This window comes from Micromonospora sp. Utrum1 (genome assembly GCF_057197805.1).
Genome location: NZ_CM170071.1, coordinates 4,578,397 through 5,031,236, shown reverse-complemented (window position 1 = coordinate 5,031,236; position 452,840 = coordinate 4,578,397). Strand labels below are relative to the sequence as shown.

Annotated in this window: 417 protein-coding genes, 16 pseudogenes and 3 riboswitches (2 of these 436 only partly in view); of the genes and pseudogenes, 268 read left to right on the top strand and 165 right to left on the bottom strand. The window is 73.8% G+C overall.

Annotated elements, in window-relative coordinates; all coding sequences use genetic code 11:
* On the bottom strand, positions 1-1,356 hold the 5' portion of the coding sequence (locus AC0OLQ_RS23665) for an ABC transporter ATP-binding protein (protein ID WP_484528094.1). 468 nt of this gene lie to the left of the window's left edge; 1,356 of the gene's 1,824 nt are visible here — the first part of the coding sequence; its start codon is at positions 1,354-1,356; its stop codon lies off the left edge, out of view.
* Between the two features lie 383 nt (positions 1,357-1,739).
* On the opposite strand from AC0OLQ_RS23665, the pseudogene AC0OLQ_RS23660 reads away from it, so the two are divergent.
* A pseudogene (locus AC0OLQ_RS23660) lies at positions 1,740-2,105 on the top strand (PhoD-like phosphatase N-terminal domain-containing protein); the annotation flags it as partial.
* 153 nt (positions 2,106-2,258) lie between these two features.
* Here AC0OLQ_RS23660 and AC0OLQ_RS23655 read toward each other — a convergent pair.
* Positions 2,259-3,869, bottom strand: coding sequence for a ricin-type beta-trefoil lectin domain protein (locus AC0OLQ_RS23655; RefSeq protein ID WP_484528093.1), 1,611 nt, complete (start codon positions 3,867-3,869; stop codon positions 2,259-2,261).
* Between the two features lie 790 nt (positions 3,870-4,659).
* Here AC0OLQ_RS23655 and AC0OLQ_RS23650 point away from each other — a divergent pair.
* Positions 4,660-5,355: a L,D-transpeptidase family protein gene (locus AC0OLQ_RS23650; protein ID WP_484528092.1), complete on the top strand. Its 696-nt coding sequence runs from the start codon at positions 4,660-4,662 to the stop codon at positions 5,353-5,355.
* A 554-nt stretch (positions 5,356-5,909) separates the two neighbouring features.
* Here AC0OLQ_RS23650 and AC0OLQ_RS23645 read toward each other — a convergent pair.
* The 8 genes from AC0OLQ_RS23645 to kdgD are packed head-to-tail and all read right to left on the bottom strand — an operon-like array spanning position 5,910 to position 14,372.
* Positions 5,910-6,833: an AEC family transporter gene (locus tag AC0OLQ_RS23645; RefSeq protein ID WP_484528091.1), complete on the bottom strand. Its 924-nt coding sequence runs from the start codon at positions 6,831-6,833 to the stop codon at positions 5,910-5,912.
* A 36-nt stretch (positions 6,834-6,869) separates the two neighbouring features.
* Entirely contained in the window at positions 6,870-7,262 is a 393-nt protein-coding gene (locus AC0OLQ_RS23640; protein WP_484528090.1) for a universal stress protein, read from the bottom strand.
* Positions 7,263-7,295: 33 nt separating this feature from the next.
* A complete protein-coding gene (locus AC0OLQ_RS23635; RefSeq protein ID WP_484528089.1) occupies positions 7,296-8,810 on the bottom strand; it encodes a tripartite tricarboxylate transporter permease in 1,515 nt (504 codons plus the stop codon).
* Positions 8,811-8,852: 42 nt separating this feature from the next.
* The gene (locus AC0OLQ_RS23630; RefSeq protein WP_484528088.1) at positions 8,853-9,389 is read right to left on the bottom strand and encodes a tripartite tricarboxylate transporter TctB family protein; all 537 of its coding nucleotides are present in this window, start codon (positions 9,387-9,389) and stop codon (positions 8,853-8,855) included.
* Positions 9,386-10,402, bottom strand: coding sequence for a tripartite tricarboxylate transporter substrate binding protein (locus AC0OLQ_RS23625; RefSeq protein WP_484528087.1), 1,017 nt, complete (start codon positions 10,400-10,402; stop codon positions 9,386-9,388). The genes AC0OLQ_RS23630 and AC0OLQ_RS23625 overlap by 4 nt, the downstream gene beginning before the upstream one ends.
* A gap of 38 nt (positions 10,403-10,440) precedes the next feature.
* A complete protein-coding gene (gene gudD, locus AC0OLQ_RS23620) occupies positions 10,441-11,796 on the bottom strand; it encodes a glucarate dehydratase (protein WP_484528086.1) in 1,356 nt (451 codons plus the stop codon).
* 44 nt (positions 11,797-11,840) lie between these two features.
* The gene (locus tag AC0OLQ_RS23615) at positions 11,841-13,454 is read right to left on the bottom strand and encodes an aldehyde dehydrogenase (NADP(+)) (RefSeq protein WP_484528085.1); all 1,614 of its coding nucleotides are present in this window, start codon (positions 13,452-13,454) and stop codon (positions 11,841-11,843) included.
* Positions 13,455-13,457: 3 nt separating this feature from the next.
* A complete protein-coding gene (kdgD, locus tag AC0OLQ_RS23610; protein WP_484528084.1) occupies positions 13,458-14,372 on the bottom strand; it encodes a 5-dehydro-4-deoxyglucarate dehydratase in 915 nt (304 codons plus the stop codon).
* A 116-nt stretch (positions 14,373-14,488) separates the two neighbouring features.
* Here kdgD and AC0OLQ_RS23605 point away from each other — a divergent pair, with 116 nt between their 5' ends.
* The gene (locus AC0OLQ_RS23605; RefSeq protein ID WP_484528083.1) at positions 14,489-15,370 is read left to right on the top strand and encodes a LysR family transcriptional regulator; all 882 of its coding nucleotides are present in this window, start codon (positions 14,489-14,491) and stop codon (positions 15,368-15,370) included.
* A 305-nt stretch (positions 15,371-15,675) separates the two neighbouring features.
* Here the strand turns inward: AC0OLQ_RS23605 and AC0OLQ_RS23600 are convergent, their stop codons facing one another.
* A complete protein-coding gene (locus AC0OLQ_RS23600; protein WP_484528082.1) occupies positions 15,676-16,059 on the bottom strand; it encodes an ArsR/SmtB family transcription factor in 384 nt (127 codons plus the stop codon).
* Between the two features lie 89 nt (positions 16,060-16,148).
* Here AC0OLQ_RS23600 and AC0OLQ_RS23595 point away from each other — a divergent pair, with 89 nt between their 5' ends.
* Positions 16,149-16,298 carry a hypothetical protein gene (locus AC0OLQ_RS23595; RefSeq protein ID WP_484528081.1) on the top strand — a complete coding sequence of 50 codons (150 nt, stop codon included), beginning with the start codon at positions 16,149-16,151 and terminating at the stop codon, positions 16,296-16,298.
* Here the strand turns inward: AC0OLQ_RS23595 and AC0OLQ_RS23590 are convergent.
* Positions 16,285-16,536 (bottom strand): hypothetical protein, encoded by a 252-nt coding sequence (locus tag AC0OLQ_RS23590; protein WP_484528080.1) that lies wholly within the window; start codon positions 16,534-16,536, stop codon positions 16,285-16,287. The two genes, AC0OLQ_RS23595 and AC0OLQ_RS23590, sit on opposite strands and share 14 nt — an antisense overlap.
* Before the next feature lie 18 nt (positions 16,537-16,554).
* Here AC0OLQ_RS23590 and AC0OLQ_RS23585 point away from each other — a divergent pair, with 18 nt between their 5' ends.
* The 6 genes from AC0OLQ_RS23585 (at position 16,555) to AC0OLQ_RS23560 (ending at position 21,746) form a co-directional block, all read left to right on the top strand.
* Positions 16,555-17,769, top strand: coding sequence for a M28 family metallopeptidase (locus AC0OLQ_RS23585; protein ID WP_484528079.1), 1,215 nt, complete (start codon positions 16,555-16,557; stop codon positions 17,767-17,769).
* 42 nt (positions 17,770-17,811) lie between these two features.
* Positions 17,812-18,138: an ArsR/SmtB family transcription factor gene (locus AC0OLQ_RS23580; RefSeq protein WP_484528078.1), complete on the top strand. Its 327-nt coding sequence runs from the start codon at positions 17,812-17,814 to the stop codon at positions 18,136-18,138.
* Positions 18,138-18,632, top strand: coding sequence for a GNAT family N-acetyltransferase (locus tag AC0OLQ_RS23575; protein WP_484528077.1), 495 nt, complete (start codon positions 18,138-18,140; stop codon positions 18,630-18,632). The genes AC0OLQ_RS23580 and AC0OLQ_RS23575 overlap by 1 nt, the downstream gene beginning before the upstream one ends.
* Before the next feature lie 76 nt (positions 18,633-18,708).
* Positions 18,709-20,124, top strand: a complete 1,416-nt coding sequence (locus AC0OLQ_RS23570) for an FAD-dependent oxidoreductase (RefSeq protein WP_484528076.1) — start codon at positions 18,709-18,711, stop codon at positions 20,122-20,124.
* The gene (locus AC0OLQ_RS23565; RefSeq protein ID WP_484528075.1) at positions 20,124-21,377 is read left to right on the top strand and encodes an MFS transporter; all 1,254 of its coding nucleotides are present in this window, start codon (positions 20,124-20,126) and stop codon (positions 21,375-21,377) included. The genes AC0OLQ_RS23570 and AC0OLQ_RS23565 overlap by 1 nt, the downstream gene beginning before the upstream one ends.
* Positions 21,378-21,458: 81 nt before the next feature.
* Positions 21,459-21,746: a DUF2277 domain-containing protein gene (locus AC0OLQ_RS23560; RefSeq protein ID WP_484528074.1), complete on the top strand. Its 288-nt coding sequence runs from the start codon at positions 21,459-21,461 to the stop codon at positions 21,744-21,746.
* A gap of 337 nt (positions 21,747-22,083) precedes the next feature.
* Here AC0OLQ_RS23560 and AC0OLQ_RS23555 read toward each other — a convergent pair whose 3' ends face one another.
* The gene (locus AC0OLQ_RS23555; protein WP_484528073.1) at positions 22,084-22,533 is read right to left on the bottom strand and encodes an SRPBCC family protein; all 450 of its coding nucleotides are present in this window, start codon (positions 22,531-22,533) and stop codon (positions 22,084-22,086) included.
* Positions 22,534-22,948: 415 nt separating this feature from the next.
* Between AC0OLQ_RS23555 and AC0OLQ_RS23550 the strand changes: the two genes are divergently transcribed.
* Together AC0OLQ_RS23550 and coaD are read left to right on the top strand one after the other, a co-directional pair.
* A complete protein-coding gene (locus AC0OLQ_RS23550; protein WP_484528072.1) occupies positions 22,949-23,236 on the top strand; it encodes a DUF6817 domain-containing protein in 288 nt (95 codons plus the stop codon).
* Positions 23,237-23,292: 56 nt separating this feature from the next.
* The gene (gene coaD, locus AC0OLQ_RS23545; RefSeq protein ID WP_484528071.1) at positions 23,293-23,718 is read left to right on the top strand and encodes a pantetheine-phosphate adenylyltransferase; all 426 of its coding nucleotides are present in this window, start codon (positions 23,293-23,295) and stop codon (positions 23,716-23,718) included.
* Positions 23,719-23,813: 95 nt separating this feature from the next.
* On the opposite strand, the gene AC0OLQ_RS23540 is transcribed toward coaD, so the two are convergent.
* From AC0OLQ_RS23540 to AC0OLQ_RS23530, 3 genes are read right to left on the bottom strand one after another with little or no spacing between them, the layout of a single operon-like run.
* A complete protein-coding gene (locus AC0OLQ_RS23540) occupies positions 23,814-24,269 on the bottom strand; it encodes a DUF6069 family protein (RefSeq protein WP_484528070.1) in 456 nt (151 codons plus the stop codon).
* Positions 24,270-24,281: 12 nt separating this feature from the next.
* Positions 24,282-24,494, bottom strand: coding sequence for a hypothetical protein (locus AC0OLQ_RS23535; protein ID WP_484528069.1), 213 nt, complete (start codon positions 24,492-24,494; stop codon positions 24,282-24,284).
* Positions 24,495-24,499: 5 nt separating this feature from the next.
* Positions 24,500-25,513: an RNA polymerase subunit sigma-70 gene (locus tag AC0OLQ_RS23530; protein ID WP_484528068.1), complete on the bottom strand. Its 1,014-nt coding sequence runs from the start codon at positions 25,511-25,513 to the stop codon at positions 24,500-24,502.
* A 213-nt stretch (positions 25,514-25,726) separates the two neighbouring features.
* Between AC0OLQ_RS23530 and AC0OLQ_RS23525 the strand changes: the two genes are divergently transcribed.
* A complete protein-coding gene (locus AC0OLQ_RS23525; RefSeq protein ID WP_484528067.1) occupies positions 25,727-26,494 on the top strand; it encodes a hypothetical protein in 768 nt (255 codons plus the stop codon).
* On the opposite strand, the gene AC0OLQ_RS23520 is transcribed toward AC0OLQ_RS23525, so the two are convergent.
* From AC0OLQ_RS23520 to AC0OLQ_RS23510, 3 genes are all read right to left on the bottom strand, one after another.
* Positions 26,473-27,936 (bottom strand): RNA-guided endonuclease InsQ/TnpB family protein, encoded by a 1,464-nt coding sequence (locus AC0OLQ_RS23520; RefSeq protein ID WP_484528066.1) that lies wholly within the window; start codon positions 27,934-27,936, stop codon positions 26,473-26,475. The two genes, AC0OLQ_RS23525 and AC0OLQ_RS23520, sit on opposite strands and share 22 nt — an antisense overlap.
* A 274-nt stretch (positions 27,937-28,210) precedes the next feature.
* Positions 28,211-29,476: an IS110 family RNA-guided transposase gene (locus tag AC0OLQ_RS23515; protein ID WP_484527114.1), complete on the bottom strand. Its 1,266-nt coding sequence runs from the start codon at positions 29,474-29,476 to the stop codon at positions 28,211-28,213.
* 173 nt (positions 29,477-29,649) lie between these two features.
* Positions 29,650-30,906, bottom strand: coding sequence for an IS4 family transposase (locus AC0OLQ_RS23510; RefSeq protein ID WP_484527201.1), 1,257 nt, complete (start codon positions 30,904-30,906; stop codon positions 29,650-29,652).
* Between the two features lie 403 nt (positions 30,907-31,309).
* Here AC0OLQ_RS23510 and AC0OLQ_RS23505 point away from each other — a divergent pair, with 403 nt between their 5' ends.
* The 5 genes from AC0OLQ_RS23505 to AC0OLQ_RS23485 all read left to right on the top strand — a co-directional run bounded on the left by AC0OLQ_RS23505 (position 31,310) and on the right by AC0OLQ_RS23485 (position 37,124).
* Positions 31,310-32,206 carry an IS982 family transposase gene (locus AC0OLQ_RS23505; protein ID WP_484532264.1) on the top strand — a complete coding sequence of 299 codons (897 nt, stop codon included), beginning with the start codon at positions 31,310-31,312 and terminating at the stop codon, positions 32,204-32,206.
* A 255-nt stretch (positions 32,207-32,461) separates the two neighbouring features.
* The gene (locus AC0OLQ_RS23500; RefSeq protein WP_484527114.1) at positions 32,462-33,727 is read left to right on the top strand and encodes an IS110 family RNA-guided transposase; all 1,266 of its coding nucleotides are present in this window, start codon (positions 32,462-32,464) and stop codon (positions 33,725-33,727) included.
* Between the two features lie 125 nt (positions 33,728-33,852).
* The gene (locus AC0OLQ_RS23495; RefSeq protein WP_484528065.1) at positions 33,853-33,987 is read left to right on the top strand and encodes a hypothetical protein; all 135 of its coding nucleotides are present in this window, start codon (positions 33,853-33,855) and stop codon (positions 33,985-33,987) included.
* 1,016 nt (positions 33,988-35,003) lie between these two features.
* Positions 35,004-35,690: a phosphotransferase gene (locus AC0OLQ_RS23490; RefSeq protein ID WP_484528064.1), complete on the top strand. Its 687-nt coding sequence runs from the start codon at positions 35,004-35,006 to the stop codon at positions 35,688-35,690.
* A gap of 846 nt (positions 35,691-36,536) precedes the next feature.
* The gene (locus AC0OLQ_RS23485) at positions 36,537-37,124 is read left to right on the top strand and encodes a hypothetical protein (protein WP_484528063.1); all 588 of its coding nucleotides are present in this window, start codon (positions 36,537-36,539) and stop codon (positions 37,122-37,124) included.
* Between the two features lie 841 nt (positions 37,125-37,965).
* Here the strand turns inward: AC0OLQ_RS23485 and AC0OLQ_RS23480 are convergent.
* The gene (locus tag AC0OLQ_RS23480; RefSeq protein WP_484528062.1) at positions 37,966-38,460 is read right to left on the bottom strand and encodes a nucleoside deaminase; all 495 of its coding nucleotides are present in this window, start codon (positions 38,458-38,460) and stop codon (positions 37,966-37,968) included.
* 387 nt (positions 38,461-38,847) lie between these two features.
* On the opposite strand from AC0OLQ_RS23480, the gene aceB reads away from it, so the two are divergent.
* From aceB to AC0OLQ_RS23455, 5 genes are read left to right on the top strand one after another with little or no spacing between them, the layout of a single operon-like run.
* Positions 38,848-40,431 carry a malate synthase A gene (gene aceB / locus AC0OLQ_RS23475; protein WP_484528061.1) on the top strand — a complete coding sequence of 528 codons (1,584 nt, stop codon included), beginning with the start codon at positions 38,848-38,850 and terminating at the stop codon, positions 40,429-40,431.
* 29 nt (positions 40,432-40,460) lie between these two features.
* On the top strand, positions 40,461-41,933 hold the full coding sequence (locus AC0OLQ_RS23470) for an FAD-linked oxidase C-terminal domain-containing protein (RefSeq protein ID WP_484528060.1): 1,473 nt from the start codon (positions 40,461-40,463) through the stop codon (positions 41,931-41,933).
* Positions 41,933-43,264, top strand: coding sequence for an FAD-binding oxidoreductase (locus tag AC0OLQ_RS23465; protein ID WP_484528059.1), 1,332 nt, complete (start codon positions 41,933-41,935; stop codon positions 43,262-43,264). The genes AC0OLQ_RS23470 and AC0OLQ_RS23465 overlap by 1 nt, the downstream gene beginning before the upstream one ends.
* Positions 43,264-44,685, top strand: coding sequence for a (Fe-S)-binding protein (locus tag AC0OLQ_RS23460; protein WP_484528058.1), 1,422 nt, complete (start codon positions 43,264-43,266; stop codon positions 44,683-44,685). The genes AC0OLQ_RS23465 and AC0OLQ_RS23460 overlap by 1 nt, the downstream gene beginning before the upstream one ends.
* Before the next feature lie 55 nt (positions 44,686-44,740).
* On the top strand, positions 44,741-46,621 hold the full coding sequence (locus AC0OLQ_RS23455; protein ID WP_484528057.1) for an L-lactate permease: 1,881 nt from the start codon (positions 44,741-44,743) through the stop codon (positions 46,619-46,621).
* Positions 46,622-46,732: 111 nt separating this feature from the next.
* Here AC0OLQ_RS23455 and AC0OLQ_RS23450 read toward each other — a convergent pair whose 3' ends face one another.
* Positions 46,733-47,140 (bottom strand): VOC family protein, encoded by a 408-nt coding sequence (locus AC0OLQ_RS23450; RefSeq protein ID WP_484528056.1) that lies wholly within the window; start codon positions 47,138-47,140, stop codon positions 46,733-46,735.
* Positions 47,097-47,912, bottom strand: coding sequence for an arsenate reductase/protein-tyrosine-phosphatase family protein (locus AC0OLQ_RS23445; protein ID WP_484528055.1), 816 nt, complete (start codon positions 47,910-47,912; stop codon positions 47,097-47,099). The genes AC0OLQ_RS23450 and AC0OLQ_RS23445 overlap by 44 nt, the downstream gene beginning before the upstream one ends.
* 462 nt (positions 47,913-48,374) lie before the next feature.
* Here AC0OLQ_RS23445 and AC0OLQ_RS23440 point away from each other — a divergent pair, with 462 nt between their 5' ends.
* Positions 48,375-50,564, top strand: a complete 2,190-nt coding sequence (locus AC0OLQ_RS23440; protein ID WP_484528054.1) for a S8 family serine peptidase — start codon at positions 48,375-48,377, stop codon at positions 50,562-50,564.
* 218 nt (positions 50,565-50,782) lie between these two features.
* Positions 50,783-51,244, top strand: coding sequence for a YdeI/OmpD-associated family protein (locus AC0OLQ_RS23435; protein WP_484528053.1), 462 nt, complete (start codon positions 50,783-50,785; stop codon positions 51,242-51,244).
* 22 nt (positions 51,245-51,266) lie between these two features.
* Here AC0OLQ_RS23435 and AC0OLQ_RS23430 read toward each other — a convergent pair whose 3' ends face one another.
* The gene (locus AC0OLQ_RS23430) at positions 51,267-51,794 is read right to left on the bottom strand and encodes a hypothetical protein (RefSeq protein WP_484528052.1); all 528 of its coding nucleotides are present in this window, start codon (positions 51,792-51,794) and stop codon (positions 51,267-51,269) included.
* 359 nt (positions 51,795-52,153) lie between these two features.
* Here AC0OLQ_RS23430 and AC0OLQ_RS23425 point away from each other — a divergent pair, with 359 nt between their 5' ends.
* Complete coding sequence (locus AC0OLQ_RS23425) at positions 52,154-53,533, top strand: FAD-dependent oxidoreductase (protein WP_484528051.1); 1,380 nt, start codon at positions 52,154-52,156, stop codon at positions 53,531-53,533.
* An 81-nt stretch (positions 53,534-53,614) separates the two neighbouring features.
* Here AC0OLQ_RS23425 and AC0OLQ_RS23420 read toward each other — a convergent pair whose 3' ends face one another.
* The 3 genes and pseudogenes from AC0OLQ_RS23420 to wrbA all read right to left on the bottom strand — a co-directional run bounded on the left by AC0OLQ_RS23420 (position 53,615) and on the right by wrbA (position 57,259).
* A complete protein-coding gene (locus AC0OLQ_RS23420) occupies positions 53,615-54,691 on the bottom strand; it encodes a glycosyltransferase family 2 protein (protein WP_357336165.1) in 1,077 nt (358 codons plus the stop codon).
* Between the two features lie 68 nt (positions 54,692-54,759).
* Positions 54,760-56,544, bottom strand: coding sequence for a hypothetical protein (locus AC0OLQ_RS23415; protein ID WP_484528050.1), 1,785 nt, complete (start codon positions 56,542-56,544; stop codon positions 54,760-54,762).
* 103 nt (positions 56,545-56,647) lie between these two features.
* Positions 56,648-57,259: pseudogene (gene wrbA, locus AC0OLQ_RS23410) on the bottom strand (NAD(P)H:quinone oxidoreductase).
* Between the two features lie 168 nt (positions 57,260-57,427).
* Here wrbA and AC0OLQ_RS23405 point away from each other — a divergent pair.
* Positions 57,428-57,955 (top strand): hypothetical protein, encoded by a 528-nt coding sequence (locus AC0OLQ_RS23405; protein ID WP_484528049.1) that lies wholly within the window; start codon positions 57,428-57,430, stop codon positions 57,953-57,955.
* Between the two features lie 64 nt (positions 57,956-58,019).
* Here the strand turns inward: AC0OLQ_RS23405 and AC0OLQ_RS23400 are convergent, their stop codons facing one another.
* Positions 58,020-58,472, bottom strand: coding sequence for a winged helix-turn-helix transcriptional regulator (locus AC0OLQ_RS23400; RefSeq protein WP_484528048.1), 453 nt, complete (start codon positions 58,470-58,472; stop codon positions 58,020-58,022).
* A 91-nt stretch (positions 58,473-58,563) separates the two neighbouring features.
* On the opposite strand from AC0OLQ_RS23400, the gene AC0OLQ_RS23395 reads away from it, so the two are divergent.
* Positions 58,564-59,157, top strand: coding sequence for a dihydrofolate reductase family protein (locus tag AC0OLQ_RS23395; protein WP_484528047.1), 594 nt, complete (start codon positions 58,564-58,566; stop codon positions 59,155-59,157).
* A gap of 74 nt (positions 59,158-59,231) precedes the next feature.
* A complete protein-coding gene (locus AC0OLQ_RS23390; RefSeq protein WP_357336152.1) occupies positions 59,232-59,624 on the top strand; it encodes a TIGR03618 family F420-dependent PPOX class oxidoreductase in 393 nt (130 codons plus the stop codon).
* Between the two features lie 87 nt (positions 59,625-59,711).
* Here the strand turns inward: AC0OLQ_RS23390 and AC0OLQ_RS23385 are convergent, their stop codons facing one another.
* Entirely contained in the window at positions 59,712-61,061 is a 1,350-nt protein-coding gene (locus AC0OLQ_RS23385) for a D-alanyl-D-alanine carboxypeptidase family protein (protein ID WP_484528046.1), read from the bottom strand.
* A gap of 544 nt (positions 61,062-61,605) precedes the next feature.
* Between AC0OLQ_RS23385 and AC0OLQ_RS23380 the strand changes: the two genes are divergently transcribed.
* Positions 61,606-61,884 carry a hypothetical protein gene (locus AC0OLQ_RS23380; RefSeq protein ID WP_484528045.1) on the top strand — a complete coding sequence of 93 codons (279 nt, stop codon included), beginning with the start codon at positions 61,606-61,608 and terminating at the stop codon, positions 61,882-61,884.
* Between the two features lie 214 nt (positions 61,885-62,098).
* On the opposite strand, the gene AC0OLQ_RS23375 is transcribed toward AC0OLQ_RS23380, so the two are convergent.
* Both AC0OLQ_RS23375 and AC0OLQ_RS23370 read right to left on the bottom strand, forming a co-directional pair.
* Positions 62,099-63,532, bottom strand: coding sequence for a glycoside hydrolase family 10 protein (locus AC0OLQ_RS23375; protein ID WP_484528044.1), 1,434 nt, complete (start codon positions 63,530-63,532; stop codon positions 62,099-62,101).
* 236 nt (positions 63,533-63,768) lie between these two features.
* Entirely contained in the window at positions 63,769-64,956 is a 1,188-nt protein-coding gene (locus AC0OLQ_RS23370; RefSeq protein ID WP_484528043.1) for an endo-1,4-beta-xylanase, read from the bottom strand.
* Between the two features lie 369 nt (positions 64,957-65,325).
* Here AC0OLQ_RS23370 and AC0OLQ_RS23365 point away from each other — a divergent pair, with 369 nt between their 5' ends.
* Entirely contained in the window at positions 65,326-66,345 is a 1,020-nt protein-coding gene (locus AC0OLQ_RS23365; RefSeq protein ID WP_484528042.1) for a LacI family DNA-binding transcriptional regulator, read from the top strand.
* 55 nt (positions 66,346-66,400) lie between these two features.
* On the opposite strand, the gene AC0OLQ_RS23360 is transcribed toward AC0OLQ_RS23365, so the two are convergent.
* Complete coding sequence (locus tag AC0OLQ_RS23360) at positions 66,401-67,405, bottom strand: LacI family DNA-binding transcriptional regulator (protein ID WP_484528041.1); 1,005 nt, start codon at positions 67,403-67,405, stop codon at positions 66,401-66,403.
* A gap of 22 nt (positions 67,406-67,427) precedes the next feature.
* Here AC0OLQ_RS23360 and AC0OLQ_RS23355 point away from each other — a divergent pair, with 22 nt between their 5' ends.
* The 4 genes from AC0OLQ_RS23355 to AC0OLQ_RS23340 are packed head-to-tail and all read left to right on the top strand — an operon-like array spanning position 67,428 to position 73,077.
* Positions 67,428-68,855, top strand: a complete 1,428-nt coding sequence (locus AC0OLQ_RS23355) for an ABC transporter substrate-binding protein (protein WP_484528040.1) — start codon at positions 67,428-67,430, stop codon at positions 68,853-68,855.
* Positions 68,852-69,850 carry a carbohydrate ABC transporter permease gene (locus AC0OLQ_RS23350; RefSeq protein WP_484528039.1) on the top strand — a complete coding sequence of 333 codons (999 nt, stop codon included), beginning with the start codon at positions 68,852-68,854 and terminating at the stop codon, positions 69,848-69,850. Before AC0OLQ_RS23355 ends, AC0OLQ_RS23350 begins: the two co-directional genes overlap by 4 nt.
* Complete coding sequence (locus tag AC0OLQ_RS23345; protein WP_484532411.1) at positions 69,847-70,713, top strand: carbohydrate ABC transporter permease; 867 nt, start codon at positions 69,847-69,849, stop codon at positions 70,711-70,713. Before AC0OLQ_RS23350 ends, AC0OLQ_RS23345 begins: the two co-directional genes overlap by 4 nt.
* A 39-nt stretch (positions 70,714-70,752) precedes the next feature.
* Positions 70,753-73,077: a beta-xylosidase/alpha-l-arabinosidase gene (locus AC0OLQ_RS23340; protein ID WP_484528038.1), complete on the top strand. Its 2,325-nt coding sequence runs from the start codon at positions 70,753-70,755 to the stop codon at positions 73,075-73,077.
* 112 nt (positions 73,078-73,189) lie between these two features.
* On the opposite strand, the gene AC0OLQ_RS23335 is transcribed toward AC0OLQ_RS23340, so the two are convergent.
* Positions 73,190-74,206 (bottom strand): LacI family DNA-binding transcriptional regulator, encoded by a 1,017-nt coding sequence (locus AC0OLQ_RS23335; RefSeq protein WP_484532410.1) that lies wholly within the window; start codon positions 74,204-74,206, stop codon positions 73,190-73,192.
* A 168-nt stretch (positions 74,207-74,374) separates the two neighbouring features.
* Between AC0OLQ_RS23335 and AC0OLQ_RS23330 the strand changes: the two genes are divergently transcribed.
* The 18 genes and pseudogenes from AC0OLQ_RS23330 to AC0OLQ_RS23245 all read left to right on the top strand — a co-directional run bounded on the left by AC0OLQ_RS23330 (position 74,375) and on the right by AC0OLQ_RS23245 (position 89,410).
* The gene (locus AC0OLQ_RS23330) at positions 74,375-75,340 is read left to right on the top strand and encodes an acetylxylan esterase (RefSeq protein WP_484528037.1); all 966 of its coding nucleotides are present in this window, start codon (positions 74,375-74,377) and stop codon (positions 75,338-75,340) included.
* A 46-nt stretch (positions 75,341-75,386) separates the two neighbouring features.
* On the top strand, positions 75,387-76,289 hold the full coding sequence (locus AC0OLQ_RS23325; RefSeq protein WP_484528036.1) for a M15 family metallopeptidase: 903 nt from the start codon (positions 75,387-75,389) through the stop codon (positions 76,287-76,289).
* 285 nt (positions 76,290-76,574) lie between these two features.
* The gene (locus AC0OLQ_RS23320; protein WP_484528035.1) at positions 76,575-76,760 is read left to right on the top strand and encodes a hypothetical protein; all 186 of its coding nucleotides are present in this window, start codon (positions 76,575-76,577) and stop codon (positions 76,758-76,760) included.
* 18 nt (positions 76,761-76,778) lie between these two features.
* Positions 76,779-77,054 (top strand): annotated as a pseudogene (locus AC0OLQ_RS23315) (glycoside hydrolase family 11 protein); the annotation flags it as partial.
* On the top strand, positions 77,051-77,629 hold the full coding sequence (locus AC0OLQ_RS23310; protein WP_484528034.1) for an IS607 family transposase: 579 nt from the start codon (positions 77,051-77,053) through the stop codon (positions 77,627-77,629). The pseudogene AC0OLQ_RS23315 and the gene AC0OLQ_RS23310, both read left to right, overlap by 4 nt.
* Positions 77,626-79,005 (top strand): IS607 family element RNA-guided endonuclease TnpB, encoded by a 1,380-nt coding sequence (tnpB, locus tag AC0OLQ_RS23305; protein WP_484528033.1) that lies wholly within the window; start codon positions 77,626-77,628, stop codon positions 79,003-79,005. The genes AC0OLQ_RS23310 and tnpB overlap by 4 nt, the downstream gene beginning before the upstream one ends.
* 10 nt (positions 79,006-79,015) lie before the next feature.
* Positions 79,016-79,579 (top strand): annotated as a pseudogene (locus tag AC0OLQ_RS23300) (glycoside hydrolase family 11 protein); the annotation flags it as partial.
* A 277-nt stretch (positions 79,580-79,856) separates the two neighbouring features.
* Positions 79,857-80,030, top strand: coding sequence for a hypothetical protein (locus tag AC0OLQ_RS23295; RefSeq protein WP_484528032.1), 174 nt, complete (start codon positions 79,857-79,859; stop codon positions 80,028-80,030).
* 115 nt (positions 80,031-80,145) lie between these two features.
* Positions 80,146-80,916 carry a GntR family transcriptional regulator gene (locus tag AC0OLQ_RS23290; RefSeq protein WP_484528031.1) on the top strand — a complete coding sequence of 257 codons (771 nt, stop codon included), beginning with the start codon at positions 80,146-80,148 and terminating at the stop codon, positions 80,914-80,916.
* Positions 80,917-81,030: 114 nt separating this feature from the next.
* On the top strand, positions 81,031-82,233 hold the full coding sequence (trpB, locus tag AC0OLQ_RS23285; RefSeq protein WP_484528030.1) for a tryptophan synthase subunit beta: 1,203 nt from the start codon (positions 81,031-81,033) through the stop codon (positions 82,231-82,233).
* Positions 82,230-83,012, top strand: coding sequence for a tryptophan synthase subunit alpha (trpA, locus tag AC0OLQ_RS23280; protein WP_484528029.1), 783 nt, complete (start codon positions 82,230-82,232; stop codon positions 83,010-83,012). The genes trpB and trpA overlap by 4 nt, the downstream gene beginning before the upstream one ends.
* A gap of 49 nt (positions 83,013-83,061) precedes the next feature.
* A complete protein-coding gene (locus AC0OLQ_RS23275) occupies positions 83,062-83,385 on the top strand; it encodes an ArsR/SmtB family transcription factor (protein WP_484528028.1) in 324 nt (107 codons plus the stop codon).
* Positions 83,382-83,864, top strand: coding sequence for an SRPBCC family protein (locus tag AC0OLQ_RS23270; RefSeq protein WP_484528027.1), 483 nt, complete (start codon positions 83,382-83,384; stop codon positions 83,862-83,864). Before AC0OLQ_RS23275 ends, AC0OLQ_RS23270 begins: the two co-directional genes overlap by 4 nt.
* A 226-nt stretch (positions 83,865-84,090) precedes the next feature.
* Positions 84,091-84,771 carry a TMEM175 family protein gene (locus tag AC0OLQ_RS23265; RefSeq protein ID WP_484528026.1) on the top strand — a complete coding sequence of 227 codons (681 nt, stop codon included), beginning with the start codon at positions 84,091-84,093 and terminating at the stop codon, positions 84,769-84,771.
* A gap of 85 nt (positions 84,772-84,856) precedes the next feature.
* Positions 84,857-85,285, top strand: a complete 429-nt coding sequence (locus AC0OLQ_RS23260) for a Fur family transcriptional regulator (protein WP_484528025.1) — start codon at positions 84,857-84,859, stop codon at positions 85,283-85,285.
* 23 nt (positions 85,286-85,308) lie between these two features.
* Positions 85,309-87,585, top strand: a complete 2,277-nt coding sequence (katG, locus tag AC0OLQ_RS23255; protein WP_484528024.1) for a catalase/peroxidase HPI — start codon at positions 85,309-85,311, stop codon at positions 87,583-87,585.
* Positions 87,586-87,724: 139 nt separating this feature from the next.
* On the top strand, positions 87,725-88,777 hold the full coding sequence (locus AC0OLQ_RS23250; RefSeq protein WP_484528023.1) for an FAD-dependent oxidoreductase: 1,053 nt from the start codon (positions 87,725-87,727) through the stop codon (positions 88,775-88,777).
* A 222-nt stretch (positions 88,778-88,999) separates the two neighbouring features.
* Entirely contained in the window at positions 89,000-89,410 is a 411-nt protein-coding gene (locus AC0OLQ_RS23245; protein ID WP_484528022.1) for a DUF6223 family protein, read from the top strand.
* A 70-nt stretch (positions 89,411-89,480) separates the two neighbouring features.
* Here AC0OLQ_RS23245 and AC0OLQ_RS23240 read toward each other — a convergent pair whose 3' ends face one another.
* Both AC0OLQ_RS23240 and AC0OLQ_RS23235 read right to left on the bottom strand, forming a co-directional pair.
* Entirely contained in the window at positions 89,481-90,143 is a 663-nt protein-coding gene (locus AC0OLQ_RS23240; protein WP_484528021.1) for a response regulator, read from the bottom strand.
* The gene (locus AC0OLQ_RS23235) at positions 90,140-91,312 is read right to left on the bottom strand and encodes a sensor histidine kinase (RefSeq protein ID WP_484528020.1); all 1,173 of its coding nucleotides are present in this window, start codon (positions 91,310-91,312) and stop codon (positions 90,140-90,142) included. The genes AC0OLQ_RS23240 and AC0OLQ_RS23235 overlap by 4 nt, the downstream gene beginning before the upstream one ends.
* Before the next feature lie 646 nt (positions 91,313-91,958).
* On the opposite strand from AC0OLQ_RS23235, the gene AC0OLQ_RS23230 reads away from it, so the two are divergent.
* From AC0OLQ_RS23230 to AC0OLQ_RS23210, 5 genes are all read left to right on the top strand, one after another.
* The gene (locus AC0OLQ_RS23230) at positions 91,959-93,899 is read left to right on the top strand and encodes an AfsR/SARP family transcriptional regulator (protein ID WP_484528019.1); all 1,941 of its coding nucleotides are present in this window, start codon (positions 91,959-91,961) and stop codon (positions 93,897-93,899) included.
* 90 nt (positions 93,900-93,989) lie between these two features.
* The gene (locus tag AC0OLQ_RS23225; protein ID WP_484528018.1) at positions 93,990-94,886 is read left to right on the top strand and encodes a hypothetical protein; all 897 of its coding nucleotides are present in this window, start codon (positions 93,990-93,992) and stop codon (positions 94,884-94,886) included.
* Positions 94,887-95,000: 114 nt separating this feature from the next.
* On the top strand, positions 95,001-95,525 hold the full coding sequence (locus AC0OLQ_RS23220; protein ID WP_484528017.1) for a sigma-70 family RNA polymerase sigma factor: 525 nt from the start codon (positions 95,001-95,003) through the stop codon (positions 95,523-95,525).
* Positions 95,526-95,646: 121 nt separating this feature from the next.
* Positions 95,647-97,710: an AfsR/SARP family transcriptional regulator gene (locus tag AC0OLQ_RS23215; RefSeq protein ID WP_484528016.1), complete on the top strand. Its 2,064-nt coding sequence runs from the start codon at positions 95,647-95,649 to the stop codon at positions 97,708-97,710.
* Positions 97,704-98,504 (top strand): tetratricopeptide repeat protein, encoded by an 801-nt coding sequence (locus AC0OLQ_RS23210; RefSeq protein ID WP_484528015.1) that lies wholly within the window; start codon positions 97,704-97,706, stop codon positions 98,502-98,504. Before AC0OLQ_RS23215 ends, AC0OLQ_RS23210 begins: the two co-directional genes overlap by 7 nt.
* Before the next feature lie 42 nt (positions 98,505-98,546).
* Here the strand turns inward: AC0OLQ_RS23210 and AC0OLQ_RS23205 are convergent, their stop codons facing one another.
* Positions 98,547-101,885: a S8 family peptidase gene (locus AC0OLQ_RS23205; RefSeq protein ID WP_484528014.1), complete on the bottom strand. Its 3,339-nt coding sequence runs from the start codon at positions 101,883-101,885 to the stop codon at positions 98,547-98,549.
* 120 nt (positions 101,886-102,005) lie between these two features.
* Between AC0OLQ_RS23205 and AC0OLQ_RS23200 the strand changes: the two genes are divergently transcribed.
* Together AC0OLQ_RS23200 and AC0OLQ_RS23195 are read left to right on the top strand one after the other, a co-directional pair.
* Positions 102,006-102,341: a GNAT family N-acetyltransferase gene (locus AC0OLQ_RS23200; RefSeq protein WP_484528013.1), complete on the top strand. Its 336-nt coding sequence runs from the start codon at positions 102,006-102,008 to the stop codon at positions 102,339-102,341.
* 221 nt (positions 102,342-102,562) lie between these two features.
* Complete coding sequence (locus AC0OLQ_RS23195; protein ID WP_484528012.1) at positions 102,563-102,721, top strand: hypothetical protein; 159 nt, start codon at positions 102,563-102,565, stop codon at positions 102,719-102,721.
* A 60-nt stretch (positions 102,722-102,781) separates the two neighbouring features.
* Here the strand turns inward: AC0OLQ_RS23195 and AC0OLQ_RS23190 are convergent, their stop codons facing one another.
* The 4 genes from AC0OLQ_RS23190 to AC0OLQ_RS23175 all read right to left on the bottom strand — a co-directional run bounded on the left by AC0OLQ_RS23190 (position 102,782) and on the right by AC0OLQ_RS23175 (position 109,428).
* Positions 102,782-104,326 (bottom strand): chitinase, encoded by a 1,545-nt coding sequence (locus tag AC0OLQ_RS23190; RefSeq protein ID WP_484528011.1) that lies wholly within the window; start codon positions 104,324-104,326, stop codon positions 102,782-102,784.
* 60 nt (positions 104,327-104,386) lie between these two features.
* A complete protein-coding gene (locus tag AC0OLQ_RS23185) occupies positions 104,387-107,491 on the bottom strand; it encodes a hypothetical protein (RefSeq protein WP_484528010.1) in 3,105 nt (1,034 codons plus the stop codon).
* A gap of 114 nt (positions 107,492-107,605) precedes the next feature.
* On the bottom strand, positions 107,606-107,962 hold the full coding sequence (locus AC0OLQ_RS23180; protein ID WP_357336062.1) for a VOC family protein: 357 nt from the start codon (positions 107,960-107,962) through the stop codon (positions 107,606-107,608).
* A gap of 164 nt (positions 107,963-108,126) precedes the next feature.
* A complete protein-coding gene (locus AC0OLQ_RS23175; protein WP_484528009.1) occupies positions 108,127-109,428 on the bottom strand; it encodes an MFS transporter in 1,302 nt (433 codons plus the stop codon).
* A 130-nt stretch (positions 109,429-109,558) separates the two neighbouring features.
* Between AC0OLQ_RS23175 and AC0OLQ_RS23170 the strand changes: the two genes are divergently transcribed.
* The 6 genes from AC0OLQ_RS23170 (at position 109,559) to AC0OLQ_RS23145 (ending at position 115,163) form a co-directional block, all read left to right on the top strand.
* Entirely contained in the window at positions 109,559-112,360 is a 2,802-nt protein-coding gene (locus tag AC0OLQ_RS23170; RefSeq protein WP_484528008.1) for a LuxR C-terminal-related transcriptional regulator, read from the top strand.
* A 124-nt stretch (positions 112,361-112,484) separates the two neighbouring features.
* Complete coding sequence (locus AC0OLQ_RS23165) at positions 112,485-112,946, top strand: SRPBCC family protein (RefSeq protein WP_484528007.1); 462 nt, start codon at positions 112,485-112,487, stop codon at positions 112,944-112,946.
* Positions 112,943-113,293: an ArsR/SmtB family transcription factor gene (locus AC0OLQ_RS23160; RefSeq protein WP_357336054.1), complete on the top strand. Its 351-nt coding sequence runs from the start codon at positions 112,943-112,945 to the stop codon at positions 113,291-113,293. The genes AC0OLQ_RS23165 and AC0OLQ_RS23160 overlap by 4 nt, the downstream gene beginning before the upstream one ends.
* 23 nt (positions 113,294-113,316) lie before the next feature.
* Positions 113,317-113,760, top strand: a complete 444-nt coding sequence (locus AC0OLQ_RS23155) for an SRPBCC family protein (RefSeq protein ID WP_484528006.1) — start codon at positions 113,317-113,319, stop codon at positions 113,758-113,760.
* A gap of 90 nt (positions 113,761-113,850) precedes the next feature.
* Entirely contained in the window at positions 113,851-114,441 is a 591-nt protein-coding gene (locus AC0OLQ_RS23150) for an NADPH-dependent FMN reductase (protein ID WP_484528005.1), read from the top strand.
* A 203-nt stretch (positions 114,442-114,644) separates the two neighbouring features.
* Positions 114,645-115,163 carry a dihydrofolate reductase family protein gene (locus tag AC0OLQ_RS23145; protein WP_484528004.1) on the top strand — a complete coding sequence of 173 codons (519 nt, stop codon included), beginning with the start codon at positions 114,645-114,647 and terminating at the stop codon, positions 115,161-115,163.
* A 6-nt stretch (positions 115,164-115,169) separates the two neighbouring features.
* On the opposite strand, the gene AC0OLQ_RS23140 is transcribed toward AC0OLQ_RS23145, so the two are convergent.
* Complete coding sequence (locus AC0OLQ_RS23140; protein ID WP_484528003.1) at positions 115,170-115,631, bottom strand: VOC family protein; 462 nt, start codon at positions 115,629-115,631, stop codon at positions 115,170-115,172.
* Positions 115,632-115,767: 136 nt separating this feature from the next.
* Between AC0OLQ_RS23140 and AC0OLQ_RS23135 the strand changes: the two genes are divergently transcribed.
* Complete coding sequence (locus AC0OLQ_RS23135) at positions 115,768-116,760, top strand: helix-turn-helix transcriptional regulator (RefSeq protein ID WP_484528002.1); 993 nt, start codon at positions 115,768-115,770, stop codon at positions 116,758-116,760.
* An 8-nt stretch (positions 116,761-116,768) separates the two neighbouring features.
* Here AC0OLQ_RS23135 and AC0OLQ_RS23130 read toward each other — a convergent pair whose 3' ends face one another.
* Together AC0OLQ_RS23130 and AC0OLQ_RS23125 are read right to left on the bottom strand one after the other, a co-directional pair.
* Entirely contained in the window at positions 116,769-118,934 is a 2,166-nt protein-coding gene (locus AC0OLQ_RS23130) for an amylo-alpha-1,6-glucosidase (protein WP_484528001.1), read from the bottom strand.
* Positions 118,935-119,056: 122 nt separating this feature from the next.
* Positions 119,057-121,300, bottom strand: a complete 2,244-nt coding sequence (locus AC0OLQ_RS23125) for a hypothetical protein (protein WP_484528000.1) — start codon at positions 121,298-121,300, stop codon at positions 119,057-119,059.
* A 268-nt stretch (positions 121,301-121,568) separates the two neighbouring features.
* Here AC0OLQ_RS23125 and AC0OLQ_RS23120 point away from each other — a divergent pair, with 268 nt between their 5' ends.
* Positions 121,569-122,198 carry a VOC family protein gene (locus tag AC0OLQ_RS23120; protein WP_484527999.1) on the top strand — a complete coding sequence of 210 codons (630 nt, stop codon included), beginning with the start codon at positions 121,569-121,571 and terminating at the stop codon, positions 122,196-122,198.
* A 14-nt stretch (positions 122,199-122,212) separates the two neighbouring features.
* Here AC0OLQ_RS23120 and AC0OLQ_RS23115 read toward each other — a convergent pair whose 3' ends face one another.
* The 3 genes from AC0OLQ_RS23115 to AC0OLQ_RS23105 form a co-directional block, all read right to left on the bottom strand.
* A complete protein-coding gene (locus AC0OLQ_RS23115; protein ID WP_484527998.1) occupies positions 122,213-123,787 on the bottom strand; it encodes an FMN-binding glutamate synthase family protein in 1,575 nt (524 codons plus the stop codon).
* Between the two features lie 69 nt (positions 123,788-123,856).
* Positions 123,857-124,306, bottom strand: coding sequence for a VOC family protein (locus AC0OLQ_RS23110; protein ID WP_484527997.1), 450 nt, complete (start codon positions 124,304-124,306; stop codon positions 123,857-123,859).
* A 117-nt stretch (positions 124,307-124,423) separates the two neighbouring features.
* Entirely contained in the window at positions 124,424-126,208 is a 1,785-nt protein-coding gene (locus tag AC0OLQ_RS23105) for a discoidin domain-containing protein (RefSeq protein ID WP_484527996.1), read from the bottom strand.
* Between the two features lie 301 nt (positions 126,209-126,509).
* On the opposite strand from AC0OLQ_RS23105, the gene AC0OLQ_RS23100 reads away from it, so the two are divergent.
* Together AC0OLQ_RS23100 and AC0OLQ_RS23095 are read left to right on the top strand one after the other, a co-directional pair.
* Positions 126,510-126,782 carry a hypothetical protein gene (locus AC0OLQ_RS23100; RefSeq protein ID WP_484527995.1) on the top strand — a complete coding sequence of 91 codons (273 nt, stop codon included), beginning with the start codon at positions 126,510-126,512 and terminating at the stop codon, positions 126,780-126,782.
* Between the two features lie 124 nt (positions 126,783-126,906).
* Positions 126,907-127,068: a hypothetical protein gene (locus AC0OLQ_RS23095; RefSeq protein ID WP_484527994.1), complete on the top strand. Its 162-nt coding sequence runs from the start codon at positions 126,907-126,909 to the stop codon at positions 127,066-127,068.
* Here the strand turns inward: AC0OLQ_RS23095 and AC0OLQ_RS23090 are convergent, their stop codons facing one another.
* Entirely contained in the window at positions 127,069-128,079 is a 1,011-nt protein-coding gene (locus AC0OLQ_RS23090) for a LacI family DNA-binding transcriptional regulator (protein ID WP_484527993.1), read from the bottom strand.
* A gap of 157 nt (positions 128,080-128,236) precedes the next feature.
* Here AC0OLQ_RS23090 and AC0OLQ_RS23085 point away from each other — a divergent pair, with 157 nt between their 5' ends.
* Positions 128,237-128,821 (top strand): CGNR zinc finger domain-containing protein, encoded by a 585-nt coding sequence (locus AC0OLQ_RS23085; RefSeq protein WP_484527992.1) that lies wholly within the window; start codon positions 128,237-128,239, stop codon positions 128,819-128,821.
* 52 nt (positions 128,822-128,873) lie between these two features.
* Here the strand turns inward: AC0OLQ_RS23085 and AC0OLQ_RS23080 are convergent, their stop codons facing one another.
* Complete coding sequence (locus AC0OLQ_RS23080) at positions 128,874-129,668, bottom strand: class I SAM-dependent methyltransferase (RefSeq protein ID WP_484527991.1); 795 nt, start codon at positions 129,666-129,668, stop codon at positions 128,874-128,876.
* 126 nt (positions 129,669-129,794) lie between these two features.
* On the opposite strand from AC0OLQ_RS23080, the gene AC0OLQ_RS23075 reads away from it, so the two are divergent.
* A complete protein-coding gene (locus AC0OLQ_RS23075; RefSeq protein WP_484527990.1) occupies positions 129,795-130,346 on the top strand; it encodes a DUF5872 domain-containing protein in 552 nt (183 codons plus the stop codon).
* A 49-nt stretch (positions 130,347-130,395) separates the two neighbouring features.
* Here the strand turns inward: AC0OLQ_RS23075 and AC0OLQ_RS23070 are convergent, their stop codons facing one another.
* Positions 130,396-132,537, bottom strand: coding sequence for a discoidin domain-containing protein (locus AC0OLQ_RS23070; RefSeq protein WP_484527989.1), 2,142 nt, complete (start codon positions 132,535-132,537; stop codon positions 130,396-130,398).
* Positions 132,538-132,858: 321 nt separating this feature from the next.
* On the bottom strand, positions 132,859-134,202 hold the full coding sequence (locus tag AC0OLQ_RS23065) for a glycoside hydrolase family 18 protein (protein ID WP_484527988.1): 1,344 nt from the start codon (positions 134,200-134,202) through the stop codon (positions 132,859-132,861).
* 266 nt (positions 134,203-134,468) lie between these two features.
* Here AC0OLQ_RS23065 and abc-f point away from each other — a divergent pair, with 266 nt between their 5' ends.
* The 3 genes from abc-f to AC0OLQ_RS23050 all read left to right on the top strand — a co-directional run bounded on the left by abc-f (position 134,469) and on the right by AC0OLQ_RS23050 (position 138,982).
* Positions 134,469-136,106 carry a ribosomal protection-like ABC-F family protein gene (gene abc-f, locus AC0OLQ_RS23060; protein WP_484527987.1) on the top strand — a complete coding sequence of 546 codons (1,638 nt, stop codon included), beginning with the start codon at positions 134,469-134,471 and terminating at the stop codon, positions 136,104-136,106.
* A gap of 70 nt (positions 136,107-136,176) precedes the next feature.
* Positions 136,177-137,325, top strand: a complete 1,149-nt coding sequence (locus AC0OLQ_RS23055) for an acyl-CoA dehydrogenase family protein (RefSeq protein ID WP_484527986.1) — start codon at positions 136,177-136,179, stop codon at positions 137,323-137,325.
* Positions 137,326-137,440: 115 nt separating this feature from the next.
* Complete coding sequence (locus AC0OLQ_RS23050) at positions 137,441-138,982, top strand: long-chain-fatty-acid--CoA ligase (RefSeq protein ID WP_484527985.1); 1,542 nt, start codon at positions 137,441-137,443, stop codon at positions 138,980-138,982.
* 25 nt (positions 138,983-139,007) lie between these two features.
* Here AC0OLQ_RS23050 and AC0OLQ_RS23045 read toward each other — a convergent pair whose 3' ends face one another.
* Entirely contained in the window at positions 139,008-142,775 is a 3,768-nt protein-coding gene (locus AC0OLQ_RS23045; RefSeq protein ID WP_484527984.1) for a CHAT domain-containing protein, read from the bottom strand.
* A gap of 160 nt (positions 142,776-142,935) precedes the next feature.
* Between AC0OLQ_RS23045 and AC0OLQ_RS23040 the strand changes: the two genes are divergently transcribed.
* Genes AC0OLQ_RS23040 through AC0OLQ_RS23030 form a run of 3 tightly spaced genes read left to right on the top strand, consistent with a single transcriptional unit; the run spans position 142,936 to position 145,777 of the window.
* On the top strand, positions 142,936-144,399 hold the full coding sequence (locus tag AC0OLQ_RS23040; protein ID WP_484527983.1) for an RNA-guided endonuclease InsQ/TnpB family protein: 1,464 nt from the start codon (positions 142,936-142,938) through the stop codon (positions 144,397-144,399).
* A gap of 53 nt (positions 144,400-144,452) precedes the next feature.
* Positions 144,453-144,833 carry a hypothetical protein gene (locus AC0OLQ_RS23035; RefSeq protein ID WP_484527982.1) on the top strand — a complete coding sequence of 127 codons (381 nt, stop codon included), beginning with the start codon at positions 144,453-144,455 and terminating at the stop codon, positions 144,831-144,833.
* Positions 144,830-145,777, top strand: coding sequence for a hypothetical protein (locus tag AC0OLQ_RS23030; protein WP_484527981.1), 948 nt, complete (start codon positions 144,830-144,832; stop codon positions 145,775-145,777). Before AC0OLQ_RS23035 ends, AC0OLQ_RS23030 begins: the two co-directional genes overlap by 4 nt.
* 4 nt (positions 145,778-145,781) lie before the next feature.
* On the opposite strand, the gene AC0OLQ_RS23025 is transcribed toward AC0OLQ_RS23030, so the two are convergent.
* The 4 genes from AC0OLQ_RS23025 to AC0OLQ_RS23010 all read right to left on the bottom strand — a co-directional run bounded on the left by AC0OLQ_RS23025 (position 145,782) and on the right by AC0OLQ_RS23010 (position 150,370).
* Complete coding sequence (locus AC0OLQ_RS23025) at positions 145,782-146,783, bottom strand: tetratricopeptide repeat protein (protein WP_484527980.1); 1,002 nt, start codon at positions 146,781-146,783, stop codon at positions 145,782-145,784.
* A gap of 100 nt (positions 146,784-146,883) precedes the next feature.
* Complete coding sequence (locus tag AC0OLQ_RS23020) at positions 146,884-148,470, bottom strand: MDR family MFS transporter (protein WP_484527979.1); 1,587 nt, start codon at positions 148,468-148,470, stop codon at positions 146,884-146,886.
* An 8-nt stretch (positions 148,471-148,478) separates the two neighbouring features.
* Positions 148,479-149,123 carry an acyl-CoA-like ligand-binding transcription factor gene (locus AC0OLQ_RS23015; RefSeq protein ID WP_484527978.1) on the bottom strand — a complete coding sequence of 215 codons (645 nt, stop codon included), beginning with the start codon at positions 149,121-149,123 and terminating at the stop codon, positions 148,479-148,481.
* Positions 149,124-149,200: 77 nt separating this feature from the next.
* The gene (locus AC0OLQ_RS23010) at positions 149,201-150,370 is read right to left on the bottom strand and encodes an alcohol dehydrogenase catalytic domain-containing protein (RefSeq protein WP_484527977.1); all 1,170 of its coding nucleotides are present in this window, start codon (positions 150,368-150,370) and stop codon (positions 149,201-149,203) included.
* Positions 150,371-150,665: 295 nt separating this feature from the next.
* Between AC0OLQ_RS23010 and AC0OLQ_RS23005 the strand changes: the two genes are divergently transcribed.
* From AC0OLQ_RS23005 to AC0OLQ_RS22995, 3 genes are all read left to right on the top strand, one after another.
* Complete coding sequence (locus AC0OLQ_RS23005; protein ID WP_484527976.1) at positions 150,666-152,135, top strand: glycosyltransferase family 39 protein; 1,470 nt, start codon at positions 150,666-150,668, stop codon at positions 152,133-152,135.
* Between the two features lie 148 nt (positions 152,136-152,283).
* Entirely contained in the window at positions 152,284-154,116 is a 1,833-nt protein-coding gene (locus tag AC0OLQ_RS23000) for a glycosyltransferase family 2 protein (RefSeq protein ID WP_484527975.1), read from the top strand.
* Positions 154,113-155,276: a glycoside hydrolase family 26 protein gene (locus AC0OLQ_RS22995; RefSeq protein WP_484527974.1), complete on the top strand. Its 1,164-nt coding sequence runs from the start codon at positions 154,113-154,115 to the stop codon at positions 155,274-155,276. The genes AC0OLQ_RS23000 and AC0OLQ_RS22995 overlap by 4 nt, the downstream gene beginning before the upstream one ends.
* 9 nt (positions 155,277-155,285) lie before the next feature.
* On the opposite strand, the gene AC0OLQ_RS22990 is transcribed toward AC0OLQ_RS22995, so the two are convergent.
* Positions 155,286-155,921: a hypothetical protein gene (locus tag AC0OLQ_RS22990; protein ID WP_484527973.1), complete on the bottom strand. Its 636-nt coding sequence runs from the start codon at positions 155,919-155,921 to the stop codon at positions 155,286-155,288.
* A 134-nt stretch (positions 155,922-156,055) separates the two neighbouring features.
* Positions 156,056-157,366 carry an aminotransferase class V-fold PLP-dependent enzyme gene (locus AC0OLQ_RS22985; RefSeq protein ID WP_484527972.1) on the bottom strand — a complete coding sequence of 437 codons (1,311 nt, stop codon included), beginning with the start codon at positions 157,364-157,366 and terminating at the stop codon, positions 156,056-156,058.
* A 152-nt stretch (positions 157,367-157,518) separates the two neighbouring features.
* Here AC0OLQ_RS22985 and AC0OLQ_RS22980 point away from each other — a divergent pair, with 152 nt between their 5' ends.
* From AC0OLQ_RS22980 to AC0OLQ_RS22970, 3 genes are all read left to right on the top strand, one after another.
* Positions 157,519-158,418: an alpha/beta hydrolase family protein gene (locus AC0OLQ_RS22980; protein ID WP_484527971.1), complete on the top strand. Its 900-nt coding sequence runs from the start codon at positions 157,519-157,521 to the stop codon at positions 158,416-158,418.
* Between the two features lie 156 nt (positions 158,419-158,574).
* Entirely contained in the window at positions 158,575-161,268 is a 2,694-nt protein-coding gene (locus AC0OLQ_RS22975; RefSeq protein WP_484527970.1) for a helix-turn-helix transcriptional regulator, read from the top strand.
* Between the two features lie 89 nt (positions 161,269-161,357).
* Entirely contained in the window at positions 161,358-162,011 is a 654-nt protein-coding gene (locus tag AC0OLQ_RS22970; RefSeq protein WP_484527969.1) for a class I SAM-dependent methyltransferase, read from the top strand.
* A 23-nt stretch (positions 162,012-162,034) separates the two neighbouring features.
* Here AC0OLQ_RS22970 and AC0OLQ_RS22965 read toward each other — a convergent pair whose 3' ends face one another.
* Positions 162,035-162,793 carry a class I SAM-dependent methyltransferase gene (locus AC0OLQ_RS22965; protein ID WP_484527968.1) on the bottom strand — a complete coding sequence of 253 codons (759 nt, stop codon included), beginning with the start codon at positions 162,791-162,793 and terminating at the stop codon, positions 162,035-162,037.
* A gap of 246 nt (positions 162,794-163,039) precedes the next feature.
* Here AC0OLQ_RS22965 and AC0OLQ_RS22960 point away from each other — a divergent pair, with 246 nt between their 5' ends.
* The 5 genes from AC0OLQ_RS22960 (at position 163,040) to AC0OLQ_RS22940 (ending at position 168,353) form a co-directional block, all read left to right on the top strand.
* Positions 163,040-165,319 carry an FAD-dependent monooxygenase gene (locus AC0OLQ_RS22960; RefSeq protein WP_484527967.1) on the top strand — a complete coding sequence of 760 codons (2,280 nt, stop codon included), beginning with the start codon at positions 163,040-163,042 and terminating at the stop codon, positions 165,317-165,319.
* Positions 165,316-165,636, top strand: a complete 321-nt coding sequence (locus AC0OLQ_RS22955; protein WP_357344272.1) for a putative quinol monooxygenase — start codon at positions 165,316-165,318, stop codon at positions 165,634-165,636. Before AC0OLQ_RS22960 ends, AC0OLQ_RS22955 begins: the two co-directional genes overlap by 4 nt.
* Entirely contained in the window at positions 165,633-166,859 is a 1,227-nt protein-coding gene (locus tag AC0OLQ_RS22950; protein ID WP_484527966.1) for a cytochrome P450 family protein, read from the top strand. Before AC0OLQ_RS22955 ends, AC0OLQ_RS22950 begins: the two co-directional genes overlap by 4 nt.
* Positions 166,860-166,899: 40 nt before the next feature.
* The gene (locus AC0OLQ_RS22945) at positions 166,900-167,565 is read left to right on the top strand and encodes a TcmI family type II polyketide cyclase (RefSeq protein WP_484527965.1); all 666 of its coding nucleotides are present in this window, start codon (positions 166,900-166,902) and stop codon (positions 167,563-167,565) included.
* A 104-nt stretch (positions 167,566-167,669) separates the two neighbouring features.
* Positions 167,670-168,353 (top strand): DUF2238 domain-containing protein, encoded by a 684-nt coding sequence (locus AC0OLQ_RS22940; protein WP_484527964.1) that lies wholly within the window; start codon positions 167,670-167,672, stop codon positions 168,351-168,353.
* A gap of 9 nt (positions 168,354-168,362) precedes the next feature.
* Here the strand turns inward: AC0OLQ_RS22940 and AC0OLQ_RS22935 are convergent, their stop codons facing one another.
* On the bottom strand, positions 168,363-168,530 hold the full coding sequence (locus AC0OLQ_RS22935; protein ID WP_167544461.1) for a hypothetical protein: 168 nt from the start codon (positions 168,528-168,530) through the stop codon (positions 168,363-168,365).
* A gap of 233 nt (positions 168,531-168,763) precedes the next feature.
* On the opposite strand from AC0OLQ_RS22935, the gene AC0OLQ_RS22930 reads away from it, so the two are divergent.
* Both AC0OLQ_RS22930 and AC0OLQ_RS22925 read left to right on the top strand, forming a co-directional pair.
* Positions 168,764-169,147, top strand: a complete 384-nt coding sequence (locus AC0OLQ_RS22930) for a DUF1622 domain-containing protein (RefSeq protein WP_484527963.1) — start codon at positions 168,764-168,766, stop codon at positions 169,145-169,147.
* 31 nt (positions 169,148-169,178) lie between these two features.
* On the top strand, positions 169,179-169,655 hold the full coding sequence (locus AC0OLQ_RS22925; RefSeq protein WP_484527962.1) for a macro domain-containing protein: 477 nt from the start codon (positions 169,179-169,181) through the stop codon (positions 169,653-169,655).
* An 8-nt stretch (positions 169,656-169,663) separates the two neighbouring features.
* Here the strand turns inward: AC0OLQ_RS22925 and ygiD are convergent, their stop codons facing one another.
* Positions 169,664-170,533: a 4,5-DOPA-extradiol-dioxygenase gene (ygiD, locus tag AC0OLQ_RS22920; RefSeq protein ID WP_484527961.1), complete on the bottom strand. Its 870-nt coding sequence runs from the start codon at positions 170,531-170,533 to the stop codon at positions 169,664-169,666.
* A 132-nt stretch (positions 170,534-170,665) separates the two neighbouring features.
* On the opposite strand from ygiD, the gene AC0OLQ_RS22915 reads away from it, so the two are divergent.
* The 6 genes from AC0OLQ_RS22915 to AC0OLQ_RS22890 all read left to right on the top strand — a co-directional run bounded on the left by AC0OLQ_RS22915 (position 170,666) and on the right by AC0OLQ_RS22890 (position 176,252).
* Entirely contained in the window at positions 170,666-172,759 is a 2,094-nt protein-coding gene (locus AC0OLQ_RS22915) for a heavy metal translocating P-type ATPase (RefSeq protein WP_484527960.1), read from the top strand.
* 92 nt (positions 172,760-172,851) lie between these two features.
* Positions 172,852-173,253, top strand: a complete 402-nt coding sequence (locus AC0OLQ_RS22910) for a TOBE domain-containing protein (protein WP_484527959.1) — start codon at positions 172,852-172,854, stop codon at positions 173,251-173,253.
* A gap of 11 nt (positions 173,254-173,264) precedes the next feature.
* Positions 173,265-174,023 (top strand): molybdate ABC transporter substrate-binding protein, encoded by a 759-nt coding sequence (gene modA / locus AC0OLQ_RS22905; RefSeq protein ID WP_484532409.1) that lies wholly within the window; start codon positions 173,265-173,267, stop codon positions 174,021-174,023.
* Entirely contained in the window at positions 174,020-174,820 is an 801-nt protein-coding gene (locus tag AC0OLQ_RS22900) for an ABC transporter permease (protein WP_484527958.1), read from the top strand. Before modA ends, AC0OLQ_RS22900 begins: the two co-directional genes overlap by 4 nt.
* Positions 174,817-175,878: an ABC transporter ATP-binding protein gene (locus tag AC0OLQ_RS22895; protein ID WP_484527957.1), complete on the top strand. Its 1,062-nt coding sequence runs from the start codon at positions 174,817-174,819 to the stop codon at positions 175,876-175,878. Before AC0OLQ_RS22900 ends, AC0OLQ_RS22895 begins: the two co-directional genes overlap by 4 nt.
* A 95-nt stretch (positions 175,879-175,973) precedes the next feature.
* Complete coding sequence (locus AC0OLQ_RS22890) at positions 175,974-176,252, top strand: hypothetical protein (protein WP_484527956.1); 279 nt, start codon at positions 175,974-175,976, stop codon at positions 176,250-176,252.
* 12 nt (positions 176,253-176,264) lie between these two features.
* Here the strand turns inward: AC0OLQ_RS22890 and AC0OLQ_RS22885 are convergent, their stop codons facing one another.
* On the bottom strand, positions 176,265-178,040 hold the full coding sequence (locus AC0OLQ_RS22885) for a sulfatase-like hydrolase/transferase (RefSeq protein ID WP_484527955.1): 1,776 nt from the start codon (positions 178,038-178,040) through the stop codon (positions 176,265-176,267).
* 31 nt (positions 178,041-178,071) lie between these two features.
* Positions 178,072-178,914, bottom strand: coding sequence for a CDP-alcohol phosphatidyltransferase family protein (locus AC0OLQ_RS22880; protein ID WP_484527954.1), 843 nt, complete (start codon positions 178,912-178,914; stop codon positions 178,072-178,074).
* A gap of 92 nt (positions 178,915-179,006) precedes the next feature.
* On the opposite strand from AC0OLQ_RS22880, the gene AC0OLQ_RS22875 reads away from it, so the two are divergent.
* The 7 genes from AC0OLQ_RS22875 to AC0OLQ_RS22845 all read left to right on the top strand — a co-directional run bounded on the left by AC0OLQ_RS22875 (position 179,007) and on the right by AC0OLQ_RS22845 (position 184,661).
* Positions 179,007-179,984, top strand: a complete 978-nt coding sequence (locus AC0OLQ_RS22875) for a zinc-dependent alcohol dehydrogenase (protein WP_484527953.1) — start codon at positions 179,007-179,009, stop codon at positions 179,982-179,984.
* A 3-nt stretch (positions 179,985-179,987) separates the two neighbouring features.
* Positions 179,988-180,386, top strand: coding sequence for a 6-pyruvoyl trahydropterin synthase family protein (locus tag AC0OLQ_RS22870; RefSeq protein WP_484527952.1), 399 nt, complete (start codon positions 179,988-179,990; stop codon positions 180,384-180,386).
* A 4-nt stretch (positions 180,387-180,390) separates the two neighbouring features.
* Positions 180,391-181,428, top strand: a complete 1,038-nt coding sequence (locus AC0OLQ_RS22865; protein ID WP_484527951.1) for a glycosyltransferase family 4 protein — start codon at positions 180,391-180,393, stop codon at positions 181,426-181,428.
* Positions 181,425-182,237, top strand: a complete 813-nt coding sequence (locus tag AC0OLQ_RS22860; RefSeq protein ID WP_484527950.1) for an SAM-dependent methyltransferase — start codon at positions 181,425-181,427, stop codon at positions 182,235-182,237. The genes AC0OLQ_RS22865 and AC0OLQ_RS22860 overlap by 4 nt, the downstream gene beginning before the upstream one ends.
* Before the next feature lie 52 nt (positions 182,238-182,289).
* Positions 182,290-183,267: a lysylphosphatidylglycerol synthase domain-containing protein gene (locus AC0OLQ_RS22855; protein WP_484532408.1), complete on the top strand. Its 978-nt coding sequence runs from the start codon at positions 182,290-182,292 to the stop codon at positions 183,265-183,267.
* Positions 183,268-183,336: 69 nt separating this feature from the next.
* On the top strand, positions 183,337-183,972 hold the full coding sequence (locus AC0OLQ_RS22850) for a GTP cyclohydrolase II (RefSeq protein ID WP_484527949.1): 636 nt from the start codon (positions 183,337-183,339) through the stop codon (positions 183,970-183,972).
* The gene (locus AC0OLQ_RS22845) at positions 183,969-184,661 is read left to right on the top strand and encodes a RibD family protein (RefSeq protein WP_484527948.1); all 693 of its coding nucleotides are present in this window, start codon (positions 183,969-183,971) and stop codon (positions 184,659-184,661) included. Before AC0OLQ_RS22850 ends, AC0OLQ_RS22845 begins: the two co-directional genes overlap by 4 nt.
* A 93-nt stretch (positions 184,662-184,754) precedes the next feature.
* Here AC0OLQ_RS22845 and AC0OLQ_RS22840 read toward each other — a convergent pair whose 3' ends face one another.
* The 5 genes from AC0OLQ_RS22840 to AC0OLQ_RS22820 form a co-directional block, all read right to left on the bottom strand.
* Positions 184,755-185,504, bottom strand: coding sequence for an amino acid ABC transporter ATP-binding protein (locus AC0OLQ_RS22840; RefSeq protein WP_484527947.1), 750 nt, complete (start codon positions 185,502-185,504; stop codon positions 184,755-184,757).
* Entirely contained in the window at positions 185,501-186,280 is a 780-nt protein-coding gene (locus AC0OLQ_RS22835) for an amino acid ABC transporter permease (RefSeq protein ID WP_484527946.1), read from the bottom strand. Before AC0OLQ_RS22835 ends, AC0OLQ_RS22840 begins: the two co-directional genes overlap by 4 nt.
* 35 nt (positions 186,281-186,315) lie before the next feature.
* The gene (locus AC0OLQ_RS22830; protein WP_484527945.1) at positions 186,316-187,173 is read right to left on the bottom strand and encodes an ABC transporter substrate-binding protein; all 858 of its coding nucleotides are present in this window, start codon (positions 187,171-187,173) and stop codon (positions 186,316-186,318) included.
* Positions 187,174-187,274: 101 nt separating this feature from the next.
* Positions 187,275-187,406, bottom strand: coding sequence for a hypothetical protein (locus AC0OLQ_RS22825; protein WP_255474577.1), 132 nt, complete (start codon positions 187,404-187,406; stop codon positions 187,275-187,277).
* A 32-nt stretch (positions 187,407-187,438) separates the two neighbouring features.
* Positions 187,439-187,549: riboswitch (SAM riboswitch) on the bottom strand.
* A 68-nt stretch (positions 187,550-187,617) separates the two neighbouring features.
* Positions 187,618-189,090 (bottom strand): NAD(P)/FAD-dependent oxidoreductase, encoded by a 1,473-nt coding sequence (locus AC0OLQ_RS22820; RefSeq protein WP_484527944.1) that lies wholly within the window; start codon positions 189,088-189,090, stop codon positions 187,618-187,620.
* Positions 189,091-189,289: 199 nt separating this feature from the next.
* On the opposite strand from AC0OLQ_RS22820, the gene AC0OLQ_RS22815 reads away from it, so the two are divergent.
* The 5 genes from AC0OLQ_RS22815 to AC0OLQ_RS22795 are packed head-to-tail and all read left to right on the top strand — an operon-like array spanning position 189,290 to position 194,603.
* A complete protein-coding gene (locus AC0OLQ_RS22815) occupies positions 189,290-190,561 on the top strand; it encodes a hypothetical protein (RefSeq protein WP_484527943.1) in 1,272 nt (423 codons plus the stop codon).
* Positions 190,562-190,604: 43 nt separating this feature from the next.
* The gene (locus AC0OLQ_RS22810) at positions 190,605-191,069 is read left to right on the top strand and encodes a hypothetical protein (RefSeq protein WP_484527942.1); all 465 of its coding nucleotides are present in this window, start codon (positions 190,605-190,607) and stop codon (positions 191,067-191,069) included.
* Positions 191,070-191,100: 31 nt separating this feature from the next.
* Positions 191,101-192,249 (top strand): GTPase HflX, encoded by a 1,149-nt coding sequence (gene hflX / locus AC0OLQ_RS22805; RefSeq protein WP_484527941.1) that lies wholly within the window; start codon positions 191,101-191,103, stop codon positions 192,247-192,249.
* Between the two features lie 60 nt (positions 192,250-192,309).
* Positions 192,310-192,885 carry a PadR family transcriptional regulator gene (locus AC0OLQ_RS22800; protein WP_484527940.1) on the top strand — a complete coding sequence of 192 codons (576 nt, stop codon included), beginning with the start codon at positions 192,310-192,312 and terminating at the stop codon, positions 192,883-192,885.
* The gene (locus AC0OLQ_RS22795; RefSeq protein WP_484527939.1) at positions 192,882-194,603 is read left to right on the top strand and encodes an acyl-CoA dehydrogenase family protein; all 1,722 of its coding nucleotides are present in this window, start codon (positions 192,882-192,884) and stop codon (positions 194,601-194,603) included. Before AC0OLQ_RS22800 ends, AC0OLQ_RS22795 begins: the two co-directional genes overlap by 4 nt.
* A gap of 51 nt (positions 194,604-194,654) precedes the next feature.
* Here AC0OLQ_RS22795 and AC0OLQ_RS22790 read toward each other — a convergent pair whose 3' ends face one another.
* The gene (locus AC0OLQ_RS22790; RefSeq protein WP_484527938.1) at positions 194,655-197,198 is read right to left on the bottom strand and encodes a hypothetical protein; all 2,544 of its coding nucleotides are present in this window, start codon (positions 197,196-197,198) and stop codon (positions 194,655-194,657) included.
* Positions 197,195-198,529 (bottom strand): SWIM zinc finger family protein, encoded by a 1,335-nt coding sequence (locus AC0OLQ_RS22785; protein WP_484527937.1) that lies wholly within the window; start codon positions 198,527-198,529, stop codon positions 197,195-197,197. Before AC0OLQ_RS22785 ends, AC0OLQ_RS22790 begins: the two co-directional genes overlap by 4 nt.
* Positions 198,530-198,630: 101 nt before the next feature.
* On the opposite strand from AC0OLQ_RS22785, the gene AC0OLQ_RS22780 reads away from it, so the two are divergent.
* A complete protein-coding gene (locus tag AC0OLQ_RS22780) occupies positions 198,631-199,179 on the top strand; it encodes a GNAT family N-acetyltransferase (RefSeq protein ID WP_484527936.1) in 549 nt (182 codons plus the stop codon).
* 54 nt (positions 199,180-199,233) lie between these two features.
* Positions 199,234-199,644: a type II toxin-antitoxin system Phd/YefM family antitoxin gene (locus tag AC0OLQ_RS22775; protein WP_484527935.1), complete on the top strand. Its 411-nt coding sequence runs from the start codon at positions 199,234-199,236 to the stop codon at positions 199,642-199,644.
* A 45-nt stretch (positions 199,645-199,689) separates the two neighbouring features.
* Here the strand turns inward: AC0OLQ_RS22775 and pgi are convergent, their stop codons facing one another.
* Positions 199,690-201,324 (bottom strand): glucose-6-phosphate isomerase, encoded by a 1,635-nt coding sequence (gene pgi, locus AC0OLQ_RS22770; protein ID WP_484532407.1) that lies wholly within the window; start codon positions 201,322-201,324, stop codon positions 199,690-199,692.
* A gap of 249 nt (positions 201,325-201,573) precedes the next feature.
* Here pgi and AC0OLQ_RS22765 point away from each other — a divergent pair, with 249 nt between their 5' ends.
* From AC0OLQ_RS22765 to AC0OLQ_RS22750, 4 genes are all read left to right on the top strand, one after another.
* Positions 201,574-203,511: an ABC transporter ATP-binding protein gene (locus tag AC0OLQ_RS22765; RefSeq protein ID WP_484527934.1), complete on the top strand. Its 1,938-nt coding sequence runs from the start codon at positions 201,574-201,576 to the stop codon at positions 203,509-203,511.
* An 86-nt stretch (positions 203,512-203,597) separates the two neighbouring features.
* Complete coding sequence (locus tag AC0OLQ_RS22760; protein ID WP_484527933.1) at positions 203,598-204,647, top strand: aldo/keto reductase; 1,050 nt, start codon at positions 203,598-203,600, stop codon at positions 204,645-204,647.
* A gap of 90 nt (positions 204,648-204,737) precedes the next feature.
* The gene (locus AC0OLQ_RS22755; protein ID WP_484527932.1) at positions 204,738-205,805 is read left to right on the top strand and encodes a hypothetical protein; all 1,068 of its coding nucleotides are present in this window, start codon (positions 204,738-204,740) and stop codon (positions 205,803-205,805) included.
* Between the two features lie 41 nt (positions 205,806-205,846).
* On the top strand, positions 205,847-206,413 hold the full coding sequence (locus tag AC0OLQ_RS22750) for an RNA 2'-phosphotransferase (RefSeq protein WP_484527931.1): 567 nt from the start codon (positions 205,847-205,849) through the stop codon (positions 206,411-206,413).
* A gap of 75 nt (positions 206,414-206,488) precedes the next feature.
* Here AC0OLQ_RS22750 and AC0OLQ_RS22745 read toward each other — a convergent pair whose 3' ends face one another.
* The gene (locus tag AC0OLQ_RS22745; RefSeq protein ID WP_484527930.1) at positions 206,489-207,760 is read right to left on the bottom strand and encodes a sulfite oxidase; all 1,272 of its coding nucleotides are present in this window, start codon (positions 207,758-207,760) and stop codon (positions 206,489-206,491) included.
* A gap of 134 nt (positions 207,761-207,894) precedes the next feature.
* Complete coding sequence (locus AC0OLQ_RS22740) at positions 207,895-208,410, bottom strand: NUDIX domain-containing protein (RefSeq protein ID WP_484527929.1); 516 nt, start codon at positions 208,408-208,410, stop codon at positions 207,895-207,897.
* 147 nt (positions 208,411-208,557) lie between these two features.
* On the opposite strand from AC0OLQ_RS22740, the gene AC0OLQ_RS22735 reads away from it, so the two are divergent.
* A complete protein-coding gene (locus AC0OLQ_RS22735; RefSeq protein WP_484527928.1) occupies positions 208,558-208,905 on the top strand; it encodes an ADP-ribosylation/crystallin J1 in 348 nt (115 codons plus the stop codon).
* A gap of 54 nt (positions 208,906-208,959) precedes the next feature.
* Here the strand turns inward: AC0OLQ_RS22735 and AC0OLQ_RS22730 are convergent, their stop codons facing one another.
* The 4 genes from AC0OLQ_RS22730 to AC0OLQ_RS22715 all read right to left on the bottom strand — a co-directional run bounded on the left by AC0OLQ_RS22730 (position 208,960) and on the right by AC0OLQ_RS22715 (position 211,580).
* Positions 208,960-209,601, bottom strand: a complete 642-nt coding sequence (locus AC0OLQ_RS22730) for an SRPBCC family protein (RefSeq protein WP_484527927.1) — start codon at positions 209,599-209,601, stop codon at positions 208,960-208,962.
* On the bottom strand, positions 209,601-209,960 hold the full coding sequence (locus tag AC0OLQ_RS22725; RefSeq protein WP_484527926.1) for an ArsR/SmtB family transcription factor: 360 nt from the start codon (positions 209,958-209,960) through the stop codon (positions 209,601-209,603). Before AC0OLQ_RS22725 ends, AC0OLQ_RS22730 begins: the two co-directional genes overlap by 1 nt.
* Positions 209,961-210,070: 110 nt before the next feature.
* Positions 210,071-210,745 (bottom strand): peptidoglycan recognition protein family protein, encoded by a 675-nt coding sequence (locus AC0OLQ_RS22720; protein ID WP_484527925.1) that lies wholly within the window; start codon positions 210,743-210,745, stop codon positions 210,071-210,073.
* Between the two features lie 88 nt (positions 210,746-210,833).
* Positions 210,834-211,580: a lysozyme gene (locus AC0OLQ_RS22715; protein WP_484527924.1), complete on the bottom strand. Its 747-nt coding sequence runs from the start codon at positions 211,578-211,580 to the stop codon at positions 210,834-210,836.
* Positions 211,581-211,794: 214 nt separating this feature from the next.
* Here AC0OLQ_RS22715 and AC0OLQ_RS22710 point away from each other — a divergent pair, with 214 nt between their 5' ends.
* The 9 genes from AC0OLQ_RS22710 to AC0OLQ_RS22670 all read left to right on the top strand — a co-directional run bounded on the left by AC0OLQ_RS22710 (position 211,795) and on the right by AC0OLQ_RS22670 (position 220,053).
* Positions 211,795-212,145, top strand: coding sequence for a YciI family protein (locus AC0OLQ_RS22710; RefSeq protein ID WP_484527923.1), 351 nt, complete (start codon positions 211,795-211,797; stop codon positions 212,143-212,145).
* Positions 212,142-213,362: an RNA polymerase sigma factor gene (locus AC0OLQ_RS22705; RefSeq protein ID WP_484527922.1), complete on the top strand. Its 1,221-nt coding sequence runs from the start codon at positions 212,142-212,144 to the stop codon at positions 213,360-213,362. The genes AC0OLQ_RS22710 and AC0OLQ_RS22705 overlap by 4 nt, the downstream gene beginning before the upstream one ends.
* On the top strand, positions 213,359-214,195 hold the full coding sequence (locus AC0OLQ_RS22700; protein ID WP_484527921.1) for an SMP-30/gluconolactonase/LRE family protein: 837 nt from the start codon (positions 213,359-213,361) through the stop codon (positions 214,193-214,195). The genes AC0OLQ_RS22705 and AC0OLQ_RS22700 overlap by 4 nt, the downstream gene beginning before the upstream one ends.
* 191 nt (positions 214,196-214,386) lie before the next feature.
* Positions 214,387-215,208 (top strand): ABC transporter ATP-binding protein, encoded by an 822-nt coding sequence (locus tag AC0OLQ_RS22695; RefSeq protein ID WP_484527920.1) that lies wholly within the window; start codon positions 214,387-214,389, stop codon positions 215,206-215,208.
* The gene (locus tag AC0OLQ_RS22690; protein WP_484527919.1) at positions 215,205-215,921 is read left to right on the top strand and encodes an ABC transporter ATP-binding protein; all 717 of its coding nucleotides are present in this window, start codon (positions 215,205-215,207) and stop codon (positions 215,919-215,921) included. The genes AC0OLQ_RS22695 and AC0OLQ_RS22690 overlap by 4 nt, the downstream gene beginning before the upstream one ends.
* A gap of 28 nt (positions 215,922-215,949) precedes the next feature.
* Positions 215,950-216,828: a branched-chain amino acid ABC transporter permease gene (locus tag AC0OLQ_RS22685; RefSeq protein WP_484527918.1), complete on the top strand. Its 879-nt coding sequence runs from the start codon at positions 215,950-215,952 to the stop codon at positions 216,826-216,828.
* On the top strand, positions 216,825-217,964 hold the full coding sequence (locus tag AC0OLQ_RS22680) for a branched-chain amino acid ABC transporter permease (RefSeq protein WP_484527917.1): 1,140 nt from the start codon (positions 216,825-216,827) through the stop codon (positions 217,962-217,964). Before AC0OLQ_RS22685 ends, AC0OLQ_RS22680 begins: the two co-directional genes overlap by 4 nt.
* A gap of 52 nt (positions 217,965-218,016) precedes the next feature.
* Positions 218,017-219,288, top strand: coding sequence for an ABC transporter substrate-binding protein (locus tag AC0OLQ_RS22675; protein WP_484527916.1), 1,272 nt, complete (start codon positions 218,017-218,019; stop codon positions 219,286-219,288).
* A 138-nt stretch (positions 219,289-219,426) separates the two neighbouring features.
* Positions 219,427-220,053, top strand: coding sequence for a TetR/AcrR family transcriptional regulator (locus AC0OLQ_RS22670; protein WP_484527915.1), 627 nt, complete (start codon positions 219,427-219,429; stop codon positions 220,051-220,053).
* A gap of 18 nt (positions 220,054-220,071) precedes the next feature.
* Here the strand turns inward: AC0OLQ_RS22670 and AC0OLQ_RS22665 are convergent, their stop codons facing one another.
* Positions 220,072-220,491, bottom strand: coding sequence for a MarR family winged helix-turn-helix transcriptional regulator (locus tag AC0OLQ_RS22665; protein WP_357344011.1), 420 nt, complete (start codon positions 220,489-220,491; stop codon positions 220,072-220,074).
* An 82-nt stretch (positions 220,492-220,573) separates the two neighbouring features.
* On the opposite strand from AC0OLQ_RS22665, the gene AC0OLQ_RS22660 reads away from it, so the two are divergent.
* A complete protein-coding gene (locus tag AC0OLQ_RS22660) occupies positions 220,574-222,367 on the top strand; it encodes an ABC transporter ATP-binding protein (RefSeq protein ID WP_484527914.1) in 1,794 nt (597 codons plus the stop codon).
* Between the two features lie 10 nt (positions 222,368-222,377).
* Here AC0OLQ_RS22660 and AC0OLQ_RS22655 read toward each other — a convergent pair whose 3' ends face one another.
* The gene (locus AC0OLQ_RS22655; RefSeq protein WP_484527913.1) at positions 222,378-223,331 is read right to left on the bottom strand and encodes a hypothetical protein; all 954 of its coding nucleotides are present in this window, start codon (positions 223,329-223,331) and stop codon (positions 222,378-222,380) included.
* A gap of 41 nt (positions 223,332-223,372) precedes the next feature.
* Entirely contained in the window at positions 223,373-224,437 is a 1,065-nt protein-coding gene (locus AC0OLQ_RS22650; RefSeq protein WP_484527912.1) for a hypothetical protein, read from the bottom strand.
* Positions 224,438-224,666: 229 nt separating this feature from the next.
* Here AC0OLQ_RS22650 and AC0OLQ_RS22645 point away from each other — a divergent pair.
* The 8 genes and pseudogenes from AC0OLQ_RS22645 to AC0OLQ_RS22610 form a co-directional block, all read left to right on the top strand.
* Positions 224,667-224,909: pseudogene (locus tag AC0OLQ_RS22645) on the top strand (NERD domain-containing protein); the annotation flags it as partial.
* Positions 224,910-225,009: 100 nt separating this feature from the next.
* Positions 225,010-225,495 (top strand): hypothetical protein, encoded by a 486-nt coding sequence (locus tag AC0OLQ_RS22640; RefSeq protein WP_484532530.1) that lies wholly within the window; start codon positions 225,010-225,012, stop codon positions 225,493-225,495.
* 23 nt (positions 225,496-225,518) lie between these two features.
* Positions 225,519-226,472 carry a protein kinase gene (locus AC0OLQ_RS22635; protein WP_484527911.1) on the top strand — a complete coding sequence of 318 codons (954 nt, stop codon included), beginning with the start codon at positions 225,519-225,521 and terminating at the stop codon, positions 226,470-226,472.
* Positions 226,469-226,903, top strand: a pseudogene (locus tag AC0OLQ_RS22630) (protein kinase domain-containing protein); the annotation flags it as partial. The gene AC0OLQ_RS22635 and the pseudogene AC0OLQ_RS22630, both read left to right, overlap by 4 nt.
* 532 nt (positions 226,904-227,435) lie before the next feature.
* Positions 227,436-228,791 (top strand): hypothetical protein, encoded by a 1,356-nt coding sequence (locus AC0OLQ_RS22625; protein WP_484532529.1) that lies wholly within the window; start codon positions 227,436-227,438, stop codon positions 228,789-228,791.
* The gene (locus AC0OLQ_RS22620) at positions 228,767-229,045 is read left to right on the top strand and encodes a hypothetical protein (RefSeq protein WP_484527910.1); all 279 of its coding nucleotides are present in this window, start codon (positions 228,767-228,769) and stop codon (positions 229,043-229,045) included. The genes AC0OLQ_RS22625 and AC0OLQ_RS22620 overlap by 25 nt, the downstream gene beginning before the upstream one ends.
* A pseudogene (locus tag AC0OLQ_RS22615) lies at positions 229,045-229,383 on the top strand (DUF3024 domain-containing protein). The gene AC0OLQ_RS22620 and the pseudogene AC0OLQ_RS22615 overlap by 1 nt, the downstream one beginning before the upstream one ends.
* A 157-nt stretch (positions 229,384-229,540) precedes the next feature.
* Positions 229,541-230,971: a plasmid pRiA4b ORF-3 family protein gene (locus tag AC0OLQ_RS22610; protein ID WP_484527909.1), complete on the top strand. Its 1,431-nt coding sequence runs from the start codon at positions 229,541-229,543 to the stop codon at positions 230,969-230,971.
* 115 nt (positions 230,972-231,086) lie between these two features.
* Here AC0OLQ_RS22610 and AC0OLQ_RS22605 read toward each other — a convergent pair whose 3' ends face one another.
* Both AC0OLQ_RS22605 and AC0OLQ_RS22600 read right to left on the bottom strand, forming a co-directional pair.
* Positions 231,087-231,440 (bottom strand): PIN domain-containing protein, encoded by a 354-nt coding sequence (locus tag AC0OLQ_RS22605; protein ID WP_484527908.1) that lies wholly within the window; start codon positions 231,438-231,440, stop codon positions 231,087-231,089.
* Positions 231,437-231,679, bottom strand: a complete 243-nt coding sequence (locus AC0OLQ_RS22600; protein ID WP_484527907.1) for a type II toxin-antitoxin system VapB family antitoxin — start codon at positions 231,677-231,679, stop codon at positions 231,437-231,439. The genes AC0OLQ_RS22605 and AC0OLQ_RS22600 overlap by 4 nt, the downstream gene beginning before the upstream one ends.
* 191 nt (positions 231,680-231,870) lie before the next feature.
* On the opposite strand from AC0OLQ_RS22600, the gene AC0OLQ_RS22595 reads away from it, so the two are divergent.
* The 4 genes from AC0OLQ_RS22595 (at position 231,871) to AC0OLQ_RS22580 (ending at position 234,670) form a co-directional block, all read left to right on the top strand.
* Entirely contained in the window at positions 231,871-232,137 is a 267-nt protein-coding gene (locus AC0OLQ_RS22595; protein ID WP_484527906.1) for a hypothetical protein, read from the top strand.
* A gap of 157 nt (positions 232,138-232,294) precedes the next feature.
* Entirely contained in the window at positions 232,295-232,861 is a 567-nt protein-coding gene (locus AC0OLQ_RS22590) for a hypothetical protein (protein ID WP_484527905.1), read from the top strand.
* Between the two features lie 103 nt (positions 232,862-232,964).
* Positions 232,965-233,828 carry an anti-phage DNA glycosylase Brig1 gene (gene brig1, locus AC0OLQ_RS22585; protein WP_484527904.1) on the top strand — a complete coding sequence of 288 codons (864 nt, stop codon included), beginning with the start codon at positions 232,965-232,967 and terminating at the stop codon, positions 233,826-233,828.
* Positions 233,825-234,670, top strand: coding sequence for a hypothetical protein (locus tag AC0OLQ_RS22580; RefSeq protein ID WP_484527903.1), 846 nt, complete (start codon positions 233,825-233,827; stop codon positions 234,668-234,670). The genes brig1 and AC0OLQ_RS22580 overlap by 4 nt, the downstream gene beginning before the upstream one ends.
* A gap of 2 nt (positions 234,671-234,672) precedes the next feature.
* Here the strand turns inward: AC0OLQ_RS22580 and AC0OLQ_RS22575 are convergent, their stop codons facing one another.
* Both AC0OLQ_RS22575 and AC0OLQ_RS22570 read right to left on the bottom strand, forming a co-directional pair.
* Complete coding sequence (locus AC0OLQ_RS22575) at positions 234,673-235,701, bottom strand: ADP-ribosylglycohydrolase family protein (RefSeq protein WP_484527902.1); 1,029 nt, start codon at positions 235,699-235,701, stop codon at positions 234,673-234,675.
* A 280-nt stretch (positions 235,702-235,981) separates the two neighbouring features.
* Positions 235,982-236,206, bottom strand: coding sequence for a DivIVA domain-containing protein (locus AC0OLQ_RS22570; protein WP_484527901.1), 225 nt, complete (start codon positions 236,204-236,206; stop codon positions 235,982-235,984).
* A gap of 274 nt (positions 236,207-236,480) precedes the next feature.
* On the opposite strand from AC0OLQ_RS22570, the gene AC0OLQ_RS22565 reads away from it, so the two are divergent.
* A complete protein-coding gene (locus AC0OLQ_RS22565; protein WP_484527900.1) occupies positions 236,481-236,855 on the top strand; it encodes a hypothetical protein in 375 nt (124 codons plus the stop codon).
* 68 nt (positions 236,856-236,923) lie between these two features.
* Here AC0OLQ_RS22565 and AC0OLQ_RS22560 read toward each other — a convergent pair whose 3' ends face one another.
* Together AC0OLQ_RS22560 and AC0OLQ_RS22555 are read right to left on the bottom strand one after the other, a co-directional pair.
* Complete coding sequence (locus AC0OLQ_RS22560; protein WP_484527899.1) at positions 236,924-237,898, bottom strand: copper resistance D family protein; 975 nt, start codon at positions 237,896-237,898, stop codon at positions 236,924-236,926.
* Complete coding sequence (locus tag AC0OLQ_RS22555; RefSeq protein ID WP_484527898.1) at positions 237,882-238,781, bottom strand: copper resistance CopC family protein; 900 nt, start codon at positions 238,779-238,781, stop codon at positions 237,882-237,884. Before AC0OLQ_RS22555 ends, AC0OLQ_RS22560 begins: the two co-directional genes overlap by 17 nt.
* Positions 238,782-239,037: 256 nt before the next feature.
* Here AC0OLQ_RS22555 and AC0OLQ_RS22550 point away from each other — a divergent pair, with 256 nt between their 5' ends.
* The 5 genes from AC0OLQ_RS22550 to AC0OLQ_RS22530 all read left to right on the top strand — a co-directional run bounded on the left by AC0OLQ_RS22550 (position 239,038) and on the right by AC0OLQ_RS22530 (position 247,945).
* Positions 239,038-242,190, top strand: a complete 3,153-nt coding sequence (locus tag AC0OLQ_RS22550; protein ID WP_484527897.1) for an amidohydrolase family protein — start codon at positions 239,038-239,040, stop codon at positions 242,188-242,190.
* Positions 242,191-242,441: 251 nt separating this feature from the next.
* Positions 242,442-245,372, top strand: a complete 2,931-nt coding sequence (locus AC0OLQ_RS22545) for a M36 family metallopeptidase (RefSeq protein ID WP_484527896.1) — start codon at positions 242,442-242,444, stop codon at positions 245,370-245,372.
* Between the two features lie 214 nt (positions 245,373-245,586).
* Entirely contained in the window at positions 245,587-246,819 is a 1,233-nt protein-coding gene (locus tag AC0OLQ_RS22540; protein WP_484527895.1) for a cellulose-binding domain-containing protein, read from the top strand.
* A gap of 179 nt (positions 246,820-246,998) precedes the next feature.
* Positions 246,999-247,451, top strand: coding sequence for a ribonuclease domain-containing protein (locus tag AC0OLQ_RS22535; RefSeq protein ID WP_484527894.1), 453 nt, complete (start codon positions 246,999-247,001; stop codon positions 247,449-247,451).
* Positions 247,452-247,513: 62 nt separating this feature from the next.
* A complete protein-coding gene (locus tag AC0OLQ_RS22530) occupies positions 247,514-247,945 on the top strand; it encodes a barstar family protein (RefSeq protein WP_484527893.1) in 432 nt (143 codons plus the stop codon).
* A 5-nt stretch (positions 247,946-247,950) separates the two neighbouring features.
* Here the strand turns inward: AC0OLQ_RS22530 and AC0OLQ_RS22525 are convergent, their stop codons facing one another.
* A complete protein-coding gene (locus AC0OLQ_RS22525; protein WP_484527892.1) occupies positions 247,951-248,670 on the bottom strand; it encodes an HD domain-containing protein in 720 nt (239 codons plus the stop codon).
* Between the two features lie 64 nt (positions 248,671-248,734).
* A complete protein-coding gene (locus AC0OLQ_RS22520; protein WP_484527891.1) occupies positions 248,735-249,178 on the bottom strand; it encodes an ATP-binding protein in 444 nt (147 codons plus the stop codon).
* Between the two features lie 194 nt (positions 249,179-249,372).
* Here AC0OLQ_RS22520 and AC0OLQ_RS22515 point away from each other — a divergent pair, with 194 nt between their 5' ends.
* On the top strand, positions 249,373-250,008 hold the full coding sequence (locus tag AC0OLQ_RS22515) for a DedA family protein (protein WP_484527890.1): 636 nt from the start codon (positions 249,373-249,375) through the stop codon (positions 250,006-250,008).
* Between the two features lie 120 nt (positions 250,009-250,128).
* The gene (locus AC0OLQ_RS22510; RefSeq protein ID WP_484527889.1) at positions 250,129-250,539 is read left to right on the top strand and encodes a hypothetical protein; all 411 of its coding nucleotides are present in this window, start codon (positions 250,129-250,131) and stop codon (positions 250,537-250,539) included.
* Here the strand turns inward: AC0OLQ_RS22510 and AC0OLQ_RS22505 are convergent.
* The 8 genes from AC0OLQ_RS22505 to AC0OLQ_RS22470 all read right to left on the bottom strand — a co-directional run bounded on the left by AC0OLQ_RS22505 (position 250,491) and on the right by AC0OLQ_RS22470 (position 258,269).
* Positions 250,491-251,405, bottom strand: coding sequence for a DUF6745 domain-containing protein (locus tag AC0OLQ_RS22505; RefSeq protein WP_484527888.1), 915 nt, complete (start codon positions 251,403-251,405; stop codon positions 250,491-250,493). The genes AC0OLQ_RS22510 and AC0OLQ_RS22505 overlap by 49 nt on opposite strands.
* A 458-nt stretch (positions 251,406-251,863) precedes the next feature.
* Positions 251,864-252,412 (bottom strand): pectate lyase family protein, encoded by a 549-nt coding sequence (locus tag AC0OLQ_RS22500; RefSeq protein ID WP_484532406.1) that lies wholly within the window; start codon positions 252,410-252,412, stop codon positions 251,864-251,866.
* Between the two features lie 85 nt (positions 252,413-252,497).
* Complete coding sequence (locus tag AC0OLQ_RS22495; protein WP_484527887.1) at positions 252,498-253,481, bottom strand: 3-keto-alpha-glucoside-1,2-lyase-like domain-containing protein; 984 nt, start codon at positions 253,479-253,481, stop codon at positions 252,498-252,500.
* A 71-nt stretch (positions 253,482-253,552) separates the two neighbouring features.
* Positions 253,553-253,870: a hypothetical protein gene (locus AC0OLQ_RS22490; protein ID WP_484527886.1), complete on the bottom strand. Its 318-nt coding sequence runs from the start codon at positions 253,868-253,870 to the stop codon at positions 253,553-253,555.
* Positions 253,871-254,063: 193 nt separating this feature from the next.
* On the bottom strand, positions 254,064-255,281 hold the full coding sequence (locus AC0OLQ_RS22485; RefSeq protein WP_484527885.1) for a Gfo/Idh/MocA family protein: 1,218 nt from the start codon (positions 255,279-255,281) through the stop codon (positions 254,064-254,066).
* On the bottom strand, positions 255,278-256,768 hold the full coding sequence (locus AC0OLQ_RS22480; RefSeq protein WP_484527884.1) for a mannitol dehydrogenase family protein: 1,491 nt from the start codon (positions 256,766-256,768) through the stop codon (positions 255,278-255,280). Before AC0OLQ_RS22480 ends, AC0OLQ_RS22485 begins: the two co-directional genes overlap by 4 nt.
* Complete coding sequence (locus tag AC0OLQ_RS22475) at positions 256,759-258,060, bottom strand: enolase C-terminal domain-like protein (protein WP_484527883.1); 1,302 nt, start codon at positions 258,058-258,060, stop codon at positions 256,759-256,761. Before AC0OLQ_RS22475 ends, AC0OLQ_RS22480 begins: the two co-directional genes overlap by 10 nt.
* Positions 258,057-258,269 (bottom strand): hypothetical protein, encoded by a 213-nt coding sequence (locus tag AC0OLQ_RS22470; RefSeq protein WP_484532528.1) that lies wholly within the window; start codon positions 258,267-258,269, stop codon positions 258,057-258,059. The genes AC0OLQ_RS22475 and AC0OLQ_RS22470 overlap by 4 nt, the downstream gene beginning before the upstream one ends.
* A gap of 151 nt (positions 258,270-258,420) precedes the next feature.
* Between AC0OLQ_RS22470 and AC0OLQ_RS22465 the strand changes: the two are divergent.
* Positions 258,421-258,877, top strand: a pseudogene (locus tag AC0OLQ_RS22465) (LacI family DNA-binding transcriptional regulator); the annotation flags it as partial.
* A gap of 12 nt (positions 258,878-258,889) precedes the next feature.
* Here AC0OLQ_RS22465 and AC0OLQ_RS22460 read toward each other — a convergent pair.
* The 4 genes from AC0OLQ_RS22460 to AC0OLQ_RS22445 form a co-directional block, all read right to left on the bottom strand.
* Positions 258,890-259,897, bottom strand: a complete 1,008-nt coding sequence (locus AC0OLQ_RS22460) for a LacI family DNA-binding transcriptional regulator (RefSeq protein ID WP_484527882.1) — start codon at positions 259,895-259,897, stop codon at positions 258,890-258,892.
* Between the two features lie 84 nt (positions 259,898-259,981).
* Positions 259,982-260,752: a hypothetical protein gene (locus AC0OLQ_RS22455; protein WP_484527881.1), complete on the bottom strand. Its 771-nt coding sequence runs from the start codon at positions 260,750-260,752 to the stop codon at positions 259,982-259,984.
* 48 nt (positions 260,753-260,800) lie between these two features.
* Entirely contained in the window at positions 260,801-261,277 is a 477-nt protein-coding gene (locus AC0OLQ_RS22450; protein ID WP_484527880.1) for a hypothetical protein, read from the bottom strand.
* Positions 261,274-262,194 (bottom strand): carbohydrate-binding protein, encoded by a 921-nt coding sequence (locus tag AC0OLQ_RS22445; RefSeq protein WP_484527879.1) that lies wholly within the window; start codon positions 262,192-262,194, stop codon positions 261,274-261,276. Before AC0OLQ_RS22445 ends, AC0OLQ_RS22450 begins: the two co-directional genes overlap by 4 nt.
* Before the next feature lie 111 nt (positions 262,195-262,305).
* Here AC0OLQ_RS22445 and AC0OLQ_RS22440 point away from each other — a divergent pair, with 111 nt between their 5' ends.
* Positions 262,306-263,517 (top strand): RNA-guided endonuclease InsQ/TnpB family protein, encoded by a 1,212-nt coding sequence (locus AC0OLQ_RS22440; protein WP_484527878.1) that lies wholly within the window; start codon positions 262,306-262,308, stop codon positions 263,515-263,517.
* A gap of 14 nt (positions 263,518-263,531) precedes the next feature.
* Here the strand turns inward: AC0OLQ_RS22440 and AC0OLQ_RS22435 are convergent, their stop codons facing one another.
* The 15 genes and pseudogenes from AC0OLQ_RS22435 to AC0OLQ_RS22365 form a co-directional block, all read right to left on the bottom strand.
* A complete protein-coding gene (locus AC0OLQ_RS22435; protein ID WP_484527877.1) occupies positions 263,532-264,080 on the bottom strand; it encodes a phage tail protein in 549 nt (182 codons plus the stop codon).
* A complete protein-coding gene (locus tag AC0OLQ_RS22430) occupies positions 264,061-266,673 on the bottom strand; it encodes a putative baseplate assembly protein (RefSeq protein WP_484527876.1) in 2,613 nt (870 codons plus the stop codon). Before AC0OLQ_RS22430 ends, AC0OLQ_RS22435 begins: the two co-directional genes overlap by 20 nt.
* The gene (locus AC0OLQ_RS22425; protein WP_484527875.1) at positions 266,670-267,107 is read right to left on the bottom strand and encodes a GPW/gp25 family protein; all 438 of its coding nucleotides are present in this window, start codon (positions 267,105-267,107) and stop codon (positions 266,670-266,672) included. The genes AC0OLQ_RS22430 and AC0OLQ_RS22425 overlap by 4 nt, the downstream gene beginning before the upstream one ends.
* Positions 267,104-267,442, bottom strand: a complete 339-nt coding sequence (locus AC0OLQ_RS22420) for a hypothetical protein (protein WP_484527874.1) — start codon at positions 267,440-267,442, stop codon at positions 267,104-267,106. Before AC0OLQ_RS22420 ends, AC0OLQ_RS22425 begins: the two co-directional genes overlap by 4 nt.
* A complete protein-coding gene (locus tag AC0OLQ_RS22415) occupies positions 267,442-269,013 on the bottom strand; it encodes a phage baseplate assembly protein V (protein ID WP_484527873.1) in 1,572 nt (523 codons plus the stop codon). Before AC0OLQ_RS22415 ends, AC0OLQ_RS22420 begins: the two co-directional genes overlap by 1 nt.
* Complete coding sequence (locus AC0OLQ_RS22410; protein WP_484527872.1) at positions 269,010-269,774, bottom strand: CIS tube protein; 765 nt, start codon at positions 269,772-269,774, stop codon at positions 269,010-269,012. The genes AC0OLQ_RS22415 and AC0OLQ_RS22410 overlap by 4 nt, the downstream gene beginning before the upstream one ends.
* A complete protein-coding gene (locus AC0OLQ_RS22405) occupies positions 269,774-270,097 on the bottom strand; it encodes a hypothetical protein (protein WP_484527871.1) in 324 nt (107 codons plus the stop codon). Before AC0OLQ_RS22405 ends, AC0OLQ_RS22410 begins: the two co-directional genes overlap by 1 nt.
* A 1,351-nt stretch (positions 270,098-271,448) precedes the next feature.
* Positions 271,449-271,931, bottom strand: a complete 483-nt coding sequence (locus AC0OLQ_RS22400; RefSeq protein WP_484527870.1) for a phage tail protein — start codon at positions 271,929-271,931, stop codon at positions 271,449-271,451.
* A gap of 1 nt (position 271,932) precedes the next feature.
* Positions 271,933-273,147 carry a phage tail sheath family protein gene (locus AC0OLQ_RS22395; RefSeq protein WP_484527869.1) on the bottom strand — a complete coding sequence of 405 codons (1,215 nt, stop codon included), beginning with the start codon at positions 273,145-273,147 and terminating at the stop codon, positions 271,933-271,935.
* A 17-nt stretch (positions 273,148-273,164) separates the two neighbouring features.
* A complete protein-coding gene (locus tag AC0OLQ_RS22390) occupies positions 273,165-273,845 on the bottom strand; it encodes a carboxypeptidase-like regulatory domain-containing protein (RefSeq protein ID WP_484527868.1) in 681 nt (226 codons plus the stop codon).
* The gene (locus tag AC0OLQ_RS22385; RefSeq protein WP_484527867.1) at positions 273,842-274,450 is read right to left on the bottom strand and encodes a glycine zipper family protein; all 609 of its coding nucleotides are present in this window, start codon (positions 274,448-274,450) and stop codon (positions 273,842-273,844) included. The genes AC0OLQ_RS22390 and AC0OLQ_RS22385 overlap by 4 nt, the downstream gene beginning before the upstream one ends.
* A gap of 14 nt (positions 274,451-274,464) precedes the next feature.
* On the bottom strand, positions 274,465-274,809 hold the full coding sequence (locus tag AC0OLQ_RS22380; protein ID WP_484527866.1) for a hypothetical protein: 345 nt from the start codon (positions 274,807-274,809) through the stop codon (positions 274,465-274,467).
* A 107-nt stretch (positions 274,810-274,916) separates the two neighbouring features.
* The gene (locus AC0OLQ_RS22375; RefSeq protein ID WP_484527865.1) at positions 274,917-275,699 is read right to left on the bottom strand and encodes an LppM family (lipo)protein; all 783 of its coding nucleotides are present in this window, start codon (positions 275,697-275,699) and stop codon (positions 274,917-274,919) included.
* Between the two features lie 224 nt (positions 275,700-275,923).
* Positions 275,924-276,703, bottom strand: coding sequence for an FAD-dependent monooxygenase (locus AC0OLQ_RS22370; RefSeq protein WP_484527864.1), 780 nt, complete (start codon positions 276,701-276,703; stop codon positions 275,924-275,926).
* A gap of 205 nt (positions 276,704-276,908) precedes the next feature.
* A pseudogene (locus tag AC0OLQ_RS22365) lies at positions 276,909-277,082 on the bottom strand (FAD-dependent oxidoreductase); the annotation flags it as partial.
* A gap of 69 nt (positions 277,083-277,151) precedes the next feature.
* On the opposite strand from AC0OLQ_RS22365, the gene AC0OLQ_RS22360 reads away from it, so the two are divergent.
* Positions 277,152-277,775, top strand: coding sequence for a TetR/AcrR family transcriptional regulator (locus tag AC0OLQ_RS22360; protein WP_484527863.1), 624 nt, complete (start codon positions 277,152-277,154; stop codon positions 277,773-277,775).
* Positions 277,776-277,913: 138 nt separating this feature from the next.
* Positions 277,914-279,053 carry an FUSC family protein gene (locus AC0OLQ_RS22355; RefSeq protein ID WP_484527862.1) on the top strand — a complete coding sequence of 380 codons (1,140 nt, stop codon included), beginning with the start codon at positions 277,914-277,916 and terminating at the stop codon, positions 279,051-279,053.
* Positions 279,054-279,059: 6 nt separating this feature from the next.
* Here AC0OLQ_RS22355 and AC0OLQ_RS22350 read toward each other — a convergent pair whose 3' ends face one another.
* Both AC0OLQ_RS22350 and AC0OLQ_RS22345 read right to left on the bottom strand, forming a co-directional pair.
* On the bottom strand, positions 279,060-279,755 hold the full coding sequence (locus tag AC0OLQ_RS22350) for an alpha/beta hydrolase (protein WP_484527861.1): 696 nt from the start codon (positions 279,753-279,755) through the stop codon (positions 279,060-279,062).
* Between the two features lie 73 nt (positions 279,756-279,828).
* Complete coding sequence (locus tag AC0OLQ_RS22345; protein WP_484527860.1) at positions 279,829-280,818, bottom strand: LacI family DNA-binding transcriptional regulator; 990 nt, start codon at positions 280,816-280,818, stop codon at positions 279,829-279,831.
* Between the two features lie 144 nt (positions 280,819-280,962).
* On the opposite strand from AC0OLQ_RS22345, the gene AC0OLQ_RS22340 reads away from it, so the two are divergent.
* Positions 280,963-282,180, top strand: coding sequence for an MFS transporter (locus AC0OLQ_RS22340; RefSeq protein WP_484527859.1), 1,218 nt, complete (start codon positions 280,963-280,965; stop codon positions 282,178-282,180).
* A gap of 118 nt (positions 282,181-282,298) precedes the next feature.
* Complete coding sequence (locus AC0OLQ_RS22335; protein ID WP_484527858.1) at positions 282,299-282,631, top strand: hypothetical protein; 333 nt, start codon at positions 282,299-282,301, stop codon at positions 282,629-282,631.
* Between the two features lie 10 nt (positions 282,632-282,641).
* Here AC0OLQ_RS22335 and AC0OLQ_RS22330 read toward each other — a convergent pair whose 3' ends face one another.
* Positions 282,642-283,109, bottom strand: a complete 468-nt coding sequence (locus tag AC0OLQ_RS22330) for an MBL fold metallo-hydrolase (RefSeq protein WP_484527857.1) — start codon at positions 283,107-283,109, stop codon at positions 282,642-282,644.
* Positions 283,110-283,158: 49 nt separating this feature from the next.
* Positions 283,159-283,359 carry a hypothetical protein gene (locus tag AC0OLQ_RS22325; protein WP_484527856.1) on the bottom strand — a complete coding sequence of 67 codons (201 nt, stop codon included), beginning with the start codon at positions 283,357-283,359 and terminating at the stop codon, positions 283,159-283,161.
* Positions 283,360-283,692: 333 nt separating this feature from the next.
* Between AC0OLQ_RS22325 and AC0OLQ_RS22320 the strand changes: the two genes are divergently transcribed.
* From AC0OLQ_RS22320 to cobA, 15 genes and pseudogenes are all read left to right on the top strand, one after another.
* Positions 283,693-284,514: an HARBI1 family protein gene (locus AC0OLQ_RS22320; RefSeq protein ID WP_484527855.1), complete on the top strand. Its 822-nt coding sequence runs from the start codon at positions 283,693-283,695 to the stop codon at positions 284,512-284,514.
* 168 nt (positions 284,515-284,682) lie between these two features.
* A riboswitch (cobalamin riboswitch) is annotated at positions 284,683-284,812 on the top strand.
* A 45-nt stretch (positions 284,813-284,857) separates the two neighbouring features.
* A complete protein-coding gene (locus AC0OLQ_RS22315) occupies positions 284,858-284,989 on the top strand; it encodes a hypothetical protein (protein ID WP_484527854.1) in 132 nt (43 codons plus the stop codon).
* Positions 284,990-285,141: 152 nt separating this feature from the next.
* On the top strand, positions 285,142-288,810 hold the full coding sequence (gene cobN, locus AC0OLQ_RS22310; protein ID WP_484527853.1) for a cobaltochelatase subunit CobN: 3,669 nt from the start codon (positions 285,142-285,144) through the stop codon (positions 288,808-288,810).
* Positions 288,807-291,140 (top strand): annotated as a pseudogene (locus AC0OLQ_RS22305) (VWA domain-containing protein); the annotation flags it as partial. The gene cobN and the pseudogene AC0OLQ_RS22305, both read left to right, overlap by 4 nt.
* A gap of 116 nt (positions 291,141-291,256) precedes the next feature.
* Positions 291,257-291,868: a cob(I)yrinic acid a,c-diamide adenosyltransferase gene (gene cobO / locus AC0OLQ_RS22300; RefSeq protein ID WP_484527852.1), complete on the top strand. Its 612-nt coding sequence runs from the start codon at positions 291,257-291,259 to the stop codon at positions 291,866-291,868.
* Complete coding sequence (locus tag AC0OLQ_RS22295; RefSeq protein ID WP_484527851.1) at positions 291,862-293,217, top strand: cobyrinic acid a,c-diamide synthase CobB; 1,356 nt, start codon at positions 291,862-291,864, stop codon at positions 293,215-293,217. The genes cobO and AC0OLQ_RS22295 overlap by 7 nt, the downstream gene beginning before the upstream one ends.
* Positions 293,218-293,327: 110 nt before the next feature.
* Entirely contained in the window at positions 293,328-294,098 is a 771-nt protein-coding gene (gene cobI / locus AC0OLQ_RS22290; protein WP_484532405.1) for a precorrin-2 C(20)-methyltransferase, read from the top strand.
* On the top strand, positions 294,095-294,943 hold the full coding sequence (gene cobM, locus AC0OLQ_RS22285) for a precorrin-4 C(11)-methyltransferase (RefSeq protein WP_484527850.1): 849 nt from the start codon (positions 294,095-294,097) through the stop codon (positions 294,941-294,943). Before cobI ends, cobM begins: the two co-directional genes overlap by 4 nt.
* A complete protein-coding gene (locus tag AC0OLQ_RS22280; protein WP_484527849.1) occupies positions 294,940-296,085 on the top strand; it encodes a cobalt-precorrin-5B (C(1))-methyltransferase in 1,146 nt (381 codons plus the stop codon). The genes cobM and AC0OLQ_RS22280 overlap by 4 nt, the downstream gene beginning before the upstream one ends.
* Positions 296,073-297,392 (top strand): precorrin-6y C5,15-methyltransferase (decarboxylating) subunit CbiE, encoded by a 1,320-nt coding sequence (gene cbiE, locus AC0OLQ_RS22275; protein WP_484527848.1) that lies wholly within the window; start codon positions 296,073-296,075, stop codon positions 297,390-297,392. The genes AC0OLQ_RS22280 and cbiE overlap by 13 nt, the downstream gene beginning before the upstream one ends.
* Positions 297,389-299,158, top strand: a complete 1,770-nt coding sequence (gene cobJ, locus AC0OLQ_RS22270; RefSeq protein ID WP_484527847.1) for a precorrin-3B C(17)-methyltransferase — start codon at positions 297,389-297,391, stop codon at positions 299,156-299,158. Before cbiE ends, cobJ begins: the two co-directional genes overlap by 4 nt.
* Positions 299,146-299,304: pseudogene (locus AC0OLQ_RS22265) on the top strand (4Fe-4S binding protein); the annotation flags it as partial. The gene cobJ and the pseudogene AC0OLQ_RS22265, both read left to right, overlap by 13 nt.
* 26 nt (positions 299,305-299,330) lie before the next feature.
* Positions 299,331-300,419 carry a HoxN/HupN/NixA family nickel/cobalt transporter gene (locus tag AC0OLQ_RS22260; protein ID WP_484527846.1) on the top strand — a complete coding sequence of 363 codons (1,089 nt, stop codon included), beginning with the start codon at positions 299,331-299,333 and terminating at the stop codon, positions 300,417-300,419.
* Complete coding sequence (locus AC0OLQ_RS22255) at positions 300,416-301,009, top strand: precorrin-8X methylmutase (RefSeq protein WP_484527845.1); 594 nt, start codon at positions 300,416-300,418, stop codon at positions 301,007-301,009. Before AC0OLQ_RS22260 ends, AC0OLQ_RS22255 begins: the two co-directional genes overlap by 4 nt.
* Positions 301,006-302,685, top strand: coding sequence for a uroporphyrinogen-III C-methyltransferase (cobA, locus tag AC0OLQ_RS22250; protein WP_484527844.1), 1,680 nt, complete (start codon positions 301,006-301,008; stop codon positions 302,683-302,685). Before AC0OLQ_RS22255 ends, cobA begins: the two co-directional genes overlap by 4 nt.
* 81 nt (positions 302,686-302,766) lie before the next feature.
* On the opposite strand, the gene crcB is transcribed toward cobA, so the two are convergent.
* Together crcB and AC0OLQ_RS22240 are read right to left on the bottom strand one after the other, a co-directional pair.
* A complete protein-coding gene (gene crcB / locus AC0OLQ_RS22245; RefSeq protein WP_484527843.1) occupies positions 302,767-303,129 on the bottom strand; it encodes a fluoride efflux transporter CrcB in 363 nt (120 codons plus the stop codon).
* Positions 303,126-303,620, bottom strand: coding sequence for a FluC/FEX family fluoride channel (locus AC0OLQ_RS22240; RefSeq protein ID WP_484532404.1), 495 nt, complete (start codon positions 303,618-303,620; stop codon positions 303,126-303,128). The genes crcB and AC0OLQ_RS22240 overlap by 4 nt, the downstream gene beginning before the upstream one ends.
* Positions 303,621-303,874: 254 nt before the next feature.
* Between AC0OLQ_RS22240 and AC0OLQ_RS22235 the strand changes: the two genes are divergently transcribed.
* The 4 genes from AC0OLQ_RS22235 (at position 303,875) to AC0OLQ_RS22220 (ending at position 306,754) form a co-directional block, all read left to right on the top strand.
* Entirely contained in the window at positions 303,875-304,312 is a 438-nt protein-coding gene (locus AC0OLQ_RS22235; protein WP_484527842.1) for a DUF6766 family protein, read from the top strand.
* 111 nt (positions 304,313-304,423) lie between these two features.
* Positions 304,424-305,731 (top strand): phenylacetate--CoA ligase PaaK, encoded by a 1,308-nt coding sequence (gene paaK / locus AC0OLQ_RS22230; protein ID WP_484527841.1) that lies wholly within the window; start codon positions 304,424-304,426, stop codon positions 305,729-305,731.
* A 37-nt stretch (positions 305,732-305,768) separates the two neighbouring features.
* Complete coding sequence (gene paaI, locus AC0OLQ_RS22225; RefSeq protein ID WP_357344109.1) at positions 305,769-306,140, top strand: hydroxyphenylacetyl-CoA thioesterase PaaI; 372 nt, start codon at positions 305,769-305,771, stop codon at positions 306,138-306,140.
* 47 nt (positions 306,141-306,187) lie between these two features.
* Positions 306,188-306,754 carry a dienelactone hydrolase family protein gene (locus AC0OLQ_RS22220; protein WP_484527840.1) on the top strand — a complete coding sequence of 189 codons (567 nt, stop codon included), beginning with the start codon at positions 306,188-306,190 and terminating at the stop codon, positions 306,752-306,754.
* 119 nt (positions 306,755-306,873) lie between these two features.
* Here the strand turns inward: AC0OLQ_RS22220 and AC0OLQ_RS22215 are convergent, their stop codons facing one another.
* On the bottom strand, positions 306,874-309,276 hold the full coding sequence (locus AC0OLQ_RS22215; RefSeq protein ID WP_484527839.1) for an AAA family ATPase: 2,403 nt from the start codon (positions 309,274-309,276) through the stop codon (positions 306,874-306,876).
* Positions 309,277-309,464: 188 nt separating this feature from the next.
* On the opposite strand from AC0OLQ_RS22215, the gene AC0OLQ_RS22210 reads away from it, so the two are divergent.
* From AC0OLQ_RS22210 to AC0OLQ_RS22200, 3 genes are all read left to right on the top strand, one after another.
* The gene (locus AC0OLQ_RS22210) at positions 309,465-312,407 is read left to right on the top strand and encodes an ATP-binding protein (protein ID WP_484527838.1); all 2,943 of its coding nucleotides are present in this window, start codon (positions 309,465-309,467) and stop codon (positions 312,405-312,407) included.
* 108 nt (positions 312,408-312,515) lie between these two features.
* Positions 312,516-313,286: a DUF5995 family protein gene (locus AC0OLQ_RS22205; protein ID WP_107078757.1), complete on the top strand. Its 771-nt coding sequence runs from the start codon at positions 312,516-312,518 to the stop codon at positions 313,284-313,286.
* Between the two features lie 77 nt (positions 313,287-313,363).
* Positions 313,364-314,104: a phosphotransferase enzyme family protein gene (locus AC0OLQ_RS22200; protein WP_484527837.1), complete on the top strand. Its 741-nt coding sequence runs from the start codon at positions 313,364-313,366 to the stop codon at positions 314,102-314,104.
* A gap of 4 nt (positions 314,105-314,108) precedes the next feature.
* Here AC0OLQ_RS22200 and AC0OLQ_RS22195 read toward each other — a convergent pair whose 3' ends face one another.
* Positions 314,109-314,657: a CGNR zinc finger domain-containing protein gene (locus AC0OLQ_RS22195; protein ID WP_484527836.1), complete on the bottom strand. Its 549-nt coding sequence runs from the start codon at positions 314,655-314,657 to the stop codon at positions 314,109-314,111.
* 123 nt (positions 314,658-314,780) lie between these two features.
* On the opposite strand from AC0OLQ_RS22195, the gene AC0OLQ_RS22190 reads away from it, so the two are divergent.
* The 3 genes from AC0OLQ_RS22190 to AC0OLQ_RS22180 all read left to right on the top strand — a co-directional run bounded on the left by AC0OLQ_RS22190 (position 314,781) and on the right by AC0OLQ_RS22180 (position 318,387).
* A complete protein-coding gene (locus tag AC0OLQ_RS22190) occupies positions 314,781-315,647 on the top strand; it encodes an alpha/beta hydrolase family protein (RefSeq protein WP_484527835.1) in 867 nt (288 codons plus the stop codon).
* Positions 315,648-315,798: 151 nt separating this feature from the next.
* Positions 315,799-316,200: a hypothetical protein gene (locus AC0OLQ_RS22185; protein ID WP_357340688.1), complete on the top strand. Its 402-nt coding sequence runs from the start codon at positions 315,799-315,801 to the stop codon at positions 316,198-316,200.
* An 81-nt stretch (positions 316,201-316,281) separates the two neighbouring features.
* Positions 316,282-318,387, top strand: coding sequence for an APC family permease (locus tag AC0OLQ_RS22180; RefSeq protein WP_484527834.1), 2,106 nt, complete (start codon positions 316,282-316,284; stop codon positions 318,385-318,387).
* 97 nt (positions 318,388-318,484) lie between these two features.
* Here the strand turns inward: AC0OLQ_RS22180 and AC0OLQ_RS22175 are convergent, their stop codons facing one another.
* From AC0OLQ_RS22175 to AC0OLQ_RS22150, 6 genes are all read right to left on the bottom strand, one after another.
* A complete protein-coding gene (locus tag AC0OLQ_RS22175; protein ID WP_484527833.1) occupies positions 318,485-319,444 on the bottom strand; it encodes a TIGR03557 family F420-dependent LLM class oxidoreductase in 960 nt (319 codons plus the stop codon).
* Between the two features lie 204 nt (positions 319,445-319,648).
* Entirely contained in the window at positions 319,649-319,855 is a 207-nt protein-coding gene (locus AC0OLQ_RS22170; RefSeq protein WP_355643202.1) for a hypothetical protein, read from the bottom strand.
* Positions 319,856-319,972: 117 nt separating this feature from the next.
* The gene (locus AC0OLQ_RS22165) at positions 319,973-321,175 is read right to left on the bottom strand and encodes a low temperature requirement protein A (protein WP_484527832.1); all 1,203 of its coding nucleotides are present in this window, start codon (positions 321,173-321,175) and stop codon (positions 319,973-319,975) included.
* Positions 321,176-321,390: 215 nt separating this feature from the next.
* Positions 321,391-322,275 (bottom strand): helix-hairpin-helix domain-containing protein, encoded by an 885-nt coding sequence (locus tag AC0OLQ_RS22160; protein WP_484527831.1) that lies wholly within the window; start codon positions 322,273-322,275, stop codon positions 321,391-321,393.
* Between the two features lie 234 nt (positions 322,276-322,509).
* Complete coding sequence (locus AC0OLQ_RS22155) at positions 322,510-322,857, bottom strand: TcmI family type II polyketide cyclase (protein ID WP_357340675.1); 348 nt, start codon at positions 322,855-322,857, stop codon at positions 322,510-322,512.
* Positions 322,858-322,997: 140 nt separating this feature from the next.
* Entirely contained in the window at positions 322,998-323,846 is an 849-nt protein-coding gene (locus AC0OLQ_RS22150; RefSeq protein ID WP_484527830.1) for an AfsR/SARP family transcriptional regulator, read from the bottom strand.
* Positions 323,847-324,259: 413 nt separating this feature from the next.
* Here AC0OLQ_RS22150 and AC0OLQ_RS22145 point away from each other — a divergent pair, with 413 nt between their 5' ends.
* Genes AC0OLQ_RS22145 through AC0OLQ_RS22110 form a run of 8 tightly spaced genes read left to right on the top strand, consistent with a single transcriptional unit; the run spans position 324,260 to position 331,938 of the window.
* Positions 324,260-324,592: a TcmI family type II polyketide cyclase gene (locus AC0OLQ_RS22145; RefSeq protein ID WP_484527829.1), complete on the top strand. Its 333-nt coding sequence runs from the start codon at positions 324,260-324,262 to the stop codon at positions 324,590-324,592.
* A complete protein-coding gene (locus tag AC0OLQ_RS22140) occupies positions 324,589-326,319 on the top strand; it encodes an acetyl-CoA carboxylase carboxyltransferase subunit alpha (RefSeq protein ID WP_484527828.1) in 1,731 nt (576 codons plus the stop codon). Before AC0OLQ_RS22145 ends, AC0OLQ_RS22140 begins: the two co-directional genes overlap by 4 nt.
* Positions 326,316-326,792, top strand: a complete 477-nt coding sequence (accB, locus tag AC0OLQ_RS22135; RefSeq protein ID WP_484527827.1) for an acetyl-CoA carboxylase biotin carboxyl carrier protein — start codon at positions 326,316-326,318, stop codon at positions 326,790-326,792. The genes AC0OLQ_RS22140 and accB overlap by 4 nt, the downstream gene beginning before the upstream one ends.
* Positions 326,792-328,321: an acetyl-CoA carboxylase biotin carboxylase subunit gene (locus AC0OLQ_RS22130; protein ID WP_484527826.1), complete on the top strand. Its 1,530-nt coding sequence runs from the start codon at positions 326,792-326,794 to the stop codon at positions 328,319-328,321. The genes accB and AC0OLQ_RS22130 overlap by 1 nt, the downstream gene beginning before the upstream one ends.
* Positions 328,318-329,025 (top strand): SRPBCC family protein, encoded by a 708-nt coding sequence (locus AC0OLQ_RS22125; RefSeq protein ID WP_357340660.1) that lies wholly within the window; start codon positions 328,318-328,320, stop codon positions 329,023-329,025. Before AC0OLQ_RS22130 ends, AC0OLQ_RS22125 begins: the two co-directional genes overlap by 4 nt.
* Complete coding sequence (locus AC0OLQ_RS22120; RefSeq protein ID WP_484527825.1) at positions 329,022-329,429, top strand: cupin domain-containing protein; 408 nt, start codon at positions 329,022-329,024, stop codon at positions 329,427-329,429. The genes AC0OLQ_RS22125 and AC0OLQ_RS22120 overlap by 4 nt, the downstream gene beginning before the upstream one ends.
* Positions 329,426-330,694 carry a beta-ketoacyl-[acyl-carrier-protein] synthase family protein gene (locus AC0OLQ_RS22115; protein ID WP_484527824.1) on the top strand — a complete coding sequence of 423 codons (1,269 nt, stop codon included), beginning with the start codon at positions 329,426-329,428 and terminating at the stop codon, positions 330,692-330,694. The genes AC0OLQ_RS22120 and AC0OLQ_RS22115 overlap by 4 nt, the downstream gene beginning before the upstream one ends.
* Positions 330,691-331,938: a beta-ketoacyl synthase N-terminal-like domain-containing protein gene (locus tag AC0OLQ_RS22110; RefSeq protein ID WP_484527823.1), complete on the top strand. Its 1,248-nt coding sequence runs from the start codon at positions 330,691-330,693 to the stop codon at positions 331,936-331,938. The genes AC0OLQ_RS22115 and AC0OLQ_RS22110 overlap by 4 nt, the downstream gene beginning before the upstream one ends.
* Before the next feature lie 33 nt (positions 331,939-331,971).
* Here the strand turns inward: AC0OLQ_RS22110 and AC0OLQ_RS22105 are convergent, their stop codons facing one another.
* Positions 331,972-332,409 (bottom strand): GNAT family N-acetyltransferase, encoded by a 438-nt coding sequence (locus AC0OLQ_RS22105; protein ID WP_484527822.1) that lies wholly within the window; start codon positions 332,407-332,409, stop codon positions 331,972-331,974.
* Positions 332,410-332,683: 274 nt separating this feature from the next.
* Between AC0OLQ_RS22105 and AC0OLQ_RS22100 the strand changes: the two genes are divergently transcribed.
* Entirely contained in the window at positions 332,684-334,066 is a 1,383-nt protein-coding gene (locus AC0OLQ_RS22100; RefSeq protein ID WP_484532403.1) for a class I adenylate-forming enzyme family protein, read from the top strand.
* Here the strand turns inward: AC0OLQ_RS22100 and AC0OLQ_RS22095 are convergent.
* Positions 333,997-334,683: a 4'-phosphopantetheinyl transferase family protein gene (locus AC0OLQ_RS22095; RefSeq protein WP_484527821.1), complete on the bottom strand. Its 687-nt coding sequence runs from the start codon at positions 334,681-334,683 to the stop codon at positions 333,997-333,999. The genes AC0OLQ_RS22100 and AC0OLQ_RS22095 overlap by 70 nt on opposite strands.
* Positions 334,684-334,700: 17 nt before the next feature.
* Here AC0OLQ_RS22095 and AC0OLQ_RS22090 point away from each other — a divergent pair, with 17 nt between their 5' ends.
* The 11 genes from AC0OLQ_RS22090 to AC0OLQ_RS22040 all read left to right on the top strand — a co-directional run bounded on the left by AC0OLQ_RS22090 (position 334,701) and on the right by AC0OLQ_RS22040 (position 345,229).
* Entirely contained in the window at positions 334,701-334,964 is a 264-nt protein-coding gene (locus tag AC0OLQ_RS22090) for an acyl carrier protein (protein WP_484527820.1), read from the top strand.
* Positions 334,964-335,209 (top strand): acyl carrier protein, encoded by a 246-nt coding sequence (locus tag AC0OLQ_RS22085; RefSeq protein ID WP_484527819.1) that lies wholly within the window; start codon positions 334,964-334,966, stop codon positions 335,207-335,209. The genes AC0OLQ_RS22090 and AC0OLQ_RS22085 overlap by 1 nt, the downstream gene beginning before the upstream one ends.
* On the top strand, positions 335,202-336,353 hold the full coding sequence (locus tag AC0OLQ_RS22080) for a beta-ketoacyl-[acyl-carrier-protein] synthase family protein (protein WP_484527818.1): 1,152 nt from the start codon (positions 335,202-335,204) through the stop codon (positions 336,351-336,353). Before AC0OLQ_RS22085 ends, AC0OLQ_RS22080 begins: the two co-directional genes overlap by 8 nt.
* Before the next feature lie 53 nt (positions 336,354-336,406).
* Entirely contained in the window at positions 336,407-336,949 is a 543-nt protein-coding gene (locus AC0OLQ_RS22075) for a beta-ketoacyl synthase chain length factor (RefSeq protein ID WP_484532402.1), read from the top strand.
* A complete protein-coding gene (locus AC0OLQ_RS22070) occupies positions 336,946-338,562 on the top strand; it encodes a class I adenylate-forming enzyme family protein (protein WP_484527817.1) in 1,617 nt (538 codons plus the stop codon). The genes AC0OLQ_RS22075 and AC0OLQ_RS22070 overlap by 4 nt, the downstream gene beginning before the upstream one ends.
* Entirely contained in the window at positions 338,559-339,833 is a 1,275-nt protein-coding gene (locus tag AC0OLQ_RS22065; RefSeq protein ID WP_484527816.1) for a beta-ketoacyl-[acyl-carrier-protein] synthase family protein, read from the top strand. The genes AC0OLQ_RS22070 and AC0OLQ_RS22065 overlap by 4 nt, the downstream gene beginning before the upstream one ends.
* 65 nt (positions 339,834-339,898) lie before the next feature.
* The gene (gene hppD, locus AC0OLQ_RS22060; protein WP_484527815.1) at positions 339,899-341,005 is read left to right on the top strand and encodes a 4-hydroxyphenylpyruvate dioxygenase; all 1,107 of its coding nucleotides are present in this window, start codon (positions 339,899-339,901) and stop codon (positions 341,003-341,005) included.
* The gene (locus tag AC0OLQ_RS22055; protein WP_484527814.1) at positions 341,002-341,937 is read left to right on the top strand and encodes a phytanoyl-CoA dioxygenase family protein; all 936 of its coding nucleotides are present in this window, start codon (positions 341,002-341,004) and stop codon (positions 341,935-341,937) included. Before hppD ends, AC0OLQ_RS22055 begins: the two co-directional genes overlap by 4 nt.
* A complete protein-coding gene (locus tag AC0OLQ_RS22050) occupies positions 341,934-342,905 on the top strand; it encodes a thiamine pyrophosphate-dependent dehydrogenase E1 component subunit alpha (RefSeq protein ID WP_484527813.1) in 972 nt (323 codons plus the stop codon). Before AC0OLQ_RS22055 ends, AC0OLQ_RS22050 begins: the two co-directional genes overlap by 4 nt.
* Entirely contained in the window at positions 342,905-343,870 is a 966-nt protein-coding gene (locus AC0OLQ_RS22045) for an alpha-ketoacid dehydrogenase subunit beta (RefSeq protein ID WP_484527812.1), read from the top strand. Before AC0OLQ_RS22050 ends, AC0OLQ_RS22045 begins: the two co-directional genes overlap by 1 nt.
* Before the next feature lie 3 nt (positions 343,871-343,873).
* Positions 343,874-345,229, top strand: a complete 1,356-nt coding sequence (locus tag AC0OLQ_RS22040) for an ATP-grasp domain-containing protein (protein WP_484527811.1) — start codon at positions 343,874-343,876, stop codon at positions 345,227-345,229.
* Between the two features lie 69 nt (positions 345,230-345,298).
* Here AC0OLQ_RS22040 and AC0OLQ_RS22035 read toward each other — a convergent pair whose 3' ends face one another.
* On the bottom strand, positions 345,299-346,123 hold the full coding sequence (locus tag AC0OLQ_RS22035; protein WP_484527810.1) for an alpha/beta fold hydrolase: 825 nt from the start codon (positions 346,121-346,123) through the stop codon (positions 345,299-345,301).
* A gap of 59 nt (positions 346,124-346,182) precedes the next feature.
* On the opposite strand from AC0OLQ_RS22035, the gene AC0OLQ_RS22030 reads away from it, so the two are divergent.
* A complete protein-coding gene (locus tag AC0OLQ_RS22030) occupies positions 346,183-346,866 on the top strand; it encodes a TetR/AcrR family transcriptional regulator (RefSeq protein WP_484527809.1) in 684 nt (227 codons plus the stop codon).
* A 6-nt stretch (positions 346,867-346,872) separates the two neighbouring features.
* Here AC0OLQ_RS22030 and AC0OLQ_RS22025 read toward each other — a convergent pair whose 3' ends face one another.
* Positions 346,873-347,553: an SGNH/GDSL hydrolase family protein gene (locus AC0OLQ_RS22025; protein ID WP_484527808.1), complete on the bottom strand. Its 681-nt coding sequence runs from the start codon at positions 347,551-347,553 to the stop codon at positions 346,873-346,875.
* Positions 347,554-347,628: 75 nt separating this feature from the next.
* Here AC0OLQ_RS22025 and AC0OLQ_RS22020 point away from each other — a divergent pair, with 75 nt between their 5' ends.
* Entirely contained in the window at positions 347,629-348,129 is a 501-nt protein-coding gene (locus AC0OLQ_RS22020) for an SLOG cluster 4 domain-containing protein (protein WP_484527807.1), read from the top strand.
* A gap of 108 nt (positions 348,130-348,237) precedes the next feature.
* On the opposite strand, the gene AC0OLQ_RS22015 is transcribed toward AC0OLQ_RS22020, so the two are convergent.
* The 3 genes from AC0OLQ_RS22015 to AC0OLQ_RS22005 all read right to left on the bottom strand — a co-directional run bounded on the left by AC0OLQ_RS22015 (position 348,238) and on the right by AC0OLQ_RS22005 (position 350,273).
* Positions 348,238-349,158 carry a hypothetical protein gene (locus AC0OLQ_RS22015; protein WP_484527806.1) on the bottom strand — a complete coding sequence of 307 codons (921 nt, stop codon included), beginning with the start codon at positions 349,156-349,158 and terminating at the stop codon, positions 348,238-348,240.
* 93 nt (positions 349,159-349,251) lie between these two features.
* A complete protein-coding gene (locus AC0OLQ_RS22010; protein ID WP_484527805.1) occupies positions 349,252-349,884 on the bottom strand; it encodes an HAD family hydrolase in 633 nt (210 codons plus the stop codon).
* On the bottom strand, positions 349,881-350,273 hold the full coding sequence (locus AC0OLQ_RS22005; protein ID WP_484527804.1) for an MmcQ/YjbR family DNA-binding protein: 393 nt from the start codon (positions 350,271-350,273) through the stop codon (positions 349,881-349,883). Before AC0OLQ_RS22005 ends, AC0OLQ_RS22010 begins: the two co-directional genes overlap by 4 nt.
* 223 nt (positions 350,274-350,496) lie before the next feature.
* Here AC0OLQ_RS22005 and AC0OLQ_RS22000 point away from each other — a divergent pair, with 223 nt between their 5' ends.
* Entirely contained in the window at positions 350,497-351,048 is a 552-nt protein-coding gene (locus AC0OLQ_RS22000; RefSeq protein ID WP_484527803.1) for a dihydrofolate reductase family protein, read from the top strand.
* A 7-nt stretch (positions 351,049-351,055) separates the two neighbouring features.
* Here the strand turns inward: AC0OLQ_RS22000 and AC0OLQ_RS21995 are convergent, their stop codons facing one another.
* Positions 351,056-352,279 (bottom strand): MFS transporter, encoded by a 1,224-nt coding sequence (locus AC0OLQ_RS21995; protein ID WP_484527802.1) that lies wholly within the window; start codon positions 352,277-352,279, stop codon positions 351,056-351,058.
* Positions 352,276-353,847: a class I adenylate-forming enzyme family protein gene (locus AC0OLQ_RS21990; protein WP_484527801.1), complete on the bottom strand. Its 1,572-nt coding sequence runs from the start codon at positions 353,845-353,847 to the stop codon at positions 352,276-352,278. Before AC0OLQ_RS21990 ends, AC0OLQ_RS21995 begins: the two co-directional genes overlap by 4 nt.
* Before the next feature lie 311 nt (positions 353,848-354,158).
* Between AC0OLQ_RS21990 and AC0OLQ_RS21985 the strand changes: the two genes are divergently transcribed.
* The 5 genes from AC0OLQ_RS21985 to AC0OLQ_RS21965 all read left to right on the top strand — a co-directional run bounded on the left by AC0OLQ_RS21985 (position 354,159) and on the right by AC0OLQ_RS21965 (position 360,225).
* Positions 354,159-355,442 carry an SGNH/GDSL hydrolase family protein gene (locus tag AC0OLQ_RS21985; RefSeq protein ID WP_484532401.1) on the top strand — a complete coding sequence of 428 codons (1,284 nt, stop codon included), beginning with the start codon at positions 354,159-354,161 and terminating at the stop codon, positions 355,440-355,442.
* A 60-nt stretch (positions 355,443-355,502) separates the two neighbouring features.
* Positions 355,503-356,726, top strand: a complete 1,224-nt coding sequence (locus AC0OLQ_RS21980) for a cytochrome P450 (RefSeq protein ID WP_484527800.1) — start codon at positions 355,503-355,505, stop codon at positions 356,724-356,726.
* Positions 356,723-357,706, top strand: a complete 984-nt coding sequence (locus tag AC0OLQ_RS21975; RefSeq protein ID WP_484527799.1) for an alpha/beta hydrolase — start codon at positions 356,723-356,725, stop codon at positions 357,704-357,706. Before AC0OLQ_RS21980 ends, AC0OLQ_RS21975 begins: the two co-directional genes overlap by 4 nt.
* 103 nt (positions 357,707-357,809) lie before the next feature.
* The gene (locus AC0OLQ_RS21970) at positions 357,810-358,889 is read left to right on the top strand and encodes an alpha-hydroxy acid oxidase (protein WP_484532400.1); all 1,080 of its coding nucleotides are present in this window, start codon (positions 357,810-357,812) and stop codon (positions 358,887-358,889) included.
* 1 nt (position 358,890) lies between these two features.
* The gene (locus tag AC0OLQ_RS21965) at positions 358,891-360,225 is read left to right on the top strand and encodes an aminotransferase-like domain-containing protein (RefSeq protein WP_484527798.1); all 1,335 of its coding nucleotides are present in this window, start codon (positions 358,891-358,893) and stop codon (positions 360,223-360,225) included.
* On the opposite strand, the gene AC0OLQ_RS21960 is transcribed toward AC0OLQ_RS21965, so the two are convergent.
* On the bottom strand, positions 360,203-361,252 hold the full coding sequence (locus AC0OLQ_RS21960) for a LacI family DNA-binding transcriptional regulator (protein WP_484527797.1): 1,050 nt from the start codon (positions 361,250-361,252) through the stop codon (positions 360,203-360,205). The genes AC0OLQ_RS21965 and AC0OLQ_RS21960 overlap by 23 nt on opposite strands.
* 89 nt (positions 361,253-361,341) lie before the next feature.
* Positions 361,342-363,888: a GH32 C-terminal domain-containing protein gene (locus AC0OLQ_RS21955; protein ID WP_484527796.1), complete on the bottom strand. Its 2,547-nt coding sequence runs from the start codon at positions 363,886-363,888 to the stop codon at positions 361,342-361,344.
* Positions 363,889-364,122: 234 nt separating this feature from the next.
* Between AC0OLQ_RS21955 and AC0OLQ_RS21950 the strand changes: the two genes are divergently transcribed.
* The 12 genes and pseudogenes from AC0OLQ_RS21950 to AC0OLQ_RS21895 form a co-directional block, all read left to right on the top strand.
* Entirely contained in the window at positions 364,123-365,202 is a 1,080-nt protein-coding gene (locus AC0OLQ_RS21950; RefSeq protein WP_484527795.1) for a substrate-binding domain-containing protein, read from the top strand.
* A 97-nt stretch (positions 365,203-365,299) separates the two neighbouring features.
* Positions 365,300-366,331 carry an ABC transporter permease gene (locus AC0OLQ_RS21945; protein ID WP_484527794.1) on the top strand — a complete coding sequence of 344 codons (1,032 nt, stop codon included), beginning with the start codon at positions 365,300-365,302 and terminating at the stop codon, positions 366,329-366,331.
* On the top strand, positions 366,328-367,170 hold the full coding sequence (locus tag AC0OLQ_RS21940; RefSeq protein WP_484527793.1) for an ATP-binding cassette domain-containing protein: 843 nt from the start codon (positions 366,328-366,330) through the stop codon (positions 367,168-367,170). Before AC0OLQ_RS21945 ends, AC0OLQ_RS21940 begins: the two co-directional genes overlap by 4 nt.
* A gap of 49 nt (positions 367,171-367,219) precedes the next feature.
* Positions 367,220-368,155 (top strand): carbohydrate kinase family protein, encoded by a 936-nt coding sequence (locus tag AC0OLQ_RS21935; protein WP_484527792.1) that lies wholly within the window; start codon positions 367,220-367,222, stop codon positions 368,153-368,155.
* Between the two features lie 69 nt (positions 368,156-368,224).
* Entirely contained in the window at positions 368,225-368,476 is a 252-nt protein-coding gene (locus AC0OLQ_RS21930) for a hypothetical protein (protein ID WP_484527791.1), read from the top strand.
* Positions 368,477-368,485: 9 nt separating this feature from the next.
* Positions 368,486-368,629: a hypothetical protein gene (locus AC0OLQ_RS21925; RefSeq protein WP_484527790.1), complete on the top strand. Its 144-nt coding sequence runs from the start codon at positions 368,486-368,488 to the stop codon at positions 368,627-368,629.
* Positions 368,626-369,150: a hypothetical protein gene (locus AC0OLQ_RS21920; RefSeq protein ID WP_484527789.1), complete on the top strand. Its 525-nt coding sequence runs from the start codon at positions 368,626-368,628 to the stop codon at positions 369,148-369,150. The genes AC0OLQ_RS21925 and AC0OLQ_RS21920 overlap by 4 nt, the downstream gene beginning before the upstream one ends.
* Before the next feature lie 21 nt (positions 369,151-369,171).
* Positions 369,172-369,749 (top strand): annotated as a pseudogene (locus tag AC0OLQ_RS21915) (IS607 family transposase).
* Positions 369,749-370,045 (top strand): hypothetical protein, encoded by a 297-nt coding sequence (locus tag AC0OLQ_RS21910; RefSeq protein WP_484527788.1) that lies wholly within the window; start codon positions 369,749-369,751, stop codon positions 370,043-370,045. The pseudogene AC0OLQ_RS21915 and the gene AC0OLQ_RS21910 overlap by 1 nt, the downstream one beginning before the upstream one ends.
* A 5-nt stretch (positions 370,046-370,050) precedes the next feature.
* Positions 370,051-370,113 (top strand): annotated as a pseudogene (locus AC0OLQ_RS21905) (hypothetical protein); the annotation flags it as partial.
* Positions 370,114-370,790: 677 nt separating this feature from the next.
* Positions 370,791-371,423 (top strand): RNA-guided endonuclease TnpB family protein, encoded by a 633-nt coding sequence (locus tag AC0OLQ_RS21900; RefSeq protein ID WP_484527787.1) that lies wholly within the window; start codon positions 370,791-370,793, stop codon positions 371,421-371,423.
* Positions 371,401-372,204 (top strand): annotated as a pseudogene (locus tag AC0OLQ_RS21895) (FGGY-family carbohydrate kinase); the annotation flags it as partial. The gene AC0OLQ_RS21900 and the pseudogene AC0OLQ_RS21895, both read left to right, overlap by 23 nt.
* A gap of 237 nt (positions 372,205-372,441) precedes the next feature.
* Here AC0OLQ_RS21895 and AC0OLQ_RS21890 read toward each other — a convergent pair.
* Complete coding sequence (locus tag AC0OLQ_RS21890) at positions 372,442-373,878, bottom strand: glycine hydroxymethyltransferase (protein WP_484527786.1); 1,437 nt, start codon at positions 373,876-373,878, stop codon at positions 372,442-372,444.
* 18 nt (positions 373,879-373,896) lie between these two features.
* Positions 373,897-373,986: riboswitch (ZMP/ZTP riboswitch) on the bottom strand.
* 162 nt (positions 373,987-374,148) lie between these two features.
* Between AC0OLQ_RS21890 and AC0OLQ_RS21885 the strand changes: the two genes are divergently transcribed.
* On the top strand, positions 374,149-374,952 hold the full coding sequence (locus AC0OLQ_RS21885) for an SDR family NAD(P)-dependent oxidoreductase (RefSeq protein ID WP_484527785.1): 804 nt from the start codon (positions 374,149-374,151) through the stop codon (positions 374,950-374,952).
* Positions 374,953-375,012: 60 nt separating this feature from the next.
* Here the strand turns inward: AC0OLQ_RS21885 and AC0OLQ_RS21880 are convergent, their stop codons facing one another.
* The 4 genes from AC0OLQ_RS21880 to AC0OLQ_RS21865 all read right to left on the bottom strand — a co-directional run bounded on the left by AC0OLQ_RS21880 (position 375,013) and on the right by AC0OLQ_RS21865 (position 378,833).
* Complete coding sequence (locus AC0OLQ_RS21880; RefSeq protein ID WP_357340589.1) at positions 375,013-375,513, bottom strand: hemerythrin domain-containing protein; 501 nt, start codon at positions 375,511-375,513, stop codon at positions 375,013-375,015.
* A gap of 110 nt (positions 375,514-375,623) precedes the next feature.
* Positions 375,624-377,108 carry a S8 family peptidase gene (locus AC0OLQ_RS21875; protein ID WP_484527784.1) on the bottom strand — a complete coding sequence of 495 codons (1,485 nt, stop codon included), beginning with the start codon at positions 377,106-377,108 and terminating at the stop codon, positions 375,624-375,626.
* Positions 377,109-377,254: 146 nt separating this feature from the next.
* Complete coding sequence (locus AC0OLQ_RS21870; RefSeq protein WP_484527783.1) at positions 377,255-378,118, bottom strand: NAD(P)H-hydrate dehydratase; 864 nt, start codon at positions 378,116-378,118, stop codon at positions 377,255-377,257.
* The gene (locus tag AC0OLQ_RS21865) at positions 378,102-378,833 is read right to left on the bottom strand and encodes a histidine phosphatase family protein (RefSeq protein WP_484527782.1); all 732 of its coding nucleotides are present in this window, start codon (positions 378,831-378,833) and stop codon (positions 378,102-378,104) included. Before AC0OLQ_RS21865 ends, AC0OLQ_RS21870 begins: the two co-directional genes overlap by 17 nt.
* Positions 378,834-378,963: 130 nt before the next feature.
* Between AC0OLQ_RS21865 and AC0OLQ_RS21860 the strand changes: the two genes are divergently transcribed.
* The 5 genes from AC0OLQ_RS21860 to AC0OLQ_RS21840 all read left to right on the top strand — a co-directional run bounded on the left by AC0OLQ_RS21860 (position 378,964) and on the right by AC0OLQ_RS21840 (position 381,854).
* Positions 378,964-379,191: a hypothetical protein gene (locus AC0OLQ_RS21860; RefSeq protein ID WP_357340719.1), complete on the top strand. Its 228-nt coding sequence runs from the start codon at positions 378,964-378,966 to the stop codon at positions 379,189-379,191.
* Positions 379,192-379,367: 176 nt separating this feature from the next.
* The gene (locus AC0OLQ_RS21855) at positions 379,368-379,694 is read left to right on the top strand and encodes a hypothetical protein (protein ID WP_484527781.1); all 327 of its coding nucleotides are present in this window, start codon (positions 379,368-379,370) and stop codon (positions 379,692-379,694) included.
* A gap of 44 nt (positions 379,695-379,738) precedes the next feature.
* Positions 379,739-380,713, top strand: coding sequence for a DNA polymerase domain-containing protein (locus AC0OLQ_RS21850; RefSeq protein ID WP_357340577.1), 975 nt, complete (start codon positions 379,739-379,741; stop codon positions 380,711-380,713).
* A gap of 8 nt (positions 380,714-380,721) precedes the next feature.
* Positions 380,722-381,150 (top strand): hypothetical protein, encoded by a 429-nt coding sequence (locus AC0OLQ_RS21845; protein ID WP_484527780.1) that lies wholly within the window; start codon positions 380,722-380,724, stop codon positions 381,148-381,150.
* A 56-nt stretch (positions 381,151-381,206) separates the two neighbouring features.
* Positions 381,207-381,854 (top strand): alpha/beta hydrolase, encoded by a 648-nt coding sequence (locus AC0OLQ_RS21840; protein ID WP_484527779.1) that lies wholly within the window; start codon positions 381,207-381,209, stop codon positions 381,852-381,854.
* A 31-nt stretch (positions 381,855-381,885) separates the two neighbouring features.
* Here the strand turns inward: AC0OLQ_RS21840 and AC0OLQ_RS21835 are convergent, their stop codons facing one another.
* Positions 381,886-382,392 carry an Lrp/AsnC family transcriptional regulator gene (locus tag AC0OLQ_RS21835; protein WP_484527778.1) on the bottom strand — a complete coding sequence of 169 codons (507 nt, stop codon included), beginning with the start codon at positions 382,390-382,392 and terminating at the stop codon, positions 381,886-381,888.
* Positions 382,393-382,464: 72 nt separating this feature from the next.
* On the opposite strand from AC0OLQ_RS21835, the gene pdhA reads away from it, so the two are divergent.
* The 4 genes from pdhA (at position 382,465) to AC0OLQ_RS21815 (ending at position 387,545) form a co-directional block, all read left to right on the top strand.
* The gene (gene pdhA, locus AC0OLQ_RS21830; protein ID WP_484532399.1) at positions 382,465-383,670 is read left to right on the top strand and encodes a pyruvate dehydrogenase (acetyl-transferring) E1 component subunit alpha; all 1,206 of its coding nucleotides are present in this window, start codon (positions 382,465-382,467) and stop codon (positions 383,668-383,670) included.
* Positions 383,670-384,674 carry an alpha-ketoacid dehydrogenase subunit beta gene (locus tag AC0OLQ_RS21825; protein WP_484527777.1) on the top strand — a complete coding sequence of 335 codons (1,005 nt, stop codon included), beginning with the start codon at positions 383,670-383,672 and terminating at the stop codon, positions 384,672-384,674. The genes pdhA and AC0OLQ_RS21825 overlap by 1 nt, the downstream gene beginning before the upstream one ends.
* On the top strand, positions 384,671-386,017 hold the full coding sequence (locus AC0OLQ_RS21820) for a dihydrolipoamide acetyltransferase family protein (RefSeq protein WP_484527776.1): 1,347 nt from the start codon (positions 384,671-384,673) through the stop codon (positions 386,015-386,017). The genes AC0OLQ_RS21825 and AC0OLQ_RS21820 overlap by 4 nt, the downstream gene beginning before the upstream one ends.
* Positions 386,018-386,270: 253 nt before the next feature.
* The gene (locus AC0OLQ_RS21815; RefSeq protein ID WP_484527775.1) at positions 386,271-387,545 is read left to right on the top strand and encodes a L,D-transpeptidase; all 1,275 of its coding nucleotides are present in this window, start codon (positions 386,271-386,273) and stop codon (positions 387,543-387,545) included.
* 58 nt (positions 387,546-387,603) lie between these two features.
* On the opposite strand, the gene AC0OLQ_RS21810 is transcribed toward AC0OLQ_RS21815, so the two are convergent.
* The gene (locus AC0OLQ_RS21810; RefSeq protein ID WP_484527774.1) at positions 387,604-388,623 is read right to left on the bottom strand and encodes an SMP-30/gluconolactonase/LRE family protein; all 1,020 of its coding nucleotides are present in this window, start codon (positions 388,621-388,623) and stop codon (positions 387,604-387,606) included.
* A 185-nt stretch (positions 388,624-388,808) separates the two neighbouring features.
* Between AC0OLQ_RS21810 and AC0OLQ_RS21805 the strand changes: the two genes are divergently transcribed.
* A complete protein-coding gene (locus tag AC0OLQ_RS21805) occupies positions 388,809-389,174 on the top strand; it encodes an anti-sigma factor antagonist (RefSeq protein WP_484527773.1) in 366 nt (121 codons plus the stop codon).
* 61 nt (positions 389,175-389,235) lie between these two features.
* Here the strand turns inward: AC0OLQ_RS21805 and AC0OLQ_RS21800 are convergent, their stop codons facing one another.
* The 4 genes and pseudogenes from AC0OLQ_RS21800 to AC0OLQ_RS21785 form a co-directional block, all read right to left on the bottom strand.
* A complete protein-coding gene (locus tag AC0OLQ_RS21800; protein WP_107079232.1) occupies positions 389,236-389,604 on the bottom strand; it encodes an FKBP-type peptidyl-prolyl cis-trans isomerase in 369 nt (122 codons plus the stop codon).
* A gap of 176 nt (positions 389,605-389,780) precedes the next feature.
* Positions 389,781-390,348 (bottom strand): annotated as a pseudogene (locus AC0OLQ_RS21795) (DoxX family membrane protein).
* Positions 390,349-390,511: 163 nt separating this feature from the next.
* Positions 390,512-391,228, bottom strand: coding sequence for a helical backbone metal receptor (locus AC0OLQ_RS21790; RefSeq protein WP_484532398.1), 717 nt, complete (start codon positions 391,226-391,228; stop codon positions 390,512-390,514).
* Positions 391,229-391,273: 45 nt separating this feature from the next.
* Positions 391,274-391,843 (bottom strand): GNAT family N-acetyltransferase, encoded by a 570-nt coding sequence (locus AC0OLQ_RS21785; protein WP_484527772.1) that lies wholly within the window; start codon positions 391,841-391,843, stop codon positions 391,274-391,276.
* A 123-nt stretch (positions 391,844-391,966) separates the two neighbouring features.
* Between AC0OLQ_RS21785 and AC0OLQ_RS21780 the strand changes: the two genes are divergently transcribed.
* Both AC0OLQ_RS21780 and AC0OLQ_RS21775 read left to right on the top strand, forming a co-directional pair.
* Complete coding sequence (locus AC0OLQ_RS21780) at positions 391,967-392,833, top strand: PDDEXK family nuclease (RefSeq protein WP_484527771.1); 867 nt, start codon at positions 391,967-391,969, stop codon at positions 392,831-392,833.
* A gap of 267 nt (positions 392,834-393,100) precedes the next feature.
* A complete protein-coding gene (locus AC0OLQ_RS21775) occupies positions 393,101-394,420 on the top strand; it encodes a hypothetical protein (RefSeq protein WP_484527770.1) in 1,320 nt (439 codons plus the stop codon).
* 82 nt (positions 394,421-394,502) lie between these two features.
* Here the strand turns inward: AC0OLQ_RS21775 and AC0OLQ_RS21770 are convergent, their stop codons facing one another.
* Together AC0OLQ_RS21770 and AC0OLQ_RS21765 are read right to left on the bottom strand one after the other, a co-directional pair.
* Positions 394,503-395,360, bottom strand: coding sequence for a hypothetical protein (locus AC0OLQ_RS21770; RefSeq protein ID WP_484527769.1), 858 nt, complete (start codon positions 395,358-395,360; stop codon positions 394,503-394,505).
* Positions 395,361-395,535: 175 nt separating this feature from the next.
* Positions 395,536-395,883, bottom strand: coding sequence for a histone-like nucleoid-structuring protein Lsr2 (locus tag AC0OLQ_RS21765; RefSeq protein ID WP_357340710.1), 348 nt, complete (start codon positions 395,881-395,883; stop codon positions 395,536-395,538).
* A 245-nt stretch (positions 395,884-396,128) separates the two neighbouring features.
* Here AC0OLQ_RS21765 and lon point away from each other — a divergent pair, with 245 nt between their 5' ends.
* Entirely contained in the window at positions 396,129-398,465 is a 2,337-nt protein-coding gene (lon, locus tag AC0OLQ_RS21760) for an endopeptidase La (RefSeq protein WP_484527768.1), read from the top strand.
* Between the two features lie 106 nt (positions 398,466-398,571).
* Here the strand turns inward: lon and AC0OLQ_RS21755 are convergent, their stop codons facing one another.
* Together AC0OLQ_RS21755 and AC0OLQ_RS21750 are read right to left on the bottom strand one after the other, a co-directional pair.
* Positions 398,572-400,320, bottom strand: a complete 1,749-nt coding sequence (locus AC0OLQ_RS21755; RefSeq protein ID WP_484527767.1) for a DEAD/DEAH box helicase — start codon at positions 400,318-400,320, stop codon at positions 398,572-398,574.
* Positions 400,321-400,426: 106 nt separating this feature from the next.
* Entirely contained in the window at positions 400,427-401,254 is an 828-nt protein-coding gene (locus AC0OLQ_RS21750; RefSeq protein WP_484527766.1) for a hypothetical protein, read from the bottom strand.
* Positions 401,255-401,387: 133 nt separating this feature from the next.
* On the opposite strand from AC0OLQ_RS21750, the gene AC0OLQ_RS21745 reads away from it, so the two are divergent.
* Together AC0OLQ_RS21745 and AC0OLQ_RS21740 are read left to right on the top strand one after the other, a co-directional pair.
* Complete coding sequence (locus AC0OLQ_RS21745; protein ID WP_484527765.1) at positions 401,388-402,530, top strand: sensor histidine kinase; 1,143 nt, start codon at positions 401,388-401,390, stop codon at positions 402,528-402,530.
* The gene (locus AC0OLQ_RS21740; RefSeq protein ID WP_357340541.1) at positions 402,527-403,132 is read left to right on the top strand and encodes a response regulator; all 606 of its coding nucleotides are present in this window, start codon (positions 402,527-402,529) and stop codon (positions 403,130-403,132) included. The genes AC0OLQ_RS21745 and AC0OLQ_RS21740 overlap by 4 nt, the downstream gene beginning before the upstream one ends.
* Positions 403,133-403,147: 15 nt before the next feature.
* On the opposite strand, the gene AC0OLQ_RS21735 is transcribed toward AC0OLQ_RS21740, so the two are convergent.
* Positions 403,148-403,576: a nucleoside deaminase gene (locus tag AC0OLQ_RS21735; protein WP_357340539.1), complete on the bottom strand. Its 429-nt coding sequence runs from the start codon at positions 403,574-403,576 to the stop codon at positions 403,148-403,150.
* Between the two features lie 57 nt (positions 403,577-403,633).
* Between AC0OLQ_RS21735 and AC0OLQ_RS21730 the strand changes: the two genes are divergently transcribed.
* Entirely contained in the window at positions 403,634-404,167 is a 534-nt protein-coding gene (locus AC0OLQ_RS21730; RefSeq protein ID WP_484527764.1) for a 2'-5' RNA ligase family protein, read from the top strand.
* Between the two features lie 54 nt (positions 404,168-404,221).
* On the opposite strand, the gene AC0OLQ_RS21725 is transcribed toward AC0OLQ_RS21730, so the two are convergent.
* On the bottom strand, positions 404,222-406,438 hold the full coding sequence (locus tag AC0OLQ_RS21725) for a glycoside hydrolase family 43 protein (RefSeq protein ID WP_484527763.1): 2,217 nt from the start codon (positions 406,436-406,438) through the stop codon (positions 404,222-404,224).
* Positions 406,439-406,567: 129 nt separating this feature from the next.
* On the opposite strand from AC0OLQ_RS21725, the gene AC0OLQ_RS21720 reads away from it, so the two are divergent.
* The 9 genes and pseudogenes from AC0OLQ_RS21720 to AC0OLQ_RS21680 all read left to right on the top strand — a co-directional run bounded on the left by AC0OLQ_RS21720 (position 406,568) and on the right by AC0OLQ_RS21680 (position 415,121).
* Positions 406,568-407,311 carry an ArsR/SmtB family transcription factor gene (locus AC0OLQ_RS21720; RefSeq protein WP_484527762.1) on the top strand — a complete coding sequence of 248 codons (744 nt, stop codon included), beginning with the start codon at positions 406,568-406,570 and terminating at the stop codon, positions 407,309-407,311.
* A gap of 143 nt (positions 407,312-407,454) precedes the next feature.
* Positions 407,455-408,456, top strand: coding sequence for a cytochrome P450 (locus AC0OLQ_RS21715; RefSeq protein WP_484527761.1), 1,002 nt, complete (start codon positions 407,455-407,457; stop codon positions 408,454-408,456).
* Positions 408,453-409,238, top strand: a complete 786-nt coding sequence (locus AC0OLQ_RS21710; RefSeq protein WP_484527760.1) for an isocitrate lyase/PEP mutase family protein — start codon at positions 408,453-408,455, stop codon at positions 409,236-409,238. Before AC0OLQ_RS21715 ends, AC0OLQ_RS21710 begins: the two co-directional genes overlap by 4 nt.
* Before the next feature lie 108 nt (positions 409,239-409,346).
* Positions 409,347-410,312, top strand: coding sequence for a hypothetical protein (locus tag AC0OLQ_RS21705; RefSeq protein ID WP_484527759.1), 966 nt, complete (start codon positions 409,347-409,349; stop codon positions 410,310-410,312).
* A 4-nt stretch (positions 410,313-410,316) separates the two neighbouring features.
* Positions 410,317-411,657, top strand: a pseudogene (locus AC0OLQ_RS21700) (asparagine synthetase B family protein).
* A gap of 49 nt (positions 411,658-411,706) precedes the next feature.
* The gene (locus AC0OLQ_RS21695) at positions 411,707-412,531 is read left to right on the top strand and encodes a MerR family transcriptional regulator (RefSeq protein WP_484527758.1); all 825 of its coding nucleotides are present in this window, start codon (positions 411,707-411,709) and stop codon (positions 412,529-412,531) included.
* 103 nt (positions 412,532-412,634) lie between these two features.
* Entirely contained in the window at positions 412,635-413,108 is a 474-nt protein-coding gene (locus tag AC0OLQ_RS21690; RefSeq protein ID WP_484527757.1) for a DUF1203 domain-containing protein, read from the top strand.
* Positions 413,109-413,147: 39 nt separating this feature from the next.
* A complete protein-coding gene (locus tag AC0OLQ_RS21685; RefSeq protein ID WP_484527756.1) occupies positions 413,148-414,083 on the top strand; it encodes a PfkB family carbohydrate kinase in 936 nt (311 codons plus the stop codon).
* A 45-nt stretch (positions 414,084-414,128) separates the two neighbouring features.
* Positions 414,129-415,121: a linear amide C-N hydrolase gene (locus AC0OLQ_RS21680; protein ID WP_484527755.1), complete on the top strand. Its 993-nt coding sequence runs from the start codon at positions 414,129-414,131 to the stop codon at positions 415,119-415,121.
* Positions 415,122-415,182: 61 nt separating this feature from the next.
* Here AC0OLQ_RS21680 and AC0OLQ_RS21675 read toward each other — a convergent pair whose 3' ends face one another.
* Positions 415,183-416,631, bottom strand: a complete 1,449-nt coding sequence (locus tag AC0OLQ_RS21675) for an LVIVD repeat-containing protein (RefSeq protein WP_484527754.1) — start codon at positions 416,629-416,631, stop codon at positions 415,183-415,185.
* A 138-nt stretch (positions 416,632-416,769) separates the two neighbouring features.
* Here AC0OLQ_RS21675 and AC0OLQ_RS21670 point away from each other — a divergent pair, with 138 nt between their 5' ends.
* Positions 416,770-417,453 (top strand): DUF305 domain-containing protein, encoded by a 684-nt coding sequence (locus AC0OLQ_RS21670; RefSeq protein ID WP_484527753.1) that lies wholly within the window; start codon positions 416,770-416,772, stop codon positions 417,451-417,453.
* A 60-nt stretch (positions 417,454-417,513) separates the two neighbouring features.
* Here AC0OLQ_RS21670 and AC0OLQ_RS21665 read toward each other — a convergent pair whose 3' ends face one another.
* Positions 417,514-417,774: a hypothetical protein gene (locus AC0OLQ_RS21665; protein WP_484527752.1), complete on the bottom strand. Its 261-nt coding sequence runs from the start codon at positions 417,772-417,774 to the stop codon at positions 417,514-417,516.
* A 309-nt stretch (positions 417,775-418,083) separates the two neighbouring features.
* On the opposite strand from AC0OLQ_RS21665, the gene AC0OLQ_RS21660 reads away from it, so the two are divergent.
* The 5 genes from AC0OLQ_RS21660 (at position 418,084) to AC0OLQ_RS21640 (ending at position 423,642) form a co-directional block, all read left to right on the top strand.
* Positions 418,084-418,323: a GntR family transcriptional regulator gene (locus AC0OLQ_RS21660; RefSeq protein WP_484527751.1), complete on the top strand. Its 240-nt coding sequence runs from the start codon at positions 418,084-418,086 to the stop codon at positions 418,321-418,323.
* A 39-nt stretch (positions 418,324-418,362) separates the two neighbouring features.
* Complete coding sequence (locus tag AC0OLQ_RS21655) at positions 418,363-419,589, top strand: sensor histidine kinase (RefSeq protein ID WP_484527750.1); 1,227 nt, start codon at positions 418,363-418,365, stop codon at positions 419,587-419,589.
* Complete coding sequence (locus AC0OLQ_RS21650) at positions 419,586-420,251, top strand: response regulator (protein WP_357340485.1); 666 nt, start codon at positions 419,586-419,588, stop codon at positions 420,249-420,251. The genes AC0OLQ_RS21655 and AC0OLQ_RS21650 overlap by 4 nt, the downstream gene beginning before the upstream one ends.
* Before the next feature lie 149 nt (positions 420,252-420,400).
* Positions 420,401-421,165 carry an ABC transporter ATP-binding protein gene (locus AC0OLQ_RS21645; protein WP_484527749.1) on the top strand — a complete coding sequence of 255 codons (765 nt, stop codon included), beginning with the start codon at positions 420,401-420,403 and terminating at the stop codon, positions 421,163-421,165.
* A 5-nt stretch (positions 421,166-421,170) separates the two neighbouring features.
* Positions 421,171-423,642: an ABC transporter permease gene (locus tag AC0OLQ_RS21640; protein ID WP_484532397.1), complete on the top strand. Its 2,472-nt coding sequence runs from the start codon at positions 421,171-421,173 to the stop codon at positions 423,640-423,642.
* Between the two features lie 79 nt (positions 423,643-423,721).
* Here AC0OLQ_RS21640 and AC0OLQ_RS21635 read toward each other — a convergent pair whose 3' ends face one another.
* Complete coding sequence (locus AC0OLQ_RS21635) at positions 423,722-425,125, bottom strand: serine/threonine-protein kinase (RefSeq protein ID WP_484527748.1); 1,404 nt, start codon at positions 425,123-425,125, stop codon at positions 423,722-423,724.
* Between the two features lie 557 nt (positions 425,126-425,682).
* On the opposite strand from AC0OLQ_RS21635, the gene AC0OLQ_RS21630 reads away from it, so the two are divergent.
* From AC0OLQ_RS21630 to AC0OLQ_RS21595, 8 genes are all read left to right on the top strand, one after another.
* Positions 425,683-426,324 carry an RNA polymerase sigma factor gene (locus AC0OLQ_RS21630; RefSeq protein ID WP_484527747.1) on the top strand — a complete coding sequence of 214 codons (642 nt, stop codon included), beginning with the start codon at positions 425,683-425,685 and terminating at the stop codon, positions 426,322-426,324.
* A 16-nt stretch (positions 426,325-426,340) separates the two neighbouring features.
* Positions 426,341-427,111: a hypothetical protein gene (locus AC0OLQ_RS21625; RefSeq protein WP_484527746.1), complete on the top strand. Its 771-nt coding sequence runs from the start codon at positions 426,341-426,343 to the stop codon at positions 427,109-427,111.
* A gap of 169 nt (positions 427,112-427,280) precedes the next feature.
* Positions 427,281-428,516: an ergothioneine biosynthesis glutamate--cysteine ligase EgtA gene (egtA, locus tag AC0OLQ_RS21620; protein WP_484527745.1), complete on the top strand. Its 1,236-nt coding sequence runs from the start codon at positions 427,281-427,283 to the stop codon at positions 428,514-428,516.
* On the top strand, positions 428,513-429,847 hold the full coding sequence (egtB, locus tag AC0OLQ_RS21615; protein ID WP_484527744.1) for an ergothioneine biosynthesis protein EgtB: 1,335 nt from the start codon (positions 428,513-428,515) through the stop codon (positions 429,845-429,847). The genes egtA and egtB overlap by 4 nt, the downstream gene beginning before the upstream one ends.
* A 16-nt stretch (positions 429,848-429,863) precedes the next feature.
* A complete protein-coding gene (gene egtC / locus AC0OLQ_RS21610) occupies positions 429,864-430,610 on the top strand; it encodes an ergothioneine biosynthesis protein EgtC (protein ID WP_484527743.1) in 747 nt (248 codons plus the stop codon).
* A 40-nt stretch (positions 430,611-430,650) separates the two neighbouring features.
* The gene (gene egtD, locus AC0OLQ_RS21605) at positions 430,651-431,616 is read left to right on the top strand and encodes an L-histidine N(alpha)-methyltransferase (RefSeq protein WP_484527742.1); all 966 of its coding nucleotides are present in this window, start codon (positions 430,651-430,653) and stop codon (positions 431,614-431,616) included.
* A 236-nt stretch (positions 431,617-431,852) separates the two neighbouring features.
* A complete protein-coding gene (locus AC0OLQ_RS21600) occupies positions 431,853-432,440 on the top strand; it encodes a TMEM165/GDT1 family protein (RefSeq protein WP_357340463.1) in 588 nt (195 codons plus the stop codon).
* A 166-nt stretch (positions 432,441-432,606) separates the two neighbouring features.
* Positions 432,607-432,813: a hypothetical protein gene (locus tag AC0OLQ_RS21595; protein WP_357340461.1), complete on the top strand. Its 207-nt coding sequence runs from the start codon at positions 432,607-432,609 to the stop codon at positions 432,811-432,813.
* Between the two features lie 49 nt (positions 432,814-432,862).
* Here the strand turns inward: AC0OLQ_RS21595 and nhaA are convergent, their stop codons facing one another.
* Positions 432,863-434,158 (bottom strand): Na+/H+ antiporter NhaA, encoded by a 1,296-nt coding sequence (gene nhaA, locus AC0OLQ_RS21590; RefSeq protein ID WP_484527741.1) that lies wholly within the window; start codon positions 434,156-434,158, stop codon positions 432,863-432,865.
* Positions 434,159-434,526: 368 nt separating this feature from the next.
* Between nhaA and AC0OLQ_RS21585 the strand changes: the two genes are divergently transcribed.
* Positions 434,527-435,981 (top strand): tyrosine-protein kinase domain-containing protein, encoded by a 1,455-nt coding sequence (locus AC0OLQ_RS21585; RefSeq protein ID WP_484527740.1) that lies wholly within the window; start codon positions 434,527-434,529, stop codon positions 435,979-435,981.
* On the opposite strand, the gene AC0OLQ_RS21580 is transcribed toward AC0OLQ_RS21585, so the two are convergent.
* The gene (locus tag AC0OLQ_RS21580; RefSeq protein ID WP_484527739.1) at positions 435,962-436,564 is read right to left on the bottom strand and encodes an arsenate reductase/protein-tyrosine-phosphatase family protein; all 603 of its coding nucleotides are present in this window, start codon (positions 436,562-436,564) and stop codon (positions 435,962-435,964) included. The two genes, AC0OLQ_RS21585 and AC0OLQ_RS21580, sit on opposite strands and share 20 nt — an antisense overlap.
* Before the next feature lie 123 nt (positions 436,565-436,687).
* Here AC0OLQ_RS21580 and AC0OLQ_RS21575 point away from each other — a divergent pair, with 123 nt between their 5' ends.
* From AC0OLQ_RS21575 to AC0OLQ_RS21545, 7 genes are all read left to right on the top strand, one after another.
* Positions 436,688-437,917 (top strand): glycosyltransferase family 4 protein, encoded by a 1,230-nt coding sequence (locus AC0OLQ_RS21575; RefSeq protein ID WP_484527738.1) that lies wholly within the window; start codon positions 436,688-436,690, stop codon positions 437,915-437,917.
* A gap of 150 nt (positions 437,918-438,067) precedes the next feature.
* A complete protein-coding gene (locus AC0OLQ_RS21570; protein WP_484527737.1) occupies positions 438,068-439,852 on the top strand; it encodes a DUF4012 domain-containing protein in 1,785 nt (594 codons plus the stop codon).
* Positions 439,853-439,865: 13 nt separating this feature from the next.
* On the top strand, positions 439,866-440,486 hold the full coding sequence (locus AC0OLQ_RS21565) for a hypothetical protein (RefSeq protein ID WP_484527736.1): 621 nt from the start codon (positions 439,866-439,868) through the stop codon (positions 440,484-440,486).
* 135 nt (positions 440,487-440,621) lie between these two features.
* Positions 440,622-441,887: a D-alanyl-D-alanine carboxypeptidase family protein gene (locus tag AC0OLQ_RS21560; RefSeq protein WP_484527735.1), complete on the top strand. Its 1,266-nt coding sequence runs from the start codon at positions 440,622-440,624 to the stop codon at positions 441,885-441,887.
* A gap of 169 nt (positions 441,888-442,056) precedes the next feature.
* On the top strand, positions 442,057-443,031 hold the full coding sequence (locus tag AC0OLQ_RS21555) for a lysylphosphatidylglycerol synthase transmembrane domain-containing protein (protein ID WP_484527734.1): 975 nt from the start codon (positions 442,057-442,059) through the stop codon (positions 443,029-443,031).
* 43 nt (positions 443,032-443,074) lie between these two features.
* Entirely contained in the window at positions 443,075-443,659 is a 585-nt protein-coding gene (locus tag AC0OLQ_RS21550; RefSeq protein ID WP_484527733.1) for a hypothetical protein, read from the top strand.
* A 167-nt stretch (positions 443,660-443,826) separates the two neighbouring features.
* Positions 443,827-445,137 (top strand): D-alanyl-D-alanine carboxypeptidase family protein, encoded by a 1,311-nt coding sequence (locus tag AC0OLQ_RS21545; RefSeq protein WP_484527732.1) that lies wholly within the window; start codon positions 443,827-443,829, stop codon positions 445,135-445,137.
* 12 nt (positions 445,138-445,149) lie between these two features.
* On the opposite strand, the gene AC0OLQ_RS21540 is transcribed toward AC0OLQ_RS21545, so the two are convergent.
* Positions 445,150-446,175 carry a LacI family DNA-binding transcriptional regulator gene (locus tag AC0OLQ_RS21540; RefSeq protein WP_484527731.1) on the bottom strand — a complete coding sequence of 342 codons (1,026 nt, stop codon included), beginning with the start codon at positions 446,173-446,175 and terminating at the stop codon, positions 445,150-445,152.
* A gap of 150 nt (positions 446,176-446,325) precedes the next feature.
* Positions 446,326-447,366 (bottom strand): M36 family metallopeptidase, encoded by a 1,041-nt coding sequence (locus AC0OLQ_RS21535; protein ID WP_484527730.1) that lies wholly within the window; start codon positions 447,364-447,366, stop codon positions 446,326-446,328.
* Between the two features lie 100 nt (positions 447,367-447,466).
* On the opposite strand from AC0OLQ_RS21535, the gene AC0OLQ_RS21530 reads away from it, so the two are divergent.
* Positions 447,467-447,973, top strand: a complete 507-nt coding sequence (locus AC0OLQ_RS21530) for a DinB family protein (RefSeq protein ID WP_484527729.1) — start codon at positions 447,467-447,469, stop codon at positions 447,971-447,973.
* A 32-nt stretch (positions 447,974-448,005) separates the two neighbouring features.
* Here AC0OLQ_RS21530 and AC0OLQ_RS21525 read toward each other — a convergent pair whose 3' ends face one another.
* On the bottom strand, positions 448,006-448,785 hold the full coding sequence (locus tag AC0OLQ_RS21525) for an alpha/beta hydrolase (protein WP_484527728.1): 780 nt from the start codon (positions 448,783-448,785) through the stop codon (positions 448,006-448,008).
* 161 nt (positions 448,786-448,946) lie between these two features.
* Here AC0OLQ_RS21525 and AC0OLQ_RS21520 point away from each other — a divergent pair, with 161 nt between their 5' ends.
* Positions 448,947-449,345, top strand: coding sequence for a hypothetical protein (locus tag AC0OLQ_RS21520; RefSeq protein WP_484527727.1), 399 nt, complete (start codon positions 448,947-448,949; stop codon positions 449,343-449,345).
* Here AC0OLQ_RS21520 and AC0OLQ_RS21515 read toward each other — a convergent pair.
* Entirely contained in the window at positions 449,333-450,526 is a 1,194-nt protein-coding gene (locus AC0OLQ_RS21515) for a spore photoproduct lyase family protein (protein ID WP_484527726.1), read from the bottom strand. The genes AC0OLQ_RS21520 and AC0OLQ_RS21515 overlap by 13 nt on opposite strands.
* Before the next feature lie 187 nt (positions 450,527-450,713).
* On the opposite strand from AC0OLQ_RS21515, the gene AC0OLQ_RS21510 reads away from it, so the two are divergent.
* Positions 450,714-452,726: a GTP-binding protein gene (locus tag AC0OLQ_RS21510; protein ID WP_484527725.1), complete on the top strand. Its 2,013-nt coding sequence runs from the start codon at positions 450,714-450,716 to the stop codon at positions 452,724-452,726.
* On the opposite strand, the gene AC0OLQ_RS21505 is transcribed toward AC0OLQ_RS21510, so the two are convergent.
* A protein-coding gene (locus tag AC0OLQ_RS21505; RefSeq protein WP_484527724.1) for a DUF6058 family natural product biosynthesis protein crosses the window boundary here: on the bottom strand, positions 452,704-452,840 show its 3' end. 475 nt of this gene lie beyond the right edge of the window; the window shows 137 of its 612 coding nt (coding positions 476-612); its start codon lies off the right edge, out of view; its stop codon occupies positions 452,704-452,706. The two genes, AC0OLQ_RS21510 and AC0OLQ_RS21505, sit on opposite strands and share 23 nt — an antisense overlap.

Below are 452,840 nucleotides of genomic sequence, written 5' to 3'. Positions count from 1 at the left end.
GGCGAGGGTGTCACCGTTCCCTGCCCGGGTGCGGCCATCGCCATTCCCCGCCCGCCCGTCGGCGCTCGACTCCCGGCCACTCAGGATGTCCCGCAGGGTCCCGGCGAAGAGGTACGAGTCGTGGTCGGCGACCAGGATCCGGGCGCGAACCTGGTCGAGTGCGATCCCGGCCAGCGGCACGCCGCCCCAGGTCACGTCGCTGACGACGTAGCGTCCGAGCCGGTCGGCCAAGGCGATGGCCTCGGCCGGGTCGTCGGCGGCCACGCCGATCAGCCGACCGTCGCGCACAGTCAGTCCGCAAGCGGGGTCGTACAGGTCTGCGGGCCGTACCGGCGCGGACCTGGCCAGCGGCCGGCGGGCACCGGGTACGTTTCCCTGCCCGCCCACGTCCTGCGGGGTCGGGCCGCCGACGTGATCCGGGGTCAGGTTGAGCAGAGCGATGATGCGGCGGGCGGCGACGCGGCCCCGGATCACGCCGTAGCTTCCCTCAAGCAGGAACCAGACCGGCACGATGAGCGTCGCCACGTATCCGTAGACGGCGACCATCTGCCCAACGGTGATGTCGCCAGCGACCGCCATCCGAGCCGCGAGCCACACCACGGCCGCGAGGAACAGCCCCGGTATGGCGACCGTCAACGCGTCGATCCAGCTGTAGACGGCACCGACCCGATAGCCCTCGGCGAGCAGGTCCTGCGAGCGGGCAGCGTACCGGCGGGCGAACAAGCCGCGGCCGCCGACCCCGGCCAGCACCCGCAGCCCGGCCACGATGTCACCGGCCCGGGTGGTGAGGACGCCCTGCTGGTGCCGGTAGACGGACTCCGCCCGTTCGAGGCGGCGCAGCAACGGTCCGATGACCAGCGCGATCGCCGGCACGCCCAGCAGCACACACAGCGCCAGCAACGGGGAAACCGACCACAGCACGACGGCGATGACCGCGTACGCGATGACGGCGCCGACGCCCGGGCCGGTCATCGTCAGCACCTGCGACGTGTAGCCGATGTCGGAGCCGCCGACCGTGGCGACCTCCCCCGCGGCGAGCCGGCGCGGCAGCACCGCGCCGATCCGGGACAACTGGCGCAGCAGGACCGCCGCGGAGCGGGCTGTAGCGTCCTCCCGGACGAAGGTCATCGTGCGGTGCCGCATGATCCCCAGGTACGACAGCCCCACCCCCGCGACGACGATTGCCACGACCCATAGCAGCAGGGCTCGGGTGTCGTGCACGCGCAGCCCGTCGTCAACGGCGCGGGAGACCAGGTACGGCCGGACCGACAGCCCGATCATCCACGCCGTGCCGACCACGGTGCCGCGCAGCACCCGCCAGGGCTGGCAGCAAACCAGCCACCAGACGTACCGCATCGGCCCCCTCGTGTCCGGCACGCCGGGCTCGGGATGCGGAATCTGTGGGGGCACCCGCCAAAACTACCGAGCGGGCTGGCGACGTACCCACCCAATATCCCCGGGCTCGGTCGTGTCATCCCGGCGCGGGCCGCACTGCTGCTGAGGCTGCCGATGGCCAGGGACCGCAGGCGCTCCTCGCAGCTGAACGGGTTGCCGTCGGAGCTTTCGCGGTCCCGGGCCGCCCCCGTGACCCATGGCGTGGTGGTACGCAACTCCTCCCAACACTCAGCTGACGCCAACCGCATCACCCGCGACGCTTACCAGAGCGTCGTCAAACGGCTGCACCACGAAGCCGCCGTCGTCGTCGCCCTCAAGATCAGGAATAGGCGGGGCCGAATCGCGTGAGTGGGCGCCGCCCGAAAGCCGAGGCGATCTCGGCCTGGACCGCACCTAGCCTCAGTTTCGCTGACAACCCATTCACGCTGGGCGTCGCCTCCGGCGACCCGTTCCCCGACGGTGTGGTGCTGTGGACCCGGCTGGCGCCGGACCCGCTCGCTGTAGACGGGTCGGGCGGCATGCCGCCGCGGGTCGTCCCAGTGGCATGGCAGGTGGCCGAAGACGAGCATTTCCGGCAGGTGGTCCGCGCCGGCGCGGAGCCGGGCACGCCGGAGCTCGCCCACTCGGTGCACGCCGAGGTCACCGGCCTGCGCCCCGATCGCGAGTACTACTACCGGTTCCGCGTGGGGACGCAGCTCAGCCCGGTCGGGCGGACCCGCACCGCGCCGGCGGATCGTATACCGATAATCATGGGACCCCGTCAAGATCCGCTTACAGCGGCTCCCGGGCGGATGAGGTTTTCGGCAAGGGCAGGGTCGGGCCGCCGCCGACGGTTTCGACGGCGGCCGGACCTGGCGGCACGGTCAGGACGGGTTGTCGCCGTGGGTCAGGGTCTCCCAGGCGACGAAGAGGTTGTTACTGCCGGCGGGGCGCTGCTGCAGGGTCAGGGTCTGAGTGTTGGTCATCGCGAAACCGAGGCGGTTGGCCATCGCGTTGTAGCCGACCTCGGTGATCGGCCCGAGGCCCCGGTTGAGGCTGCCGCCGCAGAGCCAGGAGGGTGCCGGCTCGCCGAGCTGGTACTTGGAGTGGAAGCCGAGGGCTTGCCGCAACCGCTCACCGACCTGCGGATACAGGTCCCGTCCCTGGATACGGGAGGTCTCCGCGACGTGCGAGATGGCGGAGATCCCGTACCCGGTGTGGGTGAAGTCGCGGCAGGTCTCCTGGGCGAGGCCGGCCACGAAGGTCGACTGGCCGTGCCAGTAGTTGATGATCTCACTGCTGGTGTCCAGCCCACTGCCCGGCACCGTGTACGGCAGGGCGCCGTCACTGGGTAGGTAGATGAAGGCGTGGGTGCGGTTAAGGTAGCGGGTGACCGCCTCGTCGTAACTGGCCTGGTCGTTCAGGAAAACCGAGATGCCGACCGCGGCCTCCATCATGCTCAGCTCCCAGTTGCCGTTGCTGTTGGAGCCGTTGCGGACCATCGGCAGGTAGACGTTGCGCAGCATCGTGGCGAACCGGGTCACGTTGGGCCAACTGCCGTACGTGTACCGGATGATCTCCGCGGCCCGGGGCCAGACCGAACCCGCCCAGCCGGTCTGCAACGGGGCGTTGCTGCCGGTGTGTGACGTGATCGTCGCCGACCAGGCGTCCATGATCTGGATCGATTTCTGGGCGTACCGGCTGTCACCGGTGACGTACCAGGCGAGCGCGGCGGTGTACGCGGCGATGGCGTCCTCGCGCTCGTCTGTGCAGCCGTAGTTGGGATTGGAGTAGGAGCCGCACTCGACGACCGAGCGGGGCGCCGGGTTCCGCGACAGGTTGGCATACCAACTGCTCATCATCTGGTTGTAGGCCGAGGCCCAGGGCTGCGCGCCGGCCTGCACCCGGGCCCGGACGAAGTCGAGCTGGCCGCGGCTGACCAGTACGCCGGGGTGAGTGAACCCACCCGAGGGGGGTGGGGTGCCGCCGCCGGTGGGCAGCGTCCAGCTCTGGTTGGCGGCGCCGGTGCAGGTCCAGATCTGCAGCGGGGTGCCGTCGGCCGAGCTCGGGCCGGTCGCGTCGAGGCACTTGCCGGAGGCCGGATTCGTCAGTTGTCCGCTCGCGTACGTCCACTGCTGCGCGCCGGTGCCGTTGCAGTCGTAGATCTGCACCTTGTCGCCATTGGCGGTGCCGCCAGCGGGGACGTCGAGGCACTTGCCGAGCGCCCGGACGGTGCCGTCGTCGGCGATCGTCCACTGCTGTGCCGCAGTGCCGTTGCAGGTGTAGAGCTGCACCTGGGTGCCGTTGGCCGGGTTCGCCGCGGCAACGTCGACACACTTGCCGCCGTATCCGGTGATGGCCCCCACGACGGCCGCGGATGCCGCGGGAATGCCGACCATCAGGCTCGCGGGTACGGCGAGCGTGGCCGCGGCGAACGCGGCGGCCAACCGGATGCGGGGCCGGCCGGATGTAACCCCGGCCAATCGTTGCGCCATGTCCTGGTCCTTTCCGCAGGAAGCGGGTTCAATTCGAGACGATCCGCCGAGGCGGCAGGCTGGTCACCGGGTCTGGCCGTAGCGGGCTGGCCGGTCGGTGGCGGGCGCTCGTCCGGGACGGCGGAGTCAACTGTTAAGGAAGTTAATAGTCGCAGTAAAGTAAACCAACATCAATATGTTGGAGCGGCGCAACCGCTGTGGGAGGGATCGCCGGCGCGCGCCACTGGCCAGGGCGTCGGCGAGGCGCGAGTCGATGCGTTGCAGGCGCCTGCACTCGCGGGATCAGCAAAGAGGCAACGAACCTGCCATCTCGGTCGGCGTTACGACAGCAGGCGGGGGCATAGCCGAGCTGAGAGATACGAGACGACAGCCGATGGCATCGAGCGGTGCACCGCAGCCGCGTTCGGGACGAAACAGGGTCGCGCTGCGCGCTATGGACTCGGCGTGCGGACCGCACGGCAGCGACCGAGACGACCTGGGCCTGCAACACGGGTATCGGAAGCACTATGCTCCCTGCGGCGGTGGCGGAGATCAAGAACCTTGAGGAGTAGGAATGCGAACGCCGTTCAGGCGGGCTGTGTTCGGTGTCGTCGCGGTGGCGCTGCTTAGCGGGCTCGGACTGACGTCCTGCGCAGATCCGGGCCGGAACGGCGCGGTGGACGCCGGGTCGGCTCCGGTCGATACCTCGGTGACCGGCGCTCCCGGACCGACTGAGTCCGCAAGTCCCTCCGCATCGCCTTCGGCAAGCCAGTCCCCGTCGCCTTCGGCGAGCCGGTCCCCGTCGACTTCGGTGAGCCTGCCCACGAAGCCGTCTCTCAGCCGGTCGCCGTCGCACGTCTCGACCAGCACGGCCGCGACGCAGGCCGCATCGAGCAACATCGCCTCGCGGCTAGACACTATTCCGGCCAGCACCCGCCAGCTCATCGTCGTCTACAGCAGCGGCTACGGTACGAGCGTCGCGTCCCTCGAGACGTTCGAAAAGGTGAACGGCGTGTGGCGGCCGGAGTTCGGGGTGATGAGCGCGCGGATCGGCACCAAGGGATTCAGCGACAGCCATGTGGAGGGCGTCCCCACGACGCCCACGGGTGTCTACAGCATCGGCTCCACCATGTATGGCGTGCTTGCCAACCCTGGCGTTAAATACAGCTACCACCATCTCGTGGCCAACGACTACTGGGACGAGAATCCCAGCTCGCCCACGTACAACAGCTTCGTGCATGGCACGGACCCGGGCGGGTACAGCGAGGCGCTGTGGCAGACCGTGCCGCAGTACAACTACTTCGCGGTCATCAACTACAACATCCCGGTGAGGGCAGCCACCCCGGCCCGCGGCAGCGGCATCTTCCTCCACGTCTCGGGGAGCGGCGGTACCGCCGGCTGCGTCTCGTTGGCACAGTCCAACCTGCTCCGGGTGCTGGAGTGGCTGGATCCGGCCGCCTCTCCGCGCATCGTGATGGCACCCAGCCAGAACCTCGACCGTTACTGACCGCCCGGACGGCCCCGCGATCGGCAGCCGAGCCAGCGGAAAGAAAGCAAGACCCGTAGCAACGGCTGCGGCCAGGTGTCGCCGGACAGGGGGCGGCCCCAAATGGGCCGCCGCTCGGGGACCCCACCACGACCTCGATCTACTGGTACGCCGAGAACAAGGACGAGTTGTTCGGGCTCGCGATCGACGAGATCTTCGGCGACAGCGAGTTGCCCGATCCCAAAGCGGTGGGATGGCCGCGGTCGGCTAACCAAGCCGGCGGGCGCGAGTCGGGATCGTTGGGTGGCTACGACGCGCGGGGGCGTGGACGGTGTCGCTCCGGGCGCTGCGCAGTCCGGACGAGCAACGGCTCGGCGAGACACACGAAGGGTTGAATCCTCGAGGCGCTGGGCGAGATCGTGGGGAGCCGGGCAGGAAATCTTCCGCGCCCCGCTGATGGAAGCGGCCCGTGCGGTAGCTGGCCGGGCCGGAGCTGCGGGCCGCCATCGAGCGGAAGGTCGGGCGGCTCGGGTAGTCGGCGGCGGGAGCCGGGCGCCAGGGCCGACGGGCGGGTCTCAACTCCCGAGCACCGCCACGCCGAGCAGCACGGGTATCGCGGCCGCGGTTGACAGCAGCACCGAGTCGCGCGCGAGGACCGCGCCGCAACGGTACCGGATCGCGTAGACGAAGACGTTCTGCGCGGTCGGTAGCGCGGCGGTGACCGTACAGGCCAGCACGAGGGGGTGCGGCAGGTCCATCGCGAAGCGGGCGATGAGGTAGGCGATGGCGGGCTGGGCCACCGTCTTGAGGAAGACGGCGAGCCGGACGTCGCGCCCGGTGTCTCCTGCGCCGGGCACCGGCGCGCGGTGCAGGGAGATGCCGTAGGCAATCAGGGTGGCGGGAACCGCCATCGCCGCGACGAGCTCGATCGGTCGCAGGACCGGTTCCGGTGGCGACCAGCGGGTCAGGTTGACCACGAGGCCCAGAGCGCAGGCGAGGGTGACCGGGTTCGTGAGCGGCTGGATCACCGCCGTGACCAGCGACCGCTTGCGCCGTGCCGTGGTCAGCTCGAGCACGGTGAACGCTAGTGGGGCCATCACGACCAGTTGGAACATCAGGGTCGGCGCGACGAACGAGGCGTCACCGAGGACGTGGACCGCGATCGGGATGCCGATGTTCGCCGCGTTGACGTACGAGGAGGCCAGGGCGCCGATCGTCGCCTCCGGCACGGAGCGGTGCCAGCACAGCTTCGCGACGACCACGAACAGGGTCGCCACGGCGGTGGTGCTCGCCACCGTGACGACCAGGGCGGACGAGAGGACCGCGTGGACGTCGGCCCGGGCCACGGTCTCGAACAGCAGCGCCGGCGTCGCCACGAAGAACGCGACCCGGGAGAGCGCGGTGGCCGCTTCCGGCCCCAGCACTCCTCGACGGCCGAGCGTGTAGCCGACGGCGATGACGGTGATGATGACGGCGAAACCCGTCAGGACGCCCTGCACGTCGTCTCTCTCCTGGTCGCCGGTCCGGCGGCCGACCTATGCCTTGACGGCGAGCACCGGGGTGTGAGCCTCCATGAGCACCCGCTGCGCGCTGCTGCCCAGCACGAACTTGCCGACCGCCGAGCGGCGGCGCAGACCGATCACGAGCAGGTCCACGCCCTCCTCGGCCGACGCGTCGATGAGCTGGTCCGCGGCGGCGCCGTGCTCGGCGACCGGCTGGCGGATCTCCACCGGCACCCCGGCGGCGTCGGCGGCGGCGCGCAGCCGGGCCAGCTGGGCGTCGTCGGCCAGGGCCGGGTCGACGAGGGCGCCGGTCCGGGCGGAGTTGACGACCACCAGCGTGGTCGAGCGCAGCGCGGCCTCCTGGAGGGCGCGGGCGAAGGCCGCCTCGCCTTGCGGAGTGGGCAGGTAGCCGAGCAGGACTGCCATTTCTCTTCCTTCCAAAGGGTGGACGGTCGGGGGTCAGACGCCGACAATTTCGCGCTCGGCGCGCGCCGCCTGCCGGCCACGGACCGCGCGCAGCAGCGGCACGACGACCACGGTCAGCAGGAAGACGGCGACCAGCACGGCCGACACCGGCCGCTCGACGAAGCCGGTGAGGTCGCCGCCGAAGAGGCGCATTGACCGGCGGAAGGACGACTCCAACAACTCGCCGAGGACGAAGGCGAGCACGAACGGGCCGGGCTCGAAGCCGAGCTTCTTCATCCCGTACCCGACCAGGCCGAGCGCCACGACCAGAAACATGTCGAAGACGTTGTTCCGGATGCTGTACACGCCGATCATGGTGATGAGCACGGTCAGCGGCGCGAGGATCGCCGCGCGGACCTTGAGCAGCCGCACGAACACCCCGATCAGCGGGATGCTGAGCAGTAGCAGCAGGATGTTCCCGACGTACATGGAGTTGACCACGCCCCAGAACACGTCGGGGTGGTCGACGATGAGCTGCGGCCCCGGCGGGATGCCCTGCAGCAGCAGCGCGCCGAAGAGCACGGCCATGGTCGCGTTCGCCGGGATGCCGAGGGTCAGCAACGGAATGAACGACGAGGTCGCGGCGGCGTTGTTGGCGCTCTCCGGGCCCGCCACCCCTTCGATCGCGCCCTTGCCGAACCGGGACGGATCCTTGGCCGAGCGCTTCTCCACGGCGTAGGCGACGAGCGAGGACATCGTGGCGCCGCCGCCGGGCAGCACGCCGAGGACGAAGCCGACCACCGATCCGCGCAGGATGGCCAGCCGGGACCGCAGCCACTCGAGGCGGGTCGGGATGGCCCGCCCGAACGACAGTACGGCGGGCTGCGGCCGGAGCCGGTGCTCCAGGTTGTAGAGGATCTCACCGACGCCGAACAGCCCCATCGCGACGATCACGAAGTCGACCCCGTCCGCCAGCTGGTCGCTGCCGAAGGTGAACCGGGCCGTGCCGACGATCGGGTCCAGCCCGACGGTGGCGAGGATGAGACCCACGCCGGCCGCGGCGACGCTCTTGATCAGGGTGCCGTTGCCCAGGGTGGCGACCAGGAAGATGCCGATCAGGGCGAGGACGGTGTACTCGGCCGGTCCGAACTCCAGGGCGAAACTGGCGACGAAGGGTGCGATGAGGGTCAACAGGATGATCGAGGCGGTGCCGCCAATGAAGGAGCCGATCGCGGCGATGCCCAGGGCTGAGCCGGCTCGGCCCTGCCGGGCCATCTGGTAACCGTCGATGGCGGTGACCACGGACGAGGCTTCCCCGGGCAGCCGCAGCAGGACCGAGGTGATCGTCCCGCCGTACTGGGCGCCGTAGAAGATGCCGGCGAGGAGGATGACCGCCGCGGCGGGTTCGATGCCGTAGGTGATCGGCAGCAGGATGGCGATGGTGGCGGCCGGGCCGAGACCTGGCAGGACGCCCACCAGCATGCCGAGGGTCACGCCGATCAGGCAGTACAGCAGGTTCTGTGGTTCGAACACCACCGCGAACCCGGACAGCACGGGGGCTAGGTCCATGGCGGATCTCCTCTCGGCCCTGAGGGTCGGTGAGCCAGTCGGTCAGATGATGATCAGGTGGGGCAGCGGCACCTTGAGCGCGGTGATGAACAGCGCGTACGCGGCCGCCGTCGACACCACCGAGACGACCGCGGTGGTGCGCCAGCTCTCGTTGCCGAAGAACTTCAGCCAGAGCACCAGCAGGAGCACGGTGGGGATCTCGAAGCCGACGAGCTCGAACAGGAACGCGTACGCCGCCAGGCTGGCGGCGGCGATGACCACCACGACGGCGCCCCGGGTGAACGCCTCGGTGTCCGTCGCCTGACGGGCTCGGAGCAGGATGGCGACGCCCGCGAGCAGCACCAGCACCGCGACGATCATCGGCCACAGACCGGGACCGGGATCGGTCAGCGTGCCGAGGCCGAGGTCCCGGGCCAGCCACATGGTGACCAGGCCGAGCAGGACGGGGATGGCGCCGGCCAGCGCCGCGTGGCCCGGGCCGCCCGAGGGGATCTCCCCCTCGGACGGCCCCGCCGCCGGCGGCGTGCCGTCGACGACGACGGCACGCTCACCGGGTGTCCCGCTGTCTTCTGCCGTCACTTGCCCGAACCGAAGGCGAGCTGGAACTTCGCCGTCAGGTCCGCGTACTGCTTGGCGGAGTCCTTCAGGTGCTGGCGGGCCTCCTCGTCGGAGACCTCCCAGCGCTCCATGTAGTTGTCCTTGAGGAACTTGTCGTACGCCGCGTCCTTGCGGGCCTCGGCGAAGGAGTCGTTGAGCTTCTTGGCGACATCGGCCGGCAGGCCCTTCGGCGCGATGATGAAGCGCCGCTGGTCCACCACGACGTCGTAGCCCTTCTCCTTGGCGGTGGGCACCTCGGGAAGGTACGTGCTCCGCTTCTCGGAGAAGACGGCCAGCGGGCGCAGCTTGCCGCCCTTGATCTGCTCCATGGTCTCGGCGAGGGAGGCGGACAGCGCCTCCACCTGGTTGCCGAGCAGGGCGGTCGTGGCCGGCGCACCACCGTCGAACGGCACGTCCGTGGCCTTCACGTTCGCGGCCTTGAACAGCAGCGCCTGGGACAGCTGGGCGCCGGTGCCGACGCCGGCGGTGGCGTAGCGGATGGTCGGGGCCTTCAGCAGGTCGTCGAGGGTCTTGTACGGCGAGGCCGCGTTGACGACGAGGACGTAGTCCTCCTGGGTCAGCGTCGCCACGATCTCCATGCTGTCGACCTGGATGGCGCTCGGGTCCTTGACGGCGAGCGGCGTGATGGCGAACAGCGACTTGACCGCCAGGCCGACGGTGTAGCCGTCCGCGGCGGAGGCCAGCACCTCCTTGTCGCCGACCGCACCGTTCGCGCCGGCCTTGTTGGTGATGACGACCGACTGGCCGAGCGGCTTCTCCGCGGCCTTGGCGGCGGCGCGGCTGATGAGGTCGCTGCTGCCACCGGGCGCGAACGGGACGGTGAACTGCACGGCGCGGGTCGGGTAATCGCTTCCCGCGGCGTCTTTGCCGCCCTGCACTCCGGAGCAGGCGGCCACCGGCAGAACGGCCAGCGCGGCGAAGCCGGCCAGCAGCCGCCGGCGGGAGGTCGTGCGGGACCAGACGGATGGTTTCATGTCGGCTCCTCGGTGAGCTTCTCAGGGGGTGGTGGGGGTCAGCCCCGGGCAAGGCACGGACGCTTGGGGTGGAAGGTCCAGCCCGGGATCAGGTATTGCATGGCCACCGCGTCGTCTCGGGCGCCGAGGCCGTGCTTCAGGTACAGCTCGTGCGCCGCCTCGACCCGGTCGAGGTCGAGTTCGACGCCGAGGCCGGGCGCGGTGGGGACCTCGATGGCGCCGTCGGCGATGGTCAGCGGGTTCTTCGTGAGCCGCTGGCCGTCCTGCCAGATCCAGTGGGTGTCGATGGCGGTGATGTCCCCCGGCGCGGCGGCGGCGACGTGGGTGAACATCGCCAACGACACGTCGAAGTGGTTGTTGGAGTGGGAACCCCAGGTCAGCCCCCACGCCTCGCAGAGCTGGGCGACCCGCACCGATCCGTTCATGGTCCAGAAGTGGGGGTCGGCCAGGGGGATGTCGACCGCCTGGGCGCGTATCGCGTGGCCCAGCTCGCGCCAGTCGGTGGCCACCATGTTGGTGGCGGTGCGCAGGCCGGTGGCGCGGCGGAACTCCGCCATCACCTCGCGCGCCGAGAAGACACCTTCGGCGCCGCACGGGTCCTCGGCGTAGGCGAGCACGTCACCGAGGCCGCGGCACAGGTCGACGGCCTCGCTGAGCAGCCAGCCGCCGTTTGGGTCGAGGGTGATCCGGGCGTCCGGGAAGCGGGCGGCCAGCGCCGTGACCGCCTCGACCTCCACGGGGCCGGGCAGGACGCCGCCCTTGAGCTTGAAGTCCCGGAAGCCGTAGCGGGCCCGGGCCGCCTCGGCCAGGGCGACGATCGCGTCCGGGGTCAGCGCCTCCTCGTGTCGCAGCCGCAGCCAGTCGTCGGCAGCCTCCGGCTCGCCCCGGTACGCCAGGTCGGTGCGGTTGCGGTCGCCGATGAAGAACAGGTAGCCCAGGGTCGGCACGCTCGTGCGCTGTTGGCCGTCGCCGAGCAGGGCGGCCACCGGGACGTCCAGGTACTGCCCGAGCAGGTCCAGCAGCGCCGCCTCCAGCGCGGTGACCACGTGGATGGTGGTACGCAGGTCGAACGTCTGCACGCCGCGCCCGGTGGCGTCGCGGTCGGCGAAGCGGCGCCGGACGGCGTCCAGGACGGCGTGGTGGTGTGCGATCGGGCGGCCGACGACGAGGTCGCGGGCGTCCTGCAGGGTCTGGGTGATGGCCGGCCCGCCGGGCACCTCGCCGACGCCGAGGCGGCCCGTCGTGTCGGTGAGGATCACGATGTTGCGGGTGAAGAACGGGCCGTGTGCGCCGCTGAGGTTCAGCAGCATGGAGTCGTGACCGGCGACCGGCACGACGCGCATCTCGGTCACGACCGGTGAGCCGCTGCGCGGCGACGGGGTGCTGGTTGTCATGGTTCACACCTCCTGGTGGTTGCTCGTCCGGCGGGGGCCATCGGTCAGCGCCGTCCGAGTCGTCCGTCGACTCGCCGCCACAGGTCGAGCGGGTTGTCGTCGGCGAGGGCGGCCGGCAGCAGCTCGGCGGGGATGTTCTGGTAGCTGACCGGCCGGAGGAACCGGTCGATCGCCAGAGTGCCGACCGATGTGGTGCGGGAGTCGGACGTGGCCGGGAAGGGGCCGCCGTGCACCACGGCGTGGCCCACCTCGACTCCGGTCGGCCAACCGTTGAACAGCACCCGGCCGGCCTTGAGCTCGAGCCGGGGCAGCAGCCGCCGCGCCTCGTCGTAATCACCGGGGGCGGCGTGCACGGAAACGGTCAACTGCCCGTCCAGCCGCTCGACGACCTCGCGCAGCTGCTCGCTGCCGGTGAGCCGCACCACCACCGTCACCGCGCCGAAAATCTCCTCATGCAGTGCCGGGTCGGCCAGGAAGGTGGCGGCGTCGGTAACGAAGATCCCGGCCCGCCCGGCGGAGGCGATCGCGGCGTCCTCGGTGCCCCGGGCCAGGGCGGTCACACCCTCGGTCGCGGCCAGCCGGTCCACACCGGCGGTGAAGGCGGCGCAGATGCCCGCGGTGAGCATGGGTGCCGCCGGGGAGGTGCGGACGGCGTCGGCGGCCGCCGTGACGAACTCGTCGAAACCGGCGCCGTCGGGCAGGAAGACCAGCCCCGGACTCGTGCACAGCTGGCCGACGCCGGTGGTGACCGACGCGATCAGCGCCGCGCCCAGCTCGGCGCCCTGCTCGGCGAGGGCGCCGGGCAGCACGATCACCGGGTTGACGCTGGACATCTCCGCGTAGACGGGAATCGGCTCGGGACGGGCGGCGGCCGCCGCGACGAGCGCGGACCCGGCCGTCCGGGACCCGGTGAAGCCCACCGCCTTGATCCGGGGATGGCGGACCAGTGCGGCGCCCAGTCCGGGACCGTCGCCGAACAGGAGCGAGAAGGTGCCCTCGGGCAGGCCGTGCCGGCGTACCGCGGCCTGGATCGCCCGTCCGACCAGCTCGGAGGTGCCGGGGTGGGCCTCGTGCGCCTTGACCACGACGGGGGCGCCGGCGGCCAGCGCCGATGCCGTGTCGCCGCCGGCCACCGAGAACGCCAGCGGGAAGTTGCTCGCACCGAAGACCGCCACCGGCCCCAGCGGGATGCGGCGCTGGCGGAGGTCCGGGCGCGGCAGCGGGGTGCGCTCGGGCTGGGCCGGGTCGATCCGCACGCCGAGCCAGCTGCCCTCGCGGACGACCGAGGCGAACAGGCGGAGCTGGTTGCAGGTGCGGGCGCGTTCGCCCAGCACCCTGGCCGCCGGAATGCCCGTTTCGGCCTGCACCCGCTCGATCAGGGCGTCGCCGAGGGCTTCGATGTTGGCGGCGATGGTCTCCAGGAAGGCGGCCCGGGTCGGCAGGTCGGTGTGGCGATAGCCGTCGAACGCGGCCCAGGCGAGTTCCGCGGCGCGGTCCACCTCGTACGGGCCGCCAAGCCCGTACGACGGTTCGAGCTGGTTGCCGGTGCGTGGGTCCACCGCCCGTACCTCGCCTGCGCCGCCGTGTAGGGAGCTGCCGCCGATCAGCATGGCGCCGGTCAGGGCGGCGTCGACCCGGGTGGCATCGGTGCTGGGCATGAGTCAGCTCACCTTCCCGACGAGGCTGGTGAGCGTGGCCAGCTCGTCGGCGGTGAGGTCGGTCAGCGGCGGGCGGACCGGGCCCGCCGGGCGGCCGACGGCCCGCATGCCGGCCTTGACGATGGACACCGCGTAGCCGGCCTTGCGGTTCCTGATCTCCAGGTAGGGCAGTACGAACTCGTTGAGCCGGGTGTAGACGCCGGAACGGTCCTGCGCCCGCACGGCGGTGTAGAAGTCCAGGGCGAACTCGGGGGCGAAGTTGAAGATCGCCGAGGAGTACGTGGTGACCCCGAGTTCGAGGTAGGGCAGGGCGAACGTCTCCGCAGTGGGCAGGCCGCCGATGTAGAGCAGGCGGTCGCCCACCCTCGCGTACAGGCGGGTCATCAGCTCGATGTCGCCGACCCCGTCCTTGAAGCCAATCAGGTTCGGGCAGTCGCGGACGAGCTTCTCGACGGTCGGCACGCGGAACGCGCCGTTGGCGCGGTGGTAGACAATCACACCGAGCGAGGTGGCCGCGCAGACCGCCCGGACGTGGGCGGCGAGGCCGTCCTGGCTCGCCTCGGTCAGGTACGGCGGGAACAGCAGGATCCCATCGGCGCCGGCCCGCTCGGCGTCGCGGGCCATCTCGACGGCCTGCGCTGTGCCGTAGCCCGCCGGTCCGAGGATCGGCATGGCACCGTCGCTGGCCTCGACCGCCGCACGGACCACCCGGCCGACCTCCTCGGAGGTCAGAGAGAAGAACTCGCCGGTGCCGCCGGCGGCGAACAGACCCGCCGCCGGATACGAGGAGAGCCAGGCCAGATTCTCGCGGTACGCCGCCTCGTCGAACTGCAGCTCGTCAGTGAAGTGGGTCACCGGGAAGGACAGCAACCCGCTCCCCAACGCGCGCTGAAGCTCCGTGGGGGTGTAACGCGCCATTACGCTCAACTCCTGTTTCGAGTAGGTGAGCGCGAGGTTAACCACCTCTGCTTATACCCGTCCAACACACGTTGGGCATAACCTGATACCTTTTCGGCATCTCCCCTGGAGGTGCGATGTTCACGCTTGATCAACTGCGGGGTTTCGTGGCTGTCGCGGAGGAGGGTCACGTCGGCCGGGCGGCGTTGCGGCTCCAGATGACGCAGCCCCCGCTCAGCCGTCAGATACAGCGACTGGAGCGCAGCATCAACCTGGTGCTTTTCGAGCGCACCTCCACCGGCGTCGCACTCACGCCCGCCGGCCGGGTGTTCCTCGACGAGGCCCGGCGGCTGCTCGCCCTCGCCGCCACCGCCCCACTGACCGCGCGACGGGTCGCCGACGGGACGGCCGGATCCATCCGGATCGGCTTCACTGCGGTGTCGGCCCTGACAGTGCTGGGGCGCTGGATCGCCGCGGCGGCCGAGCACCTGCCCGGCGTCGACCTGGTGCTCACCGAGATGGTGACCCGGGCGCAACTCGACGCGATCCTGGCCGACGAGATAGAGATCGGGCTGGTCCGCGAGGTGCCCCGGTCCGACCTGCTGGCGTCCCGCCTGGTGCACACCGAGTCGCTGGTGCTCGCCGCACCCAGTAACCACCCGCTGACCCGCCTCGGCCGTCCACCAGAACTGGCCGACATCGCCGAGCACGACGTGGTGACCTACTCACCGTCGGAGGCCTGGTACTTCTACGAACTAGTGGTCGCGGCCTTCCACCAGGCGGGGGTCGCCCCCCGGTACGTCCAGCACATCAGCCAGGTGCACACCCTGTTGTCCGTGGTCAACGCCAATCTCGGCGTGGCCCTGGTGCCCCGGTCGGCATCGGTGCTGCGCCTGGAGAACCTCGCATTCCTCGACGTCAGGGACATGGACGAGGGCACTGTGAAGCTGCACTGTGTGTGGCGCGCCGCCCACCAGAACCCTGCACTGACCGCACTCCTAGCCAAGGTGACGACGTAGTCAGCTGGCTGGCCGCGGGACCAGGCCGCCGCGGAGAGCTCGGGCGCACGACGGGCTAGGCACCAGATGGCAGGTTGAGCAGGAATCCGAGGCGCATCAACCAGGAGGCCGCGAACACCCTGCGCGGCGTTGGCCGCGACGCCGCGCACGTCATGGCCACACTCGCCCCGCAGGCAAGCCGCCGTCCTCGCCTCGAACGGCAGGGACGCCGGCGGGCGGCCGCTCTACGGCGGCCCGACATCGCAGGTCGGAATTGACGGGATGGCTGCGCGAGAGGACAAGGCGCCGCGCGATGCGGCGGTGGTCTACCGCTGCGCCGCGGCTGCCGGCTCGATCGACAGCAGGCCGGCGAGCTGGCGCAGGATCTGCGGCCGGGCCCGGTAGTAGACCCAGGTGCCCCGCCGCTCGGCGTCCACCAGGCCTGCCTCGCGCAGCGTCTTGAGGTGGTGCGAGATCGTCGGCCCGGTCAGGTCGAACGCCGGCGTCAGGTCGCACACGCACGCCTCGCCGTCCTCGGCGGAAGCGATCATCGACATCAGCTGCAGCCGTACCGGGTCGCCGAGGGCCTTGAACGCGGGCGCGAGCGCAGCGGCCGTCTCGGCCGGGACCCGGCGCTGCGCCAGTGGGGGGCAGCACGGCGTGTCGGCGCTGAGGTCGACGAGGGGGAGGGGCGCCTGCTGCTTTGACATGCCTCTAGGTTGACATCTCTCTAATCAGCGTGCAAGTCTCTGGTTAGACGGACGTCAAGACAGGGCGTCCCGGGGAAATGAGGCTCCCCATGTTCGGCTTTCCGCGCCGCGGACCCAAGTCGCTGTCCGGTGTCCGGTTCTGCGAGTCCTGCGCCCAGGTGTCCACCGCCGCCCAGCGGGCCGAGCGCCGCTACGACCGCACCCGCACCACCGTCTACCCGCTGATCAGCCCCCGCTGAGGAGAGGACTCGACATGTCGGAGAACAGCCCCACGTCGGCGGCTTCGCCGGCGACCCCGCCGCCGCCCTGCAGGTCACCGGCTCCGGCGCCTGCTGCGGCAGTCCTGCCCAGGGCGTCGGCGCGATCCTCCCGCCGGCCGGTGAAACCGCGAGCAGCGACCCCTGCTGCGGCACCGGGCAGGCCGCACAGCAGGCCGACGTGCTGCGGGACCCAGGCCAAGACCGAGGCGATCGTCACCGGACAGGGATGCAGCTCATGACCACCCGCACCGACCTCGCAGGCCTGCTCGATCAGGTCAGCGCCGACCGGATGACCGCCACCATCGCCGCCCTCGCCTCCGACCCCCTGGCAGGTCGACGCGTCGGCTCGCCCGGCGGCGCGGCGGCCCGCGCCTGGCTCGTCGACCAGTTCACCGCCCTTGACGGTGAGGTGCGCACCGAGGACTTTCCGGTCCGCGCGGTGCCGCAGGTGTACGAGGCGCCGGCGGTCACCTGGGGCGACCGGAACGGCTCGCAGCAGCTGGTGTTCGGCCGGCAGGTCGCGATCCACCCCGCCTCCGCCGACGCCGCCGACACCACCCGCGGCCCGCTCGGACTCGCCGGCACGGACGACCCGGCCGGGCGATGGCTCGTCGTGCCGGCCGAGATGAGCCTGTTCGACGCCTACCGCGACACCCACGGCGCGGCCGGACTGTTGATCCGTCGTCCGGTTGACGCCGAGGGCTGGCAGTTCACCATGCTCGCCGGGCCGGATCCCGGGCCGCTGCCGGTGCTGACCCTCGACCCGGACACCCACCACGTCGTCCTCGTCGCCGCGGCCGCGGGCGACGGCTGGCTGGACGGGGCCACGCCGCTTCGCCGCGACGACGTCACCGGCACGAACATCCACGCCCGACTCCGACAGCCCGCCGCCGGGGCCGTCGACGTGCTGTTGACCGCCCACTACGACGGCGTCGGCGACCACCCGGGGCTGCGCCTGCCCGCAGCCTCGGACAACGCCGCCGGTGTCGCCGTGGTCCTCGAAGCCGCCCGCATCCTCGCCGCCGGACTCCCCGCAGGTGTGGGGTTGTCCGTTGCGCTGCTCGACGGCGAGGAGGTCGGGGCGCTCGGCTCCGCTCACCACGCCATCCAACTCCGCGCCGAGGGTGCCGCACCGCTGGTCATTAACGTCGACGGCGACGGCCGCCTGGACGGGGCGGCAACGGTCGAGGCCGGCGGCCCCGCGCACCGCCTTTTGGCGCTTCTCGACCAGGCCGGCCGGCACACCGCCGTCCTCCTGGCGGCGGGCCCGGTGGCGTCGGACAACCGCCGCTACGGGGGAGCGGGCCTCGCCGCGGTCGGCATCGGGGCCGGGATGGGCGGCTACCACAGTCCCGCCGACACCCCCGACAAGGTCGACCCCGCGGCCCTGGCCGCGATCGCCCGCCCTCGTCGTCGCCACCGCCCACCTCGCCGGGACGGCACCTGCTAGGCTTCCATCGTCAATCGGCGATAGACGATAGAAGGAGTGGTGGTGGGCGACCTCCTTGACCGGGACACCGCGCAGACCTACGCCTCGTGGTTCCGGGCGCTCGCGGACCCGACCCGCGTGCAGATCGTCGAGTACCTGGCCCGGCACGCCCGGCCGATGAGCGTGGGGGAGATCGTCGCCGCAGTCGGCCTCGCCCAGTCCACCGTCTCCCAACACTTGAAGATCCTCACCGAGGTGCGGTTCGTACTCGTCGAGCCGGTCGGCACCGCCCGCCACTACCGCATCAACGACGCCTGCGTGGGCTGCTTCCCGTCGGCCGCCGACGTCGTCATGGGCCGCCCGGCCCCCAACCCGATCGGAGCCTGCTGATGGCCGACATCACCGTCCGCCCGATGACCTCGGACGAAGCCGATCGTGTCCTTGCCATCTACCAGGCCGGCCTCGACGGCGGCGACGCCAGCTTCGAGACCACCGCACCGACCTGGACGGCATTCGACGAGATCAAGCTGCCTGACCACCGCCTCGTGGCCGTCGATGCGGACGACATCGTGATCGGATGGGTGGCGGTGTCGCCGACGTCGAGCCGGGACGTCTATGCCGGCGTGGTCGAGCACTCGGTCTACGTCGACCCCGCCGCCCAGGGCCGAGGAGTGGCCCGACTGCTGCTGGACGCCCTCATCGCCTCCACCGAGGCCGCCGGCATCTGGACCATCCAGTCCGGCGTCTTCCCGGAGAACACCGCCAGTCTCGCATTGCACCAGCGGGCCGGGTTCCGCGTCATCGGTACCCGGGAACGGGTCGGCCGGCACCACGGCCGGTGGCGCGACGTCGTCCTGCTCGAGCGCCGCAGCCCCGTGATCTGAGCCCCTTCGGCTCCGCCTGCCCCAACACAACTGCACCTTCTTGATTCGACATTTCTCTACCCAGAGGAGTTTTCCGATGAGCGTCCTGGACGAGCTGCCCGTCGTGGTGATCGGCGCGGGCCCGGTGGGTCTGGCCGCCGCCGCCCACCTGCACGACCGTGGCCTGCCCTTCCTTGTCCTGGAGGCCGGTGACACCGCCGCCGCGGCGGTGCGGCAGTGGGGGCACGTGCGGGTCTTCTCCCCGTGGCGGTACAACGTCGACCCGGCCGCCCGCCGGCTGCTCGACGACGCCGGCTGGGTCGCCCCGGCCGACGACGCCCTGCCCACCGGCGCGGAGCTGGTCGCCGACTATCTCCAGCCCCTCGCGGAGCTGCCGCAGCTCAAGCCGCACCTTCGGTACGGCGCACGGGTGGAGGCGATCAGCCGCCTCGGCCTGGACCGGCTTCGCAGCGCCGGTCGTGAGCAGGCACCCTTCCTGGTCCGCCTCGCCGACGGTGACGAGCTGCTCGCCCGGGCGGTCATCGACGCGTCCGGCACCTGGGGCACCCCCAACGTCCTCGGCGCATCCGGCCTGCCCGCCCGCGGCGAGAAGAACATGGCCGCGTTCCTCGAGCACGCACTGCCAGACGTGCTCGGCGCGGACCGGGACCGCTTCGCCGGCCGGCACACCCTCGTCGTCGGCGCCGGCCACTCCGCCGCCAACACCCTGCTCTCCCTGGCCGAGCTGGCCGCCACCGAGCCGGGCACCGAGGTGACCTGGGCGATCCGCTCGGCCAGCCCGGCCCGCACCTACGGCGGCGGAGACGCCGACGCGCTGCCCGCCCGCGGCGCGCTCGGCTCCCGGCTGCACGAGCACGTCGACGCCGGCCGCATCCGGCTGCTCACCGGCTTCTCCGTCCACGCGCTCACCCCGACCGACGGCCGGGTCGCCGTGGTCGTCCGGCACGCCGACGGCAGCGACGAGCAGATTGTGGTCGACCGGATCGTCGCCGCCACCGGCTTCCGCCCGGACCACTCCATCGCCGCCGAGCTGCGTCTGGACCTCGACCCGATCATGGGCGTCACCCGGGCCCTCGCCCCGCTGATCGACCCGAACGAACACTCCTGCGGCACCGTGCCCCCGCACGGCGCCGCCGAACTCGCCCACCCCGAGGCCGGCTACTACGCCGTCGGCACGAAGAGCTACGGCCGCGCGCCGACCTTCCTCATGGCCACCGGCTACGAGCAGGTCCGCTCCGTCGTCGCCGCACTCGCGGGCGACTGGAACGCCGCCCGTGACGTCCAGCTCGACCTGCCCGAAACCGGGGTCTGCAACAGCAACCCTGCCGACTCCACCGGCACCGACAGCTGCTGCGGCCCCGCCCCGGCAGCCCAGCCGGCCGGCAAGGGTCTGGCCACCGGCATCTCCGGCGGCCTGCTGTCCGCCCCGCTGAACCTCATCAGCCTCGACACCCCGATCAGCGGCCAGACCGGCGGCTGCTGCGCCGGCTGATGACCACCACCGTGGTGCCCGCCGACACGACGGTCGGCGGGCGCCACGGGTGGCGCATCGTCGCCGCCCTCGCCATCACCTCCACCATCGGCTACGGCACCCTCTACTACGCCTACGCGGTCCTGCTCGGCCCGATGGCCGCCAGCCTCGACGCGTCCACCACAACGGTCACCGGAGCGCTGACCGCCAGCGTCCTCGCCGGCGCGCTGATGGCCATCCCGGTCGGCAGGTGGCTCGACCGGCGCGGCGGACGAGCCCTCATGACCGCCGGCTCGATCACCGCCACCGCACTCCTGATCGCCTGGTCCCAGGTCCAGACCATCGGGCAGCTCTACGCCGTCATGATCGGCATCGGCATCACCGGCGCGATGGTCCTCTACGAACCCGCATTCGCCATCATCATCTCCTGGTTCACCCCCGCCCGACGCCCCGCCGCACTGCTCGCGGTCACCGTGGTCGCCGGGTTCGCCAGCACCATCTTCATGCCCCTCACCGGCATGCTGGTCGCGCACCTCGGCTGGCGCGACGCGCTACTCACCCTTGCCGCCATCCACGGCACGGTGACCATCCCCCTGCACGCCTTCACCATCCGCACACCGCCGCACTTCACATCAGCCACCCCTGCGGCGCGATCTGACCACACCCTGCAGCGAACCGCGGCCGGCGCCGCGATGCGCGATCCCGGGTTCTGGATCCTCGCCGCCGCCCTCATCGCGCACGGCGCCGCCACCAGCACCATCGGCGTCCACCTCGTCGGCTACCTCACCAGCCGCAACCACCCGGCGACCTTCGCCGCCACCGTCGCCGGCCTGCTCGGCGTCCTGTCCGTCACCGGACGACTCGTCCTCACCGGCGCCCGTCGCCGCCTCCCGGTCACCACCATCGTGGCCACCGTCTTCGCCATCCAGGCGGTCGCTGTCCTCGCCATGCCCTTCACCGCAGGCAGCCGGGTGGGCGCCGTCATCACCGTCACCGGATTCGGACTCGGCTTCGGCATCGCCAGCCTCGCCACCCCAGCTCTCCTCGCCGACCGCTACGGCACCACCGCCTACGCCACCATCGCCGGACGACTCACCGCCCCCGTGACCACCGCCAAAGCCGCCACGCCCCTGCTTGCGGCCACGCTCTTACCGCACGGCGGCTACCACCTACTGCTTACCGCCGTCACCACCGCATGCCTTCTGGCCGCCATCGGTATGCGCTCCGTGGGGCAGAGCAGGACCGACCGGGGCGAGCACGACAAGCCCGGCTGACCGCGCCAGGAGCCCGCGGATCAATGCCGGCGCTGCTGGTAGCCCAGCTACCGTGTCGGCCCGGCCTGGCATGGTAGAGGCATGTGCAGGAACATACGCGTGCTCCACAACTTCGAACCGCCCGCGACCGACGACGAGATCGAAGCCGCCGCCCTCCAGTACGTGCGCAAGGTCAGCGGCGCGACACGGCCGTCAGCGGCCAACGAGGAGGCGTTCAGCGAGGCAGTCCGCGCTATCACGGCGGCCACCCGGACCCTCGTAGACAGCCTCGTGACGAAGGCGCCTCCTCGCGACCGCGAGGTGGAGGCCGCCAAGGCCAAGGCGCGCACGGCCGAAAGGTACGGGCTTCGACCGGCCGCCTCGGGCTGACGGGCTCCGATCTCACGGGCCACGCTTTGGTCGAGCCTTCCTGCTCGGTGGACTCGTTCGGCGGTTCCGAAGGAGTCAACAATGCGCTGGCCAGCCGGCGATGTTCTCAACTGCCGAGAACATTGGCACCGGACATCGCTCCCGAGCCGGCAGCTGACCGGCTCGGCTATAAGCACGACTCGGCACTCTTCTCGGCGACCCCCAACCGGCCCCGAATCCTTCACCGGCTGACCGGGCGGCGTCCGCTATGCCCTGAGGGCTCGCCTCGCCGGGAGCTCTTCGACGGCCGCGCGCAGTCAAAGCCAGCCAGGGCGGTGATTGGGTACAGCGGCCTCACCTACGGTGCAGGGAGCTGTCGGTGTATGGCGATGTCCTCCACACGGTGCAGTGTCTCCGAGTTACGCGGGCGCAGCATCAGCGACAGCACGATCTCCGAGACGAAGCGGGCGACCCCTGCGGCCGCCCTCCAGCCCATCCGCACGCGGGTGACGGTGGCCGAGACCGGCTCCAATGTCAGGCGGACACGAGCGATCCCGAGCGGCCCGGCGTGCGCGTCGAGTTCCAGTAGTCGGTCCGGCTCCATCTCGCGTACCACTGTCTGGTCTTCAATCTGCAGCGGCCATGGGCCCACCCGGTGATGGACTCGGGTACCCACTGCGGGCCAGCCGTCGTCGACTGCACGTATGTGGGCGGCGCCGACGACCCAGCTTGCGTAGCTCCACCCATCCGCAAGCACAGCGAAGATCCGCTCGGGCGGGGTGCGGATGGTTCGGCAGACCTCGATCATCACGTCTCCTCGCCTGCGGCCGCGCCGCAGGCCTTCCCTGTCTGGGCGGAGGCGAACGAGGGCCGGTTGGGACTCCCGCTCCGCCAGGCGATCCACGGCGGTCCGGCGCGGCTCCGCCCGCACGATTCGGCGCGCGACACGCGTCACGGCCTCGTTCGGGATGACCCGCCACCCGGCGGGGCCTACGCCCTGGCCCACGCCACCGCACGATCTTCGGTTGTCCTCACAAGTCATCGATGATCAACGGTGGCCGTCCTCATGCTCGTGCCACGCGCAACACCGAAACCAGGTGGCGTTGAGGTGCTGGGGTTGCCGATCGTCAGCCAGGCGAGTGCCAGTCGTATCCACGGCGCTGTGACATATTGCCCACACCCAGGGGCCAGCGAATCCGACAGCCGATACCTACAGTCGGGCCATGAGCACCGACAAAGGCGTGCGGGTCTGGCTCCGCCGGCATGGAGCCGAGCAGATCGCGCATCCCGGGGGCAACCTGTGCGCCCACCTATGTCGAGTCAGCGAACGACTCGCAGTGCTCGGCTGCAGCAGTGAAGTGCAAGCCGCAGGCCTTACCCACGCCGTCATCGAGCACGATCCTGCGGTGGCGGACCGGCACGGTACCTACCTCCGGGAACTGTTCGCCTCTTGGGCCCCACTGGCCTCTGAGCAGGTCATCCGCGATGCGCAGCGGGTCTTGCAGCCGTGACACTCGAACCATCGGCAGGGCCACGTTCGATAGCACGCACCCCCGGTCGCGTACGGGTGCGAGCCGTCTACCCCGGCAGCTTTGATCCCTTCACTCCAGGGCATTTGAATGTGGTGAAGCGGGCACGCGACCTCTTCGACGAAGTGGTCGTGCTCGTCGCGGTCAACAGCAGCAAGCATCCGGGCACCGACGAAGAGGAGCGAGCGGCCGCCGTTCGGGCCGTTCTGCCGGTCGAATGGACCTCCGTCACCGTTACGGCGTGGAGCGGGTTGACCTCCACCTACTGCCGTCGCCATGAAGTAGGAGTGATCGTCCGCGGTGTGCGTAACACCACGGACCTTCGGACCGAGTACCAACTCGCCGCGATGAACCAGTCGCTGGGTGTCCCCACGGTATTTCTGCCTGCCCAGCCCGAACTGGCTGCGGTGTCTTCGACTGCGGTGCGCGCGCTGGGGAAGAGGCCTTCGTCCACGCAGCCGTAGGCTGCCCAAGCCGGCTGGCTTCCCGGCGACGCTGCCACGGCAACGCTCGGCTGTGGCCCACGTCGAAGAACTCCTCAACTCCCGTTGCGGGATCGTCAATCGGTCCGGGTGCGGAGGCTCCACGTCAGGGTGGGGATCATCACCGTCGCAGGGACGAGGTGTAGCCCGAGGAGGGCGGTGATGGTGGCGGTGTCTGCCCCGCAGAGAAGGGGCGGGACCAACGAGATCGCGGTGAGCGACACTGCCGTCCACACGAATCGCTGGGCGGGGCGAGCGCTCCAACGGAGAAGAGCGACGGCAATGACGATGCCCACGACCGAGAAGAAGCCGGTCACCACGGCGAACCCGGACAACGGGATCGTCTCGCCACCATCGGGGACCTCGAAATCGACGCCAACGACCTGGGCAAGCGCAGCGGCGAAGGTGGTGGCCACCATCGCTGCGAGCGTGGCAATGAAGCCGGTGACGGCAAGCCCGCGGAGTCGGTGGGCATGGCTGGACTGGCCCGATGCCGGGCCCGAGACGACCCCGCTGTCGTTCACGCTGTTCATGTCGTTCCTCCATCATTCGGTAACTGGCGTACGGGATGTGTTGACCGGCATGTGACGGCCCTGGCCCTCTGCGGGGAACCCGGCGTCGCGTCCGAGGACCGCCCCGGACTGGCCGTCGCGCAGCTCCAACTGCACCCGCCCGCGGGTGACCACGCCGAACGCATCACGCCACTCCGCCGCGACCACCGCCGAACGCTCGCCAGCGCGCAGCGCGAGCGTCCGCACCGGGACTACTCCGTGCCGTCCGCCGGCAGGCGCTCCGGCAGCCCGAGCCGCGGGAACTGGTCGTCGTGGAAGATGACGATCTCGGTGATCGCCCCGCCGGTGACGCGCAGGACGTCGATCGTCAGCGGCAAGAATGCGCGCTCTCCCTCCCGCCACAGGTAGAAGGCCACGGCGGGCTGCCGGTTCACGAAGGTGGGGACGGCGCGCAGGCCCTCCAAGTCCTCGAAGCCGCTCTCGGCCCAGTCGTTCACCACCGCGTCGCGGCCGACGTACAAGCCCGGCGTGGGCGGCATCGAGCAGCGGACGTCGTCCCGCAGCAGTGCGGCGACCCCATCGATGTCGGTGGCGAGGCTGGCGTCAGTGAAGCGGCGCACCAGCTCGCGCGTCCCGGCGTCCTCCTTCCCGCCCGTCCAGTCTTGCCGCTCGGCGGGCAGGTGCTCCCGCATGCCGGCGCGGGCGCGCTGCAGCGCGCTGTTCACGGAGTTCACGGAGTCGCCGAGGAGCTCTGCGACGTCCTTCGCCCGCCAGCCGAGCACGTCCCGCAGGATCAGCACGGCCCGCGGGCGCGCCGCGAGGTGCTGAACTGCGACGAGGTACGCCAGCTCGATCGTCTCCCGCGCGATGGCGACGGTCTCCGGCTCGTCCGCGTCGCCCGCGGGCAGCTCGTCGAGCAGCCGGTCCGGGTAGGGCTGCAGCCACAGCACCTCACCGCCGGTAGCAGGCTCCGGGCGGCACTTGGCGAGCAGGTCCAGGCAGGCGTTGGTGGCGATCCGGTACAGCCAGGCCCGGAACGTCGACCGCCCCTCGAAGGTCTCCCGCCGCCGCCAGGCACGGAGGAACGTCTCCTGCACGGTGTCCTCGGCGTCCTCGAACGACCCGAGCATCCGGTAGCAGTGCACGTGCAGCTCCCGCCGATGCCGCTCCGCCAGCCCCGAGAACGCAAGCTCGTCGGCCTCGCCCAGCCCGCTCACGCCCAGCCCGCTCTCGCGCAGCTCCTCCAGCCGCGTGTACGCACTCATCACGTCACCCTTCCGCCTCGTCGTGTCCCGTCTTACGTGTGACGGGTGCGGGCGCGACAACTCATCACTCCGGTCGGTCGGCATGGCTGATCCAGTGACCGATCCGGTGCGGGAGCGCGACGCGCGGTGCGGCCCGTGATCGACGATTCGATCGGTCAGCGTTGACCGATCGGCCAACCAGTCATGCAACCGCTGGCTCGTATGGTCACGTCCATGATCGGCAATGTTCTCGCTGCCACGGTGCGCCACCGCTACGTCGTCTTGATGCTTGGTCTGCTGATCGCGAGCGTGAACAGTGTTGCCGTCGGGTTCGCGCCCTCCTTGGGAGAGGTCCTGTTCTTCCCGCTTGTCTTCCTTGCCTTGGCGGTCCTGGCTCTGGCGATCGTGAGCATGGGGTTCCGTCCGGCCTACTTCGTGGTGCTGCCGCAGACGCCGGCCTTCGCCACGCCGGCGCCGGCATGGAAGGTGTTCTTTGCCCTGGGCTTCCTCGGGCCTGCCTCGGCCAGCATCGGCGCATTGGTGCGCTCGACCAGGGCGGACATTGTGTCGACGTTCGACTTGGTTCTTGGTATCCCCTGGCTCGTGCTGGTCGCGCTGCTGCTTGTCGAGGCTTGGCGGGGCCACGAGGTGCAACTACGTCCTCACGGCATACGGCAGAGCTGGGTCCTCGGCTCGCTCACTGTGCCGTGGGAGGCCCTACCGGCCGCTCGGATGCCCCCGGGTGTCGACCGCCCCTCGCGGCTTCGGATGGCCTTCGCGAAGCCTCAGCTTGTGCAACGGCGTGGCGTGCCGTGGAGCCGGAACGCACTGCGCACGGACAACGTCGACGCCGGGTTCCTCGCCGCTGCGATCCTGCACTACGTCCGTCACCCCGAACACCGGGCCACCATCGGCAGCCAGGCGGAGTACCAACGGCTTCTCGCCGAGTTGCCCGACCGGGACGGCGGCTACGGCCTGTTTCATAACTCGGTGGAGTTGTGAGACAGCGCCCTTCTCGGGCGTCCGCGCCTGGCCCCGGGTGGGGTGGGTGCGGTTCCTGCGTCGTCGGGGCTGGTTTCGCCCGCGCGTGTGCGCGGGCCAGAGCCTTCCCCTCGGCCGGCGTTGGTGACCGGGCCCCCTGCGGGGAGGTCCCGGACCTGGGCGTGGTGCTGCTCGGCCCAGACAGCGAGGTTGACTGCGGCGTTGTGGTCCCGATCGGCCTGATACCCGCACACCTGGCAGGTGTACGTGCGCTGGTGCAGAGGCATCGCGGGGGCCACGGTCCGGCATGCGGAGCAGGTCTTCGTCGACGGGTACCAGCGGTCGACCAGGGCCAGTTGGCCGGCGCGCCACTGCTGCTTGTAGGCCAGTTGGCGGGCCAGTTCGCCCCATGCCGCGTCGGCGACCGCCGACGCCAGGCGCCGGTTGCCGAGCATGCCGGTGATGGTGAGGGTCTCGATGGCGAGCCGGTCGTGGGTATTGACCAGCTGGTTGGAGACCTGGTGCAGGAAACGGCGCCGGATCGCGGCCACCCGGGCGTGGTGGCGGCCTAGCCGGGCCGCGGCCTTGGCACGGTTGTTGGAGCCGCGCTGTTTGCGGGTGACCTTCCGGGACAGGCGGCGCCGGCGCGCCAGCGCGGCCCGGGCGGGCCGTGGCCAGCCGTCGACCCGCAGGACCTGCGTGCCGTCGGCGAGCGCTGCGGCGACGAACGTCGACAGGCCCCGGTCGACACCCACCCACCCTGCGGCGCTGGTGTTCGGCTCGTGGCGGCGGGCATCGTGCAGGTCGGCGGCTTCGCAGGTCAGTGACACCGCCCACCGGCCGGCCCGGTGGCTGACCGTCGCGGACACCACCTTCGCCCGCCCCTTGGCCAGCATGCGCCGCAGCCGGCGGGTGTCCTGCCGTACCGCCAGGGTGCCGATGCCAGGCAGGGTCACGGTCCGCGGCGCGTGCTCACCGACCCGGATACCCGCCCGGCCTGCGGCAGAGGTCCTGCTGCGGATGCGAAACGACAGCGGTGCGCGTTTCTTCGACTTGAACCTCGGAAAACCGACCCGCCGACCCCGCCGGTGGCCGGTGCCCGATGCCGTGTACGCGGACAAGCCGCGGCCGAGACCGACCGCGGCTTCTTCAAAGACCTGCTGACACACCTCGCCCCGCCATGCCAGACCAGTCACCTGCACCGTGACGGTCCCGTCACCGGCGGCGACCATCACCCGGCCCGCGTCACCCGACCGTTTCCACCCGTTGAACGCGTTGATCAGGTCGAAGCCCGACCACGGCACCTCGCCGACCGTCCCACCGCGCTTGCCGTCCAAAGCGTCCTTGACCAGCCGCAGGCACTGGTTGTAGCCGAACCGGGCCGCACCCGCATGCCGACCCAGCACAATCTCCTGCTCGCCGGTCGGATTCAGACAAAACCGGAACGTGGTGAAACGGGCCACGGCAGCACACCATGCCACACACCACCGACAAAACCGGCGAGTGGGTGTGGGCGGACAGGGCAACTGCAACTGCAACCTGGAGTACTTTTATGTCGGTCCGAACCCCACAGATCCTGCTCAGGTCTTCTCCGGTCCGGCCCTCGACCTCCAGCCCAGCGACGGATCCTTCGCGCCGCCCTGGGATGAACTGCTAATCCGAAAATGACCGTGCCGAGACGGGCGGCAGCATCCCGGCGTAGCGCAGCGGAGCCGGGATGAGGGGTTGTTGGTGTGGTTATGCGGCGGGTTGGAGGGTGACCTGGTAGCCGAGGGCGTTCAGGCCGCGGATGTGGTTGCGGATGGCGCGTTGGGTGCCGGCGCGGTTGTCGTAGTGTCCGGGGCCCAGGTCGCTGAAGGTGGATTGTTCGTCGGAGAGCAGGTGCCAGACGATGGTCAGGATGGATCGGCCGACCGCGACGACGGCTTTTTTCTTGCCGCGGCGGCGGGCGAGCCTGCGATATCGCTCGCCGAGGAAGGTGTCGGTGCGTGATGCGCCGACGGCGGCTTCGCCCAGGACGCGGGCGAGGTAGTGGTTGCCGTGCCCGGTGGAGCCGTTGCCCTTGTTCTTGCCGGCGGATTCCTTCACTCCTGGGGCGAATTTGGCCCAGGAGGCCAGGTGCGCGGCGGTGGGGAACCGGGTCATGTCCAGGCCGATCTCGGCGATGATGGCGTGGGCGGCGGTGGCGCCGACACCGGGGACCTCATCCAGCCGGGCCACCGCTGCCGTGAAAGGGGCAACCAGCTCCTCGATACGGGCCTCGACCGCCGTGATGTCGGCGTTGAGCGTGTCGATGTGGGCGAGCATGCGGGCCAGCAGGAACGCGTGGTGGTCGCTAAAGCGCCCGACAAAAGCCTCGTGCAGGTCATGCAGCTTGGTGCGCATGCGGGTGCGGGCCAACTGCGCCAGGGTGTGCGGGTCGCGTTGCCCGGCGACGAGGGCGTCGAGCATCGCCCGGCCGGAGACGCCGAAGATGTCGCTGGCGACCACGGACAGTTTGATCTGGGCGTCTTCGAGGAGCTTTTCCACCCGGTTCTTCTCCCGTCCGCGCTCACCGATGAGGTCGACGCGGTAGCGGGTCAGGTCCCGAAGCTGGCGGATCGCGGCGGGTGGAACGAAACTCGGGCGGATCATGCCGCGTTCGGCTACCTTGCACAGCCAGACCGCGTCGAGCTTGTCGGTCTTCGGCCGGCCCGGCAGATGCTTGACGTCGCGGGCGTTGACCAGCCACACCTCGAACCCGGCTGCTTCCAGCAGGTAGTACGGCGGCTTCCAATAGTCCGACGTTGCCTCCATCACGACCCGGGTCACGCCGAGGTCGGCCAGCCAGTCACCCAGCCCAGTCAGCGACCGGGTCATCGTGGAGACGGTGCGTATCTCCTGCACTCGTCGTGTTGATCCAGTCGGGCTGGGCAGCCGCACGCAGCACACCACCTCGGCCTTGCCGATATCCAACGCCGCAACCCGCTCCACGACCTGCGCATCGTCTGGTGCCTCCTGCATCTGCGACCTCCCTTGCCATAGCACGGTTGACCGGGGTCGGTCGCTCGCAGGAGTCGCAGGGACGGGGAACGAAGCTAATCCGCGTGCTCGAAGCAACAGTGAAGGGCCCAACAGCGCGACTCCCAGCGCCCGACTAGACGCAACGCCGTTCAGTTAGGCCGGTGGCTGGTGTGTCAAGGTTCGTTGGTGATGACGTCGATGTTGGTGGTGGCCTTGTAGGTGCGGCGGTCGATGTTCGGTCCGCGGGCCTGGTATTTGGAGTTCGAGCGTTTGATCATTCGGGTTTTGGTGCGGATGCGGCGCTCGGGTAGCAGGTTGGCCAGGACGCGTTCGCCGATGGCGCCGACCAGGTCGATGACGGTGTCGGCGATGACGCCGGCGGCCAGGGTGATCTGGTCGCGGGCGGCGTTGAGGGCGGTGGTGAAGCTGGCCCGGTCCGGGTCGAGGCCGGGCCGGCTGTCGGTGGCGTCGGTCATCGCGGTGCGTAGCACCTGGTAGGTGATGAGCAGGGCGTGGATTTCCTGGTCGATGCCGTCGGGGGTGCGGGCTCGCAGGACTCGTCCGCCGAGGATGCTGGATTTGAGTTCGAGGTAGGCGGTCTCGATCTCCCAGCGCTGGTGGTAGAGCCGGGCGAGGTCGCCTGCCGGGTGGCGGCGGGCGTCGAGCAGGGTGGTGATCAGCCGGTAGTCGCCGGTCTGGCTGCCGCCGGTGGTGGTGATGCTGATCCGGGCATCAACGACTCGGACCCGCAGGCCGCTGACGGCTGAGAGCCAGGATCCGTCCGGATAGCGGCCGAGCACAGGTAGTTTACGGCTGCTCTTGCAGCGGATCAGCAGGTCGGCCCCGGTCGCGGCGATCCTGGTGATCAGGTCGGCGCTGGCGTAGTTGCGGTCGCCCAGCAACAGCATCCCGGAGCGCAGACTGCGGGCCAGATGGTGAGCCTGGGCGATCTCGCCGGTGCTGAGCGGGTCGAACACCGCGTCGAGCACCGAACGGGTGCCGCAGGCCAGCAGCGCGCTCAGCCGCAGCGTGGGATAGCCGGAACCGCCGTTGTTGCCCCGCTGCTTGGCGTAGCGGCGCAGGTTGGCCGGCGAATCCGCGACGGTGAGTACGGTGCCGTCGATGACGACCGGCATCAGGCCCCGCCACCACACGGTGGCAGCGCTGGTAGCCGCTGGGCCGCGCAGCAGTTCGAACAAGGCCCGCATGGGCGCCGGACCCAGCCGCTGCCGGGCCTGGCGCAGGGCGCTGCCCGACGGGTCGGGCACCGGCAGCGGATGCAGACCAGCGACGAGTTTCGACCACACCTGCCGGTAGCCGAGATCGGCGAACAGGCAGCCCGCGATCAGCAGATAGACCACAACCCGGGCAGGCAGCAGCCGGATCCGCCGCTGCGTACGCCGGGTCGCAGTCAGAACCTCATCGATCATCTCGAACGGCAACAGCCGGGTCAGCTCACCGAGGTGACCCGCCGCGAACGGCCCCGTCGCTACCCTGACCGTCCGGGTTATGGCAATCTGATCCACCAAGCGGAGTTCCTGGTTCTGGGTTGTCTTGGAGTGACAAACCTTGATACCGGAACTCCGCTCCTTACTTCCTGATCAACACACCCCTTGACCGACCTCGCCAACGCCTAACTGAACGGCGTTGCGACTAGACGACGGCCTCAAGGACCAAGGAGTAACGACGTCGACGAGCGACCGGACCCCCATTTTCAGCCCGGAACGGGCCGCCCACCAGGGGCGACAGGGACTAGACGAGTGATTCCCAACTCTGGGTTGGGCGGCGTGGCGGGTTGACCAGCACAAGAAGAGAGGGCATCGATGGTTGTTTGTGAAGACAGACCTCGACACCCTCTTGACCGCACTGTACGTCCTGATCGACGACCACGTCATCCCGCCGCACCGACGTGGGCCGGGCCGACCCAAGCGGCTGTCCGACTCCGAGCTGGTATGCCTGGCTGTGGCCCAGGTGCTGCTGGGTGCCCGCTCGGAGCACCATTGGCTGCGCCTGTGCTACGGCCGGCTCGGGCATCTGTTCCCGTACCTGCCCAAACAACCCGGATACCACAAGCGGGTCAAGGCCGCCGCGCCGCTGATCTGCCGGGCCACGCTGTACCTGGCCACGCTGTGCCCGTCGTGGCGCGACGACCTGCGGTTGCTGGATGCCACCCCGGTCCCGTGCGGCACGTCTCGGCCCACCGTGCAGCGTTCGGCGTTGGCAGAGATCGCCGGGTACGGCTACTGCGCCTCCCATTCGCGCTGGTACTGGGGGTTGAAGCTGTACCTGATGACCACCGCCGAGGGAATGCCGGTGGCGTGGTGCCTGGCCAACCCCAAGATCGGAGAGCGGGAGGTGGCCGAGGAGTTGCTGGCTCACGCCCGCGAACTGGGCTCGCTGTGCAGCGGCATGGTGGTGTTGGCGGACAAGGGCCTGTCCGGCAAGCAGATCGATCGGTACGCCGCCGAGCAGGTCGGGGTGCTGCTGGCCCGCCCGGACCGCAAGGACGAGCAACGCCGCTTCGGCAACCTCGCCGGTGTCCGGCAGTGGATCGAGTCGGTCAACGACACCCTGAAAGGCCAGCTCAACCTGGAAGGACACGGTGGGCGCACCCCGGCCGGAGTGTTCGCGCGCGTCGCGCAGCGGCTCCTCGCGATGGCCGCAGCGATCTGGCACAACTGGCGGACCAACGCACCCGTCAAGCGTTCCTTGATCGCGTACGACCACTGATCAATTCGGAATCACTCGTCTAGTCCCTGTCGCCCCTGGTGGGCGGCCCGTTCCGGGCTGAAAATGGGGGTCCGGTCGCTCGTCGACGTCGTTACTCCTTGGTCCTTGAGGCCGTCGTCTAGTCGGGCGCTGGGAGTCGCGCTGTTGGGCCCTTCACTGTTGCTTCGAGCACGCGGATTAGCTTCGTTCCCCGTCCCTGCGACTCCTGCGAGCGACCGACCCCGGTCAACCGTGCTATGGCAAGGGAGGTCGCAGATGCAGGAGGCACCAGACGATGCGCAGGTCGTGGAGCGGGTTGCGGCGTTGGATATCGGCAAGGCCGAGGTGGTGTGCTGCGTGCGGCTGCCCAGCCCGACTGGATCAACACGACGAGTGCAGGAGATACGCACCGTCTCCACGATGACCCGGTCGCTGACTGGGCTGGGTGACTGGCTGGCCGACCTCGGCGTGACCCGGGTCGTGATGGAGGCAACGTCGGACTATTGGAAGCCGCCGTACTACCTGCTGGAAGCAGCCGGGTTCGAGGTGTGGCTGGTCAACGCCCGCGACGTCAAGCATCTGCCGGGCCGGCCGAAGACCGACAAGCTCGACGCGGTCTGGCTGTGCAAGGTAGCCGAACGCGGCATGATCCGCCCGAGTTTCGTTCCACCCGCCGCGATCCGCCAGCTTCGGGACCTGACCCGCTACCGCGTCGACCTCATCGGTGAGCGCGGACGGGAGAAGAACCGGGTGGAAAAGCTCCTCGAAGACGCCCAGATCAAACTGTCCGTGGTCGCCAGCGACATCTTCGGCGTCTCCGGCCGGGCGATGCTCGACGCCCTCGTCGCCGGGCAACGCGACCCGCACACCCTGGCGCAGTTGGCCCGCACCCGCATGCGCACCAAGCTGCATGACCTGCACGAGGCTTTTGTCGGGCGCTTTAGCGACCACCACGCGTTCCTGCTGGCCCGCATGCTCGCCCACATCGACACGCTCAACGCCGACATCACGGCGGTCGAGGCCCGTATCGAGGAGCTGGTTGCCCCTTTCACGGCAGCGGTGGCCCGGCTGGATGAGGTCCCCGGTGTCGGCGCCACCGCCGCCCACGCCATCATCGCCGAGATCGGCCTGGACATGACCCGGTTCCCCACCGCCGCGCACCTGGCCTCCTGGGCCAAATTCGCCCCAGGAGTGAAGGAATCCGCCGGCAAGAACAAGGGCAACGGCTCCACCGGGCACGGCAACCACTACCTCGCCCGCGTCCTGGGCGAAGCCGCCGTCGGCGCATCACGCACCGACACCTTCCTCGGCGAGCGATATCGCAGGCTCGCCCGCCGCCGCGGCAAGAAAAAAGCCGTCGTCGCGGTCGGCCGATCCATCCTGACCATCGTCTGGCACCTGCTCTCCGACGAACAATCCACCTTCAGCGACCTGGGCCCCGGACACTACGACAACCGCGCCGGCACCCAACGCGCCATCCGCAACCACATCCGCGGCCTGAACGCCCTCGGCTACCAGGTCACCCTCCAACCCGCCGCATAACCACACCAACAACCCCTCATCCCGGCTCCGCTGCGCTACGCCGGGATGCTGCCGCCCGTCTCGGCACGGTCATTTTCGGATTAGAGGGCGAGGGAGCCAGCGACTCGAGCGGTAGCTGCCGGATCGTGGTGTACCGCTACCAGCGCGACCGCGAACCGTTCGACAGCTGGAAGCTGTCCACCGACGAGCTTGCCCTTGTCGCGTCTGGCCGTCTGGTGGTCCTTTCTCTCTACGCGTCCTGCGTGGGCGACTACGGCTGAGCGACCCTGGACGAGGTCTGCTGCCGGCGAGTTCGACTTCGCCAACGGACTGATCGGAGTTTGTAGGCGAGGCATCAGGATCGCGCTGGGCAGCCAATCGAGCAGCGGTACGGATTCAGGGCTACGGCGTCGGACGGTTCACCGTAGGCAGCTCGAGCACCCTCAGGTCGCTGTCTGTCTGGCGTAGATAGCGGATGTCCGTCGACTCACTCCCGGTCCTGCGCTTGACGCGATGTATGAGTCGGTGCGAGGAAGCGGTACCTCGAGCAGGGTGCCGCTTCTTGCGCTGGCCGTGCCCGCTACGTACCCGATTTGCTGCTCTGCTTGGTCTGTGAGCTGAGCGCGTCGGCGATGTGCTCGTCGCGCTCGCGAGCTGCAGCCCCGGCCAGGGCCTTCGATGTTGCTGCGGCCAGCGGTGCCCGACGAGCCATCCACGGGCCACTCGCCACGCTTCTTGCCCGCCTTCTTGCCTTTGCCCTTGGCCTTGTCCGAGGAACCAGCCGCCGGCTTCTCGGCCTTTTTCGCTCGACCTTCACCGCGGCGCTCATCGCCTGGGCGATGGCCCGATCCGCCTCCGAGGTGGGTACTGGTAGATCATGGCCGCTTGCGGCGAGTCGTGACCCATCCGGGCCATAAGTTCGCGGGTGCTCGCCCCGGTCCGCGCCGCGATCGTGTTCCCCGTGTCCCGCAGATCATGGAAGTGCAGACCCGGCGCGCCGAGCTTGCCGACCGCCGCCGACCAGCCGATGACCTTCGTCGACTGATGCGCGACACATGCCCGCCAACTGATCTGCGACACCTCAGCGAGCTGATCGCGGCCAGAAGAGTGCACCAAAGCCAGGGCCGGCCTGGCAGCGGCACGGCCTAGATTCAGCATGCGCGGCCATTAGGGTCGCGAGGTGGGCCAGAGCACTGAGCACGACGCGGAGCAACCCTTGGCCGGGGGTCGCTTGACGGCTGGTGTAGTCCGGGTCGGTGACACGGCGCGCCGCCCAGCCTCGCCTGCGTCGCGGTTCGTGGCGCGGCTGCTGACTCATCTCGCCAAGAAGGGCTTCGACGGCTGCCCGCAGCACCTGGGGTGGGACCAACGCGGTCGCGACGTGTTGTCGTTCGTGCCCGGTCACGTTCCACCACGATGGCAGCACTTCACCGACGACCAGGTCAGACAGGCAGCGACGCTGCTGCGAGGACTGCATGACGCCACGCGAGACGTGGAATCCATCCTCCCAGGTGAGGTGGTCTGCCATCACGACCCCGGACCGAACAACATGGTCTTCCGCGACGGCCAGCCGGTCGCCTTCATTGACTTCGACTTGGCGGCGCCCGGCCGCCCGTTGGAGGACGTGGGCTACATGGCATGGGCCTGGTGCATCTCGTCGCGGCCCGACCGGGGACCCGCGACAGAACAAGCCCGCCAGGTGCGAACCCTCGCCGACGCCTACGGCTTGAGCCCAGGCGACCGTGATCGCCTACCCAGCGCCATCCGCGAGCGCTTACGCCGCAACGAGGCGTTCTGGCGAAACATCCTCGACGACGAAGGGGCCTCGATCCCTCGGGCACGCTCTGCCGAAGTGCTCACCTGGACCCAACACGAACTCGCCTTCATCGAGGCCAACCAAGAGACGTTCATCGCCGCACTAAATTTCGGTCGGTGGCTCGACGAATCCCAAGGCCAGCGTGGGGATGGCATTTCCATTGCCTGACGTCTGCCGGATCCCGAAGATTGCCCGTATGGAGTCGGTAGTGCAGTGGGTACGGACGTCGTGGACGAAGCAGTCTCGGGGCGGACCGGCTGCGGCGAAGCGGAATGCGGCACCGGTTGCCTTTCGGTTGCCTGCCGGGAAGGCACCGCTCGTACACGAAGTCCTCCAAGGCGAATCCGACGAGTTCCGACCGCACTCCACTACGCAGTTGGCGCTACCCGTTGACGGCGTGCAGCTGCGCCAGGTTGATGGGCGGCTTCGGGTGCAGCTCAATGCGTCACCGTGGGGGATGCCGCGGCGCCATCGCCGACCGCCAGCTGTGCTCCTGAAGCCCGGCGAGTGGGTGCGCTGGCAGATCAACTACCGGTTCGTCGGGTGCTGCACCGGCGACTGGTCCTACCGGCTTGACACTCTGAGTGTCGCTCACGGTCAGGTTCCGGTCGACACGTTCCTCGGCGAGCCAACCTACGTCGTAGATGAGCGCGCCTACCTGAGGTAGGCCCTACGAGATTCGGAGCCACGCAGGCTTGGCTGTACAGCCATCCGTACAGCCAAGCCGGTCTACGTGACCAGTCTGGGGCAGACCGAAAGCGACAGCACGAGCAGGTCAACGGCCGCCACCGACGCCTGCCGACAGCCGTCTTGATCTTTGCAAGGCAGGGGGCGGCGACGCTACCGACAGGAGGTCGAGGAGAGCAGTGTCGCGCTCCACTTGATCCGTTACGGATCAGCGTCGGATGATGCGTGACACCGATGGCCCGGTGTAGTGCCGGGCCGTTACTCAGCGCGATCGGATCTGTAGAAGGCCGCGAGGCCGTCCGGCCGCCGGCGTCGAAGGACAACGGGATGCTCTCGGACTACCAACAGCAGCTGCGGGCGAAGTTCCTGGCAGCCCCGGTCGTCGCGCCGCCAGAGCCATGGCGACACCTCGACCAGACGTGGCGCTACATACCGGTGGGCGGGCTGCAAGGCGTCGGCTTCGGTGTCCACCCGCAGACCGGCGTCGACCTGCTAATGATCGTCTCGATGGACGGCTTTGGTCTGATCGACGCCACAACGGGTGCGAAGATCGCCCGGGACCGTCACCCCGACCCCGACGACGCGGAACCGTCCGGGCCCGACCTGGCCTGTCCGGGCATCGGCGTGCTGGCGGACACGCGGGTACCCATCGCCGGGTTGTTCGGCGGCGGCCTACACGCCACGACCGACGACGGCTGGACCATCGACGTGGTGGCGCCCGAGTGGCCGAACGATCGCATCCTGCTGTCCGCCGACGGTGGTGCCTATAAGGGCCGATCGGGCACGTCCTGGTGGCACGTCTTCCATGCTGACTACTCCGAACTGCGTGCCGCCGGATTCTCCCCGTCCGGCCGCACCTTGGTGATCGCGACCAGCAGCGATGTGACACTTATCGTCCGTCCTGATTCCGCCTGACCGCATGCGTCACGGCACGTAGCGACGCGCCTCGGCGCAGCGCCACGCATCATCTGAAGTCAACCTGTCACGCATTAAGCGGAGTACGACAGGTCGAGGAGAGCAGCCGGCGTGCCATTAGCGTGCCATTGGGCCAGGACAGCAGGGGCCAGCCGGGGCCACGAGAGACCGCCGAGACCAGGCGGCCAAGCCAGCGGACAGCCGGATATCGACAATTCCCAAGCTGCGAGTTCCTGGACTCAGCCGTGAGCCGGACGGGAGGCCGGTGCTTGTCTTCGTCAGCGATGATCGCTGCGTGGCTGAGAAGGACTTCAAAACTCGCGGCGGCGTTGTCTACGTCGACACACAAATTGGGACGTGGGGACGCCCACGGGAGCGCTGATCCCAGTGGTTGCAGACCCTTCTGGACCGAGCCGGACAGCCCAGCCGAGGCTACGGACCAGGTGGTGGCCGGGCTAGCTGGCCCTCTCGCACCGGCAGTGCGTCGGGCCCTGTAAATCGTGGCCCAACTCGCGCGTCAGGCCGACCCCGTCGACCCTCCATCCAGCGTTCAGCCCCAAGTAGGCTTGGACGCGTGTCCGGTTGAAGGTGCTGCCCCACCATGTCTGGTCGGACGGGGCGTAGCCCAGCGCTCCCGGACGCGTTCGTCTTCCGGGCGGAGGGGGTGCCGCCCGCCGAGGTAGGTCAGCAGGGTGCTCTTGAGAAGCCGCTCACCAGCCGCAACCCTGGGCCGCCGCAGTCGACGTGCAGTTGGACCGCGTCTGACGGCAATCCTGCGTCGGCTTGCGGGAAACGACCGTGGCGAGGCGGCGCTGCGAGCCCGGAGAGGTGCTGCGCGTGGCTATTGTGCGGCACGCAGATTCGCGGCGCGTTCGTGCAGGAGCCGCATCTCTTCGTCGAGTGGAGCGACCGGGCCGACGACCGTGAGAGCCGGCGCGACGGCGGTGACGGGAAGCACGGCCACCGGCCCGGCCGGCAAGCCCCACTCCGCTCGCCAAGTGGCGAGCTGCGAGCTCGATGCGGCGTAGACGATGCGGCCAAGTCCTACCCACGCATGGGCGGCGGCGCACATCGGGCAGTGCTCGCCCGATGTGTAGACGGTCGCGGTGGCCCGTACCGCCGGCGGCAGATGTCCGGCCGCCCATTGCGCTAGGGCGAGCTCGGGATGCGCCGTCGGGTCCGCCGAGGACGTCTCCCGGTTTCGGGCCTCCGCCAGCACGACTCCGCTCTGGCCCACCAAGACCGACCCGAATGGGTCGTCGCCCGCCGCCAAAGCTTCTGCGGCCAGCGCTACGCAACGCTGCAGATGGGTGATGTCCTGTCGGTCGGTTGTCATGGCCGGCTTTCCTTCCGAATGTGCGATCATCGCCAGCTTCGCAGACTCGGCGAGCGCCTCAAGATTGAACCTACCGGCCCTGCAAGGTCGGCACCGTAAACCAAGGTCAATCGTCAAGCGGGATGCTGCCGATCCGGCGAAGCGAGAAATCTTCGTTCCCGTCACGGGTTCCCCTGGCGCCGGGGACGGTGATCCTCGTGCCCGGTCGGTGGCCCCCGAGCCGACCGTTCGCCGTTCGCCGCAGGTCAGGCACCGCTCGCCGCAGTGGATCGACCGTTCCCGGCCACTGTGCCGTCGCTCAACTCGCGGCCATGACCAGCGAGAACTACAGTCGGCTGGAGCACCGCCGGATAGATCGCGACACATATCACGGTGAGGAGCGAGTCGATGGCCAACCCTGCCGGCATCGAGGTCACCGGGCAGATGCACCCCCGGTACGACGACATCCTCACGCCCGAGGCGTTGAGCTTCCTCGCCGACCTGCACCGCGCCTTCGACGCCCGCCGTCGCGAACTGCTCGACCGGCGCAAGCGGCGCGAGGCCGAGCTCGCCGGAGGCGCGTTGTTCGACTTCCTCCCCGAGACCCGGGAGATCCGCGAGTCCGACTGGCGGGTCGCCGACCCGGCGCCGGGCCTGGTCGACCGCCGGGTGGAGATCACCGGCCCGACGGACGCCAAGATGACCATCAACGCGCTCAACTCCGGGGCGAAGGTGTGGCTGGCCGACCACGAGGACGCCAACACCCCGCTCTGGGAGAACGTCATCTCCGGCCAGCTCAATCTGCGCGACGCGATCGATCGTAAGCTTGACTTCACCTCGCCGGACGGCAAGCAGTACGCCCTGCACGACGGTGAGCTGGCCACCATCGTGGTCCGGCCGCGCGGCTGGCACCTCACCGAGAAGCACATCCTGGTCGACGGCGACCGCACCTCCGGCAGCCTGGTCGACTTCGGCCTCTACTTCTTCCACTGCGCCCGCCGGCAGCTCGACCGCGGCGCCGGGCCCTACTTCTACCTGCCCAAGATGGAGAGCCACCTCGAGGCGCGACTGTGGAACGACGTCTTCCTGCTCGCGCAGGAGCGCCTCGGCATCCCGCGTGGCACCATCCGGGCCACCGTGCTGATCGAGACGTTCCCGGCCGCGTTCGAGATGGACGAGATCCTCTACGAGTTGCGCGAGCACTCCGCCGGGCTGAACGCCGGCCGCTGGGACTACATGTTCAGCGTGATCAAGAAGTTCCGCAACCGGGGCGCCGACTTCCTGCTGCCCGACCGGAACTCGGTGACCATGACGGTGCCGTTCATGCGCGCGTACACCGAACTGCTGGTGCGGACCTGCCACCGGCGTGGGGCGCACGCCATCGGCGGGATGGCCGCGTTCATCCCCAGCCGCCGCGACCCGCAGGTCAACGAGACGGCGCTGGCGAAGGTCCGGGACGACAAGACGCGGGAGGCGGGCGACGGGTTCGACGGCTCCTGGGTCGCCCACCCCGACCTGGTGCCGATCTGCCGGGAGGTCTTCGACCAGGTCCTCGGTGACCGGCCGAACCAGCTCGACCGCACCCGCGACGAGGTCCGGGTGACCGCCGCCGAGCTGCTCGACGTTCGGTCCACCCCGGGGCAGCACACCGAGGGCGGGCTGCGCAACGCGGTCAGCGTCGGCGTGCAGTACCTGGCCACCTGGCTGCGTGGCTCCGGCGCGGTGGCCATCTACAACCTGATGGAGGACGCGGCCACCGCGGAGATCTCCCGCAGCCAGGTGTGGCAGTGGCTGCACAACGACGTCACCCTCGACGTCACCGGTGAGCGGGTCACCCGGGAGCTGGTCGAACGAATCGCCGACGAGGAGATCGGGAAACTGCCCGGTGCTCCCGGTGACTACGCCGACGCCCGGGCGCTGTTCATGGAGGTCGCCGTCGCCGACGAGTTCGCCGACTTTTTGACCGTGCCCGCGTACGAACGGATGCCCTGACCGACGACCGACGCGACGTGGAGGTGGCGATGAGCAGGACCACGACGGACCTCGAGGCTCTCGCCGCCGCCCTGCGGGCCGCCATCGGCGCCGACCGGGTGATCAGCGACCGGCAGGAGCTGCGCACCTACGAGTGCGACGGGCTGGCCCAGTACAAGGTGATCCCCGCGCTGGTGGCGCTCCCGGCGGACGCGGAACAGTGCGCCGCCGTCGTGCGGGCCTGCGTCGCCGCGGGTACGCCGTTCGTGGCCCGCGGCTCCGGCACCGGGCTCTCCGGCGGCGCCCTGCCCCGCGCCGACGGCGTCCTCGTGGTCGCCTCGCAGATGCGGGACATCCTGGAGATCGCGCCGGACGACGAGCGGGCGGTGGTGCAGCCCGGCGTGATCAACCTGGCGGTCACCCGGGCCGCCACCCCCTACGGCTACTACTACGCGCCGGACCCGTCCAGCCAGCAGATCTGCTCCATCGGGGGCAACGTGGCGGAGAACTCGGGCGGCGCCCACTGCCTGAAGTACGGCTTCACCACCAACCACGTCCTCGGCGTCGAGCTGGTCACTCCGGACGGCGACCGGGTACGCCTCGGCGGCCGCGCCCCCGACGCCCCCGGCTACGACCTGCTCGGCGCGTTCGTCGGCTCCGAGGGCACCCTCGGCATCGCCACCGAGGTGACCGTCCGGCTGACCCGGCTGCCCGAGTCGGTGCGCACCCTGCTCGCCGCGTTCGAGACGACCGACCAGGCCGGTGCGGCGACCTCGGCGATCATCGCGGCCGGGGTGGTGCCGGCGGCGGTGGAGATGATGGACGCCCTGGCCATCGAGGCGGCCGAGGCGGCGGTGCACTGTGGCTACCCGCCCGGCGCCGGGGCGGTGCTGATCGTCGAGCTCGACGGGCCGGAACCGGAGGTCGCCGCCCAGTTCGCGCAGGTGGAGAGCCTGTGCCGGGAGAACCGGGCGTTCGAGATCCGGATCGCCGCCGACGACGCCGAGCGGGCGCTGTTCTGGAAGGGGCGCAAGTCCGCGTTCGCCGCCGTGGGGCGGATCAGCCCGGACTACATCGTCCAGGACGGGGTGATTCCGCGGACCGCCCTGTCGGAGGTGCTGCGCCGCATCGGTGAGCTCTCCGCCGAGCGCGGCATCCGGGTGGCGAACGTCTTCCACGCCGGCGACGGCAACCTGCACCCGCTGGTCCTCTTCGACGCCGCCGTCGACGGCGAGACCGTCCGCGCCGAGGAGGTCTCCGGCGCGATCCTCGACCTCTGCATCACCCACGGTGGCTCGATCACCGGGGAGCACGGCGTGGGCATGGACAAGGCGAAGTACATGCCCCGCATGTTCACCGACGACGACCTGGACACGATGCAGCTGCTGCGCTGCGCGTTCGACCCGGACGGGCTGGCCAACCCCGGCAAGGTCTTCCCGACACCGCGCCTCTGCGGCGAGGTGCCAGGCCGACACAAGGGGGCCCACCCGGCGCAGGAGGCCGGCCTGGCGGAGGTGTTCTGATGCCCGCCGACCGGACCCTCGACCAGCTCCGCGCCGCCGCCGAGGTCCGCCCCCGCGACGTCCCGGCGCCGCGCCCCGGCGCGCCGGGCGGGGCCGCGACTGGTGACCCTGGGCGCGACGACGGCGCGGTCGTCCGCACCGCCGGCGAGCACGACACGATCGCCGGGGTGGCGGCCCGTTACGTCGCCGCGCCCCGGGACACCGGCCAGGCCGCCGCCCTGCTGCGCGCGGCAGCTGCGCTCGACCTGGCCGTCACGTTCCGCGGGGGCGGCACCAAGCAGGACTGGGGGAGTGCGCCCCGTCGGCTCGACCTGATCCTCGACACCACCGCCCTGACCGGGGTGGTCGAGCACGCCGCCGGCGACCTGATCACCGTGGTCCGGGCCGGCACCCGCCTCGACGAGCTGCCGGCCATCCTGGCCGGCGCCGGGCAGCAGCTCGCCCTCGACGCACCGCTGCCCGGCGGCACCGTCGGCGGCGCCGTCGCCACCAACACCAGCGGCCCGCGCCGGATGCTCTACGGAACGGTCCGCGACCTGCTCATCGGGGTCACCCTGGTGCGCGCGGACGGGGTGGTGGCGCACGCCGGCGGCAAGGTGGTCAAGAACGTCGCGGGCTACGACCTGGGCAAGCTGGTCACCGGCGCGTACGGCACGCTGGGGCTGATCACCGAGTGCGCGTTCCGGCTGCACCCGCTGCCCGCCACCGTCGCGTACGTCTCGCGCGCCGTGGACGACCTGGCCGAGGCCGGCCGACTGGCCGGCACGGTACGGGCGGCCCAGCTCGTACCCACCGCGCTGGAGGTGGACGCGCCGGCCGGCGAGCGAGCGACGGTCACCGTGCTGCTGGAGGGCACCCCGGCCGGGGTGGCCGCCCGGGCCGCCGCGGCCCGCCGGCTGCTCGGCGCCGACGCCACCGACGCCGACCAGCCGCCCGGAGGCTGGGCACACCATCCGTGGCGGGACGGGGACGTCGGCCTGAAGCTGACCGCCGCGCTCTCCGGCGTACCCCGGCTGCTGAGCGATGCCCGCGCGGCGGCCGACAGGCACGACCTGCCGCTGGCGCTGCGCGGTTCGGCCGGCGTCGGTGTCCTCTACGCCGGCCTGCCCGGCGCATCCGACCCGGAGCGGGTCGCCGGCCTGGTGGACGCGCTCCGGGCGGCGACCGCCGCCGTCGGCGGGCACGCGGTGGTGCTCACCGCGCCCGCGCCCGTGCGGGACCGGGTCGACCTGTGGGGACCGGTCCACGGCCTGGAGCTGATGCGCCGGGTCAAGCAGCGCTTCGATCCGGACGCCCGGCTGGCGCCCGGCCGATTCGTGGGAGGGATCTGATGAGCATCCCCCAGCAGCCCGGCCCAACCCCGGTCACCTCACCCGGCGGGAGCCAGCCGGCCAGCGGTCCCCGGGACGTGCTCGGCGCGGCCGCCCAGCCGCCCGGCGTCGGCGCCTTCGACGAGCACCACCCGCCGTCCGCCGAACTGGTCGCGGACTGCGTGCACTGCGGCTTCTGCCTGCCCACCTGCCCGACCTACGTGCTCTGGGGCGAGGAGATGGACTCGCCGCGCGGGCGGATCTACCTGATGAAGCAGGGGTTGGAGGGCGAGCCGCTCGCCGACTCCATGGTCACCCACTTCGACCGCTGCCTCGGCTGCATGTCCTGCGTGACCGCCTGCCCCTCCGGCGTCCAGTACGACCGGCTCATCGAGGCCACCCGCCAGCAGGTCGAACGCCGGCACCGCCGCGGCCCTCGGGACCGGGCGCTGCGGGCGGCGATCTTCGCGCTCTTCCCGTACCGGAGGCGGCTGCGGCTGCTGCGCGGGCCACTGCGGGCCTACCAGGCCACCGGCCTGCCCCGGCTGGTCCGCCGCAGTGGGCTGCTGCGCCGGCTGGCACCCACCCTCGCGACGGTGGAGTCGCTGGCCCCCCGGCTGGGCCGGGCCGCTCGCCCGCCGCAGCGGGTGGCCGCCGGCGGCACCCGGCGGGCCGTGGTCGGCATGCTCACCGGCTGCGTGCAGGGCGCCTTCTTTCCAGAGGTGAACGCCGCCACCGCCCGGGTGCTCGCCGCAGAGGGCTGCGAGGTGGTGATCCTGCCCGACCGGCAGGGCTGCTGCGGGGCGCTGAGCGTGCACAACGGACGGGAGGAGGAGGCGCGCCGCTTCGCCCGCCGGATGGTGGACACGTTCGCGGCCGCCGGCATCGACTATTTCGTGGTCAACGCGGCCGGCTGCGGCTCCACCCTCAAGGAGTACGGCGACCTGCTGCGCGAGGACCCCCGGTACGCGGCGCTCGCCGCCGACTTCGCCGGCAAGGTCCGCGACCTCTCCGAGGTGCTGGTCGAGCTCGGCCCGGTCGCCACCCGGCACCCGCTACCGGTGACGGTCGCCTACCACGACGCCTGCCACCTGGCCCACGCCCAGGGCGTCCGCGCGCAGCCCCGCCGGCTGCTGCGCGACATCCCCGGGCTGGAGCTGCGGGAGATCGCCGATCCGGAGATCTGCTGCGGCTCGGCGGGCATCTGGAACATCCTCCACCCCGGGCCGGCCGCCGAACTCGGCGACCGCAAGGCCCGCACCGTACTGGCCACCGGGGCGGGGCTGCTCGTCACCGCCAACCCCGGCTGCCTGATGCAGGTCGCCGCCTCGGTGACCCGCGCCGGCGGCGACATCGCGCTGGCACACACCGCCCAGGTCCTCGACGCCTCGATCCGCGGACGAGGGGTCGAGGAGTTGCTGCACCAGCGAACCCCGTCCTGACGGCGGGATCCACCGTCACCGCTGACCCCCGTCCCCCATAGCGTCGAGGTGACCCATGTTCGACCAGTTCAAAGTCGTCACCGACCCCGTCGGTGACTCCGTCGCGCTCTCGGCCATCTTCGCGGTCCTACCCCTGCTCACCCTCTTCGTCCTGCTCGGCGTCATGAAAGTCAAGGCCTGGTTGGCCGGCGTGATCTCCCTCGTGGTCGCCCTGATCGTGGCCATCGCCGTCTACGCCATGCCGATCGGGCAGGCCGTGCTCTCGGCCACCGAGGGCGCCGCCTTCGGCTTCTTCCCGATCCTCTGGATCGTCATCAACGCGATCTGGGTCTACAACCTCACCGTCGAGAGCGGGCATTTCGACGTGCTGCGCCGCTCCTTCGAACGGGTCAGCCCGGACATGCGTATCCAGGCGATCATCATCGCGTTCTGCTTCGGTGCGCTGCTGGAGGCGCTGGCCGGCTTCGGCACGCCGGTGGCGATCACCGTGGTGATGCTGATGGCGCTCGGGTTCCGCCCGATCCACGCCGCCTCGGTGTCGCTGCTGGCCAACACCGCGCCGGTGGCCTTCGGCGCGCTCGCCACCCCGATCGTCACGCTGGCCAGCGTCAGCAGTGGCGCCAACCCCGACCCCCGGCTCACCGTCGACACCCTCGGCGCGATGGTCGGCCGGCAGACCCCGATCCTCGCGGTGGTCGTACCGCTGATGCTGGTGGCCCTGGTCGACGGGCGGCGCGGCATCCGCCAGACCTGGCCGGCCGCGCTGGTCGCCGGGGTGAGCTTCGGCCTGGCGCAGTTCGTCGCGGCGAACTACATCTCGGTGCCGCTGACCGACATCGTCGCCGCGCTGGTCTCGGCCGCCGCCGTGGTGCTGCTGGTCCGCGTCTGGCGCCCGGTCACCCCCGCCGACCTCGGCCGCGAGCCGGAGGCCGCCGCCGTGCCGGCCGCCCGCGGGGCAGTCGACGCGGAGCTGGCCGGCCCCGGCACGGTCCGCGCCGCCGCGGGCACCCGCTCCGATACGACCAGCACCGCCGCCCCCGGACTGGGCGGTTCCGGTGGGGAGACCCCGCCGGGTGATCCGCGCATCGACGAGACCGCTCTCGTCGGCCGGCACCGCGACGACGACCTGGAGCAGCGGCCCACCGACCAGGTGCGCGCCGCCACGGCGGGCGGTCGGCGGATCGCGGACACCCCGGTCGAGGTCGCCCGGGCGTACGCGCCCTATTTGATCATCATCGCGATCTTCTCCATCGCCAACCTCGGCGCGGTGAAGACGGCCCTGGCGAAGGAGCCGTGGACGGTGAAGTTCAACTGGCCGGGGCTGGACATCCTGGGCGGCAACGGCAAGCCGCTGTCCTCGATGACGTTCACCTTCAACTGGCTGCCCGCGGCGGGCACCCTGATGATCCTCGCCGCCATCCTGACCGCGCTGGTGCTGCGGGTCCCGGCGGGCCGGGCGCTGCGCGCGTACGGCCGCACCTATTTCGAGCTGCGCTACGCGATCGTCACGGTGATGGCGGTGCTCGCCCTGGCGTACGTGATGAACCAGTCCGGTCAGACCAACACCCTCGGCGCGTTCCTCGCCGCGGCCGGCGGGGCGTTCGTCTTCCTGTCGGCGATCCTCGGCTGGATCGGCGTCGCGGTGACCGGCTCGGACACCTCCGCCAACGCGCTGTTCGGCGCGTTGCAGGTGCAGACGGCGACCCGGGCCGGGCTGGACCCGCTGCTGCTGGCCGCGGCCAACTCGTCCGGCGGAGTGCTGGGCAAGATGATCAGCCCGCAGAACCTGGCGATCGCCGCCGCCGCGGTCGGCATGGCCGGCCGAGAGGGGGAGATCTTCCGGAAGGTGTTCGGCTGGAGCCTCGTGCTGCTGCTGTTCATGTGCGTGCTGGTCGCGCTCCAGGGCTCCCCGGTCCTGAGCTGGATGGTGCCCTGATCGCAGGTCCGACCGCCCGGGCGCCACGGATCACGTGGCGCCCGGGCGAGGTCGGACACCGCGCTGGAGGTGGCGAAGATGACGATCACCAGCGCACCGGCGACCCGGTGGTCACGGCACGGCTGTCGCAGTGGGCGCCTGACCGGCCGGTTGGAACAGTTCGATCAGATTGCCGGCGGGGTCGGCCAGCAGGATCTGCTGCCCGCCCGGGCCGGCGACGACCTCGCTGCGGAACGGCAGCCCAGCTGCCCGGTGTCGCTCGATTTCGGCAGCCAGATCGTCGACGGTGAGGTGGATGCGGTTGCGGCCGGGAGCGGCAGCCTCCTCGGGCGTGGCTCGGGCACCCGAGCTGGCCGGCCCGGACAGCAGCAGCCGCAGCGGGCCGCGGAACACCTCGGCGAAGGCGGGTGCGGCGTCGGTGCCCAGTTGGAAGCCGAGGTGGGTGGTGTAGAAGTCGGCGGCTGCCCCGACGTCGTCAACCAGGTAGCGGACGCTGGCGTACTCGTGGCTTCCGGTCATGGCGCGAACCTCCTTGCTCGAGGACGGGTAGCAGGTGGCGGATGCGGGTGTCGATGTCGGCCGCGGTGCGGGTGAAGGCCCGATAGCCGGCCTGCTCGCTGTCGCCGGCCGCCGCGGGGTCGGGGATGCTCCAGTGGATGCGGCGCGGGTGCTGCGGGAACTCGGGGCAGGCCTCGCGGGCCCGGTCGCACAGGGTGATCACATAGTCGAACCGGCTGCCGGCCAGGGTGTCCAGGTGGCGCGGCCGCTGATCGGCGAGGTCGATGGCGTACCGCTCGCGCAGGACCCGCACGCCGTCGGGATGCAGTCGTGGCGCCGGCCGGGTCCCGGCGCTGCTCGCCTCGACGTTTCCCGCCGTGTGCTGGCGGAGCAGGGCTTCGGCGATCGGTGAGCGGCCGCTGTTGCCCGTGCAGACGAACAGCACGGCGAGGCGGCGCGACCGCCGCGGGCGGACCGGCGGCGGCGTGCCGCTGCCCGGACGCAGGGCCGGGTGCAGGGCGGTGCCGGCGCCGGCGAGCCCTTCGGCGCAGCGCTCCAGATCGAGGTGGTAGTAGCTGTCGCGGCCGTCGAAGCTGCTCCGGGTGGTGGTGACCAGACCGCCGTCACGCAGCAGCCGCAGGTGGTAGGAGACGAGGTTCTGCGGCTCGCCGCTGAGCGTGGCGAGCTCGCGGACCCGCAGGTCGCTGCCGGCGAGCTCGGTCAGCAGCCGCCAGCGCAACGGATGAGCGGCCAGCCGCAGGAACGCGGGGGCGGCTTGCCCGGAGGCACTCATGAATCGGAGGATACATCAAATCCGTTTGATCGTTCCTCGCCACGGTCGCCCTGTTCCTGGGCGGCGCCGGCCTCTACGCGCTGCGCCCGTGGCGGGCACGGTGTCACTGGATCTGCCCGGCATCGGCACCGAATGAAATCGGGCGAGAATTGTTCTGCCGCGCACCGCGGCATTTCGCGGCAGGCAATATTGCCCCGGTTGACCGCCTTATCGCCGACGACCGCCCGGCCGGTGGCCGTCCTGCGCGGGTTCCGCCTGCTCGACGTCGGCTCGATCCGATCTCGGGGGCACCACCCGACGCGTCGCGCAGAGCTGCCGCGTCAGGAGCGGATGGCTGCCCGGCGATTACCTGGGAGGTAGATGGAATTGTGCCCGACGGCGCCTTGCTCCGATGTGGGGGGAGGGATAGTATCCGCGAGAGTCGATCTTGCAAAGGGGCTGAATGTGTCGACCGGGAAACGAATGAAAACAGGGCTGACCGCGGCGCTCACACCGATAGTGGTGCTCGGCGTCGTCGCGCAGCCGGCCCGGGCGGAGGTGGCCGCACCACCGCCGATCACGTCCTATGAGGGGGATCCCGGCCGGCTCGGCGATCCCGCGAGCTGGCGCACCCCCGAGTTCAACCGGGACACCGGCCTGCTGTCGATGGGAGCGGAGTTCGCCTACGCCGCCGGATATTCCGGCACCGGGATGAACATCGGCGTCGTCGACTCGGGCGTCTTCGCCGGGCACGTCCGGGAGCACGGCAGCCTCGCCACGGACTACGCGACCGGGGACCGCTACTTCTCGGTCGAGGCCGCAGGTGGCGACACCGGCCCCACACCCGGGTTCTACGACCCCGCGTTCAACGACAGCCACGGCACGCACGTCAGCGGGACCATCGGCGCAAGCCGCGACGGCGTCGGCCAGACCCAGCCCGGGGGACCTGCCGCGAACATGCACGGGGTCGCGTTCAACAGCAACGTGTACGTCGGCAACACCCACAAGACGGACGGCGTGCTCTACGGTCTCCTGCCGGCGACCGCGACCCCCGCGCAGCGGCCGGACAACGCCTACATCGGCAACGTCTACCGGGCCGTGAACTCGGCCCAGACGAAGAACGGCCAGCCCGTCAGGATCATCACCAGCAGCTGGGGCAGCCAGCCCAACACCGAGAACTACAACACGTACGACACGCCCCCCGGCAGCCCGGCCGGCTTCGGCTTGAACACGGCCTGGCGCCTCTGGTCCACCCCGGACGGCGTCGTCGACGCCAACGGCAGCACCGTCCGCTGGCTGAACGGTGCCATCGAGGCCGGGCGCACCGGCACCATCATCCAGTTCACCGCCGGCAACAGTGGCTACGTGAACCCGTCGCCGCGAGGCGCCGCGCCGTACTTCATGCCGGAGCTGGAGGGCCGCTGGTACACGACGTCGGGGATCAACCCGAGCATCGGGCGGACGCTCAACCCGGACGGTTCCGTCCTGGTCCCCGGCCAGCAGGCGTTCAACCAGTGCGGTGTGGCGAAGTGGTCCTGCGTGACGGCACCGAGCAACGGCATCAACAGCACGACCGTGTCGGTGGTCAACGGTGTGCCGGAGGCCCGCTACGGCAGCTCGTCCGGCACGTCGATGGCCGGGCCGCACTCGGCGGCGGCGCTCGCATTGATCATGCAGCGCTTCCCGTACATGACGAACGAGCAGGCGCTGTACACGATGTTCACCACCGGCCGGCAGAACAACACGATCAACGACGCGGCGGGCAGCGCCGTGCCGAACCCCACCCGGGGCCAGATCGTGCAGGTTCCCGACAGCCGCAACGGCTGGCACACGGTCAGCCTGCGTGAGGCCATGAAGGGCCCGGGCCAGTTCCTCGGGCCGTTCGTGGCCGACCTGCAGGGGCAGGACGACGTCTGGTCGAACGACATCTCCGACGTCGCAATCCGGGCGCGGCAGCAGGAGGACGCCGCGGAGGCGGCCGCCTGGGAGGCCACCAAGGCCGCCAAGGGCTGGACGGACGGGCTGCCCGCCGACGCGAGCGACGCCGACAAGTCGGACTACGCCATCGGCGTCCGCCGCGAGCAGGCCCGCAACGCCCGCGTCTACGAGGGAAGCCTCACCAAGCGGGGCGACGGCACGCTGTTCCTCACCGGCGCCAACACCTGGCACGGGACGAGCACCGTCGAAGCCGGCAAGCTGTCGATCGTCGGCTCGCACGCCAGCCCGATCGACGTGGTCGGTGGCGTGCTCGGCGGCAGTGGCAGCGTGGCGGGCGGCATCGACGTCACCGGCGGCGTGCTGCAGCCCGGCCTCTCGTCGGACGAGGCGGCGCGGATCACCGACGTGCCCGTCACCGCCGGCAACACCCTGGCCGTGGGCGGGGACGCGACCATCGGCCGGGCGGGCCGCCTCGCCGTGACCATCTCGGGCGACCGTGACTACACCAGCGTCCGGGCCGCTGGTGCACTGGCGCTGGCCGGCGAGCTGGACCTGGACGTCCGCGGGCGGCTGACCCCGGGCACCGTGCTGACCATCATGAGCGGCAGCTCGATCAGCGGCAGCTTCCACGCGCTGCCGGAGAACCGCGTCCTGAACGCGGGCGGTCACCTGTTCCGGGTGTCGTACCGGAACAACAGCGTGACCCTGACCGTCCTGCGCGGCCTGCCCGGCTAGGCAGAGCAGACCGTCGACAGGGAGACGGTGGGCCGCGGCGCCGGAATCGGCGTCGCGGCCACCGCCGTAAAGGGCGTTGCCGGCGCCGCGCCAGGCCGGCTCAGATGCCGCCCTCCAAATCACCCCGCTGCGCCAGGACCACCGCGCAGCAGCAAATCCCCACGACCGTAGGTGATCAGCGAGGATTCCGCCGAACACCTGACGACTACGATGGCGTCATGGTTGAGACCCTCACGTTGACGTTGACGTTGGAGCAGCGGGGCCCGGCGGGGGCGTTCGTGCTGTCCGACGAGCAGGTGTCCGTCGTGGGGGAGGGACGCAGGGCGTTCCCGGTGCGGGTCACTGTCAACGGGGCGACGTTGCCGCTGCGGGTGGCTCGGATGGGTGGGGAGAACCTGATCGGGTTGTCCCGCGCGGCGCGGGAGCAGGCCGGGGTCAGCATCGGATCGGCGTACGAGGTCGGCATCGCCCCCGACGTGGCGACGCGTGCTGTCGAGGTGCCTGAGGACCTGGCCGCCGCTCTGGCCGACGACGCCGAAGCGCAGGTGGCGTTCGAGGCGCTGGCCCCCTCGCATCGGAAGGAGTTCGTCCGCTGGGTCACCGAGGCCAAGCGGGAGGCCACCCGGGCGCAGCGCGTCAGCAAGACCATCGGGATGCTACGCGCCGGCACGCACCGCTGAGTCCACCGGATCTCGGGGCCGTTCAGTCGCCGGAGAACCCGGTGAAGTGAATCTGCTCGGGGCGGCCGTCGACGTAGCTGACGACGTATACGCCCTGCCATCGTTCGCGGATCGGGAACGGGCCGAACGTCTTCATCCAGTCAACGACCTGATCCGGCGAGGGCGTTCGGGTTCCGAAGAACTCGAGCGTCTGCTCGTCGGTCAGTGGCGACACGGTGAAGAGCGCCGGCTCGGCCGACACGCCCTTTGCCATGTCGATGATGGAGTGCGTGCCTGAGTGGCGTTGCGCTGCGAACAGCGTGTCCGGGTCGATCGGCTTGGGTTGCCGCTGGGCGGCGCGCCAGTCGTCGAGGAGGCACTCGTTGATCCCGCTGTCGTCATCGGCGGGGTCGAGCCGCGCACGGAACTCGTCCTCGGTCAGGGCGTACAGCGGGTCGGGCTCCTCGCGGTAGTACGCGCCCCGGGTGTACGCGTCCTGACGCAACTGTTCCAGCGCGGCGGCGACGTCCGGCTGGTAGGTGACGGTGTACGACCATCCCGACGCGCCCACGTTCTCTCCGCTCGACCTCGACGACGCTTGGCCCGCACATCCTGCCCGGCGCCGGGCGAAACCGAAAGGTGTGGCGATCCTTTCCCGCCCCTGACCACCGTGGTCCGCCCGGAGCCGGCGGCGCGGGACGACTGACCGCTTGTCGACTGAGATGTCGGTCACGGCGTCACCGGCCGAGCCCGAATACCGGGCCCGACCAGGGGTTTCATCCACCGCCGGGTGATCGGCGGACGGGTCGGAACGGGCGGCGCTCCTGACCGGAACTTCACTGTCAGCTAGTCGTCCGCCGATTCGCTTCCCTCCCGGACAGTGCGTGCCGCTGACTGGAGACACCCATTGAAAACGAAACGGAGTCAGCCGTGTCCACCACCAACCAGACCGGGCGGGCGATCGTCCTCGGCGGCAGCATGGGCGGCCTGCTCGTCGCCCGGGTGCTCAGCGAGTCGTACGCGACGGTAACCGTCTTCGACCGGGACGAGCTGCCGGCGGAAGCCGCCGACCGCAAGGGTGTGCCGCAGAGCGAGCACTCGCACGGCCTGCTCGCCCGGGGTCGCCAGATCCTCGAGGAGCTGTTCCCCGGCCTGACCGCCGACCTGACCGCCCACGGTGCCGTCCCCGTCGACATCCAACGGGACTGCCTCTGGGTCAACGACGGCCACCGGATCCCCCGGGTCGCCTCCGGGTTGGCGGGGCTCTGTGTCAGCCGACGCGCCCTGGAGGCGTACGTCCGGGACCGGGTCCGCGCGCTGCCCAACGTGGAGATCCGGGACCGGTGCGAGGCGGTGGGGCTACTCGCCGATGGCAGCGCGGTGACCGGCGCGCGGGTCCTTCCCCGTGGCGGCCGGGAGGAGCGCCACGACGCCGACCTCGTCGTGGACGCGACCGGCCGCGGCAACCGCGGCCCCACCTGGCTCGCCGAGCTCGGCTACCAGCCGCCCGTGGAGGAGCGGGTGGACCCCCGGACGGTGTACGTCTCCCGCGACTACCGCCGTGTCCCGGGCGACGCCAACTTCGCCGCCGTCATCAGCAGTCCGTCGCCGGCCGCCCCGTACGGCGGGGTGGCCATCTCCGCGGAGGGCGACCGGTGGATGGTGACGCTCCTCGGCGTCGGCCCGGACCACGCTCCGCCGGTCGACCCCGAGGATTACCTCGCCTTCGCCGGGCGGTTGCCCGCGCCGGAGCTGCACGCGCTGCTGAGCCGGGCCGAGCCGCTCGGCCCGCCGAAGCGGATGCGGCTGCCCACCAGCCTGCGCCGCCGCTACGAGCGCCTCGCCCGGCTACCGGAGGGGTTCATCGCGGTCGCCGATGCGGTGTGTAGCTTCAATCCCGCGTACGGGCAGGGCATGACGGTCGCCGCGGCGGAGGCCGTCGTGCTCCGTGACTGCCTCCGCCGGGGCCGGCGCGACCTGCCCCGCCGCTTCTTCGCCGCGGCGGCGAAGGTGGTGGACGTGCCCTGGGACATGGCCGTCGGCGCCGACCTGCGCCACCCGACCGTGGTCGGGCCGCGCAGCCGCCGGACGCGCTTCCTCAACGGGTACGTCACCCGGCTGCACGCCGCCGCCGCACGGCACCCGGTCGTCGGGCGGCGTTTCCTGAGCGTCGCCAACCTGATGACGCCGCCGCCGGGGCTCTTCGCGCCGGGGATCGTCGCTCGGGTGCTCTGGTCCGGCCGGCGCACCACGCCGGCGCCGGCCCACCGGCCGCTGGTGCCGCAGGTCGAGGAGTTGGTCGCCCGGTAGGTCGGCCCGCGCGGGTCGGCGGCCGGGGAGGGCCGCCCACCCGACACGACCGCCACGCCACCACGTCCTCGTCGGATGCGGCTACGGTGCGTCGCCCCGCACGGACCGGTCGGCGGCGCGACGAAGGTGGTCGTGCCGGGAGGAGTCCTCCCGGGCCGGCATTCCCTGCCGGACCCGGTCCGCCGGCCGGACCGCCGGCTGAGCCGGCACGCGCGGCACCTGCCCGCTCTCCGTGACCAGATCCTCGGTCTCCTGGACCAGGTAGTGCGGCCGGCGCTTGGTCTCGTAGTAGATCCGGCCGATGTACTCCCCGATCACGCCGAGGATCATCATCTGGATCCCGCCGAGACCAATCACGCTGACGATGATGGTCGTGTAGCCGGGAACGTCGATGCCCTTTTCCACGGCGTCGGCGACCACCCAGGCCATGTATCCGAGCGCGATCAGGGTGAGGAACAGGCCGCCGTAGATGGCCAGGCGCAGCGGCCGGTTGTTGAACGACAGGAGACCGTCGAACGCGTAGTTGAAGAGCTTGCCGAACGTCCACCTGCTCCGGCCGGCCTGGCGGGTCTCGTTACGGTGCGCGACCACGACCGTCCGGAAGCCGATCCAGGAGAACAGTCCCTTGGAGAACCGGTTGTATTCCGGCATGGCCAGCACGGCGTCCACCGCGAGCCGGGACAGCAGCCGGAAGTCGCCCGCCCCGTCCAGCAGCCGTACGTCGATCCACCAGTTGACCACGCGGTAGAAGGAGCGCGAGGCCAGCATCCGCAGGAACCGGTCACCGTGCCGGTCCCGGCGGGCGATCACCTGGTCGAACCCCTGGCGGTACAGCGCCACCATGTCGGGCAGCAACCGCGGCGGGTGCTGCAGGTCGGCGTCCATGATGACCACGGCGTCCCCGGTGGCACGCTCCAGGCCGGCCAGCATCGCCGCCTCCTTGCCGAAGTTCCGGCTCAGCGACGTGTAGCGCACCGACGGGTCGCCTGCGGCCAGCCGGCGCAGCGCCACGAGGGTGCCGTCCGCGCTCCCGTCGTCGACGTACACCACCTCGACGTCGACGTCGGTCAAGTCCGCCAGCGCGGCGGTCACCGCCCGGTGCAGCCCTTCGACCGAGGCTTCCTCGTTGAAGCAGGGCACCACCACCGACAGTCGCACGTCGTCACCCCGTCCGGCCCGTACGCGGGGATGGGCCACCGGCGCCGGGCGGTTCGGCGCCCACCTGGTCACAGGTGGTAGACCAGCACACCATCGAGTTCCTCCCGGGTGATGCCCAGTCCGTCGACCGGCCGGGCCGCGATGCCTTCCCACGGCGTACCGGCGGCCCGGTCGGGCAGGGCCACCACCGACCGCACCCCGATGCCGCGCAGGTAGGCCACGCTGCCGGGATCGGGGAAGGAGGCCGCCGCCGCCCGGGTCTGCGCCAGGGTGACGGGCTCGAAACCGGCCAGTCCGTTCGCCACCCGGGGGAACCCGTCGGTCGTCCACAGCATGTAGTGCAGGTCGTTCGTGCCGCCGATCGGCAGCAGCAGGATCGGCTCCTCCGCCACCCGCATGGCCGCCGGTGGCCGGGGCGCCACCGGGTGCGGCGTCCGGTTGACCCCCTCCACCGCGACCAGCGTCAGCGGCACCAGGAGGGCCGCCGGCACCAGGACCCGGGTCCACCTCCGCGTGGACGATTGCCGCGCCGACTCGGCGAACGCCGTCACCAGCCCGGCCGCCAGCACCGCCAGCAGCAGGCTGGTCCAGTGCATCATCCGGCCCGGCGTCCGCAGCGCGTCCCATCCGGGCAGGTGCCGGGAGAGCGTGAGGTAGCCGGGGTCACCGTCGCCACCGAGCGTGGAGCCGAGGCCCAGCAGCACCGTCCCGAGGACGCCGAGCCCCAGGGCGACCCGGCGCCGGACCGGGTACACCGAGACGAACAGCCCCGCCATGGCCATCCCGATCAGGGTCATCCCGGGCAGCAACGCCATCTCGGGGGGCCAGGACAGCTGTTCCCGGGCCGCCGCGTGCGGCTCACCCCACAACCAGGAGTCCGCAGGTGCGGTGACGAAGCCGATCAGCGGCGGGGAGAAACTCTCCGTCCAGTCCAGGGTCCGCACGGCCTGCGGATTGAGGTCGACGACCCGCAGATAGACCAGCCCCAGCAGCAGCGTCACCGCGTCGAAGACGAGCCCACCGGCCAGATCCGCCAGCAGCAACCGACGGCCGAACGGGACTCTCTGACTCCGCCGCCACCACGACCACCCGTAGCCGGCGGCGGCCACCAGCACCGCGGCGAGCAGGAAGTACACCAGTGGCAGCCCGATGCCGAAGCCCAGGGTGACCTGCCAGGCGGCGACGATCCACCCGGCCAGCGCCCACCCCGGTCGGCGTCGCTCCGGCCGGTACCCGTGCCGCAACGACCAGCCGTGACCGCGGGCCAGCATCGCCAGGGACAACGCGATCCCACCGCTGGACAGGATGTTCAGATGACCCGCGTGCGCCAGCCGCCACGGGGCGTACGCCCACGCGACCCCGGCGACCGCGCCGCCCCACCGGCCCGCCCCAAGTTGCCGGACCAACGCGTACGCTCCGACGAACGCCAACGCGTGCACCAGCACGTACATGACGTTGTAGCGGACCAGGGCGGCCTCGAAGCCCGAGCCGAGCGCCCCCATCGGGGCGTACCCGAGGAGGGTGTCGCTGTAGGCGAACGTGTACGTCTCGGGGTAGAACGTGTTCGAGTCCCAGAGGCCCAGGGGGTGGTTCAGCAGAGCGTGCCCCGCCCAGGCCAGCTGCCACGCCTGCAACGTCGGATCGCCCAGGTCGCCGGGGACCGTGCTCGCCGGATGCCGCATGGTGGGCCAGGTCAACACCACCGCCAGCAGCAGGCCACCGACCACCGCGCCCGTCCACTCGTGGCGTAACCAGCGCCACCGGGTCCACCGGCGGCGGTCCGGGGCGGCGGGAACCTGGCCGGGGTCGGCGCTCCCGGCGGTCGACGGGCCGTCGGTGGCTCGGATGGTCATGGATAAAGATGGTCATCGATCATCGCTGCCTTGTCGAGCCCCGGTCCGGACTGTGGGTTCGGGACGCCGGCGCCGCGACCGGTGCCGTCGCTGTTCGGCTGGATCAGGCGGCGCGGCCGGCCTTGAGGCAGGCCGTGGTGTCGACGACACGGCGGGCCTGGTAGCGGGCCGCCTGCAGGACCACCTCACCGGGCGGGCCGTCGCCGACCACGTGGGAGGTGCCGTAGGGGTTGCCTGACTGGAACTGGACGGCGTCGGTGTAGCCGGGGGGCACGATGATGCCGCCCCAGTGGTAGAACGTGTTGGCCAGCGCCAGGAGGGTGGATTCCTGCCCCCCGTGGGTGGTGTTGGAGGCGGTGAACGCCGACTACACCTTGTCCGCGAGCTTGCCCTGGAACCACAGGGGACCGGTGGTGTCGATGAATGCCCTGAGCTGGCTGGCCGGGTTGCCGAAGCGGGTGGGCGTGCCGAACAGCACCGCGTCGGCCCACTCCAGGTCGTCGTGGCCGGCCTCGGCGACGTCGGCGGTCTCCTTCACGTGTCGCTCCCACTCCGGCCGTGCGCCGACCGCCTCCGGTGGGGCCGTTTCGGCCACCTTGCGCAGTCGCACGTTGGCGCTGGCCTTCTCGGCGCCCTCGGCGGCGGCTTGCGCCAGGGTATGGATGGTGCCGGTGGAGCTGTAGTAGATGATCGCGACGTTCACGGGTTCTACGATCGGTTTCCTTCCTGCGCGGGTGACACCGGTACGACGAGACAGCCCCGCCAGACGTCAGGCGACCCGTCGCGACACGCGCACGTATTGACACCCTCGCGCACCGAGAACAGATTCCGGGGTGACCCCGGTCGGTCGCGGCCGGGGCGTCCGCGCGGAAGGACGATCGCCATGCGCAAGATCAGGTCGACCGGTCGGGCCCGGTCCGCGTCGGCGGTGGCGCTCCTCGCGCCGTCGCTCGTGCTCGTGGCGGGGCCGGTGCCCGCGTACGCCGCGGACACGACCACCCGGATCCTCCGGGCCCCGCTGGACCTCACCGTCGTCCTGCCCTGCGTCAACGGCGGCCTCGGCGAGGTCGTCGACTTCGACGGCACGATCTCCGAGGTGTACCACGTGACCGTCGACGAGACGGGCGGGTTCCACGTGCACATCGCCGAGACCCAGTCGAGCGTGCACGGCATCGGTGCGACGACCGGGGACCGGTACGTCAGCACCCGGGTCAACCTCTTCGCCTACAACGAGGGTTCCGGCTCGCTGCCGATCACCTCCACCCAGCAACTGGTGTTCCAGATCGTGGGGCCGGGGCCGGGCAACGACGCCTCGATCCGGATCACGAACCACACCACTGTCAACGCCGACGGCACCATCACCGTCCTGTTCGACACCTACACGGCGGAGTGCGAACCCAGCACACCCTGAACCGACGGACCGCCTGCGAAGCGGCCCGATCGTGGGTATTCCACGACGACCGGGCTGGTCTCGCTCACACGGCCGCGCCGGGGCCGGGCAGCGGGTCGACGTCGTTCGCGTGCATCGGCTCGCCGCAACGGGTGCAGCGTAGGTCGACGCCGCCGATCTCGCCGCACGCGTGGTGGCGGTAGAGCACCGGCGGGCCGGCCTCGCCCGCGAGCCACTTGTCCCCCCAGCCGGCCATGACCATGAGCAGGTCGACCAGTTCGGCGCCCTTCTCCGTCAGGACGTACTCGTAGCGCGGCCGCCGGTCGTAGGGGCGGCGCTCGAGCACGCCCTGGTCGACGAGGTGGTTCAGCCGCTCGGTCAGGACCTTGCGCGAGATACCGAGGTCGGCCTGGAGCTGCTCGAAGCGGGTGAGCCCGACCCACACATCACGCAGGACCAGTGGGGACCACGGCTCCCCGATGACGTCGAGCGTGCGCGCGATCGAGCACGCCATTCTGCTGAAGTCCGTGCGCTGCATGGAACCAGTCTAGCGATTGGGGTTCCCTCAGGGAACTGACGTTGCTATGGTCACAGCGTCTCTTCAAGGAACCCCAGAAAGGATTGCCGAGATGAGCAAAGTCATCAGCGCCCACGCGGTGTCGGTCGACGGGTACATCACCGGCCGCGAGCCCGGCGCCGGGCGTGGGCTGGGCGACGGGACGATGCTCTTCGACTGGTACTTCGACGGGGACACGCCCAGCCAGGTGTTCGACGGGTTCAGGCTGAGTGCGGCCAACGCCCGAGTCTTCGACGCCCTCGCCGGGCGCCTGGGCGCGGTCGTGGCGGGCCGCAACACCTACGAGGACTCCGACCACTTCGGAGGCGGCAGCCCTCATCCGGCGGCCCGCTTGTTCGTCCTCAGCCACCGGCCGGCACCGGAGATGACCGAGCGGCAGACCCTCGTCACCACCGGCATCGAGGACGCGGTCGCCGCGGCCCGCGAGGCCGCCGGCGACAAGGACGTCGGCCTCATGGGCGGCGGCGTCGTGACCGAGGCGTTGAGGGCGGGGCTCGTCGACGAGGTGGTCCTCCACCAGGTGGCGGTCCTGCTCGGCGGCGGCCGGCCCTTCTTCCAGTCGCTTCCCGAGCACGTGCGCCTCCGCCTCGTCGACGCCGTCCCGGCGCCGGGCGTCACCCACCTCCACTACGAGGTCGAGCGCTGACCCCGGTCGCCGGCGCAGTCCCGTCGCCCGCCGACAACCACCGCCAGAAGCCCATCCGGAACCCACGCCAGGAGATGACCACCGTGCTCGACCCCGATGTGCGCCGCGTGCTCGACGGCACCTCGATCGCCCACCTCGCCAGCGTCCTGCCCGACGGCGCACCCCACTCCGTGCCGGTCTGGATCGGCACGCACGGCGACCACGTCGTGATCCTCACCGGTCCGCGCTCCCGCAAGGCCCGCAACCTGCGCCGCGACCCGCGGGTCGCGCTGTCGCTGACCCCAGCCGACAACCCGTTCCAGCCTGTCGTCGTCCGCGGCCGCGTCGTCGAATGGCTCGAAGGTGACGTGGCCTGGGCGATCGTCGACCAGCTGGCGATCAAGTACACCGGTCAGCCGTACGCGCGAGGCGAAGAGCGGGTCGTCGCGGTCATCGAGCCTGAGCGGCAGACGATCGGCGTCGGATGAGCGGTAGCCGCACGGGTGGCGCGCGGAAGCCGTGACCGTGACGCGTCGGACGGCAGCAGCCGGCTCGAGCCGGCCAACCACCATGGGCTACGGGTTGGCAGCCCGGCGCGCGGCCCTTCGTCGCCAGGGAACCGCAAGGAGCGGGGCGGCCAGTACGACGGCGCCCAGGCCGAGGACGGCCGCCAACGAGAACGGTGATCCTGCCCCGGCGTGACCGTGGCGCTCGCCTCTGACCTCGGCAATGGGACGGTCCTGCTTCTTCTCGTCGGGGGTGACCAGGCGGCCGACCGACGCGCCGGGCGGGAGAGCGAAGCCCCAGTCCAGCAGGGCCGCCGCCTCACCCAGGCTTCCCAGTGGCGCGGTCTCCGCGCCGAGCAGGGTCACGGCGAGCCGCCGGCCGTTGCGTTCGGCCACCCCCACGTAGGTCTGTCGGGCCAGGTCGGTGAAGCCCGTCTTCCCGCCGAGCGTCCCCGGGTAGTGGTCCAGCAGGGTGTTGTCGTGGGTGATGGAGAAGCCTGGCGTCCCCGGCTCTGCCGGTATCTCCGCCACTCGGGTGCCGATGTATCGCCGGAAGTCGGCGCGGGCGTAGGTGGCGCGCGCGATCAGCGCCAGGTCGTACGCGCTGGTGTACTGACCGGGGCCGTCCAGGCCGGACGGCGTCGCGGCGTGGGTCTGGTTCGCGCCCAGTCGGCGCGCCTCGTCGTTCATCGCCCGCACACCGCCCTCCCGCCCCGCGGTGCCACCGCCGGCGCGGGCCAGCACGTTGGCCGCGTCGTTTCCCGATCTGAGGAGAAGCCCCAGCCACAGACTCTTGATGGAGTAGCGGCCACCCTCGACCACCCCCATTCGTGAACTGGCCGGATCGAGATCCTGCAGATCCGCCCGGGTCACCTCGACCACCTGGGCCGGATCGAGGTGGGGCATCAGGGCCGCGGCCAGCAGCATCTTCTGCACGCTGGCCGGCGTGCGGTGCTCGTGCGGACCGCATCCACCCAGCACCGCACCACTGTCGAGGTCGGCCACGACCCACGAGGTGGCGGTCACCGCCGGCGCCGTCGACGCACCTGCGGGAATGGCCAGCCCCGCCGTCGCCAGCGTCTCGCCGCCGACGGCCAGGTCGGCGGGATCGACCGGTGGTGGCGACGGTGCGGCGGGCGGGGGCACTGGCGGCTTGACGGCCGGGCATGGCACGTACGGCGCGGACGCCGCCGACCTCGCTGACCCGGCCGCCACACCGGGCGTGGCCAGAATGGCGCTGAGCGCAATGGCAGCAAAACGAATAGCGGTCACGCTAAAGGACCGTAATTGCTCGCGAGGCGCGCACAGGCCGGGTTGCCGAAAGTAGTCCTGACCCGGCCAGAATTCCGGTCTTCGGCTCGACCGCGCCGATTCGATCGCCTTGTGCCGTTCGCGAAGCTCCTTCCCAACGGTGGACATACGCGATCGGCGCGGGCGCGCCCAACCAGCCCGGGCTGCTCCAACCGGGCCTCATCCGGCCGCCGGTGCCCGCACGGTCGGCGGTGGCCGCAAACGGAAACGCCAGGCGCAGTCGGGACGGGACGGGATGGGCGACCAGTGCTCTGCTATTTCTGTCGGGAACGGTTACGAAGGGAAATCAACGGCCTGTTCAATGCCATCAGGTAAAAGGTTTCCGGGTGAGGTTCGTCCTGGCCGCCCGCCAGTTACCTGTCGAGGCACGAAGATCAAGCCGAGAAGGTCCGGCCGTGCCCGATGGGCACACCCGCCGTTCCGGCAAGGAGAGGTCCGCCCGACTCCGATAGTTTCCGAAAATATTGACGTCTGTCGGTGTGATGTTCGAACTCTGGGCGTGTCACGACATCCGTGATCATCGATCAGGCGCCAGTCGCTCCATGGCCGTCGGGAGGAGAACTGTGGTGATCATCAGCTCGGGCCGGACAAGGATCCTTCGACGGTCGCCACGCTGGCGGTGGCGGCGCTCGCGGTGACAGGAGGGGTGACGGTGGTCGGGAGAACGCCGACCGCCGTGGCCGCCATCGACAGTCCCGTGGCCCCCGTGCCCGTGGAGGACGAGGGTGCGGACTGCCCGGTCCCCGAACCGGGCTCGTCGACCGCCAACGCCAAGCTTCCCGACCCGTTCCGGAAGTTCGACGGCACGCGCATCTCCGCGAAGTCGGAGTGGCGGTGCCGGCGAGCGGAGATCAATAAGCTGGCGGAGCGGTACGTCTACGGCGCGAAGCCGGCGAAGCCGACGGCATCGCCCACCTGCACCAGCCCCTGACCTGGGTGCTGCTCCGCGGGCGGCCGGGATCCCCGGTCGCCCGCTCGGCGCGCTCCGCCACTGTGGCGGGACCGGCGGAGGACGCCGAGGTGGTCCGGCCCGGTGCGGCCGTACCCCTGGATCGGCCCCGCCTCGCCGGTGGCGAGACGGGGCCAATGTGTTCCGGCAGCTCGCGGAGGGGACTGCGAGCTGCCGGAGAACCGGGTGCGGTCGGTCAGCCGGCGGTGCAGGTGGCGGTGCCGGACGGTCCGGTGCCGACACCCTGGAAGCCGAACTCGGTGGTGGCGCCGGCGCCGAGCTGGCCGTTGTAGCTGACGTTACGGAAGCTCACGGCGCCGCTGGTGCCGCTGGGCTGAGCGCTCCAGGTGTTGGTGATCGACGCACCCGAGGGCAGGGTGAGTGCCACGGCCCACCCGGTGAGCGGGCGCCCGCCTGCGGTGACCCGCACGGTGGTGACGAAGCCGCCCTGCCACTGCTGCAGCGTCAGGGAGGAGGTGCAGCCGCTGCCCGACGGCGGCGGCGTGGTCGGCGGCGGGGTCGTCGGGGGAGCGGTGGTGGGCGGCGGGGTGGTCGGGGGAGTGGTCGTGGGCGGCGGCGTGGTGCCGCCGGCGTTCAGGGCGTCGAGGACGGCCGTGTACGCCGGCTTCTTGTTGCCGTTGCCGTCGAACAGCAGCGGGGTGCCGCTCGACCGCCAGGAGTCGCTGTCCCGGATGCCCCAGACGGTGATGCCGGTGCAGCGGGACACGGCCAGGCAGTCCTTGACGACGTTGCCGTAGGTGGTGGCCTGGGTGGTGCCGGAGCCCTCGATGTCAAGCTCGGTGATCTGCACGTCGACGCCGAGGGCGGCGAAGTTCTGCAGGGTGGTGCGGTAGTTGCTCGGGTACGGCGAGCCGCTGTTGAAGTGCGACTGCAGGCCGACGCAGTCGATCGGCACGCCACGTGCCTTGAAGTCCTTGACCATGTTGTACACGGCCTGCGTCTTTTCCCAGGTCCAGTTGTCGGTGTTGTAGTCGTTGTAGCAGAGCTTGGCGGCCGGGTCGGCGGCGCGGGCGGTCCGGAAGGCCACCTCGATCCAGTCGTTGCCGGTGCGCTGGAGGTTGGAGTCGCGGCGGCCGCCACCGCTGTCGGCGAACGCCTCGTTCACCACGTCCCAGGCGTAGATCTCGCCCTTGTAGTGGGTGGCGACCTGGGTGATGTGGTTGACCATCGCCTGCCGCAGCGCCGTGCCGGACAGGTTCTGCGCCCAGCCCGGCTGCTGGGAGTGCCAGGCCAGCGCGTGTCCGCGCACCCGCATGCCGTTGGCCTGGGCGTGGCTGACGATCTTGTCGGCGTTCGTGAAGTTGAACTGTCCCTGGGACGGCTCGGTGGCGTCCCACTTCATCTCGTTCTCGGGGGTGACCATGTTGAACTCGCGGTTCAGGATGCCGACGTACGTGGCGTCCGAGAGCTTGTTCGCGGCCACCGCCGTGCCGAAGTAGCGGCCCTGCTCCGCCGCTGCCGACCCGAGCGTGGTCCCGGCGCTGGCACTGGAGGCCACCGCAACCGACGCGGCGATCATCGCCGCCCCGGCCGCCACCGACACCAGCGCGGCACGCCGCCGCCGTCGGCTCGTCGAGCTCCCGCTGCCGCGGGCGAGCACGTTGTCCATCAGGAAGCCTTTCGATAGCTGTACCGATGAGGAGGGCCGCTTCGACCACTGCCCGCCACGGTGGTCGGCTCGCTGCGCGGCTGCCCGGAAGCCGCGCGCACCGGGATCGTCTCCCGTGCCACCGTGAGTCGCCGAAGCGCGTCTTTGCGAAAAAGTACCGGAACCATTCCGATGTATCAATGCCACGCGCAAAGGGGGCCGGTCGACTGACCGGCCCCCGTTCACCATGACGTGCCCTAGCGGCGGGGCCGCTGCGGGATGCGCGGCAGCACGTAGGGCGGGCCGGTGAAGATCAGATCCGCCTTCACCTGCTGGTACGCCCGCTTGGGCTGGTAGTTCTCGTCGTAGAGGTTGGCGAGGCCCTCGTTGCTGAACGTGCCGGGCACCCAGGAGTGCTTGTCGGTGAAGCCCCAGACGGTGAACGACAGGCAGTGTCGCTCCGCCAGGCAGGCCTGCAGCAGCACGCTGTAGTTCGCCGCCGAGGCCTGCAACCGCGGGTTGATCTCGGCGGAGTCGCCCTCTCGCACTCCCTCGGTCAACTGGCTGCGCACGTCGACCTCGGTGAGCGCGGTCGCCAGCCCCAGCCCGGAAAACTTCCGCAGCGCTTCGGCGACCTGGAGGGTGCCGTAGTTGCCGTACTGGGTGCCGAGGTGGCCCTGGCTGCCGATGCCGTCGATCGGTACGCCCTGGGCCCGCAGGTCCTTGGCCATGTCGTACACGAACTGGGTCTTGTCGTCCGCCGGGTTCCCGGAGCCGAAGGCCTCGATGTTGTAGTCGTTGTAGAACAACAGGGCGTGCGGGTCGGCGGCCCGCGCCCAGCGGAAGGCGTCGGCGATGTAGCCCGGGCCGAGGTGCTGCGCCCAGAACCCCTTGTAGTGCAGGGTCGACGGGTTGTCCCACGGGTCGCTGACCGCCTCGTTGACCACGTCCCACTGCCAGATCTTGCCCTTGAAGTGGGTGACCACATTGGTGATGTGGTCGCGCAGGATGTCGCGCAGTTCCTCGGTGCTGATGGAGCCGTCGGCCACGCCGCTGGTCAGCCAGCCGGGCAGCTGGTTCTGCCAGACCAGGACGTGTCCGCGGACGCGCTGGTCGTGCTGCTCGGCGAAGGCGACGAGCTCGTCGGCCGGAGCCCAGTTGTAGGTGCCCCGGGTCGGCTCCAGGCTCTCCCACTTCATCACGTTCTCGGCGGTGACCGTGGAGAACTCCGCGGCGACCAGCTTGCGGTACTGGGGATCGGCGGGGTCGTCGAGGGCCGCCATGTCGACGGCCGTGCCGATCGCCAGGCCGTGGCGCAGCGCCAGGTTGCGCAGGCTCTGGTCGGCCGGGTCGTACGAGCGGCCGGCCGTGGCCGGCGCGCTGCTGAGGGTGGCGGCGGTGGCCACGGCGACAGCGCCGACGGCTATCCATCGTCGCAGTTTCATGAGTTTTCCTCCGGGTGCGAACGGGTCGACCGGGACGTCGACCGAGAGGGCGCGAGGGGCGCGGCAGGGTGGTGCGCCGGACGCCGATCAGAGGGACGGTGCGGGGAACAATGGTTCGAGCGCGGCCGAGCCGATACTTACGAGCAAAGTTCCGGTAACTGAGCCGGAACAATACGATTGTCGATCCCCCTCGTCAACCACCGGAGACCGGGCGCCGGCCCGCCCGTGGACGGGGTCAAGGCCCTGTCGGCCAGGCACGGCAGGGCCTTGACCCGGAACGCGGCGGGTCATAACGTGCCCCCAAGCGATCGAAAGTACCGGCATCCGACCGAAAGCCGCAGGGCTCGAGCGATGACGAAAGGGCGACCGGTGACATCGGACGATTCCCGGAAAGTCACCATCGCGGCGATCGCGCGGCTGGCCGGCGTCTCGGTGCCCACGGTGTCGCGGGTCGTCAACGGCCGCTCCGACGTCGCGCCGCAGACCCGGCAGCGGGTCGAGGAGTTGCTGACCCGGCACGGTTACCGCCGCCGGAGGCCGAGCATGCGGGCCAGCTCCGGTCTGATCGACCTGGTCTTCAACGACCTGGACAGCCCCTGGGCGGTCGAGATCATCCGTGGGGTCGAGGACGTCGCGCACGCGGCCGGCATCGGCACCGTGGTCTCCGCGATCCACCGGCGCAGCTCGTCGGCCCGGCAGTGGCTGGACAACCTGCGCACCCGCTCCACCGAGGGGGTCATCTTCGTGACGTCCACCCTGGAGCCGCCGCTGCAGGCCGAGCTGCGCCGTCTCAACATCCCCGTCGTCATCGTCGATCCCGCCGGGGTGCCCCCGCAGGAGGCGCCCACCATCGGCGCGACCAACTGGGTGGGCAGCCTGCGCGCGACCGAGTACCTGCTAGCACTCGGCCACCGGCGAATCGGGTTCATCGCCGGGCCGCCGCAGCTGATGTGCAGCCGGGCGCGCCTCGACGGCTACCGGACGGCGCTGGAGACCGCCGGCCTCGGCGTCGACGACGAGCTGATCCACCGGGGCAACTTCTACCACGAGGCCGGGTTCGCCGCCGGTAGCCAACTGCTGCGCCTGTCCGACCCGCCCACCGCGATCTTCGCCGCCAGTGACCAGATGGCCCTCGGCGTCTACGAAGCCGTCCGGCGACGCGGCCTGCGGGTGCCCGACGACATCAGCGTCGTCGGCTTCGACGACCTGCCGGATGTCCAGTGGTGCTCCCCGCCGCTGACCACCGTTCGGCAGCCCCTCGCCAAGATGGGCCTGCTCGCCGCCCGCACGGTCCTGCGCCTGGCTCAGGGCGAGCGGATCGAGAGCCCGCGGTTGGAACTGGCCACCGAGCTCGTCGTCCGCGACAGCGCGGCCCCACTGGTCGCCTGACTCCCACCGGCGTCCCGACCCGGTGCGAGTGAATGGGGGTGGACCGGTTACGGCATCACGGGTAGGGGCGGCACGAGGCCCGGACGACCAGTTCGGTGGGCAGCCGGATGTGTGTGTCGCGCTCGACGCCGGCGATCAGATCGATGAGCAGGCGCAACGCCTCCGCGCCCATGCGCTGCAGCGGTTGCATGATCGTCGTCAGCGGGGGGTTCACCAGCGCCGACTCCGGGACGTTGTCGAAGCCGATCACGGACAGGTCGTCGGGCACCGCGAGGCCCATGCTCCGGGCGACGTCCATCGTGGAGATCGCCGAAAGGTCGTTTCCCGCGAAGATCGCCGTCGGCCGGTCGGGGAGCGCGAGCAGTTCCGCCGCCGTACCGGCGGCGCTCTCGGTCCGGAACCCGCCGACGCGCACAATCCTCTCGTCCACCGGCACGTCGGCGTCGGCCATGGCCTTGCGGAAGCCCGCCTCGCGCAGGCGCGCCGACTCGAGGTCGGGGCGTCCGCTGATGTGCCCGATGCGGCGGTGGCCGAGCGACAGCAGGTAATTGGTGGCGAGCACGGCGCCGGCGAAGTTGTCCGAGTCGACGGTGGGCAGGCCGGAGGGGCCGGTATGGGGGTCGACGGCCACGACATGGAAGCCGTGCTTGGTCTCGATCACGGTCGGCGTGACGATCACGGCGCCGTCGATGAGGGTCCCGGACAGGCGGGCCAGCGAGCGCCGTTCCCAGCCTATGGCGGCGCCCTCGCCGTCGCCGCTGGAGTAGGCCAGTAGCTGGTATCCGCTGCCGGCGACCTCCCGGGACGCCCCCTTGAGCAGTTCGGTCGAGAACGGCTCGAACTCGGCGACCAGGATGCCCAGCACATTCGTGCGGTGGCTGCGCAGGCTCTGCGCCCCCAGGCTGGCCTCGTAGCCCAGCTCGTGGATGACCTGCTGGACGCGCTCCACGGTCGCCTGGGCCACGCCATACCGACCATTGACAACCTTCGATACGGTTGCCACCGAGACGCCGGCGGTACGTGCCACATCCGACATCTTGACGCGCTCCGGGAACACCACCCGACGATGATAGAGCCGCTGGGTGGACCCCGTCCCGAGGGACTCGAAAACGTTATCGATACCGATTGACACCAAGTTTCACGGCTGTAAAACTCCCCGGCAGGCCGAGTACCGCGACTGCCTGACGGAGGAGACATCGATGGCGACGAAGCGCCGTGCGGGTGCCGCCCTGGCACTGCTTATGACAAGCGCTCTCGTCGTCGCTGGTTGCAACAGCGGCGGCGACGACGAGGCGTCCAGCGAGAGTGAGCTGTACAAGAACCCGGTGACCCTGACCTGGTGGCACAACGCGCCCCAGGACGGGCCCGGCAAGACCTACTGGGAGAAGGTCGCCAAGGACTTCTCCGCGCTCCACCCGACCGTCAAGATCGAGATCGAGGCGATCGAGACCAATCAGCTGCAGCGCACCCGGATCCCCGCCGCGCTGCTGAGCAACGACCCGCCGGACGTCTTCATGACGTGGGGTGGCGGCGAGCTGGTCGAGCAGGTCGAGGCCGACTACCTCAAGGACCTCACCGACCAGGTCAAGACCGAGGTTGCCAACATCGGCAGCGCGGCCGAGATCTGGCAGGTGAACGGCAAGCAGTACGGTCTGCCGTTCCGGATGGGCATTGAGGGCATCTGGTACAACAAGGACATGTTCGCTCAGGCGGGCATCAGCGCTCCGCCGACGACTTTCGAAGAGCTCAACGCCGCGGTCACCAAGCTCAAGGCCATCAACGTCACCCCGATCGCCGTGGGCGCCGGTGACAAGTGGCCCGCCGCGCACTGGTGGTACAACTTCGCGCTGCGCGCTTGCTCGGTCGACACCCTGAAGAAGGCGGCCAAGGAGAAGGTCTTCGACGACCCGTGCTTCGTAAAGGCCGGCCAGGACCTGAAGGCCTTCATCGACACCAAGCCGTTCCAGAACAACTTCATCGCCACGCCGGGCCAGAACGACCCGACCAGCGCGAACGGTCTGCTCGCCAACGGCAAGGCCGCGATGGAGCTGATGGGCGACTGGAACCGGGGCACGCTGGACAACGTCGCCACGGACAAGGCGAAGCTCGCCAAGTTCCTCGGTTGGTTCCCCGTGCCGGCGATCTCCGGTTCCGCCGGTGACCCCAAGGCCGCCCTCGGCGGCGGCGACGGGTTCGCCTGCGCCAAGAACGCCCCGCCCGAGTGCGTCGAGTTTCTCAAGTACATCGTCAGCCCCGAGGTGCAGAAGGGCTACGCCGAGACCGGAACCGGCCTGCCCGTGACCAAGGGCGCGGAGACCGGAATCCAGGACCCCGCCCTGAAGTCCATTCTGCAGGCCACGTCCGAGGCGAGCTACGTGCAGCTCTGGCTGGACACCGCCTACGGCAGCACCGTCGGCACCGCGATGAACGACGGGATCGTTGGCATCTTCTCGGGCAAGGGGACGCCGGAGAAGGTCATCGCGGGGATGAAGGCAGCCGCGAGCAAGTGACCTCCACCGACCAAACCCGGTTCCCCGCCGGCGGCGTCTCCGCGCCGTCGGCGGGTCACCGGCCCGCCGGGCGCTCGTCCTCCCGCCGGGCCGAGACCCGCCGTAAGTGGTACGAGATCATCGGGCTCACGACGCCGGCGCTCGTGGTCTACGTGATGTTCGTGCTGGTGCCGATGGGCTTCGCGGTCTACTACAGCCTGTACCGATGGCGTGGGGTCGGGCCGCCCACCGAGTACATCGGCTTCAAGAACTACACGCTCGCCTTCCAGGACCCGATCTTTCTCGACGCGTTGCGCAACAACGCCATCATCGTGTTCGGGTCGCTGCTGATCCAGGGCCCCGTCGCCCTGGGCATCGCCCTGCTGCTCAACCGCCGCTTCCGCGGGCGCGCCGTGTTCCGCCTGCTGGCGTTCGTGCCCTACGTGCTCGCCGAGGTCACCGTCGGCATCATGTGGAAGCTGATCCTGGCCGAGGGCGGCACGGTCGACGCGCTGCTGCGGTCCCTGGGGCTGGGCAGCCTGATGCAGGCGTGGCTCGCCGACCTCGACGTCGTCATCTGGACGCTGCTGTTCGTCCTCACCTGGAAGTACGTCGGCTTCGCCATCATCCTCCTGCTCGCCGGCCTGTCGAACGTGCCGCACGAGCTGACCGAGGCCGCCGCGATCGACGGCGCGAGCTGGTGGCAGACCCAGCGCCACGTCACCCTCCCGCTGCTGGGGCCGACGATCCGGATCTGGATGTTCCTGTCGATGATCGGTTCGCTGCAGGTCTTCGACGTGATCTGGGTGACCTCGGTGCCCGCGATCCGGTCGCTCGGAGCCTCGGGGACCATGGCGACGTACATGGTGGACAACGGGTTCTTCGCCCGGCTGTGGGGCTACGGCAACGCGGTGGCCGTGATCCTCTTCGTCATCTCGTTCGTCGCGGCGCTGCTGTTCCAGCGCTTCATCCTCCGTCGGGACATCGAGGGCGCCATCACGAGAAGGGCGAACTGATCATGGCCGTGAACCCCGTCCATTCTCCGTCCGCCGGGCGCCGGCCGGTGTCGTGGGGCACCCCGCTGACATACGCGCTGGCGCTCGCGGTCGCGGCCGTGTCGATCGCGCCGATTCTCTACGTGATCGTCGGCGGTTTCCGCACCACTCCGCAGATCGTCGCGGACCCGGGCGGCCTGCCCGACCCGTGGGTCTTCGACAACTACACCCGGGTGCTGACGCAGAGCAAGTTCTGGCAGCAGGCGTTCAACAGCGGGGTGATCGCCCTCGGCACCACGCTCGGCGTGGTGGTGCTCGGCATGGCCGCCGCGTTCGTGCTGGCCCGGTACAGCTTCCGGGGGCGTGAGGGGCTCTACACCTTCTTCACCCTCGGCCTGCTCTTCCCGGCCGGGGCGGCGATCCTGCCGCTCTACCTGATGTTGCGGGATCTGGGCCTGGTCAACTCCTACTACGCGGTGATCCTCCCGCAGGTCGCCTTCCAGTTGCCGCTGACGATCGTGATCCTGCGGCCCTTCCTGTCCGCCATCCCGAGAGAGTTGGAGGACGCCGCCGCCATCGACGGCGCGAGTCGGCTCGGCTTCCTCTGGCGCATCGCGCTGCCGCTGTCGCGGCCCGCGCTCGTCACCGTCGGCGTCCTCGCGTTCGTGGCCAGTTGGAACGCGTTCCTGCTGCCGCTGCTCGTCCTCGGCGACGTCGACCTGCACACCCTTCCGCTCGGGGTGCAGAACTTCTCGAGCCAGTTCTCCACCGACACCGCGGGCGTCCTCGCCTTCACGTCGCTGGCGATGCTGCCGGCACTGTTCTTCTTCACGCTCGCCGAGAAGCAGATCGTCGGTGGCCTGCAGGGCGCGGTCAAGGGCTGAGCGGCAGCGGTACAAGCACAACCAGAGGAAAGGCACAGCATGACTGAGGTCCACGCGGTGGTGGACGGGCCGGTACCGGCCCAGGCAGCTCCCGCCCACGACCGGCCGGACGGACATGCCGGCGAGGCGCGCGTACGTGAGCTGCTCGGGCGGATGACGATCGAGGAGAAGATCGCCCAGCTCGTCGGCTTCTGGGAGAAGGAGGACGGCGAGGCGGTCGCACCCCTGCAGGGCGAGTTCGGCGACGCCGTCAAGCTCGAGGACTTCGCCCGGCACGGACTCGGCCATCTCACCCGGGCCTACGGCACCCGCCCGGTCGACGCCGCGGCCCGCGCGGCCTGGCTGTGGAAGTTCCAGCGGGACCTGGTGACGGGCACCAGGCTGGGGATCCCGGCGATCGTCCACGAGGAGTGCCTCACCGGGCTCTCGGCGTGGAAGGCGGCCACCTTCCCCACCCCGCTGGGCTGGGGCGCCGCGTTCGATCCCGAGCTCGTCACCGAGATGGCCGCGGCGATCGGGGCCTCGATGCGGGCGCTGGGCATCCACCAGGGCCTCTCCCCGGTACTCGACGTGATCCGGGACCCGCGCTGGGGCCGGGTCGACGAGTGCATCGCCGAGGACCCTTACCTGGTCGGCACCATCGGCACGTCGTACGTGCGCGGCCTCCAGTCGCAGGGCGTGCACGCCACGCTGAAGCACTTCGCCGGCTATTCCGCGTCGCGCGCCGGGCGCAACTTCGCCCCGGTGCATGCCGGCCCTCGGGAGCTCGCCGACGTGCTGTTCCTTCCGTTCGAGATGGCGATTCTCGACGGGAACGCCCGCAGCATCATGCACTCCTACACCGAGATCGACGGCGTGCCCGTGGCCGCCGATCCGGCGATGCTGACCGGCGTGCTGCGGGACAGGTGGGGCTTCGACGGCACGCTGGTGTCCGACTACTACGGCGTCGCCTTCCTGAATCTGCTGCACCATGTCGCGGCCGACCACGCGGAGGCGGCCGTGCAGGCGCTGGACGCGGGTGTCGACATCGAGCTCCCCACGGGCGACGCCTATCTGACCCTGCGGGAGAGGGCGCAGGCCGGCAAGCTCGACGAAGCGCTCATCGACCGGGCGGTGCTGCGGGTCCTGCGCCAGAAGCTGGAACTCGGGCTGCTCGACGCCACGTTCACCGACGAGCCGCCCCGGGCGGTCGACCTCGACTCACCGGAGCACCGGTCCATCGCCCGTCGCCTCGCCGAGGAGTCGGTCGTCCTGGTCGCCAACCAGGACATCCTTCCTCTGCCCGCGGGCCGGCGCGTGGCGGTCATCGGCCCGAACGCGGACCGGCAGGCCGCGCTCTTCGGGTGCTACTCCTTCCTCAACCACGTGCTCGTCCAGCATCCGGGCGTGGAAGCCGGCATCGAGGTGTCGACCGTCCTCGACGCGGTCCGCGCCGAGTTCGGCGCCGACCTCGTCACCTGGGCGAGTGGCTGCGAGGTGGACACCGAGGACCGCTCCGGTTTCGCGGAGGCCGTCGCCACGGCATCCTCCGCGGAGGTGGCCGTGCTGGTCGTCGGTGACCACGCCGGCCTCTTCGGGCGCGGCACGGTCGGCGAAGGCTGCGACCGGGAGGACCTGGAGCTGCCCGGTGTCCAGCGCGAGCTCGTCGAGGCCGTGCTGGCCACCGGCACGCCGGTCGTCCTCGTGCTGGTCGCGGGCCGTCCGTACGCGGTCGGCTGGGCACTGTCGCGCTGCGCGGCGGTGGTGCAGGCGTTCTTTCCCGGTGAGGAGGGGGCCGGAGCGATCGCGGGCGTGCTCTCCGGGCGGGTCAACCCGTCGGGCCGGCTGCCGGTCAGCCTGCCGGGCTCGGCGGGGGCGCAGCCGTACTCGTACCTGCACCCGACGCTGGGCGAGGGCAGTGAGGTGACCAACCTGCCGGCGACGCCGGCGGCGGCGTTCGGCCACGGCCTGTCCTACACGACGTTCGAGCACACGGGCCTCACCGCGCCGGCCACCGCACCGACCGACGGGGCGCTGCACGTGACGGTGCGCGTGACGAACACCGGCGCGGTCGCCGGCGACGACGTGGTCCAGCTCTACGGCCGCGACCCGGTGGCCTCGGTGACCCGGCCGGTGGCGCAGCTGCTCGGCTACCGGCGGGTCCACCTGGAGCCGGGCCAGTCGGTCACCGTCGAGCTGACGGTCCCCACCACTCGCCTGGCCTTCTCCGACCGCACGCTCACCCGGGTGGTGGAGCCCGGCGACGTCGAACTCTGGATCGGCACGAGCGCACGGCGGGACACGGAGGCGCTGACCACCCTGGTCGGTGACACCGTGCCGGTCACCAACGATTCTCCGCGCTGGACGACGTCCGAGATCAGGTGAGGCCGGTCCGCCGGGCGTCCCCGTGGACGCCCGGCGGACCAGCACCCGCTCAGTGGACGGGCCGTGCCGGCGCTGAGCCCGCCCACGGCGGCCTGGAGTGCGGCGGCGGGCGCTAGTCGGGGCGGGCTGAGCTGTCCCGGACCACGAGTTCGGTGGCCAGCTCCACGCGCGGCGACTCGATCTCCTCGCCCTGGGCCAGGCGCAGCACCGTGCGGGCGGCGAGCCGGCCCATCTCCACCAGCGGCTGGCGCACCGTGGTCAGCGGCGGGGACGCCCACCGGGCTTCGGGCAGGTCGTCGAAGCCGACCACGCTGACGTCGTCCGGGACCCGCAGCCGTCGGCGGCGGACGGCCTCGTAGACGCCGAAGGCCATCTGGTCGCTGGCCGCGAAGATCGCGGTGGGCGGGTCGTCGAGGTCGAGTAGGTTGCTGCCGGCGGTGAAGCCGGAGGCGTGGTAGAAGTCGCCGGGCTGCACCAGCCGGTCGTCCAGCGGTACGCCGGCCGCCTCCAGCGCGGCCCGGTAGCCGTCCAGCCGGGCTCGGCTGCACAGCAGGTGCGTGGGGCCGGCCACGAAACCGATCCGGCGGTGCCCGAGGCCGAGCAGGTGCTCGGTGGCGGCGAGACCGCCGGACCAGTTGGTGGCACCGATGGTGGGCACGCCGCTCGCGGGTGCGCCGGCCGGGTCGACCACCACCACCGGCACGTTGAGCCGGCGCAGCTGGGCGTGCACGGGCGGGGTCAGGTGGGAGGTCACCACGATGACGCCGTCCGAGGCGCGGGCGCGCAGGTTCTGCAGCCACTGCCGTGTCGAGGTGGACTCGCGGTGGATCGCCGAGACGACGGTGCCCACCCCGACGGTGTGGCCGACGTCCTCCACCCCACGGACGATCTCCAACGCCCACGGGCTGTCCAGATCGGGGAAGACCAGGTCGAGCAGGGCCGCGCGGTGCGCGGCACGGCTGCGGCGCCGCCGGTAGCCGTGGTGGCGCAGCAGTTCCTCGACCCGCTCCCGGGTGCCCGGGGCGACATCGGAGCGCCCGTTGAGCACCCGGGACACGGTCGGCACCGAGACACCGGCCTCCCGCGCGATCACCGTGATGGTCACCCTGCGCCCGTCGTCCGCGTTCACCCGCGTCTCCTTCACCCGCCCGTCCTCGGTCATCTTGCCGCACCGGGCGAGGGTTGACGACAGCGCCGGGCGGTCCTAGCGTGCCGAGAGATCGCGGCGCCGTTCCGGAAATCTGTCGGCCGTTTCCGGCCGCCTGGCCCCGAGCACCCGACGAGTCGAGAGGCGGCCGTGTACACCGACCTGCCCGAGGCGGCGTTGCGCACCTACCGCAGCGCCATGCGTGAACCGGACGACTTCGACGCCTTCTGGGCCGACACCCTCGCCGAGGCCCGCGCGTGCGACGGCGACCTCGCCGTGACGCCGCTGGACACCCCGTTGACCGGCCTGGACGTGTTCGACGTGACGTTTCCCGGCTTCGCCGGCCAGCCGGTGAAGGCGTGGCTGCGCGTGCCGCGCGGCGCCGCCGGCCGGCTGCCGACGATCGTGCAGTACGTCGGCTACGGCGGCGGTCGCGGCCACCCGCTGGAGAACCTCCTCTGGGCCGCCGCCGGCTTCGCCCACCTGCAGATGGACAGCCGCGGGCAGGGGTCCGGCTGGAGCCGGGGCGACACCCCGGACATCGCCGGGGCCGGCCCGCAGGCCCCCGGGATGACCACCCGGGGCGTCGAGGACCCGCGCCGGTACTACTACCGCCGCTTCCTCACCGACGCGGTCCGGGCCGTCGACGCGGCCCGCCGGCTGCCCGCCGTCGACCCGGGCCGGGTGGCGGTGCTCGGCCACAGCCAGGGCGGCGGGGCCGCGCTGGCCGCCGCGGCCCTGGTGCCGGACCTGCGGGCGGCCGTGGCGTACGTGCCGTTCCTGTGCGACATCCCGCGCGCGGTCACGGTCACCGACGCCTTCCCGTACCGGGAGATCCGGGACTACCTGGCGGTGCACCGGGACCGGGAGGAGCAGGTGCTGCGCACCCTCGGCTACGTCGACGGGGTCGCGTTCGCCCGTCGGGCCACCGTGCCGGCCCGCTTCTCGGTGGCGCTGATGGACGAGATCGTGCCCCCGTCCACGGTCTTCGCCGCGGTCAACGCCTACCGGGGACCGGCCGAGCTGACGGTGTGGCGGTACAACGGCCACGAGGCGGGCGGCATCGACGACGACGTGGCGGCGCTCGGCTTCCTCCGTACCGCGCTCGACAGCTGACCGGTTGCCGGCCCGGCGGGCCGGCGAGCCTGGTAGACACAGCAGGGTGGGAACGGGTCGGCGCGCGGCCGCCGTCGTGGCCGCCCTGGCCACGACGCTCGCCGCGGCCTGCCAGCAGCCCGCCCCGAGCCCACCGCCGACACCGGCGCCGACCTCGGTGCCGACCTCGGTGCCGACCTCGGTGCCGACCTCGGTGCCGACCTCGGCGCCGACCTCGGCGCCCGCGCCGTCGGCCGGCCCCAGCGGTCCGCACGCCCCGGCCGACATCGTCGACCTGGCCACCGTCGACCCGAGCGTCCGCACCGACATCAGGTACGCCACCGCGCACAACTTCGTGGGCCGCCCGATCGCCGGCTACCCCGAACCGCTCTGCCTGCTCACCCGCCGGGCGGCGGAGGCGCTGCACCGGGTGCAGGCCGCCGCCCTGGCGCAGGGCCGCAGCCTCAAGGTGTACGACTGCTACCGCCCGCAGCGGGCGGCGGACGACTTCGTCACCTGGGCGAAGCTCCCCGGCGAGCAGCGGATGAAGGGGGAGTTCTATCCGGACGAGCCGAAGAGCCGGCTCTTCGCCGACGGCTACATCGGCGCGCCGACCGCCCACAGCCGGGGGAGCACCCTCGACCTGACCCTGGTCCCGGTGCCCACCCCCGACCAGCCCGCGTACGTACCGGGCCAGCCGCTGATGGCCTGCACCGCGCCCGCCGGCCGGCGCTTCCCGGACAACTCCGTTGACATGGGCACCGGGTTCGACTGCTTCGACCCCCGCGCGCACACCGCCGACGCTCGGGTCACCGGCGCGGCCCGGGCCAGCCGGGAGCTGCTGAAACGGCTGATGACCGCGCAGGGCTTCGAGAACTACCCGCGCGAGTGGTGGCACTACCGATACGTCGACGAGCCGTACCCGGACACGTACTTCAACTTCCCGGTGGCCCGGTCGTCGCTGCGCTGAGCGTCGCCTCGGCGGCGACTTTCGGAATCCCTCCGGAACGTCGGACGAGACCGGGTCGAACCACCCTTCTCGTGCCGGACGATTGAGTTGCCGCCCCGGATCCCGATCCATCGCGCATGCCGTTTGAACAGCCAGAATGCTTCCTTGTCGGGATTCTTTGTGGCCGGCAGTTTCCACAACGTTTCCGGAAGTTGTTGACACCGCGAACGACCGAGCTCAGTACTGGCGCCCTCCAGGCCCATCTATTCACGTCGATGCGGACCGCTCACGAGGAGGAAGCAAGTCATGAACGACATCCCTGTCCGTTCGAGGACCCGCAGCCGCGGACGCCTCGGGACACTCATCGGTCGTGCCTGCGCCGTCGCCCTGGTCACCGCCGGCGCCACGGCCGTCCTGTCCAGCCCTGCCCACGCCGACACCGTCACGTCGAATTCGACCGGGACCAACAACGGCTACTTCTATTCCTTCTGAAAGGACAGCGGCAACGTCTCCATGACCATGGGTAGCGGCGGCCAGTACAGCACCCAGTGGAGCAACGTCAACAACTTCGTCGCCGGTAAGGGCTGGAATCCCGGCGCGCGCCGGACCGTCACCTACTCCGGCACCTTCAGCCCGTCCGGCAACGCGTACCTGACCCTCTACGGGTGGACGAGGAACCCGCTCGTCGAGTACTACATCGTCGACAGCTGGGGCACCTACCGGCCGCCGGGCGGGCAGGGGGTGTCGGCAGTTGCCAGGGTAGTAAGCGATAGTATGCTGTCGTGAACTTGAAAGAGTGGGCGAGGCAGGAGGGCGTCCATCCGGTAACGGCGTATCGCTGGTTCCGGGAGGGCAAGCTGCCGGTGCCCGCTCGACGAGTCGGCGGCCTGATCCTTGTGGAGCGGGCCGCCGACTCGTCGCCGCAGGCGACGACGGCGGTGGTTTACGCCCGGGTGTCCTCGGCCGATCAGAGAGCGGACCTGGATCGGCAGGTCGCCCGGGTGGCCGCGTGGGCGACCGGGCAGAACCTTGCCGTGTCGCGGGTAGTGACCGAGGTCGGATCGGCGCTCAACGGGCACCGCAAGAAGTTCCTCACTCTGCTGCGCGACCCGACCGTGACGACCATCGTGGTCGAACACCGCGACCGGTTCGCCCGCTTCGGAGCCGAGTACGTCGAAGCCGCACTCGCCGCACAGGGCCGCCGGCTGCTGGTAGTCGACCCGGCTGAGGTGGACGACGATCTGGTCCGCGACGTTACCGAGATCCTCACGTCGCTGTGCGCCCGTCTGTACGGTCGCCGCGCGGCCGCGAACCGCGCCCGGCGCGCGGTCGAAGCCGCCACGGGAGACAACCCGGCGTGAAGACGGTCCAGGCGTACCGGTTCGCCCTCGATCTCACCCCGGCGCAGGAGCGTGCGGTGCTGGCGCACGCCGGAGCGGCCCGGGTCGCGCACAACTGGGCGCTGGCCCGAGTGAAGGCGGTCATGGGTCAGCGGGCTGCCGAGCGCACCTACGGCGTCCCGGACGACCAGCTCACCCCGACGATCGGATGGTCATTGCCGGCGTTACGCCGGGAGTGGAACGCGGCCAAGGCCGAGGTCGCGCCGTGGTGGCGGGAGTGCTCCAAGGAGGCGTTCAACACTGGCTTGGACGCCCTCGCCCGAGGGCTGAAGAACTGGGCAGACTCCCGAGGCGGCAAGCGCAAGGGCCATCCGGTCGGGTTCCCGCGATTCAAGTCCCGCCGCCGCACCACACCATGCGTGCGGTTCACCACCGGCACGATCCGCGTCGATGCGGACCGTAAGCATGTCGTGCTGCCCCGGCTGGGCCGGTTGAAGCTGCACGAGTCCGCCCGGAAACTCGCCCGCCGCCTCGACAACGACACCGCCCGGATCATGTCCGCGAGCGTGCGGCGCGACGGCGGACGCTGGCACGTCGCGTTCACCGTCGAGGTTGAGCGCGCCGACCGGGTGCCGGTCCGCCGCGCCTGCACGGCCGGTGTCGACGTCGGGATCACACACCTTGCCGTGCTGTCCACCGGTGAGCTGGTGCCCAACCCGCGCTACCTCGGCCACGCCCAACGCCGCCTGCGGGGGCTCGGCCGGGCGCTGGCACGCAAGACCGGCCCTAACCGGCGTACCGGCCAGTGCCCGTCGAACCGGTGGCAACGCGCTTCGGCGCGACTCGGCCGAGCACACGCCCGGGTGGCGAACCTACGCCGCGATGGCCTGCACAAACTCACCACCCGCCTCGCCCGCGAGCACGGCACGGTCGTGGTGGAAGACCTCAACGTGGCCGGGATGCTGCGCAACCGGCGGCTGGCCCGGCACGTCGCTGACGCCGGGTTCGCCGAGATCCGCCGACAGCTCACATACAAGACCTCGTGGAACGGTGGCCGGCTGATCGTCGCCGACCGCTGGTATCCGTCCTCCAAGACCTGCTCTGGTTGCGGCGCGGTGAAAGCCAAGCTGGCCCTGCACGAGCGTGAGTACGAATGTGAGGCGTGCGGCCTGGTCACCGACCGGGACGCCAACGCCGCCCGCAACCTGGCCGCCCTCGCGGCTGAGGAAGCAACCGCCGGGAGTGGCCCGGTGGCTGGACGTGGAGCCGACCATAAGACCCGCCCCGGTGGGCCGGTGGCTGTGAAGCGTCAACCCGGCACGGCATCAGCCGGTCAGACCGGGACCGTCCCACCGCAAGGCGGGACTACCAACTGTGCATTCACCAAAGCGCACTGAGAGGTAACGGTTCATGGGCACCGTGACCACCGACGGCGGCACGTACGACATCTACCGCACCCAGCGGGTCAACGCGCCCTCCATCGAGGGCACCAGGACCTTCTACCAGTACTGGAGCGTGCGGCAGTCGAAGCGCGTGGGCGGCACCATCACCGCCGGCAACCACTTCGACGCGTGGGCCCGCTACGGAATGAACCTCGGCACCCACGACTACCAGATCCTGGCCACGGAGGGTTACCAGAGCAGCGGAAGCTCCAACATCACGGTGGGCGGTGGCACCTCACCCGGGCCCACCACCCCGCCGCCCGGTGGCGGCTGCACGGTCAGCGTCAGCCGTGGCGACGAGTGGAGCGACCGGTTCAACGTGAACTTCTCGGTCAGCGGCAGCAGCAACTGGGTCGTCACCATCCGCACGAACGGCGGTCAGACCCTGCAGAACAGCTGGAACGCCTCGATCAGCGGCACCAGCGGCACCCTCACGGCCCGCCCCAAGGGCAACGGCAACAACTTCGGCATCACGCTCTACAAGAACGGCAACAACACCACCCCCAGCGCGAGCTGCGCGACCGGCTGACCGGCTCGGATCGCGGGCCGGAGGGGGGAGCCTCCGGCCCGCGACCGCGGTTTCGCCCCGGGACGCCGCGGGTAGGTCGCGCCATGGCGGCCGTGCCGGTCGCCGGTTCACCGAGGTCGTCGGCCTGCAGCGGTACGCCATCTACCTCCAGGACTACGGCTCGCAGTCCGGGCTGCGCCTGGCGCTGAGCGCGCCGGAGCGGGTCGCGGCGCTGGTCATCCAGAACGGCGACATCTATCCGGACCAGCACGGGCCGAAGTACGCGCCGCTCAAGGAGATGTGGGCCGAGCCGTACGCGCAGGCGCTGGCGGCGGTGGCCCCGAACGTCTCGGAGCGGGGATTCCGCGACGAGTTCCTGGGCGAACTACCCGACGCGGAGCTGCACCTGCTCGACGGGGGACACTGGCTGGTGGAGCTGATGCGCGACTTCCCGGCGCGCGTGCACCGCTAGCCCGGCGGGTGGCCCGTTCTCGTCGGCCACCCGGCGGCCATACGCTGGCACCCGGAAGAAGCACCCGGTGGGCGGCGCGATCCGCTCCGTTCCGACTCTCAGGGCTGGGCGACGTATGGGCGACATTCTGGGCAGGACACCCAAGTACGTGGTGATCCGCGACGACCTGATCAGGCGGATCAGGAACGGCGAGTTCGCCCCGGGCGACGCGCTGCCCGGCCAGCGGCACCTGAGTGACGAGTACGGGGTCAGCCTCATGACGCTGCGCCAGGCGCTGGACGAGCTGTGCGACCAGGGCGTGGTGGAGCAGCTTCCCGGCAAGGGCACGTACGTCCGCGCGGTGCCCGTGCCGTACTCGATGGGAAACCTGCGCAGCCTGGCCGACGACCTGCGCGCGCACGGCATCGAGGTGCTGACCCGGGTGCTGGACCAGGAGATCATCCCCGTGCCCGAGGACCTGGCCGTGCGGTTCGGAATCCCGGCGGGCACTTCGGTCCTCAGGCTGGAGCGGATCCGCGTCATCCGGGGCACCCCGCTGATCCACCAGCTGTCCTACATCCCGCAGCCGTTCGCCGAGCCGCTCCGGGGCGTCGACTTCGAGAAGCAGGAGCTCTACGCCGTTCTGGCCGAGCGGGCCGACGCGGTGGCGGTGCGGGCCGAGGAGACGGTCGCGCCGGTCCTGATGTCCGCGCACATCGCCGAGCTGCTCGGCCTGCCCGCGGGTCAACCGGCCATGCGCAGTGAGCGGGTCACCCGCGACGGCAACGGGCGCACCCTGGTCGTCGACCTCGCCGTCCTCGCCGGGAGCAGCGTGGTGATCGTGAACACCCGGGAGGTCAGCGGTCACCAGCTGAGCTACGCGATGGGGGACGACGCCCCCGCGTAGCCCCCGCACCGTGTAGCGGGCTCAACAGTCGGCCAGAACTTACACGCTGTTCTAGAACTCACGTCAAGGGGCTGGTATAACAGGCACAGTTCTAGAACCCTGAGGAGGAGTGTCATGGACCAGCTCCTGCGCGCCGGTCGTCCGGTCGTCGCGGCCGACAGCCGCCCGCCGGTCGGACTCGGCAGGTTCGGCGAGTACGGCGGCCGCTTCGTCCCGGAGTCGCTCGTGCCCGCCTGCGAGGAGGTCGAGCGGGCGTTCGCCGAGGCCTGGGCCGACCCGTTGTTCCGGGCCGAGCTGCACCAGGTGCTCTCGATCTACGTGGGCCGGCCGACGCCGCTGACCCCGGCGGCGCGGCTCTCCGCGGAGCTGGGTATCAATCTGCTGCTGAAGCGGGAGGACCTCACCCACACCGGCTCGCACAAGATCAACAATGTCTTGGGCCAGGCGCTGCTGGCGCGGCGGATGGGCCGGCGCCGGCTGATCGCCGAGACCGGCGCGGGTCAGCACGGCGTGGCGACCGCCACGGCGGGCGCCCTGCTCGGCATGGCGACCACGGTCTTCATGGGCGAGCGGGACACCGAGCGGCAGCAGCTCAACGTCTTCCGGATGAAGATGCTCGGCGCTGAGGTGGTCCCGGTGACCTCGGGCAGCCGCACCCTCAAGGACGCGTGCAGCGAGGCGATGCGCCACTGGGTCACCGCCGTCGAGGACTCCTACTACTGCCTCGGCTCGGCGATGGGTCCGCACCCGTACCCCTGGATGGTCCGGGAGTTCCAGCGGGTGATCGGCGACGAGGCCCGCACGCAGTGCGCGGCCACCCTCCGCGCCGGCGCCCCCGACTTCGTCGTGGCCTGCGTCGGCGGGGGCTCCAACGCGGCCGGCACGTTCGCCGGCTTCGTCGACACACCGGCCCGGTTGGTCGGCGTCGAGGCCGCCGGCGGCGCCGCCATCAGCGCCGGCTCCACGGGCGTGCTGCACGGTTTCCGGTCGAAGGTCCTGCAGGACGCGCACGGACAGATCACCGAGGCCCACTCGATCGCGCCGGGCCTGGACTACCCGGGCGTCGGCCCGGAGCACGCGTACCTGGCGGATCTGGGCCGGGCCAGTTACGTGACCGTGGACGACGCCGAGGTCCTGGCGGCGACGCACCGGCTGGCCCGCACCGAGGGCATCCTCTGCGCGCTGGAGTCCGCCCACGCGGTGGCCTGGGTGATCCGCGCCGCCGGCGACGGCACGATCCCCCCGGCCGCCAGGGTGATGCTCACCCTCTCCGGCCGGGGTGACAAGGACATGTCGACCCTCATGGAGCTGTCGTGAACGCACTGGAGACCCGGAGCCGCGCGGCCAGGGCGGCCGGCCGGAAGTTGCTCGTGCCGTACGTGACCGGCGGGATCACCGAGGACTGGACCGACCTGCTCCGGGCCGCGGTGGACGCCGGCGCCGACGCCATCGAGGTCGGCCTCCCGTTCTCCGATCCGACCCTGGACGGCCCGGTCGTCCAACAGGCCTCGTACCAGGCGCTGAGCCGGGGCGCGACGGCGGGACGCATCCTGGACGAGGCGTCCCGGCTCGGGCTGCCGGTGCCGCTGATCGCGTTCACCTACGCCAACCTGGTGCTGCGCAACGGTGTGGACGCGTTCTGCGGCGCCCTCGCCGATGCCGGGGTGCGCGGCCTGATCGTGCCGGACCTGCCGATCGACGAGGCGGACCCGGTCGCCACGGCGGCGGAGGACGCGCAGGTCGATCTCGTGCTGCTCGCCTCGCCGTCCACCCCGGCGCGACGCCGGATCGAGATCGCCAAGCGCAGCCGCGGCTTCGTGTACGCGGTCAGCGTCATGGGGACCACCGGCGAGCAGTCCGAGCTGCGCGAGTCCGGCCGCCACCTGGTGGCGTCGCTGCGGCAGGCCACCGACCTGCCGGTGGTGCTCGGGTTCGGCATCTCCGGCCCGGAACAGGCGGGCGAGGCCGCCGGCTACTCCGACGGCGTGGCCGTGGGCTCGGCGGTGATGCGCCGGGTGCTGGACGGGGCCGGCCCGGCGGAGCTCGGCCGGTTCCTGGCCCGGCTGCGCGCCGCGCTGGACGCGGCCGGCGGCTGACGCCTGACGGCCTTGACTCGCGGGAGCCGTAAGCGGTAGCTTACCGTTCGTGGCTACTTACCGAACGGGCGATGGCTGGGACGCGTTGGGTGATCCCACCCGACGCGCCATCGTCGAGTGCCTGGCCGAGCGACCCCGCGCCGTCGGCGAACTCGCCGACGAACTGCCGATCAGCCGACCGGCGGTGTCCCAGCACCTCAAGGTCCTCAAGGACGCCGGGCTGGTCACCGACCGGGCGGCCGGAACCCGCCGGGTCTACCGGCTCAATCCGGTGGCCGTGGCCGCGCTCCGGGACCAGCTGGACACCTTCTGGCACCGCGCGCTGGACAGCTACAAGGCCGTCGTCGAACAACCGAATGAGGAGACCCCATGACCGAGACAACAGCCCCGGCCGTCCGCCGGGAGATCGTCGTCGAGGCGCCGCTGGAACGGGCGTTCACCGTGTTCACCGAGCGGTTCGGTGACTTCAAGCCGCCGGAGCACAACCTGCTCGGTGCGGCGATCGCGGAAACGGTGTTCGAACCCAAGGTCGGCGGCCACATCTACGACCGAGGTGTCGACGGCAGCGAATGCCGCTGGGCACGCGTGCTCGCCTACGAACCGCCGAACCGGGTCGTGTTCAGCTGGGACATCAGCCCCCGGTGGCAGGTGGAGACCGACCCGGACAACACCAGCGAGGTCGAGGTCCGCTTCATCGCCGAAACCCCGCAACGCACCCGGGTGGAGCTGGAACACCGCCACCTCGACCGGCACGGCCCGGGCTGGCAGTCCGTCCACGACGGCGTCAGTCACGACGAGGGATGGCCGCTGTACCTCACCCGGTACGCCGCCCTGTTCACCCGGAGCAGCTGAGGCCGCCGAGCACCGGCAGCCACGAGGTCGGCCGGCCGGCGTGGGACCCTCGCCTACGCCGCCGGTCCGACCCGCGTGTGCGGCCGCTCCGGGCATGCTTCCCCGGTGCGGACACGGACGAAGGTCTCGCCGCGCCGCTTCATGATCGAGATCACCGGCACGCCGGCGATGGGCTTTCCCCGCTGATCGCACCCGTCCACCGTGCCGTCACTGTTAGCGTTCGGCCGTGCCCGCAGGTCCCGAAGAGGCCCAGCCGACAGGCCCGGCGCGCCAACTGCCCGACACCGGTCGGCTGGCCGCGTTCAGCGACGGTGTCTTCGCCATCGTCATCACCCTGCTGGTGCTGGACCTGCGGGTGCCGGAATACCACGAGGGCGAGCTGCTGGCGTCGCTCGGCAGGGAAGCCCCGTCCTACCTGGCGTTCGTGGTGTCCTTCATCTACATCGGCGTCCTCTGGCTCAATCACCACGCCCTGCTACGGCTCGTCCGCGGCACCACCCTGGCGCTCAACTGGATCAACATCGCGATCCTCTTCGGTGTGGTGATCATCCCGTTTCCGACCGCGGTCCTGGCGTCGGCGCTCGTCGGCGGCGACACCGACGACCTGAGGGTGGCTGTCGTCATGTACGCGCTCGCTGCGGCGCTGATGTCGGCGCCCTGGTTGGTGTTCTTCGGCTATCTACGCCGTCACCCGGCGCTGCGCGCGGGCCACATCGACCCGGACCACGTTCGCGCGCAGGAGGCCCGCCCGATCACCGGTCTCGTTCTCTACGGTCTGACCGGGCTGCTCGCCCTGATCGTGAACCCGCTGTTCGGCCTGCTGGGAATCATCGTCATGATCATCTATCACGGCGTGACCAGCGAGGGTCTTCCCTGGCGGCGAAGGCCCGCGCCGGCGAGGAGCTGACCAACGGCAGTCCGCCTCGAAGATCCGCGGATCGAGATCGCGGCAAAACTTGATTCATTCCAAAAGAGTGGACTATGTTGGTCCCGTGACGTCCGACTTCGCGGCGCAGCTGCGGTCGGTCTCGTTGCGCGTGACCCGGCCCCGGTTGGCGGTGCTCGCCGCGCTGCGGGACCATCCGCACGCCGACACCGACACCGTGATCGCCCTGGTACGGGCGGATCATCCCACGGTCTCCCACCAGGCGGTGTACGACGTGCTGCGTGCGCTCACCGACGCCGGTCTGGTGCGGCGCATCCAGCCGGCCCGGGCGACCGCCCGGTACGAGTCACGGGTGGGGGACAACCACCACCATGTCGTGTGCCGCTCCTGCGGCGCGATCGCCGACGTCGACTGTGCTGTCGGCCATGCACCCTGTCTCACCGCCTCCGACGACCACGGCTTCGTGGTCGACGAGGCGGAGGTCGTCTACTGGGGCACCTGCCCCGACTGTGCGACCGAACGCACCTCCCAGTGATCCGCCAGTTCGGAAGGAAGCAAATGAGCGACACCCAGGACAACGCGCCCTCCAGCGCGCAGGGCGTGGACAAGAAGGCGGCGGCCGGCTGCCCGGTCGCGCACGACTCCGTGACCGCGCACGGCAGCGAGAGCGAGAACCCGGCGATCGACTCCCCGACCCCGAAGACCGGCGGTCGCCCGCGCACCAACCGGGACTGGTGGCCCAACCAGCTCGACCTGTCGGTGCTGCACGCGCACTCGCCCAAGGGCAACCCGCTCGGTGCGGATTTCAGCTACGCCAGGGAGTTCGCCAAGCTCGACGTCGAGGCCCTCAAGCAGGACATCGTCACCGCCCTCACCACCTCGCAGGACTGGTGGCCGGCCGACTTCGGGCACTACGGCGGCCTGATGATCCGGATGAGCTGGCACTCCGCCGGCACCTACCGGATCGAGGACGGTCGCGGCGGCGCCGGCGACGGCGGTCAGCGGTTCGCCCCGCTCAACAGCTGGCCGGACAACGCCAACCTGGACAAGGCCCGCCGCCTGCTCTGGCCGGTCAAGCAGAAGTACGGCCAGAAAATCTCGTGGGCCGACCTGCTCGTGCTCGCCGGCAACGTCGCCCTGGAGTCGATGGGCTTCAAGACCTTCGGCTTCGGCTTCGGCCGCGAGGACGTCTGGGAGCCCGAGGAGATCTTCTGGGGTCCGGAGGACACCTGGCTCGGTGACGAGCGCTACGCCTCCGAGAAGGAGATGGTGACCGGCGTCGGTGCGACCGAGATGGGCCTCATCTACGTCAACCCGGAGGGCCCCCGCGGCAACGCGGACCCGCTCGCGGCGGCGCACTTCATCCGCGAGACCTTCGCCCGGATGGCGATGAACGACGAGGAGACCGTCGCCCTCATCGCCGGTGGCCACACCTTCGGCAAGGCCCACGGCGCCGCCGTCGCCGACAACCACGTCGGCCCCGAGCCCGAGGGCGCCCCGCTGGAGGCGCAGGGCCTGGGCTGGCTGAGCACCCACGGCACCGGCAAGGGCCCGGACACCATCACCAGCGGTCTCGAGGTGACCTGGACCGACCGGCCGACGCAGTGGAGCAACCGCTTCTTCGAGATCCTCTTCGGCTACGAGTGGGAGCTGACCACGAGCCCCGGCGGCGCCAAGCAGTGGGTCGCCAAGGACGCCGAGGCGATCATCCCGGACCCGTACGACCCGTCGAAGAAGTACAAGCCGACGATGCTGACGACCGACCTGTCGCTGCGCGTCGACCCGGCGTACGAGAAGATCTCGCGCCGATTCCTGGAGAACCCCGACGAGTTCGCGCTGGCCTTCGCGAAGGCCTGGTACAAGCTGCTGCACCGCGACATGGGTCCGGTCAGCCGCTTCCTCGGGCCGTGGGTCGCCGAGCCGCAGCTGTGGCAGGACCCGGTGCCGCCCGTCGAGCACGAGCTCGTGGGTGACGCCGACGTCGCCGCCCTCAAGGCGAAGATCCTGGAGTCCGGCCTCACGACCGCCCAGCTGGTCTCGACCGCCTGGGCCTCCGCCGCCAGCTTCCGCTCCACCGACAAGCGCGGCGGCGCCAACGGCGCGCGGATCCGTCTCGAGCCGCAGCGCAGCTGGGAGGTCAACCAGCCCGAGCAGCTCGCGACGGTCCTGGCGACCCTCGAGGGCATCCAGCGGGAGTTCAACTCCGCCGGGGGCGCGCAGATCTCGCTGGCGGACCTGATCGTGCTGGCCGGCTCGGCCGCCGTCGAGAAGGCCGCGCGCGACGCCGGCGTCGAGGTGACCGTGCCGTTCCGTCCGGGCCGCACCGACGCGACTCAGGAGCAGACCGACGTCGAGTCGTTCCGCGTCCTCGAGCCGCGCGCCGACGGGTTCCGCAACTACCTGCGTCCGGGCGAGAAGACCCAGCCGGAGGTGCTGCTCGTCGACCGTGCCTACATGCTCAGCCTGACCGCGCCCGAGATGACCGTCCTCATCGGCGGCCTGCGTTCCCTCGGGGCCAACGTCGGGGGCGCGAAGCACGGTGTCCTCACCGATCGGCCCGGCGTGCTCACCAACGACTTCTTCGCCAACCTGCTCTCCCCGGGCACCCGGTGGAAGGCGTCGGAGTCCGAGGAGCACGTGTACGAGATCCGCGACCTGGCCACCGACGAGGTGAAGTGGACCGCCACCGCGGTCGACCTCATCTTCGGCTCCAACTCCCAGCTGCGGGCCCTCGCGGAGGTCTACGCCAGCGAGGACGCGCGCGAGAAGTTCGTGGCCGACTTCGTCGCGGCCTGGACGAAGGTCATGGAGCTCGACCGGTACGACGTCGCCTGACCCGGCTCCCAACGACGGGCCCCGGTCGATCCACCAGCGATCGACCGGGGTCCGTTCGCCTTCGAGTCCGGTCGACCCGGCGGTGTGAGATCCATCGCCGGAGGGAAGGTCTGGGCGAGCCTCAGACGTTGTCCGACACGTGCCGGAGACGGATGTGGTGGTTGTCGGGGCTGGGCAGGCGGGACTGTCCAGCGCGTACCACCTGCGCTCCTCAGGTCTCGACTTCGTCGTCCTCGATGCCGACCCGGCCCCGGGCGGGGCCTGGCAGCACCGGTGGCCGACGCTGCGCATGGCGACCGTGCACGGGATCTTCGACCTGCCGGGCCTGCACTTCACGCCACCGCCGCCGGACCAACCCGCCGCGGACGCGGTGCCGACCTACTTCGCCGCCTTCGAGCGGGAATTCGGCATCGACGTGCAGCGGCCGGTCGCCGTCACGACAGTCCGGAACGCCCCCGACGGACGACTCCTGGTCGAAACCGACAAGGGCACCTGGACCACCCGCGCACTGATCAACGCCACGGGAACGTGGACCAGGCCGTTCGTGCCGTACTACCCCGGACAGGAGACGTTCCGCGGGCGGCAGCTGCACACCGCCCACTACCGGGGGCCGGCGGAGTTCGCCGGCAAGCGGGTGGTCGTCGTCGGGGGCGGAGCCTCGGCCGTGCAACTGCTGGTCGAGATCGCCGACGTCGCGGCGACGACGACCTGGGTCACCCGCCGGCCGCCGGTGTTCCGGGACGGGCCGTTCACTCCGGACCACGGACGCGAGGTGGTCGCGAAGGTGGACGCGCGGGTACGCGCCGGCCTGCCTCCGGGAAGCATCGCCAGCGCGACCGAACTGGCATGGACACCGCAGCTGCTCGAAGCCCGGGAACGGGGTCTTTTCCAACGCCGCCCGATGTTCGACCGGATCGTCCCCGACGGCGTCCGGTGGCGCGACGGCGCGGCGCAGGACGTGGACATCATCTTCTGGTGCACCGGCTTCCGGCCGGCGCTCGACCACCTGGCCCCGCTGCGGCTGCGGGGGCCCCGCGGCGGCATCGTCATGGATGGCACCCGGGTGGTCGCCGACCCCCGGATCCACCTGGTCGGCTACGGGCCGTCCGCGAGCACGGTCGGCGCGAACCGCGCCGGGCGGGCAGCGGTACGGGAGCTGCGCGCGCTTCTGGCCGCGCCCGCCGCGGCCTGATCGCACGGCCGTCCGGGAGGCCGACAAGGGTGGGTACGCCGACGCCCGAGCAACGCCGCCGGCCGGCGCTCGACGGACCCGCGAGACAACCTCGGTCGTACGACGCCCGGAGCGCGGACAACCCGGGTGGTAGGCCCAACGGCAACTCCGGCATGACGACGCGCGAGCACACCGCTGCATACGCTGCCGCCAGCACCCGTCATGCGACCGAAGGGATCCTCAATGTCCATCCGTCACGTGGTTGCCACCGCCGCTCCCGCCCTGCTCATCGGGTCCGGACTCGCCACACCGGCGGCCGCGCACGCCTCGGTCGCCGCCGGTGGCGTCGGCGGCTCCGGGCGAGTCGGGGCCACCGCGTTCGCCCTGCTGGGGCTGATCAGCGTGGTCATCGGTGGGCTGGCTCGAGCCCGCTCCGCCGGTCGTGTCGGCACCGGCTCGGGGCGAGCCGGGGCCATGGTGGCCGTGGTGCTGGGGCTGACCAGCATGGTCCTCAGCGTGCTGCATCTGGCCGAGACGACCGAGGGTTTCGGCACCGGCCAAGGGCGAGCCGGGGCCATCGTGGGCCTGGTGCTGGGCCTGATCGGCACGAACGTCGGTGGGCTGGCCCTGGCCCGCTCCCGCCGCACCGGCTGACCCGGCCGACCCCGCTGACCCGGCCACGGCGCCGGGTCAGTGCCATGTGGTGAGTCCCGGAGGTGGTTCGTCAGGAGCGGGCGAGCCAGCCGGGGACGGTCAGTCCGGACTCGTACGCGAGGATCACCAACTGGGCCCGGTCACGGACCTGGGTCTTGGTCATGATCCGGCTGACGTGCGTCTTCGCGGTGGCCGGACTCAGCACCAGCCGCGCGGCAATCTCGTCGTTGGACAGGCCGGCGGCGACCAGCCCCATCACCTCGCGCTCCCGTTCGGTGAGCGCGCTCAGCCGCGGCCCCGGGTCCGGATGCCTGACCCGGGCGGTGAACTCCGAGATCAGCCGGCGGGTGATCGACGGCGCGATCAACGCGTCGCCGCGCGCCACCACCCGCACCCCGTGGATCAGCTCCGCCGGCTCGGTGTCCTTGACCAGGAAGCCGCTCGCGCCGGCCCGCAACGCGCCGTAGACGTAGTCGTCCAGGTCGAAGGTGGTCAGGATGATCACGCGGACATCGGAGCTCGCGGCGATCTCCCGGGTGGCGGCCAGGCCGTCCAGCCCGGGCATCCGGATGTCCATGAGGACGACGTCCGGCCGCAGCCGCCGGGCGAGCCGCGCCGCCTCGGCGCCGTCAGCGGCCTCGCCGACCACCTCGATGCCGTCCTCTCCGTCGAGAATGGACCGGAACCCGGCGCGTACCAGGGTCTGGTCGTCGGCGAGCAGCACCCGGATCATGCCGCGTCCCCCGGCCCCGATCGCAGCGCCGGCGCTCCCGCCGGCACCGGGCCGGGCGGTAGTGGGAGGCGGGCGCACACCCGGAAGCCGCCGTCCGCGCCCGGGCCAGTGGTCAGCGAACCGCCCAACGCCCGGGCCCGCTCGCCCATGCCGAGGATCCCGATGCCGGGCGTGCCCGGTGCGCCGGTGCCGTCGTCCTCCACCTCCACCAGCACGTCGTCGCGGTCGGGCCGGACCCGGATCACCGCGGCGGTCGCACCGGCGTGCCGGGTCACGTTGGTGAGGGCCTCCTGGACGATCCGGTACGCCGCCAGGTCGACCTCCGGCGGCAGCGGCCGGGTCTCGGCCAGCTCGGTGCGGACCTCCAGCCCGGACCGCCCGGCCGTCGTGACCAACTCGTAGAGGCGGTTCAGGCCCGGCGCCGGCGCGGTCGGCGCCTCGCCCTCCCGCCGCAGCACTCCGAGCGTCGTACGCAGCTCACGCAGCGTCTCCTTGCTCGTCTGTTTGATCGCGGTGAGCGCCTGGGTGGACCGGGTGGGGTCCGGGCGGTGCAGCGCGGCGCTGGCCTGCACGTTGATCAGCGAGAGGTGGTGGCCGAGCACATCGTGCAGCTCGCGGGCGATGCGCAGCCGCTCCTCGGTGGCCCGGCGCCGGGCCTCCTCCTCCTTGCCCTGCTCCGCGGCGAGCACCCGGGCCTGCGCCTCGGCGTGGTAGGCCCGGCGGTTGCGGGTCACACCGACGATGACCGCGACGAGCCAACCGGCGTGCAGCAGCGTCGCCCCGTTCCCACCGTCGGCCGTCCGGCCATAGCCGTCCGCGACGGCGAAGGCGACCACCGAGGCGAGACCGAGTCCGATGGCGACCGCGAGGTGCCCCTCGTCGACGACGGTGTAGAGCGCCACGACGAACACCAGCATGATCGGCCCGGGCCGGTGCAGCAGCGCGCCGTACGCGCCCACGGCGGCCAGCGCCACCACGCCCACCGCCACCGGATGGCGGCGGCGCAGGTGCAGCGCGCCGGCGGATGCCAGCACGGCCGGCAGTGCCGCCCATTCGGCGGCGGTGTCGATGCCACGGGACTGCACCACCAGGCCGAGCAGAGCCACCAGGCCGACCGCGAGCACCAGGGCGATGTTCGCCGTGTCGCGGTGCCACCGCCACCTCACCATGCGGCGAAGCCTAGTGTCCGGCAACGGGCGGGAGAAGGCCCCGCGCTGCTGCTGACCGCCACCCTCGTCCGCGCGGCGGCAGCGAGCTGTGGCCCGGCTGACCAGGGGCTCAGCTTTCCGCCGGATCCGAGGGCGGCTGGGCGGGCGTCGCCGGCAGGCACAGGAACTCCCCGGTTGCCGGGTCCTGACACAGGTATCGACGGCCTTCGTGCATCCACCCCCACAGCGGGTCCTCGAACAGCCGTTGCTGGCAGTGCCGGCAGGTCGCCGCTCGTCCCGTGCCGGGCGCGGGTGACGACACCTCGCGGGGTCCCTCGTGCTGCGCGCCGTGTCGCTGCCAAGCCGAGCGCGGTGCCGGCGCCGGTGGGGGCGGAATCTGGTGCACCTCAGCCACGAGTACTCCTGTCCGTGTTGCCGCAGACCGGTACGGACGGGACCGGGTCAAGGGTCCCGTCCGCCAGAGGGCGGCGAAGCGGGCCCCCTTAAGGACAGGCGTCCAAGGTCGTTAGGTCGTTACGGAACGCGAGCGGGCCGGCAACCCGCCACCCCGCCTTCGCGAACCGGACGGCCCGCGCCCCGTTCTGATCGGACGTCCCCGAACACCCGTACAAATCCGACGGGCGGCCGTGGTTCAGGCGAGTACGGCATGACGGATACGCCGCCCCGCTTCGTCCTCGACGAGGTCGAACGCCCAGGCCTCGCGCCCTGGGCCGGCGGCCGGAAGCTCCGGATGGCGGAGCGGCCGGTTACCGTTCTCGCTGTGCTGGCGGAGGCGGGGGAGAGGATCGGCTTCTCGGTGCTCGGCTCGATCAGGGTCGTCCGCGCCGGCGCCGAGCTGCGTCTGGGCGCCCGCCAGCAGCGCCTGGTGCTCGCGTTGCTGCTGGCCCGGGCCGGTTCACCGGTCTCCCTGGCCGAGCTGGTCGACCTGCTCTGGGACGAGGAGGCCCCGGCCAGCGCCGCGAACGTCGTGCACCGGCACGTCGGGGCGCTCCGGCGGCTGCTCGAGCCCGGCCTGCCCACCCGGTCGGCGGGCCGGCACATCCTCCGGGAGCTCTCCGGCTATCGGCTGCGCGCCGACGCGGAGTCCCTCGACCTGCTCAAGTTCCGGTCGCTGAGCCGGCTGGCGAGCCGCAGCCTGCAGGACGGCGACCCGGAGTCGGCGTTGCGACATTCCCTCGACGGGCTGCGGCTGTGGCGCGGCCGCTGTGCCGCGGGCCTGGAACCGGCCTCCCGCCTGCATCCCGCGTTCCTCGCCGTGGAGGCCGAACGCGCCCAGACCGTGCGCGAGGCCGCCGACGCCGCCGAGCGTTGCGGCCGGCCGAGCGCCGTGCTGGCGCCGTTGCGGCAGGCCGCCGAGCAGCATCCGCTCGACGAGTCGCTGCAGAGCCGGTTGCTGCTGGCGCTCGCCGCCGACGGCCGCCAGGCGGAAGCCGTCGAGATGTACCGGGTGGTGCGCCGCCGGCTCGCCGACGAACTGGGCATCGATCCGGGCGAGGAGCTGCGGGAGGCGTACGACCGGCTGCTGCACCAGCGCACCCGGCCGGCGCGTACCGGGTCGCCGTCGCCACTCCCGCGGCCCGCGCAGCTCCCGCCGGACCTGCCCTTCTTCAGCGGCCGCGACGACCTCATCGCCGAGGCCCGCGCGGCGGTCGCGCGCCCGGGCGGGCCGGCGGTGCTCGCGATCGACGGCATGCCCGGGGTCGGCAAGACCGCCCTCGCCGTCCACCTCGCCCACCGGTTCGCCGCCGGCTACCCGGACGGGCAGCTCTATGTCGACCTGCGCGGATACGACGGGCGGGAGCCGGCCATGAGCCCGTCCGAGGCGCTGCGCGGCTTCCTCGGCTCGCTCGGGGTGCCCCAGGAGAGCATTCCCGCCGAGCTGCACGCCCAGGCCGGCATGTACCGCAGCAGCCTTGCCGGCCGACGCCTGCTGATCATGCTCGACAACTGCCGGGACGCCGAGCAGATCCGGCACTTGCTGCCGGGCAGCCCCGGCTGCCTGGTGATCGTCACCAGCCGCAGCCGGCTCAGCACCCTGCTGACCATGGCCGGCGCCCACCCGTTGCCGGTCGGCCTGCCGAGCGTCGACGAGGCGCGCACGGCGCTCCTGGGGCCGCTCGGCGCCGGCCGCGTCGCGACGGACCCGGCCGCGATCGACGCCATCATCGCCAGCTGCGGACGGCTGCCGCTCGCGCTGGCCGTGGTGGCCGCCCGCGCGGCGAGCCTGCCGCAGACACCACCGGCGCAGATCGCCGCCGAGCTGGCCCAGACGCCCGGGAGCCTGGACGGCTTCGACGGCGACGACCCGCAGACCGGCCTGCGTGCCGTCTTCTCCTGGTCCTACCAGGCACTTTCCGCGCCGGCCGCCCGGCTCTTCCGGCTGTTGCCGGTCCATCCCGGCCCCGACATCTCGATCGCCGGGGCGGCGGGCCTGGCCGGCGTCTCGCTGCGCAGCTCGCGGGCACTGCTCGGCGAGCTGAGCCGGGCGCACCTGGTCAGCGAGGACCTGCCGGGCCGCTACCGCACCCACGACCTGCTGCTGGCCTACGCCACGGAACTCGGCGAGGAGAACGACGGCCCGGCCTAGCGCGCCGCCGCGGAGCTGCGCTGCCTGCAGTTCTACCGGGCAACCGCCTACCAGGCGCACCGACGGCTGCTGACCTCCGAGTACCAGCCGATGATCGAACCGGGGCCGGCCGAGACCCCGCTGCGCTTCGCCGACCACGGCGACGCCATGCGCTGGTTCACCGCCGAGCGCCAGGTTCTGATCGCGCTGGTCGGCCGGGCCGCCCGGCAGGGCCGGCACACCGAGGCCTGGCAGCTCGCCCTGGGCATGCAGCACTTCTTCGACTTCAGCGGCCGGTGGGCCGACTGGACGACGACCGGCGAGGTGGCCCTCGAGGCCGCCCGGTCGGGCGGCGACCTGGTCGGACAGGCCCGGATGCACCGCAGCCTGGCCGGCGCGGCCTACTTCCGGCACGAGCACGAGACCGCGGTGGGGCACCTCGACCAGGCGGTCGAGCTGCTCGCCCGGCTCGGCCTGTACGACGAGATGACCCGGGCCGGGATCAACCGGGCGATGATTCTGAGCGCCCAGGGGCGACACGAGGAGGTCGTCCGGGCGCTCTCCGCGGCGCTGGGGCCATGGGCCGCCGGAGACGACAAACTGCTCGCGGACGTCCTGGTGATCATGGCCGCGAGCTACACCGAACTGGGCCGGGAGGAGGAGGCCGTGCGCTGCGCCGAGCAGGCCATGGCGCTGTCGCGCGGAGCGCGGTACAGGCTGGGCATCGCCGAGGCGTGGGAGGTGCTCGGCCGGGTGCATTCCGCCCGACGGGAGCTCGGCAAGGCGGTCGACTGCTGGCGCGAGGCGGCCGTCACCTACCAGGAGGCCTCGGCGTCGGCGCCGGCCGCGGAGGTGCTGGCGCTGCTCGGCGACGCCCTCGCCGCCGCCGGCGACCAGGACGCCGCGGTGCGGGCATGGCAGGAGGCGCAGGCCCTGATCCCGTACGCGCAGACCCCGACCGGTCGGCGGCTGGCCGGCCTGCTCGCGGCGGTCACGTCACGTCCGTGACCGGTCGCGGTCGGCGACGGCACTCGATTCGCACTTTCGCGTCAGTCCATTCGCATCGCTCGTCCCTAGGCTCGTGCCGCATTCACCGTTGCTCCTGCGTATGGGGGAGATGTCGTGCTGCGGGCACTCGACGGATCACCGGCCGGCCCGGCCGAACGCATGACCGCGCTGCACGCGGACCACGCCCGTGCCGTGCTGCGTCTCCTGCTCGTGCTGACCCGCGGCCAGCGGCAGAGCGCCGAGGATCTGCTCCAGGAGACGATGCTGCGGGCCTGGCGTCACCTCGACTCGGTGCCGGTCGATCCCGATGCCGCCCGCCGGTGGCTCTCCACCGTCGCCCGGCGGCTCGTCATCGACGGCGTCCGGCGGCGGCGGGGCCGCCCGGCCGAGGTCCATCTCGTCGACATGACCTGGATTCCCGCCGGTGACGACACCACCGGCGCGGCGCTGGCGTCGCACGCCATCCGGCACGCGTTCGGCCGGCTGAGCCCCGCGCAGCGCAGCCTGCTCTCCGAGGTCTATCTGGTCGGGCGGTCACCGGAAGAGGTCGCGGGCCGGCTGGGAGTGCCGATCGGCACGGTGAAGTCCCGGACCCACTATGCGCTGCGCGCCCTGCGCACCGGCCTCGAGGCGGCCTGAGCAGGGACGACCTGGCCGCCCGCTGAGCCGAAGCTCACAGCCGCACCGCGTGCCCGCCGCGCCGCGGGCCCTGACATGCTGTGGCGATCGTGGCAACCAGCACCGTGTGGATCGCACCAGGATGACCAGCGCGCTCACCTTCGCCGTTCTCGGCCCGGTCCGGGCCTGGCGTGGCCGATCCGAGATCGACCTGGGCACCCGGCAGCAGCGGCTGATCCTGGCGTTGCTGCTCGTCCGGGCCGGCGGCGGGGTCAGCGTCGCCGAGCTCGTCGACCTGCTCTGGGAGTCCGACCCCCCGCCCAGCGCCGTCAACGTGGTGCACCGGCACGTCGGAATGCTCCGGCGGCGCTTCGAGCCGGGGCTGCCGACCCGGGCGGTGGGCTCGGTGCTGATCCGCGACGGCGCCGAGTACCGGCTGCGGCTCGACGGAGAGTCGCTCGACCTGCTGCGGTTCCGGCGCCTGGTCGCCCAGGCCGGTGCCGGCTCCGGCGAGCCGGCCGTCGAGCTCTACCGGGAGGCGCTGGCGCTGTGGCGCGACCGGTGCGCCTCGGGGCTGCAGCCCGGCGGCCGGGCCCATCCGGAGTTCGTCGCGGTCGACGGCGAGCGGTTCGCGGCCGTCCGGGCGGCCACCGACGCCGCCCTGCGGGCCGGGTGCGTCCACGCGGTGCTGCCCGCGATCCAGCTGGCCGCCGAATCCGAGCCGCTGGACGAGGCCCTGCAGGCGCGGCTGCTGCTCGCGCTCGCCGCGGACGGCCGGCGAGCCGAGGCCCTCGCGGCCTATGCCGAGATCGAGCACCGGCTCGCCGACGAGCTCGGCATCCAGCCGGGCGGCGACCTGCGCGCGGCCCGGGACAGCCTGCTCGACCACGACGTCCCGGCCGACGGCTCCAGGTCGCGGCGCGGCGTCGCACCGGCCTTCCTCCGGTCCGGAGCGCCGCCCGGCGGCGCCGAGGCCGAATCACGGCCGCCGGCCGAGCCGCGGTCGTCGCAGTCGACCGGAGGCGAGCCACCGGCGCAGTTGCCGGCCGACCACCCCTACTTCGCCGGCCGCCGCGACGTCGTGGCGGCCGCGGAGGAGCTGCTGGCCGCAGACCCGCGGACCACCGCGCTGGTCATCGACGGAATGCCCGGGGTCGGGAAGACCACCCTCGCGGTGCACCTGGCCCACCGGCTGGCCGCCCGCTATCCCGACGGGCAGTTGCATGCCGACCTGCGCGGTTTCGGCTCCGGCGACTCGGTGATGACACCGGCCGAGGCGCTGCGCGGCTTCCTGTGGTCCCTCGGGGTCGCGCCGGCCGCCATCCCGGCCGAGCTGCACGCCCAGGCCGGTCTCTACCGCAGCATCCTGGCCGAGCGCCGGATGCTGATCCTTCTCGACAACTGCCGTGACTGGGAGCAGATCCGGCACCTGCTGCCCGGCACCGGCGACAGCCTCGTCATCGCCACCAGCCGCCGCCGGATCACCGGCGTGGCCGGCCCGGCCGGCGCCCACCCGCTGCACCTCGACCTGCTGACCGGCGCCGAGGCCCGCGAGCTGCTCACCCGCTGGCTCGGCGAGGCGGCGGCCGCCGACCCGGCCGCCGTCGACGAGATCATCGCGCGGTGCGGCCGGCTGCCGTTGGCCCTGGCGCTGGTCGCCACCCGCAGCGTCGGCCGGCCCGGGCTCAGCCTGCCCGCCGTCGCCGGCGAGCTGGCCGGGGCGGACGGCCGGCTGGCCGGCTTCGGGGACGCGCACGCCGACCTGGAAGCGATCTTCTCCTGGTCCTACCGGGCCCTGACTCCCGAGGCGGCCCGGCTCTTCCGGCTGCTGCCCCTGCACCCGGCCGGGGAGCTGAGCACGGAAGCGGCGGCCGCCCTGGGTGGCCTGTCCCTGCGCGCCGCCCGCGGCCTGCTCGCCGAGCTCGGGGCGCAGCTGCTGGTCCAGCCCGGCGGCGGCCGGTGGCGGATGCACGACCTGCTGCGCGCCTATGCCACGGAACTCGGGGAGGAGCTCGACGACGCCGCCGAGCGGACCGCCGCCATTGAGCGGGTCTACGACTATTACCAGCTCAGCGCGTACGCGGCGCATCTGCCGCTGCAGCCGCAGGTGCCGCTGCCGGAGCCCGAGCCGTCCGAGCGCGGGGTCACCGGACGGGGCTTCACCGGCCGGACCAACGCGATGGCGCCGCCGAGCAGCGGGTGCTGACCGACATCGTCGCGCGGGCCGAGGAGCGCGGCCGTCCCGACACGGCCTGGTGGATCGCGTTGGCCCTGCAGAACCACTTCCAGGACACCGCGCAGTTCAAGCAGTGGGCGGCAACGGTGAGCACCAGCTTCGCCGCGACCGGGAACGACCCCGCAGTCCAGGCCCTGCTGCACCGCAGCCTGGGCGGCGCCTGCTATTTCCTGGCCGACCTGGACCGCGGGCTGTTGCACCTGCAGCACGCCCGGGCGCTCTTCCATCGCCTAGGCCGGCGGACCGAGCAGGGCCTCGTGGAGAACAACATCGCCGAGATCCGGCTGGCCCAGCGGCGCTACCTCGAGGCGATCCGGCACGCCGAGGCCGCGCGGACGATCCTTCGCGCCGAGGGCAACGTGCGGGGCGCCACCAACGCGCTGCTGACCATCGCGCGGGCACAGGGCTGGCTCGGCCGGCACGACGAGGCGCTGGGCATGTTCGTCGAGGCGCGGCGGCAGTTCGACGCCCTCGGCGACCTGCACGGGGTGGGCACCACCCAGGCCTGGCTGGCGCACACGTACTCGATGGTCGACGACCTGCCGCACGCGACGGCGACCTGGCAGCAGGCGATCGACACCTTCCGCGCCGCCGGGGCCCCGCACCACACCGCCGAGGTGCTGGTCTCCATCGGCGACTTCCACTCCGCCAACGGCGACCCGGCCCTGGCCGGGCAGGCGTGGAGCGAGGCCCTGGCCGAGCTGGACGGGACGGACTCGCCCATGGCCCGGCGGATCCGCGACCGGCTGCTCTGGCACCGGTGACCCGGACGCGGCGCCCGCGGGCGCCGCGTCCGGGGCCCACCGTCAGTACCGGTAGGCGCGGATGATGGTCTGCTTGACCGTGTTACCGCTGGTGTCCGACGCGGCGGCCCGCAGCGAGACGAAGCCGGTGCCCGCCGGGTTGTGCACCCAGGCGACCGCCTTCTCGCCGGACCGCTGCACGGTCAGCCGCTGCCAGGTCTTGCCGTCGTCGAAGGACGCCTCGACGGTCAAGGTCCTGGTCCGGCCCGGCGCCGCCCCGACCTGACGGTCGAGCGAGACCGGGATCGCGAACAGCCGGCCCGCCGGCGCCCGGTTGTCGATGTCGAGCTCCGGGCTGTAGCGGATCGCCGTCATGGGCAGCTTCACCAGCTCGCCGTCGCTCACGTGCCCGGACGTGAAGGTCCACTCGGCGTCGACCACGGTCGACAGGGTGAACTCCGGGTCGCTGCGGAAGGTCGCGGCCAGCCGGTAGTCACCCTTCTCCGCGGGCACCTCCCACACCCAGGGCGCCTGGGTCGCGTCGCCAACCTTGACCCCGTCGCGGTAGAGGTTCACCTGCACACTGCCGCCGCGAACGTGCCGGAAGCCCATGTGCCCGGTGCCGTCGCCGTGCAGCGGCCCCGGCCCGCCCATGAGGTCACCCCAGTAGCGGGTGGCGAACTGCTGGCCGAAGTTCGGCTCCGGGAAGACCGGCCCGGCCACGCCGTTGGCCCACTTCACGTCGTACGTGCGGCCGGGCCAGAAGCTGGTCCACGCCGACTCGTAGTACGTGTACCTTAGCTGCGACGAGGTCGACTGCCACACCGCCTGCTTGTCCTGGTTGTAGTACTCGGTGATGATGCCCGGCGCGTCGTAGCTGAAGCTCGGCGGGATGGTGCGCTCGTCCCGGTAGACCGGCGAGTTGCCAGGCGCGTGCGCGACCGCTGTCCGCGAAACCGGCACGCCGGCCACGTCGGCGCTGACCCGCGAGCGGACCGTGGCGAAGTCGCCCGCGCGCAGCCTGCGGGTCAGCCCGGTCATCATCCTCTCCGGCTCGTAGAAGTAGACCCGGTAGGCGTACGGGCTGTTGTGCAGGCTGCCGTCCTCGGCCACCTGGCCCCACATCCCGTTGACGTAGGAGACGAAGCCGGGCGTCTTGCCGGCCCCGATCTGGGCGGTCCGCACCTGATCGAGGGGGATGCCCATCACCACGCCGAACGGGTCGTTGCTGCCCCAGATCTGCGGCTGCTCGGTCCGGATCGTCCAGCCGAACTCCTGGTGGACCGCGGTGGCCTTCGGGTTCGGCACGGTCACCACGATCGGCTTCGCCAGGCGGGCGTCCATGGTGAGCGCCTGGTCCGTGGTCAGGTCGAGGCTCGGGCGCATCAGCGAGGTGACGTGCGGGAGGTACGGGTCGCCGGTCAACAGGTAGGTCTGGACCAGGTAGCGACCCGCGCGGACCCGGTACGTGGTGATCGCCGGGTTCTCGAACACCGTGACGGTCTGCCGGTCGAGGTCGGTCAGGAGGGTCACCCAGCCCTGCTCGGACGTGGGTGCTCCGCCGTCCGGCCCGACGAGCTTGAGGTCCAGCCGGTGGCGGGCGATGTCGAGCGCGACCGGGGTCTGCACCTGCACACCGTCGCCGGTGGCGGTCACCTCACCGCCGAAGTAGTGGTCGGGCAGGTCGGCGCCGGCCTGGACGGTGACGGTCACGGTGGCCGTGCCGCCGGCCGGGACCGTCACCGAGGAGGCGCTGAGGCTGAACAGGCCGGCCGGCGCCGGAGCGCCCTCGGCGTCCTTGGCGTCGAGGGAGACCGCCAGGGTGAGGGCGGAGGAGCCGCTGTTGGCGTACGTGACCGTGCTCTGCTGCGCGGTGGTGGTCCGCTCGAAGGCGACGCTGACCGGGCTCGCCGTGACGGTCTGCCGGGTGGCCCGGGCGACGTCGAGGAATCCCGCGCCCTGCTCGTAGACACCGATGGTGGCGCTCGGCTTCGCGGCCGCCATCAGCGTGGACTTGATCCGCTCGGGCGCCCAGTCCGGGTGCTGCTGGGTAAGGATCGCCGCCGCGCCGGCCACGTGCGGAGTCGCCATCGAGGTGCCGTTGAGGGCGGTGTACTGCGGATTCTCGTCGTTCGGCTGCAGGTCGGAGGTCGAGCTGCGGGCGGCGACGATGCCGACGCCGGGCGCGGTGATGTCCGGCTTGATGCCGGCGTCGCCCGCGCGCGGGCCCCGGCTCGAGAAGCCGGCCAGCTCGCCCGTCTTGGTCACGGCACCCACGGTCAGCGCCTCGGTCACGCTGCCGGGGGAGTTCACCGTGGACTCGCCGGCCTCGCCGCTGTTGCCGGCGGCGACGACGAAGAGCACGCCGTAGCGGTGGGTGAGGTCGGCCAGGGCCGCCTCGATCGGGTCGGTCTCCGGGCTGTCCGCGCCGCCGAGGCTCATGTTCGCGACCTTGACGCCCTGCTGCGCCGCCCAGGTCATACCGGCCACGATCGCCGACTCCGGGCAGCCGATCTCCGTGCAGACCTTGGCGCTGTAGAGGGTCGCGCCGGGCGCCATGCCCTTGAAACGGCCCTGCGAGGCGGCGGCGCTACCGGCGATGGTGGAGGCGACGTGGGTGCCGTGGCCGACCCGGTCGAGGGTGTCCGGGTCGCCGGTGAAGTTCTCCGCCGCGGCGACGCGGCCGGCCAGGTCGGGGTGGGTCTGGTCGATGCCGGTGTCGATCACGCCGACCTTCACCCCGGTGCCCGTCCAGCCGGCCTGCCAGGCCTGCGGCGCGCCCGTCAGCGGGACGCTGACGTCGAGGGTGGGCTGACGCAGCCCGTCGAGCCAGATCTTGTCGAACCCGGCCCGCAGTTGCCGCTCCGTGCCGTTCCCGGTGGAGGTGAGGTTGTTCCAGAAGGACACCGCGTCCGCGCGGCTCTCCGCGACCGCGCTCGCCCCGGAGAGCTCCCGGGTGACCCGGCCGCCGGCGAGGCGGGCGGTGGCGGCGCTGCCGTGCTGGACGATGAGCGGCAGGGTGGCCCGGGCGTCGTCGTAGCCGAAACCGACCAGCATCGAGATGTCGAAGAGCCGCTCGTCGAGCTTGCCCCGGTTGAGCAGGCCGACGGCGTCGCCGGGGATGACCCGCACGTCCTCGCCGGCGCTGTGCGTGAGGAATGGGATCCGTTCCCGTCCCTTGCCCGGCACGACGTCGACCGCCGTCCGGCCGTTCACCGTGCTGACGTGCACGGTGTCCCCGGTGAGCAGCGTGACGGTCCGGGGCTTGGCCGCGACCGCGGGTGGGGTCGCCGGCTTCGCGGCTCGGGGCTGCGCCACGGCGGGCGGGCCACCAGGAGCCGCCGCCGAGACGCCCAGCACCAGCAGTGCCAGCGCCGATATCTTGCGAACTGACCGCATCATTCTCCCTTGATGAACGCGAGAGGTATCCGGGTGTCCCGGACGTGAGCGGCCGGTGAAAGTTCATTCGGAGTGACCTGGATCACTTCGGCAACCGGCCTGTCGCCGCGGTCACTTCCAGCGGTGGATCTCATCGCACCGTGGTTGGATTGCGGGATGGTTTTCACGGTGACGGACGTGCCCGAGCGGGAGCGGTTCGAGGCGCGCGACGAGACGGGCGCGACGGCCGGTGTGGTCACCTATCAGCTGAGCGGAAGCATCATCGCCTACACCCACACCGAGGTGGCCCCGGAGTTCGAGGGACGGGGCGTCGGTTCGACCCTGGCCCGCGCGGTGATGGACGACGCGCGCGCGAAGGGGCGGACCGTGGTGCCGATCTGCCCCTTCCTGAGTGGCTGGCTGGAGAAGCATCCCGAGTACGACGGCATCGTGGTCCGATCGACCCGCAAGGTCAAATAGCGGCTGCTCCGCCGGCGCCCGACCCGAGCGGAAGGGCTGACGATCCCCGATCACAGATAAGCGGGGCGCGTCCGGGTATCCAGGCCTGACCAGATGACGGCACGAAGGCGGCACCGCGGTGGAAGCCCGCAGCGAGCGGCTGCGCCCCAGCCCCCGAAGTGACACCCGCACCCGGCTGAGGCACCGCGGAGTGCCGCACGACGAGCGGGAAGGGACAGGTCATGACATCGGTCGGCCAACGGCTCAAGGGATTCCTCAGCAGCCCGCAGGGGCGCAAGATGATCGACCGCGGACGACGGGAAGCGGCGAAACCGGGCACCCAGCAGAAGCTCCGCCAGTTCGCGGAGCGGATGACCGGCCGGCCATCCGGCCGGCGCTGACCGACCGGAGCGCCCGCCCCGGGGCCCGGCCGGTGCGGCCCCGAGGGCGTCGGCGCGAGGTCAGAGCAGCGCCTTGAGGAACGGGCCGTGGTTGAGCCGGAACTCCCAGCCGTAGTACCGGTCCCAATTGATCGACCACGTCATCAGGCCGCGGAAGCCGGGGTTGGTGCCCCTGCGCGGCGTGTACGCGCCGCAGTTCTGGCCCCGGACGAGACAGGTGACCGCCTGTTGTACGCCCGCCGGGGCGACGTAGCCGTTGCCCGCGCTGGTCGACGACGGCGTGCCGAAGGCGACCTGGTCCTCACGTAGCGCCGGGAAGACCGCGCTGGTGTTTCCGGCGACCGGGAACCCGGCGAGCAGCATGTCGGTCATCGCGATGTGGAAGTCCGCGCCGCCCATGGTGTGGTACTGGTCGTCCAGCCCGACGATCGGGCCGGAGTTGTAGTCCTGTACGTGCAGCACGGTGAGGATGTCGCGCAGGGCGTGGATCACGGGCAGGTAGGACCCGGCGCGGGGATCCTGGCCGCCCCACGGGCCGGGCCCGTAGAACTGGTAGCCGAGCTGCACGAAGAACGTCTCCGGGGCCATCGTGAGGACGAATCCGGCGCCGTAGCGCTGCTTGAGGGCTCGGATCGCCGCGATCAGGTTGACGACCACCGGGGTGGTGGGGTTGCGGAAGTCGGTGTCGCCCGGGTTCAGGTAGAGGGAGTGGCCCTCGAAGTCGATGTCCAGGCCGTCGAGGCCGTACCGGTCGATGATCGCGGACACCGACCGGACGAAGGTATCCCGGGCTGCGGTCGTGGTCAGCTGCACCTGCCCGTTCTGGCCGCCGATGGAGAGCAGCACCTTCTTGCCCTGCTGCTGCTTGGCCCGGATGGCGGCGGTGAACTCCGCCTCGCTCTCGACGGTGGGGCACTCGGTGACCGGGCAGAGCTGGAAGCGGATGTCGCCGGAGGTGACCGAGGTGGGCTCACCGAAGGCGAGGTTGATGACGTCCCAGTCGGCGGGCACGTCGGCCATCCGCAGATAGCCGGAGCCGTTGGCGAAGCTGGCGTGCAGGTAGCCGATCAGGGCGTGCTTCGGCAGCCCGCTCGCCGGCGGCGGGGTCGTCGGTGGTGGCGTGGTCGGCGGGGCGGTCGTCGGCGGCGGGCTGGTCGTGGGCGGTGGGGTGGTCGTCGGTGGCGTGGTCGGGGTGCCGCCGCCGCACGGGGCGCCGTTGAGGGTGCAGTCGGTCGGCGAGCCGGATCCGGTGGCGAGGAAGCCGAACGACACCGAGGCGCCGGGGGCGATCGTGCCGTTCCAGGAGCGGTTCGTGAACGTGTGCCGCTGGCCCACGCTGCTGACCGTGGCGTCCCAGTACGAGCCGAGGGTGGTGCCCGCCGGCAGGGTGAAGGCCACCTGCCAGCCGGTGATGGTGCTGCCGCCGCCGTTGGTGATGGTGTATCTGCCCTCCCAACCGCTGCCCCAGTCGGAGGTCTTGGTGAAGGTGGCGGTGGGGCCGGCGGCCAGCGCCGGGCTGGCGAGGGCCACGGTCGCCGTGGCGGTGGCGGCCGTGGCGAGGGCCGCGAGGGCGGCCAGGAACGGGGTACGGGCGCTGCGGTGCATCCGATCCTCCGGAGGGGTGGGCGGCCGAACGTATCGACGGATGCACAACTATTAGGTTTGTTAACTGTAGTTGTCCAGGGCTTCCGTTCCTCGGCGGCCGCGGCCGATCGACAGCAGCAGGCCGGCGGCGGCCAGGGCGGATCCGGCGACCGCGGCGTACACCGGCAGGTCGGCAGGAATTCCCAGGTAGACGGTGATGCCGAGGATCCGGGACAGCCCCCAGGGCAGCAGGGCCAACTGGTCGTTCCACACCGTTAGCGCGCGCTCCAGGCCGATCACCCCGACCAGGCCGGCCAGCAGTCCGAGCGGGACACCCGCGGCGGTCAGGGTCAGCCCGACGGCGCTGCGCCGCCGCAGGCCGTACCGGTCGCGGAGGACGACGGCGGTGGCCACGAAGAGCCAGCAGAACGCGGCGAACGCGGCGGTGAGGTAGGCGGCGCGCAGGGTCGGCGCGGTCCAGAAGGCGAACCAGTACCGCCCCGGCCCGCGCCCGGCCAGCGCCGCCAGGAGCAGCACGCTGCGCAGCAGCGCGACGCCGCCGACCACGGCCCACAGGTGGAACCGGTCCCGCCGGCCGACGACGAGGCGTACGACGAGGGCGAACAGCGCCCACCCGCCGAGGGTGACCAGCAGGTGCGCGGGGGCGGCGAACCAGGTGAACACGAGCCGGCTCGCCAGCAGGACCACGGCCGGGACCAGCCACACCACGATCCGGTCCACCCGGGACCCGGGCGCCGGCAGCGCGGCGACCCGCCACGGCCGGACCGCGCCGAGCAGCAGACCCCGCGCGGCGGCGCCCCCGAACCCCCGCCCGCGCAGGCCGAGCAGCACCACCACCAGGATCAGCGCGAGCAGCGCCCGGGCCGCCCAGGCCATGGCCGGGTCCCGGCCGGCGCGCTGCGCCCCGAGGTCGGCGGCGGTGAAGTTGTACGCGGGCAGGTCGAGGTCGCCGCCGTAGCGCTGCCGGTGCGCGTCCCGCGCAGCCCGGTACGCCGCCTCGGCCGCCCGCCAGTCGTCGTAGGTGGCCCCGGCGCCGGTGTCCAGCCACTGCGCGTGCCGCAGCACCATGGTCCGGTAGGCGGCCAGCGTCTCGAACAGGTTCACCTGGTAGTCGAGCGTGTCGGTGAAGCGCTCGCGCAGCCCGGCGTCGCGCCAGGTCGCCGGGTCGGTGGCGGCGACCAGGTCGCGCATGCGCCGGGCCAGCGTGACGGCCTGCCGGCCCTCGTCGATCGCCGCGTCGACGCGACCGCCGGTCACCGCGTAGATGCTGTCGAGCGCCGCTGAGTCACCGGTGGGGATGTCCCACTCGAAGATCCACATCATGGGCGGCGGCTCCAGTCCGAGCGCCCGCACCGAGTTGTCGGCGTACGGCCCGATGTAGAGGCCCTTGGCGACCGCCGGCCGGGACAGCGCCATGGCCTGCCCGATCGCCGCGACGGTGGCCGGGTCGGCGGAGAACGTGCGGTACGCCCAGTCCGCCGTGACCTGCGCCGGGTCGGCGTCCGGGTCCCACGCCAGCCGCGCGACGGCGTAGGTGTTGAGGTCGTACAGCTGCCAGAACCCGGCCCGCAGGTAGAGCGACATCGGCCCGGCGCGCAGCGGGCCGCCGTCCTGGGTCCAGTTCCAGACGCCCTCGATCTTCGGATTGGCGGCGAGGAACGCGCGCAGCGCCTGCCGGTGCAGCGGGCCGAGGTCGTTGGGCAGCGAGCCGAACGCCTCGAACTCGCGCCGGGCCTGGAACTCCACGATGCGCCGGTGCTCACCGGCCAGCAGGGTGGTGTTCAGCGGCAGGTGGCTGTAGAAGTCGCCGAGGGTGTACTTGGTGGACACGATCAGGTGCGGGTCGTCGAACCCGCCCAGCACCCGCGCGTACGACTCGGGGTTGGTGTGCAGGTCGCCGACGGCGCCGACGCCGACGGTCCAGGTGCGGAAGATGACCTCCTTGCCGGCCTGCCCCGCGGTGTCCAGCAGCGCCCGCAGCATCGCGCGTACGGACGCCTCCGTGGTGACCGCGAGCTTCGACGAGTAGTCCCAGCCGTCCCCGGCGTACACCTCGCCGCCCTCACCGATGCGGACCATCAGGCCGTCCACGAAGGGCATGCTCTCGAACAGCTCGGCCAGCCCGGCCCGGTAGACCGCCCACAGCCGGGGGTCGGCCACGTCGAGCCCGCCGACGGTCCTGGTCAGGTACGCCTCCAGCGGCGGCGACACCGCGAGCATGTCGGTGAGCAGGAAGACCTTCACGCCCATCTCCTCGGCGTAGCCGAAGACCGGGCCGAAGGCCGCGACCATGGCCTTCGCGCGGTCGACGTGCGGGTCGCCGGCCGGGTAGACCGCGTGCCCGTCGCCGACCTTCGCGAAGGTGACGTACTCCAGGAAGCCGGGGACCACGACGGCGTTGTAGCCCTGCGCCACCGAGTGGTCGACGAACTGCCGGAACTGCGCGCCGATGCGGGCCACCGCGTCGGCGTCCACCCACGGCGCGCGCGGCAGCAGCGCCGGCCCGACCACGTCGGTGTTCAGGTTGTAGTCGTCGCCGGCGGCGAACGCGGCGGGGTCGGGTTCGCGGCCGACGGAGCCGGCGTCGGTCAGCCGCAGGCCGAGCCGCGGGGTGACCAGCCGGCCGGCCTCGGCGGCGGGCAGCGCTTCGGTGCTGGAGCGGATCCGGTCGGCGAGCCGGTACAGCCCGGCCGCGATGCCCGCGACGTCGCCCCCCTCGACGGCCATCTCGGTCCCCCGGACGCTGAGCCGGTACGACTCCGGCGACCCGGCCAGGGTGGCGAGCACGCCCGCCCGCAGCGTGGTCACCGTCGAGAGGTCCGGTGCGGGCGAGCCCGCCGGGGCCCTGGTCCCGGCGGCCGGGTCCCGCGGGGCCGGGGTGACGGCCGGGCGGGGCAGGCCGCGCGCGGCGAGCGCGTCGGCGACGGCGGCCCCGGCCTTGCGGGCGCGCGGCTCCTCCGGCACGACCACCCTGGCCAGCGGCGGCGCCGGTACGGCGACCCGCCGCGGCGCGGCGGCGACGTCCTCGCGTGGCACGGCGGCGGGGGTGTGACTCAGCCCCAGCGAATCGTCGACGACCCAGGCCAGACCCGCGCCGAGCAACAGCAGGACGATCGCGGCGGCGAGCAGCGGGTACGGCCTCCGGGCCGGGATGACGCGAGTCACGCTCGCATCGTAGGGGCGCTGCCGCCGCTGTCCGTCGAGCCGGCGGGAGAACTTTCCGGCGGTGCCCGCGGGGTTCTCGCGGGCACCGCCGGACCGAGGGACAGCGGCTCCCGGTCATCGGTCCTGGAGCAGGCCCAGGACGTTGCCGTCCGGGTCGGTGAAGGTGGCCACCAGGCGGCCGCCGCCGACGTCGTGCGCGGCCTCCTTCACGGTGGCGCCCGCGGCGGTCACCTCGGCCAGCTTCGCCTCGATGTCCGACACGTGCCAGTAGGCCACCGGCGCGGTCATACCCTGCGGGCCACCGGCCGGCACCAGCCCGATCTGCTGGCCCGCGGCCTCGAAGCCGACGTAGAAGGGCGAGTCGGTCTGCGGCGCCATGCCGAGCAGGGCGGCGTACACCGCCTTGGCCGCGGCCAGGTCGGAGACGGGGTGCAGCACGGTCTTGATGCCCTGGGTGGAAGAGTCGGTCATGGTCACTCCTGTGGTCGTGGGTCGCATCGACCCGGTGGGTACTGCTCCGTCGGCTGTGCTCACAGCATGCCGTCCGGCACCGTCGGCGGGCATCCGTGGCGACCACGGAACCGCCCACGGACCACGGCACGGATCACGGACGGCAGGCGTCGTGAGGCCGGACGTCAGGCGTCCGCGCCCGCGACCGGAGCCGCCGTGAGCGCCGGGTCCGGGTTCGTCCGCGCCGGGTGCCCGCCGCGCCCGGTGAGCCGGAGGGCGGCCGCGACGGCGGCGCCCAGCGCGATCGTGAGCAGGGCGGAGATCAGCAGGGTCTGCCGGCCACCGACCGCGGCCACGACCGGACCGCCCAGCAGGGTGCCCAGCGCGGTGGCGGGAGTGGTCAGCGCGGTGCGGGCGGCGAGCACCCGGCTCAGCGCCTGCGGTGGGGTGCTGTGCTGGAACAACGCGGTGGAGATGGCGGTGAACGGGCCGTAGATCAGACCGCCGAGGGCGAGGCCGGCCAACCCGGGCGCGACGGCATCGGTGAGCCCGAGGGGGAGCAGGGCGGCGCCCCAGCCCACGATGATGCTCACCACCACGGGCCACGGCGGGCGATGCCGCAGCACCGCGGCCCCGAGCGCGCCGACGGTGGCCCCGATGCCGAACACCGTCCAGTACAGCCCCAGCAGACCGGGTGAGCCGTGCAGCCCCTGGGCGACGTGGACCGGAAGGGCCACCTCGACCGGGCCGTAGAGGAAGAAGAACGCGCAGGTGACCACGATCAGCCCGAGCAGGCGCGGCCGGTCCAGAATGGTGCGCCAGCCGCCGGTCTCCGGCGCGGCCGGCGCCGCCTCGACGGCCGCCGCCGACCGGGTGGAGACCGTCCAGCCGGCCGCCGCCAGGACCGCGAAGCTCGCCGCGTCCACCCCGATCACCCAGCCCGGGCCGACCAGCGCGGTCAGCCCGCCGGCCAGGGCGGGGCCGACCACGAACGCCGCCTGCGCGAACGTGGACAGCAGCGCGTTGCCGGTGAGCCGATCCTCCTCCGGCAGCAACTCCGCGACGAGCGTGTAGGCCCCGGCGCTTCCCCAGGCGTGCAGCAGCGACGAGGCCGCGAGCAACGCCACGTACACCATCGGGTGCAGCAGGCCCGCCACCGCCAGGACCGCGACCGCGCCCAGCGCCACCGCTCGCACCGAGGCGTCCGCCGCCACCAGCTGCGACGCGCGCAGCCGCCGCATCAGCCGGGCGAGCATCGCCGCGCCGATGGGGGCCGGCAGCGCGTACGCCGCCACCGCCAGCCCGGTCCAGACGCCGGCCTGGCCCGACGGGGCGATCTGGACCGCGAGCCAGGCCACCGCGACCATGCTCATGCCGTCGCCGAGGGCGGAGACCAGCATGCCGGGGAGGAGCCGGCGCAGCACCGGCTGTCTCAGCAGCCGGCCGACCGATCCGACCCATGACCGCGCACCAGACCCCAGGTTCATCTCTTCCGCTCCGTTTCCCGTGACCGATCTCCTGTGTCTGAGCGTCGCCGGGCGGTGCCCGGGCCGGCATCGGTGCCGACCACGGAATCCACCTCGGATCCGGAGCACGGTGGTGGGCGAGAATGTGGCCATGACGGCGACGGTGGAGATCTCGGCCCGGGAAGCCGACGTGCTGACGCTGGTGGGGGAGCATCTCAGCAACGCCGAGATCGGGGCGCGGCTGTTCATCTCCGTGCGTACCGTGGAGAGCCACGTCTCCTCGCTGCTGCGCAAGCTGGCGATGCCGGATCGGCGGGCGCTGGCCCGGCGCGCGTCCGAGCTGGCTCGCGCCGACCGGTCCCAGCCGGCGCCGGTCCTGCCGACGCCACTGACCTCGTTCGTCGGCCGGGCCCGGGAGCGGGCCGAGCTGACCGAGATGATCAAAACGCACCGGCAGGTGACCGCCGTCGGCCCCGGCGGGGTGGGCAAGACCCGGCTGGCGTTGACGGTGGCCGCGGACGCAGCCGGCGAGTACGCCGACGGGGTCTGGTTCGTCGACCTGGTCCCGGTCAGCGACCCGGGCACCTCGGTGGTCGCGGCCGCGGTCGCCGCCGCACTCGGCCTCGGCGAGCAGCCCGGCTCCGGCCTGGACGAGTCGGTGGTCGCAGCGCTGGCCGACCGGCACGCCCTGCTGGTGCTGGACAACTGCGAGCAGGTGCGGGACGCGGTGGCGCCGTTCGTCGAGCGACTGCTCGCGGCGTGCCCGCGGGTGACGGTGCTGGCGACCAGCCGGGCCCGGCTGATGGTGCCGTTCGAGCGGGTGTATCCGGTCCCGCCGCTGTCGTTGGCCGGCGACGGCGAATCGGACGCCGTCGCGCTGTTCCTGGATCGGGCGGCGGCGGTGGGGCGGCTGCCGGACCCCGCGCTGCACGGCCACATCGCCTCGGTCTGCACGCGACTGGACGGGGTGGCGCTGGCGATCGAGCTGGCCGCCGCCCGGTGGCCCACGCTCGGGCTGGACGGCCTCACCGCCGGCCTGTCCGACCAGCTCCGGATGCTCGCCGGCGGTTCCCGCGCCGATGACCGGCACCGCTCGGTCCGGGCGGCGCTGGACTGGAGCCACGCGCTGCTGGAGCCGGCCGACCGGGCGCTGCTGCGCCGGGTGTCGGTGTTCGTGGCGCCGTTCACCGTCGAGGCGGCGGCGGAGGTTGCCGGGTCCGAGGCCGGCGTCGTCGCCGACGGGCTGGCCCGGCTCGCCGAGCAGAGCCTGCTCGTGGTGACGGCGTCCCTCGCCGGCACTGAGTACCGGGCGCTGGAGACCATCCGCCAGTACGGGACGGAGCAGCTCGCCGAGGCCGGCGAGCTGGTCGACGCCCGGTCCCGGCACCTGCGCTGGTGCCTGGCCGAGGCCGCCGCCCTGGCGGTGGTACGAGCGGACTGGCGGGCCCGCTTCGACCGGGTGGCGGGCGACCTCCGCGCCGCTCTGGGGTGGGCGGCCGACCGACCGGAGCAGCGCGCGGACGCATACCGCCTCGCCCGGCACCTGGCGGAGCTGTCCTTCACCCGGAACCTGATCGGCGAGTCCCAGCTGCGCTACGAGCAGGCCGCGGCGCTGGCGGAAGACTCGGCCGCCACCGCGTCGATGCTTCGGCAGGCCGCGGCCGTGGCCGGCTGCCGGATGCGGGGCGACGACATGTACCGCTTCCACCGCGCGGCCGCGGCCGCCGCCCGCCGGGCGGGGGACACCGCCGGCGCCGCCGTCGACCTGGCGACCGCCGCCACCAACGCGTACCGGTTCTGGAGCAAGTTCGCGCGCCTCCCGTCGGAGGAGGAGGCGGTCGCGCTCGTCGACGAGGCGCGCGAGCTGGCCGGCGACGATCCGGCCGCCCGGGCCGCGCTGGCGCTGGCCGAGGCGGGCGTGCTCACCGACGCGTTCGGTGCCGCCCAGGGGCCGGCCGACAACGCCGTTCCGGAGACGATCGCCCGTGCCGAACGGGCGGTGGAGCTCGCTCACCGCACGGGCGACCCGCTGGCCGAGTCCGCCGCGCTCGACGCGCTCACCGGCGCCCGCAGTTGGGCGGGCGACGCGTTCGCCGCCGCGGCCACGGCGCGCCGCCGGATCGCGCTGCTCGCGTCCACGCCGGACACTGCGGCCGGCACGCACGAACTGCTCGACGCGCTCGGGATGGCGACCGAGGCCGGCCTCGGCGCGGGCGACCTGCCGGGCGCCCGCCGGTGGGCCCGGCAACTCGCGGATCATCCGTTGCTGGCCGAGGTCGGCCATCGGGCCACGAGCTGGCTGCTGATGGCCGACGCGCTGGCGGGCAACGTCGACGAGGTGCTCACCGGCGGCGTCCGGTTCCTCGAAGCGTGGCAGCGGGCCGGCAGCCCCGCCAGGTCGGTCCTCGGTCCGGCGGTGGCCGGGGTGGCGATGATCCACGGCCTCCGCGACGACCTCGACGCCCAGCGCGAATGGAACGGGGTGCTGAAACAGCTCGGCACCCCGCCGGAGCACGTCTACGGCTACGGCGCGGTCTTCGACGCGATGCTCATGCTCCATCACGGACAGGCCGGCGACGCGTTGGCGCGGCTGGCGCCCGAGCCCGGCGACGTGTGGAAGTGGGTCACCTGGATCTGGCTCCACTGGTATGTGGCGCTGCGTGCCGAGGCCACCGTGCTCGCCGGAAATCCCAACGCCGGCCCGCGCCTGGCCGAGGCCCGGCGCATCGTTTCCGGCAACCCGGTCGCCGCCGCCATCGTGGAGCGGGCCGGGGCGCTGCTCGACGACGACCGGGAGCGGCTGCTCGCCACCGTCGGCGCCTTCGAGGCCAGCGGCTGTCGCTACCAGGCGGCACGGACCCTGGTGCTCGCCGGCGGCGACCACGCCGCTCGCGGCGCGGCCGCGCTCGCCGACCTCGGCCTCACCCCGATGGCCCCGCGGGCCAGCCGCTAGGCCCGATCCGGGACGTGCCCGCCCCGGGTGCCGGGGGTACGGCCCAGCGAAGCGCAACTGATGGTTGCGCGAGACCGGCTCCCCGGGTACCGTCTCCTGCAACCAAAGGTTGCAGGAGGATGTCATGGAGTTCGGGACCATCGAGCGGGAGATCTACGTCGAGGCGTCGCCCGAGATCGTCTTCGAGGTGGTGAGCAGCCCCGACCACCTGAAGGAGTGGTGGCCGGACGACGCGCGCTACGACCCGACGCCCGGGTCGACGGGCGAGATCGTCTTCGGCGACCGCGAGGCCGGCGGAACGGTGGTGCCGTTCACCGTGGTCGACGCGCGACCGCCGCGCATGTTCTCGTTCCGCTGGACGCAGCCGGCCGGCGAGGTCGCGGTGGCGGGCAACTCGCTGCTGGTCACCTTCGACCTGACCCCGTCGGGCCCCGGGACGCTGCTCAGGATGACCGAGACCGGCTTCCGCGAGATGGGCTGGGAGGTCGCCGTCCTGGAGCAGCAGTACCGGGACCACGTCAGCGGCTGGGACTTCTACCTGCCGCGGCTGGTGCCGTACGCCGCGACGCTGCAGGTGCGGGCATGAGCACTCCGGTGGCCGACCAGGTCGACGACGACCTCTGGTCCGCGATCGGGGACCCGACCCGCCGCCGGATGCTCGACCTGCTGCTCGTCGAGGGCGACGGCACCGCGACCAGCCTGAGCCAGCACATGCCGGTCACCCGGCAGGCGGTGGCCAAGCACCTCGGCGTCCTGGACCGGGCCGGCCTGGTCCGGGCGTTGCCGGCCGGCCGCGAGAAGCGCTACCGGGTGGACGACGTCCAGCTCGCCCGCGCGGTGGCCCAGCTCTCGTCGGTCGGGGCGGCGTGGGACGCCCGGCTCCGGCGGATCAAGCGGATCGCCGAGGCGATCCAGCGCACCCGACAGGACTGACAACGAGACAGAGGAGAGTCGAGATGGTGGACATTCTGCACCGGGTCGGGGTCAAGACCCCGACGCCGGAGAAGGTGTACGACGCGCTGACGACCGTCGAGGGCCTCGCCGGCTGGTGGACCGACGACACGAAGGGGAGCGGCGAGGTCGGTGGCGTGCTCGAGTTCCGGTTCCTGCCCGGTGGCTTCGACATGGAGGTCGTCGAGCTGCGGCCGTCCGAGCGGGTGTCGTGGCGGGTGGTGGACGGCCCGGAGGAGTGGATCGGGACCACGATCGACTGGGATCTGCGCCAGGCCGGCGACTACACGATCGTGCTGTTCAAGCACCAGGGCTGGCGGGAGCCGGTCGAGTTCATGCACCACTGCAGCACCAAGTGGGGCTCGTACCTGATGAGTTTGAAGTCGCTGGTGGAGACGGGTGAGGGGGCGCCGTCGCCGCGGGACGTGCAGATCAGCGACTGGCACTGATCGAGGGGATGGTGCCGTTCGAAACCGTGCTAACCGGGTACACGCCGGCCGCGCCCGCTGTCGCCGGGCCAACGGACGGAAGGGACGGCAATGACCAGGATCGGCATCATCATCGGGAGCACGCGTCCGGGGCGTAACGGGGAGACGGTGGCCCGCTGGGTCCACGAGATCGCCGCCAAGCGCGACGACGCCGAGTACGAACTCGTCGACATCAAGGACTTCGACCTGCCGCACCTCGACGAGATGACACCCCCGTCGCTCGGGCAGTACACCCAGCCGCACACCCTGCGGTGGGCCGAGAAGATCGCCTCCTTCGACGGCTACGTCTTCGTCACCCCGGAGTACAACCACTCCACCTCCGGGGCGCTGAAGAATGCGATCGACTTCCTCTACTCGGAGTGGAACAACAAGGCAGCCGGGTTCGTCAGCTACGGCAGCGTCGGCGGCACCCGGGCGGTGGAGCACCTCCGCCTGGTTGTCGCCGAGCTGCAGATGGCGGACGTGCGGGCGCAGGTCGCGCTCTCGCTCTTCACCGACTTCGAGAACTTCAGCGTCTTCAAGCCCGGCGATCACCAGGTCGGCGCGGTGAGCACGATGCTCGACCAGGTGGCCGCGTGGAGCGGCGCCCTGGCACACCTGCGGGCCGGCACGACGATGTCCACTCCGCAGTCCGCCGCCTAGCCGTCATATCGTCGTCGTACCGGCCGATGAGTTCCGGCCGGTGGCGCGGTCTGCCCAGGGACGGATGGCGAAGTGAGAGGAAAGAGTCCCATGGGCATGCTCGTCGTGACCGAGTTCGTGACGCTGGACGGTGTGGCACAGGCGCCGGGGCAGCCCGACGAGGACCGCGCCGGCGGCTTCACCCACGCGGGTGGCAGGCGCCGTTGCTGGACCACGAGTCCGGCGACGCCATGTTCGAGCAGGCCAGGAGCATGGACGCGCTGCTGCTCGGCCGCCGGACCTACGAGATCTTCGCCGGCTACTGGCCGACGGCGCCCGCGGACATCCCCTTCACCGGCCTGCTCAACCGGGTGCCCCGGTACGTGGCGAGCCGCACCCTGCACGAGCCGCTGGGATGGGAGGGCTCGACGCTCCTCGGCGGCGACCTCGCCGAGGGCGTGGCCGGGCTCAAGGACCGCCACGACGCGATCCACGTGATCGGCAGCCTCGACCTGGTGCAGTCGCTGTTGCGGCTCGGCGTCGTGGACCGGCTGAACCTGTGGCTCTACCCGCTGACGCTCGGCAGCGGCAAGCGGCTGTTCGCGCAGGGCACCGTGCCCGCGGCCTTCCGGCTCACCGAGTCGGTCACCCACCGCAGCGGCACGCTGCAGTTGACGTACGAGACGGCCGGTCCCCCGACCTACGGCAACCTCGCCGACCCGGCCGCCGGCCGGGCCGGCTGAGCCGCGTCAGTCCAGACAGAACTCGTTGCCTTCGGGGTCGGTCAGCACGATGTGGCCGGCGCTCAGCGGGGACTCGGGCTCGTGGCGGCGTACCCGCGTCGCGCCCAGCGCGACGAGCCGGTCGCACTCGGCCTCCAGCGCCGCCATGCGCTCGTCTCCCCGCAGTCCGGGAGCCGCCCGGACGTCGAGGTGGACCCGGTTCTTGGCGACCTTGTCCTCTGGCACCTGCTGGAAGAACAGCCGTGGGCCGTGCCCGTCCGGGTCCTCGATGGCCGACCTCGTGTTGCGCTGCTCGTCGGGCACGCCGATCCGCGCGAGGAAGTCGTCCCACGCGGCCAGCGGGTCGGCGCCCTCGGGCAGGTCGACTCCGGGCGGGCCGGGGTGGACGTAGCCCAGCACGTCGCGCCAGAAGGACGACAGCGCCCGCGGGTCGTGGGCGTCGAAGGTGACCTGGAGGTGGCGGCTCATCGAATTGCTCCGTTCGTCGCGGTGTTCGTCTGCGGGTAGCGGTCGCGCAGCAGGCGGAGTTCGTCCGCGTCCATGAGCCCACTCTGGCACCCCTGGCGGACAGGATCGGTCCGCTATCTCTGGCAGGCTGGGCGGCATGGGTGCGGCCGGCGGCGACGAGCGGGGTACGACGGAGCGGGTGCTCACCCTGCTCGGGCTGCTCCAGCAGCGCCCGGTCTGGACCGGCCCCGAGCTCGCCGACCGGCTCGAGGTGACGGCGCGCACGATCCGGCGCGACGTCGAGCGGCTCCGCGCGCTCGGCTATCCGGTGCACGCCGGCCAGGGCGTCGGCGGCGGTTACCAGCTCGGTCCGGGGCAGCGGCTGCCCCCGCTGCTGCTCGACGACGACGAGGCGATCGCCACCGCGGTGTCGCTGCTCGCCGGCGCGGGTGGCGCGGTCGCCGGGGCCGGCGATGCCGCACTCCGGGCGCTGACCAAGCTCGACCGGGTGCTGCCCACCCGGCTGCGGCACGACGTGCGCGCGCTCTCCGGTTCGGTGGAGTCCTTCGGCGGGGGCCGCCCATCGGTCGACCCCGAGGTGCTCATGACCCTGGCCCGGGCCTGCCGCGACGAGGTCGAGGCCGGCTTCGACTACCCGTCCGGGAAGGAGGTACGACGGCGGCAGGTCGAGCCCTACCGCCTGGTCGCCTCCGACCGGCGCTGGTACCTCCTCGCCTACGACCTCGACCGCGACGACTGGCGCAGCTTCCGCGTCGACCGGATGACCGAGGTGTCCGCACGGACCTGGCGCTTCCGCCCGCGCCCGGCCCCCGACGCGGCCCCGTACGTGCAGGAGGGGGTGTCGAGCCGGGTCTACCCGCACCAGGCGCGCTTCCTCGTGCACGCGTCCGCCGACACGGTGCGCGCGCAGATTCCGGCGTCGGCGGCCGTGGTACGACCGCGGGACGGCGGGTGCTGCGAGGTGCTCAGCGGCGCCGGCAGCCTCGACTTCGTGCTCATGCAGGTGCTCCTGCTGGGGCACGACTTCGAGGTGGTCGACCCGCCGGAGCTGCGGACGCGCTGTCGCGCGCTGGCAGAGCGACTGCTGGCGGCCGGCGCGACGCTCCCGGCGCCCGACCCGGAGGGGTGAGCCAGGGGTCATGAGTCATCGGTCGGGGTGACGGTGGCGTGTGACCCGAAGGCCTCCACGTCCCACCGTCGGCCACCGGCCAGGACGCGGCGCAGCTGGATCCGTCCGACCTCATCGGGGAGGTGCGGCTCGGCCACCAGCCGCTCGCCCTGCGGGTGCAGGCCCAGCATCGTGCGCAGGAGCAGCAGCGGCGCCCCGCTGGCCCAGGCCTGCGGGTTGCAGGCGGTCGGGTAGGGGACCGGCCGCGGGCCGAAGGACCGGTCGTAGCCGGAGAACGCCTCGGGCAGGCGGTAGTCGGAGTGGGCCGCCGCCTGCAGCATCGCCTTGGCGATCCGGTTCGCCTCCTGCCGATGGCCGTAGCGGGCCAGCCCCGCGGCGATGATCGAGTTGTCGTGCGGCCAGACGGTGCCGGTGTGGTAGCCGATGGGGTTGTAGCCGGTTTCGGCCGTGGAGAGCGTGCGTACGCCCCAGCCGGAGAACATCTCCTCCGACATGAGGTGGGCGGCGACGCGTCCGGCCCGGTCCTCCGGCACGATCCCGCTCCACAGCAGGTGGCCCATGTTCGAGGTCATCGAGTCGATCCGGCGCTTGTCGCCGTCGAGGCCCACGGCGTAGTAGCCGCCCCGGTCGGGGATCCAGTAGTCCCGGTTGAACTGCTCGCGCAGCCGGGCGGCCTCGGCGCGCAGCCGGCGGGCCAGGTCCGGGTCCCGCCACGGGCCCTCGGCGAGCTCGGCCATCCGCAGCTTCGCGTCGTAGGTGTAGCCCTGCGTCTCGCAGGTGGCGATCGGTAGCACCGGCAGGGTGCCGTCGGCGTGCTGCACCCCGTCGGGGGAGTCTCGCCAGCACTGGTTGCCGAGTCCCTGCGGCGAGCGGGTGGCGTACTCGACGTAGCCGTCGCCGTCGAGGTCGCCGTGGTGGTCGATCCACCCGAGGGCGGCGTCGGCGTTCGGACGCAGCCGGCACACCAGGTCGTCGTCGCGGCTCCACCGCCAGTACTCGGACAGCAGGATCAGCCACAGCGCGGTGGTGTCGGCGCCGCCGTAGTAGGGCCGGTACGGCTTGAGCCCGAGCTGGGTCAGTTCCCCGGTCCGGTACTCGTGGAGGATCTTGCCGGGCTCCTGGTCGGTGAAGTCGTCGAAGCCCGTCGCCTGATGCGCGGCCAGCACGATGAGCGCGCCCCGAGCGACGTCCGGGCCGCACACCATCGTCTGGTAGGCCGTGAGCAGGGTGTCGCGGCCGAACACGGTGAGGAACCAGGGCAGGCCGGCGGCGGTGAGCACCACGGGTTCACCGCGGATGGTCTTCTCGATCCGCATCGAGACCAGATCGAGCGCCGACTTGCGGTAGACGTTGCCGATCATCTCCATGTCGGCGTGCAGGTGCGGCTTCCCGGCCGCCCAGCGGGTCGAGGGATCCTCCGGTCCGTGGTCGAAGGTCTCGCCGAATCCGCGCCGGACCGGCTGGTAGTCCTCCTCGCCGCACCGCAGGTGCACCTGCAGTTCGCACCGCCAGCGCTGGCCGCGCCGCAGGCGCACCTCCCACACCAGGCTGTCCTCCTCGACGAGATCGGCCGGCGGGTCCGCCTCGACCCGCACCGATGCCCTGTAGTGACCGTTGCGATAGCTGAACGCCAGGGCCGACCCGTCCCGCGCGTGCGTCCGGACGATGTCCGGGCCCCGGTCCCGGCCGGACTCCTTGATCTCGAAGAGGTCCGCGAAGTCGGTGCCCACCGCCAGCCGCAGCCGCAGGGACACCGGCTCGATCCCGAAGTACCGCAGCTCTATCCGCTCGTACAGGCCGTTGCCGACCACCCGCTGCCGCCGGATCCCGACGCGGTTGGCCGGCAGGTCGGGCAGGCCCGCGTTGGCGAGGAAGAACGCCGCCGAGTACGCGTCCACGGTGCCGGAGGAGAGCACCAGCGGCGTGGTGTCGCTGAGGGTGAGCTCCCACTGGTCGAGGAAGCGCGTGTCGTCGTGCACCAGGCCGCCGATGGAGCCCCTCGGCACGTTGCCCGCCGGGTCGGAGAACATGAAGGTGCGACCCTCGAGCACGCCGATCGCGTCGGGCCCCAGTTCGGGCGGAAGGTCACGGCACACGCCGCTGGGCACGGGCGTGGACGGCTCGCGGCCCGGCAGTGGATCGGCCGGCGTCGCACGCCGTGGTATCGAGGTCACCCCCGCCCTCCTCCCCGATGGGCGGGACGGCGGACGTCCCGCGCCCTCCTCCCAAGCCTAGGAGCGTGGCCGGGCCGATGCGTGGGCTTTGCCCAGCCGCCGTTCGGGTGTCCAGCCGCCGTTCAGGGTGCCCGGCGGACGGGCGGGGCGGGGCCGGCGCCCCGCAGCCGGTCGGCCAGTTCGCGGACGGCGTCGCCGAAGCGCGGGTCCGACTCGCCCGGCAGGTGCCCGGCGATCGGGGCCGGGACGGTGTCGCTGGGCGGCGCGACCACGTTCCCGGGGTCCCGCAGCCGCCGGTCCACCGACCCCGCCGGCCCGCCGGCCGTCGGCGGCTCTCCCGGCCGGTGCGGCGAGAAGATCCACCCGCCGATGGAGTCGGTGTCCCGCCACAGGTTGATCCAGCGCCAGCCGACCCGCTGACCGACCTCGTGCAGCACGTCGCCGTGGATGTAGGCGGGGAACCAGCGGGCGTACAGCCGGTTCAGCGGGGACCCGTACGTCAGCAGCGCCACCCGCGCGCAGACCGGCGGCGGCAGTTGCAGCACGGTCGCGGCGAGCAGGACCGAGCCGTGGCTGTGCCCGGCGAGCAGCACCGACTGCCCCTGCCCGGTCAGGTAGCTGATCCGGCGGCTGAGTTCGGGCACCGCCCGCTCGGCGTAACAGGGTGGCGCGAACGGGTGCGCCGCCCGCGGCCAGAAGGTGCCCAGGTCCCAGAGCACGCCGACGTAGCGGCGGAACTCGGCGGTCCGGTAGGCGAACAGGCCGCCCAGGATCAGCGCCAGGATCACCCCGGCGATCACGTAGCTGCCCAGGACGATGCCGAAGTGCACCAGGTCGGCCGGGATCGGCGTCCAGCCCTCGATCACGATCCCGGGGTTCCACTGCAGCAGTCCCAGGGTGCTGGTGGCCATTCCGAGCCCGGCGAGCCCGGCGTAGATGAGGGCCAGCGGGGTCAGCCACTCGGTGAAGCGGGCCCGCGCGATCACCTTCCCGACCTGACGCAGCCGGTCGGCGGCCTCGGGGGGCGCGTCGGGGTGGTCGCGGGCCAGGATGTCCGCCGCCGCGCGCCGGCGGGCGGGCCGGGACGCCAGCGCCACGACCGCGCCGGCCACCGAGGCGACCGTCACCGCCAGGAAGAAGCCGAAGATCGCCCACTTGTACGCCAGCGGCGGGCTGCTGCCCGGCCGCACCCCGGTGGGCGCGCCGCGGTCCAGCAGGTCCGCCACCCGGTAGACCAGTTCGGCGGAGAGCGCCACCGCCATTCCGACGGCGACGGCGTCGATCACCGGGGCGCCGAGGGCACGCAGGGGCGGCCCGCCCGGCAGCCGGGGACGCGCCCACAGCACCGCGGCCCCGAGGACGACCAGGAGGACGGTCTGCGTCGCGAAGAGGAGGGTGACGGCCTCCTCGTACCCCGGCAGGCCCGTCTCGGCGGCCCAGCGCCCCGGCTCGGCCGCCACGACGACCACCACCGCGACGGTCAGCAGGCAGGCCGAGTTCCGGAGGCGGCGCAGGTTCCGGTCGACGCGCGGGGCCGGCGTGGTGCGGTCGAGCAGCGGATGGGCGCAGACCAGCACCACGCAGGCGGTCAGCACCGCCGTGGTCAGCACGAGCAGCACGGCCGTCGCGGCGGACGCCCGGCCGCCGGCGGAGCGCGCGGCGAGCAGGACGGCGTCCAGCGTGGCGAAGGCCGCGGCGACGTGGATCGACCGCAGCCGGGAGACCAGCGGAGCGGCGTCCCACTGACCGACCGCCGTCAGTTCGTGCTCGCCGGACGCCGTGACCGGGCCGTCGAACGTCGGACGGGTCCAGCCCGGCCGGCTGCTCGACCGCCAGACCAGGCCCACCGCCGCGACCGGGACCAGGGCCAGCACCGCCAGCCGCAGGCCGGCCGGCCGTTCGCCGAGCCAGGACAGCCAGCTCCGGTCGTTCAGGCACCGCGGCGAGCCCATGCACTTCCACGCGACCAGGTCCAGCGTCACACCGGCGACCGCGATCACGTACACGGCGGTGAGGGTCAGCGCGAGCAGCCGGCAGAGCGCCTTGACGGTCGTGCCGGCCAGTCCGCGCGCCGGCGGGTGCATCCAGATCGCCATGTTGCAGAGCATGAACGGCAGCAGGAACACCAGGGAGAGCGTGCGGACCGCGGTGCCCGAGGGAAGATCCCGCCACCGGTACGCCTCCAGGAGCACCCCTCCCGCGCCCCTGGTGTCCGGATAGCCGGCCCGCGGCCGGTAGAAGCCGCCGCTGCGGTCACCGGCCACCTGCCGTACGTTCGGCCGGTCCAGCACCTGCTCGGCGTTGGCGCCGGAGAGGCCGTGCACCCGCAACTCGACGACCTCACCCGGCCGTTCGTCCGATCTCACCGGCGTGTCCGACATCGATCTCCCGCGGCAGTGACCGGTGAGGGGCGCCGATACGCCCCTACACGGGCATGCGGTCTACCCGTTCCGCGCCGGATCAAGGCAGTCTTCCGGCCTTCGCACCCGCGGGCCGCGGCGCGCCGCCGGCGATCCCACCCCCGATCGGGGATGCGGGGAAACGAGGCAGCGCCCCGGTGCCGGGGCAGTAACGTGGCGGACGAGAGACCCGCCGGGAGGCGCGTGGCGCCCGCCGAGCCCCAGGGAGGCCGCGATGAGCGCGACAGATGTCCGGCGCGACGACGCGAGCGCGGCGGGGAGCGGGAAGGTCGACCTGAAGCTCGAGGTGGTCGTCATCCCGGTGGCGGACGTCGACCGCGCGAAGGAGTTCTACGGACGCCTCGGCTGGCGGCTCGACAAGACGCCGCCCGGGATCGTCCAGTTCACCCCGCGGGGCTCCGGGTGCTCCGTCCAGTTCGGTCCCACCCTGACCGCCGCCGCCCCCGGGTCGGCCAAGGCGTACCTGATCGTCGCCGACATCGAGGCGGCCCGGAACGCGGTGATCGCCGCCGGCGTCGAGGTGAGCGAGATCTTCCACCCCGGCCCGGGCGGCCCGGTCAGCGGCATGGACCCGGAGCGCCGCAGCTATCTCTCGCGCGCCGAGTTCAGCGATCCCGACGGCAACACCTGGCTGCTCCAGGAGATCACCACCCGGCTACCCGGGCGCGTCGAGTCCGCCGCGCCCTCGTTCGCCTCCGGCAACGATCTGGCCGCCGCGCTCCGCCGCGCCGCCGCCGCCCACGGCGAGCACGAGAAGCGCATCGGCGAGACGGACGCGAACTGGCCCGACTGGTATGCGGCGTACCTGGTGAGCGAGCAGACCGGCGCGGAACTGCCCCGGTGAGCCACGGATAGCGCTCAGCCCACGGCGGTCGGGGAGGGCGGCGCGCTGCCGCCCTGCGGCGCCTCGGCGGTCATCAGCCGGATGATCTCGGACCGGTCGGCGGCGGACGGCAGCCCCCATCCGGGGCGGTACCCGTACACCTGGTCCAGCGGGGTGGAGGCGGTACGTCCGTCGAGGACCTCGACCGCGCCGGTGTCGATCAGGCCGGGATGCTCGACGCCGCACGCCTCGGCGACCTTGACCAGGTCGCGCCGCAGCGTCCGGATGTAGTTGGCGGCCCGCACCGACTTGCGGGCCGGGTCGAGGCCCCTGGCCAGCCACGGGTTCTGGGTCGCGACGCCGGTGGGGCAGGTGTCGGTGTGGCACTTCTGCGCCTGGACGCAGCCGATCGCCAGCATCGCCTCCCGGCCGACGTTCACCATGTCGGCGCCGAGCGCGAACGCCACCACGGCGTTGTCCGGCAGCCCGAGCTTGCCGGCGCCGACGAAGACCACCTGCTCGTGCAGGTTCCGTTCGGCGAAGACCCGGTAGACCCGGGAGAAGCCCTGCTGGAACGGCAGCGACACCGAGTCGGTGAAGATCAGCGGGGCGGCCCCCGTGCCGCCCTCGCCGCCGTCGACGGTCACGAAGTCCACGCCGCGGCCGGTGTCGCACATCAGCGTGGTGAGCTCCTCCCAGAAGCCCAGGTCGCCGACGGCGGACTTGATGCCGACCGGCAGGCCCGTCTCGGCGGCGAGCAGCTCCACCCAGTCCAGCAGGCTGTCGCAGTCGGAGAACTCGGCGTGCCGCGACGGGCTGACGCAGTCGCGTCCCGGAGGGATGCCGCGGGTGGCGGCGATCTCGGCGGAGACCTTCGCGGCCGGCAGCAGGCCACCGAGGCTCGGCTTCGCGCCCTGGCTGAGCTTGATCTCCAGCGCCTTCACCGGTGCGCCCGCCACCAGGTCCTTGAGCCGGTCGAGGCTGAACCGGCCGCGCTCGTCCCGGCAGCCGAAGTACGCGGTGCCGATCTGGAACACCAGGTCACCGCCGTTGCGGTGGTACGGCGACAGCCCGCCCTCGCCGGTGTTCTGCAGGCAGCCGGCCAGGGCCGCGCCCCGGTTGAGCGCCTCGACGGCGTGGCCGGAGAGCGAGCCGAAGCTCATGCCGGAGATGTTCACCACCGACTGCGGGCGGAACGCGCGCGCCCGCCGCCGGGCGGCGCCGAGCACCTTCGCGCAGGGAAGGGTGACGTCGTGCCCGGCGCCGGGGGAGGACGGCGGCACCGCCCGCCCGAAGGTGCGGTGCTTGATGATCGGGTAGCCGGGGGTGTACTCGATGTCGTTGTCGGTGCCGAACCCGAAGTAGTTGTTCTCCTGCTTCGCCGAGGCGTACACCCAGCGCCGCTGGTCGCGGGTGAACGGCCGCTCCTCGTTGTTGCCGGCCACGATGTACTGGCGCAGCTCGGGCCCGATCGACTCGAGCAGGTACCGGGCGCGGCCGAGGACGGGGAAGTTGCGCAGCAGCGCGTGGTCGCGCTGGATCAGGTCGCGCGCGGCGAGGGCCGCGACGGCGGCGACGGCGGCGGGTACGGCTCTACGGGCCCAGCTCATGCCGCCACTCTTTCCGGGATCGCCGCCGGCCAAACGACCCGGCACGGCCGGGGCCGCCCGGCCGGGGGCTCAGGCCGGCACGGGCCGGCCCATCTCCGCCAGGATCCCGGTGCCCTGGCCCAGCTCGATCAGGTATCCGTCGGGATCTCGCAGGTAGCAGCGGATCTCCACCCCGTGGTCCTTCGGTTCCGTCAGGAACTCACCGCCCCGGGAGCGCCACAGCTCGTAGACGGCCCACACGTCGGTGACCCGGATGTTGAGCGCCCCGCTGAGCGTGTCCGGGTCGGTCGGCGCCCGCGCCGTCACGGTCGGCTTGTCGTCGGTCGGGCCGCCCTCGTCGTTGAGCACGAGGTAGCTGTTGTGCAGGCGGAGCACGGCCGGCCGCCGGTCCCGCACCACGGTGGCACCCAGCACGGCGCGGTAGAACTCCCGCGAGCGGTCCACGTCCCGCACGATCAGCAGGTGGGTGACGACCAGCCCGTGCTCGGGCTGGAAGTAGTCCGGTGCCTCATCCGTCACGACGCCCCCTCCCTCGGCCCGCCGGTTACCCGGGTGCGCGCGGGCCACACCCGGCCGCCCGGGGGCCGGCCGGCCGCTGACCGGCCGGCCCCTGGAACGGCACTGGCTGCTCGGGTGTCACCAGCCCACGGCGACCAGCAGCCACTCCGGGTCGGCCGCCGAGACGAACGAGGACTGGTCGGCGACGTCGTCGTACGGGAAGCCGTAGGACCGGCCGCCGATGGCGCGGTCGTGCCAGAACTTCGCGTACCAGTTGGCCGGCGCCTGCTGGTAGAACAGGCTCGGGTCCGACCACTGGGCCGACGGCAGGTGCGCGACGTGGCGGTTGAGCGCGGCGCAGCCGGCCGGGTTGCCGGCGAGCGGCCCGGCGCAGCCGAAGATGTCCGAGGTGCTGGCCGGCAGCCCCACCGAGGACGCGTAGCCGCTGAGGTAGTTGGCGTACTGACCGCCGGGGCGGAACTGCGGCGTGTTGCCCGGCGACGGGATCCGGTAGGGCGCCTCGATGGTCGACAGGTGCTTGAACTCGGCCGGCATGGCGTCCCCGAACCGCTGGAAGGTCACCGACCGGTCCTCGGCGAACGTCGCCTCGGTCTCGCCGACGGCCACGTCCCGCCCGTCGTGGGCGCGCAACCGCATCGCCAGCTTCAGGCCGAACGCGTCGACCCGGGTGGTGTTGCCGTTGAACTGGTCCGCCCCGACGGTGAACTCGATGAAGTCGCTGTACTGGCTGGTCGGCGATCCCAGGTGGAAGTACATCCGGCCCGCGGTGTTCACCGGCATGTCGAAGTAGGGCTGCTCCGCGATCGAGTGGCTCTGCCCGTTGTAGCTCCAGTAGACCTGGCTGTCGGGGTAGCGGCCGTTGGTCCGGTTGAGGACCTTCACCATGAGCACGTTCCGGGCCGGCGGGATCGAGGCCGTGTCACCCCAGAAGCCGCCCGTGGGCGGCGGGGTGGTCGGGGGCGGGGTGGAGCCGGACGTGGTGCGGACGGCGAACTCCCACAGCGAGTAGCCGTACGCGGTGGCCCGTGCCGTGCCGTACACCCGCACGTAGCGCCCGGTGCCGGTGACGTCGACCGTCTGGGTGCCGCCGCTGCCGGTGGTGGTGGCGTAGACGGTGGTCCACGGACCGTCCGGGCCGGCGGAGACCTGGACCTGGAAGGCCCGGGCGTAGGCCGCCTCCCACTGGAGGACGACCTGGCAGAGGGTCTGTGTTGCGCCGAGGTCCACCCGGAGCCACTGGGGATCGGCGAAGGCGCTGGACCAGCGGGTGCCGGAGTTGCCGTCGACGGCGGCGGACGCCGTCGTGGTGGCGCTCTCGGCCGAGGAGGCGACCGCCGGACGGTTGAGCGCGGCATTGCCGGCGCAGCCGGCGGACGAGGTGGTGCCGTGGACCTGGAACTCCCAGAGGGAGTAGCCGTAGCCGGTGGCCCGGGCGGTGCCGTACATGCGCACGTAGCGGCCGGTGCCGGCGACGGCGAGGGTCTGGGTGCCGCCGGTCCCGGTGGTGGTGCTGTACACGGTGGTCCACGGGCCGGCCGGGTCGGTGGCGACCTGGATCTGGAAGGCCCGGGCGTAGGCGGCCTCCCAGGCCAGTTGCACCTGGTCGATCGTCGCGGTGGCGCCGAGGTCGACCTGGAGCCACTGGGGATCGGCGAAGGCGCTGGACCAGCGGGTGTTCGGGTCGCCGTCGGTGGCGGCGGACGCCGGCGTGTTGGCGTTCTCGGTGGACGACGCGGTCGTGGGCCGACCCTGGGAGATCAGGGCGGACGCGGCGCTCGCGGCGAACGGCGCGGCCGCGACGGCGCCGCCGGCGACCAGCGCCAGGACGGCGGCGACGGCGGTGAGGAGGCGGCGGCCGGTGGGGCCCGGCCGGCGCCGGTGGTGGGGTGGGGCGGCGTGCATGGCATCTCCTACGGGGTGTGGTCCGGCGGAGAGCGCTCTCTGTGCCGAGAGTCGTCCCCGTCCGCGCTTCTGTCAAGACACCGGTCCCGAGAGTCGGGAAGATCGATTCCGGACTTTCCGCATTTCATTGACTGATAGAAGCCACTCGATGGAATCTGTTCGCGAGCGCTCTCACCCTCTCGGCCATCAGCCCGTTCACGGGAGCCGCCATGCGCACCCCACCACCCCCGTCCCGCCGGCCGCGCCGGCTGGCCACCACGATCGCGGCGCTGCTCGTCCTGCTCGCCGGGGCGGCGAGGAGATGGGTCCGGCGCTGGCCGGGCTGCTCTTCGGCGACTACACGCCGAGCGGCAGGCTGCCGTGGCAGCTCCCGCGCAGCCTGGCGGACGTGTTGCGGCCCGGCGGCACCGACGTGCCGGCCGACGCCGTCGAGGCCTGGGACCTGCCGTACGACCTGGGGGCCGGCGCTGCCGAGCGGGCCCAGATCCGGGCCAGCATCGACGCCGGGCAGCCACCGGCCACGACGTACGGCAACCCGCTCTACCCGTACGGGGCCGGCCGGACGGGGTTCTGACCGTCGCGGGCCGGTGCCGGGGCCGCCGGTGCGATTCGAGCCGGCGGCCCCGCGTCGGGGTTCGCGACCGTTCGCGGGCCGATGGCATGAATGCACCGTGGCGTCGTCGCAGAACGTAGACCTGATGGGCAACGTCCGCGCGCTGGTCGAGGACGCTCTGCCGGCTCGCCTGCCGGGAGCCCGCGTCGCGGCGGAGCGCGACGAGATCATCGTCGCCGTGCCGGCGGCCGGGCCCGGGTGTCCCTGGTCCCGCTGCTGCGCAGCTGCCTGGACCAGCGCCGGGTGATCAACCGGCCGGGCGAGTGCTTTCGCGGGGCAGCACCGCGTGCGGCACGGTGATCCGGGCGGGTGCGGCGTCCGGGCGGTCCAGCCGGGCGGTGACCAGCGCGACCGCCTCCCGGGCGAGGAACGCGGGGTCGGCGGAGACGGAGGTCAGCGTCGGCCGGGAGTAGCGCCCTTCCTCGCTGTCACCGATCCCCATCACCGCGACGTCCGCGGGCACGCGCAGCCCGGCGTCGGCGGCGGCCCGCAGGGCCCCGATGGCGAGCCGGTCGGAGTAGCAGAGGATGGCGTCCGGGCGCTGCTCGTGGGCGAAGAGCCACCGGGCGGCCCGGTAGCCGTCCTCGTACCGTTGCTGGGCCGTGGTCCGCAGGTAGCCGGCCGGTAGGTCGAGTCCGGCCCGCCGCAATGCCCGCCGGTAGCCGGCGGTGCGGGGCGCCGGCGGTCCGTCGGCCTCAGCCGGCCGGGCGCCGACGGCGGCGATCCGCCGTCGGCCCGTGCCCAGCAGGTGGTCGGTGGCGTCCGCCGCGGCACCGGCGCCGTCGAGGGCGACCTGGTCGCAGCGCGGGTCCCGGCTCTCGCCGAGCAGGACGAGGGGAGTGCCGGTGCCGAGCCGGGCGTCGACGAGTCCCGGGGGCACGACGTCCGCGCCGAGCAGGACGACGTCGACACCCGGTGGGGCACCGGCTCGCGTCGGTGGCGCGGGACGCTCGGTGTCGCTTCCGAGGTGGTCGACGACGACCCGGAAGCCCTGGCCCGCCGCCGCGCGAACGACCTCCCGTGCCAGCCCGCACAGGCCGGGCGCCTCGACGTCGGCGACGATCAGCGCGAGCAGGCCGGTGCGGCCGGTGCGCAGGGTGCGGGCCGCGAGGTTGGGCCGGTAGCCGAGCTCCTGGACGGCCGCCCGCACGCGGCGGCGCAGGTCGTCGCTGACGTGCGGGTGGTCGTTGACGACGTTCGAGACGGTCTTCACCGACACCCGCGCGTGCCGTGCCACGTCCTTGAGCGTGGTGGCCACGATCCGTCCTCTCGCCTCCCGGGAAGCCGGCGACGGAACCACGCGGCTTCCTCCCGACACCGGCCAACGGCTTTCGCTGGTGTACACACCGGACGATCCCAGAGACAGATACACCGGTCAAGGCGTTACGCTGGTGTGGTCCGGAGGGAGGGCGACGGTGAGCGACGAGGCGCCGGTGCCGTCCGCCGTGCGGCTGGTGCGCGACTTCGTCAACACCTTCGAGCCGCAGGTCGACGAGGAGTCGCTGACCAGCCCGGACGCGCTGCGGGACTGGCTCGCCGAGCGAGGGCTGGTCCCCGCCGACGCCCGGCTGGGCGCGGCGGACCTCGCCACGGCCCGCACGGTCCGCGAGGGCCTGCGCGCGGTGCTGCTCGGCCACGCCGGTCACCCCGCCGACGCCGGCGCGCTGCGCCGCCTCGACGAGGCGCTGGCTGCGGCGCCCGTGCGGCTGACGCTCGCGGACCGCGGACCGCGCCTCGTTCCCGTCCGGCCCGGCCCTCTCGGCGTGGCGTTGGCCGCCCTGGTCGAGGCGATCCGGCAGTGCGCGGAGGACCAGGTCTGGACCCGGCTCAAGGTGTGCGACCGGGACACCTGCCGATGGGCCTACTACGACGCCTCCCGCAACCGGGCGCGGCGGTGGTGCTCCATGGCCGGGTGCGGCAACTACGTCAAGATGCGTCGGGCCTACGCCGTCCGCCGCGGCCGCCGGCCCTGGACGCCGGACCCTGGCCGGGACCGCTGACCGGACAGCCTCTCGACCGGCTCGGCCAGGTCCCCGCGCACGGCGGGCGCTATCACGACGGTGCGGTGCCGCGGACCGCCCAGGCCCGCGCGGTGAGCCGGACGGATCCGTCCGCCTCGACCGGCAGCCGGGTGCGGAGCAGGTCGCGCAGCGCCGCGCGGCGCGGCTCGGTCAGCGACGCCACGTACGCCGGTGCCGCGCCCTGGCCACCGAGGAACGGCGTCCAGTACGCGTCGACGTCGGCGAACACGGTGGGCACGACCACCGGCTCGACGGCCACCGCGGCGAAGCCGGCATCCGTCCACAGGGCGCGCAGCGCCTCGGGGCGGCACAGCGGGAACCGGCGCCCCTCGGACCACTCCGCGGTCGCCGGATCGAGCGCCTCGGCCGCCGCCCAGAAGTGGCGCATCATGGCCATGCCCTCGGCGTAGTCCCAGACGTAGGCGGCCGCGACGCCGCCGGGCCGGAGGACACGGGCGAACTCGGCCACGGCCCGCGCCGGGTCGGGCACGAAGTTGAGCGCCAACCCGCTGACCACGACGTCCACACCCCCGTCGGTCATCGGCAGCGCGCGGGCGTCACCGATCTCGAAGGCGGCCCGCGGGTCGTCGACCCGGTCACGGGCGTGGGCCAGGAATCCCGCCGCCGGGTCGACGCCGGTGACGTGCGCCGGATCCGCCTCGGCCAGCACGGTCGCGGTCAGCGCGCCGGTGCCGCAGCCCACGTCGAGCCAGCGCAGGCGGGGCGGGAGCGCCAGCCGCCGCAGGAAGTCGTGCGCGACGAGCCGGCTCCACCGGCCCACGTACGCCTCGTACGCTTCGCCGTCGGCCCAGACCGGTTTCGCCATGCCGGCACGATACGGCAGGGGTGGGCCGGATCCACCGGCTCGGGCGACGGTCCGTCCGGAGTCGCGGTCGGCGGGACACCTCGACTCGGACGCATGGCGCTCCTCGGCCCGGGTAACCGGTGCGCCATGGCCAGGTACACCGAGCCCGAGCTCAGAGCGCAGCTCAAGGAGGAGATCCAGGCGTCCGACAAGGGCGGCCGGCCGGGGCAGTGGTCGGCGCGCAAGTCGCAGCTGCTCACCAACGAGTACAAGAAGCGCGGTGGCGACTTCGAGGGCCCCCGGGACCAGCGGCAGCGGTCCCTGCAGCGGTGGGGCGCTGAGGAATGGCAGACCCGGTCCGGCTCCACCCGGGCGCGCCGGAACGGCGAGACCGCTCGTTACCTGCCGAAACGGGCCTGGCAGAAGCTCTCGGACGAGCAGCGGCGGGACACCGACACGAAGAAGCGGCAGGCGTCCCGGTCCGGGCGGCAGTTCGTGGCCAACACGGGACCGGCCAAGCGCGCCCGCCGGGAGGCCACCTCGGCCGGACAGCTGTCGGACCTGCCGGTCGCCGAGGCGGTCAAGCTCGTCCGCGGCCTCGACACGCGCCAGCTCCGGGCCGCGTTGCGGCGTGAGCGCGGCGGCAAGGACCGCAGGACGCTCGTCCAGCGGTTGGAGTCGGAGCTGGCTCGGCGCTGACCGCGGGTGGCGTGCCGGACGGGACACCGCCCGCCCGGCACGCCGCCGGTCACTGGTAGACGCGGACGTGGTCGACCAGCATCCGGGCCGGGAACGGTGTCGACGCGTCGGGCGGACCGGGCCAGTCGCCGCCGACGGCCAGATTGAGGATCAGGTAGAACGGGTGGTCGTAGACCCACGGGCCGCGGGTGGCCTCGACCGTGGCCTTGCTGGCGTAGAAGACCTCGGTGCTGTCGACGAAGAAGCGCATGCCCCGGCTGTCCCACTCCACCGCGTAGACGTGGAAGTCGGCGGACAGGTCCACGCCCCACACCCGCTCCTGGCCGTAGCCGGCTGCGCCGTTGTAGGCCGGCGCGTGCAGCGTGGTGTAGCTGCGCGTGGTGTCCCGGCCGAGGATCTCCATGATGTCGATCTCACCGTTGTACGGCCACGGCCGCCCGGTCAGGAAGTCGGCGCCCATCATCCAGAACGCCGGCCAGAACCCATTGCCCTTGGGCACCTTGACCCGGGCCTCGATCCGGCCGTACTGGACGTGGAACCGGTTGGCGGTGTTCATCCGGTGCGACGTGTACGCGCGTCCGCCGGCGGACTCCCGGCGGGCCTCCATGACGAGCTGCCCGGTGCCGTTCATGGCGGCGTTGGCGTTGTCGGTGTAGTACTGCAACTCGTTGTTCTGCCCCGTACCCGGGTCGACGGTCCACTTCGCGGGGTCGGGCCGGCTACCCGCCGGGCCGTTGAAATCGTCGGCGAAGACGAGGCGGGTGGCCGGGAAGGTCGGGTCCGGCGGTGCGGGTGGGGGAGCGGTCGGCGCGCCGCCCGTCCCGTACACCTGGAACTCCCACAGCGAGTAGCCGTAGCCGCTGCTGCGCGCGGTGCCGTACATCCGCACGTAGCGGCCCGTGCCGGTGACGGCCAGGGTCTCCTTGAACCCGGCGCTCGTGGTGGTGCTGTAGATGGTGGTCCAGGTGGTGGCGTCGTTCGAGGTCTGGATCTGGTAGGCGGTGGCGTGCGCCGGGTCCCACTGGAGGACCACCCGGTGGACGGTCGCGGTGGCGCCGAGGTCGACGTAGATCCACCCGGGGTCCACCCAGCCGGTGGTGGCGCTGGTTGCCCAGCGGGACGCCGGGTCCAGGTCGAACGCCCGGGCCGGGAGGCACTGCCAGCAGGCGCCGTCGTCCTGGTAGGAGGACGCCACGCCCGGCTTGCCGTACGACAGCAGCACGTCCCCGCCCGGCGGTGGGCTGGACGGCGGCGGGCCGCCGGAGGTGCGTACCGCGAACTCCCACAGCGAGTAGCCCCACGCGGTGGCCCGCGCGGTGCCGAGGATGCGGACGTACCGCCCGGAGCCGGAGACCGTGAGCTGTTGGCTTCCGCCGGTCGCGGTTGTGGTGCCGTAGATCGTGGTCCAGGCGGCGCCGTCGTCGGAGACCTGGACCTGGTACGCCGTCGCGTACGCCGCCTCCCAGCTGAGGTCGACGCGGCAGATCGTGCGGGAGGCGCCGAGGTCGACCCGGATCCACTGCGGGTCGGCGGCGGCGCTGGACCAGCGGGTGCCCGCGTTGCCGTCGACGGCGGCGGAGGCGGGGAAGCCGGCGTTCTCGGTGGACGAGGCGGTGGCCGGGCGGTTGAGGGCGGCGTTGCCGGTGGTGTCGCAGCCGCTGGCAGCGGTCGTGCCGTACACCCGGAACTCCCACAGCGACACGCCGTACGGCGTGCCCCGGGCGGTGGTGTACACCCGCACGTAGCGCCCGGAGCCGGCGACGGTGAGCGTGTCGACGCCGCCGTCGCCGCTGGTGGTGCCGTAGACGGTCGACCAGGTCGCGCCGTCGGCGGAGACCTGCACCTGGTAGGCCGTGGCGTACGCGGCCTCCCACTGGAGCACGACCTGGCTGAGGGTGGCGGTGGCGCCCAGGTCGACCCGGATCCACTGGGGATCGGCCGCGGCGCTGGACCAGCGGGTGCCGGTGTCGCCGTCGACGGCGGCGGACGCGGGGAAGGCGGCGCTCTGGACCGACGACGCGGTGGCCGGCCGGCCCTGGGAGAGCAGCGGATCGGCGGCGCTGGCGGTGCCGTGCACGGCGGCGACGAAGGCCGCGACCAGGGCCGCCACCAGGGCGAGGACGGCGGCGGGCCGGAGCCGGCGGGTGGGCGGGGGAGGTGGGGGATCGGCCGGGACGGGACGGGCGTTCATGACGTCTCCAGGAGGGAGCGGCGGCCGTGACACGGGCCGGCGTGGGCCAGGTGTGCCCGGCCGCCGGGTGGTGGTGGGCGGCAGGGCCGGACGGCGGACACCGGTCGGCGACGACCGGCATGAGAAAGCGCTCTCTGGCAGACAGGGTCGGCCTGGTCATCGGGTGGTGTCAATAGAATCCGCCGGTTCCGGAACCGATCGACGGTTCGTCAGCCGTCGCGCCGCAGCCGGCCCGTCTCCCCCGTGCCGAGCCGCCGGGGGCGAGCACGACGGACCGCCGCCGGCCGAGGGGCGGCCGGCGGCGGATCCGAGGACGTGCCGCTACCGCGTCGCGAGACCCACGCTGATCGTCCTGGTCAGGGTGGCGTTGTCGTCGTCGCCGTCCAGCGACCAGACCATCGCCCCGGCCAGGCCGACCCGCCGGATGTAGAGCGTCTTCTGGAACACGACTGCCGGATCGTCGTACGTCCAGAAGGTCGTGCCGTCGAACAGCCAGGCGTGCCCCGCGCGCAGGTCGCGGTGGACGGTCCAGCCCTTGCCGGGCAGGGTCTTGAGCTGCTTGTAGTCCTCGTAGCCGGCCTCGAAGGTGGCCGGCGCGGGCCCGGTCGCGGGCTGGAATAGCCCGTCCCCGCCGCCGGTCACGCCGGTCCAGCCGCGACCGTAGTAGGGGATGCCCAGGACCAGCTTGCCGCGCGGCGCGCCGCGGGCGAGCCAGCCGTCGATCGCCACCTCGGCGGAGAAGTCCGGGCTGTCCGGCGCGCCCGCCGGCACGCGCAGCGCCGACTGCTGGTTGGTCACCGAGTCCCAGGAACCGTGGAAGTCGTACCCCTGCACCGTGGCGAAGTCCAGGTACCGGAAGATCTTCCGGCCCTCGTACCCGGCGTCCATGGTGGCCGGGTTGGCCGGCAGGAACGCGGTCAGGACGTAGTGCTTCCGGGCCTGCCGGCCGTACGCGTCGAGCTGCCGGCGGAATTCGGCCAGCAGCTTCGTGAAGTTCTCCCGGTCCTCGGCGCGGACCACGTTGCCCGGCTCGCCCGGCCAGTTCGGCCACTCCCAGTCCAGGTCGATGCCGTCGAAGACGCCGGCGGCCGCGCCCGGGCCGCCGCTGCCGCCGTCCAGCACCGGGAGGTTGCCCTTGAGGTAGAGGTCGATGCAGGAGGCGACGAACGCCCGGCGGGACGCGTCGGTGCGGGCGGCGTTGGAGAAGTACGTCGACCAGCTCCAGCCACCCAGCGAGATCATCACCTTGAGGTCGGGGTGCCGGGCCTTCAGCTTGGCCAGCTGGCCGAAGTTGCCGTTGAGCGGCTCGCCCCAGGTGTCGGCGACGCCGTCGACGCTCTCCTCCGCCGGGACGGGGCGCTGGTAGTCGGCCCAGGCGTCCCCCTCGCCCGGCCCGCCGTCCACGTAGCAGCGTCCGTCCTCGCTGACGTTGCCGAAGGCGTAGTTGACGTGGGTGAGGCGGCTCGCCGCCCCGGAGGTGTCGAGCTTCCTGACCGGGAAGGCCCGGCCGTAGATGCCCCACTGGGTGAAGTAGCCGACCCGGTGGTATCCGGCCCGGCCGGGCGAGCCGTCCGCCGCGCTCGCGGCGCTCGGCGGGGCGGCGGTGATCAGCACGGCCGACAGGGCGGCCAGGGCGGTGAGGCGGCGGTGGCGGAACGGTCGCATCGGCACTCCCATGAGGGACGGAGCGAGATTAGTTAAGAGACCTTTCTGATCGATGAAGCTAAGCCGGTGGTGAATCGCGGTCAAGTTCCCGCGCCGGAGTTGCTAGGCTTGCGGGAGCGCGCCGAGAGACCGCGCTGCGACTCGAAGGAGACAGACATGACGGGCGACGACGACATCTCCGGGTGATCCCGGCCCACCTCGTCGCATCCCTGTCTCGTCATCCGGGCGGCCGTGCCCTGCCCGGCGCAACCCTGAAGGTCTCTTCGATGTCCGACACCTGTGTCGTGTGCAGCAACCTCTCCTTTTCCTGGCCGGACGACACCCCGGTCTTCCAGGACCTGTCCTTCACCGTCCCGCCCGGCCGCACCGGCCTGGTCGCGCCGAACGGCGCCGGCAAGACCACCCTGCTGCGGCTGATCGCCGGCGATCTCACCCCCACCGGCGGCGCCGTGACGGTGGACGGCGTGCTCGGCTACCTCCCGCAGAACCTGCCGCTGGCCGGCGAGCTGACCGTGGCCCAGGTGCTGGGTGTCGACCCGGTGCTCCGGGCGCTGCACGCGATCGAGGCCGGTGACGCCCGCGAGGAGCACTTCACCACCGTCGGCGACGACTGGGACGTGGAGGAGCGCAGCCGGGCCGAACTCGACCGGCTCGGTCTGGGCGACGTCCCGCTCGACCGGCGGCTGGACACCCTCAGCGGCGGGCAGGTGGTCTCCCTCGGCCTCGCCGCGCAACTGCTCCGCCGCCCCGACGTGCTGCTGCTCGACGAGCCGACGAACAACCTCGACCTCGACGCGCGACACCGCCTGTACGCGGTGCTCGAGGAGTGGTTCGGTTGCCTGCTGCTGGTCAGCCACGACCGGGCCCTGCTGGACCGGATGGACCGCATCGCCGAACTCGACCGCGGGGAGGTGCGCCTGTTCGGCGGCAACTTCACCGCGTACGAGGAGGCCGCCCGGGCGGCCCGGGAGGCGGCCGAGCGCACCGTGCGCGGCGCCGAGCAGGAGGTGAAGCGGGAGAAGCGCGAGATGCAGCAGGCCCGCGAGCGGGCCGAGCGGCGGGCCGGCAACGCCGCCCGCAACCTCGACAGCGCCGGCCTGGCCCGGATCGTCGCCGGCGGGCTCAAGCGCAGCGCCCAGGAGTCGGCCGGCCGGTCCCGGCAGATGCACGCCAACCGGCTCACCGAGGCCCGGGCCCGGCTCGACGAGGCCAGCCGGGCGCTGCGCGAGGACCAGACGCTGACCCTGGACCTGCCGGACACCACCGTCCCGGCCGGCCGGACGGTCGTGGCGGGGGAGCGGATGCAGGTCCACCACGACGGTCGGGCCGTCTTCGCCGGGGCGGGGGTGGACCTGACCATCCGGGGACCCGAGCGGATCGCGCTGATCGGCCCGAACGGCGCCGGCAAGTCCACCCTGCTCCGGCTGCTCCGCAGCGACCTCGATCCGGAGGGCGGCGACGTGCGCCGGGGCGAGGGCCGGGTCGCGTACCTGTCGCAGCGGCTGGACCTGCTCGACCCGGACCGCACGGTGGCGGAGAACTTCGCCGCGTACGCCCCGGACCGGCCGCCGGCCGAGCGGATGAACCTGCTGGCCCGGTTCCTCTTCCGCGGCGCGCGCGCCCACCTGCCGGTCGGCGTGCTCTCCGGCGGCGAACGGCTCCGGGCCACCCTGGCCTGTGTCCTGTACGCGCAGCCGGCGCCCCACCTCCTGCTGCTGGACGAGCCGACGAACAACCTCGACCTGGTCAGCGCGAGCCAGTTGGAGAACGCGCTGGGCGCCTACCGTGGCGCGTTCGTGGTGGTGAGCCACGACGAGCGGTTCCTGGCCGAGATCGGCGTGCAGCGGTGGCTCCGCCTGGACGACGGCCGGCTCCGGGAGGTGGCCGCGCCCGAGCCCGCCTGAGCCCGCCGTCCCGCCGTCGGCGGAAGCGGGGTCTGGACGGACTTAAACTTGCATCGCTAGTTTAAGCCGCATGGACCTTCAGCTCTCCGCCGAGCAGGTGGCGGCTCGTCGGCTCGCCGCCGAGTTCGTCGACCGGGAGGTGGTGCCGCACGCGGCGGCCTGGGACCGGCGGGAGGAGGTCGACCCGGACATCGTCGGGAAGCTCGGCCGGCTCGGCTTCCTCGGGCTCACCGTCCCCGAGGAGGACGGCGGGTCCGGCGGCGACCACCTCACCTACTGCCTGGTGCTCGAGGAACTCGGCCGCGGCGACTCCGCCGTGCGCGGCATCGTCTCGGTGTCGCTCGGGCTGGTCGCCAAGTCCATCGCCGCGCACGGGTCGGCGCCGCAGCGGGCGGAGTGGCTGCCCCGGCTCTGCTCGGGCGCCGCGCTGGGCTGCTTCGCCCTCACCGAACCGGACAGCGGCTCGGACGCGGCCGCGCTACGCACCCGCGCGGTCCGCGACGGCGGCGACTGGCTGATCACCGGCACGAAGACCTTCATCACCAACGGCACCACTGCCGACGTGGCGCTGGTCTTCGCCCGCACCGGCGGCCCGGGGCACCGGGGCATCACCGCGTTCCTGGTGCCCACCGGGGCCGCCGGGCTCACCCGGCGGGAGATCCACGGCAAGCTCGGCCTGCGCGGGCAGGCCACCGGGGAACTCCGGCTCGACGCCGTCCGGGTGCCCGACTCGGCGCGTCTCGGCCCGGAGGGCGGCGGTTTCCGGCTGGCCCTGGCCACCCTCGCCAAGGGCCGGATGTCGGTGGCCGCCGGCTGCGTCGGCATCGCGCAGGGCTGCCTCGACGCGGCGGTCGGCTATGCCGGGCAGCGCACCCAGTTCGGCAAGCCCATCGCCGGGCACCAGCTGGTGCAGCAGCTGATCGCCGGCATCGCCGTGGACACCGCCGCCGCCCGGCTGCTGGTGTGGCGGGTGGCCGACCTCGTCGACCGCGGCGAGCCGTTCGCCACCGAGGCCTCGATGGCCAAGCTCTTCGCCAGCGAGGCCGCCGTCCGCGCGGCCAACAACGCCGTCCAGGTCTTCGGCGGGTACGGCTACATCGACGAGTTCCCGGCCGGCAAGTACCTGCGGGACGCCCGCGTCATGACCCTCTACGAGGGCACCAGCCAGATCCAGCAGCTGCTCATCGGGCGCGCGCTCACCGGCGTCAACGCCTTCTGATCCGACCACCACACCGACCCGGGAGGGCAACCGGCATGAGGAGCTTGGCCTGCATCGAGGAGACGACCGCGGCGACCGGCGAGACCGCCGGCCGTCCCTTCCGGAGCGTGGTCCGATGACCGCGCTGTCGCTGGCCATGGTGCTGGCCGAGGCCGCCCGGCGGCACCCGGACACGGTGGCCGTGGTCGACGGCGACACCCGGGTCAGCTACGCCGAGTTGTGGCGGCAGGCGCGCGGCTACGCCGCCGGACTGCGGGAACTGGGCGTCGACCCGGGCGACGCGGTGGCCCTGCTGGCCCCGAACGTGGTCGACTTCCCCCGGGTCTACTACGGCGCCCTCGCCGCCGGCGCGGTGCTGGTGCCGGTGCACCTGCTGCTGACCGTGGACGAGGCGGTGCACGTGCTCCGCGACAGCGGCGCGAAGCTGCTGGTCTGCCACAGCTCGCAGCTCGCCCTGGGCGCCGCGGCCGCCGCGGCGGCGGGCGTACCGCTGGTCACCGTCGGTCCGGCCGGCGCCGGCGGGTCCCGGCTGGAGGAGGTGAGCGAGCGGCTACCGGCGCTGCCGTCGTACGTCACCCGGCAGGCGGAGGACACCGCGGTGGTGCTCTACACCAGCGGCACCACCGGCGTGCCCAAGGGCGCCCTGCTCACCCACCTCAACCTGGTCATGAACGCCACCGTCAACGTCTTCGACGCCAACGACGCGCGCCACACGGACGTGGTGCTCGGCTGCCTGCCGCTGTTCCACAGCTTCGGCCAGACCGTGGCGATGAACGGCACCTTCCGGCTCGGCGCCACGCTGGTGCTGCTGAGCCGGTTCACCGGGCCGGCCGCCATCGACCTCATGCTGCGCGAGGGGGTCGACGTCTTCCACGGCGTGCCCACCATGTACGTGGCGCTGCTCGACGCCGCCCGCGACCGGACCACCCTGCCCCGGCTGCGGCTGTGCATCTCCGGCGGGGCGTCGCTGCCGGTCGCCGTGCTGGAACGGTTCAACGCCGCCTTCCAGACGACGATCTTCGAGGGCTACGGGCTCTCCGAGACCTCGCCCACGGCGACGACCAACCAGCCGCACTTCGGCACCCGCCCCGGCACCGTCGGGCACCCGGTGTGGGGCGTCGAGGTGGAGATCGCCCGCGCCGACCTGGACGACCGGATCGAGCTGCTCCCGACCGGCGAACTCGGTGAGATCGTCATCCGCGGGCACAACGTCTTCGCCGGCTACCTCGGGCGGCCCGAGGCGACCGCGGAGGCGGTGGTCGACGGCTGGTTCCGCAGCGGCGACCTGGGGCGCAAGGACGCCGAGGGGTTCGTCACCATCGTGGACCGCAAGAAGGACCTCATCATCCGGGGCGGCTTCAACGTCTACCCGCGCGAGGTCGAGGAGGTCCTGGCCCGGCACCCGGCGGTCGGTCAGGTGGCGGTGATCGGGGTGCCCGACCCGCGGCACGGCGAGGAGGTCTGCGCCGTGGTGGTGCCCGACCCGGCGGGCCCCGGCCTGCCCGGTGAGCAGGAGCTGATCGACTGGTCCCGCGAGCACCTGGGCCGGCACAAGTACCCGCGCCAGGTCCGGTACGTCGACGCGCTGCCGATCGGGCCGAGCCACAAGGTGCTCAAGCGGGAGCTGCGCCGAACGGTGGCGCCGCCCGCGGACTGACTGACCACGGCGGCGGTCGACGCGGTCACAGCGGCCGGTTCAGTCCGACGTGGAGGTGGCCGGCCCACCGGGTCGGCGTCGCCGGGAACTCGTCGCGGACCGCGCGTACCGTCTCGGTGAGCACCCGGGCCGCCGCGGTGGTGTCCGGGGGGCGGGTGCCGCCGTCGGTCAGGCCGGCGTAGAACGCCGCGGCGACCCGCGCGCTGTCCGGGGTACGCCACGTCGTGCCGATCACGCCCCGGAAGCCCGCGAGCTGGAACGCCGCGGCCAGGTGCAGCGGTTCGTCGGTGAACGTGGGATGCGTCTGCGCGGAGCCGCACGCGGACAGGAAGGCCAGTTCGGCCCGCTCCAGGTGGTAGGAGCCCACCAGGTGCGGGCTGAGCGTGCCGCCGGCGCCCAGGCGCAGCCCGCCGGTCAGCATCGCCGGCCCGCCGGCGTCCGCCTCGCCGTGACAGGCGAAGTGCGCGATCGGGTGGTCCCGCAGCGCGTCCTCGACCGCGTCGGGCGCCACCTCGGTGCCGGCGAGCATCGTGGAGCCGGGGATCAGCCGGGCGACCTGCTCGACCTCGGCGCGTACCTGGGACAGCGCCGGCAGGTCCCGCGCGGTCGGCACGCCGACGACGGCGGCCGTGGCGGCCGTCGGCCGTCGCGGCCGGTCCGCCCCCGCGTGGGCCAGGGCGGTGAGGGTCGGCGTCCAGGACGACACCGCACGGTCGAGGACGGTACGCCGGCGGCCGGGCTCGCGGTGGTGACCGGCGGCGTGCAGCGGGAGCCGGGCCAGCGGACCGACCGGGCACCACCAGATCCGCGGCGGCGGCTCGTCCCCGGGGGCCAGCAGATCGAGCACCGGCCCGGCAACGGCGTCCCACAGCCAGCCCAGGATGCCGTGCAGGTCCTCCTGGGCGGCGGCGCGCCGGTCGAACGGCACCGCCGGGTCGGTCGTCTCGGCCACCGCGGCGTACCAGCGGACCACGTGCCGCCGGACCACGGTCGCGCGCAGGTCGGGCAGGCGCACCGGCCGCACGGGCCGGTACGGGTCGGCCGGGACGACCAGCGCGTCGCCCCGGTCGCCGTGCATCGTGACGACGACCACCGGCATCCCGGCCAGCCGCCCGCGCAGCAGCGGCATCGACGGCGGCCGGAGGAAATCGACGAACCCGGGCAGCCGGCGGATCCGTTCGACCACCCGGTCCCGCTCGGCGGCGAGCTGCCGGGTCCGGGCCAGCCAGACCGGCCGGGGATCCCAGTCCCCGCTGGAGCTGGCCAGCACCTCGCCGGACGCCTTCCGGCGTTCCACCTGGATGCTGAACTTCCGGACCTGTGTGTAGGCGTCCGCCTGCGCCAGCTCCCGGTCGATCCGGTCGAGTTCCGCGGCGAGCCGGGCGTCGATCGCGCGCAGCTCCACCCGGCCGCCGCGGATCCCCAGGGCCTCGTGGAACAGCAGGCCCCGGCCGCGTTCCAGGAGTTCGACGGCGCGCTCGGCGTCGTCCGCCGCGAGCGCGGCGGCGGCGGCCTCGGTCGCCACCCCGCCCAGCGTGGCGACCGCGTGGAGCCGGCGCCGCCCGGACGACGACCGGTCGACGGAGGCGGGCAGCTCCCGCACCGCCCGCTCCAGCGCGGCCAGCCGGGCCGCCGGGTCGCCGGCCTCGCGGGCCAGCTCGGCCTGCCGGCGTTCCGCGTCGATCCGGGTCGCCGGGTCCACCCCGGACGACGCGGCGACGGCGGCGTACGTGGAGATGGCCTCGGTCCTCGCCCGGTCGGCGCCCGGACCGCCGGACCGGGCCAGCTCGGCCGCGGTCCGGGCGAACAACCTGGCCCGCAGCGGCCACCAGTGGTGCCCGGCCGGGGTCTGCGCCACCGCCTGCCGGGCCAGCCGCACCGCGTCGGCCAGCACGTCGAGGTCACCGCTGAGGAGGTAGCGCCGGTAGCGGGTGTCGGCGATCGTGCTGCCGATCCGGGGCTGGTCCGGGTGGTCCGGCGCCAGCAGGGCGAGGGCCTCGCGGAACGTGTGTTCGGCCGCCAGCAGGCCGGCCTCGTCGGCCTGGCGCACCGCGAGGAGGGCCTGGCTGCTCGCCTCGTTGTAGCGGAAGCCGACCCGGCGGGAGTCGCCGGCGGGCAGCGCCTCGGCGGCGCGACGGCTGGTCTCCACGGCCTCGGCGAGCAGCACGTCGTCGGGCGCCAGCACCGCCCGGCGGACCAGCGCGTCGGCGAGCCCCATCAGCCGCAGCGGGTACGCCTCGTGCCGCGCCGGCGTGTGCTCCAGGGCCTCCCGCTGGTGTCGCACCGCCTCATCCAGCAGCTCCGGATCCTCGGCCAGCCACCCGGCGGCGGTCAGAGCGCCCGCAAGGACATCGAGCTGCCGGGGACGGGTGTCCGGCTGCCCGTCGGCCAGCTCCAGCGCCGCACGCGCCGCGGAGACGGCCACCTCGACCAGCCCTTCGGCCTGCCCGTGCATCCCCGCCGTGGCGGCGGCGCCGGCCAGCAGATTGAGCGCCGGCCGCCGCAGCGGATGCTCCGGCCCGGCGGCGTCCAGGGCGAGCTGCGCCCAGGTCGCCGCCCGCACCGCGCCGTCCAGCTCGCCGCCGTGTTCCCAACGATGCCGCTCCGCCCCGCCGAGCAGGAGCAGGGCCCGGGGCCGCTCCGGATGGCCGCCGGGCACCGCGGCGACCAGCAGGACGGCCGACCGGTGCTGCTCGGCCAACGCCGGGGCCGCGGCGTCCACCACGATCCGGTCGGCAAGCTCCTCGGCCCGCCGCAGCAGCCGGTCGAGCACCGCTGGCTGGTCGGCCGCGGTGACGATCGCGCTGGCCAGCTCGGGGCCGATCTCGTCGGCGAGCAGGTTGGCCACGGTGTTGAGCCGCTCGAGGGCGGGCGCGGCCGCCGGCCGGTCCAGCGGCGTGGCCAGCACCACGTCGCGCCAGGCGGCGGTCGCCTCGAGCAGGAGTTCCACCGACCCCTGCCCCGGCACCTCGTGCAGCCGGCACAGCGCCGCGCCGAGCCGCGCCACCACCCCCGGGTCGGTGGGGTGGCGCCCCCAGGCGAGCTGCGCCGCTCGGCGGTAGTCGCCGACGGCGAGTTCCAGCGCCCGCGGGCCGGCACCCCGGTCGAAGTAGCGTTCGAACAGGCGGGCCCGGCGGAGCAGCCGGTGCAGCCGGTGCGGGTCCTGGGTCGAGGTGGCCCCCACGGCCTGGGACAGGGCGTCCAGCGCCTCGTCGTAGGTCCGGCCGTCCCCGGTCTCCTCGGCCAGTGTCGTCAGCACCTCGGCGAGGTCGGTGAGGAGCGCGGCACGCAGCATGTCGGCCGCCTCGTCGCGCTCACGGGACAGGTACGGCAGCCACTCCTGATAGAGCGTGACGAGCATCCGCAGGGCCTTCCCGGAACCGGCCCGGTGCCGCTGCCGGAGTCCCGCGACCCGATCGGTCTGCTGCTGGCTGAGCAGGACCTCGGACAGGCGTGGCTCTCCGGACCGGCCGGTCTCCCGGTATTCGTCCCGGATCAGCTCCGGCACCCCGTCCGGGTCGCCGCGGCACCCCTGCCGGAACAACGCGACGGCCGCCCGGCGCTCCCGCAGGCCGTTCAGCCCGGGCAGGTCGAGGTAGCGGTACCAGTGGAGCCGGGCCAGCGCGTGCGCGGCGCTCCGGCCGGCACCCCGGTCACCGGCCGCGGCGGCGAGGAGGTCCGCGTCGTAGGACAGGTCCGGTCCGGTGAGGACGGACGGGTCACCGGTGCGTTCGTATTCGGCGATCACCGCCATGACCCGCCGTACGGCGGCGTGGGTGGTCCGTCTCGACATCGCCACTCGATTCCGGTACGCCGGTGTCGGTCTCCGATCTCCGGTGCCAATCCTGCCGGGCCCGGCCGGTGCGCGGAAGCCGGCCGCGCGACCCACCCTTGGGGACGGTAGCGGCCCGCCGCGGTCCTTAGTGCCGTGACACAAACGTTCGCCGGGTTGGGTGCCGGGGAGTTTTGTCGTACTGGTGGTGTTGGGTGTGGTTGTGCCTCGTCGTCGGGATCCTGCCGCGCCTCGGGTGGTGCATCGCACCGCGCGTGTGGCGTTGCGGGTGACGTCAGGGCAGCGGCGGCGGTGTTTCGGCCTGCTGCGTTCGGCTGGTGACGTGTGGGCGTGTGTGTTGGAGGTCAATGGGTGGCGGCGTCGTCGCCGGGATGTGCCGCTGGTGGGCTATCAGGAGTTGTGTCGGGTGTTGGCGGTGTCGGGGCCGGGCACGTTCGGCGAGTTGGATTCGACGGGTGCCCGGTCGGTGTTGCGCCGGTTCTCTGACGCGTGGTTCGCGGCGGCGAAGCGCCGCAACGATGGTGATGTGTCGGCGGGGTTCCCGCGGCGTCGCCGCGGGTTGGTGCCGGTGCGTTGGTATCACGGCACGTTCATCGTTGACGGGCGTCGGGTGCGGATTCCCAGCGCGAGAGGCACCGCGGCGCTGTGGGTGCGGTTGGGCCGGGAGTTGCCGTATCCGGTTGAGCAGGTCCGGTCGGTCACGCTGTTGTGTGAGGGTGGCCGGCTGTTCCTGGACGTGACCGCTGAGGTGCCGGTGGCGGCGTATCCGCCGGGTGAGGGACCGGACCCGGCCAGGGTGGCGGGGGTGGATCTGGGGATCATCCATCCGTACGCGGTGGCGGGCCCGGACGGTGCGGGGCTGTTGGTGTCGGGGCGGGCGGTCCGCGCCGAGCACCGCATGCACCTGGCGGATACCAAGGCCCGCCGTCGTGCGGTCGCGCGGCGGGCGCCGAAGCCGGGGCAGAAGGGGTCGCGGCGGTGGCGTCAGTACCGGCGTCGGGCGCGGCTGGTGGAGGGCCGGCACCGGCGCCGGGTGCGTCAGGCCCAACACGAGGCCGCCCGCACGGTCGTGTCCTGGGCGGTACGCGAGCGGGTCGGTGTGCTGCACGTGGGTGACCCGCGTGGCGTGCTCGACCTGGACGCGGGGCGGCGGCACAACCTGCGGCTGCGGCAATGGCAGATCGGCCGGCTCCTGCAGGTCCTCACCGACAAAGCTGTCCTGGCCGGCATCACCGTTCACCTCGTCGACGAACGTGGCACCTCCTCGACCTGCCCGGCCTGCCGGCGGCGGGTGCCGAAACCCCGCGGCCGGACCCTGACCTGCCCGCACTGCACGTTTGCCGGGCACCGTGACCTCGTCGCGGCCGCCACCATCGCCACCCGCACCCCGGGCGGCGGACCCACCACCTCGACAGCCATGCCCGTGTTGCCGCAGGTGGTCACGCACCGTCGAGCCGGACGACACCTCCCCGGTGTCGGCCAGTCCCGACGTGACCCCCGCCGCCAACACCGGGCGGCGCGAGGATCAGTTGGCCCGCGGAGGCCCGCCCCACCACCCGGTGGGGAGTCGCTCGCCCAAAAGGCGAGGATCCACAACACCCACCGCACACCCGGTGAACGTTAGTGGACACCGCACTAGGGTGGCAGCGGAAGCCAACCGGTGCCCGAGGAGCGGCCTTGGAACTCGTTGCGGAGCGCGTCGGTCGGCTGTGCCGGCAGGCCGTCGGAGGGCAGCTGCGCGAGCATGCCGAGCGGTACGGCGTGGCCGACGTGCTCGACCGGATCGCCGAGGCTGTCGCCCAGGGCCGCCTGGACCACCGGCTGGAGGAGGACCTCGACCGGCTCGACGACGCCTTCGCCCGCCACGGCATCGACGGACTGACCATCGGCGTACGCGGTTTCGAACCGTGGCTCGGCGGGGGCGGGCATCCCACGGTCGTCGCCTGGGGCTGCCCGAGCCCGCTGCCGTGTCCCCGCGCGGTCCCCGCCGCCGACGGTGACCGGCCGGTGTGCGGGCTGACCGGCGCCCCGTTCGGGCAGCGCCGGATCGTGTTGTGAACGCCGTCCTCGCCGAGCTGGGCAAGCAGTTGGTTACCCGGTGGACGGCGGCGCTGCTGCTGCCGGGGGCGCTGTTCGCCGGCGCGGTGGTCCTGGCCCACGTCCTCGGGCAGCGGCACGCCGTGGATCAGCGGGCCCTGGCGGCCTGGTGGGACGGGCTGACCGCCCGACCGGCCGGCGGATCCGGAGCGACGGTGCTCATCGGTGCGGTCGCGTTCCTGCTCGGCGCGGCGGCGGCCGGGCTCACCGCGCAGTCGGTGGGGATGCTCGTCTCCTGGACGTGGAGCCTGACCGGATCCGGGCCGGTGCTGCGCCGGCTCGCCGCCCGGCGTCGCCGCCGGTGGGAGCGCGCGGACGCCGCCGTGCTGGCCGCGGAACGCGCGCTCCTCGCGGACACCGGCGACACCGCGCTGCGCGACCGGGCGCGCCGGGCCCACGCCCGGCGGGCGGCGATCTGTCTCGTGGAGCCGGCGGGGCCCACCTGGGTCGGCGACCGGCTGCACGCCACCGACGTCCGGGTGCACCGCAGCTACGGCATCGACCTGGCGAGCGGGTGGCCGCGCCTGTGGTTGCTGCTCCCGGAGGAGACGCGGGGCGAGCTGGCGGCCGCGCGGGACCGGTGCGGGGCGGCCGCCCGGCTGGTGGGCTGGGGCCTGCTGTACGCCGTCCTCGGTGCGTTCTGGTGGCCGGCCCTGGCCGTCGGGCTTGTGGCGCTGCTCGCCGCCCGCTACCGCGCCCGCCTGGCCGTCGCGGTCTACGCCGACCTGGCCGAGGCCGCCGTCGACCTGCACGGCCGGGACCTGGCGGTGCAGCTCGGCCTGCCCTGTCCAGGCCGGCTCACCCGCGAGATCGGTGAGCAGGTCACCGCGATCGTCCGCAAGGACGACGTGGTGCCCCGCGCCCGGCGGGCCGGCTCCGCCGACCGCTCACCGCCCCGCCCCTGACCGGTCACGGGCGCCAGGTCGGGTTGTGCAGGATGGCGAGGTTCTGCCGGGCGGTGACCGCGAGCGGGTCCTCGCGGACACCGGCCGGCAGCGCGTCGAGGACCTCCCAGTAGCCCGCGATCGCCCGCCGCCGGTAGCCGGCCAGCGCCAGGGTGGCGGCCAGGTTGTTGCGGCGGCCGGCCGTCTGCCGGCTCTGCCGCCCGTGCCTGCGCTCGCTGTGCCGGATGTTCTGTTCGTGCAGCTCGATGGCTTGCGCGTACTGGCCGGCGTGCTGGTATCCGACCGCCAGGTTGTTACGGATGACGAGGGTGAGGTCGGCGTCGTCACCCTGCGCGTGCTCGGCGGCGGCCACCACCTCGCGCAGCACGTCGAGCCCGTCGTCGACCTGCCCGGCGGCCAGGTAGGCCTGACCGAGGGCGTTGCGGACGGTCAGGGCGTCGGTGTCGAACGGCCCGTACGCCGCCGCCGTGCCCGCGGCGAGGGGTTCGAGCAGGGCGAGGGCCTCGGCGAACCGGCCACAGTGGCGATGGTCCTCGGCGACGCTGAGCCGGTATGCCAGCGTGCTCCGATCGGGGACGGACTCCCGGCCGACGCCGGCGGCCCGCCAGAGGTCGAGGGACATCCGCACCACGTCGACCGGACCGCGTGCCGAACGCGGGGGCGGCACGGGCATGGCGGGCAGCGGCTCGGGCGGCCCCGCCTCGTCCGCCGCCCACGCCGCGAGCCGTTCCCGCAGCTCCGCCGCCGGCGTGTCCGAGACGTGCAACGAACACACGCCGTCATCCAGGTGCAGGTCGAGGTACGCGCCGCCGTCGGGCAGGCGGCGATCGTGGAGCGCCAGGCTGAGCAGGGTCGGCGTCCGGATGTCCAGCCCCCGCAGGCTGCGCCAGGAAAGGCGCAGGAACCGGCGGATCGGCCGGCGCAGGTCGATGCCGGAGCGGTCGAGGACGGCGGTCAGCCCGGTCGTCTCGCTCGTGCGACGCGGATGCCCACCCAGGAAGGTCACGTGCGGTAACGCGAGCGATGACACCCGGTCATCCTCGCATCCGGAGCGGGTCCCGCGCAGCCCCCGATCGACTGCTCGGGACCTCGCTCCGGACGAGTCGTCAGTGGACGACGCCGGCGGCCTGCGCCGCCTCCTCCTGCGCCCGCCGCTCGTCGCCGCTGAGCGTGTGCAGGGGCTTCTCCTTGATGAACAGGACCACGACCATGGCGAGCAGGGCCAGCGGCGCGCCGACCAGGAACAGCTCGGCGGTGGCGGTGCCGTAGACGTCCTGCACGATGCGCAGCAGCGGCTCGGGCAGCGTGGAGAGGTCCGGCACGGCGGTGGAGGAGCCGCCACCGGCCGCGGCCGGGCCGAGCCGCTCGGTCATCAGGTCGGTGACCCGGTTGGCCAGGATGGCGCCGAGGGCGCTGACCCCGATCGCGCCGCCCATGCTGCGGAAGAAGGTCAGCACGGAGGTTGCCGCGCCGAGTTCGTGGGCGGGCACGTCGTTCTGGGCGGCCAGCACCAGGTTCTGCATCAGCATGCCGACGCCGATGCCGAGCACCGCCATGTAGACCGAGATGACGACGCCGATGGTGCCGGCGCCGATGGTGCCGAGCAGCACCATCCCGGCCGTCATCACGGCGCCGCCCGCGACCAGGAAGATCTTCCAGCGGCCGTACCGAGTGATGAGCTGGCCGGCGACGGTCGAGGACACCAGCAGCCCGAAGATCATCGGCAGGCTCATGAGGCCGGCCACGGTCGGCGACTTGCCCAGGGAGATCTGGAAGTACTGCGACAGGAATACGGTACCGCCGAACATCGCCACGCCGACCAGGACGCTGGCCACGGTGGCCAGCGAGACGGTCCGGTTGCGGAAGATGTCCAGCGGGACGATCGGCTCGGCGGCGCGGGACTCAACGACCACCGCCACCGCCAGCACCGCGACCCCGCCGGCGACCATGAGCGCCGTCCAGCCGGAGGCCCAGGCGAACTTCTGCCCGGCCAGCGACGACCAGACCAGCAGCAGGGAGACGCCCGTCGTGATGAGGGCGGCGCCGAGCCAGTCGATCCGTACCTGCCGGCGGACGACCGGCAGGTGCAGGGTCCGCTGGAGCAGGAAGATCGACAGCAGGGTGAACGGGACGCCGATCAGGAAGCACCAGCGCCAGCCGAGCCAGGAGGTGTCCACCAGGACCCCGCCGATGAGCGGCCCGGCGATGGTGCCGACGCCGAAGACGGCGCCGAAGATGCCCGCGTACCGGCCGAGTTCGCGCGGCGGAATCATGGCGGCCATCACGATGGTGGCCAGGGCGGTCATGCCACCGGCACCGACGCCCTGCACGATCCGGCTGAGCAGCAGCACCTCGACGTTCGGGGTGAAGCCGGCGATCAGCGAGCCGATCACGAACAGGCCCAGGGACGACTGGATGAGCAGCTTCTTGCTGTAGAGATCGGCCAGCTTGCCCCACAGCGGCACGGTCGCCGTCATGGCCAGCAGTTCGGTGGTGACGATCCAGGTGTAGACGGTCTGGCTGCCGTTCAGGTCGGCGATGATGCGCGGCAGCGCGTTCGCCACGACCGTGGACGCGAGGATCGACACGAACATGCCCACCATGAGGCCGGAGAGGGCCTGGAGGACTTCGCGGCGGGACATGCGGGCCGGGCCGACCTCGGCGGCGTCGGCGGGCGCGGTGGGTACGGTCATGCTGTTCCTCAACTCGGGATGCGGGACGGGTCGGGCGCCCTGCCGGGGTCCGGCAGGCCGGCGGCGAGGGTGTCGAACGCCTCGTCGACCAGGTCGGCGAGGGGCCGGGCGCCGGCGGCGGCCGCCCAGCGGAGCATGGCGGTGCGGAACGCGGCACCGGTGACGTTCGTGAGCAGGGCCGGGAACCCGTGGTCCCCGGGTACGCCCACCCGGGCGGCGACGACGTCGATCATCGACCGTTCCGCCTCGGCGCCCGCGGCGATCAAGCGCGGCAGCAGGGCCGGGTTCCGCATGACGACGTCCATGCGGAGCTGCCACAGCTCGCGGTCCTCCTGCATCTCCTCGATCACCTCGGCGAGCGCCACGCGGATGGCCGCGAGGGCGGGCACCTCCGGTGGCACCTCGGCGAGGCGCGCCACGAACCGGGCGTTGAGCACGGCCTGGTCGCCGACGAGCGCGTCGTCCTTGCTCGGGAAGTAGTTGAAGAAGGTCCGGGAGGAGACGTCCGCGGCCGCGCTGATCTCCTCGACGGTCACCTGGTCGAGACCGTGCTCGGCGACCAGGCGCAGCGCCGCGGTGGCCAGCGCCGTGCGGGTCCGCCGCTTCTTGCGGTCGCGCAGGCCGGTGTCGGCCGGAGGGCTGTCCAGGGTCACCGGGCGACCCTACAGGCGATCTTGCAGACAGTGCAAAGTTTCGTGCGCTGAAGTGAGCTGACCGACAGGACCGCCGCTCAGCCGAGCGGCTCGAAGACGGCCCGGACGCAGCCGTCGCGCCTGTTCCGGAACGTGTCGTAGCCGAAGGGCGCCCGGTCGAGCGGCATCGTGTGGGTGGCGAGGTGTTCGGTGACCAGCTCGCCGCGGGCCATCCGGTCCAGCAGCATGGGGATGTACCGGTGGCCGTGCTGCCGGGCGCCGCGCAGGGTGAGGCCCTTGTCCACCACGGCCCCGAGCGGAAACCTGTCGACGAGGCCGGCGTACGCCCCGAGCAGGAAGACGCTGCCGCCCTTGCGGCAGTGGCGGACGGCCTCGCGGGCGGCCACGGGTGGGTCCGGCCGGAGCCGGTGCCTGAGCCGGTCGTGCCAGGACCGCGGTCCGCCACCGGGCGCCGGCATGCCGGCCGCCTCGATGCAGACGTCCGGGCCCCGCCCGCCGCTGCGCTCCAGCAGTTCCCCGCCGACGTCCCGGGTGTCGTAGTCGAGGGTCTCGACGCCGAGGTGCCGCTCGGCCATCCGGAGCCGGTCGGCCAGGCGGTCGATCACGATGACCCGCTCCGCGCCCAGCAGCACGGCGGCCCGTGCCGCCAGCTGGCCGACGCCGCCTGCGCCCCACACCGCCACCACGTCACCGGGCCGGACGCCACCGAGCTCGGCGCCCATCCAGCCCGTCGGAGCCGCGTCGGAGGCGAACAGGGCGCGCTCGTCGGCGACCCCGTCCGGCACCGTGAAGGCGCCCTGGTCGGCGTACGGGACCCGGACGTACTCGGCGTGGCTGCCGGCGAATCCGCCGAGGGCCGGCGAGTAGCCGTAGCAGCCGCCGGGGGCGGAACCCGGGGCCGGCTCGCCGAGGGCCGGGCCGGTGCCGCCGTTGTCGCAGAGCGAGAACTGCCGCCGCCGGCAGTGCCAGCAGCGGCCGCAGGAGACGACGGAGCAGACCACCACCCGGTCGCTGACCCGGTGCCTGCGCACCTGTGGCCCGATCTCGACCACCTCACCGAGGAACTCGTGCCCCAGCACGTCGCCGGGTGCCGGGAGCGGGCGGTGGCCGCCGAGCAGGAGCAGGTCGGAGCCGCAGGTGGCGGTCTTGCGTACCCGGACGATCATGTCCTGCTCGTTGCGGAGCTGCGGGTCCGGGACCTGGGTCACGGCCAGCTCGTTCACGCCCCGCCACACCAGCGCCTTCACTCCTCGTCCCTCCGTGCCGATGCTCGCACGAAAGCCGGGGCAGGGCGGCCGGATCACACCGGCTCCGGTCGCTGACCGATTTCGCCCGTCCGAGGTATCGCTCGGTCCTTTTCGCCGTACATGAGCGATATGTCGGAGTTGCTTACTAGGCTCCACGGTGTCATCCAGTCCTCGACCCGGGGACTCCCGGTGCCGGCCGCGCACGCGGTCGGCACCGTCGCGAGCACGCCGATCCGGCGTCGCCCCGGGCGGCTGGGCCTCGGTCGCCGGCACCCACAGGGATGCGTGAGTCACGATGATGGACGCGGACACCATGGTCCTGCCCCGGCTCGGGCCGGGGGAGATCCGGGTCGAGGACCCGTGGGGCGAGGACCGGGCGCTCGGGGCCCGGGTCCGCACGCACCGTCCACCGGCCGACCTTCGGTGGCGGCACGCCGCCTGGCTGCTGCCCGCCCTGCTGGCGGGAGTGCTCGGCGTCGTGGGCGCCGGCACGCCGGGCCTGCGCCTGGCCGAGCTCGCGACCTGGCGGGCCGCCACCTCCCCCTGGTCCGACGGGCTGCCCGGCGGCGACGTCGCGTTCGCGCCGTACCACCTGCTGATGCGCGCCTGGGCGGCGGTGTTCGGCGCCTCCGACCTCGCGCTGCGCGTACCGTCCCTGCTCGCCGTGACGGCGACCGCGGCGCTCGTCGGCGCGCTGGCCGCCCGGATGTTCGCGCCGGGCACCGGCGTCCTTGCCGGGCTGATCTTCGCGCTGCTGCCGAGCGTCACCCGGTACGCGCAGGAGGCCCAGCCGTACGCGCTGGCCCTGTTCGCCGCGGTGCTCGCCACCTGGCTCCTGCTGCCCGCGCTCGACCGGCCGAGCCTGCGACGCCTGGCCCCGTACGCCGGTGCGGTGGTCCTGCTGGGCCTGTGTCACGCGGTGGCGCTCCTGCTGCTCGTCGGGCACGGCTGGGTCGTGCTCGCCTTCCGGCGCGGGGCGGCCGGCCGGTGGCTGGCCGCCGCGACCCTCGGCGTGTTGCCGGCCGCCGCGCTGCTCTGGTCCGGGGTACGTGCCGGCGGGCAGCTCGCGCCGGGGGCCCGTCCCGACCCGGCGGCCCTCGCCGCGACCCCCGGGGAGTTGTTCGGCGTGGCCGCGCTGGGTGCGGTGCTGCTCGGGCTGGCCCTGTTCAGCCTTCCGCTGCGGCACGCCGCGGCGGTCTGCACCGCGTGGGCCGTGGTGCCGCCGCTCGGCCTGCTGCTCGTCGCGCAGGCGACCCCCGTCTGGTCACCGGCCAGCCTGCTCTTCACGGTGCCGGCCTGGGCGGCGCTGGCCGCGGCTGCCCTGTCCCGGGTGCGCGCCCGCTGGTGGGTGGGGGCCCTGGCGGCCCTGGCCCTGATCGGCGCGCCGGTCCAGGCGGCGGTGCGCGCGCCCGACGGGCACGGGCAGGCCACCCGCGAGGTCGCCGGGATCGTCGGCGCGCGGCGGCTGCCCGGCGACGGCGTGGTCTACGGCGACGCCGACGCGCGGACCCTGGTGGCCCGCTACCTTCCCGCCGACCGGCGACCGGCGGACGTGTTCGCCGCGGCGCCGCCACAGGACTGTGCGGGCTGCCTGCGGGGCGTCCGGCGGCTGTGGGTGATCCGCCCCGGCGACCGCGGGGATCCCGTGCCGCCGCTCGGTGGCGCGACGGAGCGGCTGCTCCGGACCGGATACCAGGTGGCGCAGGTCTGGCACCCCACCGGGTTCACGCTGGCCCTGCTGGTGAACGAGCGCACCACCCTCTGACCTATTCGCACCTTTTTGTACCTCATTGCCCGCTTAGGATCGACCTCTGCCGGGTTCGTGGCGAGAGCACCATGGGGGAAACGTGGCCGTCGCCGCCGATACACGCCCGTCGCGGGCCCGCACGGACATCCCGGGCGACCGTCCGGCGGTGATCGCCCCGGCCGGCCCGCCCGCTCGGAAGGGACCGGACCGCCGGCAGCTGAACGTCCGGGCCCGCCTGGCGTACGCCCGGTGCGGCGCCACCGCTGGTCCGCTGGTCGCGCCGCGGCGCCCGGACGCGGCGGTCGAGTTCCGCCCGGTCGGCTCGACCGCGGCGCGGCTGATGCTGACCCTGCTCGTGCTGCTCAACAGCGCGGCCGGGCTGCTGTTCGTCGGTTGGCTGCTGCTGCCCCAGCACGTGCCCGGGCCGGGCGTGGTCGGCCCCGGCGGCTGGCCGACGCTCGCCGCCCGGCTCGGCTTCTGCGTGGTCGTCGGCGTCGAGCTCATCCGCCTCGCACAGAACGTCGTGGTGTGGGTGTTCGCGTTCCACGCCCGGGATCCGGTGCCGGTCGACCCACCGGTCGGCCTGCGGGTGGCCCTGCTCACCACGATCGTGCCCAGCAAGGAACCGCTCGACGTGGCGGAGCGGACGCTGCGCCGGCTGCGACAGATTGTCTACTGCGGCCGGGTGGACGTCTGGATCCTCGACGAGGGCGACGACCCGGCGGTGAAGGAGATGGCCGCGCGGCTCGGCGTGCACCACTTCAGCCGCAAGGGCCGGCCGGAGTACAACCAGCCCGGCGGGGAGTTCCGGGCCCGGACCAAGTCCGGCAACCACAACGCCTGGCGGGCCGAGCACGAGGACCGGTACGACGTGGTGGCCAACGTCGACCCGGACCACGTGCCGCTGCCCAACTTCCTCGAACGCACCCTCGGCTACTTCCGCGACCCGGACGTCGCCTTCGTGGTGACCCCCCAGGTGTACGGCAACATGCACCAGAACTTCGTCGCGCACGGCGCCTCAGTGCAGCAGTACCTCTACAACGGCCTCATCGCCCGCGGCGGCAACGGGCTGGAGGCGCCGCTGCTCACCGGCACCGGCCACCTCTACCGACCGTCGGCCTGGCGGACCATCGGCGGCTACCAGGACTCGATCATCGAGGACCACCTGACCAGCATCCGGATCCACGCCGCCGTCAACCCGGCCACCGGCAACCGGTGGAAGGGCGTCTACACCCCCGACGTGGTGGCCATCGGCGAGGGCCCGACCTCCTGGGCGGACTACTTCAACCAGCAGAGGCGCTGGGCGGCCGGCATCTGCGAGATCCTCGTCCGCCCCGAGCTGCGCGCCCCCCGTGAGCTGCCGTCGCGGCGGCGCTGGCAGTACCGGCTGCTCCAGTTCTACTACCCGAGCGTGGCGGTCAGCCTGCTGCTGGGCAACGTCGCCACCGCCATGTACCTGCTCACCGGGGTGAGCACGGCGCGGCTCGACGTCACCGTGTGGTCGGTGCTGTGGGGCTCGACCCTGGGCACCTGGTTCCTGCTCTGGCTCTGGCTCCGCCGGTTCAACATCGCCCCGCACGAGCGGGAGGAGATCGGCCTGGTCGGCATGGCGCTGGCGCTCTTCGCCGGACCGATCTACGTGGCCGCCGCGGTCGGCGCGCTGCTGCGCCGCAAGCTCGGGTTCGTGGTGACCGCCAAGGGCACGCTGCGCACCGTCGAGTCGCTCGGCACGTTCCGGCTGCACCTCTGCTGGGCGGCCGCCGCCGCGGGCCTGCTCGGCGCGAGCTTCGCGCTGCACAACGACTACCCGCTGCTGCGGGTGTGGCCGGTGCTGACCGTGCTGACCGGACTCGGCCCACCGCTCATCGCGCTCGCGGAGAACCTGCGGGCCCGGCGGGAGCGGCCCGAGGACCCGGCCGAGCCGGTCGTTGCGGCCGGAAGTGAGGAAGGACCCGCGCCGGTGGCACGGGCCGGGATCGACGGAGGTGTGTCGTGGTGAGACTGACCGTGCCCCGGGTGGCGCTGCTGCTGGTCGGCGTGGTGCTGCTGGCGTACGCCTTCGCCGTGGCGCCGGCCGCGCAGCGCGGCGGCCCGACGGCGGCCCCGCCCGACCGGGTCGCCCGGCCCGCGCCGGACGCGGTGGTGACGGCCGACGCCGCGGCGGTGACCACGGTCGGCCCGGCCGCCGGCCTCTTCCCGCCGGCCGGCAAGGCCTTCTTCGGCGTGATGACCGACAAGGGGCCGTACGACTTCACCGCCGTCGACCGCTTCGCGGCGGCGGCGAAGCGCCAGCCGCAGGTGATGCTCTTCGGCGCCGGCTGGGCGTCCGCGACCTTCGACCGGATGCTCTTCGACCGGATCAAGGCCCGCGGCATGCTGCCCATGCTGGGCTGGGAACCCTGGGACTACCGCGTGGACGAGGCGGCCCGGAAGCAGAAGAAGCTGGCCGTCCGCCAGATCGACCGGGTGCGCTCCACCCAGCCGTACTACCGGCTGTCGCGGATCGTGAACGGCGACTTCGACAGCTACCTGCGCTCCTGGGCCGAGGGCGTGAAGTCGCTCGGCTACCCGGTCGCCATCCGGTTCGCCCACGAGATGAACGGTGACTGGTACCCGTGGTGCGAGAAGGCCAACGGCAACCGCCCCGGCGAGTACGTCCAGGCGTGGCGGCACGTGCACGATCTCTTCGAGCGGGCCGGGGCCACCAACGTCATCTGGGTGTGGAGCCCGAACGCCCGGTGGAGCAAGACCACCGGGAACCTCGCGGACCTCTACCCGGGCGACGACTACGTCGACTGGGTGGGCACCACCGGTTACTACGGCACCGGAACGTGGTCGGACTACACGTCCTTCGACGCCATCTTCGGCCCCACCATCGCGGAGATCCGCACCTTCAGCCGGCGGCCGATGGTCGTCACCGAGACCGGCGCCACCGACGCCGGCGGTCGGAAGGCCCAGTGGATCCGGGACACCTTCCGGGCGCTGCCGAAGCACCGGGACGTCATCGGACTCATCTGGTTCGAGGTGGACAAGGAGCTGGACTGGCGGATCGCCGGCTCGCCGGCCGCCTCCAAGGCCTTCGCCGATTCCGTCGCCGCCCCGCGCTACGACGTCCGCTGGTCACCGGAGCTGCTCCCGCGCACCGAGCGGGACGAGTAGGCCGGTAGGTCATCCGTCGCCTCCCGGCTCGGGTCCGCAGCCGGGCAGCAGCCGCGCCGCGATCCGCCGCAGCGGGCGGCCACCCCCGCCGGGCTTCTTCATCCGCCGCCCCGTGGTACGCCCCGGCGGACCGGCCGCACCGCCCGGCGCCTCGGCTGCCGGCTGGAGCGACCGGGCCAGCGCTGCCGACAGGCCCGGCGTCTGCTGCGCGGCCTCGCCCACCCGGTTGACCGTGGTGTCGACGGTCCGGACCACCGCCTCGATGATCTGGGGGTTGCGGTCGATGGTGCTCAGGGCGCGGTCGATGATCCCGTTCAGCTCGTCGAGCCGGACCTCCAGCATGGCCTCCGTCGTCACGCCCCGGATGTCGACCCGGACCGTGCCCAGCCGGGCCTGCACCCCGACGTCCAACTGGAGCAGGCGGCCCAGCCGTGCGCGCAGGGACACGTGGGCGTCCAGGTCGTCGACCTCGACGCAGATGTCGTCCACCCGGAGGTGGGGGATCTGGAGGACCACGTCCGGGTCGGACATCGTCTTGCCGCTGTGGTGCACGCCGGCGGGCGGACGCCGGTCGCCCTCCGCCTCGCGCCGCGGATCGGCGGCACCCGCCCGCGGCTCGTCCGGATCCTGCCTCCCGTTGCCCACCTGACCTCCGTCGCCCGCGCCGGCCCGTCGGCTACCGGCCGGCGTGCCATTCCCGGAAAAGGCCACGGCACACCTGCGGGTCGCCGGCGGAGTGCCGCCCGGCGCCCGGAAGCGAGCCCGGTGGACGGCGGGGCTCACACCAGCCCGCGCACCGCCTTCAGCGCCGCCTCGACGTCCGCCTCGCTGTTCGCGATGGTCGCGCCGAAGCGCAGGTGGGACGGGCTGTAGGGGGTGCTGCTGGCGATCACCCCGGCGGCGTACAGCCGGCCCACCGCCTCACCCACCGGCACGTCGGGCACGTGGCAGCAGACCACCCCGGCGGAGAGTTCGGCCGAGCGCGGGGTGATCAGCCGGATCCCGCGGATGGCGGCCAGGCCCTCCTTGAGCCGGTCGGCGAGTTCCCGGTTCCGCGCCGCGACCCGGGCCGGACCGATCCGGTGGTGGAAGTCGAAGGCGTCGGCGAGCGCCCACCGGTGCTCGAAGCTGTGGTAGCCACCCGGCGTGTGCGCCGGCCCCGGCGGCGTCGGCTGCCCGCCCGTGCCGGCGGACAGCCAGCGGCCGATGCTGCGCCCGTCGAAGGTGGGGATGACCGGGGTCAGCCGGCTCCACGCCCGGGTGCTGCCCCAGACCAGCCCGGTGCCCCGCGGCCCGAGCAGCCACTTGTGGCAGCCGGAGACCAGCAGGTCGCAGCCCAGCTGCTCCGGGGTCGCAGCGTCGGCGGCGAAGCCGTGCACACCGTCGAGGCAGACCAGCGCCTCGGGGCTGCGCGCGCGGACCGCCTCGGCGAGGTGCCGGACCGGCAGCTTCACGCCGGTGCTGGAGTGCACCCAGGTGAGCGCCACCACCCGGGTGCGGGCGGAGACCGCCGCCGCGAGGTTGCCGACCATCTCGTCGACGGTGGTCACCGCCGGGTCCTGATAGAGGCGTACCCGGCGGACGGTCACCCCGTCCCGCTCGGCCCGCAGCCGCAACGACTCGTGGGTGGCGTAGAAGTCGTGCTCGGTGGTGAGCACCTCGTCGCCCGGCCCCAGCCGCACCGCGGTGTAGACCAGTCCGAGGCCCATGGTGGTCGAGTCGGTGAGCGCGATCTGGTCGGGTCGGGTGTCGAGGTGGCGGGCCGCCGCCCCGAGCACCGCGCCGTCGAGGCGCTCCTCGTTGGCGCCCAGGTAGCCCACCGCGTCGCGGTCGAGCCCGTCGCGGTGCGTGGCGACGGCGGCGCGCACCGGGGCCGGGTGGGGCGCGAAGACGAAGGTGGCCAGGTGCGCGCGGTCGCGGTCGAGCGCGAACTGGGCCCGTACGCTGTCCCAGCTCGCCGGGTCCAGGGCCGGTGCGGCGCTCGCCGCCGGCCCGGCTGCCTCCCGTCGCTCCGGCTCACAGCCGGTGGCCAGGCCGGTCACGCCGGCCGCCGCGGTCACGCCGAGCAGGTTCCGTCGGGTGAGCTGCATCGGTCCATCGTCCACTGTCCACGTCACGGTCAGGTCACCGCGCCGTGGGCGGCCGGCGCGACGACTGGTGATTTCGCCGATGCGGGCGCCGGGCGGGGACTCCAATACTGACGCATGTCAATGGATCTCCGACCCGACAAGGAGCAGACGACGTGCGATCAGCCACCACCACCCGTCCCCGTACCCCCGTCCGTGCCCTGGCCCGGATCGCCGTGGCGGCCGTCCTGGCCGTCGGCGGCGCCCTGGCCGTCCCCGCCGGCGCCCAGGCCGCCGACAACCCCTACGAGCGCGGCCCCGCGCCGACCGACGCCCTCCTGGAGGCCAGCCGCGGCCCCTTCGCCACCACGTCCTACAGCGTCTCCGCGCTGAGCGTCACCGGCTTCGGCGGCGGAGTCGTCTACTACCCGACCAGCACCAGCGAGGGCACCTTCGGCGCCATCGCCATCTCGCCCGGCTACACGGCCACCTGGTCGAGCCTCAGCTGGCTCGGGCCGCGGATCGCCTCGCACGGCTTCGTGGTCATCGGCATCGAGACCAACACCCTCCTCGACCAGCCGGACAGCCGTGGTCGCCAACTCCTGGCCGCGCTGGACTACCTGGTCCAGCGCAGCTCCGTCCGGGGCCGGATCGACGCGAGCCGGCTGGCCGTGGCCGGGCACTCGATGGGCGGTGGCGGCACCCTGGAGGCCGCCGCCGCCCGGCCGTCGCTGCAGGCCGCCGTCCCGCTCGCCCCGTGGAACCTCGACAAGACCTGGTCGGAGGTCACGGTGCCGACGCTCATCGTCGGTGGGGAGAGCGACACCATCGCCCCGGTCGCCAGCCACTCGGTGCCCTTCTACACCAGCATCCCGGCCTCGTCGGAGAAGGCGTACCTGGAGTTGAACGGGGCGAGCCACTTCTTCCCGCAGTCGGTAAACACGCCGACGGCAAAGCAGATGGTGGCCTGGCTGAAGCGCTTCGTGGACAACGACACCCGCTACGAGCAGTTCCTGTGCCCGGGCCCGAGCGGGCTGGCCATCGAGGAGTACCGCAACACCTGCCCCAGCTCCTGAGCCTCGCCCCCGGGGCGGCCGCCGCGGCGGCCGCCCCGTCGTGCCGGGCGTGCCCGGACTCGGCGTGCGAGACGCCCGCCGGCCCAGCTCTTTTCGGAGAGGTTGCCGATAGGTGAAACTGGATGCGTGGTTACTGCATTCAGAGTGCAAATAACCTTGCGGGGTCGGGACGACGAGTGCCGGGCGGTCCGCCGGCTGCTCGACCGGGCCGACGGTGGCGCGCTGCTGATCCACGGCGAGCCGGGCTCCGGCCGCAGCGCGATGCTGGCGTACGCCCGGCGGCACGCCGGTGCGCGGGCGGTCCTCGCCGGCGCCGGACTCCCCGACGAGGCGACCCTGCCCTACGCGGGCCTGCAACGCCTCCTCGACCCGGTGCTCGACCGGGTCGGATCGCTGCCCGAGCGGCAACGGCGGGTGCTGCGACGCGCGCTGACTGGCGGCGGTTGCCCGGACACCCAGCGGCTGGCTCTGGCCACCGCCGTGCTCGGCCTGCTTGCCGCCGCCGCCCGCGACCGTCCACTGCTGTGCACGATGGACGACGTCGACACCGGCGACCCGGAGACCTCCGAGACGCTCGCCGTCGTGGCCCGCCGACTGTGCCGGCTGCCGGTCGCCCTTCTGCTCGCCGCGGTTGGTGAGTCGGCGGCCCACGACCTCCCCGCCCACCGGCTCCGCCCGCTCGACGAGCGGCAGTGCCGCGCGCTGCTCGCCGACCGGCGGCCCGCCCCACCGCCGGCCGCGGTGGCCGGTGGACTGGCGGTGGCCGGCGGCGGCAACCCCCAGGCGCTGGTCGACCTCGCCGACACCCTCACCCCCGGACAGTGGCACGGGGAGGAGCCGCTGCCCGCCGCCCCGCCGGCCGGCGGCGCGCTCGGCGCCGCCTACCGCGCCCGCCTCGACCGGCTGCCCCCGGACACCCGGCGGTTGCTGCTGCTGGCCGCGCTCGACCCCGACGGGGACCCGGCCACCCTGGTCCGGGCGGCGCGCTGCGCCGGCCTGGCCGTCGAGGCGCTGGCGCCGGCCGAGGCCGCCGGCCTGCTGCACGCCGGCCCGGGGGGCGTGACCTTTCCGTACCCGTTGACCCGGACGATGATCGAGCTGGTCGCGCCGCTCGCCGAACGGCAGGCGGCCCACCTGCTGCTGGCCCGGGCGCTGGACGGCCGACCGCTGCGCCGGGCCCTGCACCGGGCCGCCGCCACCAACGGCCCCGACCCGGCGCTGGCGGCGGAGCTGGAGGCGGCGGCCGCCGACGGCGCCGACGACCGGACCGGGGCGGTCGCCGCGCTGCGCCGCGCCGCCGAACTCAGCGCCGACCCCGCCCGCGCCGCCGAACGGAGGGTCGCCGCCGCCCGCTGCGCCTGGACGGCCGGCCACCCCGACCAGGCCCGGCGACTGCTGCACGGGCTGCCCGCCGACCCGGCCGCGGCCGGCCGGGCCGACCTGCTGCGCGGCGAGATGCAACTGCGCTGCGACGCGCCCTCCACCGCGGTCGCCACCCTGCTCGCCGCCGCCGAGGCGGTCGCACCGGCCGACCGCCGGGCCGCCCTGCTCGGCCTGGTCCGGGCCGGCGAGGCCATCTGCCTCACCGGTGACCACTACCGGTACGCCGAGGTGGCGCGGCGGGCGGCGGCGCTGAGCCGGCCCGGCGACCCGCCGGACGTGGCGCTGCTGACCACGTTCACGGCCGGCGTCGGGGCCACCCTGCGCGGCGACCACGAGCAGGGCGGGCCGGCGCTGCGCCGGGTGGTCGTCCTGGGCGGCCGGCTGACCGGACCGGCGCTCACCCCGGCCGCGCTGGTCTGCGCGGCCGTGGCGGGACTGCTGGTGGCGGTGGACGGCGCGGCGCACCGGCTCGCCGACCGCGCCGTCGAGCTGGCCCGGGCCCGGGGCGAGCTGTCCGTGCTACCCCGCGCGCTGGAGCTGCGGGCGGTCGCCGAGTACTGGCTGGGCCGGCACGCCACGGCCACCGAGACCGCCCACGAGGGGCTGGGGATCGCCCGCGCCACCGGCCAGCGGACCTGCGCGCGGGTCCACCTCGGCATCCTCGCCGTACTGGCCGCGGTGCGGGCCGACCGGGCCACCAGCCTCGCCCGGATCGCCGAGATCGGCGACGGCGCCGCCCCGGGCAGCCGCCCCTACGCGTACGCGCAGTGGGCGCTCGGCGTGCTCGACCTGGTCGACGGCCGGCATGCCGACGCGGCCAACCGGCTGTCGTCGCTGGCCCGCAGCGGCACCGGCCGCGGTCAGGTCCTCGTGCAGGTGATGGCCACGCCGTACCTGGTGGAGGCCGCCGCACACGACGGCGGGCGGCCCACCGCCGCGCTCGCCGTCTTCGACCGCTGGGCCAGCAGCACGGCCAGCCCGTCGCGTCGGGCGCTCTCCGCCCGCTGCCACGCGCTACTCGCGCCCCGGGCCAGCGCCGAGGCCGAGCGGGAGTTCCGCACCGCGCTGCGGCTGCACCCCACCGACACCGACCGGTTCGAGCGGGCCCGCACCGAGTTGCTGTTCGGCCGGGAGCTGCGCCGGGCCCGCCGGCCGCGGGACGCTCGGGCGTACCTGCACCGGGCGTGGGAGACGTTCACCCTGCTCGGCGCGACGGTCTGGGCCGAGCAGGCCGGTGCGGAACTGCGCGCGGCGGGAGAGTCCGTCGGGTCGTCGCAACACCCGCCGGCCCAGCTGCTGACCGGCCAGCAGTTGCACATCGCCCGGCTGGTCGCCGAGGGGGCCACCAACCGGGAGATCGCCACCCGGATGTCGCTCTCCACCCGGACCATCGACCACCACCTGCGCAACATCTTCCACCGGCTCGGCGTCCGCTCCCGCACCGAACTGGCGCGCCTCTTCGCCTAGGGGGCGGGCGGGCGACACCCGGCTGCCGCACCCTTTGCGGGGTAGGGTGCGGGTTCCGACTGGAGTACGGATTGTCCAGGGGGTCTGCGGTGCACCCACGCGACGGCGAGCTGGCTGGCAACGAGCCCTATGACGTGAACTACGACGAGGTCTACCGCGACGCCGCCGACTCGGGCGGGCCGCCCTGGAACATCGGTGGTCCCCAGCCGGCCCTGGCGGCGGTGCTCGACGCCGGGGTGAAGGGCCCGACGGTGCTCGACGTCGGTTGCGGCACCGGTGATCTCGCGATCGCCCTCGCCCGCCGCGGCTACCGGGTGACGGGGGTCGACATCTCGCGGGTGGCGATCGAGGCGGCCCGCGCCAAGGCCGCCGGCGAGGGCCTGACGGTGCACTTCGAGGTCCAGGACGCCACCGACCTGTCGTTGCCGTCGGCGCCGTTCGACTCGGTGTTCGACTCCGGCCTGCTGCACAGCCTCGTCCGGCGCGGCGGCGGCGCGGCGGACGAATACCTCGCGGCACTGCCGGGCCTCGCCGCGCCGGGCGCGACCGTCTTCGTGCTGGCGGTGTCCCTGACCGCGAGCAACGGCTGGGGCGTGACCGAGGAGTTCCTGCGGGCCGGCTTCGCCGAGCCGGCGTGGGTCGACACCGAGGTCGAGGAGATCGACGTGGCCGCGCGGGCCGGCGGTCAGGACCTCACGCTGGCCGGTTTCCTGCTCCGCACGGTCCGCGCACCCGACACCTGACCCCGACCGGGCGGGAACGTGCGTCAGCGTACGGCGGCCACGGCGGCGTCGGCCCCGCCGCGCCAGAGCACCCCGGCCTCGGTGAAGCCGGCCGCGCGCAGGGCGTCGAGGTGCCAGGCCGCCGGCGGGTTCCACTCAGGGCTGTGCCCGGTCGGGTAGATCTGCTGCCGCTTCTCCACCAGCGGCCCGAGCACCGGGTCGGCGGCGGCCTGCGCCCACCAGTCCGCCCAGGACAGCGCGGCGCCCGCGCGGTGGCGGGCGTGCCGGCCCGCCCGGGCCCGCTCCGCGAGCCGGGTGGTGAGCGTGGGCAGTACGTCGTCGGGCATGTGGTCGGCGTTGACGAACACCCCGCCCGGCCGCAGCACGTCCCGTAGTTCGCGGTAGAGGGCGGCCAGGCGCGGCCCGTCCAACCAGTGCAGGGCGGTGGCGGTGAGCACCGCGTCGTAGTCGCGGTGGGGGAGCACTCGGGCCCAGTCGGTCTGGTTGAGGTCGGCGGTGACCACGGTGGCCCGGCCGGCCAGGGACGCCTCGGCGAGGGTGAGCAGGACCGGGTCCAGGTCGACGACGGTGACCTCGGCGTCCGGGCGGCGGGCCAGGGCCCGCAGGCTGATCGAGCCGGTGCCGCCGGCGAGGTCGAGCAGGCGCGGCGGCCGGTCACCGGCCACGGCCTCGGCGGCGTCGAGCAGCGCGGTGATCCGGTGCTCCCGGTCCGGCAGGTACGCCTCCTGCTGCCGGTCCCAGCTCTCCTGCCATGCCCGCGCGTCCAGTCCGTAAGGAGTCATGGCGCTGACGATAGTTACCGGACCGGTCGCTTGTCGAGGCTTGTTGCCAATCTTTTGCAATAGCCGGGAGCCGGGCCGTAGCGGCGACCCGTCCCCGCGGCGTCACCGGGCGGGGACGTCGCGCGGGTCGCCGGTGACGGCGGGTTGACGCGACCTCCGGCAGGGTCGCAGCGCGACGACGTGGTGGTCCGGTGACACCGGCCGCGACAGCTCCACCGTCTCCCGCAGGCCGTCGAAGGGGACTTCATGATCAGGACGATGCTCCGGCTGCGCGCGCGTCCGGGCTGCGAGCCCGCCGTGCGATCCGCGTGGCGGACGGTCGCGGGGCGGATCGGCGGGCTGACCGGCAACCTCCGGCACGAGCTGCTGCTCGACGCCCTGGACCCGCGCGCGTTCGTCGTCGTCACCGAGTGGGCCGACGAGGCGGCGCTGCGCGCGTACCGGGACGGGCCGGTGGCCGCGCGGCTGGCCGAGCTGGTCCGGCCGCTGACCGAGCCGGCCGGCCCGGCCGACTACCCGGTGCTGCGGGAGCACGGGGCGGGCGACTCGACGGTCTACGTGGACGTGGAGCTGACCGTGCCGGCGCCCCGGCTCGCCGAGTTCCACCGGGGCTACCCGGAGGTCAGGGCGCGGATGGCCGGGGTGCCCGGGTATCGGCGCGAGCAGTTGCTGCGCGAACCCGGGTCGGACGTGCACCACATCTTCGCCGAGTGGAACAGCGCGGCGGAGTTCCTCCGCTGGATCGCCGATCCGGCCCACGCCTCCGCGCAGGCCGGGCCGATCGCGCCGTTCCTTCTCGACATCCGGCGCCGCCTGTTCCACGTCGTGCCCGACGAGGGCGGCAAGCGACAACCCACCACGGGCAGGGAGGCCGACGTGCACAGGACAACGGACGTACTCGTCGTCGGGGCGGGGCCCACCGGGCTGACCGCCGCCGTCGAGCTGGCCCGGCGGGGCATCGAGTGCCGGGTGATCGACAAGCTGGCCACCCCGGCCGGCCAGGCCGACAAGGCGATCGGCGTGCACTGCCGCACCATGGAGATCTGGGAGGAGCAGGGCGTCGTCCGGGAGGCCATGGACGCCGGCATCTGGCTCACCGGCAACATGGTCTTCGTCAACGGGGTGCAGACCCACCGGATGAGCTGGGAGCTGCCCGGCCTGCCGTACGCGCACCTCGGCCTGCCCCAGTACGAGACCGAGCGCATCCTCACCGCCCGGCTGGCCACCCTCGGCGTACGCCCGCAGCGCGGCGCCGAGCTGGTCGGCTTCACCCAGGACGAGGACGGGGTGACGGTCACCGTCACCACCGCCGACGGCGGCACCGAGACGGTCCGCGCCAAGTACCTGGTCGGCTGCGACGGCGCGCACAGCCGGGTGCGGGAACTGCTCGGGCTCACCTTCACCGGCGGGCTGGGCCGGTTCCCGCAGCTGTTCATGCTCGGCGACGTCGACGTGGACTGGGACATGCCGGACGGTCACCTGCTGCGGTTCCTGCACGAGACCGAGGGCCGGATGGACGGCATGCTGGTCTGCGTCCCGCTGCGCGGCGAGCGCCGGTACCGGATCGCCACCCTGGCCCCGCCCCGCTTCTTCGCCCAGACCGGCGGGCAGGACGCCCCGCCCGGGTTCAGCGCGGAACTGGGCGCGCCGACCCTGGCCGACGTCCAGGCCGCCCTCGACCACCTCGCCCCGCCCGGCACCCGCGCCTCGAACCTGCGCTGGTCGTCGGTGTTCCGGATCAGCCACGGCATCGTCGACCGCTACCGCGACGGCCGGGTGTTCGTGGTCGGGGACGCCGCCCACCTGCACCCGCCGGCCGGCGGCCAGGGCATGAACACCGGCATCCAGGACGCCTGGAACCTGGCCTGGAAGCTGGCCCTGGCCGTCCGCGGGCTCGCCGCGCCCGGCCTGCTGGACAGCTACGAGACCGAGCGGCGGCCGGAGGGCGAGGAGATCGTCGGCCGCGCGGTGCGCATGGCGTTCACCGACGAACTGGACCGCGAGGACCTGAAGCGGCAGTTCCTCCAGGAGATGTCGATGCTGCTCAGCTACGCGGGCAGCCCGCTGGTCGGCGAGTGCGTGTCCGATCCGGACGCGCTCGGGGAGGCCCCCCGCCCCGGCGACCGCGCCCCCGACGTCGACGGGCTGCGCCGGCGCGGCGTCGGCCACCCGCTGCGGCTGCGCGACCTGACCCGCGGCACCCGGCACACGCTGCTGCTCTACGCCGATACGTCGGCCGACGAGGCGGCGCTGGGCGCGATCGCCGAGCTCTGCGCCGACGTGCGGCGGCAGACGGCCGAGGAGGTCGACGCGTACCTGCTGCTCAGCCCGGACGCCGTCGAGCCGCGGCTGCTCGCCCCGCCTGCGGTGCGCGACGCCGACGGCCGGTTCCGCGCCGCGTACGGGGTGACCGGTACCGGGCTCTACCTGATCCGCCCGGACGGGCACGTCGGGTTCCGCAGCCAGCCGGTCGACGCCGACGCGCTCCGCAAGCACCTGCACCTGGTGTTCGGCGGTGCCCGGTGACGCGGGTACGCACGGTGCTCGCGATGCGCACCCGGGAGGGCTGCGAGCAGCGCTTCGAGGCGGAGTGGCGCACCGCGGCCGAGGAGATCCGCACGCTGGACGGCTGCCTGCACCAGGACCTCGTCCGCGACGCCGACGACCCGCGCAGCTACCTGATCATCAGCGACTGGGCGGATCGCGAGCGGCTGGACGCCTTCGGCCGCAGCGAGCACCGGGACCGGCTGCTGCGCATCATCCGCGAGCTGCGTGAGTCCGCGCAGCGGCACACCTACCAGGTGCTGCACAGCGTGGGCAGCGCACCCGAGGAGGACCGATGACCGAGGACGCCGTTCCGGCGGGCGAGCTCTACACCGACGGGTTCGCCGCCGACCCCTACCCGACCTTCGCCCGGCTGCGCACCGACCGGCCGGTGTGCCCGGTCAGCTCCCCGCGCTTCGACTCCTGGCTGATCACCCGCTTCGACGACGCCCGGGCGGCGCTCACCGACCCGCGGCTGTCCAAGGACCTCTACGGTCCCGCCCAGCACTACCTGCGGATCTTCGGGCCGAACTCCGAGGGCTTGAACCGCAACATGCTCAACTCGGACCCGCCGGAGCACACCCGGCTGCGCCGGGTCGTCTCCCAGGCGTTCGCGCCGCGGCGGATCGAGGCCCTGCGGCCGCGGGTGGCGCAGGTCGTCGACCACCTGATCGACAAGATGCTCCCGCAGGGCCAGGCCGAGCTGATGCACGACTTCGCCATCCCGCTGCCGATGACGGTCATCTGCGAACTGCTCGGGGTGCCGCCGGAGGACCACGACCGGGTGCTCGACTGGACCCAGGTGATCCGCACCTCCGGCTCGACCCGGCGGCCGCCGCAGGAGGAGCGGGCGGCCGTGCAGGAGGCGCAGCTGCGCCTGCACCACTACTTCGCCGACCTGGTGCGGGTCAAGCGCGACGACCCGGCCGACGACATCATCGGCGCGCTCATCGACGCGGTCGACCGCGACGGGACGCTCTCCGAGGCGGAGCTGGTCACCACCACGTTCCTGCTGGTGTTCGCCGGGCACCAGACCACCGCGGACTTCCTCGGCAACGCGGTGCTGGCGCTGCTGACCCATCCCGAGCAGCTCGAGATGCTGCGCGCCACGCCCCAGCTGCTGCCCGCGGCGATCGAGGAGCTGCTCCGGTTCGACGGCCCGCTGCCGGTGGCCAGCCCGCGGATCGCCACCGAGGACGTCGAGTACCAGGGGGTGTGCATCCCCGCCGGGTCGATCGTCGGCGTGGCGATCAACGCGGCGAACCACGACCCCGCGCACTTCACCGACCCGGACCGGCTGGACCTGCGGCGGGTCCGCGGCCCGCACCTGGGCTTCGGGCACGGCGTGCACTACTGCCTCGGCGTCTCGCTGGCCCGGATGGAGGCGCAGATCGCGCTCGCCGCGCTGCTGCGCCGCCTGCCCGGGCTGCGGCTCGGCGTGCCCGTCGACGAGGTGCGCCGGCTGCCGGCCGCGTCGCCGTTCCGCGGCCTGCTGGAGCTGCCCGTCACCTTCGCCGCCTGAGCCGCCTGTCCGCCCACTCGAACCCACCCAAGGAGCAGCCATGGTCTTCCGGAACGTGATCGTCTGCCACATGGTCCCCGGCAGCGACAAGATCGTCGGGGACGTCTTCGGCCACTACGACCAGGCCACCCGGCCCCAGGACCTCGGGGTCATCGGGCGGATCCTGCTGTCCCACCACGACCTCTACATCCACGTCATCGAGCGCGAGCAGGACCCGAGGATCTCCGGCCAGACCCGGGGGCTGCCCGCGTTCCAGAAGATCGCCGAGGCCATCGGCCCGTACGTGACGCCGTACCCGAGGTACTGGAAGAACCCGTCCGACTCGGTAGCCAAGGAGTTCTACCACTGGGCCCCGGAGGGGGAGCCGCCCGCGGACACCACGCTGACCGTGATCGTCGGGCGGATCAAGCCCGGCGCCGAACCGGACGTGGCCCGGGTCTTCGGCGAGTCGGACGCCGGGTCGCTGCCGACCGAGCTGGGCGTCACCGGGCGCTGGCTCTACTCGATCGACGACGTCTACGTCCACCTGCTCGAACAGGAGGCGTCGGCGGCCGAGGCGACCCGCAACAACCACGACGACAAACCGGTCTTCGCGAAGGTGATGCAGGATCTCGCCCCCTACGTCAGCCCGTACCGGCCGGAGGAGTGGCACGGCCCGCAGGACTCGGTGGCCACGGTGTTCTACCGCTGGCAGGCCCGGGACTGAGCCGCGCGGCGGGGGCGTTCGAGGACGCCCCCACCGCCCGCTATCGTCGGCCTCTCCGGACGGCGCCGGGCCGCACCGGGTGAGACGTGAACAGGCGGTCGCCGGTGTCCCGAGCACGCAGATTCGTCCCACCGGCGCTGCTGTTCCTGGTCCTCGCCGCCCTGGTGGCCTCCGGCATCCGGCCGTACGACCGGCTGACCTGGCTGCTGGAGACGGTCTGGGTGCTCGTCGGCGTCCCGCTGGTGCTGGTCACCTGGCGCCGGTTCCCGCTGACCACGCTGCTCTGCTGCCTGCTCGCCGCGCACGCGCTGATCCTCGTGGTCGGCGGCCATTACAGCTACGCCCGCACGCCGGTCGGCGACTGGGCGCGGGAGGCGTTCCACCTGTCCCGCAACCCGTACGACCGGCTCGGCCACTTCGCGCAGGGCTTCGTGCCGGCGATCCTGGTCCGCGAGATCCTGGTCCGCCGGTCGCCGCTGCGCGGCAGCCGCTGGCTCGCCCCGCTGGTGGTCTGCGCCTGCCTGGCGTTCAGCGCCCTCTTCGAGATGATCGAGTGGTGGGCCGCGCTGGCCGGCGGGTCGGCGGCCGACGACTTCCTCGCCACCCAGGGCGACGTCTGGGACACCCAGTGGGACATGTTCCTGGCGCTGGTCGGCGCGATCACCTCGCTGGCGCTGCTCAGCCGCCTGCACGACCGCCAGTTGCCGGCCCCGGCGCCGGCCGCCGCCGCGCCGGGCGCCGCCGCCGATGTCTCGGCGGCCCGGACCGGCCGGTCGCCGGAATCCTGAGCGGGAGGCTCACTCGTCGCCGACGGTCTCCGTCTCGCCGTCGTGCTGGAACTGGGCGGGCAGGTGCTCGTCGGGCTGCGGCGCCTGGGCCAGGTTGTGGTGGGGGTCCCCGTCCGCGGAGTACAGGACGTCGTCGGTCTTCTTGGTCTTCTCCCGGTCCTCTTCCGGCTCCGTCACGTCCGCTCCTCGCAGTCGCCGTCGGTGACCGCCCGCCAGGGTGGCGCGACGGTCGGGTCCGATTCCCACCCTAGGCGCGGCGGCGGGCGGTGGAAGGCGAATGCCGGCGAGGCAAGCCGTCCGGGCGGGCTCGGACGAAAGCCGCCCGCCGGCAGCGGTGATGCGACAGGGTGGTGCTGCGGACGGCCCGTGCGGGGCCGTCGTGGGTGCGGCCGGCGGTACGGGGGTGTCGGGTGCCGACCAGGCAGATCATCCAGCATGTCGGCACGCTCCTGGACCTGGCCGGGGTGCTGGTCATCGCGGTCGGCGTCGCGGTCGCCACGGTGGTCTTCGCGCTGCGCTGGTGGCACACCCGGCAGGTCGTCGACCACTACCGGGCGTACCGGCAGGGGGTCGGGCGGGCCATCCTGCTCGGCCTGGAGCTCCTGGTCGCCGGGGACATCATCCGGACCGTGGCGGTGTCGCCCACCTTCACCAGCGTCGGGGTGCTGGCGCTGATCGTGGCGGTCCGGACCTTCCTCAGCGTCTCGCTGCAGGTGGAGCTGGACGGCCGCTGGCCGTGGCAGGGCAAGGCACCGGTCGGCGGCTCCAGCGTGGGGTCCCGACCGGAGCGCTGAGGTGTCGTACCGTCCGGGCAGGATCGTGGCCGTGACACCGCTCCGGATCATCAAGGGCGACGCGACCAGCCCGCAGGCCAAGGGCCGCAAGGTGATCGCGCACGTCTGCAACGACCTGGGCGGCTGGGGGAAGGGCTTCGTGCTGGCCGTCTCCCGCCGCTGGCCCGAGCCGGAGCGCGACTACCGCGAGTGGCACCGGCACCGGGCCGGTAACGACTTCGGGCTCGGCGCCATCCGCCTGGTGCGGGTCGCGCCGGACGTGTGGGTGGCCAACATGGTCGGCCAGCGCGGGATGCGGCGGGGCAGCGCCGGGCCGCCCATCCGCTACGACGCGGTCGAGCGCTGCCTGTCCGCCCTCGCGGACCAGGTCGACGAGCTCGGCGCGTCGGTGCACATGCCCCGGATCGGCTGCGGCCTGGCCGGCGGCACCTGGGACCGGATCGAGCCGCTGGTGGTCCGCACGCTCTGCGCCCGGGACATCGCGGTGACCGTCTACGACCGGGACTGAACCGGAGTTCAGATGTTGGCGGAGTCTGCCGGCACCCCGCCGGGCAGCGACGGCGCGCCGCTCCCCGGCTGCTCGCCCCGGCCGCGCAGCCCGAGGGTGTACGCGGTCATCGACAGCGACCCGTACGCGTACCCGTCGACCAGCACGTCGGGGCGGTCCCCGGCGGCGCCGGCCAGCCCGGCCAGGTAGAGCAGCGGGATGAAGTGGTCCGGCGTCGGCACCGCGAGGCCGAAGTCCCGGTGTCCGTCCAGCCGGGCCGCCTCGGTCGGCGCGTCCTGGACCGTCTCCCGGGCGGCGTCGTCGAAGCGGCGCGCCCAGTCGAAGCCCTCGTCGGTGAGCCGCGGGTCGACCCCGCCCAGGTTGTGCACCACGTTGCCGCTGGCCACCACCAGCACGCCGCGCTCGCGCAGCGGGGCGAGCCGGGCGCCGAGGTCGAGGTGGTAGTCGAACGGCTTGAACGCGTTGATGCTCAGCTGCACCACCGGGATGTCGGCCTCGGGGAACGCGTGGGTCAGCACCGACCAGGTGCCGTGGTCGATGCCCCAGGAGTCCAGGTCGGCGCCGACCCAGGTGGGGTGCACCACGTCGCTGATCTCCTCGGCCAGCTCCGGTAGCCCGGGCGCGGGGTAGCGCACGTCGAAGAGCTGCTGCGGGAAGCCGTAGAAGTCGTGGATGGTGCGCGGTCGGGGCATCGCGGTGACCGCGGTGGCGCCGATGTACCAGTGCGCGGAGACCACCAGGATGGCCCGGGGCCGGGGCACCGACCGGCCGAACTCCCGCCAGGCGGCGGTGTAGCGGTTGACCTCCAGCGCGTTCATCGGGTTGCCGTGCCCGAAGAAGGCCGCCGGCAGCACCGTCTGGGTGTTCTGCTCGCTCATCTCGCTCCCCGGGCCGGCCGTGCCCCGAGGCTAACCCGCAGGCCTCTCGCGCGTCCGGCCACCGGCCGTGCCGGGCGGGAGAGTTGGCGAATACCCCCTGGGGGTATAGGGTGGCCGCGGAGGTGGAGTTCGATGGAACACGAGCACGGGCACCGCGGCGCGGACCACGACGAGCACGCGGGCCACGACATGCACGGTGGGCACGACAAGCACGCAGGGCACGACAAGCACGCGGGGCACGACCCGGAGCAGTTCCGCCGAAAGTTCTGGCTGAGCCTGGCGCTGACCGTGCCGATCGTGCTCACCAGCCACATGGTCATGGACTGGTTCGGCTACTCGCTGGACTTCCCGGGCGTCCGCTGGGTCGGCCCGGTCCTCGGCACGGTCGTCTTCTTCTACGGCGGCTGGCCGTTCCTGGTCGGCGGCGTCCGCGAGGTGCGCGACCGGGCGCCGGGCATGATGCTGCTGATCTCGATGGCGATCACCGTCGCCTACCTGGCCTCGGTGGCCACCAGCCTCGGCCTGTTCGACCTGGACTTCTGGTGGGAACTGGCCGCCCTGGTCACCATCATGCTGCTCGGGCACTGGCAGGAGATGAAGGCGATCGGGCAGGCCCAGGGAGCCCTGTCGGCGCTCGCCGCGCTGCTACCCGACGACGCCGAACGCCTCGACGACGCCGGGCAGCCGCACCGGGTGCCGGTGCCCGACCTGCGGGTGGGTGACCTGGTGCTGGTCCGCTCCGGTGGCCGGGTCCCGGCCGACGGCCGGATCGTGGACGGGTCCGCCGAGTTGGACGAGTCGATGATCACCGGTGAGTCCCGGCCGGTGCCGCGCGCCGTCGGGGACCGGGTGGTCGCCGGCACCGTGGCCACCGACTCGGCCCTGCGGGTACGCGTCGAGGCCGTCGGTGAGGACACCGCGCTCGCCGGCATCGGCCGGCTCGTCGCCCAGGCGCAGTCCTCCGGCGGGCGCGCCCAGGTGCTCGCCGACCGGTTCGCCGCGCTGCTGTTCTACGTCGCGGCCCTCGCCGGCCTGGCCACCTTCGCGGCCTGGCTGGTGCTCGGCAACACCGACCAGGCCGTGGTCCGTACCGTGACGGTGCTGGTGATCGCCTGCCCGCACGCCCTTGGGCTGGCCATCCCGCTGGTCGTGGCGCTCTCCACGGCGCTCTCCGCCCGCGCCGGCATCCTGGTGAAGGACCGGCTCGCCCTGGAACGGATGCGCACCGTCGACGCGGTGCTGTTCGACAAGACCGGCACCCTCACCAAGGGACGGCACACCCTGACCGGGGTGGCCGCCACCGGCGGGCTGGACGAGAACGGTGCGCTGCGCCTCGCCGGCGCGGTCGAGGCGGACAGCGAGCACCCGCTCGCCCGGGCCCTGGTGACCGCCGCGCAGGACCGGGGCCTGCGAGCCACCGCCCGGGACTTCCGTTCGCTGACCGGCCGGGGCGTACGCGCCACGGTGGACGGCGCCGACTGGGCCGTGGGCGGCCCCGCCCTGCTGCGCGAACTGGGCACCGACGCCCCCGCCGAGCTGACCCGCGCGGCGGAGGACTGGTCCCGGCGGGGCGCCGCGGCGCTGCACCTGGTCCGGCTGCCCGGAGGCGGCCGCCCCGAGGTGGTCGGCGCGTTCGCCCTCGAGGACGAGGTCCGTCCCGAGGCCCGCGCGGCCATCGCCGAACTGCGCGAGCAGGGGGTGAAGAAGATCGTGATGATCACCGGGGACGCCCGGCCGGTCGCCGAGGCGGTCGCCGCCGACCTGGGTTTCCGCCCCGGCGTGGACGAGGTCTTCGCCGAGGTGCTCCCCGCCGACAAGGACAAGGCGGTCACCGAACTCCAGTCCCGCGGGCTGACCGTGGCGATGGTCGGCGACGGGGTCAACGACGCTCCCGCCCTCGCCCGCGCCGACGTGGGTGTGGCCATCGGCGCCGGCACCGACGTGGCGATCGAGTCGGCCGGGGTGGTGTTGGCGAGCTCCGATCCGCGCGGCGTCACCGGCGTGATCCGGCTGTCCCGGGCCTCGTACCGGAAGATGCGGCAGAACCTGGCCTGGGCGGCCGGCTACAACGTGGTGGCCATCCCGCTCGCCGCCGGGGTGCTGGGCTGGGCGGGCATCGCGCTCAGCCCGGCCGTCGCCGCGGTGCTGATGTCCGCCTCCACCATCGTGGTGGCGCTCAACGCCCAACTCCTCCGCCGGGTCCGGCTCACGCCGGCCGACGGCTGACGCAGCTACGGCCGACGCGGCCCCTCGCTCCTGGTGGATGCGAGGGGCCGCACCGCTTCACAGCCGCATCTGCGGACCGCTAGGGTGGCCGCGTGACGGTGTTCCGGATCGGCGAGGCCGCCGAACTGCTCGGGGTCAGCGCGGACACGGTCCGCCGCTGGATCGACGCCGGGCGGCTCCCGGCCGTCCGGGACGAGCACGGTCACCGGGTGCTCGACGGGGCCGACCTGGCCGCGTTCGTCCGCGCCCCGGGCCACCCCGAGCTCTCCTCGGCCCGCAACCGGCTGCGCGGCATCGTCACCGCCGTCGTCAAGGACACCGTGATGGCCCAGGTCGACATCCAGGCCGGGCCGTTCCGGATCGTGTCGCTGATGAGCCGCGAGGCGGTCGACGACCTCGACCTCCAGGTCGGTTCGGTCGCCGTCGCCGTGATCAAGTCGACCACCGTCGTGGTGGAGCGCGCGCCCGCGCCGAAGGGAAGGACCAACCCGTGACCGCACGGTGGATGCGTGCCGCGCTGGCCGGGCTGGTCGCGCTGACCCTGGCCTCGTCCGGCTGCGGCGCCGGCGACGACGAACCGGCCGGCGGCACGGTGACCGTCTTCGCCGCCGCCTCGCTCACCGAGTCGTTCGCGAAGCTCGGCAGGGACTTCGAGGCCGCGCACCCGGGCACCCGGGTCGTCTTCAACTTCGCCGGCAGCTCGGCGCTCGCCACCCAGATCACCCAGGGCGCGCCGGCCGACGTGTTCGCGGCCGCCTCGCCGGCCACCATGAAGGCCGTCACCGACGCGGGCGACGCGGCTGGGACGCCGGCCGTCCTGGTCCGCAACCAGCTCGTCATCGCCGTACCCGAGGGCAACCCCGACCGGGTCGCCGGCCTGGCCGACCTGGCCCGCGCGGGGGTGAAGGTGGCGCTCTGCGCCGAGCAGGTGCCGTGCGGGGCGGCGGCGAAGTCGGCCCTCGACGGGGCCGGCGTGCGGCTCACCCCGGCCACCCTGGAACAGGACGTCAAGGGCGCGCTGGCCAAGGTGAAGCTCGGCGAGGTCGACGCGGCGCTGGTCTACCGCACCGACGCGCGCGCCGCCGCCGGGCTGGCCGCCGTCGAGTTCCCCGAGTCCGCCCGGGCGGTCAACGACTACCCGATCGTGGTGCTGAAGCACGCCGGCAACCCGGCCGGGGCCCGGGCCTTCGTCGACCACGTCCGCTCCGACGCCGGTCTGGCCGTGCTCACCGCGGCCGGGTTCCAGGCCCCGCCGAACCGGTGAGCCGATCCACGCGCCGCCGGCAGCGGGTGCCGCTGGCCCTGCTGCTCCCCGCCGGGCTCGGGCTGCTTTTCCTCGTCCTGCCGCTGGCCGGGCTGCTGGTCCGGGCGCCCTGGACCACGCTGCCCCGGCAGCTGGCCGAGCCCGGCGTGCTCACCGCGCTGCGGCTGTCCCTGGAGACCGCCACCGCCGCCACGCTGCTCTGCGTCGCGCTCGGCGTACCCCTGGCCTGGCTGCTGGCCCGGGTGCAGTTCCCCGGCCGGCGGTTGGTCCGCGCGCTGGTCACCGTGCCGCTGGTGCTGCCGCCGGTGGTCGGCGGGGTGGCGCTGCTGCTGGTCTTCGGCCGGCGCGGGCTGCTCGGGTCCTGGCTGGACGCCACCTTCGGGGTGACCCTGCCGTTCACCACCGCCGGGGTGGTGCTGGCCGAGGCGTTCGTCGCCATGCCCTTCCTGGTGATCGCCGTCGAAGGCGCGCTGCGCGGCGCCGACCCCCGCTACGAGGAGGCGGCGGCCACCCTCGGCGCCGGCCGCTGGACCACCTTCACCCGGGTCACCCTGCCGCTGGTCGCCCCCGGGGTGGCGGCCGGCGCGGTGCTCTGCTGGGCCCGCGCGCTCGGCGAGTTCGGCGCCACCATCACCTTCGCCGGCAACTATCCGGGGCGGACGCAGACCATGCCGCTCGCCGTCTACCTGGCGTTGGAGACCGACCTGCAGGCCGCCATCGTGCTCAGCCTCATCCTGCTCACCGTCTCGGTGGCCATCCTCGCCGCGCTGCGCGACCGCTGGGTCGGTGTGACGTGACCACCCCACCCCTGCTCGACGCGCACCTGGTCGCCGACCGAGGCGCCTTCCACCTCGACGTGCGGCTGCACATCGGCGCCGGGGAGGTGCTGGCGCTGCTCGGCCCGAACGGGGCCGGCAAGACCACCGCCCTGCGGGCCCTCGCCGGGCTGCACCCGCTCAGCGCCGGGCACCTCACCCTCGGCGGCGCCGACCTCGACCGTCCCGACCGGCGGGTGTGGACCCCGCCCGAGCGGCGCCCGGTCGGCGTGGTGTTCCAGGACTACCTGCTCTTCCCGCACCTCAGCGCCCTGGACAACGTGGCGTTCGGGCCGCGCCGCCGGGGCGCCGACCGGCGGGCCGCCCGGGCCCGCGCGCAGGACTGGCTGGACCGGGTCGGCCTGGGCGGGCAGGCCCGGCACCGGCCGCGCCAGCTCTCCGGCGGGCAGGCCCAGCGGGTCGCGCTGGCCCGCGCGCTCGCCGTCGAGCCCACCCTGCTGCTGCTCGACGAGCCGCTCGCCGCGCTCGACGCCCGGACCCGGCTCGACACCCGCGCCGAACTCCAGCACCACCTCGGCGCGCACCCCGGCGCCACCCTGCTGGTCACCCACGACCCGCTGGACGCCCTGGTGCTCGCCGACCGGCTGGTCATCGTCGAGCAGGGGCGGGTGGTCCAGGAGGGGGACGCGGCGACCGTCACGGCCCGCCCCCGCACCGACTACGTGGCCCGGCTGGTCGGGCTCAACCTGCACCGCGGGCACGCCGACGGGCACAGCGTCACCGTCGGCGGGCTCACCCTCACCACGGCGGACACCGTGCGCGGGGAGGCGTTCGTCGCCTTCCCGCCGGCCGCCGTCGCGCTGCACCCCACCCGCCCCGACGGCAGCCCGCGCAACGTCTGGCCGGCCACCGTGACCGGGGTGCAGCGGCACGGCGACAACCTGCGGGTCCAACTCGCCGGGCCGGTCCCCGTGGCCGCCGACGTCACCCCCGCCGCGGCAGCCCACCTCGGGCTGCGCCCGGGCCAGCCGGTCTGGGCGGCGGTCAAGGCCGCGGAGACCCGGGCGTACCCGGCGTGACGCGGACCGCTCGCAGGTCCACCCGCGCTGGTGAAAGGTTTGACGTCGGCCCGGCCGGTCACTGAACAGGGGAGCGACACGAAGGGGGGAACGGGGTGCCCGAGACGACACGGATCCGATCCAGTCAGGACGCCGTCCTGCCGGACGACGTCACCGACCCGCTGCTGTGGCGCACCGCGTACGACGTGGCCGCCGCCCACCAGCCCGACGCGACGGGACGCTGTCCCAGCCTGCTCTGTGCCGGCCGGAGCGCGCCCTGCGAGCCGATGGTCAACGCGCGCCGGGCCATGCGGCTGGCCCGGGGCGGCGCGCGGCGCGCCGGGTTCCGGGAGACCACCGGCCGGACGGCCCGGGACCGGCGCCGGGCGGCCTGAGCCGGACGGCGGTCAGTGAGCGGGGGAGAAGGCGGTGAGGAAGCGGTCCCGGAAGGCGTCCATCCGCCACACCGGGGCCTGCGGGCCGGGGCGCAGCCCGTCCTGCCAGCCCCAGCCGGCGACCCGGTCCAGCACGGCCGGGTCCTTGGCCACGATGGTGATCGGCACGTCCCGACCGGCGCCCTCCCCGGTCACCGAGGCCGCCGGCTGGTGGTCGCCGAGGAAGACCAGCACCAGGTCGTCCCCGCCGTAGGTCAGCACGTACGACACGAGGGTGCCGAGGCTGTACTCGATGGAGTGCCGGTAGTCGGCGCGGACCTGGTCGGCGTCCCGCTGCACGATGTCCCGGCTGCCGCCGGTGCTGGTGGACGCCGTGTGGAAGATGGTGCCGTCGCCGACCGCGTCCCAGGGCACCGGCTTCGGGATGGCCGACCAGGGGGAGTGGCTGGAGACCAGCGGCATCTCCGCCATCACCGGGGCGTGCGGCCGGTCCCGCTCCAGCCGCTGGAAGGTGGCCAGGGTGTACTGGTCGGGCATCGGCGCGTAGCTGAACTTCGGGCCCTGGTAGGCCAGCTTCTCCGCGTCGTAGTACCGGTCGTAGCCGAAGAACCTCCCCTCCGGCCAGGGTTGGGTGGCGGCCGGCAACACCCCGACGGTCTGCCAGCCGGCCCGGTGGAACGCGCCGTTGAGGGTGAGCCGGTCGCCGGCCAGCAGGTCCCGGTGGCGTTGGTCGTTGTCGATCCAGAGCCCGGAGAGCAGGGTGGCGTGGGCCAGCCAGCTGCCGCCGCCGAAGGTGGGCGAGGTGAGGAAGCCGCTGCGGGCGTCGTACCCGGCCGCGCGCAGCCGGCGGTAGCCGTCGTCGAGCACCGCGTTCACGCCCGGGGCGAGTGCCGGGTCCTCCACGGCGTTCCGGCCGTAGCTCTCCACGAAGGCGACCAGCACGTCCTTGCCGCGCAGCCCGGTCAGCAGCCGGTCGCCGGGCACGTCCCGGTACGCGTCGGCCGTCAGCTCCCCGGCGAACGCGGCCCGGTCGCGCAGGCCGGCCCGGACCTGGCCGACGTGCGACGCGACCAGGGTGGTCGCCGTCCGGTCAGCGACCGGCACGCCGGCGGCGCGTACCCCGAACAGGGCGCAGCCCAGCCAGAGCACGGCCAGCGCGGCGACCACCCGGACCGCGCCGGTGCGGTGCCCGGCCAGGACCCGGGCCAGCCGCCGCGCCGCGAGGGCCACCAGCACCGGCAGGCCGACCACGAGCAGCACCACGCCGGCCGCCGCGGCGACCGCGCCGGCCCGGCCGGCCGAGTCGGTGAGGTAGCCGAAGCCGTCGTCGAACAGGCCCCAGTCGAGGAGCACGTCGAACGGCCGGTCCCGGGCCACCCAGAAGCCGGTGTCCAGCAGCTTGAGCACGGTCAGCAGGCCCAGCGTCAGGCCGAGCGCCACGGCGACCGGCCGGCGGGCCCGGGTCGGCAGGCCGAGCAGCAGGGCCACCGCGACCAGGGCCTCCACCGGGAGCCGCAGCACCGCGCCCGGCCCGGCCTCGGCCAGCCGGTCCGGTGCGACCAGCGCCGCCGCCACCAGCAGCGCGGCCAGCCCGGTGAGGACCGCCCCGGCCGCCCGACGGGCACGGGAGGCTTTGCGCGCCGGGCCGGCGGTGCCCGCGTCGGACACCGCCGCGTCGCCCGTTGGCGTGGCGTCCTCCGGCGTGCCGGGCGTCGGCGTGGACGCCTCGGTGTCGAGGGCGGGGGTGGGCGGCCCGGCAGGCCGGCGGAGACGGGTACGCAGTGACACGGGGGCGTCCTTCGGCGAGGGGAGGGAGGGGTCAGACCGGCTGGTGGGCGACGATCCGGACGGCGACCGGCATCGGCCGGCCGGGCGGGACCGGCCCGACGTGCAGCGCGGGGAGCGCGGTCGCGGCGGGCAGCGCGGGTCCCACCGCCGGTACGAGTTCGACGGCCGGGACGGGTCGGACCGCCGGGGCGACCGGGCGGTGCCGCCACAGCCAGCGCACGTCGCGGCCGAACGACTCCACCAGCAGGGCCAGCGCGCCGGCGACCAGCGCCCCGGTCGCCGCCGGGGGCAGCAGCCCGCTCGCGGCCACCGCGAGCACCACGCCCTGCGCCGCCGCGACCACCTTGCGCCAGTATCGGGACGGCAGCGTCCCGCGCATCCAGGGCAGCGGCCAGCTCGCCGCCACGAAGGCGTACCGCATCCCGCCGATCACCAGCACCCAGGTGCCCACGGAGGGGACAAGGTGGACGCTGAGCGCCAGGAGCAGGAAGGAGTCCACCTCCATGTCGAAGCGGGCGCCCAGGGCGCTCACCGTGCCGGTGCGCCGCGCCACCCGGCCGTCCACCGCGTCCAGCGCCAGCGCCACCACGGTGAGCGGGACCAGCACGGCCACCGGCGCCGGCCCGCCGTCGACGACCAGGGCGAGCACCCCGCCGACCAGCAGCGCCCGGGCCAGCGTCACCCGGTCGGCCGGACCGAGCCGGTCCGCGCCGGCCGCCCGCAGGCCGCGCCGGAGCAGCCCGCAGAGCACCCCGGCGTACGCCAGGCCGGCGAGCCAGCCCGCCACGCCGAGGCCCACCGTGCCGGCGAGCCCGGCCAGCAGGACGAACTGCACGATCAGCCCGATCGACGGGCCATTTCGAACCGTGGACACCCTGCCTCCGTGTCTATGATCGACAACCCTGCCAGTCATCACGGGAAAATCGGCCGTCCGGTTCGGTCCGGATGCGGAAAAGAGGAGAATTCGTGACCGGTGACGCCCGCGCCTTCTGGCTGCGCGCCCCTGGCGAGGGTGAGATCCGCCCGGTCGCGCTCGCCCCGCCCGGCCCCGGCGAGGTGCTGGTCCGCGCCCGCTACTCCGGCGTCAGCCGGGGCACCGAGACCCTCGTCTTCAGCGGCCGGGTCCCCGCCGACCAGTACGCCACCATGCGCGCCCCGTTCCAGGAGGGCGACTTCCCGGCCCCGGTGAAGTACGGCTACCTGAGCGTCGGCACCGTCGAGGCGGGACCGGCGGAGCTGCGCGGGCGTACCGTCTTCTGCCTGCACCCGCACCAGACCGCGTACGTGGTGCCGGCCGACGCCGTGGTGGTCGTACCCGATCCGGTGCCGGCGGCCCGCGCGGTGCTGGCCGGCACCGTGGAGACCGCGGTGAACGCGCTCTGGGACGCCGCGCCGCTGGTCGGCGACCGGGCCACCGTGCTCGGCGGCGGCATGGTGGGCTGCTGCGTGGCCGCCGTGCTGGCCCGCTTCCCCGGGGTCCGCGTGGAGCTGGTCGACGCCGACCCGGCCCGGGCCGAGGTGGCCGCGGCGCTCGGCGTCGACTTCGCGCTGCCCGCCGACGCGGCCGGCGACCGGGACCTGGTGGTGCATGCCAGCGCCAGCGCCGAGGGGCTGCAACGCGCCCTGGACCTGCTCCGCCCGGAGCGCAGCGTTCTGGAGCTGAGCTGGTACGGCGACCGCCCGGTCACCCTGGCCCTGGGCGGTGCGTTCCACTCGAAGCGGCTCGGCATCCGCAGCAGCCAGGTCGGCACCGTGTCGCCCCGGCGCGCGGACCGGAGCTACGCCGACCGGCTGGCGGTGGCCCTGGACCTGCTCGCCGACCCGGCGTTCGACGCGCTGCTCACCGGCCCGTCCCGCTTCGCGGACCTGCCCGACGTGCTGGACCGGCTCGCCTCGGGCCGGCTCCCCGCGCTCTGCCAGCTCATCACCTACGAAGAGGAGTGACCCGTGTTCAGCGTCACCGTCCGGGACCACATGATGGTCGCCCACAGTTTCCGTGGCGAGGTGTTCGGCCCGGCCCAGCGGCTGCACGGCGCGACCTTCGTCGTCGACGCCACCTTCCGCCGGCCGGAGCTGGACGCCGACGGGATCGTGGTCGACATCGGCCTGGCCACCGAGCAGCTCAAGGCCGTGCTCGGGGCGCTCAACTACCGCAACCTCGACGACGAGCCGGACTTTTCTGGGGTGAACACCACCACCGAGGTGCTGGCCCGGACGGTCGCCGACCGGCTGGCCGAGGCCGTGCACGCCGGGCGGCTCGGCGAGGGGGCGCGCGGCCTGGCCGGGATCACCGTCACCCTGCACGAGTCGCACGTCGCCTGGGCCAGTTACGAGCGGTCGCTCTGACCGGATGACCGTCGTGCACGTGGTGCTGCCGGGCGACATCGACGACCCGGCGAGCCCCAGCGGCGGCAACGGGTACGACCGGCGGGCCTGCCACGAGCTGGCCGCGCTCGGCTGGACGGTGCGGGAGCACCCGGTGCCGGGTGGCTGGCCGCACCCGGCGGCGGCGGACCGGGCCGCGCTGGCGGGGGTGCTCGCGGCGCTGCCCGACGGCGCGGTCGTGCTGCTCGACGGGCTGGTCGCCTCGACCGTGCCGGAGGTGCTGGCCCCGCAGGCCCGGCGGCTGCGCCTCGTCGTGCTGGTGCACCTGCCGCTCGAGGACGAGGTCGAGGCCCGGGCGCTGGCCGCGGCGACCGCCGTGGTGACCACCAGCGCGTGGACCCGCCGCCGGCTGCTCGACCGCTATCCGCTCGCCGCCGACCGGGTGGCTGTCGCCCCGCCCGGCGTCGACCCGGCGCCGGTCGCCCCCGGCTCGCCGGCCGGCGACCGGCTGCTCTGCGTCGCGGCGGTCACCCCGCTCAAGGGGCACGACGTGCTCGCCGCCGCCCTGCACCGGGTCGCCGAACTGCCCTGGACCTGCGACTGGGTCGGCCCGCTCACCCGCGACCCGGACTTCGTCGCGCGGCTGCGCCGGCAACTCGCCCACGCCGGCCTCGCCGGCCGGGTCCGGCTGGCCGGCCCGCGCACCGGGGCCGACCTGGCCGCCGCGTACGCCGCCGCCGACCTGCTGGTGCTGCCGTCCCGCCGGGAGACCTACGGGATGGTGGTCACCGAGGCGCTCGCGCGGGGCGTACCGGTGCTGGCCAGCGACACCGGCGGCCTGCCCGGGACGCTCGGGCGCGGCCCGGACGGCGACCGGCCCGGCCTGCTGGTGCCCCCGGCGGACCCGGCCGCGCTGGCCGACGCGCTGCGCCGCTGGCTCACCGACCCGGACCTGCGGGACCGGCTGCGCCGCGCCGCCCGGCAGCGGCGGGACACCCTCACCGGCTGGCCGGTCACCGCGCACCGACTGGCGGCCGCCCTCAAGGAGGCCACCGCGGCATGACCACCTCCCTGCTACCCCCCGACTTCGCGGACTGGCTGCGGCTGCGCGAACCCGCCGACGCGGCCGCCCGCTCCGCCGACCTGGTCGACGCGCTGCGCGCCCGGCTGCCCGCCGACCGGCCGCTGGTCGTGCACGACCTGGGCAGCGGCACCGGGTCGATGGCCCGCTGGCTCGCCCCGCGGTTGCCCGGCCCGCAGCGCTGGGAGCTGCACGAGCGGGACGCCGACCTGCTGGCGCTGGCCGCCGCCGGGGAGGTCGGCTCCGCCGACGGCCACCCGGTCACCGTGCTGGCCCGGGGCTCCGACATCACCCGGTTGGCGCCCGCCGACCTGGCCGACGCCGACCTGGTCACCGCCTCGGCGCTGCTGGACATGCTCACCGCCGAGGAGGTCGAGCGGGTGGTGGCGGCGTGCGTGGGCCACCCCTCCCTGTTCGCGATCACCGTGCTGGGCCGGGTGCGGTTCACCCCCGCCGATCCGCTCGACGCCGCGTTGGAGGCCGCGTTCAACGCCCACCAGCGGCGAACGGTCGACGGTCGCGCCCTCCTCGGGCCGGATGCCGTGGACGTCACCGTGGCCGCCTTCCGCCGCCGGGGCGTGCCGGTGCGGATCCGGTCCAGCCCCTGGCACCTCGGTCCCGAGCAGGCCGCGCTGACCGCGGAGTGGCTGGTCGGCTGGCTCGACGCGGCCGTCGAGGAGCGGCCGGAGCTGGGCGGCGTGGTCGGGGCGTACCGGGAGCGGCGGCTCGCCGCGGCGGCGGACGGCCGGCTGCGCGTGGTGCTGCACCACGCCGACCTGCTGGCCGGGTGAACCGTACCGGCCGGCGACACGTGACAAGGGATGGACCGAGGGAGGACCGCTGCTGTCACACGCCGCCGTCGCCGGGCCCGTCCCGGCCGCCGCGCCCGCGCCGGCCCGGTCGCTCTGGGCCTGGGCCCGCCCGCTCGCCGGGCTCGCCGTGCTCGCCGCGCTGGTCTGGTCGATGGGCGCCGGCCCGTTCCTGGCCGGGCTGCGGCTGATCGACGCGCCGGCGCTCGCCGCCGCACTCGGCATCGGCGCGGTCACCACGGTCTGCTGCGCCTGGCGCTGGTCGCTCGTCGCCGGCGGGCTGGGCGTACGGCTGCCGCTGCGGGCCGCGGTCGCGCACTGCTACGGGGCGGTCTTCCTCAACTCCACGCTGCCCGGGGGGGTGCTCGGCGACGTGCACCGGGCGGTCCGGCACGGCCGGGACGCCGGGGACGTGGCCCGGGGTGTTCGCGCCGTGCTCTGGGAGCGCACCGCCGGCCAGGTGGTCCAGCTGGTCATCGCGGTGGCCGTGCTGGCGGCGCTGCCGTCCCCGGTCCGCCCGTACCTGCCGGCGGTGGCCGCCGGGCTGACCGCCGCCGCGCTGGCCCTGGCGCTGGCCGCCCGGGCCGTGCCCCGCTCCGGGGTGTCCCGCTGGGCCCGGGCGGCGCGCACCGCGGTCGCCGACGTCCGGGCCGGCCTGCTCGCCCGGCGCACCTGGCTCGGCGTGGTGGCGGCCTCGGCCGTGGTGGTCGCCGGCCACCTCGCCACCTTCGTGGTGGCGGCGCGCACCGCGGGCGCCGACGCGCCGCTGTCCCGGCTGCTGCCGCTGACCCTGCTGGCCCTGCTCGCCATGGGGCTGCCGACCAATGTGGGCGGATTCGGGCCGCGCGAGGGGGTGGCCGCCTGGGCGTTCGCCGCGGCCGGGCTCACCGCCGCGCAGGGCGTCGCCACCGGCACGGTCTACGGGGCGTTGGTCCTGGTGGCCAGTCTGCCGGGGGCCGCGGTGCTGCTGGTCCGCCGGCGTCCGGCTCCGGAGACCGGCGACTGTCGGTGATCCCGCCTACGGTGTTGGTGCGAGGTGTGCGTTGCCGGCACGTCCCGGCAGCCCGGACTGAGGAGAAGCATGGACGAAACGCTGCCCACCGCGACGGTTCGGACCCAGGTCACGGTTCCCCTGCGGTTCCCCGACGGGTACGTGACCACCGCCCGGGTGCACTCCTTCCACGGCCTGGTCGACGGTCGCGAGCACCTCGCGATCGGGCTCGGTGAGCGGCGGGACCCGGAGAGCTCTCCACCGCTGGTCCGCCCGCACAGCGAGTGCCTGACCGGCGACGTGTTCGGCAGCCAGCGGTGCGACTGCGGCCCGCAGTTGCGCGAGGCGGTCGAGCGGATCGCCGACGCCGGCGGCTACCTGCTCTACCTGCGCCAGGAGGGCCGGGGTATCGGCCTCTACGCCAAGCTCGACGCGTACGCCCTGCAGGACGGAGGGCTGGACACCTACGAGGCGAACGTGGCGCTCGGCCGGGGCGCCGACGAGCGCGACTACACGGTGGCCGCGCAGATGCTCGCCGCGCTCGGCGTGACCCGGGTGGCCCTGCTCAGCAACAACCCGGACAAGGCCGCCCAGCTGGAGCGGCTGGGCGTCACGGTGGTCGACCGGGTGCTCACCGGCGTGCACCTGTCCCCGACGAACGCGGGCTACCTGGCGGCCAAGGTGGCACGCGCCGACCATGCCCTCGACCTGCCCTTCGTGCCGTGACCGGCCGGCCGTACGTGCTGCTCAGCTGCGCCATGTCGATCGACGGCTACATCGACGACGCGACCGGCGAGCGGCTGCTGCTGTCCAACGACGACGACCTGGACCGGATCGACGCGGTCCGGGCCGCCTGCGACGCGATCATGGTGGGCGCCGCCACGGTCCGCCGCGACGACCCCCGGCTGCTGGTGCGCAGCGAGCGGCGGCGGGCCGAGCGGGTGGCCCGCGGCCTGCCCTCGTCCCCGGCGAAGGTGACCGTCACCGCCAGCGGCGACCTCGACCCCACCGCCCGGTTCTTCACCATGGGCGACGGACCGAAGCTGGTCTACTGCCCGCGCGGTGTGGTGGAGAAGACCCGGGAGCAGGTGGGCGCGGTGGCCACTGTGGTCGACGCGGGTGACCCGGTCACCCCGGCCGTGATCCTCGCCGACCTGGCCGGGCGCGGCGTCGACCGGCTCATGGTGGAGGGCGGCGGCACCGTGCACTGCCAGTTCCTCACCGCCGGCGTCGCCGACGAGCTGCACCTGGTGGTCGCGCCGTTCTTCGTGGGCGACCACCGGGCGCCCCGGTTCGTCGGGGAGGGCGCCTTCCCGTGGCACCCGGGCCGCCGTGCCCGGGTCGTCGAGGTACGCCAGATCGGCGACGTCGTGCTCACCCGCTACGCCCTCTCGGACCGCTGCCCCGCGGCCTGAGCCGTCGGCCCGCCGAGGTGGCGGCATCCAAGGCGCCCGGACCCGCCACCTCGGCGACCCGGAGGACGAGGGCGCGGGGCCGGGCGGTCGGGGTCACAGCACCTGGGACAGGAAGCGACGCAGGCGTGGGTGCTCCGGGGCCTCGAAGACGGCGGCCGGCGGGCCGGCCTCCAGCACGACGCCGGCGTCCATGAAGGCCACCGTGTCGGCCACCTCGCGGGCGAAGCCCATCTCGTGGGTGACCACCACCATGGTCATGCCGGCGGCCGCGAGGTCGGCCATCACCCCGAGCACCCCCTTGACCAGCTCCGGGTCGAGCGCCGAGGTGGCCTCGTCGAAGAGCATCACCTGCGGCCGCAGCGCCAGGGCTCGGGCGATGGCCACCCGCTGCTGCTGCCCGCCGGAGAGCTGCGCCGGCCGGGCCTCGGCCTTGTGGGCCAGCCCGACCAGGTCGAGCTGGGCCCGGGCGACCTGCACCGCCTCGTCCTCGGGGAGCTTCTTGAGCTTGCGCAGCGCGAGGGTGAGGTTGCGCAGCACGGTCATGTGCGGGAAGAGGTTGAACTGCTGGAACACCATGCCGATCCGCTGGCGCAGCGCGTCCGGGTCGTCGCCCAGCACGCTGCGCCCGTCGAGCAGCACGTCACCACGGTCCGGCTCGATGAGCCGGTTGATCGTCCGCAGCAGCGTCGACTTGCCGGAGCCGGACGGGCCGATCACGCAGGCGGTCCCGCCCCGGGCCACCTCCAGGTCGGCGCCGCGCAGCACCCGGTGCCGACCGAAGGCGAGGTGCACGTCCCGGACGGCCAGGCTGACCGAGGTGGCGGTGGCGGTGGCGGTGCTCATCGTGGGTCCTTTCCGGCCGGAGCCGGCGCGCCGGCGGGGTCGAGTTCGACGTCGTGGTCGGGGGCGGCCACCGTCCGGCCCTGCCGCAGCCGCCGGTCGATCCAGTTGACCGCGTGGGTCAGCGGCACGGTCAGCACCAGGTAGCACAGGCCGGCCAGCAGCAGCGCGGACTCGTTGCCCGTGGTGGCGGCGTAGTCCTGGCCGATCCGGAACAGCTCCCGCTGGCTGGCCACCAGGCCGAGGAAGTAGACCAGGCTGGAGTCCTTGATCAGCGCGATGAGCTGGTTGACCCAGGCCGGCAGCACCCGGCGAACGCCCTGGGGGACGATGACCAGGCGCATCGCCTCACCCCAGGAGAAGCCGAGCGCCCGGGCCCCCTCCAGCTGGGCGGCCTCTACGCTCTGGATGCCGGCGCGGAAGATCTCGCCGATGTAGGCGGCCGCGATCAGGGACAGCGCCAGCACGCCGAGCGGGTACGGGTTCGGGCCCCACACCTGCATGCCCAGCGGCGCCAGGCCGACGCCGATGAGCAGGATGGTCGCCGCCGCCGGCAGGCCGCGGAACACGTCGGTGTAGACCCGGGCCGGCCACCGCAACCAGCGGGTACGCGAGATGCCCGCGACGGCCAGCAGCATGCCCAGCACCGAGCCGAGCAGGGCGGCGGAGACCGCCAGGATCAGCGTGTTGGGCAGCCCGACGGTCAGCATCTCGGGCAGCGCCTCGCGCATGGAGTCCCAGTCGAAGAAGGTCTCCCACAGGGTGCTCAGTGGATCCATGTCTCCGTCCGCCCCGCTCGAATCGATCGTTCCGGTCAGGAAGCCGCCGACGGCGACGGCACGGCGACCGTGCCGCTGCCCGGCTTGAAGTCGGCCGGGATCGGCCGGCCCGGGTAGTACTGCGCCTGGAGCCGGCTCCAGGTGCCGTCGGCGATCACCTCGTCGAGGGCCTTGTTCAGCGCCTCGCGCAGCTTGTCGTTGCCCTTGGCCACCGCGTACGCGGTCGGGGCCGGGCTGAGCTGCTTCGCGGCCACCTTGATCTTCCCGCTGCTGTCCGCGGCGGACTTGTCGCCGATCTCTGCCGGGGCGATCCAGGCGTCGGCCGTGCCGGCCTTGAGCTGGTTGACCGCGCCGTTGTAGTCGGGCACCCGCACCGGGTTGAGGTTCTCCCGGGTGGCGTAGTCGTCCTGGACGGTGCCCTGCACGACCACGACCCGCTTGCCGGCGAGCTGGTCGAAGCCGCTGATCGGGGAGCCGGCCGGCACGTCCAGTCCGAAGTAGCCGAAGTCGTAGCCGTTGCCGAAGTCGACGGTCTTCTTCCGGGCCTCGGTGATGGTGATGGAGGAGCTGCCCACGTCGAACTTGTGGTTGTTCACCTGGGAGAGCAGGGCGGAGAAGTCGGTGCCGACGAACTCCACCTTCAGGCCGACCTTCGCGGCGACGGCGGTGAGCAGGTCGTTGTCGAAGCCGGTGAACTTGCCGTCCTTCAGGTACACGTTCGGCGGGGCGTCGGTGAGCGTGCCGGCCCGCAGCACGCCGGCCTGGAGCAGGCCGTACGGGTTGGCGGCCTCGCTGGTGGCGCCGTCGTCGCCGCAGGCGGTGAGGGCGGTGGCGGCGAGCACGGCGGCGGCGCCGAGCGCGGCGGCGCGGGTCAGGGCGGAACGGAATCGCACAGGTGTCTCCAGGGTCCGGGGCGGCGTGGGCGCACGCCGCCGACGGCACGCCCGAGGCGGGCGAGCCGGAAGGGATGGTGCGGAGGTTGGGGGAGTGGCGCTCAGCGCGCGTCGGGGCGGCGACAGGCGTCGCTGCACACCCGCATCAGGTCGACGTGCCGCCGCTTGACCAGCGCGAAACGCGCCGGGTAGGCGATGCCGTCGGCGGGCGGGGTGCGAAGCTGAGCAGACATGGTTCCCTCTGGTCGGTGATGACCTGGGTACCAGGCCACGCTTGCACCGGCGGCTGCCGGTGCCTGGTCTTCACCCGGGGCACCCCACCGCGGAGGAGGGTTGCCGGCCAGCGAGCCGGGGCTTGGCGCTGGCGCTCATGACCTGCCGAGAAGGCTAGCAGCAGCCCCGCCCCGGGCGTCCAGCCGTTATGACCGCTCTCACGCCGGCGCCTTACCGGCGGGGCATGACCGGGGCGTCCCGCCCGGTGCCGTGCCGCGACGGCGTCCGCTGCTCGTGGTAGTCCTGCTCGACGTTGACCGTCCAGACGTCGTGGCCGGCGTCGTGGGCGATGTTCTCGGCGGTCAGCATGGCGGTGAGCATCGAGTGGTCCGCGTTGTTGTAGCGGTGCATCCCGTTGCGCCCCACCGGGTGCACGTTCGGCACCTCCCGGGCCAGCCAGTGTCGGATCACGTCCACGTTGTGCTGGTAGCGCTCGTCGTAGACGGGGTACGCCTTCGGCATCCGGACCACGTAGCCGGCCTCCACGCAGCCGGGCCGGACCAGGCCCAGCCGCTCCAGCTCGGCGGTGGCGAAGGCGACCAGGTCCGCGTCCGGGGTCCGCCACATCTCGTCGTCCTCGAACACGAAGTACTCCAGCCCCAGGCAGGTCCGCCCGTCCTTGACCAGGTACGGCGACCAGGATCCGAAGTTCTGGATCCGGCCCACCTTGGCGGCCGGGTCGTGCACGTAGATCCAGTTGTCCGGGAAGGAGAACTCCTCCGGCACCACCAGCGCGACGGTCAGGAAGTCCCGGTACCGCAGGTCGTCGGCGGCGGCCCGTACCTCCGGGGGCGCCTCCGGGTGCATGGCCCGCACCAGCGCGGAGATCGGCATCGAGGAGATCACGTGGTCGGCCGGTTCGGTGCGCTCGCCTCCGGCGTCGACCACCGTGACGGCGGTGGCCCGCCGCTGCGCCGGGTCCCGGTGCACCTCGGTCACCCAGGTGTTGGTGCGGACCGTGCCGCCCCGCTTCTCCACCTCCTCGGTGCAGCGCTCCCACATCATCCCGGGGCCGTGCTTCGGGTACTGGAACTCCTCGATCAGGCTGGTCACGTCCTTGCGGTTGCGCTTGGGCAGCAGCGCGTTGAGCACCGCGGTGGACAGCGACAGGTTCTTGATCCGCTGGGCGGCCCAGTCCGCCTGCAACTGGTCGGCCGGCATCCCCCAGACCTTCTCCGTGTACGTCTTGAAGAAGATCGAGTAGAGCCGCCAGCCGAACCGGGCCGACACCCACCCCTCGAAGTGCGACTGGTCCTTCGGCGGGCGCAGCCGGGCCCGGCCGTACGACCCGACGCAGCGCAGCGCCTCCCGCAGGCCGAGGTTGCGCAGCGCGTTGGTGGCGTTGAGCGGGTAGTCGTAGAGCGCGCCCCGGTAGTAGATCCGGCTCATCCGCGGCCGGAGCAGGAAGTCCTCGTCCGGCAGGATCTCGTGCCAGAAGTCCTCCACTCGGGAGACCTTGGTGAAGAACCGGTGCCCGCCGATGTCGAACCGCCAGCCGTCCCGCTCCACCGTGCGGCTGATCCCGCCGACCACCTCGTCGGCCTCGTAGACCCGGACCGGCTCGCCGTGCCGTAGCAGCTCGTACGCGGCGGTCAGCCCCGCGGGCCCCGCCCCGATGATCACGGTCCCGTTGCCGTCACCCATGCCGTCCGCGCCCCCCGCCAGCAGCCTGCCGATGCGGCAGCGCCCTTACCCGTCCTGCCGGCCGACTCACCTGCGCCCGCGATCCGCCGGCCCCGGGTCACCCGTTCGGGGTGGGGCGGGTGTGAACCGGCGCGGAACGGGGAAGCGCCGACGGTTTCCCGGTCCGGGGGTCGGTCGCGGGGCGACCGGTGGGAGCGGGATGGCGGACGAGCGGCAGGCCGGGACGGCGGACGTACCCGGCCCCGACCTGTGGCCGGGCGCGCGCGCCCGGCTGGCGGCGGCGGGCCGTCGGCTCGCCGCGCGGGTCCCCGCCCCGTGGGGCTTCGTGCTGGCCGTCTTCGCCGGCTCGAAGCTCGTGCTCAGCCTGATCGGCGTGCTGGTGCTGACCGCCTGGGACCAGGTGCCCGGCGCGCCACCCGCCGACGAGGCGATGATGCGGGCCCAGCAGGACGAGATCTCGTCGCACCGCTGGATCTCGCTCTGGTTCGCCTGGGACTCGTTCCTCTACGACCACCTGGCCCGGGTGCCGCTGGACCGGCCGTGGACCGATTTCGGTTTCCCGCTGCTCTACCCGTTCCTGGCCCGCCCCCTGGCGCCGCTGCTCGGCGGGCACACCGCCTGGGCGCTGCTGCTGGTCGCCAACGTGGCACTGCTGTTCCAGCTCTACTACGCCCACCGGCTCGGCGCCCGGCTCCTCGGCGCCGGAGACCCGGACGACGCCGGCGCGGACGGCCGGCGCGTGGCCCGCTACCTGCTGCTCCTGCCCACGGCGTTCCTGTTCCAGGCGGCGCTGACCGAGTCGCTCTTCGTCTGCCTCGCCCTGGCCGCGTTCTGGTACGCCGAGCAGCGCCGCTGGCTGGTGGTCGGGATCGTCGGCTACTTCCTGGCGATGAGCCGCTCGGTCGGCTTCGTGGTGGTGATCCCGCTGGCCCTGGTGCTGCTGCGCCAGCACGGCTGGCGGCTCGACCCGCGCACCTTGGCGCGCTACCTGCGCCAGGGCTGGCCGCTGCTGCTGGTCCCGGCCGGCTGGCTCACCTTCATGGCGTTCTGTGGCTGGCAGAGCGGCGACTGGTTCGCCTACCAGCACGCCCAGGAGAAGGGCTGGGGGATCAAGGTGCAGAACCCGCTGGGCGTGGCCGGGTCGGCGCTCGTCGGCGACAACTCGGCCGACACCTTCCGGGTCTGGATCGCCGTGGCGATGCTGATCGTGGCGGCCGTCGGGCTGCGCCGGCGGGCCGACTGGCCGTACCTGGTCTACACCGTGATCGTGGTGCTGGTGCCGCTGTCGATGGGCCCGCCGGTGTACAAGAGCCTGCTCCGCTACCTGCTCGCCGCCTTTCCGGTGGCGCTCGTGCTGGCCCGCTGGGCCCGCCGGCCCGGCCTCGACGCCTGGCTCACCGCCGGGCTGGCGCTGCTCCAGGGCGCGCTGTTCGCCGTCTGGCTGACCTACTGGACCCACCTCATCATCTGACCGCCGCCCGGCACGACGGTCGGCCGGGCCGCAGAATGGCCGGATGAGCGACCGGCGGGTGACCCTCGACGACCTCGGCGCCTGGCTGGTCAAGGGCAATGCGGACGCGGTGGACCTGGCGGGCCGCTTCGCCGCCGACGCCCGGGTGACCAGTTGGTGCGTCCGCCCCGGTTACCGGGTCCGGCTGATGCGCCCCGGGCAGCCGGTGGTGTTCTGGGCCAGCGGCAGCCGCGGCCGGGCCCCGTACGGGGTGTGGGGCCTGGGCCGGGTCGCCGCGCCGCCGATCCCCGGTGAGCCTGGCGGGCCGTGGACCCTGCCGCTGGACCTGACGATCCTGGACGAGCCGCGGCGGGTGCGGCGGGAGGTGCTGCGGGCCGACGCCCGGCTGGCCGGGGCCGAGGTGTTCCGCCAGCCGCAGGCGGCGAACCCGTCGTACCTGACCGTGGCGCAGTTCGCCGCGCTCCGCGACCATCTCCCCGCCCCGCATGGTCCGGTCCGGCCCGGGTAGATCGCACCCAGCCGGAGGAGCGAGGTGGGCGATGGCCGGGACGTGGTTGATGGGCGCGGGCGCCACGACGGCGGGACGGCGGCCGACCGCCGTGCTGGTGGCGGTGCACCCCGAGGGCGGCGACGGGAGCGGCCCTGGGAGCGAGACCTCGCTGGCCGAGCTGAGCCGGCTGGCTGACACCGACGGGCTGACCGTCGCCGACGCGGTGGTGCAGAACCGCCCGAAACCCGACCCGGCCACCTTCGTGGGCTCCGGCAAGGTGGACGAGCTGGCCGCGGTGGCCGAGCGGACCCACGCCGACGTGGTGATCGCCGACGGCGAGCTGAGCCCCGGTCAGGTGCGCAACCTCGAGGAACGCACCGGGGTGCGGGTGGTCGACCGGACGGCGCTGATCCTGGACATCTTCGCCGAGCACGCCCGCACCAGCGAGGGCCGGGTGCAGGTGGAGCTGGCGCAGATCGCGTACCAACTGCCCCGGCTGCGCGGGGACGGCCGCGCGCTGTCCCGGGTGGGCGGCGGCCGGATGGCCGGCGGCGCCGGCATGGGCGTCCGCGGCCCCGGTGAGATGAAGCTGGAGACCCAGCGCCGCCGGCTGCGGCAGCGGGCCACCCGGCTGCGGGGCAACGTCGCCGAGCTGGCCCGGCGGCGGGAGCGCAACCGCGGCCGGCGGGCCCGCAACCGGGTGCCCTCGGTGGCCATCACCGGCTACACCAACGCCGGCAAGTCCGCCCTGCTCAACCGGCTCACGGGCGCGGACGCGCAGGTCCAGGACGTGCTCTTCGCCACGCTGGACCCGACGGTGCGGCGGATCTCCACGGGCGACCTCACCTACACCGTCACCGACACCGTCGGGTTCGTCCGGTACCTGCCGCACCAACTGGTCGACGCGTTCCGCTCGACGCTGGAGGAGGTGAGCGGCAGCGACCTGGTGCTGCACGTGGTGGACGCCGCCGCGCCGGACGCGCTGGAGCAGATCACCACCGTGCACGGCGTGCTGCACGAGATCGGCGCGGGGGATGTGCCCGAGCTGCTGGCGCTCAACAAGATCGACGTGGCGCCGGCGGAGTGGGTGGCCGCGCTCTGCCGCGCCTGCCCGGACGCCGTGCCGGTCTCGGCGCTGACCGGCGAGGGCGTCGACCGGCTGCGCGCCGCGCTGGCCGCCCGGCTGGGCCGCCGCTGACCGGAGGCCGTCCCGGACCGGGGCTTGCTATGCAACTCGTTGCATAGCAAGATGGCCGGCATGTCGCTGGAGCACGCCATTCTCGTCTCGCTCCTGGAACAGCCCGCCTCCGGCTACGAGCTGGCCCGGCGCTTCGACCGCTCGATCGGCCGCTTCTGGACCGCCACCCACCAGCAGATCTACCGGGTGCTCAAGCGGATGGAGAGCGACCACTGGCTCACCGCCGAGGAGGTCGGCCAGGAGGGCCTGCCGGACAAGAAGGTCTGGTCGGTCACCCCCACCGGGCGATCCGCCCTGGTCACCTGGCTGCGCGCCCCGGTGCAGCCGGAGGCGGTCCGGCACGAGCTGGCCGTCAAGATCCGCGGCGCCGCGTTCGACGACGCGGCCGGGCGCGCCGCCCTGGTCGCCGAGGTCGAGCGCTACCGCGCCGACCACGAGGCCACCCTCGCCGGCTACCTGGCCGGCGAGCGCCGCGACTTCCCCGACCCCGCCGCCCGGGACGCCCGCGCGGCGCTCCAGCACGTCGTGCTGCGCGGCGGCATCGCGTACGAGCGCATGGTGCTGGCCTGGCTCGACGACGTCCTCGACACCCTCCGCGACCTCGACCCCGCCACCGCCAGGAAGGCCAACCCGTGACCGACCCGCTGCTGTTCCACCCCCACCGCTACGACCCCGCCGACCTCGACGAGACCTCCCGCCGGCTGCTGCGCGCCACCATCGACTGGTTCGAGTCCCGCGGCAAGCGGGCCCTCGTGGAGAGCTACAACCACCACGAGTGGTACGCCGACTTCCTCGACTTCGCCGCCAAGGAGGGGCTCTTCGCCACCTTCCTCACCCCGGCCGCCGACGGCGGCGGCGACCCGGACAAGCGCTGGGACACCGCCCGCAACGCCGCGCTCAGCGAGATCCTCGGCTTCTACGGCCTCGGCTACTGGTACACCTGGCAGGTCACCGTGCTCGGCCTCGGGCCGGTCTGGCAGAGCGGCAACGCCGCCGCCCGGGCCCGCGCCGCCGCGCTGCTCGACGAGGGACACGTGATGGCCTTCGGCCTCTCGGAGCGGCCGCACGGCGCCGACATCTACTCCACCGACCTGCTGCTCACCCCCGACGGGGCGGGCGGGTTCCGGGCCACCGGCGGCAAGTACTACATCGGCAACGGCAACGTCGCCGGGCTGGTCTCCGTCTTCGGCCGCCGCGCCGACGTCGAGGGCCCCGAGGGGTACGTCTTCTTCACCGCCGACAGCCGGCACCCGGCGTACCGGCTGGTCCGCAACGTGGTCAACGCGCAGATGTACGTCAGCGAGTTCCGCCTGGAGGACTACCCGGTGCGCGCCGAGGACGTGCTGCACACCGGCCCGGCCGCCTTCGACGCCGCGCTCAACACGGTGAACGTCGGCAAGTTCAACCTCTGCACCGCCTCCATCGGCATCTGCGAACACGCCATGTACGAGGCGGTCACCCACGCCCACCACCGGGTGCTGTACGGCCGGCGGGTCACCGACTTCCCGCACGTGCGCCGCGAGCTGACCGACGCGTACGCCCGCCTGGTGGCCATGAAGCTGTTCAGCGACCGGGCGGTCGACTACTTCCGCTCGGCCGGCCCGGACGACCGGCGCTACCTGCTGTTCAACCCGATGACCAAGATGAAGGTCACCACCGAGGGCGAGAAGGTGATCGACCTGCTCTGGGACGTGATCGCCGCCAAGGGCTTCGAGGCCGACACCTACTTCGACAAGGCCGCCAAGGACATCCGCGGCCTGCCGAAGCTGGAGGGGACGGTGCACGTCAACCTGGCGCTGATCCTCAAGTTCATGCCGAACTACCTGTTCCGGCCGGCCGAACACCCGCCCGTGCCGACCCGGCGCGACCCGGCCGACGACGAGTTCCTCTTCCGGCAGGGCCCGGCCCGCGGCCTCGGCGCGATCCGCTTCCACGACTGGCGCGCCGCCTACGACGCGCACGCCCACCTGCCCAACGTGGCCCGGTTCCGAAAGCAGGCCGACGGGCTGACCGCCCTGCTCGCCGCGCACGCCCCGGACGAGGCCCAGCAGCGGGACCTGGACTTCCTGCTCACCGTCGGCCAGCTCTTCGCCCTGGTCGTCTACGGCCAGCTGATCCTGGAGCAGGCCGAGCTGACCGGCCTCGACGCCGACCTGCTGGACGAGATCTTCGACCTGCTGGTCCGGGACTTCTCCGGCTACGCCACCGAGCTGCACGGCAAGGCGGCCACCACCGAGGCGCAGGCCGCCTGGGCGCTCGCCCACCTCCGCCGCCCGGTCACCGACGCCGACCGCACCGCCCGGGTGTGGCAGCGGGTGGTCGCCCTCTCCGGCGCGTACGAGATGCACCCCTGACGGGATCGACCGGGCCGACCCGCCCCGGGGCCGGCCCGATCCATCCGCCCGTCAGGTCAGCGCGGCGGCGAGCCGGCGGGCCTCGGTCACGAGCCGGCTGCCACCGCCCCGGGCCACCACGTCGGCCAGGCCCGGCACCTCGATCCGTACCCCGGTCGCGCGGGCGGTTTCGGCGGCGAGGGTGAGCAGATCGGGGGTGCCCCGCGGCGGCGTCGGCGCGGCCAGCAGCGCCGGCAGGGCCCCAGCGAGCAGGCGCCAGGTGCTCAGCGGGGCGCCGGCCGCGACCGCGTCCCGTAGCGGGGTCGCCGCCCGGGTCAGCGTGACCTGGCCATCCGCGGCCAGCCCGCCGAGGTGCGCGCCCACGGCCGGGGCGTCGAGGTCCCCGGCGGCCGTCAGGGTCAGCAGGGCGTCGAGCGTGGCGACCCGGTCCACCTCGTGGCGGGCGCAGAGCCCGTAGGCCATTGCCAGGTCGAGCGCCGGGCCGCCCGGGCCGGTGCACTCGGCCAGCACCGGCAGCACCGTGGCGGCCTCCCGGACGTCCTCCTGCGCGGCCCGGGCGATGCCGGGCAGCAGGTGCGCGGCAACGAGGCCACGGTGCCCCGGGAGCAGCGCCGGCCACAGGTCGGTCCAGCCGCCGTGCCCCCGGCCGACCAGCTGCGCCGGCACGGTGAGGAGCCCGAGCGGGTCCGCCACACCCTCGGACGGGGCGCTCGCCACCACGGTGCGCCGGATCGGCAGCCGGTCGTAGCCGTAGTCGTAGGTGTCCGCCCGGTCCCGCCGGCCGACCGTCACCACCCGCTGGACCGGCGTGGGCAGGGCGTCCCCGCGCAGCCAGCCAGCGAGCTCGTCGCCGGCCGCCGTGCCGAGCGCCGCCGCCTTCGCGGCGAGCGCCTCGTCCACACCGGCGGGCAGCCGGAGCAGTGCCTGCGTCAGATCCCACCGCCACACCGGACGGTCGCCGAGGGCGGCCAGCCGTTCGTAGAGCACGGTCGGGTCGACGGCTCCGGTGGCCGACGTGGGCGCGGCCAGCAGCCCCGGGTCGTCCCGGGCGTCCAACCGCTGTCCGATCTCGGCGAGCCGGGCGGAGTAGACCAGCGTGAGGGCGGACCGGCGGGGCGGCTCGACGGCCGGCCGACCCTGGAAGGGGAGCAGCGTCCGCGTCAGCGACTCGCTGAGGATCGCGGCCCACTGGTCCTGGCGGGTGGCCGCCTCGGCCGGCGCGGCGGCGGCCAGCAGGACCCGGTGCAGCTGGACCGGCACGTTGAACACCGCCCACATGTGGTCGTACTCACCGACGTGGTGGCGGCGCAGCACCGGCAGCAGGGCCGCCTCGAGCCGGTCCCGGTCGGTGGTGGCCAGCCGGACGAGGCCGTCGAGGACGCGCTCGAGCGCCGACGCCGGCCAGCCCTGCCCGATCACGGCCGACACCTCTTCCACCAGCTCGTCCACCTCGGTGATCGGGGGCGGGGCGACCGCCGCCGGCGTCGGGGGTGGCAGCTCGTCGCCGGCCACCGTCACGGCGGCGTGCCGAACGGCCCGGTGCCCGTGGCGTTCCGCCAGCGCCACCGCCGGGTCCCGGAGGTCCGCCGACGGGTGGTCGGCTCCCGCCGCAAGGAGTGCCGCGATCTCCGCCGCCCGGTCCGGCCGCTGCCGGGCGAGCGCGTCCAGCCAGGACAGCTGTGCCCGAACCAGGCCCTTCTCGGGCCGGGTCAGCACCGCCCGGGCGGCCTCCGCCAGCGCCTCCAGCTCCACGGCGTCGTCGAGGCCGCGCAACGCCCGCTGCGCCGTCGTCGCGACCGGCCCCGGCGCGTCGGCGAGCAGCCGAAGGTACGCGCCCGCGCGCGCCGTGACCTCGTCCGCGGTGGGCGCCAGCAGCTCGTGCAGGGCGAGGAACGGGCGCAGCGCGGCCGGCCGGTCCCCGCGCAGCAGCCGGCCGAGGACCCCGTCCAGCAGCGCGACCCGGTCGAGCCGGCCCTCCACCGCGAGCGCGGCCAGCGCCCGGGCGGCCGCCTGCCCGTCACCGCCGACGGACAGGTCGGCGCCGACCCCGTCCACCTCGAACAGCCGGGGCAGCAACGCGTCCAGGAACGGGTCGTCGCGCAGCCGGTCGAGCAGCGGCTGCTGCTGCCGGGCCTGCAGCGGCTGCCACCACATCGCGTTGGCCCAGCCGGCGACGAATGCGTCCCCGGTCGGCGGCGGCGCCTGCTCCGCCCGCAGCAGGGCCGCCGTGAAGTGCCAGCCCTGCCACGGCTCGTTGCGGCGCATCCGCTCGGCCAGCCGGTACGCCAGGTCGGCCAGCCAGGTCACACCCCGCTGCCGTGCCGCGGCGATCACCGGCTCGGGGTCGGCCTCCCGGAGCCACACCGACCGCCGGCTGAGCAGCGCCGCGGCCTTGATCGCAGTGCTCTGCGTGCCGACTGCGGCCACCGCCAGCGCGGTCGCCTCCTTTCCCCACCACCAGTTGTCCCGCCGCCGCCGGACGTGGGCGATCAGCTCCTCGCCGAGCGCCCGGCGGCCCGGCTCGTCCAGCGCGTGCAGCACCGACCGGACGGCGGGCACGTCACCTCGGATCAGGGACTCGAAGAAGTCGGTCACGCCCCCACCTCCGCCGGCGCCGCGACCATCGACACCGCCAGGGCGTGCTTGCACGGCCCGCGCTCCCCGCGGTGCCGTGCCCACCAGCGGCAGGTGCAGGTGTACGTCCCGTCGGGCAGCCGACGCACCCGATAGACGTCGTCGCCACTGCGTACCGTGGCGTGTTCGCCCTCGCGGACGACCGCGTTCCGCTCGGCCAGCACCCGGGCCCCCACCAGGCGGGGGTTGTCTCGCTCGGCTCGACCGGCGTCGTACGGCATGACCCGGTGGAAGTAGCCGGCGTCAGCCACGTCGTAGCCGACCCGCCCGGCGGTGCCGAGCTGGGCCAGGGCGGCGCGTACGCGGTCATCGGTGAGGCCGGCGGCGTCGGCCAGCGCGGCGACGTCGATGGTCGGGTCCCAGGAGAGCAGCGCGCCGACCAGTTCGGCGTCGTCGACAACCTCGTCACCGGCGAGCGCGAGCAGGGCGGCGCCCTCGCCGGAGAAGCCCCGGTACGGCTCGGGGGATAGGGTCAGCGACAGCCGCAGCGCCCCGGTGTCGAGTTCCCAGGTGCTCGGCACGGCGGGCGAACCGGGCCGGACCGCCGGCCCGTACACCCGCAGGGTGCGCGCGTGCCGGAGCAGGCCGCGCAGCGCCGCGAGCCGGCCTGCGCCGGCCAAACAGACGGCGCCCGGCGCGGGTCGCGAGGTGAGCCGGAGCGTCCGCCCGGCGGGCACCGCCCAGAGCACCGAACGGTCGGTGCCGCCGGGGAGCCGGCGCAGGAAGGCGGTGGCCTCCGCGGCGGAGACTTCGGCGCGCGGCTCGAAGGCCGCGGTGAGCACCTGCACCTCCGCGAAGCCGCGCAGCCAGCGACCCGGCAGCGGAACCTTCTTCTCCACCACCGCGCCGTCCATGGTGGAGACGGTCAGGTCGTCCGGGCCGACGGCGGCGTGCAGCGGCTCGATCCCGCCGACCCGGGCCAGCGCCTCGCGCAGCGGCGGGTTGACGTCGACGTTGGTGGTGCCGTGGCCCACGATCTCGCCGTCGAAGCCGGCCGGCAGCACGTCCATCCGGGCGTACACGCCACAGCAGCCGGAGAAGGACTCGAAGCGCAGCCGGTCCCGGCTGCCCGTCACGACCGGGTCCAGGCTCGCCGGGCTGACCGGCTGGTGGTAGCGGGTCCGGGCGACCTCGGCGACGGCCAGCAGGCCGGCGGCCGCGGCCGTGGGAGTGGTGAGGAACCCGGCGAAGAACCGCGGGTTGGCCGCCGGGCCGCCGCAGGTCTGGAGGTCGAGACCGGCGGCGCGCAGCGCGGACGGCTGGAGGTATCGGTACGTCTGGACGGCGTTCACGGCGCACACCGTAGGGCCACCGACCGACATGACGACTGCCCGCCGCCCCGCCGGCCGCAAACCCGGTGCGGCGCCGGTGGCGATCGCACTAGGTTGCGGGGATGTTCGCTCTTCCGCTGACCGACGACGCCGAGCTGCGGCCGCTGATGCCGTGGCACGCCGACGAGTTCCTCGCCAACCTCGACCGGTGCCGGGAGCACATCGCCCCCTGGGTGGGCGCGTCCTTCGTGGCCACCGACGCCGAGTCCGCGCGCCGGGTCCTGCAGAACTACGCCGACCGGTGGGCGCGCGACGACGGCGGGATCTGGGGCATCTGGCAGCGCGGCACGCTGGTCGGGGGTGTGCTCTTCGTGTCGCTCAGCACCACCACCGGGGTCTGCGAGGCGGGCTGCTGGCTGGAGCAGGGCGCCGAGGGGCAGGGCCTGGTCACCCGCGCCGCCCGCGTGATCATCGACTGGGCGGTCCGGGAGCGGGGCATCCACCGCGTCGAGTGGGTCACCAAGGCCGGCAACGAGCGCAGCATCGCGGTGGCCCGCCGGCTGGGCATGAGCCGCGACGGGGTTCTTCGCGGCGCCGCCCCGACCCCGGAGGGCCGGGCCGACATGGAGGTCTGGTCGGTGCTGGCGCCGGAGTGGACGGCCGCCGCCTGACCCCGCGCGGTCACCCGGCGCGGTTCTGTCGTACCCGGACGTCAACATGTGTCCATGGCTGTCCCCGCACTGGCCGACCGGTCCCCCCAGCCGCGCGCCCTGCCGCTGCGCGAGGTCCGCACCCGGCTCACCCAGGTCGTCTCCCTCGCCGAGCTGACCGACACCGTCACCGTCGTCACCCGCGACGGCGATCCCCGCCCGGTCGCCGCGATCGTGCCCGCCGCGGCGGCACGCACCGCGGCGCAGGCCCGGGCCGACGCCGACCGGATCGCCGCGATCAGCGCCGGCTGGTCCCGGCGGCTGGAGGAGTTGCACCGGCAGAGCAGCCGGCGGCACGCCGCCGAGCTGCGCGTGCTCGCCGACGCCCTGGCCGAGGTCTGGGCCGAGCTGGACCGCCGCGCCCCGGCCGGCGACCCGTCGCTCGCCCGGCTCCGCGCCGCCCACGCCGACCTGCTGCGCGACTGACCCCGCGGCCTCCGACCACCTCGGGCCGGAGGCCGCCGGCGTACGTCAGTCCCGGCCGCGCTGGGCGCGGTAGCGGTGGATCAGCGCGGCGGTGGAGGAGTCCACGTCGCCGAGGTCCGGCCGGGCCCCGGTGAGTTTCGGCGCGAGCTGGTTGGCCATCACCTTGCCCAGTTCCACGCCCCACTGGTCGAAGGCGTTGATGTCCCAGACCGCGGCCTCGGTGAAGACGATGTGCTCGTAGAGGGCGATGAGCTGGCCCAGCGTCGCCGGGGTCAGCTTCGGTGCGATGATCGACGTGGTCGGGTGGTTGCCCGCCATCACCCGGTGCGGCACCACCTCCGGCGCGGTGCCCTCCGCCTCGACCTGCTCCTTCGTGCGGCCGAAGGCCAGCGCGGCGGTCTGCGCGAAGAAGTTCGACATGAACAGGTCGTGCATGTCGCCCAGGTCGTGATTGGGCTGGCTGAACGCGATGAAGTCCGCCGGGATCAGCCGGGTGCCCTGGTGGATGAGCTGGTAGAAGGCGTGCTGACCGTTGGTGCCCGGCTCGCCCCAGAAGATCTCCCCGGTGGGGTACGTGACCGGCCGGCCGTCCCGCGTCACCGACTTGCCGTTGCTCTCCATGGTGAGCTGCTGCAGGTAAGCCGGGAACCGGTGCAGGTACTGCGAATAGGGCAGCACCGCGTGGGTCTCCGCCCCGAGGAAATCGGTGTACCAGACGTTGAGCAGGCCGAGCAGCGCCGGCACGTTCCGGGCCACCGGCGTGGTCCGGAAGTGCTCGTCCACGGCGTGGTAGCCGCTCAGCAGCTCCCGGAACCGTGCCGGCCCGATCGCCAGCATCACCGACAGCCCGACCGCCGAGGGCAGCGAGTAGCGCCCGCCCACCCAGTCCCAGAAGCCGAACATGTTCTCCGGGTCGATGCCGAAGTCGCGAACCCGCTGCTCGTTGGTGCTGACCGCGACGAAGTGCCGGGCGATGGCGCTGTCGTCCGCGTCCAGCCCGGCCAGCAGCCAGCGCCGGGCCTGGTCGGCGTTGGCCAGCGTCTCCTGGGTGGAGAACGTCTTGGAGACCACGACGAACAGCGTGCTGGCCGGGTCCAGGTCGGTGGTCTTGTCGTGGATGTCGGTCGGGTCGATGTTGGACACGAACCGGCAGCTGATCCCGGCGTCCCGGTACGCCTTCAGCGCCTCGTACGCCATCACCGGCCCGAGGTCGGAGCCGCCGATGCCGATGTTGACCACGGTGCTGATCCGCTCGCCGGTGTAGCCCCGCCAGGCGCCGGAGCGGACCCGCTCGGCGAAGGCCGACATCCGATCCAGCACGGCGTGCACGTCGGCGACCACGTCCTGGCTGTCCACGGTGAGCGACGCGTCGGGGGGCAGCCGCAGCGCGGTGTGCAGCACGGCCCGGTCCTCGGTGGAGTTGATGTGCTCCCCGGCGAACATGGCGGTGATCCGGTCGGCCAGCCCGACCCGCTCGGCGAGCCCGGTCAGCAGGCTCAACGTCTCGTCGGTGACCAGGTTCTTGCTGTAGTCCACGTGCAGGTCGGCGACCTCGCCGGTGAGCCGGTCACCCCGCTGCCCGTCCGCGGCGAACAGCTCCCGCAGGTGCGTGCCGCGCATCGCCTCGGCGTGCTTGCGCAGGGCCTGCCATTCGTCCGTGGTGGTGACGTCCACAGCCATCGGGTCGATCTTCTCCTTCACGACGGGTCAGCCGGCGGGGCCGGCGTCGCCCCGCTGCCGGCGACCCCACCAGCCTGCCACCCGGGACGGGTACGCGCGACGCGACCCGACATCGCCCACCCCTCGGGAGCGGGGAACCTCCGGCGCGACACGCGATTGGGACGGGTGTACGACGCGCCGCTCACGAGCAGACAACGCATAGTTGCGGACAGTAAGCTCCGGTGCTGCCTGCCCCGCCGAGGAGGTGCGATGACCACGGTGATCGGCCCACGTCCCCCGTCCGAGCAGGACGAGCCGGCCGACGGGCCGGCACTGCCCGAGCTGGCGGACCCGCACTGGATGCACCGCGCCACCGAGTTCGCCCACACCGGATTCTGGGCGGTGGCCCGCCGGCTGCCCGCCCTGGTCCGGGAGGCCATCGCCCTGGCCTGGGCGACCAGCCGGCGGGACACCCTCGCCTCGATCGGGCTCAACGTCGCCGCCGGCGTGCTCACCACGCTGGGCCTGCTCGCCACGACGGGGGTGCTCCAACAGCTCTTCGCCGCCGGCCCCACGCCCGACCGGATCCGCGCGGCGATGCCTGCCCTGGTGCTGGCGGCAGCGGCGGTCACCGCTCGGGGCGCCCTGACCGTCGCCGCGGGTTGGGCGCAGGCGCGGCTCATCCCGCAGATCAACTACGCGGTGGAGCTGCGGCTCTTCGAGACCACGTCGGCGGTCGAGCTGGCGGCGTTCGACGACGCCGGGTTCGCCGAGGAGATGGTGCGGGCCCGCGACCGGGGCCTGGCCGAGGCCGGGTCCATCGTGAACGACACCGTCAACCTGGTCACCGGCGTGGTCGGCGTGGCGGCCACCGCCGCGGCGGTGACGGTGATCCATCCGGTGCTGCTGCCCTGCCTGCTGGCCGCCGCCGCGCCGGAGGCGGTGACCGCGGTGCGGATGGCCCGCCGCCAGCACCTCGACTGGCTGGCCCGGGTCACCCGGCAGCGACGCAAGTGGATGCTCGGCGACCTGATGGCCGACCGGCGCACCGCCGCCGAGATCCGCGCGTACCAGATGCAGGCGTTCCTGCTGACGGAGTTCCACCGCGTGATGAGCCTGGAGACCCGCGCCGAGCTGCGCCTGGCCCGGTCGCAGACGGTGACCCGCGCGGTCGGCCTGTCGGCCACCGGGGTCGCCGCCTTCGGCCTCTACGCGGTCCTTGGCGGCCTGTTGCTCAACGGTGTGGTCGCCCTGGCCGCCGCGGCCACCGCCCTGCTGGCGTTGCAGTCGGCCCGGGCCGGCCTGCGCACCGCCGTCTTCGCCACCAACTCGATCTACGAGGACGCCCTCTACTACCAGGACTACCGGAACTTCCTGGATCGGGCCCGGCGCCGCGTGCCGGCCGGCGGCACCCGGCCGGTGGACGGCTTCGACCGGATCGACCTCGACCGGGTCAGCCTCTGCTACCCCGACACCGAGACCCCCGCGGTGGACGAGGTCAGCCTGACCGTCCGGCGCGGCGAGGTGATCGCGCTGGTGGGGGAGAACGGCTCCGGCAAGACCACCCTGGCCAAGCTCATCGCCGGCCTCTACCGGCCCACCACCGGCGTGATCCGCTGGGACGGGGTGGACGCCGCCGAGCTGGACCCGCGGCAGACCGCCGCCCAGGTGGCGGTGATGAGCCAGGACTGGTGGAAGTTCCCGTTCACCGTCCGGCAGAACATCCGGATCGGCCGGCACGACCGGCCCGCCGACCGGCCCGGGCCCGAGGTCGAGGACGCCGCCCGGGACGCCGTCGCGCACGACATGATCACCGAGCTGCCGTTCGGCTACGACACGCTGCTGGACCGGCAGTTCAAGGACGGTCAGGACCTCTCCGGCGGGCAGTGGCAGCGGCTCGTGGCCGCGCGCGGCCTCTACCGGGACGCCCGGCTGCTGATCTGCGACGAACCCTCGGCGGCCCTCGACGCGCGGGCCGAGCACGCCCTCTTCCAGCACCTGCGGCGGCATCCCGACCGGGCCGTGGTGCTGATCACCCACCGGCTGGCCAACGTCCGGCACGCCGACCGGATCTTCGTGATGGACCACGGCCGGCTCATCCAGCAGGGCGACCACAACGAGCTGATGGCCCAGGAGGGCCTCTACCGGGAGCTGTTCGAGCTGCAGGCGGCCGGCTACCTGGCCCAGGCCGGGGAGGCCGGCGGCTGAGCGGTTGACCTCGAGCACGCTCGAACTCCTACGGTGACCGCACCGGCCGCCGCCCGGTCAGCGCGGCGTCATCCCAGGGAGCCCCCATGCGTTACCGCGTCCTCGGCGGCACCGGCATCCAGGTCAGCGTCCACTGTCTCGGCACGATGATGTTCGGGTCGGTCGGCAACCCCGACCACGACGACTGCGCCCGGATCGTCCACGCCGCCCTCGACCAGGGCATCAACTTCGTGGACACCGCCGACATGTACTCGGCGGGCGAGTCGGAGGTGATCGTCGGCAAGGCGCTGCGGGGCCGGCGAGACGACGTGGTCCTGGCCACCAAGGTGCACTTCCCGATGGGGGAGGGGCCCAACCGGGGCGGGAACTCGCGCCGCTGGATCGTCCGCGCCGTGGAGGACAGCCTGCGCCGCCTGGGCACCGACTGGATCGACCTCTACCAGGTGCACCGGCCCGACCACACCACCGACGTCGAGGAGACCCTCGGGGCGCTCACCGACCTGGTCCGGGCCGGCAAGATCCGGGCGTTCGGCTGCTCGACCTTCCCGGCCGAGGAGATCGTCGAGGCGCAGCACGTCGCGGAGCGGCGGGCGCTCGGCCGGTTCCGCACCGAGCAACCGCCGTACTCGATCCTGGCCCGCGGCATCGAGACGTCGGTCCTCCCGGTCTGCCAGCGCTACCGGATGGGCGTGCTGGTGTGGAGCCCGCTGGCCTCCGGTTTCCTCTCCGGACGGTACCGGGCGGGCCGGGCCGTCGACCTCACCGCCGGCCGGCCCGCGCTCACCCCGGCCCGGTTCGACCCGGCCCTGCCCGGCAACGCCGCCAAGTACGCCGCCGTCGAGGAACTGGTCGGGCTCGCCGACGAGATCGGGTGCTCGCTGCCCGAACTGGCCGTCGCGTTCACCGTGGCGCACCCCGCGGTCACCTCGGCGATCATCGGGCCGCGCACCCTGAACCAGCTGGAGGATCTGCTCAAGGGGGCGGCGCTGGCGCTCGACGACGCGGTGCTGGACCGGATCGACGAGATCGTCCCGCCCGGCACCAACCTCTACCAGCCGGACGGTGCCTGGTCCCCGCCGGTGCTCACCGACCCGGCCTTCCGCCGCAGGCCGCCGGCCGAGCGCGCCGCGGCCTGACGCCGTTGCGCCTCGGCGCCGTCGGACGACCGCCGGTGGGCCGGGGTGACCGGTTGCCGCCGGCGGCCGTACTCGGGCAGGATGCCCGGAATGGCCCGCCCGTCCGCCCGCCGCGCCACCGCCGTCGCGGCTGTGCTCGCCCTCTCCGCCGCCGGCTGCTCCGGGCCGGGCACCCCGCCGGCCGCCGCGCCGACGGCCAGCGGCGGGGTCACCGCCACGGCAGGCCCACCGGCCGGCCCGTCGCCCGTCCCGGCCGCCCGCGCCGGGCTCGGCGGCCGGCCGAGCGCGAGCGCCCGGCCGTGCCAGGCCTTCCCGGCGGACAACGTCTGGCACGCCGACGTCTCCCAGCTGCCCGTGCACCCGCGCTCCGCGGCGATGATCGGCGCGATCGGCGGCGGCGCCACCGTGCACGCCGACTTCGGCTCCGGCCGGTGGGAGGGCGCGCCGATCGGCATCCCGGTCACCGTCGTACCCGCCGGGCAGCGGCGGGTCCCGGTCACCTTCGGGTACGCCGACGAGAGCGACCCGGGGCCGTACCCGGTCCCGCCGGACGCGGCGGTCGAGGGCGGGCCGGACGGCACCGGCGACCGGCACGTGATCGTCTGGGACCGGGCGGCCTGCCGGGCGTACGAGCTGTTCGACGCGCACCGGTCCGGCGCCGGCTGGCGGGCCGGCTCGGGAGCGGTCTTCGACCTGCGGTCGAACCGGTTGCGCCGGGCGGGCTGGACCTCCGCCGACGCGGCCGGGCTGTCCATCCTGGCCGGGCTGGTCCGCTACGACGAGGTGGCCGCCGGCCGGATCGACCACGCCGTCCGGGTGACCGTGCCGCGCACCCGCACCGGCTGGACCTGGCCGGCCACCCACTCCGCCTCGTCGGCCACCGACCCGGCGCTGCCGCAGCTCGGCCAGCGGCTGCGGCTCAAGCGGTCGGTGGACCTGTCCCGGCTGCCCCGGCAGGCCCGGATCGTCGCCGAGGCGATGCAGCGGTACGGCCTGGTCGTCGCCGACCACGGCTCGGCCTGGTTCCTCTCCGGCGCCCCCGACCCGCGCTGGGACAACGACGCCCTGCACGCCCTCGGCGGCCTGCGCGGGAGCGACTTCGAGGTGGTCGACGCCGCGGGGCTGATGGTGAGCGCCGGCTCGGGCGCCGCCCGCTGATATCCGTCGACGGCCCTCGGCCGGTGGGTCACACTGTCCGGGTGGATCATCGTGACCTGGTCCGGGTGAGCAAGCGCATGTCGCTGGCGCTGCGCCACCACCCCGACCGGTTCGACCTGACGCTCGACCGGGCGGGCTGGGTTCCGGTCACCGCCCTGCTCGCCGCGTTGGGGATCAGCCGTGCCGACCTGGACGCCGTGGTGGCCGGCAACGACAAGCAGCGATTCGCCGTCGAACGCGGACCCGACGGGGTCGACCGGATCCGGGCCAGCCAGGGCCACTCCGTTCCCGTCGACCTCGGCCTGGCCCCGGCCACCCCGCCCGACCGCCTCTTCCACGGCACCAGCGAGACGGTGCTGCCCGCGATCCGGGTCGAGGGGCTGCGCCGCGGCCGCCGCCACCACGTGCACCTCTCCCCGGACGAGGAGACCGCCCGCCGCGTCGGCGCCCGCCGCACCGGCCCCGTGGTGATCCTCACGATCAACGCCGGCGCCATGTCGGCCAACGGCTACCGCTTCTACCGCAGCGCCAACGGCGTCTGGCTCACGGACACCGTCCCACCCGCCTACCTCACCGCCCCATCCTCATCCCCGCCCCCGCCCCGTTGATCATGAAGTTATGACCACCGGCACCGGCGTGTCGGGGCAACAACTTCATGATCACCGGCGGGGGAGGGGCGCGGGTCAGGCGGCCGTGACCGGGTGGTGGACCACCGCGTCGAAGAGGTAGGCGAGGGTGTTGGGGGCGGCGCGGTCGGGTTGGGTGGCGCCGGTGATGTCGGTGGCGCGGGCGCGGAGGGTGAACCGGCCGGGGGCCGGGGGGCGCCAGCACGCCGTCCAGCGCTGCCAGGCGCCGCCGCGGTCGGCGGCCACCAGGTCGGCCGGGCGCCAACCGTCGCCGGTGTCCACCTCGACCCGGTCGATCGGGCCGTTGCCCGACCAGGACCGGCCGTGCAGCAGCACCTCGGCGCCGGCCGGCACGCGGGCGTCCCAGGCCAGCTCGAACGCGCTCTTCACCGGCTGCGCGCCCAGCACCGTGCCCTCGGCCGGGTGCCCGGGGCCGAACATCCGGTAGAACCGGGTGTTCCACGGGGAGAACAGGGGAGTGGTGGAGACCTCGACCGGGCCCACCCACTTGATCGAGGAGATGCCGATCCAGCCGGGCACCACCACGCGGACCGGGAAGCCGTGGTCGGCGGGGAGCGGCTCGCCGTTCATCTCGTACGCCAGCAGCACGTCGTCCAGGGCCTTGGCGACCGGCAGCGGACGGCGTACCCGGCCCAGGTTGATCCCGCCGGTCACGTAGTCCGGGTCCAGCCCCTCGGGCATCACGTCGATTGCGTCGTCGCGCAGCCCGGCGAGGCGCAGCACGGTGCCCAGCCGGACACCCCGCCACCGGGCCACGCCGACCCCGCCCAGCCCCCAGGCCACGCCCGGCGTCGGATCGCCCTGCTGGTCGGCGAAGTAGCGGCGGCCGTTGCCGGCGCACTCGAGCAGCGCGTCGCTCTCCTCGGCGGGCAACCGGCGCAGGTCATCGAGGCTGAACTCGACCGGGGCGTCGCGGGTGGGGGCGTCCCGCAGCCCGGTGCCGAAGAGGCGCAGCCGCCAGGTGTCGGCGTCCAGCCGGGGCGTCACCGTGTGGTTGCGGACGAAGAACCGGTCGTTCGGCACCACGTACCCCTGCCCGGCCATCGCCGCCCAGTGCATCTCGGCGTTGGTGTCCAGCGGGCGCAGCAGCTCCGGCGGCAGCGGCTTGGCGATCGGCGTGCCCGGGTCGACGCCGACCGGCGCCGACGCCACCGCGACCGGCTCGCGCTCGGCCGCCGCGGCGGTCAGGGCGGCCATGGCCGCCCCCAGCTCCAGCAACCGGTCGCGGTCGACGCCCGGGCCGCGGGCCTCCCCGGCGAGCCACTGCCGGCTCCGGCGGGTGTCGTGGTCGGCTTCGGCGTGGGACACGGGAGACCTCCGGAGGCTCGGCGACGCTGCCTTTCCTATTCAATCAATAGGACTTTTCGCAGCGTCGGCCGAGGTCCGTGGCGTCGATCGGCGTCACCGTGCCGGCGGTGGCCCGCCGAGCGCGACCTGCCGGGTCAGTCGGTGGACCGGCCGCCGAGGAAGTCGGCCAGCACCCGGGTGTGCGTGGAGAACGCCAGCTCGATCGGCTCGGTGAGGACCAGCCACTCGGTGGCCTCCTCGGTCGGCGCCGACGGGGGCAGGTCACCGATCGGCCGCTCGGGCAGCACGCCGAAGACCATCATGGTGCCGCCGGCCGGCGCGCCGTGCACCGCGAACAGTCGCGCCTCGTCGGCCTCGGCCAGCAGCCCGGTCTCCTCCCGCAGCTCGCGGACCAGCGCCTCGGACCACTCCTCGCCGTACTCGATGAAACCGCCCGGGAGGGCGAGCTGGCCGCGGGCCGGCTCGATGTCCCGGCGGACCACCACCACGCCGAGGCCGTCCGGGGTGCGGACCGGCAGCACGGCCACCGCGACGGGCAGCGGGTTGCGCCACACCGTCTCGCCGCAGACCAGGCAGACACGCGGCCACCCGGCCCCCGCCGGGTAGGCCGCGCCGCAGAACGAGCAGTGCGCGTACGGAGCGGCGGTCACGCCGTTGCACGTTACCCGCCCGGCCGTTTCGGCGCGCCCTTCACCCGTCCGCGCGGGGTGTCCCCGGGTGCCCCGGGCCGGAATCCCCTCGCGGGGCCGGTGCCGCCGCCGGTAGCCTGCCCCGGCCTGAGGCGGAAGGAGGAGACGGTGGAGACCATCACGCTGTGGCGGCCGACCGGGCCGGAGGAGCTGGCCCTGGTCGAGGCGTCCGGCTGGCGCGCGTGGCCGCCCCGCCTCCCGGACCAACCGATCTTCTACCCGGTGCTCACCGAGGAGTACGCCGTCCTGATCGCCCGGGACTGGAACGTCCCGGCCTCCGGCGTCGGCTACGTGACCCGGTTCGCGGTGCAACGGGACTTCGCCGACCGCTACCCGGTTCGTCAGGTCGGTGGCCGGGAGATCCGCGAACTCTGGATCCCCGCCGAGGATGTGCCCCTGCTCAACGCGCACCTCGTCGGCCGCATCGAAGTCGTGCACGAGTTCCACCCCGCCTGACCTCGCGGTCGTGCCCGTGCCGACGGACGCGGCACGGGCACGACCGGCGGGAAGTCAGGGGGTGGGGGTGCCGGTGTAGGCGGCGGTGACCCGCTTGCCGGCGGCGCGGGCCTCGTCCGCGGGGGTGCCGGCGGCGATACTCGCCTCGGTCCAGCGGTCGCTGGCCTCCGTCATGAAGCGGCGGCCCTCGTCGGAGCCCACCCAGGCGGCGGCCTGGTCCGGGCTGACCCCGGCGCCGTCCGCCGCGAAGTGGGAGGCCAGGCCGAGCAGCGCCGAGTCCCAGCCGACGCCGACCGCGCCCGGGCCGTACTCGGCCCACCGCTCGTCGTCGACGTGCGCGACGTGCTCCAGCTCGAACCGGGTACGCCCGGCGCCGGCCTCGGTGAGCCGCACCTCGATCCAGCTCACCTCGCCGCCGAACTCCCAGCTCGCGGCAAAGCTGTGCGGCGGGTCGCAGCGTTCGACCGTGCCCCCGGCGTTGCCCTCCAGCTGGTAGCGCCCGCCGAGCTTCAGCTCGCCGGAGATCGGCAGGAACCAGCGGGGGATCCGCTCGGCGCTGGTGCAGGCGTCCCAGACGTCCTCCACCGGCGCGTCGTAGGTCTGGCTGACGGTCATCACCCGCGCCTCGCCGGCGGGGAGCGTACGGCTGCCCAGCCGGCGCTCGACGGCGCTGATCTGCCCGGTCACGTCGATCATCAGGTGGTCCTCTCCTCGGATTCGCCCTCGCGCAGCCGCCGTTCCCGCCGGCCCCGGGCCAGTTCGGTGGCGAGCGCCGCCAGCGGCGGCGTCCAGAACCGGCGGAAGCCCGCCAGCCACTCGTCCATCTCGCGCAGCGGTCCCGGGTCCACCGCGTAGAGGCGGCGGGTGCCCTGGGCGCGCACGGTCGCGAAGCCGTGCTCCCGCAGCACCTTGAGGTGCTGCGACACGGCCGGCTGGCTGATGCCGAACTCCCGTTGCACGGTCGCGCCGAGCGCGCCGGCCGGCTGCTCACCCTCGGCGAGCAGCTCCAGGATCCGGCGACGGACCGGATCACCGAGAACGTCGAAGGCGTGCACGCCCTCTTTCTATCAGACCCGACTTATATAAGCGAGATCTGAAACAAAGAAGATCTTGGAGAGTTCCCGTTCGAGAGGAACGGAAACTCTCCAAGATCCGCAAAGTGTCCTCAGCCGCCGAGGCGGGCGGCGACGGTGCTGCGCAGTTCCGGCAGCCGGTCGTGCAGCAGGCCGGGGCACTGGGTGTCGTTGAAGTCCTTGTGCCCGTAGATCTCGGTCGGCGGGATGCCGTACTGCTGGCAGGTGAAGGCGCAGAACACCACCAGGCTGTTCCAGAGCGCCGCCGGGGGCTGCACGTCGAGATAGATGCCGTCGTTCTCGATGCCGATGGCCTGGCTGTTCTGCCCGACGCAGTGCGCGCCCTGCACCATGGTCTGCCCGTGCAGCAGCCCGTACAGGCTGCCGTGCCGGCCCTCGGTGAGATAGCCGCCGCGGCTGTTGGTGAAATGCTGCCCGGAGTCGAGCCAGCCGTTGGTGTCCATGTGCAGGTTCTGAATGTCGCGCGAGTTCCGGTAGGCCTGCGCGAGGCTGTAGTCGGTGGTGTTCGGGAACGCGGTGTGGTGAATGATGATCTTGTTGGGTCGGCTCTGCACCACGCTCACCGCCGACGAGGGCGGGCGGGCGCCCCAGGTCGCGCAGTTGGCGATGGTCGGCTGGTCGATCCGGGTGGCGACGGCCCGGGCCTTGCGGTCGGCGCCGAACTGGGTCAGCGCGGTGGCGCCGGCAGCCGCGCCGAGCAGGACCGCGCCGCGCAGCACGGCCCGCCGGGGAACGGGGACGGACATGAGGGCCTCCTCGTCAGGGACGGACGCCGCCGGTGGCGGGGCGGCTGGTCCGGGGTCGGCCGGAGGTCGACCCGCCACCGGCGCCGGGTCAGCAGGGTCCGTTGCAGGCCAGCACCTTGAGCCGGTCCAGAGTGCCGTTCCAGACGTTCTGGTCACCCGGGAAGACGCCCGACGAGGCCCACTGCCAGAAGGAGTACGTCGGCCAGCCGGCCGGCAGGGTGCCGACGCTGCTGGAGTAGCGCGCGATCCACAGCGGGTTGTTCGCGGCGAACTGCGACGTGTTGCCGGTGCAGGTGGTCCACCAGTCGGTGGTGGTGTAGATGGTGGCCCACCGGCCGGTCCGCGCGTAGTACTGGTTGACGAACGAGGCGATCCAGCTGCGCATCGAGGCCTGGCTCAGCCCGTAGCAGGTGGCGCCGTACGGGTTGTACTCGATGTCGAGCGCGCCGGGCAGGGTCCTGCCGTCCTTGGACCAGCCGCCGCCGTGGTCGACGAAGTAGTTGGCCTGGGTGGCGCCGCTCGTGGTGTCCGGCCGGGCGAAGTGGTACGACCCGCGGATCATCCCGACGTTGTAGGAGCCGTTGTACTGCTGGGCGAAGTACGGGTTGGTGTAGTACGTGCCCTCGGTCGCCTTCACGTACGCGAACCGGGCGCCGTTGCTCCAGGCGGCGGACCAGTTCACGTTGCCCTGGTGGCTGGAGACGTCCATGCCGGGCAGGCCGGCCGGCGCGGCGCTGGCGGGTGTCGCGCCGATGACGGCCGAGGCGGCCAGGGTGACGGTGGCGAGCAGGGCCGTGGCGGCCGTACGCAGCGCCGATCGCAGGGGACGGTTCATCTTTCCTCCCTGGGGGTTGGGGGAGTTTGACGAAAGGAACTGTCAGTATTAGGTCACAGGGTGGAGAAACTTTTCAATAGATGCATCTAAGATTTTCTTTGCACGGCCGAGGCGCCGGGATCTTTTCCGGCCGGCGTGTCGACACCGGCCTGCGCCGTTCGTATGGAGGGTGGAGGGGCGGCGCCGGGCCGCTCCGGCGGGTGAGGAGAAGCGCGTGAGGCAGTACCTGATCAGCCTGTACCAGCCGGCCGGCGCCGGCCGGCCGGACCCGGAGTTCCTGACCGGGGTGATGCGCGAGGTCGACGCCATCGGCCGGGACCTCCGGGAGGCCGGCTGCTGGGTGTTCGGCAACGGCCTGCACGCCCCGGAGACCGCCACCGTGCTGCGCCCGAAGGGCGACGAGGTGCTCGTGACCGACGGCCCCTACGTCGAGGGCAAGGAGTATCTGGGCGGCTTCACCATCATCACCGCACCCGACCTCGACGCGGCGCTCGACTGGGGCCGCCGATACGCCCTGGCCACCACCCTGCCGGTGGAGGTGCGCCCGTTCCAGGGCGACGGATGACCGCGCCCAGCGACGTCGAACGGGCCTTCCGCGCGGAGTACGGCCGCGCGGTCGCCGTGCTGGTCCGCGTGCTCGGCGACATCGACCTCGCCGAGGAGGCGGTCCAGGAGGCGTTCGCCACCGCGGTCGACCGGTGGGCCGTCGACGGCCCACCGCCCAGCCCGGCCGGCTGGATCATCACCACCGCCCGGAACCGGGCGATCGACCGGCTGCGCCGCGAGGCGTCCCGCGCCGACCGGCACGCCCAGGCCGCCCTGCTGTACGCCCCCGAGCCGACCGCCGAGGAGGGGCCCGTGCGCGACGACCGGCTCCGCCTCATCTTCACCTGCTGCCACCCGGCGCTCGCCGCGCCGGCCCGGGTCGCGCTGACCCTGCGTCTGCTCGGCGGCCTGAGCACCGCCGAGATCGCCCGGGCCTTCCTGGTGCCCGAGCCGACCATGGCGCAGCGCCTGGTGCGGGCCAAGGCGAAGATCCGGGACGCGGGCATTCCATACCGGGTGCCCCGGGACGCCGACCTGCCCGATCGGCTGCGCGCCGTGCTGGCCGTGGTCTACCTGATCTTCACCGCGGGGCACACCGCCCACGCGGGGGAGCGGCTGGTCCGGGACGAGCTGTGTGCCGAGGCGGTGCGGCTGGGCCGGCTGCTGGCCGAGCTGATGCCGGACGAGCCGGAGGTGCTCGGGCTGCTCGCGCTGATGCTGCTCACCGACGCGCGGCGGGGCGCCCGGACTGGGCCGGACGGCGTGCTGGTGCCGCTGGGCGCCCAGGACCGCGGCCGGTGGGACCGGGAGCTGATCGCCGAGGGGCAGGCCCTCGTGCGGCGCTGCCTGCGGCGGAACCGGCCCGGCCCGTACCAGATCCAGGCCGCGATCAACGCGGTGCACAGCGACGCGGCGACCGCCGTGGACACCGACTGGCGGCAGGTCCTCGCCCTCTACGACCAGCTCCTGGCGCACGCCCCCGGGCCGGTGGTGGCGCTGAACCGGGCCGTCGCGCTGGCCGAGGTGGCCGGCCCGGCCGCCGCGCTCGCCGAGGTGGACCGGCTGGACCTGGCCGGCTACCACGTCCTGCACGCGGTCCGCGCCGATCTGCTGCGTCGCCTCGACCGGCCCGCCGAGGCGGTGGCCGCGTACGACGCGGCGATCGCGCACACCGACAACGCCGCCGAACGGGAGTTCCTCCGCCGCTCCCGCGACCTGATGGGGAGCGACACGTGAACGCACCGGAGATCCTGGTCGACGGGCTCGCCTTCGGCGAGTCGCCCCGCTGGCACGACGGCCGGCTCTGGCTGGCCGACTGGGGCGCCGGGGAGGTGCTGACCGTGGACGCCGCGGGCCGTACCGAGGTGGTCGCCCGGGTCGACGGGCTGCCGATCTGCTTCGACTGGCTGCCGGACGGGCGGCTGCTGGTGGTCGCCGGCAGCGCCGGGCGGCTGCTGCGCCGGGAGCCCGACGGCGCGCTGCGCACCCACGCCGACCTGGCGGCGCTCGTCCCGCACCCGTGGAACGAGGTGGTCACCGACGCCCGGGGCAACGCGTACGTCAACACCATCGGCTTCGACTTCCCCGCCGGGGACTACCGTCCGGGCGCGGTGGCCCTGGTGACGCCGGACGGTGGTGCCCGGCTGGTCGCCGACGACCTGGCCTTCCCCAACGGCATGGTGCTCATCCCCGACGGGCGCACCCTGATCGTCGCCGAGTCGTACGCCGGCCGGCTCACCGCGTACGACGTGGCCGCCGACGGGACGCTCGGCGGCCGGCGGGTCTGGGCGGCGGTGCCGGACTCCGCGCCGGACGGCATCTGCCTCGATGCCGACGGCGCCGTCTGGTACGGCGACGTGCCGAACCGGTGCGCCGTCCGGGTCGCCGAGGGCGGTCGGGTGCTCGACCGGGTCGACCTGGACCGGGGCTGCTTCGCCTGCGCGCTCGGCGGTCCGGACGGGCGCACCCTCCACCTCGTCACCACACAGTGGAGCCCGGCGGCGCTCTCCGGCGGCCCGCGCACCGGCCAGGTGCGGACCCTGCGGGCGCCCGCCCCGGCCGCCCGCTGAGCAGGGCGGACGCCGCGCGGCGGGGGCTACTCCGCGCGGGCGCCGGAATCGTGATCGCGTCGATATCGACGGGGCCCGCGGGAGGCATTGACGAAACCTCGGCGAAAAGTACACTCCCGGTGTAATAAGTTTCCCGCTTCGCCCGAGCCGCACCGCGCACCCCCGACGCCGCGTCCTCTCCCGAGGTGAAGATGAGCCCACCCCCCACCCCCGTGGACGGCATCGACCTGGCGCTGCACGGCGTCGGCGTCCGGTTCGGCGGGCTGGTCGCCCTCGACGACGTCTCGCTGCGGGTCCCGCCGGGCCGCATCGTCGGCGTGATCGGCCCCAACGGCGCCGGGAAGACCACCCTGTTCAACGTGGTCTGCGGCTTCGTCCCGCCGACCAGTGGATCGCTCACTCTGGACGGTCGGCCGTTCCGGCCCCGACCGCACCGGCTGACCCGGCTCGGCATCGCCCGGACGCTCCAGGGCGTCGGCCTGTTCCCCGGGCTCACCGTGCTGGAGAACGTGGTGGCCGGCGCCAGCCACGCGGCCCGGGCCGGCTTCGCCACCGCCCTGTTCGGCCTGCCGCGCAGCGACCGCGACGAGCGGCGGCTGCGCCGGGAGGCCCTCGACCTCCTCGCCGAGCTGGGTGTCGCGGCGCTCGCCGGCGCGGCCCCGCTGACCCTGCCGTACGCGGTGCGCAAGCGGGTCGCCCTGGCCCGCGCCCTGATCGCCCGGCCCCGGCTGCTCCTGCTCGACGAGCCGGCCGGCGGCCTGAGCGCCGACGACGTCGACGAGCTGGGCGAGCTGGTCCGCACGCTGCCCGAGCGGGCCGGCGGGGCCTGCTCGGTGATGCTCGTCGAGCACCACATGGATCTGGTCATGTCCGTCTGCCAGGAGCTGGTGGTGCTCGACTTCGGCCGGGTCATCGCGGCCGGCACCCCGGACCAGGTTCGCGACGATCCGCTGGTCACCGAGGCCTACCTCGGCGCCGACGTGGCGGCCGAGGCGGCGGGGGCCGGATCGTGAGCGCGGTGCTGGAGGTCGAGGCGGTCAGCGCCGGCTACGGGCCGGTGCCGGTGCTGCGGGACGTGACGTTCGAGGTGCCTGCCGGGACCATCGCCGCCGTGCTCGGCGCCAACGGGGCCGGTAAGACCACGCTGCTGCGTACCCTGTCCGGCCTGCTCCGGCCCACCGGTGGCCGGATCCGCTTCGACGGCGCCGACCTGCGCGGCGTCCGCGTCGAACGGCTGGTCCGGCGCGGCCTGGCGCACGTGCCCGAGGGGCGGGGCGTGGTGGCCGAGCTGACCGTGGAGGAGAACCTGCGCCTCGGCGGGCTCTGGCGGAGCGACCGGGCCGACGCCCGCCGGGCCCAGGACGAGGTCTACGACCTCTTCCCGGCCCTGGCCCGCCGCCGGCGGCACGCCGGGCACCAGCTCTCCGGCGGCGAGCGACAGATGCTCGCCCTCGGTCGGGCGCTGATCGCCCGCCCCCGGCTGCTGCTGCTCGACGAGCCCTCGCTCGGCCTGGCCCCCAAGGTGACCGCGCAGATCATGGCGCTGCTGCGCCGGCTCTGCGACGACCGGGGGCTGACCGTCCTGCTGGTCGAGCAGAACGTGCGCAGCGCCCTCTCGGTCGCCGACCAGGGCGTGGTGATGTCGCTGGGCCGGGTGGTGACCGCCGCGCCCGCGGGCCGGCTGCGCGACGACGACCAGCTCCGGCACGCGTACCTCGGGTTCTGACGGCCCGGCGAGCAGGAAGGATCCGCGATTGGACCGGTTCTTGTTCCTCACCTTCGGCGGGCTGTCCACGGGCGCGGTCTACGCCGCGTTCGCCCTGGCCCTGGTGCTCATCTGGCGGGCCGCCCGACTGGTCAACTTCGCCCAGGGCGCGATGGCCGTGGCCACCGCGTACGTCGGCTACGCGGTGGCCTCCGCGGCCGGCTCCTACTGGCTGGGCCTGGGCGCCGCCGTGCTGGCCGGGCTGCTGCTGGGCGCGCTGGTGGAACGGGTGCTGATGCGCTTCGTCGGGCACGCCAACCCGCTCAACGAGGTGATCGTCGCGCTGGGCCTGGTGCTGCTCATCCAGGCGGTGCTCGGCATGGTCTTCGGCAACGGCTACCGGCCGGCCGCCGCCCCGTTCGACACCGACGCGCTCACCCTCGGCGGCGTCGCCGCGCTCTCCCCGTACGACCTGTGGGTGCTCGGCGCGGTGCTGGTGGTCGTGGTGCTGCTGGCGCTGCTGTTCACCCGCACGCCGATCGGCCTGCGGATGCGGGCCGCCGCGTTCGCCCCCGAGGTGTCCCGGCTGCTCGGCGTCGACGTCAGCCGGATGCTCACCCTCGGCTGGGCGCTGGCCGCCGCGGTCGGCGCGCTCGCCGGGATGCTGGTCGTCCCCACCGGGCTGGGGCTGCACCCGCACGCCATGGACCTGGTCTTCGTCGTCGCGTTCACCGCCGCCGTCGTCGGCGGCCTGGACAGCCCGGCCGGTGCGGTGGTCGGCGGCCTGCTGGTCGGCCTGATCCTCTCGTACGTCACCGGCTACCTGGGCCCGGACACCACCCCGCTGGCCGTCCTGGTGCTGCTGCTGGCCGTCCTCCTGGTCCGCCCCGGCGGGCTCTTCTCCAGCGCGAGAGCGAGGCACGTGTGACCGCCACCCGCCCCTCCGCCCGGTCCGGGGTGGACCGGCCCGCCGGGCCGTCCGCGCTGCGCCGGCTGCTGCCCGGCGCGCCCGCCACCGCCGGCCCGCGCGGGTCCACCCTGCTGCGCCACCTGGCCGGCGTGGTGCTCGCCGGCACCCTGGTCGTGCTGCTCACCAATCAGCTCGCGCCGTACCAGAACCTCCAGGTGGCCCGGGTCTGCGCGTTCCTCTGCGTCACCGCCGGCTACACCGTGCTGGTCGGGCTCAACGGCCAGCTCTCCCTCGGGCACGGCGCGCTGATGGCCACCGGCGCCTACACCGTGGCCCTGATGCAGCAGGGGTTCGAGGAGCGGGGGGTGCAGGGGCGGTGGATCCTGCCGCTGTCCCTGCTGGCCGCCGTCGCGGTGACCGCGCTGGCCGGGCTGGTCATCGGGCTCGCGGCGGCCCGGCTGCGCGGGCCGTACCTGGCCGGCGTGACCCTGGCGGTGGCGACGCTGGTACCGGCCATCAGCACGATCTTCACCGAGGTGTTCAACGGCGAGCAGGGGCTGCGCTTCCCGGCGGAGACCCCGCCGGCGTTCCTCGGCGCGTACTTCCAGCCGGAACGGTGGCTGGCCTGGATCGCGCTGCTCGCCGCGCTGCTGACCGTGCTCCTCCTAGCCAACCTGGTGCGCAGCCGGTTCGGCCGGTCGCTGCGCGCCGTGCGGGACGACGAGGTGGCCGCCCGGCTCGCCGGCATCCACGTCGCCCGCACCCAGGTGCTCGCCTTCGTGGTCAGCGCCGGCTGCGCCGGCCTCGGCGGCGGCGTGTACGCGGTGCTCACCGCCACCGTCGCGCCGGGCAAGTTCCCCCTGGAGCTGTCGCTGTTCCTGCTCATGGCGATCGTGATCGGCGGGCTGGGCAGCCTCGCCGGCGCGGTGTGGGGCGCGGTGCTGCTGGTCGCGCTCCAGGACCTGCCGAGCCTGCTCACCGAGACCTTCAGCCTGCCGTCCGGCCTGGCCCAGCGCCTGGAGGGCAACCTCGCGCTGGCCGTGTTCGGCCTGATCCTCATCGTCGTCATGCTCGTCGCGCCGGGCGGCCTGCACGGCGCCTTCCGTTCCGTCGCCGCCCGGCTGCGGGCCCGCCGCCGCGCGCCGGAGCACTGAGCCACCCCGGTTCCACCCACCCGTTCGCACCGCCGCACCGGAATGGAGAACCATGCGTCCCACCACCCGCCGCATACTCGCGGCCGCCACCGGCCTCGCCCTACTGGCCGCCGTGCCGGCCTGCGCCGACGACGAGAAGCAGGCCGCCGAGAACGTCCCCGGTGTCACCGACACCGAGATCGTCATCGGCACCCACCAGCCGCTCACCGGTCCCGCCGCGCCCGGCTACTCGAAGATCTCCGCCGCCACCAAGGCGTACTTCGAGCACGTCAACAGCAAGGGCGGGGTGAACGGCCGGAAGATCGTCTACAAGGTCATGGACGACGGCTACAACCCCGCCAACACCGAGAACGTGGTCCGCAAGCTGGTGCTCGACGACAAGGTCTTCGCGCTCCTCGGCGGGCTGGGCACCCCCACCCACACCAACGTGCTGGAGTTCGTCAAGACGCAGAAGGTGCCCGACCTCTTCGTCTCCTCGGGCAGCCGGAACTGGAACCAGCCCGACAAATACCCGACCACCTTCGGCTGGCAGCCCGACTACACCGTCGAGGGCAAGATCCTCGCCACCTGGGTCAAGCAGCAGTTCCCCGGCGCCAAGGTCTGCCACTTCGGGCAGAACGACGACTTCGGCCGCGACTCGCTGGCCGGGGTGGAGAAGATCCTCGGCCCGGTGGCGGCGAAGCAGACGTACACCACCACCAACCAGCAGATCGGGCCGGCGATCGGGGCGCTCAAGGCGGCCGGCTGCCAGGTGGTCATCTCGGCGAGCATCCCGGGCTTCACGGCGCTGGCCATGGGGCAGGCCGCCGGGCAGGGGTTCCGGGCACAGTGGGTGGTGTCCAACGTGGGCGCCGACTACACCACGCTCTCCACCCAGCTCGGCGACAAGAAGGTGATCCTCGAGGGCATGGTCGCCGACAACTACCTGCCGATGGTGGGTGACACGGCCAACCCCTGGATCCAGGAGTTCACCAAGATCCACCAGCAGTACAACTCGGCCAACCCGATCGACGGCAACGCGATCTACGGCTACTCGATGGCCTACACCTTCGTGCAGGCGCTGCTCGCCGCCGGCAAGGACCCGACCCGGGAGAAGCTGGTCGAGGCCGTGCGCAAGGGCGGCTTCCGGGGGCCGGGTCTCACCCCGTTCCGCTACAGCGACGACGTGCACGCCGGCTACAGCGGGGTGCGGCTGAACAAGGTCCAGAACGGCGCCCAGGCGTACTTCGGCCCGACGTACACCACGGACGACGCCGATGCCGCGGTCACCGAGTTCACCGAGCCGCCGACGACGCCGCCGGCGAACGCCATCCCGACCACCTGACCACCGCCCGCGGGCCGGGCGGCCGTCACCGCGGTGACGGCCGCCCGGTGGCGCGCACGTAAAGTGCAGCATTCCGGCGCGACGCCACCGGGGCGGGCGGGTCGCGCCGGCCAGGAGCCACGCACAGGGGGCAGTCGCATGATCGAGGTGGACGCCGACGCGCCGGCGCGGGTGGACGGCCGGTCGGCGCGGGCCGAACGGACCCGCGCGGCCATCGTCGAGGCGCACCTGGCGCTCATCGACGAGGGCGACCTGCGGCCCACCGGGGAGCGGATCGCCGACCGCGCCGGGGTGTCCCTGCGCACCCTGTGGACCAACTTCAAGGACATGGAGACCCTGTTCGCCGCGACCGGGCAGCGGGTCGACGAGCGGCTGGACGCGCTCTGGCGGCCGATCCCGCCGGAGCTGCCGCTCACCCGGCGGATCGCGGAGTTCTGCGACCAGCGGGCCCGGATGCTGGAGGTGCTGGCGCCCTCGGCGCGCGCCTCGGCGCTGCGGGAACCGTTCTCGCCGCAGCTACGGCGCAACCGCGAGGCGGCCATCGCCCGGGTCCGCCACGAGATCGAGCTGGTCTTCGAGCCGGAGCTGGCGCACGCGGGGGAGGGGCGCGAGCAGTTGCTGGACGCGCTGACCGTCGCCTGCACCTGGGCGGCCTGGGCGATGATGCGCGACGCCATGGACCTCGATGTGGCGGCGGCCCGGGCCACCCTGGCCCGCACCATCGGCGCGCTGCTCGTCGACGCCATCGCCGCCGGCCTGCGCTGACCCGCCGGGTCCGCCTTCTCAGTCGTCGCGCAGCCGGCGCAGGATCCGGGTCAGCTCGGCCCGGTCCGCCGGATCCAGGGCGCCGAAGAAGCGTTCCGCCTCGGCCGCCCGGGCCACCCGGATGGCCTTGCCGACCCGGCCGCCCTCCTCCGTCGGCGCGACCAGGGTGGCCCGCCGGTCGACCGGGTCGGGCCGCCGCTCGACCAGCCCGCGTTCCTCCAGCCCGTCGACCACCTCGGTGGCGGAGCGGGGCGCGATGCCCAGGTGCTCGGCCAGCGCGCTGAGCCGGACCGCGCCGTGCCGCATGAGCACGGCGAGCGCCCGGGCCTGCCCCGGGTTGATCTCCCAGGGTTCGAGGGTGCGCTTGGACTGGTGGCGCAGCCGCCGGGCCACCGCCCAGAACGTCTCGGCCAGGGTCTCCTCGTCGCTGCCGGTCACCGGAATACGGTAGCAGCACATCTTGTTGTTCCCTCATGATGAGGTAACCTCAGCAATGTCCCCGACGAGAGAGAGCACCCCCTTGGACGGATTCCGTGACGGCCGCGGCGGCGGCCGAACCAGCGTGACCCACGCCGAGAAGACGCAGGCCCGCCAGGTGTCCCTGCGCCGGATCGGCGGCCTCTTCACCGCCCACCGCGGCCCGCTCGCCGCCGTGGTGGCGATCATCATGGCGTCGTCCGTGATCGCGATGGCGTCGCCGTTCCTGCTGCGTACGGTGATCGACCGGGCCCTCCCGGAGCGCGACCTGACCCTGCTGGCCTGGCTGGTCGCGGGCATGGTCACGGTGGCCGCGGTGACCGCCGTGCTCGGCGTGGCGCAGACCTGGATCTCCACCCGCGTGGGGCAGGAGGTCATGCACCGGCTGCGCACCGACGTCTTCACCCACCTCCAGCGCCAGTCGATCGGCTTCTTCGTCCGCACCCGCACCGGCGAGGTCCAGTCGCGGATCACCAACGACATCGGCGGCATGCAGGCCGTGGTCACCTCCACGGCCACCTCGATCGCCGCCAACCTCACCACCGCGGTCGCCACCGTGATCGCCATGGTCGCGCTGAGCTGGCGGCTCACCCTCGTCTCGGTGGTCGTGCTGCCGCCCGCCATCTGGCTGACCCGGCGCGTGGCCCGGCTGCGCCGCGAGATCACCGCCCGCCGCCAGCGCGAGCTGGCCGACCTCAACGTCACCATCGAGGAGGGCCTGTCGATCAGCGGGGTGCAGCTGGCCAAGACCCTCGGGGCGGCCGCGACCCTGGTCGACCGGTTCACCGCCTCCTCGGCCCGCCTGGTCGACCTGGAGCTCCGCTCGGAGCTGGCCGGCCGCTGGCGGATGGCCTCGATGACGGTGATCTTCGCGGCCATCCCGGCCGTCATCTACCTCGGAGCCGGCCTGCCCGGCACCGCCGGCACGCTCACCATCGGCACCCTGGTCGCCTTCACCGCCCTCCAGGGCAACCTGTTCCGGCCGCTCATGGGCCTGCTCAACGTCGGCGTCTCGCTGACCGCCTCGATGGCGCTGTTCGCCCGGATCTTCGAATACCTGGACCTTCCCGTCGAGGTGGCCGACCCGGCGCGGCCGGTGGCCCTCGACCCCGCCCGGGTCCGCGGCCACCTGCGCTTCTCCGACGTCACCTTCAGCTACCCGGGCAGCGACACCGCCGCGGTGGCCGGCGTGAGCCTGGACGTCCCGGCCGGCACCAGCCTGGCCCTCGTGGGCGAGACCGGCTCCGGCAAGAGCACCCTCGCCGCGCTGATCAGCCGGCTGCACGACCCCGACGCCGGCCGGATCACCATCGACGGCGTCGACCTGCGCGACCTGCGCCTGGCCGACCTGGCCGCCGTCGTGGGCGTCGTCAGCCAGGAGACCTACCTGCTGCACGCCACCGTGCGAGACAACCTCCGGTACGCCCGCCCGGACGCCACCGACGCCGAGATCGAGGCCGCCGCCCGCGCCGCGCAGATCCACGACCTGATCGCCGCGCTCCCCGACGGGTACGACACCGTGGTCGGCTCCCGCGGCCACCGGTTCTCCGGCGGCGAGAAGCAGCGCCTGGCCATCGCCCGCACGCTGCTGCGCGACCCGCGGATCCTGGTGCTCGACGAGGCGACCAGCGCGCTGGACACCAAGACCGAGCGCGCGGTGCAGCGGGCCTTCGACGAGCTGGCCCGGGGCCGCACCGTGATCACCATCGCGCACCGCCTCTCCACCGTCCGCGACGCCGACCAGATCGCCGTGCTCGACCACGGCCGGATCGTCGAGTCCGGCACCCACGAGAGTCTGCTCGACCACGCCGGCCGGTACGCGGCGCTCGCCGCCTGAGCGCACTCGCTCAGCCGGTGTACCGGTGGCGCCGGAGCACGCCGTCGTCGTCGGTCTGGAGCCAGGTGCCGTCGCCGAGCGGCTCCAGGTCGTACGCGTGCCGGGTCTGCGCGGGGAACACGCCCCGGATCTCCCCGGTGCGGACGTCGACCAGGTGGTGCCGGTGCCACTCCTCCTCGGTCTCCTCGTTCTCGCCGGCGACCGCGACGACCGCGGTGTCCCCGTCGAGATAGCCGCCGGCCCACTCGACGCACGCCTCGTCCCACTCGTGACCGAACGCGGCCAGCGTTGTCCGGGCCACCACCTCCCCGTCCGGCCAGGTGTGGAAGGCGGCGTCCTCCTGCTCGTGGTGCACGGTCATCACGTACCGCCCGTCCGGCGCGAAGCCGATCACGGTGCGGTCGTCGTCCCAGAGGTCGTCGCGCAGCTCGATGCCGGTCTCCGTCAGCCGCCCCCGGAACACCCGCGAGCCGTCCTGCCCCTCGCCGACATCAAGCAGCATGTGCACCCCGTCCGGCTCGACGAAGTGCTCCCCGCCGTGGCCGACACTCAGCAACCCGGCCTCGGCCCGGAGGTCGCCGGTCACCGCGTCGACCACCAGCCAGCGGTCCTGCTCGCCGCGCATGGCCATCGCGTCCGGCCGGTAGACCCACACCAGCCGCTCGTCGGCCGAGAACGCGCACGAGACCCGGGCGTTCACGATCTTCTGATCCGGGCGCGGGCCGAAGTCCAGCCGCCAGAGCGTACTGCCCGCGCGGTCGACGCAGCGCAGGTCGTCGGTCGTGGCGTACACCAGCCGGCGCAGGTCGCGGGTGACCGCCCAGCCCTCGATCCGGCCGTCCTCGCCGCCTAGGTCGAAGACGGCGGCGGGGGAGAGGCGGCCCGTCACGGCCGGGCCGGAGAGGTCGTACGCGTGCAGCTGTCCGTCGACGAGGCGGGCGTGTACCGGAGAGATCATGCTCATGGCGGGTGAGGCTAGCGGTTGCGGCTCGCCGGGGCGTCCGCTCAGGCGTCGGGCGGGGCCGGGCGGTCCGGGTGGTCCGGGTCGCCCGAGGTCGGGGTGGGCTCGCCCGCGGACGCCGGTCGCTGCCCGGGAGCGGGACGGGGCGGACGCGGGGCAGGCGGCGGCGGGAAGGGTTCGAGCGGGGTGAACTGCTCCACCGGGGAGTCCGGCCGGGGACCCCGCCGGCCCTGCTCGGCCGGACGTCGCGGCGCGCTGCCCGCCCCGGCCTCCCGCTGGTGCGGCGGGTGCTCCTCCCGGAGTGCCTCCGGCATGCCGGCCGCGGGCCCGGCGTCGCCGTCCTGCGCCTCGGTGGGCCCGGCGTGGCCGTCCTGCGCCTCCGTGGGCCCGGCGTGGCCGTCCTGCGCCTCCGCCGGCCGGCGTCCGCGCTGTTCCTGGGCGTACTCCGCGCGCCGGCGCTCGAGGTCGCGCTTCCACTCGAGGGCGATGCGCTTGTCCCAGTACGGCCGGAGCAGCTTGCGGACCGGCTCATCCAGGTAGACCGACACGTCGGGCTCACAGGTGAACTTGACCTCGCCACGCCCGTAGCCCCAGGGGAGGGCGTCGTCGCCGGTCATCGCATCGTCCAGCGCGAGCGCGAACGCCCGGGGGCGATCCGGCGGGATCTCCGCGGCGCACCGGACCGCGATGCGCCGGAACCGCTGCATCGCCTGCGGCTGGAACTGCTCGACGTACCAGCCGAAGAGTTCCGGCCGCGCGTTGTCGGAGGTCCAGGTGAAGGTGGTCCGGACGACGAAGTGGTAGACCTGCCCCTGCGCCGGCACCAGCAGGGTCGGCGCTACCCGCCGGTCGACGAGCGTGACGGGTGAGGCCTCCGCCTCCTGCCACCGCAACTGGTCCAGCATGGGCCGGACCGCCGTCCACAACCGCTTGGCGCCGCGCCGAATGGCCGCCCAGACTTCCCGGGCACGTGTGAGCCACTGTTCCCGCCGGTCCCGCGCCGGCTCCGGGCGGTCCGGGACCTGCCCGTCCGCCGGGGTTTCGCCGGTGCCGACCGCTGGGCTGGTGTCGTCCGTCTCGCCGTCGTGGTCGCCCGGCATCCCGGTCATCGCACCCCTCTCCGGTCGAGCAGCCGCGCGTCGCCCGGCCGTACGGGTGCGCGGCCGGGGCGGTCCGGTGAGGGGTGTGCGGAGGCGCCCGTCGGCGCTTCCGCCGTCTCACGCTAGCAAGTCGGCACGGCGGCGGACGGCAGCCGCGCGGGCGGCGGGATCGGGTCGAGGATCGTGCCCCCGACCTGGCGACACCGGGCGCGGGGGGAGTGGGCCTAGGATCTCGGTCATGCAGGAAGGCCGGTGGACGACGATCACCCCGTCGCAGTTCACGCACGAGCGGGAGGCGCTCGCGCACGTCCAGGCGTTGCTGCCGGACAGCGAGCCCTACCGGGCGTGGTCGAACTTCACCTTCACCGCCCAGACGAGCCACCCCTACGAGATCGACCTGCTGGTTGCGGGACCGGGCGGGCTCTACCTGATCGAGATCAAGAGCCTGACCGGTCGGCTGATCTCCAGCGGCTCCAACTGGATCCTGCACAACCCCGGCGAAGAAGCTAAAGTCGCTGCTCCAGGTCGCCGCCAACCAGCGCAAGGGGCCGCCTGTCAAGATCCCGTTCGTCCGGGCTGCCGTGTTCCTGTCCAAGCCCGGCCTGAAGATCGAACTTTCCGACCACCACCTGCACGGCATCCACGGCCCCGAGCCGGCACCCGGGCACCAGCCCGGCAAGCTGCCCACCATCAGCGCATTGCTGACGCGCCCTCCGCAGGACGAGAAGCACCGGGTCACCAAGGAGTTGTCCGCGGCCCTGCCCGACCTGCTCGAGGCTGTCGGCATCGCGCGTAGCCGCAAGCACTACGAGGTCGGGTCATGGCAGCTGGAGCCCCGGCCGTTCGACCTGGGCCCCACCTGGCAGGACCACCACGCCCGCCACCGCAAGCTGGAACGGGAACGCCGCCGCATCCGCATCTACCTCGTGGAGCGGAACGCCGTGCAGGCCGAGCGGGCGAGCATCGAGCGGGCCGCCAAGCGGGAGATGACGGTCCTGCACGGCGTCAACCATCCGGGCATCGTGCGGGTCGACTCGATGGAGTCCACGAGGCCGGTCCGGCGTTGATCTTCCGCCACGACCCCCGGTCGATGCGACTGGACCACTACATCGCCCAGTACGGCGACAAGCTGGAGCCGCTCAGCCGGCTGGCCATGATCCGTCAGCTCGCGGAGGCGGTCGCCTACGCACACGGGCGCCGGCTGCACCACCGCGCTCTCTCCGCCCGCAGCGTCCTGGTCACCCCGGGGCCGAAGCGTCGTGGCGGCAGCGAAGAGGAGGCGTGGCTGGTCCCGCAGCTGCAGCTCAACGACTGGCAGACCGCCACCCGCGCCGCCGACTCGGCCGGAGGCAGCAGCGGGGACCCCGCCACCCTCTCCTCGCACGCCGACTCGCACATCGAGCGCTCCGTCGAGGCGTACCTGGCACCGGAGCTGACCGCACCCCGGCCGGACCCGGTCGCCATGGACGTCTTCGGGCTGGGCGCCCTGGCGTACCTGATCCTCACCGGTCAGCCGCCGGCCGCGAAGCGCCAGGAGCTGCTGTCCCGGATCGCCCGGGACAACGGCCTGCGACCCTCGGCGGTGGCCGACGGGATTACCGAGTTCGCGGACGAGCTGATCCAGGCCGCCACCGCCCCGGTTCCCGCCCAGCGACTCACCACGGTGGCCGACTTCGTCGAGATGCTCGAAGAGGTCGAGAACGAGCTGACCACCCCGCCACGGCTTTCGGTGCACCCGGAGGAGCCCGAGCCGGAGGAGGCCGATCCGCTGGAGGCCCGCGGCGGCGACCGGGTCGCGGAGTGGACTGTAAGGAAGCGGCTGGGCACCGGCTCGACCTGCCGGGCCTTTCTCGCACACAACGAGCGCACCGGCAAGGACGAGGTGCTCAAGGTCGGCCTCTCCGACGAGAAGGCCGGCCGGCTCGCCCACGAGGCCCGGGTGCTCCGGCCGCTCACCGACTCCCGGGTGATCCGGCTGGCCCGGCCCGAGCCGCTGCAGGTCGCCAACCGTACGGTGACGTCCTCGAACACGCCGGCGAGCTGACCCTGGCCCGCAAGCTGCGTCACGACGGCCGGCTCACCGTCGATGAGCTGGAGACCTACAGCGACTACCTGTTCGGCGCGCTCGACTACCTGGAGGGCGAGGGCGTCTACCACCGGGACATCAAGCCGGACAACATCGCCATCCGGGTACGCCCCAACCGCACCCGTCAGCTGGTGCTCTTCGACTTCTCCCTGGCCGGGGTCTCGGTCAAGGAGCTAGCCGCCGGCACCCCCCGCTACCTCGACCCGTTCCTCGGCACCGCCAGCAGACAGGTCTACGACAAGCACGCCGAGTGGTACGCCCTCGCCGTCACGCTGCACGAGATGGTCTCCGGCGAACTGCCGGTCTGGGGCGACGGCGGCACCGAGCCGCAGCTCACCGAGGGCCCACCCGTGCTGGCCGCCGAGGCGTTCGACCCGGCCGTCCGCGACGGGCTCGTGGAGTTCTTCCACCAGGCCCTGCACCGCGACCACCGGCGCCGCTTCGCCTCGCTCAAGGACGTGCGCGACGCCTGGCAGCAGGTGTTCCGCCGCTCCGACGCCAGCGCCCCGGTCGGCTCCGACCACCCGGAGATCGAGGCCGAGGAGCCGGACGAGAAGGCCGCCGAGCAGGCCCGCGAGGAGGCCGCCGCCAAGGCCACCCGCGCGACCGCCCTGGAGGCCGCCGGCCTCACCCCTCGGGCGGTCTCCGCCGCGCACCGGGTGGAGGCCAGCACCGTCGGCGAGCTGCTCGCCGTCGGCAACAACACCTTCGCCACGCTGCCCGGCCTCGGCGCCAAGACGCGCAAGGAGCTGCAACGCCGAGTCAAGGCGTGGCGCAACCGGCTGGGGGGAGCGGGAAACTATCCCCACGTCGGCCGCCGCCCGCAAGGCGGCCACCGCCGAGGTCGCCACGGAGACCGCCGCCGGGACCGGCGACGCCGAGCTGGTACGCGTCGGCCTCGACGCGATCGCGACCCTGCTCGTGCCGGCGAAGAACGGCCGCAACACCGCCGAGGTGGAGGCGACCCGGCTGCTGCTGAACCTGCCCGACGAGTCTGGCACGCTGCCGCCGCTGCCCCTCTGGCCGCAGCAGCCGGTGGTGGCCACCACCGTCGGCGTGACCCCCGGCCGGATCGCCCAGATCCTCGGCAAGCAGCGCAAGCGCTGGCACGACCTTCCCGTCGTGGCCAGCGTGCGTACCCAGATCATCGAGCTGCTGCGCGACGGCGGGCGGGTGATGGGCGCCGCCGAGCTGGCCACGGCGCTGCTGACCAGCCGCGGGTCGGTCCGCACCGGCGACGACCTGCGGCTGGCGGTCGCGGTCGCCGCCGTGCGGGCCGCCGTCGAGATCGACGCTCTTGAGGAGGAGCCGCGCCTGCTGCTGCGCCGGCACGCCCGCGCCGACATCGACGGCAAGCCGCACCCGCGCGGCGACCGGTTCCTCGTGGCCCTCGAGGCGGGCGAGGACGACGCACCGGACACCCCGGCCGCGCCCGCGCTGCTCGACTACGCCGATGCGCTCGGCAAGGCCGCCGACCGGCTCGCCGCCGGCGAGGTGCTGCCCAGCGCGGCCACGGTCATGCGTACCCTCGCAACGGTGAACGCGCCCGGCGGCGCGGCCGACGTGATCGACGAACGGCGGCGGGTCCTGCTCGCCGCGGTGGCGTCCGAGCGCGCCGCCGCCACCGCCCGGCTGGAGCTCTACCCGCGCGACCTCGACCCGGTACGGGCGCTGCGGCTGGCCCAGGCGGGCGTGGTTCCTCCAGCGTCCGAGAACCAGCGCGCCCTCAGCCCGGAGCTTGTGCAACAGCGGGTCTCGGCGCGCTTCCCCGAGCTGGCACCCCTGCCACCGCACCCGAAGCTGGACCGGCTGCTCGCCGAGGCGGGCTTCGAGCTGCGCTGGGATCGCGGCCACTATCTCGCGCCGCCGCCCCGCGCCGGCTCGTCCTCGATGTCGATCATCCAGCGGCGCCCCTCGGCCACCAACGCGCCGAGCCGGTGGGCAGCCGAGTCGCCGGAGCTGGCGGCGGCCATGCGGGCCGAGGAGCGGTTGACGGGGGCCAGGTCCGCGGGCGGGTTCCGGGCGCTGACGGTACGCCTCAACCGGTACGCGCCGGCCCGCGAGGAACTGGTCCGGCGCTTCGACGCGCGCCGGTCAGCGTGGCGGCGGTGTTCCTGCGGGAGCTGCGCGGCTTGGTGGACGCGAAGCCGAAGCCCCCCTGGGAGACCGTGGTCGGCGCCGACATCGCCGAGCCGGGCTCCCGGGGTGCCATCAAGCTGGGGGAGTACGTCGAGCAGGCGTGGCAGCTGGCCGTGCCGTCGCTGCGGGCGCAGTTGACCGCCGAAGCGGGGCCGGTGCTGCTGCACGACGCGGCGGTGCTGGCCCGGTACCGGGCGATGGAGCGGCTCTACGAGCTGGCCGACGCGGCGCGGGCGGGGACTGGTGACGTGTGGCTGCTCTGCCCGATGGAGGACCCGGCGACGCTGCCCAAGCTGGACGGTGCGGTGGTGCGGGTGGGCGACAACGAGTGGATCGCCCTCCCGGACGCCTGGGTCGTCAATGCCCACGGCAGTGCGGCGGTGGCCTCGTAATGACGCTGCCCGAGGCGGACGTGGCGCGGGTGCGTGACTGGTGCGCGGGGCGCGTGCCCGAGCGCGTCCAGGATCAGGTGCGGATCGAATGCGACGTCGATGCGCGCCACCTGACCGTCGTCGAGTGCCGCGAGCCGTGGCGTCCCGCGAAGAATTCGGAGTAGACCAGGCTGCCGGTTGCGCGCCTGCGGTACACGCAGCGGACGAGCACCTGGACGCTGTACTACCGGGACCGTAACCTCCGGTTCCGCCGGTACGACCTGACCCCGCCGACTCCCGATGTCGGGAAGCTGCTCGACGAGTTGGACCGCGACCCGACCGCCATCTTTTGGGCCTGAGCCTGGCCTGCGCTGGCGGGATGCGGCAGACTGTGGCGCCGTGAGCCCAGTGAGCCGTAACCGGCGCCGTAACGGCAAGAAGCGGTCGGTCCGCAGCGGGGCGCCACTCGTTGTGCTCGGCGCGCCTGAGGAGTGCGACTGCCTACACTGCGCCGGGGTGCAGGGCACGCCGGGCGACATCGGCGACCTGCTCGCGCAATCGGTCGACATCGACGCCATGCAGGAACCGCTGGAGGTGGAGCTCGCCGCCTCGATGCTGCTGGCGATCGGGGCGACGATCAGCGACGACTTCGAGCCGGTGTTGCTGGAGCTGTTCGTCCCGACGTTCGAGGCGAAGGCCACCCCGGAGGCGCGAGCGATGTTGGCGGGAATCGCTGCGGTCTCCGACGACGAGGTCAGCCGGGCTGCGACGGAGGCGGCCCGCCGGCTCGCCGACGCCGGCGTGACGGCGCCGTCTTGGCTCGCCGAGCTGGACGCTTCGGTCACGGTGGAGGAGCCCCACCGCTTCGCCGATCCGGCCGGATTCACGTTCCTGCTGGCTGCCAGGTTCCAGCGGGCCGGACGGTCGCACGTCGTCGCCGTGGCCATAGAAGACTGCGACTGTGGCGCCGCCGGTCACCTCCTGTTGATCGAGGCGGACCGGTGGGGCGAGGCGCGCGAGGCGCTGCTGTCCGACCTGCGCGCCGGTGGTGTCGACGTCACGGAGGAGAAGCTGCGGCCGGCGGACTTCCGCCGAGCGGTGGAGGACGCGCTGGACGCCCGCGCCGGCCACGACCGGATCGACCCAGACGCGCTGGACGCCCTCGTCGAGGACGACCGCCCCGGCGACGCCGCGCTGGCCCTGCTGCTCCGTGCCTGGGTCCGGGCGCTGCCGATGCCCCGGCAACGCCCGCGGGGCCGGCTGCACGACGCCGAACTCGATGTCGCCTCGATCTCCGCGCTGCTCGACGTGCTCAGCCCGCCCCGACGGGCGGGTGCGCTGCCCACCCCGCGACGCTCGACAAGCCTGCCACCGAAGCGGAAGAAGGCGGACGGCGTGGCACCCATCCAGCAGATCAAGGTGAGTCTGCGAGGCGCGCGGCCGCCGATCTGGCGGCGGCTCGAGGTACCCGCCGACATCAGCCTCGCCCGGCTGCACACGCTGATCCAGATCGCCTTCGACTGGAACGACAGCCACCTGCACGTCTTCGAGACCCCGTACGGAAGTTTCGGCCGCCCCGACCCGGAACTTGGTCACCGCGCCGCCTCGCGGGTCACCCTGGAGCAGGTCGCTCCGGCCGTCGGGGACAAGCTGCGGTACACGTACGACTTCGGCGACAACTGGGAGCACGACATCCTGGTGGAGAAGGTCCTCGACCGGGACGCCTCGGTGACGTACCCCCGGTGTGTCGGTGGGCGGCGGGCCGCGCCGCCGGAGGACTGCGGCGGCGTGTGGGGGTACGCGGAGCTGGTGGAGATCCTGGCCGATCCCACTCACCCGGAGCACCAGGAGTGGCTGGGCTGGCTGGACCTGGACGATGCGGCCGGCTTCGACCCGGCCCGCTTCGATGCGAAGGCGGTGACCGCAGCCCTGCAGCAGAGGCGGTAGTGCCGGTCCAACCGCCAGGCGCCCTCGCTCCGGCACTATCGGGCTTACGGTGCCGGTCAATCAGCCGCGCCGGGAGGCACCACCCAGGTGGTTGGCTGGCCGGTGATCGCCGTGATCATGTCGAAGTCACTGTCGTAGTGGTGGCACCGTGGCGTTCGGCGGTGGCGGCGATCAGCAGGTCCGCCATCGACAGCGCCCGGTGGTTGCCCTTGTGCAGCGCCTGGACTTGGACGTCGATCGCCCGGTCCCAGATCTCGTCGGGCATGGCCAGCCACTCGAAGCCGCCGAGCAGCCACCGCGCGCGTTGCGCGTCCTTGGCCGTGCGGGCGCTGTGGATCACCTCGATCTCCACCGCGCCGCACACCGCCAGCAGCCCCCGGTCGGACAACTCGTCGAGCACGGGCGCTACGGCGGGCTTGGGCCAGCGGGCGAGCGCCGACTTGTCGACGAGATAAAGCTCCCGGCTCACGCCGCGTCCGGCTTGGCCGCGCCCGCTCCACCGGTCAGGTCGGGAAGGCCACCGGTCTTGAGCCAGTCGGCGAATTTGCGCCGCTTCTCCCGCTTGACGACGGCCTCAAGAGCCGCGTTGACCGTCGCCTTCTTCGTCGACGTGCCCAGGATCTTCGCCGCTTCTGCGAGCAGATCGTCGTCAACGTCCAGGATCGTTCGCGACATCATGCGACCTCTCTGTCGGCAGCCGATCAGCACCGATGATATCAGGAACGTCGGTTGTTGATATCCCCCTCGGGCCACGTCGGGTCCGCCTCGACGACGTCCACGGCGACGCGCCGGCATCTTCTGCGCTTGACGACTCCGATCGGTAGTGCAGGGAGCGGATGGTTGGGCTCGGGCCAGCAGGCTCTTTCCAGGCCAGGTTCCTCGGGCTCATCATGTCTGGCATGCAGCGCTTCGCGGATGATGACGCCGGATACCTGAGCTGGATCTCCCGCAACCCGGATGGATATGTCGTGAACGCCAACCGCAGCCCCAGTCCGGGCTACCTGATCATGCATCGGGCCACGTGTAGGACGATCGCGGAAGGTCCGGCGAACGGTGGTAGATGGACTGGGGACTACATCAAGGTCTGTGGTGACCGCGCCGAACTTGAGCGCTGGGCCCAGAACGTGGTCGGCGGCCCGCTGAAGCCCTGCGTGCACTGCGGATAGTGCCCCGAGCCGTGCCGGGTGACGTTGATTGACCGCCTCTGGCGTTGCGGCCTGCCAAGCGAGGTGAAACACGGGTCGGCATTGCCGATTCGGCAAGCGGTCGTACGGGGGCCGTACTCTCCGCTGGAGGCCGCGAGCGTGGCGAACGGAGGCAGTGATGACCCAGCAGCGTGGGTACTGGCGGGAAGGCGGTGAGCGGATCAGTGCGCGGGAAGCATGGGACATCTGGGCACGCCACGCCTACGGCATTCTGGTCGACGTTGCCCAGACGTACCACTCCACGATCACCTACGGTGAGCTTCGCGACAGGCTCTTCGCTGCCTCCGGCATCCGGACCTCGGCTCTTCTGCAGAACTGGATCGGAGAGGTGCTCAACCGGGTGATCCACGAGTCCCGCCGCCGTGGCGACCCGCCGCTGTCGTCGCTCGTCGTCCGAATGGAGGACGGGATGGTGGGCGGGGGGTACGACGAGGTGCTCCGGGTCACTGGCGAGCCACCAGCGGAAGACGAGATGGCGCGGGAGGAGCACGCTGCCGGCTCCCGACTGGTCTGCTACCACCACTTCGGGGCATCACTGCCGCCAGATGGAGGGGTGCCAGCGCTGGCGCCGAAGCTGCAGGCAGCCGTCCAGCGCCGTCGCGCCCAGACCCCGCCGCCCCGCTGGCCGGTCTGCCCCACCTGCTTCGTCCAGCTTCCCGTGAGCGGCACGTGTGACTCCTGTTGACCCGTGCAGCAGACTCCTGCCTGCTGATGCAAACTCCCGGCCAGGTGGTTGATACTTCGGTTGCACGCTGGCCTCGCCAGTGACTCCTCGCTAGCTTTCTGTCATGACGACCACTGCACGGGAGCGGATTGGAGCCTTCTGGGACACCCACATCGGGGCGTGGCTAAGCGGCGAGGACCCGATGCCGTCGCCGCTCCCGAAGTGGTTCGAGTCCTACAAGGGCGTGGGGCAGGGGAAGCCGACACGCGACGGATTTCCGGAGCCGTACCACGGAGACCTCCTCGGCCGAGTGCACACGCCGCGGATGGTTGTCCTCGGGCTGAACCCGGGGGCGTACCGTCCTGAGTTCCAGTCACGGAATGGCATCTTCGCGATGGAGATCAACGAGTACGGCTCCTATAGCAACTGGCAGACGACCTGCCCATACAACCGTCCTGCATGGACGGATGTCATGGGTGGAAACCGGTACTATCAGGCTCGGCTCAAGTTCACCCGCAACTGGCTCCAAGACTCGACGGCCAGCCACCGCGACCTGCTGATCTTCGAGTGCTATCCGTGGCATTCGAAGTCCATCACCGCACCGCTTCGGCCACCGGCGGAGGTCATGGAGGAGTACGTGTGGGAGCCGATCGCCGAGCTGCCCGTGCAGGACGTCTTCGCGTTCGGCCGCCCGTGGGACGCTGTCGCCCAGGCGCTACGGCTTCCGTTGACCGCCGTGCTGGGGTCGGGCGGCATGGACTACGGGTCGAAGGTGAAAAGCCGGGCGGTGCGGATCTACTCGCTGCCTTCGGGCCAGCGGCTCGTGGTCGAGTGGCACCCCGGTTCCGCCGGTCCGCCGAGTGCGGAGGAGACCGGGATCCTCCGCCGTGCGCTGCTGGGAACGGCAACCGGCGAGGCTGGCGGAACGCCCCGCCCTCGGACGGGAGCCTCGAACGCCTCGATCCTCGTGCCAGGGGAGCAGCCGTGACCATCGTCAGCGACACCATCACCACCGCCCGACGGATCGACGAGCTCGGTCAGTACATGGCCGAGCAGGTGCTGAGTCCCTCCGGTGTTTGCGTGTGCCGGCGGCTCGGCAGTTGTCGACAGAGCGCGCTGGGCGGTCCCGGTAGGGCACCCCGTCCAGGCGCGGCCTTTGCCGCCGGGCAGCTCTCCCACATTGGCCAGCACTACGACCTGATGATCAACGGCCTGCCGTCGCGCACCCTGGTCATCGCCATGGAGACCGGGCGGGCGCGAGAAGGCGTGACGCTCAAGGAGCGCCATGCGGAGGTGATGAAGTCCGCCAGCCTCGCGTTCACCGCGCGGAACCCGCACATGCGCGGTGTCACCAGCGCCCTGCGGCTCGCTGTCGGACGTGAGCCCGGGAATGACCGGGAGGGTGAGCAACTCCGCCTGGCAGGCGTCCGTGACACCGTCCACCTCTTCGACGCCTACGCGATGGCCAAGATGCGGTTGTGCTCCGCCTTCGTCACCGGCTCGACCAAGTCGCTGGGCAACGCGACGATGAGCCGGAACTGCGCCCCGCACCTGGCGGCGACGATCAGGATTCTCGAGCCGGCTCTCTGCATCGTCCAGGGCCGTGAGGTCTACAAGGCGCTCACCGCGCTCATGAGCCGCCGGCGTCAGCGCGCCCCGCAGCTCGAACGGGCTCGGATCGCCGGTGTCGACACGCTCGTCGCCGCCTTCGCGCATCCGTCCGCGATGCGGCTGACCGACCACTGGGGGCGGCTGACCAGCGCGCCATACCTGTACAGAACGGTCGTCCCAGCGCTGAAGGCCGCGCGTCAGGCGATGACGACCACGTAAGGTCAGCCGCCGTAGCGGCTCATCCAGTAGGGGTCGGTCGCCTCGACGTAGTCGGCGCCGGACGGGCTGTGCTCGACCTGTGTCACGTAGTCCCGAGCGAGAGTGTCGGCGACCCAGGCCAGTTCCAGCCGGGAGAGCCAGCTCACGGGTAGTGCGTCCGCACCATGTGCGGCGCCGAGAAGTGCACCGGCCACGGTCGCCGCGTGCTTGGCGCCCGCCGACGACGCGAACAGCAGCGCCTCCCGCACCTGCTCCCGTTCCGGGAAGGACACAGCTACGTAGACGCCGCCGAGCAGCGCGGCCTGGGCCGTGTCGCCAGCGGCGAGACGAGCTAACTCCGGCGGGTCGGCGGGCCTGACCTTCGCTGCGGCCAGCGCGGGTGCCAGCACATCGCCGCTGGTACCGGGCCAACTTCCGTGCGGAACGCTGTGCGCTCTCATGGCGGCACCGGCCACGTCGTTGCCCAGGCCGATCAGGTGGATCATCGTGGCACCCAGTGCCGCCGCCGGCAACGCCGGGCCGCCGTGACTGAGAGCCGCGAGGCTGGCTCCCAGCGAACCAGGCGACTCCCACCAGGTGCAGAGCCCGGCTGGCAGAGCGCGGGTCAGGCCGTGCGCCCCGATACTGGCTCCGCCCGGGCGCTCCACCGTACCCAGCACGCCCTTGTGCAGTGCGGCGACCGTGGCCGGTGCGGAGCCCCGACGCTCGCGCAGCACCGGCACCTCCGCGAGCCAGCCCGTCGGCGGATCGCTCCCATACGCGGGCTTCACGCCCGCGATGCCCTGAAGCACCGCCCACCGGTTGTACGCGTACCAGATCATTCCGGGCGGGTGGGTGAGCCCCTTGTGCATGCCTCGAATGTGCGCGCGGATCAGGCCGTCGACGGTGAAGCAGGCGAGCTGGCCGGCGCTCGTCGCCCGTAGCGGTCCACTCGCCGGCACTGTGCCGCCCGTCGCGCCGATCGCGTCACCCAGCATCAGCCCGAGCACGCACCCTCGGGCGGTCGCCAGTGGCGGCCCCGTCCTGATCATGCCGTGCAGCATTGGACGTGGCGGACCGGGGACGGACGCTGCGCTGAGCCGTGGGCCCTGGGGCGCGAGCGGGGCAGAGGCCGGGGAGTTGGACGAAGATCTCGCGCCGGTCGACCGCCTGGCCGCGCCGGTCGATGACGTAGCCGGTCAGCCACACCCAGCCGGTGTACGTCGGTTTGGGGCAGACCGACGACCCGGAAGGTCAGCGCGCGGTCGCCGGCGAACTGCACCGAGGCGCGGCCGTCGACCCGCAGCAGGTCACCGGGTTGCGGTCGCACCGCTACCAGTGGCCCTGGTTCGGTGGCCGGCACTCGCGGGCGTGCATGGTCTGCCAGTCGCGCAGCGCCCGCTTCAGCCGCTCGTTCTCCTCGCTGAGCTGGCGTACCCGCCGGTGGAGGTCGGTCAACTCGTCGGCGACCAGGGCCTGGAACTCGCGTACCTGATCGGGGTCGACGCCCCGGCGGCGCGGGTCGAACGTGCGGGCCCGCACCTCGTGCGGGGTCAACCGGCGGGCAGGCCGGTCCCGTAGAGCTGGCCGGATCGATACACCTGGGTCACGTCGGTCCTTTCCGGGGCAGGCGGAGCGCGGAGGGTCGGTGCGGTGGGTCTGGAAGGGCGGGCCGTCCGCACGTTGGCCGCGGGCGGCCCGCCCGCTCCGCCGCCGCAGCTTGAGATCAGCGGTACGACAGCGGAGCAGTCGGTGGGTCGGGACGGGCACGCGCACCCGCCCCGACCAGGGGGATGAGCCGAACTCGTTGCCACGCGAGGAGTTCGCCTCGGTGGTTCAGCCCGGCGGCACGTTGGTGGTCCGGGACGGTGACGGCGACGTGCGGTGGTGGACCTTTGCCGGCTTCCGCGCCAACGCCACGTTGATCTCCACCCTCAGTGAGTTGGCCGACCCCACCCAGCGCTACGACGACGACTCAATCCGGCTGCGCCCTGACCTGGACCGCGAGATGGTAGGCAGAGCGGTGGCGGACGCGGCTGGCCGGATCTGCCAGCCGGACGTCAACGAGAAGGCACTGGAAGGATTGAAGTTCAGCGCCGCCCTGCCGCACCGTCTGGCAGTTGCCACCTTGGCCACGCGACTGGCCGACGTGCCCGCGTCGCAGGCGGTGCTCGCCGAGCCGGTGCGCACGGCCTATCTGGCTTAGTGCAGCACGGGAGCGAGCGTCCAATGGGCCGACCCCACGACCTGAATCCGCGAGCGCGAGATAACGCTTCAGTTGGGCGGGGGAGTCTGGGACAAACCGGTCGCGAGGGCGACGACCAGCATCATCAGGATCGCTTCGCTGCCGAGCAGCAGCAGAACATCCCTCCCGCTCGCATCGACGCCCGGGCGGACCACCCGCCGGCGCTGAAGTGCGCCGAGAGCGATGAGCCCGGCCAGACCGGCCGACTTGAGCATGACGAGTGCGCCGTATCCGCTCCTCAGCAACTGATCGAACGAGTGGAGTTCCTGCAGAGCGGCGAGCATCCCGGAAACCGCCAGCACGACGACGCACGCCAGGGCAAGCGTGGAGTACCGCGGCAATACCGCCGCCCAGGCGGCACGATTGCGCAGCGCGAGCCAACCCAGGGCAAGCAGCCCGCCCACCCACACTGACGCCGCGACGACGTGGGCGACGAGAGCGGCCCGAGCGACCAGAGGCGAGTCCGCGGTCAGGCTGTGACCGGTGAGCGGACCGGGGACCAGCGCGACGAGGGCGAACGGCAGGGCCAGTCGCGGCGACCATTTCGCCGTCACGGCCGCCGCGCCAGCGAGTGCCGCCTCGGCGAGCAACGCGCGAACCTGCACCGAATCGAGTAGTCCTCGTAGGTCACCTGCCATCGCGCGGTACCGCACGGCGAGGAGGACGACGATCAGCAGGCAGAGGGCGGCCCAGAGCAGCGCGGCCAGGACGGTGATGCGACGTGCCGGCACCCGCACCTGCGTGGTCGGTGAGTGTCGCTGGGAGATGCCGTGGAGCAGCCCGAACCCCACGCTGACCAGCGCGGTGATGGTGACGAGGTACGGCACCATGACCAGCGCCCAATCCACTACCGGACCGGCGCTGTCGAGATCGATCGGTGAGGGTTGGGGAGCGCCGCCACCGAGTAGCAGGGCCAGAGCGAGGGCGAACAATCCCGCCGTCGCGCTCCCCGCGAGGAGACCGACGGGCGGACGGGCGATCCTGGTGTCAGTCGAGGAGACCATTGCGCACCAAACGCTTGACGTCGAGCAGCGCGACACCGAGGGCGGCGACCAGACCGATCACGAGAGCGACGATGGCGAAAGGCGGGTGGCTCTGCTCGGCGTCTCGACCGGCCGCGGGTGTCACGACGTCGGCTGCGGAGAGGACGGGGCTGGGGGACAGCGTGAACCGCACGGTACCGGCAAGGCGCTGTCCCTTGCTCGACCTGGCCTGGTAGCTCATGGTGTACGTGCCGGCCGCTGGACCGACCGTTGCATCCAGGGGGCAGAGGAGAGTCGCGTCGACGATGGAGATGTCTTCTGTGCAGACTTCTACGCCATTGGGTCCGGTGACCCTGACCTCGGCTGGTTGCGCGATCACCTCGTTGAAGTTCAGCACTGCGACCTCGGGGAGCCGTCCCACTTCGCTGCCGTTGTCCGGCAAGGACGACGCCAGGTTGGCGTTCGCCGCGTCTCCGCCGATCGGGGGCTCGGTCGTCCCGGTTCCGGCACGGGGAGCGAGGGTGAACCTCACCGTTCCGGACAGGGGATGGCCGTCGGTGGAGGTCACCTGGTAGCTGATGGTGTACCTGCCCGCCGGCGCCTCGCCGGTCGTCGCGAGAGGGCGGGACAGGCTCGCCTTGCGCAGGCTGACCTTCCCGGTCGACCGGATCGACCCGTCGGGCCCGGTGACGGTGAGGGCGACGGGCTGCGCCACCGCCTCGCTGAAGGTCAGCTTCACGGCCTCGGGCAGGTGTTCCAGTTTGGCGTTCATGTGTGGTGACGATGAGACGAGCCTGGTGTGTGCCGCCGCCTCGCCCGCGCCGACGAGTTGTAGGGCGATGGCGCTCACGAGAATCGCCAACACGAGTGACCCAACCTGCCGTGATCGCTGGGCGGTCCTCATGGGTCGCATGCTAGGGGAGATCCTTGGGCGCCGGAAGACGTCAGCTCATGTCGAGTCCTCGATGTGCTGACGGCGTTTGCGCCGCTCAGCGGCCACGTGATTGCCGCTCACGGACGAGGTTCGACCGTTCGAGGAAGAACTACTACCGCTTACCGACCGTTCCCTGCCGCTGAACGATGACGTCGTTGACCTTCGATTCCTGCACGACGAGTGTCAATTGTCACACGTTCCCGCAGACGGGAAGGAGTCCCAGCCGATGGCCCACGATGTCCAGACCCCCGCCGGAGACGAACGACAGCAGCATTCGGAGGAAGCCGGCCCGGGAGGCAGGTCGGTCCACGTCAGTCGGCGAGCAGTCCTCGTCGGTGCCGGTGGGGTCGCTGCTTCTCTGGCCGTAGGCCCTGCACTCGCCCGCCAACTCCACGTCGACGAGGCGAAAGCGGCCGCCAGTGGCAGATCCGGCACGCTGACGCTCAGCGAAGGATCGATGATCCAGCTGACTGTGTCACCAGACGGCAACACCATCATGATGAACCTGCTCGGCATGCTCTGGACGCTGCCGGCCGAAGGCGGTGTCGCAACCAAGGTCACCGGCCTGGACACCGACCCGGCCTACCCGAGCTGGTCACCCGCCGGCGACAGCATCACCTTCCAGTCCTACATCGGCGGCACGTACCACATCTGGACCATGAAGCCCGACGGATCCCAGCTGCGCCAGCTGACGTCGGGAGGCTGGGACGACCGAGAACCGGTCTACTCGCCAGATGGCCGGCAGATCGCCTTCTCGTCCGACCGTGGTGGTGGCCAGTACAACATCTGGGTTCTCGACGTCGCCAGCGGCACCGTACGCCAACTGACCAACGCCGCCACCGGCGCCTCGAACTATTTCCCGACCTGGTCCCCGGACGGTTCGGAGATCGCGTACGTCGAGAGTGCGTCGGGGAGCCAGCTGATCAAAGCGATGGCCTCGTCGGGGCAGGGCGTCCCCCGCGTCCTCCAGGCGCACACCTCGGGCACGATCTACTGCCCGACCTGGTCACCGGACGGCGCATCCATTGCGTACGTCCTGCAAGGAGGGCCGCCGCCCAACGAGCACCACCCGGACAAGCCGTCACTGCCGAGTCTCCTGGTGAACGGCACGCCGGTCACCGACAAGGAGGACGTGTTCACTTTCCGGCCGCAGTGGCTGGGGAACGCCACGCTGCTGTACGCGGCGGACGGTAAGCTCCGCAAGCGCGACCTCACCAACAGAGGGCTGCACGAGGTCCCCTTCACCGCGGCGGTGAGCTTCAACCGTCCCGCCTACCAGAAGCGGCAGTACAACTTCGAGGACTCAACCCAGCAGGCGGTGAAGGGCATCGCCAACCCGGTCCTCTCGCCTGACGGAACCACCGTGGCGTTCGTCGCGCTGAACCAGTTGTGGACCATGCAGCTCGGCCGCAAGCCCGTCAAGGTGACCGACGACGTCTACTACAAGGCGACGCCGTTCTGGTCGCCCGACGGGAGGTACCTCGCCTACTCGTCCGACAAGAACGGACCGGAAGCGATCTACATCCGGGACATGAGCACCGGTCAGGAGCGCAAGCTGACCGGTCCGTTCAGCGGCTCGCAGGTGCGCGGCGCGTGGTCGCCCGACGGCAGCAAGATCTCGTTCCTGTCGGCGACGACGGGTTCGGGAAACGCCTCCACCTACGTGGCCGAGGTCGCCACCGGTGAGATCCGGGAGGTCCTCACGCCACTGTTCGAGCCGGGGCGGCCGACGTGGGGTCCGGACAGCAAGGTGCTGGCGCTCGCCTCCTGGGAGGCGTACTCCAACCGGTATCGGGAGGGGCAGAACCTTATCCTGACGGTGGACGTCACCACCGGCGCCAAGCAGGCCCACAACCCCTACCCGTGGAACTCCATCAGCAATCGCAAGGGCGACGACGGTCCGGCCTGGTCCCCCGACGGCAAGCTCATGGCGTACGTGCTCGACGGCGTGCTGTGGGTTCTGCCCGTCGACTCCCGTGGCCGCCCGACGGGTGAGCAGCGGCAGGTGACCGAGGAGAACGCGGACGCCGTGAGCTGGTCCGGGGACTCGCGCACGCTGCTGTACCTGTCGGACGGCAGGCTACGCAAGGTGCCGGTAGCCGGCGGCGAACCGACGACGGTCCCGGTGGACCTGACGTGGAAGCGGGACCTGCCCACGGGCGTCCAGGTCGTCCAGGCGGGGGCGCTCTGGGACGGCATGAGCCAAACCCTGCGCAGGAACGTCGACATCGTTGTCGAGGGCAACCGCATCGTCAGCGTCGATAAACGGCAGCCACGAGAGCGCTACGGGGCCGGAGCCACGTTCGTGGACGCGTCCGACCTCACCGTGATGCCCGGGCTCTTCGAAGCGCACGGGCACGAGCAGATGGACCAGCCGTACGTGGGGGGCCGGAAGGGCCGGTTCATGCTGGCGATGGGTATCACCAGCGTGATGGGCATGGGCGACCCGGCGTACGAGGCCCTGGAGCAGAGCGAGTCAGAGCTGTCCGGAGTGCGTCTCACGCCCCGCTACTTCTGGGCGGCCGAGAGCATCGACGGCGAGCGGGTCAACTACGACTTCATGCGGGTCACCGCGAACGAGAAGTCACTGCAACGCCAGGTAGAGCGCATCAAGGCACTGCGACCCAACATCCTCAAGACGTACGTGCGCTTGCGCAACGACTGGCAGGCGAAGGCGATCCAGGCCGGACACGAGATCGGAATTCCGTCCTTCTCCCACTACGTCTGGCCTGCCGCGGCCAACGGTCAGGACTCCTGCTCCCACTACGCGACCCAACGGCTAGGATACCAGCTTCCGGTGTCCGCATCGAACAGGGCGTACGAGGACACGATCCAGCTGCACGCGAAGTCCGGAATGGCGGTCGAACTCACGCGGGGCACCGCCGCGATGGTCGGTACGTACCCGGGCTGGATGCAGGATCAGCGGACACGGAAGCTGCTCAATCCCTGGCAGTACACCGCCATGCAGAGCCAGTACGACACGGAGCTGACAACCACCGAGGAAGCGTCCATCAGCCAGTTCGTCCAGAACCACGCAAGGATCCTCCGCGCCGGAGGCACGGTCCTCGGCGGCACCGACGAGCCCCTCGGGCTTAACGTGTGGGGCCTGCAGCCCACGCTCGCCGGCTTCGTGCAGTGGGGCTTCACGCCGTACGAGGCACTGCTGACGGTGACGGCTCTGCCAGCCAAGGTATTGGGTCTGGAGTCGGACCTGGGAACCGTACAGAAGGGGCGACTGGCGGACCTCAGCTTCGTTCAGGGCAACCCGTTGCAGGACGTCCACAGCGCCGCCAACGTTCAGATGGTCATGAAGAATGGCCGGCTCTACACCAGGGATGAGCTGATCGGGCCGTACTCGGAGGTCGACCTGAACGGCTGAGGCCACGCAGGCTGGCTGGATGCGTAGGTCGAAAGCGTCGGGCAGCAGGAACGGGCGAAGGGTGTTGATGATCCGTCGGCAACGGCGGCGATCAGCACCCTTCGGCCGTATCGGACGTCCGGACGCAGGCGACATCCCGACCCACACGCATCGACGCAATGCCACTTAGAGATGTTCGGATGGTGTCCGCGGTGCCGGCGAACTGGTCGGATGGCGGATACGGACACTGCCGTTCGACGACAGGAGGGACCGTGCGCACACCATCGCGTACGACGACGGGGGCCACCGCGCTGCTACTCGCGGCCGGAATGGTCCTGACCGCAGGAGCTGGCGGCCAGGCGGCACCCCGGAACGAGATTCCGACCCAGGCGCCGCCCGGCCACCTGCCGGGCGACAGCCACGACAGCAAGGCCAAGGACAACCGGAAGGGACGGACCGCGCCGACCGACCGCCAGCAGGACCGGGCCGCGGCGCTCGGCGCCCGGGTCCGCTGGACCGACTTCGGTACGCCCGCCACGCTCACCTCGACGGGCCGGCCGCTCGCCACCGGCCTGCCGGCCGACCCGGCCGCCGCCGCGCGGGCGTACGTGGCCGCCAACCGGGAGCTGCTGGGGCTGACCGCCGACGGCGCCGCGGCGCTGGAGCAGTTGACCGTCGCCCCGATGGGCGACGGCGCCACCGTGCTGTTCCGTCAGCGCTTCGGCGACCTGCCGGCCGCCGTGGACGGCATGCTCGCGGTCGGCGTCCGCGACGGCGTCGTGTGGCACGTCAGCTCGTCGCTGGCCCGTGGCGCCGCCGCCCCGGCCCCGGCCACGCTCACCGCCGAGCAGGCGCAGCGGGCGGCCGCCGCCGACGCCGGCTTCACCGACCCGGCGATCCTGCGGACCGCGCTGGTCGCGGTGCCGACGGCCGACCGGGGCGCGCGGGCCGCGTACGAGGTGACCCTCGGGGCGGACCTCACCGGCGTCGAGCCGGCGGCCTACGCCACCTACGTGGACGCCCGGGACGGCACGGTGCTGGTCCGCGAGGACCTGGTGGACCACGACGCCGACAACCCGTCCTGGGACGTCTTCCCGAACTCGCCGTCGGTCGACAAGTCCTCCACCGACACCCGGGTGCGCTGGTGCGCCCGGCCGGCGGACGGATGCGACGAGGTGGTGGGTGTGCCCGGGCATCCCGCGTGGGACGTGGACCCCGCCACCGGGGCGTCCACCACCACGACGAAGGGCAACAACGCGATCGCCGTGCAGAACTGGTTCAGCAACGACCCGTTCAGCGTGGGCACCGAAACGGCCACGCCGCGCCCCGACCGCAATTACGCGTACCCCTGGACCAACCAGTGGTTCGAGCAGAAGTGTAGCCCGGACACCTTCACCTCGCCGCAGGCCAACGACATCGACGCGGCCCGGGCGAACCTGTTCGGGATGCACAACCGGATGCACGACTGGTCCTACCGCCTGGGCTTCACCGAGGCGACCTGGAACATGCAGCGGGACAACCTCGGTGGTGGCGGGCTGGGCAACGATCCGGAGCAGGGCAACGCCCAGGCCGGCGGGGTCAGCGGCGGCCCGCCGAACTTCGCCGCTCGGGACAACGCCAACCAGATCACCCCGGGCGACGGGATCGCCCCGATCACCAACATGTACCTGTGGCAGCCGATCGCCGGCTCCTTCTACGCGCCCTGCGTGGACGGTGACTTCGACATGTCGGTCATCGCCCACGAGTACGGCCACGCGGTCAGCAACCGCATGATCGCCGGCCCGAACGCCGGGGTCAGCTCGCCGCAGGGGATGAGCGAGAGCTGGTCGGACCAGCTCGCCATGGAGTACCTGTACGAGCACGGGTACGCGGCGCCCGGCCGGCGCGGCTTCACCATCGGCGAGTACACCACCGGTGACCCGGACGCCGGTATCCGCAACTACAACATGAGCGACAGCCCGCTCAACTACAGCGCGATCGACTACGACTTCGTCGGTCTCCAGGTGCACGCCTCCGGCGAGGTGTGGACCGCCACCAACTACGACATCCGCGCGGCCCTGATGCGCCGGTACGGGGCGGGCGACGCGGCCCTGCAGAAGTCCTGCGCCGAGGGGACGACGCCGGTGACCGCGTGCCCGGGCAACCGGCGCTGGATCCAGCTGGTCTTCGACTCGTTCCTGCTGATGGCGGTCAGCCAGGTCAGCATGGTCGACGCCCGGGACGCGATGCTGGCCGCCGACCGGATCCGCTTCGGCGGGGCCAACCAGGATCTGCTCTGGAACGCCTTCGCCGCCCGGGGCCTCGGTGAGACCGCCGCCAGCACCGGCAACGCCGACGTCAACCCGAGGCCGGGCTTCACCTCCCCGTACGCGGACGAGGCGACGCTGACCTTCAAGCCGGTCGACGACGACGCGGTGGTGTCCGGGGCGCAGCTGTTCGTGGGCCGCTACCAGGCCCGGGCCGTGCCGGTGGCGGACACCGACGCGGCCACGCCGCTCACCGACCAGGTGCGCCTGGTCCCCGGCACGTACGAGTTCGTCGTTCGCGCCCCGGGTCGCGGACACGTCCGGGTCGGCCCGGTGACCGTGAAGGCGGGCCAGGTCCGCGACCTGCCGGTCCGGGTACCCGCCAACCTCGCCTCGACCGCCGCCGGCGCGACGGTCGGCGGGGACGGGATCAACCTGGCTCTGATCGCCGATGACGACGAGGCCACGAACTGGGCCTCGCTGGGCGCGCCGGTCGCCGGCCGGCAGGTCACCGTCGACCTTGCCGGGGGTACGCAGCAGGTCCGCCGGGTGCAGGTCAGCGCGATGCTGCGCCCGCCGGTCGTGGGCGACGCGGACGCCGGCACGCAGAGCCGGTTCTCCGCGCTGCGCCAGTTCCGGGTCCTCGCCTGCACGGCGGGGGACGGGGTGAGCTGCGCCGACGCCGCGTACTTCCGGGCCGTCTACACCAGCCCGGCGGACGCCTTCCCGTCGGTGGCGCCCCGGCCGCGGGCCCCGGAGCTGATCGTCCGGTCCTTCGACATCCCGCGGACCACGGCCACCCACCTGCGGATCGAGGTGGTGACCAACCAGTGCACCGGCGCGCCGGACTACGCCGGTGAGCAGGACGCGGACCCGCGGGCGGAGACCGACTGCGCCACCGCCAGCCCGCAGGCGACCAACGTGCGGATCGCCGAGTTCCAGGCGTTCGCGCAGTAGGCGACGGGGTGCGGGCGGGCGGCGTCTGCCCGCGCCCCTTGCCATGCATCGTCAGGCATCACTACATTGATCGGCGGGCGCCGCCGTACGGCGGCTGAACGTCCCGCCCGAGCCGGGCAGTTCCGGTACGCGCCGTCGCGCGCGTCGGCACGCGAGGTCCCCGCAGCTTTCGCACCGCCGGTCCGTTGACCGGCGGCCCGCCGAGAGGACCCCGATGAGGATCTCCCACCCCCGTCTCGCCCCGGTCGTGGCGACCGTCGCCATCCTGGCCGCCGCCGCTGTCGTCACCCCGCTGGTGGCCGGCCCGGCCGCCGCCGCGCAGGGCTGCCAGGTCGACTACCGCCCCAACGTGTGGCCGGGCGGGTTCACCGCCACCGTCCGCGTCGCCCCCGGCGACACCGCCCTGAACGGCTGGACGGTCAGCTGGACGTACCCCGGCGATCAGCGGATCACCGGCGCTTGGAACGCCGCGGTCAGCCAGTCCGGCGCCACCGTCACCGCCCGCAACGCCGCCTGGAACGGCAGCGTGCCGGCCGGCGGCGCCACCGAGTTCGGCGTCCAGGGCACGGGCGGTTCGGCCGCACCGGCGCCGACCGGTTTCGCGCTCAACGGCGTTCCCTGCAACGGCGCGCCGCCCGGCCCGACCACCGCGCCGCCCTCGCCGACCATCTCGCCGACCCCGACGATCTCGCCGAGCCCGACGCCGACCACCTCCCCGAGTCCGACGGTTTCGCCCACCCCGACCGGACCGCCGCCGGCCGGCTGCGCCGGCGCCGCGCTCTGCGACGGGTTCGAGAACCAGACCGGGTCCACGCCTGCCGGCGACTGGACCGTGGTGCACCCGGACTGCGCGGGCACCGGCGCCGCCGCCGTGGACACCGCCACCGCCCACGGCGGGGGCCGGTCCGTCCGGATCGACGGCGGGGGCGGCTACTGCAACCACGTCTTTGTCCGGGCCAACCGCGACCTGTTCGCGGTGGGGGCGGTCCGCTACGGCCGGCTCTGGGTCCGCCACACCACCGCCCTCCCCGCCGACCACGTCACCTTCCTGGCCATGGCCGACGCCGCCGACGGCAACCGTGACCTGCGGATGGGTGGGCAGAACGGGGCGTTGCAGTGGAACCGGGCGTCCGACGACGCGACCCTGCCCGAGCAGAGCCCGGCCGGGGTGGCGCTGAGTGTGCCGCTGCCCACCGGCCGCTGGTCCTGTGTGGAGTTCATGGTGGACGGGAGCGCCGGGCAGTTGCGCACCTGGCTCGACGGTATGACGGTCGCCGGGCTGACCGCCGACGGTGTCCCGACCCACGACGTCGACGGGCAGTGGTACGGCCGCACCTGGCGTCCGCAGCTCACCGACCTGAAGCTCGGCTGGGAGAGCTACGGCGGCGCGGCCGACAGGCTCTGGTTCGACGACGTGGCGCTGGGCGCCACCCGGATCGGCTGCTGACCGGCCGCGGCCGGGCGGTCCCTCGGGCCGCCCGGCCGCGGTCGATCATCCAGCGTTCACCCGGTTTTTGGAGCACGGTCGCCGCGCGGGGTCTGTACGTCGGGAAGGATCACCGCCAGACTGGGCGCGATCGGACAACGACGCCGATCGATACTGTCGCCCAGTTCAGGGAGGACCCTTTGACCACGCTCGCGACCCCGCTCCGCTCCACCGGCACCCGCCTGCGCCGCGCCCTCGCCGCTTGCGCCCTGCTCACCGCCATGGTCGCCGCCGCGCTCGTCGGCCCGCCGGCGGTCTCCACCCGGCTCGCCGAGCCGGCCCAGGCCGCCGTCTACAGCTCCTGCACGATGACCCGCTGCGCGGACGCCCGCACGGCGCGCTCGGGTTGGTCGGCCAGGAGCTTCCCGACCAGCCGCGGCTGGTACTCGTGGAGCGGTGGCCTGTGCAATTTCGCCGGCGGCCGGTTCTACAACTACGAGGGGCAGCTTCCCACCAACGCCACCTACTACGAGTACGACGTCTACCCGCGCGCCTGCGGCGCCGCCCGGGACGCGTACCGGATCGTGGTCAACAAGAGCACCGGGGTGACCTGGTTCTCGCCCGACCACTACGCCAACTTCTACCGGCTCTGACAGGCGTCGGGGCGGGTCGGGCCGGCGGGGCCCGGCCCGCGTCGACCGGGAAGGATGGACCCATGGGCGCAGCGTCCCCGCAGCCGCCGGCCTGGCTCGTGCTCGACGCCGGGTCGGAGCCCGAGCCGGCCGAGGTGTCGGTGGCCGCGACGGCCGCCCGGACCCGGGCCGGGCTGCACGAGGCGCTGGCCGCGGCCCTGCCCCTGCCCGACTGGTTCGGGCGCAACTGGGACGCGCTCGCCGACGTGCTCGCCGACCGCCTCGACACCGGCCCGCTGACCCTCGTTGTCCGGGACGCGGCGGACCTGCTCGCCGACGAGCCGCCGGCCCAGCTCGGCACCCTGCTCGACGTGCTCGGCGGGGTCGCCGCCGGGGGCCACCACTCGCTGCGCGTGCTGCTGCGCGACCACCCCGACCGGCTGCCCGCGCTGCGGACCCGGATCACCGCCGCCATGGGCGGCCGGGTCGGCGCCCCACCCGCCGACGCCGACTGATCCGGTCAGTTCGGCTGGTCGAGGATGGCGCTGAACCGCTCCTCGGCCAGGTCGAGCTGGGCGAAGATGTGCCGCTTCACCGGCGCGGACAGCGGCGTGTCCGGCCGGGCGATGAGGTCGCGGAAGACCGGCACCAGTGGCCGGTACTTGGCCGCCGACCGGGCCACCTTCGGCCCGACCGTGTGGATCACACCCACCCCGTTGTCGGTGAAGTCCGAAACCTTGATCACCCGGGCCCACGGCTCCCGGTCGAGGCTCGCCGCCACGTGCTCCCGGTACTGGACGTGCCGGTCGCGCCCCGGGTCGTACGCCGGGTTGGTGACCGCGCCGACCAGCCGGGCGACCCGCGGCCCGAACCGCTCGGCCAGCGCGGCCAGCGCCGCGGGCGTCGGATCGGCCGGAGCGTCCGGGCCGGCCAGCTCCGCCGGGTGGTCCTCCACCGCGTCGTGCAGCAGGCCCGCAACGATCACGTCCGCGTCCCGCACCTGGTAGTGGTGCATCATCCGGATCGCCACCCGGAGCAGGTGGTTCAGGTACGGCTCGCGCACCCGCCGGTCGTCGCGGTGCAGTTCGGCGGCGAGGTCGAGGGCGGCGGTGAGCCGCTGCCGGGCGGGCTCGTCGAACGCCTCGATCTCCAGCCGGAAGCGCGCCAGCAGGCCCGGCTCGCCGTGGATCTCGGTGATCGCGTGCATCGGCATGGTCGCCAGGTAGGCCGGGAACTCCATGCCTCCCTTATAGCTGATCTTCGCCAGGAAGGGTCGCCCCGGTCGGCCTCCCGACCGCACCGGCTCAGCTTCCGGTCAGCCGCTTCACCAGGCGGACCGTGGTGCCCTCCGGGCTGCCGACGACGCTCGCCTCGTCCATCACCCCGGCCATGATCAGCTGTCCCCGGCCCCGGTCGGCGCCGTCCACGCCGGCGTCCTCGCGCCAGCCGCCGCGGTCACGTACCTCGATCATGAGCCGGTCGTCGGACAGTTCGGCGCGGAGCGTGGTGAGCCCCTCCGGGGCGAAGCGGTAGCCGTGCTCGATGGCGTTGGCGCACGCCTCGCCGGCGGCGATGAGCACCGTCTCGACGTCGTACTCGGTCACCCCGTGGGCGCGCAACCAGCGGCGCAGCCGCTCCCGGGCGGGGGCGAGCCGTCCCGGGTCGGCGGGCAGGTCGAGGGTGAAGACCGGGGCCGTGCCGGCCGGGTCGTCGCCCGGCACCAGCCCGGCGGCTGTCCCACCCTCCACGTCCGGTCCCCCGTCCCGCGCACCTGCCGGGCCTAGGCGCTCGCCGTCACCGTCCCGTCCTGTCCGTCATTGTCCCCGGTTGGGCCCGGCGGTATTCCTCGACCCGGGGGTTGATTCCGACCGGATGTCCGGGCCTGCCGGCGGTCCGCCCGGAGCACGCGCGGTGCCGCGGGGTCGCGGGTCACAATCGGCGGGTGGACCGGGTGCTGGACCTGCTCGTGGCGTTGCCGCCCGCCCTCGTCCTGGCCCTGGTGTTCCTGCTGCCGGCGCTGGAGGCGTCGACGTTCCTCGGGCTGCTCGTGCCGGGCGAGATCGCGGTGCTGGTCGGTGGGGTGCTCGCCCACGAGGGGCGGCTGCCGCTCTGGGCCGTGGTGGTCGCGGCGGTCGCCGGCGCGGCCCTCGGCGACCAGGTCGGCTACCTGGTCGGCCGCCGGTACGGCCGGCGGCTGCTGGCCCGCGTGCCCGGCCGGTTCGTCCGTTCCGCGGAGCTGTCGCGGGCGCTGGAGCTGGTCCGCCGCCGGGGCGCGGTGGCGGTGGTGCTCGGCCGGTGGGCGGCGGCGCTGCGCGCCCTGGTCCCCGGCCTGGCCGGGATGAGCGGCATGCCACGCGGTGCGTTCACGGTGGCGAACCTGGCCGGCGGCGGGCTCTGGGCGGTGACCGTGGCGTTGCTCGGCTACCTGGCGGGGGCGTCGTTCCGGCTGCTGGAGCGGCGGCTCGGCTGGGGCGGCGAGGCGCTGCTCGCCCTGGTGGCGCTGGTGGTGGTCGTGCGACTGGTCCGGGTCCGGCGGGCCGCCCGCCGCGAACGGGCGGGCACCGCCGAGTCGCGCTGATCCCCGGGCGGCCGGTGGTGCGGCCGCGGGGGAGCGGGTCAGTCGGCGACCAGGTGGTCGCCGCCGCCCCACTGCGTGCTGCGTTCCCGTTGCCGCCGGACCAGGTAGGTGCCGGGGGCGATGCCGGAGGGGTGGATGGGCAGGCCGGGCGTTCCGCAGCACGCCGACGGCGAGGAACTGCGGGTCGGCGACGTCGGTGGTCCACTCGGCGTCGCCCGGCCCGGCGACCAGGGTGTGCGGGTTTCCGCCGGCCGCCCCGCGCAGCAGTTCGACGCCGCCGGGCGGCACCGGACACCAGCGCGCCCGGGGCGACGGCTGCACGTCGTCGAGCACCTGCAGCGGGATGACGATCAGGTCGCCCTGGGCCTGGAGGCCGTCGACGACGGGGATGCGGACCTGCTGTTCGAGGTGGTCGAGCACGGTCAGCCCGGTGCGGCCGGTCAGCTCGGCGAGGGTCATGGCCATGGTCATGGTGATCACCTTCAGGTTCGGCGGAGGAGTCGGGCGTACTGGTCGCCGGTCAGGCCGTAGGACCAGCCGGCGGCGGCGACCGCGTCGTCGAGGTGGGCGGGCACGGTAAGGCCGTACCGGCGGCGCCGGCCGTCGCGCTCGACGGACCCGTTGACCGCCAGCAGCACCCGGGCCGGCCGCCCCCACACCTGGCGGGGCAGGTCGTAGAGCTGGAGCCGGCAGCCCGGGTTGCCCGGGTCGGGCGCCTCGGCGAGCAGCCGTAGCCGGGCCTGGGCCAGGTACGCGTCCCAGCCGAGGTGCTCGATCGCGCAGCGGCGCACCTCGACGTTGCGTTCCCGAGCGATCCGTTCGACCGTCGGCCCGTGGACCACCCACTCCGGCACGGCGGTGCCGTGCCAGGCGTGACCGCCGGTCCCGTCGGCGTATCCGGCGGCCGGGCCGTGTCCGTTGTGGCTGCGCCGCTCGCCGTGGTAGGCGCCGGGGACCGGCTCGGTGTGCGCCACCGTGGTCCGTTCGGTGACCACGCAGACGTCCTCCCTCGGCCACCACCAGCCGCAGGAGCGGGCCACCTCGGCCCAGAGGTCGAGCTGGCGGTCGTCGGCCGGGTGGTAGCGGCCCGGCCAGAGGCGTCGGCGGACGTCGTAGTGCGCCAGCCAGGGCGCGTCGTGCTGCCCGTGCCAGCGCAGGCCGAGCGGCTCCGGAACCGCCGCGACCAGCCCGCTCAGCACCACCGCCCGGACCCCGTCGCGCACCGTCCAGTACAGCGAGTCGCGGACCCGCACGTCGAGCACGTCCGACAGCCGAGCCCCGGCGTCGAGCGCCTCGGTCGGCGGCCGGGTCGCGACGAGCGGATCCCGCCCCACCCACCAGGGCGCGTCGCCGGGGCTGCCGATCCGATCGTCGAGCCGGCGGCGCAGGGCGTGCACCTCGTCGGCGAGCTGCTGCGCCAGGTGCCACGGGGAGCCCGGGTCGAGCGGGCCGCCGTAGCGGATCGGGGTTCGTCCAGCAGGTCGACGGCCTGCCGGGGACTGGCCGCCCAGTGGAAGCGGGGGCGGGGCCGGCCGAGCCGGGCGTAGAGGCCGGTGATGACCCGTTCCGCGCGGTCCCGATCGGCGGGTGCGGTGCTCAGCGCGGTCCAGAGCCAGTCGTCGCGGAGCTCCGCCGCCCGGTACCAGTGGTCGAGCTGATCGGTCAGATTCCGGTTGATTCCGGCGCGGCGTCGGGCCCGCTGCCGGTTGCGCGCGCTCATCGCGCGAGGGCGGTCACGCCCTTTCTCTCGATCATGAAAGCGATGGTGACAGGATCCGCCCGGACCGGCAACGCGATTATCGGCCGGGGCCGGCGCCCCCGAGGAGGGAGCGCCGGCCCGGCGAGGGGTGTGGGGTCAGCCGCTGATCTTCCCGGTGCCGGCCTCGGCGGTCACCGTGGCCTTCACCGTGCTGGCGGCGTCGAGGGTGTACGCGTACGGGATCGAGGCCACGCTGCCGGCGGTCTGCGGCGCGCCCGAGTTGACGTAGAGGTTGTTCCGCTCGACCAGGTTGCCGGCCGGCGAGGAGCCCTCGCCCACGTGCGTCGGGTCGGTCATGTTCTCGAACGAGTTCCCCTCGACCAGCACGCCGGCCCCGCAGGTCGTGGCGATGCCGTAGCTGTACGACGGGTTGGCGGTGTTCACGTAGTAGTTGTTGAACACGTGCACCGGGTTGCCGAAGCGGACCCGCGGGTTGCGCTGGAAGCAGTTGCTGAACGCGTTGTGGTGGTAGGTCACCTTCAGCCGGCCGGTGTCCTCGCCGGAGTTGCTGTCGCTGTGCCCGACCAGCGAGCACTTGACATGGTCGTGCAGCCGGTTCCAGGAGACGGTGACGAAGTTCGACCCGTGGGTCACGTCGAGCAGCCCGTCGTAGTAGTCGGTGCCGCTGGTGGTGTCGCTGGACAGGTCGTTGTGGTCGATCCAGACGTTGGTGGAGTTGTCCAGGTGGTGGCGTCGCCGTTGCCGACGCCGGCGCGTACCTCGGCGATCCTCAGGTTGCGGACGCGATGTTGTGGGCGTCGCGCAGGTTGAGGCCGCAGCCGGTCAACCCGGAGCCGGCGCCGACCCCGATGACGGTCTTGTTCGAGCCGACCCGGATCTCGGTCGAGCAGGTGAAGGTCCCGTTCACCCGGACGGTGGTCGCCACGTCGCCCTCGACCGCGTCGGCCAGCGCCGCTTGGTCGCTCACGGTCACCGTGCCGCCGCCGGCCCCGCCGGTGGTGCCGCCGTTCTGGGTGGCCCAGCCGACCAGCCCCGTGGTGGGCGGCGGGTCGGTGGGCGGCGGCGTGGTCGGCGAGGTGGTCGGCGACGTCGTGGGGGAGGAGGTGGTCGGCGGCGTGGTCGGGGTGCCGCCGGCGCCGTCCACGGTGACGTCGTCGAAGACCGCGCCGGCGTACGCGGTGACCAGCACGATCCGGCCGGCCGCGTACGCGGTGTCGGTGCCGGCGGCGATCTGGGTGCCGTTGACGAAGCCCTTGATGGTGCTGCCGCTGGCCTCGATCCGCAGGGTGTACCAGGTGCCGATGGCGACGGTCAGCGCGGCGGACCCGAGGACGGTGAGCTGGCTGCCGTTGACCATCTGCAGCTCGGCCCGGTTGGCGTTGGTCAGCGCCAGCCGGTACATCTTCGTCGAGCTGGTGGAGCGGGACGCCAGGCCGACCAGCCGGTTGGCACCGTTGAACGGCAGCGGCTTGACCCGGGCCTGGACCTGGTAGTCGGTCCAGCCGGTCTGGCCGGCGAAGGCGCGGGCCAGTTCGCTGGCGTTGTTGCCCTGCCGGTAGGCCGGTGAGCCGTCGGTGACCACCGTCCAGTCGCCGCCGGACTTGGACCAGCCGTCGGCGTTGCCGTCGTCGAAGGTGTCGCCGAACAGGGTCGCCGCCGCGGCGTTGCCGGTCATGGCGACGGCGAGCAGCAGGGCGGTGAGGCCGGCGCCGGCCGCGGCCAGCGCTCCTCGGTGGTGGGGTCGGAGTCGCACGGTGCTTCCTCCAGGTGGGTGGGGGGTGGGATGGCCGGGCGCCGCGTGGGGGACGGGCGCGGCCCTGGGGATCAGAGGGTCAGCCGGCCGGCGCGGCGAACGATCTTCGGGGTGGCGTCGGCGGCGTTGGTGGCGTTGTCGCCGCCGAGCGCGTCGACCAGTTCGGCCCGGGTGCGTACCACCCGGATCCGGTCGGGGGCGGCGGCCGCGCCGCCGGTGGTGCCGGCGCCCTCGGCGGCCCAGCCGTCGTTCGCGGGGAGCGCCTGGCGGCCGAGGTCCCGGGCCGGCCGGGACAGGGCCGGGTCGGTCGGGGCGGCCGGCGCGGGGGCGGCGCCGGTGACCGCGAGCGCGGCGGCGAGGAGCGCGGCGCCCGCTGCTGTTCTACGCATGACTCTTACCGTCCTGTCAGCTTTTGGTGGCCGATATCTGCGACGGTAAAGACGTTCTTTTATATGAGTCAATGCGTATTGTGTGCAGGTTTGTTGCAATGGAGCAATGCAAACGGTATTGCCCGGTCGGTTCCGATCGGGATAGGCGGGCTTCTGTCCGGATCGCCTGGACCCGGCCCTGCCGGGGTTTGCACTACCGTTGCGGCGCCTCCCCGTCCGGCAGCTCGATCCGGTACGGCGGCACCGCCCACGGCACCCCCGACTCCGACGGCAGCGCCCCGGATTCGGCGGCCCGGCGCAGCACCGCGTCGACGCCCCGGATCACCCGCATCCGCTCCGGCCCGTCGCCCTCGGTGCGGACCAGCCCGCCGCCGAGCAGGGTCGGCTCCGGCGCGTCCCGCAGCGCCGCCACGACCGCCGTGAACGGCGCGGTCCGCGCCAGGGGCGCGATCAGCGGAGCGCCGGTCGACCGGTGGTCGAGCAGGTTCTCCAGCAGGTCCCGCCGGCCGGGCACCTCGCGCAGCGCGGGGTCGCCGGGCAGCCGGAGCCGGTCGGTCGGGTACTCCAGCACGGCCCGGCCCCGGTCGCCGGTGACGTGCACCTCGCCGGCAATGTACCCCTCGCCGGCCAGGGTGACCGCGGCCAGCACCGGCGGTCCGGTCCGCGGCGTCACCCGCAGCACGGCGGTGTCGTCCACCTCGATGGGCCGCACCCGGTAGCGCTCCACCTCGATCCGCGCCGGCCGGACCGGCGTGCCGCTCACGGCCTCGGCGACGGCGAGGCACTGCATCACGGCGTGCGCCAGCGGGTTCGCCAGGGCCCCGTCGAGCGCGGGCCGGCCGTCGAGGATCCGCCGGCCGGCCCAGGGGGAGCGGGCGTAGTAGGCGTCGGATCGCTGCCAGGCCGCCACGGTGGCGACGGCGGTGACCGTGCCGAGCCGGCCGGCGGCCAGCGCGGCGGTCAGCTCGGCCAGGGCCGCCGAGCCGAGCGCCTGGAAGCCGACCTGCACGGCCCGGCCGGCCGCGTTCGCCGCGTCGGCGAGCCGCCGGTGTTCGGCCAGGTCGAGCACCGGCGGCTTCTCCAGCAGCAGGTCCGCCCCGGCGTCGAGGGCGTCGAGGGCGATCGGCAGGTGGGTGTGCGGCGGGGTGCAGATCACCACCACGTCGGGTTCGACGGCGGCGAGCATGGCCCGGTGGTCGGTGAAGGTCCGGGCCTCGGGCGGGACCGGGGCGGCCGGCTCGTCCTCCAGGGGGCGGACGTCGACCAGGCCGACCAGGCGCGCCCGGCCGGCGGCGTGCAGCGGGGCGATGGCCCGCCGGTGCCAGCGCCCGTGCCCGTTGGCGCCGATCAGCGCGACCGTGGGCGGGTGCGCCCCGGCCTCGCCGCGTCGCGCTGCGCCCGGGCCGGTCATGCCGCACCGGCCAGGGTGGCCCGGACGCCGTGCCGCTCCAGGTCGGTCAGCCAGCCGGTCACGTCGGCCCGGACCTCTTCGTCGGCGGCCAGGTCGGCGGGGAAGACCTCGCGCAGGGCGAAGAGCGCGTCGACCACCTCGGCCGGGGTGCCCGGGGCGGCGGCGAGGGCGGCGCGGATCCGGTCGGCGAGCGGGTCGTCCAGCGGCAGCGGGCGGCCGTCGTCGGCGTACCCGAGCAGGAAGCGCAGCCAGGCGGCGACCACCAGGGCGGCCCAGCGGGCCGGCCGGCCGGCGGCGCGCAGGTCGGCGATGGTGTGCAGCACCCGCTGGGGGAGCTTCTGCGAGCCGTCCATGGCGATCTGGAGGGTGCGGTGCCGGATCGCCGGGTTGGTGAACCGGGCGAGCACCTCCTCACCGTAGGCCGGCACGGAGACGCCGGGCGGCGGGGTGAAGCTGGCCGTCACGTCCTCGGCGACCAGCCGGCGCAGCACGGTGTCCAGCTGCGGCAGCGCCAGGGTCTCGGCGACGGTCTCCGCGCCGGCCAGGGCGCCGAGGTAGGCCGCCGCCGAGTGCACCCCGTTGAGGGTGCGCAGCTTCAGCCGCTCCCATGGGCCGGCGTCGCCGGTGAGCACCGCCCCGGCCCGCTCCCAGGCCGGCCGCCCGGCGGGGAAGTCGTCCTCGACCACCCACTGGGCGTACGGCTCGGCGGCCACCGCCGCCAGGTCGATCACCCCGAGCGCCCGGAAGGCGGTGTCCAGGGTCTCCGGGGTGGAGGCCGGCACGATCCGGTCGACCATGGTGCTGGGGAAGCTGACCTGCCGCTCGATCCAGCCGGCCGGCCCGTCGGGCACCCGGGCCAGCGTGAGCGCCTGGGTCACCAGGCCGCGCAGCTGGCGGCCGTTGGCCGGCAGGTTGTCGCAGCTCACCAGGGCGATCGGGCCGGCGTCGGCGGCGGCCCGGGCGAGCAGCCCGCGGACCAGCAGCCCCGGCACGGTCCGTGGGGCCCGGTCGGTGGTGAGGTCGGCCAGGAGGTCCGGATCGGCGCGCAGCTCGCCGGTGACCGGGTCGAGCTGGTAGGCCTTCTCGGTCACGGTCAGCGTCACCACCCGGATCGCCGGGTCGGCGAGCAGACGTACGACGGCGGCCGGGTCGCCGGCCGCGTGGCATACCCCGGCCAGGGCGCCGACCACCCGGGTGGCCGCGCCCTCGGCGGCGAGGGTGGTGACGCTGAACAGGGCGTCCTGCGCGGCGAGCGCGTCGACCACGGCGGCGCTGCGCGGGGCGACCCCGACGATGCCCCAGTCCCCGCCGGCCGCGCCGACCGCCGCCTCGGTGTAGACGGCCTGGTGGGCGCGGTGGAACGCGCCGAGTCCGAGGTGGAGGATGCCGGCCGGCACGGTGCCGGGGCGCAGCAGCGGTCGGCACTCGACGGGCAACCGCCGCAGGGTGGCCAGGCCGAGCCGCTCGGTGCCGAGGGTCAGCGCCACGCCGGGCCGTCCGGGAAGCGGAACTCGGCGATGGAGGCCGGTTTCATGGTGCTGCTGTAGCCGGGGGCGGTGGGCAGCAGGTAGCGCCCGCCGCGGGTGCGGACCGGGTCGACGAAGTGTTCGTGCAGGTGGTAGACGTACTCCACCATCCGGCCGTCGAGGCTGGCGCCGACCCGGAGGTAGTCGAAGATCGTCAGGTGCTGGACGTACTCGCAGAGGCCGACGCCGCCGGCGTGCGGGCAGACCGGCACGCCGAACTTGGCCGCCATGAGCAGTTCGGCGAGGACCTCGTCGACCCCGCCGACCCGGCAGGCGTCGACCTGCATGACGCCGATCGCCTCGGCCTGGAGCAGCTGCTTGAAGATCACCCGGTTGGCGGCCACCTCGCCGGTCGCGACCCGGCACCGCCCGCCGGTCAGCTCGGTGACGGCGCGGGCGATCCGGGCGTGGCCGAGCACGTCGTCGGCGTGCGTCGGCTCCTCGATCCAGTACGGGTCGACCTCGGCCAGCGCGGTCATCGCGGTGATCGCCTGGTCGACGTCCCAGACCTGGTTGGCGTCCATCATGAGCAGCGCGTCCGGGCCGATCTCGGCGCGGATGGCCCGGGCCCGGCGCAGGTCGTCGTCGAGCGGGCCGCCGACCTTCATCTTCATCGCCCGCCAGCCCTCGGCGTACGCGGCGCGGGTCAGCGCCCGCACCTTGTCGTCGGGGTAGCCGAGCCAGCCGACCGAGGTGGTGTACGAGGGGAAACCGTCCCGCTCCAGTTCGGCGCGGCGGTCGGCGAGCCCGTCGAGTCCCTTGTCGAGGATGGCCGCGGCCTCGTCGGGGGTGAGCGCATCGGTGATGTGGTGGAAGTCGACGGTGGCCACGAGGTCGTCGGTGGGCAGCTCGGCGAGGTACCGCCACAGCGGCTTGCCGGCCAGCTTGGCGCGCAGGTCCCAGACGGCGTTGACCAGCGCGCCGGTCGCCATGTGGATGACGCCCTTCTCCGGGCCGAGCCAGCGCAGCTGCACGTCGGCGGTGAGCGAGCGCCAGAACGCCACCGGCTCGGCGGCGATCTCCGCGACGGTCCGGCCGCGGACGTGGTGGGCCAGGGCCCGCACGGCCGCGCAGGTGATCTCGTTGCCCCGGCCGTTGGTGAAGGTGAACCCGGCGCCCGTGGGGCCGCCGTCGGTGGTCAGCTCGACGTAGGTGGCCGAGTAATCGCCCCGGTTGATCGCGTCCGAGCCGTCACCGCTGGCGGCCGTGGGAAACCGCACGTCGTGCACCTGGACGTCGGTGATGGGGGTCATGAGTCCTCCCCGAACTTGAAGATCCGCTTCGGCAGCCGGTAGGCCAGGTCCACGATGGTCTCGGCGGCCTCGTCGGCGGGCAACCGGTGCTCGGCGACGAGGCGGGCGAGGAAGCCGGTGTCGAGAATGCGTCGGCCTCCCCGGAGAGCTGCAAAGGTTTGCAGCGAAGAAACCACGCCGAGGAATACCGCGTCAACGATCGATGGCAAACCCGTTACTTAGATCCGCTTTGATGGCGAAAATGGGGGTGCTGGGAGCGGTTCCGCAATCGAGCCATGACGACGTTGACACCGGAACAACCGTTTGCATCAAATGGCGGCACCCGAGTGACCGCCACCACACTGGACGAGGAAGCCCGCCGTGCCAGCCACCATCCGGGACGTCGCGCGGGCCTCGGGCGTGCACGTCTCCACCGTGTCCCGCGCGTTCTCGGCCCCGTCCTGGTCAACCCCGAGATCCGGGTCCGGGTGCTGGCCTGCGCGGAGGACCTCTGCTACCGGCCGAACCGGGCCGCCAGCGCTCTGATCGCCGGCCGTACCCACAACATCGGCCTGATCGTCTCCGGCATCGCCAACCCGTCAGCCTGATCGAGCAGCTCAGCCGGGAGGCTCCGGTGGTGGTGATAAACCGCCAGGTCGCCGGCCTGCCCTGCGTGATGATGGACGTCGGCCAGGGAGCCCGGTTGGCCATTGAGCACCTGCTCGGCCTGGGCCATCGGCGGATCGCGCTGCTCGGCGTCCCGCGCGGCTCGTGGACCAACCGGGAGATCCGCCGGGCGGCCGGAACCGCCGTCCGGGCCGGGGGCGCCGAGCTGACCGGCTGAGGCCGGTCAGGCCGGGGCCGGGCCGAGGCTGTCCCGGTGGACCAGTACGGCGGGGAGGGTCTCCACCCGCTCGTGGCCGCCGGGCGCGTCCAGGGCCAGGGTCATGGCGCGGGCGCCCAGCTCGGCCAGCGGCAGCCGGATCGTGGTCAGCGCCGGGGTCACGTCGGCGGCGATCGGCATGTCGTCGAAGCCGACCACGGAGACCTCCGCGGGCACCCGCACGCCGCGGGCGCGCAGCAGGTTCAGCGCGCCGACGGCCATCGAGTCGTTCATCGCCACGATCGCGGTCAGCCCCGGCGTGGCGTCCAGCAGCTCGGCCGCGACCCGGGACCCGCCGTCGCGGGTGAAGTCCGCGTACCGGAGTCGCGCCTCCGGCAGCGGCTCGCCCAGGCCGGCGGCGAGCCCGGTGAGCCGGTCGCTCGTGGTGGTGAGGGCGCGCGGGCCGGCCAGCACGCCGACGGCCCGGTGACCGAGCCGGCGCAGCTCCGCGCCGAGCAGGCGGGCGCCCTCCTCGTTGGCCGGCAGCACGGCGTCGCCCCGGTGGCGGTGCCGGCCGATCACCGCGACCCGCCCGCCGGTGGCCGCGTATGCGGCGAGCCGCTCGTCGAGCAGGGCGTTGACCGTGGGGTCGTGGTAGCCGGAGCCGGCCAGCACGATGGCGGCGACCTGCTGGGCGCGGAGCAGGTCGACGTACTCCACCTCCCGCTCCGGGTCGCGGTAGCTGTTGCAGATGATGACGAGCCGGCCCCGCTCGGTGGCGACCCGTTGCAGCCCTCGGGTCACCTCGGCGAAGTACGGGTCGGAGACGTCGTGCACCAGCACGCCGACCACGCTGCGCTGCGGCCGGGCCAGCAGCTGGGCGTGCGCGTTCGGCACGTACCGCAGCTCGGCGACGGCCTTCAGCACCCGCTCGCGCAGCTCGTCGGCGACCGGCTTGCTGCTGCCGTTGATGACCCGCGACGCGGTCGCGGGGGAGACGCCCGCCCGGCGGGCGACATCGGCCAACGTCGCCATGCGCACCCCCTCGCACACCCCGGTGGCCGAGAGGCTACCGCAGCACCGCCGGGAAAGCCCTGCCCTGATCGGCGGAGGCGGCGCTCACCGGGCGCGCGCGGTGGGGCGGGAGGTGGTCGCGGTCGTGCGGACGGCCTTGACGATGGCGGGGATCGAGCCGATCAGCAGGACCAGCGCCCAGATCAGCGCCACCACGGCGAACACCACCGCGCCCAGGTCGTCGGTGATGCTGACCAGGATGCCCGGCACCAACTGGTGCAGGAACTCCAGCACCACCGTGCACAGCAACGTGGTCAGCGCAAGCAGCACGAGGCCCTTGTTCTGCAGGAAGCGCGGCTGAGCGAGCAGCAGCAGCGCCGCCCACACCAGCTTGAGCAGCAGCACCAGGCCGAGCAGCACGGCCGCGTCGCCGACCGGGAAGAACCCCCACACCGCCAGGTACGCCAGCGTGCCGAACGGCGCGGCCAGGAACAGCGAGACCATCACGGTCAGCTCGACGAAGGCGACGATCAGCAGGACCAGTGAGGCGAGCAGCAGCAGGATCGAGAAGACCAGGGTGGCCACCCCCTGCACCCGGCCCTGGACCCGCTCCGGCACCACGAGGCTCAGGCAGAACAGCCCGGTGGTCCAGAGCGCCACCACGTCGATGAGCGCCAGGTGGCCGGTGCCCCGGCCGGACGGCTCGGTCACCGTGCCGACGTCGCCCAGGTCGACGCCGAGCTGCCCGGCGCTGTCCCGCAGCGCGCCGCCGGCGTCTCCGCCGCCGGTGAGCGCCGCCGCCCCCAACTCCAGCCCCACCACCAGCCCGATGGCGAGCAGCGCCAGCAGCAGGAAGGGTTTGCGCAGCTCACCCATGGCGTACCTCCCCACCGGCCGGTGCCGGCCGGTTCGGCCCGGGGCCGCTCAGGACCGGGCGACGGTGACCACGCATCCGCCACCTCCCGGGCACCGCAGGGCGACCTCGGTCTCCCCGTCCACCGCCACCTTCGCGACCGCCGTGCCGTCGTCGCCGGGTGCCACCTCGTCGGTGACCGTGACGTCGGCGTCGCCCGGCGCCGGTGCGCTCACCACGAACGGCGCCCCGCTGCGCAGCACCAGGCTGCGCAGGCCGCCGGGGTCGGCCACCCGCAGCCGGCAGGCGATGCCGAAGCCGACCACCACCCCGTCGGGAGAGGGGCTCGGCTCGGTGGCGGGCGGCAGGCACGCCACGGTCACCGTGGCCGGGTCCACCGTGCCGGCGTCCCCGCCGAACCGGGCCAGCCAGCCGGGCCCGGCGGCGGGGTCGCCCCGGTCGTGCCGGCCGCCGCCCACCGCCACCACGTAGAGCACCACGAGCAGCCCGGCGAGGGCCGCCAGCAGCACCTTCTGCCGCCCGCTCACGGCGCGAGGAGCTGGGTGAACCGGATCTGGTCGACCCCGGCGAAGTACCGGTCGGTGCCCTGCGTCCGGCTCACCGCCACCAGGGTCAGCTTGTGCGGGCCCCGGGCCAGCTCCACGGTGCCCACCTCCACGAAGTCGGTGCGCACCACCGTCGGGGTGAAGCCGAAGAAGGTGTCGCCGACCTGCCGGCCGTCCACCAGCCAGATGGTGTTCGCGTAGTCGAACGAGGTGGTGCGCACGGTGGACAGGCGCCAGGTGCCGTCGGCGGGCAGGTCCACCGGGACGGTCACCCGGTCGCCCACGGCCCGTCCCTGGAAGAAGAGCTGGGCGTCGCCGGACCACACCACCTCGCAGCAGTTCGGCTGAGACTCCACCTGCGCGGCCGCCGCGGTGGTCGACTGCACCGTCGCGCCGGAGACCAGGCTCTCCGCTTCCACGGTGACCACCTGGGCCCGCGGCGGGGGCGGCGGGTCCCCGCCGCGGGTCACCAGCCAGGCCACCACCCCGGCCACCACGAGCAGCAGCGCCGCCGCGGCCGCGAGCCACGGCCACGGCGCGCGCTTCGGGGGTACGACCGCCCGCACGTCGTACGTCACCCGGCCGCTGGACCGGGAACTCTCCTCGGGCGCGGTGTTCGCCGAGTATGCGAACCCGGTCATGTCGTAGCGCCGGGGCGGGGTGCCGGGCGGCACGGCGAGCCGGACCAGGAACGACACCGAGCCCTGCCCGGGCACCACCCGCTGCGGCTCGGCCACGGTGAACCAGCCGCGCTGGCTGCCCTCGCCGGGCGCGACGTCGAAGACCACGGTGTCCGGCGCCTCGCCCGGGTTGGAGACGGTGAAGGTCAGCTCGCCGCAGTTGCGGGGGTCCAGGGTGAACTGCTCGGCGGCGGCGACGACGGCCCATTCGGTGGTCATCGAAACTCCTTCGTGGAGACCCCGGGCTTTAGCCGTGGGGAGGAAACGAGGGCCACGGCCGGCCGGCACGTCGCCCCGGTGTTCAAAAGATGGCCTGCTAGGTTGTGAGGCATGACCGCGGGGACGGTGAAGCGGGCGTTCAAGTACCGCTTCTACCCGACCCCGGAGCAGGCCGGTGAGCTTGCCCGGACGTTCGGGTGCGTCCGGCTGGTCTACAACATGGCGTTGCAGGCTCGCGCCGAGGCGTGGACGCGGCGCCAGGAGCGGGTCAACTACAACGCCACGTCCGCGCTGCTCACCGGTTGGAAGAAGACTGAGGAACTGGCGTTCCTCAACGACGTCTCCTCCGTGCCGTTGCAGCAGGCGCTGCGGCATCTGCAAGGCGCGTTCACCAACTTCTTCGCCAAACGGGCGAAGCACCCGACGTTCAAGAGCAAGAAGAAGTCCCGCCGCTCGGCGGAGTACACCACCAGCGCGTTCCGCTGGCGCGATGGTCGGCTGACCCTGGCGAAGATGACCGCACCCCTGCACATCGTGTGGTCGCGGCCGCTGCCCGACGGCGCGTCGCCGTCCACGGTGACCGTCTCGCAGGACGCGGCCGGACGCTGGTTCGTGTCCCTGCTCTGCGACGACGTGATCCAGCCCACCCCAGCCGTCAACGCCGCTATCGGCATCGACGCCGGCCTGGACAGCCTGCTCACCGTTTCCACCGGGGAGAAGATCACCAACCCGAAGCACGAACGCCGCGACCGGGCCGCTCTCGCCCGCGCCCAGCGCAACCTGGCAAGGAAGGAGAAGGGCTCCGCGAACCGGGCCAAGGCCCGGGTCAAGGTCGCCCGCGTCCACGCCCGAATCACCGACCGCAGACGGGACCACCTGCACAAGCTGACAACTCGGCTCGTTCGTGAGAACCAAACGATCGTGATCGAGGACCTGACCGTGCGAAACATGCTCCGCAACCACAGCCTGGCCCGCGCCATCAGCGACGCGGCCTGGCGGCAGTTCCGCACCATGCTGGAGTACAAGGCCGACTGGCACGGCCGGAACCTGATCACGATTGATCGCTGGTTCCCGTCGTCGAGGTTGTGCTCCGCCTGCGGCGCGCTCGCCGAGAAGATGCCGCTCACCGTACGGAACTGGACATGCCGCTGTGGTGCCATCCACGACCGCGACGTCAACGCGGCCCTCAACATCAAGGCCGAAGGGCTTTCGGTCTCTGCCTGTGGAGGCGGTGTAAGACCTCAACGGACGCACGCCCGGACGAGGCAGTCGCCGGTGAAGCAGGAAACCCCTGGGGCGACCCAGGGAATCCCCCGCCTTTAGGCATGAGGAGGAAGTCAAGACGGCTCCTCTGACGGCTGGTGGTCCTGGGATGCGGGGGCCGGGTCGGTGGTGACCTCGACGATGACCGCGGCGGGCTTCTCCGCCTCGACGATGCGGGTGACGAGGGCGAGCCGGTCGGCGGCGGCCGGCGGCACCCGGACCACCACGTGGAACGGCCGGTCGGCCGGCTCCTCCAGCTCGAACCCGGTGACTCCGGTGGCCAGTTCCAGCGCGGTGCGCATTCCGTACGGTGTGCCCCGCCACCGGGCCAGCAGCGCGCCGTGCGCGACCAGGTCCCGCAGCCGCCCGACCGGCAGCGGCAGCGGCGCGTCCGCGCGGGGCGTGGCGACCACGTGGTCCATGGCGACCCACCGGGTCAGGTAGGCCACGAACCCGTCCGGCGTCCGGTACGGCGCGAACAGCGCGTCGACGTCGGCGAGCACCGCCTCGTCCGGGGCGTGCAGCGCCTCCATGACGTCCAGCAGCGCGCCCAGCACGCTGCCCGGGCCGGCGGCCCGCTGGTAGGCGGCCGGCAGCAGCCGCTCAATCGCCGTTCGGCGCATCCTGCCGCACCACCTCGATGTCGTGCTCGCCGGAGCAGAGCAGCCAGGTGCCGGGGACGGTGACCACGTCGGCGGTGGCCTGGTTGGCGCTGGCCGTCCAGTCCTCCGCGTCGCCGCTGCGGTACACGCCGCGCTCGCCGCCGGCCAGGATCAGCCGGGCGGCGTCACCGGCGGGGGCGGTGGCGGCGATCGCGTCGACCGGGACGAACCGGGTCCGGTCCCGCAGCGGCAGCCCGCAGTTGACCATCACCGGCTGCCACTGCGGCTGTGCGGCCAGGGTGTCCAGGCGGACCACCCCGCCGCTCTGCGTGGCGGCCAGCGCCAGGGTGCCGCTGAACGCCAGGTCCCGGCAGGTGCCGCCGATCCAGCCGCTCGCCATCGACTGCCACTTCACGTCGGACTCGAACAGCCGGGTGCGGTGGCAGCCCTGCCCGGGCTTCTTCGGGTCCGGCTCGCCGGCGCCGCTCCACAGCAGGGTGGCCGGGCCGTCGTACTGCACGGCGAGCACCCGGTTGTCCACGTTGGCGAGGCCGACGTGGCCGAAGGTGCCGGGGCGGCCGGCGGCGGTGGACAGGTAGACCCCGAAGCCGGCCTGCGCGGCCACCGCCACCCCGGGCGCGCCCCGCTCGGAGACGAACGACCGCACCGCGTAGAAGCCGCGGTCGGCGTCGGCCGGGTCGACCAGGATCTGCAACGGCACCGCGCCCGGCAGCAGGGACACCTCGTACAGGCCGGCGTCGGTGGCCAGCAGCAGCGCCCCGGCGCCGTCCCGGTCGATCCAGGCCAGGTCGCGCACGCCGGAGTCGAGGTCGGTGAGCAGCGTCCAGGTCTCGCCGAGGTCGGTGCTCAACCGGACCCGGGAGCCGCCGGCGTCGCGCGCGGTCACCACGGCCACCGAACCCGCCCGGGGCACCACGCCGGGGCGGACCGGGGCCGGGGCGGGCACCACCCGGACCACGCTCTCGCCGTCGAACCGGCCGGCCGGCTCCCAGCCCGCTCCCGAGTTGGTGGAGCGGAACAGCACCGGGCCGCGCCCGGCGTACCAGGTGCCCGGCTGGTACTGGTCGACGGCCACCGCCCGGACCTGGGCGTCCGGCGCCTCGTCGACCACGAACCGGACCGACTCGACGTAGCGCACACCCGGCTCGGCGTGCTCCAGCATCCGGTACACATTGGAGGCCCGCAGCGGCTCCCCGAACGCCCACCCGGCCGGGTTGAGCGGGGTGGGCAGCGGGCTCAGCGTCTGGTGCAGCCGGTCGTGGATGCGCCGGCGGACCGCGTCCACGTCCTCCTCGCGGCGGACCACCACCCGGGCCCGGATGGAGACCGCCTTGTAGCGCGCCCAGCCGGCCCGCACCGCCGTGCCGAGCGCCCGGCGCCGCTCCAGGTCGGCCTCCACCCGGCGGCGGGCCTCCTCGACCTCGTGCTCGCGCAGCACCGCCACCGGCAGGCGGCCGCCCGGGCGGGCCTGCTCCGGCACGTACGGCACCAGCACCACCTCGACCTCGCCGGGGCGGGCGAAGCTGTAGACCGCCGCCCGGGTGAACGCCCGGGCCCGGGCCACCGCCCCGGAGCCGGCCGCGAGGATCTCGTAGTCCCGGGCGGTCACCGCGCGCTGCTGGGCGAAGAACTCGTACGGGCCGCGGGCCAGGGCCGACTCCAGCGACTCCAGGTCCCGGCCACCGGCGGCCGGCACCGGGTTGTCCACCCGCAGCCCGGGCAGCGGGTCGCGCAGGCTGGTCAGCGTCCCGGCCGCCACGTTCCCGGCCGGCCCGCCGCCGCAGCGGTACCAGAGCCGGACCTGCCGGCCCGCCGGCGGCACGGCCGCCACCGGGCCGGGCGCCCCCTCGACACCCGGCCCGGCCCCGTCCGCCGGCCGCAGGTCCAGCGCCGGGGCGAAGGTGACCACCCCGGAGGCCCGGTCGACCAGGTAGACCTTGGCCTGGGGGCCGACGCCGGCGAAGCTGTCCACCGGCCGCCAGATCTCGTACGTGCGGCCCTCGTGCTCCCGGGCGGCCGCGCCCAGCTCCACCGACCCGGTCGGCACCTCCACCCCGAGCAGCAGGTCCAGCGCCTCGGTGGTCCGGGCCAGCGGCGCGCGGGCCGCCCGGAACACCTGCCCGGCCTGGCCCGTGCCGGTGCCCAGCAGCTCCGCGTCGACCGGCTCGCAGTGGTGCACGCGTACCGTCACCTCGGTCTCCCCGGCGGGCAGCACGGCCGGCTCGGTGGTCACGAAGACGACCGGTCGAGGATCCGCGCCGCGGGCCGCGGCCACCCGGGTGCCGGCCGGGACGCGGACCGCGCCACGGTCCGGGCCGGTCCGGGTGAAGCGGACGTCCGCCCAGGCGGCGGCCGGCGGGTGCCGGGTCACCCCGAGCAGGTTGAGGAAGGCCACGTACGCCTTCTCCGGCAACTGGTTCAGCCGGTAGATCATCACCTCGGTGAGGTAGGCGAACGCCTCCAGCAGCGCCATCCCCGGGTCGTGCGCGGAGAGGTCCGTCCAGTCCGGACACGACCGGTGGATCCGTTCCCGCGCCTCGGTGACCAGGTCGAGGAAGGCGCGGTCGTCCAGGTGCGGCACCGGCAGCGTCATGCGGTCGCCTCCTCGCCGGGTTCGTCGTCGACGGGCAGCAGGTCGACGGAGAAGACCAGTTGGCCGGGGGAGAGGCTCGCCCGCACCCGGTAGTCCAGCCGGATCACCAGCCGCCACGGATCGTCCGGGTCCGGCCCGGCGTCCACGTCGAGCACCTCGACCCGGGGCTCCCAGCGCCGGATCGCCTGCCGGACGTAGTGGATGGCGAGGCCGGCGGTGGTGTCGTCGTTGGGCGCGAAGACCAGCCGGTGCAGCCGGGAGCCGTACCCGGGGCGCATCAGCCGCTCGCCCGGCGTGGTGGACAGCAGCAGGAACAGCGCCTGACGTACCGTCTCGTCGCCGTCGGTCATGGCCAGGCCGCCGGCGGCGGTCAGCGCCAGACCGCCGGTGCGACCCGCGTCGAAGCCGGCGCCGACGAAGCGGAAGGCCCTCATGCGTCCGCCCCCAGGAAGGTCTGCCGCGGGTCGCGGACGGTGTGGTGGACCAGCCCGGGCGGTGTGCCGTCGGTCAGCCCGTCCAGGTTCGACAGCACCACCCGGTGGCCGTCCACCCGCAGCCAGGCGCTGTAGCCGACGGTCACCCGCAGCGTCTTTGCGCAGGGCTTGATGGTCGGCCCGTAGTTCGGGCAGGCGGTGATGTCCCGCCCTTCCGGGTCGGCCTCGACCAGCACCGGCACGCCCCCAACGGTCACCCACCGCTGGGAGGGACGGTTGGCCACCCGGCCGTCGTGGTCGCAGGTGATCAGCGAGTCGCGGTGGATCCAGCGCATCAGCCACCTCCGTGGGCGCGGACGAGGGTACGGGCCTGGGCGGCGGCGGTCTCGGCGTCCTCGGCCGCCTCCGCGTGCAGGAAGTCGACGGTGCGGGCGCGCACCACCATGGCCCGGCCGGGCGCGGAGAGCACCAGGTCGCCGGCCGCGTGCACGGTGGTCAGTTCGGGGCGCAGCTCGACGAAGCTGCCGCCGTCGGTGGCCAGCCGCAGGGCGCGCCCGTCGTCGTCGATGACGATCGACTGGCCGGTGCCGGTCCGCATCGACCAGCGCCGGGACCGCCCGGACACGATCCCCGCGTCGTACGGCTCGACCGCGCCGAACAGCGAGCCGAGCACGACGCCCGAGGCCGGCTCGCCGCCGGGCAGCGCCACCAGCACCGTGTCCTCCGGGTCGGGCAGCGCCACGATGCCCTTGCCCCGCCCCGCGCCCGGGCAGAGCACGGCGAGCCAGCCGGCGTCCAGGTCCCCGTAGGCGGGCAGGGTCACCCGGGCCCGGCCCAGCCCGTCCGGGTCGTCGACGTCGGTGACCGTGCCGAGGGTGACCGTGGCGGCGACCGGCGCGGCAGCCGGCGGCGGCGCGGGCGGGACGGTGGAGAAGCGGGTCAGGTGCCCGTTGGCGTCGAGCGTGTGCACCACCTCGGTGAGCACGTACACCCCGGCGACCGGGTCGGGAACGCCGGCCAGGGCGATCCGCCGGCCGGGCCGCAGCGCCGGGTCACCCTCGGCCGTGCCCTCCGCGGTGACCAGCGCGGCGACCCGGGCGTCCAGCCCGGCCTGGGCCAGGGCGGCCAGCTCGTCGTCGCTGCGGCCGGGCTGGTCGACGGCCGTGCGCAGCCCGTCCGCGCCCACCTCGCCCGGGTCCGGTCGCAGCGGGATGCGCCGCCCGGAACGCGCCTCGTCGGCCTGCTGGCGCAGCGGCTCGGCGCGCTGCGGGTGCCAGCCCAGCGCGGCGCACCCGCCGCCGGCCCGGTCCAGGTTCTCCGTGATCCGCAGCGCGTGCACGCTCCCGCCGAGGGTGAGCGGGACCGGGTCGCCATGGCCGTCGAGGGTCAGCAGGCGCAGCCGGTCACCCTCCACGGCCAGGTGCAGCCCGGCCCGGCCGGCCACCTCGCGAAGCAGCTCCAGGTCGGTGTGCCGGTGCTGGAGCAGCCGGTCCAGGCGCGGCCCGTCCGTGTCGGCATCGACCGTGAGTCCCACGTCGGCGCAGAGCGCCCCGGCCAGCTCGGCGGCGGTCACCGACTCGAACACCCGCAGCTCCTGCCGCTTGCGCAGCCGGTGCAGCGCGTCGTACGCCCGGACCCGCAGCAGCGCCGCGCCGTCGCCGGCGTAGTCCACCTCGACGGCGGTCACCTCGCCGGTGAACAGGGCGTCGGGCTGGCCGTCCACGCGCAGTTCGAGGGCGGCGCCGGGGCGTACCGGGGGGTCGAGGGCGGCGGCGCCCGGCGCGGTGGCCAGGGTCAGTTCGCACTGGGTCGGCTGGTCCAGGCGGGCGGCGACCCGGACACCGCGCAGCCGGCGGGGCTCGGCGAGCGGGGTGCCGTCGATCGTCACGGCGGCGGCGCGGATCACGGCGCACCTCCCGTCCGGGTCGGGCCGTCGGAAGGCGGCGGCGCGGTGGTGGCGTTGGTCGGCACGGCCAGGGCGGTGCCGGCCGGCACGGTCAGCGGGTCGCTGATCCGGTTGTGCTCGGCGAGCAGCCGCCAGCGCAGCGGCGAGCCGAGCGCGTCGTGGGCGAGCAGGTCGAAGCGGACCCCGGACCAGCCGGGCTCGGCCGCCCCGTCCGCCGCGGCGACCACCGCCGACCCGGGCGGCACGGTCGGGGTGCTCGCCGCGGCTAGTTCCTCCTCGAAGCCCGCCCGGGCCACCTCGGCGCTCTCGGCCACCCGGACCAGCTTGAGCCGCAGCCAGGAGCGGCGCGGGGTGCCGGTGAGGCTGAACGCGTCGAAGCGTTCCGCGATCGCCACGATCACGCCGGGCACGTTCCAGGTCTTGCCCCAGACCAGGCGCACCAGCGGGGGGCGCAGCCAGCCGTGCTCGACGGCGGAGTTCTCCGCCAGCATCCAGAGTGGACGGGTGAGCGCGCGGACGTCCTCGGGGCGTACCTGGGACTCCACGAAGTCGGTGTCGAAGAGCAGGTCCAGCACCAGCTCGGTACGCCCGCCGCCGGTGAAGACCAGCGGGTCGTCGGCGAGACCGACCCCGGTGAGCTGCCCGTCCGGGGCGCCCCGGGGGCGGACCCCGGCCAACCGGGTGACCTGCACGGTCTCCGGGTTGAGCAGGCAGTCCACCCGGGTGCCGGACTCGTCCACGAGGAAGGCGACACGTTCCATCAGTCACCCGCCTGTTCCCGGTCGAGCCGGGCCAGCCGGTCGGCGTCGCCCGCCGTAATTGCCGGCCCCCACAGCCCCCGGTCGTCGGGCAGCGCCGGCCACGGGTCCCGTTGCGCCACGCCCGCGGCCTGTTCGCCGGCCGCCTGCGGCAGCGCCCGCCACTGCGCGGCGTCGTCGGCCTCCGGTGGCAGCGCCGGCCAGGGACCGGCCGCCGCAGCGGTCCGTTCTCGCGTCGGTCGTTCCGCCGTGCCGTTTCCGCTCGCCGCTGCGGGCGCGACCCGGTTCGGGTGCGTCTGTTGTCGTCCCAGCGGCGACAGGTGCACCCGAAGGTCGTCGGCCCGGGACGCCGCCGCTCCGGCGGTGCCGGTCCCCGGTGCGCCGGCGGGCCGTCCGGACCGGACGGGGTTCGTGACCGGGCCGGCGAGCGGGCCTGTGGGTGCCGGGGGACCGGCGTCGGGTGCCCGGGAGATTCGGGCGGTAGGGCCATTCGGTCCCGCCTCCGCCCCGTGGCCCGCGACGGTGCCCCATCCCGACGGGCTGCCGTCGGGCCACGCGCCGCGCAGTCCGGGCCTGCCGGCCAACCATCCGGATGGGGCGCCGGCCCCGTGGGGCGACATTGTCGACAGGGCGCCGGGCGACGATCCCCGGGGGCCGCGGGTCTGGCGGGGCGATGATCCCGGTGGGGCGGCGGTCTGGCCTGGCGATGAGCCCGGTTGAGCACCGATCGCGTGGGGCGATGATCCCGGTGGGGCGGTCTGGCGGGGCGAAGAGCCCGGTTGGGCGCCGATCGCGCGGGGCGATGATCCCGGCGGGGCGCCGATCTGGCCGGCTGACCATCCCGGTGACCCGCCGGCCTCGCCCGCCGACCAGTGCGCCCGTGCGGCCTGCCGGGACGAGGACCTGCGGGGGACGACTGCGTCGTCCGACCAGCCACTACGGCCGGCGTCATCAGCCGACGAGGCACCCGGTGGGCCGACCAGCGGTCCGTGCGCTGTGGGGTCGGGTGCGGCCGATCCTCCGTGGAGGTCGAGCAGCCGGTGCCGGACTTCGCTGTCGCTCGGCGTGAAGCCGCCCCGGCCGCCGTCGCCACCCGACCAAGCTGCGCGGCGGCCGGCACCCCCAACGGACTCGGCACGTCCGTCGGAAATGGCGGTCCCGGCTCGGCCGAAACCGAGCCAGGCCCGGAAGCTCCCGCGCCACCGGGCGAAGCCTCCCGCTGCCCCGCCGACCCTCGCCCCGGAGAACCCGCTCGCCGCACCGGCCCACCCGCGCTCCGCCGGCACCGACGGCCGCAGCGGCAGCCCCAGCACACCCCCGTCCCGCTCCCAGACCCCGGACCGCCAACCACCGCCCTCAACTCCACCCCGTCCATTCGCCCTCTCCTCGTCGATCAAGAGGTTTGCGTCGGCGAAGGCGTCGAATCCGACGCAAACTTCTTGATCAACAGGGAAGGGAAGGACGGGCGCACGGTGGGGGAGGTCGTGGAGGAGGCCGGGGGCGTGGGTGGCGACCAGGCGGAGCCAGTGCTCGGGGGGTTCGCCGGGGCGGCGCGGTGCCGGTTCGGCGGGCAGGCCGTGCGGCTGCGGCCACCCGTCCCGCACCCCGTCATGGCGACCAGCCGGGTGCGGGGTGGTGAGGCGGTCGGCGGTGGTCCGCAGGGCGCGGGCCAGCCAGTCACGCGGTCGTCGGGGCGGCGGCACTGCCGGACTCCAGTTCCAGCCCCTCGTACGCCAGGGTCAGCGCCTCGATGGCGATCTCCTGCGACAGGGTGTTCAGGTGGGCACCCCGCCACCGCGTCGGCCACGCGTTGATCATGTTCCACCGCAGCACCTCGGCGGTGCCGGCCGGGTCGAGCAGCACCACCGAGACGTTGCGCCGGTTCACCGTGCCCTTCGCCGCCGCGTTCACCCAGTCCCACAGCTCGCGCGACGCGGTCAGGCCGAAGTGGAGGGTGACGGGGCCGTACTCGACCTGGCCGGGGACCGCCCGGATCCGCTCGTTGCCGGCCTCCCGGTACGCCAGCGACGGTATCGCCACCTCGAAGCCGCTGACCTCGGTGAAGTGCCCGTTGGTGATGCCGTTGATGAGCAGCTTGAAGTGGTACGCCCGGTAGGGGTCGACGGGCGCGCCCGGCTGCGGGGTGGCCGTGGTGGGCATGTCAGCCTCCGATCGTCTCGGTCTCGGTGCCGCCGGCCCACTGGCTCAGCTTGAACACCACGAACTCCGCGGGCTTGACCACCGCGATGCCGATGTGCGCCACCACCATCCCGGCGTCGCGCACGTCGGCCGGGTTGGTCTCCTCGTCGCACTTGACGAAGAACGCCTCCTCGGGTGTCCGGCCGAGCAGCGCGCCGTCGCGCCAGACCCGGGTGAGGAACGCGCCGATGTCCCGCCGGATCGAGCGCCACAGGGTGTAGTCGTTCGGCTCGAACACCATCCAGCGGGTGCCGTTGGCGATGGCCTGCTCGATGGCGATGGAGAGCCGCCGTACGTTCAGATAACGCCATTCGCTGGCCTCGGCGGCGAGCGTACGGGCGCCCCAGAGCCGGATGCCCTCGCCGGCGAAGAAGCGGATCACGTTGACGCCCTTGGGGTTGAGCACGTCGTGCTCGGGGCGGGTGACCAGGTACGCCAGGTCGACTGCGCCGCGCACCGGCTCGTTGGCCGGCGCCTTGTGCACCCCGCGCAGCGCGTCGGTGCGGGCCCAGATGCCGGCCACGTGCCCGCTCGGCGGGGTGAGCACGAGCTCGCCGCTGAGCGGGTCGCGGACCCGGATCCACGGGAAGTAGAAGGTGGCGAAGTCCGACTGCCGGGGCCGGTCGCCGCCGGGCCCGTCGTCGTCCGGCTTCGGCGTACCCTCGGCGGGCTTTCCGGACGACCTGGGCGGCGTGGCGACCCGGGTGAGCCGGGAGATGTCCTCCACCTCGGGCGGCGGGTCGCAGATGGCGACCATGGTGCGCAGACGCTCGGCCATGCTGATCAGCGCCTCGGTTGAGACCGGGTCGTGGTAGCCGGGCGCGGCCAGGATGGAGATCTCGTCGATGGCCTCCAGCAGTTGCAGGCCGCGGCGTTTCCCGCCGGTGCCGGTGAGCTGGCCGCCCTCGCCGACGTTGACCACCCAGCAGCGGGTGCCGCCGTTGTCGAGGAAGCCGAAGACCGCGCGGGCCAGCGGGGTGCTCTCCAGGTGCTCGCCGTCGGCGTAGAGGCGGAGGAACTCCGACCAGCTGTTCACGGCGATCGCCTGGTCGACGTGGGCGGTGCGGTTCGGCGCGAGGCCGACGAAGGCGGCGGTGCTCGTGCCGACCGGGCCGATCGGGCGGGCGCCGCTGGGCACCTCCTCGACGTAGATGCCGGGGGAGAAGTAGGTGGGCATCGGTCCTCCTCGAGGAGTCAGTCGGGGGCGCAGACGACGACGGGGTCGGTGTCGGCGGGGTCGAGCTCGGCGGTGTGGGTGCGGCCCCGGCCGACCAGACGGATCCGCACCGGCCGGTCCGGGGCGTCGGGGTCGTGCGGGACGCCGACCAGCCGGAACCGGCCGGCGGCGTCGGTCTCGGTGGCCTGGGCGGTGCCGACCACTTCGACCCGCATGGCGGCGAGCGGCTGGCGCTCCGGCCCGACCACCCGGCCGGCGAGGGTGCGCATGTCGAGCTGCCGCAGCCGCAGCGGCTGCCGCACCGGCGGCGCGGCCGGCACCGGCCGGTCGATCCGCGCCGGCACGTCGAGCAGCAGCGCGGGCCGGGGCGCCACGCCGAGGGCCCGCCAGAGCTCCGGGTCGCCGGCGGCCAGCACCACCTCCGGCTGGCCGGCCGCGGTGGCGGCGGCGAGCACCCGGTCCAGCGCCGGCAGCGCCGCCGGCCCGCCGCCGCTGACCAGCAACCGGACCACGAACCGGTACGGCTCCCGCGCCCCGCCGCTGCCGGCGGTCTGCCGGGCGGGCCGCAGCTCCAGCGGCCAGAGGGTGAGGCCGCCGTCGGGGTCGTCGCAGGGCGGGCCGACCGGGACGGGGTCACCCGCCGCCCCGGTCAGCCAGGCCGCGAGGTCCGCGACGGCCGCCTCGATCGCGCCGGTCATCGCGGCGGGGTCCCCTGGATCCGGTACGCGATGGCCTCGTTCCAGACGTGCGGGTAGACGCCGATCTCGAAGTAGCGGGTGAACCGGTTGATCGGCGCGTTGCCGTGGTCGTGCCAGAGCAGCCACACCGGGGCGATGGTGAACAGCACGTAGTTGAGCGCGACCAACGGCAGGTAGAGCGGGCCGAGCAGCCGCGCCTGGAAGATGTGCACGTCCTCGTGCCGTTGGATGCCGGGGCTGGAGCCGGCGCAGACCGTGCCGATGGTGGTGGCGTAGCGGGGCGAGACGCCCTCGACCACGTTGACCCGCCCGCTGGCCTGGGAGACCACCCGGTCGAGCTGGTGCCCGAAGACCAGGTGCAGGGTCAGGTAGAGCGCGCCGGCGACGGTGTTGAGCAGGCTCCAGGTGTGGTCGACCACGAAGAGGAAGATCCCCTTCGGGTCGAGGCCGTACGTGCCGGCCGCGGCGACCGCCCAGCCGAACGGGGCGCCGACGAGCAGCCCGACCACCGCGCCGATCAGCAGGCCGATGGTGCCGCCGGCCGCGCCGCCGAGCGCGGCGCCGAGGACGATGTGGACGGCGGCGCTGATGATTCCGAGGACCATGGGGGTCACCTCTCTCAGACCCAGGAGCGGATGTAGCGGGGCTCGCGGCCCTGGGCGAGCTGGGTCGGCGACGCGTTCGTCGCCTGCCGGTTGCCCGGGGGCAGTTGGTTGATGCCGAGAGCGGCGGAGAAGATGACCAGCCCGTTGAAGAACGCGATGATCCACTTCTCCGGACCGGCGTCGGTGGCGAAGGCCGCGGTCAGGTACGACAGCACGAGCGCGAAGCCCAGCGCGATCCACTTGCGCGCCTTGTCGCCGCTCGGCCCGAGCAGGCCGCCGATGACGTTGGTGGCGAGCAGGGTGGCGGCGCTGGCGCCGGTGAGGCTGCCCAGGGCGGCCCAGGTGAAGAGATCGTTCACGGCGATCCCCCTTTTCGACGGTGCGGTGGTGCGATCGGGGTGGGGTGGTGCGGCGGCCCCGGCTGCTGCGGCTCCGGGTACCGCCCGGGTGGCGGCGTCGCGCCGGGTCAGGCCGGCCGGTCGGCCGGGGGTGTGGGCGCGGGGCTGGGGGCGGCCGGTGCGGTGGCGACCGGGCCGCGTGGGCGGCGGAGCAGGAGGACGACGACCACGGCGACCAGCAGCAGCACGACCAGCCCGCCGACGACCAGCAGCCAGGGGAACGAGCCGCCGGCGGCCGCCGCGGCGGCCGAGGAGACCGAGGCAGAAGGTGCCGCCGGCGCCTCGGCCACGGCACGCAGTTCGGCCGGCTTGGCCTGGTTGGCGACCACCTTCCAGCTCACCGACCGGCCGTTGATCGTGCCGTTGGTGTCCAGCACCCGACCGGGGAAGGTCACCGAGATCTCGAACGACATCAAGGTCATGAAAGCCTGCTGGTTCCGCGGATCCTGCTCGGCCACCTTTCCGCCGTATTTCTTCGGATCGAGAGGGAGCGAGAAGCGGTAGAGATCGCCGTCCCGGACCAGATTCACGCTCTCGCTGGTGAATTGCGACAACGGCGTTTTCCGGTACGCGATCTGAATGCCGTAGTAGTTGGCGTCCTCGTAGCGGCTCTCGGCGCCGGCGGGGAGGGAGGGGATGTTCTGCCGCAGCTCGGCGAAGGCCGTCGCGACGTCCGGGTTCCGCCGTTTGAGCAGGGACTTCTCGGCGGTGAGCAGGAGTTGGCCGGTGACCGTGTCGTCGGTGTTCACGGTCAGCCCCAGGCTGAGCTGCATGCAGCCGCTCAGTGCCGCCACGAGGGCGAGACACACCGCGAGGCGCAATGCCCGGCTGCGGCGGAGTCTCGTATTCATGGGCACAGTGTGTGTGATCGCTATCACGTCCAGCAGTCAGCGATCAGTCACAGGCCTGTCGCCGATCTTACCGGCCCGCTCTCCCATTCGGCCGAGCCCGGAAATCTCGTACGATCGATATTCTGGAGGGTTGTTCATTTCCCGTTTGTCGGTGGCACTACGGTGCGCTCGGCAGGAGGAGTGGCCACCCCGGAGTACGCCGAACTCGTCGCCGGCTGAGCGGCTCAGCCGGGCGGCGGCTGCCAGTCGGCGTACCGGGCCATGCCGCGCAGCGCCGCCCGGGACGGGGTCAGCCGGAGCACCCCGTCGCGCAGGGCCACCGCCGCCGGGTGGCGCAGCTGCTGGCCGTACCGGGCGGTCCGGGCGGAGGCCCGGGCGACGGCCTGGCTGCGGGGTCGCCGCTCGCGGTCGTACGCGGCCAGCGCCCCGGCCAGGTCGGCGGGCACGCCGGCGCAGACGGCGCCGAGCACCACGGCGTCCTCGATGGCCTGCCCCGCGCCCTGCCCCAGGTGCGGCGTCATCGCGTGCGCCGCGTCGCCGAGCAGCGCCACCCGGCCCCGCACGTACGACGGCAGCGGGGTGACCAGGTGCAACAGGTCGGTGCGGAGCACCGCCTCCGGCGGGGTGGCCGCCAGCAGCGCGGGTATCGGGTCGTGCCAGCCGCCGAAGCGGGCCTGGACGGCCGCCAGCTCGTCCGGCTCGCGCCCGCCCGGCGGGGCCGTCTCCGCCGCGTACCAGTAGAGCCCGCCGTCGCCGAGCGGGACGGTGCCGAACTCGCGGCCCGGCCCCCAGGTGACCGCCGTCGCCACCGGCGTGGGCCAGCGGATCGCCGCCCGCCAGGCCGTCGAGCCGGAGTACGCCGGCGCCGGCAGGTCCGGCCAGAGCCGCCGGCGCAGCACGCTGTGCAGCCCGTCGGCCCCGACCACCAGGTCCGCCCGCAGCGTGGTCGGCGCGCCGTCCCGGCGGTACGTCACCGCGGGGAGGTCCGTGTCGACGTCGACCACGTCGGCCCCGGTGACCAGCGCCGAGGCCGGCAGGGCGGCGCGGAGCAGGCGGTGCAGCGCGGTCCGGTGGATGCCGAGCGCCGGTGGTGCCGAGCGCCCGTTCCAGCTCGGCCCCGTCGATCCGGGACAGCCACCGGCCGTCCCGGGTCCGCAGCCCGCCCGGCGTGTCCGGCACGCCGTGCCGGCGGATCGCGTCGCCGACGCCGAGCGCGTCGAGCCCGCGCAGCGCGTTCGCCATCAGGGTCAGGCCGGTGCCCAGCTCGCGTGGCTCGGTGGCGCGTTCCAGCACGGTGACCCGCCACTGCCGGCGGTGCAGGGCCAGCGCCGCCGCGAGTCCGCCGATGCCGGCGCCGACCACGATCGCGTGCGGCTCGCCCATGCCGACCACCCTTCTACGCCTGTAGAAAGTCATACTACATCCGTAGAACGGAGACGAGGAGGGGCGACAGTGAGCGGACGGGCGGACCGGTTGGCCCGGCTGGCCGACGCGGCCGTGGAGCTGCTGGCCGAGGGCGGCATGCGGGCGCTGACCCACCGTGCCGTCGACGCGCGGGCCGCGATGCCGCCCGGCACCACCTCGGCGTACCTGCGGACCCGGCAGGCGCTGATCGAGGCCGTGGTCCAGCGCCTGGCCGACCTCGACCGGGCCGACCTGGCGGCCCACGAGCTGCCGACCGAGCCGCCCCGCGCCGCCCCGGCGCTCGGGCCGGGCGATCTCGACCAGCTCGCCACCGGGGTGGCCGAGGTGCTCGACGGCTGGCTGACCACCGGACGCACCCGGGCCCTCGCCCGGTACGCCTGCCTGCTGGAGGCGGTGCACCGGCCCGAGCTGCGCCGGATCCTGGACCACGGCACCGTGCTCCGCGTCCAGGCCCGGGACCTGCTGGCCCGCGCCGGGGCGCCGGATCCGCGCCGGCAGGGCGACCAGTTCGTCGCGTTCGTCGACGGGCTGCTCTTCGACCGCCTGGTCGGCGCCGGGGCGCTCAGCGCGCCGCCGCCCGGCACCCCGGCCAGCCGGGACGACCTGCGGGCCGCGGTGCGTACGCTGCTGCGGGCGTTCACCGGGGCCTGACCGGCGTGACCGCCGCCACCGGTTCGGGGTGGCGCCCACCGCTGCCGGCCGGCGCGCCGGGCCGGAGGATGGGGTGGGCAGGGCGACGGGAGGCGGGCGATGGCGGGGTTGGACAGGGTCCGGCAACTCCGGTCCGGCGTGTCTGACGCCACGCCGCGACCCGGAGCAGCCGTCCGGGAGGCGGCCGGGCGGCTGCGGCGCGGCTGGCTGCCGGTGGTGGAGGCGACCCTGGCGGCCACCCTCGCGTGGATCCTCGCCACCCGGCTGGTCGGCCACCCGCAGCCGTTCTTCGCCCCGGCCGCCGCGCTGATCGTGCTCGGCCAGGCCCGCGGCCAGCGGATGCGCCGGGCCGTCGAGGTGGTGCTCGGCGTCGCGGCCGGCGTGCTCGTCGCCGACCTGGTGGTGCAGGCGCTCGGCCCGCGGACGACCTGGACCGTGCTCACCGTCATCCTGCTCACCGTCGCCCTGGCCGTGGCGATCGGCGCCAGCTCGGTCACCGTGGTGCAGGCCGCCGTCTCGGCGCTCTACCTGGTGGTGGTCTCCCCGCCGACCGAGTCGCTGGTCCCGTTCCGGTTCGTCGACGCGTTGATCGGCGGCGCGGTGGCCGTGGTGGCCAGCCAGCTCGTCGACGCCCGCCGGCCGCTCGCCCCGCTGGTCAACGAGTTCCGGCACACCTTCGAGGAGCTGGCCGGGGTGCTCGGTGAGGTCGCCGAGGCGCTCGACCGGGGCGACGACGGGGCGGCGCTGGCCGCGCTGGAGCGGGCCCGGCACGCCGACGCCGGGGTGGAGCGGCTGCGCGGCGCCGTGCAGGCCGCCGGCGAGGCGCTGCGGCTCAACGTGCGCCGCCGCCGGCACCTGGGCCGGCTGCGCTCGGTGGAGGGCTCGATCCGGCAGATCGACTACGCGGTTCGCAACGTCCGAGTGCTCGCCCGCGCCGCGGTCACCCTGACCCGCGGCCCGGCGCCGATCCCGGCCGAGCTGGGCGACGCCGTACGGACCCTCGCCGAGGCGGTGCGCTCGGCCGGTGACGCACTCGCCGCCGATTTGACCGGGCAGGACGCCGTCGCCGACGCCCACGCCGAGCGGGTCGAGGTCGCCGCGCTGGCGGCGGTCCGGGTCGCGGGGCGGCTCTTCACCCCCGGCCAGACCCTGCCGCTCGCCATGATCATCGGGCAGGTCCGGGCCACCGCGATCGACCTGCTGCGCGGCGTCCGCGGCGACGACGACGCGACCGTGCTCACCCGTGTCGACGCGGCGGTCACCGGGCCGGGGCACTGACCCGGCTCACCCCACCAGCCAGTCCACCGCCCGCCGCCGGATCTCCGCCGGCACCTCGTGCCCGCCGGTGAACTCGGCGTACTCGGCGGGGTAGCCGAGGCTGTGCAGGCGGGGCACCAGCCGCCGGCTGCACACGTCGACCGGCAGCACCCGGTCGTCGGTGCCGTGCGAGACGAACAGCCGGGGCCGGCCGTGGGTGACCAGCGGCGCGGCGAAGCCGGGCGAGAAGGCCAGCACCGCGTCGACCAGGTCGCCGTTGGTCAGGCCCAGGGAGAGGGCGTACGAGGCCCCGTCGGAGAAGCCGCCGACCGTGACCCCGGCCACCGGGTAGGCGCGGAGCGTCGCGGCCAGCAGCGCGTCGATCCGGGCCACGTCCGGGCCGTACCCCTCGGCGATCAGGTCCCAGGTGCTCGCGAGCGCCTGCGGGGCGAGCAGCAGCAGCCGGTGCGTGTCGGCCAGCGGCAGCAGCAGGTCGAGGCCCTGCCGGGCCGAGCCGCCGGCGCCGTGCAGCAGCAGCACCAGCCGGTACGGTCCCGCGCCGCCGGTGGGCACATGGCGCAGCACGGGCGGCCCGCCCGCCGGGTCGGGAACCTCCGCCGGCCCGGTCGGGCCGGGCGCGGCCACGGTGGTGGGGCGGGCGGTCAGCCGGCCGTGCCGGTACCCCTCCTCGGGCTGCCGGTGCGGCGGTGCGGGTTCGGTCACCTCGCCCCCCTGTCGTCGGTCGGATCGGGCGGCGGATACCCGGCTCCCGGCGACTCAACCGCCCTGCCGCCGCTCAGGCGCTCTCCCGCGCCACGAGCCGGGACGGGAACGCGGTCACCGGGGGCACCGGCCGGCCGTCGAGCACGGCGGTCGCCGCCGCGGTGGCGATCCGGGCCACCGGGTGGGTGGCGGTGGTCAGTGCCGGGCTGCTCACCGCCGCGTACGGGATGTCGTCGAAGCCGCCCACCGCCACGTCGTGCGGCACCCGGATCCCGCGCCCGCGCAGCGCGGCGATCACGCCCAGCGCGGTGGCGTCGCTGGCCGCGTAGATGGCGTCGGTGTCCGGCCAGCGGCTCAGCACCTCCAGCGCCGCCCGGCCGCCCCGCGCCGCGGTGAAGTCGCCGTTGACCAGTCGCGCCGGCAGCCCCGCCGCCCGCATCAGCCCCTGGTACGCGGTCACCGACCGCTCCGCGCAGCTCAGCCAGCGCGGGCCGGTGACCATGGCGATCCGGCGGCGGCCGCCCGCGTACAGGTGGCGCAGCACCGCGCCGGCGCCGGCGGCGTTGTCCACGTCGAAGGAGGGGACGGCCGGCGAGCCCGTGCCGATCGAGATGACCCGCCCGCGCAGCCGGGCGGGGACCGCGTCGAGCACCCGCGCGGTGGTGTTGACCAGCAGCACCCCGCAGACGCTCCGGTCGTCGCCGAGCCGGGGCAGCCCGGCCGGGGCGTCCAGCGGCAGCCACTCCAGGGCCACCCCCACCCCGTGCGGGGCGCACACCCGGGCCGCCGCGCTCACCAGCCGGTCCACGTACGGGTCGTCCAGCACGGAGGCGTCGGTGCCGGCGACCGCCACGACGAGGCGTACCCCGGCGCCCCGGACCAACGCGCGCGCCGTGGTGTTCGGCACGTAGCCGAGCCGGTCGGCGGCGGCGCCGACCCGCTCCCGGGCGTCCACCGAGGCGAACCCGTAGCCGCCCAGCACCCGGGAGGCGGTGGCCCGGGAGACCCCGGCCGCCCGGGCCACGTCGTCGAGGGTCACCGCGCGGCTGGTCGGCGTGTTCATGTCTCGTCCTCCCCTGGGGGCCGTTCTGTCGGCATCATGCCCGCTCGGGGCCCGCCGGGGTAAGGGCTGGGAGAGCTTGTCGTGATAACGCTCTCAGGTGTGCGATGGTCGTCGGACGACCACGGGGGAAAGGACTTGAACACCGTGAGCAGCACCATCAACGCGCCGGCCGAGGCGGGGTCGGTCGCGCCGCGGGCGGTCCTGGCCGCCCGCAACGGCGTGGCGGTCGTCTTCGCCCTCAACGGGCTGGCGGTGGCCACCTGGTTCTCCCGGGTGCCCGCGATCCGCGAGACGCTCGGACTGAGCGCGGGGCGGCTCGGCCTGCTGCTGCTGGCCATGTCGGCCGGCGCGCTGGTGGCCATGTCCACCGCCGGACTGGTCACCCTGCGGCTCGGCCCGGCCCGCACCGTGGTGGCCTCGACCGTGCTGGTCGCGCTCGGACTGGCGGGCGCCGGCCTCTCCGCCAGCCTGGCCGGCTCGCTGGTCGGCGTCGTGGTCGGGCTCTTCGCCGTGGGTTACGGCTCCGGCAGCTGTGACGTCGCGATGAACGTGGAGGGCGCGGCGGTGGAGAAGCGGCTCCGCCGAACCATCATGCCCCGGTTTCACGCCGCCTGGAGTCTCGGCTCGGTCGCCGGGGCCGGGATGGGCGCCGGCGCGGCCCGGCTGGGCGTACCGGTGGGCTGGCACCTGCCCGTGATCGCCGCGGTGGTCCTGGCCGGCACGCTGCTCGGCGCCCGCGCCTTCCTGCCCGCCCCGGCCGAGACGGCCGATTCGGCCGACCCGGCCGCCCACCGGCGCGCCCTGCTGGCCACCTGGCGGGAGCCGCGCACCCTGCTCATCGGCCTGTTCGTGCTGGTGATGGCGTTCACCGAGGGCAGCGCGAACGACTGGCTGGCGGTGGCCTTCGTCGACGGGTACGGGGTGAGCGAGGCCGCCGGCGCCGCCGTCTTCGGGGTCTTCGTGGTCGGCATGACCCTCGGCCGGACCGCCGGCACCGTGGCGATCGACCGGTGGGGCCGGGTGCCGGTGCTGTTCGGCACCATCGGGCTGGCCGCCACCGGGGCCACGTGCGCCGTGCTGGCCGGCTCCGGGCCGCTCGCCGTGGCCGGCGTGGCGCTGTGGGGCGTCGGGGCGTCGCTCGGCTTCCCGGTCGGGATGAGCGCCGCCGCCGACGACGAGGACCGGGCGCCGACCCGGGTCAGCGTGGTCGCCATGATCGGCTACACCGCCTTCCTCGGCGGCCCGCCGCTGCTCGGCTTCCTCGGCGACCGGCTGGGCATCCTGGACGCCCTCGGCGTGGTCCCGCTGCTCCTGCTGCCGACCCTCGCCCTGGTCCCGGTGCTGCGCCCGCCGGCCCGCTGACCGGTGGCCCGGGACGGGTAGCCGCCCCGCGGGCCGTCAGCGGACTCCCACCCGGCTCGCAGCCGGTTGCCAGGTACGGGTGCTGCACTGGGTGGGACGCCGAGGAGAGGAGGCGGGCATGGGGTGGTTCAGCCGGCGGGCCGCCGACCCGACGACCCCGACGAAGCTCGACCGGGAGGGGAACCGGGACGACCTGGCCGCGCTGGAGGCCTTTGTGGCCAGCCGGCGCGGGGTGGAGTTCTACCTGGAACCGGAGACCACCGCCACCGACACGACCGTGGTGGCGATCGCTCACGACGGGGAGTGGATCCGTCGCCGCACCGGTTCGCCCCGGGCCGCCGCGAAGATCGCCCAGAAGCACGCGGTCCCGCTCTACGAGGCCGCCCGCACCGGCTACCCCGAGCGGATGCGGACCTGGAACCGGGCCCACCCGGAGCGGCGCGCCCGCTGACCCGGCGTGGTCAGCCGGCGTCGCCGCCGGCCAGCGCGGAGCGCGCCTCGGCCAGCCGCAGCGGCTCGTCGTGGGCGGAGACGTACCAGGCGACGGCGTCGTCGAGCAGGCTCGTAGCGAGGGCCAGGTCGGGGCCGTCCGCCGGGGTCCGCAGGTGCGCGGGCGGCGGGTACCAGCAGTCACCGAGCAGCAGCACCCCGGAATCCGGCACCAGCACCACCGCGGAGTCCGGCGCGTGCCGGCCGCCCACGTGCCGGACCACCACCCCGGTCGGCAGGGTCAGATCGTCGGCGAAGGTGCGCGTCGGCGGCAGCACCGCGAAGCCGTCCCAGGAGTCGACCGCCAGGGCCCGGGCCCGGAAGCTGTGCCCGAGGCGGGGGTTCTCGCGGACCTGCTCGCGCAGGTAGCGGTGGCTCCACGGCCGGGTCGCCTCGGCGCGCATCAGGGCCACCGCCGACTCGTGCCCGACGATCTCCACGCCCGGCCAGGCGCAGGCGCCCCAGACGTGGTCCCAGTGGTGGTGGGTGTTAGACCAGCCAGCGCGGTTCCGGCAGCCCGGCCGCGCTCAGCGCCGCCTGGATCTCCCGGGCGTGGGCGGGACTCTGTCCCGCGTCGACGATCACACTTCCACGGTCGTCGGCGACCACCGCCACGGTCGGGCGGACCGCGAGCGGGTCGGGATCGCCGGGGAACAACCAGACCCGACCGGCGAGATGTCGCAGCGCCACCGGCAATTCCTCCCCGCTCCGTGACACCCGGTCCACGGTCGACCGCGATGCTATCGGGCGGGTGCCGATCCAGGCTGCCCGGCTGCGGCGACGCGATCTCCGGACGCGGAATGACGCACGGCGGGAATGCTCGCCACGGGCCGTGGGAATGCCGCCATTCCCAACGACTCACGCCATTGAACCTTTCCGCGTAACGGTGTGAGTGCGGCGGGTAGCCGCCTTGGCGGTCGGTGCGGACACGCCCGAACCTGTTGCGGTGCGAGGGAAAGACGCAGAACCCCGGTATGAAGTGGTCCTCTCACAGATCAACTTCAGTAGGGGTCCTGCGTCGCCATGAGTGTCACATACACCGCCGAGCTGTCCGTGCGCGAGGAGACCGTGTTGTTCCTGTCCGGGCTCCTGCACGGGCAACGGCAGCGGCTCGGGACCCGTACCGGGACGCGGTCGCTGAGCTGCTTCAAGCAGGCGATCCTGGTGATCCGCTGGTTCCTTGACGGCACTCGGGTCAAGCAGTTGGCCATCGACAACCAGGTCAGCTCATCGACCGGCTACGCCTACCTGCACGAGGGCATCCGGGTCCTCGCCGCGCACGCGCCGGGCCTGGAATCGGTGCTGTTGGCCGCGAAGATGGCCGGCTACGCGCACGTGAACATCGACGGGACCCTGATTGAGACCGACCGGTGTCGCACCCCCGGACCGACGCCGGGAGTGGACCTGTGGTGGTCCGGCAAACACGACAACCACGGTGGCAACGTGCAGGTCGTGACCGCTCCGGACGGGTGGCCGCTGTGGACCTCACCAGTACGGCCCGGCCGGGAACACGACACGACCGCCCTACGCGAACACGACATCCTGCCCCTGCTGGTCACCTGGACCAACGACCAGCGGCGGGTACTCGGCGACCTCGGCTACGAAGGCGAAGCCGACACGATCACGACCGCGTTCAAAAAGCCGAAGAACGGCTCCTGCACCACCGTGCAGCAGCAGTTCAACAAGGCACACAACGGCGTCCGCGCCATCGGCGAACGCGGCAACTCCCTGCTCAAGACCACCTTCAAAGCGCTGCGCAACGTCAGCCTGTGCCCCTGGAGCATCGGCAGGATCACCGCGGCGGCCCTCGTACTCCTGCACGTCGAGCACAACCGCACAACCTGATCACCCAACGCCACGACCCGTTACGCGGAAAGGCTCATTGCATCCGGGCCGGAGAATGCCACCGGCCCATCGACCGTAGCGGATGTCGCCGGCCGGGCGGGACGGCGGGGGACCCGGCGTTGACCCACGCCGGGCGGCTGTGGCAGCATTCGCGGCCTGACGGCAGTGAAGGAAGCCGGTGCGATTCCGGCGCGGTCCCGCCACTGTCACCGGGGAGCGATCCCCCCTCGTGAGTCACGGCCGTGCGTGCGCGGTTGGAAGGCCGGGGGTGAGCGTCGATCCGGGAGCCAGGATACTTCGGCCGTCGGAGAGCCCCAGGGCGTGGACACCCGAGGAGGAACCGATGCACGGCCTTTCCGCCATCGACGACTGTCGTCGTATCCGGCCGGCGCGCACCGACGCGCCATTGACCGCTCACCCCGCCCCGCCGGCCGCCGCGCCGCGCGCCGGGCGGACCCGCGCCGTCCGCCGCTGATCGTCCCGCCGGGATCCGCACCCGGCCGGGCGCCGCTGCCGACGTTCCGTCGCTGAGTCGTCCGCCGGACCCGCGTACCCGCCGAACCCCGCACCCGCCCCGCCCGCCGCCGGTCCCACCGCGCCGCCGGGCGTCACGCTCCGGAGCCGTCCGTGCGCATCCTGCTGCTCTCCACCGCCGACACCGACCTGCTCGCCGCCCGCGCCAGCGGCGCCGACTACCGGCTGGCCAACCCCGCCCGGGTCGCCGCCGACGCCGTGCCCGCGCTGCTCGACGGCGTCGACCTGGCCGTCGTACGCCTGCTCGGTGGCCGGCAGGCGTGGCCGGACGGCCTCGCCGCGGTGCTCGCCTCCGGCGTGCCGACCGTCGTGCTCGGCGGCGAGGCGGTGCCCGACGCGGAGTTGATGGCGGCGTCCACGGTGGCCGCCGGGGTGGCCGCCGAGGCGCTCGCCTACCTGGTCGAGGGCGGCCCGGAGAACCTCGCCGAGCTCGCCCGGTTCCTCTCCGACACGGTGCTGCTCACCGGCGAGGGCTTCGCCCCTCCCGTGCCCACCCCGCCGCACGGGATCCTCGGCCCCGACCCGGCGCCCGACGGCCGGCCCGTGATCGGCATCGTCTTCTACCGGGCGCACGCCCTCGCCGGAAACACCGCCTTCGTCGAGACCCTGGCCCACGCGGTCACCGCGGCCGGCGGGCAGCCGCTGCCGGTGTTCTGCGGCTCGCTGCGCGGGCTCACCCCGGGCGCGGCCCCGCTCGACCTGTTCGCGCGCTGCGACGCCCTGGTCGTGACGGTGCTCGCGGCCGGCGGGGCGGTCGCCGCGGACGCCTCCGGCGGCGGCGACGAGGACGCCTGGGACGTCGGCGCGCTCGCCGCCCTGGACGTGCCGATCGTCCAGGCGCTCTGCCTGACCAGCGACCGCGGCCGATGGGCGACCAGCGACGCCGGACTGTCCCCGATGGACGCCGCCATGCAGGTGGCCATCCCCGAGTTCGACGGCCGGATCGTCAGTGTGCCGTTCTCGTTCAAGCAGATCGACGCCGACGGGCTCTCGGTCTACCAGCCCGACCCGGAGCGCGCCGCCCGGGTCGCCGGCATCGCCGTCCGGCAGGCGCGGCTGCGGCACGTCCCGAACGCCGACAAGCGCCTGGCCGTCGTGCTCAGCTCGTACCCGACAAAGCACTCCCGGGTCGGCAACGCCGTCGGGCTGGACACCCCGGCCTCGGCGGTCCGGCTGCTCGCCGCCCTGGCCGAGGCCGGCTACCACCTGGGTGACGCTCCGGTGCCCGACGACGGGGACGCCCTGATCCACGCCCTGATCGCCGCCGGCGGCCACGACGTCGAGTGGCTCACCCCCGAACAGCTCGCCGCCGCCGAGGCGCGGGTGCCGGGAGAGACCTACCGGCGCTGGTTCGACGCGGTCCCCGCCCCGCTGCGGGAGCGGATGCGGGAGCACTGGGGCGAGCCGCCCGGCCGCCTCTACACCGACGGCGGCGACGTCGTCCTGGCCGGGCTGCGCTTCGGCAACGTGGCGCTGCTCATCCAGCCGCCCCGCGGCTTCGGCGAGAACCCGGTGGCCATCTACCACGACCCGGACCTGCCGCCCAGCCACCACTACCTGGCCGCGTACCGCTGGCTCGCCGCGCCGGTCGCCGACGGCGGCTTCGGCGCGGACGCCGTGGTCCACCTCGGCAAGCACGGCACCCTGGAGTGGCTGCCCGGCAAGGGCCTCGGGCTGGCCGCCGACTGCGCGCCCGACGCGGTCCTCGGTGACCTGCCGCTGGTCTACCCGTTCATCGTCAACGACCCCGGCGAGGGCACCCAGGCCAAGCGGCGGGCGCACGCCGTGGTGGTCGACCACCTGGTGCCGCCGATGGCCCGCGCCGAGACGTACGGCGACCTGGCCAAACTCGAACAGCTCCTCGACGAGTACGCCACCGTGCAGGCCCTCGACCCGGCCAAGGCGCCCACCGTGCAGCGGCAGATCTGGGACCTCGTTCGCGCCGCCGAGCTGCACCACGACCTGCACCAGGCGGAGATGCCCGCCGACGACGACTTCGACGACTTCGTGCTGCACCTCGACGGCTACCTCTGCGAGGTCAAGGACGTGCAGATCCGCGACGGCCTGCACGTGCTCGCCGAGGCGCCCGCCGGGGAGGCCCGGGTCAACCTGGTGCTCGCCGTGCTGCGCGCGCCGCAGGTCTGGGGCGGGGTCCGCGCGCTGCCCGGGCTGCGCCAGGCCCTCGCCGCGCACGCCAGCCTCGACGAGGCGGCGCTGCTCGCCGCGCCCGGCGCGCGGATCGCCGTGCCGGCGGTGCTCACCGAGGCCGTCGACGGGCCGGCGGCCACCGCCGCCGACGCCGTCGACCTGATCGAGGCCCTGGCCCGCCGGCTGGTGCTCGGCATGGAGACCCTCGGCTGGGACGACACCAAGGCCGGCGCCGTGGTCGAGGAGGTGGTCGGCGGGCCGGTGCCCGACGCCACCGAGGTGCTCCGCTTCGCCGCCCGCGAGGTGGTGCCCCGGCTGGACCGCACCACCGACGAGATCGACCGGCTGCTCGGCGCGCTCGCCGGCCGGTTCGTCCCGCCCGGCCCGTCCGGCTCGCCCACCCGCGGGCTGGTCAACGTGCTCCCCACCGGGCGCAACTTCTACTCGGTCGACCCGAAGGCCATCCCCAGCCGCAACGCCTGGGACGTCGGAGTGGCCCTCGCCGACTCGCTGCTCGCCCGGCACCTCGCCGACACCGGGGCGTACCCGCGCTCGGTCGGGCTCACCGTCTGGGGCACCAGCGCCATGCGCACCCAGGGCGACGACATCGCCGAGGTGCTGGCGCTGCTCGGGGTCCGTCCGACCTGGGACGACCGGTCCCGCCGGGTCACCGGCGTCGAGGTGCTGCCGCTGGCCGAGCTGGGCCGCCCCCGGGTCGACGTCACGGTGCGCATCTCCGGCTTCTTCCGGGACGCCTTCCCGCACGTCGTCGCCCTCATCGACGACGCCGTCCGGCAGGTCGCCGCGCTCGACGAACCGGCCGCCGACAACTACCTGAAGGCGCACGTCGACGCGGACGTCGCCGAGCACGGCGACCGGCGCCGGGCCACCGCCCGCATCTTCGGCTCCAAGCCCGGGGCGTACGGGGCCGGGCTGCTGCCGCTCATCGACGCCCGGAACTGGCGCACCGACGCCGACCTCGCCGAGGTGTACGCCGTCTGGGGCGGCTACGCGTACGGGCCGGGGCTGGACGGGCGGGAGGCGCGGGCCGACATGGAACGCTCCTTCGCCCGGATCGCCGTCGCCGTGAAGAACCAGGACACCCGCGAGCACGACATCGTGGACTCCGACGACTACTTCCAGTACCACGGCGGGATGGTGGCCATGGTCCGCCACCTCACCGGCGACACCCCGGCCGCGTACGTGGGCGACTCGGCCATGCCGCACGACGTGCGGACCCGCACCCTCGGCGAGGAGACCCGCCGGGTGTTCCGGGCCCGGGTAGTCAACCCGCGCTGGATCGCCGCCATGCGCCGGCACGGCTACAAGGGCGCCTTCGAGCTGGCCGCCACCGTGGACTACCTGTTCGGCTACGACGCCACCGCCGGCGTCGTCGACGACTGGATGTACGAGCGGCTCGCCGAGGCGTACCTCTTCGACCCGGAGACCCGGGAGTTCCTGGAGCGGTCCAACCCGTGGGCGCTGCGCGGCATCGCCGAACGGCTGCTGGAGGCCGCCGACCGGGGGCTGTGGGCCGCACCCGAGCCGGCCACCCTCGACCGCCTGCACGAGACGTACCTGGCCAGCGAGGGCGACCTGGAGGACCGGCAATGACGTCGTACCCGTTCAGTGCGGTGCTCGGGATGGACGAGATGCGCCTCGCCCTGCTGCTCAACGCGGTCAGCCCCGCCATCGGCGGGGTGCTGGTCCGGGGCGAGAAGGGCACCGCCAAGTCCACCGCCGTACGCGCCCTCGCCGGGCTGCTGCCCCCGGTCGACCGGGTCGCCGCCTGCCGTTTCGCCTGCGATCCGGCCGCACCCGACCCGGGCTGTCCGGACGGGCCGCACCCGGCCGGGTCGGCGGCCGAGCGCCGCCCGGCCCGCCTGGTCGAGCTGCCGGTGGGCGCCGCCGAGGACCGGGTGGTCGGCTCGCTCGACCTGGAGAAGGCCCTCGCCGAGGGGGTACGCGCCTACGAGCCCGGCCTGCTCGCCGCCGCCCACCGCGGCGTGCTCTACGTCGACGAGGTCAACCTGCTCCACGACCACCTGGTCGACCTGCTCCTGGACGCCGCCGCGATGGGCCGTTGCCACGTCGAGCGGGAGGGCGTCTCGGTCAGCCACGCGGCCCGGTTCCTGCTGGTCGGCACCATGAACCCGGAGGAGGGGGAGCTGCGCCCGCAGCTGCTCGACCGGTTCGGGCTCACCGTCGAGGTGGCCGCCAGCCGCGACCCCGCCGTACGCGCCGAGGTGGTCCGCCGCCGGCTCGCCGCCGACGCCGACCCGGCCGGCTTCGCCGCCGGCTGGGCCGAGGCGGACGCCGAGGTGGCCCGCCGGGTGGCCGCCGCCCGGCTCCGGCTGCCCGGGGTGGCGCTGCCCGACGCGGCGCTGCGGCAGATCGCCGAGGTCTGCGCCGCGTTCGACGTGGACGGCATGCGCGCCGACATCGTCACCGCCCGCACCGCGGTGGCCCACGCTGCCTGGCAGGGCCGGGACCGGGTGGCCGCCGACGACGTCCGGGTCGCCGCCCGGCTGGCCCTGCCGCACCGCCGCCGCCGGGACCCGTTCGACACCCCGGGGCTGGACGAGCAGCGCCTGGACGACGTGCTGCGCCGCGCCCGCGAGCAGCACCCCGACGACGGCCCGGACGACGACGGCCCGGACGGCGGCCCCGGCGGCGGGCCCGGCCCGGACGGCGGCCCCGGCGGCGGGTCCGGCCCGGACGGCGGTTCCCGGGGCTCGGCCGGGCCGGGTGGCGCCGGGCCGGACCCCGACGGTGCCGGCCGGTCCGCGCGCGGGAAGGGCGGTGCCGACGGCCGGGACCGGCCCGGGGCGTCCAACGACGGGCCGTCAGATGACGGGCGTGGCGGGGCCGGCCGGGACGGCCGCTGGCCGGCCAACGGCCGCGCCGGCCATCCCGACGGGACGGGCGCCGACGACCGGTCCGGCGACGACCGGTCCGGCGACGGCCCCACCGGCCGCGACGCCGCCTCGTCGGTCCGGTCCGGCCATCCCGACGACGACCGGTCCGGCGACGAGAACGGGAACGGCCCCGACGTCGACCGGTCCGGCGACGGCGGTGGTGGCCGGGGACGGCCGCGGGCGCGCCGGTCCGCTGCCGCCGGGCGTCCGGGGGATCCCGACGGCGCCGAGGGACGGCCCGGGACCGTGGCCGTGCCCGAACGGGGGCTGCGCGCCCGGCTGTTCACCGCGCCCGGCTTGGGCGAGGGCGTGCCGGGCCGGCGCTCCCGGGCCCGCACCGGGCGGGGCCGCACCACCGGGGCCCGGGTGCCCGCCGGCCGCGCCGACGCGCTGCACCTGCCGGCCACCGTCCGGGCCGCCGCCCCGTACCAGGCGGTCCGGGGCCGGGCCGGCGGCCCGCTGCGGCTGCGCCCGTCGGACGTGCGCGAGGCGGTCCGCGAGGGGCGCGAGGGCAACCTGGTCCTGTTCGTGGTGGACGCCAGCGGGTCGATGGGCGCCCGGGAGCGGATGTCCGCCGTGAAGGGCGCGGTGCTGGCGCTGCTCACCGACGCGTACCAGCGGCGGGACAAGGTGGCGGTGGTCGCCTTCCGCGGCACGGGCGCGCAGACCCTCCTACCAGCCACCTCCTCGGTGCTGGCCGCCTCGGCGCGGCTGGCCGACCTGCCCACCGGCGGGCGTACCCCGCTCGCCGAGGGGCTGCTCGCCGCCGCCGACCTGCTCCGGGTGGAGCGGCTGCGCGACCCGAAACGGCGCCCCCTCGTGCTGGTGGTCACCGACGGCCGGGCCACCGCCGGCCCCCGCCCCCTCGACCGGGCCGCCCGCGCGGCGGCCGTACTCGCCGCCACCGGAGCCCCCTGCGTGGTCGTCGACTGCGAGTCCGGCCCGGTCCGCCTCAACCTGGCCCGCCGCCTCGCCACCCAACTCCGGGCCCCCCACCACCCCCTCTCCGACCTCACCACAGCCCCACCATCCCGGCGATCTTGCACCTTCGGCCCCGACACAAGGGACGGAAGCGCCCAGGAGCGGGGCCACAACCGCAAGATCGCGGACGTCCATCCAGGACCGAACAGGAGCGTTGCCTGATGCCGCAGGGGAAGCCGAGCCACGTGCCCGCCGACGGGTTGACCACTCGGCAGCGGCGTCACCGGCCGCTGTTGATCGTCCATACCGGACAGATGAAGGGGAAGTCGACGGCCGCGTTCGGGCTGGCGCTGCGGGCCTGGACCGCCGGGCTGCCCATCGGCGTCTTCCAGTTCGTCAAGAGCGCCAAGTGGCGGGTGGGGGAGGAGAACGCCTTCCGGGCCCTCGGCGAGGTGCACGAGCGGACCGGGCAGGGCGCCCCGGTGACCTGGCACAAGATGGGCGAGGGCTGGTCCTGGATCCAGCGCGGCGGCGCGGCCGACCACGCCGAGGACGCCCGCGAGGGCTGGCGGCAGATCCAGCGCGACCTGGCCGCCGAGCGCTACGGGCTCTACGTGCTCGACGAGTTCACGTACCCGATGAAGTGGGGCTGGGTCGACGTCGACGAGGTGGTCGCCACGCTGCGCGACCGGCCCGGCTTCCAGCACGTGGTGATCACCGGCCGGGACGCCGACCCGCGGCTGGTCGAGGCGGCCGACCTGGTCGCCGAGCTGACCAAGGTCAAGCACCCGATGGACGCCGGCCAGAAGGGCCAGAAGGGCATCGAATGGTGACCCCCTGGGCGCTGCCCCGGCTGGTGGTGGCCGCCCCGGCCAGCGGGCACGGCAAGACGACCGTGGCCACCGGGCTGCTCGCCGCGCTGCGCCGCCGCGGTCTGGCGGTCAGCCCGCACAAGGTCGGCCCGGACTACATCGACCCCGGCTACCACGCGCTGGCCGCCGGCCGTCCCGGCCGCAACCTCGACCCGTGGCTGGTCGGCCCGGAGCGGATCGCCCCGCTGCTGCGCCGCGGCGCGAGCGTGCCCAGCCCGGCCGACGTGGCCGTGGTCGAGGGGGTGATGGGGCTGCACGACGGCGCGGTCGGCCACGGCGGGTACGCCTCCACGGCGCACGTCGCCCGGCTGATCGAGGCGCCGGTGCTGCTGGTGCTCGACACCACCGCGCAGGGCCGCTCCGCCGCCGCGCTGGTGCTCGGCCTGCGCGCCTTCGACCCGGCGGTGCGCATCGGCGGGGTGGTCCTCAACCGGGTCGGCTCGCCCCGGCACGAGACCCTGCTCCGCGACGCGCTCGCCGAGGTGGACGTGCCCGTGCTCGGCGCGGTGACCCGGGCCGCCGAGGTGGCCGCGCCGTCCCGCCACCTCGGGCTGGTGCCGGTCGCCGAACGGGCGCCCGAGTCGGTCGCCGTGGTGGCCGCGCTGGCCGACCTGGTCGAGTCCACCGTGGACCTCGACGCCGTGCTGGCCTTGGCCCGCACCGCGCCGCCGCTGACCGCGCCCGCCTGGGCCCCGGCCGCCGCGGTCGGCGGTCCCGCCGGCACCGCCCGCCCGGTGGTCGCCGTCGCCGGCGGGCCGGCCTTCACCTTCTCGTACGCGGAGACCGCCGAACTGCTCACCGCGGCCGGTGCGGAGGTGGTGACCCTCGACCCGCTGCGCGACGAGGCCCTGCCGTCCGGCACCCGGGCCGTGGTGATCGGCGGCGGGTTCCCCGAGCTGCACGCGGACGCCCTGACCGGCAACACCGCGCTCCGCGCCGAGCTGGCCGGCTTCGACGGCCCGGTGGTCGCCGAGTGCGCCGGGCTGCTCTACCTCGGGCGCGCCCTCGACGGGGTGCCGATGTGCGGGCGGCTCGACCACACCGCCCGGATGACCGGCCGGCTCACCCTCGGCTACCGGGAGGCGGTGGCCGCCGCCGACTCCCCGGTGCACCGCGCCGGCGACCCGGTACGCGGACACGAGTTCCACCGCACCGTCACCGACCCCGGGCACGGCGACCGCGCCGCCTGGCACTGGGACGGCACCCCGCACGGCTTCGTGGCCGGCCCGGTGCACGCGTCCTACCTGCACACCCACTGGGCCGGGCATCCCGAGGCGGCCCGCCGGCTGGTCGAGGCGGCGAGCCGGTGAACCCGCCCAGCCACCCACCGGCGGCCCCGACCGGCCCCACGCCCAGCCACCCGCCGGCCGCCCCGACCGGCCCCACCCCCAGCCGGCCGGTGCCCGCCGGGCCGGGGCGCGTGGAGCGACCGTCCGCCCCGCCCGCCGCCGTGCTGACCGGGATCGGGGTCGGACCCGGCGACCCGGAACTGCTGACGCTGAAGGCCGCCCGGCTGCTGGGCGAGGCCGACCTGGTGTTCGTACCCGTGCTGGACCGGCACGCCGCGGACCCGGACGCGCCCGCGGGCCGGGCCGAGACGACCGTGCGGGCGCACGTGCCCGCGGACCGGCTGCGCCGGCTGCCGTTCGCCCTCGACGACCGGGGCGGGGTGACCGCCCGCCGGGAGCGGGCGTGGGACGCCGCGGCGGCGGCCGTGGTGGGCGCCGTCGACGCGGGCGCCCGGTCGGTCGCCTTCGCCACCATCGGCGACCCCAACGTCTACTCCACCTTCGGCTACCTCGCCGACGGCGTCCGGGCGCGGCGGCCCGGGGTCGAGGTGCGCACCGTGCCCGGCATCACCGCCATGCAGGAGCTGGCCGCCCGGGCCGGCGTGCCGCTCTGCGAGGGCCGCGAACCGCTCACCCTGCTGCCGGCCACCGCCGGGCTCACGCCGGTCGCCGACGCGCTCGCCGGCCCCGGCACCGTCGTCGTCTACAAGGGCTGGCGCCGCCACCCCGACCTGGTCGACGAGCTGCGCCGGCAGGGCCGGCTGCCGGATGCCGTGCTGGGCCGGTCGCTCGGCCTGCCCGGCGAGCGGATCGGGCCGGTGGACGCCACCGCCACCGACCTGCCGTACCTGTCGACGCTGCTGGTCCCGGCCCGCCGGGACGGCCGGGGAGGAAAACTGTGACCACCACCGGCAAGGTCTGGTTCGTCGGGGCCGGCCCCGGCGCGGCCGACCTGCTCACCCTGCGCGCCGCCCGGGTCATCGCCGAGGCCGACGTGGTGATCTGGGCGGCCAGCCTGGTGCACGCCGACGTGCTCGCCCACGCCCGCCCCGGCGCCGAGATCGTCGACTCCTCCCAGCTGCCCATCGAGGGGGTCCGGCCGCTCTACGAGCGGGCCGCGGCCGACGGGCTGACCGTGGCCCGGATCCACTCCGGCGACCCGGCCCTGTGGGGCGCCGTGCAGGAGCAGCTCGACCTGTGCCGCGACCTCGGCCTGGCCGTGGAGGTGGTGCCCGGGGTGTCCTCGTTCACCGCGGTCGCCGCGCTGGTCGGCCGGGAACTGACCATCCCCGAGGTCGCCCAGTCGGTGATCCTCACCCGGCTGGAGGGCGGCAAGACACCGATGCCGCACGGCGAACGGGTGCGCGACTTCGCCCGGCACGGCACCACCATGGCGCTGTTCCTCTCCGCCGCCCGCTCCGGGCAGGCGCAGGCGGAACTGCTGGCCGGCGGATACCCGCCGGAGACCCCGGTGGTGGTCGCCTACCAGGCGACCTGGCCGGACGAGCTGGTGGTCCGGTGCGCGCTGGGCGAGCTGGAGGCCACGGTCAAGGCGCACAAGCTCTGGAAGCACACCCTGTTCCTGGTCGGTCCGGCGCTCGCCGCCACCGGCACCCGCTCACACCTCTACCACCCCGGGCACTTCCACACCTACCGGCGGGCCGAGCCGGGCGCCCGCGCCGCGCTGCGCCGCGCCCGCGCCGACCGGTCCGGCGACGCCGCCGACCCGACCGGGGACGGCCGGTGACGTACCCCGAGCCGCCGCTGCGCGAGCCGGACCTGCCGCGTACGGCGAAGGTCCGGCCCACCGCGCTGCGGACCGGCTGGACCACCGGCGCGTGCGCCACCGCGGCGACCAAGGCGGCGCTGACCGCGCTGGTCACCGGCGAGCCGCAGCGCCAGGTGGAGATCGGCCTGCCGGCCGGCCGGCGGGTCACCTTCGCGGTGGCCCGCTGCGACCTGGAACGCGCCCAGCGGGCCGAGGCCGTGGTGGTCAAGGACGCCGGCGACGACCCGGACGTCACCCACGGCGCCGAGCTGACCGCCACCGTGACCTGGCGGGACGAGCCGGGGCTGCGCCTCGACGGCGGGCCGGGCGTCGGCACCGTCACCCGGCAGGGGCTCGGCCTCGAGGTGGGCGGGCCGGCGATCAACGAGACCCCGCGCCGCATGATCGGCCAGGCCGTCGCCGAGGTGGTCGACCTCGGCGAGACCGGCGTCCGCGTGGTGATCAGCGTGCCGCGCGGCGAGATCATGGCCCGCAAGACCACCAACCGGCGGCTCGGCATCCTCGGCGGCATCTCCATCCTCGGCACCACCGGGATCGTCCGGCCGTTCTCCACCGCCTCCTGGCGGGCCAGCGTGGTGCAGGCCGTGCACGTGATGGCGGCCCAGGGGGAGCGGACCGTGGTGCTCTGCACCGGCGGGCGTACCGAGCGGGCCGCCCGGGCGCTCCTGTCGGAGCTGCCCGAGGTGTGCTTCGTCGAGGTCGGCGACTTCACCGGCGCGGCGGTCACCGCCGCGGTCGGCGACGGGATGACCGGGGTGGTCTTCGTCGGCATGGCCGGCAAGCTGGCCAAGCTCGCCGCCGGGATCCTGATGACCCACTACACCCGGTCGAAGGTGGACCTGTCGCTGCTCGGCGCGGTCACCGCCGAGGCCGGCGGCGATCCGGAGCTGGTCGCCGCCGTCGCCGCGGCCAACACCGGGCGGCACGCGTACGAGCTGTGGGCGGCCGCCGGGCTGCTCGGCCCGGCCGGCGACCTGCTCTGCCGGCGGGTCCGGCAGGTGCTGCGCCGCTTCGCCGGCCACGCGGTCACCGTCGACGTGGCCATGGTGGACTTCGCCGGCGCCCGCGTGGTCGCCTCCTCGGGGCGGTGGGCCGCGTGACGCCGACCGTGCTCGTGGCGGGGATCGACGCCGCCGGCCGGCCGGCGCACCCCGCGCTCGCCGCCGCGCTGGCGGACGCCGGGCTGGTCGTCGGCGCGGCCCGGCACCTCGCGGCCGTCCCGGTGCCGGCCGGCTGCGCCACCGTCGTGCTCGGCCCCCTCGCCCCCGCCCTTGACCGGCTCGCCGCCGCCGTCGCCGCCGGCACGCCCGCCGTGGTGCTGGCCAGCGGCGACCCCGGGTTCTTCGGCATCGTCCGCCGGCTCCGGGCGGCCGGCCTGCCGGTGCGGGTGCTGCCCGCTGTCTCCAGCGTCGCCGCCGCGTTCGCCCGCGCCGGGCTGCCCTGGGACGGCGCGGCCGTGGTCACCGCGCACGGCCGGGACCCACGTCCCGCGCTCAACGCCTGCCGGGCGCTGCCCGCCGTCGCGGTGCTCACCGCCCCCGGCGCGGGCGCGGCCGAGCTGGGCGCCGGCCTGGCCGGCTGGGACCGCCGCCTGGTCGTCGCCGAACACCTGGGCACCCCTGACGAGCGGGTCACCTGGACCACCCCGGCCGAGGCCGCCGCGACAACCTGGTCCGACCCGCACGTAGTCCTGAGCCTGGCCCCGGAGACCGTCCCCGTCACGGCCGAGGACGCGGCCGCGTCGATCTTGCACTTACGGCCCGACGCGCGTCCGGTTCGGGCCTTTTGCCCGGGCACGAAGTGCAAGATCGCGGGGGGCGACGCCGGGATGCGTCGCGATGACCAGCCTGCCGCCGCGCCTGCCGGGGGGTGGGCCTTGCCCGAGTCCGCGTACGGCCATCGGGACTCGATGATCACCAAGGCGGAGGTCCGGGCGCTCGTGGTGGCCCGGCTGCGGCCCCGGCTGGGCCGGCTGGTCTGGGACGTCGGCGCCGGCAGCGGCTCGGTCGGCATCGAGTGCGCGCTGCTCGGCGCGGCGGTGCTCGCCGTGGAACGCGACCCGGACGCGCCGATCCGGGCCAACGCCGCCCGGCACGGCGTCGACGTCCGGGTGGTGACCGGGACCGCCCCGGCGGCCCTGGCCGGGCTGCCCGACCCGGACGCGGTCTTCGTCGGCGGGGGCGGCGTGGACGTGCTCGCCGCGGTGGCCGACCGCCGCCCGCCCCGGGTGGTCGTCACCCTCGCCGCGCTCGACCGGGTCGCCCCGGCCGTGCACCTGATGCGCGCCGCCGGCTACGCGGTCGACGGCTGCCAGCTCGCCGCGGCCCGTCTCGCCGACCTGCCCGGTGGCTCGCTGCGCCTGGCCGCCGCCAACCCGGTCGTCGTGCTCACCGGGGAGCTGCCATGACCGTCCACACCGCACCCACGGGGGAGCAGATGACCTGCATCGGACTCGTCGCGGCCACCGCCGCCGGCCGGCGGCACACGCGTACCCTCGCCGCGGCCTGGCCGCACGCCCGGCCCGTGGAGGCGGAGAGCGTCGCCGAGGCGCTGCGGGCGGCCTGGCGGGAGTGCGACGCGGTGGTCGCCTTCCTGGCCACCGGCGCGGTGGTCCGGATCCTCGCCCCGCTGCTCGCCGACAAGCGGACCGACCCGGCCGTGGTGGTGGTCGACGAGGCGGCCCGGCACGCGGTGGCCCTGCTCGGCGGGCACGCCGGCGGTGCGAACGCCCTCGCCGCCGAGGTCGGCGCGCTGCTCGACGCCCGGCCGGTGGTCACCACCGCCACCGACGCGGTCGGCCTGCCCGGGCTGGACACCCTCGGCTGGCCGGTGGAGGGCGCGGTGGCCGCGGTGTCCCGGGCGATGCTCGACGGCGAGCCGGTCCGGCTGGTCGCCGACGCCACCTGGCCGCTGCCCGCCCTGCCGGAGCACGTCCGCGTCGAGGTCACGCCCCCGCCGGCCGGCGCCGGCAACCCGGGTGCGGCGGGACGGGACGGGGACGGCGCGGGCGGCTGGCGGATCCTGGTCACCGACCGGCTCGTCCCGCTCGACGGGCGGACCGTGGTGCTCCGGCCGCCGTCCCTGGTCGCCGGGGTCGGCTCCAGCCGGGGCGTGCCCGGCGCCGAGGTGACCGACCTGCTGAGCCGGGTGCTCGCCGACGCCGGCCTCAGCCCGGCCAGCCTGCGCTGCCTGGCCAGCGTGGACCTCAAGGCCGACGAGGCGGGCATCCGGGCGACCGCCGAGGCGTACGGCGTACCCCTGGAGACCTGGCCGGCGGCGGAGCTGGCGGCGGTCGACGTGCCGCACCCCAGCGAGGTGGTCCGCGCCGCGGTCGGCACGCCGAGCGTCGCGGAGGCCGCGGCGCTGCGCCACGACGGCACGCTGCTGGTGCCGAAGACCGCCTCGGCGATGGCCACCGTCGCGGTGGCCCGGCGCGCCCCGCGCGGCCGGCTCGCGCTGGTCGGCCTCGGCCCCGGCGCCGCCGACCTGCGCACCCCGCGCGCGGTGGCCGAGCTGCGCCGGGCCGCCGTGGTGGTCGGCCTGGACCAGTACCTCGACCAGGTCCGCGACCTGCTCCGCCCCGGGACCCGGGTGCTGGCCAGCGGGCTCGGCGCGGAGGAGGAGCGGGCCCGGGCCGCGGTGGCCGAGGCCACCGCCGGCCACGCGGTCGCCCTGGTCGGGTCCGGCGACGCCGGGGTGTACGCGATGGCCAGCCCCGCCCTGGAGTACGCCGACGACCGGATCGACGTGGTCGGCGTGCCCGGGGTGACCGCGGGCCTCGCCGCGTCCGCGCTGCTCGGCGCGCCGCTCGGGCACGACCACGTCTACCTGAGCCTGTCCGACCTGCACACCCCGTGGGAGGTGATCGTGGGCCGGATCGCCGCCGCGGCCGAGGCCGACCTGGTGGCGCTGCTCTACAACCCGCGCAGCCGCACCCGGGACTGGCAGCTCGGGGCGGCGCTGGCGACCTTCGCCGCGCACCGGCCGCCGGACACCCCGGTCGGCGTGGTGCGCAACGCCAGCCGGCCCGGGCAGCGGGTACACCTGGCCAGCCTGGCCACCTTCGACCCGGCGCTGGTCGACATGTACAGCGTGGTGGTGGTCGGCAGCTCGCAGACCCGGGTGGTCGCCGGCCGGATGGTCACGCCCCGGGGGTACCGGTGGCGGTCGTGACCATCGGCCCCTGCCAGGGCTGCGGCGCCTGCCTGCTCACCTGCCCGGTGCACGCCATCCGCCCCACCCCCGCCGGCCTCCGCGTCACCGACCGCTGCACCGGCTGCCTCGAATGCCTGGAGATCTGCCCCGTGGACGCCATCCGCGTCGACCCCGAACCCGGAGGAGAGCGATGACCTCGACCCCGACCGCCGCCCCGACGACCGCTCCCACCCTCGGCCGCTGGAGCCGCGCCGAGCGGGCCCGCCTCGGCGGCATCGTCTGCGCGGTCGCCGCCCTGCACGTCGCCGGCGTGACCCTCTACCTGTACTGGAACCACCAACCGGTGGCGGCCGGCGGGCTGGCCGGCGCCGGCACCCTGGCCTACGTGCTGGGGGTGCGGCACGCCTTCGACGCCGACCACATCGCCGCCATCGACGACACCACCCGGCTCATGCTGCTGCGCGGCCGGCGGCCGGTCGGTGTCGGCTTCTTCTTCGCCCTCGGGCACAGCGCCGTGGTGCTGCTGCTCGCCGTGGTGGTGGGTCTCGCCTCCACCCGGCTGACCGGCGCCCGGATGGCCGGCGTGCGCGAGGTCGGCGCCACCGTCGCCGTCGTCACCGCCACCGGCTTCCTGCTGCTGGTGGCGGCCCTCAACGCGGTGGTGCTGGCCGGGCTGGCCCGGCTCTGGCGGCGGCTGCGCGCCGGCGCGCTGGACGAGACCGAGCTGGACCTCATGCTCCTCAACCGGGGACTGATGCACCGGATCCTCGGGGCCCGGGCCCGCACCCTGGTCCGCTCCTCCTGGCACATGGCCCCGGTCGGCTTCCTCTTCGGGCTGGGCCTGGAGACGGCCAGCGAGGTGACCCTGCTGGCGCTCTCGGCGAGCACCGCCGCCGCCGGCGGGCTGCCGGTGCTGGCCCTGCTCACCCTGCCGCTGCTCTTCGCCGCCGGAATGTCCGCCATGGACACCGCGGACAGCCTGCTGATGAGCCGCGCCTACTCGTGGGCGTACCGGCAGCCGGCCCGGCGGCTCTGGTACAACCTGGCCACCACCACGATGACCGTGCTGGTCGGCGGCCTGGTCGCCAGCGTCTACCTGGCCGGGCTGCTCGCCGACCACCTCGGCGCCACCGCCCTGGCCGGGTACGCCTCGATCGCCGACCACTTCGAGCAGCTCGGCTACGCCGTGGTGGGCCTCTTCGCACTCGCCTGGGGCGGCGCCGTGCTGGTCTGGCGGCTGCGCGGCTACGACCGCCGCTACGGGCGGGCGGAATCATGACCCGCACCGTGCACCCGATCGAGGCGGAGTCCTACCGGATCCTGCGCGACCGGGTCGACCTGTCACACCTGCCGCCGCTGACCCGGGCGGTCACCGAACGGGTGGTGCACGCCAGCGCCGACCTCGACTACGTCACCGACCTGGTCTGCGACGAGGCCGGCCTGGCCGCCGGGCTGGCCGCGCTGCGGGCCGGCGCGCCGATCGTCACCGACGTGTGGATGGTCGCCGCCGGCATCACCCGGGCCGGGCGGGAGATCGTCTGCCCGGTCGCCGAACCGGCCGCCGCCGACCTGGGCCGGGCCACCGGCCTCACCCGCTCGGCCGCGGCGATGCGGATCGCGTACGACCGGGTCGGCCCGGGCGCGGCCTGGGTGGTCGGCTGCGCCCCCACCGCGCTGGTCGAGCTGATCGGCCTCGACGCCGCCCCGGCGCTGGTGGTCGGCCTGCCGGTCGGCTTCGTCGGCGCGGCCGAGTCCAAGGCGGCGCTGCGGGCCAGCGCCCTGCCCGCCGTGTCCAACGTGGGGGAGAAGGGCGGCTCCGCGGTGGCCGCCGCCGCCCTCAACGCCCTGCTGTACCTGGAGGACAAGTGAAGCACCTTCCCCCGCTGCTGATCGTCGGGCACGGCACCCGCAGCACGGCGGGCGTCGCCCAGTTCGCCGCGCTGGTCGAGCGGATCCGCCGCCGGGGCGCCCTCGCCGACGTCGACGGCGGCTTCATCGAGCTGTCCCGCCCGCCGCTGACCGACGCCGTCGGCGCGCTGGTCGATCGGGGCCACCGCCACCTGGTGGCGCTGCCGCTGGTGCTGGCCGCCGCCGGGCACGGCAAGGGGGACATCCCCGCCGCCCTCGCCCGGGAGAAGCAGCGCCACCCCGGCCTGCGGTACGCGTACGGCCGGCCGCTCGGGCCGCACCCGCTGCTCCAGGAGGTGCTGGCGCGGCGGATCGACGCGGCGCTCGACGGCGCCGACGGGGCCGGCACCTGGGTCGCGCTGATCGGGCGCGGCTCCACCGACCCGGACGCCAACGCCGAGGTGACCAAGGTGGCCCGGCTGCTCTGGGAGGGGCGCGGCTACGCCGGCGTGGAGCCCGGCTTCGTCTCGCTCGCCGAGCCGTCCGTGCCGGCCGTGCTGGAGCGCCTGCGCCGGCTCGGCGCCCGGCGGATCGTGGTCGCCCCGTACTTCCTCTTCGCCGGGGTGCTGCCGGACCGGATCGTGGCGCAGAGCCGGGAGTTCGCCGCCGACCATCCCGGCCTGGACGTGCGGGTGGCCGAGGTGATCGGGGACTGCGACGCCCTCGCCGACCTGGTCCTGGAACGGCACGCCGAGGCGCTGCGCGGGGACATCCGGATGAACTGCGACACCTGCGCGTACCGGGTGGCGCTGCCCGGCTTCGCCGACAAGGTGGGGCGGCCGCAGACCCCGCACCACCACCCCGACGACCCGGCCGACGGCCACGGCCACCACCACCATCACCACGACGCCGACCACCACGAGCCGGCGCTGCGGCCCGGGCAGGTGGCCGTGGTGGGCGGCGGGCCCGGCCCGGACGACCTCATCACGGTACGCGGCCGGGCACTGCTCGACGCCGCGGACGTGGTGGTCGCCGACCGGCTCGCCCCGGCCGGGCTGCTGCGCCGGCTCCGCCCCGGCGTGCTGCTGGTGGACGCGGCCAAGGTGCCCCGGGGTCCGTCGATGGCCCAGGACACCATCAACGACACGCTGATCGCGCACGCCCGCGCCGGCCGGCGGGTGGTCCGGCTCAAGGGCGGCGACCCGTACGTCTTCGGCCGCGGCCACGAGGAGGTCCTGGCCTGCGCCGCGGCCGGGGTGGAGACGGTGCTGGTGCCCGGAGTGAGCAGCGCGGTGGCCGCCCCCGCCCTGGCCGGCGTGCCGGTGACCCACCGCGGCGTGGCGCACGAGGTGACCGTGGTCTCCGGGCACCTGCCGCCGGGGCACCCGGACTCCCTGGTGGACTGGGCCGCGCTGGCCCGGGCCCGGGGCACGCTGGTGCTGCTCATGGCGGTCGACACCGTCGGGCGGATCGCCGCCGACCTGCTCGCCCACGGACGCGCGCCCGAGACGCCGGTCCTGGTGGTCCGGGACGCCGGCCAGCCGGAGCAGTGGACGGCCCGGTGCCGGCTGGACGAGGTCGGCGCGCTCGCCGAGCGGGACGAGGTCCGGCCACCGGCGGTCTTCGTGGTCGGACCGGTGGTGGCGCTGGCGCCCGCGGCCGAGCCGGTCGTGGCGGCGACGCCCGCCCCGGCCTGACCCGGACCGCACGCCGAGCCGCCGCTCGCACCGGATGGCCGGCGGTTCGCCGGCCGACCAGGGTGGAAGGGCCGGTCGCGGTCAGCCGGTGAGCGCGCCGGCCAGCGTGTAGCCGACGGTGGCCGCGGTGAGGCCGGCGGCGACGCTGACGAGCGCGTTGGCCAGGGCGTGGCCGCGACGGCCCGCGCGCTGCAGCCGCAGCGTCTCGTAGCTGAGCGTGGACCAGGTGGTCAGCGCCCCGCAGAAGCCGGTGCCGACCAGGGCGGTCACCGCGGGGGAGGCGGGCACCGCGGCCACCGCGCCGAGCAGCAGCGACCCGGAGACGTTGACGGTCAGGGTGCCCCAGGGAAAGGGGGAGCTGTGGCGGGCCTGCACGGCCCGGTCGGTCAGGTAGCGCAGGGGCGCGCCCAGCGCCGCCCCGAGCGCGATCAGCAGGACGGTCACCGGGTCGCCCCGCCCCCGGCCCGGGCCAGCAGCCGGCCGGCCACCGCGTCCCCGGCCCAGACCGCCAGCAGCGCGCCGGCCACGGTCGCCGCCAGGTACGCCAGCGCGATGCCCGGCGCCCCGGCGGCGATCGCCCGCTGGGCGTCGACCGCGTAGGTGGAGAAGGTGGTGAAGCCGCCGAGCACGCCGACGCCGAGGAACGGCCGGACCAGGGGGCCGGGCGGCCGGGCGCTGATCACCGCCATCAGGGCGCCGATCAGCAGGCAGCCGCCGACGTTGATGCCGAAGGTGGCCCACGGGAAGCCGGTGGGCGGGTGCGGGAACGCGGCCTGGAGCCCGGCCCGGGCCAGCGCGCCGAGCACCCCGCCGGCGGCGATGACGCCGAGCACCGCCGCCGGGTGGGCGGCCAGCTCCCGCCGGTCGGCGGGGACGCGCAGGTCGACGTCGGGGTCGACGCGGAACTCGGACGGTCCGGTCACGGTGCCTCCCACCAGCACGGGCATCACTGGCAGGGACCGTTGGCGAGCGTGTCGCGGTTCTCCCGGCGGTTGCGGGACGGCGGGCCCCACCGCCGGTTCCGCCCCCGAGCATAGCGCCGCCCGTCGGCCGCCCGGTCCGCCGGCCGCCGCCACGGGTTGCGTCGATTTCCCGGTCGGCGCCTCCGCCGCCGGTTGCGTCGGTTTCGACCGCGCCGGCCCGGGGCATTCCCCCGAGTCGATCGACCTGCGACGGAAGGGGGTTCGTGATGGCCGGAGGCAGCAGCACAGCCGGCACACGTTCGGCGCGGTCCCGCGCCGCCGGCAACGGAGGCAGCGGCCGCAGCCGGCCGGAGGGCCCACCGTTCCGCAAGCCGGCGTGGCCGAAGGCGTACTCCTTCGCCCTCGTCACGGGGGCGCTCTTCCTCTTCTCGTGGCTCGGCCAGTTCCTCTTCCAGATGGCCGTGGAGAGCAACGAGGCCGGCCAGCACGGGCAGAGCTTCGCCTGGAGCGAGTTCCTGCCGCAGTTCTTCGCCAGCACCTTCGAGAACTGGCAGTCCGAGTTCCTCCAGCTGATCTGGCAGGCCGCCGGTCTGGCCCTCTTCTACTACTGGGGCTCGTCGCAGTCGCGGGAGTCCGACGACCGGATGGAGGCCAAGCTGGACGCGCTGCTGCGCGAGCGAGGGCTCGACCCGGACAACCCCTGACGGTCCGCCGCATCGGGGACCTGACCTGGCAGGACGGGCCGTACGGGCGTACGGTGATCCGCATCGCCCGGCGCGACGCGGCGTCCGGGTCCCGTCGCGCAGGAGGCCACCGTGCAGGACCGCACCCCTCGTCCGGATGAGCTGGAACCCGTCGAACGGGCCGGCGTCGACGAGCTGCGGGCGCTGCAACTCGACCGGCTGCGCCGGTCGCTGCGGCACGCGTACGACAACGTGCCGCACTACCGCCGGGCCTTCGCGGCGGCCGACGTGCACCCCGACGACCTGCGCGAGCTGACCGACCTGGCCCGCTTCCCGTTCACCGGCAAGGCCGACCTGCGGGAGAACTACCCGTTCGGCATGTTCGCCGTGCCCCGGGAGCGGGTCGCCCGGCTGCACGCCTCCTCCGGCACCACGGGCCGCCCGACCGTGGTCGGCTACACCCGCGCCGACCTGGACGCCTGGGCGAAGCTGATGGCCCGCTCGATCCGGGCCGCCGGCGGCCGCCCCGGCGACCGGGTGCACGTGGCGTACGGCTACGGGCTCTTCACCGGCGGGCTCGGCGCGCACTACGGCGCCGAGGAGCTGGGCTGCACGGTCATCCCGGTCTCCGGCGGCATGACCGAGCGGCAGGTCATGCTGATCCGCGACTTCGCGCCGGACGTCATCATGGTCACCCCCAGCTACATGCTGGCCATCGTCGACGAGATGGAGCGCCAGGGCGTCGACCCGAAGTCCACCTCGCTCCAGGTCGGCATCTTCGGCGCCGAGCCGTGGACCGAGGACATGCGCCGGGAGATGGAGCAGCGCCTCGACATGCACGCCGTGGACATCTACGGCCTCTCCGAGGTGATGGGGCCCGGGGTGGCGGTCGAGTGCGTGGAGACGAAGGACGGCCTGCACGTCTGGGAGGACCACTTCTACCCGGAGATCATCGACCCGGTCACCGGCGAGGTGCTGCCCGACGGCGAGCGCGGTGAGCTGGTGCTCACCTCGCTCACCAAGGAGGCCATGCCGGTGGTCCGCTACCGCACCCGCGACCTCACCCGGTTGCTGCCCGGCACCGCCCGCGCCATGCGCCGGATCGAGAAGATCACCGGCCGGACCGACGACATGATGATCGTGCGCGGGGTCAACGTCTTCCCGACCCAGATCGAGGAGCTGATCCTGCGCACACCCGCGCTGTCGCCGCACTTCCAGTGCGTGCTGGACCGGCAGGGCCGGCTGGACACCCTCACCGTCAAGGTGGAGCGGCGGGCCGGGGTGGCCGTCGACGAGGCCGAGCGGGCCGGAATGGCCCTGGTCGAGCAGGTCAAGAACACCATCGGGGTGAGCGTGGCGGTGCAGGTCATCGAGCCGGACGGGGTGGAGCGCTCGATGGGCAAGATGCGCCGGATCGTCGACCAGCGGCGGGGACGCTGACGTGGCGGGCGACGACGGCCGCACCGCGGCCCACGACATGTTCGACGCCGACGTGGCCTCCAAGGGGCTCGGCATCGAGCTGGTCTCGGCCGGCGACGGCGCGGCGGTGGCCCGGATGCGGGTCACCGCGGCAATGCTCAACGGCCACGCCATCGGCCACGGCGGCTTCGTCTTCCTGCTCGCCGACACCGCGTTCGCGCTGGCCTGCAACAGCCACGGCCCGGCCACCGTGGCCGCCGGCGGCGAGATCAGCTTCCTCCGCCCGGTCCGCGAGGGCGACCTGCTGGAGGCCCGGGCCAGCGAGCGGGTCCGCTACGGCCGCAGCGGCATCTACGACGTGACGGTGTCGCGGGACGGCGAGGTGGTCGCCGAGTTCCGCGGCCGCAGCCGCACCATCGCCCGCGACTGACCGGCGCGCCGAGCGGTCCACCCGTCGGGCGCGGGCCAGGATGGGCCATGGCACACATCCTGCTCCTGCACTCGGTCTACGGGCTGCGGCCCGCCGTGCTGGCCGCCGCCGACCGGCTGCGCGCCGCCGGGCACCGGGTCGCCACCCCCGACCTGTACGAGGTGCCGGCCGCGGAGTCCGTCGAGGCTGGTTTCGCGCTGTTCGACAAGATCGGCCAGGACACGGTCCTCGACCGGGCCCGGACGGCGGCGGCCGAACTGCCCGCCGAGACCGTGCTGGCCGGCTTCTCGATGGGCGCCGGCGTCGCCGGGGCGCTGCTCGCCGAGCGGCCGCGGGCGGCGGCGCTGCTCCTGCTGCACGGCACCGGCGGCGCGCCGGAATCGGTGCGCCCCGGGCTGCCGGTGCAGCTGCACCTCGCCGATCCCGACGAGTACGAGACACCGGACGAGGTGGACGAGTGGCAGCGGGCGATGACCGCGGCCGGCGCCGAGCTGACCGTGCACCGCTATCAGGACGCCGGGCACCTGTTCACCGATCCCGACACGCCCGACCACGATGCCCGGGCCGCCGCGCTCACCTGGGACCGCGTCCTGGCGTTTCTCGCCGAACACTGACTCACGGCCGGCCGCCTCGCCGGCCGGCGCCCTCGTGGCGAGCTGCGCCGCGGCTCGACGGTCCGCGACGACGTCCGGGCCGGAGTGGCCCCGTGCCCGCTCCGGCCCGGACGTCGCGTTCAGGCCGCGAGCACGGGCACGCCGGTTCCGTCGGCTCGCGATGGTCGGGCCGGAGCGGGCACGGCGACCGGCCGTCCCTGGACGGCGCGACGCGGACTCGGCGGCCCGACGGTCGGCGGTCGGCCGCTCAGCGGTCCGACTTGTCCGTCCGGCTCCCGCGACGTCCCGCCCGGTAACGCGTCCACGAGCCCCGGGAACAGCGCGAGCCGCCCCCGCACCGGCCGGCCCGACCGGTTCCCGCCGGCCGGCGCCGCGCCGCCCCGCTCGCCGGACCGCCCGGCGGAGGCGCCCCCCGACACCCCCGCCGACCGGCCCGCCACGACGGCGGCCGGCTCCGCCACGACGGCGGCCGGCTCCGCCACGACGGCGGCCGGCTCCGCCACGACGGCGGCTCGCGCCGCCACGACGGCGGCTCGCGCCGCCACGACGGCGGCCCGCTCCGGCACGACGACGGCCCGGTCCGGCACGACGACGGCGGCCGGCGCGGCGGTTCCCGCTGCCGGTCCGCCCGCTGCCGTCGCACCCGACGCCGGGCCGGCGGCCCGCGGGACCGGCGCCGGTCGGGCCCCTCCACCCGACCGGTGCCCCGTCCCTGCCGGGCAGGCCGCCCGGCCGGCGGCGACTCGGGCGGCGACGCCGTCCGGCCCCGTCCCGGCCGGGCGGACCGCCGTTTCGGCGGCCCGAAGTCGGCGGGTGAACTCCGCCCGGACCGCGCGGGGCAGCCGGTGCGCGGCCACCCGGGCCACCGCGGGCTCGGCGACCGCGTACCGGCCGGCGGCGGTGCGGCGCAGCAGGCCCGCGTCGACCAGCGCCCGCAGCAGCGGCCGGGTGCGCCCGGCCGTCCAGCCGAGCATCCGCTCCACCGTGCCGGGCGCCACCTCCGCGCCCGGGGCCGCGGCGGCCATCAGCACCGCCCGCTGCTCGCCGTCCAGCCGGTCCAGCCGCGCGTCGACGAGGCGGCGGACCGGCTCGGGCACCCCGGCCGGCTCGCCGTCGGCGTCGGCCGCGCCGGCGTACGCGGTCGCGACGGCCGGGTTGCCGCCGACCAGCGGCAGCAGCTCCGCGGCCGGCGCGGTGGGCCGGCCGGCCCGGTCGAGCAGGTGCCGCAGCATCCGTCCGGTGTCGACGGTGCCCAGCGCGGGCAGCGGCACCCGGCGCCGCCGGCCGGCCGCCCCGGGCAGCAGATCGGCCCAGCCCGGACCGTGGGTGGCCACCACCGCGAGCGGCAGCCCCCGCTCGCTCGCGGCGGCGAAGAGCCGGTGCAGGAACCGGTTCAGCGCCGGTGCGGCCCGGTCCAGGTCGTCCACCGCCACCACCGTCGGCTGGCCGGCGGCCAGGTCGAGCAGGACCTCCCGCCACACCTCGGCGCCGCGGGCGGCCGCCCCGGCGTCACGCGGCGCGGCCAGGAACTCGGCCAACGCGTGCGCCGCCGTGCCGCGCCGGGCCGGCGGCAGTCCGTCCAGTGCGGTGGCCAGGCGTCGGCGTACGGTCTCCGGCGGGTGGGTGTCGCGGAGCCCGGCGAGGGCGCGGACCATGTCCGCCAGCGGCGCCAGCTCGCCGTCCGGGAACGGCGGACAGTGCGCGACGCACCAGCGCACCCGGACACCGTCCACCGTCGACACCGAGCGGACGAGCTCGTGCAGCATCCGGCTGCGCCCGCTGCCGGCCGGGCCGACCAGCGAGATCCAGCGTGGCCGCCGCTCCCGCACGGCGCGGGTGATCTCGTCACCGGCAGTGGCCAGCTCGCGCCGGCGGCCGACCAGCGGGCCGTGGTGCCGGGCCGGCCGGTGCCGGGCCACCCCGGAAACCCGCCAGACGTCCAGCGGCACCGCCTTGCCGGCCACCGTCATGGCGGCCAGCGGGCGCTGGTCCACGAGGCCGGCGACGGCCCGCCGGGTGGCCGCGCAGACCACCACCCCGCCGGGCGGGGCGTACTCCTGGAGCCGGGCGGCCGTGGTGATCACCGCGCCGCTGGCCGCGCCGTGCCCGCCGTCCCGGGTGGCGGCCAGGTCGACCAGCACCTCGCCGGTGGCCACGCCGACCCGCACCCGCAGCCGGGTGCCGGCCGGCAGCCGCCGGTCCAGCGCGGCCTGGATCTCCAGCCCGGCGCGTACCGCCCGGTAGGCGTCGAACCCGTCGGAGCCGTGCGCCCCGAACAGCGCCATCACCGCGTCACCGACGTACTTCTCCACCACGCCGTGCCACCGGCGCAGCACTGCGGCCACCGTGCCGAAGTACGCCTGTTGCAGCGCCCGGACGTCCTCCGGGTCGAGCCGCTCGACCAGCGCGGTCGACCCGACGATGTCGGCGAAGAGCACGGTGACCGTACGGCGCTCCACCGGCACCGGCCAGCGCGCGACGGTGACGCCTTCCCGACTGCCCACGGGCGTGGTGATGGGCATCGCACCCCCCTTTCCCCGGTCCGGTGCCTGACGACCTCCGGAGACTTTCACCACCGGGTCCTCCGGGGATCGGTAGGACGACGTATGTCGACCACCCGCAACCATTAGTCGCAATGTCGACGCGAGGAGTACCACAAGGGTGCTGAGCCCGTAGAACGGTGCGGGGAGCTGTGACTAGGCTGCGAGACATGGCCAGCGATGTGGACACCGCGCCGCTCGTCGGCCGTGCCGACACGGTGGCGGCGCTCCGGTCGGCGCTGCTCGACGACGTCGCCCCCGGGCAGACCGCGGCGGTGTTCCTCACCGGCGAGAGCGGGGTGGGCAAGACCCGGCTGCTGGCCGAGGCCGTCGAGCGCCTGCGGGACGCGGGCGCGCTGGTCCTCACCGGCGCCTGCCTCGACATCGGCGACGCCTCCCCGCTGCATCCGCTGCGCCAGGCGCTGCGCCGCCTCGACGCCGACCTGACCGAGGCGCGCACCTCCTCCGCGGTCCGCGGCCTGCTCCAGGTCTTCGACGAGGAGACTCCGGGCCCGGACGGCGCGGGCGCGTTGCTGGAGCGGGTCTCCCGCGGCCTGCACCTGGTCGCCGGCGGGCGGCCGCTGGTGCTCGTCCTCGACGATCTCCAGTGGGTCGACCGGAGCACCCGCCAGCTCCTGCTCTATCTGCTCGCCGGCCTGGGCGACCTTCAGCTGTCGGTGCTCGCCGCGATCCGGGCCGAGTCGTTGCAGGGCGCGCACCCGCTGCGCCGGGTGCTCACCGAGCTGCGCCGGCTGCGCTCGGTCCGGGTGGTCGACCTGGCGCCGCTGGACCGGGCCGGCACCGACGAGCTGGCCGCCGCGGTCGTCGGCGCGCCGCTGGCTCCGGAGGCCGCCGACCAGCTCTGGCAGCGCAGCGGCGGGAACCCGTTCGTGGTGGAGGAGTTGGCCCGCGACCTGCGCGACGGCCACGATGGCCTTTCCGACACGCTGCGCGAGGTCTTCCTGGCCCGGGTCGACGCCCTGCCGCAGCCGGCGCACGCCGTGGTGCACGCGGTCGCCGCCGGTGTCGAGCCGGTCGAGCACTGGCTGCTGGCCCAGGTGGTCCGCCTGCCGGAGGAGCAGCTCATCGAGGCGGTCCGGGAGGCGGTGGCGCACCGGCTTCTGGTCGGCGCCGACGAGGGCTACCGGCTGCGGCACCGCCTGGTCGCCGAGGTGCTGGCGCACGAGCTGCTCCCCGCCGAGCGGGCCGCCCTGCACCGGCGCTACGCCGAGGCGCTCACCTCGGCCACCGCCGAGCTGCACCAGGCCCGGCTGGCCCACCACTGGCGGTTGGCCGGTGAGCCCGCCCGAGCGCTGCCGGCCGCGATGGCCGCCGCGCGCGAGGCCGAGCGGCTGCACGGCTACGCCGAGGCGCACCGCCACTGGTCGGCGGCGTTGAGCCTGGCCGGCACTCCGGCCGCCGTGCCGCCCGACGGCGGCCGGCCCGAGCCGGTCGAGGTGGACCGGGCCGAGCTGCTGACCCACGCCGCCGAGTCGGCGCACCACTGCGGCGAGCACGCCCGCGCGCTGGCCCTGCTGGAGGAGCTGGCCGCCGACCCGGGGGGCCCGCCCACCTGCGCCCTGCACATCCGGCGGGCCCGCTACCTGGCCGCCGCCGGCCGTTCCGCCCCGGCCGAGGCCGAATACCGGCGGGTGCTCGCGGCGGCCGACTGCACGCCCCGGGAACGGGCCACCGCCGCCGCCCACCTGGCCGAGCTGCTGCTGCATCTGGGCCGCTACGCCGAGGCCGGCGACCAGGCCCGGGAGGCGCTCCGGCTCGCGGCCGAGGTCGAGGGCGCGGCCTCCGAGGTGGTGCTGGCCAGCGCCGCGCTCGGCTTCAGTGAGGCCTATCTGGAGGATCCGGACGCCGGGCTGGCCGTCATGCGGCAGGCGCTCGACACCGCCGAGCGCTCCGGCCGGCCGGAGGACGTGGCCTGCGCGTACCTGCACCTGGCCGAGCTGCTCACCGGGCCGCTGAACATCCTGGAGGAGGGCGTCGTGGTGGCCCGCCGGGGTGCCGAACGGGTCGCCGAGCTGGGGCTCGGCCGCACCTGGGAGACCCGGCTGCTGGCCATCGCCACCAACGGGCTGTTCCGGGTGGGGCAGTGGGCCGAGGCGGAGAAGGTCGTCGCGGCCGCGCTGCGGCACCGCCCGTCGGGCGCCGACGCGGTCGAGCTGCTGCTCGCCCGGTGCCGGCTCTCCGTCGGCTACGGCGACGTCGAGGCCTCCGACCGCGACCTGGAGGCGGTCGCCACCGTGCTGGCCGGCGGCGGGGCCCGGCACGTGCTGCCGATGCTCATCCTGCGCGCCGGGCTGGCCATGTGGCAGGGCCGGCACGACCTGGCCCGGCAGGCGGTGCAGCGGGGCCTGACCGAGAGCCGCTCCGACGACGTCATCGTGCTGGCCACCCTGGCCTGGCACGGGCTGCGCGCCGAGGCGGAGGCGGCCGCCAGCCGCACCGTCGAGGTGGACCCCAACGCGGTCCGCCGGCTGCGCGAGGTGGTCGACCGGGTGGCCCGCAAGAGCGGGAAGGCCGGCGCCCCGGTGCGGTACGTCGCCGACGCGTTCCTCGCCCTCTGCGCCGCCGAGCTGAGCCGGCTGGACGACGGCCGGGGCGACCCGGAGCTGTGGGCCCGGGCGGCCACCGAGTGGGACCGGCGCCACCACCCCTACCCGGCGGCCTACTCGCGGCTGCGGCAGGCCGAGGCGCTGCTGGCCCGGCGCAGCCGGGTGGCCACCGCCGGCAAGCTGCTGCGGCAGGCCCACGAGACGGCCCAGGCGCTCGGCGCGGTGCCGCTCAGCGCGGAGATCCGTACCCTGGCCGGGCGGGCCCGGGTGGCCCTGGACGACGGTCCGGCCGCCGCCCGTCCCGTGCCCCGCCCCCGGGCCGCCGCGCCGGCCGCGTCCACGGTGGACGAGCTGGACGTGCTCACCGCCCGGGAGCGGGAGGTGCTGGCCGCGGTCGCCGAAGGGCTGACCAACCGCGAGATCGGCCAGCGGTTGTTCATCAGCGAGCGGACCATCGGCGTGCACGTGTCGCACATCTTCGACAAGCTCCAGGTCCGCACCCGCGTCCAGGCCAGCGCCATCTTCCTGCGCAACGGTCCCGAGTAGCCGTACGTCGGCAATACGTCGTTCTACTGATCCGGCCGGCGTACGCCGGCTGGAAGGCTGTCCAGCGTCGGGTGGCGTCGTGGGGGCGCCGACCACTGTGGAGGAGAGATGACCGAACCGGTGTGGGGTCCCGTGCACCAGGACATCGTCGGGCTGCTCGCCGACCACCCCGCCGACGTGCCGGCGGTCGTCGACCATCTCACCAAGCTCCAGGACCTGCTGGTCCGGCTGCCTCCGCTGGAGGAGAGCTGCCCGCTGGCCGATTTCAACAAGCTCTACCTGGTCATCACGTCCACGGTGCTCGACGGCCTGTACGACGACCGCTTCACCGACCCGGCCTTCCTGGCCCGGCTCGACGTGGAGTTCGCCGCCCGCTACTTCGACGCGCTGCGGTTCTGGACCGACTCCCACCCGAGCACCCCGAAGGCGTGGTCGTGCCTGTTCCAGCGGATGCGCGGCCCGGACGCCCGGCCCCTGCCGTCGGCCGCCGCCGGGGTGAACGCCCACATCAACTACGACCTGCCGTTCGCGCTGGTGACCACCTTCGACAGCCTGGAGTCCGAGCCGGTCGACGGCAGCGACCAGCACCACGACTACCTGGAGATCAACAAGATCTTCGCCGAGCGGATCCCGGAGCTGCGCCGCGGCTACCTGGACCACTGGCAGCTGATGATCGACATGGTGAACGGCGACATCGACGACTGGTACCAGGGCGAACTGGTGGAATACACCCGGAACGTGGCCTGGCGCAACGCGCAGAAGATCTGGCGCTGCCGGCACGACCCGGACGCCCGCGAGTGTGAGCGGATGCGGTTGGACGACAACGCCGCGCTGCTCGGCCGGCTGCTGCTGTCGCCCCTCGGGGCGTTCCTCCAGTAGCCGGGACGGGGGGTCCCCGCGTCCCGCCGTCCGGGCGCGGGACGCGGGGACGCCGCCCGCGGTGCGAGGATGGGCCGGTGGAAGAGGCGCTCCCCGGCAACGTGACCGCCGGGGTGGTCCGGGTCGGCGACACCGTCCGGCGCCCGGCCGGCCCGTGGACCCCCGCCGTCGACGCCCTGCTCGGCCACCTGCACGAGGTGGGCTTCCGCGGCGCGCCCCGCCCGCTCGGCCAGGACGACCGCGGCCGCCAGGTGCTGGAGTACGTGCCGGGGGAGCCGGGCGATCCGGCCGGCACCTACTCCCTCGACGAGCTGGCCTCGATCGGCGCGTTCCTGGCCGACCTGCACCGCGCGACGGCTTCCTTCCCGCCCCCGCCCGGCGCGGTGTGGCAGCCGGCCATCCCACCCGACGGCGCGGAGCTGATCTGCCACCACGACGTGGCGCCGTGGAACCTGGTCCGCTCCGACCGGGGGTGGGTCCTCATCGACTGGGACGCGGCCGGCCCGGGCACCCGGCTCTGGGAGCTGGCGTACGCGGGGCAGAGCATGGCCGGGATGCGCCCGGACCGCCCGCTCGACGAGTCCGCCACCCGGCTGCGCGCCCTGGTCGACGGCTACGGGCTGCCGGCGGCGGACCGGCCGGCGCTGGCCGCGCTGCTCGGCCGCCGGGCCCGGGCCATGGTCGACCTGCTGGCGGCGGGCGCCCGCGACGGGGTGCAGCCCTGGGCGCGGATCCACGCCGAGGACGGGGCGTACTGGCGGGCCACGGCCGCGCTGCTGGACGCCGGGGTGGACCGCTGGACGGCCGCCCTGGCCTGACCGGTCAGCCGCGCCGGGACCGCCCCCGGTACGCCGCGGCGGCGGCCCGGTTGTTGCACAGTTCGCAGCAGTAGCGCTGCCGGCCGGCCCGGGTCCGGTCCAGGTAGGGCGCGTCGCACCCGTCGGCCGCGCAGACGCCGAACCGCTCCGCCCCGCCGGTCGCCGCGGCCCGGGCGAGCGCCCCGGTGACCAGGGCGGCGAACGGCCCGACCGGGCCGGGCCGGGGCAGCGGGGTGAGTCGCAGAGTGCCGTCGGGCCCGGGCTCGACCGCAGTGCCGGCGCTCACCTCGGCCAGCACCCCGTTGAGGGTGGCCACCCGGGCGGCCGGGTCGGGCGCGGCGAAGACCCGGTGGAGCCGGTCGCGCAGTTCGCGCAGCCGGGGCAGGTCCGCGTCGGTGAGCGGGTCGGCGACCTCGGCGAGGCCGAGTTCCCGGGCGGTGGCCCGCAGCCGGGCCACCGATAGCTGATCGACCGGGTCCTGGAGCACCCAGTAGCTGTGCAGCAGCGCGATGGCCAGGCGCAGCGCGGGCTCCAGGGGTGGCACGGCGCTCATCGGCGCCTTCTCGCTCGTCCGGTTGCCGACACGCCCGCCGTCCCTCCGCGCTTGACCGATCGCCGCCCGCCATCCTAGCGTCGTCAGTTATAAAACTCCGTTAAAAACTTATGGAGGTGGCGTATGCGACGTCTGCCCGTCCTCGTGTCCGTGGCGGCGCTGCTGGTCGCCGGCGCGGTGGCCGGCGCCGGCGGGGCCTACGCGGAGGCGCCCGCCGAGCCGGCCCCGGCGGCCGCAGACCACGTGCCGGCCACGGTGGTCCGCGACATCGAGATCCCGGTGGCCGGGCAGCCGGCCGTCCGGGCCTGGCTGGTCCGGCCGCAGCGCTCCGGCGCCGGCCTGGCCGGGGTGCTGGACCTGCACTGGTTCGAGCCGGGCCGGGCCAGCCAGGACCGCGGCGAGTTCCTGGCCGAGGCGACCGTTCTGGCCGGCCGCGGCGTGGTCTCGGTGCTGCCGCAGCTCACCTTCCCCTGGGCGGGCGACCCGGTCGGCGACGCCCGCGACCGGGCCGCGGTCACCGCCCAGCTCGACGCGGTGCAGGCGGCGTACCGGCGGCTGATCGCCGAGCCGGGAGTGGACCGGAACCGCACCGCGGTGGTCGGCCACGACTACGGCGCCATGTACGCCGTCGACCTGACCGCCCGCGAGCCGGGACTGCGCACCGCGGTGCTGCTCGCCCCGGACGCCACCTGGGCCAACTGGTTCGACCGCTACTGGCTCCAGCTGCCGGCCGGGGAGCGGGCGGCCTACCGGGCGGTCTTCGCCGGGCTGGACCCGGTGGACCTGGTGGGGCGGCTCGGCGCCGCGGCGTACCTCCAGTTCGCCGGCGCGGACCGGTTCGTCGGCGCGGAGACCCGCGCGGCCTTCGCCGCGGCGGCGCCGCAGGCCAGGGTGTCGCTCTACCCGCAGGAGGAGCACGACCTGGGCGCCGCCCGCACCCGGGACGACCGGCTGGCCTGGCTGGCCGGCCGGCTGGGGCTGCGCGGATGACCCGAGGCGACCACGGGACCGGCCGGCGCTGGGGGGCGCCGGCCGGTCCCGGCCCGCGGGGGAGCGGCTGGGCCGGCCCGGGCTGACGATGGGGAGCGGCCGGGCCGGCGCGGCCGGGTGTCGGCGCGGCCCGACCGGGTACCCGGCGGCCATGCCGCACACCGAGCCGGTCCGCCGCTTCGCCTTCCGGTTCGACCCGGCGTTCCGGCTGCCCCTGGCCCTGCTCGGTGTGCGGCCGGAGACCGCCCGCGTCGAGCTGGGCCCGGACGACCTGACCGTGCGGTTCGGCCCCTGGCGGCTGCGCACCGCACGGGACAACGTCAGCGGGGTGGAGCTCGGCGGCCCGTACCGCTGGTGGCGGGCGGTCGGCCCGCACCTGTCCCTGGCCGACGGCGGGGTCACCTTCGGCACCGGCGTGGCCGCCGGGGTCTGCATCCGCCTCGCCGTCCCGGTGCCGGCGCTCGCCCCCGGCCCCTGGCCGCGCCACCCGGCCGTCACCGTGACGGTGACCGACCCGGAGGCGCTGCGCGACGCCCTGGCCGGCCCGTCCTGATCCGCTGCTCCGCTTGCCCGGTTCGGCCGGGTCGCGCCCTGGGTACCGCCTACGGTCGATTCAGGGCCTGAAGGGGTGCACATGGCGGAGGCACGGGACGGGGCGCAGCCCCGGCGGACGCGGGGGCGCCGCCACCACGCGCAGTCGACACCGGCGGACCGGGCGCTGCGCGCCGCCCGCGACCCGGAGCGCGGCGACCGCGTCCGCGGGGGAGCCCCGACGGTCCCGGCGCGAGTGGCGAGCCCGGTCCGGCCGGCCGAGCCGGCCAACCGGCTGACCCGCTGGCTGTTCCAGCACCGGGTGCAGCCGGAGGGCCCGGAGACCCGTGAGCCCCAGGCCAAGCGGCACCCCTGGTGGCAGGTGATGTGCCTGACCGGCGTCGACTACTTCTCCACCCTGTCCTACCTGCCCGGCATCGCGGCCGTGGCGGCCGGTGCGCTCAGCCCGCTCGCGACCCTGCTGATCGTGGCGCTGACCCTGTTGGGGATGCTGCCCATGTACCGGCGGGTGGCCCGGGAGAGCCCGCACGGGCAGGGCTCGGTGGCCATGCTGGAGCGGCTGCTGCCGTTCTGGCGCGGCAAGCTCTTCGTGCTGGTGCTGCTCGGCTTCGTGGCCACCTCGTGGATCATCACGATCACGCTCTCCGCCGCGGACGCCACCGTGCACCTGCTGGAGAACCCGATCCTGCCCGAGTCGTTCCCGCACGGCACCACCGCCGCGGTGCTGGTGACCGTGGTGCTGCTGCTCATCCTCGGCGGGGTGTTCCTGATGGGGTTCAGCGAGGCCGTGCAGGTCGCCATCCCCCTCGTCGCGATCTTCCTCGCGCTGAACGCGGTGATCGTGGTGGCCGGCCTGGCCGAGGTCGCCGCCGACGCGGGAACGCTCGGCGACTGGACCGACCGGCTGACCCGGGTCGGCGGCGGGGGCGACGTGCTGGCGACCAGCGTGCTCGCGTTCCCCCTGCTGGTGCTGGGCCTCTCCGGCTTCGAGACCGGGGTCAGCATGATGCCGCTGGTCAGGGGGGACGGCGGCGACGTCGAGCGGCGGCTCGCCGCCCGGATCCGCAACACCCGCCGGCTGCTCACCACCGCCGCGCTGATCATGTCGGTCTACCTGATCGCGACCACCTTCGTCACCACCGTGCTGATCCCGGCGGACGAGTTCGCGCCGGGCGGGAAGGCCAGCGGCCGGGCGCTGGCCTTCCTGGCCCACGAGCACCTGGGCGAGGCGTTTGGCACCGTCTACGACATCAGCAGCATCCTGATCCTCTGGTTCGCCGGCGCCTCCGCGATGGCCGGCCTGATCAACATCGTGCCCCGCTACCTGCCCTCCTACGGCATGGCGCCCGAATGGGGCCGGGCGGTCCGTCCGGTGGTGCTGGTCTACACCGCGATCAGCATCGCCATCACGCTCGCCTTCCGGGCCGACGTCAACGCCCAGGCCGGCGCGTACGCCACCGGCATCCTGGCCATGATGGTCTCCGGCGCGATCGCCGTGACCATCTCCGCCTACCGGGCGCGGCACCGGCTCGCCGCCGGCGGCTTCGCGGTGCTCACCCTGGTGCTGCTCTACGCGCTCACCGAGAACGTCATCGAGAAGCCGGACGGCATCACCATCTCCGGGTTCTTCATCGCCGGCATCGTGGCCGTCTCGCTGATCTCCCGGGTGTCCCGGACCACCGAGCTGCGGGCCGAGCGGATCGAGTTCGACGACGCGGCGCGGCGCTTCATCGCCGAGTCGATCGCCCACGACGGCCGGCTGCACCTGATCGCGAACAAGCGGCAGAGCGGCTCGCTGAAGGAGTACCGGCTCAAGGAGCGCGCACAGCGCGGCATGAACCCGGTGCCCGGGGCCGCCGACGTGCTCTTCCTGGAGATCGACATCAGCGACCCCTCGCGGTTCAGCGAGGTGCTGCGGGTGCACGGGGTGGAGGTCGGCGGATACCGGATCCTGCGCGCCAACAGCCCGGCCGCGCCCAACGCCATCGCGGCCATCCTGCTGGCACTGCGCGACGCCACCGGGGTCCGCCCGCACTGCCACTTCGAGTGGTCCGAGGGCAACCCGATCGCGCACCTGCTGCGCTACCTGATCCTCGGGCGCGGCGACACCCCGCCGGTGGTCCGGGAGATCATCCGCAAGTCCGAGCCGGACCCCAGCCGCCGCCCCGGCATCCACGTCGGTGGTTGAGCGCCGCCGCGGGCCGGCGGCTCCGTCCCGCTCCGACCCCGGAGCGGGTACGCCGACCGCCCGCCGCCCCGGGCTGCGCCCGGCTACCGGTGGCCGATCAGGCGAGGGCGCGTACCTGGGCGAGGAAGCCGTCCGCGCAGAAGTCGAGGAAGCCGTCCGGGTCCGGGCCGGCGTTCTGCAGCACGATGTGGTCGAAGCCGGCCTCGACGTACCCGCGCGCCTTCGCCAGGTGCGGCGCCGGGTCCGGCCCGACCGAGAACTGCTGCCGGATGTGCTGGTCCTCCACCCAGACCGTCGCCGCGTCGAAGTTGACCGGGTTGGGCAGCTCGCTCATCACCTTCCATCCGGTGACCGCCCACCGGCTGGTCTCCTTCGCCGCGCGAACCGCCTGCTCCTCGTCGGCGGCCCAGGCCAGCGGCACCTCCGCGTAGCGCGGCCCCTGCCCGCCGGCCTCGCGGTAGTGCGCCACGATCGACGACTTCGGCTCGGTGGCGAACAGCCCGTCGCCCAGTTCGGCGGCCGTCGCGGCGGAGGACCGTCCGCTGGCCGCCACGGCGATCACCGGCGGGGTCTCCGGCAGGTCCCAGACCCGGGCGTCCTCCAGCTGGAGGTGCCTGCCCTCGTACGACTGGTAGCCGCCCTGCCAGAGCAGCCGGATGATCTCCAGGGCCTCGCGCAGCCGCTCGTGCCGGCCGCGCACGCTCGGGAAGCCCTGCCCGACCACGTGCTCGTTAAGCCGCTCGCCGGCCCCCACGCCCAGGGTGAACCGCCCGTCGGAGATCAGCGCCATGGTGGCCGCGGCCTGGGCGATGATCGCCGGGTGGTAGCGGACCGAGGGGCAGGTGACCCCGGTGGCCAGGCCGAGGGTGCTGGTCTTCGCAGCGATGGCGGCGAGCGCGCTCCAGGTGAAGCAGGAGTGCCCCTGCACCTCCAGCCAGGGGTGGTAGTGGTCGCTCATCTCGACGAAGTCGAAGCCGGCCTGCTCGGCGCGGACCGCCTGGCGGATGAGTTCCTGCGGGCCGAAGGCCTCCGAGGCCAGCTTGTAGCCGATCTGCATCGCCCTGGTCTCCCGTCCCCCGCGCCGCTGGACCGCTGCCCTTCCCACCCGGCGGCGGGGCAAACGCCCGCCCGCCACCGACCGCCGACGGGAGGGACCCAGCCTCCTAGGACGGCCCAGGCGTGGTGACCCGGCGTACGGCGGGCACGGAACGGCCCGCGCACCGGGGGAGCGGGCGCGGGCCGGAATGGTGCGGGGTCAGGCCTACTTGGACGGCTGGGGGAGCTCGCAGTCCACCTTGGGGTTCGCGCCGATGTAGTTCAGCGGGCCGGCCACGATGGTGACCAGGATGGTGCCGGCCTCGGCGCAGTTGGTGTCGTCGTTGCCGTAGTAACCGCGCTGGCCCGCGGCGATGGCGCCGATGATGAGCCAGATGACGACCAGGACGCCGACTATCGAGGTGCCGCGCATGGGTTGCCTCCACTGGGGTTGTGGTGGGTTCGAGGTGGAGGCCATGTACCCAGATCGGGTGAACGGTCAAACGGCGCCGCCGTTGCGGCGCGGCCGATTTCGACCATCGGGGGTGGCTCAGTGCGGCGGCGTGGGGTCCTCCGGCGGCCGGCCCCGGCTGCGCAGGTGGTCGGCGAGGGCCACCCCGCCCAGCACCAGCATCGCCCCGAGAGCGGCGTAGATCGGCGCGAGGAACAGCAGGCCGGGTGCGATGGCGGCCAACGCCAGGACGCCGCCGGGGCGGGAGAGCGACACCCGGCTGAACACCTCGTACTCGAAGGCTGCGCGACCGGCCAGGAAGAGGGCCGGCCCACCGAGGATGACCCCCAGCCAGGCCGGCGGCGTGCGCCCGGTCGGCTCGAGCAGCACCAGGTCGAAGCCCGCCGCGCTGGTCACCACCCCGGCCACCATCAGCAGGTGGGTGTAGGGGGCCGTGTTCAGGAACTTGCTCGGCTGTCTGGACATGGCGATGGCGTGCGGCAGCAGCTCGCCGGACTTGTGCACGTAGATCCGCCAGAGCAGCAGCGTGGTGCCGAACGCGGTGGCGAACGCCGCGAGGTTCTCCGCCTCGGAGTGGTGCAGGCTGAAGACGGTGCCGGTGACCAGGATGGCGTCGCCCAGCGCGATGATGAAGAACTGCTGGTAACGCTCGGAGAGGTGCTCGGCGGTGACGTTGCGCTGGGCGTCCGGCACCACGCCGAGACCGAACACCGGGTACGCGAGCCGGAAACCGAGGTAGTCGATGCCCAGGGCCAGCGCCCAGAGCGCTTCGCGCGCGTGGCCGCCCACCTTGGCGCCGATGATCCAGGGGATCGCGGAGACCGCGAACCAGAGGAAGATGCGGGCCGCCCGGCGCTGGGTCTGCCGGTCCCGCCGGACCGTCGGCATGAGGAACAACCCGCGTCCGAGATGGATCGCCACGTACGTCCCGGCGAAGACCAGCCCGCGGGCGCCGAAGGCCTCCGGGATGGCGGTGGTCATCAGCAGCGCCCCGAACATCACCGCGATGATCAGCAGCTTGATCTCGGGGCGTTGCGGGTCGTACATGTCGGTGACCAGGGTGGTGATCGCCCAGGTCCACCACATCGCCATCAGCATGATCAGGGACTGGAGGCCCCGCTCCCAGCTCACCTCGGTGATCAGGCCGCGCGAGATGAGGGAGAGCGCGACCACGTACACCAGGTCGAAGAAGAGCTCCAGCAGGGTCACCCGGCGCGGTGCCTCGGGATCGCGGACCGGGGGCCGCCGCTCGGCGGGCTGCTCCGGCGTGGCGGTGGGCACGAGCTGCTCCTGCGGTGGCGGGATCGCGCGGCGGGCCCGTCCGGCCCCGCACCCGACCGTAGCGAGCCCGCCCGCACCCGTGCCGGGTTTCCGGCATTCACGCTCGTCCGGGGCGCCGCGCCGGTGACCGGCCGATCAGCCCGCCCGGGCCGACGGCCGCCGGACACGCCGCGGGCCGGCGGTGACCGTCGGTCACCACCGGCCCGGGCGTCGGATCAGGCGTCCTCGCCGGTGCCGACCGGGAGCACCCGCTCGGCCTCGGCGCGGGCACCGGCCAGCACCTTCGCCTGCTGCGACCAGGTCGCCAGGCCCGGCGCGGCGCGCAGGCCGGCGGCCTTGACGGTCTCCCGCAGTACCGGCTCGTCCAGTTCGGCGAGCTGCTGGTAGGTGCGGATGCCGGCGGCCTGGAGGGCCGCAGCCATCTTCGGCCCGATGCCCTGGATCCGCCGGAAGTCGTCCGGGCCGGCGGCGTCCACCTGGGCCGGAGCCGCGTCCTCCACCGCGGCGCGCGGCGCGGGCACCGCCACCGGCGCGACCGGCTCGGTCTCGGCGACCGGCTCGTCGGCCGGCACGGTCACCGGCTCCGCGGCCGGCTCCGGCTCGGTCACGGCGGCCGGACGCGCGACCGGCTCCTTGTCGGCAGCGACCGGCTCCGGCGCGGTCCGGGCCGGCTCGGTCGCCTCGTCGGCAATCGCCGGCTCGGCGCCGGCCAGAGTCACCGGCTGCGCCTCGTCGGCCACCGGCTCGGCCGCGAGGGCCGGCTCCTCGTCGATCCCGGCCGGCTCGGCGACCGTCACCGGCTCGGCGGACGGCAGGGTGGTGGCCTCGGCGGCCAGCGTGGCGGCGGCCGGCGGAGCGTCCTGCTCGACCGGGGCCGCCTCCTCGGTCACCGCGACGGGCGCCGGCACCTCGTCGACCACCGCCTCCGGCCGCTCCCGGTCGACCGTGGCGGTCACCTCGGGCGCCGGGGCGGCGGCACCCTCCACCGTGGGCGTGCCGGTGCCGGCGGCGCTCCGACGGCCGCTCACCACCCACCCGATGACCAGGCCCACCAGCAGGGCCAGGATCACGACCAGCCACTGCCCGAAGCTCGTCGGCATGGCCAACCTCCTCCTATGTACGTGAACGACAATCGCGAGAAAACCCGGGGCAGCTTCGCACACGTACGCGCGCGGCGACAGGGTGGTCGGCGGCTGCCGTCGCTGGTGGGACGGGCGGTGCCGGCCGGTGGCCGCGGGATGACCGAGCGTGTGCCGCGCGGGGCGCGGAAAGGGGCGCCCCGGACCCTGGTGCCGTTCGAGGGTCCGGGACGCCCCGGTCTTCCCGCGGATCGCTCAGCAGATCCGGCCGGGCGCGGGCAGGCCGGCCGCGTCCCAGCTGTAGAAGCAGCCGGCCACGGCGTCGCGGGGGGAGCGCCAGGTGCGCAGGTACGGCGAGATGTGCGCCGACAGCCGCTCGTTGACCTGCTGGTAGAACGGGTTGTCGCGAACCTCGGCGGCCACGTCCGGGTCGACGTCGACCGTCTCCATGAGGTGCACGCACAGGTCGTGCAGGTAGTACAGCGACCGGTGCCGTACGCCGGTGAGGCGGGGCAGTTCGGTGGCGTCGGACTCGGCGAAGATCTGTGCCACCCGGCCCTGCGCCCCCGGCACGATCCGGCTGACGACCAACAGTCGACTCATCGGGCCCCCTTCCGCCGCTGGGTGCGCCGACCCCGGCCCAGGGGGTCGGTCACCGTGCGGTCCACCCTGGCGGGCCGGCTGTCACCTGGCCGTCACGGCCCGTCCCGTGACATTGATGGCCATGGTGACGCCGGTGAGGGTCAGCGGGGGTGCGGCGTGGTGGGTGCGGCCGCGCCGCGCGACGTGGGGCCGGCCGGGCGGCCGGGGGCGTTGGTCCGGTCGGCGCGCCGCGGCGGGGCCTCCCGCCGGCTGGCCCGCCGGATCGGGGCGAGGGTGTCGTCGAGCAGCGCGCACATGGCCGGGGACGGCTCCAGGCGCAGCTCGCGCAGCAGCAGGTCCCGGTAGACGTAGAAGGCGTGCACCGCTTCGAACGCGTTGCCCTCGGCGAGGTGGATGCGGACCACCAGGCGGTGCGGGGTCTCCCGCAGCGGTTCGGCGGCCATCGCCTCCAGCGCCGCCTCCAGCGCCTCGCCGTGCCGGCCGGCGGCGAGGTGGTTGCCGGCGAGCTCCTCCAGCATGTGCAGCCGGAGCTGACGCAGCCGTTCCCGCTCCAGCAGCACCCAGTCGTCGTACCAGCCGGGGAGTAGATCGTGCCGGCCGGCGCCGGCGGCGCCCCGGGGCACCTCGCCCTCGCGTACCCGGGCGGCGGTCGCGACCAGCTCGTCGACGTCGAGGTGGACGGTGGGGCCGAGGCGGACGGTGTCACCGTCGGTGCACAGCGGACAGCAGGGATCCTGCCGGAGCCGCCAGAGCGCGGTGCGCAGCGAGGAGAGTGCCCGGTCCTCGGAGGTCTCGGGCCAGAGCAGCCCGGCGAGGTGGCTGCGGGTGGCGCCCGGGCGCAGCCCGATGAGGGCGATGACCCGTTGCAGCCCCCGGGGCACCACCACCGGGGTGTCGTCGTCGTGGAGCAGCCGGAACCCGCCGAGCAGGTGCAGCGACACCCGTGGGACGGGGTCTCCCGCCGTCGGCATCCTCGATCCACCGGACACGGGTGCACCCCCTGCACGGAACCCTCGTCCCGACCGTCCTCTGTTGCCCGGCTCGGCTGCCCGCGACGCCGGTGTCGGAACGGCTCCGCCGTGGCGGAGAAAGCCCGCTGTGGCCGGGCTGGCCGGTACGGAGGATATCAACACTTGTTACTCTGCGTCAACGGCGCGTCGGTTTGCTGACCGTCCGTAATGGCCGAACGAACGCCCTGTGAACTGCGAAGAAGTGTCGTCATCTATTCGCGAATTCGATCTTCCCACAGCTACCGCACAGTTTGCGTCAACGCAGCGTCACCGACTTCCCGGGCCGATGGTGGCCGGTTGACGCCGCGTTGACGGTGCCGGCGGCACCGTGTCGCCAGTCGTCCGGCGAGACCGGTCGTCACGCACCGGGACGCACTCAGGGGAGGCTGCGCATGGACCGCTCGCTCATCGTCGCCAAGGTGGTGCCGACCGCCGAGGATCGGGTCGCCGAGATCTTCGCCGCGTCCGACGCGACCGAACTGCCCGGCCTGGTCGGCGTCCGGCACCGCTCCCTCTACCGGCTGCACGACCTCTACGTGCATCTCCTGGAGACGGAGGCGCCGGCGCAGGGGGCGGTGGAGGAGGCGCGCGGCCATCCCGAGTTCGTCCGGGTCAGCGAGCGGCTCCGGCCGTACATCTCGCCGTACCTGCCGACCTGGCGCTCGCCGCGCGACGCCATGGCCCACTGCTTCTACCGATACGACGCCCCCGGGCGGCAGTCGTGACCACCACCGCGCCCCAGGACGAGCAGCTCTGGTCCCGCTGCGACGGCTGCGCCTCCCTGCTCTACCGCAAGCGGTTGCGGCGCAACCTCGACGTCTGCCCGGAGTGCGGGTCGCACGCGCGGCTCGACGCGCCGGACCGGGTGGCACAGCTGGTCGACCCGGACTCGTTCACCCCGCTGCCGGAGCCGGCGGTGCGGGTCGACCCGATCGGGTTCGTCGACGCGCTGCCCTACCCGCACCGGCTCGGCGCGGCCCGCGCCGCCACCGGCCTGGACGAGGCGGTGCTCTGCGGGACCGCACGGGTCGGCGGCCACCCGGTCGCCCTGGCGGTGATGGACTTCCGCTTCCTCGGCGGCAGCCTCGGCTGCGCGGTCGGCGAGCTGATCACCCGGACCGCGGAGCGGGCGCTGGCCGACGCCACGCCGCTGGTGCTGGTCACCGCCTCCGGCGGGGCGCGGATGCAGGAGGGCGCGCTGTCGCTGATGCAGATGGCGACGGTCAGCCAGGCCGTCGCCGGGCTGCGCGAGGCGGGGCTGCTCACCGTCAGCGTCATCACCGACCCCACGTACGGCGGGGTGGCGGCCTCCTTCGCCACCAACACCGACGTGGTGCTCGCCGAGAGCGGCGCGCGGCTGGGCTTCGCCGGGCCCCGGGTGATCCGCCAGGTCACCGGCGCCACGCTGCCGGAGGGCTTCCAGACCGCCGAGTTCCTGCTCCGGCACGGTCAGGTCGACCTGGTGGTGCCCCGGCACGCGCTGCGCGGCCGGTTGACCGCGCTGCTCGCCGCCGCCGAGGCCGCCCGGCGGGTGCCCGTACCCCGGCAGGAGCCGGCGCCGCGACCGGCCGCCGCGCCCGCGGCGAGCGGCCCGGCCCGGGACGCGTGGGAGACGGTACGCACGGCGCGGCACCCCGGCCGGCCCACCACCCTCGACTACCTGGAGACCGCCTTCGACGGCTTCGTGGAGCTGCACGGCGATCGGCTGGGCGCGGACTGCCCCGCGGTCGTCGGCGGGGTGGCGCGGCTGGACGGCCGGCCGGTGATGGTGATCGGCCACCAGAAGGGACACACCACCGCCGAGCTGGTGGCCCGCAACTTCGGCATGGCCAGCCCGGCCGGGCACCGCAAGGCGCTGCGGCTGATGCGCCTCGCGGCCCGGCTCCGCCTGCCGGTGGTGACCCTGGTGGACACCCCGGGCGCCGACCCGGGCGTGGACGCCGAGCAGCAGGGCCAGGCCGCCGCCATCGCGGAGAACATCCTCGCGCTGAGCGTGCTGCCCACGCCGGTCGTCGCGGTGGTCACCGGCGAGGGCGGCAGCGGTGGGGCGCTCGCCCTCGCGGTCGCCGACCGGGTGCTCATGCTGGAGCACGCCGTCTACTCGGTGATCAGCCCGGAGGGCTGCGCCGCGATCCTCTGGCCGGACAGCTCGGCCGCGCCGCAGGCCGCCCGGGCGCTCCGGCTCACCGCCGCCGACCTGTGCCGGCTGGGGGTGGTCGACGAGGTGGTGCCCGAGCCGCGGCCCGCCGCCCACGGCGACCCGGCCGGCGCGGCCGAGCTGCTGGGCCGGGCGGTGGCGGCGAACCTCGCCCCGCTGCTCGCCGTGCCGCCGGCCACCCTGGTCCGCCGCCGCCGGCAGCGCTTCCGCCGCTTCGGCGCCGCGCGCTCGGCCGCCACGAACCCGCCGGGCGGGGCGATCGGGAGTCGGACACGAACGGAGGTGGCGCGGTGAGCGCGGAGGCGGGGCCCGAGGAGGTGCTGGACGGGTTGAGCCGGCACGCCCGCAAGCTGGTCGCCGAACTGGCCGGCCCGGTGCGCCGGGTACGGCTGCGCAGCGGCGAGACCGTGCTCGAGGTGGAGTGGCACGGCCCGGCCCGGCCGGCGCCCGCGCCGCGTGCCGAGGCGGAGCCGGTCACCGAGCCGCGGGTCGAGGCGGTGCCGGCGACGGACCGGCCGGTGGTGCGGGCGCCCGTGGTGGGCACCTTCTACCGGTCCCCCGAGCCCGGCGCCGCCCCGTTCGTGGCGGTCGGCGACGTGGTCCGGCCCGGCCAGGTGGTCGGCATCGTCGAGGCGATGAAGTTGATGAACGAGGTGACCGCCGGCCAGGCCGGGCGGGTCGTCGAGCTGCTGGTGGAGGACGGCAAGCCCGTCGAGTACGACCAGCCGTTGATCGCCCTGGAACCGCTCACCGGACGGGACGCCTGATGTTCGACAAGGTGCTGATCGCCAACCGGGGCGAGATCGCGCTGCGCGTGCTGCGCGCCTGCCGGGAGCTGGGCGTCCGGACGGTGGTGGTGCACTCCAGCGCCGACGCCGACTCGCTGCCGGTGCGGCTGGCCGACGAGACCGTCCAGATCGGACCGGCGGCCAGCCGGCAGAGCTACCTGAACGCCGCCGCGATCGTCGAGGCGGCCCGGCAGACCGGCGCCCAGGCCGTGCATCCCGGCTATGGATTCCTCTCCGAGGACGCCGACTTCGCCGAGATCTGCGCGGAGAACGGGCTCACCTTCGTCGGCCCGCCGCCGCAGGTGATGGCCGCCCTCGCCGACAAGTCCACCGCGCGGGCGCTGATGAGCCGGGCCGGCCTGCCGCTGCCGCCGGGCAGCGTGCGGACCCTGCCGACCGCCGCCGACGCGCTCGCCGTGGCCGCCGAGGTCGGCTACCCGGTGATCGTCAAGGCGGCCGCCGGCGGCGGCGGGCGCGGGATGACCGTGGTCCGGTGCGCCGCCGAACTGCCCCGGGCGTACGCCCGCACCCGCGCCGCCGCCCAGGTCGCCTTCGGCGACGACCGGGTGTACGTCGAGCGCTACCTGGCCGACGCCCGGCACGTTGAGGTGCAGGTGCTCTGCGACGGCCACGGCAACGGGATCCACCTGGGCACCCGGGACTGCTCGGTGCAGCGCCGGCACCAGAAGCTGATCGAGGAGGCCCCCGCCCCGGCGCTGCGACCGGCCACCCTCGACACGCTGGCCGAGGCCGCGCTGCGCGGCGCCCTCTCGGTCGGCTTCACCGGCGCCGGCACCGTCGAGTTCCTGGTCGACGAGGCGGAGCGCTGCCACTTCCTGGAGATCAACTGCCGGATCCAGGTGGAGCATCCGGTGACCGAGATGGTCACCGGCATCGACCTGGTCCATGAGCAGTTGCACGTCGCCGCCGGCACGCCGCTGCGCTGGCGGCAGGAGGACGTCCGGCTGCGCGGGGTGGCGGTCGAGTGCCGGGTCAACGTGGAGGACCCGGAGCGCGACTTCGCCCCGGCGCCCGGCCGGCTCGACCGGTTCCGGCCGCCCGGCGGCCCGTTCACCCGAGTCGACACCCACGGCCACGTCGGCTACCTGGTCAGCCCGCACTACGACTCGCTGCTGGCCAAGGTGGCGGTCTGGGCGCCGGACCGGGATGGCGCGCTGGACCGGCTCGACCGGGCGCTCGGCGAGTTCGAGGTGGCCGGTCCGGGGGTGCGCACCACCATCCCGTTCGCCCGGCGGGTGCTGCGCGACGCCGCCTTCCGCGCCGCGCGGCACACCACCGCCCTGGTGGAACGTCTGCTCACGCCGCCCGCCGCCGCCGTAGCCGCCGCCGATCGCCCGCCGGTCGCCGATGTTCCGCCGGTCGCCGACCGGGCCGGGCCGGTCACGCCCGTCCCGGTGACCGACACCCGAGCCGACGCCGACCCGGCCGGCCGTACCCCCGTCACGGCCGTGCCCGCCGCCGGCCCGAACGCCTGGAGGAACCGATGACCGTCGCTCCCGACCGACCGCTCGCCAACGAGATCACCGACATCCTGGTGACCCACTGCGGCCTGGACGCCGACGCGGCCGCCCGCACCCCGGCCGCCAGCCTGGAGGAGCTGGGCATGGACTCGCTGGCGCTGCTCGAACTCTCCGCGGTCGTGGCCGACCGGTGGCGGGTGAAGATCCCGGAGCAGGCCGGGCAGCTCAGCATCGCCGGCGTGGCCGATCTGGTGGCCCGGAAGGCGGACCAGCCCGGGCACACCGAGAACGCCGTCGACATCGCCGCCCCGCTGCCGCTGGTCTGGGAGATCACCAACGACGTCGCCCGGTGGACCGAGCTGTTCACCGAGTACGCGGTGGTCGACATCCTGCACCGGGAGGGCGACACGGTCCGGTTCCGGCTGACCATGCACCCCGACGAGAACGGCACGTCGTGGAGCTGGGTCAGCGAACGCACGGCCGACCCGGCCACCCGCGAGGTGCACGCCCGGCGGGTGGAGACCGGTCCGTTCGAGTACATGCGGATCCACTGGCGCTACGACGAGATCCCCGGCGGCACCCGGATGACCTGGGTGCAGGACTTCGCCATGAAGCCCACCGCGCCGGTCGACAACGCCGGCATGACCGAGCGGATCAACACCAACAGCAAGGTCCAGCTCGCCGTCATCAAGGAGCGGATCGAGCGGGCGCACGCGGGAGGCGCGCGATGACCGACACCACCACCGCCCGGGTCTCCGTCCACGACGTCACCGCCGACCGGCGGCGCGGCGGCGAGCTGCGGGTGCTGCTCGGCCCGAAGACCGTCGGCAGCACCTCCGGCTTCATGGGGGTGGCCACGCTGGCGCCGGGGGAGCGGATCGCCGAGCACTACCACCCCTACAGCGAGGAGTTCCTCTACGTGGCCCGCGGCGTCATCACCGTCGACCTGGACGACCAGCCGGTGCCCCTCGCCGCGGGCGAGGCGCTCTTCGTGCCCCGGGACGTGCGGCACCGGCTCCGCAACACCGGCGACGAACCGGCCGAGGTGGTCTTCCACCTCGGACCGCTCGCCCCCCGCCCGGAACTCGGCCACGTCGACACCGAGGGCGCCCCACCACCCCGGAAACCGTCGTGACCGGGCGGCGCACGGTGGTCACCGGTGTCGGCGTCGTCGCCCCCGGCGGCGCCACCCGGGACCGGTTCTGGAAGACCATTACCGAGGGGCGCACCGCCACCCGCCGGATCAGCTTCTTCGATCCGTCGCCGTTCCGCTCGCAGATCGCCGCCGAGTGCGACTTCGACCCGGACGCCGCCGGCATCACCCTCGCCGAGCGGCAGCGCGCCGACCGGTACGTGCAGTTCGCCCTCGCCTGCTCCGCCGAGGCGCTCGCCGACAGCGGCCTGACCCTCTCCGACGCCGACCGGGAACGGGCCGGCGTGGTGCTCGGCACCGCCGTCGGCGGCACCATGGCGCTGGAGAAGGAGTACGTCCGGGTCAGCGACTCCGGCCGGCGCTGGTTGGTCGACCACACCCTCGGCGGGCCGTACCTGTACCAGGCGCTGATCCCCAGCAGCCTGGCCGCCGACGTGGCCTGCCGGCACGGCCTGCACGGCCCGGCCCAGGTGGTCTCCACCGGCTGCACCTCCGGCATCGACGCCATCGGCTACGCCCACCAGCTCGTCGTCGACGGCGAGGCGGACATCGTGCTGGCCGGCGCGTCCGACTCGCCGATCTCCCCGGTCACCGTCGCCTCGTTCGACGCCATCGGCGCCACCAGCCCGGACAACGACGACCCGGAGCACGCCTCCCGGCCCTTCGACGCCGACCGGCACGGTTTCGTCCTGGCCGAGGGCGCGGCCGTGCTGGTGCTGGAGGAGGCGGAGCACGCCCGCCGCCGGGGCGCGCACGTCTACTGCGAGGTGGCCGGCTACGCCAGCCGCAGCAACGGCTTCCACATGACCGGGCTGCGCCCCGACGGGGCGGAGATGGCCGTGGCCATCAGCGACGCTCTGCGCCAGGCCCAGCTCGCCCCGTCGGCCGTGTCGTACGTCAGCGCGCACGGCTCCGGCACCCGGCAGAACGACCGGCACGAGACCGCCGCGTTCAAGCGGGCGCTGGGCCCGGCCGCGTACCGGGTGCCGATCAGCTCGATCAAGTCGATGGTCGGGCACTCGCTCGGCGCGATCGGCTCGATCGAGATGGCCGCCTGCGCGCTGGCCATCGAGTACGGCGTGGTCCCGCCCACCGCCAACTGGGCGACCCGGGACCCCGAGTGCGACCTGGACTACGTGCCCAACGAGGCGCGGGAGGTGCCGGTGGACGTGGCGCTGTCGGTGGGCAGCGGCTTCGGCGGCTTCCAGTCCGCGATGATCTTCCGCCGGATGGCGGTCAACCCATGACGGCGCGGGCCGTGGTGACCGGGATCGGTGTGGTCGCGCCCACCGGGGTCGGCGCGCGGGCGCACTGGGACGCGGTGCTCGCCGGCACCCGGCGTACCGGGCCGATCACCCTGTTCGACCCGGCCGGCTACCCGACCCGGATCGCCGGGGAGGTGCCCGACTTCGACCCGGCCGGGTTCACCGACACCCGGCAACGGGTGCAGACCGACCGGTGGACCCACCTGGGCTTCGCCGCCACCCGGCTGGCGCTGGCCGACGCCGGCCTGCCCGAGGAGGCCCCCGACCCGTACCGGTGGGCGGTCACCCTGGCCAGTTCCTCGGGCGGCAACCTGTTCGGGCAGAAGGAGCTGCAACGGCTCTGGGGCGGGCCGACCCGGACCGTCGGGGCGTACCAGTCGATCGCCTGGTTCTACGCGGCCAGCGTCGGCCAGCTCTCCATCCGGCACCAGCTCAAGGGGCCGTGCGGGGTCACCGTCTCCGAGTCGGCCGGTGGGCTGGACAGCCTCGCCCACGCGGTGCGGACCATCCGCCGCGGCACCCCGCTGGTGGTGGCGGGGGCGACCGAGTGCCCGCTCAGCCCGTACGCGCTGGCCTGCCAGCTCCGCTCCGGGCTGCTCAGCGACGTGGCCGACCCGGAGCGGGCGTACCGGCCGTTCGACGCCAGCGCCACCGGCTACGTGCCGGCCGAGGGCGGCGCGGTGTTCGTGGTGGAGGAGCTGGGGCACGCGCTGGACCGGGGAGCCCGGATCTACGGGGAGATCACCGGCTGGGCGGCCACCCACGACGCCGCGCCGACCGACGCCGAGGCCGGCCCCGACCCGACCCACTACGCCCGGGCGCTGCGGCTGGCCCTGGACCGGGCCGCGGTCCGCCCGCACGACGTGGACGTCATCTGGCCGGACGCGCTCGGCGTGCCCGCGTACGACCGGGCCGAGGCGGCCGCCCTGCGCGCGGTCTTCGGCGCGGCGACCCCGCCGGTGACCACGCAGAAGCCGCTGACCGGCCGGGCCCACCAGGGCGGCTCGGCGCTGGACGCGGCCACCGCGCTGCTCGCCTTCCACCACGGCCTGCTGCCCGCCTCGGCCGGCCCGGAGCAGCCCGCGCCCGGTTGTGAGCTGACCTTCCTGCGCCGGCCGCGCGCGCCGCGTAGCCGGATCGCCCTGGTCGGGGCCCGCGGCTTCGACGGCTTCAACAGCGCCGTGGTCCTCCGCGGCGCCGCACCCCCGCCGGCGGGCGAGAGGTGACGGGGCCGGCCCGGTACACCTTCCGGTGCCGCGTCACGATGGTCGTGCCAGGTACGCCGTCTTGACGTCGCCGGAGAACCCGCAGGCTCGGTAGAAGGCGTGGGTCGCGGGCCGGCGCGATCCCGTCATGAGCATCGCCTTGTAACAACCCGCGTCCCAGGCGGCCTGGAGCGTGCCGGCCATGATCTGCTTGCCCAGACCGGTGCCGCGCCGCGATTCCTCGACCACGACGTTCTCGATGACGGCGTAGGGCGATGCCGATCGGCTGATGTTGGGAATCACGTTGAGGTACGTGCTGGCGACGACGATCCCGTCCATTTCGAGCACGAAGAGATGCAATCCCGGAGTGGCCAGGATCTGCGCGAAGGCCCGCGCGTCGGATCCGTCCGTCACATGCGGATCGCCGGGTTGCAGTTGCCGGTAGAGGTGGATGATCTGCGGGAAGTCGTCGAGCCGGGCCGCACGGAACATGCCGCGAGCGTAGACACCCGCCGGACCGCACCGCACAGCGCCCGAGCACAGCGTCGGACGGCCGGCGGGCTACCGAGCCGGCGTGCCGTCGATCCTGCCTGTCCGATCGAGCCTGAGCAATCCGTCCGGCCGCCCTTATTGATCTACCCATTTGCATGTAGCAATGCATCGAAGGGCTGTCGTACTGTTCCGTCAGCACCCCGGAGCACGCACCTGTTGGGCGGATTTCGCCCACTTCGAGGCTGGACGGTGGGCGGTCGTGACAGCACATCCTATGGCGGAAGAATCTGCGTCGACAGCGGTGAGTTGGGTGGACGACATTCTGTTCACCGGGCGCGACACCGACGTTTGTCTCCGCCTGCCGGAGCCGATCGACAAGGGCTCCCTGCGCCGCCTCGTGGGCGAGGCGCAGACCCGGCTGGCCGAGGCCGGCCTGCGCCCCGGCGGCGCCGCCGCGCTGCGGTTGCCGCCCTCGCTGGCGTACGTGGTGAACCTGCTTGCCACCTGGCGCAGCGGCGCGCAGGCGATCCTGCTGGACCACCGGCTCACCGACCACGAGGTCGACAGGGCGCTGCACCGGCTCACCCCGCAGGTGGTGGTCGCCCCGGTGCGCACCGGCGGCGGGGCGCTGCGGATCTTCGTCGACGTCACCGCGGGTGTCACGTCGTACTCGGACCGCCCGGCCGGCAGCCCGCACGCAGTGATCCAGCTCAGCTCCGGCTCCACCGGACCGTCCAAGGTGATCGGCCGCACAGCCGAGGACCTGGTCGGCGAGGTGCACCGCTACACGAAGATCGACGGGGTGGCGCTGCCCGGCGAGCGGATCGTCCTGCTGCCGTCCATGGTGCACGTGCTCGGCCTGGCCGGCGGCCTGCTCTACGGGCTGCACGCCGGCGTCGAGCTGTGCCCGCCGGAGCGGCTCAGCGGCGACGCGATCCTCGCCGCCGTCGCCGCCCAGGACAGCCCGGCCACCGTGCTCGGCGTGCCGTTCCACATCGGCCTGCTCGCCTCCACCGTGCCGTCCCGGCCGCTGCCCCAGCTCAAGCGGATGACCACCGGCGGCGAGCTGGTCCCGGCCGCCGTCGCCCGCGCCTTCACCGACCGCTACGGCGTCCCGCTGGGCAACATGTACGGGATGACCGAGGTCGGCGTCATCGGCACCGACCTGTACGGCGCGCACCGGCCCGCCATCGCCCCCGCCCCCGGCATCCGGGTTCGGGAATCCGGCGGCGAGCTCTGGGTGAGCTGCCCGGCCAACCCCTACGTCGGGCTCGCCGACCCGACCCGCTGGGCCGACGGCTGGCTGCACACCCGCGACGCCGGCGTGGTCGACCCGGGCACCGGGCTGGTCACCATCAAGGGCCGGCTCGACTCGCAGGTCTCGGTGGGCGGCATGAAGGTCGACCTGACCGAGGTGGAGGCCACCGTCGCCGAGCTGCCCGGGGTGACCGCCGCCGTGGTGGTCTGGGACGACGGGATCACCGCGTACGTGCAGACCGACGGCTCGCTCTCCGAGGACACCCTGGACAAGCTGCTCGTCGAGCGCCTCGCCGGCTACAAGCGGCCCCGCACCCTGCACCTGCTCGATCAGTTGCCCCGCACCACCACCGGCAAGCTGGTCCGCTCCGCGCCGGCGCTGCGGGACGCGGCATCATGACCGGCCCGCTGTTCGAGGAGGACCTCGACCGGACCGGCCGCCCCGGCGACCGCGACCGCGAGCACCAGGCCGTCCCCGCCGTCAGGATGGCCGACCCGCACCCCGGGGCAGCCGGGGACCGGGCGCAGCAGCTCGCCGCCCGCGTCGGGCGGGGGCATCCGGCGGCGGAGCCCACCATCGCGCAGCCCGGTGCCGAGCGCCTTGCCCACCGCCTCCTTGGCCGTCCACAGGCGCAGGAAGTCCAGCTCCCGGCCGGCTTCGTCCCGGGCGGCGAGCCAGGCCGCCTCGTCCGGGTCGTACCAGCGGCGGGCCAATGGCGTGGCGGGCAGCCGCCGGCGCCGCTCCACGTCCACCCCGACCGGTCCGCCGATCCGGGCGGCCACCACGACCACCCCGTCGGTGTGGCTGACGCTGACCGGCAGCGTGAGCCCGTCGCCGGCGCACACCTCCGGGCGCCCGCCGGGCGCCCGTCCCACCCCGATCTCCGCCTCGGGCCGGTCGAGCAACGCGCCACCCGCGCGCCTCAGCAGCCGCCGCGCCAGCTCCCGCTGGTCGCCGGCGGTACGGCCGGTCCACACGTACACGGTGTCCCGACCGGGCACCGGTAGCTGGCTCACGGAAAGAGGTTAACGCCATGCGAGACGAGGTCCGCACCTTCGTCATCGAGCAGCTCGCCGACATGAACTACGACGTCGAGGACATCGACGACGACACCACGCTCGGCCCTTCCGGCGTCGATCTCGAGTCGCTGGCCCTGGCCGACCTCGCCGTCCGGGTCGAGGACCGGTACGGCCTGAAGTTCGCCGACGACGAATCGGAGAAGCTGGCCCTGATGACGGTCGGCGAGTTCACCACGATGGTCGCCGACCGGGCGGCCGCGAACAGCGACAAGTCCTGATGACCGGTCGGCCCGACCTGGGGCGAGCTGACCTGGTGAGCATGCTCGCCGAACTGACCGCGAAACCCGTCGACCAGGTGCCCGACCGGATCGGCTCGATGGAGCTGGCCTGGCTGGTGCACCTCGTCGAGCAACGCTACGACCGCCGGCTGGACCTGACCGACGACCAGCTCGCCGGCATCCGCACCGTCGACGACGCGCTGGCGGTGTTCCGCACCTCGCTGACCGTTCCCGCAGATGGCTGAGCGGGAGCATCTGAGGATCACCGGCGTCCACGCGCTCAGCGCCCTCGGGAGGGGCGCCGACGCGCTGCTCGCCGGGGTGCTCGCCGGCACCCCGGCATTCGCGCCGGTGCGTCGCTTCGACACCGCCGGCCGCCGGGTCACCGTGGCGGCCACGCTACCGGAGGTCGGCACCCTCGCCGACGAGCTGACCGACGCGGTCGACCGGGCGTGCCGGGCGGCCGGCCTGGACCGGGCGCACCGGGCCGCTGCCGCGCTGTTCCTGGCCACCCACGGCGGCCCGCACTCGCTGCCGGTGCCGACCGGCGAACCAACCGGGGGAGGCGGGGACGCCGGGCCGGAGGTGCCGGCGCTCGCCGGTCACCTGGCCCGCCGCTGCGGTCTGGGGGAGCGCACCCGGATCTACACCACCGCCTGCGTGTCGGCGAGCACCGCGGTCGCCGACGCCGCGACCCTCATCGGGCGGGGCGACCTGGACCGGGTCGTCGTCGCGGCCGGCTACCTGGTCGAGCCGGACCAGTACGCCCTCTTCGACGCCGGCCGGGCGCTGGCCGCCGACGGGGCGGTCCGCCCGTTCAGCGCCGGCCGGAAGGGGCTGCTGCTCGGCGACGGGGTGGTCGCGGTGGTGCTGGAGTCGGCCCGCGCCGCCGCCCGACGGGGCGCCCCGACGCTGGCCACCGTGGCCGGCTGGGGGCGGGCCGGCGACGCGTACCACCCGTGCCAGCCGCACCCGGCGGGGCGCGGCCTGGCCCGGGCGGTCGGGGCGGCGCTGCGCCGGGCCGGGCTGCCGGCCGCGGCGGTGGGCTACGTCAACGCCAACGCCACCGGCACCCCGTACAGCGACGCCTCCGAGGCGGCGGCGCTGGGCGAGGTGTTCGGCGCGGCGGGCGGGCGGATCCCGGTCAGCTCCACGAAGTCGGTGCACGGGCACGCGCTGGAGGCGTCCGGGCTGCTCGAACTGGTGGTCACCGTGCTGGCGCTGGGGCACGGCAAGCTGCCGGTCAACGCCGGCTGGCTCGCCCCCGACGAGAGCTGCCCGCTGGACGTCATCACCGACGCGCCCCGCCCAGCCCTCACCGCCCACGCGCTGACCCTCAACGCCGCCTTCGGCGGCGCCAACACCGCGCTCCTGGTCGGTGCGCCGTGACCGCCACCCATCCCGACCCGCGATCGTGCACCTTCCGCCCCGACAACTCGGGCATGAGGCCCCTTCCACCGGCACAAACTGCAAGATCGCGCGAAGGGGGAGTCGTGCTGGCTCAGGCGCGGTGGAGTGGGGGCTGCGATGGGTTGCCTCCGGCGGTGCCGGGGTTTGTTCACTCGGGGTTCGCGCCCCTGGTGGTGGCGGTGGTTGAGCGGTGTCTGCGGGCGCGGTACGGGGAGGGGCCGCTGCCGGTCGGGAATCGGACGGCGGTGGTGCTGGTCAGCGCGAGCGGCGACCGGGCCAGCGCCGCGCACGTCCGGGCCACGGTCGGCGCCGGCGGGCGGGTCGGTCCGCTGTTCTTCTTCCAGTCGGTGCCGAACAGCGTGGCCGGGCACGTCGCGGCGCGCTGGGGACTGGACGGGCCGGTGGTGTGCCTGAGCCCGACGGGGGACCCACGGGCCGAGGGCACCGCCGAGGCGGACCTGCTGCTGTACGACGGCGACGCCGCGCAGGTGTTGCTGGTCCTGATCGAACAGGCACCGGACGGTACGCCGGGCGAGGCGACCGCGGTGCTGCTGGGGGAGGGAACACGTCAATGAGGACGACGGGACTGCGCGGCGCCCTGGCGGCCGACACCGAGCTGGGCGCGGGCAACGTGCTCGCCCGGGTGCTGGCCCACGGTGCCGACCCGGACGGGCCGGGACTCACCTTCGACACCGCGGTCGACGGCCACCCGGCCGAGGCCCCGCTGACCCTGGGGCGGCTCGACGAGCTGGTCGCCGCCCGGGCTGCCTGGCTGCACGAGCGCGGGGTGAAGCCGCGCGACCCGGTCGCCGTCTGGGCCGGCGCCGCCGCCGACATGGTGCTGTCGTTCCTGGCGCTGACCCGGCTCGGCGCGATCCCCGCGCTGATGAACGGCAGGCTGCGCCCGGAGATCGCCGCCGAGTACATCCGCCGGCTGCGCGCCGCCGGGGTGCTCGCCGACGCGGCGCACGCCGCGGCCCTGGCAGGGCACGAGCTGGGCGCGCCCCTGCTCGGCGAGCCCGCCGAGGCGGGCACCGGCGACCCGGCCGCGGCCCCGCCGCACTACCGGCACCACGACGAGGACCCGGTCGTCATCACCCACACCTCCGGCACCACCGGGGTGCCGAAGGCGGTGCTGCACTCGCACGCCAGCCTCTTCGCCGCCACCCGGCACCTGCTCGCCATGCCGCAGGCGCAGGGCACCACCCGGATCCTCAACGCGCTGCCCGCCCCGCACACCGCGACCGTGCTCATGGTCAACCAGGCGCTGGGCAACCGGGCGGAGATGTACCTGCTCTCCGAGCAGGGCGGCGAGCGGGTGCTCGACGCGATCCAGCGCTGGCGGCCGGACGGTGTGTTCGGGTTCTCCGTCACCTGGGCGGAGCTGGCCCGCTTCGACCTCGGCGCGTACGACCTGGACTCGGTGCGGCTGTGGTTCAACACTGGCGACTGTTCCCACGAGCCGCACGTACGCCGGCTGGTCAGGGTCGGCTCGCGGGACGTGATGACCCGCGACGGGGTGACCCGGGTGCCCGGCTCGGTCTTCATCGACGGGCTCGGCTCCAGCGAGATGGGGCACTCGATTTTCCACATCACCCACACCGTCGACACCGACCGGTACGGCCGCTGTATCGGCCGCCCCTACCGGTTCGCGAAGGTGGCCGTGCTCGACCCGGCCGGCAACGAGCTGCCACCCGGTCAGGTCGGCTGGCTGGGCATCGACTCGCCGTCGCTGTTCCGGGGTTACTGGAACGACTCGGTCACCACCTACCGGTCCCGGCTGCGCGGCTGGTACCTCACCGGAGACCTGGTCCACGCCGACGCCGACGGGCGCTACTACCACCTGGACCGGGCGGTGGACTCGGTCGAGGCGGGCGACGGGCGGCGGTTCTTCACCGCGCTGTCCGAGGAGCGGATCCTCGCCGCCTGCGCCGACGTCACCGACTGCACCGTGGTGATCGTCTCCGACGGTGGCACGGTCGTGACCGACGTGCTGCTCGAACTCGCCGCCGGGGCGGACCCGGCCGAGGACCGGGGCGCGCGGGTCCGGGCCGCGCTCGGGCCCGACCTGGCCGCCACCCTGCGCCGGGTGGTGCCGGTCCGCGCCGACGACATCCCGGTCACCGTGACCGGCAAGGTCCGCAAGGTGGCGCTGCGCGAGCGCTATCTCGCCGAGTCGCCGTCATGAGCGCCGTCATCACCGGCATGGGGCTGTTCACCCCGGCCGGCCTGGGCGTCGAGGAGACCTTCGCCGCGCTCACCACCGGCCGGTCCGGGCTGCGCCGGCCGCCCGAGGGGCACCCGGCGCGGGACAGCCTCGAGGTGGCCGGGGTGCTGCCGGAGATCGACCCGCGCAGCGTCGCCTCCGGGCCGGAGACCAAGGTGCTCGACCGGGTGGTGCTGCTCGCCCTCCTCACCGCCGCCGAGGCGCTCGCCGACGCCGGCATCGAGGTGGGGCGGGACGTCCACCCGGACCGGATCGGAGTGATCGTCGGCGGCGTCGGCGGGATGTCCACCCTGGAGAGCCAGGTCCTGGCCCGCGCCGCGCGCGGCCGGGCGGCGGTCAGCCCGTACCTGCTCACCGGGATCCTGCCGAACATGCCGTCGGCCCGGATCGCCATCGCCCACGGCATCCGGGGCTACAGCTCCTCGGTGGGCACCGCCTGCGCCTCCGGCGCCCAGGCGGTGGCCGACGGGGTACGCCTCATCCGGGCCGGCGAGGCCGACGTGGTGGTCTGCGGGGCGAGCGAGGCGCCGCTCTTCCCGACCTTCGCCGACACCTTCGGCAACGCCCGCGCCCTGGCCCGGGGCTGGGACGAGCCCACCGAGGCCAGCCGCCCGTTCGACAAGCGGCGCAACGGGTTCGTGCTCGCCGAGGGGGCGGCGCTGCTGGTGTTGGAACGCGCCGAGCACGCCGCCGCCCGGGGGGTCGCCGGCTACGCCGAGGTCGCCGGCTACGGGGTGAACACCGACGCGTACCACCCGACCGCGCCCCGGCCGGACGGCGCCGGCGCGGCGGCCTGCATGCGCCGCGCGCTGGCCTGCGGTGCGGTGACGCCGGCCGAGGTCGGCTACGTCAACGCCCACGGCACCGGCACCAAGCTCGGTGACATCGCCGAGACCACCGCCCTCGCCGACGTGTTCGGCGTCGGCGGGGTGCCGGTCAGCTCCACCAAGGCGCTCACCGGGCACCTGCTCGGCGCCTCCGGTGTGCTGGAGGCGGCGGCCACCGCCCTCGCCCTCGGGCGCGGGTTGCTTCCGCCCACCTACCACCTCGACGACCCGGACCCGGACTGCGAGGCGGACCACGTCCGCGCCGCGCCCCGGGCCACCCGGGCCGACCACGCGCTGACCAACTCGTTCGGGTTCGGCGGCCAGAACGTCAGCCTGCTGCTGCGCCGGGTCTCGTCAGCGGCCCGGCGGGCCGACGGGCCAGCCGCACCGGCCGCGACGAGCTGATCGGACTCCATCCCGGGCGGACGCCCGGGTCGCAGTCACGGGGGGAACAGGGGGAAAGGCTACCGATGGACATCAATGGAATAGATCACATCGAACTGTACGTGGGGGACGCCCGGCAGGCCGCCTTCTACTTCGACACCGCCGTCGGTTTCCGGTTGCGGGGCCAGGGCGGCCCGGAGACCGGGCTGGCCGGGCAGCGCTCGCTGCTGCTCGAACAGGCCGACATCCGGATGGTGCTCACCACCGGGCTGACCGCCGAGCACCCGGCCTCGGCGTACGTGCACCGGCACGGCGACGGCATCGCCGTGGTCGCCCTGGAGGTCGACGACGCCGCCGGGGCGTACGCGGAGCTGGTGGCCCGGGGCGCGACCGGGGTGACCCCGCCGCGCACCTTCACCGGCGCGGTGGCCGAGGTGGTGACCGCCGAGGTCGGCGGCTTCGGCGACGTGCTGCACCGCCTGGTCGAGCGGCGCGGCGACCGGACCGAGTTCCTGCCCGGCGCCATCGAGGCGGTGTCCGGCGGCGGCGACGCCCCGCTGCTCGCCGAGATCGACCACCTGGCGGTCTGCGTGCCGCCCGGCCAGCTCGACGAGACGATCGGGCACTACGAGAAGGTCTTCGGCTTCGCGCAGATCTTCGAGGAGCACATCGAGGTCGCCGGGCAGGCGATGAACTCGAAGGTGGTGCAGAGCCCGTCCGGGCGGGTCACCCTCGTGCTGCTGGAGCCGGACACCGGCCGGCGGCCCGGGCAGATCGAGGACTTCCTGCGCTGGCACGCCGGCGCCGGGGTGCAGCACCTCGGGCTGCGCACCGACGACATCGTCACCGCGGTCGGCGCCCTCGCCGGCCGGGGGGTGCGCTTCGCCGGCACCCCGGACGCCTACTACGACGGCCTGGAACAGCGGGTCGGGAAGGTGGACGCGCCGCTGGACCGGCTGCGCGACCTGAGCATCCTGGTCGACTCGGACCACGACGGCCAGCTGCTGCAGATCTTCACCGAGTCGATGCACGTGCGCCGCACCCTCTTCCTCGAACTCATCGAGCGGCGCGGGGCGCGCACCTTCGGCAGCGGCAACATCAAGGCGCTCTACGAGGCCAAGGAACGCGAACTCGCCGCGGCGGGGGCGACCCCCGCCGTCGCGGCCGGGACGGCAGGAGGGGTTCGGGCATGACCACGACACATCCGGAACCGACCGCGGAGGAGCAGGCACTGCTGCCGTCCGAGGAGGACGTGCGGCACTACGCCGAACACGGCTGGTACCTGACGAAGAAGCTGCTGACCGACGACGAGGTGGACACCCTCGTCGCGGCGGCCGACCGCTACTACGCCGGGGAACGGGACCGGCGGCTGCCGGTCCGCCCGCCGAAGCTGGCCTACTGGGAGCCCGCCCGGGGCGACGTGCAGCGGCACAACGACTACGTGCACTACGAGCACGACGTGCTCGGCCGGATCCTGCGCAAGCCGCTGATCGGGGCGGTCGCCGCCCGGCTCGCGCGGGCCGACGAGATCCGCCTCTTCCAGTCCACGCTCATCTACAAGCCGCCGATCTCCGGCGAGCCGTCCAACATCGTGCCCTGGCACTTCGACAAGCACTACTGGGCGTCCTCCTCCTCGGAGAACATGCTCACCGCGTTCATCCCGTTCCACGACTGCGGCGAGGAGATGGGCACCCTCACCGTGGTCGACGGCTCGCACCGGTGGCGGGAGATCGGCGCCGACGACACCGTGGTCCGGCACTTCGCCGACCGGGACCGCGACCAGCTCGAGGCGATGCTCGCCGAGAACGCCGCCCACAACGACGCCGAGATCCGCAAGATCCCCATGGTGATCCCGAAAGGACACCTGAGCTTCCACCACTGCCGCATCTACCACGGCAGCGGCGCGAACGTCAGCGGCCGGCCCCGCCAGGCCATCTCGCTGCACCTGCAGGACGGCGCCAACGCCTGGCGGGAGTATCCACTCTCCGACGGCACGCCCGCCGCGTACAACCACGACGTGCTGGTCCGCCGCACCCCCGAGGGCCGGCCGGACTACGCCGACCCCGAGTTCTGCCCGGTCATCTGGCGCGACCGCACCGCGGCCGGGCCGGGTCGTCCGGCGTGACCGACTCCGACCCGGTCCGGCTCTACCGGACGGTCCGGCTGATCCGCCGCTTCGAGGAGCGGGCCGTCGAGCTGGTCCACGCCGGGGAGATCGTCGGCGGCATCCACCCGTACCTCGGTCAGGAGGGGATCGCCGCCGGGGTCTGCGCGGCGCTGCGCGCCGGCGACCTGGTCACCGGCACCCACCGCGGGCACGGGCACGTGCTGGCCAAGGGCGCCGACCCGGCCCGGATGCTCGCCGAGCTCTGCGGCCGGGTCACCGGGCTCAACCGGGGCCGGGGCGGGTCGATGCACGCCGCCGACTTCGGCGTCGGGGTGCTCGGCGCCAACGCCATCGTCGGCGCTGCCGGCGCGATCCTCACCGGAGCGGTGTGGGCGCGCCGGCGGCGCGGCGACGACGTGGTCGGGGCGACCTTCTTCGGCGACGGCGCGGTCAACGAGGGGATGCTGCTGGAGGCGTTCAACCTGGCCGCGCTCTGGCGGGTGCCGGTCCTGTTCGTCTGCGAGAACAACGGCTACGCCACCACCATGCCGGTCGACGGCGCGGTCGCCGGCACCGTCGCCGGCCGGGCCGCCGCCTTCGGCATGCCGGCGGCCGCCGTCGACGGTCAGGACCCCGAGCGGGTACGCGAGGTCACCGCCGCCGCCGTCGCGCGGATGCGCGCCGGCGGGGGCCCCGAGCTGGTCGAGGCCCGCACCTACCGGTTCGACGCCCACCACACCTTCGAACACCGGGTACGCCTCGACTACCGCCCGCCGGAGGAGGTCGCCTCCGCCCGCCGTCGGGACCCGGTGCTCATCCAGGGTGACCGGCTGCCCGCCGCGGTCCGCGCGGAGGTCGACGCCGAGGTCGAGTCCACCCTCGACACGGCGGTGCACTTCGCCCTGGCCAGCCCCGCGCCCGACCCCGCCACCGCCCTCGACCACCTGTACGCCAGCGGGCTCACCGCCCGGACCGGAGGTGGCTGATGCCCCGGCTCTCCTACCGCAGGGCGCTCACCCGGGCGCTCGCCGACGAGATGACCCGCGACGAGTCGGTCTTCCTGCTCGGCGAGGACATCCGGGTGGCCGCCGCCAACGTCACCACCGGCCTGCTGAAGAAGTTCGGCCCGGAGCGGGTGCTCGACACACCCCTGTCGGAGCAGGCGTTCACCAGCTTCGCCACCGGCGCCGCGCTGGCCGGGGCGCGGCCGGTCATCGAGTTCCAGATCCCGTCGCTGCTCTTCCTGGTCTTCGAGCAGATCGTCAACCACGCGCACAAGTTCCCGCTGATGACCGGCGGGCAGTGCGCGGTGCCGGTCACCTACCTGGTGCCCGGCTCCGGCTCCCGGACCGGCTGGGCCGGGCAGCACTCCGACCACCCGTACAGCCTCTTCGCCCACGTCGGGGTGACCACCGTGGTGCCGGCCACCCCGGCCGACGCGTACGGGCTGCTGGTCTCGGCTATCCGCTGCGACGACCCGGTGGTGGTCTTCGCCCCGGCCGGCGCCCTCGACGTGCGGGCCGACGTCGCCGACCTCGCCCCGATGCCGCTGGGGCGGGGCGTGGTGCGCCGGGCCGGTACGGACGTCACGGTGGTCGCCGTCGGGCACCTGGTGCACGACGCCCTGGCCGTCGCCGACGACCTGGCCGACCAGGTCTCGGTGGAGGTCTTCGACCCGCGCACGCTCCACCCGTTCGACTGGGACGGGCTGCTCGGCTCGGTGTCCCGCACCGGGCGCCTCGTCGTGGTGGACGACTCGAACCGGTCCTGCGGGATCGCCGGCGAGATCATCGCCGCCGTGGTCGAGCGGGTCCCCCTCGCCGCGCCGCCCCGCCGGGTCACCCGCCCGGACGGCGCCGTGCTGCCCTTCGCGCCGGCCCTGGACCGGGCCGTGCAACCAAGCCGCGACCAGCTCACCGCCGCCATCCAACTGACGTGTAAGGACGGATGAACCATGGACCCGAACTACCCGTGGCCGCCCGCCGGGCAGGCGTGGACCGACCTGCCCGAGTCGACCCGCACGGCGATGGTGGCGGCCGGCGCCGACGCCTGGGAGAAGATCTTCCACGGCCGGGCCACGTACAACAAGCAGTGGCGGCTGGCCCGGCCCCCGGTGCTCACCGCCGACGCGTTCCGCGAACTGAACGAGGTCTGCGACCGGATCGCCCAGCTCATCCTCGAGGCCTGCCGCCGCCGGGCCCGCACCGCCGGGGAGCTGCGCCGGCTGCTCGACGTGCCGGAAGGGGAGACCCGGCTGCTCGACGAGGACGAGCCGCTGCACGAGGGGCTGCTCGCCGCGTACCGGCCGGACGTGCTGCTCTCCGGCGGGGTGCCATGCATCGTCGAGTACAACATCGACAGCAGCCTCGGCGGCGGCTTCGACGCCGACACGGTGATCTACCGGTACGCCGAGCTCTACCGCGAGCACGGCCTGCTCGACGGGCTGCCGGTCCGGCCCGCCCCGTCCCTGCTCGACCAGCGGTTCGTGGCCATCCGGGACACCCTCGGCCTGCCCGACGGGGCCCGGGTGGCGCTGCTCATGGACTTCGACGCCGAGTACCCCGGCCTGGACGACCCGGAGACGTTCATCCGGATCCTCTCCCCGCTCGCCGACCAGGCGAAGCGCTTCGGCATCGACCTGGTCATCGCCCCGGTCTCCACCGCCACGCTCGACGAGCAACGCCGGCTCGTGGTCGGCGGCGCCTCGGTGGACGCGCTGTTCCGGCTCTTCGTGCCCAACCGGGTCACCCCCAGCGCCGGCCTGGACGCGGTGGCCGGCGCCCTCGCGGCCGGCACCCTGCCGATGTTTGTCAGCACCGCGGCCTGGCTGCTCAGCAACAAGCTGAACTACGCCTGGCTCTGGGCGGACCTGGACCTGCTCTCCGAGACCGACCGGGCGCTGATCCGCCGCTACGTGCCGCACACCGTGGCGCTCACCGCCGACCAGCTCGACCGGGCCCTGGCCGAGCAGGCCAACCTGGTCGCCAAGCCGGCCGGCGGCTCGGCCGGGCACGGGGTGCTGATCGGCCGGGAGATGAGCGCGGTGGCCTGGGAGGACGGCGTCCGCGCGGCGATCGACGCGGGCGGCAACATCCTCCAGCGCTACCACGAGGCCGACCGGGTGGCCATGGACTTCGTGCAGATCGAGACGGGGGAGACCGTCACCGCCGAGGTCCCCTACAGCCTCGCCCCGTACCTGTTCGGCCGCACCGGCTCCGGCGCCCTGGCCCGGGTCGGCTACCCCGGCTGCGAGGAGGTCCTCAACCTGGCGAGAGGCGTCCTCATGACCGGCATCCTCCTCACCGACTGACCCCCTCCGCTGGCGTTGATCAAGAGGTTTGCGTCGTGTGGCGGTCGGATTCCGACGCAAACCTCTTGATCAACCCCGGTCCGTGGCGGTGGTGAAGAAGGTGGCGATCGGGTCGACCACGTGTGGGGGTGCGGCGGCGATGCCGTTGTGGGCGCTGCCGGGGATCCGCAGGGTGCGGGCGTGGGGGAGGACGGCGGCCAGCCGCTCGTTGATCTCGGTGAAGTAGGGCGCCGCCTTGGCGCCGCTGACCAGCAACGCCTCGGCGGTGATTCCGGCGTACTCCTCGGCCGGTCCCTCGTGGGCCTCGACCTGCCGCGACTCGGCCAGCGTCATCCCCACCAGGCCTCCCATCGTCCGGCCGATCGAGGTGCGCAGGAACGCCCGGCAGATCGCCGTACGCACGCCGAGCGGCAGCCTCGACGCGGGCGACTGCGGGTTGACGCCCGCCCCCACGATCGCCAGCGCCCGTGCGGTGTCCCCGGCCCGGATCGCCTCCTCGGCCGGGTCCAGGAACGCGGTCGGCAGGCCGTGTCCGGCCAGGCGCAGCGGCAGGTCGTAGACCGCGATCTGGTCCAGCGGCAGCCGCAGCGCGGCCCGCAGCACGACGAACGCGCCGTAGCTGTGCCCGATGGCCCGCCGGGCCCCGGTGTGCGCGAGCACGGCGCCCAGGTCCTCGATCTCCTGCTCCACCGTGTACGGCTCGCGCCGCGGCGCGGCGTCCGCCCGGCCGCGCCGGTTGTAGAGGTGCACGGTGAACCGGTCGGCGAGCCGCGCGGCGAGCCGCCGGTATTCGTGGATGGTGACTCCGCCCCCGTGCACCACGACGAGATCGGGTCCGGTGCCCGTCGTGTGCAGGACGATCCCCGCGCCGTCCGGTGCCGTGATCCGCTGCATGACTGCTCCCTCCCGCCCCCGCAAAACCGCGAACGCTGTTTGCAGTTTACGGTGGTCTGGTGAGCGGCGCACCCACCAGTTCCGAGGAGCCCGGCCGGCCGTCCGTCTGGACGCGGCCGCCGCGCGGGGCCCGCGGTCCCGCCCCGACGCACAGCCGGGACCAGATCGCCGCCGCCGCCGTCGAGCTGGCCGACGCCGACGGGCTGGCCGCCGTGTCGATGCGCGCGGTCGCCGGGGCGCTCGGCATGGCCGCCGGCTCGCTCTACCGGCACCTGTCGTCCCGCGACGACCTGCTGGACCTGATGGTCGACCGGTGCGTGGGCGAGCTGCGGCCGTACCCCGCGGACGGCGGGAGCTGGCAGGACCAGTTCCTCCTGCTGGCCCGCCGCCAGCTGGCGCTCTACCGGCGCCACCCCTGGCTGCCCGACGCCATCGCCCGGCGCGCGGTGCCCGGCCCCAACACCCTCGCCTGGTTCGACGCCTGCCTGCGCCTCCTGCAACCGGTCCGGGCCGGGGTCGCCGCGAAGTTCGAGGCGATCGCCATGGTCACCGGCGTGGTGTCGCTCTTCGCCCGCAGCGCGGCGACCGCCGGCACGGTCACCTTCGACCACGTCGACCTGGCGGCGTACCCCCACCTGGCGGCCGCGTTCGCCGAACCGCCATCCGCCCCGCCCGACGGGGACCTCTTCGAACGCACCCTGCGCAGCCTGCTGACCGGCCTGCTCACCACCGACCCGGCCTGACCCCGCTCAGCCGGCGGCGAGGTGGCGGCCCAGGACGCGGAGGGTCTCGGCCGTGGCGATGGCGTCACTGCGGGCGCTGCCGTGCCGGCCGTCGCTGCTGTACAGCGACGGATCCGCGACGAGCGGGTGGTCGGTCAGGTGCACGTGCAGCGTGCCGAGCCGTTCCGCCAGCCGCCCGGTGTGGGCGGAGAGCCGCCGCATCCGCTCGCCCAGTGCCGCCCGCACCGGGTCCGGCACGGCCGGGCTGTGCGACACGTCGAACATGCCGACCGTGATGACATCCGCGCCGGCAGCCTGGAGCGCGGTGACCATCGCGGTCAGCTCCGCGTCCACCGCCTCCGGGTCGTACCCGGGACGGAACGCGTCGTTGCCGCCGCACACCACCAGCGCCAGATCCGGCGTGAACTCCAGCGCCGCCGCCAGCTGCGTCGCCCGCACCTCGTGCGCCCGCAGCCCGCGCCGCCCCAGGTTCCGGTACGCCAGCTCGGGCCGGACCGCCCGCAGCTCGGCGCCGATCCGGTCGGCCCACTGGAGGTCGGGGTAGCCGTCGACCGGCTCGCACATGCCCTCGGCCACGCTGTCGCCCAGCACCACGAACCGCTGCCACGGGTGTCCCCGCAGCAGCTCGCCGGCCTCACCGGGGCGCAGGCACCACGGATCCGTCGCTTCGGTCACCGTCGATCCCACCCCCGCACGCTAACCCAGCCGCACCGGATCCGTCGATCATGGAGTGGACGGCCCCGTACCCGGGACGATGGCGGGGTGCAGGTGGCGGTGTGCGGGCCGGCGACGGCGACCCCCGAGGAACTGGCGCAGGCCCAGCGGGTGGGGGAGTTGCTGGCCGAGCGCGGGGCCACCGTGCTCTGCGGCGGGGGCGGCGGGGTGATGGCCGCGGTCGCCGCCGGCGTCCGCGACCGCGCCGGCCTGGTCATCGGGGTACGCCCCGACGACGGCACCGAGCCCGCCCCCGTCGAGCTGTCCGCCTCGGTGGTGACCAACATGGGCCAGGCCCGCAACGCCATCCTGGAGTGGAGCGCGGACGCGGTGATCGCGGTCGGCGGCTCCTGGGGGACGCTCAGCGAGGTGGCCCTGGCCCTGCGGCGCGGCGGGATCCCGGTGGTGGTGCTCGGCGGCTGGCGTGTCGTCGACGCCTACGGCGATCCGGTCCCCGGGCCGGTCCAGGCCGCCACCCCCGAGGACGCCGTGCGCCTGGCCCTCGGTGACCGGCCGGAACAGACCCCTTCCGGTCCGACCGCGACCTGACGGCCGATGCCGGTCGCGCGGATACGCCAATGCCGGCGCGCCGGCATTCCGGGACCGGTCGTGCGGTGGTCGTCAGCGGATGGGCGTCGGTGCCGCCGGGACGAGGTCTCACGGCCTCGCCCGGTCGGCGTGCGCATCCGTTCCCCGCAGCGCGCGGACCCGCACGAGCAGCAGCAGGTTCACGAGCACCAGCGGGAATCCCGCGAACTCGTTGTCGAGCAGCCAGAAGACCTGCACCACCAGCAGTTGCAGGACCAGCGCCGCGACCGCGAGCCGCAGCGCGTCACGCCGCCGACCGGCGCGCCACCGCGCCAGCCCGAGCACGGTGAGCAGCACCGACGCGGCGGCCGCCACCGCGTGCACCTGGTGTGCGACAGTCGGCTCCCGGGCCAGCAGCACGAGCGGCCGCCCCAGGGCGAAGAGCACGAACAGCGTCGCCGCCACGAGGACGGCCGGTGCCGACGGCAGCGCCACACCGGTCGTCAGCCGTTCCAGCGGCAGCCCGGCGAACCTCCGCGCCGGTGCGACCGCCACAGCCTCCCCGCCGGACCGTGACCCGGCGACCCCGTCGGCCCGGTCGTGCAGCCGGTTGACCTGGCGCTCCTCGTCGGTGAGTGGACGGCGGTGCACGGCGAGGCGGACCACCAGCCAGACGAGTACGACGGTGCCGTGGATGATCGCGGCGACCGGCTCGTAGAAGTAGTTGTTGTCCGCCGTGACGAACTTGCCGACCTCGTCGATGAAGAGCCCGAAGCCGACCCCGCCGACCACGGCGGCGAGCCGCGCGATCCGGGGACCGAGGAAGAGCAGGGACAGCAGGTGGCCGGTGAGCATGCCCAGCCCACCCCAGAGAACATGCGCCACGTGCAGACCGCCCGAGCCGACCTGGGGGTAGTCGGCCGCCGCCAGGACGGCGCGGGCCACCCCGATGCAGAGCACCGCGCTGAGAAGGAACAGTTCGACGCGTTCCGTTCCGGCCGCGGAACGGATCAGGAGCGGTCGCCGGACCGGCGCGTGCCGAGTACCCACCCCACAATGCTCGGCGACGGCCCGGCCGTGAACATCGGGTGAACTCCCGGGCCGCTCCCCGAGGAGTGACCCCGACGGGTGCCCGGCCTCCGGTCAGCCGAGCAGCGCCAGCAGATCCCCGGGCTGGGCCGCGCTGACGTCGGCCACCTCCGTCGGGTCGTACTGGTGACCCCAGGCCGCGGCGACCGCCACGGCGCCGCTGTCCCGGGCGGCGCGCAGGTCCAACGGCGAGTCGCCCACGTACGCGGCGCGGCCCGCCGGCACCCCCAGCCGGCGGCAGGCCAGCTCGACACCGTCCGGCGCCGGCTTGGGGCGAGCCACCTGGTCGCCACCGAGGACGACCCGGAAGCGGCCGAGCAGCCCGACCCGGTCGAGCAGGATCTCGGCCGCGCGGTGGCTCGCGCCGGTGAACACGCCCACCGGCACCCGGGCGGCGACCTCAGCGAGCACCTCGGCGATCCCGGGGTAGACGGTAACCCGCTCGGCGAGCGCCGCCAGGTGGGCGTGGTAGGCGGCCAGATCGGCGTCGGTGGCCGGCCGCCCGAGCAGGTGCGTCAGCAGGTCGGCCGGCGAGCCGATCGGGTAGCCCGCGATGACCTCGGCGTCGGTGCGTTCCGGACCGCCGCCGGCCAGCACCGCCGCGCGGTAGGCCGTCGGCACCACCTCGTGCGACTCGATCAGCGTGCCGTCCATGTCGAAGACGATCCCGGCCACCGGCCCGGTCATCCGGCCTCCGCCCGGTGGGCAGCGGCCAGCCGCTTCGGGGCGCGCGCGTGCCAGGCCTCGGCGACCAACTCGGTCAGCTCGTCGACCCGGATCCGGTCGAGCCGGACAAGCACCGCCGGGTAGCCCTCGAAGTGCGGGATGGTGAAGTAGACCTCGGGGTCGTCGGCGAGCAGCGCCTCCTTGGCGCCCAGGTCGGGCACCCGGGCGCCGAGGATCGGGCCGTCGGGCGCGGCGTCGCCCAGCGCGTCGAGGTCGGCGCGGCGCAGCGGGCGTTCCCAGACGAAGGACTTGTCGCGGACCCGCCAGGCCGGCAGCCCGTCGTACGAGCCGCGCTCGGTGGTCTCCGGCAGCGCGAGCGCGATCCGCCGCACGTCGTCCCAGGTCGCCATGGGCCGACCCTACGCCGAGCCACCGACACCGGCGCCCGTCCCCGGGCTCCGCCACCGGGTGCAGGTCGATCGCGCGCCCGTCCGGCCCGGTCAGTCGCCGGCCAGCCAGGCCCGGAGGCCGGCGGCGTCGAACTCGGCGAGCAACGCGGTCACCTGTCACCCCTGCACGAGGGGAGATCCTGGCAGACTGGCGGCACGGACCGCCGACCGGATCGGGGTGGGGATGCGCAGGATCATCGTGGCGCTGTCGGTCTCCCTCGACGGCTACTTCGAGGGGCCCGGCGGCGACCTGAGCTGGCACCGGGTCGACGAGGAGCTGCACCAGCACTTCAACGACGAGCTGCGCGGCATGTCCGCCTTCCTCGACGGCCGCCGCAACTACGAGCTGATGGCGGCGTATTGGCCCACCGCCGACCAGGATCCGGCCGCCACGCCGCAGGAGCGCGAGTTCGCCGGCATCTGGCGGGACATGCCGAAGCTCGTCTACTCGCGCACCTTGGCCAGCGCCGACTGGAACTCGACCGTGGTGCGCGAGGTCGTCCCCGAGGAGGTGCGGGCCCTCAAGGAGCAGCCGGGCGGCGACATGGCCCTCGGCGGCGCCGAACTGGCGGCCGCCTTCGCCCGGCACGGCCTGGTCGATGAGTGGCGGCTCTACGTCGTCCCGGTCGTGCTCGGCGCCGGCCGGCCGCTCTTCCCGGCCGGCACCCGCCTCGACCTCGACCTGATCACCGAGCGCCGTTTCGGCAACGGCGTCGTGGAACTCCGCTACCGCTGACCGACGGTCAGGCCGGGGTGGAGGCCACCGGCTCCGCCGTCGGCCGGTCCACCGGCGGGCGGCTCACCAGCAGCGGCGCCACGGTGAGCACCAGGCAGGCCACCGCCATCACCAGCAGCGCCGGGGTCAGCCCGAGCACCGCCACCGACCAGCCGCCGAGCAGCGCCCCGACCGGCAGGCCGAGGAAGGCCACCGAGCCGGAGATGCCCAGCACCCGGGTCTGCAACGACTCCGGCACCCGCTCGTAGAGGGCCGCGCCGAGCAGCGGGTTCACCGCCGCGATGGCGATGCCGGACACGAACGTCACGACGAGCACCACCACCAGGTCGTCGCTGAGCGCCAGGGCGAGCAGCCGGGGCGCGCCGCTGAGCGCCAGCCCCAGCGCGAACGTGGCCCGCCGGGGCAGCCGGGTTCCGGCCACGGTGAAGAGCAGGTTGCCCAGCAGCGCGCCCGCGGAGAACACCCCCAGCAGCAGGCCGAACCCGGCCGGGTCGCCGAGTTCCCGGTCCACCCAGAGCGGGATCCAGACGGCGACGCTGGCGTTGGCGAACATGTTCGACGTGGAGACGACGATCAGCATGCTCAGCAGGGTCCGGTCGGTACGCAGGTAGGCAAAGCCGCCGCGCAGCGCCCGAAGGTAGCTCTCCCGGGGCGCCGGGTGTGCCGCCGCGGGCGGGCGGACCAGCAGGCCGATCAGCAGCGCGCACGCCGCGAAGGTGGCCGCGTCGATCCAGATCGCCCGGGTCACCCCCACCCAGTCGATGAGCAGCCCGCCGAGCACCGCGCCGAAGAGCGTCATGCCCCGGGCCAGCCCGTCGTAGGCGGAGGTGAGCCGGATCAGCGGCACCCCGACCCGCTCGGCGGCCGGCTTGAACAGCACGTGCTTGACCCGGTCGCCGATCCCGCGCAGCCCGCCGGCCACCGCGACCAGCACCAGCAGCGTGCCGAACCCCAGCCAGGGCGCCAGCGCCACCACCGCCATGGCCGCCGCGCTGGCCGCGTCCACGGCGACCGAGGTACGGCGGACCCCGAAGCGGTCCGCCCACGGGGTCGCGAGGGCGCTGGAGAGCATGTACGGCAGCGTCTCCGCCGCCGCGACCAGACCCATCCGGGTCGGGCTGCCGGTGGTCTCCAGCACCAGCCAGGGGATGGCCACCACCGAGATCCGGGTGCCCAGGTTGGACAGCAGGTCGGCGCCGACCAGGGTGTAGAGCTCCCGGCGCGGGGTCACGCCGGACTGCCGATCGCCGTGCCCAGCGACTCGGCGTCGGTCGGGTGGGCGGCGGCGTACCGGGCGCGCAGCGCGCGCTTGTCGACCTTGGCGGACCGGTTCAGCGGCAGCGCGTCGAGGAACTCCACGGCGCCGGGCGCCCAGGTCTCGCTCAGCTCCCGGGTGACCAGCGCGATCAGCTCCTCCCCGGTCACCGTCGCCCCCGGCGCCGCCACCACGTACGCGTGCGGCAGTTCCCCGGCGACCGGGTCCGGCACGCCGATCACCGCGGCGGCGCGGACCTCGGGGTGGCCGGCGAGCACGTCCTCGATCGGCCGGGAGTAGATCGGCCAGCTGCGCTGCCGGGTGAGGATCCGGTCCTGGAGCCGGTCGACCAGGTAGAGGTAGCCGTCGTCGTCGAGGTGGCCGATGTCGCGGGTGCGGACCCAGCCGTCGACGAGCGTCTCGGCGGTCAGCTCGGGCTGGCCGTGGTAGCCGGCGAAGCTCAGCTCCGTGCGCACCCACACCTCGGCGTCCGCGCCGGCCGGCAGCACCCGGCCGTCGGCGTCGCGGATCTCCACGGCCACGTCCCCGTACGGGCGGCCGCAGGAGCGCAGCCGCTCCGGGTGCTCCGGGTCCTCGGTGAGCCCGGGCAGGGCGCAGATCACCACGGCCTCGCTGAGCCCGTACACGACGCGCAGGCACGGCCCGAAGCGGGCGATCGCCTGGCGCAGCCGGGCCGGCGCGGCGGGCCCGGCGCCCACGTTGAACATGAACATGGCGGAGAAGTCGGCGCCGTCGAGGTCCGGGTGGTCGAGCACCTCGTAGAGCATCGGCGGGGTGACGAACGTGGAGGTCAGCTTCTCCGCGTCCACGGTGCGGATGAACGCCGCCGGGTCCCACTGCTCACGCAGGAACAGCACCCCACCGGTGAACAGGTTGAACAGCGTGGTGATCTGGCCGCTGGCCAGCCACATCGGCGAGTGCGACAGGTGCCGCAGCAGCGGGAAGCCGGCCGCCCGGAAGTCGGCGGCCAGGGCGAGGATCTGCCGGTAGAAGATCTCCCGGTGGTGCACCAGCTTCGGCGTGCCGGTGGTGCCGCTGGTCTGCAGGAACGACTCCGGCGCCGGCGCCGCCACCGGCAGGTCGGCCGGCTCGCCGCCGGCGGCGGTGAGGTCCGGTCCAGCGCCGCCGGGGCCGAGGCAGAGCACCGGTACGCCGGTCAGCCCGGCCGCGATCCGTGCGCCGAGCGGGTCACGCGGGTCGTGCACGAAGGCGTCCGGGCGGGCCAGCGCGACGAACTCGTCGACCTCGCGCCTCGAGGTGACCGGGGCGACCCACATGCTCCGGCAGCCCAGCAGGTGCAGCGCGAGCTGGAGCAGCGGCCCCTCCAGGGTGTTGCCGAGCATCACCAGCACCGCGTCGCCGGGGCGTACGCCGTTCCGCAGCAGCGCGCCGGCCAGACCGCGCACCTCGGCGGCGACCTCGTCGTAGGTGAGCCGGCGGCCCCCGCCGACGAACGCCTCCCGGTCGCCGAACCCGGCGAACAGGTCCAGCGCCTCGTGCACGTAGTTCGGCCGGTCGGTCATCGGGCAGCTCCCATCGTGGTCCGGGAACGGTGTCCGGGCAGGTCGGAACCGGGACGCGACGGCAGGTGCCAGGGTCGGCGACCGCACCGCCGCCACTGCCGAGCGTAGGCAGGTCGAGTCCGCAGAGGACAGCGCCCGAACGGCGTTCGGTGACACCCCGAAGACATTCGATCATGTCGATCAGGTCGATTGACGCTCGTCACCGTGGACGGTTAGTTTCCGGTCCATCGCCCGGCGGCGGCGCCGATCGCGCCGCGCCCGGGGCTGCCAACGATGGAGGTTCAATGCCGACCCCGAAGAGATGGCACGTCATAGCTTCCGCCGCAACGCTGCTGATCGCCGGCACCCCCGCGGTCACCGCGAGCGCCGGCCCCACCGACACCGACAGCGCCCGGCACGGGCGCGCGGAGTGGGCCGGGACCTGGGCCGCCGCGGTGACCCGAGGGAACACCGTCGGCCTGACCAACACCGGCCTGAACAACCAGAGCATCCGGATGCCGGTGCAGACCACCGTCGGCGGCGACCGGCTCCGGGTCCGGCTCACCAACCTCTACGGCGAGCAGGCCGTCAAGGTCGGCCACGCCACCGTCGCGCGACCCAACACCGCCACCGCCGACGACCTGTCCGACATCGACCCGGCCAGCGTTCGCGAGCTGACCTTCCAGGGCGCCTCCTCGGCCACCATCAACAAGGGCGCCGAGCTGCTCAGCGACCCGCTCGCCTATCCCGTGGCGGAGCAGGAGGACCTGGTCGTCACCCTCTACTTCCCGGTGCTCACCGGCCCGGTCACCTTCCACGGCCAGTCCCGGGTCACCAACTTCATCGGCGCCACCGACCTCACCACCGCGGCCGGCGGCGCCGGCTTCACCATCAAGCCCAACTGCTGCTGGATGTTCCTCTCCGGCATCGACGTGGAGCGCCGGCTCAGCCCCGGCTCGGTGGTCGTGCTCGGCGACTCCATCGGCGACGGCAACGGCAGCACGGTCAACGCCGATCGGCGCTGGCCGGACCTGCTGGCCGAGCGGCTCATCGACGCCCGCCCCGAGGCGCGCACCCCGGGCGTGCTCAACCTGAGCCTCTCCGGCAACCGGCTCAACCACGAGGGCACCGAGCCCGGCGCGGGCGGCTTCCCCGGCTACTACGAGCTGGGCCCGAACGCCCTGGCCCGGCTCAACGAGGACGTCTTCCCGCAGACCGGGGTGCGGACCGTCATCACCCACCTGGGCATCAACGACATCTGGATGAACTGCGACAGCGCGGAGGCCGTCATCGCCGCGCTGCGCCAGCTCAACCAGCAGGCCCAGGAGCGCGGCCTGACCAGCCTGGTCGGCACCATCACCCCCTACGAGGGCAACGGCGGCCCGGGAGTGTGGACCGAGGAGAAGGAGGCCACCCGGCAGGCGGTCAACAGCTGGCTGCGCGGCGCCGGCGGCGCGGAGTTCGACGGGGTGATCGACTTCGACGCCGTGCTGCGTGACCCGACGCACCCGAGCCGGCTGCTGCCGGCGTACGACGCCGGGGACCACATCCACCCGAACGACTCCGGCGCCCAGGCGATGGCGGACGCCGTCCCCCTGCGACTGCTCGGTCTGTGACACCGGCGCGGGGCGGCGTCGGCACGTCGCCGCCCCCGCCGTCTTTCCTGGGGAGGAACCGTGGACGTCGACGAGATCCTGACCGGCCTGTACAGCGAGCAGGGCCGGCAGAACCCCTACCCGTGGTACGCGGCCCTGCACGAGCACGGGCCGATCAACGCGGTCCCGAAGCGGGCCGAGCACAGCACCATCACCGCCGTGGCCGGCGGCTACGACCTGGTCGACCAGGTGCTGCGCGACCCGGGCTGGTACAAGGGCGCCCCGCCCGGCTGGCAGGACCAGGAGATCCTGCGCACCTTCCTGACCTCGATGATGTTCGTCAACCCGCCGGACCACACCCGGATGCGGGCGGTCTTCGCCAAGACGTTCACGCCGCGCCGGCTGGGCGCGCTGGAACCGGTGATCATCCGGATCGTCGAAAACCGCCTGGACCGGATGGCCGAGGCCGGCGCCGAGGGCGCCGAGGTCGACTTCGTGGCCGACTTCGCGTACCCGGTCCCGGCGCTGGTGATGGCCGAGTTCATCGGCCTGCCCGAGGCGGATCTGGCCTGGTACCGGCAGCGGGTCGACTGGATCGACGAGTACATGGACGTGGCCGGCAAGACCCCGGAGCGGCTGGCCCGGGCCAACCAGGCCGCCGACGAGCTCCGCGGCTACTACCGGGACCTGCTCGCCCACCGGCGGCGGCAGCCCGGCGCCGACCTGATCAGCGGGCTGGTCGAGGTGCTGGACGCGGGCGGCGTCGACCTGACCGAGGAGGAGTTGATCAGCAACCTCATCGTGCTGTTCAACGCCAGCTTCGTCACCACCGTCTACATGTTCAGCAACGGCCTGCCGCTGCTGCTGGCCCACCCGGAGGTGGTCGCCGCGCTGCCCGGCGACGACGCGCTGGCCCGCGGCTGCGTGGACGAGGTCCTGCGGATGGAGAGCCCGGTGCACTTCCTGGCCCGCGCCGCGCCGCACGACACCGAGCTGGGCGGTGTGCCGGTCGCTCGGGACGAGAACGTTCTGCTGCTGATCGCGGCGGCCAACCGCGACCCCGCCCGCTTCCCCGACCCGGACCGGTTCGACCCGCACCGCGCGGGACCACCCTCGCTCGCGTTCGGCGTCGGGCTGCACTTCTGCCTCGGCTCGGCGGTGTCCAGGCTGGAGGGCCGGCTGGCCCTGCCCCGGCTCTTCGCCCGCTTCCCCGGGCTGGCCGTCACCCAGCCCTACTCCTACAGCGGGAGCCTCTTCCTGCGCGGCATCGACAAGCTCTTCGTGACCACCGGGGAGGCCCGATGACGCTCGACCCGCAGGTGGTCGCCTGGCGGGCCGCGCGTGCGGCCGCCGGCACCGCGCCGCTCTACACCCAGACCCTGGCCGAGGCCCGCGCCGCCGACCTCGCCGCGATCCGCGCCGGCGCCGGCGCGGTCGAGCCGGTCCACGAGGTACGCGACACGCACGTCCCCGGCCCGGACGGGCCGCTGCCGGTGCGCATCCACCGGCCGGTCGACGACGGCCCCTTGCCCACGCTGGTCTGGTTCTTCGGCGGCGGCTGGACGCTGGGCAGCGTGGACACCGCCGACGGGATCTGCCGACGGCTGGCCAACGCCACGCCCTGCCAGACGGTGACCGTCGGCTACCGGCTGGCACCCGAGCACCGCTTCCCGGCCGCCGTGGACGACTGCCACGCCGCGCTGCGCTGGCTGGCCGGGCACGCCGACGAGTTCCGCATCGACCCGGACCGGCTGGCCGTCGGCGGGGACAGCGCCGGCGGCAACCTGGCCGCCGCGGTGACCCTGCTGGCCCGCGCCGACGGCGGCCCCCGGCTCGCCGCCCAGCTGCTGGTCTATCCGAACACCGACCAGCGGCCCGGCCGCGCGCCCACCGGCGAGGAGGACGCGCTGCTGTTCAACCGGCACTCGGTCGAGTGGTACCGGCGGCACTACCTAGCCGACCCCGGCGAGGCGGCGCACCCGCTCGCCTCGCCGCTGCTCGCCGAGGACCTCGCCGCCCTGCCCCCGGCGCTGGTGATCACCGCGGAGCACGACCCCCTGCGCGACGAGGGGGAGAAGTACGCCGAGCGGCTGGCCGAGGCCGGCGTGCCCACCGAGGCGACCCGGTACGACGGCATGGTCCACGGCTTCTTCGCCATGCCCGGCGTGTTCGACGCCGGGAAGCGGGCCCAGGAGCAGGCCGCCGCGTTCCTGCGAGCGCGGTTCGGGCTCGCCCCGGTCGGGTCGGCCTCCGGCTCGCAGACGGGTGGGTCGGATCGTGACTGAACCCGCGACGACCGACGCCGGACCGAACGCGCCCACGGTGGGTCCGGCGGCGCCGGGGCCGCGACCGGACGGCGGCCGGGAAGACGGGCGCGGGCCCGCGTTCGTGCCGCCGGCCAGCCTGGCCGACTTCGCCGAGCTGGCCCGGGCCGCGCTTCCCGCCGAGGTGTGGGACTTCGTGGCCGGGGGCAGCGGCACCGAGACCACCCTCGCCGCCAACCGAGCCGCGCTGGACCGGGTGGCGGTGCTGCCCCGGATGCTGGCCGGGGTGGACGTCCCGTCCACCGAGGCGCCACTGCCCGGTGGCCGGTACGCCCTGCCGGTGGCGGTCGCGCCGATGGCGTACCAGAAACTGCTGCACCCGGACGGCGAGCTGGGCCTCGCCGCGGCGGCCCGCGCGGCCGGCGTGCCCTACGTGGCGAGCACCCTGGCCAGCACGCCGATCGAGGCGGTCGCCGCCGTCGGCGGCACGGTCTGGTTCCAGCTCTACTGGCTGCGCGACCGGAACATGGTGGCCGACCTGCTGGACCGGGCGCTGACCGCGGGCTGCGCCGGACTGATGGTCACCGTCGACGTGCCGGTGCTCGGCCGGCGGCTGCGCGACGTGCGCAACGGCTTCACGCTGCCGCCGCACGTCACCGCGGCGAACCTGCCCGGCGGCCGGGACGACCTGGCCCACCAGGGCACCCCCGGGGTGTCCGCGGTGGCCGTGCACACCGGCGCGGTGTTCGCCCCCGCGCTGAACTGGGCCGACCTGGCCTGGCTGCGGGAGCGTACCCCGGTGCCGTTGCTGGTGAAGGGCATCCTGGACCCGCGCGACGCGGTCCGCGCGGCGGAGATCGGAGTGGACGCCGTGGTGGTCTCCAACCACGGCGGCCGGCAGCTCGACGGCGCCCCGGGCAGCGCGGCCGCGCTGCCCGAGGTGGTCGCCGCGGTGGGGGAGCGCTGCGCGGTGCTGCTGGACAGCGGCGTGCGCGGCGGCACCGACGTGCTGCGCGCCCTCGCCCTCGGCGCGGCCGGCGTGCTGGTCGGCCGGCCGCTGCTCTGGGCCCTGGGGGCCGGCGGGCGGGCCGGCGCCGAGGCGGCCCTGGCGCTGCTCGCCGCCGAGCTGCGCGACGCGTTGATCCTCAGCGGCTGCGCCGACCCGGCCGCCGCCCGCCAGTTGCGCACCCGGACCGGAGGCTGACGTGGAGCCGGTGGACCTGGCCGTCACGGCCCTGCACCCGAGTGTGGACGACCCCGCGTTGAACTCGATGAACTTCCTCAACGAGGTGGCGCAGCACTACCCGGACGCGGTGTCGCTCGCCGCCGGCCGGCCCTACGAGGAGTTCTTCGACTCCGCGGTGCTGCCCGAGCACCTGGCCACCTTCCGCCGGCACCTCGCCGACGACCTCGGGCTGAGCCCGGCGCAGGTCGACCGGACGCTGCTGCAGTACGGCCGGACCAAGGGCATCGTGCACCACCTGATCGCCCGCAACCTCGCCGTCGACGAGCAGCTCAGCGTCGACCCGGAGGCGATCGTGGTGACCGTCGGGTGCCAGGAGGCGATGTTCCTGGTGCTGCGCGCGCTGCGGGCCGGGCCGCGGGACGTGCTGCTCGCCGTCGCCCCCACGTACGTCGGGCTGACCGGCGCGGCCCGCCTGGTGGACCTGCCGGTGCGCCCGGTCACCGGTGGCCCGGACGGCATCGACCTGGCCGACCTGCGCGACCAGGTGCACCGCGCCCGGGCCGAGGGGCTCCGCCCGCGCGCCTGCTACGTGATGCCCGACTTCGCCAACCCGTCCGGCGTCAGGATGGACCTGGCCCAGCGTCGGCGGCTGCTCGACCTGGCCGCCGAGGAGGAGTTGCTGCTGATCGAGGACAACCCGTACGGACTCTTCCCGGCCACCGGCTCCGAGCGGCTGCCCACCCTCAAGGCGCTCGACACCCGTCGCCGGGTCGTGTACCTCGGCTCGTTCGCCAAGACCGTGCTGCCCGGCGCCCGGGTCGGCTACGTGGTCGCCGACCAGCGGGTGGCCGGCTCCGACGGCACGGTCGGCCCCCTCGCCGACCAGCTCGCGAAGATCAAGAGCATGGTCACCGTGAACACCTCGCCGATCAGCCAGGCGGTGATCGGCGGGGTGCTGCTGGCCCACGGCTGCTCGCTGGTCGCCGCGAACGTCCGGGAACGGGCCGCGTACGCCCGCAACCTGCGACACCTGGTCGACGGGCTGGCCCGCCGCTTCCCGCCCGGCGGGCCGGTGCGGTGGAACGTCCCGGCCGGCGGCTTCTTCGTGGTGGTCACCGTGCCGTTCGGCGTGGACGACGCGCTGCTGCACCGCTCGGCCCGCGAGTACGGCGTGCTCTGGACCCCGATGGCGCACTTCTACGACGCCGGCACCCCGGTGAACGCGCTTCGGCTGTCGGTCAGCGCGGTCACCCCGGAGCAGATCGACCTGGGCCTGGAACGGCTCACGGCGCTGATCACCGACGAGTCGGCCGGTGCGGTCGGCAGCGCCGTCAGCGCGTGTGCGGCCCCCTGATCTCACCGGATCCGCGCACCACCAGCCGGGTGGCGACCGGGTGGATTGTGGGTCGCCACTGATCTCCGTCCAGCCGCCGGAAGATCAGCGAGGCGGCCACCCGCCCCATCTCGGCCGGGTCCTGGGCGACCACCGTAACCGCCGGCTGGAGGAGGTCGGCCAGGGGGAAGTCGTCGAAGCCGACGAGGGCCACCTCGTGCTGCCGGCCGAGTTCCTGCAGGGCGCGGATGGCGCCGATGGTGACCAGGTTCTGGGAGGTGAACAGCGCCGTCGGGGCCGGGTCCTCGCGCAGCAGCCGGCGGACCGCCTCCGCCGAGTCGTGCTCGGTGTGCAGGTCGTGGACCATGGTGGCCGGCCGGATGCCGTGATCGCTCAGCGCCTCCTTGAAGCCCTGCGCGCGCTGCCGGGCCGTCGCGATGGTCCGCAGGTCGCCCAGGTACGCGATGTCCCGGTGGCCGTGCGTGACGAGGTGGTGCACCGCGGTGGCGGCCCCGTGGTGATTGTCGGACAGCACGGCGTCGACCGCCAGGCCGACCGGCGGCCGGTCCACGAACACGACCGGAGTGCCGGCCGCGACCTCCCCGGCCAGGTAGCTCTGGTCGTCGGTGGCGGGCACCACGACCAGGGCGTCGGCCTGCCGCATCGTGAAGGCGTGCACCAGCTCCCGCTCCCGTTCCGGGCTCTCGTCCACGCTGCCGGCGAAGATGAGCACGCCCCGGTCCCGGGCGGCGTCCTCGAGGGCCCGGTGCAGGGCGGCCGAGAAGGGGTTGGCCAGATCCTCCAGGACCGCGGCGATGGCCGCGCTGCGGCCGCTGGACCGCCGCAGGCTGCTCGCGGTGAAGTTCGGCCGGTAGTCGAGCTGGGCGATCGCCCGGCGTACCGCGGCGAGCTTCGGCGCGGAGACCCCCGCCTCTCCGTTGACCACCCGCGAGACGGTCTTGGTGCTGACCCCGGCCAGCAGCGCGACGTCTCGGAGCGTGGGCCGGGCCTTGACGCCGGCCGGCGGGGCGGAGGCGGCAGCGTGCATGGGCGCTCCTACCGGAAGGAAGTGCGTGCGGTGGCGGGTGGGGCCACGGCGAAACGCCCAGCCCCACCCGCCGTTGATCGTCTGCCAGGTTAGCGCCACACCGACTGCAACGGCCGGACCGTGAGCGAGCGCACCACCACGGCGCCGCCCTCGGCGAACAGGCCCGTCCCATCGCTCGTGGGCGCCGGGAAGATCTGGTCCGTCACGGTGGTCTGCCCGGCGCCGCCGAACACCTCGACGGAGGAACGATCCACGTACACCGTCATCCGTACCCGGTTGCCGTCCACCGACAGGGGACCGGAGTGCACGGCGGGGAAGGGTGGGGCGGCCTGCTGGCCGGAGCGCGTCCGGTCGACGAAGAGGCGGCCTGCCCCCGCGTCGTACCCGATCAGCGTCCGTTCGTCGCCACCGGCGCGTACCTGGAGGCCGAACCGGCGGGCGTTGCGGAGCTCGAACTCCGCCCGGATCTCCAGCACCGTGCCGTCCGCCGCCGCGGGCAGGTCGCGCACCCCTGCCGGGACGGTGGTGTCCCGCAGGGTGTACGCCGGGCCGTCGCCCCGCAGCGAGGTGAGCTGCGCGGTCGGCGACTGGACCAGGCGGACCCGGCCGTCGATCGTGCGCAGGGCGAGTTCCCGGGGCAGGGCCATCGCGCCGCGCCAGGGCGCGGTCGGGACACTGCCGGCGTACTGCCAGTTGTTCAGCCAGCCGATCGCGACCCGCCGCCCGCCCGGGGCATTGTTATACGTGACCGCGGCGTAGTAGTCCGCCCCGTGGTCGAGCCAGTCGTAGCGGTCCAGCTCGCGCGGCGCCGGCCGGTCGGCGAACATCACGTGGTCGACGAGGATGTGCCCCCAGCCGCCCGAGTTGAAGTCGTTGACCTCCAGGTGGGCCCGCTTCCCGGTGAGGTCGCGGACGTCCCAGGCGACCCAGTCGAGGCGCTCGCTGTCCGCGCCGGTCGCGGTCCGGACCACCTGGCCGTCCACGACCAGGTTCACCGCGGTCTCTACCGCGCGGGGCAGGACGGGCTCGTCGCTGGCGACGAGCTGGTCCACCAGCAGGTGGCCCCAGCCGCCGGTGTTCTCGTCCACGATCCGCAGCTGCGCGCTGCGGCCACGGAACTCGGTCACGTCCCAGTCGCGCCAGTTCATGAAGCCGGAGAAGTTACCGGTGGCGGTGCGCACCACCCGGCCGTCCACCAGCAGCTCGACCACCGTCCGCCCGGTGCCGTCGTCGAGGTGCCCGCCGGCACCGACGAGCAGGCCGAGGTGGTCGCGGTCGACGGTGAAGGCGGGCGAGGTCAGCGTGCCGGTCGTCGAGTCGGCCTCGAAGAAGGTGGTGAGCAGCTTGTCGCCGACGTGGCCGCGTTCCCACCGGGCCGGGCCCACCACCGGCGCGCGGTCGCGCAGGCCGCCGGTCGCCGTCCAGCCAGCCTGCTCGTACGTCCGGCCGTCGGGCAGCTCGAAGTCGATCACCGGTTCGGCGCCGGCCGGCACGAACTCTGTCGTCGTGTCCGGCAGGTGCGGGTGCGCGCCCCCGCCGACGAGCAGGTTGAGGTAGCCCCGGTCGATGGTGAAGTCAGGGGAGACGAGCCGGCCCCGGGGGGCGTCGAAGCCGAGGAAGCTGTTCACCAAGGCCCCGCCCCGGAAACCGCTGACCTGCTGCTGGCCCGGCACCGTGCCCGGGTACGGGGCGCCGCCGAACGGCCCCGGTCCCAGCACCGGGTCGTTCTCCACCGTCCAGCCGGCGTAACCGTCCTCGAAGTCGGCGAAGAGCGTCCCGGCCGGCGGCTCCGCCTCGCCGGTCACCACGTTGTCGGCGGTGAAGGTGGTGCCGTCCCAGTCGCCGACGAAGTACTGCGCGCCCGAACCGCCGGCGACCGCGCCGGGGTTGAGGTTGACGATCAGCACCCACTTCGGGTGCGCCGGGTCGCCGTCGACGGGCAGCTCGAACAGATCCGGCACCTCCCACACACCACCGACCGCGTTGGCCGGGCCGAAGTCGCTCAGGTGGGTCCACGACCGCAGGTCGGCCGAGCCGTAGAAGCTCACCTTGTGCTCGGTGGCCCGGACCACCGCCATGGTCCAGCGACCGGACCTGGTGTCCCAGAAGACCTTGGGATCGCGGAACTCCCGCGAACCGAGGTCCAGCACCGGGTTTCCGGCGTATTTGGTCCAGGTGCGACCCCGGTCGGTGCTGTACGCCAGCGACTGGGCCTGGATGCCGGTGGCCGGGTACCAGCTGGTGTAGACGGCGACCATCGCTGGCGCGCCGGGGCGGCCGAAGCCGGAGGTGTTCCGCTCGTCGACCACCATCGACCCGGAGAAGATGTGCTCGTCGGCCGAGTACGGAATGGCCAGCGGCAGCTCCTCCCAGTGCAGCAGGTCCTCGCTGACCGCGTGCCCCCAGGACATGTTCCCCCACTGCGCGCCCTCGGGGTTGTACTGGTAGAAGAGGTGCCACTCGCCCTGGTACCAGACGAGCCCGTTCGGATCGTTCATCCAGTTGCGCGCCGGGCTGAAGTGCAGCTGTGGCCGATACGGCTCGTCCCTGGTCGTCGCTCCCGCGGCAGCGGCGCCCGGCGCCGCCGCCACGAGAGCCGCGGCCGCGCAGGCGGCCAACCATCGGCGGATCCTCATCCCATCCTCCGTCCATCGAGGACGCCCGGGCCGACCGGGTCGACGTCGGGCATGACCGTGGGGCGAATCCTGAGCCGGCTTTGACATCGATGTCAAGTGGGGCGTGCGAGTTACCTGGCGGTTGGAGGAAACCACCGGCAAAGGCATTGACATCTCCCGGCTACTGCGTCGAAACTGCCCTGACATCGTTGTCAAATCTGCCCCGGCCCTCGTGGGTGCCTGATGGGAGAACACATGATCCAGCGCATCGGCCGCCGTCGCGCCGCTCTGCTGGCCGCCGTAGCGGCGACCGGCATGGTCGTCGCCGGCTGCGGTGACAGCTCGGGTGGCGGCGGCTCCGGCGACGAGAGCGTCGCGGTAGCCCTGATCACCAAGAACTCCACGAACCCGTTCTTCGTCACCATGCAGCAGGGCGCGAAGAAGGCCGCCGAGGCGGAGGGCGTGAAGCTGACCCTGGCCGCCGGCAAGGAGGACGGCGACGAGGCCGGCCAGGTGCAGGCGATCGAGGACGCCATCGCCCGCGGTGACGAGGGCATCCTGATCACCCCGAACGGTCCCGGCGTCAACCCGGCCATCAAGAAGGCCCGTGACGCCGGCCTCTACGTGATCGCGCTGGACACCCCGCCCGACCCGGCGAACACCGTGGACATCACCTTCGCCACCGACAACTTCACGGCCGGCGAGCTGATCGGCAAGTGGACGGCGACCCAGCTCGCCGGCAAGCCGGCCACCATCGCCCTGCTCGACCTCTTCAATGACAAGATCGTCTCCGTCGACTACAACCGGGACCAGGGCTTCCTGACCGGCATGGGCATCGACACCGGCGACAAGAAGAAGAACGGCGACGAGGCGAAGACGGGCAGCTACTCGGGCGGCAGCTACACGATCGCCTGCAACGAGCCGACCAACGGCGCCGAGGACGGCGGCCGGACGGCCATGGAGAACTGCCTGACCAAGAACCCGGACATCAACGTCGTCTACACCATCAACGAGCCGGCCGCGGTCGGCGCGCACAAGGCCCTCCAGGCGGCCGGCAAGACCCAGGGTGTCCTGGTCGTCTCGGTCGACGGCGGCTGCGACGGCGTACGGCAGGTCAAGGACGGCGTCATCGGCGCCACCTCGCAGCAGTACCCGCTGAAGATGGCCGAGCTGGGCGTCCAGGCGATCAAGAAGATCGCGAACGACGGGGAGAAGCCGAAGGTCTCCGACGGCCTGGACTTCTTCGACACCGGCGTCGCCCTGGTCACCGACAAGCCGGCCGCCGGCGTCGAGACCATCACCAGCGCCGACGGCGCCCAGCGCTGCTGGGGCTGACCATCCCCGCCACGGCCGAGGGCCCGGGGCATCCTCCGCCCCGCGCCCTCGGCCGGGCAGTCCGTCCGCCACCGCCGAATCCGGCAGGGAGCCTCCGATGACCGCCACGACCCCACCCACCACCGCCGCCCAGCAGTTCGCGCTGCGCCGGCACACGCCACTGCGACGTGTTCAGCACCTGCTGCACGCGCACCCCGCGATCAGCCCGTTCCTCGTGCTGGTCATCTCGTTCGTCGTCTTCTCCACGCTGAACCCGCGCTTCGCGTCACCCAACTCGCTCTCGCTGGTGCTCCAGCAGGTGGCCGTGATCGGCGCGCTCGCCGTCGGGCAGACGCTGATCATCCTGACCGCCGGCATCGACCTCTCGGTCGGCGCCATCGTCATCCTGGCCATGATGCTCTCCGCGAAGCTGGCCGAGGGGCAGGGACTACTGCCGGGTGCCCTCGCCATCGTCCTCGCCATCGGGGTCGGCGCCGCAGCGGGCGCGCTCAACGGGGCGCTGGTGACCCGACTCAAGCTGCCGCCGTTCATCGTCACCCTCGGCACGCTGAGCGTCTTCACCGCCCTCGGGCTGCTCCACTCGAGCGGCCAGAGCGTCCAGGCCACCGACCTCCCGGCGGTGCTGAGCTGGACCGGTGAGTCGTTCCCGATGGGTCGGTTCCGGGTCACCTTCGGGGTCGTCGCGGTCCTCGTCCTCTACCTTGCGGTGGGCTACGCCCTGGCCAAGACCGCCTGGGGACGGCACGTCTACGCCGTGGGCGACGACAAGGAGGCCGCCCGGCTGGCCGGCATCCGGGTCGACCGGGTGCTGCTCAGCGTCTACCTCGTCGCCGGCGCGATCTACGGCCTCACCGCCTGGATCCTCATCGGACGCGCCGGCGCGGCCAGCCCCAACGCCATCACGGACGCCAACCTGGAGAGCATCACCGCCGTCGTCATCGGTGGCACCAGCCTCTTCGGCGGCCGGGGCGCGGTGCTGGGCACCCTGCTCGGCGCGCTGATCGTCGGCTTCTTCCGGAGCGGCCTGTCCCTCGCCGGAGTGGACGACCAGTACCGGGTACTCGCCGTCGGCCTGCTGGTGATCCTCGCCGTGGCCGTGGACCAGTGGATCAGGAAGGTGAGGTCATGACCGCCACCACCACGCCCGCCCCCGCCGGCCGGTCCGGCGCCGCCGACAGCGGCCAACGGTCACCGGTGCTGTCGGCCCGGGGCCTGGTCAAGACGTTCGGCAGGGTCGTCGGGCTGGACGGGGTGGACCTCGACCTGTACCCGGGCGAGGTGCTCGCCGTGATCGGGGACAACGGCGCCGGGAAGTCCACCCTGATCAAGTGCCTGACCGGCGCGCTAACGCCCGACGCCGGGGAGATCCTCCTGGCGGGGAAGCCGGCACAGTTCAAGCGGCCGCAGGACGCCCGGGACGCCGGTATCGAGACGGTCTACCAGACCCTCGCCGTGGCGCCGGCCCTGGACATCGCCAGCAACCTCTTCCTCGGTCGGGAGAAGCGCCGGCCGGGCGTGCTCGGTTCGGTCTTCCGGATGCTCGACCACAAGGGTATGCGTCGGGAGGCCGCGCAGGCCCTGGCCGACCTGGGGATCGGCACCCTGCAGAACGTGGCGCAGGCGGTCGAGACGCTCTCCGGCGGCCAGCGTCAGGCCGTGTCGGTGGCCCGGGCCGCGGCCTTCGGCAGCAAGGTGATCGTGCTCGACGAGCCGACCGCCGCGCTCGGTGTCAAAGAGTCCAACCAGGTGCTGCGGATGATCGAGGAGGTGCGCTCCCGGGGCCTGCCGGTCATCCTCATCAGCCACAACATGCCCCATGTGTTCGAGGTGGCCGACCGCATCCACATCCAGCGACTGGGTCGGTGCGCGGGCGTGGTGACTCCGGCCTCCCACACCATGCCGGAGGTGGTGGCCGTCATGACCGGCGCGACCACCCTCGAGGAGACGCCGGGCCGGACGGCGGACTGAACCGCCGTGCACGTGACCGGGGTGGCGCGGGCCCCAGGAAAGGAAGACTGTGATCACCGTTGTCGGCGAGAGCCTGGTGGACCTCATCGAGGATCCCTCGGGCGTGGCGGCCGCCCACCCGGGCGGCAGCCCGGCGAACGTGGCGGTGGCGTTGGGCCGCCTCGACCAGCCCGCCACCCTGCTCACCCAGCTGGGTGACGACGCGTACGGGCGGCTTCTCCGCGCCCACCTGGCCGGCAGCGGCGTACGGCTGGATCCGGCGTCGCTGTCGGACCTGCCGTCCACCAGCGTGGCCCGGACCCGGGTGGGCGCGGACGGCCAGGCCGGCTACGACTTCGACATCGACTGGCGCTCCTTCCCGCAGCGGGCCCTGACCGATGTCGGGGCCGGCAGCGACTGCCTGCACACCGGCTCGTTGGCGACCGTGCTCGCGCCCGGCGCGGACGACGTGCTGGCGCTGGTCCAGGACCGGCGGGCCACCACGATGATCAGTTACGACCCGAACTGCCGGCCGTCCCTGATGGGCGAGCCGGCGACGGTCCTGCGCCGGGTCGAGGAGCTGGTGGCGGCGAGCGACGTGGTGAAGGTCAGCCGGGAGGACCTGGCCTGGCTCCACCCGGGACGCGCACACGAACGGGTCGGACGGGAGTGGCTCGAGCGAGGCGCCGTCCTCGTCGTGGTGACGTGCGGTGAACGTGGAGCGTGGGCGGGTACCCGACACGGCGAGGTGCGGGTCGACGCCCTGCCGGTGCGGGTGGTGGACACCGTCGGGGCAGGGGACGCCTTCACCGCCGGCGTGCTGGCCGCGCTGGCCCAGCGGGACCTGCTCGGCGCCGCGCGGCGGGCCGCCCTCGACACCGCCGACCCGGCCACGATCGCCGGCGTGCTCCGGGACGCCGCACGAGTGGCCGCCTGGACGTGTGGGCGGAAGGGAGCCGATCCGCCCACCCGGGCCCAGCTGACCGCCCGGCGCGTCCCGGCCTGACGCCGCGCTGTCGCCGTCCCGCCACCACCCGTGTTCCCGGGCGGGACGGCCACCGTTGATAATGGACGGATGGTTGCCTGGGAGTACGCGTTGCTGGTCCGCCGCTATCAGGGGCAGGGCCGCAATTTCCACGTCACGTTCGTCTGGTACGCCCCGGACGGGTCGCGAACCGATGTGACCGCGTACGGCGACACCGCGATCGCGCACCTCAACCGGGTCGGCCGGGAGGGCTGGGAGCTGGTTTCCGCCGCCGAGGACGTGAACAACGTGCAGGGCAGCACCGAGGTGCACCGCTACCACCTCAAGCGCCCCCTGCGCTGACCGGCTAGCGTGGCCTCCCAGGTCGGGGAGGAGCAGCGGGTGGGCCGGTACGTCGTCGGGGTGGACTTCGGCACGCTCTCCGGGCGGGCCGTGGTGGTCGACGTGGCCGACGGCGCCGAGCGGGGCAGCGCCGTGCACGCCGGCACGGGGTGATCACCGAGCGGCTACCCGGCCGGCCGGCGCTGCGGCCCGGCTGGGCGCTCCAGGATCCCGCCGACCACATCGAGGTGCTGCGCACCGCCGTGCCCGCCGCCGTCCGCGCCGCCGGGATCGACCCGACCGAGGTGATCGGCGTCGGCCTCGACGCCACCTCCTGCACGGTGCTGCCCACCCGCGCCGACGGCACCCCGCTCGCCGAGCTGCCGGAGTTCCGGGACCGGCCGCACGCCTGGCCGAAGCTCTGGAAGCACCACTCGGCGCAGCGGCAGGCCGAGCGGATCAACACGCTGGCCGCCGCCCGCGGCGAGCCCTGGCTGGCCCGGTACGGCGGCCGCGTCTCCGCCGAGTGGCAGCTCGCCAAGGCCCTCGAACTGCTGGAGGAGGACCCGGAGGTCTTCCACCGCGCCGAGCGCTGGGTCGAGACCGCCGACTGGCTGGTCCGACGGCTCTGCGGCCGGGAGACGCGCAACGCCTCCGCCGCCGGCTTCAAGGGGCTGTCAGCAGCTGTCAACTGATGACGCTTTTATGATGCGTGAGTGAACTTGAAGCAGTGGGCGGAGCGCGAAGGCGTGCACCACGTCACCGCATACCGGTGGTTCCGGGAAGGCCGGTACCCGTCCCCGCTCGCAAAGTCGGACGGCTGATCCTGGTGGAGGTGTCGGGCTCGACGGAGCCCGTCACGGAGTCGGTCGTTGTGTATGCGCGGGTGTCCTCGGCGGACCAGCGCGCCGACCTGGATCGCCAGGTTGCCCGGGTGACCGGGTGGGCCACTGGCCAAGGGCTGGTGGTGTCGCGTGTGGTGACCGAGGTCGGCTCCGCACCCAATGGACACCGGAAGAAGTTCCTCGCCCTGCTGCGTGAGGCGTCGGTCACCACGATCGTGGTGGAACATCGCGACAGGTTCGCTCGCTTCGGTGCCGAGTATGTCGAGGCGGCGCTGGCCGCGCAGGGGCGGCGCCTCTTGGTCGTCGACCCCGCGGAGGTTGACGACGACCTGGTCCGGGACGTGACCGAGATTCTGACCAGCCTCTGCGCCCGCCTGTACGGGCGTCGTGCGGCGGCGAACCGTGCCCGCCGTGCAGTTCAGGCCGTCACCGGACCGGGCGCGCGCTGATGGCTGCAGGGAAGGTCGTGGTGAGGTGCAATGGCTGCGCGAAGACGCAGACGCTCAGACCGTCCAAGATTGAGCCGTGTGACGGCTACTACTGCACACCCGAGCACGGGCCGAAGGATGACCAGCCCCCAGGGCTGGTACGTCAGCAGATCATCAACGCTGCCGGCGGATTTTGGGGTTGGCGTGACGTCGTGCCGATCCAGGAGGACATGGACGCGATCGCTCGTGCTCGGGCGATCATGGCTCTCGGCCAGGCCAAGCAGATCGTCGACGAGGCCGTGGGTGGCGTCGCGTGAAGGTGATGCAGGCGTACCGCTTCGCCCTGGACCTAACCCCCGCTCAGGAGCGGGACCTGGCCCGTCACGCTGGTGCGGCAAGGAAGGCTCACAACTGGGCCCTGGACCGGGTGAAGGCGGTGATGGCGCAGCGGGCCGCCGAACATTCCTACGGCATCGGCGACGATCAGCTCACCCCGGCCGTTGGTTCGACGCTACCGGCGCTGCGCCGTGAGTGGAACCAAGCCAAGGACGAGGTGGCGCCGTGGTGGCGGGAGTGCTCGAAGGAGGCGCACAACACCGGCCTGGATGCGCTAGCCCGCGCGTTGAAGAACTGGTCCGACTCCCGCTGCGGCAAGCGCGCCGGTAGGCTGGTCGGTTTCCCGCGGCGCAAGTCGAAGCGCCGCACGACCCCGTCCGTGCGATTCACCACCGGGGTCATCCGCGTCGCGCCCGACCGCAAGCATGTGACCCTGCCCCGGTTGGGAACGATCAAGCTACACGAGTCCGCCCGCAAGCTGGCCCGCCGGCTCGAGGCCGGCACCGCCCGAATCCTGTCCGCCACGGTGCGGCGCGAGGCGGGCCGCTGGCACGTGGCGTTCACCTGCGAGGTCGAACGATCAGATCGTAAGCCGAGCAGACCGACGGGCATGGTCGGTGTCGACGTCGGCATCCACCGTCTGGCGGTGCTGTCCACCGGCGACGTCGAACCCAACCCCGCCACCTGTATGCCGCCCAGCGAAGCCTTCGCCGCCTCGGACGCGCCGTGGCCCGCAAACGCGGCCCCTACGACCCGGCCACCCGCACCCCCATCACCGCCTCCCGCCGGTGGGAGCGGACATCGAAGCGGCTGTCCCGACAACATGCGCGGGTGGCGAACCTGCGCCGCGACGGACTGCACAAACTCACCACGCGGTTGGCCGGTGAGTACGCCACGATCGTGGTCGAAGACCTCAACGTGGCCGGGATGGTGCGCAACCGTCGCCTGGCCAGGGTCATCAGCGACGCCGGGTTCGGGGAGATCCGCCGGCAACTCGCGTACAAGACCGTCTGGAACGGCGGCCAGCTCGTAACCGCCGACCGGTGGTATCCATCCTCCAAAACCTGTTCGGGCTGCGGCGCGGTGAAACCCAAACTGCCGCTGCGGATCCGGACCTTCACCTGCCAGGCGTGCCTTCTGGTCCTGGACCGGGATCTCAACGCCGCACGCAACCTCGCACAACTCGTGGTCGCCCGGAGTGGCTCGGAGACTGTAAACGGACGTGGAGCCGACCGTAAGACCCGCCCCGGCGGGCCGGTGGCTGTGAAGCGTCTACCCGGCACCGCCTCGGCGGGTCAGACCGGGACCGCCCCACCGCAAGGCGGGACTGCCGATCATGCGCTTATTAGCGCTTCATGAAAGGCAACGGCTACGCCAGGACGGCCACCACCCGGCCCCCGACTTCCTCGCTGCGCTGGACCCGGACCTGCCCGACCTGCTGGCGAAGATCGACGGGCCGTTGCTGCCGCCGGCCGCCCGGGCCGGCGGGCTGACCGCCGAGGCGGCCGGCTGGACCGGCCTGCCCGCCGGGATCCCGGTGGCCGCCCGGGCGATCGACACGCACGTCACCGCGGCGGCGGCCCGGTCGGTGGCGCCCGGCCGGATGCTCGCCGTGCTCGACACCTCCACCTGCCTGATCATGAACGCGCGGACCTGTCACGAGGTGCCCGGCGTCTGCGGCGTCGTCGAGGGCGGCGTCACCGCCGGCCGGTGGGGCTACGAGGCCGGCCAGAGCGGGGTCGGTGACATCTTCGCCTGGTACGTCGCGCGTGCCCTGCCCGCGTCGTACGCCGAGGAGGCCGTCCGCCGCGGAGTGTCGGTGCACGAGCTGCTGGACTCGCTCGCCGCCGACCAGCCGGTGGGCGGGCACGGGCTGCTCGCGCTGGACTGGCACAGCGGCAACCGGTCGGTGCTGATGGACCACGAGCTGAGCGGGGTGCTGGTCGGGCTCACCCTGGCCACCCGGCCCGAGGAGATCTGGCGGGCGCTGCTGGAGGCGACCGCGTTCGGCGCCCACACCGTGGTCGAGGCGTTCGAGGCCGCCGGCGTACCCGTCGACGAGCTGACCGCCGCCGGAGGGCTCACCGCCAACCGCCTCCTGCTGCGCATCTACGCCGACGTGCTGCGCCGCCCGCTGCACGTGGTGGACGCCGCGCACCCGGCGGCGCTAGGCGCGGCCATCCACGCCGCGGTGGCCGCCGGGGCGTACCCGGACGTGGAGAGCGCGTCGGCGGCCATGGGCGCGCCGCGCCGCGAGACCTGGCACCCGGACCCGGCCGGCGCGGCCGCCTACGACGAGCTGTACGCCGAGTACCGCGCCCTCCGACGCCCCGCGCGGCCGGGGCCGGGCGGGGCGTCGGGAACCGAGTGGGTGGGGTCAGCCGAGGTCGACGGCGGGGTAGAGGGGGAAGCCACTCAGCAGGTCGCTGGCCTGCTTGCTCACCGTCTCGGCCAGGGCCGGGTCGAGGACGTACTTGGCCTTGGACGGGGTGCCGTCCGCGTTCGCGCCCGGGGTGGTCTGGCTGAGCACGGTGTGCATCAGCTCGGCGGTGGTGTCCATCTCGGTGGCGCCCAGGCCGCGGGTGGTCAGCGCCGGGGTGCCGATCCGGATGCCGGAGGTGTACCAGGCGCCGTTCGGGTCCTGCGGGACGGCGTTGCGGTTGGTCACGATGCCGGAGTCGAGCAGCGCCTGCTCGGCCTGCCGGCCGGTGAGGCCGTACCCGGAGACGTCGATGAGCACCAGGTGGTTGTCGGTGCCGCCGGTGACCAGCTTCGCGCCCCGGCGCAGCAGCCCCTCGGCGAGCGCCTGGGCGTTGTCGACGATCCGCTGGGCGTAGTCGGCGAAGTCGGGGCGGCGGGCCTCGGCGAGGGCGACGGCCTTGGCGGCCATCACGTGCGGCAGCGGCCCGCCGAGCACCATCGGGCAGCCCCGGTCGACCTGGTCGGCCAGCTCCGGGCCGCAGAGCACCATGCCGCCGCGCGGGCCGCGCAGCGACTTGTGGGTGGTGGTGGTGACGATGTGCGCGTGCGGCACCGGGTCGAAGTCGCCGGTGAAGACCTTGCCCGCGACCAGGCCGGCGAAGTGCGCCATGTCGACCATGAAGGTGGCGCCGACCGAGTCGGCGATCTCCCGCATGATCCGGAAGTTGACCTTCCGGGGGTACGCCGAGTAGCCGGCGACCAGGATCAGCGGCTTGAACTCGCGGGCCGCCTCGGCGACCTTGTCGTAGTCGACCAGGCCGGTGGCCGGGTCGGTGCCGTAGCTGCGCTGGTCGAACATCTTGCCGGAGATGTTCGGCCGGAAGCCGTGGGTGAGGTGTCCGCCGGCGTCCAGCGACATGCCGAGCATCCGCTGGTTGCCCAGCTCGCGGCGCAGCGCGAACCAGTCCGCCTCGGTGAGGTCGTTGACCTGGCGTACCTGGGCCTTCTTGAGCGCCGGGGACTCGACCCGGTCGGCCAGGATCGCCCAGAAGGCGACCAGGTTGGCGTCGATGCCGGAGTGCGGCTGCACGTACGCGTGGGCGGCGCCGAACAGCTCCTTCGCGTGCTCGGCGGCGAGCGCCTCGACGGTGTCGACGTTCTGGCAGCCGGCGTAGAAGCGGCGGCCGATGGTGCCCTCGGCGTACTTGTCGCTGAACCAGTTGCCCATGGCCAGCAGGGTGGCCGGGGAGGCGTAGTTCTCGCTGGCGATGAGCTTGAGCGACTCGCGCTGGTCGGCCAGTTCGGCCCCGATGGCGTCCGCCACCCGCGGCTCGACGGCGCGGATCACCTCCAGCGCGCTGCGGAAGGCGGTGGATTCGGCGTTCAGCGACATGAGACCTCCTGGTGACGTGCGGAAGGCCCAGGCGCTCGGCATGCGTCCTCGTGACGGGACCGCTCCCCGATGGTTCTTCATCCCCACGCGCCAGTAACGGCCCGCGCCGATCCTACCGGGTGGGCCGCGGGCCGCCGGGGGTGACCGGGCCACCCGGGTGTCGGCCCGGCCCGGAACGCGGGATTAGCCGCCCGTGCGGTGGGCACGTCACCATCGGGGCCGGTCACGGTGCGTGCGGACCGCGCCCGACGACGAGGGGAGTGAGCAGATATGAGCACACCGACCGGCCGTCCGCTCGCCGTGGTGACCGGCGCGTCCAGCGGCATCGGGTACGAGTTGGCCGCCCAGTTCACCGAGCACGGGTACGACGTGGTGGTGGCCGCCGAGGATCCGGCGATCGCGACGGCGGCGCGGAACCTGCGCCGCGACGACGGCCCGGAGGCGTACCCGGTCCGGGTGGACCTCGCCACGCCCGATGGGGTGGAGCAGTTGGCCGCGGCCGTGGCGGAGCTGGGCCGGCCGGTCGACGCGCTGGCGCTCAACGCCGGCCGGGGCGCCGGCGGGGAATTCGTCGGCGGGACGGATCTAGAGGACGAGTTGAACATCGTCGACCTGAACGTGCGCTCGACGGTGCACCTGGCCAAGCGGCTGTTGCCGGGCATGGTCGAGCGGGGCCGGGGGCGGGTGCTGTTCACCTCGTCGATCGCTTCGACGATGCCGGGGGCGTTCCAGGCGGTCTACAACGCCTCGAAGTCGTTCGTGCAGTCGTTCGCCGAGGCGCTGCGCAACGAGCTGAAGGACACCGGGGTCACGGTCACCTCGCTGATGCCCGGCCCGACGGACACGGAGTTCTTCGAGCGGGCCCGCATGGAGGACACCCGGGTCGGCCAGGGGAAGAAGGACGACCCCCGGAAGGTGGCCGAGGACGCCTTCGAGGCCCTGATGAAGGGGGAGCACAAGGTGTCCGCCGGCTCGTTCGTGAACAAGCTCCAGACCGCGGCCGGCAAGATCGTCCCGGACCGGCTGAAGGCGGAGCAGCACCGGAAGATGGCCGAGCCGGGCTCGGGTGGCTGAGCGGCGGAAACGACGGCGGGACCCGGCCTCGGCCGGGTCCCGCCGTCACGTCGCGCCTGGTCAGGCGACGACGGCGTCCAGCGATTTCTTCAGCGCCTTCGGGGCGGTCGGGGTCTTTGGCGCCTTCGGGCGCAGGTTGATCATGCGCTGGCCGATCTCCTGGAGCTGGTTACGGCCGAGCGCCTCGCGGACCTTGGGGAACCACTCCTGCTCCTCCTCCTCGACGTGGTGCAGCACGTTCTCGATCAGCACCGTCGTCTTGGCGTTGTAGCGCTCGTCGTCCGCGTCCATCGTGAACAGCTCGAAGCAGAGCACGTCGGCGACGTGGTGCTCCTCGTACGACTCCAGGATGTCGTCCTCGACGTCGGGCACGAGCTTGCGGACCTCCGGGTACATCACCTCGTTCTCGAGGTAGGTGTGCACCGTCAACGCCTCGAGGATCTGCGTGACGAGCTTCTTCCGTTCCGCCGCTGGGCCCTCCTCGGCGTCCTGGAAGGCCTTGAACAGGCGGCGCATCTCCTTGTGGTCCTCCTTGAGCAGGACGATCGCATCGGTGGACACCGGGGTACCTCCTAGAGTCGGTTGATGACGCCCCCCTACCCCCGTCCCGACCAGGACAAACGAACAGGGCCCGGCGACACGTCGCCGGGCCCTGTTCGTTGGTGCTACCGCTACTTGACCACGTTGTACGCGTCGACCATGCCGGCGCCGTAGAACGAGTTGCGCTCCCCGCCGGAGCACGTGGCGTCGTACGCGTGCGGGCCGTCCGCGTGCAGCGGCGCCGGGTTGTAGACGCCCTCCGGGCAGGACTGCGCGACCGACGTGCGCTCCAGGAACGACGCCAGCTGGCCCGGGGTCATCCCCGGGTGCGCCGACAACGCCAGCGCCGCGACGCCGGTGGCGTGCGGGCCGGACATCGAGGTGCCCTGCTTGTACCCCCACCCGTTGGTGCGGGTGGCGGTGTTGAAGGTGGTCGACAGGATCTGGTCCGTGGTCGTCGGGCTAACGCCCTGGGTACGGAACCGGCTGTCACCACCCGGCGCCGTCACGTCCACCACGCCCAGGCCGTACGAGGAGTAGTAGCTCTTCGCGCCGGTCGGACCGACGGCGGAGACGGTCACCACGCCCGGCGCCTCGGCCGGCAGGTCGAGGCAGGCGTTGGTGAGGTTCTCGCGCACCTCCGGCGTCCCGTTGTTCGGGCTGCCGGTGTCGGTGATCTTGTGCGCGAGGTCGTAGTTGGAGTTGCCCGCGGACGCCACGTTCAGCACGCCCTTGGACTGCGAGTAGCGGAGCGCCCGCTGCACGGCCTGCCACACCGGACGCTGGCGGGCGTCGTTGCGGCAGTTCAGCTCCCACGGGTCGATGAAGTAGCTGTTGTTGGTCAGCTGCATCCCGTGGTCGGCGGCCCACATGAACCCGCAGACCGCGGCCTCCGGGAAGATGTAGCCGTCGTTGTTGACCACCTTGACCGCGGCGACCTTGACGCCCGGCGCGATGCCGGTCACGCCGACGCCGTTGACGGCGGCGGCGATGGTGCCGGCCACGTGGGTGCCGTGGTCGCTGGTGGTCGGGTTCCACGCCGCCTCGGTGGTGTCGGTGACACCGCCGATGCAGGACGTGCTCTTGTCCTTGGCGATCTGGGTCGCCAGGTCCGGGTGGGTGCTGGAGATGCCGCTGTCCAGCACGCCGACGACGACGTTCGGGCTGCCGTTGTTGACCGCGTGGGCCTGCGGCACGTGGATCATGTTCATGTCCCACTGCTGCCCGTACAGCGGCTCCTTGGTCGGGTCGCCGGTGGCGTTGGCGACGTCGGCCGCGGAGACCTCCACGGTCTCGCCCTCGTCGAGGGCGGTGCCCAGGCCGGCGGTGGACGCGACCGACTCGACGCCCGCCCCCGCCACCTGGGTGGCGAAGTCCGGGTTGGTCGAGCGGACGACGAGCACGCCGATCTGGTCGTAGGTGGCCACGACGGTGCCCTTGGCGGCCGCCACGCGGGCGGCGGCCTTGCTGGTGTTGGCGCCCTGCGGGGCGAGGACCAGATACGAGGTGTCTGGTCCGGCGGCCGCCGCCGGTGCCAGCCCGCCGGTGAGGGCGAGGCCGACGCCGAGCGTCGCGGCGGACGCGGCGGCCAGTGTCTTGCGACGGAGGTTCTTCACACAGACTCCCAGGGGGCCGATCCGGCCGACCCCACTCCCTGGTGGGAAGCGGGCCGGCGGAAGACGAGCAGGTTGCTTGCCTTCGGTCAACCAGCGTAGGGAGCCAGTGTGTTGTTACACACATCCGAACGGACGAACAACAACCGTCAGACGGTGGCCAACGTGTAGGGGATCTCGTCCAGCAGTTCGCGGGCCAGGAAGCCGATCCGGCCGTACCGGGGGACCAGGCGCTGCCCGCTGACCGCGTGGGCGAACGCGGCCCAGCAGGCGGCCTGCGCGGGCTCGACGCCCCGGGAGAGCAGCCCGGCGAGCAGCCCGGCCCGGACGTCCCCGCTGCCGGAGGTGCCCAGGCCGGCGTCGCCGCTCTCCTCACGCCAGGCCCGCCCGTCGGGGGTGGCGATGTGGCCGTAGAGGGAGACCACGGCGTCGTACCGGCGGGCCAGCTCGACCGCCTCGGCGTCCAGGTCGTCGCCGGGCTTCCGGCCGAGCAGGTGCCGGGCCTCGGTGAGGTTGGGGGTGAGCACCACCTTGCGGCCCGAGCCGACCAGCAGGTCCGGCTCGTGGCTGAGCGCGCCGAGGGCGTACGCGTCGAGCACCAGTGAGGTCTCCGGGCGGGCCGCGTCGAGGACCAGGTGCAGCAGCGCCCGGGTGGCGTCGATGTCCTTCAGGCCGGGGCCGACCGCCACCACGTCCGCCTCGGCGACCAGGCCGTCGAGGAGGTCGCCCGGGTCGCCGTGGACCGCGCCCTCGCCGGTCTCCGGCAGGCCGACCACCAGCGCCTCGGGCACCTGGATGCTGAGCGCGGTGGCGGTGGACTCGGCGGCGGCCAGTTGCAGCACCCCGGCGCCGGCGCGCAGGGCGGCCACCCCGGCGAGCAGCACCGCGCCGGGGGTGAACCGGGACCCGCCGACCACCAGCACGGTGCCCCGGGCCTCCTTACCGCCGGTCGGCACGGGCAGTTCCCAGTCCCGCAGCAGCGCGGGGGTGATGACCTCAGACCGGCTCGGCATGGACCTCGTCCTCCCTGGTCGGCCGCGCTCCCTGCCGGTGCAGGTGGGCGACGTCGTTGAACACGTCCAGGGTCAGCCGGCCGGCGGCGTCGGCCGACCAGCCGGTGACCGAGCAGTTGGCGATGACCTGCTTGCGGGTGAGCGCCATCAGCTCCGCCTCGGTGAGCCCCTCCACCAGGTAGCGCAGCAAGAACACCAGCGCGTCGTGGCCGAACAGCAGCACCCGGCCGCCGGCGTGGTCCCGGCGCAGGTCGCCGAGGAGGGCGCGCAGCCGCAGCGCCACGTCGGTCCAGGACTCGCCGCCGGGCGGGCGGTAGTAGAACTTGCCGAGCCGGTCGCGGCGCGCCGCCTCGTCCGGATACCGCCGCCGGACGCCGTGGCCGGTCAGCCCGTCGAGGATGCCCAGCTCCCGGTCCCGCAGCCGCTCGTCCCGGCTCATCGGCACCCCGGTGCCGGCGAGGGCCAGCTCGGCGGTGGACACCGCCCGCAGGTACGGCGACACCACCGCCACGTCGGGGCGGCGCGCCTCGGGCAGCCCGGCCAGCCACCGGCCGGTCGCCCGGGCCTGCTCCTCGCCGGTGGGCGACAGCGGCACGTCGGCGTCCCGGTGGGTGAGGTCGATCAGCTCGGCGCCGGCCGCCTCGGCCGCCGTGGCGGCGACGTTCGCCGTGCTCTCGCCGTGCCGGACGATCCAGAGAGCTGCCAGTTCCGCCATGCGGCCTCCGGTACCCCGGCCCTGAGCCCGGTAACCGTCGGCCCCGGCGGGTGGCCGGGCGTGAACGGGCCCGCGGCGGGTAAGCGCTGGCTCCACCAACACGGACTGGGGAGGTAACGCCGTGGCGACCATGACCGAGCAGAAGAGCCCCGTGCGGGACAAGAACTACGACTTGATCCGCACGCTGCAGCTGTCCCTGCACAACGTCTACCGGATGGAGACGTACATCGCCGACGCGGATCAGCGCGGCGACACGGAACTCGCCAACTGGTTCCGCAAGATCCAGGAGAACAACCGCAAGGCCGGTGACCAGGGCAAGCAGATGCTGATGACGCGTATGCAGCAGGAAGGGCGCTGAGCGCCGGCGCCACCGGGACCGGGTCGGCGACCGCGCCGCGCCCGGTCCCGCCGGCCGCCGTCGCGGGAAACCCGGAACGTCACCGATCCGACCCGCCGCCAGCCCGCCGCGGGGCAGCGGCCGGACCGGTCGATGGAACAGAATGTCCTGTCGGAGACGACGGGATGGAGCCATCGATGACTGTCCTCAGGGGTCTGCGCGAGGCGCTGGTCCTCTTCCTGGTCGCCGCGGTGGTGATCGGGATCACGGTGGGCATCTGGGTCGGGGTCAGCGGCGGCGACTTCGTCCACCGCCTGGGCGTGGCGTTCATGCTGGTCGGCGCGGTGCTCGGGATGACTGGCGACCTGACCCTGAGCCGGATCGGCATGCTGCCCGCCCGGTCCACCTTCGGCCTGGCACCGGAGCGGGGGGACGGCGGCGGGGGGCGCGTGCTCACCGGCGTCGGCATCTTCCTCTTCGTCTCGGTGCCGCTGATCATCGTCGGGGCCCTGCTCATCACGTGACGAGATCCCCGCGTGGCGACCGTCCGCGTCGTACGGTGTGAGGCGTGGCGACCACGGCGGCCGAGGAGATCCGGGTGGGGGAGCGGCTGGTCCGCGTCTCCAGCCCCGACAAGCCCTACTTCCCGGAGCGCGGCCTGACCAAGCTGGACGTGGTCCGCTACTTCCTCGCCGTCGGCGACGGCATCCTGCGCGCGCTGCGCGACCGACCGACCATGCTGGAGCGCTGGCCGCGTGGTGTGTTCGAGGGCGCGAAGATCGCCACCCGGCAGACCAACAAGGGTGACGCGTTCTACCAGAAGCGCCTGCCGGCGGGCGCGCCCGACTGGGTGCGCACCGCGCACATCACCTTTCCCAGCGGCCGGACCGCCGACGAGGTTGCCCCGAGCGAGCTGGCCGTGGTGATCTGGGCGGCCAACCTGGGCACCCTGCGCTTCCACCCCTGGCCGGTCTCGGCGGGCGACGTCGAGCGCCCCGACCAGCTCCGCATCGACCTGGACCCGATGCCCGGGGTGGACTACGCCCAAGTGGTGCCGGTCGCCCACGAGGTGCGCGCGTTCCTCGACGAGCTGGGCCTGGTGGGCTACCCGAAGACCACCGGCGGCCGGGGCATCCACGTCTACCTGTCGATCGAGCCGCGGTGGAGCTTCGGCGACTGCCGGCGCGCGGTGCTGGCCCTGGGCCGCGAGATGGAGCGCCGGCTGCCCGACCTGGTCACCACCACGTGGTGGCGGGAGCAGCGGGACCGGCCGGTCTTCGTCGACTACAACCAGATGGCCCGGGACCACACCGTCACCTCGGCGTACTCGATCCGGCCCACCCCGCGGGCGCTGGTCTCGGCACCACTGGACTGGGCCGAGCTGGACGACGCGCGGCCGGAGGACTTCGACGTGCTCAGCCTGCCGGCCCGGTTCGCCGAGCGGGGCGACCCGCACGCCGGCCTCGACGAGCGCCGGTTCTCCCTGGAACCGCTGCTGGAGCTGGCCGACCGGGAGGGCCTGGAGGCGCCACCCGAGCGTTGAAGCGCGCGTTGACCACCGACCGCCCGTCGGTCACGCTGCCGCGTATGCCCAACCAGCCAGCTGAGCCACGCACCTGTCCGGTCCGGATGCCTGCACGGCAATGGCGGACGGTCAATCGCGTTCTCGACAACGTGGTCAACGTCGAGGCCGAGAACGGTGACCCGCACGGTCTCGTAGCGACCGGAATCCAGATTCTTCAAGAGGGTTGGCGCCAGACCTCTGGTTGGACGCCGGAAACAGGTCCCACCGACTGGCCTCACGACGATCACGAGGTGACGGTGTCGCTGACCGGCGCGCAGTGGAGGTACGTGATTCGCTGCCTCGACCGGTGGCACGATGTTCAACGCCTCGGAGGCACGAGCACGGCGGCAGAACTGCTCCTGATCCGCGAACTCGTGGTCAATCAGGCGGAAGGTTGTCTGCCAGGACAGCTCTGACCCCGGCGCGTGCTCTGCGGATCGTCCCGCCGGGACCGGGAGGCGAATTGGCTTGCGTGGTGATCGTCCACGGCCTGTATCACGATCCTCGTCACTTCGATCTCGTTGCCGAGGGCTTGCGGACCGCGGGCATTGAGGTCGTTGTTCCAGCCCTGCACCGAGGCTCGTTGTCGGCGGACACGGCGGCTGTCCAAGCTGCTGTCGATGCGATGAGAGAGCGGCCACTCGTGCTCGGCCACTCCTACGGCGGGTCGGTGATCACGGGACTTACCGGGGCGCGGCACCTCGTGTACCTGGCGGCCTTCGTGCCCGACAAGAACGAGAGCGCCGCCAGCCTCGGCGGGTCGTCGGATCTACTTCGGGCGGCCATCGTGCCCGAAGCCGGCGGATCGACGCACCTCGACCCGGACCGCGCCGTCGATGCCCTATACGCCGACTGCCCCGAACACCTCGCCGCGTGGGCGGTCGAGCTTCTGCGCCCCCAGCGAGCTGGCTGCGGCAGGGGAATCCCAGAGCGTCAGAGCTGGCAGGACACCTTATCCACCTACGTCACCTGTGCCGCTGACCGGGCCATTGACCCTGCACTTCAGAGAAAGATGGCAACACGCTGCGGGACGTCCCGGGAATGGACGACGGGGCACTCGCCGTTCGTCGGACGCCCCGATCTGGTGATCGGCCTGCTGGACGAGCTCATGCACATGTGAGCGCGGCCGCGGCTGCTGCATGTTCGGCAACTCACTTCCACGGGCTCAGCGTCCCGTCGAACTCCTCGAAGACCAGCCAGGTCCGGGTCGACAGCACACCGGCGATGCTCTGCACCCGGTCCAGCACCACGTCCCGCAGGGTGGCGTTGTCCGGCGCGCGGACCAGGGCCAGCACGTCGTGCTCGCCGCTGAGCAGCGCCGCGTGCTCGATGTAGCGCACCCGGGCCAGCTCGGCCGAGACCTCGCGCCAGGTGTTCTGCTCGATGGTCAGCGCGATGTACGCCGACGTGCCCAGCCCGGCCGGCTCGGGCGCCACCTGGGCCCGGAATCCGGTGATCACGCCGTCGCGCAGCAGCCGCTCAACCCGGGCGTACGCGTTGGTGCGCGAGACGTGCACCCGATCGGCCAGCGTACGGATGGAGAGTCGGGCGTCCCCGGTCAGTTCGCGCAGGATCCGCCGGTCGACCTCGTCGAGCGGCCCGGCCGAACGTCCCGTTCCGCCCGCCGTGCCCGGTGCCGTTCCGGTCTCCTGGCTCATGAAGCCCGCCTTCCCGTGCCATTCGTCCCGCGTTCACGGCGAATGTTGAGTCAATCATCCGACGGCAGGAGCATAGGGCCACCACACGTCCAGGAGGTCCTCGCCGTGACGACCACACCCCAGGCGGTCCGCAGGGCATCCCCGCGCACCCGCCGGCCGGCCACCCCGGCCGTTCCCGACCCCTCCGAGGGGCTGCTGCCGAAGAGCGAGCCGGTCCGACTGCTGAACCCGGACGGCACCCCGCTGCCGGCCCGGGACGACTACCCGGAGCCGCCGGTCGAGGCGCTGCGCGAGATGTACCGCCGGATGGTCGTCGGTCGTCGCTTCGACGTCCAGGCCACCGCGCTGACGAAGCAGGGGCGGCTCGCCGTCTACCCGTCCTCGCGCGGCCAGGAGGCCTGCCAGGTCGGCGGCGTGCTGGCGCTGCGCGACACCGACTGGGTGTTCCCCACCTACCGCGAGTCGATGGCGCTGACCGCGCGCGGCATCGACCCCGTCGAGGTGCTCACCCTGCTCCGCGGGGACTGGCACTGCGGGTACGACCCGACGGCTGTGCACACGGCGCCGCAGTGCACCCCGCTCGCCACCCAGTGCGTGCACGCCGCCGGACTGGCCTACGGCGAGTCGTACCAGGGGCGGGACACCGTGGCGCTGGCCTTCATCGGTGACGGCGCCACCAGCGAGGGCGACTTCCACGAGGGCGTCAACTTCGCCGCCGTGTTCAAGGCCCCGGTCGTCTACTTCGTGCAGAACAACAAGTACGCGATCAGCGTGCCGCTCTCCCGGCAGACCGCCGCGCCGAGCCTCGCCTACAAGGGCGTCGGCTACGGCGTGCCCAGCGAGCAGGTCGACGGCAACGACCCAGTGGCCGTGCTCGCCGTGCTCACCCGGGCCGTCGAGCACGCCCGCGCCGGCAAGGGCCCGTACCTGGTCGAGGCCCACACCTACCGGATGGAGCCGCACACCAACGCCGACGACCAGACCCGATACCGGGACGCCGAGGAGGTCGAGGCGTGGCGTGACCGCGACCCGATCGCCCGGCTGGAGGCGTACCTGCGGAACCGGGGCGTGCTGGACGACGCCGCGGTCGCGGCCATCGCCGAGGAGGCCGAGGCGTACGCCGCCGCGCTGCGCGACCGGATGAACGCCCAGCCCGAGGTCGACCCGCTCAGCCTCTTCGACCACGTCTACGCGGAGCCGACCCCGCAACTGGTCGAGCAGCGCGAACAGGTCCGGGCCGAGCTGGCCGCGGTCCGCGCCGAGGAGGGGGACGCCTGATGGCCACCATGACCATGGCGAAGGCGCTCAACGCCGCGCTCGCCGACGCGATGCTGGACGACGAGCGGGTGGTCGTCTTCGGCGAGGACGTCGGCCAGCTCGGCGGCGTCTTCCGGATCACCGACGGGCTCCAGGCCCGGTTCGGCGACAAGCGCTGCTTCGACACCCCGCTCGCGGAGGCCGGCATCGTCGGCTTCGCCGTCGGCCTGGCCATGTCCGGGCTGCGCCCGGTGGTCGAGATGCAGTTCGACGCGTTCGCGTACCCGGCGTTCGAGCAGATCGCCTCGCACGTGGCGAAGCTGCGCAACCGGACCCGGGGCGCGCTCAGCGTGCCGATCGTCATCCGCGTCCCGTACGCCGGCGGCATCGGCGGCGTGGAGCACCACTGCGACTCCTCCGAGGCGTACTACGCGCACACCCCGGGCCTGAAGGTGGTCACTCCGGCCACCGTCGAGGACGCGTACTCGCTGCTGCGCGAGGCGATCGACGACCCGGACCCGGTCGTGTTCATGGAGCCGAAGAAGCTCTACTTCTCCAGCGCCGAGGCGGAACTGCCGGCCCGGACCGCGCCGTTCGGGAAGGCGGTCGTGCGCCGCCCCGGCACCGACGCCACCCTGGTCGCGTACGGGCCGGCGGTGCCGGTCGCGCTCGAGGCCGCCGAGGCCGCGCGCGAGGAGGGCTGGGACCTGGAGGTGGTCGACGTGCGCACCATCGTGCCGTTCGACGACGCTACCGTGACCGCCTCTGTGCGGAAGACCGGCCGCTGCGTGGTGATCCAGGAGGCGCAGGGCTTCGCCGGGGTCGGCGCGGAGATCGCCGCCCGGGTGCAGGAGCGCTGCTTCCACGCCCTGCACGCGCCCGTGCTGCGGGTCTCCGGCCTGGACATCCCGTACCCGGCGCCGATGCTGGAGCACACCCACCTGCCCTCGGTGGACCGGGTGCTGGACGCGGTGGCCCGGCTCCAGTGGGACGACCAGCCGGACGAGCGGTGGGTGGCGGCATGACCACCACGACCGGGACGCGCGACTTCCTCCTGCCGGACCTGGGCGAGGGGCTGAGCGAGGCGGAGATCGTCGAGTGGCGGGTCGCCGTCGGCGACGTGGTCACCGTGGACCAGACGGTGGTGGAGGTGGAGACCGCCAAGGCCGTGGTCGACGTCCCCTGCCCGTACGCCGGCCGGGTCGTGGCCCTGCACGGCGCGGCGGGTGAGGTCCGCCCGGTGGGCCAGCCGCTGATCACGATCGCCCCGCTCGACGGCGACGGCGACCCGCACGCCACCTACCGCGAGGAGGAGCGGGCCGGCTCCGGCAACGTCCTGATCGGGTACGGCACCGGCCACGGCGGCTCGGGCCGGCGGCGGCGCCGCCCCCGACTGGCCGTGGCCCCCGAGCCGAGCGCCCCGGCGGCCGCCGACACCCCCGCCCCGACGGCGGGCCCAGACCCGGCGCCTCGAACCGCACCGCTGGTCATCTCGCCGATCGTCCGGCGGCTGGCCCGGGAGCGCGGCCTCGACCTGGCGGCCCTGCACGGCACCGGACCGGGCGGGGTGATCCGCCGCGCCGACGTGGAGGCGGCGTCGGCCGCCCCGGCCGCGAAGCTCGCCGCGGTGCCGGACAGCCCGGCCGCGCACGTCGGGCTCGCCCCGGCCGGCGACGGTGACCTGGTCATCCCGTTGACTGGCATCCGCAAGGCCATCGCCGACAAGCTCTCCCGCAGCCGGCGGGAGATTCCCGAGGTGACCATCTGGGTGGACGTGGACGCCACCGGGCTGCTGGCGACCCGGGCCGCGATCAACGCGGCCAGCCCGGACGCGCCGGTCAGCATCCTGGCCCTGCTGGCCCGGATCTGCCTCAGCGGGCTGCGGAAGTACCCGCAGCTCAACGCCCACGTGGATACCGAGGGGCAGCGGATCGTCCAGTCGGCCGGGGTGCACCTGGGCATCGCGGCGCAGACCGACCGGGGCCTGGTCGTCCCGGTGCTGCGCGACGCCCAGCGGCTCACCACCCGGGAGCTGGCCGCCGCGCTCGCCGAGACCACGGCGGCTGCCCGGGCCGGCATCCTGCCCCCGGCGCGGCTGACCGGCGGCACCTTCACCTTGAACAACTACGGGGTGTTCGGGGTCGACGGGTCCACCCCGATCATCAACCACCCGGAGGCGGCGTTGCTCGGCGTCGGCCGGATCGTGGACAAGCCGTGGGTGGTCGACGGGCAGCTCGCCGTGCGCAAGGTGACCCAGCTCAGCCTCACCTTCGACCACCGGGTCTGCGACGGCGGGGTGGCCGGCGGCTTCCTGCGGCACGTGGCGGACTGCGTCGAGCAGCCCGCCCTGCTGGTGGCGAACGTCTGAGCCCCGGCCCCGGCCCCGACCACCCCCGGGGCCGGGGCCGCGCCCCGGTGGGAGTGAACCGGTCGTCCGGCCTCGTCCGGGGCAATCGTTCGCGTCCGTGACGAGCGACCCGTCGAGGTCGCTGATTCCCATTTCCGTACGGCCACGTCGAAATCGCTGGCAGTCGCCGCAGGCAATTCCGCCGAATATGCCACGGCGTCATGGCGGCGATACAGAATGTGAGCCAAGGGGGAGTGGAAATGGGGTGCGGAATATGGACGTAAGGCGGCGATTGAGGCTATTGGCGGTAACCATCGCAGCCACACCGTTGGTGGTCGGCGGGTGCACCGCCGGCCAGCGGGAGGCCGTCAAGCACGGTCACGGCACGGCGGCCGCGCCGTCGGTGACCGTCACCCCGGCGGCGGGCACGAAGGGCGTGCCGGTCAGCGCCGAGGTGGGAACCGCGGTCAGCGGCGGGAAGGTCACCGCCGTGAAGCTCACCGATGACAAGGGCCAACCGGTACCGGCGCAGCCGCGCGAGGACGGGTCGGGCTGGGTGCCGGACCGGCCGTTGGAGAATTCGCGGACGTACACCGCGGAGGTGACCGCGACCGGCGATTCCGGGCGGACCACCACGCAGAAGACGACGTTCACGACGATGGCGAAATCCACCAAGCCGACCGTCACCAGTGAACTCTATTTCACCGGGAATCAGACGTACGGGACGGCGATGCCGGTGGTCGTCGCATTCGATCCGCCAATTCCGAAAGAGGCCAGAGCGGACGTACAGCGCCGGTTGTTCGTGAAGACCGACCCGCCGCAGCCGGGCGCCTGGTCCTGGGAGTCCGACGGCAAGCAGGTCGAGTACCGGGCGCCCGACCACTGGAAGTCCGGCACGAAGATCAGCGTACGGAGCGCGCTGCAGGGGCTGCCGATCGGCAAGGACGCCATCGGCGACGCCGACCACAGCGCGACCTCCAAGATCGGCCGGCAGGTCTCGCTCGACATCGACAACGCCACCAAGCAGATGTCCGTCTACCAGGACGGCAAGCTGCTCCGCAAGGTCCCGGTGAGCATGGGCAAGTCGAGCACGCCCACCTCCAGCGGCAAGATGGTGATCATGGAGAAGTTCGACCGGACCACCTTCGACACCCGGGGTTCGGCCGATCCTTACGTGGTCGACGTCGATGACGCCCAGCGGCTCACCTGGGGTGGCGAGTTCATCCACTCCGCCCCGTGGTCGGAGGGGGAGCAGGGCTCCACCAACACCTCACACGGCTGCACCAACGTCTCCGCGGCGGCTGCGGACTGGCTGATGGGCGTCACCCACGTCGGCGACCTGGTGACCATCAAGGGCACCGAGGTGAAGCTGGACCAGGGCAACGGGTTCACGGCCTGGAACGTCAGCTGGGACGAGTTCATCAAGGGCAGCGCGCTGCCCGTACCGGCCGGGCTGAAGCCCACCCACGTCGCCACGCCGCACCCGGGCGCGGTGGCCGGCGGATCGGCGCCCGCCCCGGCCCCGTCCAAGAGCAACACCGGCGGCTGACCCACGGGGAGGAACGGCCGGGGCCGACCCGCGAATGGCGGGCCGGCCCCCGGCCGGTTCAGTCCAGGTCGACCCGGGCCACGCCCGTCGCGGTCAGGCTGCCCAGCCAGAGGCGCCGCCCGTGCTGCCGCACGCCGGTGACCATCGGGTACGCCCCGCTCGGGCCGTGCAGCGTGTGCAGTACCCGCCCGGTCCCGTCCACCAGCGCGACCAGCCCGTAGCGGCGAGGCTGCGGCTGCACCGCCCCGGGCAGGAGGGCGACGAGTTGGCGCACCCGGGGATGCGGCAGCAGCTTCTCCATGATCGGCAGCCGGGGACTGGGCAGCGCGATCCAGTACGTCCCGTCGCCCACCGCCGAGACGTTGTCCGGGTAGGCCGGCAGGTCAGCCAGCACGGTGGCCCGCCCGTCGGGCAGGTCCACCCGGAGCAGCCGGTGGGTGGCCGTCTCGACCAGCATCAGCGCGGACTCGTCCGGGGTGAGCGCCACCCCGTTGGGGAAGTAGAGCCCGCTCGCCACCACCTCGGTGCGCCCGGTCCGCCGGTCGTACGCCAGCACCCGGCCGTTGGGCCGGTGCTCCAGCAGATCCCGCTTCCAGTGCGAGAGCGGGAACCGGTCCGACGAGTCGGTGAAGTAGATCGTGCCGTCCCGGGCCACCGCGGCGTTGTCGGCCAGGTGCACCGGCGGCCCCGTCCCGGTCAGCTCGTGCACCGCCCCGTCCGGCGTGACCCGCAACAGCCCTCGGTAGGCGTCGCAGACCACCAGCCCGCCGTCGACCGGGTCCAGCTCGATGCCGAGCGGCCGGCCGCCGGTCTCGGCCAGCAGGGTGGGGCGGGTGCCGGCCGGAGCGTCCGCCGACCACCACCAGAGCCGGCCGTCCTCGTCGCCGCTGACCACCCGGCCGTCCGGGTCGATCAGCACGTCCTCCGGGCCGTGCGCGCCGTCGGGCAGCGGCAGCAGGTCGGCCCGGTCCAGCCGGGCGTCGGTGGGGGCCCACGGCCCGTCCAGCGGCGGTGGCACGGTGGCCGGCTCACGGACCGGCCGGATCAGCAGGGGCGCTCGCGGGCGGGGGACGACCATCCGGCCATTCTTCCCCGCCGATGCCCCCGGACGGGAGTCCCCGGCGGCGTGTTCCGCCGCGGACCCGGGCTCGCGGGCACCTGCGGGATGACCCGGAGGCCGCTCAGGGTCGTCACCCGGGACCTACCCGGAACCCTGTGGCGGGAGCGGTGGAACTGTCGGTGGTGGGGGATAGGTTCGGGGACATGCGAGAGAGCGGCGACCGGTTCCACGTGGCGATGAGCGTGGGTGACCACGTGGTGGACCTGCGCGCGGTCGGCGAGATCGACATCGCGACCGTGGCGGCGTTCCGGGCCGCGCTCTGGGCGGCGCCGGCGCGGCCGGTGCTGCGGGTCGACCTGTCCGGGGTGCGGCTGCTCTCGGCGGCCGGGGTGCGCGCGCTGGTCGCCGCCCACCTGCGGGTCCGGGCCCGCGGCGGCGAGCTGGTGCTGGTCGACCCCGACCCGGTGGTCGCCCGGGTGCTGCGCGCCACCGGCCTGCACCGGGTGCTGCCGGTCCGCGAGTCGGCCCGCAAGTCGGCCCACGAGCTGGTCACCTGCGCCGCCGCCTGACCGGCCGGACGCCCCAGGGCCGCCGGCGGCGCGCCGACGGCCCTGGCGAACGGTCCGCGGGTCAGCGCACGCCGACCAGGTCCACCACGAAGACCAGCGTCTCGTTCGGCTTGATCACGCCACCGGCGCCCCGGGCGCCGTAGCCCAGGTGCGGCGGGATGGTCAGGCGGCGCCGGCCGCCGACCTTCATGCCGACCACGCCCTGGTCCCAGCCGGCGATGACCTGGCCGCCGCCGAGCGGGAACTCGAACGTGTCACCCCGGTTCCACGATGCGTCGAACTCGCGACCGGTCGAGTGGGCCACGCCGACGTAGTGCACGTTGGCCAGCTGGCCGGGGCGGGCCTCCGGGCCGTCGCCGACCGTGATGTCCTCGATGACGAGATCGGCGGGCGGCGCGCCCTCGATCGGGCCAACCTCGGGCTTCTCCATGAGCGGGTCTCCTCGGTGCTGACAAGTGCGGTCCCCGTCGATCCTGCCGGATCGCGGCCGGCCGATACGCGTCGGTCCCCGCCGCGGCGTGGCGGCAGGGACCGGTGGGAGGGCACGAAAGTGGCGGGCGCCGCCTCTCGGTGACGCCCGCCCGGTGGGCACTGCCCGCGGTGACCTCACTTCAGCCAGGGCAGCCGCTGGACGACGGGGAGCTTCGCCCAGGCCCCGGCCGAGGCCGAGGGTGCCACCGGCGTTGACCAGGGCCAGGCCGGCCAGCAGACCCGCGTAGATGAGATGGTCGTCCAGGAACGGGTTGTTCTCCGGGGGCAGCACGGCCGTCCACATCATGAGCAGCAGGAGTCCGCCGGCGACCGCGGCGACCCGGGTGCCGATGCCGAGCAGCAGGGCCACGCCGATGCCGAGCAGGCCGAGCATGAACAACCAGTCCGCCCACGCCGCGCCGGCGATCTCCTGGTAGAACCCCTTGAACGGGCCGGCCGCGCCGAAGGTCAGGAATCCCTTGGTCGGGCTGCCGCCGTTGATCCAGGCGTTCTTCGCCGCGGTCTCGTGCCGGAGGCCGAACATCTTGTCGAGGAAGGCCCAGAGGAACGTCCAGCCCAGGGCGATCCGCAGCCCGGCGAAGACGTACCGGGTGGCCTTCTGTCGGGTGGTCTCGACGTGCCCGGTGGTCTCGGCCGCCGGAGCGATGGTGTTGGCGGTGATCCGCTCGATCGTCACGGTCATGGTGTCCACGTCCCTTCCTGTGCCTCGCACCGCGCTTGTCCGGTGGCACATTCATTCCACCGCCGTGGGCGGTCGGCGAGCAGGGCCGACCGGTGCCCTCCTGACCGGGACCTTGGTCCCCTTCCGGCCCGGTCCGGTCGGCCCGCCGCGCGAACGACGGGGCTCAGGCCGCTGCGGCGAGCTGGGCGGCGAGCAGCGCGGGAGCCTCCGCGAGCGAGGGCCCGTACCAGGTGAGGTGCCGGCCGGAGACCAGCGCGGCCGGCGCGCCGGGAAACGCCTCCGGCCCGTCGTCGGCGGTGAACCGGTACGGCTCGTCCGGCAGCACCACCAGCTCGGGCTCGCGGGCGCGCAGCTCGTCGAGGCTCGGCCGGGGGTAGCGCTCCGGGTGGTCGGCGTATTGGTTGGCGACGCCGAGCCGGCGCAGCACGTCACCGGCGAAGGTGTCCCGGCCGAGCACCACCCAGGGGCGCCGCCACACCGGCACCACCGCCGCGCGCGGTGTCGCCGGCTCGGGCAGCGCGGCCCAGGCCCGGTGGGCGGCCCGCAGCCAGTCCGGTTCGCCGGGCACGCCGAGCGCGGCGACCAGCTCGCCGAGCTGGGTCAACGCCTCCGGCACGGTACGGGGGAAGGTGACCCGCACGGGCACGCCGGCCGCCCGCAGGGCCTCCGCGTCGGCGAGGCGGTTCTCCTCCTCGTTGAGCAGCACCAGATCGGGCCGGAGCGCGCGTACGCGGTCCAGGTCCGGATACTTGCTCCCGCCCACCCGGGCGACGTCCAGCCCGGCCGGGTGGGAGCACCAGTCCGTGGCGCCCACCAGCACCTCGGGGCGGGTCAGCGCCACCGCCTCGGTCAACGACGGCACCAGCGACACCACCCGCACGACGTTCCCTCCCTCGTCCGCGCCATCGTCGCGCATCGACGCCGGTTAGCCTGCCGCGCGGCGTGCGGCCCATTCCGCGCGGGTCAGCGCGTACTCCACCTCGCCGTGTTCCGAGTCGGGGATCGCCTCGGGCCAGTCCTGGTGGAACGTCCGCAGGTATGCCAGCCCGGCCTTCTCCATCACCCGGCGGGACCCGGCGTTGACCGCCATGGTGGTGGCCACCACCCGCTCGACGCCGAGCGCCGTGAAGCCGTGGTCGACCAGCGCCCGAGCGCCCTCGGTGGCGTACCCGGCGCCCCACGCGGCCTGGCGCAGCCGGTAGCCCAGCTCGACCTCCCGGGGGTCGCCGTCGCGTAGCGGCCGGAACTCGAACCAGCCCAGGAAGGCGCCGTCGGTCCGCCGTTCCGCCGCCCACCAGCCCAACCCGGGGGGCCGGCGGTAGGCGGCCAGCATGGTGGGCAGTACCCGGTCCCGGATCTCGGCGGCCGGAGTGGGCCGCCCGCCGGCCAGGTAGCGCATCACGGCCGGGTCGCTGTCCAGCTCGGTCAGGAGCGGGGCGTCGTCCGGGGTGAACTCGCGCAGCACCAGCCGTCCGGTGGTCAGAAAGATCTGCACGCGGCCGATTCCAGCGGGCCCGGGCGGTCCGGGCAACCGGATTCCGCCGCACCGCCGAGGCGGCCACCATGATCGACGCCCTAGACTCGGGCGTCGACACCAGCGACGGATGGATCTGGCGAGATGACGAGCACCGGCAGCGTGGCCACCTCCTGGCTGCGTCCGATCCTGCCCGGGGTCGCGCCGCAGCTCACCCGCGGCGGCCAGGTCGGCTACCCGGCCCGGCGGCTCGGCGAGCTGGTGCAGGGCCGGCCGCCGGGGGTCACCGGGCACCAGTGGAGCACCGCCGGTCGGGAGGGCTTCGACCAGGTGGTCTGCGCCGCCGACACCGGCCTGCCGCTGTTCGCCGTGCAGTTCGCCGAGCCCGCGCCCGCCGGGTCGCCGGCCCGCCGGGCCGAGCGGATGACCAGCGCCGTCTGCGCGGCGGTCGGCCTGCCGCTGCTGCGGATCGAGTCGGCCACGTTGCGTGGCGCCGAGCACGCCCGCCGCCTCGTCGAGTACGTCATCGACGCCCGCGGCTACGCCGCCGGCACCGACCCGGACACCGGCGACGCGGTCGGGTTCCGGGACATCGTCGGCCGGCTCCCGGACGGGCGGCGCGGGCCGGTCAACGACCTCGGGGCGCTGACCCGGGCCGCCGTCGTCGAGGCGTACGTGGAGCGCCGGCTCGCCGACCCGATCGTCCGCGGGCTGCACGTGCGGTGGACGGACGGCCCGGCCGAGGGCTGGAGCTGGGTCGAGGTGCGCCCCGGGCGCTGCCTGGTCGAGCGTGTGCATCTGGCCGCGCAGCGCTTCTCCTGTGGGGTGGACCCGGGGCGGCTCGCCGAGGACCTGGCCGTCGTGGCGGTCGGGGAGCGGTTGCGCGCCCTCGATGCCGCCGCGCCGTCCCTGATGGACCGGGACGAGTTGCGCGGGCAGATTCGGCGGCTGGCCGCCCGGCGCGACGAGTTCGACGGCGGCTTCGCCTTCGACCATCTCTGCGCCGACTGACCGGCCCTCTCCGGCCCCCGGCCGGCCCTCGCGGGTTTCTCCGCGAATTCTCCCGATGCCCGGTTGAACCGTCGCCGCCCTCGCTCCGTACCTAAGCGGGAATGGACGCAGAGCTTCCCCGCCGCGCCGGACGGCGCGGGGACGGTGCGGAAAGGGCATCGTCGGTCATCGACGTGCGACCGGAACGTCGCAGTGATCCTCACCCCGAATTCCATCGGTCCGCCGGGGTCACCAGTCAACTACCGGATCGAGAAGGAGAGCAATTCGATGCGCAGGTCCACACGGGCGCGCCGGTCATCCGGTAACGCGCGGAGCAAGCGTCTGCTGGCCGTGGTCGGCACCCTCGCGGTCTTCGGCGGAATCGTCGCCGTCACCCAGATCTCGTCCGCCCAGGACCGGCGGACCACCGTCCGTACCGCCTCGGCGTCCTGTGTGGCCGCGAGCCCGGGGGCCACCGCGCCGGACGGCCGGGGGAGCACCACCCGGACCTGGCAGAACGGCCGCTGGGTGCGCAACCACTGGGGTGACGGGCAGATGTCGTCCGCCGAGTGCCAGCAGACCAAGGGGGGCGGCGCGGACGCCGGGACCCCGACCGTGGCCTGCCCGGACGTGCGGAGCAAGCTGCCGCAGGTGCCCGACCGGGCGCGCGCCGAGGTGGACCGCAACCTCGCCCTGCTGGACAGCCAGATCGCCGAGGCCAACCGGCGGCTCGCGGCGGACGGCGCCCGCAACGGCGGCGACTTCATCGAGAACGTGATCCTGCGGCCGCTCGCCGAGAAGCGGACCGCGACGTTGAACCGGATCGCCACGGCCATCGGCCGGGTGGCCGAGCGCCCGCAGGGCCTGGACCAGTTGGCCCTGTGCGCGCTCGCCGACAATGCGCAGAACGGCGGCCAGAACGGCGGCGGCAACAACGGCGGCGGCGGCAACGGTGGGCAGACCGGCGCGCCGAGCAGCACGCCGACCGGTGGTGACAACGGCGGGCAGACCGGCGGTAACAATGGCGGCAACAACGGTGGCCAGAACGGCGGCAACAACGGCCTGAACGTGCTCGCCAAGGACTGCAGCGACAGCCAACTCCAGGCGCACGACGGTTTTCAGAACGGCAACCGCTGCGTGAGCACGGCGTTCGGTGAGGTCGGTTCCGCCGCCAACAACCCCTCGCTGCTCATCACGCAGTTCCCGAACCGGGTCCAGCGCAACCAGCCGTTCACCCTCCGGGTCAGCACCCGGAACCTGATCCGCGACCGGTTCCTCGCCGCCGGCCAGGGTGGCTACTACGTCGAGAGCTCGCTGCTCAACGACCAGGGCCTGGTCCGCGGGCACTTCCACACCGCCTGCCGGATGCTGCAGACCACCCAGGCGGCGCCGTCGAACCCGCAGGACGTTCCGGCGTTCTTCGTGGCGACCGAGGACGGCGGCGGCAGCAACCAGGCCGACCAGGTGACCATCCAGGTCCCCGGCCTGCCCCAGTCGGGCCTTGCGCAGTGCGCGGTCTGGGCCGGTGACGGCTCGCACCGCATCCCGATGATGGAACGGGCGAACCAGACCCCGGCCATCGACGTGGTGCGGATCCGGGTCAACTGAGCACCGCGGCCGGAGCCGCCCGGGGGTAGGCCCCGGGCGGCTCCGGCCGTTCCGGGCGTGCCCTCCCGTGTCGGGGCCGGCCTCAGCGGCCTCCGGCCGGCCCGGTCACGTCGTCGACCTCGAAGCGGGCCAGGTCGGTGCAGTGCACGACCGTGGCGTCGTCCGGTACCGGCGCGGCGATGCCGGCCGGGCTGTCGGCTTCGGCCCGTCGCACGCGGCGGACGACCTCGGCCGGCCCGTCGGCGGCGAGCAGTTCGAGGACGCCGGCCCAGTCGGTCAGGGCGTACGGGCTGACGATACGGCTGGCGCCGTTGCTGAGCAGCGCGACGCCGTCCAGGTCGTGCAGGGGCCGGCTGCCGGTCACCGCTTCCTCCGCCGCGCGCGGGTCGTCCTTGGCGATCCAGTAGCCGCCCGGCTGGTTCCGGCGGGCGCGCAGCGCCTCGGCGCAGGACGCCCGGATGCGGTCGTACTCCGGCGTTCCTTCGGGAACGCCGTCTAGGGGCGCGGAGCAGACGCGCCTGGCGACGACCTCACGCTCGTCGGTGATGACCTGCGAGCTGCCCCGGACCTGGTCGAGGACGAGGAAGGAGTCCGCGAGCAGGAGGTGGTCCAGGCGGCCCCGGTGGGCGCGGACGATCGCCACGGTCGCCTGCGGGCTGCTGGGGTTCGTGATGTCGCAGGTGCCCCGGTGCTCGGCGGCGATCTCGCCGATCGCGCCGGCGAGGATCGTCGCGAGGTCCCGCCCGTCGCCCCGCGACAGCCGGCCGAGCAGCGCACCGCCGAGACGGTGCGTGTACCAGGCGACACCGTGGGAGCAGAGCGATTCCGTTCCGGGGATGCCGGCGCCGTCGAGCAGCACCGCGGCGCCGGGAACCGCGCCGGCGAAGTCCTCGTTCGGCCGGCCGGCCGTGCCGGCGCTGGTCGCCATGCTGACGCGCACTGATGCGCTCCCAGGTCAGGTGTCGCGGGCCCTCGGCAGGGGCCGAACGCGGGGGGTGAAGTCCCCTGCCGGGATTCCCCGCCCGGCTGAAAATTGTTAACGCCGGGAAAAGCCGACCGGGGCCAGGCCGATTTCTCAGCGTGACCCCGGGGTGCCCGACGGTGAACCGGGAGGTTCAGCGGTTCTTGTAGGCCTCCACCACCGAGACGGGGATGCGGCCCCGCTCGGAAATCTCGTAGCCGTTCTTGACGGCCCATTCCCGGATGGCGCGGTTCTGCTCGCGGTCCATTCCCGAGGTGCTCGGGCGGGTCACGCCCCGCGCCGCCCGCCCGGCCTCCACCGGGCCGCGCCCGATCCGCCTGCCAGCGCTGATGTACGGGTCCAGCGCCTTGCGGAGAACGCCGGCGTTTTCGTCGGAGACGTCGATCGTGTACGCCACACCGTCCAGGCTGAACTCGACGGTCCGATCGGCCTTGCCGCCGTCGAGGTCGTCGGTCAGAACGGTGATTACTTTCCTTGCCATCGCCATTACTCCCTGTGTCGGGCGGGGTGTGGCTATGAGTTTGACGTATCTCGTGGCAATTTCGCAACAATACCCGCCCTTCGCCATTCGGCGAGTCGGCATATCGCCGCGGCGCAAATGGCCGCTCACACGCGGCGGCGTGCCCGGCCGGGTGGAAGGAGTGGCGTGGGTCACAGGGCGGAACAAGGGAGACGGTTTGTTACTTGAGCCTTACACGCTCAACTCAACGTGATAGCAGGTGTTCGATGGCAACTCTTCCGGTACTTCCTCTGACCGACGCCGTCCTGCTGCCCGGCATGGTCATCCCGGTGACCCTCGACCCGACCACCCAGGCCGCGGTCGACGCGGCCCGCGCCACCGGCGACAAGACGCTGCTCGCCGTGCCGCGCCTCGACGGCGAGTACGGCTCGGTCGGCGTTGTCGCCACCATCGAGAAGGTGGGCCGGCTGCCCAGCGGCGAGCCCGCCGCCGTGATCCGTGGCCTCGCCCGAGCCCGGATCGGCTCCGGCGTGCCCGGACCGGGCGCCGCCCTCTGGGTCGAGGCGACCACCCTCGACGAACCCGTCCCGGCCGGCCGGGCCCGGGAGCTCGCCCGCGAGTACCGCGCGCTGATGACCTCGGTCCTTCAGCAGCGCGGCGCCTGGCAGGTCATCGACGCCATGGAGCGGATGACCGACCTCTCCGAGCTGGCCGACGCCGCCGGCTACGCGCCCTGGCTGACCCTGGCGCAGAAGACCGAGCTGCTCACCGCCCCGGACGTCACCGCCCGGCTGGAGCTGCTGGTCGGCTGGGTAAAGGAGTACCTGGCCGAGCAGGAGGTCACCGAGCAGATCAACAGCGACGTCCGCGAGGGGCTGGAGAAGTCGCAGCGCGAGTTCCTGCTCCGCCAGCAGCTCGCCGCGATCCGCAAGGAACTGGGCGAGGACGAGCCGGACGGCTCCGCCGACTACCGCGCCCGCGTCGAGTCCGCCGACCTGCCCGAGAAGGTCCGCGAGGCGGCCCTGCGGGAGGTCGGCAAGCTGGAGCGGGCCAGCGACGCCTCGCCGGAGGCCGGCTGGATCCGGACCTGGCTGGACACCGTCCTCGAGATGCCGTGGAGCACGCGTACCGAGGACAACACCGACCTGGCCGCGGCGCGCGCGGTGCTCGACGCCGACCACGCCGGCCTGGCCGACGTGAAGGACCGCATCCTGGAGTACCTGGCGGTGCGCAACCGGCGCGCCGAGCGCAACCTCGGCGTGGTCGGCGGACGCGGCTCCGGCGCCGTGCTCGCCCTGGCCGGCCCGCCCGGCGTCGGCAAGACCAGCCTCGGCGAGTCCGTCGCGCGGGCGCTCGGCCGCAACTTCGTCCGGGTCTCCCTCGGCGGCGTCCGCGACGAGGCCGAGATCCGCGGCCACCGGCGCACCTACGTCGGCGCGCTGCCCGGCCGGATCGTCCGGGCGCTGCGCGAGGCCGGCTCGATGAACCCGGTGGTGCTCCTCGACGAGGTCGACAAGCTGGCCGCCGGCTACTCCGGCGACCCGGCCGCGGCCCTGCTGGAGGTGCTCGACCCGGCGCAGAACCACACCTTCCGGGACCACTACCTGGAGGTCGACCTCGACCTGTCCGACGTGCTGTTCCTGGCCACCGCCAACGTGGTGGAGAGCATCCCCGGCCCGCTGCTGGACCGGATGGAGCTGGTCACCCTGGACGGCTACACCGAGGACGAGAAGGTGGCCATCGCCCGGGACCACCTGCTGCCCCGGCAGCGGGAGCGGGCCGGGCTGACCGCCGAGGAGGTCACCGTCGCCGACGAGGCGCTGGCCCTGATCGCGGGGGAGTACACCCGGGAGGCCGGCGTCCGGCAGCTCGAACGGGCCCTGGCGAAGATCCTGCGCAAGGTCACCGTGGCGCTGGCGTCCGACCCGGCGCCGGTCCGCGTCGACACCGACAACCTCGCCCGCTACCTGGGCCGGCCCAAGTTCACCCCGGAGTCGGCCGAGCGCACGGCGGTGCCCGGCGTGGCCACCGGCCTGGCGGTCACCGGCGCCGGCGGGGACGTGCTCTTCATCGAGGCGACCAGCATGGAGGGCGAGCCGGGGCTGACCCTTACCGGTCAGCTCGGCGACGTCATGAAGGAGTCGGCGCACATCGCGCTGTCGTACCTGCGCTCCAACGGGCGACGCCTCGGCATCGACCCGAACGCCCTCGCCGGGCGGCGGATCCACGTGCACTTCCCGGCGGGCGCGGTGCCCAAGGACGGCCCGAGCGCCGGCATCACCATGGTGACGGCGCTGGCCTCGCTGGTCACCGGCCGGCCGGTCCGCCCCGAGTTCGGGATGACCGGCGAGGTGACCCTCTCCGGCCGGGTGCTGCCCATCGGGGGCGTGAAGCAGAAGCTGCTCGCCGCCCACCGGGCCGGGCTGACCGAGGTGATCATCCCGAAGCGCAACGAGCCGGACCTGGACGACCTGCCCACCGAGGTCCGCGAGGCGCTGACCATCCACACCCTCGCCGACGTCGCCGACGTGCTCGCCCTGGCGCTGCGCCCGGCCGATGTCGACGCGGAGACCCTGGGCGGCCAGCCGCTCGCCGCGGCCTGACCGGTCCCGCATCCGGAAGCCCCCGCCGTCCCCGACGGCGGGGGCTTCCGGGCGTCCGGCCACCGCCGGACCGGTCAGCTGGACGGCTCGGGGTGAGCGTCGGGGCTCAGCGCCCGTCCCGGCCCGGCCGGCGGTCGCCGCCGTCGGATTCCCGGTCCCGGTCCCGCCGCACCGTGGCCTTGCGGCCCTTGATGGTGCTGCCGCGCAGCCCCTGGATCACCTCGTCGGCCACCCCGTACGGCACCTCCACCAGGGAGAACCGGTCGGCGATCTCGATCGAGCCGATGTCCCGGCCGCTGACCCCGGTCTCCCCGGTGATCGCTCCGACCAGGTCCTGCGGGCGTACCCCGGCGCGCCGGCCCAGCCCGATGAAGACCTGCGTGGTGCCCCCGGCGCGGGGACGCGCGCCGGCGCCGCGCCGGTCCCGGCCGTCGTACCCCGGTCGGGGCTCCCGGGGCGCGCGGACCGCGACCTGCGGGATCTCCTCCTCCTCGTCGGCCGTGCCGGGCAGGGTGGCCTCGTGGGCCAGCCGCACCGCGGCCAGCGCGACCTCCACCAGGTCGAACTCGTCGGTCAGCGACTCGACGATCGCCCGGAACGGCTCCAGGTCGTCCTCCAGCAGCGACTCCCGCAACGCCGCCTGGGTCAGCTCCAGCCGCCGGGTACGCAGGTCCGCCACCGTGGGGAGCTTGTCGACCGCGATCCGCTGGCCGGTGACCCGCTCGATGGTCTTGAGCATCCGGTGCTCGCGTGGCTCGGCCAGGGTGATGGCCACGCCCTCCCGGCCGGCCCGGCCCACCCGGCCGATCCGGTGCACGTACGACTCGGGCGCCGACGGGACGTCGTAGTTGACCACGTGGGTGAGCTGCTCCACGTCCAGCCCGCGCGCCGCCACGTCGGTGGCCACCAGCAGGTCGGCGGTGCCCGACCGCAGCCGGCCCATCACCCGGTCGCGCTGCTCCTGGCTCATCCCGCCGTGCAGCGCCTCGGCCCGGTAGCCCCGGCCGTTCATCGTCTCGGTGAGCCGGTCCACCTCCTCCCGGCTGCGGCAGAAGACGATCGCCGCGGTGGGTGACTCCACGTCCAGCACCCGGCCCAGCGCCGCCGGCTTGTGCGCCCGCGCGATGATGTACGCGCTCTGCCGCACCCGCGGCGCCGCGCCGGCCACCGGCTGCTCGCGCTCGATCCGGATGCGCACCGGGTCGTTCAGGTGCTGGCGGGCCAGCCCGTCGATCCGGGCCGGCAGGGTGGCCGAGAAGAGCACGGTCTGCCGGCCGGCCGGGGCGTGCTCCAGGATCGCCTCGATGTCCTCGGCGAAGCCCATGTCGAGCATCTCGTCCGCCTCGTCCAGCACCACCGTGGCCAGCGCGCCCAGCCGCAGGGTGCCCCGGGCGATGTGGTCCAGCGCCCGGCCCGGGGTCGCCACCACCACGTCCACGCCGGCGTCGAGGGCGCGCAGCTGCCGGCCGATCGGCTGGCCGCCGTAGATCGGCAGCACCCGGGCGCCAAGGTCCTTGCCGTAGCGGTGGAACGCCTCGGAGACCTGCACCGCCAGCTCGCGGGTCGGCACCAGCACCAGCGACACCGGGTCCCCGCCGGAACGGTCGTCGGGCATCCGCTGCAGCAGCGGCAGGGCGAACGCGGCGGTCTTGCCGGTGCCGGTCGCCGCCTGGCCCAGCAGATCCCGGCCGGCGAGCAGCGGCGGGATCGCCTCCCGCTGGATCGGGGTCGGCTCCTCGTAGCCGAGGACGGCCAGCGCGTTCAGCAGCTCGGAGCGCAGCCCGAGGTCGGCGAAGGCGGCGGCCTCGTCCTCGGCGGGGTTGGCGGGATCGGTCGGGGTTGGTGCGGAACTCATGGGGCAAGCTTTTCATCACCGCCACCCGGCCGTCGCGGCGACCGTCGCAAACCGTCGACCCCGCCACGTCGCGGGTGGTCCGGCCGGGCCCCGTGCCTGCGCCCGATCACCCGGACAGGACGGCCAGCAGGGTGGTCAGCCCGACGGCGGCGTCCATCACCCCGCACCACTCGGCGTACCCGCGGGGCACCACCCGGCCCGTGCGGTGGTGCGCCACGTCCCAGGCGGCGTGCCCGAGCCAGCCGAGGCCGACCAGCACACCGGCGAGACCGCCCGGCGCGAGCAGGGCGCCCGCGGCCAGCCCGCCCCAGCCGGCCAGGCCGGCGAGCTGCCAGGCCAGGTTCCGGCGGTCGCCCCACTGCCGCCGCCAGGTGCCGATGAGCAGGTAGCCGGCCGGCAGCACCAGCAGCGTCCACGGGGAGAACACGGTCGGCGCGACCCAGAGGTCCACCGTCATGAGCAGGGCCAACCCGGTCGGCCACCGGCGCGCCACGGCGGCGGCCACCGGGTGGCGGCGGGCCGGCGCCGGGTGCGCCTGCCGGTGCCGCAGCGCCGCCAGCGCCATCGCCGGCAGCATCAGCAGATGACCGCCGAGCATCAGCGCGTCGTCCCCGACCAGTCCGGCCCACCAGGGCGGGAGCAGCAGCAGGAACGGGACGTACATGACCGGCACCATCTCGGCGGTCGGGGCCCACCCGTGGCCGCGGTGCCACATCCAGGCGGCCATGCCCAGCCCCATGTCCGTCGCCATCACCAGCGCGCCGACATCCGCCCGGGCCAGCACGTCCGCGCCGCCCAGCAGGTCCGTCCCGGCCCGCCACAGCGGGCCGAGCAGCAGCATCCCGACCACCATCGCCACGACCATCCCGGCCAGGTGGCCGGCCAGCCGTCGTGCGTCGTTTCGCAGGGGTACGCGTACCGTCGTCTCGGTCATGCCCTGACCCTGCCGGCGCCCCGCATCCGGTACCAGGCGCGTCCGTCACCGGAAAACCGTGCGTCGCGCACGGGTACGGCGTGACATTCCGCAGGGGTGAACCGGGCGGCCACTAGCCCTAGGATCGGCGGACATGACCGTCGACGCGCCGGACCGCCGGCTGCGGCGGGCCCGGCAGCTCACCCTGGTGTCGCTGGCGACGAACGTCTGGACCACCCTGCTGCTGCCCGGCGTCGGGCTGGCCCGGGAGCCGGACCCGCTGCGCCTGGCGCTCGGCCTGCTCGGGCTGGCCGGCTTCGCCGCCGCCCAGGCGGCCGTGCTGCACGCGGCGGTCACCCCCTGGCTCGCCGGGCGCCGCCGGCGCCGCCGGCACGCCGCGCTGGCGCTGGCCGCCCTGCTCAGCCTGCCGCTGGTCGGCCCGGTCGCCGCCGGCGCCTGGCCGACCTGGGCCTGGCTGGGCGCGTCCCTGGCCGGCATGTCCCCGCTGCTGTTCCGGCCGCTGCCCGCCCTGCTCGCGTCGGCCGCGGTGCTCGGCGCGTCGGCCGCGGTGACCCAGGCGACCGGCGGGCCGCTGCGCACCGCCCTGCTCGTCACCGGCGGCATCGGCGCCGGGAGCGCCGCGGTCACCTGGCTCCAGGTCTGGTTCTGGGACCTGGTCGTCGAGGCCCGGCAGGGGCAGGACGCCCGGGCCCGGCTCGCTGCCGCCGAGGAGCGGCTGCGCTTCGCCCGCGACGTGCACGACCTGCTCGGCCACGACCTCACCGTGATCGCGCTCAAGGCGGAGCTGGCCGAACGGCTCGCGCCGGTCGACGCCGCCCGGGCCGGCCGGGAGGCGGCCGAGGTGCGCCGGCTCGCCGGGTCCGCCCTGACCCGGGTACGCGAGGCCGTGCACGGCTACCGCGCCGTCGACCTGGCCGAGCAGCTGGCCGCGGTGGGGGAGGTGCTGCGCTCCAGCGGGGTGCGGTGCACCGTGGTGCCGCCGGCCGGCGAGCTACCCCCGCCGGTCGCCGCCGACCTGGCTGCCGTGCTGCGCGAGGCCGGGACGAACGTGCTGCGGCACAGCCGGGCCGACTGGTGCCGGATCGAGCTGACGCGGGAGGACGGCCGGGTGACGATGACCGTACGCAACGACGGGGCCGGCGGCGCCGGTCCGGACGGGCTCAGCGGCGGCCTGCGCGGGCTGGCCGACCGGCTCGCCCCGGCCGGCGGCAGCGTCCGCGCGTACGCCGAGGACGGGGTGTTCCACCTGGTGGCGACCGTGCCGGTGGCCTCGTGATCCGGGTGCTGCTGGCCGACGACGAGGAGCTGATCCGGCTCGCCCTCGCGGCCCTGCTCGACCTGGAGCCCGACCTGGAGGTGGTGGCGCACGCCGCCGACGGCCGGGCCGCCCTGGCCGCCGCGCTGGCCCACCGGCCCGACGTCGCCGTGCTGGACCTGGAGATGCCGGCGCCCGGCGGGATCCAGGTCGCCGCCGAGCTGGCCCGCGTGCTGCCCGGCTGCGCCACGGTGATCCTCACCGGGCACGGTCGGCCCGCCCACCTCCGGCCGGCGCTGACCGCGGGCGCGCGCGGGTTCCTGGCCAAGGGGGCACCCGGCGGCGCGCTGGCCGACGTGATCCGCCGGGTGCACGCCGGCGCCCGGTACGTCGACCCGGCCCTCGCGGCCGAGGCGCTGACCCTGCCCGAGTGCCCGCTCACCCCGCGGGAGCTGGAGACGCTGCGGCTGGCCGAGCTGGGCACCCCGGTCGCGGTGATCGCCCGGCGGACCCACCTGGCGGCCGGGACGGTCCGCAACCACCTGGCCGCGTGCGTGCAGAAGCTCGGCGCGGCCGACCGGGCCGAGGCGGTCCGGCGGGCCCGCGAGGCGGGCTGGCTCTGACCCGTGCCGACCGGCTCAGGCCGGCTGGACCGGCACCCGGGCCTCGTCGAACAGGGCCGGGCCGGCGTACGCCACCGGGGTGGCCGGGGGCGCCGGGCGCAGCCGGGCGAGCTGCTCGGCGCTGAGCGCGTAGACCACCCGGCCCAGGCCGGCGCGCTCGATGGCGGCGGCGCACATGCCGCACGGCTGGCAGCTCGTGTACAGGGTGGCCACGGCGGCCGCCTCGGGGGTCAGCTGCCGGGCCGCCCAGCGGGCCAGCTTCAGCTCCGGATGGGCGGTGACGTCGCCGTCGGTCCGCTCCGTGTTGACCTCCTCGGCCAGCACCCGCCCGTCGGTGTCGACCAGCAGCGAGCCGAACGGCCCGTCCCCGGCGTCCCGGGCGGCGGCGGCCAGCTCGACGGCCCGGCGCAGGTGGCGTTCGTCGGTCTCGGTCAGCGCGCTCATCCGGCCGGCATTCCCCACGGGACGCCGCCGCACACCGGCGGCGGCTAGCCTGACGGCGTGCGTACGGTCGAACTGCTCTGCTCGCCGGAACTGGAGGAGGCGGTACGGGCGGCCTGGGACCGGCTCGCCGCCGCCGGCCTGCCCAGCCTGGCCCGCAACGCGCACCCGACCAACCGCCCGCACCTGACCCTCGCGTCGGTTGACGAGTTCCCGCCCGGCGCCGAGCAGCGCCTCGCCGACCTCTGCGACGCGGCGCTGCCGCTGCCGGCCCGGCTGGACCGGGTGGCCGTCCTCGACGGCAGCGCCCCGCTGGTCTGGCTGGTCCGCCCCGCCCCGCAGCTGGTCGCCCTGCACGGCGCGGTCTGGGACGTGCTCGCCGGGGCGCCCGGGCCGCACCCGTGGCACCTGCCCGGCCGCTGGGTCCCGCACCTGAGCCTGGCGCTGCGCTTCGGTGCCGCCGACCGCCGCCGGGCCCGGGCGGTGGCCGGGCCGGACCGGCCGGGCGGGGAGTTCGTGGCGGCGCGCAGCTACGACAGCGACACCCGGACGGTCAGCGAGCTGACCCCGGCCTGCCCGCGCCCCGGCGCCTGACCGGGGCCGCACGGCCGGCGGTAAACCGCAGCCGGGCGGCCCCGGTCGCCCGGGTCAGCGGAGGAACCGCAGGTAGTCGAACTCCGCGGTCACCGCAGGGGTGGCACCGCCGTGCGCGACCAGCCCGATCCGGGGCGTGGTGTCGGCCGGGAAGGTCCACACCGCGCCCCACGTCCAGTGCGTGCCGTCCCGGCTGGACCCGGCGCGGAACTCGTGCTCGCCGGTGGCCGGGTCGACGTGGTGGACCAGCCGCAGCCAGGTGGTGGTGGCCGGGGTGCCGACGATGCTGCCGCCGTACACCGGCTGGCCGGCGAAGGGCAGCTCGTAGCCGTACTCGACCTGGCGGGTGTTCCAGATGGCCACCTGGGCCAGCCGGGCGAACCGGTCGTCGTCCACGTACGCCACCAGGCCCGCCTGCTGGTAGTTGCGGACGCTGTCCTCGCCCAGGTCGAGGGTCACCTTCGTCTCCGCGACGTAGTCGCCCGTCGGCGCGTCGCGCAGCAGCACCCCGGCGGTGTTGCCGGTGCCGACCAGGTCGGTCGACTCGACCGGCCAGCGCAGCGCGCCGCCGGTCACCGTGGCGGCCGGGTTGGGCCGGATCCACCGCCAGGCCGGGTCGAGCCCGTCGGTGAACTCGTCCGACCAGCCGGGCAGCACCGGGCCCACCCGGGGCGGGGCGACCGGGTGCCGGACCGGTCGGTACAGCCGGGCCAGGCTGACGTTGTCGAACTCGGCCGGGCCGCCGTCGGCGCGCAGCGCGAGCGGGCCGGCCGCCGGCCGGGCCAGCGTCAGCGTCACCACGGCGAGCTGGTCGCCGAGGCGGGCCGGGCTCAGCTCGGCGACGAGTTGCCGGCCGCGTACCTCCACGGCCAGGTTGTGCCGGTCGGCGAGGTCCAGCCCGGCGGGCAGCGGCACGCTCGCCGTCGCGCCGCCGGCGTCCCGGGCGGTCAGCCGGCCGTCGCCGACCCGCACCTCCACCGCGCCGAGCCGCAGCCCAGCCGCGTCCGCCCCGGCCAGCCGCAGGTCGGCCTCGGCCCGCACGTCCCCGCCGAGCCCGGCCCGGGCGGTCAGCGTGCCGGTGCCCACCAGGGCACCGCCGGTCACCCGCCAGTGGCCCGCGCCGCCCCGCCAGCCGCCCAGGTCGGCGGTGTCGAAGCGGGCGTCGACCCGGCCGGTGGTGACCGGCGCGGGCCGCGGCCCCTCCGAGGGGCCGGCGCCGGCGTTGACGGTCGGCCAGCCGTCCACCCAGTCGAGGCGGTCCAGCAGCATCGGCCGCTCGTTGATCCCGAACGGCTCGTCCAGGTACGGGTCGGCCCGGTCGATCGCGTGGTACGCGATCCAGTCCTGTCCGGACAGGTCGGTGACCACCGCGTGGTGCCCGGTGCCGATCCAGCGGTTGCCGTTCTGGGTGAGCACCGGCGTGCCGCCGGCCCGGGAGACGTCCAGCCGCTGGCCGTCCCGGTCCACGAACGGCCCGCGCGGGTCGCGCGCCCGGCCGACCTGCACGGAGTAGCCGGTGGCCGGCCCGGCGCAGCAGTTCGCGGTGGAGGCGAACAGCCAGTACCCGCCGTCGTGGCGCAGCACGTAGCTGCCCTCGAACTTGTTGTCGACGGCGACCATGGTGGACGCGCCGACCGCGCGCAGCCCGTCGGCGGAGAGCTCGGTGACCGAGATGCCGCCGTAGTAGCTGCCGTAGTACAGGTAGGACCGGCCGTCCACATCGGTGAACTGGCTGGGGTCGATGGTCCAGAGGTAGCCGCCGCCCCCGCCCGGCCGCGGGGCGACCACGGGCGCGTCGGCGAACGTCCACGGTCCGGCCGGGGTGGGCGCGGTGGCCGCCCCGATCGCGGTGTCGAAGGTGTCGCCGGAGACGGTGGTGTCGGTGACGGTCACGTACATCACCCAGCGGCCGGCGACCCGGCGCACGTCGGGCGCCCAGAACGCCGCACCGGGAGCGGCGAAGGACGGCCGCTGGTCCGGGGCGAAGGCGTCGCCCACGTAGGTCCAGTCGACCAGGTCGGCGGAGCGGGCGATCGGCACCCGGTGCGCCCGGCGTTCGCCCTCGCGCAGCGGGTCGGAGGTGCCGAAGGCGTACCAGAGGCCGTCGTCCCCACGGACCACGGCCGGGTCGGCGAAGGTGTCGGCGAAGCCGGCCGAGACCGGGTTCCGGTAGCGGTCTGCGGCGGCGGCGGCGGGCGCGGCCGCCGTGGTCGTGGTCAGCAACATCGTGAGTGCGGCGGCGAGCACGCCGCCACGGCGGAGGTGTCCCATCAGGCCTGCCTTGGAGGTAGACGGAAGTCACTGCGGTGCCCCCCGTTCTACAACGTTGGAGACAACGATGTAAAGAGCCGCCGCACCGGTCGGTGGGGGCCGAACCGTTCCCGTGCCAGCATTGGCGGCATGACCACCCGCACCGACGGCCGCGCGCTGGCCGGCCTCGCCGCGCTGCTCGCCGACCCGACGCGGGCCGGCTTCTGCCTGGCCCTGCTCGACGGGCGGGCCTGGACGGCCGGCGAACTGGCCCGGTCCGCCGGCGTGGCGCCGTCCACCGCAAGCGACCACCTCACCCGGCTGGTCCGCGGCGGACTGCTGGTCGAGGAGCGGCAGGGCCGCCACCGGTACGTCCGCCTCGCCGACCCGTCGGTGGCCCAGCTCATCGAGGACCTGGCCGGCCGGGCGCCCGCCCCGGCGGCACCGCCCCGCACGTTGCGCGCCGCGTCGGCTCAGGCGTCCCTCGCGTACGCCCGGACCTGCTACGACCACCTGGCCGGCCGGCTCGGCGTGCTGCTGCACGACGCCCTGCTGGCCCGGGGCGTGCTCGACCGCGCCGGCGGCCTGGCGCTCACCCCGACCGGGGTGGCCTGGCTGACCGACCTCGGCGTCTCCGTCGAGCCCCTGCGCGCCGCCCGGCGGCCACTGGTCCGCGACTGCCTCGACTGGACCGAGCGTCGCCCGCACCTGGCCGGCGCGCTCGGCGCCGCGCTCTGCCGGCGCTTCCTCGACCTCGGCTGGACCGCGCGAGGCACCGGCCGGGCGCTCCGCCTCACCCCGGCCGGCCGCCCCGCCCTGGCCGCCGCCCTCGCCGTCGACCCGGCGGCCCTCGCACCGCCCCCCTCCCGCGACAGCGGCCCCGCCCGCGCCTGACCCCGTCACCGGGGTGCGCTGATCGACTCCACCTTGGCGACGTGTTCCGGCCGGAAAGCCGCCGCGTCCGAGAGCCGGCGACCGCGCGACAGTTCGGTCGGGGCCGAAGGGAAACGGCAATACAGTCGGGCGATGAGTTGGCCATGATCCCGCCCGCCCCTGACACGCCGGCCTGCGGGCCCCCGGTGCCCGTCGACGGCGGCTGGGTGGTGACCCGGCACGCCGACGTCGTCGCCGTGCTGACCGACCCCCGGTACGTGGTGCCGGTCGCGCCCGGCGGGCCGCCCGGCACCCTGGCCTGGCTGCGCGGGACGGTCAGCCGGTTCAGCGCCCCGGACCGGCATCCGGGCCGGCGCGCGCTCGGGGTGGCCGCGCTCGGCGAGCTCGACCCGGACGAACTGCGCCACGCGGCCGCCCGGCTGACCGAGGCGACGCTGGACCGGGTCGAGGCGGCGGGCCGTGTGGAGGTGATGGGCAAGCTGGCGCGGCGCGTACCCCTGGAGGTGCTGGCGGCGCGGCTCGGCCTGGCGGACCCGGCGGCGGCCGTGCCGGCGGTGACCACGGTGGCCGCCGCCTACCACCCGGGCGCCGACCCGGTGGCAATGGCACGCGCCGACCGGGCGGTGGCCGCGCTGCTGGCGATGTCGCCACCGGCTTCGGCCGAGGCCGCCGCGAACCGGATCGGGCTCCTGGTGCAGGCCGCCGACGCCACCGCCGGGTTGATCGGCGCCGCGGTCCGGCACGGGCTGGCCGCGCCGGCCGCGCTCGGCACCGCGGACCTGCTGGCCGAGATGCTGCGCCTGGACCCGCCGGTGCGCGCCACCCGCCGGGTCGCCACCGGCGCGCTACGCCTCGGCGGCCGGGAGATCGGGCCGGACGCCCCGCTGCTGCTCCGCTTCGACGCGGCCAACCGGGACCCGGCCGCCCACCCGGACCCGGACCGGTTCCGCGCCGGCCGTCCGGGCGCGGTGCTGACCTTCGGCGCCGGGCCTCGGGGCTGCCCGGGGGAGCGGCACGCCCTCGCTCTCGCCGCCGGCGTAATCGAGGTGCTGCGGGAACGATGCGGGCCCGCCGGGCCGCCCCCGCGCTACGCCCCACACCCCACCCTCCGTGTCCCGACCAACCTCGAGGTGATGTTCCGATGACCGACCGCGCCGCGACCTTCCGAGCCCTGCACCAGCCGGGCCGGCCCCTCCTGCTGCCCAACGCCTGGGACCACGCCTCCGCCGCGGCGCTCGCCGCCCGGGGCCACCCGGCCGTCGGCACCACCAGCCTCGGGGTGGCCGCGGCCGCCGGCAAGCCGGACGGGACCGGGGCGACCCGGAGGGACACCCTCGACCTGGCCCGCCGGCTGCGGGACGTGCCGGTGCTGCTCACCGTCGACATCGAGGACGGCTTCAGCGACGACCCGGCGGCGGTGGCCGGGTACGTCGCCGAGCTGGCCGCGCTCGGCGTGGTCGGGGTCAACCTGGAGGACGGCCGCCCGGACGGGACGCTCGCGCCCGTGGACCTGGCCGCCGCCAAGATCGCGGCGGTGCGGGCGGCCGTGCCGGGGCTGTTCGTCAACGCCCGCACGGACGCCTGGTGGCTGGGCGTGCCCGATCCGCTGCCGGCGGCGCTGGACCGGGCGGGGGCCTACCGGGCGGCGGGCGCGGACGGGTTGTTCGTCCCCGGGGCGCCGGACGACACGGTCGGGTTGCTGGTGGCCGAGGCGGAGCTGCCGCTCAACGTGCTGCACCGGCCGGGCGGGCCCGACCTGGCCGCGCTGGGCCGGCTCGGGGTGGCCCGGGTCAGCACCGGCTCGCTGCTGTTCCGCGCCGCCCTCGGCGCGGCGCTGCACCTGGCCGAGGCGGTGCGCGCCGGGCACGACACCGGCCTGCCGGCGGCACCGGACTACGCCTGGGTGCAGGGCCTCTCGGCGGGATGAGGCACCTTAGGAGGGAGATAGGAGGATTGTTCGGAGAGCTACCGATCCTGGTGATTACGGTGTGTTCAGGTTTGATCACGCCGTGTCCTGCCCGGAGAGGGGCCGACCATGCGAGTGCCCAGCCGAAGCCCCGGCCACCAGCCCGGGTCCGCCGTCGCGTCCGCCGCCCCCGCCCGCCGGCTGCCCCCGGCCGCCGGCCGCCGCACCGGGCCCGCGCAGCCGGACCTGGGCGCGTACCGGACGGCGGTGGCGGAGCTGCTGGTCGAGGTGGGCGCTCTGGCGGACGCGCCGTCGACCACCGCCCGCCAGGTGCTGCTCGACCAGCGGCTGCGCGAGCCGGCCATCGCCGCCGTCCTCGACGCCACCCCGCAGGGCTTCGTCGGCGCCCGGGAGACGCTGCTGCTGGAGATGGCCCGCTACCAGCCCAACGCCCGCAGCTCCGCGCACGACCTCACCGCGCTGGTCCGGATCTACCTGCTCTCCAGGATCGACGTGATGTGGTGGCGGGACAGCGGGACCTTCCTCACCGACGGTCAGGTCGACACCAGCACCGACCTGGTCGACCTGGAGTGGCTGCGCCGGCGCGGGCTGCTCGCCTTCCGCTACCAGCAGCAGGCCGCCACCGTCCTCGGTCGCGGGCTGCGCGCCGTCCAGCGGCGGCTGCGCCCGGACGCCACCCCGCGTACCGCCGGGTTGCGGTTCCGCCGGGCCCGGCGTGAGGTGATCGCGCTGCTCAACGACCTGGGCCGGGAGTTCGCCGCGGCCACCGGGCCCGGCATCCCGCCGCTCTGGGTGACCAGCCTGGCCCGCAGCGCCGAGCACCAGTACCGGCTGCGCCGCCTCGGCTACGCCGCCATGGTGCCCAGTGGGCACTGCCTCGGCTGGGCGGCGGACGTGGAACTGGCCTGGTACGGACGGTTCGGCGCCCGGGACCTCCTCGCCGACCTGCTGCTGGCCCGGCAGGAGGCCGGCGAGATCAACGTGGTCGACGAGGGCCAGGCCTGGCACCTCTGCCTCGCTCCCGCCGCCCGCCCGCGGTTCCGGCGGGCGTACGAGGCCGAGATGGGGGTCTGAGCCGATGTGCGGCATCGCGCTGAGCACCGGCCCCGAGGCCGACCCGGCCACCTTCCGGCGGATGCTGGCCGTGCTCGCCCCGCGCGGCGAGGTGACCGAGACCCGGCAGCAGGATGGCCTGCTCGCCGGCGTACGACGGTTGCGGGTGGTGGACCGCGAGCGGGCGGTGCAGCCCTGGGTCTCGCCCGACGAGCGGCACCTGCTCTGCTACAACGGCGAGGTCTTCAACCACCACGAGCTGCGCGCGGAGCTGACGCGGCTCGGGCACGACTTCCGCACCGCCGGCGACACCGAGGTGGTGCTCGCCGCCTTCCGGCAGTGGACGAGGAGGCGGTGCGCCGGCTGCGCGGCGAGTACGCCTTCGTGGTGGTGGAGCGGGCCACCGGCCGGGCGTACCTGGCCCGGGACCCGCTCGGGGTCAAACCGCTCTACTGGTCCCGCGCCCCGGGCTGCCTGCACCTGGCCTCGGAGGTGAAGGCGCTGGCCGGGCACGACGCGCCGATCAGCGAGGTGCCGCCGGGGCACCACGGCTGGGCCGAGCCCGACGGGCCGGTCCGGCTGCGCCCCTACGTCGACCTGCTCACCATCGGCGACGGGCTGCCGGTGATCGACGACCCGGACGAGGCCGCCCTGCTCGTCCGGGTCGCGCTCACCGACAGCATCCGGGCACGGCTGGACACCGACCTCACCGTCGGGGTGGTGCTCTCCGGCGGTCTGGACAGCTCGCTGGCCCTGCTGCACGCCGCGCAGCTGCACCCGGACTGCGTGGCGGTCACGGTCGGCGTGCCGGACAGCCCCGACGTGGCGTACGCCCGGCGGCTCGCCGCCGAACTGGGCGTGCCGCACGAGGTCATCGAGCTGCGCCCGCGGGACATCTGGCTGGCCGACGTGCGCGAGGCGATCCGGATCGCCGAGCTGACCGAGTACGGCGACATCATCAACGCGGTGGTCTCGGTGCCGCTCTTCCGGCGACTGCGCGAGCTGGATCGTCCGGCGGGCCTTCGCCGACCTGCTGCCCGGCTACATCCGTCGGCGGCCGAAGAACCCGATGTCGTACTCCTCGGGGCTGCACGAGCGGGCCCGGCTCTACAAGCCGCTCTTCGCCCGGCTGCACCGCTCCTTCGGCTACCAGCTGCTCGAACCCGTCCGGCGCGACTTCGACAGCGTGCTCACCCGCTGCGGCAACGACCTGGACCGGGCCATCGCCGACGGGCTGGCCCGCCCCGACTACACCGTGCTGGAGCACGCCCGGGACCTGGTCGGCGCGGCGAAGTGGAACGCCGTGCCGGTGGTCCGGCGGCTGGTCGGCCCGCGCGCCGTGCGGCGCGTCGCGTCCCGTCCGTGACCCCGCCGCTTGACTCTGACACCGTGTCAGGGGCGAGCGTGAGGGGGCCATGTTCACCATCGGAGAATTCGCCGCACTCGGTCGGGTGTCGGTCCGGATGCTGCGGCACTACGACGGCATCGGGCTGCTCCGCCCGGCCGTCGTCGACCCGCACACCGGCTACCGGCACTACCGGGCGGACCAGCTCGGCCGGCTCAACCGGGTGATCGCCCTGAAGGAGCTGGGCCTCACGCTGGACCAGGTCCGGGCGATCCTCGACGACCGGCTGGACGTCGCCGAGCTACGCGGCATGCTGCGGCTACGCCGGGCCCAGCTCGCGGCGCAGGTGGCCGCCGACACCGCCCGGCTGGCCGGGATCGAGGCGAGACTCCGGATGCTCGATGCGGAGGGACGCATGACCACCGAGGACGTCGTACTCAAGGAGATCCCCGCGGTGCGGATCGCGGAACTGACCGCGGTCGCCGCCAGCTACGAGCCGCCGGACATCAGCCCGGTGATCCAGCCGCTCTACCCGGAGCTGTTCCGCCGCCTGGAGGCCGCGCGGGTCCGCCCCAGCGGGCCGAGCATCGCCTGGTACGAGCCGGAGGGCGAGGGGGAGGCGGTGGTCGTGCACGCGGGGGTGGCCGTCGGCGTCGACCCGGCGGCCGCCGGGGACGTGGCCGTGGTCGACCTGCCGGCCCTGCCCGCGGCCGCGACGCTGGTGCACCACGGCCCGATGGACGAGGCGGAGACCAGCATGCGGGTGCTCGCCCGGTGGATCGAGGAGAACGGCTGGCGGGCCGAGGGGTACGCCCGCGAGGTCTACCTCGACTACTGCGCGGACGCGCCGGAGAAGGGCGTCACCGAGCTGCAGATCCCGGTCTCCCGGCGGTGAACCGCGTGGACGGGCCGCCCGCGCGGGCGGCCCGTCCCACCGGGGGCACGCGAGGTCCGATCGCCGCCAGCCACCGGCCGCGTTCCCGGCCAGGCTGGACGGCATGACGAGGACGCGCACCAGGTACCTGATCCGCCCCGTGCCCGCCGACGTGCTGGCCGACGTGCGACGCGCCGGCCGCGACGCCTCCGGCCAGCCGCCCGAGCGGTGCTGCGCCGAGGGCGGCGAGCCGCTGCGCTGCTGCCTCCGCGACGCCACCCCGGGCGAGCCGCTGCTGCTCTTCGGGTACGCCCCGCCGCTGCCGCCCGGCCCGTACCGGGAGGTGGGGCCGATCTTCGCGCACGCAGTCGACTGCCCCGGCCCGGCGGAGGCGACGGCGTACCCGGCCGACTGGCGGGGGCGGCCCCAGGTACTCCGGGCGTACGACCGGCGGGGCCGGATCGTCGGTGGCCGGCACCACGACGGCGACGACCCGGACGCCGTCATCGCGGAGCTGCTGGCCGACCCGGCGGTGGACCGCCTGCACAGCCGCAACGTGGTGTACGGCTGCTACATGTTCGCCGTGGTCCGCGGCTGAGCCGGGCGTGACCGGCGGTGGCCGGGGTATCAGCCCGGCATGACCGGACTGGACGCGATCGTGGTGGGGCAGGTCGCACGGGACCTCGTGCTGCTGGTGGACGAGGTGCCCGGCCCGTCCGGGACGGCCCCGGTGCGGTGCCGGCGGGAGCTGCTCGGCGGCAAGGGGGCGAACCAGGCCGTCGGGCTGGCCCAGCTCGGGGTCCGGGTCGGCCTGCTCGGTGTGGTCGGCGAGGACGAGGTCGGCGACCGGCTGCTGGGCCAGGCCCGCAGCGACGGCATCGACGTCGCCCCGGTGCTGCGCCGGCCGGACACGCCGAGCGCGCTGATCGTGGACGTGGTGGACGCCCTGGCCCGCTGGCGGTACCTGGAGGACATCCCCGAGGCGACCCTGCTCACCGAGGCGGACGTGATCGCCGCGGCCGAGGTGCTGGGGGCGGCCCGGGCGGTGGTCGTCCAGCTCCAGCAGCCGCTGCCGGCGGCGCTCGCGGCGGCCCGGGCCGCTCGCGAGGCCGACCGGCTCGTGGTGCTCGACGGGGCGCCGGAGGACCCGGACGGCGCGGCGGAGCTGCTGTCCCGGGCCGACGTGCTGCGGGCCGACGCGCGGGAGGCCGGGCTGCTGCTCGGGGGCGACCCGCCGAAGGACGCCGAGGCGGGGCTGCGCGCCGGCCGGGAACTGGCCGCCCGGGGGCCGGCGCTGGTCGCCGTCGAGGTGGCGGGGGAGGGGAACGCCTTCGTCTGGCCCGACGGGGAACTCTTCGTGCCGCTGAGCGAGACGCCCACGGTGGACAGCACCGGCGCGGGGGACGCCTTCGTCGCCGCCGTGACGGCCGGCCTGCTCCGCGACGAGCCGTACCCCCGGCTCGCCCGGTACGCGGTCGCGGCGGCCGGCGCGACCGTGGGCCATCCCGGTGGCCGGCCCGCCCTCACCGGCGAGGCGATCGAGGCGCAGCTCGCCCGGATCCCGGACCGTTGACGTCCCCGATGGACATCGGCCGCCGCCTCTTCTAGCGTCGCGGACATGCGGAGGACCTTGCTCGCCACCGGGCTCGCCCTGCTCGTCGTCACCACCGGTTGCGCCGGGAGCCCCCGGCCCGCCGAGCCGGCCGGGGCCGGCACGCCGACCGCCTCCCGGCAGGACGCCGGCCAGGTCGAGCGGACCCTGGCCAGCCTGCGCCGGGTCGACGACCTGCCGCTGTACGAGATGACCTACGTCGGCGACTACGACCCGACGGCCGGCGTCGCGGGCACGCCACAGGCGACACCGTTCGGCTGCTCGCTCTTCGCCGCCCGCGGCGACCGGAGCCGGCCGCTGTTCGCCCGCAACTTCGACTGGGACGCGAACCCGGCCCTGGTGCTGCGCACCGACCCGCCGGACGGCTACGCCTCGATCTCCCTGGTGGACATCTCCTACCTGGGGGTCACCGCCGACCCGGCCGGTGACCGCCGGCTGCTGAACGCGCCGCTGCTGCCCTTCGACGGGATGAACGAGCGGGGCCTGGCCGTCGGGCTGGCCGCCGACGACGGCGCGACGGCGGAGCCGGTGCCCGGCCGGCCCACCGTCGGCTCGGTACGCATCCTGCGCCTGGTGCTGGACTCCGCCGCCACGGTGGACGAGGCGATCGCCGTGTTCGGGCGCTACAACCTGGACTTCGACGGCGGTCCGCCGCTGCACTACCTGATCGCCGACGCCACCGGCGCGTCCGCCGTGGTCGAGTTCGTCGACGGCGCGATGCGGGCCGAGAAGGGCCGGGGCGCCTGGCAGGCGCTGACCAACGTGCCGGCCGTCGGGGTGGCCGACCGCGACCTACGCCGCGACCACCGCTACGGTGTGCTCGCCGAGGCGCTCGACCGGGCCGGCGGGTCGGTGGACGCCCCGGCCGCGTTGCGCCTGCTGGACGCCGTGCGGCAGGCGCACACCCGCTGGTCGGTGACGTACGTGCTGCGCACCGGCGAGGTGCGGCTGGTCACCGCGGGCGGCGGCGAGCGCGGCTACCGGCTGCCGATGAGCTGAGCTGAGCCGGGCCCGGCCCCGCCAAGGGGCCGGACCCGGCCGACGGGTCACGAGCTCAGGGTCACCAGCTCAGGTAGCCCGTCTGGGTCTGCACGTTCAGCTCGGGCACCTGGATCAGCCGGGCCGCCCAGGTACGCGGGTCGCGCAGCTCCAGCACGTCCAGGCCCTTCTGGATGTCGCTGGAGTAGATGTGGCCGTTGTACCAGTAGGCCGACCAGGAACCGCCGGTGCGCAGCCGGTCGGCGGCCAGCGGACCCCGCTCCCAGAAGGCGATCTCCGTGGGGTGCCGGGAGTCGGTGAAGTCCCAGACCGAGATGCCGCCCTGGTACCAGGCCTGGACCATGATGTCCCGACCGGGCACCGGCACCAGCGAGCCGTTGTGCGCCACGCAGTTCTCGGTGTCGGCGTTGACCCGGGGGATCTTGTAGTAGCTGCGGAACGTCAACCGCCGGTCGTCGCCGCGACCGGTGATGTCGTAGATGGCGTCCGCACCGCGATTCGGCCCGGTGGCCTCGTTGCAGGTCGCCGCGCCGCCCCCGCCCAGCTCGTCGGTGAAGACCACCTTGGTGCCGGAGTTGTTGAACGTCGCCGAGTGCCAGAAGGCGAAGTTCTCGGTGTCCCGGACCCGCTCGATCACCCGCGGCGCCTCCCGGTCCGCGATGTCGAGCAGGATGCCGTCGCCCATGCAGGCGCCGGCGGCCAGGTCCTTCGCCGGGTACGCGGTGATGTCGTGGCAGCCGCTGGTGGCCGACTTCTCACCCGGGATGCCCGGGTAGCCGCCGTCCGGGAAGAGGTTCGGCGTGGCCACCACGGCGGCCGCGGTCGGGTCCTTCACGGGCACCTTGACGATGGAGATCGAGTCGTGCGGCTGCGGACAGCCCACGTAGGTGTCCGACGGCCCGTACGAGGAGACGTAGAGGTAGACCGAGCGGCGGTCCTTGCTCGGCACCAGGGTGTGGGTGTGCGAGCCGCAGGACGTCTGCACGGACTTCACGTACCGCGGCTTGGTCTTGTCGCTGATGTCGAAGACCTTGATGCCCTCCCAGCGGGTCTCGGTCCGGTCCACCGGGGTGCTGGCGCAGGAGTCGTCGCTGCGCGGCGCGTCGGTGGAGAGGAAGAGCAGGTTGCCGTGGACGGAGACGTCGTTCTGCGAGCCGGGGCAGAGCACCTGCGACACGATGGTCGGCGCGCTCGGCCGGGAGATGTCGTAGATGACGAGGCCGTCGTAGTTGCCGACGAACGCGTACCGGCCCTGGAACGCGATGTCGGTGCCGAACGCCGCGGAGGTGTCGAATGGCGCCTGCTTCGGCAGGTTGGCGATCTGCCGCAGGTTGGGGCTGCTGGAGATCTCGTCGACCCCGGGGACGGCGCTGTCCACGGTGGCCGGTGCGATCTGTGCCCGGGAGATTTCCTGGGCGCTGCTGGGTGGGGCGGTGACGACGCCGGCGATTAGCAGGCCGGCGGCGGCGAGGCTGACGATCCGGATTCGGGACGTGCGGTTGGCGATCACCGGCGGCACCCTCCGAAAGGGGATGATGGTTGTCCACACCTTACATGCCGACGACATTCATCAATGTGACCCCGATCACATCTAAGCGGGATTGTCTATGGATAGGATCGCTGTCACCTCGACCGGAGGGAGTGTCGTATGACCGGCCGGCAGGGACGCGTCTGGCTTGCCGTCACAGCCCTGGTGGCGCTCCTGGTCGTGGTCGGCGTGGCGCTGACCCGGTCGGGTGACGAGCGGCCCGCGGCGGCCGCGGCGAGCCCGTCCGCAACAGTCTCCCCGGTCGACGCGCCGCCGGTCGTGGTGCCCGGCCGGCCCGGGGAGGCGGCGGCCACCCGCGCCGCGCAGGAGGTCCGGGACGGCGCGCCGCCGCGCTACAACGGCCTCGACGTCTGGTACGTCCGGATGATGATTCCGCACCACCAGCAGGCGGTGGAGGTGGCCACCCTGGCCCCCGACCGGGCCGCCGACCCCCGGGTGCGCGCCGTCGCCGACCGGATCCGGGCCGCCCAACGGCCCGAGATCGGGGTGCTGCGGGGCTGGCTCGGCGCGCGCGGGCTCGACGCGGAGGTCCCCGGGCACGACCACGGCGCAATGCGCGGGATGCAGTCCGCCGACGCGATGCGGCAGCTCGCCGCCGCCCGGGGCGCGGAGTTCGACCGGCTCTTCGTGCAGATGATGACCGCGCACCACGAGGGCGCGGTGATCATGTCCACCGACCTGCTGAAGGTGGGCGCGGACCAGACGCTCCAGGAGTTCGCCAACTCGGTCGCCACCGAGCAGTCCGCCGAGATCGCCCGCCTCCGCGACCTGATCGCCCCCTGATCCGCCGGATCTTGGACACGTGCCGTTCGCGAGGAACGGTAAGTGTCCAAGATCGGGAGCTCACCCGCCGCAGGGGCCGTCGTGGTCGGCCGGGAGGGGGCAGCGGCGGCAGTGGGGCAGCCGGGCGTCGCACCAGATCCGGGTACGGACGAACTGGCGGTCCTCCTCGCTGAGCGTGGTCTCGCCGAAGTCGATGTGCGTGACGTGGCCCAGCGACTCGCGCAGCGCCACGGCCAGCGCGACGGCCTCGGTGAGCCGGGTGAGCGTGGTGGGCAGGTGGATGATCCAGCGCGGCTCGGGCGCCGCGTCGGTGGAGTCCATGGCTCTCCCTGGGAGCGACGGAGGGCGGCGCCGAGGCGGGCGGGGGCGGCCGGCGCGACCGCGCGCCCGCGCCGGCCGGAGCCCGGCACCCGCCCCGGGCCTGTCGGTGTGGCTGTGGTGCCGTGCTGTGGTCGGAGCAGCGGAACGGCCGGGCCGTCGGACGCCGCTCCGAGAGGTGACGCCGCAGTGCCTAGCTGGGAGCCTCCTCGCTCCGAGACTCTACCGACAATACTGGTAAAGTCGACGATGCTCTTGAAGTTCTCCCGCGTGGCGTGATCAGATGGGCGTGCCTAGCTGGGAGTACTTCGCATGCCCGCACCACGGAAGTTCGAGCCGCACTACCGGCGCATCATCGCCGACATCAGGGGACGCATCGCCTCCGGCGAGTGGCCGCCGGGCCACAAGCTGCCGTCGACGAAGGCGCTGACCGACCTGTACGACGTCGGCAGCCAGTCCACCGTCCGGCAGGCGATCACGATCCTCATCGAGACCGGCGAACTTTACGGACACCAGGGTCTAGGCGTCTTCGTCGCCGACCGGCCCTCGTGACTCGGTGAGCATCGACGAGTCCGACAGCCCGTACCCTGGGTGACCGTGGACCGCATCGTCTTCGGGCGCCCGCTGCGCAGCGTCGCGTTCGATGTCGCCGTCTCCGGGCTGGTCGCCCTCTTCGCCCTCCTGGGGATCTTCGCCCAGCAGGGCGGCGCCCCGGCCACCGCAGTCGGCCTGGTGATGGCGCTGGTCCTGCTGTTCCGGCGGACCCACCCGTCGGCGGTGGCGGCCGGGGTGGCCGTGCTCGCGCTGCTCCAGGTGATCGTCGGCTGGGGCCCGCTGGCCTACGACATCGGCGTGCTCATCGCCCTCTACAGCGTGGTCAAGTACGCCGACCGGCTGCGCGACGGCATCCTGGCCGGGATCGTCGCCGCCATCGGTGTGCTGCTCGCCGCCGTGCAGATGGCCGGCCCGGCGCCCTGGTGGGCGGGCGCGCTCTACTACGGCCTGGTCACCGGCGCGGTGTGGCTGGTCGGGCTGAACGTGCGGACCCGCCGGCTCTACGTGCTGACCCTGGAGGAGCGGGCCGCCACCCTGGAACGCGAGCGGGAGGCCGAGTCCCGCGCGGCGGTCGCGGAGGAGCGCACCCGGATCGCCCGCGAGCTGCACGACGTGGTCGCGCACAGCATGGCCGTGATGATCGTGCAGGCGGACGGGGTCCGGTTCACCATCGACCGGGACCCGGCCACCGCCCGGGAGGCGGCCAAGGTGGTGGCGGACACCGGCCGGCAGGCGCTGGAGGAGATGCGGCGCCTCGTCGGCGTACTCCGGGAACCGAGCCGGCCGGAGCCGGCGGCCGAGCCCGACGCCGCGGTCGACGCCGAGCCGGCGCACCGGCGGCCCGCCCTGGTCGAGCTGCCCGACCTGCTGGACCGCTTCCGCGCCGCCGGCCTGCGGATCACCGACACCGCCACCGGCACGCCGGTCGCCCTGCCACCCGGCCTGGAGCTGACCGTCTACCGGGTGGTGCAGGAGAGCCTGACCAACGCGCTCAAGCACGCCGGGGTGGGCGCGGCCGTCGAGCTGCGCCTCGACTGGTCCGCGGACGCCGTCGTGGTCCGGGCGGTCGACGACGGGCGCGGCCGCCCGGTGGTCCGGCCGGCGCCGTCCGGCGGGCACGGCCTGGTCGGCATGCGCGAGCGGGTCGGGGTGTACGACGGCAGCCTCGCCGCCGGCCCGACGCTGGGCGGCGGCTGGCGGGTCGAGGCGCGGCTGCCGCTACCGTCGGCGCCGGCTACCGAGGAAGGGAAGGCGGCGGCATGACCGTCCGGGTGGTGATCGTGGACGACCAGGCGCTGGTGCGCGCCGGGTTCCGGATGGTGCTCGACTCCCAACCCGACCTCGCCGTGGTCGGCGAGGCGATCGACGGCGCGGACGCGCTGCGGGTGCTGGACCGGGTCGAGGCCGACGTGGTGGTGATGGACCTGCGGATGCCCACCATGGACGGCGTGGAGGCGACGAGGCGGATCTGCGCCCGGCCGGCCGCGAGCCGCCCGCGGGTGCTGGTGCTCACCACCTTCGACACCGAGGCCGACGCGTTCGCCGCGCTGCGCGCCGGGGCCAGCGGCTTCCTGCTCAAGAACGTCCCGCCGGAGGAGTTGCTCGCCGCGATCCGGGTGGTCGCCGAGGGCGACTCGGTGGTGGCCCCGTCGGTCACCCGGCGGCTGCTGGACCGGTTCGCCGGCCAGCTCGGGCCGGGGCCGGCCGAGGACCCGCGGCTGGCCCAGCTCACCGAGCGGGAGCGGGAGGTGCTGCTGCTCGTCGCGCAGGGGCTCTCCAACGCCGAGATCGCCGCCCGGGTGCACGTCGCCGAGGCGACGGTGAAGACCCACGTCGGCCGGATCCTGGCCAAGCTCCAGCTCCGCGACCGGGTCCAGGCCGTGGTGTTGGCGTACGAGAGCGGGCTGGTCACCCCGGGCGGCTGACCCGGCGTACGACCTGGGTCGTACGGGTCCACCCGGTCGGGGGCGACCACCGGCGTACCGAGGTCGAGCGCGCAGGTGGAGATCACCGGAGGGGTGCCGCCCATAGCGTCGGAGAGGTCAGCCGAACCCCGTCCGACGGGAGCACCACATTGTCCGCAACCCCGACCACCGGCGTCGCCGTCACCGCCCGTGAGCTGCGCAAGGAGTACGGCTCCGGGCTCTCCCGGGTCGTCGCCCTCGACGGCGTCGACCTCGACCTGGCCGCCGCCCGGTTCACCGCCGTCATGGGCCCGTCGGGCTCCGGCAAGTCGACCCTGCTGCACTGCCTCGCCGGCCTGGACCGGCCGTCGGCCGGCACGGTGTGCATCGGCGACGCCGACCTCGCCCGCCTCGACGACCGCCGGCTGACCCGGCTGCGCCGGGACCGGATCGGCTTCGTCTTCCAGAAGTTCAACCTGCTGCCCACCCTGACCGCCGAGGAGAACATCGTGCTGCCGCTGGCCATCGCCGGCCGGCGGCCCGACCCGGAGTGGCTGAACCGGGTGGTGGCCGCGGTCGGCCTCACCGACCGCCTCCGGCACCGGCCCGCCGAACTCTCCGGCGGCCAGCAGCAGCGGGTGGCCGTGGCCCGGGCGCTGGTCACCCGACCGTGGGTGATCTTCGCCGACGAACCCACCGGCAACCTGGACTCGCGGTCCGGCGCGGAGGTGCTGCGGCTGCTCCGCGAGGCGGTGGACACGCTCGGCCAGACCGTGGTCATGGTGACCCACGACCCGACGGCCGCCGCGCACGCCGACCGGGTGGTCTTCCTCGCCGACGGCCGGCTGGTCGAGGAGCTGCACGCCCCGACCGCCGGCCAGGTCCTCGACGCGCTCACCCGGCTCGAGGCCGGCGCGCCGCTGGTGGGGCGGTGACCGGGATGCTGCGCCTGACCCTGCGCCAGGTCCGCGCCGACGGGCTGCGCCTGCTGCTCTCCTCGCTGGCGATCGTCCTCGGCGTCGCCTTCGTCGCCGGCACCCTGATGTTCATCGACGGCATGCGAGCCGGGGCGTACGAGCGGGCCGGCGCCTTCGACCGGCACACCGACCTGGCCGCGTACGCCGACGCCACGCCGCTGCCGCCGACCCTGGTCGACCGGGTGCGCGCGGTCGACGGGGTGGCCGCCGCCGAGGGGGAGTTGACCGGCACCGCCGGGGTGATGGGCGCCGACGGTCGGCCGGTGCTCGGCTACGCCGTCCTCGCCGCGATCCCCACCGACCCGGCCCTCCAGTCGTACGACGTGGTCGCCGGGCGGCTGCCGCAGCGGCCCGGCGAGCTGGTGCTCGACGAGGAGACCGTCGCCGACCAGCGCTTCACCCTGGGCAGCCCGGTGCGGGTCGGCGGGAACGGCGGGCCGGCCCGGCCGTACACCCTGGTCGGCGCCGTCGACGTGGCCGGCAGCTCGCGGGATGTCGGCGGCCCGTTCATCGGCCTGGCCGGCGCGGACGCGCTGGCCGTGAGCGGGGACGGCCGCATCATGGTGGCCGCGCGGCCCGGGGTGGACCGGTCGGCGCTCGCCGACCGGGTCCGCGCGGCGGTCGGGCGGCAGGTCGTGGTCCGGGACCGCGCGGCGATCCTCGACGCGGCCGTCGCGGACGCGGTGCGCGACCGGCAGCAGTTCGAGCTGTTCCTCGGCACCTTCGCCGCGGTGGCGGTGCTGGTCGCCGGCTTCGTGATCGCCAACACCTTCGCCATCGTGCTCGCTCAGCGGTCCCGGCGGACCGCGCTGCTGCGGCTGGTCGGGGCCACCCGCGGCCAGGTCTACCGGGCCACCCTCGGCGAGGCGGCGCTGACCGGGCTGCTCGCCTCGGCGGTCGGGGTGCTGGCCGGGGTGGGGCTGGCCGCGGGCCTCGGCGCGCTGCTGTCCACCCTCGACACGCCGGTCGCCGGGGCGGTCGCCGTGACCGCCCGTACGGTGCTGCTCCCCCTCGGTCTCGGCACGCTGCTGACCGTGGCGTCCGCCGCGGTGCCGGCCTGGCAGGGCACCCGGGTGGCGCCGGTGGCCGCACTGACCGACGCCGCCGTGCAGCCCGCCCGGCGGGCCGGCCGGGTCCGGCTCGCGGCCGGCGCGCTGGTCCTCGCCGCCGGGGTGGCCGCGCTGGCCGGTGCCGGGGCCACGGGCCAGGTGCCGCTGGTCGCCGCGGGCGGGGTGCTGGCCTTCCTGGGCATCGTGCTGTTCGGCCCGGTGCTGGTGCCGGCGCTGGTGCGGGTGCTCGGCCTGCCGGCCCGCCGGCTGCTCGGCGTCCCGGCCGGGCTGGCCGTGGCGAACGCCGTGCGCAACCCGCGCCGGGTGGCGGCCACCGCCACGGCCATGGTCATCGGGATCGGCCTGGTCTCCGCGTTCGTGGTGGGCGCGGGCAGCGCGAAGGCCGGCATCGAGCGCGCGGTCGACGCGCGGATCGGGGTGGACTTCCTGGTCGCCGGGATCGGCGGGGACCTGCCGGCGCCGTTGGCCGGGGAACTGGCCGCCCGGCCGGAGCTGGGCATGGTGCACGAGCAGCGCACCCGGGTGGCCGACGGGATCGAGGTGCGCGCCGCGCACCCGGCGCTGGTCCGGCGGACCTTGTCCGCGGTGGACGCCGGCGACCCGGCCGACCTGGGCCCGGGGGCGGTGCTGGTGCACCGCGAGCTGGCCGCCGCCCGCGGCTGGTCGGTCGGCAGCACGGTCCCGCTCGCCGGCCGGTCGTTCCGGGTGGCCGCCGTGGTGGCCGACGACAACCGGGCCCTGGCCGGCAGTTCGGTGCCCGCCGGACACGTGGTGGACGTCGTCGACGCCGACTTCACCCGCCTCTTCCCGGCCGAGCGCGGCCACCTGGCCGAGGTGGACCCCGCCGACGGGGTCAGCGCCGACGTCGCCCGGGCCGCCGTCGAGTCGGTGCTCACCAACTATCCGACGGTCAATCTGCTGGACCAGGCCGCCTACAAGAAGATGCTCACCGGCACCGTGGACCTGGTGCTCGGCTTCGTCACCGCGCTGCTCGGCCTGGCCGTGGTGATCGCGCTGGTCGGCGTGGCGAACACGCTCACCCTCTCGGTGGTGGAGCGGACCCGGGAGAACGCGGTGCTGCGCGCCGTCGGCCTGAGCCGTGGCGGGATGCGGACGCTGCTCGCCGTCGAGGCGGTGCTCACCGCGCTGGTCGGCACCCTGCTCGGCATCGCGCTGGGCGCCGGGGTAGCGGCCGGCGGGATGGCGGTGCTGGCCCGGCTCGGCGGGGACTTCACCCTGGTCCTGCCCTGGGGGCGGCTGGGCCTGATCGTCGCGGTGGCGGTGGTCGCCGCGCTGGCCGCCTCGGTCCTGCCGGCCCGGCGCGCGCTGTCCCGACCGGTGGTGGCGGCCCTCGGCACGGAGTGACCGCCGGGCGCCCGAGACGCGTCGAGCCGGTCCCGCGACAGGCGCGGGGCCGGCTCGATCTGTTCCGGGTGCCGCCGGGTCAGCGGTCGGACGCCGGCTGGGCCCCGCCCCCGTCGCCCCCGCCATCGCCGCCACCCGCGGGGGCGGTCGTGGTCGTCGTGGTCTCGGTCGGTGCGGTGGTTTCCACCGGCGGCGGACTCGTGGTCGGCGCCGTGCTCGGCGCGGTGGGCAGGGTCGACGGGACGCTCGACGGGGTCGGCTGGGCCGAGGCGCTCCCGGAGGGGCTCGGCGTGGCCGAGGACGAGACCGAGGGCCGGCCGGTCGGACCCACCGGGCGGTAGCTGCGGCCACCCCCCTCCGTCGGCGGCGCCTCGGTGACCGCGGCGTCCGCGACCGAGTTGCTCGGGGCCACCGCCGGCGGGGTCGTGTCGATCTGGGTGGCCGGCGGGTCGGCGTTCTTCGCCGCGCCCAGGGCGGCGCCCAGCGCGGCCAGCGCCACCAGCACCGCGGCCGCGGCGCCGACCAGCGTGCCGCGCCGGCCCGGCCGGCGGGCCGGGGCAACCAGCGCCCCCGGCGCCGCGGCGGTCAGGTCGTCGCGGGTGCGGCTGGATCCGGTCGCGCCGCGCAGCGCCACCGGCACCATCGAGGTGGGCGCCTCGGAGCCGGCCGCGCGGGCCGCCTCGGCCATCGCCGCGGCGGTGGGGAAGCGGTCCGCCGGGTCCTTGGCCAGGGCCCGGGCCACCAGGTCGCGGACCGGCTGCGGGATCTCCTCCGGCAGCTCCGGCGGCTCGTCGTCGAGGTGGCGGACCGCCACCTGGAGCGGGTTGTCCCCGGTGAACGGCGGGTTGCCGGTGAGGCAGCAGTAGGCCACCGCGCCGAGTGCGTAGAGGTCGGTGGCGCCGGAGACCGGACGCCCGGCGGCCTGCTCGGGGGCCATGTAGAGGGCGGTGCCGGGCACCGCGTTCGTGCTGGTGATGCTGGTGACGTTGGTCGACCGGGCCACCCCGAAGTCGACCAGCACCACGGTGCCGTCGTCCTGGACGAGCAGGTTGCTCGGCTTGACGTCACGGTGGACGATGCCCCGGGTGTGCGCCGCTTGCAGCGCCTGGGCCACCTGCGCCACGATCGACATCGTCTCGCCGACCTCGAGCTGCCCGGCCGCCTCGATCCGGCGGGAGAGCGGCTCGCCCGCGACGAACTCCATGACCAGGTAGTCGGCCCGGCTGCCGTCGGGCAGGTCGTCCTCGCCGCAGTCGAAGACCTGGACCACGCCCGGGTGGCGCAGCGACGCCATGATCCGCGCCTCGGAGCGGAAGCGGGCGATGAAGTCGGGGTCGGAGACCAGGGCGGGCAGCAGGACCTTCACCGCGACCGGACGGCCGAGCACCAGGTCCGTGGCACGCCAGACGTCGCCCATGCCGCCGGTGGCGACACGGTCATCCAGGCGGTACCGACCGCTGAGCACGACGTCTGAAGTCAACACGCCATTACCGTACCCAGAGCGGCCCCGGAGTATTTCCCGCGATCTCTCCCGTCACGACCGGCGCGCGGCCCGGCGGGACTCGGCCGAACGGTCGGGCCTGCCCGAACCGATTGGCTGACCGTGACGATCCGCGTACGATCGGCCAGGAAAATGTGTCCGACAGTTCGTGTGTCCGAGTTCCGGACTGGTGTTTTGTCCCGGTTCACCGAAGCGCAGCGCATTCCGGGTGGCGTTCGTTACACCGACGCGCCGTGACCGTCCGTAGACAATTCTCACTCTTTTGCCGGCGGGCGGCGCCTTGTCCAACCTAACGTCCGCTCCTAGCGTTGGCCCGGCTCCCGGCCGCCCCATGCCGCCGGTACGGTATGTCCGCCGACGACCGTCCTCACGGCGGTAGTTCCATACGGCGCCCGGCACCTTCCGTGCCGGCGCCGATCAGGTCAGCGGGGGGCTGATGGTGCGGGTGGAGGTCCGGTCGTCCGACCGGGCGGGCGTCGGGCACACCGGCACCGGCGGGCGCCGGTGCCGGGAGTCGGCACGGCGGGAACGGCGGATCCATGACCGGTGAGCTGAACGAGGCGGTCGCCGCCGCGCAGGCGGGCGACGAGGAGGCGTTCCGCTTCCTCTACCGCAGCCTCCAGCCCGGCCTGCTGCGCTACCTCACCGCCCTGGTCGGCGCCGACGCCGAGGACGTGGCCTCGGAGGCGTGGCTCCAGATCTCCCGTGACCTGCCCAGCTTCACCGGCGGGGAGTTCCGCGCCTGGACGGTCACCATCGCCCGCAACCGCGCCATGGACCACCTGCGCCGGCAGCGGCGACGGCCCGCCCTGCCGGTGCCCGTGCAGGCGCTCAGCGAACTGGCCGGGGACGCGGACACCGCCGAGCGAGCGGGCGAGACCATCGGCACCGAGAGCGCGCTGGCCCTGATCGCCAGCCTGCCGCCCCGCGAGGCGGAGGCGGTGCTGCTGCGCGCCGTGATCGGGCTGGACGCGGAGACCGCCGGGCGGGTGCTCGGCCGACGGGCCGGCGCCGTGCGTACCGCCGCGCACCGCGGGCTGCGCCGGCTGGCCGCCATGCTCCAGCGCACCGACGCGGACCAGTCGTCGGACCAGGCCGGGGGAGCGACCCCGCCCCGGCCCCGTACCGGCCGGGGACGGCAGGCGCCGCAGGCGCCCAAGGCCGAGCCGGCGGACGGTTGACGTGGAGGAAAACGGGATGAACTTTCGCCGGTCCGACGGGCCCGCCGACCGGGCGGAGTCGGAGCGCCTCCTCGACACGGCCCGCACCGGGACACCCCCGGAGCCGACGGCCGACCCGCTGGCGCTCCTGCTCGCCGCGGCGACCGCCCCGGCCGACCCGGGCGCGCTGACCGGTGAGGAGCGAGCGGTCGCCGCGTTCCGTGCCGCCCGGGCGAACCCGGCCCCGGCCGCGGCGCCGCGACCGCGTCACCGCTTCCGGGTCGGCGCGGTGCTGGCCGGCGTCGCCGCCACCGCCACCGCCGGAGCGGCGTTCGCCGCGGTGAGCCTCGACCGGAACCCGGAACCGGCGCCCCCGCCGGTTCCGGCCACCTCCGGCAGCACCGGTGCGAGCGGTCCGGGCACGCCGACGCACTCCGGGGGCGCCACCCCGTCCGGCGGGCCGTCCGGCGGGATCCCGTCCACCGCGCCGGCACCCGGCGGCTCCGGCGGACCGGGCCGGCCGGCCGACGCCGCACAGCTCGCCGGGCTGTGCCGCGCGTACCTGGCGAAATCCGACCGGCAGCGGGCCCGGGCGCTGGAGACCGACGTCTTCGCCGACCTGGTCTCCGCCGCCGGCGGCGCCGACCGGGTCGAGGACTACTGCCTGGCCCTGGTGCCGGAGAAGTCCCCGGAGCCCGCCTCGCCGAAGGCCGCCTCACCGAAGCCGTCGGCCCACAAGGCGACCCCGTCCGCGCCCGCCGCCCCGACCCGGCGGACCGGCAGGCCGACCACCGCCCCCGGTCGCTGAGCCGATCCGGCCGCCGTCCGCAATCGGATTCCGGACAAAAATTCATCTCCTCGGGCGCGCGGATTCCGTCTGCTAGACAGAAGATGGTGGGACCCGCGGACGCCCGGCCGCCACGGCAGGGGCGCCCGGCCGACAGCGTGGTCGCCCGCCCGGGGAGAGGAGCCGTCTCTTGGTGATGTCGCCGGAGCTGGACCGGATCACCGTCCTGCGGGACGAGGCGGGGGCCCACGGGCACATCGCCAGGATCTGCTTCAAGACCGGGCCACCCACCCTGACCGGCATCGAGCTGGAATGGACGGTGCACGACGCCGCGGACCCGACCCGCCCGGTCGACCGCGACCGACTGCGCCGGGCGCTGGGACGGCACAGCCCTGTCACCCTCGACCCCACCAGCCCGGCCGCCGGGCTCCGGCGCGGTGGCACCGTGACCGTGGAGCCGGGCGGGCAGGTGGAGATCTCCTCCGCGCCGCGACCGTCGGTCGCCGCGCTCATCCTGGCCACCGAGGCGGACCTCGCCGAGCTGCGAGCCCTCCTGGACGCCGCCGGCCTCGTCCTGGGCCGCACCGGCATGGACCCCTGGCGCCCCCCGCATCCCGTGCTGGAGACCCCGCGCTACCGCGCCATGCGCGGCGTCTTCGACCGCCACGGGCCGGCCGGTCGGGCGATGATGTACAGCACCGCCGGGCTCCAGATCTGCCTGGACGCGGGCGAGCCGGACCGGGTGGCCGAGCGGTGGGCCGCCGCGCACGCCGTCGGGCCGCCGCTGCTGGCCGCCTTCGCCACCGCCGACCGGCACGCCGGCCGGCGCACCGGCTGGGCCTCCACCCGGATGGCCGCCTGGCTGGCCATGGACCCGGCGCGCACCCGCCCGGTCTGGTCGCCCGGCCGCGCCGACCGCGACCCGGTCGCCGCCTGGACCGGCTACGCGCTCGCCGCGCCGCTGCTCTGCGTACGCGGCGACGGCCCGGACTGGACCCCGCCGCCGGGCGTCACCTTCGCCGACTGGCTGGCCGGGGCGCTGCCGCGCCCGCCGACCACCGAAGACCTGGAATACCACCTCAGCACGCTCTTCCCGCCGGTCCGCCCGCGCGGCTACCTGGAGGTCCGCTACCTGGACACCCAGCCGGACCGGGAGTGGGCCGTGCCGCTGGCGGTGCTGGCCGCGCTCTTCGCCGACCCGGCCACCACCCGGGACGCGCTGGCCGCCGCCGCCCCGGTCGCCGACCGCTGGTCCGCGGCGGCCCGGCACGGGCTGGCCGAGCCACCGCTGGCCGCCGCCGCGGCGACCCTGTTCGACCTGGCCCTGGCGGCCCTGCCCCGGCTGGACCTGCCGGCCGGGCTCCACGACGAGACGAGCCGAGCGATCCGGCGGCGCCGCGCCGCCGCGGAAAGGGGACACCGGTGACCACGACCGAGCGGCCGGCCACGGAGGGCGAACAGCTGCGCGGCCGGATCGCGGCCGAGCTGGAGCGCGCCCGCGCTCGAACCGCGCTGCTGACCGACGCGGTGGACGACGACGACCTGGTGCGGCAGCACTCCACGCTGATGTCCCCGCTGGTCTGGGACCTGGCGCACGTCGGCAACCAGGAGGAGCTGTGGCTGGTCCGCGACGTCGGCGGGCGCGAGCCGGTGCGCCGCGACATCGACGACCTGTACGACGCGTTCAAGCAGCCCCGCAAGGACCGCCCGGCGCTGCCGCTGCTGCCGCCGGCCGAGGCGCGGGCGTACGTGCGCACCGTCCGGGAGAAGGTGTACGACCTGCTGGACGGGATCCGGTTCACCGACCGGAAGCTGGTCGAGGACGGCTACGCGTTCGGCATGATCGTCCAGCACGAGCAGCAGCACGACGAGACCATGCTCGCCACCCACCAGTTGCGCGCCGGCGGCCCGGCGCTGCACGCCCCGCCGCCCCCGGAGCCGCGGGCCCGGGTCGGCGGCGAGGTGCTGGTGCCGGCCGGACCGTTCACCATGGGCACGTCCACCGACCCGTGGGCGCTGGACAACGAGCGCCCCGCGCACACCGTCGACCTGCCGGCGTACGCCATCGACGCGGCGCCGGTCACCAACGGGCAGTACCGCGCCTTCATCGCCGACGGCGGATACGACGAGCCGCGCTGGTGGAGCGAGGCCGGCTGGCGGCACCGGGTCGAGGCCGGGCTGAGCGCCCCGATGCACTGGCGGCGCGACGGCGACGGCTGGGCGTACCGCCGGTTCGGCCGCTGGTCGCCGGTGCGCGACGACGAGCCGGTGGTGCACGTCTGCTTCCACGAGGCGGCGGCGTACGCCGCCTGGGCCGGCAAGCGGCTGCCCACCGAGGCGGAGTGGGAGAAGGCAGCCCGCTGGGATCCGGCGACCGGCCGGTCCCGCCGGTACCCGTGGGGCGACGCCGACCCGACCGGCGCGCACGCCAACCTGGGGCAGCGGCACCTGTGGCCGGCGCCGGTGGGCGCCTACCCGGAGGGCGCCTCCCCGCTCGGCGTGCACCAGCTCATCGGCGACGTCTGGGAGTGGACGTCGAGCACCTTCCGGGGCCACCCGGGCTTCGTGGCGTTTCCCTACCGGGAATACTCGGAGGTCTTCTTCGGCGACGACTACCGGGTGCTGCGCGGCGGCTCGTTCGGCACCGACCGGTCGGCGTGCCGGGGCACCTTCCGCAACTGGGACTACCCGATCCGGCGGCAGATCTTCAGCGGCTTCCGCTGCGCCCGCGACGCCCGCCCCGAGGAGGCGGCGTGACGGGTGGTGCCGCCTGATGTGCCGCCACCTGGCGTACCTCGGTCCGCCGGTCAGCCTGCGCAGCCTCCTCTTCGACCCGCCGTACGGCCTGCTGCGGCAGTCCTGGGCGCCGCGCGACATGCGCGGCGGCGGCACGATCAACGCCGACGGCTTCGGGGTCGGCTGGTACCCGGGCGACGGCGACCCGGTCCGCTACCGGCGGGCGCAGCCGATGTGGAGCGACACCACCCTGCCGGAGCTGGCCGGCGTGACGGTCGCCGGCGCGGTGCTGGCCGCCGTCCGGTCCGCCACGGTGGGCATGCCGCTGCACGAGACGGCGGCGGCGCCGTTCGCCGAGGGGCGGTGGCTGTTCAGCCACAACGGGGTGGTCCGGGGCTGGCCGGACAGCCTGGTGCCGCTCGCCGCCGGGCTGCCCGTCCGCGACCTGCTGACCCTGGAGGTGCCGAGCGATTCGGCGCTGCTCTGGGCGCTGGTCCGGCACCGGCTGCGGGCCGGTGCGGCGCCCGGCGACGCGCTGGACGGGACCGTCGCGGCGGTCGCTGCCGCCGCCCCGGGATCCCGGCTGAACCTGCTGCTCACCGATGGCACCACGGTGGCGGCCACCGTGGCTGGGCACGCCCTGTCGGCACGGCGTACCCCGGGCTCGGTGCTGCTGGCCTCGGAGCCCTTCGACGACGACCCCGGCTGGCGGGCGCTGCCGCACGGCCGGCTGGTGGTGGCCACCGCCACCGGGCTGGACACCCGGAAGCTGACGGTCGCCTGACATCCCTTTCCCACAGCGGTAGGAACAGGAAGGACAGCTGATGAGCGCGGAGCCACTGGAGATCCACCTGGAGGAGCAGGACCTCAGCCGCGGCCTGCGGGAGGACGTCCGGGTCGGGCTGACCGCGACACCGAAGTGGCTGCCACCGAAATGGTTCTACGACGCCCGGGGCAGCGAGCTCTTCGAGGAGATCACCCGGCTGCCGGAGTACTACCCGACCCGGGCCGAGCGGGCGGTGCTCGCCGCGCACGCGGACGACATCGCCGAGCTGACCGGCGCGAAGACCCTGATCGAGCTGGGCTCCGGCTCGTCGGGGAAGACCCGGCTGCTGCTGGACGCCTTCACCCGCCACGGCGACCTGGGCACCTTCGTCCCGCTGGACGTGTCGGTCAGCGCGCTTCGCCGGTCCACCGGGCAGATCGCGGCCGCGTACCCCGGGCTGCGGGTGCGGGGCATCGTCGGCGACTTCACCCGGCACCTGGACCGGCTGCCCACCGGCGGCCGGCGGCTGGTGCTGTTCCTCGGCGGAACCATCGGCAACCTGCTGCCGGTGGACCGGGCCGAGTTCCTCACCGCGACGCGCGCGGCGCTGGAGCCCGGCGACTGGCTGCTGGTCGGCACCGACCTGGTCAAGGACCCGTCGGTGATCGTCCCGGCCTACGACGACGCGGCCGGGGTGACCGCCGAGTTCAACCGCAACGTGCTCCGGGTGATCAACCGGGAACTGGGGGCGGACTTCGACCCGGAGGCGTTCCGGCACGTGGCGGTCTGGGACCCGGAGCACGAGTGGATCGAGATGCGGCTGCGGGCCGAGCGTCCGGTCCGGGTGCGCGTGCTCGACCTGGACGTCGAGTTCGCCGCCGGCGAGGAGCTGCGGACCGAGGTCTCGGCCAAGTTCCGCCCCGAGGGGATCGGCCGGGAACTGGCCGCGGCGGGGTTCGACCGGCAGGCGTTCTGGACCGACCCGGACGGGCTCTTCGGGGTCAGCCTGGCCCGGGCCGACTGAGCCGCCGGGGCGCGGCGGGTGAGCCTGTTCACCCGTCGCGGCCCGCGCCGTGATGATCCGCTAGGCTGGGGCCGTGAAGGGGAGTAGCCCCCAATGTCGTGGTCGACATACTGATGCGTTCCGCATCCGGCCACGCGGCCCCGGTCCCCGGGGCGGGCGAGACCTTCGACTCAGGCTGTCGCAGCCGGGTCGAGGGCGCCCCCGTACCTCCTCCCGGCTTGATCGGGAAGGTTCACATGGACGGTTTCCTCGTCGCGCTGGTGATCAGCTTCGGCGTCATCTTCGTCGCCGAGCTGGGCGACAAGTCCCAGCTCATGGCCCTGACGTTCGCCACCCGGTTCCGGACCCTGCCGGTGCTCATCGGCATCACCGTGGCCACCGCGATCGTGCACCTGGCCTCGGTCGCCATCGGATACGGCCTCAACGCGGCGCTGCCCACCAGCTGGATCTCGCTCGTCGCCGGCCTGGCGTTCCTCGGCTTCGGCGCGTGGACGCTGCGCGGCGACAAGCTGACCGAGGAGGAGAAGCGCAAGGCGGAGAAGAGCAGCCGTAACGCCATCGTCGCCGTCGGGGTGGCGTTCTTCCTGGCCGAGCTGGGCGACAAGACCATGCTCGCCACCATCACCCTGGCCACCAAGTACGGCTGGTTCGGCACCTGGCTCGGCTCCACCCTCGGCATGGTCGCCGCCGACGCCCTGGCCATCCTGGTGGGCCGCCTGCTCGGCCGGCACCTGCCGGAGAAGGCCATCCGCTACGGCGCCGCCGTGCTCTTCGCCATCTCCGGCCTCTGGCTGATCCTCGAGGCGGTCGCCGAACTGACTTGACCCCCGCCGGCCGGTTCCGCCGCACGTACCCGGCGGCGGAACCGGCCGCGGATGATCGAGAGCCGGGTCCCCTGGGTATGAACATCCGGGCGACGCTGCGGCGGGCGACGACCACCGCCTAGCGTGAGCCACGAGACGAAACCCCGACGACCGGGAGGTCCAGCGCATGAGCAGGCACGACGAACCCAACGAGTACGGCTTCGCCGGGGGCGCCACCGCTCCGGAGCCGCCGGCCGGCGGGCGCTCCGACGAGCAGGACCGGATCGAGGCGATCGCGGTCCCGGGCGACGACCTCACCGAGCCGGTCACGGACGCGCTGGAGGAGGAGACCGAGGAGCGCGGCGAGGAGCGCCGGGCCGACCGCCGCCGCTGAACCCGAGGCGCGCCGGCCGCGGTGGCGGTCGGCGCGCGAGCCAGGCCGGCTAACCCTGGTAGACGTCCGGGATGCCGTCGCCGTCGGAGTCCCGGCTCTCCCGCTCGCTGATCCGCCGGTAGACCCGGTTGCGCCGGACCAGCACCGTCGAGGCGAGCCCGGCCGAGACCAGCGAGCCGAGCAGCACGGCGGCCTTCACCCGCTCGTCCTCGGGGCTGCCCGGCCCGAACGCCAACTCGCCGACGAGCAGCGACACGGTGAAGCCGATGCCGGCCAGCAGGGCCAGCCCGGCCAGGTCCGCCCAGGTGATGTCCTCGTCAAGTTCCGCGCGGGTGAAACGGGCGAGCAGGAACGTGGAGCCCAACACCCCGACCGTCTTGCCGAGGACCAGCCCGGCGGCCACCCCGAGCACCACCGGGTCGGTGAGCACCGCGGCCAGGTCGACGTCGACCAGGGTCACCCCGGCGGCGAAGAACGCGAAGATCGGCACCGCGAGGCCCGCCGAGATCGGGCGCCAGCGGTGCTCCAGCCGCTCGGCCAGCCCGGGCCCGCCGCCCCTGGGGGCGAGCACGGGCACGGTGAAGCCGAGCAGCACCCCGGCCACCGTGGAGTGCACGCCGGAGGCGTGCACCAGCGCCCAGGCGGTCACGGCGAGCGGGAGCAGCGCCCACCACCAGGTGTGGCGGCGCCGCACCAGCAGCCCGAAGGCGGCGATCGGCAGCAGCGCGGCGATCAGCGGCAGCGGGTGGAGGTCGGCGGTGTAGAAGACCGCGATGATGACGATCGCGAAGAGGTCGTCGACCACCGCGAGGGTGAGCAGGAAGGCGCGCAGCCCCTGCGGCAGGTGCGAGCTGACCACGGCGAGGACGGCGAGCGCGAAGGCGATGTCGGTGGCGGTGGGGATCGCCCAGCCGCGCAGCCCCACCCCGCCGGCGCTGAGCGTCACCGTCAGGTAGACCAGCGCCGGCACGACCATGCCGCCCATGGCGGCCACCACCGGCAGCGCCGCACGGCGCGGGTCGCGCAGGTCACCGGCCACGAACTCCCGCTTGAGCTCCAGGCCGACCACGAAGAAGAAGATCGCCAGCATGCCGTCGGCGGCCCAGGTGGCGAGGTTGAGGTCCAGGTGCAGCCCGGCGCCGCCCGGCCACGGCACCCAGTCACCAAGTTCGGCGTACGCGGCGCGCCAGGGGGAGTTGGCCCAGACCATCGCGATGAGCGCGCCGAGCAGGAGCAGGCCGCCGCCGACGGTCTCCGTGCGCAGCACGTCGGCCAGGAAGCGGGCCTCCGGCCAGGACCGGCGGGACAGCAGGCGGGAGGAGGGCGGGGTGGTGCGTTCGGTCATGCGGCGTCCGTTCCGGGAGCAGGGTCGGCGAAGCGATCGCCGACCAGGCTTCCCGGCACACCGGTTCCGACCCTATCCGGCCGCCGGCCCGCCCGCGACTCGCCGGAAATCCGCCGCACCACGCGGCCGTGTCCAGCGTTAACAGGGAGAAGGCGGCCACCCCGGGTGGCCCGACGATCCACGGGTTGCCTCGGTGAGTGCTCTCTAAATGGGAGGATTTAGACCGTCTGTGCGGTCCTGGTCGTTTACATTCATCGAGTCGCTTACCGTGAGGTATAGGCGTTTCGATCCTGGCACGCGTACTGGGGTTATTAGGGGGCTTTCGTGCAGTTTTATCGGCAGACCGGCGCGTCGCGAGGGGGAGCGTGATGGACGTTCTCAGCTACCTGCGCCTGGTCCGACGCCACTGGTGGATCGTGCTGGTCACGGTGATGATCGCCCTGGGCACCGCCGCTCTCGTGACGGTCCGCACGGCGCCCCGTTACGAGGCCTCGGTGACCTTCTTCGTCACCACGCCCAGCCAGGGCGTCACCGACGCCTACCAGGGCGGCCTCTTCCTCCAGCAGCGGGTGAAGTCCTACGGTGACCTGCTCACTAGCGACCGGCTGGCGCAGAGCGTGGTCGCCGAGGCCCCGCTCGGGCTCACTGCCGACCAGGTGCAGCGCCGGATCGTCACCTCCACCGAGGCCGGCACGGTGCTGCTCAAGGCCACCATCACCGACACCGACCAGACCCGGGCGCTGAAGACCACCGAGACGCTCTCGGCCAAGTTCATCGAGCTGGTGCAGAAGGTGGAGACCCCGCCGGACGGCAAGGCGCCGCCGATCAAGCTCGAGGTGGTCAGCGGTCCGCGGGTGACGTCCAGCCCGGTCTCGCCGCAGCCCGTGCGGAACCTGGTCATCGGCGGCCTCCTGGGGCTGCTGCTCGGCGCCGGGCTGGCCGTCCTGCGCGGGCTGGCCGACGTCCGGATGCGGGACGCCGCCGCGCTCCAGCGGGTGACCGGCAGCCCGCTGCTGGGCGAGATCCCGTTCGAGTCCGGCGCCAAGGCGGCCCCGCTGATCGTCGGCGAGGCGGCCAACTCGCGGCGCGCCGAGGCGGTCCGCAAGCTCCGCACCAACCTGCGCTTCGTCGACGTGCACGAGCCGGCCCGGGTCATCGCGGTAACGAGCGCCCTGCAGGGCGAGGGGAAGACCACCATGGCCTGCAACACGGCCATCGCGTTGGCCGAGGCGGGCTGGCGGGTGCTGCTCATCGACGCCGACCTGCGCCGTCCCAAGGTCGCCGACTACCTCGGTCTTGACGGCGGGGTGGGGCTCACCGACGTGCTCGTCGGCGACGTCCAGGTCGGCGACGTGGTGCAGCGGTGGGGCGACAAGTCGCTGCTGGTGCTGCCCAGCGGCGCCACCCCGCCCAACCCCAGCGAGCTGCTCGGCTCCAAGGCGATGGCGGACCTGCTCGTGGCGCTGCGCGAGTCGGCGGACATCGTCATCATCGACACCGCTCCGCTGCTCGCCGTCACCGACGGCGTGGTGGTGGCCGTGCAGGCCGACGGTGCGCTGCTGGTCACCCAGCAGGGCCGGACCTCGCGCAGCCAGGTGGCCGCGGCGGCCCAGTCGCTGCACTCGGTCTCGGTGCGCCTGCTCGGCTGCGTGCTGAACATGGCCAAGGTGGCCAAGGTGGACGCCTACCAGTACGAGGCGTACAAGGTGGTCGTGCCGGCCGCCGCGCCGTCCGTCCCCACCGACCGGGCCGGGGCGGCCCGGCGCGGGGAGCCGGCCGCCGTGGGCGACCACACCCAGGAACTCAGCCGGCTGTCCCGATGAGCGCGAGCACCGGTCGGATGGACCGCTCGATCTCCTCGGCACAGCGCCGGAAGTCGGCCGGCGAGCCGCCGATCGGGTCGCGGAGGTCGTCCGCGTCGGGGGTGGCGGGTTGCAGCCGCCCCCGGGCGCGGGCGGCCGCCGCCACGGCGGCCCGCAGCGGGGTGCGCTCGGGCGTGGCGGCGGGCTCGGTCACCTCGGCCGGCTCGGCCGTGGCGGCCGCGGCGGCCAGCCGGGCGAACTGGCGGAGCGTGAAGGTCCGGGGCAGCGCCGCCGGGGCGAGCGCGGTGCAGACCGAGCGCTGCCGCCGGGTCGCGGTCAGCACCAGGGTGGCCCGGGTCAGGTGTTCCGGGCGGAGCCGGCGAGTGCGGAACGCCGCCGGGTCCGCCCCGGTCCCGGCGGCCACCTCGACCGCATACGGGTGCATGGCCGCCCCGTCGAGGGCGTCGGTGCCCGCGCTGGTCACCGTGACCGGCAGGTCGCGGAGCAGCCGCCGGGCGATGAACTCCGCCATCGGTGACCGGCACATGTTGGCGTGGCAGACGAACAGCACCCCGTCGACCATCTGCACCCCTCTCGTCGGCATGGTCGCGGGACACGGCGCCGCGACGGCGATGTTCCGGCGATCGCGGCCGGACGCAGAGGGGATGCTGGCATCGTACGGGGTGCCGGGGCCCGCGCGCCGGGAAGCCACGCCGGGAGCGCGGCCATGAAGATCGGCATCCTGTCGTACCACTTCCCGCCGGAGCCCGCGTTCATCCCGGGCAGCCTGGCCGAGGAGCTAACCGCCCGCGGCCACGAGGTCCGGGTGCTCACCGGCTTCCCCGACTATCCCGGCGGCCACGTCTATCCCGGCTGGCAGCAGCGCTGGCGGCACCAGACGCACAGCGAGCGGCTGACCGTCCGCCGGGTGCCCCGGTACGCCGGCGGCGACGGCTCCGCCGGGGCGCGGATGGCCAGCTGGCTCTCCTTCGCCGGCAGCGTGGCGCTGACCGGCCGGCGCTACCTCGGCGACGTCGACGCCCTGTACGTCTTCCAGCTCCCGGCGGTCACCTTCGCCGCGGCCGGCCTGCTGCGGCTGCTCGGCCGGGTGCCGGCCGTGCTGCACGTGCAGGACCTCTGGCGGGAGGAGGATCCGTCCCGAGCGGGGGAGACCCGCCGGTGGTCGGGCCGGCTGGACGCCACCCTGCGCCGGATCTACCAGGAGGCGGGAGCCGTCGCGGTCACCGCACCCTCCATGCGCGACCTGGTGGTCGCGGGGGGCGCCGACCCGGACCGGGTCCGGGTGGTGCTCAACTGGACCGACGAGCGGATCTTCCGCCCGACCGAGCCCAGCCGGGCGGCCCGGCGGCTGATCCGCCGGGACGACCGCTGCGTGGTGATGCACGCCGGCACGATCGGCGTACGGCAGGGGCTGGAGACCGCGGTGCGCGCGGCGGTCGCGCTCGACGACCGGATGGACCTGGTCCTGGTCGGCTCCGGAGCCGAGGAGCGGCGGGTGCGGGGGCTCGCCGCCGAACTCCAGGCCGACAACGTCCGGTTCGTCGACCGACGGTCCCCGTTGGACATGCCCGAGCTGTACGCGGCGGCCGACTACCAGCTCGTCATGCTGCGTGACCTGCCGGAGCTGCGCGGCATGGTGCCCGGCAAGCTCCAGGCCGCGCTCTCCTGCGCCGCTCCGGTGGTCGCCTCGGCCGGCGGCGACACGGTGGCCCTGGTGGAACGGGCCCGGGCCGGGCTGTCCTGCCCGCCGGAGGACTGGGCCGCGCTGGCGGACCGGTTCTGGCTCGCCTCGGCGATCCCGCCGCCGGCCCGGATGGACATGGGTCGCCGGGGGCGGGACGCCTACCTGCGGGAGATGTCGCTGCGGGCCGGCGTCGACCGGATCGAGCGGCTGCTGCACGAGGTCTCGACGCGCGCCGCAGACGCCCGCCGCTGACCGGAGCGACGCCCGCCGCTGACCGGAGCGAACCTCACGAAACCGACACCTGACACCAAGGTGCCTGATTGCGCCACGAACGCGTGGAGATTCGTGCTAGAAAGCGATCAAACGTCATTGGTGTCCGGTTTCGAGCCTGGGGAGAGTGGTGTGACGGAAAGCGGTGGGTTGTCCCGCCGGCGGCGGCGTTCCCGGCGTCGCAGCCGGGCCCGGGTACGCCGGTTCCTGCTCGTCGGGCTGGTCGTCGTCTCGGTGCTGCTGGCTACCGGCGGCTGGGTCGGGTTCCGGGGGTGGCAGGCCCGGGCGCACCTGCTCAACGCGGCCGGGCTGGCCCAGGAGCTCAGCACCCAGGTGGTCGGCGGCGACGCCGCCCGCGCCCAGCGCACCCTCGCGGCGCTCCAGGAGCAGGCCGCCGCCGCCCGGAGCGCAACGGGCGACCCGGGCTGGTGGCTCGGCCAGCAGGCCCCGTACGCGGGCGACGACCTGGCCGCCGTACGCCAGATCGCGGTGGCCGTGGACGACCTGGCCCGCCTGGCCTTCCCCACCCTGCTCCGGGTCGACCTCGCCTCGCTGGTGCCGAAGGAGGGGCGGCTCGACCTGGGCCGGCTGCGCGCCGTCTCGGCCGAGGTCTCCGCCGCCGACCGCGCGGTGCGGGACACCGGTGCCCGGTTGCGCGCCGTGTCGACCGACGACCTCGTCGAACAGGTCCGGGACGCGGTCGCCGGGTTGCGGACCGAACTGGACCGGCTGGGCGAGCTCACCGCCGCGGCGGACCAGGGCGCCCGGCTGCTGCCGGCGCTGCTCGGAGCCGACGGCCCCCGCAGCTACCTGCTCGTCTCCCAGAACCCGGCCGAGTTGCGCGCCACCGGGGGGATGTTCGGCGCGCACGCGGTGCTGCGGGCCGAGAACGGCCGGATCCGGATGTCCGGCCAGAACAGCGCGAGCAGCCTGGGGCTGTTCACCCCGCCGCTGCCGGTGAGCCAGGAGGTGCGGCGGCTCTGGAACGACCTGCCCGGGACGTACCCGGCGGATGTCAACCTCAGCCCGGACTTCCCGACCGCGGCGGCGCTCTACCGGGAGATGGTCCGCCGCCGCACCGGCACGGCGGTGGACGGGGTGCTCGCGGTGGATCCGCTGGTGCTGTCGTATCTGCTCGGCGTGATCGGGCCGGTCACCGTGCCGGACCGGCCGAGTCTGGCCGGCAGCACGGTGGTCCGGACTCTGCTCAGCGACGCCTACCGGACGCTCGACACCCGGGAGCAGGACACCTATTTCGCGCAGGCCGCGTCCGCCGTGTTCGACGCGCTCTTCACCAAGGCGGTGAATCCAAGGGCTCTTTTGACCGTTTTCAACCGTTCTATTGCAGAACGTCGGATATTGTTCTGGAGTGTCCACCCCGCAGAGCAGCGCGTCCTCGGCGACAGCCGGTTGGCCGGGAAGCTCCGCGAGAAGGACACCGTGCCCACTGTCGGCGTGTTCCTCAACGACGGCAGCGGCGCGAAGCTCGGCTACTACCTGAGGTTCTCGGCAACCGTGACGGTCGGCGACTGCCAGCCGGACGGGCGCCGGGAGCTGCGGCTCCGGGTCACGGTCCACTCCACCGCCCCGAAGTCGGGCCTGACCAAGTCGGTCACCGGCCTCGCGCTCTCCGGCGATCCGTACACCGCCCGCACCTTCGTGTCGGTGTACACGCCGACCGGAGGGGCGGTGCTCGGCGGGCGGCTCGACGGCCGGGACGCCCGGATGGGCAGCGGGACCGCCGGTAGTCGCCAGGTGACCGTGGTGAACGTGGAGGTCAAGCCGGGTCGTACCCGGACCCTCGACGTCACCCTGCTCACCGGCAAGACGAGCGCCGGCACGGCCGAGCTGGTGCTCACACCCACCGTCACCCCATGGACCACCCAAGTTGTTTCCGCACCAAGCTGTGATCAGTAGGAGGGAATCCATCATGCGGCTATCCCGCATCTTCATGGCACTCACGGTCGGCCTGGCCGTGGCGGCCATGCCGACGGCGGCCGGCGCGGCACAGCCGCAGCCGCCCGTGTACCCGCCGGCGGAAGAAGTGTCGCTGACCGTCCAGCCGACCGCCATCTTCCTCGGCGAAACCTTCACCCTGACCGGCACGGGCTTCGCGCCCGGCGCGGTCACCATCAGTGTGGCGATCAGCGGCCTCCCCAACGCGGCACCCGCCCAGGGGACGGCCCGCCGCAGCGACGGGAGCGCCGTCGCGATGAGTGCGGTGGCCTACCAGCAGCCGCAGCCCGCGCCGACCGCGTTCACCGTGACGGCAAACGAGGCGGGCGAGTTCAGCGTCACCTACAAGCCCACCCGGACCGGGCGGTACCGCTTCACCGCCACCCAGGGGAATCGGTCGGACAGCGCCACGGGCATCGTCTACCCGGCGCGGCCGCACCGGCCGCCGCACGGCGGCGGCAACCTGCCGGTGACCGGCGACAGCCTCAGCACGCCGGTGAAGCTCGGCGGCGGCCTGGCCGGTGCGGGCGCGGTGCTCGTGCTGCTCTCCCTGGCCTGGCGTCGGCGCGATCGCTTCGGGATCGGCTCCCGCTGACCTGAGGCACCCCGGGCAGGGCCCGGACCGATCGTGAAGGTGCCCGCCGGACCAGGTCCGGCGGGCACCTTCACGCGTGCGGCAACGCCGGTGGCTGCGCCGCGCCCGGAACGGGTCTGGGTAGGGTGCCTCTCCATGAGAGCCCGGGTCCTGGCCGCCACCACCGTCGTCGCCCTGCTCGTCACCGGGGCACCGGCCCCGGCGGACGCCGCGCCGCCGGTGACCGCCGCCGCCGGGGCGGCGGTGCCCTGCCCGCGATTGCCGGCGCCGAAGGTGACCCGGCCGCCCCGTCCCACCCCGCCCCCGCCGGTGCCGGAACAGCAGGCCATCGGCGGGGACGCGCTGGCCACGTCGGGCCTGGTGACGCCGCCCGGCAGCCCGGCGCCCCCGGCGCTCACGGCCACCACCTGGCTGGTCGCCGACCTGGACAGCGGCGCCGTGCTTGGCGCCTGCGGCCCGCACGAGTACGCCACCCCGGCGAGCACCCAGAAGCTCCTGCTGGCCGCCACCATGCTGAACCGGCTCGACCCGAAGCAGGTGGCCACCGCGACCCGGGCCGACCTGGACATCGAGCGGGGCAGCTCGGCCGTCGGCCTGCTCGTCGGCGGGCGTTACGCGGTGGAGACGCTCTGGCTGGGGCTGCTGCTCCAGTCGGGCAACGACGCGGCGAACATGCTGGCCCGGCTCGGCGCCGGCAGCGCGGGCGCCGGCGTCGCCGAGATGAACGCCGAGGCGCACCGGCTGGGCGCCCGCCAGACCCACGCGGTGACCCCGTCCGGGCTGGACGGCCCCGACCAGTTCACCAGCGCGTACGACCTGGCGCTGATCGCCCGGGCGTGCTTCGCCGACGAGCGGTTCCGCCGCTACGCGCTGACCGAGCGGGCCCAGATCCCCGCCCAGCCCGCGCTCAAGGCCGGCGGCTTCCAGATTCAGAACGAGAACCAGCTGATCTACCGCTATCCGGGTGCCCTCGGCGGCAAGACCGGCTTCACCGAGCTGGCCCGGCACAGCTACGTCGGCGCCGCCCAGCGCGGCGGCCGGCGGCTCGTGGTCACCCTGCTCGGCGCCGAGGCCCGCCCGGTACGCGGCTGGCAGCAGGGCGCCCAGCTGCTCGACTGGGGCTTCGCGATGCCCCGGGACGCGTCGGTCGGCCGGCTGGTCGGCCCCGGCGAACTGGACGCCGAGCAGGCTGACACCAGCTCCTCCCCGGCAGCGGCCCGCCCGACCCCGCCGCCGCAGTGGCGGGGGCCGGCCGGGACCGCGCTGCGTCGGATGGCCGACGGCGACTGGCAGGTCATCGCACCCGCCGCCGGCCTGCTCGCCCTCACCGTGGGCGGGCTGGTGACCGCGCTGGTCGCCCGCCGTGGTCGGCGCCGCCGGGTCGGTCGCCGCCGCGCCTGACCGGCGCCGGCCGCGTACCGGTCGGGCGGATCGGCGGCGATGCCGCCCGCCCCGGCGGCCGGTCCCCCTATGGTCGGATCATGCGGGACAGCCGGCCAGCCGACGCAACCACGCCGGGCACGCCCCCAGCGGTGGACGGCCGCCCGGAAACCGCCCGCTGACTCCGGCGATGCGCCGGAGGCACCCACCGTCCGGCCGCCCGGCCCACGCCGTGCGGATCACCTGGCGGGACGTCTTCCTGCTGGTCATGCTCGGCCTGCTGGTGCACTTCCTGCTGCCCCAGCTCGGCCAGGTACGCGCCGCGCTGCACGCCCTGCGGCACGCCGACCCGCTCGCGGTGACCGGCTCGCTGCTCGCCGCGGCCGCCACCTACCTGTTCAGCGCGCTCGCGCTGCGGCTCGCCGTCGCCACCCCGGTGCCGCTCGGCCGCACGGTCGCCGTCCAGGTGGCCGCCGCCTTCGTCAACCGGCTCGCGCCCGGTGCGCTCGGCGGCGTGGCGCTGAGCCTTCGCTACCTGCACCGCCAGGGACTCACCGTGCCGGCCGCGGCCACCGCGGTCGCCGTGAACCGGGTCGCCGGTGTGCTGGCCGTCGCCCTGCTGCTGCCCGTCCTGCTGCCGTTCGCCCGGGGGACCCGTCGGCACCTGGCCGACGCCGCCGCCGGGCGAGGACTGGCCGTGCTGCTCACCGTGCTCGCCGTGCTGCTGGCCGTCGCCGTGGCGTTCGCCGTACCGCGGTGGCGAGCCCGGCTCGGGACGGCCCGGCGCCAGGCCACCGACGCCCTGCGCGCGCTGGCCCAGGGCGGCCGGATCGTGCCGCTGCTGACCGTGAGCGTGGCGCTGACCCTGGCCTACGGTGCCGCGCTCTGGCTGGCCCTGCTCGCCGTCGGGCTGTCCGCCGCGCCGGCGCTGCTCGCGCCGGTGGTGCTGGTGTGCGTGGTGGGGGAGGGGGTGGCCACCGCCGCGCCGACCCCCGGCGGGCTCGGCGCCACCGAGGCGGCCCTGGTCTCCGGCCTGCTGCTCTACGGCGTCCCGACCGAGACCGCGGTGGCCGGGGTGCTCGTCTACCGGCTGGCCACGTTCTGGCTGCCGGCGCTGCCCGGCTACGTGGCGTTACGGCTGCTCGTGCGGCGCGGCGCGGTCTGACCGACCGGCGCGTGGACGCGGTGACCACGGGTATCCGCCGCGCATGGAGCACGCGGGGCGGATCGTGGTGGTCTCCGCGGGACCGGGCGCCGGACCCGACCGGGACGCCGCCGAGCTGACCCGGCGGCTGCGCGGCCTGGGCTTCGCGGTGGACCGGCTGAGCCTCCCGGAGCTGCTGCCCCGGGTGCCCTGGCGTTGCCTGCTCCTGACCAGCCGGTTCCGGGTGTCCACGGCCGTGCTCCGGTTGCTGCTGCGCCCGGTCCGGCGCCGGGTCCGCCGGTCGATCCCGCCGGACGCCCGGGCGGTCGTGACGACCTCCCCGATCGCCGACCAGCTGCTGGGGCCGCTGCGCCGGCAGGGGCGGCTGTGCGTCCCGGTCATCTCCTCCGGTGCCGACCCCGTAACCCGCCCCACCCCCGGCGTGGACATCCACTGCACGGCCCGAACCGACCCGGCGGGCCGTCACCGGGAGCGGTGCGTCGACCCGACGCGGCTGGTAGCGGAGGCGGCGAGCCGGTCCGCGACCGCCGGACCCGACGAGCCTGGCCGCTGGCGGCTGCTGGACGCGGTCGGCGACGCGGTGGCCGTGGTCGCCGCGCTGCTCCAGTCCACCGGCCGCGTCCCGTGAGAGCCGCCGCAGCACGCCGCCGGCCACCCGCTTGCGGTCGAGGCCGCACTCGGCGGCACCGCCGCGCCAGCGGGCGGGCCGGGCAGCCTACCGCCGCGGGCGGGTCGCCGGACGCGAATGGGCGAGCAGGCGACCCGATCGGGTCGGCGTGGCTACCGTCCCGGTTCATGAGGACCTGGGGACCGTCGGTGGCACTCGCCGCCGCCCTGCTCGTGCCTGCATCGATGCTGCCCGCGCCCGCTGTGGCGGGCGCCCGGACCGGCGGGCCGGCCGTCCGGGTCGGCCGGCTGCCCGCCGGGGCGCCGCCCTGCCCGAACGTGCCCGCCCCGGCGATCCGGCCCCCGAAGCCGCCGCCCGCGGCCGACCCGGCCGCACGGGCGGTGGGCGGCGCCGCCCTGGCCACCGCCGGCCTGGTCCTGCCGCCGGTCGCGCCCGCTCCGCCGGCGGTGACCGCGACCTCCTGGGTGGTCGCCGACCTGGACAGCGGCGCGGTACTCGGCGGCTGCGGCCCGCACGAGTACGGCGTACCGGCCAGCGTGCAGAAGCTGCTGCTGGCCGCCACCATGCTGCCGAGGCTGGACCCGGACCGCGAGGTCACCGTGACCGACGAGGACCTGGCCATCGAGCCGGGCAGCTCGGCGGTGGGGCTGGCCGCGGGCGGGCGGTACCGGATCGAGACGATCTGGCTGGGCCTGCTGTTGAAGTCCGGCAACGAGGCGGCCAACGCCCTGGCCCGGCTGGGCGGCGGTCCGGACGGGACGGCCGGGGGCATCCGCGCGATGAACGAGGAGGCCCGGCGGCTCGGCGCGCGGCAGACCCACGCGTTCACGCCGTCCGGCCTGGACGGTCCGGGCCAGTTCACCAGCGCGTACGACCTGGCGTTGATCGCCCGGGCATGCTTCGCCGACCCGGCGTTCCGGCGGTACACGGCCACCCGGACCGCGGAGGTGCCCGCCCAGCCGGCGCTGCGCGAGAAGGCGTTCCAGATTCAGAACGACAACATGCTGCTCGACCACTATCCGGGCGCGATCGGCGGCAAGACCGGCTTCACGGACCTGGCCCGGCACACGTACGTCGGCGCGGCCGAGCGCGGCGGCCGGCGGCTGGTGGTGACCCTGCTCGGCGCGGAGATCCCCACGCAGCGCGGCTGGCAGCAGGGCGCCGCCCTGCTCGACTGGGGCTTCGCCCTGCCGCGGGACGCGGCGGTCGGCCGGCTGGTCCGCCCCGGCGAACTGGACCGGGTCGCCGCGTCGCCGACCGGGGCGGCGTCGGCCCTCGCCGAGGGCGCGGGGCTGGGGGGCGCCGGCTTCGCGGCCACCGACGCGTGGCCGGGCACCGGCCCCTCGGTGGCCGTCGGGGTGGTGCTGGTGGCCGGGGGAGCGGTGCTGCTGGGCCGGCGCCGCCGGCACGCCGCCGCCCTCGCCGCGATGCCGCCCGGGGCGGCCGTGCCGGGAGCGAAGATGCCGGAGGACGACTGAAAGGGCTTCGTCCTACCGGCCGGCGGGGCGGGCGGTGCTGTCGCGCACCACCAGTTCGGTGGCCAGCTCCACGCGCGGCGACTCGATCTCCTCGCCCTGGGCCAGGCGCAGCACCGTGCGGGCGGCGAGCCGGCCCATCTCCACCAGCGGCTGGCGCACCGTGGTCAGCGGCGGGGACGCCCACCGGGCCTCCGGCAGGTCGTCGAAGCCCACGATGCTCACCTCGTCGGCGACCCGCAGCCCGCGCCGGCGGACGGCCTCGTAGACCCCGAAGGCCATCTGGTCGCTGGCCGCGAAGATCGCGGTGGGCGGGTCGTCGAGATCGAGCAGGTTGCTGCCGGCGGTGAAGCCGGAGGCGTGGTAGAAGTCGCCAGGCTGCACCAGCCGGTCGTCCAGCGGTACGCCGGCCGCCTCCAGCGCGGCCCGGTAGCCGTCCAGCCGGGCTCGGCTGCACAGCAGGTGCGTGGGGCCGGCCACGAAACCGATCCGGCGGTGCCCGAGGCCGAGCAGGTGCTCGGTCGCGGTCAGGCCGCCCGACCAGTTGGTCGCCCCGATCGCCGGCACGTCCGTGCCCGGCACCCCGGCGGCCGGGTCGACCACCACGACCGGCACGTTGAGCCGGCGCAACTGGGCGTGCACGGGCGGGGTCAGGTGGGAGGTCACCACGATGACCCCGTCCGAGGCGCGGGCACGCAGGTTCTGCAGCCACTGCCGGGTCGAGGTGGACTCGCGGTGGATCGCCGAGACGACGGTGCCCACCCCGACGGTGTGGCCGACGTCCTCCACGCCCCGGATGATCTCCACAGCCCACGGGCTGTCGAGGTCGTTGAAGACCAGGTCGACCAGGTCCGCCCGGCGCACCGCGCGGCTGCCCCGGCGTCGGTAGCCATGGTGGCGCAGCAGTTCCTCGACCCGTTCCCGGGTGCCCGGGGCGACGTCCGAGCGCCCGTTGAGCACCCGGGACACGGTCGGCACCGAGACACCGGCCTCCCGCGCGATCACGGTGATGGTCACCCTGCGCTCGTCGTCCCCGCTCACCCGTGTCTCCTTCGATTCGGTCGGCCGGTCCCGCCCCGCTCGAGACGGCCAACCTGCTGCTGCCGCCGGCGGACGTAGGTGGACCTTCCGATGGCCCGGTCGTCGCCGCGGTGAGCGCCGCCCGGCGGGGAGCGGCGCCCACCGCGGCGGTCAGAGGATGCCGCGGGCGACGAAGGCGGCCCGGGTCGCGGTCGCGGCCTGGGTGCCGTGAAGGCGCTGCGCGGCGGCCACGGTGGCCAGCGCCGCGTCCCGGAAGGTGACGTCCGGGGTGAAGGCGAACTGCGCCTCCACGATCGCCGTGGTGGCCCGGCGGTCGCCGAGCGCGGTGCGGATGTCCCACAGCGCGCGGGACCAGATCTCGCCGTCGGCGTGCACCTCGCCCACCAGGTCGGCGGGGTAGACCTTGGTGCCGTCGAGGCGGCGCAGGCAGTGCGGGGCGGTGCGGGTGTAGGAGACCGAGTCCCAGTCGGCCACGCAGGCCTCCGGGGTGCTCGTCGGCACGCCGGTGGCCCAGCTGGTCACCGCGACCGCCAGGTAGTCGCCGAACGCCTCGCCGATCGCGCCGGACTCCAGCGTGGTGCCGAAGCCGGGCACCTGCCCGTCCTGCACCGAGTGGCCGTACTCGTGGACGATCACCTCGGCGTCCTCGCCGTCGTCCACGCCGCCCTTGCCGAGGGTGATGTTCGCCTTGTCCTCGCGGAAGAACGAGTTGTCGCCGCCGTACTGGTCGATGCGCAGCTCGATCTGCCGCTGGTTGACCGGCCGCAGCGTGCTGCCGAAGCCGAGCGACTGCAGGTACGCCTGGGCCGTGTTCACCCAGTGGTAGCCCATCACCTGCTCGAACTGGTCGGCGTCCCGGTGCCAGGCCGGGTACGCGCCGTCGACCGTGCGGGCCGGGGTGCCGGTCTTGCTCTTGACCACCACGTATTTGCCGGTGAGGGTGCCGGAGCCGTCCAGGTTGGTCAGCGTCACCGACCGGTACGCCCCGGCCAGCGCCGACTGGTCGGCGTCCTTGGCGTCGGTCAGCGACTGGTCGCCCAGTTGCTGGACGGGGTTCGGCGCGAAGACCGTCGCGGTGGCGGTGTGGTCGTAGGGGTCTCCGGCGGCCTGGACGGTGGTGCCGCCGGCCGCCAGCGCCGCGGTGACCGCCGAGGCGACCAGCGCGGAACGTCGGAAGTGGGGGTGCATCATGATCCCTTCGGAGGCGGATCGATCCGCTGAGACTAGGCTCCCCGGGGGGCACTGCCAAGCAACCACGAGCGGGCCGACCGGCCTGCGGGGAGGGACCCTCGTGGAGACCGAACGGATCGGCCCGCCGCTGCTGGCCGGGGAGCGGGAGACGCTGCGGGCGTTCCTCGACTTCCACCGCGCCACCCTGGCCCTGAAATGCGAGGGGCTGACCGACGAGGAACTGCGGCGGCAGTCGTCGCCGCCGTCGACGCTGTCCCTGCTCGGCCTGGTGCGGCACATGGCCGAGGTCGAGCGCACCTGGTTCCGCCGGGTGATCAACGCCGAGGACATTCCGCTGCTCTGGTCGGCCACCGGGGACTTCCAGGAGGCGTACGACGCGAGCGCGTCGAACCGGTCGGAGGCGTTCGAGGCGTGGCAGCGGGAGGTCGAGCACGCCCGCCGCATCGAGCGCGAGGCCGAGTCGCTCGACGTGACCGGCCACCAGGCCCGGTGGGGCGAGGACGTCTCGCTGCGCCTGGTGATGCTGCACATGATGCACGAGTACGCCCGGCACAACGGTCACGCCGACTTCCTCCGCGAGGCCATCGACGGCACCGTCGGCGTCTGACCGGTCGCCTGGGAGGCGCGGCGCCGGCCGGGTCAGCCGTCGCGGCGCAGCGGCAGCCAGGCCAGCACGTCCTGGATCTTCGCGTCCCAGTACGCCCAGTCGTGGTCGCCCGGGGAGAAGTCCACGGTGACCGGCAGCCCCCGACGGCGTGCCGTGTCGACGAAGCGGGTGTTGTCCTCGTAGAGGAAGTCCTCGGTGCCGCAGGCGACGTAGAGCGCCGGCAGGTCGTCGCCGGCCCGCTCCAGCAGCGCCACCGTGTCGTCGTCCGGACCCGGTACGTCCCGGTCACCCCACACCGTGTGCCAGACGGCGGGGTCCATGGGGCGCGTCGGGTGGTGGCGTCGCCGGGCGACGTCCAGGACGCCGGAGAGGCTGGCCGCCGCGGCGAACCGGTCGGGCCGGCGCAGCGCCCACTTGACCGCGCCGTAACCGCCCATGGACAGGCCGGCCACAAAGGTGTCCGCCCGCCGGTCGGAGAGCCGGAAGAAGGACCGGCACACCTCGGGCAGTTCCTCGCTGAGGAAGGTCCAGTAGCGGTTGCCGTGTGCCTCGTCGCAGTAGAAGCTCCGCTGCACCTGCGGCATCACCACGGCGAGGCCCAGCGGGGCGACGTACCGCTCGATCGCGGTGCGCCGGGTCCAGATCGTGTCGTCGTCGGTCAGGCCGTGCAGCAGGTAGAGCACCGGCGGGTCACCGGCGGTGGTCCCGCCGGCCATGCCGATCCCGGCCGAGCCGTGGTCGGGCAGCAGCACCGTCATCGACGTGCCCATACCGAGCGCTGCGGAGAAGAAGTCACAGCGGATCCGGGCCATGGGCGGGAGCGTACCCGGCCCGGGATGCGGCCCCGATGGTGGTCGAATCGACGCTTCCTATTGCCGTCGGGCGTCCAGGGGGGACAGGATGATCAGGCGCCGGAAACACACCCGTAACCTGCGTGCTGCTGGTCTCTGTCACAAGGAAGTGGGAGTCAGTCATGAGCGACGTGTCGACGGCACTGGGTGTGCGCCTCTACCCGGACCTGGTCGAGCCGGGCGGCCTGGCTCCCGCACTCGTGCAGACCGCGGCCCGGCACCAGCTCGACATCGGCCGGGTGACCGCGCCCGAGCAGGGGCGCAGCCGGTTCACCTGCGCCGAGGCGGCCTCCGACCGGGGCGTCGTCTGCGTCAGCCTCGGCGCCCAGGCCCGCTACTTCATGATCGACCTGCGGGTCGACGGCGAGGTCCAGGCCCGCGGCGACGCCACCGACCTGCTCCAGGTCGCCCAGGTGGCCGCCGCCTGGCGGGCCGGCTGCACGCTCGCCGAGCTGACCGCGCGTTACCCCTTCATGGAGGAGATGAAGCGCCACCCGGCCCCGGTGGCTCAGGTCCAGTAGAGCACCCGGCAGGCCGGCAACCGCGCGGCCAGCTCACGGTCGAACCAGGACCGCAGCTCCGCCATGGTCTCCCGCGGGTAGACGTACTTCACCGCGCCGAATCTGCCGTGCTTGCGGCTGCGCGACGCCTCGTCCATCTCCAACCGGGTACGCGGATACCAGCCGAGCAGCACCTCCTTGCTGCCCGGGGTGAACCGGTGCGTGATCAGCTCGGCGGTCAGGTCGAGCGCCGGCACCCCGTCCACCTCCGCCGCGACCAGGTCCAGCAGTTCGGCGTAGTGCCGCCGCCAGTCCGGCAGCGGAATGATCGGGGCGATCGTCAGCCCCACCGGGTACCCGTCGAGCGCCAGCCGGCGCAGCGCCGCGACCCGGTCCTCCACCCGGCTCGTGCCGCCCTCGAACCGGGTCGTCACCGGGCGGCAGTTGACGCTGAACCGCACCCGGGTCCGGCCCGCGTGCGGCAGCCCGAGGAAGCCGTCGATGTCGTCGTACTTGGTCGTCCAGCGCAGCTGCACGGGTGCGGCCCAGCCGCCGAAGTGCCGCACAGCCCGCTGCCAGCTGCCGGCCAGGTGCTCCAGGGCCAGCGGATCGGTGTAGCAGGACGCCTCGAAGGTGGTTCCCTCGCCCGCCCGCGCGGCCCGGCGACTGGTCACCGTCCCGCGGCCGACGTAGTCGGCGAGTCCGTCCAGGATGTCGTCCAGGTCGGCGTAGACCCGCGTCACCGGCGGGCCGGTGAGCGATCCGGCCAGGTAGCAGTACTGGCAGTGCGCCGGGCAGCCCTCGGCCAGGTCCACCCGCCAGTCGGCGCTCGGCGCGATGGGCTGCAGGCGGCGCCGCGACGGCGGGCTGACCACGATCGCCAGGGTCGACTTGGCCCGGGCGTACGTCTCCCGCGCGGTCTCCCCGCGCAGCCCGGTGACCCGGTTTCCGCGCAGCCGCTCCACCTCGATGCCGAGCGCCGCCACCCGCTCGGCGATCCGCCGGCCGTGCGGGTGTTCCAGCGCCGCCGGGGTGGCGACCACCCGCTTCGGCGTCCACCGCCGGGCCGGTCGCGGCGGCGGCGCCAGGCCCGACAGGTCGCGGGTCGGCACGCGCTCGCCGCTCGCATCGTGCGGGGCCGCGGGTACGCCGACCGCGAGCGGCTGGTTGACGTCCACCGTCCCGGCATCGTCTGGGCTCATCCGGGCCGTCTACCCGCTGCGCCGCCGAGCCAACGCCCCACCCCGAACGGGTTAATCGGTTGCCGGCGCCCGCGTCGGCTGCTGCAATCGACCACGACGTCCACCGAGGGGAGGAGCCCGAGAATGCGAGCCGCGTCGATGTCCCACCCGAAGGCACTGACCGCCTACCCCGAGGACATGACGCTTCGTGAAAACCCTCAATCTCGGCATCCTCGCCCATGTCGACGCCGGTAAGACCAGTCTGACCGAACGGCTGCTGCACAGCGCCGGGGTCATCGACTCACCCGGCAGCGTCGACGCCGGCAACACCCGCACCGACACCCTGGCGTTGGAGCGGCAGCGGGGCATCACCATCCGCTCCGCCGTGGTCTCCTTCGCCATCGCCGGGACCACCGTCAACCTGATCGACACCCCCGGCCACCCCGACTTCATCGCCGAGGTGGAACGCGTGCTCGGCGTGCTCGACGGGGCGGTGCTCGTGGTCTCCGCCGTCGAGGGCGTCCAGGCCCAGACCCGGGTGCTGGCCCGCACCCTGCACCGCCTCGGCATCCCCACCCTGTTCTTCGTCAACAAGGTGGACCGGGCCGGCGCCGACCCGGACCGGGTGCTGCACCAGCTCGCCGAGCGGCTCACCCCCGACGTCGTCGCCCTCGGCCGGGTCGACGCCGCCGGCACCCCGGCCGCCCGCTGGGTCCCGCACCCGCCGGGCGACCCCGGCCACCACGCCCGCCTGGTCGACCTGCTCACCGCGCACGACGACGCGCTGCTGGCCGCGTACGTGGCCGACGAGCGGGCGGTCACCCCGGACCGGCTGCGCCGGGCGCTCACCGCGCAGACCGGGCGCGCCCGGGTGCACCCGGTGCTCGCCGGCTCCGCCATGACCGGGGCCGGGGTGGACGACCTGATCGACGCGGTCACCGCGCTGCTCCCCGCCACCGCGGGCGACGACCAGGCCCCGCTCTCCGGCACCGTCTTCAAGGTCGAGCGCGGCCCGGCGGGCGAGAAGCTCGCGTACGCCCGGATCTTCGCCGGCACCGTGCGGGTCCGCGACCGGATCCGCCACGGCGACGGCCGGGAGGCCCGGGTGACCGCCCTCGGCGTCTTCGACGGCGGCGACGCGACGCCCGGCGACGCGGCCGGGGCCGGGGCCGGCCGGATCGTCCGGCTGCACGGGATGGCCGGCGTCCGGGTCGGCGACGTGCTCGGCGTCCCGCCCGACCGCCCCGCCGCGCGGCGTCACTTCGCCCCGCCCACGCTGGAGACCGTCGTCGAGCCGCTACACCCGGCCGACCGCCCGGCCCTGCACGCCGCCCTGACCGAGCTCGCCGAGCAGGATCCGCTGATCAACCTGCGCCAGGACGACCGGCGCCAGGAGATCGCCGTGTCCCTCTACGGCGAGGTGCAGAAGGAGGTCATCGAGGCCACCCTCGCCGACGACTACGGCGTCCCGGTCACCTTCCGGGAGACCACCACCGTCTGTGTGGAGCGGGTGGTGGGCGTGGGCGCCGCCGTCGAGTGGATCGGCAAGGATCCCAACCCGTTCCTCGGCACGGTCGGTCTGCGCGTCGAGCCCGGGCCGCTCGGCAGCGGCGTGGAGTTCCGGCTCGGCATCGAACTGGGCTCGATGCCGCTGGCCTTCCTCAAGGCCGTCGAGGAGACCGTCCGGGAGACCCTGCGGCAGGGCCTGCGCGGCTGGGCGGTGGTCGACTGCGTGGTCACCCTCACCCACGGCGGCTACTGGGCCCGGCAGAGCCACTCCCACGGCGTGTTCGACAAGAGCATGTCCAGCACCGCCGGGGACTTCCGGAACCTCACCCCGCTGGTGCTGATGACCGCGCTCACCCGTGCCGGAACCCGGGTCCACGAGCCGGTGCACCGGTTCCGGCTCGACCTGCCCGCAGACCTGCTGGGTGCGGTGCTGCCCGTGCTCGCCGGGCTGGGCGCGGCGACCCGCACCAGCATCCTGCGCGGCACGTCCTACCTGATCGAGGGGGAGGTGCCGGCCGGGCGGGTGCACGCGCTGGAGCAGCGGCTGCCCGGGCTCACCCGGGGCGAGGGCACCCTGGAGGCCGAGTTCGACCACTACCGACCGGTCCGCGGACCGGCCCCGAGCCGGCCCCGCTGGGACCACGACCCGTTGCACCGCAAGGAGTACCTGCTCGCCGTCGCCCGCCGGGTCACCGGCCGGTCGGCGCGCTGACCCGCCGCGGATACCGGGCCCGCACCGCGTCCACGCAGGTGTCCCGGGACGTCGGGCCGCCGAACCGGAGCCGGTCGTAGCCGGTGAACGCCGGCTCCAGCGCGTCCAACTCGT

Bases quoted from the DNA above. Each gene is read 5' to 3' on its own strand.
- AC0OLQ_RS23655 (WP_484528093.1), bottom strand. From the start codon at position 3,869: ATGGCGCAACGATTGGCCGGGGTTACATCCGGCCGGCCCCGCATCCGG.
- AC0OLQ_RS23640 (WP_484528090.1), bottom strand. From the start codon at position 7,262: ATGGCAGTCCTGCTCGGCTACCTGCCCACTCCGCAAGGCGAGGCGGCC.
- AC0OLQ_RS23635 (WP_484528089.1), bottom strand. From the start codon at position 8,810: ATGGACCTAGCCCCCGTGCTGTCCGGGTTCGCGGTGGTGTTCGAACCA.
- AC0OLQ_RS23625 (WP_484528087.1), bottom strand. From the start codon at position 10,402: ATGAAACCATCCGTCTGGTCCCGCACGACCTCCCGCCGGCGGCTGCTG.
- gudD (WP_484528086.1), bottom strand. From the start codon at position 11,796: ATGACAACCAGCACCCCGTCGCCGCGCAGCGGCTCACCGGTCGTGACC.
- AC0OLQ_RS23615 (WP_484528085.1), bottom strand. From the start codon at position 13,454: ATGCCCAGCACCGATGCCACCCGGGTCGACGCCGCCCTGACCGGCGCC.
- kdgD (WP_484528084.1), bottom strand. From the start codon at position 14,372: ATGGCGCGTTACACCCCCACGGAGCTTCAGCGCGCGTTGGGGAGCGGG.
- AC0OLQ_RS23605 (WP_484528083.1), top strand. From the start codon at position 14,489: ATGTTCACGCTTGATCAACTGCGGGGTTTCGTGGCTGTCGCGGAGGAG.
- AC0OLQ_RS23600 (WP_484528082.1), bottom strand. From the start codon at position 16,059: ATGTCAAAGCAGCAGGCGCCCCTCCCCCTCGTCGACCTCAGCGCCGAC.
- AC0OLQ_RS23595 (WP_484528081.1), top strand. From the start codon at position 16,149: ATGTTCGGCTTTCCGCGCCGCGGACCCAAGTCGCTGTCCGGTGTCCGG.
- AC0OLQ_RS23585 (WP_484528079.1), top strand. From the start codon at position 16,555: ATGACCACCCGCACCGACCTCGCAGGCCTGCTCGATCAGGTCAGCGCC.
- AC0OLQ_RS23575 (WP_484528077.1), top strand. From the start codon at position 18,138: ATGGCCGACATCACCGTCCGCCCGATGACCTCGGACGAAGCCGATCGT.
- AC0OLQ_RS23570 (WP_484528076.1), top strand. From the start codon at position 18,709: ATGAGCGTCCTGGACGAGCTGCCCGTCGTGGTGATCGGCGCGGGCCCG.
- AC0OLQ_RS23565 (WP_484528075.1), top strand. From the start codon at position 20,124: ATGACCACCACCGTGGTGCCCGCCGACACGACGGTCGGCGGGCGCCAC.
- AC0OLQ_RS23560 (WP_484528074.1), top strand. From the start codon at position 21,459: ATGTGCAGGAACATACGCGTGCTCCACAACTTCGAACCGCCCGCGACC.
- AC0OLQ_RS23555 (WP_484528073.1), bottom strand. From the start codon at position 22,533: ATGATCGAGGTCTGCCGAACCATCCGCACCCCGCCCGAGCGGATCTTC.
- AC0OLQ_RS23550 (WP_484528072.1), top strand. From the start codon at position 22,949: ATGAGCACCGACAAAGGCGTGCGGGTCTGGCTCCGCCGGCATGGAGCC.
- AC0OLQ_RS23540 (WP_484528070.1), bottom strand. From the start codon at position 24,269: ATGAACAGCGTGAACGACAGCGGGGTCGTCTCGGGCCCGGCATCGGGC.
- AC0OLQ_RS23530 (WP_484528068.1), bottom strand. From the start codon at position 25,513: ATGAGTGCGTACACGCGGCTGGAGGAGCTGCGCGAGAGCGGGCTGGGC.
- AC0OLQ_RS23525 (WP_484528067.1), top strand. From the start codon at position 25,727: ATGATCGGCAATGTTCTCGCTGCCACGGTGCGCCACCGCTACGTCGTC.
- AC0OLQ_RS23515 (WP_484527114.1), bottom strand. From the start codon at position 29,476: ATGCAGGAGGCACCAGACGATGCGCAGGTCGTGGAGCGGGTTGCGGCG.
- AC0OLQ_RS23510 (WP_484527201.1), bottom strand. From the start codon at position 30,906: ATGATCGATGAGGTTCTGACTGCGACCCGGCGTACGCAGCGGCGGATC.
- AC0OLQ_RS23500 (WP_484527114.1), top strand. From the start codon at position 32,462: ATGCAGGAGGCACCAGACGATGCGCAGGTCGTGGAGCGGGTTGCGGCG.
- AC0OLQ_RS23485 (WP_484528063.1), top strand. From the start codon at position 36,537: ATGCTCTCGGACTACCAACAGCAGCTGCGGGCGAAGTTCCTGGCAGCC.
- AC0OLQ_RS23480 (WP_484528062.1), bottom strand. From the start codon at position 38,460: ATGACAACCGACCGACAGGACATCACCCATCTGCAGCGTTGCGTAGCG.
- aceB (WP_484528061.1), top strand. From the start codon at position 38,848: ATGGCCAACCCTGCCGGCATCGAGGTCACCGGGCAGATGCACCCCCGG.
- AC0OLQ_RS23470 (WP_484528060.1), top strand. From the start codon at position 40,461: ATGAGCAGGACCACGACGGACCTCGAGGCTCTCGCCGCCGCCCTGCGG.
- AC0OLQ_RS23465 (WP_484528059.1), top strand. From the start codon at position 41,933: ATGCCCGCCGACCGGACCCTCGACCAGCTCCGCGCCGCCGCCGAGGTC.
- AC0OLQ_RS23460 (WP_484528058.1), top strand. From the start codon at position 43,264: ATGAGCATCCCCCAGCAGCCCGGCCCAACCCCGGTCACCTCACCCGGC.
- AC0OLQ_RS23455 (WP_484528057.1), top strand. From the start codon at position 44,741: ATGTTCGACCAGTTCAAAGTCGTCACCGACCCCGTCGGTGACTCCGTC.
- AC0OLQ_RS23450 (WP_484528056.1), bottom strand. From the start codon at position 47,140: ATGACCGGAAGCCACGAGTACGCCAGCGTCCGCTACCTGGTTGACGAC.
- AC0OLQ_RS23445 (WP_484528055.1), bottom strand. From the start codon at position 47,912: ATGAGTGCCTCCGGGCAAGCCGCCCCCGCGTTCCTGCGGCTGGCCGCT.
- AC0OLQ_RS23440 (WP_484528054.1), top strand. From the start codon at position 48,375: ATGAAAACAGGGCTGACCGCGGCGCTCACACCGATAGTGGTGCTCGGC.
- AC0OLQ_RS23435 (WP_484528053.1), top strand. From the start codon at position 50,783: ATGGTTGAGACCCTCACGTTGACGTTGACGTTGGAGCAGCGGGGCCCG.
- AC0OLQ_RS23415 (WP_484528050.1), bottom strand. From the start codon at position 56,544: ATGACCATCCGAGCCACCGACGGCCCGTCGACCGCCGGGAGCGCCGAC.
- AC0OLQ_RS23405 (WP_484528049.1), top strand. From the start codon at position 57,428: ATGCGCAAGATCAGGTCGACCGGTCGGGCCCGGTCCGCGTCGGCGGTG.
- AC0OLQ_RS23400 (WP_484528048.1), bottom strand. From the start codon at position 58,472: ATGCAGCGCACGGACTTCAGCAGAATGGCGTGCTCGATCGCGCGCACG.
- AC0OLQ_RS23395 (WP_484528047.1), top strand. From the start codon at position 58,564: ATGAGCAAAGTCATCAGCGCCCACGCGGTGTCGGTCGACGGGTACATC.
- AC0OLQ_RS23390 (WP_357336152.1), top strand. From the start codon at position 59,232: ATGACCACCGTGCTCGACCCCGATGTGCGCCGCGTGCTCGACGGCACC.
- AC0OLQ_RS23385 (WP_484528046.1), bottom strand. From the start codon at position 61,061: ATGTCCACCGTTGGGAAGGAGCTTCGCGAACGGCACAAGGCGATCGAA.
- AC0OLQ_RS23375 (WP_484528044.1), bottom strand. From the start codon at position 63,532: ATGGACAACGTGCTCGCCCGCGGCAGCGGGAGCTCGACGAGCCGACGG.
- AC0OLQ_RS23370 (WP_484528043.1), bottom strand. From the start codon at position 64,956: ATGAAACTGCGACGATGGATAGCCGTCGGCGCTGTCGCCGTGGCCACC.
- AC0OLQ_RS23340 (WP_484528038.1), top strand. From the start codon at position 70,753: ATGACTGAGGTCCACGCGGTGGTGGACGGGCCGGTACCGGCCCAGGCA.
- AC0OLQ_RS23320 (WP_484528035.1), top strand. From the start codon at position 76,575: ATGAACGACATCCCTGTCCGTTCGAGGACCCGCAGCCGCGGACGCCTC.
- AC0OLQ_RS23295 (WP_484528032.1), top strand. From the start codon at position 79,857: ATGTGGGCCGAGCCGTACGCGCAGGCGCTGGCGGCGGTGGCCCCGAAC.
- AC0OLQ_RS23290 (WP_484528031.1), top strand. From the start codon at position 80,146: ATGGGCGACATTCTGGGCAGGACACCCAAGTACGTGGTGATCCGCGAC.
- trpB (WP_484528030.1), top strand. From the start codon at position 81,031: ATGGACCAGCTCCTGCGCGCCGGTCGTCCGGTCGTCGCGGCCGACAGC.
- AC0OLQ_RS23270 (WP_484528027.1), top strand. From the start codon at position 83,382: ATGACCGAGACAACAGCCCCGGCCGTCCGCCGGGAGATCGTCGTCGAG.
- katG (WP_484528024.1), top strand. From the start codon at position 85,309: ATGAGCGACACCCAGGACAACGCGCCCTCCAGCGCGCAGGGCGTGGAC.
- AC0OLQ_RS23245 (WP_484528022.1), top strand. From the start codon at position 89,000: ATGTCCATCCGTCACGTGGTTGCCACCGCCGCTCCCGCCCTGCTCATC.
- AC0OLQ_RS23240 (WP_484528021.1), bottom strand. From the start codon at position 90,143: ATGATCCGGGTGCTGCTCGCCGACGACCAGACCCTGGTACGCGCCGGG.
- AC0OLQ_RS23235 (WP_484528020.1), bottom strand. From the start codon at position 91,312: ATGGTGAGGTGGCGGTGGCACCGCGACACGGCGAACATCGCCCTGGTG.
- AC0OLQ_RS23230 (WP_484528019.1), top strand. From the start codon at position 91,959: ATGACGGATACGCCGCCCCGCTTCGTCCTCGACGAGGTCGAACGCCCA.
- AC0OLQ_RS23225 (WP_484528018.1), top strand. From the start codon at position 93,990: ATGATCGAACCGGGGCCGGCCGAGACCCCGCTGCGCTTCGCCGACCAC.
- AC0OLQ_RS23215 (WP_484528016.1), top strand. From the start codon at position 95,647: ATGACCAGCGCGCTCACCTTCGCCGTTCTCGGCCCGGTCCGGGCCTGG.
- AC0OLQ_RS23205 (WP_484528014.1), bottom strand. From the start codon at position 101,885: ATGATGCGGTCAGTTCGCAAGATATCGGCGCTGGCACTGCTGGTGCTG.
- AC0OLQ_RS23195 (WP_484528012.1), top strand. From the start codon at position 102,563: ATGACATCGGTCGGCCAACGGCTCAAGGGATTCCTCAGCAGCCCGCAG.
- AC0OLQ_RS23190 (WP_484528011.1), bottom strand. From the start codon at position 104,326: ATGCACCGCAGCGCCCGTACCCCGTTCCTGGCCGCCCTCGCGGCCCTC.
- AC0OLQ_RS23180 (WP_357336062.1), bottom strand. From the start codon at position 107,962: ATGACCGACTCTTCCACCCAGGGCATCAAGACCGTGCTGCACCCCGTC.
- AC0OLQ_RS23175 (WP_484528009.1), bottom strand. From the start codon at position 109,428: ATGAACCTGGGGTCTGGTGCGCGGTCATGGGTCGGATCGGTCGGCCGG.
- AC0OLQ_RS23170 (WP_484528008.1), top strand. From the start codon at position 109,559: ATGACGGCGACGGTGGAGATCTCGGCCCGGGAAGCCGACGTGCTGACG.
- AC0OLQ_RS23165 (WP_484528007.1), top strand. From the start codon at position 112,485: ATGGAGTTCGGGACCATCGAGCGGGAGATCTACGTCGAGGCGTCGCCC.
- AC0OLQ_RS23160 (WP_357336054.1), top strand. From the start codon at position 112,943: ATGAGCACTCCGGTGGCCGACCAGGTCGACGACGACCTCTGGTCCGCG.
- AC0OLQ_RS23155 (WP_484528006.1), top strand. From the start codon at position 113,317: ATGGTGGACATTCTGCACCGGGTCGGGGTCAAGACCCCGACGCCGGAG.
- AC0OLQ_RS23150 (WP_484528005.1), top strand. From the start codon at position 113,851: ATGACCAGGATCGGCATCATCATCGGGAGCACGCGTCCGGGGCGTAAC.
- AC0OLQ_RS23140 (WP_484528003.1), bottom strand. From the start codon at position 115,631: ATGAGCCGCCACCTCCAGGTCACCTTCGACGCCCACGACCCGCGGGCG.
- AC0OLQ_RS23135 (WP_484528002.1), top strand. From the start codon at position 115,768: ATGGGTGCGGCCGGCGGCGACGAGCGGGGTACGACGGAGCGGGTGCTC.
- AC0OLQ_RS23120 (WP_484527999.1), top strand. From the start codon at position 121,569: ATGAGCGCGACAGATGTCCGGCGCGACGACGCGAGCGCGGCGGGGAGC.
- AC0OLQ_RS23115 (WP_484527998.1), bottom strand. From the start codon at position 123,787: ATGAGCTGGGCCCGTAGAGCCGTACCCGCCGCCGTCGCCGCCGTCGCG.
- AC0OLQ_RS23105 (WP_484527996.1), bottom strand. From the start codon at position 126,208: ATGCACGCCGCCCCACCCCACCACCGGCGCCGGCCGGGCCCCACCGGC.
- AC0OLQ_RS23100 (WP_484527995.1), top strand. From the start codon at position 126,510: ATGGGTCCGGCGCTGGCCGGGCTGCTCTTCGGCGACTACACGCCGAGC.
- AC0OLQ_RS23095 (WP_484527994.1), top strand. From the start codon at position 126,907: ATGGGCAACGTCCGCGCGCTGGTCGAGGACGCTCTGCCGGCTCGCCTG.
- AC0OLQ_RS23080 (WP_484527991.1), bottom strand. From the start codon at position 129,668: ATGGCGAAACCGGTCTGGGCCGACGGCGAAGCGTACGAGGCGTACGTG.
- AC0OLQ_RS23075 (WP_484527990.1), top strand. From the start codon at position 129,795: ATGGCCAGGTACACCGAGCCCGAGCTCAGAGCGCAGCTCAAGGAGGAG.
- AC0OLQ_RS23070 (WP_484527989.1), bottom strand. From the start codon at position 132,537: ATGAACGCCCGTCCCGTCCCGGCCGATCCCCCACCTCCCCCGCCCACC.
- AC0OLQ_RS23065 (WP_484527988.1), bottom strand. From the start codon at position 134,202: ATGCGACCGTTCCGCCACCGCCGCCTCACCGCCCTGGCCGCCCTGTCG.
- abc-f (WP_484527987.1), top strand. From the start codon at position 134,469: ATGTCCGACACCTGTGTCGTGTGCAGCAACCTCTCCTTTTCCTGGCCG.
- AC0OLQ_RS23055 (WP_484527986.1), top strand. From the start codon at position 136,177: ATGGACCTTCAGCTCTCCGCCGAGCAGGTGGCGGCTCGTCGGCTCGCC.
- AC0OLQ_RS23050 (WP_484527985.1), top strand. From the start codon at position 137,441: ATGACCGCGCTGTCGCTGGCCATGGTGCTGGCCGAGGCCGCCCGGCGG.
- AC0OLQ_RS23045 (WP_484527984.1), bottom strand. From the start codon at position 142,775: ATGTCGAGACGGACCACCCACGCCGCCGTACGGCGGGTCATGGCGGTG.
- AC0OLQ_RS23020 (WP_484527979.1), bottom strand. From the start codon at position 148,470: ATGACCGTACCCACCGCGCCCGCCGACGCCGCCGAGGTCGGCCCGGCC.
- AC0OLQ_RS23005 (WP_484527976.1), top strand. From the start codon at position 150,666: ATGATGGACGCGGACACCATGGTCCTGCCCCGGCTCGGGCCGGGGGAG.
- AC0OLQ_RS22985 (WP_484527972.1), bottom strand. From the start codon at position 157,366: ATGCAGCTCACCCGACGGAACCTGCTCGGCGTGACCGCGGCGGCCGGC.
- AC0OLQ_RS22965 (WP_484527968.1), bottom strand. From the start codon at position 162,793: ATGACTCCTTACGGACTGGACGCGCGGGCATGGCAGGAGAGCTGGGAC.
- AC0OLQ_RS22960 (WP_484527967.1), top strand. From the start codon at position 163,040: ATGATCAGGACGATGCTCCGGCTGCGCGCGCGTCCGGGCTGCGAGCCC.
- AC0OLQ_RS22950 (WP_484527966.1), top strand. From the start codon at position 165,633: ATGACCGAGGACGCCGTTCCGGCGGGCGAGCTCTACACCGACGGGTTC.
- AC0OLQ_RS22945 (WP_484527965.1), top strand. From the start codon at position 166,900: ATGGTCTTCCGGAACGTGATCGTCTGCCACATGGTCCCCGGCAGCGAC.
- ygiD (WP_484527961.1), bottom strand. From the start codon at position 170,533: ATGAGCGAGCAGAACACCCAGACGGTGCTGCCGGCGGCCTTCTTCGGG.
- AC0OLQ_RS22915 (WP_484527960.1), top strand. From the start codon at position 170,666: ATGGAACACGAGCACGGGCACCGCGGCGCGGACCACGACGAGCACGCG.
- modA (WP_484532409.1), top strand. From the start codon at position 173,265: ATGCGTGCCGCGCTGGCCGGGCTGGTCGCGCTGACCCTGGCCTCGTCC.
- AC0OLQ_RS22865 (WP_484527951.1), top strand. From the start codon at position 180,391: ATGACCGTCGTGCACGTGGTGCTGCCGGGCGACATCGACGACCCGGCG.
- AC0OLQ_RS22860 (WP_484527950.1), top strand. From the start codon at position 181,425: ATGACCACCTCCCTGCTACCCCCCGACTTCGCGGACTGGCTGCGGCTG.
- AC0OLQ_RS22850 (WP_484527949.1), top strand. From the start codon at position 183,337: ATGGACGAAACGCTGCCCACCGCGACGGTTCGGACCCAGGTCACGGTT.
- AC0OLQ_RS22840 (WP_484527947.1), bottom strand. From the start codon at position 185,504: ATGAGCACCGCCACCGCCACCGCCACCTCGGTCAGCCTGGCCGTCCGG.
- AC0OLQ_RS22835 (WP_484527946.1), bottom strand. From the start codon at position 186,280: ATGGATCCACTGAGCACCCTGTGGGAGACCTTCTTCGACTGGGACTCC.
- AC0OLQ_RS22825 (WP_255474577.1), bottom strand. From the start codon at position 187,406: ATGTCTGCTCAGCTTCGCACCCCGCCCGCCGACGGCATCGCCTACCCG.
- AC0OLQ_RS22820 (WP_484527944.1), bottom strand. From the start codon at position 189,090: ATGGGTGACGGCAACGGGACCGTGATCATCGGGGCGGGGCCCGCGGGG.
- AC0OLQ_RS22815 (WP_484527943.1), top strand. From the start codon at position 189,290: ATGGCGGACGAGCGGCAGGCCGGGACGGCGGACGTACCCGGCCCCGAC.
- AC0OLQ_RS22810 (WP_484527942.1), top strand. From the start codon at position 190,605: ATGAGCGACCGGCGGGTGACCCTCGACGACCTCGGCGCCTGGCTGGTC.
- hflX (WP_484527941.1), top strand. From the start codon at position 191,101: ATGGCCGGGACGTGGTTGATGGGCGCGGGCGCCACGACGGCGGGACGG.
- AC0OLQ_RS22800 (WP_484527940.1), top strand. From the start codon at position 192,310: ATGTCGCTGGAGCACGCCATTCTCGTCTCGCTCCTGGAACAGCCCGCC.
- AC0OLQ_RS22780 (WP_484527936.1), top strand. From the start codon at position 198,631: ATGTTCGCTCTTCCGCTGACCGACGACGCCGAGCTGCGGCCGCTGATG.
- AC0OLQ_RS22775 (WP_484527935.1), top strand. From the start codon at position 199,234: ATGGCTGTCCCCGCACTGGCCGACCGGTCCCCCCAGCCGCGCGCCCTG.
- pgi (WP_484532407.1), bottom strand. From the start codon at position 201,324: ATGGCTGTGGACGTCACCACCACGGACGAATGGCAGGCCCTGCGCAAG.
- AC0OLQ_RS22765 (WP_484527934.1), top strand. From the start codon at position 201,574: ATGACCACGGTGATCGGCCCACGTCCCCCGTCCGAGCAGGACGAGCCG.
- AC0OLQ_RS22760 (WP_484527933.1), top strand. From the start codon at position 203,598: ATGCGTTACCGCGTCCTCGGCGGCACCGGCATCCAGGTCAGCGTCCAC.
- AC0OLQ_RS22755 (WP_484527932.1), top strand. From the start codon at position 204,738: ATGGCCCGCCCGTCCGCCCGCCGCGCCACCGCCGTCGCGGCTGTGCTC.
- AC0OLQ_RS22730 (WP_484527927.1), bottom strand. From the start codon at position 209,601: ATGATCGACGTGACCGGGCAGATCAGCGCCGTCGAGCGCCGGCTGGGC.
- AC0OLQ_RS22720 (WP_484527925.1), bottom strand. From the start codon at position 210,745: ATGTCCGTCCCCGTTCCCCGGCGGGCCGTGCTGCGCGGCGCGGTCCTG.
- AC0OLQ_RS22715 (WP_484527924.1), bottom strand. From the start codon at position 211,580: ATGAACCGTCCCCTGCGATCGGCGCTGCGTACGGCCGCCACGGCCCTG.
- AC0OLQ_RS22705 (WP_484527922.1), top strand. From the start codon at position 212,142: ATGACCGCGCCCAGCGACGTCGAACGGGCCTTCCGCGCGGAGTACGGC.
- AC0OLQ_RS22695 (WP_484527920.1), top strand. From the start codon at position 214,387: ATGAGCCCACCCCCCACCCCCGTGGACGGCATCGACCTGGCGCTGCAC.
- AC0OLQ_RS22675 (WP_484527916.1), top strand. From the start codon at position 218,017: ATGCGTCCCACCACCCGCCGCATACTCGCGGCCGCCACCGGCCTCGCC.
- AC0OLQ_RS22670 (WP_484527915.1), top strand. From the start codon at position 219,427: ATGATCGAGGTGGACGCCGACGCGCCGGCGCGGGTGGACGGCCGGTCG.
- AC0OLQ_RS22655 (WP_484527913.1), bottom strand. From the start codon at position 223,331: ATGAGCATGATCTCTCCGGTACACGCCCGCCTCGTCGACGGACAGCTG.
- AC0OLQ_RS22650 (WP_484527912.1), bottom strand. From the start codon at position 224,437: ATGACCGGGATGCCGGGCGACCACGACGGCGAGACGGACGACACCAGC.
- AC0OLQ_RS22635 (WP_484527911.1), top strand. From the start codon at position 225,519: ATGCGACTGGACCACTACATCGCCCAGTACGGCGACAAGCTGGAGCCG.
- AC0OLQ_RS22595 (WP_484527906.1), top strand. From the start codon at position 231,871: ATGCAGCGCTTCGCGGATGATGACGCCGGATACCTGAGCTGGATCTCC.
- AC0OLQ_RS22590 (WP_484527905.1), top strand. From the start codon at position 232,295: ATGACCCAGCAGCGTGGGTACTGGCGGGAAGGCGGTGAGCGGATCAGT.
- brig1 (WP_484527904.1), top strand. From the start codon at position 232,965: ATGACGACCACTGCACGGGAGCGGATTGGAGCCTTCTGGGACACCCAC.
- AC0OLQ_RS22575 (WP_484527902.1), bottom strand. From the start codon at position 235,701: ATGATCAGGACGGGGCCGCCACTGGCGACCGCCCGAGGGTGCGTGCTC.
- AC0OLQ_RS22560 (WP_484527899.1), bottom strand. From the start codon at position 237,898: ATGGTCTCCTCGACTGACACCAGGATCGCCCGTCCGCCCGTCGGTCTC.
- AC0OLQ_RS22555 (WP_484527898.1), bottom strand. From the start codon at position 238,781: ATGAGGACCGCCCAGCGATCACGGCAGGTTGGGTCACTCGTGTTGGCG.
- AC0OLQ_RS22550 (WP_484527897.1), top strand. From the start codon at position 239,038: ATGGCCCACGATGTCCAGACCCCCGCCGGAGACGAACGACAGCAGCAT.
- AC0OLQ_RS22540 (WP_484527895.1), top strand. From the start codon at position 245,587: ATGAGGATCTCCCACCCCCGTCTCGCCCCGGTCGTGGCGACCGTCGCC.
- AC0OLQ_RS22530 (WP_484527893.1), top strand. From the start codon at position 247,514: ATGGGCGCAGCGTCCCCGCAGCCGCCGGCCTGGCTCGTGCTCGACGCC.
- AC0OLQ_RS22525 (WP_484527892.1), bottom strand. From the start codon at position 248,670: ATGGAGTTCCCGGCCTACCTGGCGACCATGCCGATGCACGCGATCACC.
- AC0OLQ_RS22510 (WP_484527889.1), top strand. From the start codon at position 250,129: ATGCCGGAGGGGTGGATGGGCAGGCCGGGCGTTCCGCAGCACGCCGAC.
- AC0OLQ_RS22490 (WP_484527886.1), bottom strand. From the start codon at position 253,870: ATGCGTAGAACAGCAGCGGGCGCCGCGCTCCTCGCCGCCGCGCTCGCG.
- AC0OLQ_RS22485 (WP_484527885.1), bottom strand. From the start codon at position 255,281: ATGACCGGCCCGGGCGCAGCGCGACGCGGCGAGGCCGGGGCGCACCCG.
- AC0OLQ_RS22475 (WP_484527883.1), bottom strand. From the start codon at position 258,060: ATGACCCCCATCACCGACGTCCAGGTGCACGACGTGCGGTTTCCCACG.
- AC0OLQ_RS22460 (WP_484527882.1), bottom strand. From the start codon at position 259,897: ATGGCGACGTTGGCCGATGTCGCCCGCCGGGCGGGCGTCTCCCCCGCG.
- AC0OLQ_RS22455 (WP_484527881.1), bottom strand. From the start codon at position 260,752: ATGGGTGAGCTGCGCAAACCCTTCCTGCTGCTGGCGCTGCTCGCCATC.
- AC0OLQ_RS22445 (WP_484527879.1), bottom strand. From the start codon at position 262,194: ATGACCACCGAATGGGCCGTCGTCGCCGCCGCCGAGCAGTTCACCCTG.
- AC0OLQ_RS22440 (WP_484527878.1), top strand. From the start codon at position 262,306: ATGACCGCGGGGACGGTGAAGCGGGCGTTCAAGTACCGCTTCTACCCG.
- AC0OLQ_RS22435 (WP_484527877.1), bottom strand. From the start codon at position 264,080: ATGCGCCGAACGGCGATTGAGCGGCTGCTGCCGGCCGCCTACCAGCGG.
- AC0OLQ_RS22430 (WP_484527876.1), bottom strand. From the start codon at position 266,673: ATGACGCTGCCGGTGCCGCACCTGGACGACCGCGCCTTCCTCGACCTG.
- AC0OLQ_RS22425 (WP_484527875.1), bottom strand. From the start codon at position 267,107: ATGAGGGCCTTCCGCTTCGTCGGCGCCGGCTTCGACGCGGGTCGCACC.
- AC0OLQ_RS22420 (WP_484527874.1), bottom strand. From the start codon at position 267,442: ATGCGCTGGATCCACCGCGACTCGCTGATCACCTGCGACCACGACGGC.
- AC0OLQ_RS22410 (WP_484527872.1), bottom strand. From the start codon at position 269,774: ATGGAACGTGTCGCCTTCCTCGTGGACGAGTCCGGCACCCGGGTGGAC.
- AC0OLQ_RS22400 (WP_484527870.1), bottom strand. From the start codon at position 271,931: ATGCCCACCACGGCCACCCCGCAGCCGGGCGCGCCCGTCGACCCCTAC.
- AC0OLQ_RS22395 (WP_484527869.1), bottom strand. From the start codon at position 273,147: ATGCCCACCTACTTCTCCCCCGGCATCTACGTCGAGGAGGTGCCCAGC.
- AC0OLQ_RS22390 (WP_484527868.1), bottom strand. From the start codon at position 273,845: ATGACCGGCGCGATCGAGGCGGCCGTCGCGGACCTCGCGGCCTGGCTG.
- AC0OLQ_RS22385 (WP_484527867.1), bottom strand. From the start codon at position 274,450: ATGGTCCTCGGAATCATCAGCGCCGCCGTCCACATCGTCCTCGGCGCC.
- AC0OLQ_RS22375 (WP_484527865.1), bottom strand. From the start codon at position 275,699: ATGAATACGAGACTCCGCCGCAGCCGGGCATTGCGCCTCGCGGTGTGT.
- AC0OLQ_RS22345 (WP_484527860.1), bottom strand. From the start codon at position 280,818: ATGAACACGCCGACCAGCCGCGCGGTGACCCTCGACGACGTGGCCCGG.
- AC0OLQ_RS22335 (WP_484527858.1), top strand. From the start codon at position 282,299: ATGGGGTGGTTCAGCCGGCGGGCCGCCGACCCGACGACCCCGACGAAG.
- AC0OLQ_RS22320 (WP_484527855.1), top strand. From the start codon at position 283,693: ATGAGTGTCACATACACCGCCGAGCTGTCCGTGCGCGAGGAGACCGTG.
- AC0OLQ_RS22315 (WP_484527854.1), top strand. From the start codon at position 284,858: ATGCACGGCCTTTCCGCCATCGACGACTGTCGTCGTATCCGGCCGGCG.
- cobO (WP_484527852.1), top strand. From the start codon at position 291,257: ATGCCGCAGGGGAAGCCGAGCCACGTGCCCGCCGACGGGTTGACCACT.
- AC0OLQ_RS22295 (WP_484527851.1), top strand. From the start codon at position 291,862: ATGGTGACCCCCTGGGCGCTGCCCCGGCTGGTGGTGGCCGCCCCGGCC.
- cobJ (WP_484527847.1), top strand. From the start codon at position 297,389: ATGACCGTCCACACCGCACCCACGGGGGAGCAGATGACCTGCATCGGA.
- AC0OLQ_RS22260 (WP_484527846.1), top strand. From the start codon at position 299,331: ATGACCTCGACCCCGACCGCCGCCCCGACGACCGCTCCCACCCTCGGC.
- AC0OLQ_RS22255 (WP_484527845.1), top strand. From the start codon at position 300,416: ATGACCCGCACCGTGCACCCGATCGAGGCGGAGTCCTACCGGATCCTG.
- AC0OLQ_RS22235 (WP_484527842.1), top strand. From the start codon at position 303,875: ATGGCCGGAGGCAGCAGCACAGCCGGCACACGTTCGGCGCGGTCCCGC.
- paaI (WP_357344109.1), top strand. From the start codon at position 305,769: ATGTTCGACGCCGACGTGGCCTCCAAGGGGCTCGGCATCGAGCTGGTC.
- AC0OLQ_RS22220 (WP_484527840.1), top strand. From the start codon at position 306,188: ATGGCACACATCCTGCTCCTGCACTCGGTCTACGGGCTGCGGCCCGCC.
- AC0OLQ_RS22215 (WP_484527839.1), bottom strand. From the start codon at position 309,276: ATGCCCATCACCACGCCCGTGGGCAGTCGGGAAGGCGTCACCGTCGCG.
- AC0OLQ_RS22210 (WP_484527838.1), top strand. From the start codon at position 309,465: ATGGCCAGCGATGTGGACACCGCGCCGCTCGTCGGCCGTGCCGACACG.
- AC0OLQ_RS22205 (WP_107078757.1), top strand. From the start codon at position 312,516: ATGACCGAACCGGTGTGGGGTCCCGTGCACCAGGACATCGTCGGGCTG.
- AC0OLQ_RS22195 (WP_484527836.1), bottom strand. From the start codon at position 314,657: ATGAGCGCCGTGCCACCCCTGGAGCCCGCGCTGCGCCTGGCCATCGCG.
- AC0OLQ_RS22190 (WP_484527835.1), top strand. From the start codon at position 314,781: ATGCGACGTCTGCCCGTCCTCGTGTCCGTGGCGGCGCTGCTGGTCGCC.
- AC0OLQ_RS22185 (WP_357340688.1), top strand. From the start codon at position 315,799: ATGCCGCACACCGAGCCGGTCCGCCGCTTCGCCTTCCGGTTCGACCCG.
- AC0OLQ_RS22180 (WP_484527834.1), top strand. From the start codon at position 316,282: ATGGCGGAGGCACGGGACGGGGCGCAGCCCCGGCGGACGCGGGGGCGC.
- AC0OLQ_RS22175 (WP_484527833.1), bottom strand. From the start codon at position 319,444: ATGCAGATCGGCTACAAGCTGGCCTCGGAGGCCTTCGGCCCGCAGGAA.
- AC0OLQ_RS22170 (WP_355643202.1), bottom strand. From the start codon at position 319,855: ATGCGCGGCACCTCGATAGTCGGCGTCCTGGTCGTCATCTGGCTCATC.
- AC0OLQ_RS22160 (WP_484527831.1), bottom strand. From the start codon at position 322,275: ATGCCGACGAGCTTCGGGCAGTGGCTGGTCGTGATCCTGGCCCTGCTG.
- AC0OLQ_RS22155 (WP_357340675.1), bottom strand. From the start codon at position 322,857: ATGAGTCGACTGTTGGTCGTCAGCCGGATCGTGCCGGGGGCGCAGGGC.
- AC0OLQ_RS22145 (WP_484527829.1), top strand. From the start codon at position 324,260: ATGGACCGCTCGCTCATCGTCGCCAAGGTGGTGCCGACCGCCGAGGAT.
- AC0OLQ_RS22130 (WP_484527826.1), top strand. From the start codon at position 326,792: ATGTTCGACAAGGTGCTGATCGCCAACCGGGGCGAGATCGCGCTGCGC.
- AC0OLQ_RS22125 (WP_357340660.1), top strand. From the start codon at position 328,318: ATGACCGTCGCTCCCGACCGACCGCTCGCCAACGAGATCACCGACATC.
- AC0OLQ_RS22120 (WP_484527825.1), top strand. From the start codon at position 329,022: ATGACCGACACCACCACCGCCCGGGTCTCCGTCCACGACGTCACCGCC.
- AC0OLQ_RS22110 (WP_484527823.1), top strand. From the start codon at position 330,691: ATGACGGCGCGGGCCGTGGTGACCGGGATCGGTGTGGTCGCGCCCACC.
- AC0OLQ_RS22105 (WP_484527822.1), bottom strand. From the start codon at position 332,409: ATGTTCCGTGCGGCCCGGCTCGACGACTTCCCGCAGATCATCCACCTC.
- AC0OLQ_RS22100 (WP_484532403.1), top strand. From the start codon at position 332,684: ATGGCGGAAGAATCTGCGTCGACAGCGGTGAGTTGGGTGGACGACATT.
- AC0OLQ_RS22090 (WP_484527820.1), top strand. From the start codon at position 334,701: ATGCGAGACGAGGTCCGCACCTTCGTCATCGAGCAGCTCGCCGACATG.
- AC0OLQ_RS22085 (WP_484527819.1), top strand. From the start codon at position 334,964: ATGACCGGTCGGCCCGACCTGGGGCGAGCTGACCTGGTGAGCATGCTC.
- AC0OLQ_RS22080 (WP_484527818.1), top strand. From the start codon at position 335,202: ATGGCTGAGCGGGAGCATCTGAGGATCACCGGCGTCCACGCGCTCAGC.
- AC0OLQ_RS22075 (WP_484532402.1), top strand. From the start codon at position 336,407: ATGAGGCCCCTTCCACCGGCACAAACTGCAAGATCGCGCGAAGGGGGA.
- AC0OLQ_RS22070 (WP_484527817.1), top strand. From the start codon at position 336,946: ATGAGGACGACGGGACTGCGCGGCGCCCTGGCGGCCGACACCGAGCTG.
- AC0OLQ_RS22065 (WP_484527816.1), top strand. From the start codon at position 338,559: ATGAGCGCCGTCATCACCGGCATGGGGCTGTTCACCCCGGCCGGCCTG.
- hppD (WP_484527815.1), top strand. From the start codon at position 339,899: ATGGACATCAATGGAATAGATCACATCGAACTGTACGTGGGGGACGCC.
- AC0OLQ_RS22055 (WP_484527814.1), top strand. From the start codon at position 341,002: ATGACCACGACACATCCGGAACCGACCGCGGAGGAGCAGGCACTGCTG.
- AC0OLQ_RS22045 (WP_484527812.1), top strand. From the start codon at position 342,905: ATGCCCCGGCTCTCCTACCGCAGGGCGCTCACCCGGGCGCTCGCCGAC.
- AC0OLQ_RS22040 (WP_484527811.1), top strand. From the start codon at position 343,874: ATGGACCCGAACTACCCGTGGCCGCCCGCCGGGCAGGCGTGGACCGAC.
- AC0OLQ_RS22035 (WP_484527810.1), bottom strand. From the start codon at position 346,123: ATGCAGCGGATCACGGCACCGGACGGCGCGGGGATCGTCCTGCACACG.
- AC0OLQ_RS22010 (WP_484527805.1), bottom strand. From the start codon at position 349,884: ATGACCGGGCCGGTGGCCGGGATCGTCTTCGACATGGACGGCACGCTG.
- AC0OLQ_RS22005 (WP_484527804.1), bottom strand. From the start codon at position 350,273: ATGGCGACCTGGGACGACGTGCGGCGGATCGCGCTCGCGCTGCCGGAG.
- AC0OLQ_RS22000 (WP_484527803.1), top strand. From the start codon at position 350,497: ATGCGCAGGATCATCGTGGCGCTGTCGGTCTCCCTCGACGGCTACTTC.
- AC0OLQ_RS21990 (WP_484527801.1), bottom strand. From the start codon at position 353,847: ATGACCGACCGGCCGAACTACGTGCACGAGGCGCTGGACCTGTTCGCC.
- AC0OLQ_RS21975 (WP_484527799.1), top strand. From the start codon at position 356,723: ATGACGCTCGACCCGCAGGTGGTCGCCTGGCGGGCCGCGCGTGCGGCC.
- AC0OLQ_RS21960 (WP_484527797.1), bottom strand. From the start codon at position 361,252: ATGCACGCTGCCGCCTCCGCCCCGCCGGCCGGCGTCAAGGCCCGGCCC.
- AC0OLQ_RS21955 (WP_484527796.1), bottom strand. From the start codon at position 363,888: ATGAGGATCCGCCGATGGTTGGCCGCCTGCGCGGCCGCGGCTCTCGTG.
- AC0OLQ_RS21950 (WP_484527795.1), top strand. From the start codon at position 364,123: ATGATCCAGCGCATCGGCCGCCGTCGCGCCGCTCTGCTGGCCGCCGTA.
- AC0OLQ_RS21945 (WP_484527794.1), top strand. From the start codon at position 365,300: ATGACCGCCACGACCCCACCCACCACCGCCGCCCAGCAGTTCGCGCTG.
- AC0OLQ_RS21940 (WP_484527793.1), top strand. From the start codon at position 366,328: ATGACCGCCACCACCACGCCCGCCCCCGCCGGCCGGTCCGGCGCCGCC.
- AC0OLQ_RS21930 (WP_484527791.1), top strand. From the start codon at position 368,225: ATGGTTGCCTGGGAGTACGCGTTGCTGGTCCGCCGCTATCAGGGGCAG.
- AC0OLQ_RS21910 (WP_484527788.1), top strand. From the start codon at position 369,749: ATGGCTGCAGGGAAGGTCGTGGTGAGGTGCAATGGCTGCGCGAAGACG.
- AC0OLQ_RS21890 (WP_484527786.1), bottom strand. From the start codon at position 373,878: ATGTCGCTGAACGCCGAATCCACCGCCTTCCGCAGCGCGCTGGAGGTG.
- AC0OLQ_RS21885 (WP_484527785.1), top strand. From the start codon at position 374,149: ATGAGCACACCGACCGGCCGTCCGCTCGCCGTGGTGACCGGCGCGTCC.
- AC0OLQ_RS21870 (WP_484527783.1), bottom strand. From the start codon at position 378,118: ATGCCGAGCCGGTCTGAGGTCATCACCCCCGCGCTGCTGCGGGACTGG.
- AC0OLQ_RS21865 (WP_484527782.1), bottom strand. From the start codon at position 378,833: ATGGCGGAACTGGCAGCTCTCTGGATCGTCCGGCACGGCGAGAGCACG.
- AC0OLQ_RS21860 (WP_357340719.1), top strand. From the start codon at position 378,964: ATGACCGAGCAGAAGAGCCCCGTGCGGGACAAGAACTACGACTTGATC.
- AC0OLQ_RS21855 (WP_484527781.1), top strand. From the start codon at position 379,368: ATGACTGTCCTCAGGGGTCTGCGCGAGGCGCTGGTCCTCTTCCTGGTC.
- AC0OLQ_RS21835 (WP_484527778.1), bottom strand. From the start codon at position 382,392: ATGAGCCAGGAGACCGGAACGGCACCGGGCACGGCGGGCGGAACGGGA.
- AC0OLQ_RS21825 (WP_484527777.1), top strand. From the start codon at position 383,670: ATGGCCACCATGACCATGGCGAAGGCGCTCAACGCCGCGCTCGCCGAC.
- AC0OLQ_RS21820 (WP_484527776.1), top strand. From the start codon at position 384,671: ATGACCACCACGACCGGGACGCGCGACTTCCTCCTGCCGGACCTGGGC.
- AC0OLQ_RS21815 (WP_484527775.1), top strand. From the start codon at position 386,271: ATGGACGTAAGGCGGCGATTGAGGCTATTGGCGGTAACCATCGCAGCC.
- AC0OLQ_RS21810 (WP_484527774.1), bottom strand. From the start codon at position 388,623: ATGGTCGTCCCCCGCCCGCGAGCGCCCCTGCTGATCCGGCCGGTCCGT.
- AC0OLQ_RS21805 (WP_484527773.1), top strand. From the start codon at position 388,809: ATGCGAGAGAGCGGCGACCGGTTCCACGTGGCGATGAGCGTGGGTGAC.
- AC0OLQ_RS21800 (WP_107079232.1), bottom strand. From the start codon at position 389,604: ATGGAGAAGCCCGAGGTTGGCCCGATCGAGGGCGCGCCGCCCGCCGAT.
- AC0OLQ_RS21780 (WP_484527771.1), top strand. From the start codon at position 391,967: ATGACGAGCACCGGCAGCGTGGCCACCTCCTGGCTGCGTCCGATCCTG.
- AC0OLQ_RS21775 (WP_484527770.1), top strand. From the start codon at position 393,101: ATGCGCAGGTCCACACGGGCGCGCCGGTCATCCGGTAACGCGCGGAGC.
- AC0OLQ_RS21765 (WP_357340710.1), bottom strand. From the start codon at position 395,883: ATGGCAAGGAAAGTAATCACCGTTCTGACCGACGACCTCGACGGCGGC.
- lon (WP_484527768.1), top strand. From the start codon at position 396,129: ATGGCAACTCTTCCGGTACTTCCTCTGACCGACGCCGTCCTGCTGCCC.
- AC0OLQ_RS21755 (WP_484527767.1), bottom strand. From the start codon at position 400,320: ATGAGTTCCGCACCAACCCCGACCGATCCCGCCAACCCCGCCGAGGAC.
- AC0OLQ_RS21750 (WP_484527766.1), bottom strand. From the start codon at position 401,254: ATGACCGAGACGACGGTACGCGTACCCCTGCGAAACGACGCACGACGG.
- AC0OLQ_RS21745 (WP_484527765.1), top strand. From the start codon at position 401,388: ATGACCGTCGACGCGCCGGACCGCCGGCTGCGGCGGGCCCGGCAGCTC.
- AC0OLQ_RS21735 (WP_357340539.1), bottom strand. From the start codon at position 403,576: ATGAGCGCGCTGACCGAGACCGACGAACGCCACCTGCGCCGGGCCGTC.
- AC0OLQ_RS21725 (WP_484527763.1), bottom strand. From the start codon at position 406,438: ATGGGACACCTCCGCCGTGGCGGCGTGCTCGCCGCCGCACTCACGATG.
- AC0OLQ_RS21720 (WP_484527762.1), top strand. From the start codon at position 406,568: ATGACCACCCGCACCGACGGCCGCGCGCTGGCCGGCCTCGCCGCGCTG.
- AC0OLQ_RS21715 (WP_484527761.1), top strand. From the start codon at position 407,455: ATGATCCCGCCCGCCCCTGACACGCCGGCCTGCGGGCCCCCGGTGCCC.
- AC0OLQ_RS21710 (WP_484527760.1), top strand. From the start codon at position 408,453: ATGACCGACCGCGCCGCGACCTTCCGAGCCCTGCACCAGCCGGGCCGG.
- AC0OLQ_RS21705 (WP_484527759.1), top strand. From the start codon at position 409,347: ATGCGAGTGCCCAGCCGAAGCCCCGGCCACCAGCCCGGGTCCGCCGTC.
- AC0OLQ_RS21695 (WP_484527758.1), top strand. From the start codon at position 411,707: ATGTTCACCATCGGAGAATTCGCCGCACTCGGTCGGGTGTCGGTCCGG.
- AC0OLQ_RS21690 (WP_484527757.1), top strand. From the start codon at position 412,635: ATGACGAGGACGCGCACCAGGTACCTGATCCGCCCCGTGCCCGCCGAC.
- AC0OLQ_RS21685 (WP_484527756.1), top strand. From the start codon at position 413,148: ATGACCGGACTGGACGCGATCGTGGTGGGGCAGGTCGCACGGGACCTC.
- AC0OLQ_RS21680 (WP_484527755.1), top strand. From the start codon at position 414,129: ATGCGGAGGACCTTGCTCGCCACCGGGCTCGCCCTGCTCGTCGTCACC.
- AC0OLQ_RS21670 (WP_484527753.1), top strand. From the start codon at position 416,770: ATGACCGGCCGGCAGGGACGCGTCTGGCTTGCCGTCACAGCCCTGGTG.
- AC0OLQ_RS21665 (WP_484527752.1), bottom strand. From the start codon at position 417,774: ATGGACTCCACCGACGCGGCGCCCGAGCCGCGCTGGATCATCCACCTG.
- AC0OLQ_RS21660 (WP_484527751.1), top strand. From the start codon at position 418,084: ATGCCCGCACCACGGAAGTTCGAGCCGCACTACCGGCGCATCATCGCC.
- AC0OLQ_RS21650 (WP_357340485.1), top strand. From the start codon at position 419,586: ATGACCGTCCGGGTGGTGATCGTGGACGACCAGGCGCTGGTGCGCGCC.
- AC0OLQ_RS21640 (WP_484532397.1), top strand. From the start codon at position 421,171: ATGCTGCGCCTGACCCTGCGCCAGGTCCGCGCCGACGGGCTGCGCCTG.
- AC0OLQ_RS21630 (WP_484527747.1), top strand. From the start codon at position 425,683: ATGACCGGTGAGCTGAACGAGGCGGTCGCCGCCGCGCAGGCGGGCGAC.
- AC0OLQ_RS21625 (WP_484527746.1), top strand. From the start codon at position 426,341: ATGAACTTTCGCCGGTCCGACGGGCCCGCCGACCGGGCGGAGTCGGAG.
- egtC (WP_484527743.1), top strand. From the start codon at position 429,864: ATGTGCCGCCACCTGGCGTACCTCGGTCCGCCGGTCAGCCTGCGCAGC.
- egtD (WP_484527742.1), top strand. From the start codon at position 430,651: ATGAGCGCGGAGCCACTGGAGATCCACCTGGAGGAGCAGGACCTCAGC.
- AC0OLQ_RS21600 (WP_357340463.1), top strand. From the start codon at position 431,853: ATGGACGGTTTCCTCGTCGCGCTGGTGATCAGCTTCGGCGTCATCTTC.
- AC0OLQ_RS21595 (WP_357340461.1), top strand. From the start codon at position 432,607: ATGAGCAGGCACGACGAACCCAACGAGTACGGCTTCGCCGGGGGCGCC.
- nhaA (WP_484527741.1), bottom strand. From the start codon at position 434,158: ATGACCGAACGCACCACCCCGCCCTCCTCCCGCCTGCTGTCCCGCCGG.
- AC0OLQ_RS21585 (WP_484527740.1), top strand. From the start codon at position 434,527: ATGGACGTTCTCAGCTACCTGCGCCTGGTCCGACGCCACTGGTGGATC.
- AC0OLQ_RS21580 (WP_484527739.1), bottom strand. From the start codon at position 436,564: ATGCCGACGAGAGGGGTGCAGATGGTCGACGGGGTGCTGTTCGTCTGC.
- AC0OLQ_RS21575 (WP_484527738.1), top strand. From the start codon at position 436,688: ATGAAGATCGGCATCCTGTCGTACCACTTCCCGCCGGAGCCCGCGTTC.
- AC0OLQ_RS21565 (WP_484527736.1), top strand. From the start codon at position 439,866: ATGCGGCTATCCCGCATCTTCATGGCACTCACGGTCGGCCTGGCCGTG.
- AC0OLQ_RS21560 (WP_484527735.1), top strand. From the start codon at position 440,622: ATGAGAGCCCGGGTCCTGGCCGCCACCACCGTCGTCGCCCTGCTCGTC.
- AC0OLQ_RS21555 (WP_484527734.1), top strand. From the start codon at position 442,057: ATGCGCCGGAGGCACCCACCGTCCGGCCGCCCGGCCCACGCCGTGCGG.
- AC0OLQ_RS21550 (WP_484527733.1), top strand. From the start codon at position 443,075: ATGGAGCACGCGGGGCGGATCGTGGTGGTCTCCGCGGGACCGGGCGCC.
- AC0OLQ_RS21545 (WP_484527732.1), top strand. From the start codon at position 443,827: ATGAGGACCTGGGGACCGTCGGTGGCACTCGCCGCCGCCCTGCTCGTG.
- AC0OLQ_RS21535 (WP_484527730.1), bottom strand. From the start codon at position 447,366: ATGATGCACCCCCACTTCCGACGTTCCGCGCTGGTCGCCTCGGCGGTC.
- AC0OLQ_RS21525 (WP_484527728.1), bottom strand. From the start codon at position 448,785: ATGGCCCGGATCCGCTGTGACTTCTTCTCCGCAGCGCTCGGTATGGGC.
- AC0OLQ_RS21520 (WP_484527727.1), top strand. From the start codon at position 448,947: ATGAGCGACGTGTCGACGGCACTGGGTGTGCGCCTCTACCCGGACCTG.
- AC0OLQ_RS21515 (WP_484527726.1), bottom strand. From the start codon at position 450,526: ATGAGCCCAGACGATGCCGGGACGGTGGACGTCAACCAGCCGCTCGCG.